Source organism: Peribacillus sp. FSL M8-0224 (assembly GCF_038003055.1).
Taxonomy (GTDB): domain Bacteria; phylum Bacillota; class Bacilli; order Bacillales; family DSM-1321; genus Peribacillus; species Peribacillus frigoritolerans.
In genome coordinates this window covers 3,056,590-3,517,962 of the sequence record NZ_JBBOOJ010000001.1, presented here as the reverse complement: position 1 = coordinate 3,517,962, position 461,373 = coordinate 3,056,590, and the positions used below count along the sequence as shown (strand labels likewise).

General features: G+C 39.7%; 456 protein-coding genes, 1 other RNA gene, 9 pseudogenes, 4 riboswitches and 2 other annotated features (1 of these 472 only partly in view). Of the genes and pseudogenes, 374 read left to right on the top strand and 92 right to left on the bottom strand.

Annotated elements, in window-relative coordinates; translation table 11 throughout:
- From MKX49_RS16900 to yajC, 8 genes are all read left to right on the top strand, one after another.
- A protein-coding gene (locus MKX49_RS16900) for a YhcN/YlaJ family sporulation lipoprotein (RefSeq protein ID WP_340877113.1) crosses the window boundary here: on the top strand, window positions 1-424 show its 3' portion. 176 nt of this gene lie to the left of the window's left edge; the window shows 424 of its 600 coding nt (coding positions 177-600); its start codon lies off the left edge, out of view; it ends in the stop codon at window positions 422-424.
- A gap of 100 nt (window positions 425-524) precedes the next feature.
- Complete coding sequence (locus tag MKX49_RS16895; RefSeq protein WP_419775894.1) at window positions 525-1,034, top strand: BofC C-terminal domain-containing protein; 510 nt, start codon at window positions 525-527, stop codon at window positions 1,032-1,034.
- Between the two features lie 330 nt (window positions 1,035-1,364).
- Window positions 1,365-1,979 carry a Holliday junction branch migration protein RuvA gene (gene ruvA / locus MKX49_RS16890; RefSeq protein WP_057276624.1) on the top strand — a complete coding sequence of 205 codons (615 nt, stop codon included), beginning with the start codon at window positions 1,365-1,367 and terminating at the stop codon, window positions 1,977-1,979.
- 11 nt (window positions 1,980-1,990) lie between these two features.
- Window positions 1,991-2,989: a Holliday junction branch migration DNA helicase RuvB gene (gene ruvB / locus MKX49_RS16885; protein WP_034308811.1), complete on the top strand. Its 999-nt coding sequence runs from the start codon at window positions 1,991-1,993 to the stop codon at window positions 2,987-2,989.
- Window positions 2,986-3,192 (top strand): DUF2905 domain-containing protein, encoded by a 207-nt coding sequence (locus MKX49_RS16880; protein ID WP_048683720.1) that lies wholly within the window; start codon window positions 2,986-2,988, stop codon window positions 3,190-3,192. The genes ruvB and MKX49_RS16880 overlap by 4 nt, the downstream gene beginning before the upstream one ends.
- A gap of 38 nt (window positions 3,193-3,230) precedes the next feature.
- Window positions 3,231-4,259 (top strand): tRNA preQ1(34) S-adenosylmethionine ribosyltransferase-isomerase QueA, encoded by a 1,029-nt coding sequence (gene queA / locus MKX49_RS16875; RefSeq protein ID WP_063575570.1) that lies wholly within the window; start codon window positions 3,231-3,233, stop codon window positions 4,257-4,259.
- Window positions 4,260-4,295: 36 nt separating this feature from the next.
- Entirely contained in the window at window positions 4,296-5,435 is a 1,140-nt protein-coding gene (gene tgt, locus MKX49_RS16870) for a tRNA guanosine(34) transglycosylase Tgt (RefSeq protein WP_034308807.1), read from the top strand.
- A 43-nt stretch (window positions 5,436-5,478) separates the two neighbouring features.
- Window positions 5,479-5,763 carry a preprotein translocase subunit YajC gene (gene yajC / locus MKX49_RS16865; RefSeq protein WP_048683727.1) on the top strand — a complete coding sequence of 95 codons (285 nt, stop codon included), beginning with the start codon at window positions 5,479-5,481 and terminating at the stop codon, window positions 5,761-5,763.
- A 51-nt stretch (window positions 5,764-5,814) separates the two neighbouring features.
- Here yajC and MKX49_RS16860 read toward each other — a convergent pair whose 3' ends face one another.
- Window positions 5,815-6,186: a TIGR04086 family membrane protein gene (locus tag MKX49_RS16860; protein ID WP_096337820.1), complete on the bottom strand. Its 372-nt coding sequence runs from the start codon at window positions 6,184-6,186 to the stop codon at window positions 5,815-5,817.
- Window positions 6,187-6,379: 193 nt separating this feature from the next.
- On the opposite strand from MKX49_RS16860, the gene MKX49_RS16855 reads away from it, so the two are divergent.
- Window positions 6,380-7,036 (top strand): DUF421 domain-containing protein, encoded by a 657-nt coding sequence (locus MKX49_RS16855; protein ID WP_252270455.1) that lies wholly within the window; start codon window positions 6,380-6,382, stop codon window positions 7,034-7,036.
- A gap of 29 nt (window positions 7,037-7,065) precedes the next feature.
- On the opposite strand, the gene spoVB is transcribed toward MKX49_RS16855, so the two are convergent.
- Window positions 7,066-8,628 carry a stage V sporulation protein B gene (spoVB, locus tag MKX49_RS16850; RefSeq protein ID WP_318291764.1) on the bottom strand — a complete coding sequence of 521 codons (1,563 nt, stop codon included), beginning with the start codon at window positions 8,626-8,628 and terminating at the stop codon, window positions 7,066-7,068.
- 170 nt (window positions 8,629-8,798) lie between these two features.
- Between spoVB and MKX49_RS16845 the strand changes: the two genes are divergently transcribed.
- From MKX49_RS16845 to dtd, 6 genes are all read left to right on the top strand, one after another.
- Window positions 8,799-9,104, top strand: a complete 306-nt coding sequence (locus MKX49_RS16845) for a post-transcriptional regulator (RefSeq protein ID WP_034308797.1) — start codon at window positions 8,799-8,801, stop codon at window positions 9,102-9,104.
- 196 nt (window positions 9,105-9,300) lie between these two features.
- Window positions 9,301-11,562: a protein translocase subunit SecDF gene (gene secDF / locus MKX49_RS16840; protein WP_340877108.1), complete on the top strand. Its 2,262-nt coding sequence runs from the start codon at window positions 9,301-9,303 to the stop codon at window positions 11,560-11,562.
- A 145-nt stretch (window positions 11,563-11,707) separates the two neighbouring features.
- Complete coding sequence (recJ, locus tag MKX49_RS16835) at window positions 11,708-14,083, top strand: single-stranded-DNA-specific exonuclease RecJ (protein ID WP_340877107.1); 2,376 nt, start codon at window positions 11,708-11,710, stop codon at window positions 14,081-14,083.
- Window positions 14,074-14,586 carry an adenine phosphoribosyltransferase gene (locus MKX49_RS16830; protein WP_034308789.1) on the top strand — a complete coding sequence of 171 codons (513 nt, stop codon included), beginning with the start codon at window positions 14,074-14,076 and terminating at the stop codon, window positions 14,584-14,586. Before recJ ends, MKX49_RS16830 begins: the two co-directional genes overlap by 10 nt.
- A 318-nt stretch (window positions 14,587-14,904) precedes the next feature.
- Window positions 14,905-17,103 (top strand): RelA/SpoT family protein, encoded by a 2,199-nt coding sequence (locus tag MKX49_RS16825; protein ID WP_034308787.1) that lies wholly within the window; start codon window positions 14,905-14,907, stop codon window positions 17,101-17,103.
- A gap of 15 nt (window positions 17,104-17,118) precedes the next feature.
- On the top strand, window positions 17,119-17,562 hold the full coding sequence (dtd, locus tag MKX49_RS16820; protein WP_053535817.1) for a D-aminoacyl-tRNA deacylase: 444 nt from the start codon (window positions 17,119-17,121) through the stop codon (window positions 17,560-17,562).
- A gap of 64 nt (window positions 17,563-17,626) precedes the next feature.
- Here the strand turns inward: dtd and MKX49_RS16815 are convergent, their stop codons facing one another.
- A complete protein-coding gene (locus MKX49_RS16815) occupies window positions 17,627-19,396 on the bottom strand; it encodes an SH3 domain-containing protein (protein ID WP_340877106.1) in 1,770 nt (589 codons plus the stop codon).
- 129 nt (window positions 19,397-19,525) lie between these two features.
- Between MKX49_RS16815 and MKX49_RS16810 the strand changes: the two genes are divergently transcribed.
- From MKX49_RS16810 to ssrS, 4 genes are all read left to right on the top strand, one after another.
- Window positions 19,526-19,699, top strand: a complete 174-nt coding sequence (locus MKX49_RS16810) for a hypothetical protein (protein WP_053535815.1) — start codon at window positions 19,526-19,528, stop codon at window positions 19,697-19,699.
- A 79-nt stretch (window positions 19,700-19,778) separates the two neighbouring features.
- Window positions 19,779-20,018, top strand: a binding site (T-box leader).
- Between the two features lie 99 nt (window positions 20,019-20,117).
- Window positions 20,118-21,389 (top strand): histidine--tRNA ligase, encoded by a 1,272-nt coding sequence (hisS, locus tag MKX49_RS16805; protein WP_034308774.1) that lies wholly within the window; start codon window positions 20,118-20,120, stop codon window positions 21,387-21,389.
- A gap of 12 nt (window positions 21,390-21,401) precedes the next feature.
- Window positions 21,402-23,171 carry an aspartate--tRNA ligase gene (gene aspS, locus MKX49_RS16800; RefSeq protein ID WP_340877105.1) on the top strand — a complete coding sequence of 590 codons (1,770 nt, stop codon included), beginning with the start codon at window positions 21,402-21,404 and terminating at the stop codon, window positions 23,169-23,171.
- 86 nt (window positions 23,172-23,257) lie between these two features.
- Window positions 23,258-23,443, top strand: a non-coding RNA gene (gene ssrS, locus MKX49_RS16795) — 6S RNA.
- A 163-nt stretch (window positions 23,444-23,606) separates the two neighbouring features.
- Here the strand turns inward: ssrS and MKX49_RS16790 are convergent.
- Entirely contained in the window at window positions 23,607-23,858 is a 252-nt protein-coding gene (locus tag MKX49_RS16790) for a hypothetical protein (protein WP_340877104.1), read from the bottom strand.
- A 122-nt stretch (window positions 23,859-23,980) separates the two neighbouring features.
- On the opposite strand from MKX49_RS16790, the gene MKX49_RS16785 reads away from it, so the two are divergent.
- From MKX49_RS16785 to MKX49_RS16715, 15 genes and pseudogenes are all read left to right on the top strand, one after another.
- The gene (locus MKX49_RS16785) at window positions 23,981-24,952 is read left to right on the top strand and encodes a nuclease-related domain-containing protein (RefSeq protein WP_340877103.1); all 972 of its coding nucleotides are present in this window, start codon (window positions 23,981-23,983) and stop codon (window positions 24,950-24,952) included.
- A 257-nt stretch (window positions 24,953-25,209) separates the two neighbouring features.
- Window positions 25,210-26,358, top strand: a complete 1,149-nt coding sequence (locus MKX49_RS16780; protein WP_340877102.1) for a M20 family metallopeptidase — start codon at window positions 25,210-25,212, stop codon at window positions 26,356-26,358.
- A gap of 111 nt (window positions 26,359-26,469) precedes the next feature.
- A complete protein-coding gene (locus MKX49_RS16775) occupies window positions 26,470-27,231 on the top strand; it encodes a tRNA threonylcarbamoyladenosine dehydratase (RefSeq protein WP_054400119.1) in 762 nt (253 codons plus the stop codon).
- 186 nt (window positions 27,232-27,417) lie between these two features.
- On the top strand, window positions 27,418-28,605 hold the full coding sequence (locus MKX49_RS16770) for an ABC transporter substrate-binding protein (protein ID WP_251539714.1): 1,188 nt from the start codon (window positions 27,418-27,420) through the stop codon (window positions 28,603-28,605).
- Window positions 28,606-28,681: 76 nt separating this feature from the next.
- Complete coding sequence (locus tag MKX49_RS16765) at window positions 28,682-29,560, top strand: branched-chain amino acid ABC transporter permease (RefSeq protein WP_034308761.1); 879 nt, start codon at window positions 28,682-28,684, stop codon at window positions 29,558-29,560.
- 13 nt (window positions 29,561-29,573) lie between these two features.
- Entirely contained in the window at window positions 29,574-30,545 is a 972-nt protein-coding gene (locus MKX49_RS16760) for a branched-chain amino acid ABC transporter permease (RefSeq protein WP_048684386.1), read from the top strand.
- Entirely contained in the window at window positions 30,520-31,299 is a 780-nt protein-coding gene (locus tag MKX49_RS16755; protein ID WP_053535808.1) for an ABC transporter ATP-binding protein, read from the top strand. Before MKX49_RS16760 ends, MKX49_RS16755 begins: the two co-directional genes overlap by 26 nt.
- Window positions 31,299-32,006, top strand: a complete 708-nt coding sequence (locus MKX49_RS16750) for an ABC transporter ATP-binding protein (protein WP_251539712.1) — start codon at window positions 31,299-31,301, stop codon at window positions 32,004-32,006. Before MKX49_RS16755 ends, MKX49_RS16750 begins: the two co-directional genes overlap by 1 nt.
- A gap of 549 nt (window positions 32,007-32,555) precedes the next feature.
- Window positions 32,556-33,734: an ABC transporter substrate-binding protein gene (locus tag MKX49_RS16745; RefSeq protein WP_048684380.1), complete on the top strand. Its 1,179-nt coding sequence runs from the start codon at window positions 32,556-32,558 to the stop codon at window positions 33,732-33,734.
- A 163-nt stretch (window positions 33,735-33,897) separates the two neighbouring features.
- Complete coding sequence (locus tag MKX49_RS16740; protein WP_095390668.1) at window positions 33,898-34,776, top strand: branched-chain amino acid ABC transporter permease; 879 nt, start codon at window positions 33,898-33,900, stop codon at window positions 34,774-34,776.
- Window positions 34,777-34,789: 13 nt separating this feature from the next.
- Window positions 34,790-35,756, top strand: a pseudogene (locus tag MKX49_RS16735) (branched-chain amino acid ABC transporter permease).
- On the top strand, window positions 35,728-36,510 hold the full coding sequence (locus tag MKX49_RS16730; protein WP_034308746.1) for an ABC transporter ATP-binding protein: 783 nt from the start codon (window positions 35,728-35,730) through the stop codon (window positions 36,508-36,510). The pseudogene MKX49_RS16735 and the gene MKX49_RS16730 overlap by 29 nt, the downstream one beginning before the upstream one ends.
- A complete protein-coding gene (locus tag MKX49_RS16725; RefSeq protein WP_034308744.1) occupies window positions 36,510-37,217 on the top strand; it encodes an ABC transporter ATP-binding protein in 708 nt (235 codons plus the stop codon). Before MKX49_RS16730 ends, MKX49_RS16725 begins: the two co-directional genes overlap by 1 nt.
- Window positions 37,218-38,681: 1,464 nt before the next feature.
- Window positions 38,682-40,565: a S8 family serine peptidase gene (locus tag MKX49_RS16720; protein ID WP_340877100.1), complete on the top strand. Its 1,884-nt coding sequence runs from the start codon at window positions 38,682-38,684 to the stop codon at window positions 40,563-40,565.
- 256 nt (window positions 40,566-40,821) lie between these two features.
- The gene (locus MKX49_RS16715; RefSeq protein WP_340877099.1) at window positions 40,822-42,819 is read left to right on the top strand and encodes a CDP-glycerol glycerophosphotransferase family protein; all 1,998 of its coding nucleotides are present in this window, start codon (window positions 40,822-40,824) and stop codon (window positions 42,817-42,819) included.
- 156 nt (window positions 42,820-42,975) lie between these two features.
- Here the strand turns inward: MKX49_RS16715 and MKX49_RS16710 are convergent, their stop codons facing one another.
- Entirely contained in the window at window positions 42,976-43,167 is a 192-nt protein-coding gene (locus tag MKX49_RS16710; protein ID WP_048681418.1) for a hypothetical protein, read from the bottom strand.
- Window positions 43,168-43,469: 302 nt separating this feature from the next.
- On the opposite strand from MKX49_RS16710, the gene galT reads away from it, so the two are divergent.
- From galT to MKX49_RS16670, 8 genes are all read left to right on the top strand, one after another.
- The gene (galT, locus tag MKX49_RS16705) at window positions 43,470-44,990 is read left to right on the top strand and encodes a UDP-glucose--hexose-1-phosphate uridylyltransferase (protein WP_340877098.1); all 1,521 of its coding nucleotides are present in this window, start codon (window positions 43,470-43,472) and stop codon (window positions 44,988-44,990) included.
- A gap of 103 nt (window positions 44,991-45,093) precedes the next feature.
- A complete protein-coding gene (locus tag MKX49_RS16700) occupies window positions 45,094-46,284 on the top strand; it encodes a galactokinase (protein ID WP_340877097.1) in 1,191 nt (396 codons plus the stop codon).
- A gap of 3 nt (window positions 46,285-46,287) precedes the next feature.
- Window positions 46,288-47,277, top strand: a complete 990-nt coding sequence (gene galE / locus MKX49_RS16695) for a UDP-glucose 4-epimerase GalE (RefSeq protein WP_340877096.1) — start codon at window positions 46,288-46,290, stop codon at window positions 47,275-47,277.
- Window positions 47,278-47,295: 18 nt separating this feature from the next.
- Complete coding sequence (locus MKX49_RS16690; protein ID WP_340877095.1) at window positions 47,296-48,375, top strand: M24 family metallopeptidase; 1,080 nt, start codon at window positions 47,296-47,298, stop codon at window positions 48,373-48,375.
- A 372-nt stretch (window positions 48,376-48,747) separates the two neighbouring features.
- A complete protein-coding gene (locus tag MKX49_RS16685) occupies window positions 48,748-50,019 on the top strand; it encodes an ABC transporter substrate-binding protein (protein WP_340877094.1) in 1,272 nt (423 codons plus the stop codon).
- A 121-nt stretch (window positions 50,020-50,140) separates the two neighbouring features.
- Window positions 50,141-51,031 (top strand): carbohydrate ABC transporter permease, encoded by an 891-nt coding sequence (locus MKX49_RS16680; RefSeq protein WP_323598393.1) that lies wholly within the window; start codon window positions 50,141-50,143, stop codon window positions 51,029-51,031.
- Between the two features lie 3 nt (window positions 51,032-51,034).
- Entirely contained in the window at window positions 51,035-51,865 is an 831-nt protein-coding gene (locus MKX49_RS16675; protein ID WP_289350498.1) for a carbohydrate ABC transporter permease, read from the top strand.
- Window positions 51,866-51,893: 28 nt separating this feature from the next.
- Window positions 51,894-53,657 carry a glycoside hydrolase family 2 protein gene (locus MKX49_RS16670; RefSeq protein ID WP_340877093.1) on the top strand — a complete coding sequence of 588 codons (1,764 nt, stop codon included), beginning with the start codon at window positions 51,894-51,896 and terminating at the stop codon, window positions 53,655-53,657.
- Between the two features lie 152 nt (window positions 53,658-53,809).
- On the opposite strand, the gene MKX49_RS16665 is transcribed toward MKX49_RS16670, so the two are convergent.
- Window positions 53,810-55,048, bottom strand: coding sequence for an ROK family transcriptional regulator (locus MKX49_RS16665; RefSeq protein ID WP_340877092.1), 1,239 nt, complete (start codon window positions 55,046-55,048; stop codon window positions 53,810-53,812).
- A gap of 793 nt (window positions 55,049-55,841) precedes the next feature.
- Between MKX49_RS16665 and MKX49_RS16660 the strand changes: the two genes are divergently transcribed.
- Window positions 55,842-56,684 (top strand): SGNH/GDSL hydrolase family protein, encoded by an 843-nt coding sequence (locus MKX49_RS16660; protein ID WP_340877091.1) that lies wholly within the window; start codon window positions 55,842-55,844, stop codon window positions 56,682-56,684.
- A gap of 119 nt (window positions 56,685-56,803) precedes the next feature.
- On the opposite strand, the gene MKX49_RS16655 is transcribed toward MKX49_RS16660, so the two are convergent.
- Window positions 56,804-57,103 carry a helix-turn-helix domain-containing protein gene (locus MKX49_RS16655; protein ID WP_161922323.1) on the bottom strand — a complete coding sequence of 100 codons (300 nt, stop codon included), beginning with the start codon at window positions 57,101-57,103 and terminating at the stop codon, window positions 56,804-56,806.
- Between the two features lie 476 nt (window positions 57,104-57,579).
- Here MKX49_RS16655 and MKX49_RS16650 point away from each other — a divergent pair, with 476 nt between their 5' ends.
- The 25 genes and pseudogenes from MKX49_RS16650 to MKX49_RS16530 all read left to right on the top strand — a co-directional run bounded on the left by MKX49_RS16650 (window position 57,580) and on the right by MKX49_RS16530 (window position 84,628).
- A complete protein-coding gene (locus MKX49_RS16650) occupies window positions 57,580-58,260 on the top strand; it encodes a YveK family protein (RefSeq protein ID WP_340877089.1) in 681 nt (226 codons plus the stop codon).
- Window positions 58,261-58,289: 29 nt separating this feature from the next.
- Window positions 58,290-58,976: a CpsD/CapB family tyrosine-protein kinase gene (locus tag MKX49_RS16645; protein WP_340878562.1), complete on the top strand. Its 687-nt coding sequence runs from the start codon at window positions 58,290-58,292 to the stop codon at window positions 58,974-58,976.
- A 143-nt stretch (window positions 58,977-59,119) separates the two neighbouring features.
- The gene (locus MKX49_RS16640) at window positions 59,120-59,884 is read left to right on the top strand and encodes a tyrosine-protein phosphatase (protein WP_340877088.1); all 765 of its coding nucleotides are present in this window, start codon (window positions 59,120-59,122) and stop codon (window positions 59,882-59,884) included.
- Window positions 59,885-60,000: 116 nt separating this feature from the next.
- Window positions 60,001-60,876 (top strand): UTP--glucose-1-phosphate uridylyltransferase GalU, encoded by an 876-nt coding sequence (gene galU / locus MKX49_RS16635; RefSeq protein WP_340877086.1) that lies wholly within the window; start codon window positions 60,001-60,003, stop codon window positions 60,874-60,876.
- A 56-nt stretch (window positions 60,877-60,932) separates the two neighbouring features.
- Entirely contained in the window at window positions 60,933-61,589 is a 657-nt protein-coding gene (locus MKX49_RS16630) for a sugar transferase (RefSeq protein ID WP_340878561.1), read from the top strand.
- A gap of 17 nt (window positions 61,590-61,606) precedes the next feature.
- On the top strand, window positions 61,607-62,530 hold the full coding sequence (gene fcl, locus MKX49_RS16625) for a GDP-L-fucose synthase (RefSeq protein WP_340877085.1): 924 nt from the start codon (window positions 61,607-61,609) through the stop codon (window positions 62,528-62,530).
- Window positions 62,531-62,569: 39 nt separating this feature from the next.
- Complete coding sequence (gene gmd, locus MKX49_RS16620) at window positions 62,570-63,652, top strand: GDP-mannose 4,6-dehydratase (protein WP_340877083.1); 1,083 nt, start codon at window positions 62,570-62,572, stop codon at window positions 63,650-63,652.
- 136 nt (window positions 63,653-63,788) lie between these two features.
- A complete protein-coding gene (locus MKX49_RS16615) occupies window positions 63,789-65,021 on the top strand; it encodes an O-antigen ligase family protein (RefSeq protein ID WP_340877082.1) in 1,233 nt (410 codons plus the stop codon).
- A gap of 23 nt (window positions 65,022-65,044) precedes the next feature.
- Complete coding sequence (locus tag MKX49_RS16610; protein WP_340877081.1) at window positions 65,045-66,184, top strand: glycosyltransferase family 4 protein; 1,140 nt, start codon at window positions 65,045-65,047, stop codon at window positions 66,182-66,184.
- Window positions 66,185-67,717 carry a murein biosynthesis integral membrane protein MurJ gene (murJ, locus tag MKX49_RS16605; RefSeq protein ID WP_340877080.1) on the top strand — a complete coding sequence of 511 codons (1,533 nt, stop codon included), beginning with the start codon at window positions 66,185-66,187 and terminating at the stop codon, window positions 67,715-67,717.
- 42 nt (window positions 67,718-67,759) lie between these two features.
- Window positions 67,760-68,263: a serine O-acetyltransferase gene (locus tag MKX49_RS16600; protein WP_340877079.1), complete on the top strand. Its 504-nt coding sequence runs from the start codon at window positions 67,760-67,762 to the stop codon at window positions 68,261-68,263.
- 15 nt (window positions 68,264-68,278) lie between these two features.
- The gene (locus MKX49_RS16595; protein ID WP_340877078.1) at window positions 68,279-69,130 is read left to right on the top strand and encodes a glycosyltransferase family 2 protein; all 852 of its coding nucleotides are present in this window, start codon (window positions 68,279-68,281) and stop codon (window positions 69,128-69,130) included.
- 2 nt (window positions 69,131-69,132) lie between these two features.
- Window positions 69,133-70,032, top strand: coding sequence for a glycosyltransferase family 2 protein (locus MKX49_RS16590; RefSeq protein WP_340877076.1), 900 nt, complete (start codon window positions 69,133-69,135; stop codon window positions 70,030-70,032).
- Window positions 70,033-70,096: 64 nt separating this feature from the next.
- A complete protein-coding gene (locus MKX49_RS16585) occupies window positions 70,097-71,209 on the top strand; it encodes a glycosyltransferase family 4 protein (protein WP_340877075.1) in 1,113 nt (370 codons plus the stop codon).
- A 24-nt stretch (window positions 71,210-71,233) separates the two neighbouring features.
- Complete coding sequence (locus tag MKX49_RS16580; RefSeq protein ID WP_340877074.1) at window positions 71,234-72,409, top strand: glycosyltransferase; 1,176 nt, start codon at window positions 71,234-71,236, stop codon at window positions 72,407-72,409.
- Window positions 72,402-73,205 (top strand): WecB/TagA/CpsF family glycosyltransferase, encoded by an 804-nt coding sequence (locus MKX49_RS16575; RefSeq protein ID WP_340877073.1) that lies wholly within the window; start codon window positions 72,402-72,404, stop codon window positions 73,203-73,205. The genes MKX49_RS16580 and MKX49_RS16575 overlap by 8 nt, the downstream gene beginning before the upstream one ends.
- 25 nt (window positions 73,206-73,230) lie before the next feature.
- Complete coding sequence (locus MKX49_RS16570; RefSeq protein ID WP_340877072.1) at window positions 73,231-74,205, top strand: hypothetical protein; 975 nt, start codon at window positions 73,231-73,233, stop codon at window positions 74,203-74,205.
- A 44-nt stretch (window positions 74,206-74,249) separates the two neighbouring features.
- On the top strand, window positions 74,250-75,638 hold the full coding sequence (locus MKX49_RS16565) for a sugar phosphate nucleotidyltransferase (protein ID WP_340877071.1): 1,389 nt from the start codon (window positions 74,250-74,252) through the stop codon (window positions 75,636-75,638).
- 67 nt (window positions 75,639-75,705) lie between these two features.
- On the top strand, window positions 75,706-76,824 hold the full coding sequence (locus MKX49_RS16560; protein WP_340877069.1) for a hypothetical protein: 1,119 nt from the start codon (window positions 75,706-75,708) through the stop codon (window positions 76,822-76,824).
- A complete protein-coding gene (manA, locus tag MKX49_RS16555; protein WP_340877068.1) occupies window positions 76,821-77,768 on the top strand; it encodes a mannose-6-phosphate isomerase, class I in 948 nt (315 codons plus the stop codon). The genes MKX49_RS16560 and manA (MKX49_RS16555) overlap by 4 nt, the downstream gene beginning before the upstream one ends.
- A gap of 154 nt (window positions 77,769-77,922) precedes the next feature.
- Window positions 77,923-79,239: a UDP-glucose dehydrogenase family protein gene (locus MKX49_RS16550; RefSeq protein WP_340877067.1), complete on the top strand. Its 1,317-nt coding sequence runs from the start codon at window positions 77,923-77,925 to the stop codon at window positions 79,237-79,239.
- A 205-nt stretch (window positions 79,240-79,444) separates the two neighbouring features.
- Window positions 79,445-80,391, top strand: a pseudogene (manA, locus tag MKX49_RS16545) (mannose-6-phosphate isomerase, class I).
- A gap of 25 nt (window positions 80,392-80,416) precedes the next feature.
- Complete coding sequence (locus MKX49_RS16540) at window positions 80,417-82,165, top strand: phospho-sugar mutase (protein WP_340877065.1); 1,749 nt, start codon at window positions 80,417-80,419, stop codon at window positions 82,163-82,165.
- Between the two features lie 363 nt (window positions 82,166-82,528).
- The gene (locus MKX49_RS16535) at window positions 82,529-83,410 is read left to right on the top strand and encodes an ROK family protein (RefSeq protein ID WP_340877064.1); all 882 of its coding nucleotides are present in this window, start codon (window positions 82,529-82,531) and stop codon (window positions 83,408-83,410) included.
- 294 nt (window positions 83,411-83,704) lie between these two features.
- Entirely contained in the window at window positions 83,705-84,628 is a 924-nt protein-coding gene (locus MKX49_RS16530) for a hypothetical protein (protein WP_340877063.1), read from the top strand.
- A 166-nt stretch (window positions 84,629-84,794) separates the two neighbouring features.
- On the opposite strand, the gene MKX49_RS16525 is transcribed toward MKX49_RS16530, so the two are convergent.
- The 10 genes from MKX49_RS16525 to MKX49_RS16480 form a co-directional block, all read right to left on the bottom strand.
- Entirely contained in the window at window positions 84,795-86,336 is a 1,542-nt protein-coding gene (locus MKX49_RS16525) for a hypothetical protein (RefSeq protein WP_340877062.1), read from the bottom strand.
- 107 nt (window positions 86,337-86,443) lie between these two features.
- Window positions 86,444-87,490: a glycosyltransferase family 4 protein gene (locus MKX49_RS16520; RefSeq protein WP_340877061.1), complete on the bottom strand. Its 1,047-nt coding sequence runs from the start codon at window positions 87,488-87,490 to the stop codon at window positions 86,444-86,446.
- Window positions 87,491-87,495: 5 nt separating this feature from the next.
- Window positions 87,496-88,299 (bottom strand): glycosyltransferase family 2 protein, encoded by an 804-nt coding sequence (locus tag MKX49_RS16515; RefSeq protein WP_340877060.1) that lies wholly within the window; start codon window positions 88,297-88,299, stop codon window positions 87,496-87,498.
- On the bottom strand, window positions 88,277-89,497 hold the full coding sequence (locus MKX49_RS16510; protein ID WP_340877059.1) for an O-antigen ligase family protein: 1,221 nt from the start codon (window positions 89,495-89,497) through the stop codon (window positions 88,277-88,279). The genes MKX49_RS16515 and MKX49_RS16510 overlap by 23 nt, the downstream gene beginning before the upstream one ends.
- Complete coding sequence (locus MKX49_RS16505; protein WP_340877057.1) at window positions 89,478-90,944, bottom strand: oligosaccharide flippase family protein; 1,467 nt, start codon at window positions 90,942-90,944, stop codon at window positions 89,478-89,480. Before MKX49_RS16505 ends, MKX49_RS16510 begins: the two co-directional genes overlap by 20 nt.
- Window positions 90,945-90,961: 17 nt before the next feature.
- Window positions 90,962-91,954, bottom strand: a complete 993-nt coding sequence (locus MKX49_RS16500) for an NAD-dependent epimerase/dehydratase family protein (RefSeq protein ID WP_340877056.1) — start codon at window positions 91,952-91,954, stop codon at window positions 90,962-90,964.
- 20 nt (window positions 91,955-91,974) lie between these two features.
- The gene (locus MKX49_RS16495) at window positions 91,975-92,526 is read right to left on the bottom strand and encodes a sugar transferase (RefSeq protein WP_445670170.1); all 552 of its coding nucleotides are present in this window, start codon (window positions 92,524-92,526) and stop codon (window positions 91,975-91,977) included.
- 104 nt (window positions 92,527-92,630) lie between these two features.
- Complete coding sequence (locus MKX49_RS16490; RefSeq protein WP_340877054.1) at window positions 92,631-93,251, bottom strand: CpsD/CapB family tyrosine-protein kinase; 621 nt, start codon at window positions 93,249-93,251, stop codon at window positions 92,631-92,633.
- Window positions 93,241-93,984 carry a YveK family protein gene (locus MKX49_RS16485; protein WP_054400157.1) on the bottom strand — a complete coding sequence of 248 codons (744 nt, stop codon included), beginning with the start codon at window positions 93,982-93,984 and terminating at the stop codon, window positions 93,241-93,243. The genes MKX49_RS16490 and MKX49_RS16485 overlap by 11 nt, the downstream gene beginning before the upstream one ends.
- 74 nt (window positions 93,985-94,058) lie before the next feature.
- Window positions 94,059-95,234: an acyltransferase family protein gene (locus MKX49_RS16480; protein ID WP_340877053.1), complete on the bottom strand. Its 1,176-nt coding sequence runs from the start codon at window positions 95,232-95,234 to the stop codon at window positions 94,059-94,061.
- 836 nt (window positions 95,235-96,070) lie between these two features.
- Window positions 96,071-96,152: riboswitch (cyclic di-GMP riboswitch) on the top strand.
- A gap of 17 nt (window positions 96,153-96,169) precedes the next feature.
- Here MKX49_RS16480 and MKX49_RS16475 point away from each other — a divergent pair.
- Both MKX49_RS16475 and MKX49_RS16470 read left to right on the top strand, forming a co-directional pair.
- Entirely contained in the window at window positions 96,170-96,304 is a 135-nt protein-coding gene (locus MKX49_RS16475; protein WP_340877052.1) for an anti-repressor SinI family protein, read from the top strand.
- A gap of 830 nt (window positions 96,305-97,134) precedes the next feature.
- Complete coding sequence (locus tag MKX49_RS16470; RefSeq protein WP_340877051.1) at window positions 97,135-97,266, top strand: hypothetical protein; 132 nt, start codon at window positions 97,135-97,137, stop codon at window positions 97,264-97,266.
- A gap of 1,098 nt (window positions 97,267-98,364) precedes the next feature.
- Here MKX49_RS16470 and tagU read toward each other — a convergent pair.
- Window positions 98,365-99,294 carry a polyisoprenyl-teichoic acid--peptidoglycan teichoic acid transferase TagU gene (gene tagU, locus MKX49_RS16465; RefSeq protein ID WP_048681289.1) on the bottom strand — a complete coding sequence of 310 codons (930 nt, stop codon included), beginning with the start codon at window positions 99,292-99,294 and terminating at the stop codon, window positions 98,365-98,367.
- 280 nt (window positions 99,295-99,574) lie between these two features.
- Window positions 99,575-99,703 (bottom strand): annotated as a pseudogene (locus MKX49_RS16460) (ABC transporter ATP-binding protein); the annotation flags it as partial.
- Between the two features lie 239 nt (window positions 99,704-99,942).
- Here MKX49_RS16460 and MKX49_RS16455 point away from each other — a divergent pair.
- Both MKX49_RS16455 and MKX49_RS16450 read left to right on the top strand, forming a co-directional pair.
- On the top strand, window positions 99,943-100,179 hold the full coding sequence (locus tag MKX49_RS16455; protein WP_340877050.1) for a hypothetical protein: 237 nt from the start codon (window positions 99,943-99,945) through the stop codon (window positions 100,177-100,179).
- Between the two features lie 142 nt (window positions 100,180-100,321).
- Window positions 100,322-100,837: a hypothetical protein gene (locus tag MKX49_RS16450; RefSeq protein ID WP_340877049.1), complete on the top strand. Its 516-nt coding sequence runs from the start codon at window positions 100,322-100,324 to the stop codon at window positions 100,835-100,837.
- Between the two features lie 336 nt (window positions 100,838-101,173).
- Here the strand turns inward: MKX49_RS16450 and MKX49_RS16445 are convergent.
- Window positions 101,174-101,713, bottom strand: a pseudogene (locus tag MKX49_RS16445) (AAA family ATPase); the annotation flags it as partial.
- Window positions 101,714-102,606: 893 nt separating this feature from the next.
- On the opposite strand from MKX49_RS16445, the gene MKX49_RS16440 reads away from it, so the two are divergent.
- The 7 genes from MKX49_RS16440 (at window position 102,607) to MKX49_RS16410 (ending at window position 111,567) form a co-directional block, all read left to right on the top strand.
- On the top strand, window positions 102,607-103,887 hold the full coding sequence (locus MKX49_RS16440) for a hypothetical protein (protein ID WP_336866451.1): 1,281 nt from the start codon (window positions 102,607-102,609) through the stop codon (window positions 103,885-103,887).
- A 13-nt stretch (window positions 103,888-103,900) separates the two neighbouring features.
- Window positions 103,901-106,273 (top strand): hypothetical protein, encoded by a 2,373-nt coding sequence (locus tag MKX49_RS16435; protein ID WP_336866450.1) that lies wholly within the window; start codon window positions 103,901-103,903, stop codon window positions 106,271-106,273.
- 38 nt (window positions 106,274-106,311) lie between these two features.
- Window positions 106,312-107,946 carry a hypothetical protein gene (locus tag MKX49_RS16430; protein ID WP_340877048.1) on the top strand — a complete coding sequence of 545 codons (1,635 nt, stop codon included), beginning with the start codon at window positions 106,312-106,314 and terminating at the stop codon, window positions 107,944-107,946.
- Window positions 107,946-108,659: a hypothetical protein gene (locus MKX49_RS16425; protein WP_340877047.1), complete on the top strand. Its 714-nt coding sequence runs from the start codon at window positions 107,946-107,948 to the stop codon at window positions 108,657-108,659. Before MKX49_RS16430 ends, MKX49_RS16425 begins: the two co-directional genes overlap by 1 nt.
- A gap of 469 nt (window positions 108,660-109,128) precedes the next feature.
- Window positions 109,129-110,832 carry a tyrosine-type recombinase/integrase gene (locus tag MKX49_RS16420; RefSeq protein ID WP_340877046.1) on the top strand — a complete coding sequence of 568 codons (1,704 nt, stop codon included), beginning with the start codon at window positions 109,129-109,131 and terminating at the stop codon, window positions 110,830-110,832.
- 69 nt (window positions 110,833-110,901) lie between these two features.
- On the top strand, window positions 110,902-111,282 hold the full coding sequence (locus MKX49_RS16415) for a DUF6262 family protein (protein WP_340877045.1): 381 nt from the start codon (window positions 110,902-110,904) through the stop codon (window positions 111,280-111,282).
- Window positions 111,283-111,423: 141 nt separating this feature from the next.
- Complete coding sequence (locus tag MKX49_RS16410; protein WP_340877044.1) at window positions 111,424-111,567, top strand: hypothetical protein; 144 nt, start codon at window positions 111,424-111,426, stop codon at window positions 111,565-111,567.
- A 487-nt stretch (window positions 111,568-112,054) separates the two neighbouring features.
- Here MKX49_RS16410 and merA read toward each other — a convergent pair whose 3' ends face one another.
- The 5 genes from merA to MKX49_RS16385 all read right to left on the bottom strand — a co-directional run bounded on the left by merA (window position 112,055) and on the right by MKX49_RS16385 (window position 115,764).
- Window positions 112,055-113,695, bottom strand: a complete 1,641-nt coding sequence (gene merA / locus MKX49_RS16405; RefSeq protein ID WP_336866444.1) for a mercury(II) reductase — start codon at window positions 113,693-113,695, stop codon at window positions 112,055-112,057.
- 15 nt (window positions 113,696-113,710) lie between these two features.
- A complete protein-coding gene (gene merP, locus MKX49_RS16400; RefSeq protein WP_340877042.1) occupies window positions 113,711-114,319 on the bottom strand; it encodes a mercury resistance system substrate-binding protein MerP in 609 nt (202 codons plus the stop codon).
- On the bottom strand, window positions 114,240-114,509 hold the full coding sequence (locus tag MKX49_RS16395; protein WP_336866442.1) for a hypothetical protein: 270 nt from the start codon (window positions 114,507-114,509) through the stop codon (window positions 114,240-114,242). Before MKX49_RS16395 ends, merP begins: the two co-directional genes overlap by 80 nt.
- A 14-nt stretch (window positions 114,510-114,523) precedes the next feature.
- The gene (merR1, locus tag MKX49_RS16390) at window positions 114,524-114,922 is read right to left on the bottom strand and encodes a mercury resistance transcriptional regulator MerR1 (RefSeq protein WP_076315770.1); all 399 of its coding nucleotides are present in this window, start codon (window positions 114,920-114,922) and stop codon (window positions 114,524-114,526) included.
- Window positions 114,923-115,209: 287 nt separating this feature from the next.
- Complete coding sequence (locus MKX49_RS16385; protein WP_340877039.1) at window positions 115,210-115,764, bottom strand: recombinase family protein; 555 nt, start codon at window positions 115,762-115,764, stop codon at window positions 115,210-115,212.
- Between the two features lie 367 nt (window positions 115,765-116,131).
- On the opposite strand from MKX49_RS16385, the gene MKX49_RS16380 reads away from it, so the two are divergent.
- The 9 genes from MKX49_RS16380 to MKX49_RS16340 all read left to right on the top strand — a co-directional run bounded on the left by MKX49_RS16380 (window position 116,132) and on the right by MKX49_RS16340 (window position 121,982).
- Window positions 116,132-116,542 (top strand): DUF3888 domain-containing protein, encoded by a 411-nt coding sequence (locus MKX49_RS16380; RefSeq protein ID WP_340877038.1) that lies wholly within the window; start codon window positions 116,132-116,134, stop codon window positions 116,540-116,542.
- 545 nt (window positions 116,543-117,087) lie between these two features.
- Window positions 117,088-117,486, top strand: a complete 399-nt coding sequence (locus MKX49_RS16375; protein WP_340877037.1) for a hypothetical protein — start codon at window positions 117,088-117,090, stop codon at window positions 117,484-117,486.
- 85 nt (window positions 117,487-117,571) lie between these two features.
- Window positions 117,572-118,078 carry a DUF4367 domain-containing protein gene (locus tag MKX49_RS16370; RefSeq protein WP_340877036.1) on the top strand — a complete coding sequence of 169 codons (507 nt, stop codon included), beginning with the start codon at window positions 117,572-117,574 and terminating at the stop codon, window positions 118,076-118,078.
- Window positions 118,079-118,153: 75 nt separating this feature from the next.
- Window positions 118,154-118,417 (top strand): CPCC family cysteine-rich protein, encoded by a 264-nt coding sequence (locus MKX49_RS16365; RefSeq protein ID WP_340877035.1) that lies wholly within the window; start codon window positions 118,154-118,156, stop codon window positions 118,415-118,417.
- 593 nt (window positions 118,418-119,010) lie between these two features.
- Window positions 119,011-119,505: a hypothetical protein gene (locus tag MKX49_RS16360; RefSeq protein ID WP_340877033.1), complete on the top strand. Its 495-nt coding sequence runs from the start codon at window positions 119,011-119,013 to the stop codon at window positions 119,503-119,505.
- A 158-nt stretch (window positions 119,506-119,663) separates the two neighbouring features.
- Window positions 119,664-119,909, top strand: coding sequence for a hypothetical protein (locus MKX49_RS16355; RefSeq protein ID WP_340877031.1), 246 nt, complete (start codon window positions 119,664-119,666; stop codon window positions 119,907-119,909).
- 300 nt (window positions 119,910-120,209) lie between these two features.
- Window positions 120,210-120,554 (top strand): hypothetical protein, encoded by a 345-nt coding sequence (locus MKX49_RS16350; protein WP_053536483.1) that lies wholly within the window; start codon window positions 120,210-120,212, stop codon window positions 120,552-120,554.
- Window positions 120,555-120,736: 182 nt separating this feature from the next.
- Window positions 120,737-120,904: a hypothetical protein gene (locus tag MKX49_RS16345; RefSeq protein ID WP_340877030.1), complete on the top strand. Its 168-nt coding sequence runs from the start codon at window positions 120,737-120,739 to the stop codon at window positions 120,902-120,904.
- Window positions 120,905-121,532: 628 nt separating this feature from the next.
- Window positions 121,533-121,982 carry a hypothetical protein gene (locus tag MKX49_RS16340; protein WP_340877029.1) on the top strand — a complete coding sequence of 150 codons (450 nt, stop codon included), beginning with the start codon at window positions 121,533-121,535 and terminating at the stop codon, window positions 121,980-121,982.
- 408 nt (window positions 121,983-122,390) lie between these two features.
- On the opposite strand, the gene MKX49_RS16335 is transcribed toward MKX49_RS16340, so the two are convergent.
- Window positions 122,391-123,695, bottom strand: a complete 1,305-nt coding sequence (locus tag MKX49_RS16335) for a hemolysin family protein (protein ID WP_340877028.1) — start codon at window positions 123,693-123,695, stop codon at window positions 122,391-122,393.
- A 203-nt stretch (window positions 123,696-123,898) separates the two neighbouring features.
- Window positions 123,899-124,285 (bottom strand): MerR family transcriptional regulator, encoded by a 387-nt coding sequence (locus tag MKX49_RS16330; RefSeq protein WP_340877027.1) that lies wholly within the window; start codon window positions 124,283-124,285, stop codon window positions 123,899-123,901.
- A gap of 291 nt (window positions 124,286-124,576) precedes the next feature.
- Between MKX49_RS16330 and MKX49_RS16325 the strand changes: the two genes are divergently transcribed.
- The 5 genes from MKX49_RS16325 (at window position 124,577) to MKX49_RS16305 (ending at window position 126,467) form a co-directional block, all read left to right on the top strand.
- Window positions 124,577-124,939 (top strand): hypothetical protein, encoded by a 363-nt coding sequence (locus MKX49_RS16325; RefSeq protein ID WP_340877026.1) that lies wholly within the window; start codon window positions 124,577-124,579, stop codon window positions 124,937-124,939.
- A gap of 175 nt (window positions 124,940-125,114) precedes the next feature.
- Complete coding sequence (locus MKX49_RS16320) at window positions 125,115-125,252, top strand: hypothetical protein (protein ID WP_167555975.1); 138 nt, start codon at window positions 125,115-125,117, stop codon at window positions 125,250-125,252.
- 64 nt (window positions 125,253-125,316) lie between these two features.
- Window positions 125,317-125,559, top strand: coding sequence for a DUF4083 family protein (locus MKX49_RS16315; protein WP_340877023.1), 243 nt, complete (start codon window positions 125,317-125,319; stop codon window positions 125,557-125,559).
- 221 nt (window positions 125,560-125,780) lie between these two features.
- Entirely contained in the window at window positions 125,781-126,020 is a 240-nt protein-coding gene (locus tag MKX49_RS16310; RefSeq protein ID WP_340877020.1) for a hypothetical protein, read from the top strand.
- Window positions 126,021-126,206: 186 nt separating this feature from the next.
- Window positions 126,207-126,467 (top strand): CPCC family cysteine-rich protein, encoded by a 261-nt coding sequence (locus MKX49_RS16305; RefSeq protein WP_340877019.1) that lies wholly within the window; start codon window positions 126,207-126,209, stop codon window positions 126,465-126,467.
- 190 nt (window positions 126,468-126,657) lie between these two features.
- On the opposite strand, the gene MKX49_RS16300 is transcribed toward MKX49_RS16305, so the two are convergent.
- Window positions 126,658-126,972, bottom strand: coding sequence for a hypothetical protein (locus MKX49_RS16300; RefSeq protein ID WP_340877017.1), 315 nt, complete (start codon window positions 126,970-126,972; stop codon window positions 126,658-126,660).
- A gap of 269 nt (window positions 126,973-127,241) precedes the next feature.
- On the opposite strand from MKX49_RS16300, the gene MKX49_RS16295 reads away from it, so the two are divergent.
- The 3 genes from MKX49_RS16295 (at window position 127,242) to MKX49_RS16285 (ending at window position 130,422) form a co-directional block, all read left to right on the top strand.
- Window positions 127,242-128,516, top strand: a complete 1,275-nt coding sequence (locus MKX49_RS16295; RefSeq protein ID WP_340877015.1) for an IS110 family transposase — start codon at window positions 127,242-127,244, stop codon at window positions 128,514-128,516.
- Window positions 128,517-129,058: 542 nt separating this feature from the next.
- Window positions 129,059-129,562, top strand: a complete 504-nt coding sequence (locus MKX49_RS16290; RefSeq protein ID WP_340877013.1) for a DinB family protein — start codon at window positions 129,059-129,061, stop codon at window positions 129,560-129,562.
- 599 nt (window positions 129,563-130,161) lie between these two features.
- A complete protein-coding gene (locus tag MKX49_RS16285; protein WP_340877012.1) occupies window positions 130,162-130,422 on the top strand; it encodes a CPCC family cysteine-rich protein in 261 nt (86 codons plus the stop codon).
- 549 nt (window positions 130,423-130,971) lie between these two features.
- On the opposite strand, the gene MKX49_RS16280 is transcribed toward MKX49_RS16285, so the two are convergent.
- Complete coding sequence (locus MKX49_RS16280) at window positions 130,972-131,139, bottom strand: hypothetical protein (protein WP_260088980.1); 168 nt, start codon at window positions 131,137-131,139, stop codon at window positions 130,972-130,974.
- 415 nt (window positions 131,140-131,554) lie between these two features.
- On the opposite strand from MKX49_RS16280, the gene MKX49_RS16275 reads away from it, so the two are divergent.
- The 6 genes from MKX49_RS16275 (at window position 131,555) to MKX49_RS16250 (ending at window position 139,972) form a co-directional block, all read left to right on the top strand.
- Entirely contained in the window at window positions 131,555-132,814 is a 1,260-nt protein-coding gene (locus MKX49_RS16275; RefSeq protein WP_340877011.1) for a cytochrome P450, read from the top strand.
- 394 nt (window positions 132,815-133,208) lie between these two features.
- Window positions 133,209-133,574, top strand: coding sequence for an ArsR/SmtB family transcription factor (locus MKX49_RS16270; protein ID WP_251543341.1), 366 nt, complete (start codon window positions 133,209-133,211; stop codon window positions 133,572-133,574).
- On the top strand, window positions 133,567-135,957 hold the full coding sequence (locus MKX49_RS16265; RefSeq protein WP_340877010.1) for a heavy metal translocating P-type ATPase: 2,391 nt from the start codon (window positions 133,567-133,569) through the stop codon (window positions 135,955-135,957). The genes MKX49_RS16270 and MKX49_RS16265 overlap by 8 nt, the downstream gene beginning before the upstream one ends.
- 222 nt (window positions 135,958-136,179) lie before the next feature.
- Window positions 136,180-137,601 (top strand): dihydrolipoyl dehydrogenase, encoded by a 1,422-nt coding sequence (gene lpdA, locus MKX49_RS16260; protein ID WP_340877009.1) that lies wholly within the window; start codon window positions 136,180-136,182, stop codon window positions 137,599-137,601.
- 377 nt (window positions 137,602-137,978) lie between these two features.
- Window positions 137,979-138,641, top strand: a complete 663-nt coding sequence (locus tag MKX49_RS16255; RefSeq protein ID WP_340877008.1) for a CadD family cadmium resistance transporter — start codon at window positions 137,979-137,981, stop codon at window positions 138,639-138,641.
- Between the two features lie 206 nt (window positions 138,642-138,847).
- Window positions 138,848-139,972 (top strand): MBL fold metallo-hydrolase, encoded by a 1,125-nt coding sequence (locus MKX49_RS16250; protein WP_340877007.1) that lies wholly within the window; start codon window positions 138,848-138,850, stop codon window positions 139,970-139,972.
- A 267-nt stretch (window positions 139,973-140,239) separates the two neighbouring features.
- On the opposite strand, the gene MKX49_RS16245 is transcribed toward MKX49_RS16250, so the two are convergent.
- On the bottom strand, window positions 140,240-140,542 hold the full coding sequence (locus MKX49_RS16245) for a hypothetical protein (protein WP_340877005.1): 303 nt from the start codon (window positions 140,540-140,542) through the stop codon (window positions 140,240-140,242).
- A gap of 144 nt (window positions 140,543-140,686) precedes the next feature.
- Complete coding sequence (gene lspA / locus MKX49_RS16240) at window positions 140,687-141,133, bottom strand: signal peptidase II (protein WP_260088973.1); 447 nt, start codon at window positions 141,131-141,133, stop codon at window positions 140,687-140,689.
- A gap of 293 nt (window positions 141,134-141,426) precedes the next feature.
- Between lspA and resA the strand changes: the two genes are divergently transcribed.
- The 3 genes from resA to ccsB all read left to right on the top strand — a co-directional run bounded on the left by resA (window position 141,427) and on the right by ccsB (window position 143,992).
- A complete protein-coding gene (gene resA / locus MKX49_RS16235) occupies window positions 141,427-141,954 on the top strand; it encodes a thiol-disulfide oxidoreductase ResA (protein ID WP_095396595.1) in 528 nt (175 codons plus the stop codon).
- Between the two features lie 30 nt (window positions 141,955-141,984).
- Window positions 141,985-142,692: a cytochrome c biogenesis CcdA family protein gene (locus tag MKX49_RS16230; protein WP_340877002.1), complete on the top strand. Its 708-nt coding sequence runs from the start codon at window positions 141,985-141,987 to the stop codon at window positions 142,690-142,692.
- 124 nt (window positions 142,693-142,816) lie between these two features.
- A complete protein-coding gene (gene ccsB / locus MKX49_RS16225; protein ID WP_340877001.1) occupies window positions 142,817-143,992 on the top strand; it encodes a c-type cytochrome biogenesis protein CcsB in 1,176 nt (391 codons plus the stop codon).
- A 186-nt stretch (window positions 143,993-144,178) separates the two neighbouring features.
- Here ccsB and MKX49_RS16220 read toward each other — a convergent pair whose 3' ends face one another.
- Window positions 144,179-144,559: an ArsR/SmtB family transcription factor gene (locus tag MKX49_RS16220; protein ID WP_336867266.1), complete on the bottom strand. Its 381-nt coding sequence runs from the start codon at window positions 144,557-144,559 to the stop codon at window positions 144,179-144,181.
- 310 nt (window positions 144,560-144,869) lie between these two features.
- Here MKX49_RS16220 and MKX49_RS16215 point away from each other — a divergent pair, with 310 nt between their 5' ends.
- Both MKX49_RS16215 and MKX49_RS16210 read left to right on the top strand, forming a co-directional pair.
- Window positions 144,870-145,445: a class I SAM-dependent methyltransferase gene (locus tag MKX49_RS16215; RefSeq protein ID WP_340876999.1), complete on the top strand. Its 576-nt coding sequence runs from the start codon at window positions 144,870-144,872 to the stop codon at window positions 145,443-145,445.
- Between the two features lie 110 nt (window positions 145,446-145,555).
- Window positions 145,556-146,944 carry a phenylacetate--CoA ligase family protein gene (locus MKX49_RS16210; protein WP_340876998.1) on the top strand — a complete coding sequence of 463 codons (1,389 nt, stop codon included), beginning with the start codon at window positions 145,556-145,558 and terminating at the stop codon, window positions 146,942-146,944.
- Window positions 146,945-147,953: 1,009 nt separating this feature from the next.
- Here the strand turns inward: MKX49_RS16210 and MKX49_RS16205 are convergent.
- Together MKX49_RS16205 and MKX49_RS16200 are read right to left on the bottom strand one after the other, a co-directional pair.
- Window positions 147,954-149,000, bottom strand: coding sequence for a hypothetical protein (locus MKX49_RS16205; protein ID WP_336864882.1), 1,047 nt, complete (start codon window positions 148,998-149,000; stop codon window positions 147,954-147,956).
- Complete coding sequence (locus MKX49_RS16200; protein ID WP_101222699.1) at window positions 148,931-149,620, bottom strand: Cap15 family cyclic dinucleotide receptor domain-containing protein; 690 nt, start codon at window positions 149,618-149,620, stop codon at window positions 148,931-148,933. Before MKX49_RS16200 ends, MKX49_RS16205 begins: the two co-directional genes overlap by 70 nt.
- Before the next feature lie 438 nt (window positions 149,621-150,058).
- Here MKX49_RS16200 and MKX49_RS16195 point away from each other — a divergent pair, with 438 nt between their 5' ends.
- The 7 genes from MKX49_RS16195 (at window position 150,059) to MKX49_RS16165 (ending at window position 155,250) form a co-directional block, all read left to right on the top strand.
- Complete coding sequence (locus MKX49_RS16195; protein WP_340876997.1) at window positions 150,059-150,604, top strand: hypothetical protein; 546 nt, start codon at window positions 150,059-150,061, stop codon at window positions 150,602-150,604.
- A gap of 438 nt (window positions 150,605-151,042) precedes the next feature.
- Window positions 151,043-151,240: a hypothetical protein gene (locus tag MKX49_RS16190; protein ID WP_340876996.1), complete on the top strand. Its 198-nt coding sequence runs from the start codon at window positions 151,043-151,045 to the stop codon at window positions 151,238-151,240.
- A gap of 220 nt (window positions 151,241-151,460) precedes the next feature.
- Window positions 151,461-152,600 carry a stage II sporulation protein P gene (gene spoIIP, locus MKX49_RS16185; protein WP_340876994.1) on the top strand — a complete coding sequence of 380 codons (1,140 nt, stop codon included), beginning with the start codon at window positions 151,461-151,463 and terminating at the stop codon, window positions 152,598-152,600.
- Window positions 152,593-152,760, top strand: a complete 168-nt coding sequence (locus MKX49_RS16180; RefSeq protein ID WP_336864877.1) for a hypothetical protein — start codon at window positions 152,593-152,595, stop codon at window positions 152,758-152,760. Before spoIIP (MKX49_RS16185) ends, MKX49_RS16180 begins: the two co-directional genes overlap by 8 nt.
- A gap of 234 nt (window positions 152,761-152,994) precedes the next feature.
- Window positions 152,995-153,138: a hypothetical protein gene (locus tag MKX49_RS16175; protein WP_336864875.1), complete on the top strand. Its 144-nt coding sequence runs from the start codon at window positions 152,995-152,997 to the stop codon at window positions 153,136-153,138.
- Window positions 153,139-153,431: 293 nt separating this feature from the next.
- Complete coding sequence (locus MKX49_RS16170) at window positions 153,432-154,694, top strand: D-alanyl-D-alanine carboxypeptidase family protein (protein WP_340876993.1); 1,263 nt, start codon at window positions 153,432-153,434, stop codon at window positions 154,692-154,694.
- Window positions 154,695-154,944: 250 nt separating this feature from the next.
- Window positions 154,945-155,250, top strand: coding sequence for an AbrB/MazE/SpoVT family DNA-binding domain-containing protein (locus MKX49_RS16165; RefSeq protein ID WP_063593238.1), 306 nt, complete (start codon window positions 154,945-154,947; stop codon window positions 155,248-155,250).
- Between the two features lie 157 nt (window positions 155,251-155,407).
- Here the strand turns inward: MKX49_RS16165 and MKX49_RS16160 are convergent.
- Window positions 155,408-156,310, bottom strand: a pseudogene (locus tag MKX49_RS16160) (recombinase family protein).
- 225 nt (window positions 156,311-156,535) lie between these two features.
- On the opposite strand from MKX49_RS16160, the gene MKX49_RS16155 reads away from it, so the two are divergent.
- The 9 genes from MKX49_RS16155 (at window position 156,536) to lgt (ending at window position 164,859) form a co-directional block, all read left to right on the top strand.
- Entirely contained in the window at window positions 156,536-158,077 is a 1,542-nt protein-coding gene (locus MKX49_RS16155) for a multicopper oxidase family protein (protein ID WP_336864872.1), read from the top strand.
- Between the two features lie 592 nt (window positions 158,078-158,669).
- On the top strand, window positions 158,670-158,906 hold the full coding sequence (locus tag MKX49_RS16150) for an SHOCT domain-containing protein (protein WP_063593241.1): 237 nt from the start codon (window positions 158,670-158,672) through the stop codon (window positions 158,904-158,906).
- Between the two features lie 227 nt (window positions 158,907-159,133).
- A complete protein-coding gene (locus MKX49_RS16145) occupies window positions 159,134-159,841 on the top strand; it encodes a response regulator transcription factor (protein ID WP_340876991.1) in 708 nt (235 codons plus the stop codon).
- Between the two features lie 2 nt (window positions 159,842-159,843).
- Complete coding sequence (locus tag MKX49_RS16140) at window positions 159,844-160,908, top strand: sensor histidine kinase (protein WP_336864869.1); 1,065 nt, start codon at window positions 159,844-159,846, stop codon at window positions 160,906-160,908.
- Window positions 160,909-161,193: 285 nt separating this feature from the next.
- Window positions 161,194-161,373, top strand: coding sequence for a hypothetical protein (locus MKX49_RS16135; RefSeq protein ID WP_340876990.1), 180 nt, complete (start codon window positions 161,194-161,196; stop codon window positions 161,371-161,373).
- Window positions 161,374-161,378: 5 nt separating this feature from the next.
- Window positions 161,379-161,897, top strand: coding sequence for a DUF2269 domain-containing protein (locus MKX49_RS16130; RefSeq protein ID WP_340876989.1), 519 nt, complete (start codon window positions 161,379-161,381; stop codon window positions 161,895-161,897).
- 663 nt (window positions 161,898-162,560) lie between these two features.
- Window positions 162,561-163,112 (top strand): TlpA family protein disulfide reductase, encoded by a 552-nt coding sequence (locus tag MKX49_RS16125; protein WP_336864865.1) that lies wholly within the window; start codon window positions 162,561-162,563, stop codon window positions 163,110-163,112.
- Window positions 163,113-163,853 carry a prolipoprotein diacylglyceryl transferase family protein gene (locus MKX49_RS16120; RefSeq protein WP_336864864.1) on the top strand — a complete coding sequence of 247 codons (741 nt, stop codon included), beginning with the start codon at window positions 163,113-163,115 and terminating at the stop codon, window positions 163,851-163,853.
- A 193-nt stretch (window positions 163,854-164,046) separates the two neighbouring features.
- Window positions 164,047-164,859, top strand: coding sequence for a prolipoprotein diacylglyceryl transferase (lgt, locus tag MKX49_RS16115; protein WP_336864862.1), 813 nt, complete (start codon window positions 164,047-164,049; stop codon window positions 164,857-164,859).
- A 118-nt stretch (window positions 164,860-164,977) separates the two neighbouring features.
- Here lgt and MKX49_RS16110 read toward each other — a convergent pair whose 3' ends face one another.
- Entirely contained in the window at window positions 164,978-165,535 is a 558-nt protein-coding gene (locus MKX49_RS16110; RefSeq protein ID WP_340876988.1) for a TVP38/TMEM64 family protein, read from the bottom strand.
- Between the two features lie 458 nt (window positions 165,536-165,993).
- On the opposite strand from MKX49_RS16110, the gene MKX49_RS16105 reads away from it, so the two are divergent.
- A complete protein-coding gene (locus MKX49_RS16105) occupies window positions 165,994-166,794 on the top strand; it encodes a cupredoxin domain-containing protein (protein WP_336864860.1) in 801 nt (266 codons plus the stop codon).
- A 409-nt stretch (window positions 166,795-167,203) separates the two neighbouring features.
- The gene (locus MKX49_RS16100) at window positions 167,204-168,670 is read left to right on the top strand and encodes a UDP-N-acetylmuramoyl-L-alanyl-D-glutamate--2,6-diaminopimelate ligase (RefSeq protein WP_340876987.1); all 1,467 of its coding nucleotides are present in this window, start codon (window positions 167,204-167,206) and stop codon (window positions 168,668-168,670) included.
- 113 nt (window positions 168,671-168,783) lie between these two features.
- On the opposite strand, the gene MKX49_RS16095 is transcribed toward MKX49_RS16100, so the two are convergent.
- Window positions 168,784-169,110 carry a four-helix bundle copper-binding protein gene (locus MKX49_RS16095; protein ID WP_336864857.1) on the bottom strand — a complete coding sequence of 109 codons (327 nt, stop codon included), beginning with the start codon at window positions 169,108-169,110 and terminating at the stop codon, window positions 168,784-168,786.
- A gap of 147 nt (window positions 169,111-169,257) precedes the next feature.
- Between MKX49_RS16095 and MKX49_RS16090 the strand changes: the two genes are divergently transcribed.
- From MKX49_RS16090 to MKX49_RS16045, 9 genes are all read left to right on the top strand, one after another.
- A complete protein-coding gene (locus MKX49_RS16090; protein WP_336864855.1) occupies window positions 169,258-170,640 on the top strand; it encodes a sensor histidine kinase in 1,383 nt (460 codons plus the stop codon).
- Window positions 170,640-171,317, top strand: coding sequence for a response regulator transcription factor (locus MKX49_RS16085; protein ID WP_336864853.1), 678 nt, complete (start codon window positions 170,640-170,642; stop codon window positions 171,315-171,317). Before MKX49_RS16090 ends, MKX49_RS16085 begins: the two co-directional genes overlap by 1 nt.
- Before the next feature lie 58 nt (window positions 171,318-171,375).
- A complete protein-coding gene (locus tag MKX49_RS16080; RefSeq protein ID WP_336864852.1) occupies window positions 171,376-172,296 on the top strand; it encodes a F510_1955 family glycosylhydrolase in 921 nt (306 codons plus the stop codon).
- A 94-nt stretch (window positions 172,297-172,390) separates the two neighbouring features.
- Entirely contained in the window at window positions 172,391-172,993 is a 603-nt protein-coding gene (locus tag MKX49_RS16075) for a YdhK family protein (protein WP_336864850.1), read from the top strand.
- A gap of 530 nt (window positions 172,994-173,523) precedes the next feature.
- Window positions 173,524-173,859, top strand: coding sequence for a metal-sensitive transcriptional regulator (locus tag MKX49_RS16070; protein ID WP_419721591.1), 336 nt, complete (start codon window positions 173,524-173,526; stop codon window positions 173,857-173,859).
- 16 nt (window positions 173,860-173,875) lie between these two features.
- Window positions 173,876-174,082: a copper chaperone CopZ gene (gene copZ, locus MKX49_RS16065; protein ID WP_336864847.1), complete on the top strand. Its 207-nt coding sequence runs from the start codon at window positions 173,876-173,878 to the stop codon at window positions 174,080-174,082.
- Between the two features lie 74 nt (window positions 174,083-174,156).
- A complete protein-coding gene (locus MKX49_RS16060) occupies window positions 174,157-176,568 on the top strand; it encodes a heavy metal translocating P-type ATPase (protein ID WP_336864845.1) in 2,412 nt (803 codons plus the stop codon).
- 1,152 nt (window positions 176,569-177,720) lie between these two features.
- Complete coding sequence (locus tag MKX49_RS16050) at window positions 177,721-178,419, top strand: response regulator transcription factor (RefSeq protein ID WP_161923101.1); 699 nt, start codon at window positions 177,721-177,723, stop codon at window positions 178,417-178,419.
- Window positions 178,416-179,813 (top strand): HAMP domain-containing sensor histidine kinase, encoded by a 1,398-nt coding sequence (locus tag MKX49_RS16045; protein ID WP_340876986.1) that lies wholly within the window; start codon window positions 178,416-178,418, stop codon window positions 179,811-179,813. The genes MKX49_RS16050 and MKX49_RS16045 overlap by 4 nt, the downstream gene beginning before the upstream one ends.
- A gap of 273 nt (window positions 179,814-180,086) precedes the next feature.
- Here the strand turns inward: MKX49_RS16045 and MKX49_RS16040 are convergent.
- Both MKX49_RS16040 and asnB read right to left on the bottom strand, forming a co-directional pair.
- Window positions 180,087-180,188, bottom strand: a pseudogene (locus tag MKX49_RS16040) (DUF1541 domain-containing protein); the annotation flags it as partial.
- A 9-nt stretch (window positions 180,189-180,197) separates the two neighbouring features.
- Window positions 180,198-182,093, bottom strand: a complete 1,896-nt coding sequence (gene asnB, locus MKX49_RS16035) for an asparagine synthase (glutamine-hydrolyzing) (RefSeq protein WP_340876985.1) — start codon at window positions 182,091-182,093, stop codon at window positions 180,198-180,200.
- A 287-nt stretch (window positions 182,094-182,380) separates the two neighbouring features.
- Here asnB and MKX49_RS16030 point away from each other — a divergent pair, with 287 nt between their 5' ends.
- Window positions 182,381-183,058 (top strand): C40 family peptidase, encoded by a 678-nt coding sequence (locus MKX49_RS16030; protein ID WP_336864839.1) that lies wholly within the window; start codon window positions 182,381-182,383, stop codon window positions 183,056-183,058.
- Window positions 183,059-183,116: 58 nt separating this feature from the next.
- Here MKX49_RS16030 and MKX49_RS16025 read toward each other — a convergent pair whose 3' ends face one another.
- Window positions 183,117-183,845, bottom strand: coding sequence for an urease accessory protein UreH domain-containing protein (locus MKX49_RS16025; RefSeq protein WP_340876984.1), 729 nt, complete (start codon window positions 183,843-183,845; stop codon window positions 183,117-183,119).
- A 149-nt stretch (window positions 183,846-183,994) separates the two neighbouring features.
- Window positions 183,995-184,184, top strand: a riboswitch (cobalamin riboswitch).
- Between the two features lie 547 nt (window positions 184,185-184,731).
- Here MKX49_RS16025 and MKX49_RS16020 point away from each other — a divergent pair.
- The 7 genes from MKX49_RS16020 (at window position 184,732) to MKX49_RS15990 (ending at window position 189,956) form a co-directional block, all read left to right on the top strand.
- Complete coding sequence (locus tag MKX49_RS16020) at window positions 184,732-185,505, top strand: amino acid ABC transporter substrate-binding protein (protein ID WP_340876983.1); 774 nt, start codon at window positions 184,732-184,734, stop codon at window positions 185,503-185,505.
- A gap of 70 nt (window positions 185,506-185,575) precedes the next feature.
- Entirely contained in the window at window positions 185,576-186,235 is a 660-nt protein-coding gene (locus MKX49_RS16015; RefSeq protein WP_095395590.1) for an amino acid ABC transporter permease, read from the top strand.
- 15 nt (window positions 186,236-186,250) lie between these two features.
- Window positions 186,251-186,997 carry an amino acid ABC transporter ATP-binding protein gene (locus MKX49_RS16010; RefSeq protein ID WP_340876982.1) on the top strand — a complete coding sequence of 249 codons (747 nt, stop codon included), beginning with the start codon at window positions 186,251-186,253 and terminating at the stop codon, window positions 186,995-186,997.
- 287 nt (window positions 186,998-187,284) lie between these two features.
- The gene (locus MKX49_RS16005; RefSeq protein ID WP_340876981.1) at window positions 187,285-187,770 is read left to right on the top strand and encodes an arsinothricin resistance N-acetyltransferase ArsN1 family A; all 486 of its coding nucleotides are present in this window, start codon (window positions 187,285-187,287) and stop codon (window positions 187,768-187,770) included.
- Window positions 187,771-187,792: 22 nt separating this feature from the next.
- A complete protein-coding gene (locus tag MKX49_RS16000; protein WP_340876979.1) occupies window positions 187,793-188,002 on the top strand; it encodes a hypothetical protein in 210 nt (69 codons plus the stop codon).
- A 60-nt stretch (window positions 188,003-188,062) separates the two neighbouring features.
- A complete protein-coding gene (locus tag MKX49_RS15995; protein ID WP_340876978.1) occupies window positions 188,063-188,518 on the top strand; it encodes a MarR family winged helix-turn-helix transcriptional regulator in 456 nt (151 codons plus the stop codon).
- 61 nt (window positions 188,519-188,579) lie between these two features.
- Window positions 188,580-189,956: an FAD-dependent oxidoreductase gene (locus tag MKX49_RS15990; RefSeq protein WP_340876976.1), complete on the top strand. Its 1,377-nt coding sequence runs from the start codon at window positions 188,580-188,582 to the stop codon at window positions 189,954-189,956.
- A gap of 483 nt (window positions 189,957-190,439) precedes the next feature.
- On the opposite strand, the gene MKX49_RS15985 is transcribed toward MKX49_RS15990, so the two are convergent.
- Entirely contained in the window at window positions 190,440-191,126 is a 687-nt protein-coding gene (locus MKX49_RS15985) for a DUF3888 domain-containing protein (RefSeq protein WP_340876975.1), read from the bottom strand.
- Between the two features lie 159 nt (window positions 191,127-191,285).
- On the opposite strand from MKX49_RS15985, the gene MKX49_RS15980 reads away from it, so the two are divergent.
- Window positions 191,286-191,600 carry a hypothetical protein gene (locus MKX49_RS15980; protein WP_340876974.1) on the top strand — a complete coding sequence of 105 codons (315 nt, stop codon included), beginning with the start codon at window positions 191,286-191,288 and terminating at the stop codon, window positions 191,598-191,600.
- 82 nt (window positions 191,601-191,682) lie between these two features.
- Here the strand turns inward: MKX49_RS15980 and MKX49_RS15975 are convergent.
- From MKX49_RS15975 to MKX49_RS15955, 5 genes and pseudogenes are all read right to left on the bottom strand, one after another.
- Window positions 191,683-192,842 (bottom strand): IS3 family transposase gene (locus MKX49_RS15975; RefSeq protein WP_445670131.1). Its coding sequence is split into 2 segments (ribosomal slippage): window positions 191,683-192,584 and window positions 192,584-192,842, totalling 1,161 coding nucleotides; the frame shifts between segments, so codons are not numbered across the junction.
- Window positions 192,843-193,131: 289 nt separating this feature from the next.
- On the bottom strand, window positions 193,132-193,599 hold the full coding sequence (locus MKX49_RS15970; protein ID WP_340876973.1) for an NUDIX domain-containing protein: 468 nt from the start codon (window positions 193,597-193,599) through the stop codon (window positions 193,132-193,134).
- Window positions 193,600-193,608: 9 nt separating this feature from the next.
- The gene (locus MKX49_RS15965) at window positions 193,609-194,067 is read right to left on the bottom strand and encodes a putative iron-sulfur cluster-binding metallochaperone (RefSeq protein ID WP_340878560.1); all 459 of its coding nucleotides are present in this window, start codon (window positions 194,065-194,067) and stop codon (window positions 193,609-193,611) included.
- 37 nt (window positions 194,068-194,104) lie between these two features.
- Window positions 194,105-194,518 carry an Hg(II)-responsive transcriptional regulator gene (gene merR / locus MKX49_RS15960; protein WP_340878558.1) on the bottom strand — a complete coding sequence of 138 codons (414 nt, stop codon included), beginning with the start codon at window positions 194,516-194,518 and terminating at the stop codon, window positions 194,105-194,107.
- Between the two features lie 119 nt (window positions 194,519-194,637).
- Window positions 194,638-194,818: pseudogene (locus tag MKX49_RS15955) on the bottom strand (VOC family protein); the annotation flags it as partial.
- A gap of 167 nt (window positions 194,819-194,985) precedes the next feature.
- Between MKX49_RS15955 and MKX49_RS15950 the strand changes: the two are divergent.
- The 17 genes and pseudogenes from MKX49_RS15950 (at window position 194,986) to MKX49_RS15870 (ending at window position 208,259) form a co-directional block, all read left to right on the top strand.
- Window positions 194,986-195,333: an ArsR/SmtB family transcription factor gene (locus tag MKX49_RS15950; RefSeq protein WP_340876972.1), complete on the top strand. Its 348-nt coding sequence runs from the start codon at window positions 194,986-194,988 to the stop codon at window positions 195,331-195,333.
- Window positions 195,334-195,350: 17 nt separating this feature from the next.
- Complete coding sequence (locus tag MKX49_RS15945) at window positions 195,351-196,649, top strand: arsenic transporter (RefSeq protein ID WP_340876971.1); 1,299 nt, start codon at window positions 195,351-195,353, stop codon at window positions 196,647-196,649.
- A 34-nt stretch (window positions 196,650-196,683) separates the two neighbouring features.
- Entirely contained in the window at window positions 196,684-197,103 is a 420-nt protein-coding gene (gene arsC, locus MKX49_RS15940; protein WP_340876970.1) for an arsenate reductase (thioredoxin), read from the top strand.
- Between the two features lie 86 nt (window positions 197,104-197,189).
- Window positions 197,190-197,555, top strand: a complete 366-nt coding sequence (arsD, locus tag MKX49_RS15935) for an arsenite efflux transporter metallochaperone ArsD (protein WP_340876969.1) — start codon at window positions 197,190-197,192, stop codon at window positions 197,553-197,555.
- A 30-nt stretch (window positions 197,556-197,585) separates the two neighbouring features.
- Window positions 197,586-199,355, top strand: coding sequence for an arsenical pump-driving ATPase (arsA, locus tag MKX49_RS15930; protein ID WP_340876968.1), 1,770 nt, complete (start codon window positions 197,586-197,588; stop codon window positions 199,353-199,355).
- A gap of 46 nt (window positions 199,356-199,401) precedes the next feature.
- Window positions 199,402-199,827, top strand: a pseudogene (locus MKX49_RS15925) (protein-tyrosine phosphatase family protein).
- A gap of 21 nt (window positions 199,828-199,848) precedes the next feature.
- On the top strand, window positions 199,849-200,124 hold the full coding sequence (locus tag MKX49_RS15920; RefSeq protein WP_340876967.1) for an adhesin: 276 nt from the start codon (window positions 199,849-199,851) through the stop codon (window positions 200,122-200,124).
- A 1,048-nt stretch (window positions 200,125-201,172) separates the two neighbouring features.
- Window positions 201,173-201,514 carry a metal-sensitive transcriptional regulator gene (locus MKX49_RS15915; RefSeq protein WP_340878556.1) on the top strand — a complete coding sequence of 114 codons (342 nt, stop codon included), beginning with the start codon at window positions 201,173-201,175 and terminating at the stop codon, window positions 201,512-201,514.
- 16 nt (window positions 201,515-201,530) lie between these two features.
- A complete protein-coding gene (gene copZ, locus MKX49_RS15910; protein WP_101222666.1) occupies window positions 201,531-201,737 on the top strand; it encodes a copper chaperone CopZ in 207 nt (68 codons plus the stop codon).
- Between the two features lie 119 nt (window positions 201,738-201,856).
- Window positions 201,857-202,063 (top strand): copper chaperone CopZ, encoded by a 207-nt coding sequence (gene copZ / locus MKX49_RS15905; RefSeq protein WP_340876965.1) that lies wholly within the window; start codon window positions 201,857-201,859, stop codon window positions 202,061-202,063.
- A gap of 119 nt (window positions 202,064-202,182) precedes the next feature.
- Window positions 202,183-202,422 (top strand): copper chaperone CopZ, encoded by a 240-nt coding sequence (gene copZ / locus MKX49_RS15900; RefSeq protein ID WP_340876964.1) that lies wholly within the window; start codon window positions 202,183-202,185, stop codon window positions 202,420-202,422.
- Window positions 202,423-202,513: 91 nt separating this feature from the next.
- Complete coding sequence (locus tag MKX49_RS15895) at window positions 202,514-204,934, top strand: heavy metal translocating P-type ATPase (RefSeq protein WP_340876963.1); 2,421 nt, start codon at window positions 202,514-202,516, stop codon at window positions 204,932-204,934.
- 27 nt (window positions 204,935-204,961) lie between these two features.
- Window positions 204,962-205,831 (top strand): hypothetical protein, encoded by an 870-nt coding sequence (locus MKX49_RS15890; RefSeq protein WP_336864820.1) that lies wholly within the window; start codon window positions 204,962-204,964, stop codon window positions 205,829-205,831.
- Window positions 205,832-205,857: 26 nt separating this feature from the next.
- Window positions 205,858-206,190: a (2Fe-2S) ferredoxin domain-containing protein gene (locus MKX49_RS15885; protein ID WP_336864818.1), complete on the top strand. Its 333-nt coding sequence runs from the start codon at window positions 205,858-205,860 to the stop codon at window positions 206,188-206,190.
- A 460-nt stretch (window positions 206,191-206,650) separates the two neighbouring features.
- On the top strand, window positions 206,651-207,055 hold the full coding sequence (locus MKX49_RS15880; RefSeq protein WP_336864816.1) for a BlaI/MecI/CopY family transcriptional regulator: 405 nt from the start codon (window positions 206,651-206,653) through the stop codon (window positions 207,053-207,055).
- Window positions 207,055-207,906 (top strand): M56 family metallopeptidase, encoded by an 852-nt coding sequence (locus MKX49_RS15875; protein WP_340876962.1) that lies wholly within the window; start codon window positions 207,055-207,057, stop codon window positions 207,904-207,906. Before MKX49_RS15880 ends, MKX49_RS15875 begins: the two co-directional genes overlap by 1 nt.
- Before the next feature lie 113 nt (window positions 207,907-208,019).
- Window positions 208,020-208,259 carry a hypothetical protein gene (locus MKX49_RS15870; protein ID WP_336864812.1) on the top strand — a complete coding sequence of 80 codons (240 nt, stop codon included), beginning with the start codon at window positions 208,020-208,022 and terminating at the stop codon, window positions 208,257-208,259.
- A 210-nt stretch (window positions 208,260-208,469) separates the two neighbouring features.
- Here MKX49_RS15870 and MKX49_RS15865 read toward each other — a convergent pair whose 3' ends face one another.
- A complete protein-coding gene (locus MKX49_RS15865; RefSeq protein WP_336864811.1) occupies window positions 208,470-208,877 on the bottom strand; it encodes a DUF1259 domain-containing protein in 408 nt (135 codons plus the stop codon).
- Between the two features lie 342 nt (window positions 208,878-209,219).
- Here MKX49_RS15865 and MKX49_RS28460 point away from each other — a divergent pair, with 342 nt between their 5' ends.
- The 3 genes from MKX49_RS28460 (at window position 209,220) to MKX49_RS15860 (ending at window position 210,247) form a co-directional block, all read left to right on the top strand.
- Window positions 209,220-209,294: a histidine kinase dimerization/phospho-acceptor domain-containing protein gene (locus MKX49_RS28460; protein WP_419721590.1), complete on the top strand. Its 75-nt coding sequence runs from the start codon at window positions 209,220-209,222 to the stop codon at window positions 209,292-209,294.
- Between the two features lie 40 nt (window positions 209,295-209,334).
- Complete coding sequence (locus tag MKX49_RS28455; RefSeq protein ID WP_419721588.1) at window positions 209,335-209,598, top strand: ATP-binding protein; 264 nt, start codon at window positions 209,335-209,337, stop codon at window positions 209,596-209,598.
- A gap of 382 nt (window positions 209,599-209,980) precedes the next feature.
- On the top strand, window positions 209,981-210,247 hold the full coding sequence (locus tag MKX49_RS15860; RefSeq protein WP_336864809.1) for a hypothetical protein: 267 nt from the start codon (window positions 209,981-209,983) through the stop codon (window positions 210,245-210,247).
- A 504-nt stretch (window positions 210,248-210,751) separates the two neighbouring features.
- On the opposite strand, the gene MKX49_RS15855 is transcribed toward MKX49_RS15860, so the two are convergent.
- Window positions 210,752-211,063 carry a helix-turn-helix domain-containing protein gene (locus tag MKX49_RS15855; RefSeq protein ID WP_336864807.1) on the bottom strand — a complete coding sequence of 104 codons (312 nt, stop codon included), beginning with the start codon at window positions 211,061-211,063 and terminating at the stop codon, window positions 210,752-210,754.
- A 177-nt stretch (window positions 211,064-211,240) separates the two neighbouring features.
- Between MKX49_RS15855 and MKX49_RS15850 the strand changes: the two genes are divergently transcribed.
- Together MKX49_RS15850 and MKX49_RS15845 are read left to right on the top strand one after the other, a co-directional pair.
- The gene (locus tag MKX49_RS15850) at window positions 211,241-212,905 is read left to right on the top strand and encodes a DUF262 domain-containing protein (RefSeq protein ID WP_336864805.1); all 1,665 of its coding nucleotides are present in this window, start codon (window positions 211,241-211,243) and stop codon (window positions 212,903-212,905) included.
- Window positions 212,906-213,600: 695 nt separating this feature from the next.
- Complete coding sequence (locus MKX49_RS15845) at window positions 213,601-214,329, top strand: DNA-methyltransferase (protein ID WP_336864803.1); 729 nt, start codon at window positions 213,601-213,603, stop codon at window positions 214,327-214,329.
- Between the two features lie 220 nt (window positions 214,330-214,549).
- On the opposite strand, the gene MKX49_RS15840 is transcribed toward MKX49_RS15845, so the two are convergent.
- On the bottom strand, window positions 214,550-214,957 hold the full coding sequence (locus MKX49_RS15840) for a hypothetical protein (RefSeq protein ID WP_336864801.1): 408 nt from the start codon (window positions 214,955-214,957) through the stop codon (window positions 214,550-214,552).
- Between the two features lie 528 nt (window positions 214,958-215,485).
- On the opposite strand from MKX49_RS15840, the gene MKX49_RS15835 reads away from it, so the two are divergent.
- The gene (locus MKX49_RS15835) at window positions 215,486-217,735 is read left to right on the top strand and encodes an AAA family ATPase (protein WP_340876960.1); all 2,250 of its coding nucleotides are present in this window, start codon (window positions 215,486-215,488) and stop codon (window positions 217,733-217,735) included.
- Between the two features lie 509 nt (window positions 217,736-218,244).
- Here MKX49_RS15835 and MKX49_RS15830 read toward each other — a convergent pair.
- Entirely contained in the window at window positions 218,245-219,552 is a 1,308-nt protein-coding gene (locus MKX49_RS15830; RefSeq protein WP_336864797.1) for a replication-associated recombination protein A, read from the bottom strand.
- Between the two features lie 522 nt (window positions 219,553-220,074).
- A pseudogene (locus MKX49_RS15825) lies at window positions 220,075-220,824 on the bottom strand (AAA family ATPase); the annotation flags it as partial.
- A gap of 325 nt (window positions 220,825-221,149) precedes the next feature.
- On the opposite strand from MKX49_RS15825, the gene cymR reads away from it, so the two are divergent.
- From cymR to MKX49_RS15715, 22 genes are all read left to right on the top strand, one after another.
- Window positions 221,150-221,569, top strand: coding sequence for a cysteine metabolism transcriptional regulator CymR (cymR, locus tag MKX49_RS15820; protein WP_034308657.1), 420 nt, complete (start codon window positions 221,150-221,152; stop codon window positions 221,567-221,569).
- Window positions 221,570-221,629: 60 nt separating this feature from the next.
- Window positions 221,630-222,775, top strand: a complete 1,146-nt coding sequence (locus MKX49_RS15815) for a cysteine desulfurase family protein (protein WP_340876959.1) — start codon at window positions 221,630-221,632, stop codon at window positions 222,773-222,775.
- A 29-nt stretch (window positions 222,776-222,804) separates the two neighbouring features.
- Window positions 222,805-223,920, top strand: coding sequence for a tRNA 2-thiouridine(34) synthase MnmA (gene mnmA, locus MKX49_RS15810; protein WP_034308651.1), 1,116 nt, complete (start codon window positions 222,805-222,807; stop codon window positions 223,918-223,920).
- Between the two features lie 121 nt (window positions 223,921-224,041).
- Window positions 224,042-224,707: a tetratricopeptide repeat protein gene (locus MKX49_RS15805; RefSeq protein WP_340876958.1), complete on the top strand. Its 666-nt coding sequence runs from the start codon at window positions 224,042-224,044 to the stop codon at window positions 224,705-224,707.
- Window positions 224,708-224,743: 36 nt separating this feature from the next.
- Window positions 224,744-227,149, top strand: coding sequence for an SF1B family DNA helicase RecD2 (gene recD2, locus MKX49_RS15800; protein ID WP_340876957.1), 2,406 nt, complete (start codon window positions 224,744-224,746; stop codon window positions 227,147-227,149).
- A 79-nt stretch (window positions 227,150-227,228) separates the two neighbouring features.
- Window positions 227,229-227,798: a LemA family protein gene (locus MKX49_RS15795; RefSeq protein ID WP_372464783.1), complete on the top strand. Its 570-nt coding sequence runs from the start codon at window positions 227,229-227,231 to the stop codon at window positions 227,796-227,798.
- Window positions 227,798-228,568, top strand: coding sequence for a TPM domain-containing protein (locus tag MKX49_RS15790; RefSeq protein WP_072273254.1), 771 nt, complete (start codon window positions 227,798-227,800; stop codon window positions 228,566-228,568). The genes MKX49_RS15795 and MKX49_RS15790 overlap by 1 nt, the downstream gene beginning before the upstream one ends.
- A 138-nt stretch (window positions 228,569-228,706) precedes the next feature.
- A complete protein-coding gene (locus MKX49_RS15785) occupies window positions 228,707-229,165 on the top strand; it encodes a PRC-barrel domain-containing protein (RefSeq protein ID WP_063594210.1) in 459 nt (152 codons plus the stop codon).
- Window positions 229,155-229,370 carry a hypothetical protein gene (locus tag MKX49_RS15780; RefSeq protein ID WP_034311361.1) on the top strand — a complete coding sequence of 72 codons (216 nt, stop codon included), beginning with the start codon at window positions 229,155-229,157 and terminating at the stop codon, window positions 229,368-229,370. The genes MKX49_RS15785 and MKX49_RS15780 overlap by 11 nt, the downstream gene beginning before the upstream one ends.
- Window positions 229,371-229,596: 226 nt before the next feature.
- On the top strand, window positions 229,597-230,673 hold the full coding sequence (locus MKX49_RS15775; protein WP_340876956.1) for an AI-2E family transporter: 1,077 nt from the start codon (window positions 229,597-229,599) through the stop codon (window positions 230,671-230,673).
- A gap of 308 nt (window positions 230,674-230,981) precedes the next feature.
- Window positions 230,982-233,618 carry an alanine--tRNA ligase gene (gene alaS, locus MKX49_RS15770; protein ID WP_161922358.1) on the top strand — a complete coding sequence of 879 codons (2,637 nt, stop codon included), beginning with the start codon at window positions 230,982-230,984 and terminating at the stop codon, window positions 233,616-233,618.
- Window positions 233,619-233,683: 65 nt separating this feature from the next.
- Window positions 233,684-233,953, top strand: a complete 270-nt coding sequence (locus tag MKX49_RS15765) for an IreB family regulatory phosphoprotein (RefSeq protein WP_034311358.1) — start codon at window positions 233,684-233,686, stop codon at window positions 233,951-233,953.
- Window positions 233,953-234,378, top strand: a complete 426-nt coding sequence (ruvX, locus tag MKX49_RS15760) for a Holliday junction resolvase RuvX (RefSeq protein WP_340876955.1) — start codon at window positions 233,953-233,955, stop codon at window positions 234,376-234,378. The genes MKX49_RS15765 and ruvX overlap by 1 nt, the downstream gene beginning before the upstream one ends.
- Window positions 234,379-234,389: 11 nt before the next feature.
- Complete coding sequence (locus MKX49_RS15755; RefSeq protein WP_034308630.1) at window positions 234,390-234,680, top strand: DUF1292 domain-containing protein; 291 nt, start codon at window positions 234,390-234,392, stop codon at window positions 234,678-234,680.
- Window positions 234,681-236,585: 1,905 nt separating this feature from the next.
- Window positions 236,586-237,722 (top strand): endolytic transglycosylase MltG, encoded by a 1,137-nt coding sequence (gene mltG / locus MKX49_RS15750; RefSeq protein ID WP_445670130.1) that lies wholly within the window; start codon window positions 236,586-236,588, stop codon window positions 237,720-237,722.
- A gap of 257 nt (window positions 237,723-237,979) precedes the next feature.
- Complete coding sequence (locus MKX49_RS15745; RefSeq protein ID WP_034308624.1) at window positions 237,980-238,645, top strand: O-methyltransferase; 666 nt, start codon at window positions 237,980-237,982, stop codon at window positions 238,643-238,645.
- Window positions 238,632-239,561: a peptidase U32 family protein gene (locus tag MKX49_RS15740; RefSeq protein ID WP_096337753.1), complete on the top strand. Its 930-nt coding sequence runs from the start codon at window positions 238,632-238,634 to the stop codon at window positions 239,559-239,561. Before MKX49_RS15745 ends, MKX49_RS15740 begins: the two co-directional genes overlap by 14 nt.
- Window positions 239,562-239,593: 32 nt before the next feature.
- Window positions 239,594-240,865 (top strand): peptidase U32 family protein, encoded by a 1,272-nt coding sequence (locus MKX49_RS15735; RefSeq protein WP_034308621.1) that lies wholly within the window; start codon window positions 239,594-239,596, stop codon window positions 240,863-240,865.
- Window position 240,866: 1 nt separating this feature from the next.
- Window positions 240,867-241,505 (top strand): uridine kinase, encoded by a 639-nt coding sequence (udk, locus tag MKX49_RS15730; RefSeq protein WP_034308619.1) that lies wholly within the window; start codon window positions 240,867-240,869, stop codon window positions 241,503-241,505.
- A 302-nt stretch (window positions 241,506-241,807) separates the two neighbouring features.
- Window positions 241,808-242,284 (top strand): transcription elongation factor GreA, encoded by a 477-nt coding sequence (gene greA / locus MKX49_RS15725; protein ID WP_034308617.1) that lies wholly within the window; start codon window positions 241,808-241,810, stop codon window positions 242,282-242,284.
- A gap of 124 nt (window positions 242,285-242,408) precedes the next feature.
- The gene (locus tag MKX49_RS15720; protein WP_340876952.1) at window positions 242,409-244,160 is read left to right on the top strand and encodes a peptidoglycan D,D-transpeptidase FtsI family protein; all 1,752 of its coding nucleotides are present in this window, start codon (window positions 242,409-242,411) and stop codon (window positions 244,158-244,160) included.
- Between the two features lie 88 nt (window positions 244,161-244,248).
- Window positions 244,249-244,956: a YrrS family protein gene (locus tag MKX49_RS15715; RefSeq protein WP_340876950.1), complete on the top strand. Its 708-nt coding sequence runs from the start codon at window positions 244,249-244,251 to the stop codon at window positions 244,954-244,956.
- 71 nt (window positions 244,957-245,027) lie between these two features.
- On the opposite strand, the gene MKX49_RS15710 is transcribed toward MKX49_RS15715, so the two are convergent.
- On the bottom strand, window positions 245,028-245,240 hold the full coding sequence (locus tag MKX49_RS15710) for a DUF2536 family protein (RefSeq protein WP_323598439.1): 213 nt from the start codon (window positions 245,238-245,240) through the stop codon (window positions 245,028-245,030).
- Between the two features lie 154 nt (window positions 245,241-245,394).
- Between MKX49_RS15710 and MKX49_RS15705 the strand changes: the two genes are divergently transcribed.
- The 6 genes from MKX49_RS15705 to MKX49_RS15680 all read left to right on the top strand — a co-directional run bounded on the left by MKX49_RS15705 (window position 245,395) and on the right by MKX49_RS15680 (window position 249,909).
- Entirely contained in the window at window positions 245,395-246,033 is a 639-nt protein-coding gene (locus MKX49_RS15705) for a class I SAM-dependent DNA methyltransferase (RefSeq protein ID WP_134782298.1), read from the top strand.
- Window positions 246,034-246,049: 16 nt separating this feature from the next.
- The gene (gene mtnN / locus MKX49_RS15700; protein WP_048682777.1) at window positions 246,050-246,745 is read left to right on the top strand and encodes a 5'-methylthioadenosine/S-adenosylhomocysteine nucleosidase; all 696 of its coding nucleotides are present in this window, start codon (window positions 246,050-246,052) and stop codon (window positions 246,743-246,745) included.
- 95 nt (window positions 246,746-246,840) lie between these two features.
- Window positions 246,841-247,764, top strand: a complete 924-nt coding sequence (locus MKX49_RS15695; RefSeq protein WP_340876949.1) for a PLP-dependent cysteine synthase family protein — start codon at window positions 246,841-246,843, stop codon at window positions 247,762-247,764.
- Between the two features lies 1 nt (window position 247,765).
- Window positions 247,766-248,902 (top strand): bifunctional cystathionine gamma-lyase/homocysteine desulfhydrase, encoded by a 1,137-nt coding sequence (locus tag MKX49_RS15690; protein ID WP_034308604.1) that lies wholly within the window; start codon window positions 247,766-247,768, stop codon window positions 248,900-248,902.
- Between the two features lie 113 nt (window positions 248,903-249,015).
- Window positions 249,016-249,282, top strand: coding sequence for a YrhC family protein (locus MKX49_RS15685; RefSeq protein WP_034308601.1), 267 nt, complete (start codon window positions 249,016-249,018; stop codon window positions 249,280-249,282).
- 486 nt (window positions 249,283-249,768) lie between these two features.
- The gene (locus tag MKX49_RS15680; protein ID WP_072273247.1) at window positions 249,769-249,909 is read left to right on the top strand and encodes a YrzI family small protein; all 141 of its coding nucleotides are present in this window, start codon (window positions 249,769-249,771) and stop codon (window positions 249,907-249,909) included.
- Between the two features lie 278 nt (window positions 249,910-250,187).
- Here the strand turns inward: MKX49_RS15680 and MKX49_RS15675 are convergent, their stop codons facing one another.
- Complete coding sequence (locus tag MKX49_RS15675) at window positions 250,188-250,376, bottom strand: hypothetical protein (protein WP_048682791.1); 189 nt, start codon at window positions 250,374-250,376, stop codon at window positions 250,188-250,190.
- 191 nt (window positions 250,377-250,567) lie between these two features.
- On the opposite strand from MKX49_RS15675, the gene sigK reads away from it, so the two are divergent.
- On the top strand, window positions 250,568-251,290 hold the full coding sequence (sigK, locus tag MKX49_RS15670) for an RNA polymerase sporulation sigma factor SigK (RefSeq protein ID WP_048682796.1): 723 nt from the start codon (window positions 250,568-250,570) through the stop codon (window positions 251,288-251,290).
- A gap of 652 nt (window positions 251,291-251,942) precedes the next feature.
- A complete protein-coding gene (locus MKX49_RS15665; protein ID WP_340876948.1) occupies window positions 251,943-253,733 on the top strand; it encodes a M3 family oligoendopeptidase in 1,791 nt (596 codons plus the stop codon).
- Between the two features lie 64 nt (window positions 253,734-253,797).
- Here the strand turns inward: MKX49_RS15665 and pssA are convergent, their stop codons facing one another.
- Window positions 253,798-254,337: a CDP-diacylglycerol--serine O-phosphatidyltransferase gene (gene pssA, locus MKX49_RS15660; RefSeq protein ID WP_340876947.1), complete on the bottom strand. Its 540-nt coding sequence runs from the start codon at window positions 254,335-254,337 to the stop codon at window positions 253,798-253,800.
- Between the two features lie 145 nt (window positions 254,338-254,482).
- On the opposite strand from pssA, the gene MKX49_RS15655 reads away from it, so the two are divergent.
- The gene (locus MKX49_RS15655; protein WP_048682810.1) at window positions 254,483-255,268 is read left to right on the top strand and encodes a phosphatidylserine decarboxylase; all 786 of its coding nucleotides are present in this window, start codon (window positions 254,483-254,485) and stop codon (window positions 255,266-255,268) included.
- A gap of 52 nt (window positions 255,269-255,320) precedes the next feature.
- Here MKX49_RS15655 and MKX49_RS15650 read toward each other — a convergent pair whose 3' ends face one another.
- Complete coding sequence (locus MKX49_RS15650; protein WP_285856448.1) at window positions 255,321-255,461, bottom strand: sporulation histidine kinase inhibitor Sda; 141 nt, start codon at window positions 255,459-255,461, stop codon at window positions 255,321-255,323.
- Between the two features lie 466 nt (window positions 255,462-255,927).
- Between MKX49_RS15650 and MKX49_RS15645 the strand changes: the two genes are divergently transcribed.
- From MKX49_RS15645 to MKX49_RS15610, 8 genes are read left to right on the top strand one after another with little or no spacing between them, the layout of a single operon-like run.
- Window positions 255,928-256,449 carry a YqeG family HAD IIIA-type phosphatase gene (locus MKX49_RS15645; RefSeq protein ID WP_034308582.1) on the top strand — a complete coding sequence of 174 codons (522 nt, stop codon included), beginning with the start codon at window positions 255,928-255,930 and terminating at the stop codon, window positions 256,447-256,449.
- Window positions 256,446-257,555: a ribosome biogenesis GTPase YqeH gene (yqeH, locus tag MKX49_RS15640; protein ID WP_222619913.1), complete on the top strand. Its 1,110-nt coding sequence runs from the start codon at window positions 256,446-256,448 to the stop codon at window positions 257,553-257,555. Before MKX49_RS15645 ends, yqeH begins: the two co-directional genes overlap by 4 nt.
- Window positions 257,556-257,575: 20 nt before the next feature.
- Window positions 257,576-258,418: a shikimate dehydrogenase gene (gene aroE, locus MKX49_RS15635; RefSeq protein WP_323598443.1), complete on the top strand. Its 843-nt coding sequence runs from the start codon at window positions 257,576-257,578 to the stop codon at window positions 258,416-258,418.
- The gene (gene yhbY, locus MKX49_RS15630) at window positions 258,412-258,702 is read left to right on the top strand and encodes a ribosome assembly RNA-binding protein YhbY (RefSeq protein ID WP_034308574.1); all 291 of its coding nucleotides are present in this window, start codon (window positions 258,412-258,414) and stop codon (window positions 258,700-258,702) included. The genes aroE and yhbY overlap by 7 nt, the downstream gene beginning before the upstream one ends.
- An 11-nt stretch (window positions 258,703-258,713) precedes the next feature.
- Complete coding sequence (locus MKX49_RS15625) at window positions 258,714-259,283, top strand: nicotinate-nucleotide adenylyltransferase (RefSeq protein ID WP_048682820.1); 570 nt, start codon at window positions 258,714-258,716, stop codon at window positions 259,281-259,283.
- A complete protein-coding gene (yqeK, locus tag MKX49_RS15620; RefSeq protein WP_054400178.1) occupies window positions 259,273-259,845 on the top strand; it encodes a bis(5'-nucleosyl)-tetraphosphatase (symmetrical) YqeK in 573 nt (190 codons plus the stop codon). The genes MKX49_RS15625 and yqeK overlap by 11 nt, the downstream gene beginning before the upstream one ends.
- Window positions 259,845-260,201, top strand: a complete 357-nt coding sequence (rsfS, locus tag MKX49_RS15615) for a ribosome silencing factor (protein WP_034308569.1) — start codon at window positions 259,845-259,847, stop codon at window positions 260,199-260,201. The genes yqeK and rsfS overlap by 1 nt, the downstream gene beginning before the upstream one ends.
- Window positions 260,198-260,941: a class I SAM-dependent DNA methyltransferase gene (locus tag MKX49_RS15610; RefSeq protein ID WP_048682831.1), complete on the top strand. Its 744-nt coding sequence runs from the start codon at window positions 260,198-260,200 to the stop codon at window positions 260,939-260,941. The genes rsfS and MKX49_RS15610 overlap by 4 nt, the downstream gene beginning before the upstream one ends.
- Window positions 260,942-261,038: 97 nt before the next feature.
- Here the strand turns inward: MKX49_RS15610 and comER are convergent, their stop codons facing one another.
- Complete coding sequence (gene comER, locus MKX49_RS15605; RefSeq protein WP_323598444.1) at window positions 261,039-261,869, bottom strand: late competence protein ComER; 831 nt, start codon at window positions 261,867-261,869, stop codon at window positions 261,039-261,041.
- Between the two features lie 110 nt (window positions 261,870-261,979).
- On the opposite strand from comER, the gene MKX49_RS15600 reads away from it, so the two are divergent.
- The 3 genes from MKX49_RS15600 (at window position 261,980) to MKX49_RS15590 (ending at window position 265,569) form a co-directional block, all read left to right on the top strand.
- Window positions 261,980-262,615, top strand: coding sequence for a helix-hairpin-helix domain-containing protein (locus MKX49_RS15600; protein WP_340876945.1), 636 nt, complete (start codon window positions 261,980-261,982; stop codon window positions 262,613-262,615).
- 68 nt (window positions 262,616-262,683) lie between these two features.
- On the top strand, window positions 262,684-263,244 hold the full coding sequence (locus MKX49_RS15595) for a ComE operon protein 2 (RefSeq protein ID WP_340876944.1): 561 nt from the start codon (window positions 262,684-262,686) through the stop codon (window positions 263,242-263,244).
- 18 nt (window positions 263,245-263,262) lie between these two features.
- Window positions 263,263-265,569 (top strand): DNA internalization-related competence protein ComEC/Rec2, encoded by a 2,307-nt coding sequence (locus MKX49_RS15590; protein WP_340876943.1) that lies wholly within the window; start codon window positions 263,263-263,265, stop codon window positions 265,567-265,569.
- A gap of 76 nt (window positions 265,570-265,645) precedes the next feature.
- On the opposite strand, the gene MKX49_RS15585 is transcribed toward MKX49_RS15590, so the two are convergent.
- Window positions 265,646-265,780: a YqzM family protein gene (locus MKX49_RS15585; RefSeq protein ID WP_034308559.1), complete on the bottom strand. Its 135-nt coding sequence runs from the start codon at window positions 265,778-265,780 to the stop codon at window positions 265,646-265,648.
- Window positions 265,781-266,119: 339 nt separating this feature from the next.
- Between MKX49_RS15585 and holA the strand changes: the two genes are divergently transcribed.
- Complete coding sequence (gene holA / locus MKX49_RS15580; protein ID WP_340876942.1) at window positions 266,120-267,133, top strand: DNA polymerase III subunit delta; 1,014 nt, start codon at window positions 266,120-266,122, stop codon at window positions 267,131-267,133.
- 89 nt (window positions 267,134-267,222) lie between these two features.
- On the opposite strand, the gene rpsT is transcribed toward holA, so the two are convergent.
- Window positions 267,223-267,489: a 30S ribosomal protein S20 gene (gene rpsT, locus MKX49_RS15575; protein ID WP_034308554.1), complete on the bottom strand. Its 267-nt coding sequence runs from the start codon at window positions 267,487-267,489 to the stop codon at window positions 267,223-267,225.
- Window positions 267,490-267,763: 274 nt separating this feature from the next.
- Here rpsT and gpr point away from each other — a divergent pair, with 274 nt between their 5' ends.
- From gpr to deoC, 13 genes are all read left to right on the top strand, one after another.
- The gene (gpr, locus tag MKX49_RS15570) at window positions 267,764-268,882 is read left to right on the top strand and encodes a GPR endopeptidase (RefSeq protein WP_048682845.1); all 1,119 of its coding nucleotides are present in this window, start codon (window positions 267,764-267,766) and stop codon (window positions 268,880-268,882) included.
- 86 nt (window positions 268,883-268,968) lie between these two features.
- Window positions 268,969-270,168, top strand: a complete 1,200-nt coding sequence (gene spoIIP, locus MKX49_RS15565) for a stage II sporulation protein P (RefSeq protein WP_340876940.1) — start codon at window positions 268,969-268,971, stop codon at window positions 270,166-270,168.
- 21 nt (window positions 270,169-270,189) lie between these two features.
- Complete coding sequence (locus MKX49_RS15560) at window positions 270,190-270,513, top strand: YqxA family protein (protein ID WP_340876939.1); 324 nt, start codon at window positions 270,190-270,192, stop codon at window positions 270,511-270,513.
- Window positions 270,514-270,688: 175 nt separating this feature from the next.
- The gene (lepA, locus tag MKX49_RS15555; protein WP_034308543.1) at window positions 270,689-272,524 is read left to right on the top strand and encodes a translation elongation factor 4; all 1,836 of its coding nucleotides are present in this window, start codon (window positions 270,689-270,691) and stop codon (window positions 272,522-272,524) included.
- A gap of 89 nt (window positions 272,525-272,613) precedes the next feature.
- Window positions 272,614-273,765 carry a radical SAM family heme chaperone HemW gene (gene hemW / locus MKX49_RS15550; RefSeq protein ID WP_340876938.1) on the top strand — a complete coding sequence of 384 codons (1,152 nt, stop codon included), beginning with the start codon at window positions 272,614-272,616 and terminating at the stop codon, window positions 273,763-273,765.
- A 124-nt stretch (window positions 273,766-273,889) separates the two neighbouring features.
- Complete coding sequence (gene hrcA, locus MKX49_RS15545) at window positions 273,890-274,918, top strand: heat-inducible transcriptional repressor HrcA (protein ID WP_048682856.1); 1,029 nt, start codon at window positions 273,890-273,892, stop codon at window positions 274,916-274,918.
- A 99-nt stretch (window positions 274,919-275,017) separates the two neighbouring features.
- The gene (gene grpE / locus MKX49_RS15540; RefSeq protein WP_230136063.1) at window positions 275,018-275,611 is read left to right on the top strand and encodes a nucleotide exchange factor GrpE; all 594 of its coding nucleotides are present in this window, start codon (window positions 275,018-275,020) and stop codon (window positions 275,609-275,611) included.
- 37 nt (window positions 275,612-275,648) lie between these two features.
- Complete coding sequence (gene dnaK / locus MKX49_RS15535) at window positions 275,649-277,481, top strand: molecular chaperone DnaK (protein WP_034308533.1); 1,833 nt, start codon at window positions 275,649-275,651, stop codon at window positions 277,479-277,481.
- 287 nt (window positions 277,482-277,768) lie between these two features.
- Complete coding sequence (dnaJ, locus tag MKX49_RS15530) at window positions 277,769-278,884, top strand: molecular chaperone DnaJ (RefSeq protein ID WP_063594190.1); 1,116 nt, start codon at window positions 277,769-277,771, stop codon at window positions 278,882-278,884.
- A gap of 37 nt (window positions 278,885-278,921) precedes the next feature.
- Entirely contained in the window at window positions 278,922-279,863 is a 942-nt protein-coding gene (gene prmA / locus MKX49_RS15525) for a 50S ribosomal protein L11 methyltransferase (RefSeq protein ID WP_034308530.1), read from the top strand.
- A gap of 138 nt (window positions 279,864-280,001) precedes the next feature.
- Window positions 280,002-280,754, top strand: coding sequence for a 16S rRNA (uracil(1498)-N(3))-methyltransferase (locus tag MKX49_RS15520; RefSeq protein WP_034308528.1), 753 nt, complete (start codon window positions 280,002-280,004; stop codon window positions 280,752-280,754).
- A 6-nt stretch (window positions 280,755-280,760) separates the two neighbouring features.
- Window positions 280,761-282,098 carry a tRNA (N(6)-L-threonylcarbamoyladenosine(37)-C(2))-methylthiotransferase MtaB gene (mtaB, locus tag MKX49_RS15515; protein WP_340876937.1) on the top strand — a complete coding sequence of 446 codons (1,338 nt, stop codon included), beginning with the start codon at window positions 280,761-280,763 and terminating at the stop codon, window positions 282,096-282,098.
- A gap of 159 nt (window positions 282,099-282,257) precedes the next feature.
- Window positions 282,258-282,929 carry a deoxyribose-phosphate aldolase gene (deoC, locus tag MKX49_RS15510; protein WP_048682875.1) on the top strand — a complete coding sequence of 224 codons (672 nt, stop codon included), beginning with the start codon at window positions 282,258-282,260 and terminating at the stop codon, window positions 282,927-282,929.
- 544 nt (window positions 282,930-283,473) lie between these two features.
- On the opposite strand, the gene MKX49_RS15505 is transcribed toward deoC, so the two are convergent.
- Window positions 283,474-284,406, bottom strand: a complete 933-nt coding sequence (locus MKX49_RS15505; protein WP_340876936.1) for a Na/Pi symporter — start codon at window positions 284,404-284,406, stop codon at window positions 283,474-283,476.
- A gap of 236 nt (window positions 284,407-284,642) precedes the next feature.
- Between MKX49_RS15505 and rpsU the strand changes: the two genes are divergently transcribed.
- The 26 genes from rpsU to MKX49_RS15375 all read left to right on the top strand — a co-directional run bounded on the left by rpsU (window position 284,643) and on the right by MKX49_RS15375 (window position 308,869).
- A complete protein-coding gene (rpsU, locus tag MKX49_RS15500; protein ID WP_028391853.1) occupies window positions 284,643-284,816 on the top strand; it encodes a 30S ribosomal protein S21 in 174 nt (57 codons plus the stop codon).
- A 14-nt stretch (window positions 284,817-284,830) separates the two neighbouring features.
- Entirely contained in the window at window positions 284,831-285,274 is a 444-nt protein-coding gene (locus MKX49_RS15495) for a GatB/YqeY domain-containing protein (RefSeq protein ID WP_034308521.1), read from the top strand.
- 299 nt (window positions 285,275-285,573) lie between these two features.
- Window positions 285,574-286,893 carry an NfeD family protein gene (locus MKX49_RS15490; RefSeq protein WP_445670169.1) on the top strand — a complete coding sequence of 440 codons (1,320 nt, stop codon included), beginning with the start codon at window positions 285,574-285,576 and terminating at the stop codon, window positions 286,891-286,893.
- 56 nt (window positions 286,894-286,949) lie between these two features.
- On the top strand, window positions 286,950-287,933 hold the full coding sequence (gene floA, locus MKX49_RS15485) for a flotillin-like protein FloA (protein WP_370023731.1): 984 nt from the start codon (window positions 286,950-286,952) through the stop codon (window positions 287,931-287,933).
- A gap of 22 nt (window positions 287,934-287,955) precedes the next feature.
- Window positions 287,956-288,450, top strand: a complete 495-nt coding sequence (locus MKX49_RS15480; protein WP_323598456.1) for a hypothetical protein — start codon at window positions 287,956-287,958, stop codon at window positions 288,448-288,450.
- Between the two features lie 127 nt (window positions 288,451-288,577).
- On the top strand, window positions 288,578-288,862 hold the full coding sequence (yqfC, locus tag MKX49_RS15475; RefSeq protein WP_034308511.1) for a sporulation protein YqfC: 285 nt from the start codon (window positions 288,578-288,580) through the stop codon (window positions 288,860-288,862).
- 15 nt (window positions 288,863-288,877) lie between these two features.
- On the top strand, window positions 288,878-290,065 hold the full coding sequence (gene yqfD / locus MKX49_RS15470; protein ID WP_340876934.1) for a sporulation protein YqfD: 1,188 nt from the start codon (window positions 288,878-288,880) through the stop codon (window positions 290,063-290,065).
- A gap of 3 nt (window positions 290,066-290,068) precedes the next feature.
- A complete protein-coding gene (locus MKX49_RS15465; RefSeq protein WP_034308506.1) occupies window positions 290,069-291,031 on the top strand; it encodes a PhoH family protein in 963 nt (320 codons plus the stop codon).
- Between the two features lie 189 nt (window positions 291,032-291,220).
- The gene (locus MKX49_RS15460) at window positions 291,221-293,386 is read left to right on the top strand and encodes an HD family phosphohydrolase (protein ID WP_318291834.1); all 2,166 of its coding nucleotides are present in this window, start codon (window positions 291,221-291,223) and stop codon (window positions 293,384-293,386) included.
- Window positions 293,383-293,859, top strand: coding sequence for an rRNA maturation RNase YbeY (gene ybeY, locus MKX49_RS15455; RefSeq protein ID WP_034308501.1), 477 nt, complete (start codon window positions 293,383-293,385; stop codon window positions 293,857-293,859). The genes MKX49_RS15460 and ybeY overlap by 4 nt, the downstream gene beginning before the upstream one ends.
- The gene (locus MKX49_RS15450; RefSeq protein WP_063594184.1) at window positions 293,837-294,214 is read left to right on the top strand and encodes a diacylglycerol kinase family protein; all 378 of its coding nucleotides are present in this window, start codon (window positions 293,837-293,839) and stop codon (window positions 294,212-294,214) included. The genes ybeY and MKX49_RS15450 overlap by 23 nt, the downstream gene beginning before the upstream one ends.
- Window positions 294,215-294,253: 39 nt before the next feature.
- A complete protein-coding gene (locus MKX49_RS15445) occupies window positions 294,254-294,652 on the top strand; it encodes a cytidine deaminase (RefSeq protein ID WP_048685709.1) in 399 nt (132 codons plus the stop codon).
- Window positions 294,645-295,574, top strand: coding sequence for a GTPase Era (gene era / locus MKX49_RS15440; RefSeq protein ID WP_034308493.1), 930 nt, complete (start codon window positions 294,645-294,647; stop codon window positions 295,572-295,574). The genes MKX49_RS15445 and era overlap by 8 nt, the downstream gene beginning before the upstream one ends.
- 99 nt (window positions 295,575-295,673) lie before the next feature.
- Entirely contained in the window at window positions 295,674-295,817 is a 144-nt protein-coding gene (locus MKX49_RS15435; protein ID WP_065310843.1) for a YqzL family protein, read from the top strand.
- Window positions 295,818-295,850: 33 nt separating this feature from the next.
- On the top strand, window positions 295,851-296,603 hold the full coding sequence (gene recO / locus MKX49_RS15430) for a DNA repair protein RecO (RefSeq protein WP_034308490.1): 753 nt from the start codon (window positions 295,851-295,853) through the stop codon (window positions 296,601-296,603).
- A 58-nt stretch (window positions 296,604-296,661) separates the two neighbouring features.
- Window positions 296,662-296,838 (top strand) — a binding site (T-box leader).
- A 97-nt stretch (window positions 296,839-296,935) separates the two neighbouring features.
- Window positions 296,936-297,832, top strand: coding sequence for a glycine--tRNA ligase subunit alpha (glyQ, locus tag MKX49_RS15425; RefSeq protein ID WP_034308488.1), 897 nt, complete (start codon window positions 296,936-296,938; stop codon window positions 297,830-297,832).
- Entirely contained in the window at window positions 297,819-299,888 is a 2,070-nt protein-coding gene (gene glyS, locus MKX49_RS15420) for a glycine--tRNA ligase subunit beta (protein ID WP_340876933.1), read from the top strand. Before glyQ ends, glyS begins: the two co-directional genes overlap by 14 nt.
- Before the next feature lie 161 nt (window positions 299,889-300,049).
- A complete protein-coding gene (locus MKX49_RS15415; RefSeq protein ID WP_034308483.1) occupies window positions 300,050-300,688 on the top strand; it encodes a helix-turn-helix transcriptional regulator in 639 nt (212 codons plus the stop codon).
- Between the two features lie 28 nt (window positions 300,689-300,716).
- Window positions 300,717-301,526, top strand: coding sequence for a pyruvate, water dikinase regulatory protein (locus tag MKX49_RS15410; protein WP_048685721.1), 810 nt, complete (start codon window positions 300,717-300,719; stop codon window positions 301,524-301,526).
- A gap of 512 nt (window positions 301,527-302,038) precedes the next feature.
- Window positions 302,039-302,494: a YaiI/YqxD family protein gene (locus MKX49_RS15405; RefSeq protein ID WP_048685719.1), complete on the top strand. Its 456-nt coding sequence runs from the start codon at window positions 302,039-302,041 to the stop codon at window positions 302,492-302,494.
- A 48-nt stretch (window positions 302,495-302,542) separates the two neighbouring features.
- Window positions 302,543-304,351 (top strand): DNA primase, encoded by a 1,809-nt coding sequence (gene dnaG, locus MKX49_RS15400; RefSeq protein ID WP_445670129.1) that lies wholly within the window; start codon window positions 302,543-302,545, stop codon window positions 304,349-304,351.
- 35 nt (window positions 304,352-304,386) lie between these two features.
- Entirely contained in the window at window positions 304,387-305,520 is a 1,134-nt protein-coding gene (rpoD, locus tag MKX49_RS15395) for an RNA polymerase sigma factor RpoD (RefSeq protein WP_034308477.1), read from the top strand.
- 172 nt (window positions 305,521-305,692) lie between these two features.
- Window positions 305,693-306,226, top strand: coding sequence for a hypothetical protein (locus MKX49_RS15390; RefSeq protein ID WP_063594182.1), 534 nt, complete (start codon window positions 305,693-305,695; stop codon window positions 306,224-306,226).
- A gap of 235 nt (window positions 306,227-306,461) precedes the next feature.
- On the top strand, window positions 306,462-306,830 hold the full coding sequence (cccA, locus tag MKX49_RS15385) for a cytochrome c550 (protein WP_095389799.1): 369 nt from the start codon (window positions 306,462-306,464) through the stop codon (window positions 306,828-306,830).
- 216 nt (window positions 306,831-307,046) lie between these two features.
- Entirely contained in the window at window positions 307,047-307,754 is a 708-nt protein-coding gene (locus MKX49_RS15380; protein WP_063594180.1) for a tRNA (adenine(22)-N(1))-methyltransferase, read from the top strand.
- Window positions 307,751-308,869, top strand: coding sequence for a Nif3-like dinuclear metal center hexameric protein (locus MKX49_RS15375; RefSeq protein ID WP_340876932.1), 1,119 nt, complete (start codon window positions 307,751-307,753; stop codon window positions 308,867-308,869). Before MKX49_RS15380 ends, MKX49_RS15375 begins: the two co-directional genes overlap by 4 nt.
- Window positions 308,870-308,916: 47 nt before the next feature.
- On the opposite strand, the gene MKX49_RS15370 is transcribed toward MKX49_RS15375, so the two are convergent.
- Window positions 308,917-309,861 carry a 4-hydroxy-3-methylbut-2-enyl diphosphate reductase gene (locus MKX49_RS15370; RefSeq protein ID WP_048685698.1) on the bottom strand — a complete coding sequence of 315 codons (945 nt, stop codon included), beginning with the start codon at window positions 309,859-309,861 and terminating at the stop codon, window positions 308,917-308,919.
- 126 nt (window positions 309,862-309,987) lie between these two features.
- The gene (gene vrrA / locus MKX49_RS15365) at window positions 309,988-310,674 is read right to left on the bottom strand and encodes a VrrA/YqfQ family protein (protein ID WP_340876931.1); all 687 of its coding nucleotides are present in this window, start codon (window positions 310,672-310,674) and stop codon (window positions 309,988-309,990) included.
- Window positions 310,675-311,195: 521 nt separating this feature from the next.
- Here vrrA and MKX49_RS15360 point away from each other — a divergent pair.
- Both MKX49_RS15360 and MKX49_RS15355 read left to right on the top strand, forming a co-directional pair.
- The gene (locus tag MKX49_RS15360) at window positions 311,196-312,509 is read left to right on the top strand and encodes a DEAD/DEAH box helicase (protein ID WP_063594177.1); all 1,314 of its coding nucleotides are present in this window, start codon (window positions 311,196-311,198) and stop codon (window positions 312,507-312,509) included.
- Window positions 312,510-312,521: 12 nt separating this feature from the next.
- Complete coding sequence (locus MKX49_RS15355) at window positions 312,522-313,415, top strand: deoxyribonuclease IV (RefSeq protein ID WP_034308459.1); 894 nt, start codon at window positions 312,522-312,524, stop codon at window positions 313,413-313,415.
- 109 nt (window positions 313,416-313,524) lie between these two features.
- Here the strand turns inward: MKX49_RS15355 and MKX49_RS15350 are convergent, their stop codons facing one another.
- Window positions 313,525-313,785, bottom strand: a complete 261-nt coding sequence (locus MKX49_RS15350) for a DUF2624 family protein (protein ID WP_048677987.1) — start codon at window positions 313,783-313,785, stop codon at window positions 313,525-313,527.
- Window positions 313,786-313,996: 211 nt separating this feature from the next.
- Here MKX49_RS15350 and MKX49_RS15345 point away from each other — a divergent pair, with 211 nt between their 5' ends.
- The 3 genes from MKX49_RS15345 to MKX49_RS15335 are packed head-to-tail and all read left to right on the top strand — an operon-like array spanning window position 313,997 to window position 316,057.
- On the top strand, window positions 313,997-314,761 hold the full coding sequence (locus tag MKX49_RS15345) for a metal ABC transporter ATP-binding protein (protein WP_053535720.1): 765 nt from the start codon (window positions 313,997-313,999) through the stop codon (window positions 314,759-314,761).
- Window positions 314,762-314,782: 21 nt separating this feature from the next.
- A complete protein-coding gene (locus MKX49_RS15340; RefSeq protein ID WP_034308452.1) occupies window positions 314,783-315,616 on the top strand; it encodes a metal ABC transporter permease in 834 nt (277 codons plus the stop codon).
- Between the two features lie 15 nt (window positions 315,617-315,631).
- Window positions 315,632-316,057 carry a Fur family transcriptional regulator gene (locus MKX49_RS15335; RefSeq protein WP_034308449.1) on the top strand — a complete coding sequence of 142 codons (426 nt, stop codon included), beginning with the start codon at window positions 315,632-315,634 and terminating at the stop codon, window positions 316,055-316,057.
- A 36-nt stretch (window positions 316,058-316,093) separates the two neighbouring features.
- On the opposite strand, the gene MKX49_RS15330 is transcribed toward MKX49_RS15335, so the two are convergent.
- Window positions 316,094-316,678, bottom strand: coding sequence for a 5' nucleotidase, NT5C type (locus MKX49_RS15330; RefSeq protein WP_034308447.1), 585 nt, complete (start codon window positions 316,676-316,678; stop codon window positions 316,094-316,096).
- Between the two features lie 168 nt (window positions 316,679-316,846).
- On the opposite strand from MKX49_RS15330, the gene MKX49_RS15325 reads away from it, so the two are divergent.
- The gene (locus MKX49_RS15325; RefSeq protein WP_340876930.1) at window positions 316,847-317,317 is read left to right on the top strand and encodes a DUF4190 domain-containing protein; all 471 of its coding nucleotides are present in this window, start codon (window positions 316,847-316,849) and stop codon (window positions 317,315-317,317) included.
- Between the two features lie 93 nt (window positions 317,318-317,410).
- On the opposite strand, the gene ispG is transcribed toward MKX49_RS15325, so the two are convergent.
- The 4 genes from ispG to MKX49_RS15305 form a co-directional block, all read right to left on the bottom strand.
- The gene (gene ispG, locus MKX49_RS15320; protein WP_187050875.1) at window positions 317,411-318,523 is read right to left on the bottom strand and encodes a flavodoxin-dependent (E)-4-hydroxy-3-methylbut-2-enyl-diphosphate synthase; all 1,113 of its coding nucleotides are present in this window, start codon (window positions 318,521-318,523) and stop codon (window positions 317,411-317,413) included.
- A gap of 212 nt (window positions 318,524-318,735) precedes the next feature.
- The gene (locus tag MKX49_RS15315) at window positions 318,736-319,068 is read right to left on the bottom strand and encodes a hypothetical protein (RefSeq protein ID WP_048677989.1); all 333 of its coding nucleotides are present in this window, start codon (window positions 319,066-319,068) and stop codon (window positions 318,736-318,738) included.
- Between the two features lie 113 nt (window positions 319,069-319,181).
- Entirely contained in the window at window positions 319,182-319,316 is a 135-nt protein-coding gene (locus tag MKX49_RS15310; RefSeq protein WP_226990370.1) for an anti-repressor SinI family protein, read from the bottom strand.
- Window positions 319,317-319,498: 182 nt separating this feature from the next.
- The gene (locus tag MKX49_RS15305; RefSeq protein WP_323598464.1) at window positions 319,499-320,266 is read right to left on the bottom strand and encodes a DUF1189 domain-containing protein; all 768 of its coding nucleotides are present in this window, start codon (window positions 320,264-320,266) and stop codon (window positions 319,499-319,501) included.
- A 162-nt stretch (window positions 320,267-320,428) separates the two neighbouring features.
- On the opposite strand from MKX49_RS15305, the gene MKX49_RS15300 reads away from it, so the two are divergent.
- The 9 genes from MKX49_RS15300 to phoU all read left to right on the top strand — a co-directional run bounded on the left by MKX49_RS15300 (window position 320,429) and on the right by phoU (window position 331,001).
- On the top strand, window positions 320,429-320,914 hold the full coding sequence (locus MKX49_RS15300) for a DUF456 domain-containing protein (RefSeq protein ID WP_048677991.1): 486 nt from the start codon (window positions 320,429-320,431) through the stop codon (window positions 320,912-320,914).
- Between the two features lie 143 nt (window positions 320,915-321,057).
- A complete protein-coding gene (sodA, locus tag MKX49_RS15295) occupies window positions 321,058-321,666 on the top strand; it encodes a superoxide dismutase SodA (RefSeq protein ID WP_034308436.1) in 609 nt (202 codons plus the stop codon).
- 1,015 nt (window positions 321,667-322,681) lie between these two features.
- A complete protein-coding gene (locus MKX49_RS15290; RefSeq protein WP_063594170.1) occupies window positions 322,682-323,902 on the top strand; it encodes an MFS transporter in 1,221 nt (406 codons plus the stop codon).
- Window positions 323,903-324,095: 193 nt separating this feature from the next.
- The gene (locus MKX49_RS15285) at window positions 324,096-326,264 is read left to right on the top strand and encodes a peptidoglycan D,D-transpeptidase FtsI family protein (RefSeq protein WP_340876927.1); all 2,169 of its coding nucleotides are present in this window, start codon (window positions 324,096-324,098) and stop codon (window positions 326,262-326,264) included.
- Window positions 326,265-326,599: 335 nt separating this feature from the next.
- Window positions 326,600-327,565, top strand: coding sequence for a PstS family phosphate ABC transporter substrate-binding protein (locus tag MKX49_RS15280; protein WP_063594168.1), 966 nt, complete (start codon window positions 326,600-326,602; stop codon window positions 327,563-327,565).
- 138 nt (window positions 327,566-327,703) lie between these two features.
- Entirely contained in the window at window positions 327,704-328,603 is a 900-nt protein-coding gene (pstC, locus tag MKX49_RS15275) for a phosphate ABC transporter permease subunit PstC (protein WP_063595038.1), read from the top strand.
- Window positions 328,604-328,606: 3 nt separating this feature from the next.
- On the top strand, window positions 328,607-329,485 hold the full coding sequence (gene pstA / locus MKX49_RS15270) for a phosphate ABC transporter permease PstA (RefSeq protein ID WP_048682136.1): 879 nt from the start codon (window positions 328,607-328,609) through the stop codon (window positions 329,483-329,485).
- Between the two features lie 21 nt (window positions 329,486-329,506).
- Window positions 329,507-330,328, top strand: coding sequence for a phosphate ABC transporter ATP-binding protein PstB (gene pstB, locus MKX49_RS15265; RefSeq protein ID WP_340878552.1), 822 nt, complete (start codon window positions 329,507-329,509; stop codon window positions 330,326-330,328).
- A 19-nt stretch (window positions 330,329-330,347) separates the two neighbouring features.
- Entirely contained in the window at window positions 330,348-331,001 is a 654-nt protein-coding gene (gene phoU, locus MKX49_RS15260; protein WP_048682139.1) for a phosphate signaling complex protein PhoU, read from the top strand.
- 68 nt (window positions 331,002-331,069) lie between these two features.
- On the opposite strand, the gene MKX49_RS15255 is transcribed toward phoU, so the two are convergent.
- The gene (locus MKX49_RS15255) at window positions 331,070-331,522 is read right to left on the bottom strand and encodes a hypothetical protein (protein ID WP_340876926.1); all 453 of its coding nucleotides are present in this window, start codon (window positions 331,520-331,522) and stop codon (window positions 331,070-331,072) included.
- A gap of 2 nt (window positions 331,523-331,524) precedes the next feature.
- Window positions 331,525-331,905 carry a hypothetical protein gene (locus MKX49_RS15250; RefSeq protein ID WP_340876925.1) on the bottom strand — a complete coding sequence of 127 codons (381 nt, stop codon included), beginning with the start codon at window positions 331,903-331,905 and terminating at the stop codon, window positions 331,525-331,527.
- A gap of 426 nt (window positions 331,906-332,331) precedes the next feature.
- On the opposite strand from MKX49_RS15250, the gene MKX49_RS15245 reads away from it, so the two are divergent.
- From MKX49_RS15245 to MKX49_RS15220, 6 genes are all read left to right on the top strand, one after another.
- Entirely contained in the window at window positions 332,332-332,940 is a 609-nt protein-coding gene (locus MKX49_RS15245; RefSeq protein WP_063594162.1) for a hypothetical protein, read from the top strand.
- Between the two features lie 117 nt (window positions 332,941-333,057).
- The gene (rpmG, locus tag MKX49_RS15240; protein ID WP_028391797.1) at window positions 333,058-333,207 is read left to right on the top strand and encodes a 50S ribosomal protein L33; all 150 of its coding nucleotides are present in this window, start codon (window positions 333,058-333,060) and stop codon (window positions 333,205-333,207) included.
- A 182-nt stretch (window positions 333,208-333,389) separates the two neighbouring features.
- Window positions 333,390-333,752 carry a 5-formyltetrahydrofolate cyclo-ligase gene (locus MKX49_RS15235; RefSeq protein WP_340876924.1) on the top strand — a complete coding sequence of 121 codons (363 nt, stop codon included), beginning with the start codon at window positions 333,390-333,392 and terminating at the stop codon, window positions 333,750-333,752.
- Window positions 333,749-333,961, top strand: a complete 213-nt coding sequence (locus tag MKX49_RS15230; RefSeq protein WP_340876923.1) for a 5-formyltetrahydrofolate cyclo-ligase — start codon at window positions 333,749-333,751, stop codon at window positions 333,959-333,961. The genes MKX49_RS15235 and MKX49_RS15230 overlap by 4 nt, the downstream gene beginning before the upstream one ends.
- Window positions 333,962-334,037: 76 nt before the next feature.
- A complete protein-coding gene (locus MKX49_RS15225; RefSeq protein WP_034308414.1) occupies window positions 334,038-334,226 on the top strand; it encodes a hypothetical protein in 189 nt (62 codons plus the stop codon).
- A 166-nt stretch (window positions 334,227-334,392) separates the two neighbouring features.
- A complete protein-coding gene (locus tag MKX49_RS15220; RefSeq protein WP_340876922.1) occupies window positions 334,393-335,931 on the top strand; it encodes a rhomboid family intramembrane serine protease in 1,539 nt (512 codons plus the stop codon).
- Here MKX49_RS15220 and MKX49_RS15215 read toward each other — a convergent pair.
- A complete protein-coding gene (locus tag MKX49_RS15215; protein WP_323598472.1) occupies window positions 335,926-336,783 on the bottom strand; it encodes a hypothetical protein in 858 nt (285 codons plus the stop codon). The genes MKX49_RS15220 and MKX49_RS15215 overlap by 6 nt on opposite strands.
- A 213-nt stretch (window positions 336,784-336,996) precedes the next feature.
- Between MKX49_RS15215 and MKX49_RS15210 the strand changes: the two genes are divergently transcribed.
- From MKX49_RS15210 to MKX49_RS15190, 5 genes are all read left to right on the top strand, one after another.
- Window positions 336,997-337,206, top strand: coding sequence for a YqgQ family protein (locus MKX49_RS15210; protein ID WP_323598473.1), 210 nt, complete (start codon window positions 336,997-336,999; stop codon window positions 337,204-337,206).
- A 15-nt stretch (window positions 337,207-337,221) separates the two neighbouring features.
- Window positions 337,222-338,193: an ROK family glucokinase gene (locus MKX49_RS15205; protein WP_048682164.1), complete on the top strand. Its 972-nt coding sequence runs from the start codon at window positions 337,222-337,224 to the stop codon at window positions 338,191-338,193.
- A 150-nt stretch (window positions 338,194-338,343) separates the two neighbouring features.
- Complete coding sequence (locus MKX49_RS15200; RefSeq protein ID WP_340876921.1) at window positions 338,344-340,197, top strand: LTA synthase family protein; 1,854 nt, start codon at window positions 338,344-338,346, stop codon at window positions 340,195-340,197.
- A gap of 142 nt (window positions 340,198-340,339) precedes the next feature.
- Complete coding sequence (locus MKX49_RS15195; RefSeq protein ID WP_340876920.1) at window positions 340,340-341,506, top strand: M14 family metallopeptidase; 1,167 nt, start codon at window positions 340,340-340,342, stop codon at window positions 341,504-341,506.
- A 174-nt stretch (window positions 341,507-341,680) separates the two neighbouring features.
- The gene (locus MKX49_RS15190; protein WP_340876919.1) at window positions 341,681-342,853 is read left to right on the top strand and encodes a YqgU-like beta propeller domain-containing protein; all 1,173 of its coding nucleotides are present in this window, start codon (window positions 341,681-341,683) and stop codon (window positions 342,851-342,853) included.
- Between the two features lie 41 nt (window positions 342,854-342,894).
- On the opposite strand, the gene MKX49_RS15185 is transcribed toward MKX49_RS15190, so the two are convergent.
- Entirely contained in the window at window positions 342,895-343,068 is a 174-nt protein-coding gene (locus MKX49_RS15185; RefSeq protein WP_034308396.1) for a DUF2759 domain-containing protein, read from the bottom strand.
- A 233-nt stretch (window positions 343,069-343,301) separates the two neighbouring features.
- On the opposite strand from MKX49_RS15185, the gene MKX49_RS15180 reads away from it, so the two are divergent.
- Together MKX49_RS15180 and MKX49_RS15175 are read left to right on the top strand one after the other, a co-directional pair.
- Entirely contained in the window at window positions 343,302-343,928 is a 627-nt protein-coding gene (locus tag MKX49_RS15180) for an MBL fold metallo-hydrolase (protein WP_048682180.1), read from the top strand.
- Window positions 343,929-344,235: 307 nt separating this feature from the next.
- A complete protein-coding gene (locus MKX49_RS15175) occupies window positions 344,236-345,336 on the top strand; it encodes a class I SAM-dependent methyltransferase (protein WP_340876918.1) in 1,101 nt (366 codons plus the stop codon).
- 52 nt (window positions 345,337-345,388) lie between these two features.
- Here the strand turns inward: MKX49_RS15175 and MKX49_RS15170 are convergent, their stop codons facing one another.
- Both MKX49_RS15170 and MKX49_RS15165 read right to left on the bottom strand, forming a co-directional pair.
- On the bottom strand, window positions 345,389-345,631 hold the full coding sequence (locus MKX49_RS15170) for a DUF2626 domain-containing protein (protein WP_034308393.1): 243 nt from the start codon (window positions 345,629-345,631) through the stop codon (window positions 345,389-345,391).
- An 85-nt stretch (window positions 345,632-345,716) separates the two neighbouring features.
- Window positions 345,717-346,418, bottom strand: a complete 702-nt coding sequence (locus tag MKX49_RS15165; protein ID WP_251540935.1) for a helix-turn-helix transcriptional regulator — start codon at window positions 346,416-346,418, stop codon at window positions 345,717-345,719.
- A gap of 215 nt (window positions 346,419-346,633) precedes the next feature.
- Here MKX49_RS15165 and MKX49_RS15160 point away from each other — a divergent pair, with 215 nt between their 5' ends.
- The 9 genes from MKX49_RS15160 (at window position 346,634) to MKX49_RS15120 (ending at window position 351,461) form a co-directional block, all read left to right on the top strand.
- Window positions 346,634-347,014, top strand: coding sequence for a Spx/MgsR family RNA polymerase-binding regulatory protein (locus MKX49_RS15160; protein ID WP_323598478.1), 381 nt, complete (start codon window positions 346,634-346,636; stop codon window positions 347,012-347,014).
- Window positions 347,015-347,109: 95 nt separating this feature from the next.
- Window positions 347,110-348,195 (top strand): competence type IV pilus ATPase ComGA, encoded by a 1,086-nt coding sequence (gene comGA, locus MKX49_RS15155; RefSeq protein WP_439126788.1) that lies wholly within the window; start codon window positions 347,110-347,112, stop codon window positions 348,193-348,195.
- A complete protein-coding gene (comGB, locus tag MKX49_RS15150; RefSeq protein WP_340876917.1) occupies window positions 348,179-349,213 on the top strand; it encodes a competence type IV pilus assembly protein ComGB in 1,035 nt (344 codons plus the stop codon). Before comGA ends, comGB begins: the two co-directional genes overlap by 17 nt.
- A 76-nt stretch (window positions 349,214-349,289) precedes the next feature.
- On the top strand, window positions 349,290-349,601 hold the full coding sequence (comGC, locus tag MKX49_RS15145; protein WP_048688337.1) for a competence type IV pilus major pilin ComGC: 312 nt from the start codon (window positions 349,290-349,292) through the stop codon (window positions 349,599-349,601).
- Window positions 349,602-349,608: 7 nt separating this feature from the next.
- Window positions 349,609-350,052 (top strand): competence type IV pilus minor pilin ComGD, encoded by a 444-nt coding sequence (gene comGD / locus MKX49_RS15140; protein WP_340876916.1) that lies wholly within the window; start codon window positions 349,609-349,611, stop codon window positions 350,050-350,052.
- Window positions 350,039-350,377, top strand: a complete 339-nt coding sequence (locus MKX49_RS15135; RefSeq protein ID WP_323598480.1) for a hypothetical protein — start codon at window positions 350,039-350,041, stop codon at window positions 350,375-350,377. The genes comGD and MKX49_RS15135 overlap by 14 nt, the downstream gene beginning before the upstream one ends.
- The gene (gene comGF, locus MKX49_RS15130) at window positions 350,325-350,804 is read left to right on the top strand and encodes a competence type IV pilus minor pilin ComGF (protein WP_081088666.1); all 480 of its coding nucleotides are present in this window, start codon (window positions 350,325-350,327) and stop codon (window positions 350,802-350,804) included. Before MKX49_RS15135 ends, comGF begins: the two co-directional genes overlap by 53 nt.
- Window positions 350,797-351,183 carry a competence type IV pilus minor pilin ComGG gene (comGG, locus tag MKX49_RS15125; RefSeq protein WP_340876915.1) on the top strand — a complete coding sequence of 129 codons (387 nt, stop codon included), beginning with the start codon at window positions 350,797-350,799 and terminating at the stop codon, window positions 351,181-351,183. The genes comGF and comGG overlap by 8 nt, the downstream gene beginning before the upstream one ends.
- 92 nt (window positions 351,184-351,275) lie before the next feature.
- On the top strand, window positions 351,276-351,461 hold the full coding sequence (locus MKX49_RS15120; protein ID WP_048688303.1) for a YqzE family protein: 186 nt from the start codon (window positions 351,276-351,278) through the stop codon (window positions 351,459-351,461).
- A 44-nt stretch (window positions 351,462-351,505) separates the two neighbouring features.
- Here the strand turns inward: MKX49_RS15120 and MKX49_RS15115 are convergent, their stop codons facing one another.
- Window positions 351,506-352,303, bottom strand: coding sequence for a YqhG family protein (locus MKX49_RS15115; RefSeq protein WP_048688306.1), 798 nt, complete (start codon window positions 352,301-352,303; stop codon window positions 351,506-351,508).
- Window positions 352,281-353,969 carry a DEAD/DEAH box helicase gene (locus MKX49_RS15110; RefSeq protein WP_057278810.1) on the bottom strand — a complete coding sequence of 563 codons (1,689 nt, stop codon included), beginning with the start codon at window positions 353,967-353,969 and terminating at the stop codon, window positions 352,281-352,283. The genes MKX49_RS15115 and MKX49_RS15110 overlap by 23 nt, the downstream gene beginning before the upstream one ends.
- Before the next feature lie 376 nt (window positions 353,970-354,345).
- A riboswitch (glycine riboswitch) is annotated at window positions 354,346-354,433 on the top strand.
- Between the two features lie 3 nt (window positions 354,434-354,436).
- Window positions 354,437-354,519: riboswitch (glycine riboswitch) on the top strand.
- Between the two features lie 140 nt (window positions 354,520-354,659).
- Here MKX49_RS15110 and gcvT point away from each other — a divergent pair.
- The 3 genes from gcvT to gcvPB are packed head-to-tail and all read left to right on the top strand — an operon-like array spanning window position 354,660 to window position 358,580.
- On the top strand, window positions 354,660-355,766 hold the full coding sequence (gene gcvT / locus MKX49_RS15105) for a glycine cleavage system aminomethyltransferase GcvT (protein ID WP_340876914.1): 1,107 nt from the start codon (window positions 354,660-354,662) through the stop codon (window positions 355,764-355,766).
- A gap of 17 nt (window positions 355,767-355,783) precedes the next feature.
- Window positions 355,784-357,130 carry an aminomethyl-transferring glycine dehydrogenase subunit GcvPA gene (gcvPA, locus tag MKX49_RS15100; protein ID WP_340876913.1) on the top strand — a complete coding sequence of 449 codons (1,347 nt, stop codon included), beginning with the start codon at window positions 355,784-355,786 and terminating at the stop codon, window positions 357,128-357,130.
- A complete protein-coding gene (gene gcvPB, locus MKX49_RS15095; RefSeq protein ID WP_328145823.1) occupies window positions 357,123-358,580 on the top strand; it encodes an aminomethyl-transferring glycine dehydrogenase subunit GcvPB in 1,458 nt (485 codons plus the stop codon). Before gcvPA ends, gcvPB begins: the two co-directional genes overlap by 8 nt.
- Before the next feature lie 139 nt (window positions 358,581-358,719).
- Here gcvPB and MKX49_RS15090 read toward each other — a convergent pair whose 3' ends face one another.
- Complete coding sequence (locus MKX49_RS15090; RefSeq protein ID WP_340876910.1) at window positions 358,720-359,103, bottom strand: rhodanese-like domain-containing protein; 384 nt, start codon at window positions 359,101-359,103, stop codon at window positions 358,720-358,722.
- A gap of 201 nt (window positions 359,104-359,304) precedes the next feature.
- On the opposite strand from MKX49_RS15090, the gene MKX49_RS15085 reads away from it, so the two are divergent.
- Window positions 359,305-360,141, top strand: coding sequence for a lipoate--protein ligase family protein (locus MKX49_RS15085; RefSeq protein ID WP_048688324.1), 837 nt, complete (start codon window positions 359,305-359,307; stop codon window positions 360,139-360,141).
- 387 nt (window positions 360,142-360,528) lie between these two features.
- Window positions 360,529-363,099: a vitamin B12-dependent ribonucleotide reductase gene (locus MKX49_RS15080; protein ID WP_048688328.1), complete on the top strand. Its 2,571-nt coding sequence runs from the start codon at window positions 360,529-360,531 to the stop codon at window positions 363,097-363,099.
- A gap of 152 nt (window positions 363,100-363,251) precedes the next feature.
- Here MKX49_RS15080 and MKX49_RS15075 read toward each other — a convergent pair whose 3' ends face one another.
- On the bottom strand, window positions 363,252-363,437 hold the full coding sequence (locus tag MKX49_RS15075) for a hypothetical protein (protein WP_048688331.1): 186 nt from the start codon (window positions 363,435-363,437) through the stop codon (window positions 363,252-363,254).
- Window positions 363,438-363,573: 136 nt separating this feature from the next.
- Here MKX49_RS15075 and splB point away from each other — a divergent pair, with 136 nt between their 5' ends.
- The gene (gene splB, locus MKX49_RS15070; RefSeq protein ID WP_340876909.1) at window positions 363,574-364,599 is read left to right on the top strand and encodes a spore photoproduct lyase; all 1,026 of its coding nucleotides are present in this window, start codon (window positions 363,574-363,576) and stop codon (window positions 364,597-364,599) included.
- A gap of 85 nt (window positions 364,600-364,684) precedes the next feature.
- Window positions 364,685-365,566, top strand: a complete 882-nt coding sequence (locus MKX49_RS15065; protein WP_340876908.1) for a patatin-like phospholipase family protein — start codon at window positions 364,685-364,687, stop codon at window positions 365,564-365,566.
- Window positions 365,567-365,589: 23 nt separating this feature from the next.
- Here MKX49_RS15065 and MKX49_RS15060 read toward each other — a convergent pair whose 3' ends face one another.
- Window positions 365,590-365,964 carry an SA1362 family protein gene (locus MKX49_RS15060; protein ID WP_048677789.1) on the bottom strand — a complete coding sequence of 125 codons (375 nt, stop codon included), beginning with the start codon at window positions 365,962-365,964 and terminating at the stop codon, window positions 365,590-365,592.
- 137 nt (window positions 365,965-366,101) lie between these two features.
- A complete protein-coding gene (locus MKX49_RS15055; RefSeq protein WP_340876907.1) occupies window positions 366,102-367,055 on the bottom strand; it encodes a DUF1385 domain-containing protein in 954 nt (317 codons plus the stop codon).
- 334 nt (window positions 367,056-367,389) lie between these two features.
- On the opposite strand from MKX49_RS15055, the gene MKX49_RS15050 reads away from it, so the two are divergent.
- From MKX49_RS15050 to MKX49_RS14915, 28 genes are all read left to right on the top strand, one after another.
- Entirely contained in the window at window positions 367,390-367,902 is a 513-nt protein-coding gene (locus MKX49_RS15050) for a YqhR family membrane protein (RefSeq protein WP_340876905.1), read from the top strand.
- A 94-nt stretch (window positions 367,903-367,996) separates the two neighbouring features.
- On the top strand, window positions 367,997-368,446 hold the full coding sequence (aroQ, locus tag MKX49_RS15045) for a type II 3-dehydroquinate dehydratase (protein ID WP_034308334.1): 450 nt from the start codon (window positions 367,997-367,999) through the stop codon (window positions 368,444-368,446).
- Entirely contained in the window at window positions 368,443-369,504 is a 1,062-nt protein-coding gene (locus MKX49_RS15040) for a M24 family metallopeptidase (protein ID WP_063594098.1), read from the top strand. The genes aroQ and MKX49_RS15040 overlap by 4 nt, the downstream gene beginning before the upstream one ends.
- A gap of 26 nt (window positions 369,505-369,530) precedes the next feature.
- Window positions 369,531-370,088, top strand: a complete 558-nt coding sequence (gene efp, locus MKX49_RS15035) for an elongation factor P (protein WP_034308328.1) — start codon at window positions 369,531-369,533, stop codon at window positions 370,086-370,088.
- A 614-nt stretch (window positions 370,089-370,702) separates the two neighbouring features.
- A complete protein-coding gene (locus tag MKX49_RS15030; RefSeq protein WP_142953094.1) occupies window positions 370,703-370,891 on the top strand; it encodes a hypothetical protein in 189 nt (62 codons plus the stop codon).
- Window positions 370,892-371,062: 171 nt separating this feature from the next.
- Window positions 371,063-371,995: a stage III sporulation protein AA gene (gene spoIIIAA / locus MKX49_RS15025; protein WP_340876904.1), complete on the top strand. Its 933-nt coding sequence runs from the start codon at window positions 371,063-371,065 to the stop codon at window positions 371,993-371,995.
- On the top strand, window positions 371,988-372,503 hold the full coding sequence (gene spoIIIAB / locus MKX49_RS15020) for a stage III sporulation protein SpoIIIAB (protein ID WP_034308322.1): 516 nt from the start codon (window positions 371,988-371,990) through the stop codon (window positions 372,501-372,503). The genes spoIIIAA and spoIIIAB overlap by 8 nt, the downstream gene beginning before the upstream one ends.
- Window positions 372,504-372,524: 21 nt before the next feature.
- Entirely contained in the window at window positions 372,525-372,728 is a 204-nt protein-coding gene (gene spoIIIAC / locus MKX49_RS15015) for a stage III sporulation protein AC (protein ID WP_034308319.1), read from the top strand.
- Window positions 372,729-372,751: 23 nt separating this feature from the next.
- Window positions 372,752-373,132, top strand: a complete 381-nt coding sequence (gene spoIIIAD / locus MKX49_RS15010) for a stage III sporulation protein AD (RefSeq protein ID WP_223255841.1) — start codon at window positions 372,752-372,754, stop codon at window positions 373,130-373,132.
- Between the two features lie 33 nt (window positions 373,133-373,165).
- Window positions 373,166-374,374: a stage III sporulation protein AE gene (gene spoIIIAE / locus MKX49_RS15005; protein WP_048681800.1), complete on the top strand. Its 1,209-nt coding sequence runs from the start codon at window positions 373,166-373,168 to the stop codon at window positions 374,372-374,374.
- A 16-nt stretch (window positions 374,375-374,390) separates the two neighbouring features.
- Window positions 374,391-374,999 carry a stage III sporulation protein AF gene (gene spoIIIAF / locus MKX49_RS15000; protein ID WP_034308312.1) on the top strand — a complete coding sequence of 203 codons (609 nt, stop codon included), beginning with the start codon at window positions 374,391-374,393 and terminating at the stop codon, window positions 374,997-374,999.
- 7 nt (window positions 375,000-375,006) lie between these two features.
- Entirely contained in the window at window positions 375,007-375,678 is a 672-nt protein-coding gene (gene spoIIIAG / locus MKX49_RS14995) for a stage III sporulation protein AG (RefSeq protein ID WP_053535677.1), read from the top strand.
- A 14-nt stretch (window positions 375,679-375,692) separates the two neighbouring features.
- Window positions 375,693-376,274, top strand: coding sequence for a SpoIIIAH-like family protein (locus tag MKX49_RS14990; RefSeq protein WP_340876901.1), 582 nt, complete (start codon window positions 375,693-375,695; stop codon window positions 376,272-376,274).
- 623 nt (window positions 376,275-376,897) lie between these two features.
- Window positions 376,898-377,398, top strand: coding sequence for an acetyl-CoA carboxylase biotin carboxyl carrier protein (accB, locus tag MKX49_RS14985; RefSeq protein WP_034308306.1), 501 nt, complete (start codon window positions 376,898-376,900; stop codon window positions 377,396-377,398).
- 14 nt (window positions 377,399-377,412) lie between these two features.
- Window positions 377,413-378,765 (top strand): acetyl-CoA carboxylase biotin carboxylase subunit, encoded by a 1,353-nt coding sequence (accC, locus tag MKX49_RS14980; RefSeq protein ID WP_034308301.1) that lies wholly within the window; start codon window positions 377,413-377,415, stop codon window positions 378,763-378,765.
- A 37-nt stretch (window positions 378,766-378,802) separates the two neighbouring features.
- Window positions 378,803-379,207: an Asp23/Gls24 family envelope stress response protein gene (locus MKX49_RS14975; RefSeq protein ID WP_445670168.1), complete on the top strand. Its 405-nt coding sequence runs from the start codon at window positions 378,803-378,805 to the stop codon at window positions 379,205-379,207.
- 432 nt (window positions 379,208-379,639) lie between these two features.
- A complete protein-coding gene (gene nusB / locus MKX49_RS14970; protein ID WP_340876899.1) occupies window positions 379,640-380,032 on the top strand; it encodes a transcription antitermination factor NusB in 393 nt (130 codons plus the stop codon).
- A 69-nt stretch (window positions 380,033-380,101) separates the two neighbouring features.
- Window positions 380,102-380,977, top strand: coding sequence for a bifunctional methylenetetrahydrofolate dehydrogenase/methenyltetrahydrofolate cyclohydrolase FolD (gene folD / locus MKX49_RS14965; RefSeq protein WP_063594095.1), 876 nt, complete (start codon window positions 380,102-380,104; stop codon window positions 380,975-380,977).
- Between the two features lie 139 nt (window positions 380,978-381,116).
- Window positions 381,117-382,469: an exodeoxyribonuclease VII large subunit gene (gene xseA / locus MKX49_RS14960; RefSeq protein ID WP_057278793.1), complete on the top strand. Its 1,353-nt coding sequence runs from the start codon at window positions 381,117-381,119 to the stop codon at window positions 382,467-382,469.
- Window positions 382,466-382,699, top strand: a complete 234-nt coding sequence (locus MKX49_RS14955; protein ID WP_034308286.1) for an exodeoxyribonuclease VII small subunit — start codon at window positions 382,466-382,468, stop codon at window positions 382,697-382,699. Before xseA ends, MKX49_RS14955 begins: the two co-directional genes overlap by 4 nt.
- Before the next feature lies 1 nt (window position 382,700).
- Window positions 382,701-383,594: a polyprenyl synthetase family protein gene (locus MKX49_RS14950; RefSeq protein WP_251540910.1), complete on the top strand. Its 894-nt coding sequence runs from the start codon at window positions 382,701-382,703 to the stop codon at window positions 383,592-383,594.
- A 249-nt stretch (window positions 383,595-383,843) separates the two neighbouring features.
- Window positions 383,844-385,736, top strand: coding sequence for a 1-deoxy-D-xylulose-5-phosphate synthase (dxs, locus tag MKX49_RS14945; protein WP_048681832.1), 1,893 nt, complete (start codon window positions 383,844-383,846; stop codon window positions 385,734-385,736).
- A gap of 4 nt (window positions 385,737-385,740) precedes the next feature.
- Complete coding sequence (locus tag MKX49_RS14940; protein WP_034308281.1) at window positions 385,741-386,568, top strand: TlyA family RNA methyltransferase; 828 nt, start codon at window positions 385,741-385,743, stop codon at window positions 386,566-386,568.
- 320 nt (window positions 386,569-386,888) lie between these two features.
- Entirely contained in the window at window positions 386,889-387,338 is a 450-nt protein-coding gene (gene ahrC / locus MKX49_RS14935) for a transcriptional regulator AhrC/ArgR (protein ID WP_034308279.1), read from the top strand.
- A 22-nt stretch (window positions 387,339-387,360) separates the two neighbouring features.
- The gene (recN, locus tag MKX49_RS14930) at window positions 387,361-389,076 is read left to right on the top strand and encodes a DNA repair protein RecN (protein ID WP_340876896.1); all 1,716 of its coding nucleotides are present in this window, start codon (window positions 387,361-387,363) and stop codon (window positions 389,074-389,076) included.
- A 161-nt stretch (window positions 389,077-389,237) separates the two neighbouring features.
- Window positions 389,238-390,530: a SpoIVB peptidase gene (spoIVB, locus tag MKX49_RS14925; protein WP_251540909.1), complete on the top strand. Its 1,293-nt coding sequence runs from the start codon at window positions 389,238-389,240 to the stop codon at window positions 390,528-390,530.
- A 329-nt stretch (window positions 390,531-390,859) separates the two neighbouring features.
- Window positions 390,860-391,651, top strand: a complete 792-nt coding sequence (spo0A, locus tag MKX49_RS14920; protein WP_034308269.1) for a sporulation transcription factor Spo0A — start codon at window positions 390,860-390,862, stop codon at window positions 391,649-391,651.
- A gap of 1,177 nt (window positions 391,652-392,828) precedes the next feature.
- Window positions 392,829-393,563: a glycerophosphodiester phosphodiesterase gene (locus MKX49_RS14915; RefSeq protein WP_072273212.1), complete on the top strand. Its 735-nt coding sequence runs from the start codon at window positions 392,829-392,831 to the stop codon at window positions 393,561-393,563.
- Window positions 393,564-393,601: 38 nt separating this feature from the next.
- Here the strand turns inward: MKX49_RS14915 and MKX49_RS14910 are convergent, their stop codons facing one another.
- Window positions 393,602-393,838, bottom strand: coding sequence for a DUF2627 domain-containing protein (locus tag MKX49_RS14910; protein ID WP_034308264.1), 237 nt, complete (start codon window positions 393,836-393,838; stop codon window positions 393,602-393,604).
- 207 nt (window positions 393,839-394,045) lie between these two features.
- On the opposite strand from MKX49_RS14910, the gene MKX49_RS14905 reads away from it, so the two are divergent.
- From MKX49_RS14905 to MKX49_RS14835, 15 genes are all read left to right on the top strand, one after another.
- Window positions 394,046-396,106 (top strand): sigma-54-dependent Fis family transcriptional regulator, encoded by a 2,061-nt coding sequence (locus MKX49_RS14905; RefSeq protein WP_340876895.1) that lies wholly within the window; start codon window positions 394,046-394,048, stop codon window positions 396,104-396,106.
- 368 nt (window positions 396,107-396,474) lie between these two features.
- On the top strand, window positions 396,475-397,572 hold the full coding sequence (gene bcd, locus MKX49_RS14900; protein ID WP_048679307.1) for a branched-chain amino acid dehydrogenase: 1,098 nt from the start codon (window positions 396,475-396,477) through the stop codon (window positions 397,570-397,572).
- A gap of 134 nt (window positions 397,573-397,706) precedes the next feature.
- Entirely contained in the window at window positions 397,707-399,128 is a 1,422-nt protein-coding gene (gene lpdA / locus MKX49_RS14895) for a dihydrolipoyl dehydrogenase (protein ID WP_340876894.1), read from the top strand.
- A gap of 24 nt (window positions 399,129-399,152) precedes the next feature.
- A complete protein-coding gene (locus tag MKX49_RS14890; protein WP_048679300.1) occupies window positions 399,153-400,148 on the top strand; it encodes a thiamine pyrophosphate-dependent dehydrogenase E1 component subunit alpha in 996 nt (331 codons plus the stop codon).
- A 12-nt stretch (window positions 400,149-400,160) separates the two neighbouring features.
- Complete coding sequence (locus MKX49_RS14885; protein WP_048679296.1) at window positions 400,161-401,144, top strand: alpha-ketoacid dehydrogenase subunit beta; 984 nt, start codon at window positions 400,161-400,163, stop codon at window positions 401,142-401,144.
- 25 nt (window positions 401,145-401,169) lie between these two features.
- Window positions 401,170-402,453, top strand: coding sequence for a dihydrolipoamide acetyltransferase family protein (locus MKX49_RS14880; RefSeq protein WP_340876892.1), 1,284 nt, complete (start codon window positions 401,170-401,172; stop codon window positions 402,451-402,453).
- A 318-nt stretch (window positions 402,454-402,771) separates the two neighbouring features.
- Window positions 402,772-404,673 carry a methylmalonyl-CoA mutase family protein gene (locus MKX49_RS14875; RefSeq protein ID WP_340876891.1) on the top strand — a complete coding sequence of 634 codons (1,902 nt, stop codon included), beginning with the start codon at window positions 402,772-402,774 and terminating at the stop codon, window positions 404,671-404,673.
- Window position 404,674: 1 nt separating this feature from the next.
- On the top strand, window positions 404,675-406,867 hold the full coding sequence (gene scpA, locus MKX49_RS14870) for a methylmalonyl-CoA mutase (protein WP_340876890.1): 2,193 nt from the start codon (window positions 404,675-404,677) through the stop codon (window positions 406,865-406,867).
- Window positions 406,867-408,000, top strand: a complete 1,134-nt coding sequence (gene meaB / locus MKX49_RS14865; RefSeq protein WP_063594082.1) for a methylmalonyl Co-A mutase-associated GTPase MeaB — start codon at window positions 406,867-406,869, stop codon at window positions 407,998-408,000. Before scpA ends, meaB begins: the two co-directional genes overlap by 1 nt.
- Window positions 408,001-408,203: 203 nt before the next feature.
- The gene (locus MKX49_RS14860) at window positions 408,204-408,641 is read left to right on the top strand and encodes a BrxA/BrxB family bacilliredoxin (protein WP_034308239.1); all 438 of its coding nucleotides are present in this window, start codon (window positions 408,204-408,206) and stop codon (window positions 408,639-408,641) included.
- An 814-nt stretch (window positions 408,642-409,455) separates the two neighbouring features.
- Window positions 409,456-410,259, top strand: coding sequence for a transporter substrate-binding domain-containing protein (locus MKX49_RS14855; protein ID WP_170946886.1), 804 nt, complete (start codon window positions 409,456-409,458; stop codon window positions 410,257-410,259).
- A gap of 120 nt (window positions 410,260-410,379) precedes the next feature.
- The gene (locus tag MKX49_RS14850; RefSeq protein WP_034311315.1) at window positions 410,380-411,039 is read left to right on the top strand and encodes an amino acid ABC transporter permease; all 660 of its coding nucleotides are present in this window, start codon (window positions 410,380-410,382) and stop codon (window positions 411,037-411,039) included.
- On the top strand, window positions 411,032-411,754 hold the full coding sequence (locus MKX49_RS14845) for an amino acid ABC transporter ATP-binding protein (RefSeq protein WP_048678537.1): 723 nt from the start codon (window positions 411,032-411,034) through the stop codon (window positions 411,752-411,754). The genes MKX49_RS14850 and MKX49_RS14845 overlap by 8 nt, the downstream gene beginning before the upstream one ends.
- 190 nt (window positions 411,755-411,944) lie before the next feature.
- On the top strand, window positions 411,945-412,934 hold the full coding sequence (locus MKX49_RS14840; RefSeq protein WP_048678535.1) for an aromatic acid exporter family protein: 990 nt from the start codon (window positions 411,945-411,947) through the stop codon (window positions 412,932-412,934).
- Window positions 412,935-412,964: 30 nt separating this feature from the next.
- On the top strand, window positions 412,965-413,480 hold the full coding sequence (locus tag MKX49_RS14835) for a L,D-transpeptidase (RefSeq protein WP_034308230.1): 516 nt from the start codon (window positions 412,965-412,967) through the stop codon (window positions 413,478-413,480).
- Between the two features lie 43 nt (window positions 413,481-413,523).
- On the opposite strand, the gene prli42 is transcribed toward MKX49_RS14835, so the two are convergent.
- Window positions 413,524-413,619 carry a stressosome-associated protein Prli42 gene (gene prli42, locus MKX49_RS14830; RefSeq protein WP_152908319.1) on the bottom strand — a complete coding sequence of 32 codons (96 nt, stop codon included), beginning with the start codon at window positions 413,617-413,619 and terminating at the stop codon, window positions 413,524-413,526.
- 167 nt (window positions 413,620-413,786) lie between these two features.
- Between prli42 and mce the strand changes: the two genes are divergently transcribed.
- The 5 genes from mce (at window position 413,787) to gndA (ending at window position 419,978) form a co-directional block, all read left to right on the top strand.
- Entirely contained in the window at window positions 413,787-414,212 is a 426-nt protein-coding gene (gene mce / locus MKX49_RS14825) for a methylmalonyl-CoA epimerase (RefSeq protein ID WP_072273208.1), read from the top strand.
- Window positions 414,209-415,759 (top strand): acyl-CoA carboxylase subunit beta, encoded by a 1,551-nt coding sequence (locus MKX49_RS14820; RefSeq protein WP_072273207.1) that lies wholly within the window; start codon window positions 414,209-414,211, stop codon window positions 415,757-415,759. The genes mce and MKX49_RS14820 overlap by 4 nt, the downstream gene beginning before the upstream one ends.
- A 194-nt stretch (window positions 415,760-415,953) precedes the next feature.
- A complete protein-coding gene (locus MKX49_RS14815; RefSeq protein ID WP_048678525.1) occupies window positions 415,954-417,075 on the top strand; it encodes a tripeptidase T in 1,122 nt (373 codons plus the stop codon).
- 174 nt (window positions 417,076-417,249) lie between these two features.
- The gene (locus tag MKX49_RS14810; RefSeq protein WP_340876889.1) at window positions 417,250-418,524 is read left to right on the top strand and encodes a DNA polymerase IV; all 1,275 of its coding nucleotides are present in this window, start codon (window positions 417,250-417,252) and stop codon (window positions 418,522-418,524) included.
- A 41-nt stretch (window positions 418,525-418,565) separates the two neighbouring features.
- The gene (gndA, locus tag MKX49_RS14805; RefSeq protein WP_106026865.1) at window positions 418,566-419,978 is read left to right on the top strand and encodes an NADP-dependent phosphogluconate dehydrogenase; all 1,413 of its coding nucleotides are present in this window, start codon (window positions 418,566-418,568) and stop codon (window positions 419,976-419,978) included.
- Window positions 419,979-420,069: 91 nt separating this feature from the next.
- On the opposite strand, the gene MKX49_RS14800 is transcribed toward gndA, so the two are convergent.
- Window positions 420,070-420,243, bottom strand: coding sequence for a hypothetical protein (locus MKX49_RS14800; RefSeq protein WP_034308217.1), 174 nt, complete (start codon window positions 420,241-420,243; stop codon window positions 420,070-420,072).
- A gap of 500 nt (window positions 420,244-420,743) precedes the next feature.
- A complete protein-coding gene (gene zwf / locus MKX49_RS14795) occupies window positions 420,744-422,240 on the bottom strand; it encodes a glucose-6-phosphate dehydrogenase (RefSeq protein WP_034308214.1) in 1,497 nt (498 codons plus the stop codon).
- 229 nt (window positions 422,241-422,469) lie between these two features.
- Between zwf and rnz the strand changes: the two genes are divergently transcribed.
- From rnz to MKX49_RS14770, 5 genes are all read left to right on the top strand, one after another.
- On the top strand, window positions 422,470-423,411 hold the full coding sequence (gene rnz, locus MKX49_RS14790) for a ribonuclease Z (protein WP_340876887.1): 942 nt from the start codon (window positions 422,470-422,472) through the stop codon (window positions 423,409-423,411).
- A gap of 63 nt (window positions 423,412-423,474) precedes the next feature.
- Window positions 423,475-424,293 (top strand): phytoene/squalene synthase family protein, encoded by an 819-nt coding sequence (locus MKX49_RS14785; protein ID WP_340876886.1) that lies wholly within the window; start codon window positions 423,475-423,477, stop codon window positions 424,291-424,293.
- 206 nt (window positions 424,294-424,499) lie between these two features.
- Window positions 424,500-425,495 (top strand): ABC transporter substrate-binding protein, encoded by a 996-nt coding sequence (locus MKX49_RS14780; protein WP_048678510.1) that lies wholly within the window; start codon window positions 424,500-424,502, stop codon window positions 425,493-425,495.
- A gap of 32 nt (window positions 425,496-425,527) precedes the next feature.
- A complete protein-coding gene (locus tag MKX49_RS14775) occupies window positions 425,528-426,559 on the top strand; it encodes an ABC transporter permease (protein ID WP_057278771.1) in 1,032 nt (343 codons plus the stop codon).
- The gene (locus MKX49_RS14770; protein ID WP_340876885.1) at window positions 426,534-427,328 is read left to right on the top strand and encodes an ABC transporter ATP-binding protein; all 795 of its coding nucleotides are present in this window, start codon (window positions 426,534-426,536) and stop codon (window positions 427,326-427,328) included. The genes MKX49_RS14775 and MKX49_RS14770 overlap by 26 nt, the downstream gene beginning before the upstream one ends.
- A gap of 157 nt (window positions 427,329-427,485) precedes the next feature.
- Here the strand turns inward: MKX49_RS14770 and MKX49_RS14765 are convergent, their stop codons facing one another.
- Entirely contained in the window at window positions 427,486-428,037 is a 552-nt protein-coding gene (locus MKX49_RS14765; RefSeq protein WP_063594070.1) for a MerR family transcriptional regulator, read from the bottom strand.
- 285 nt (window positions 428,038-428,322) lie between these two features.
- Here MKX49_RS14765 and MKX49_RS14760 point away from each other — a divergent pair, with 285 nt between their 5' ends.
- Window positions 428,323-428,754, top strand: a complete 432-nt coding sequence (locus MKX49_RS14760) for a VOC family protein (RefSeq protein ID WP_323598513.1) — start codon at window positions 428,323-428,325, stop codon at window positions 428,752-428,754.
- A 110-nt stretch (window positions 428,755-428,864) separates the two neighbouring features.
- Here the strand turns inward: MKX49_RS14760 and proC are convergent, their stop codons facing one another.
- The gene (gene proC, locus MKX49_RS14755) at window positions 428,865-429,986 is read right to left on the bottom strand and encodes a pyrroline-5-carboxylate reductase (protein WP_340876883.1); all 1,122 of its coding nucleotides are present in this window, start codon (window positions 429,984-429,986) and stop codon (window positions 428,865-428,867) included.
- A gap of 462 nt (window positions 429,987-430,448) precedes the next feature.
- Between proC and MKX49_RS14750 the strand changes: the two genes are divergently transcribed.
- The 3 genes from MKX49_RS14750 (at window position 430,449) to MKX49_RS14740 (ending at window position 432,909) form a co-directional block, all read left to right on the top strand.
- The gene (locus MKX49_RS14750) at window positions 430,449-431,417 is read left to right on the top strand and encodes an MBL fold metallo-hydrolase (RefSeq protein WP_048680215.1); all 969 of its coding nucleotides are present in this window, start codon (window positions 430,449-430,451) and stop codon (window positions 431,415-431,417) included.
- Window positions 431,418-431,440: 23 nt separating this feature from the next.
- Window positions 431,441-432,232 (top strand): SDR family NAD(P)-dependent oxidoreductase, encoded by a 792-nt coding sequence (locus MKX49_RS14745; RefSeq protein ID WP_323597773.1) that lies wholly within the window; start codon window positions 431,441-431,443, stop codon window positions 432,230-432,232.
- A 149-nt stretch (window positions 432,233-432,381) separates the two neighbouring features.
- Window positions 432,382-432,909, top strand: a complete 528-nt coding sequence (locus MKX49_RS14740; RefSeq protein WP_340876881.1) for a hypothetical protein — start codon at window positions 432,382-432,384, stop codon at window positions 432,907-432,909.
- A 51-nt stretch (window positions 432,910-432,960) separates the two neighbouring features.
- On the opposite strand, the gene MKX49_RS14735 is transcribed toward MKX49_RS14740, so the two are convergent.
- Window positions 432,961-433,620: a C40 family peptidase gene (locus tag MKX49_RS14735; RefSeq protein ID WP_034308187.1), complete on the bottom strand. Its 660-nt coding sequence runs from the start codon at window positions 433,618-433,620 to the stop codon at window positions 432,961-432,963.
- Window positions 433,621-434,035: 415 nt separating this feature from the next.
- Here MKX49_RS14735 and MKX49_RS14730 point away from each other — a divergent pair, with 415 nt between their 5' ends.
- The 3 genes from MKX49_RS14730 (at window position 434,036) to MKX49_RS14720 (ending at window position 436,202) form a co-directional block, all read left to right on the top strand.
- Window positions 434,036-435,295: a Y-family DNA polymerase gene (locus MKX49_RS14730; protein ID WP_048680204.1), complete on the top strand. Its 1,260-nt coding sequence runs from the start codon at window positions 434,036-434,038 to the stop codon at window positions 435,293-435,295.
- Between the two features lie 26 nt (window positions 435,296-435,321).
- Window positions 435,322-435,654, top strand: a complete 333-nt coding sequence (locus tag MKX49_RS14725) for a YolD-like family protein (protein ID WP_054400243.1) — start codon at window positions 435,322-435,324, stop codon at window positions 435,652-435,654.
- 224 nt (window positions 435,655-435,878) lie between these two features.
- On the top strand, window positions 435,879-436,202 hold the full coding sequence (locus MKX49_RS14720; protein WP_048680197.1) for an iron-sulfur cluster biosynthesis family protein: 324 nt from the start codon (window positions 435,879-435,881) through the stop codon (window positions 436,200-436,202).
- A 43-nt stretch (window positions 436,203-436,245) separates the two neighbouring features.
- Here the strand turns inward: MKX49_RS14720 and MKX49_RS14715 are convergent, their stop codons facing one another.
- Window positions 436,246-437,145 carry an alpha/beta hydrolase gene (locus MKX49_RS14715; RefSeq protein WP_340876879.1) on the bottom strand — a complete coding sequence of 300 codons (900 nt, stop codon included), beginning with the start codon at window positions 437,143-437,145 and terminating at the stop codon, window positions 436,246-436,248.
- Between the two features lie 130 nt (window positions 437,146-437,275).
- On the opposite strand from MKX49_RS14715, the gene MKX49_RS14710 reads away from it, so the two are divergent.
- Together MKX49_RS14710 and MKX49_RS14705 are read left to right on the top strand one after the other, a co-directional pair.
- On the top strand, window positions 437,276-437,536 hold the full coding sequence (locus tag MKX49_RS14710) for a YqkE family protein (RefSeq protein ID WP_048680192.1): 261 nt from the start codon (window positions 437,276-437,278) through the stop codon (window positions 437,534-437,536).
- A gap of 163 nt (window positions 437,537-437,699) precedes the next feature.
- Window positions 437,700-438,137 carry a MarR family winged helix-turn-helix transcriptional regulator gene (locus MKX49_RS14705; RefSeq protein WP_323597769.1) on the top strand — a complete coding sequence of 146 codons (438 nt, stop codon included), beginning with the start codon at window positions 437,700-437,702 and terminating at the stop codon, window positions 438,135-438,137.
- Between the two features lie 48 nt (window positions 438,138-438,185).
- On the opposite strand, the gene MKX49_RS14700 is transcribed toward MKX49_RS14705, so the two are convergent.
- The 3 genes from MKX49_RS14700 to mciZ form a co-directional block, all read right to left on the bottom strand.
- Window positions 438,186-438,611 carry an Ohr family peroxiredoxin gene (locus MKX49_RS14700; protein ID WP_053535641.1) on the bottom strand — a complete coding sequence of 142 codons (426 nt, stop codon included), beginning with the start codon at window positions 438,609-438,611 and terminating at the stop codon, window positions 438,186-438,188.
- Between the two features lie 221 nt (window positions 438,612-438,832).
- The gene (locus MKX49_RS14695) at window positions 438,833-439,741 is read right to left on the bottom strand and encodes an aldo/keto reductase (RefSeq protein ID WP_048680187.1); all 909 of its coding nucleotides are present in this window, start codon (window positions 439,739-439,741) and stop codon (window positions 438,833-438,835) included.
- 56 nt (window positions 439,742-439,797) lie between these two features.
- Entirely contained in the window at window positions 439,798-439,959 is a 162-nt protein-coding gene (gene mciZ / locus MKX49_RS14690; protein ID WP_072273199.1) for a Z-ring formation inhibitor MciZ, read from the bottom strand.
- A 75-nt stretch (window positions 439,960-440,034) separates the two neighbouring features.
- Between mciZ and MKX49_RS14685 the strand changes: the two genes are divergently transcribed.
- Together MKX49_RS14685 and MKX49_RS14680 are read left to right on the top strand one after the other, a co-directional pair.
- Window positions 440,035-440,586 (top strand): NUDIX hydrolase, encoded by a 552-nt coding sequence (locus MKX49_RS14685; protein WP_048680183.1) that lies wholly within the window; start codon window positions 440,035-440,037, stop codon window positions 440,584-440,586.
- A complete protein-coding gene (locus MKX49_RS14680) occupies window positions 440,587-441,768 on the top strand; it encodes an endonuclease Q family protein (protein ID WP_340876877.1) in 1,182 nt (393 codons plus the stop codon).
- A 36-nt stretch (window positions 441,769-441,804) separates the two neighbouring features.
- Here the strand turns inward: MKX49_RS14680 and MKX49_RS14675 are convergent, their stop codons facing one another.
- Complete coding sequence (locus MKX49_RS14675; protein ID WP_048680179.1) at window positions 441,805-442,368, bottom strand: GNAT family N-acetyltransferase; 564 nt, start codon at window positions 442,366-442,368, stop codon at window positions 441,805-441,807.
- 139 nt (window positions 442,369-442,507) lie between these two features.
- Here MKX49_RS14675 and spoIIM point away from each other — a divergent pair, with 139 nt between their 5' ends.
- The 18 genes from spoIIM to MKX49_RS14585 all read left to right on the top strand — a co-directional run bounded on the left by spoIIM (window position 442,508) and on the right by MKX49_RS14585 (window position 459,965).
- Entirely contained in the window at window positions 442,508-443,155 is a 648-nt protein-coding gene (spoIIM, locus tag MKX49_RS14670) for a stage II sporulation protein M (RefSeq protein ID WP_048680177.1), read from the top strand.
- Window positions 443,156-443,274: 119 nt separating this feature from the next.
- On the top strand, window positions 443,275-443,724 hold the full coding sequence (gene fur, locus MKX49_RS14665) for a ferric iron uptake transcriptional regulator (protein ID WP_034311309.1): 450 nt from the start codon (window positions 443,275-443,277) through the stop codon (window positions 443,722-443,724).
- A 166-nt stretch (window positions 443,725-443,890) separates the two neighbouring features.
- Window positions 443,891-444,118, top strand: a complete 228-nt coding sequence (locus MKX49_RS14660) for a YqzK family protein (protein ID WP_034308153.1) — start codon at window positions 443,891-443,893, stop codon at window positions 444,116-444,118.
- Window positions 444,119-444,123: 5 nt separating this feature from the next.
- Window positions 444,124-445,017 (top strand): site-specific tyrosine recombinase XerD, encoded by an 894-nt coding sequence (gene xerD, locus MKX49_RS14655; RefSeq protein ID WP_340876876.1) that lies wholly within the window; start codon window positions 444,124-444,126, stop codon window positions 445,015-445,017.
- A gap of 299 nt (window positions 445,018-445,316) precedes the next feature.
- Window positions 445,317-446,519, top strand: coding sequence for a phosphopentomutase (deoB, locus tag MKX49_RS14650; protein WP_048680166.1), 1,203 nt, complete (start codon window positions 445,317-445,319; stop codon window positions 446,517-446,519).
- Window positions 446,520-447,332 carry a purine-nucleoside phosphorylase gene (locus MKX49_RS14645; RefSeq protein ID WP_048680164.1) on the top strand — a complete coding sequence of 271 codons (813 nt, stop codon included), beginning with the start codon at window positions 446,520-446,522 and terminating at the stop codon, window positions 447,330-447,332.
- A 67-nt stretch (window positions 447,333-447,399) separates the two neighbouring features.
- Window positions 447,400-448,704, top strand: a complete 1,305-nt coding sequence (locus MKX49_RS14640; RefSeq protein WP_048680161.1) for a pyrimidine-nucleoside phosphorylase — start codon at window positions 447,400-447,402, stop codon at window positions 448,702-448,704.
- A gap of 206 nt (window positions 448,705-448,910) precedes the next feature.
- Window positions 448,911-450,077, top strand: coding sequence for a D-alanyl-D-alanine carboxypeptidase family protein (locus MKX49_RS14635; RefSeq protein WP_034308145.1), 1,167 nt, complete (start codon window positions 448,911-448,913; stop codon window positions 450,075-450,077).
- A 131-nt stretch (window positions 450,078-450,208) separates the two neighbouring features.
- Window positions 450,209-450,559, top strand: a complete 351-nt coding sequence (gene spoIIAA / locus MKX49_RS14630; protein WP_034308142.1) for an anti-sigma F factor antagonist — start codon at window positions 450,209-450,211, stop codon at window positions 450,557-450,559.
- A 1-nt stretch (window position 450,560) separates the two neighbouring features.
- Entirely contained in the window at window positions 450,561-451,001 is a 441-nt protein-coding gene (spoIIAB, locus tag MKX49_RS14625; RefSeq protein ID WP_034308139.1) for an anti-sigma F factor, read from the top strand.
- Between the two features lie 13 nt (window positions 451,002-451,014).
- Window positions 451,015-451,782 carry an RNA polymerase sporulation sigma factor SigF gene (gene sigF, locus MKX49_RS14620; protein ID WP_034308137.1) on the top strand — a complete coding sequence of 256 codons (768 nt, stop codon included), beginning with the start codon at window positions 451,015-451,017 and terminating at the stop codon, window positions 451,780-451,782.
- A gap of 282 nt (window positions 451,783-452,064) precedes the next feature.
- Window positions 452,065-453,354: an NCS2 family permease gene (locus tag MKX49_RS14615; protein ID WP_048680228.1), complete on the top strand. Its 1,290-nt coding sequence runs from the start codon at window positions 452,065-452,067 to the stop codon at window positions 453,352-453,354.
- 158 nt (window positions 453,355-453,512) lie between these two features.
- A complete protein-coding gene (locus tag MKX49_RS14610; protein WP_034308133.1) occupies window positions 453,513-454,130 on the top strand; it encodes a stage V sporulation protein AA in 618 nt (205 codons plus the stop codon).
- A complete protein-coding gene (locus MKX49_RS14605; protein WP_034308131.1) occupies window positions 454,120-454,542 on the top strand; it encodes a stage V sporulation protein AB in 423 nt (140 codons plus the stop codon). The genes MKX49_RS14610 and MKX49_RS14605 overlap by 11 nt, the downstream gene beginning before the upstream one ends.
- Window positions 454,543-454,585: 43 nt before the next feature.
- On the top strand, window positions 454,586-455,191 hold the full coding sequence (locus tag MKX49_RS14600; protein ID WP_340876874.1) for a stage V sporulation protein AE: 606 nt from the start codon (window positions 454,586-454,588) through the stop codon (window positions 455,189-455,191).
- Entirely contained in the window at window positions 455,172-456,638 is a 1,467-nt protein-coding gene (locus MKX49_RS14595; RefSeq protein WP_445670167.1) for a spore germination protein, read from the top strand. The genes MKX49_RS14600 and MKX49_RS14595 overlap by 20 nt, the downstream gene beginning before the upstream one ends.
- A gap of 275 nt (window positions 456,639-456,913) precedes the next feature.
- The gene (lysA, locus tag MKX49_RS14590; protein ID WP_063594058.1) at window positions 456,914-458,242 is read left to right on the top strand and encodes a diaminopimelate decarboxylase; all 1,329 of its coding nucleotides are present in this window, start codon (window positions 456,914-456,916) and stop codon (window positions 458,240-458,242) included.
- Window positions 458,243-458,616: 374 nt separating this feature from the next.
- Window positions 458,617-459,965, top strand: a protein-coding gene (locus MKX49_RS14585) for an IS3 family transposase (RefSeq protein ID WP_340876872.1) whose coding sequence is annotated in 2 segments (ribosomal slippage) — window positions 458,617-459,076 and window positions 459,076-459,965 — 1,350 coding nt in all. Because the reading frame shifts where the segments join, the coding sequence is not laid out codon by codon here.
- 100 nt (window positions 459,966-460,065) lie between these two features.
- Here MKX49_RS14585 and MKX49_RS14580 read toward each other — a convergent pair.
- Window positions 460,066-460,935, bottom strand: a complete 870-nt coding sequence (locus tag MKX49_RS14580) for a DUF1002 domain-containing protein (protein ID WP_226990415.1) — start codon at window positions 460,933-460,935, stop codon at window positions 460,066-460,068.
- Between the last annotated feature and the right edge of the window lie 438 nt (window positions 460,936-461,373).

The window sequence follows — 461,373 nt, the reverse complement described above, 5'->3', positions numbered from 1 at the left end:
CAATAAAGATGATGCGTACAGTAAGAGTGACCGTAACTACCATGGACATGAAAGTAAGCCGCTAAAGGCTAAATCATCTTATTATAATTCTTATGAAGGATCTTTAGCCGACAGAGTAAATGGTGTCGCCAATAAAGTGGAGCAGGTTAGCGATGCCAGGACAATCATCATGCAAGATGAAATGCTGGTAGCCTTGCTGCTTGATGACTACAGCCAAGCAAAAAATGTCAAACAAAGAATCAAAAAGGAGATCGGACCGCTTACCAATGGCCGTACCCTATATGTAACCACCGACGAAGGTGTCTATTTCAGGACGATGACACTTGATAACAATCTTCGGGATGGAGATACGAGGGAAATGATCATTTTGGATGCCAATGACATGTTCGATAACCTTAACATCCACGAAAATCACTTAAAATAATTTGTGGGCTGACCCGACTTGGAGTCAGCTCTTTTTGATTTTTTTCTGGTTAATAATCCTTATTTGGGTCAAACTACATAAAAAGTAAACGCCTTAAGAGGTGAGTATATTGTTTAATCAACTTAGAATCCAATTTATCATGGCACTTTTCATATTGCCATTTTGCTTAACCGTTTTTGCGGAAGAAACCGTTCAAAAGGAAAATGATCCAATTGAAAGGAAGGTCATTCTTCAGCGTATGTATTTGGATGGCGAGTTAAGTGAAGAGAAATTGACAGAAACAATTTGGTCGATGGAGGACTTTTGGGCAAAATATGAAGGATGGCAAGTAGTCGATCAAAATGAAGAGCAGATTGTCATGAAGAAAATTGAGAATGACATATCTCCTCTGTTAAAAGCGAATGGTTACCTTGGGATGAGGGAAGATGGTACATTATCTATTTTTATCGGCAGGCCTGAGCACGCCAAGATCATTCATACATTCTACCAAATAGACGTTGGTAAACTTGAAGCATACAAGCAGGAGGAACTGCAAAAAGGGATTCCGATCATGAATAAAGACCAATATAAACAGCTCATTAAAGAATATGAGCCATATTCGGTAAACTAGGGTGGGATGATATCCCACCCTTCAGACTGTAGACTAACTCGATAATGATGGAGAGTTGTCTACAGTTTTTTTGGTGTTTACCATTACCGTTGATTTCCACTGCAGGCATGCTTTCCGCGGACGGTCCACCCTTGGTGCTTTTGCGCCTGTCGGGTCTCCCTTGGACGCTAGTCTTGCACGCCTGTTTCAATCAACTTTGTTTTAAGCAGTGAGGTGACACCCGGAATTCCCCGTGAATAGACTTTGCCGATTATGAAATAACTTTTAATGAACAACACCCCCTTTTTATGATAAAATGAGAGGTACAGCAAAATCAGGGAGAGAATTAATTTGTATGATTATATAAAAGGCAAGGTCGATTATATTGGACCTGAATACATAGTTGTGGAAAATGGGGGGATCGGATATCAAGTGATGACGCCGAATCCTTTTATTTTTTCCGCTCAATACCAGAAAGAAATCCAAGTTTTCCTGTATCATTATGTTCGTGAGGATATGGTGGCATTATACGGATTTCAGACTCGTCAAGAAAAGGCGTTATTCACAAAATTATTGAATGTAACCGGAATCGGGCCGAAGGGTGCTCTAGCGATATTGGCATCAGGCCAGGTTGATCAGGTGGTACAGGCGATCGAAAATGAAGATGAATCATTTTTGGTGAAATTCCCGGGAGTCGGAAAGAAAACGGCACGGCAAATGATTCTCGACTTAAAAGGGAAACTGGAGAACATTATACCTGATGCGTTTCCAAGCTTGTTTAACGAAGGCGTCACGGCTGCAATCAGTCCAAATGGTTATACGGAGGAATTGGATGAAGCCATTCTTGCATTGAAGGCTCTTGGTTATTCTGAAAAGGAAGTCCAAAAGGTAGCCAAGAAATTGCAGGCTGAAGATATGACGACCGAGCAATATATTAAGAAAGCATTGCAAATGATGTTAAGATAAGGAGTGGCGCAATGGAGGAGAGAATATTCAATCAGGAAGCCGATCTGAACGAACTGTCCTTTGAACAAAGCCTGCGGCCGCAAAACTTAAAGCAATATATCGGACAGGATAAAGTGAAAGCGAATTTGAGTGTATACATCGAGGCGGCAAGAATGCGTGAAGAAACGCTCGATCATGTACTTTTATATGGACCGCCTGGTCTTGGCAAGACGACGCTTGCCGTCATCATCGCCAATGAAATGGGTGTAAATATCCGCACGACTTCCGGCCCCGCCATTGAGCGGCCGGGAGATCTGGCGGCCATTTTGAGTGCACTTGAACCAGGTGATGTATTGTTCATTGATGAGATTCACCGTCTTCCCCGTGTCGTTGAGGAAGTGCTTTATCCGGCTATGGAGGACTTTTGTCTGGATATAGTAGTCGGTAAGGGACCGGAAGCCCGTTCGATCAGGATCGACTTGCCGCCGTTCACCCTCGTAGGGGCCACGACACGGGCAGGCTCACTGTCTGCACCGCTCAGGGACCGTTTTGGTGTTTTGAGCCGTCTTGAATATTATACGGAAAACCATTTGACTGATATCATCATCCGTACAGCAAGAATCATGGATACGGAAATGGATGATCAAGCAGCGGCAGAGCTTGCAAGAAGGTCAAGGGGCACCCCGAGAATTGCCAATCGTCTTTTACGGAGGGTCAGGGATTTCGCCCAGGTACGCGGTGATGGGACGATAACGGCCGAGCTTGCCGATTATGCGCTTGAATTAATGCAGGTCGACCGTTTAGGACTCGATCATATTGACCATAAATTACTTAAAGGGATCATTGAAAAATTCCGTGGCGGGCCCGTGGGCCTGGAAACGATTGCGGCAACGATTGGCGAAGAGGCACATACGATCGAAGATGTGTATGAACCATATCTGTTGCAAGTCGGTTTTCTTCAGCGTACCCCTAGAGGCCGGATGGCAACACAGCTTGTTTATGAGCATTTCGGAATGGAGATGCCTGAATGATGAATATACCAAAGATGGTCATGATTCTGGGAGTGGTTATATTCGTGATTGGTTTTGCGATGAAATATATTCATCTCGGCAGGCTGCCGGGAGATATTTTTCTGAAAAAGGGGAATACGACTTTTTACTTTCCTATCGTTACATCAATCATCGTCAGTGTTGTGTTGTCCGCGATTTTTTATTTGATCGGCCGTTTTAAATAATGATTACAGCTTGATAGACACGTAAGGAAGTGGAACAGATGAAATTGGATATGTTTGATTTTCATTTACCGGAGGAACTGATTGCCCAAGTTCCTTTGGAGGATAGGGAAGCAAGTAGATTGATGGTGCTGGACAAAGAAACCGGTAAGCTCCAGCATGATGTATTCAGCCATATCACGGAATATATCAAACCGGGAGATTGTCTGGTGTTGAATGATACAAAGGTGCTTCCGGCCCGACTATACGGCAGTAAAGAAGGGACGGGTGCAAAAATCGAGGTATTGCTGCTTAAGCAAGAGCATGATGATGTATGGGAAACGCTTGTGAAGCCGGCCAAACGGATTAAGGAAGGCTCGACGATCGTTTTCGGCGATGGTAAGCTGAGTGCCGTCTGTACAGGTGTACTCGAGCATGGCGGCCGTATCCTTGAATTTAAATATGATGGCATATTTTATGAAATACTAGAGAAGCTGGGCGAAATGCCGTTACCTCCATACATCAAGGAACAACTCGATGATCAGGACCGCTATCAAACCGTTTATGCGCGGGAACGGGGATCTGCAGCGGCACCTACCGCTGGCCTGCATTTTACGGAGGATTTGCTGGAGAAACTTAAAGGGATGGGTGTCCACATCGCCTTCATCACGCTGCATGTCGGGCTTGGTACATTCCGTCCGGTAAGTGTCGACGATATTGACAGCCATGAAATGCATTCGGAATTTTATCAAATGACGGAAGGCACTGCCAGATTACTGAATGACGTGAAGGAAAAAGGCGGGAAAATCATTACGGTCGGCACTACGTCCACAAGGACATTGGAAACGATTGCGTCCCGTAATGACGGGGTTTTCAAGGAAGAGAATGGCTGGACGAGCATCTTCATTTATCCTGGTTATGAGTTCAAAGGGATCGATGCGATGATAACGAACTTCCATTTGCCTAAATCGACTTTAATCATGCTTATTTCTGCACTTGCAGGCAGGGAGCATGTCCTTCATGCCTATGAAACGGCTGTGGAAGAAAAATACAGGTTCTTTAGTTTTGGAGATGCAATGTTAATTAAGTAATATAAGAGTGAGAAGCTCTTGAAGGGAGTTATTGCGTTGACTGCAATACGATATGAGTTAATCAAAACATGTAAACAGACAGGGGCACGGCTAGGCCGGGTCCATACGCCGCATGGTTCTTTTGAAACGCCGGCATTTATGCCGGTTGGAACGATGGCTACTGTCAAAACGATGTCCCCGGAAGATTTGAAACAAATGGGGGCAGGCATCATCCTGAGCAATACGTACCACCTATGGCTGCGTCCGGGGCATGAAATCATCAAGGAAGCTGGCGGATTGCATAAGTTCATGAACTGGGATCGGGCGATTTTGACCGACTCAGGCGGCTTTCAAGTCTTCAGTTTAAGCGAGTTCCGCAAAATTGAAGAAGAGGGTGTGCATTTCAGGAACCATCTGAATGGCGATAAATTATTTTTATCCCCTGAAAAAGCGATGGAAATACAAAATGCGCTTGGCTCCGATATCATGATGGCATTTGATGAATGTCCGCCATTTCCGGCGACTGAAGAGTATATGAAGAAGTCGGTTGAACGGACATCGCGCTGGGCGGAACGCTGCTTGAATGCGCATGAGCGTCCAAATGACCAAGGGCTGTTCGGAATCGTTCAAGGCGGGGAGTTTGAAAATCTTCGCAAACAAAGTGCAAAAGACCTTGTCTCCCTTGACTTCCCGGGTTATGCTATTGGAGGACTATCCGTAGGGGAACCGAAGGACATCATGAACCGCGTCCTTGAGTTTACTACTCCGCTGCTGCCATCTGACAAACCGCGCTATCTTATGGGGGTCGGTTCACCGGACTCATTGATCGATGGTGCACTCCGCGGTGTTGATATGTTTGACTGTGTACTGCCGACGCGAATCGCACGTAATGGTACACTCATGACGAGCAATGGGCGGCTGGTTGTGAAAAATGCGAAGTATGCACGCGATTTCGGTCCAATCGATGAAAATTGCGATTGCCATGTTTGCAAGAATTATAGCCGGGCATATATCCGCCACTTGATTAAATGTGAAGAAACCTTTGGAATTCGCCTTACGACTTACCATAATCTTCATTTTCTGTTAAACTTGATGGAACAGGTCAGACAAGCTATTCGAGAAGATCGTCTTGGAGACTTTAGGGAAGAGTTTTTTGAGCAGTATGGTTTCAATGAACCAAATGCGAGAAACTTCTAATTCCATAAATATTTTAATGAACGAAAGGAGTGAATATACTTAAATGGGTTCTTTAACACAAATACTTCCGTTGATTTTAATGTTCGTATTGTTCTATTTCTTATTGATCCGTCCGCAGCAAAAACGCCAAAAGGCTACGCAAAACATGCAAAGCAGTTTGAAAAAAGGTGATAAAGTTGCTACTATCGGCGGCATGCATGGAACAATCGATGCAATCGATGAACTGCAAATCGTCATTAAATCACCAGACGGTACAAAACTGACTTTTGACCGTGCAGCAATCCGTGAAATTACGGAAAGCGCACCGAATAAGGAAACATCCCTATAAAACAAACGAAAACCGGGCCATGTGCATGTGCCCGGTTTTTTGCTGTCTTTTTTAATCGGAGCGTGAGTCGGAACTCATGTTGACCCCAAGAACGCCACCCATCATGGCCGTAATCACAAAACAGCCATAGTATATCCATTGCTTGATGGTGAAAAGGGCATCGTGACCTAAATATTGAAAAAGGAACACGACCAACAGATAAAGCAGCCCAGTGCTTCCGCCCAAGAATAATCCTTGCTTTTTCCCTTTGCCTCCTGATATGAATCCACCAATGAACAGCGATAAAAAGGACACGATCATGACCACGTATGTCAGGGATGATTCCGTCAGTGAAGTAAAACGAAGAAGGATGGAAACGATTAAACTAGCAATCATCGCTATGGCAAAGATGGAGCCTACGCCATAAATTACGGCGACACTCATTTTTTTAGTTTCGATGGGTATTCCTCCTTTTTAAAAGGCTGATACGTATAGCCTGTTTATGTGTTTGTACAAGCATATTCCCGATATCGAACCTTTAGACCAGGTTTAAGAAGCTTCCCGTAAAATTAGAAAAGATTATGGAGTAATTTTTCAGTTCCCAAGCCATGCTATGGATGAAGGAAGTGTTGTTGAATTGGATATCTATCTAGGGATTATATTTCGAACGGCGGTAATCTATCTGGTCATCTGGTTCCTTTTTCGAATGATGGGTAAGCGGGAAGTTGGGGAATTGAGCGTTCTCGATTTAGTGGTATCCATCATGATAGGGGACATTGCTGTGCTATCCTTTGAAGATTTGGAAAAACCGTTTATCCGACAGACTATCCCAATGTTTGTCCTCGCATTCCTCCAAATCACATTGGCCTTTGCCTCATTGAAAAGTGTTAAATTACGCTATTTCATGGACGGTAAGCCCCAGATCATCATTAATCAGGGGAAAATAGATGAAAAAGCGATGCGCAGACAACGATATAATTTTGATGACTTATTGACGCAACTTCGTGAACAAGGAATTATTGATATAAACGAAGTGCAATTTGCCATCCTTGAAACTTCAGGAAGGCTCTCGGTGATTAAAAAAAGCGACAAAGAAGGGTCGGAAAGTCAGGTGCCATTCCCGCTGATTGTCGACGGAGAGATACAGGAAAAAAACCTTGATAAAATTGGGAAAAACCATTTTTGGCTTCTGAATCAGTTAAAAGAACATGGAGAAACGAAGGTTAAAGAGATTTCGATTTGCGGGTACATAGATGGCCAAATTTACATCGATAAAAATGAAACGAAGAAATGAACCGAAGCCTTTGAATGCTTCGGTTCATTTTATTTCCAAGCCAATTTTGACAAAAAGCCGCCCACTACAGGAATCCTGATCAGATCGGCCTTTTTTATGCTGCCGGTCATGAGCAGGAAAAATGTGAACAGCAGGATAACGACGGTTACGGAAAGCAAAAGCCGTATGCCGATAGGCTGTGAGGAGAGCGGGAATTGATAAAGATAATAACCACCCCATCCTGAAATTAAAGCAAGGACCAGAGCTGACATATAGCTTCGGAAATGAAGCGTGAAAGGGACGACCTTCAGCACGGTTGAAAAATGCAGGAAAGTAACGAGCATCGTACCGACAGCTATCCCGATTGCGGCTCCCATGATCCCGAAACTTTCCTTTGAAGCCAGCAGCCAGATCACACCGATTTTAAGAATGTTCCCAGCCAGGCTGTTGAACATTGCGGCCTTTGCAAGGTCCAGTGCTTGCAGCATGGATTGCAGCGGATATTGAAAATAATAAAGGATGAAAAAAGGTGCCAGGAATTTAATGAAAACAGCAGCATGCGAAGATCCATACATGACTTGTAATATCGGTTCAGCAAAGATGAACAGAATGACGATAGCTAAACAGCCTGTGATAAAGGTGATTTTCAGGGCTTGTTGAAGCCTGTGTTCAACGAGTAAAAAGTTTCCGGTCGTACGGGCTTCGCTCACTGCCGGGACAAGTGCCGTCGCCAATGATGATGTAACGAAGGAAGGAAGCATGAGTAAAGGCAGAGCGTATCCAGTCAACTCCCCGTATTGACTGGTGGCTGCGGCCGCGGTGACTCCGGCAAGTGCTAAACTCTGGGCGACCACTATCGGTTCGAAAAACCACGATACTGATCCAATCATCCTGCTTCCGGTGGTAGGAAGGGCAATCCCCATCAATTCGGTGAACGTTCCTTTTCCGGATTTGACATTCTTGAAGAAACCCTTTCTGAACTTAAAATGTTTCTTTATTTTAAAGCTGGTCAATAAGTAGATAAGAGATACAAGCTCACCGATAATCGATGCAAGCATTGCCCCAGCTGCCGCATATTCGATTCCATATGGCAAAAAGGCCTTGGTCAGGACGGCTATGAAAGTGATTCGGGCCACCTGTTCGATAACTTGTGAGAAAGCGAAGGGCTTCATATTTTGCTTGCCTTGGAAATAACCGCGCAGTACGGATGAAATGGCGATGATCGGTACGATTGGGGCAATCGCCATGAGCGGCCATAACGTCCGTTCGTCCGTAAATAGGTATTCTGATAGAACCGGCGCGAAAAGCAGCATCGCAGGAGTGAAAATCATCGATAGAGTAAAGGTGCAGGCCAAAGAGACGACAAGGATTTTCTTGATTTTCCGTTCATCACCTCTGGCATTGGCTTCGGCCACGTATTTCGAAATCGCGATTGGCAGACCTAACTGGGTTATGTTCACGACGAGAAAGAGTGTCGGTAAAGCCATCATATATAAACCAACGCCTTCTTCGCCGATGAAGCGGGCGATGACAATACGGTTAATGAAACCAAGAACCCTTGTAATCAGGCTTGCGATTAATAAAATCAGCGTCCCTTTTAAAAATTTGGACATTGAACTCCCTCCCTGCCTTCTCAAAAAAGCGGTTATGCTATACAATTATCTATATGCTTGTACTTGGACAAAGCATGACAAAAGTGTTTGTTTGCGTTCTAACAAATGATAAGAAACCCTTCTAAGAAAATGCGCATTCATTTGAGAATCATTTTACTGGAGGCAAAATGATGGCAAAAAAGAATCATCCCTATCAAAGGTATTATCTAAAGGTGCGTCCATTTTTGAAGAGTAAGCGTGAGGAATTCCAAATGGTCGGATTGAATGCCGTAACAGAGGAAGACATATGGGGAACCTTAACCAAAAATAAATGGAAGCGCCCGCAGGAAAACATTCACCTTCATGAACTTGTCGCAGATATCGTGACATTTTCGAGCAACCAGTTCATGACCTTCCAAATGGTCGAAGCTTATAAATCACCGAACCTATTCGAGCCGCTTTCTGAAGAGGAACTGAAGGAGCTTTTGAAAGAATAACGCAAAGATATACTTAAATTGACAGCTGTTTGTATATGACTCATAATAGATATGGTTATGCTTTTTTTGGAAAAAGTATGGAAAGCTGTGTCTTTTTTCTCAAAAAGCAAAGGGTATGCAGTGATCATATAAACAAAAAATGACGGTTTTATTAACTTCAGGAACAGGCGTATTATAGAAAGGGGCCTACTACATAATGGTAAAAAGAAGCAGGATCGTTGCGTTTTTTCTAATCGCACTTTTGATTTTCGCAGCGATGGGTACGACTTCAAAAGGAATCCTAAAGGATATCAAGCTGGGTCTTGATCTTCAAGGCGGGTTTGAAGTGTTATATGAAGTAAAACCGCTGTCAGGGGAAAAGATCACCCCGGAAGTTTTACGGGCTACAGTAAGCTCACTTGAACGGCGTGTTAATGTGTTGGGGGTTAGCGAGCCTAACATACAAATAGAGGGGAAAGACCGGATCCGCGTTCAATTGGCTGGGGTCAAAGACCAAAACAACGCTCGGGAAATCCTTTCTACACAAGCTAAATTATCCTTCCGTGATTACAACGATAAGGAAATGATGACCGGTGCCGACCTGAAAGAAGGCGGCGCGAAACAAACGTTCCAAGAGAATAAACCGGTTGTCGAAGTCACGCTGAAAGACGTGAATAAGTTTAAAGAAATCACTCAAAAAATTTCCTCGATGGAAAGGCCGACAAATGTACTTGCAATCTGGCTGGATTTCGAGGAAGGAAAAGATTCCATTAAGGATACCTCTTCACAAGACAATATGATTTCAGCTCCAGCTGTCAGTGAAGTTTTCAATACGAATAAGGTGTATATTACCGGTCAATTCACATTGGAAGAAGCGAAAGAGCTTGCAGCCCTTCTGAATGCAGGTGCCCTGCCTGTAGATTTGAAAGAAAAGTACTCCACTTCAGTAGGTGCCCAATTCGGTGCAGGTGCACTGAATGATACTATTTTTGCGGGAATCATCGGAATTTCACTTGTTTTCATCTTCATGCTTGTGTATTACCGCTTCCCGGGATTCATTGCAGTCGTCACCTTAAGCATCTACATTTTCTTGACGCTATTAGTGTTTGATTGGATGAATGCGGTCCTTACGCTGCCTGGTATTGCGGCATTGGTACTTGGGGTCGGGATGGCTGTCGACGCCAATATCATAACCTATGAGCGAATCAGGGATGAATTGAAACTTGGCAGATCGGTTAAGGCAGCTTATAAAGAAGGTACCAAGAATTCACTTGCTACAATCACGGATGCCAACTTAACGACCCTGTTGGCTGCGGCCGTACTGTTCTATTATGGAACAAGCTCGGTTAAAGGGTTTGCCACCACTTTGATCATTTCGATCTTAATGAGTTTCATTACTGCCGTTTATGGTACACGCCTCTTCATGAGCCTGTGGGTGAATAGCGGGTTCCTGGACAAACGTACAGGATGGTTCGGCGTGAAGAAGAAACATATTCACGATTTATCCGAGAAAATGGATTTAATGTCATTGCCAACACGCTTTGATAAAATCGATTTCGTGAAACATCGGAAAGTTTTTTACGGCATTTCAATCGGTGTCACCATTATCGGAATCATCTTCCTGCTCGTCTTCAGATTGAATCTTGGGATTGATTTCACGAGCGGCACCCGAATCGAGATTGCGTCCAAAGATGTCTTGACGACTCAGCAAGTCAAAACCGAAATGGAAAAGGTCGGTATCGACGAAGATGATATCAAGGATGTCAGGCTCGCTGGACAAGACAATAAAAATGCTGTCGTTCGGACAGTCGGTGTCCTTGATAAGCAAGAGATTGCTGAATTGAAGGACCATTTCAAGAAGGATTACGGAGCAGAACCGAATGTCAGCACCGTATCACCGACCGTAGGAAAAGAGCTTGCGAAAAATGCCATGTTTGCGTTAGCGATTGCCTCAATCGGAATCATATTGTATGTATCGATACGATTTGAATGGCGAATGGCTGTACCTGCCGTGGTCGCGCTTATACATGATGCATTCTTCATCATCACGATTTTCAGCTTGCTCCGGCTCGAAGTGGATATCACCTTCATTGCTGCGGTTCTGACGATCGTCGGTTATTCGATCAATGATACGATCGTAACCTTTGACCGTATTCGTGAAAACCTGCGCTTCAGCCGTAAAATCAAAACCGCAGAAGAGCTTGAGAACATTGTGAACATCAGTATCAGGCAAACGCTGACTAGATCCATTAACACGGTTCTGACCGTTCTTATTACGGTCATCGCGTTGATGATCTTCGGCAGTGAAGCTATTCGTAACTTCTCCATTGCCCTGTTTATCGGTTTAATATGCGGCGTGTATTCATCGCTATTGATCGCTTCCCAATTCTGGCTTGATTTAAAAATCAGGGAATTGAAGAAAAAAGGTCCGCTGAATACCGCAAAAGAAAAGAAACAAAGTCTTGAAGGACAAGTTTAATAGGTGAAAGGGGGCTGGCGTGATGCCAGCCTTCTTTTTGTTGAACTAGCTTATTGAATAGGGAATTACAACCAATTATGAGTTTAAAATAAAATTGAAACTGGTATATTCGTTTTGTATAATGAGTAGGTTGAGGGGTGAATAAATGTTAAAGCCAAAAACCCGGTGGAACTTGCGAACTGCCGATGAAAACAAAGTTGCTGTACTAGCTGAAGAGCTTCATATCACACCTTTGGTTGCAGCCCTGCTTGTGAATCGAGGCCTGGATACGATTGAAAGTGCCCGATCGTTTTTATTTGTAAAAAATCAAACTTTTCATGATCCATTTTTATTGAAGGATATGGATAAAGCAGTATATAGAATAAAAGAAGCCATTCAAAATGGAGAAAAAATACGTATATTCGGTGATTATGATGCGGATGGCGTGACATCGACCACAGTGATGATGACGGCGCTGACGAGATTGGGGGCCGATGTTGATTTTTATATCCCGAATCGGTTTACAGAAGGATATGGTCCGAATCCGATGGCATTCCGCCTTGCAGCCGAGCAAGGTGTGAAGGTATTAATAACCGTCGATACCGGAATCTCCGCAGTCGCTGAAGCGAAACTTGCCGCCGAGCTAGGCATGGATTATATTTTGACTGACCACCATGAACCGGGACCGCAATTGCCTGAGGCATTGGCGATCATCCATCCTAAACTGGAGGACAGTTCCTATCCATTTAAAGAACTTGCCGGAGTAGGAGTCGCATTTAAGCTTGCACACGCCTTGCTTGGGGAATTGCCTGAGGATTTGCTAGAAATAGCGGCAATCGGGACGATAGCGGATTTAGTGCCTTTACAAGGGGAAAACCGCGTCATTGCTGCGAAAGGCATCGAGCAGTTACGATTGACTCGCCGCCCGGGACTTGTTGCGTTAATGAAAGTGGCGAATGTTCAGCAGGAAGCATTGAATGAAGAATCGATCGGCTTTGCAATGGCACCGAGGATCAATGCTGTCGGCCGCCTTGGAGATGCCGATCCCGCTGTTGATTTATTGATGTCCGCAAATCTGGAAGAAGCAATGGAACTTGCTAATGAAATCAACGATATCAATAAAGAGCGGCAGGAAATGGTTGCAGCAATGGCTGAGGAAGCGATTGCTGAAGTCGAGGAAAACTTCCCGCCGGAGTCCAATGGCGTGCTCATCATCGGCAGGGAAGGCTGGAATGCCGGAGTTGTGGGGATTGTGGCCTCTAAACTTGTTGAACGCTTTTACCGGCCGACGATTGTATTGAGCTATGATCGGGATAAGGGATTAGCTAAAGGTTCTGCTCGGAGCATCGTTGGTTTCGATCTTTTTCAAAGTCTTTCCCAATGTCGTGAAATGCTGCCTCATTTCGGTGGACATCCCATGGCAGCTGGAATGACGTTGAAAATAGAAGATGTTCAGGAGCTTAGGGACCGCATGAACTTGATTGCGAAGGAAGAACTGAACGAAGAGGACTTCACACCGATTACAAACTTGGACGGTGCTACGACTTTAGCTGAAGTTTCCGTTCAAACGATTCAGGAAATGAGCTTGCTTGCACCATTTGGGGTTACGAATCCCAAGCCGAAGATTTTGATAGATTCCGTACAACTTTCAAGTGTCCGCAAAATTGGTGCCAACCAAAATCACTTGAAGGTTCAGCTGGAAGATGGTGAAAAACACAAACTTGACGGTGTGGGCTTCGGTCTCGGTCATTTTGTCGATGAAATAGCTCCGCACGCTGAAGTTTCGGTGATTGGAGAGCTCTCCATCAATAAGTGGAATAATATGAAAAAGCCCCAGATCTTTGTCCAGGATGTCTCGGTGGACCATTGGCAGTTATTCGATTACCGCGGCAAGGGACAGGCAGAGAAGTGGCTTGCCGACATTCCTGCACAAAACCGGAAGATCGTCATTTTCTCGGAAGATATTTATAGCAGATATCCATTTTTGCAAAACCATCCAGATCTCGTTCATATCGAGAATGAACTGGATGCTGAGCAGCTCGACTGCTTCGAAGGGCATTTGGTACTCATGGACATGCCGCCGTCCAGGGAATTTTTGAAACGGGTGATTGCCAAAAAGAACCCTTCCCGTATCTACGCTCACCTTTCCCATGAACAGGACCATTTCTTAAGTACGATGCCGACAAGGGATCATTTTAAATGGTTTTATGCCTTCCTTGCCAAGAAGGGTCCGCTTGATGTGAAAAGATATGGTGATGACCTGGCCAAATATCGCGGCTGGTCAAGAGATACAGTGGATTTCATTTCTAAGGTGTTTTTTGAGCTTGATTTTGTTACAATAGAAAATGGGTTAATTATGCTCACAACCAATGCGAAAAAACGCGATCTCAGTGAATCTGAATCGTATACAAGAAAGAAAGAGCAATTTGAGCTTGAACAAGAGCTTGTTTATTCTTCCTATCAGCAATTATTCGATTGGTTCAATCATTATTTAGTTCATGAGGCAACAGACCTTGAGGAGGAAACAAAGCAATGGATTTAAAGCAATATGTAACAATTGTGCAAGACTGGCCAAAACCGGGTATCGTCTTCAAAGATATTACAACATTAATGGATAACGGCGCAGCTTATAAATACGCAACAGACCAAATCGTCGAGTATGCTCGCGATAAAAATATCGACTTGGTGGTCGGGCCGGAAGCACGCGGATTCATTATCGGATGTCCAGTCGCATACTCATTGGAAGTGGGCTTTGCACCAGTGAGAAAAGAAGGAAAACTTCCACGTGAAACGATAAAAGTCGAATATGGTTTAGAATACGGCAAGGATGTATTGACAATCCATAAAGATGCCATTAAACCGGGACAGCGTGTCCTGATTACGGACGACTTGCTTGCTACCGGGGGAACAATCGAAGCGACGATCAAATTGGTTGAACAGCTTGGCGGAATTGTAGCCGGGATTGCCTTCCTTATTGAATTGACCGACTTGGATGGAAAAGATAAATTAGACGGCTATGATGTCTTGACATTAATGAGCTTTTAATAAAGGAGAGCACTCTGACCAGGGTGCTCTCTTTCTGTTTTCCCCATTTTAGCTGGATTTTGTCGAATTTCCAGTGAAAAAATGCACTATTCTTAATAAAATACACGTTTAACTCTTTACATCCTTGCCTTTTTTTTCGATAATAGTAATAATAAAGAGTTTTTCTGCTAATAAGTTTATTTGCACTTTTATCCGTTTAAGCGGATTTATTTTTTTTCGCAAAAATTGTCACGTTTTGCAGAATAAAGGGAAGTGCTACCAATCATACTCAATCCGGATCATATCCGGTGGCAGTTAAAGTGGGGTTAAGGTGATTAAATGGCTAATGATCAAATATTGACTGCCGAGCAGGTTGTAGAACGGGCCAGCTTATATCTTCAGCCGGAAGAAGCTGAATTTATTCATAGAGCGTTTAAGTATGCAGAGTATGCTCACCGAGAACAATTCCGTAAATCGGGAGAGCCGTATATTATTCATCCGATTCAAGTGGCGGGCATTCTGGCTGATCTTGAAATGGACCCTGCAACCATTGCGGCAGGTTTTTTACATGATGTTGTTGAAGACACGGAGATCACTTTGAAGGATATTGAAGAAAATTTCAGTCCTGAAGTCGCCATGCTTGTGGATGGCGTGACCAAGTTAGGGAAAATCAAATACAAATCACAGCAGGAGCAACAGGCGGAAAACCATCGGAAAATGTTCGTGGCGATGGCCCAGGATATACGGGTCATCTTGATCAAGCTTGCGGACAGACTGCATAATATGCGGACATTGAAGCATCTGCCGCAGGAAAAGCAGAGAAGGATATCGAATGAGACGTTGGAAATCTTCGCACCGCTTGCCCATCGTCTCGGTATCAGCACGATTAAATGGGAACTGGAAGATACTGCACTAAGGTATTTGAATCCTCAGCAGTATTACCGAATCGTCAACCTGATGAAGAAAAAGCGTGCAGAACGTGAAAACTATCTGGAAGAAGTCATTGATGAAGTGCGTAAAAACGTTGAGGAAGTCAACATTAAGGCTGACCTATCCGGAAGGCCGAAACATATATACAGCATTTATCGCAAAATGGCTTTGCAAAATAAACAGTTCAGCGAAATTTATGATTTGCTTGCCGTTCGGATCGTCGTCAATAGCATAAAAGATTGCTATGCCGTTTTAGGGATCATCCATACATGCTGGAAGCCGATGCCTGGCCGATTTAAAGACTATATCGCGATGCCGAAGCCGAATATGTATCAATCGCTCCATACGACGGTGATCGGACCGAAAGGCGATCCGCTGGAAGTGCAGATCCGTACTTCCGATATGCATCGCATTGCCGAGTTCGGGGTTGCTGCGCACTGGGCTTATAAAGAGGGAAAAGATGTCGGTGAACAGCCTTCATTGGAAGAAAAATTGACATGGTTCCGGGAAATTCTTGAATTCCAGGATGATGCGACTAATGCCGAGGAATTCATGGAATCCCTTAAAATAGATCTTTTTTCTGATATGGTATTCATTTTCACTCCAAAAGGCGATGTCATCGAACTGCCATCAGGATCCAACCCGATTGATTTCGCTTACCGGATTCATTCGGAAATCGGAAACAAAACGATTGGTGCCAAAGTGAACGGGAAAATGGTACCGCTGGATTATAAACTGAAAACTGGCGATATCATAGAAATCTTAACATCGAAGCATTCATATGGTCCAAGTCAGGATTGGCTTAAACTAACGCAAACATCTCAAGCGAAAAATAAGATCCGCCAATTTTTCAAGAAGCAGCGCCGGGAAGAAAATATCGAAAAAGGCAAAGAGCTTGTTGAAAAGGAAATCAAGGATATGGAGTTCGACCTGAAGGAAATCCTGGCTGCCGAGAATATCAGGCGTGTTGCGGATAAATTCAACTTCCTGAATGAAGAGGATATGTATGCAGCAGTCGGATATAACGGAATAACAGCCCTTCAGGTAGCTAACCGCCTTACTGAAAAATGGCGTAAGCAGAAAATGGTCGAGCAGGAAGCGGATATTTCTGAAGCGGTAGCCGATCTGAAAACCTTCTCCAATACATCTAAAAAACGTGACTCGGGCGTACAGGTACCAGGGATTGATAACCTGCTTATCCGCTTATCACGCTGTTGCAACCCAGTACCAGGGGATGAAATCGTTGGTTATATAACCAAAGGCCGTGGAGTTTCAGTTCATAGGCAAGATTGCCCGAACCTGGATAGCGGGGATGCCGATCATCGCCTTGTACCGGTTGAATGGGAAAGTACGATTAACGAACGCAAGGAATACATCGTGGAAATTGAAATCAGCGGCTATGACCGTCGCGGCTTATTGAATGAAGTCCTTCAAGCCGTCAATGAAACCAAGACCAACATTTCAGCGGTCTCGGGTAAATCCGACAGGAATAAGGTGGCGACCATTCACATGTCGATTTATATTCATAACATTGCCCATTTGCAAAAGGTTGTCGACCGTATTAAACAAATTTCAGATGTTTATTCCGTTAGAAGGATCATGAACTAAGGAGTTTTTATTGCCATGCGTGTTGTTTTACAACGTTCCAAAGCGGCAAAAGTAGTTGTCGCAGACCAAATAATAGGACAAATCGACAGCGGTCTCGTCCTGTTGGTTGGTGTCACCCATGGAGATACGATCGATGACGCCGCCTATTTGGCCGAAAAGATTGTCAATCTTAGAATATTTGAAGATGAAAATGAAAAGATGAACCACTCACTATTGGATGTGGGAGGTTCGATTTTATCGGTTTCACAATTCACCTTATACGGCGATTGCCGTAAAGGCCGTCGACCGAACTTCATGGACGCCGCCCGTCCTGAAGAGGCGAATGAATTATATGAAGCATTTAACGAAGAACTCCGCAAAAAAGGCGTCCATACGGAAACAGGTCAATTTGGTGCCATGATGGATGTTCAGCTTACTAATGACGGTCCCGTCACATTAATACTTGAAAGCAAAAAATGACCTGCTGCGGCAGGTTTTTTTTGTAGAAAAGCCAGCTTCGATGCGAAGCTGGCTTTTCTAGTTCTTATTTAAAATACCGTGCCAGGCCATTATAGATGGCCGATGTGATTTTTTCTTGATACTCATTCGACGTTAATGTCAACTCTTCCACTGGATTACTTAAATAACCTAGTTCAATGAGTGTAGCTACCCGTTTATTTTCACGGGTAACATGGTAATTCCCGTATCGTGATCCGCGATTGGGCACCTGCATGGTGGAACCGAGTGAATTGGCCAGTGTAGCCGCCAACGCACGCTGGTAGTCATGATAGTAGTATGTGGTTATCCCGCTGGTGATCTGGTCCTTGGTGCTATCATAATGGAGGCTGATGAAAGCATCCGCATTATGTATATGAGAAGTGCTGACCCGGGAAGGGAGTGGAACATAAGTATTTCCGCTCCTGGTCAGGATCACTTTAGCTCCTGCCGCCTGAAGTTTGTCCCGCAGCAATTCTGCCGTTCGAATCGTCAGGTTTTTCTCAAGTGTTCCACCGACCCCGATTGTACCGCTATCCCTGCCGCCATGTCCGGGATCGATGACAATCGTTTTATCCTTTAGGTATTTCTCGACGCCAGGTCGTTGGATCTGCTCGGCATTCCCTTCGATCGTCACGATCCATCCGGCCACATAAGCTGTTTTTCCGCCCTTTAGTTTAATGGAATACCAGTCGCCTTCCATACCTGATGCCGTGAATGTTTCACCTGCATTGGCCTGCTCTACAATCCCCGAGTTGCCATCCGGCTCATTTCTAAGGATCGTACCATCATGAATGATGGTAATCTTGTTTCCTTTTACCTCAACCTTTTTTTCCTTCGCCGTTTGCTCAACATTCTCTTTTTCCAGGTACCAACTCACTACCCAGCCCTTTTTGGAACCAGTTAGCTGGATTTGTGTCATATTTCCCTTTGTTTGGAGCACGGCGTAAGTCTCATCCTTGTTCACCGAACCGATGACCTTGCTTGAGAGCGAGGCTTCATTCCTGACATTTAAACCTGTAGCGGTCACCCTTGCAGTTGCGCCTGCCGTGTCCTTTTTCATATCAACATGATCTTCGCTTACTTGTATGTAAGGTTCAGCTACCCAACCGCGGGTTCCTTGGAAATCAATTTCAGCCCATTCATTTTCAACCCTGTAGACGGTCACTGACGTATTTTTATTCAGCTTTCCGAGAGCGGCACTGCTTGTCGACGGTTCCGAACGGACATTGAGCCGGTCCACCAAAGTTACTCCGGTTTTCACGGATTGATTCGTTCCTTTTTCCTTAGTTGGATCTTTCTTCGCTGTTTTTTCTGATGCGGAGGGAAGTGTAATGTAGTCAGAAGAGACCCAGCCTTCGATATCCGCCGTTTTGACCTTTATCCAATTCTCATTCTTTTCAATGATGTCAACGAAGGTTCCTTTACTCAAGGAACCAACCGTTTGAAATGTAGTGCCTGGACCTGTTCGGACACGGACGGAGCTGCCTGATATCGTCCCTTGTCCGGATTCCTTTTTGACCTGATTGGTATCAGACCCTGTTTGTCTCTCCACTAACCAATTGGCAACCCAGCCCGTTTTGCCGGTGCCAATCCGGATTTCAATCCAGTCGCCATCTTCATTCAGAATGGGATACGATTCCCCTTTTGACAGTTTTTTTACGATAGGGAAACTGAGACCTGCACCTTCACGGACATTGACCACTTGGGTCGTCACGATATTTTCCCCATCATCTTTTCCAAAAGCGTGATGGACGGGGAAAATCGCTGAGAATATCAGCATCAGTGTCAGGCCGAATAAACCCGATTTCTTCTTCATAAGTTGTCTCTCCCTTTTAATGTCTATATGTATGTATTCTCGTTCAATGAAAATTTCCCTCTCTCCGTGTGCAAAAAACATTTTTTTTAGGAAAGAATAGAGCTTATATAACTGTAGGAGGGAAACCACATGAAATTCAGCGAAAAAGATCAAACGAGCTTAAGCGGAGGCAACCAAGTACTGGGTGTCGATTTTCACGATTTCATCCAAAAGGAACAAAGCGCAAACCTTGTTGAATTGGCATCCGAATTCGGGGTCAATGTCCGGACGGTCAAAAATTTGAAAAAACGTTTGAACCAGTAAAAAGCGACAAAAATCCTCAATCTGCCTTGACATTTGATGTTAACGTCCGTATGATTATAAAATATCAGACTTATTACTGCAATAACCAATGATGGAGAAGAGTAATTAAGAAACACATGAAAAAGAGAGGAAATGCCGAGGCTGAAAGCATTCCACATGATGACTTAATGAAAGAACCCTCCGTAGGCTTCACTCCGAACGGATTTACTTAATAGGAGATGGACGTAAAACAGGCGTTAACTGTTTTTGAGCGGGGGCACTTTAATTTTGTGCTTCAACTAGGGTGGCACCACGGGATATCCAAACTCTCGTCCCTTGTAACATATACGTTACAAGGGGCGGGAGTTTTTTGTTTGGAAAAAATCAGTATAGCGTGCCGTATAAGAAAGGGCGCTATGCTTTAAAGGAGGAAACACATATGTCTATTCAGATTCCTAGAGGTACCCAGGATTTATTGCCTGGCCAAACGGAAATTTGGCAATATATCGAGAACACAGCGCGTGATATTTGTCACCGTTACCAATATAAAGAAATCCGCACACCGATTTTTGAGCACACGGAATTATTTTTACGCGGTGTTGGGGATACAACCGATATCGTTCAAAAAGAGATGTATTCATTTCAAGATCGCGGTGAAAGGAACTTAACCCTTCGTCCGGAAGGCACTGCATCGGTTGTACGGTCATATATCGAGAACAAAATGTTCGGGTGGGCCAATCAACCGGTCAAGCTTTATTATATCGGGCCGATGTTCCGTTACGAACGTCCGCAAGCAGGTCGATTCCGCCAGTTCGTTCAATTCGGCATCGAAGCTTTAGGAAGTAAGGATCCCGGAATCGATGCAGAGGTTCTGTCACTTGCGATGAACCTATACAAGGAACTTGGTTTGAAAAAGCTGAAGCTAGTCATCAACAGCCTTGGTGATAAGGAAAGCCGGACAGCGCATCGCAATGCGTTAATCAAACATTTCGAACCACGCATCGGCGAGTTTTGCGGCGATTGTCAAAACCGCCTCGAAAAAAATCCTTTGCGTATCCTGGATTGCAAAAAGGATCACGATCACGAATTGATGAACACGGCTCCTTCCATCATTGAATATTTAAATGATGAATCCCGTACTTATTTCGAAAAGGTGAAACAGCACTTAACCGATTTGGAAATCGATTTCGTCGAAGATCCGACTCTAGTGAGGGGCTTGGATTACTATAATCATACTGCATTTGAAATCATGAGTGATGCAGAAGGCTTTGGCGCCATCACTACACTTTGCGGCGGCGGCCGTTATAACGGGCTGGCTGAAGAACTTGGCGGACCGGAAACACCAGGAATCGGCTTTGCACTTAGCATTGAACGGCTGATTGCTGCCCTCCAAGCAGAAAACATCGAGCTTCCGATCAAAAAGGGAATTGACTGCTATCTTGTCTCACTAGGCGAAACAGCCAAGGATTATACCGTCAAACTTGCCCATCAATTGCGGAATGCCGGTTTTACCGTCGAAAAAGACTATCAAGATCGTAAAGTGAAAGCACAATTCAAATCAGCCGACCGCCTCGAAGCAAGATATGTGGCGACACTTGGGGATGATGAATTGGCAAATAATAAAATCAATGTAAAGTTTATGGAAACCGGTGAACAAGTCCAAATGGATCTTGCAACATTCGTTGAACAATTCAAAAAGCTACAGGCTTAAGGGGGAAATACCATGTTTGGCAGAACATACTTCAATGGTGAAGTGACAGAAGCAGCTATTGGTGAAAAAGTAACATTAAAAGGATGGGTACAAAAACGCCGGGATTTGGGCGGGGTCATCTTTATCGACCTACGTGACAGAAGCGGAGTCGTCCAAGTCGTTTTCAATCCGGACATTTCGGCAGACGCGCTTGCCACAGCCGAAAAAATCCGTAATGAATACGTCCTTGATATCCAAGGGACAGTCATCAAACGTGACGAAGCCAACTTCAATCCGAACGTAACAACAGGGACCATCGAAGTTCAAGCCGAAAACGTTACAATTTTAAACGAAGCAAAGACCCCTCCATTCATCATTGATGAAAGAACGGATGTATCAGAAGACATCCGCTTGAAATATCGTTATCTGGACCTGCGTCGTCCGGCGATGTTCGAAACATTGAAAATGCGCAACAAAACAACAAAAGCGATCCGTGATTACTTGGACGGTGAAGGCTTCCTTGATATCGAAACACCTATCTTAACAAAAAGTACACCGGAAGGAGCACGTGATTATTTAGTGCCTAGCCGTGTACACGAAGGGGAGTTCTATGCACTTCCGCAATCACCGCAAATCTTCAAGCAGCTATTGATGGTATCCGGTTTCGAACGTTATTATCAAATTGCCCGCTGTTTCCGTGATGAAGACTTACGTGCTGACAGACAGCCTGAATTCACGCAAATCGATATTGAAACAAGCTTCATGAGCCAAGAAGATATCATTAACACGGCAGAAAACATGATGGCTAAAGTGATGAAAGACGTAAAAGGATTGGACGTAACACTGCCATTCCCTCGAATGACTTACAACGAAGCGATGAGCCGTTACGGTTCCGACAAACCGGATACGCGTTTCGGAATGGAACTTAAAGATGTTTCCGATATCGTCAAAGACAGTGATTTCAAAGTGTTCACCGGTGCTGTTGCAAGCGGCGGTCAAGTTAAGGCAATCGTCGTTAAGGACGGAAATGCGGATTATTCCCGTAAAGACATTGATGGCTTGGCTGAATTTGCAGCGATTTACGGTGCTAAAGGCCTTGCATGGCTAAAAGTTGAAGAAGACGGTGTAAAAGGGCCAATCGCCAAATTCTTCGCAGAAGATCAACAGCAATTAGTATCTGAACTGGAAGCTGAAGTGGGCGATTTAATCCTTTTCGTGGCGGATAAGAAAGGCATAGTCGCAGATGCACTTGGAGCACTTCGCATCAAGCTTGGTAAAGAAAGAGGCTTGATCGATCAAAGCAAATTCAACTTCCTATGGGTGACGGACTGGCCATTACTTGAATATGACGAAGAAGAAGGACGCTACTATGCAGCACACCATCCATTCACAATGCCATTCCGTGAAGACATGGACAAACTGGAATCAGACCCAGCAAGCGTCCGTGCACAAGCATATGACCTTGTCTTGAACGGCTACGAACTTGGCGGTGGATCACTGCGGATATTCGAACGCGACGTTCAGGAAAAAATGTTCAAAGTTCTTGGATTCTCCGAAGAAGAAGCAAACGCACAATTCGGCTTCCTAATGGATGCATTTGAATATGGAACACCACCACACGGCGGAATCGCCCTTGGACTGGACCGCATGGTCATGCTGCTTGCAGGCCGCACGAACCTTCGCGACACCATCGCGTTCCCGAAAACAGCAAGCGCAAGCGACCTGCTCGTTGACGCACCGAGTACCGTAAGTGACAAGCAATTGGCCGAACTTAACCTAAGGCTTGCTGCACTTAAAAAATAATTCATTTGGGAAAAATATGAAAAAATACCTAGGTGTTTTTCCTTGAAACAGAGTTAAGCATTATGCTATGATGTTTTCAATAAGTAAGAGTCCTGATGTGTTCGTTCTTTAACCTATAAGTTTTGACCGAACACTTATAGTTACCGGGAGCACTAGTTTCCTGGCCGCGTAAAAGCCTCCCTCGAAGAGGACTTACAAACGCGAGGAACCGAGCACCCACCTGCGGAGAGCGGGTTCAAAACAAAGGCGTAAACGGCACAATTGGGACTCTTACACCTTACAAAGCAACTCATGTTAAATAACATGGGTTTTTTTGTGCGTTAAAATAGTTAACTCACGAGTAAATGGCGCAAACTCACGAGTAAATGGCAGAAATTCACGAATAAACGGCGAACTTACGAGTAAATGGCGTGAACTCACGAGTAAATGGCGAACTCACGAGTAAATAGCAAACTCACGAGTAAAAGAGCCAAATTCACGAGTAAATGGCGCAAACTCACGAGTAAATGGCGCAAACTCACGAGTAAATGGTGCAAATTCACGAGTAAACGGCGCAAATTCACGAGTAAATGGGGTGAACTCACGAGTAAATAGCAAACTCACGAGTAAAAGAGCCAAATTCACGAGTAAATGGGGTGAACTCACGAGTAAATGGTGCAAATTCACGAGTAAATGAGCCAAATTCACGAGTAAGCTACAAATCTCATGGATTAAAAAGAGTGAAATTACGGTAAAACGTCTGATTTCAGATCCTAGCAGGAAAAAAGGGCATTAATAAAGAAGCTAAAGGAGAAGGAGTTGATGTATGGATGTTAAAACCGTGTGAAAGGCCTATGAAAATGCTCAAACTGGAGGCATTAAGCAGAAGGCTATCAGCCAATCATCCAAAACAGGAAAGAATAAAGAACGATTTCCGGAAAATCCGTACAGGATTTAACGGGGAGCGGAGTATCGGAAAGGAGTTGAAGGATCTTCCGAAAGAATATCGAGTATTTCATGATTTGAGGTTAGACCACGCTGGGAGCCGTTATTTTCAAATGGATTTCCTAATAATCACCCGGAATTACTGTCTCATCATTGAAGTGAAAAACTTTGCGGGAACGCTCTATTTTGACCGCACCTATCCCCAATTGATTCGTTCAAAAGACGGACAGGAACAAGCATATCTGGATCCGCTAATCCAGGTCGACGTGCAAAAATCCCGATTAAATGATTGGCTTACTTTTCACAAATTCCCCTCGCTGCCGATTGAAACGTTAATTGCCAATGCAAACTCGAATACGATCATCAGGACTACCCCAGGTTTTACCCCCATTTTCAAAAAAATCACGGGAAAAGAAACCCTGATCAACAAAATTCACACCCTTGAAGAAAAGTATCCTTCTGAGCAATTAACCCAAAGGCAGAGCACTAGACTTTCGAACACGATTCTGCAAAAGAACACTCCACATAATCCTGATATACTCAATTTATATCAAATCGATGAGCAAGATCTGCTAAAAAGCGTTCAATGTCCTGAATGTGCTGCTCTCCATATGCACTATCACTGGGGAAAATGGTCATGCAGTCAATGTTCTTATGCCTCCAAAGATGCCCACATTCAAACTCTTCGCGATTTTGCTCTCCTCATAAAACCCAATATAACAAATAAACAAGCACGGCTTTTTTTACAAATAGATTCAATTGATATCATGCAGCGGATGCTGTCTGCACTGGAATTGCCTTATTCGGGGCAATTTAAAAATAGAGCTTACAGACTTGATGGATTTATTCACGAGTAAATAAGAATTCACGAGTAAACGGCGTAAACTCACGAGTAAAAGAGCCAAATTCACGAGTAAACGGCGTAAACTCACGAGTAAAAGAGCCAAATTCACGAGTAAACGGCGTAAACTCACGAATAAAGACCCCAAACTCAAATAAAACAACCAAAAAACCATCGAATATACTTCAAATATTCCCATTTAAGTAACATTACGCAATATAGATTCGTAAATTATAGTAAGGTTGAGCAATAGTCAGCCAAGGATAGAAAGTAGTGAGGGCTTTGAAAGATTTATTGTATGCAAAGAGGATGGAAATGCTTCAATTAGTGGAGCGGCTAGTGAATATAGATAGTGGTTCTCATACGAAAAAGGGTATTGATGAAATTGGTTCGATTTTGAAAACGAAATTTGAAAGCCTGGATTTTATTGTGGATACCGTTGAGCAACAGAGTTATGGCAATCAGCTGGTCATCCAGCATCGTGATGCGCATCAACCGCATATTCTGGTCGTTGCCCATATGGATACGGTTTTTCCGGAGGGGACAGCGCAAAAACGTCCTTTTAAAGTGAAGGGAAATCGGGCATACGGTCCTGGTGTGGCGGATATGAAGTCTAGTTTGGTTGAGCTTTTTTATGCGATCCTTTGCCTGAAACAGACGGGGCAGACAGGCTATAAGCATATCCAGATCATTTTTAATAGTGATGAGGAGATCGGGTCTCCGTCATCTGCTTCACTCATATCGGAAAAGGCAGCCAATAAGAAGTTTGCGCTAATTCTTGAACCGGCAAGGACGGACGGTTCGCTTGTCACGGCAAGAAGGGGATGCGGTCAGTTTAAAGTGGATATTGCGGGGGTGGCCGCCCATTCAGGGATCGAGCCGGAAAAGGGACGAAGTGCAATTGAAGAATTGGCCCATAAGATCATCGCCTTACATCGATTGAATGATCAGCAGAAAGGAATCAGCGTGAATGTCGGTATGATTGATGGAGGTTCCGCTGTCAATACAATCGCTTCCCATGCTGCCGCTTTTGTGGATGTGCGGATTTCGGAAAAAAGGCAGGAAGCCATCATCCTCAAGCAACTGAAAAAAATCTGTGCCGAAACCTATATTCCAGGAACGAAAACGACATTAAGCGGGAAAATGGACCGCTCTCCCATGGAAAAGAATGAGAAAACGAACTTGCTTTTAGAGACGATCCGTCAGGCTGGGAAGGAAATCGGCATCGAAATCACGGATACGGCCACGGGTGGAGGTTCCGATGCTTCCATCACTTCTGATTTGGGCATCGCGACAGTGGATGGACTCGGGCCCATTGGAGGGAATGCACATAGTGAAGAGGAGTATTTGGAAATTCCCAGCCTTACGGAAAGGACACTCCTATTGGCAACCGTCATTCAAAAATTAGCAAAAATGACCTAGCACACTAATTCCGATTAGACTGCTCATATTTCGCTTGTCATAAATGATGTTTATGATATATTGTTAATTGGGAAGCTAAATAAGAACAGAATTTATTGGAGTTGAATATATATGCTGCATCAGTTTTCACGTAATGAATTGGCAATTGGCAAGGAAGGAATCGATATTCTGAAAAACACGACCGTTGCTGTCCTGGGTGTTGGAGGCGTTGGTTCATTTTCAGCCGAAGCATTGGCACGCACCGGTGTAGGCCGCATTATTCTTGTTGATAAAGACGATGTCGACATCACAAATGTAAACAGGCAGATCCATGCTCTATTATCAACAGTCGGTCAACCGAAAGCGGAATTGATGAAAAATCGAATTCAAGACATCAATCCTGACTGCGAAGTGATCGCTCTTAAAATGTTCTATACAGAAGAGACGTTTGAGGAATTCTTCAGCTATGGTCTGGACTATGTCATTGATGCATCGGATACGGTCATTTATAAAATGCATGTGATGAAGGAATGCCTGAAACGGAATATCAAGGTGATTTCAAGCATGGGGGCCGCTAATAAGATGGACCCGACGCGTTTTCAAATTGCCGATATCTCCAAAACGCATACCGATCCGCTAGCCAAGGTCATTCGTACTAGATTGCGTAAAGAGGGCATAACAAAGGGAATTCCCGTTGTCTTTTCCGACGAGAGCCCTATTGTCATTCGTGAGGATGTGCGGAAAGAAGTCGGCAATGATGAGGCAAAAATCCGTAAAGCCCAAATGCCTCCGTCTTCGAATGCATTCGTACCATCCGTTGCGGGTTTAATTGCAGCAAGCTGGGTGATCAATGATCTATTAAAAGACATTGAAGTTCGCCGTGTAAACGATTGATAAAATCAACTGACTCTACAATGGGTCAGTTTTTTTGTGTCGAATAGTAGATATTCCCTTTTAATAACTTTTTTATCCATATCATATAGACGGGGTCGAAAGAATGAGATAAACTATTTTCAGAATATTATTTTTATTCAGATATTCTATTTGTTTAAAAGAACATACAAAACAAGGGGGTTTCAAATGAAGAAGAAAAAGCTAGCAGGAGTGTTTCTATCACTTTCATTGGTTGCAGGGGCGCTGGCAGGTTGCAGCGGCGACTCGAAAACTAGCAGTTCAGGCGGGGGTTCATCAAAATCGGGTGACACAATTAAAATTGGGGCCAACCTGGAATTATCCGGAGGTACGGCATCATTCGGCCAATCGGCTGCAGATGGTTTGAAACTGGCCATCGATGAGATTAATAAAGAGGGCATCGACGGTAAAAAACTGGAAATCGTTAAGGTTGATAATAAATCAGACGCAGCAGAAGCTACAAGCGGTTCGATCAAGTTAGTCAGCCAGGACAAGGTTGTGGCTGTAGTCGGATCTGCAACGAGCACGAATACATTGGCACAGGTTCAAGTCGCACAAGATAATAAAGTTCCTCTCCTTACACCAACTGCAACAAATCCCGACATTACCAACAAAGCTGGAAAATTAAATGATTATGTGTTCAGAACTTGCTTTATCGATCCATTCCAAGGTACGGTGGCTGCCAATTTCGCATCTGACGAAATTGGAGCAAAGACGGCTGCGATCTATGTGGATAGCGCAAGTGATTATTCTAAAGGATTGGCCGCAGCTTTTAAAGAAGCATTCACTGCCAAGGGCGGTAAAATCGTGGCGGAAGAAGCTTATGTAACGAAAGATACTGATTTCCGTTCTACATTGACACGTATCAAATCGGCAAAACCTGAGTTCGTTTTCCTTCCTGGTTATTATGAGGAAGTCGGATTGATCTTAAAACAGGCACGTGAAGACGGCATAGACCTTCCATTCATGGGCGGGGACGGCTGGGATTCCCCGAAGGTCGTTGAAATTGCCGGAGCGGATGCTTTAAAAAATACGTATATCACGAATCACTATTCCCCGGAAGATGAAGATGCAAAAATCCAGGATTTCGTTGCAGCCTTCAAAAAGGAATACGATAAAACACCGGATGCCTTTGCCGCACTTGGGTATGACACTGGGTACTACCTGGCAGACGCCATCAAGAGATCTGGAGATGCTTCCCCTGAAAAAATCAGACAAGCGTTGGAAGATGTTAAAGATCTTCAATTAGTTTCCGGTACGCTGAACCTTGATGAAAATCATGATCCGATCAAATCGGCGACCATCTTGGAATATGTGGATGGCAAACAAACATTCAAGACAAAAATCAATCCATAATACCTTACGTGGATAGGGGGCAAGTCCCTCCTATTCTATATTCACTTAAAAAACACCTTAACGGGGAGAGTGCAATATGGAACTGATTCAGCAATTGGTAAATGGCATTTCACTCGGAAGCATTTATGCTTTGATCGCGCTTGGCTATACGATGGTATACGGAATCGTCAAGCTCATTAACTTCGCCCATGGCGACGTATTCATGGTTGGTTCATTTGTGGGCTTTTACGCCATTACCGTAATGGACTTATCCTTCATACCGGCTTTATTGATTTCGATGGCCACATGTGCCATCTTTGGCGTTTTAATTGAACGCATTGCTTATAAACCCCTTCGTAATGCAACACGGATTGCGGCCTTGATAACGGCCATCGGTGTTTCCCTTCTGATAGAAAATGGGCTGATTTACATCCGGGGCGCCCAGCCGGAAGCCTATCCAAATAATGTCCTTCCGATGGATAAACTCGATATATTCGGAGTTTCCATCAGCAGTCAATCGATATTGATCTTATCCGTATCCATCATTTTAATGATCATCCTACAATTCGTTGTCCATAAAACAAAAATCGGCAAAGCGATGCGTGCCGTTTCATTCGATTCCGAGGCTGCCAAGCTGATGGGAATCAATGTGAACAATACGATTTCAGCTACGTTCGCCATAGGTTCGGCCCTGGCAGGGGCGGCTGGTGTCATTTTTGGCATCTACTATATTAAAATCGAACCGTTGATGGGGGTCCTTCCTGGCCTTAAAGCATTTGTTGCAGCCGTCTTGGGCGGCATCGGCATCATTCCGGGAGCGATGGTCGGCGGTCTGCTGCTTGGTGTGATCGAGGCTTTGGTCAGTGCAGCCGGTTACTCATTATGGCGCGATGGTGTGGCTTTCGTCGTACTTATCTTGATTTTGATTTTCTTGCCGCAGGGACTGTTCGGTAAAAATAAAAGAGAAAAAGTATAGGGGAGACATGGCGATGACTACTTTAAAGAATTCAAAGGGTTTTTGGCTCTCGATCGTGCTCGCACTTATTTTTTTCGGAATCATGCAGTACACCATTTCAAACGGTATCCTCAATCCATTTTATATCAACACGCTCATGTTCATCGGCATCAATATCATGCTGGCGACGAGCCTTCATTTAATCATTGGAATAACCGGGCAATTCTCGATCGGGCATGCCGGTTTTTTAGCGGTTGGGGCCTATGCTTCGGCAGTCATGACAATGAAGCTGGAACTTCCTTTCATCATAGCTGTATTGACTGGGGGCGTCATCGCCGCTGTTGCGGGTATGGTGATCGGAATACCCAGCTTGCGCCTGAAGGGGGATTACCTGGCGATAGCTACCCTTGGTTTTGGGGAAATTGTCCGGATCGTCCTTTTGAATATTGAATATGTAGGCGGTGCAAGCGGGATGCAGGTATCCCACCTGACTTCTTGGCCATGGGTTTTTGCCTGTGTGATGATCACCGTCTTAGTGATCAGGAATTTCACCAATTCGACTCACGGGCGTGCATGCATATCCGTAAGGGAAGATGAAACGGCGGCTGATGCGATGGGAATCAATACGACCTATTATAAAGTGGCGGCCTTCGTCATCGGAGCTTTTTTTGCCGGAATTGCCGGATCGCTCTATGCCCATAATTTTTATATTATCCAGCCATCGAATTTCGGTTTCCTGAAATCCTTCGATATACTGATTTTCGTCGTACTTGGCGGTCTTGGAAGTCTTTCAGGTTCGGTTTTGGCCGCCATTTTACTGACGATCGTGACGACATTCCTTCAGGATTATCCGGAAACGAGAATGATCATCTACAGTCTTGTCCTGATCCTGATGATGATTTTCCGTCCGCAGGGGTTAATGGGAACAAAAGAAATCACATCATTGTTCACACATAAAAAAACGAAAGGGGGCCCAAAGGATGGAAGCCACAATACCGTTGCTTAAGGTAGATTCGGTGGGTATCCGCTTTGGCGGATTGAAAGCGGTGTCCGATGTGAACGTGGAATTATTTCCAGGGGAACTTGTAGGCCTGATTGGGCCGAATGGAGCTGGGAAAACGACCTTCTTCAATTTATTGACGGGTGTGTATGTCCCTACAGAAGGAACGATCGCCTTAAACGGGGAAAATCTAAATAAGCAGCCGCCTTATAAAATTACCCGAAAAGGGATCTCGAGGACCTTTCAAAACATTCGCCTCTTCAGTGAGCTATCCGTAATCGATAATGTGAAGGTTGCTTACCACTCGCTTGCCAAGCATGGAATTCCAAGCTCCATATTCCGGTTGCCCGGACATTTTTCAGGGGAAAAGGAAATGGATGAAAAGGCACTCGAATTTTTGCGGATTTTCAATCTAGACCATTTTAAGGATGAAAAAGCTAAAAACCTTCCATACGGACAGCAAAGGCGGCTGGAAATCGCCCGTGCCCTTGCCGCCAATCCGAAACTTCTTTTACTGGACGAACCGGCAGCCGGAATGAACCCCCATGAAACGAAAGAATTAATGAACCTCATTGCTTTTATCCGGAAGGAATTCAACCTTACCGTTTTGCTCATCGAACATGATATGTCACTGGTCATGGGTGTATGCGAACGGATTTATGTCCTTGATCATGGACAGCTCATCGCTCACGGAAAGCCGGAAGAAATCCGCAACGATCCAAAGGTTATCGAGGCATATCTAGGGGAGGAGGTTTCCTGATGCTGAAAATAGAAGACATCAATGTTTATTACGGCAATATCCAAGCGCTAAAAGGGGTTTCCATGGAGATAAATGAGGGGGAAATCGTGACTTTGATCGGGGCGAACGGAGCGGGAAAAAGCACGCTGCTCAAAACGATTTCCGGTCTGTTAAAACCAAAGCAAGGGAAAGTTCTGTTTGAAGGCGATTCGATTGGGGGAAAAGCGGCACAGGCCATCGTGAAAATGGGCATATCCCATGTACCTGAAGGACGACGTGTCTTCGCCAACATGACGGTGGCAGAAAACCTGGAGCTTGGAGCTTATTTGCGGAAAGACAAAGATGGCATCCATAAGGATATGGAAAAGGTATACGAGCTATTTCCGAGGCTGCTGGAGAGAATCAAACAGCAGGCCGGCACGCTTTCAGGCGGCGAACAGCAGATGCTTGCAATGGGTCGGGCTTTAATGGCGAAACCGCGATTATTACTGCTCGATGAACCTTCGATGGGCCTTGCACCGCTTCTGGTGAAGCAAATATTCAACATCATCCAGGAAATCAGTGAGTCCGGCACAACGATCCTTTTGGTCGAGCAAAACGCCAACCTCGCCTTATCCATTGCGGATCGGGCGTATGTCGTTGAAACGGGCCGAATCGTCCTGTCGGGCAATGCCGAGGAACTAACATCAAGTGAAGAAATAAAAATGGCCTATTTAGGAGGCCACTAAAACCGACGTTTGGCGGTTTTTTTGTTTGTTGATCGGGTTATGCAAAATATGCAGGAAGATAAAAAAGCACAGGGTTTCATGCATGATTTTATACATCCAATATAGTATTATTCAATTTTGATATAGGAATTAAGACTAAAAAAACACGAAAAAACTGGGTTTAATTCCCTATCAATATACTTGTATTTTGGTAAAAATGTAATTAATAGGATGAGAGAAATAAGAGAATGAATAAAATTTTTTGATCTATAAATAAGGATTTTGTAATATCAATATAATTTAATTATCAGTTTTTTCTGATTATATCGCTTGTTTTCGCAATATTTAAAATATATAAAGATAAAAATGATAGAGCACTACCTGTGAAAAATATCCTATCTAGCGAAATCTTCTCGCAATTATTGTATAGACGGAATGAAAATTATGCGGTAAACTATTTTTCGAAATATTAATTTAATTTGAAACATTTCATCTAATCAATTTTTTTCTGAAGCATCATGAATAAATATTCATGCATCAGAGCTTGATTACAAAATGGGGGGATTATTTATGAAAAAGAAAAAATTAGCAAGTGCATTCCTTTCTCTATCACTTGCTGCAGGAGTGCTAGCGGGTTGTTCCGGCTCTGGTTCATCTGAAAAATCAAGCGGGGATGGAGATACGATCAAAATCGGTGTCAACCTTGAATTATCAGGCGGTGTCGCTTCATATGGACAATCGATTGCAGAAGGTCTGGAGCTTGCAACTGCAGAAATCAATAAAGAAGGCATTGACGGTAAAAAAATCAAACTAATTAAAGTCGATAATAAATCTGAAGCGTCCGAAGCGACAAGCGGAGCGATCAAGCTGACATCACAAGATCAGGTTGCAGCGATCGTAGGCGCAGCAACAAGCACGAACTCGATTGCACAAGTACAGATTGCCCAAGATAATAAAGTGCCGGTCATCTCACCTTCAGGTACAAGCCCTGAAATCACTTTCAGCAAGGATAAATTGAACGATTACGTTTTCAGGACAAGCTTCATCGATCCGTTCCAAGGGACGGTAGCTGCAAACTTTGCCGCTAAAGAAATCAAAGCGAAAAGTGCAGCCATCTATATCGACAGCTCAAGTGATTATTCAAAAGGGTTAGCCGCAGCCTTTAAAGAACAATTCGAAAAGAATGGCGGAAAGGTTGTTGCTGAGGAAGCTTACATTGCGAAGGATACTGATTTCCGTTCCACATTGACTCGTTTGAAATCGGCAAAACCTGATTTCATTTTCCTTCCTGGTTACTATGAGGAAGCTGGTCTGATCGTGAAGCAGGCACGGGAAACAGGACTTGACGTTCCATTCATGGGCGGCGACGGCTGGGATTCTCCTAAGCTAGTTGAAATTGCCGGTGCAAAAGCTCTAAATAATACGTTCATCACGAACCACTATTCTTCAGGTGACCCTGATGAGAAAATTCAGAATTTTGTGTCAGCATTTAAAGCGAAGTACAAAGATAAGTCCCCGGATGCATTCAATGCCCTAGGATATGACACAGGATACTTCCTTGCAGACGCGATTAAACGTGCTGGTTCAGCGGATTCGGAAAAAATCAAAGAAGCGCTGGAAAAAACGGCTGACCTTGAGCTTGTTACGGGTACATTCACATTGGATGAAAAACATAATCCAATCAAATCTGCTACCATCCTTGAATTTAAAGAAGGAAAACAAGTATTCAACACAAAAATTAATCCTTAATTTCGGAGAACAACTCCAACCCTTTCGCCGGCCCTTCATTAATAAGAAGGTGCTGGCGAATTCTCATTTTTCAAGCATGCCAGGGTGCTGAGCATCCCCTTAGCGGAATGAAAAGAGTCTGGACTAATTACTCATAAAATTAGATTTTCAAGGAGAGTCGAACATGGAATTGATACAACAGTTAATAAACGGGGTTTCATTAGGAAGTATTTATGCCCTTATCGCTCTCGGATATACGATGGTTTACGGGATTGTTAAATTGATAAACTTCGCCCATGGCGATGTATTCATGGTCGGCTCATTCGTTGGGTTTTACTCAATAACGGTCCTGGATCTGTCATTCGTGCCAGCCCTATTAATCTCGATGACGGTCTGTGCGCTGTTTGGAGTATTGATCGAGCGAATCGCGTACAAGCCATTACGTAACGCAACACGTATCGCGGCACTTATCACGGCCATCGGTGTTTCCCTTTTGATCGAATACGGATTCATCTACGTCCGCGGTGCACAGCCGGAAGCTTATCCGAATGATGTATTGCCGACAGACAAGTTCAATATTTTTGGAGTTTCCATCAATAGTCAATCGGTTTTGATTTTTGGAGTGGCTGTAGTCTTGATGATCATCCTGCAAATCATCGTTCATAAATCAAAAATCGGAAAAGCGATGCGTGCCGTTTCCTACGATGCGGATGCAGCTAAGCTGATGGGTATAAATGTCGATAACACGATTTCTGCCACCTTTGCAATCGGTTCCGCATTGGCTGGGGCAGCCGGCGTCATTTTCGGTATTTACTATATTAAGATCGAGCCGCTCATGGGTGTGCTTCCGGGATTGAAGGCATTCGTTGCCGCCGTACTTGGAGGGATCGGGATTATACCGGGCGCGATGGTCGGTGGCCTATTGCTAGGTGTCATCGAAGCTTTGGTCAGTGCCGCCGGTTACTCATTATGGCGTGATGCTGTAGCCTTCGTCGTACTGATTCTTATCTTGATTTTCATGCCACAAGGCTTATTCGGTAAAAACAAAAAAGAAAAAGTATAGGGGAGACAAAGCAATGACTACAATTAAGCGAGCAAAAGGTTTTTGGCTCTCGATTTCACTATCATTGATCTTTTTCGCCGTAGTTCAAGTGTTAATCGGCGGCGGATCGCTAAATCCTTTTTATCAAAATACGCTCATGTTCATCGGGATCAATATCATTCTGGCAGCGAGCCTGCACTTGATCATCGGGATAACCGGGCAGTTCTCCATCGGACATGCCGGATTCCTGGCAGTCGGTGCCTATGCTTCAGCCGTCATGACGATGAAGCTGGAAATGCCATTTTATGCGGCATTGATAGTCGGCGGTTTGGCGTCAGCGCTGGCAGGATTGATCATCGGAATTCCAAGCTTACGCTTAAAAGGTGACTATCTGGCGATTGCGACCCTTGGTTTTGGGGAAATCGTCCGGATCATGCTTTTGAATATCGATTATGTCGGCGGGGCGAGCGGCATGCAGGTTTCCCATTTGACCACTTGGCCGTGGGTATTCGCTTCCGTCATCGTAACGATCATCGTCATCCGAAACTTTACTAGCTCGACCCACGGAAGAGCCTGCATATCGATCCGCGAGGACGAAACGGCTGCCGATTCGATGGGAATCAACACGACCTATTACAAAGTTGTCGCCTTTGCGATTGGTGCTTTTTTTGCCGGTATCGCTGGGGGGGCTTTACGCTCATAACTTCTATATCATCCAGCCATCGAACTTTGGATTCCTGAAATCATTTGATATTTTGATCCTTGTCGTTCTTGGCGGTCTTGGAAGTCTTTCCGGTGCCGTATTGGCCGCGATATTACTGACGGTAGTCACGACTTTCCTGCAGGATTATCCGGAAACACGAATGATCATCTACAGTCTTGTGCTTATCGTGATGATGCTCTATCGCCCGCAAGGATTAATGGGTACCAAAGAAATAACATCCATGTTCAAACGTAAAGGAGGAAGCAGCCATGAAAAAAATAAAAACACCGCTGCTTAAAGTCGATTCGGTCGGCATCCAGTTCGGAGGGCTTAAAGCCGTTTCTGATGTTAACGTCGAGTTATATCCAGGAGAACTTATTGGCTTGATCGGGCCGAACGGCGCTGGAAAAACCACTTTCTTTAACTTGCTGACAGGAGTTTACGTCCCGACGGAGGGCACCATTTCTTTGGAAGGTGAGAACTTAAGAAAACTGCCTCCATATAAAATCACGCAAAAAGGGATCAGCCGGACATTCCAGAACATTCGCTTATTCAGTGAACTATCCGTGATCGACAATGTAAAAGTGGCCTATCATTCACTTTCGAAGCATGGCATCTTAAGTTCGATCTTCCGCATGCCGATCCATTTTAAAGGCGAAAAGGAAATGGATGAAAAAGCGATTGAGTTCCTGAAGATCTTCAACCTTGATCAATATAAGGATGAAAAGGCAAAGAACCTGCCATATGGTAAACAAAGACGTTTGGAGATCGCCCGTGCCCTTGCCGCCAACCCGAAACTGCTTTTGCTCGATGAACCGGCAGCGGGGATGAACCCCCAGGAAACGCACGAACTCATGAATCTGATTGCCCTCATTCGTGAGAAATTCGATTTGACCGTATTATTGATAGAACATGATATGCCGCTCGTCATGGGTGTTTGCGAACGCATATATGTACTCGATCACGGACAGCTGATCGCTCAAGGAAAGCCAGAGGAAATCCGTAACAATCCAAAAGTCATCGAGGCCTATCTGGGCGAGGAGGTTTCATAATGTTAAAAATCGAGGACATCAACGTCTATTACGGAAACATTCAAGCCTTGAAAGGAATCTCGCTTTCTATTAACGAAGGCGAAATCGTAACCCTGATCGGGGCGAACGGAGCCGGGAAAAGCACGTTGCTGAAAAGCATTTCCGGACTATTAAAACCAAAACAAGGGAAGATCATATACGAAGGGGATTCCATCGGCGGAAAGGCAGCACAATCCATCGTGAAAATGGGCATTTCCCATGTCCCTGAAGGCCGGCGGGTCTTTGCTAACATGACCGTCGAAGAAAACCTTCAGCTTGGTGCTTATCTGCGCAAAGATAAGGCAGGCATCAAGCAGGACATGGAGAAAGTCTATGAATTATTCCCGCGTTTGCTTGAGCGGCTGAAACAGCAATCCGGAACCCTTTCCGGCGGGGAACAGCAAATGCTCGCGATGGGCAGGGCACTCATGGCCAAGCCCCGGCTTCTGTTACTGGACGAGCCATCGATGGGACTCGCGCCATTATTGGTGAAGCAAATCTTTCATATCATCGAAGAAATCAACAAAACCGGTACAACGATTCTGCTGGTCGAACAAAATGCCAACTTAGCGCTATCCATCGCGGACAGAGCCTATGTTGTCGAAACCGGCCGAATCGTCCTATCTGGCAAATCAGAGGAACTGACCGCAAGCGAAGAAATCAAGAATGCCTATTTAGGCGGACATTAAACCTGTTACAGACTGCAGACGAACTCGAGGAAAAACGAGTTTGCCTGCAGTTTTTTTATTTCAAAAAAAATTCCAGTTGATTTCAGAAATCCGCTCCCTTTCCGCCGACTGTCTGCCAAGCCTCCTCGCCTAGCGGCTGCGGTGTCTCGGCTAGCCAGTAATTCTTCAGGAGTGTCGCAAATTTCTTCCATCCAATAAGGATTACAGTAAAAAAACATAAAGAATAATGTAGTCTTGTTTTAAAATCATGGTTTAGAATTAGAACATTCCGAACTCCCAGACTGACTGCAGACGAACTCGAGGAAAAACGAGTTTGCCTGCAGTTTTTTATTTTAAAAAGGTTCCAGTTGATTTCAGAAATCCGCTCCCTTTCCGCCGACTGTCTGCCAAGCCTCCTCGCCTAGCGGCTGCGGTGTCTCGGCTAGCCAGTAATTCGGCAGGAGTGTCGCAAATTTCTTCCATCCAATAAGGATTACAGTAAAAAACATGAAAAATAATGTAGTCTTGTTTTAAAATCATGGTTTAGAATTAGAACATTCTGAACTCCCAGACTGACTGCAGACGAACTCGAGGAAAAACGAGTTTGCCTGCAGTTTTTTATTTTAAAAAGTTTCCAGTTGATTTCAATAATCCGCTCCCTTTCCGCCGACTGCCTGCCAAGCCTCCTCGCCTAGCGGCTGCGGTGTCTTGGCTAGCCAGTAATTCGGCAGGAGTGTCGCAAATTTCTTCCATCCAATAAGGATTACAGTAAAAAAAACATTAAGAATAATTTAGTCTTGTTTTAAAATCATGGTTCGGGATTAGACCAATCGGAACTCCCTTTATTAGACAAAAGTGCTTCTATCTGAATTTTTCAAACGAAGTTGATTGGAACGGAAGGTACGAGACTCCTGCGGGAAAAACGAGTCCAGGGGAGACCCCGCAGGCCCGAAGCCGGCGAGGAGGCTCACGGACCGCCCGCGGAAAGCGAGTGCCTGGAGTGGAAATCAACGTTCCCATTTTACAAACCCACAAAAAGCTGTGGGCAAATAATTATTATCTAGTTTGTGAACAAAAAGGTTCTATCTAAATAAAACAAAGTTGATTGGGAACGGAAGGCACGAGACTCCTGCGGGAAATGTGAGTCCAGGGGAGACCCCGCAGGCGCGAAGCGTCGAGGAGGCTCCCGGACCGCCCGCGGAAAGCGAGTGCCTGGAGTGGAAATCAAAGTGCAAATTTTACAGTGAAATTAATATCTACAGTCAACCGCTTTGTTTTAAAATTCAGGTAGACCCCATTTTGTCGACAATCTGAGACTGCTTTATAGCGGTTTTTTTGTTGTGTAAATAAGTTAATTTAACTAGATAAAAAGGTTAGTAAAACCTTATCGGACGGTATACAATCTAGTTAGGAATAATAGTAGAATTGGTTCATGATATAACCTCATCGATAGCTATTCTTAATCATATTTTTTGGAGTGATTGTATGCACAAACTTATTCAGGCCATATTGCCGGTATTATTACTGTTTATGATTCTGCCAATCTACAAGCCAGATGCTGCATCTGCAGAAGAGACGCCGCAATCTGATGGTGTCATCGTCAAGTACAAAGAGACGAGCGATGAGCCGATCAACGAGTTGATAGAAAAGGTGGAGGTTCCTAAAGGGGAATCAACCGATAACCTGATCGAGGAACTTGAAGAACAGAATGATGTGGAATATGCAGAACCAAACTATCTGTTCAAGAAGATGGAAAGCCCGAACGATCCAGCCTACATAGACCAGTGGCACCATAAAAAGCTTGGTACGGGTGCAGCGTGGACAAAATCAATGGGATCGAAGGAATTGACCGTGGCCATCATTGACGACGGAATCGATCGCAACCACGAAGATTTAAAAGGGAGGATCGTCAATGCCTATGATACGATACGCAATCGGAAGCATATCGTCCCAAAAGGGGAGCATGGAACGCATATCGCTGGCATCATTGCCGGTTCTGCGAACAACGGCATAGGCGGAACGGGTGTTGCCCCGAACGTTAAATTAATGCCGATCAACGTCTTTGATGGAGAATATGCCGATACGGCCGATATCATTGACGCGATACATTATGCCGTTCAGCAAAAGGCAAACATCATCAATATGAGTTTAGGCGACACCAGTTATTCGGAGTCCTTGAACAAGGCCGTCCAGGAAGCTTATAAACAAGGCGTACTGATCGTCGCGGCTGCCGGGAATGAAGGGGATATGGGGAAAAATGTACAGCGTGTGTACCCAGCTGCATTCAGCCACGTCATTTCCGTTGCTGCCACTAATTCAAGTGACAAGCGTCCCAATTATTCCAACTACCATTCAACAGTCGATATTGCTGCCCCTGGGGATGATATTCTTTCAACCTTGCCAAATGGTAAATACGGCTGGATGAGCGGAACATCGATGGCGACGCCGATGGTGGCGGGTGTAGCGGCATTGATTTGGTCCCATGAGCCTAAGCTCAACAAAACGGAGGTTGAATACCGTCTCTATGATTCAGCCGTGGACCTAGGTACAAAAGGGAAAGACATCTACTATGGAAACGGGCGGGTCAATGCCAAAAAAGCACTGGAAATGAAGACGCTGACCAAACCGTCCGTGACTGCGATATCCGATAAGGACACCAAAATCAATGGGAAAATCCCGGCTGATTTCAAGACGGGGACCGTCTCCATTTATACCGATAAAAAACAACTCGCCACAGTGAAGATCAACGGCGGAAAAACGTTTACAGCGACCATCGCAAAACAAACAGCCGGCACGACCATCTCTACTAGGCTCATCGATAAATCGGGAAATAAAAGTATACCCGTTTCATTTAAAGTGGCAGATAAAACGGCTCCTGCAAGACCGTCCGTAAATACGGTAGGTGACAATACCGTAAAAGTAACCGGCAAAGCGGAAGCTAGCTCTTCCGTCACCGTCAAAACCGGCAGAACGGTTCTAGGTAAAGCAAATTCCAACAGTGCAGGGAATTTCACCGTAACGATGTTAAAAAAACAAAAAGCCGGAAAAGTCCTATCCGTTACAGCAACCGATAAAGCGGGCAATATAAGCTCGATCAAAACCGTGACCGTCGCAGACAAAACAGCACCAAGTAAACCGACGGTCAACACAGTCACGACAAAAACGACAATAGTAACGGGCAAAGCAGAAGCTAACTCCACTGTGTCCATCAAAGCATCAAAAAAAGTGATCGGCTCTGCAACAGCAACGACCAAAGGTACATTTTCGGTTAGAATCCCTAAGCAAAAAGCCGGGAAGAACCTATATATTTATGCCAAAGACAAAGCGAAAAACGTAAGCGAATCAAGAAAAGTAACAGTTAAAAAGTGATGGAAAAACAAGAACAGCCCCCAATAATCTAATTGGGGGCTGTTTATGATTATGGATACAATAAGGGAAAGTTACACGACGGCTATTAGGATGAACAAACAAAAGTTAAAAGTTTTCTAAAATATAATTACAATGAAGTGTATTACTAGTATAATATCATAGGTATATTGTCTTTTTTCAAAATATAGGCTGTGACAAAGGTACCGGCAAATTATGCCGTAGGATTAAAAGTACCGGAAAACATGGGGGGAAAGATTTGAAACAAGAAACTGTTTATGGTCATCTTGAAAATGGAAATCCTGTTTTAGCAGATGGCTATTGCCTTTTCAATGGCACTAAGAGTATTAATAGAAAAAGAAAATATAATATGAAGTATTTCGTCTATAGTCAAGAAACGAACAATACGGTTACTCTTTCAGGATTTGAACCAATGACAACCCTGCAAACGATCACTACAAAGAAAGGACGTGTTAATGAAAGAATTATTTTCTTCGTTGATACAAACTGCAAACTTTCCTTCGTGAAAACAAACCAAAAAAATCTGCAGATAGACAAAACACTGGATAAGATAGAGAAAAGCCCGTTTTTCAAAAGTTTAGTATTCCTCTTATTTTTTCACTTCCTATTTGTTGGGGTCATGCGCAGCAGAAATTATTCGTTTAAAGACGTATACTTATCTTTCGGTTACGATAAAAGCATAAATTTCAAAGTGCATTTTCTCTTTCCAGTCAAAATAAGAGAGAAATTCGCCATGAAGACAGGGAAGATATCGATATTCATTCATACCTACTGGTCCTTCATACCAATGAAGGAAATTTATAAACATTATGTAACCACTAGCGAGATTAATACGCCTATTTTTATCAAGCTCAGTCACGCTGACCATGATTATTGGTATAATTTTAAATCAGACTCTAAGCATAAATACAATAAAAATCATTATCTGTACAACACCAGGTCCTATCGTTTGGGGCAGATGAATAGTGAACTTTTTATTCGAAAGTCTATAACAGGACAATACGTTATCGTATTGACAAGTATAATGAGCAAAAGCATTATAATAAAAGAAAGATTTGCTTATCTGATCAGCCTTTTTTCACTAAACAAAAAAAAATACGATATCTATTTTGAAAAATTCAGTGCAGGGGCTTCGGAATCGGCCTTTGAACTGTTTAAATATGCATTCAAGTTGGGGGATTCCTGCGTTTATATCTTAGAAAAAGGCCACCCCGAATTCAAGAATCTTAAGCAACAATACGGAAAAGCCCTAGTTGGGAAAAATAGTTTTCTTGCTTTCTATCACATCTTTTTAGCCAGGAGTTTTCAATCTTCAGATCTTGTGGGCCATATACAACGCCGATTGTACGATAACGATTACCTAATTAAGAAAAAGGTTCTTTCATCTGATAAAAAAATAATGTTGCAGCATGGACCATGTATGGCGACCAATATTTTCGAACGTGGTTACTTTAATCGTAAAGTGCCGATTGCACCAGATTACATGCTCGTAAATTCCAATTTTGAGAAAAACTTATTCCTTAAAAATACAGGTTATACAGATAAAGAACTGATGGTAACTGGGCTGCCTAATATTGATTTATATGTCAAGGAACAGCAAAAAGAAAAAAATCAAATCACATTTATGCTTACATGGCGACCATGGGACCTCACAGGAAGCATTGAAGTCGGAAGCTATTTGGACCGGTATTTCTCATTCTTAGAATTGATTCGCCAAGAGAAGTTCTACAAAGATAAAAAAATTAATGTCATTCTCCATCCTAAATCAAGAATCATACTTCAAGAACAGTTCCCGGATATATATGATAAATACGAAGAATCGTTCTATATAGGGGATATAAAGGATGCTCTATTAAACAGTAAAGTTGTCATATCCGATTATTCTTCTATTACTTTCTATGCGTTTGCAGGCGGAAGTAATGTAATCTTCTATTGGGAAGACAAGGCTCTTGCAGAAGTGGAATATGGCGCGCCAAACATTCTTCAGAAAGAAATTGCTTTTGGCGGCATAGTAGAGAGATTCAAAGATTTACACGCTGAAATTGTTTACAATTACAATAACCCGCAATCACCTTTCCATATTGCACAATTCTCAAAATTAATGGAATGCACTAGCGGTCACAATACAGAAAATACCTATGACTACATCCAAAACATCATTTTCCAAAATGAACATACCCCTCTTGAGGAAGAGAGTGCATTTTCTATGTCTGAAAAGCAATCTTCTGCTTCTTGATTGTTCTGGGAGAAGGCCACCAAATGGTGGTCTTTTTTTTGAATATGCGATTTACATCATACATTCAAATTAGAGAAAAATACCTTTTAAGGGACAAAAAAAGAAGCAATAGCCAATATTGCTTCTAGTTTACATATATCGACTTCATGAAATTCCTTAAATTTCACCCTCTTCAAGCCTCCTATTATACTCAACTTTACTGATCAATCCCTTTGCATTACAGGTAAGGCAATCTGTATAAATATCGTAGGCGCCTGTACCTGCACAAACATGGCATTTAACATGAGTTTCCGGTATATCCTTATGCATGAATGAAAAAACTTTTCCAATATACTGCAGAATAATCATTCCCAAAACTCCTTTTTTTTCTATCATACAACGAAAAAGAGAGATGGAAACAGGAAATACAATAACATTACTTAAAACAAATAAAACCATAACATACTTTACATGGGGTTAAAAAATAAGCTTATACAGATTTAGTGCATTTAGAAGTAAAAAGGGAGTGGGTGGGTGAACAGTTAATAATCAGAATTTTATGGACCTGCACAAAATCATTGAAAAAATTCAGGTAAACCTCTATTATTAAGGAAAGATAATTAATTAATTTAATTAAGTCGAGTTTTATATCCTTTCTGGAGGTGAAGCAGGTGAAAATCTATCAAGCTATACATAGTTTATTACAATACGGAGTTCAGCAGCGTTTATTGGAGAAGGAAGATGTTACATATTCACGCAATCGAATTTTATATGTACTGGGCTTGGATGACTGGGAGGAATGTGAGGGAGAAGGGGAAGAGTTTTCTCTCGGGGTTATTCTTAATGAAATTTTAGATTGGGCATTCGAAAATGGTATTTTATCATCCAATTCCATTACCGAACGAGATATCCTTGATACTGAATTGATGAATTGCCTGATGCCCCGTCCGTCTGCAGTAATATCTGAATTTAAAGAAAATTACCTGAAAAGTCCTAAAGCGGCAACCGATCATTATTACCATCTATCGCTGGCATCGAATTATATCCGCAAAGAACGAATCGCAAAAAATATACAATGGAAAAGCAGGACGCCATACGGTGAAATGGACATCACCATCAATTTATCAAAACCTGAAAAAAATCCGGAGGAAATATCGCTGTTGAAAAGTACGCCTCAAGGTTCTTACCCCTCCTGTGCTTTGTGCAGGGAAAATGAAGGCTATAGTGGGAACCTACGGAATGCAGCTAGAGCGACACATAGGATAATACCGCTGACATTAAATAATGAGAAGTGGTTCCTGCAGTATTCCCCTTACGTGTATTATAATGAACATTCGATTGTCTTTAGGGGAGAACACGTGCCTATGAAGATTTCAGCTGATACATTCACACGGTTACTTGAATTTACAGACCAGTTTCCGCATTACTTCATTGGTTCGAATGCGGATCTGCCGATTGTCGGGGGATCCATCTTAACTCATGACCATTTCCAGGGAGGAAGATTTGAGTTTGCGTTAGAAAGAGCAGAAATTGAGGAAAGCATCAGCCTGACCGACTACCCATCGGTCACACTGGGAATAGTCAATTGGCCGATGTCAGTCATCAGGGTTCGAGGAAAAAAGGATGAAGTTCAAGCCGTTACAGAGCTTATTTGGAAGAGCTGGCAAAACTATAGTGACCCGGAAGCTGATGTGCTTGCTTTTAGCGGCAATACTCCTCACAACACGGTAACGCCGATTGCAAGAAGATGCGGCGAGCTGTTTGAAATGGATGTCGTTTTGAGGAATAACCGAACATCTGAAGAATTTCCGCATGGGATTTTTCATCCCCATGAAGAGCTGCATCATATTAAAAAAGAAAATATCGGCTTAATAGAGGTTATGGGCCTTGCTGTCCTTCCGGGAAGATTGGCCGAAGAGTTAAGTCAAGCAGCAGAATATCTGCTCTGTCCTGTTCCTAAAGAGAACTGGGATGAATCTGTAGTAAAGCATTATGACTGGATACAGAAAATATTAAACAAGTATCAAACCATAGCCAAAGATGAAGTGATGGAAATTATTGAAATTGAGGTTGGGGAAGTATTCCAGACTGTTTTGGAACATGCAGGGATTTTTAAAAGAACAAGGGAGGGGAAAAATGCCTTCCTGAATTTTTTGAACTCGTTAAAAGAAGCATCCAGACTTAATAGGTAACGGAGTACATATAAATAAGATGCCCTTATTAGTTTATTAATTAAATTAATTTAGATATTAGTGCTGGATAAAAAAATAGATTCAGAGAAAGGTGGCTGTACAAATGAATGCCATTCAGCTTCGCCAATTATTCCGTGATCAATTTGGCTACGAAGAAGGGGTCAGAATCTTTTTTGCTCCCGGGCGTGTTAATTTAATCGGAGAACACACGGATTATAATGGTGGCTATGTTTTTCCCGCTGCGTTAACATATGGAACTTGGGCAGCAGCGGCACCAAGCACTAGCAGGATGTACCGATTTGCTTCAGCAAATTTTCCATCAACAGCAACCTGTACGGTAACCGAGGAATTATTATACCGAGAAGAGGATGATTGGGCTAATTACCCAAAAGGTGTTTTAAAGGAATTGCTGCAGATAGCAGGATTAGAAGGTGCCGAAAAATTTATTGGGGCAGATGTGCTCTATTACGGAAATATCCCGAATGGGGCAGGGTTATCTTCTTCCGCATCAATCGAACTTGTTACTGGACTTGCACTAAGCAAGCTTGCCGATTTTGATATCCCCATGATGGGGTTGGTTGAAATAGGGCAGAAAGCAGAAAATCGTTTTGTTGGTGTCAATTGTGGAATCATGGATCAATTTACGGTTGGAATGGGAAGGGAAAACCATGCTATGGTGCTGAAGTGTGATACGTTGAGTTTCCGGTATGTACCATTGGAGATTGATGGCTATAAGCTGGTTATTACCAATACAAATAAACGCCGCGGCCTTGCCGATTCCAAATATAACGAGCGAAGGGCCCAATGTGAAGAAGGGCTTTCAATCATTCAACAACAGCTTCCATTGGTACGCAATTTAGGAGATGTCAGTCTAGCTGAATGGGAAAAAGTTCACCACTTTATTGAAGATGATGTTATACACCGACGTGTAGAGCATGTCATTAAAGAAAATGAGCGTGTCCTTGCAGCCACGAATAGCTTGCAGGATAACGATTTGTATGCATTTGGTGAAAGGATGAAGCAATCACATGTATCATTAAGGGATTTATATGAAGTGACCGGCTTTGAGCTGGATACACTTTTTGAAGAAGCATCGAAGGTCGAAGGCTGTGTAGGGACCCGTATGACCGGTGCGGGCTTTGGCGGGTGCAGCGTAAGTCTGGTTAAAGAAGAAGCTGTAGATGAGTTTAAGGAAAAAGTAGCAAAAAGTTATTCGGAAAAAACAGGCCTGGAACCTATTTTTTATGTGTGTGAAATAGGGGATGGCGCTAAAGAAATGTATATGGGGGAATAGGATATGGCGATTTTGGTAACCGGCGGTGCAGGATATATTGGCAGTCATACTGTGGTCGAACTGTTGAACCAAGGTGAAGAAGTGGTTGTTGTCGATAACCTTAGGACAGGACATGAAAAGGCTGTGTCTGGCGGCGCCATGCACATCGGTGATCTCCAGGATGAAGGTTTCCTGAATTCCGTTTTTGAAAAATATGATTTTGAAGCTGTCATTCATTTTGCAGCAAGTTCACTGGTAGGGGAAAGCGTGCAAGAGCCCCTCCAATATTATGAAAATAACTTAATCGCTTCACACACTCTTGTTAAAGTAATGCTAACGCATGGCGTAAAGAAGATTGTTTTTTCTTCCACAGCAGCAACTTACGGTGAGCCGGAGCAAGTGCCCATATTAGAAGGGGACGCTACCAAGCCAACAAGCCCTTACGGGGAGACTAAATTGGCGATGGAAAATATGTTCAGGTGGTGTGATGGGTCAAATGGGTTAAAGTCGGTTTCGCTGCGTTATTTTAATGCGGCAGGTGCACACCCAGAAGGAATGATTGGCGAAGATCATACTCCAGAAAGCCACCTTATTCCAATAATACTTCAAGTTGCACTCGGACAAAGAGCGCATATCGGCATTTTTGGCGATGATTACCCTACCGAAGATGGAACCTGCATCCGTGATTACATCCATGTTATGGACCTCGCAAATGCTCATTGGCTAGCTCTTGAGCATTTGCGCAGCAAAAATGAAAGTGATGTTTTCAACCTGGGGAACGGCAAAGGATTTTCTGTTAAAGAAGTCATTGAAACAAGCAGAAAAGTTACCGGTCAACCGATCCCTGAAGTAGTAAGTGAAAGACGTGCCGGGGACCCGGCAATCCTGATCGCTTCCTCTGAAAAGGCTCAAACTCTATTAGGCTGGAAGCCAAAGTATAATAATTTGAAAAAAATTATCGAAACAGCATGGAAATGGCATGAGGCCAATCCAAATGGTTATCTGGACAAATAAGCAAAGGGGAATGCATAAATGTCAACAGCTATAGAAAGAGTCCTTACATTCATTAAAGAAAAAGAAATTGATGGGGTTTTCTTCCGTAAAAGAAGTAATTTTTCCTGGATAACGGAGGGGAAAGTGAATCACATAGTTAACACAACCGAAAACGGAGTGGCTGACCTGTTAATTACGGCTGATAAGAAATATTGCATTACCTCCAAAATGGAGTCGGCACGGATTCATGACGAGGAGCTTGCGGGATTAGGCTATGAATTCATAACTCCGGAGTGGTATGAAGATCAGGATGCTGCAGTGCGGGAATTATGTGCAGATAAAAAGGTCGCAAGTGATGTGCCATTTGGTGATTTTCTTGATTTTGGAGCCCAATTGACCAGTTTGCGTTATTCCTTAAACGAGGATGAAATTTCACGCTATCGCTGGCTTTCACTTAAGGCGGCAAAAGCAGTTGAAGCTACTTGCCGGGAAATTAAGCCGGGCTGGACCGAATATGAAATCGCGGCACATTTGGGTTCAAAGGTAGTCAAAGACGGTATCACACCACAGGTTATTCTTGTTTCTACAGATGAGAGGGTATTTAAATACCGCCATCCCATTCCGACGGATAAAAAACTGAAAAATTATGCCATGATTGTAATCTGTGCGGAAAAAAGCGGATTGGTAGCTAACGTGACGCGCTTTGTCCACTTTGGCGAGCTACCTCGGGAACTCAGGGAAAATAAGCAAAAGCTTGTTCAGATAGATCTTGCAATGAATACGGCAACAAGGCCTGGAGCAGTTATCAAGGATATTCTTCAGTATGGATTTGATACATACAGGAAGGTCGGGCACGGAGACGACTGGCGCTTGCTTCATCAGGGGGGGCCAACCGGATACGCTTCCCGTGAATTCCTGGCTACCCCTGAAGCGGAAGGGACCGTTCAAGTAAATCAGGCCTTTGCATGGAATCCAGCCATCAAAGGAATTAAATCCGAAGATACCATTCTTGTTCGCGAACATGAAAATGAATTCCTGACTTTTACTGGTGAGTGGGTCTATATTGAAGTGGAACATGCAGGGAAGAAGTATCTTCGACCTGACATTTTGGTTAGATAATCACTTGCCAGGTAGTGCTTCCTTACAGGATGGAGGAAGGCCTCTAACACAGTCCAGGAAATTTTCTCCATTACTTAAATTATTTTATTTACTTCCCGTGTTTATTTATGTCTTAATGACTAGAATTATTAACCTTTAGAGGTAATTTGGAAGTTCAAAGCGGAAAGGGGGGCGATCCAATAGATTGCACCTACTTTTTCCCTTATTTTAAATGGTTTTCCTATTGAAAGCGTTGACAAAGGGAATCTATCAGATTATTATAAAAATAGAAAGTAAATTAATTTAATTAACTTAAGTCACTTGAACTTTTGCACTAGTAATAAACTTCTACAGAAGAAATAAACGATTTTCTACATAAGGGGGAAAATGGGAATGAAGAAGAAAAAGTGGCTTGGCGTGGCAATGACAGCGGCACTTGCGATCGGTTCATTAGCTGGCTGTGCTGAAAAGGAATCAAGTTCATCGACTGACGACGGGGGCAAAAGCAATAAAATAACTTATTGGGCTCCATTCTCAGGTGCGGATGGTCCGCGTATGAAGGAAATTGTAGCAAACTACAATAAGTCTCAAGACAAATACGAAGTAGATTTACAGATTATACCTCAAACAGACTACTATAAAACGGTTGACCTTGGGTTCTCCGGGCAAAAGAATGCTCCAGATTTAATGATTATGCATACGGATCAGCTTACAAACTATGCTGAAAAAAATCTATTAAAAGACATGACAGACACGATTGAAAAAAATGGTGTAAATGCTGAAGATTATTCAGATACGGCTTGGCAGGGCGGAACGATTGACGGGAAGCAATATACCATTCCTTTAGATATTCACCCATTAGTCATGTACTACAATAAAGATATGTTTAAAGCGGCCGGCCTTGATCCGGAGAAGCCGCCAACTAACCGTGAAGAGTTCGTGGCTGCTGCTAAGAAGCTTACAGACGAGTCCAAAAAGCAATATGGGTTCGTAGTGCCGACTCTATGGCCAAATCAATTCATCTATCCAACTGTCTTCTTCCAGAATGGCGGTGAATTGCTTAAAGATGGAAAACCTAACTACAACAGCCCTGAAGGTGTCGAGGCATTAACCTTCTTACGTGATCTGGTACAAAAAGACAAAGTATCACCTGCTAACGTTCAACAAGATGGAGAAGTGACCCTTTTCCTTCAAGGCAAAAATGCCATGCAGTTAAACGGTCCTTGGATGATGGAACAATGGGATAAAGCGGGCATTAACTACGGAGTGGCACCAGTCCCTACACTAGGTACAAAACAGCAGGCAGTATATGCAAACGGTCATAATTTTGCGATTCCCGCTACTGTAAAGGATTCTAAAAAACTCGAAGGAATCTCAGATTTCTTGAAATATGTTGGGGACAACACAATGGAGTGGGCTCAATCAGGCCAGGCTCCAGCGTCAAAAGCAATCTATGAGAAAAATGAAGAATTTAAAAAGATGGTTCAGCAGCCACAAGTTGCTAAAGAGTTCGAATATGCTAAATTCGCTCCGCGTGTAGCTAACTGGGGTCAAATATCAGAGCCATTATGGGCTGAAGTCAACCTTGCATTATTAGGCAAGAAAGACCCTCAAAAAGCTTTGGACGATGCTAACAAAAAAGCAGAACAAATAATGAAAAAGTAACTTTAAAAAGGAGGACGGCCAGGTGACTAGTGAAAACTAACCTGCTCGTCTCTTCTTAATTATAACGACCAAAATGGTTTCTAGGCGGCTAGATTATTCTATTGAAAGGGGGAGAGGCAATATGGACCAAACGAACTGGAAATCCAAACTAACTTCTAGTCTTTTCGTGCTTCCCTATTTGTTTCTGTTTACTGTTTTCCTTTTAATCCCCATTATCTATGGAGCATGGATGAGCTTGCACAATTGGGATTTACTCAATCCTGTCCATGAATTTGTAGGATTGGATAATTATCTAAAGATATTTGATTCAGAATCTTATTTGAACGATTTGTTCTTCGAAGGTCTTAAGAACACCCTACTATTCGTTATATTCAGTGTCCCTTTATTAGTAGGTATAGGACTTGGGCTGGCACTATTAATTGATAATCTGCCTGGCAGGCTTAAAGGTTTATTCCGCACCATGTACTTTATCCCTTATTCAGTATCCGTTTCAGTAGTAGCGATCATCTGGCTATGGCTTCTTGATACAAATAGCGGGCTGATCAATGGGTATCTCCAGGCTCTCCACTTGCCAAGCATTCCATGGCTGACGGATTTGCCATGGGCATGGGTTTCCATTATTATGGCCACTCTCTGGTGGACAATAGGGTTTAACATGGTTATTTTCATTAATGCACTAAATGATGTTTCTGAAGAACTATATGAAGCGGGTTCCCTTGACGGCGCTTCAAGATGGCAGCGTTTCATCTATATAACCTTGCCAAGCATCAAGCCAACCATGCTGTTTGTATTGATTACATCAACAATAGCTTCGTTTAATATTTATGGCCAGCCGTACTTGATGACAAGGGGCGGCCCGGGAACGGAAACAAAGGTTTTATTGATGAACATTGTGGATGAAGCATTTGAACAAAGACAATTGGGAAATGCAGCTGCCATGTCACTTATGATGGCATTGATCATGATCATCATCTCTGTGGTTCAGCTGCGCATCACGAATCGAAAGGAGTAGGGTATGCAAAGAAAAGCGAGTAAAGCGGTTATTGTCATCCTGGCCATTCTTATTGGCTTAATGTTTCTAGTTCCAATCTTCTGGATGCTTGCTACTTCTTTCAAAAGTGACCAGGAAGCATTTACGGCTGGCCTGAAGTGGCTGCCGGAAGTTTTTACTCTTGAAAATTATACATATGCGCTTTCAGGTGATGGAGAAACTCCAGTATTATCATGGATGGCCAATTCACTTTTTGTTGGTATTATCGGGACTCTTATTGTTCTGGTCGTTGATACTTTGGCCGCATATGGTCTTGCACGATTGGATGTGCCTTTTAAAAAGCTGTTGATCGGGTTGTTTATCGGATCCTTAACCATTCCATGGGTCATCACGTTCCTTCCATTATATATGGAATTTAATACATTGGGACTTCTGGATACGTATGCCGTGTTAATCCTGCCTTATTCAGCTAATGCTTTCGGGGTTTTCCTTCTCTATCAATATTTCAGAACATTCCCAAGGGAGCTTGAAGAAGCGGCCTTCCTTGACGGAGCAAATAAATGGCAAGTTTTCACGAAGGTCGTATTGCCTTCAGCACGTCCTGTCATCTGGACACTTGGAATCTTCACATTTATGGGAATATACAACGACTTCCTATGGCCATTAGTGACAACGAGTTCACCTGAAATGAGAACGATCACAACTGGTATCGCCATCATGCAGCAGGGAAGCTTCGTTTCATCTCCGGCTAAATTAATGGCATTGACGTCCATTGCAACGATACCGGCCGTCATTTTATTTATCATTGGTCAGCGCTCTTTTATTAAAGGCGTGAACCAAACAGGAATTAAATAATATTCACTTTAGAAGGGATTGAAAATACATGCCTATTCCACGCAAAGAATATCCAAGACCCCAGTTTGTCCGTAAAGAATGGGAAAACTTGAACGGACAATGGAACTTTGCATTTGATGATGAAAATAAAGGCCTTTCGGAAAAGTGGTTTGAGCAATTTCCATCAGGACAAACCATTACTGTCCCTTTTGCCTTCCAAACGGAAATGAGCGGAATTAACGACCCGGCTTTCCATGATGTAGTTTGGTATCACCGCAGAATCATGATTCCTGAAAAGTGGTCCGGCAAGCAGATTCTGCTGCATTTCGGGGCCGTTGACTACCGTTCATGGGTTTATGTGAATGGGAACCTTGCCTATCACCATGAAGGGGGACATACTCCTTTTTCCGTCAACATCACTCATCTTTTGAAAAATGATGGCAGGGAAGATGAAGTGACGGTACGAGTGGAAGATCCATCTGAGGATGTAACGATTCCAAGGGGGAAGCAATACTGGCATGAAAAATCGGAATCCATCTTTTACACGAGAACCACTGGAATCTGGCAGACTGTCTGGATGGAGCCATGTGAACAGACTAGCTTAAGTGCCATTCGCTGGACACCCGAAATTGATCGTGGTGATATTGACCTGGAATTTGAAATTGAAGGCGGCTTACCTGAAGGGGTATCACTTTCTGTTGACATCTCATTTAAGGGGAAAAAACTCATCTCTGATTCTTCAAATCTATTTGAAACGTATAATAAACGAAGCTACAACCTGCGTAACCGCTTCACGGACAGAAGCAATATCCATGGGCCGGGTTACTACTGGTCCCCTGAGCACCCACATTTATTTGAGGCAACGCTGACGTTGAAAAATGGGGAGCAGATCCTGGATCAGGTTGAAACCTATTTTGGAATGAGGAAAGTGTCCATCGAAAACGGCATTTTCATGCTGAACAATATGCCTTATTACCAAAAGCTTATCCTTGATCAGGGGTACTTCCCTAAGGCATTGATTACTGCCCCGTCTGATGAAGCATTAAAAAGGGACATCGAGCTTGCTAAGGAAATGGGCTTCAACGGGGCAAGGAAACATCAGAAGGTTGAGGATCCTCGTTTCCTTTACTGGGCTGACAAACTCGGCTTTCTCGTATGGGGCGAAATGGCGAATGCTTCCGAGTACAGCGAAGAAGCTGCCAGACGTTTAGCCACTGAATGGTTTGATGTCGTCAAGAGAGACTATAGCCATCCTTCCATTATCGTATGGCTTCCGCTTAATGAAAGCTGGGGCATCTCAAGGGTTGCCTATGACAAACAGCAGCAGGCACACGCAACATCCATGTACTGGCAGACCAAGTCAATTGACCAATCGCGTCCAGTTCTTTCCAACGATGGGTGGGAGCATACGATTTCTGATATTTGCGGCATACATAACTACCGCAGTGCAGAAGAAATGAGTAATGCCTATAAAGACGTGGATAGTGCAATTTCCAACACACCTGCAAACCGGGTGATTTATGCTCAGGGCTACTCTTACGGTGGAGAACCGATTTTAATAACGGAATACGGCGGGATTGCTTATAAAATGGACGAAACGGAAGGATGGGGCTACTCAGCCGTACAATCCTCTGAAGACCTAGTGGAAGAATATCGCAAAGTAACGGATGCTCTATTCAATAGTCCAGTGATACAGGGGTTTTGTTACACTCAGTTAACCGATGTGGAGCAGGAAATCAACGGATTGCTGACTTATGATCGAGAACCCAAGTGTGATCTTAGCAAAATAAGAGAAATAAATAATAAGAAATAATGAAGAAGAATACCTGTGCTCATAAGAGTGCAGGTTTTTTTATGGATATAAATGAATTGAATGTTGTGTTGGAAGTGGAGGGGAGAATAGGAGAAATCATGAAGACAGTATGAGTTAAGGTGATATAAAGATGTCAGAACAGCAGCTGCCGCTCAATGAGCAGCAGCTGATTCTGTATTTCTTGAAGTGAATAGTTCAGCCAGGATGAGAGCAACGGCACCCATCGCCGTGGCATCATCGCCGAATTTAGAAAGGATGATTTCCGTTTGTTTCGCTGGATTTGTCAATGCCCGCTGGTTAACGGTTTGAATGATGTTATCCATAATTAAATCGCCGGCATTGGAGACACCGCCCCCGATGATGATTCGTCTTGGATTTACAGTGTGGATTACATTGGTTATCCCCACTCCCAAATATCTGCCTGCCTGCTGCAGAGCCGTTTTGCATAAAGTATCGCCCTCTAGGGCCGATGAATAAATTAACTCTCCAGTAACCTTTTCAAGGTCGCCTTTAGTCAAATTAGTAAGCAAACTGGAGTGGCCTAGCCGCATTTCTTTTTTTACCCATTCGACAATGGACGGACCTGAAGCGAACGTTTGTAAACAGCCGTAATTGCCGCACGTACATTGTGGCCCATCGATATCAATAATCATATGTCCGATTTCACCGCTAATAAAGTGGCTGCCGTGATAAAGCTTGCCATTAATGATGATACCCGCACCGATCCCGCGCCCCACATTTATACAAACAAAGCTGTCAATGCCGGCACCGTTCCCGAACCAGAGTTCTCCAAGGCTCATTGCCCGGCCGTCATTTTCGACTTTTACCATCATATTAAACCGCTCTTCAAGCACTCTTTTAATAGGAATATTCTGCAGGTTTAGGTTGGGAGCAAAAACAGAGCTACCTTCCTCCACATCTACAATTCCGTGCATACTTACCCCTATACCTACTATTTTCTCCTCATCTATTTTAGTATGATCTAGAATGCCGCTGACAGAATCAATCATTAAAGATAGAAGAGCTTCGTTCGTAGTTTGTGCTGGAAGAGGAACAATCGATTTTTTAATAACTTTGCCTGTAATGCTAGTCAGGATAGTTTTGATATTCTGTGATCCCACATCCATACCGATGACATGAAACATATCTTCACTTAATGTTAATAGAGTCGGCTTGCGGCCGCCGCTCGATTCACCCAGGTTTCGTTCGATGACAATCTCAGCCTCCAGCAATTCTTTTACAAAACTGCTTACAGTCGGAGGCGTAAGCTTTGTAAGCTTTGCAATATCTGCCCTGGAAATCGGGCCCTTTTCCCGAATGATATTTAAAATTAAAGAACGATTAATTGATTTCATCAGCTTGAAACTGCCCCTGAGAAGGTCCTTTCCCATTTATCTTCCCCCATTTAAGTTTCTTAATTAAATTTAATTATAAACTAATTGGCAAAGGTATAAAACCTAAAATGAGTGATAATCTTCTTGTACCTATAAAAAAGAAGGATGTATCTTTATTGCTGCCAGTGAAAGCTAAAGCCAGAGGAAATTGCTTTGATCGTTCATTTGTTTTTTTAGCATAAATCGAAACAGGCAGGAGTGGAGGAGGTGACCATAGGGACAAAAAGCGGGCAAAGCGGAATTAGGGTCAAACTACTATAATTAAAGGAGTGTTTGTTGTGGGATTGTAAGAATTAGTCTCGACCAAAGTAAAATAAAAAGAGCCCTAGGGCTCTAAAATAAACTATTTATGATCAATTTTAGCCAACCAATAAAAGAAATCCATAACGGTATGCTCAAAGATGTTCCAAACAAAAGTCCTTTTAAGAAATTCCCTTCATTTTCACCTACCATATAGAACACACCTCTCGGCTTGGTTTTCTTGTGATAATTATAAATGAAAGCGCTTTCCTTGTATATAAGACATTTGAAGCAATTACTTTACAATTTAAACCTTAAGAGAAAGCAGACAAGTTAAATCTGTTGGACATAAAAATTAATTGTCGAGTGTTGTCGGAATAAATTGGAAAAATATTCTTTAATGCTGAAATTTTGATAGTTATAATTAATGAGAGAAAAATAACCAAAAAAAGTGAAATAGAGTCTATGCAACGTACTCTAATAAGAGTTTGCTCTATTTTATAAGACAGCCATGTCAGTCACTAATGTTCAATTATTATGGGAGGTAAAGATGAGGAAATATGGTTTAGTCATTATCGCTGGAATTTGCTTAGCAGTGCTGGTTTTTGGCCATCTGCATTGGAAAAACATAAGTCAGGCAGCAGGGGTAGAGGCTAGAGAAGCTGCAGCAAAAGTGAAAGAAAAGGAAAAAGAAGAAAGGGAAGCATTGATCCAAAGTTTAAAACCGGAAAATAATAAGCAGCAGCCGCTAATAGATTACCTGCATTATAAGTCGCTAACGCAAGATAAGGTTATTGTTTCCTTAGTGGGGAGTAATGGTACTTCCGGAACCGGGGCAAGTAATTCTTCCAATAGTTGGGCAGGACGCTTAGAGAAGAGTTTGCGAGCAGATCGTGATGATTTAGAAACACTAAGGTTCATTAATCATGGACATGAGGGGTATTCAACAGAGGATTTGCTGGAAGGAAAGAAAATTGAAGCGGTCATTCAAGATGATCCCGATCTGATTATTTTTGAAAATTCGCTGATAAACAATCATTATCAATCACTTAGCTTGGAACAGACGCAAAAAGATTTGGAAAGCATAATGACAAAGTTACAAAATGAGCTGCCGAATACAAAAATTCTAATCATTTCACCAAACCCTGTTGCAAATGGTAAAACGGAGAATAGTTTAGGTTTGAATTATATGGATTATATTCACGCTTCCGAGCAGGTCATCAATACGAATAACTGGACTTATATAAATAGCAAAGAAGAGATAGAAAAGAAACTAAAGAAAAAGAATATGAGATTGGCTGATATACTGACTAATGATAACATCCATCCCAATGACCAAGGGCATTACATATGGTTCGAGGTGATGGAGGAATATTTTAAGTTGAAGAAGTAGTACACATAGTAATAAAAGGGGGAAAAGTGGCTATAACCGCTTTTCCCCTTTTATGGTTTTTGGCTTCTCTTAAGGAGAGAAAAGAAAGCGGTATCATAGTTTCTTAATCCTTAAAGACATCACTTTCTATCCTCGATAAATTCTCGCATTGCCTCTTTCGATATACCTGACCCCATAACATCCTGCATAATTTCCATCCACTCTTCATCCATGCCCTTGTCTGGTCGTTCATATAGTAGAGCATCCACCTTTATACAAAGGATTCGAGCGATTTTTTCCAAAACTAAAATAGTAGGGTTTGTTTGAAGGTTTCTTTCCAGTGAGCTTATATAGGATTTGGCAACGCCGGATTTTGCGGAGAGTTCACTAATTGACATTTTCCTTTCTTCCCTAAGCGACTTAACTCGGTAACCTATCATTTTGACCACACCTAACCATTAATATGAAAATTATACTAATTTAAACTATCACTTTCAGTTTACACATTTTCCTTTCAGTTTTAATGATAACTAGGCACTAAAATACTTGACATTATTATATGTATAAATGGATTTTTCTGTTTTGGTAGGCATTTAGTTAGGTTTATTTCTAGAAAATATTGTTAAATAACAAAAAGAGATAACAAATTATGGGAATGAGTGTATACTTAGGTTTAATAAAATTTCAGGTGAAAATATTCTGGAAAATGAGTTATTTTAGATGTGATAAATGCAATACTTCAAAAATGACAATTATTTCATTTGTATTACCGCTTTCTTTTTTGTAAAATTACTTTGGTATTTGAAAAGTATTCATTCATTGTAAGTTTTATGAAAATTTCCTTGAAAATACATAAATATAGGCAATATATATGATATAATGCAATAGGTCATTTTTAACATATCAGGAGGATGAAATGGAAGAAACTATTAGTATTAATGATATTCTTAAAACATTAAAGAAACGTTGGAAGCTAATCATGCTACTGACATTGATTGCAGCTTTGATTAGTGGCACGATTTCTTATTTCTTATTAACACCCGTTTACGAATCTTCAACACAGATTCTCGTTAATCAGAAAAAATCAGAGAACCAATTGGACTCTAATCAAATACAATCCAATATCGACATGATCAATACATACGGTGTAATCATAAAAAGCCCTGCCATTTTGGAGAAGGTCATTGATGAGCTGGATTTAAAACTAAGTGTAGAACAACTTAGTGGGAAAATCACGATTAACAGCCAAGAAAACTCGCAGGTATTTTCTTTAACGGTTCAAGATAGTAATCCGACACAGGCAGTTGAGATTGCTAACACGGTTTCTTCAACTTTCCAAAAGGAAATCAAGGATATTATGAATGTCGACAATGTTAGCATACTTGCGAAGGCAGAAATAAAGGAAAATCCTACTCCTGTAAAACCTAATCCATTAATGAATATCGCCATTGCGGTGGTCGTCGGATTAATGGCTGGAGTCGGCTTGGCATTTCTCCTGGAGTATATGGATAATACGATTAGAGACGAGAAGGATATTGAGACACTCCTTGACTTACCATTACTTGGATCCATTCAAAAAATATCGCAACATAAATAAAGAACCATTCAGTGACATTAAGAAAGGAAGTGGGATTTTTGAGAAGTAAAGATGAAAAACAAGTGAATTTAATTGCGCAGACTAATCCTAAATCGCCTATTACAGAACAATACCGATTAATTAGGACAAACATACAATTCTCTTCCGTTGATAAGGAAATCAAAACCATTGTGGTTACTTCATCGGAGCCAAATGATGGGAAATCAACGACAGCTGCCAACCTAGCGATTGTGCTTGCTCAAGAAGAGAAAAATGTATTACTTGTGGATGCGGACTTAAGGAAACCATCGGTTCATTATGCTTTTAACCTTAGTAATATACATGGACTTACTAGCGTATTGACAAAGAAAATGGGCTTAAGAAAAACTATCTTGAATTCAAATGTTTCGAATTTAGACATTTTAACAAGTGGGCCGATACCACCTAATCCTTCAGAGTTATTAAATTCAAAAGCGATAGAAACAGCCATTGATGAACTAAAAGAAATCTATGATTATATCATTTTTGATACACCGCCCGTTCTGGTAGTACCAGATTCCCAGATTGTAGCTAATAAATGTGATGGCGTGATCATGGTAGTGGCAAGCGGCAAGACAAACAAACAAAGTGCAGTAAAAGCAAAGGAGCTTTTACTGAAAGCTAACACATCCTTGCTTGGAGTCGTTTTGAATGGCGTTGAAACGGATAACAGCAATTATTATTACTATAAATCTTAAAGAAAATAAAACGAAATTCGACAAAATAACACCCTGTTTAATGACAGTTTTATATGCTACTATTAACCAGGGTATTAATTCCTATATGATTTCTTAGTGAAAAAGTCTGGTATTCCAATTTGTTAAAAGGAAGTGTGTGAAATTTGATTGACATACATTGTCACATTCTACCAGGAGTTGATGATGGATCCGCTGACATGAAGGAAAGCATGAACATGGCAAGGAAAGCGGTAGAAGCAGGAATCAGCCATTTATATGCCACTCCTCACCACTTAAATGAGAAATATGTAAATGTTAAGAATGATATCATTAACCGTGCAGTGAGATTAAATGAGAGTTTACAACAAGCCAATATTCCTCTTATTATTCATCCCGGTCAAGAAGTAAGAATACACCGAGACATATTTATTTCGCTTGAAAAGGAAGAAATCCTAACGCTAGATGATAACGGTAGGTATTTGCTACTAGAGCTTCCGTCGGGAAGTGTCCCTACATACACCCAAGAAGTGATTTATGAGCTACTGCTAAAAGGAATAACGCCGATTATTGTACACCCGGAAAGAAATAAAGAATTGATAGAGAATCATAAACTATTATTTGAATTGGTCGAAGAAGGTGCTTTAACTCAACTTACCTCTGGTAGTATTATCGGTCTCTTTGGTAAAAATGTTAAATCATTTTCAAAAAAAATAGTGGAACATAATCTAGCTCATATTATTTCAACAGATGCCCATAATATAGGTTCGAGAGGCTTCACGTTACAACAAGCCTATGAAACTATAACAAAAGAATATGGAATAGAACGTACATTTTATTTCAAAGAAAACGCTGAACAGCTATCAAAGGGACAAAGTCCTATTGTTGAAAAACCAGTGCCGTTCAAAAGGAAAATTTTAGGTGTATTTTAGAATATATATTAAAAGATTAGGAAACGCTTTCATCATTATAATAAAATTTTTGACCAGGTAAAACTATATATCGTTTTTTTTTTTTGAATAAAAGAGCTAGAAAGGGCTGATATCTAATGAAAAAAGTACGTAAAGCGATAATCCCAGCAGCAGGGTTAGGAACAAGATTCTTACCAGCTACAAAAGCCATGCCAAAGGAAATGCTTCCTATAGTAGATAAACCGACGATTCAATATATTATTGAAGAGGCTGTAGCATCCGGAATCGAGGATATTATTATTGTTACCGGAAAAGGTAAGCGGGCAATTGAAGATCATTTCGATAATGCATTTGAACTGGAAAATAATTTAATGGAAAAAAACAAATTCGAATTACTAGAAAAGGTTCAAGCTCCTTCTAAAGTGGACATTCATTACATAAGACAAAAGGAACCAAAAGGTTTAGGCCACGCAGTTTGGTGTGCAAGAAAATTTATTGGAAATGAACCATTTGCCGTTTTATTAGGTGATGATATCGTCCAATCGGAAACACCCTGCTTAAAACAATTAATGAATGAATATGATAAAACCTTATCTTCTGTCATTGGCATACAAACAGTACCTAAAGAAGAAACTCATCGTTATGGAATTGTCGATCCAAGTAACCAAAACGGTCGACGCTATGAAGTAAATAACTTTGTAGAAAAACCAGCAAAAGGAACAGCTCCATCCAATTTGGCCATCATGGGGCGATATATCTTTACGCCTGAAATATTTATGTTCTTGGAAAAACAAGAACTAGGGGCAGGCGGAGAAATTCAACTGACAGATGCCATTGAAAAATTAAACGAAATTCAACGAGTATTTGCTTATGATTTTGAAGGAAAACGTTTTGACGTTGGAGAGAAATTAGGATTCATCCAAACGACGATTGAGTTTGCTTTGAAAGATATAACCCTTAAAGATAATATTTTAGAGTTTATAGAGAACCTACTAGAAAAACAGAAGATGTAAGAAAAAATAAGAGTATAGGAGGAGCCAATTTGAAAGCTGTAGCAGTTGAGCAGAGAGTGGTATCATCATCTGACCACTTATTAACGGCTGAACAAGTAAATGCTAATTTGAGCTACTTAAGAATGAAAAGATCAATAGATATTATTGGATCACTTATAGGACTTATGATTTTATCACCCATTATTTTGCTTATAGCTATCTTAATCAAAATCGAAGACCCGAAAGGACCTATTTTTTTTAAACAAGTTCGAGTAGGAAAAGATGAAACAGAATTTCAAATGTATAAATTTAGATCAATGGTCTCCGACGCAGAAGAGCGGTTAAAAGACTTACTTGCATTGAATGAAGTATCTGGGGCTATGTTTAAAATGAAGGAAGATCCAAGGATTACGAAAATAGGGAAGTTTATTCGGAAAACGAGTATTGATGAACTACCCCAACTTTGGAATGTGCTAAAAGGAGACATGAGTTTAGTTGGGCCGCGGCCACCATTGCCTCGTGAAGTGGTAGAATATTCTTCTTATGATAGACAGAGGTTACTAGTAATACCAGGATGTACAGGGCTATGGCAGGTCAGTGGAAGAAGCAATTTGAACTTTGACCAAATGGTAATGTTGGATCTTAAGTATATAGAAGATAGAACATTTTGGTTTGATTTTAAAATTATTATTAAAACAGTGATAATGATAATAGGTTCAAAGGATGCCTATTAATAGAAAGGAAATGACAGATGAATAAAAATTCGAAAATTTATGTCGCGGGACACCGCGGTTTAGTAGGTTCAGCTATATTAAGAAACCTTCAAAAAGAGGGTTATGAAAATTTAGTATTGAGAACATCCAAAGAACTAGATCTTCGTGAAAAAAATCAGGTGGATAAATTTTTTGCGGAAGAAAGACCAGAATACATTTTCTTAGCTGCGGCTAAGGTTGGCGGAATTGTTGCTAACAATGAATTTCCGGCGGATTTCATTCGCGATAATTTATTAATTCAAACCAATGTAATCGACGCTTCTTATCGTTATGGAGCTACGAAACTTTTATTTTTAGGAAGCACCTGTATTTATCCCAAAATGGCACCACAGCCATTAAAAGAAGAATATTTATTAACAGGTGAATTAGAACCAACTAATGAGCCATATGCAATTGCAAAAATTGCAGGAATTAAAATGTGCCAATCATATAATCGCCAATACGGTACCAAATATATTTCAGTAATGCCAACAAATTTATATGGTCCAGAAGATAATTTTGATTTACAAACTTCCCATGTTCTCCCTGCGCTTATTCGTAAGTTTCATGAAGCGAAGGAAAGTAATCTACCCTTTGTGGAAGTTTGGGGTACAGGAACTCCGCTTCGAGAATTTTTATATTCGGAAGACTTGGCTGATGCTTGTGTGTATTTAATGAATAATTACTCTAGCAATGAAATGGTCAATATAGGAGTAGGTCATGATCTTTCTATTAAAGAGTTAGCCGAGAAAATTAAAGCAGTTGTTGGATATACCGGTGAAATTAAATTTGATAAAACGAAACCAGATGGCACACCTAGAAAGTTAGTGGATGTTACAAAACTTAATTCACTAGGATGGAAAGCAACAACTTCTATGGATGAAGGCTTAGCAAAAGCCTATCAATGGTTTTTAGAAAATTGATTAATAAAAACTAACATAATTTTGGAGGGCACAAGGACAATGAAAATAGCATTAATAACCGGTGTAACAGGACAAGATGGATCATACTTAGCAGAGTTTTTATTGGAAAAGGGTTATGAAGTACATGGTATTATTCGTCGTAGTTCTTCCTATAATCAAGAGAGATTAGAGGATATTTTTACTATTGACGAAGCAGAAGCACTACGAAATAATGAAAATTTCCATTTACACTATGGAGATATTACTGATACATCTAATGTAATCCGTTTAATTAGTGAAATCCAACCTGATGAGATTTACAATCTAGCAGCACAATCCCATGTTCGGGTATCTTTTGATATGCCTGGATATACTTTAGATGTAGATGGAAAAGGTACACTTAATATTCTAGAAGCAGTACGGATCTTGGGTTTAACAGAGAAAACTCGTATATATCAAGCATCAACCTCTGAACTATTTGGAAAAGTGCAAGAAGTTCCACAAAAAGAAACGACACCATTTTATCCACGCTCTCCATATGGTGTAGCAAAAATTTATGGTTTCTGGATTACTAAGAATTACCGTGAGTCTTACAACATGTTTGCTGTAAACGGGATCTTATTTAATCATGAATCAGAACGTCGTGGTGAAACTTTTGTAACCCGAAAAATTACATTAGCTGCTGCTCGTATAGCTCAAGGCAAACAAGAAAAGCTAACTTTAGGTAATTTAGATTCATTACGTGATTGGGGTTACGCAAAAGACTATGTTGAGTGTATGTGGCTGATTCTTCAACACGAAAAACCAGAAGACTTTGTAATTGCAACTGGAGAAATGCATACTGTACGTGAATTTGTAGAATTAGCATTTAAACATACTGATATTGAAATTGAATGGAACGGTACAGGTGTAGAAGAGAAAGGTATTAATAAAGCAACAGGAGAAGTAATTGTTGAAATTGATCCTAAATTCTTCCGGCCTGCAGAAGTAGAACAATTATTGGGAGATCCAACAAAAGCAAAAACATTATTAGGATGGAACCCAACAAATACATCATTTGAAGAATTAGTTGAAATAATGGTAACGCATGATATGGAAAAGGTTTCAAAAGAATTAACCGCTGCAAAGAAGATGTTTGATTAATTATAAAGAATTTAATTGGAGTTAAGAAAATTTTAACTTCAATTTCTTAAGAGATATTTAAAATATACCTTAAGAAATTGAAGTTAATTTATACAATTAAGTAAATGGTATAAAGACACAAAATGGGGAGGGTCTTTTGATCAATATAAAATCTCTTTTAGAATATATATTAATTACAGAAATAATATTCCTATCGGGATCATTATATTTTAGTAATAATACCTTAATGGTAATGTTATTATCATCTCTCGGAGTATACTTAATTTTCAATAAAGTGTATATAAAAAGAGATAATACTCTTATTCTAATCTTGTTATTATTATTAATAACAAGTCAATATTTATTTACATATATAAATGGTGTGAGTATAAAGAATATAGCTATTATCATTATAAATTTAATAACGTTGTACTTTATTCAAAATAATATGGAGAGAAGTATATTTTTCAATAAATATATTAATTTAATGGTTATTATTTCGTTTGTTAGTTTAATATGTTTTATTTTGATAAACTTTTTTAATATCGGAGAATTACCTTTAAGTAAAAGTATAATTTCTGGGGTGACGGAATATAAAATAACACCTTATTATAATATGGGGATTACTCAATATTATTGGTTAGATGGTTATGAAGCACAACATGAAAATGGATTTAAAAGGAATAGTGGTATATTTTGGGAACCTGGTGCTTTTCAGGCGTTTATTAATATAGCTTTATTGATGTTGGCTAATAAATATATAGAAAAGTTTAAGGGAGGAAAGGTCAATTCTTTTGTAAAAAAGGATAGATATAAAGTTATCATATTAATACTGGCACTTCTAACAACTCAATCTACAACTGGCTACATGTTAGGAGGGTTAATATTTATATGTACTTTATTAGGTGCAAAGAAAAATATTAATAGTAAATATCTTATGAGAACAATACTTTTTATTTTCTTCTTTTTTATTATAGTAATTTTAAGCCCAATTAAAGAAGTAATTATTGATAAACTAATAAATCAGACAGGATCATATGATACAAGATTTAATGATAATCTTGCTTCTTTTAAAATATTCCTTGATAGGCCTTTATGGGGATATGGTTATTCTTCAGTAACCTACCATTTAAAAGAAATAGAAAATAATTTATTTGATAACTCATCAGGTTTGGGATTATTATTTGGAATGATGGGAGGGATAATGGCATTATCCTATTTATTTTTAATGGGAAAAGGGTTGAGTATTTTATTTAAAGTGAAAGGGTTTTTATTACTAATAATTTTTATTATTTTCTTTATAATTCATTCTACAGAGTGGTTGATTTTTAAACCATTATTCCTAATGTTTTTATTTAGATTTAAAGAGGATAAGGTGAAAATAGGGTAGTATAGAAAAAAGAGGGGCCAATTATGAGAATTTTATTTATATGTACTGGTAAACATAATGACCTAGGAAACTGGTCTGGAACCGTTTCAAGTTTATATCAAACAATAAGAAAAATTTCTCCTTCTGTTGAAGTAGTTGAGGATTTTAAACCGCTAAAGATAATTAAATTAATTTATTTACTATTAAATAAATTAAGCAGTAAGAGGTATTTAATTGATAGAAATAGATTTGTGTTAAAAGTCTATTCTTCAAAGATAAAAAGAACTATAAAACAAAAAAAATATGATGTCATTTTTTCAACGTCATCTCTGCCTGTTACTTATTTGAAAACTGATATACCAATAGTTTTTTATACAGATGCAACTTTCAAAAACATGGTAAATTATTATGAGGAGTTTACAAATTTAAGTTCATATACATTGCGTGAAGGGGATTATCTGGAAAAATTATCTTTAAACAATAGTGCTCTAGCAATTTATTCTTCTGAATGGGCTAAAAATTCAGCCATAAATGATTATGGATGTAGTAAGGAGAATGTGAAAGTTCTTAATTTTGGGTTGAATATCCAAAACAAATTGAATAGTGATGATATACATGAAAATTTAAAAAGTAAAATTAATGATAAAGAAATAAAACTGTTCTTTATGGGGGTAGATTTTAAAAGAAAAGGTGGGTACCTTGCATTAGATATAGTTAAATATATAAATAGCAAAGGATATAAAGCTAAATTATATATAGCTGGTTCAGAACCGTTAATTGATGATGAGTATAAGAAATATACAGAAGTTATAGGATTTTTAAATAAAGCTATAAAAGAAGATCAAATAATAATTGATAAAATGTATAAACAGTCACATTTCTTTTTATTACCCACAAAAAGTGAAGCCTATGGCATTGTTTTTGCAGAAGCAAGTTCTTATGGATTACCAAGTATTACTACTAATACAGGCGGAGTTCCTAGTGTAGTAAAGAATACCAAGAATGGGTATTGTTTAGATGTTAGTGCAAGTCCGAAGGAATTCGGGGATATAATAATAAGTAATTTTATTAATAAAAAAGAATATTTAAAGTTAAGTATGAACACTTATAAAGAATATCAGGATAAATTGAATTGGGATTATGTGGAATCAAAAATAAATAATTATATAGAAAGTTTGATTTAATTGGCAAAAAGCATTCTTAAAATTACTGTATTTATTACTTTTATGACATTTTTAAGTAAAATTATTGGGTTAATTCGAGATATGAAAATAGCATCAGTTTACGGAGCTTCTGAAATAACAGATGCTTATAATATTGCATTAACTGTTCCTAATATATTATATATGGTTTGTGCATCTGCTATAATGATTACTTTTATCCCTAATTTTTATGAGGTTGAGGAGGAAGAGGGGAAAAAGGGTGCTTTTAGATTTGCAAATAAAATTATAACTATACTCTTACTAATAAGTATAGTTTTTTATTTAATTAGCATGTTGAACGCCAAGGCATTAGTAGAAATTATTGCCCCTAATTTATCGAAAGAGTCTTTCGAGTTAACGATCAAACTTACTAGAATTACTTTGATAAATCTAATATTTACTGTAATTGCAAGTGTATTTTCTAGCATATTAAGATGTAACAATAAATATTTAGGAATATCATTAATGCCTATTTTTATGAATGTACCAATTATAATCTTTTTATTTTTAAATTTATGGTCTAATGACATTGTACTTACGACAATAGTGACCACAATTGGTTCAATGCTTCAGTTTATTATACTGATACCAGAATTAAAGGGATTAAAATTCAAATTTAGAATTCAATTCAAAGGTTATAATGACAGAGTTATAGATATATTTATGAAAGTATTACCTATTTTGTTTGGACTTGCAGTGTCTCAAATTAGTTTAATCGTAGATAAAAATATAGGCTCTAGTTTCACTCAAGGAACAATAACATCTTTAGAAATGTCAAATAAAATTACTTCTGTTATATATGGGGTATTAACTTCCACTGTAGTTACAGTGTTTTTGCCGGTTATGGCAAAGCAATTTCTTAATGAAGATAAGAATGAGTGGTTAGAGACGATAAAAAATATAATAATATATATGTTTATTTTTACAATTCCAATAACCATAGGTGCATATATATTAAATAAAGAAATAATCTCTTTAATGTATGAAAGAGGAGCTTTTACACAACAAAATACAAACTTAGTATCTGCTGCGTTTGTTGGTTATTTGCTTCAGGTACCTTTTTTATGTATAAGAGATATTATTGGTCAAGCCTTTTATTCTTCGAAAAATACGATTATTCCTACAATAAACGGACTAGTCACGGTAATTATTAATATTGTACTAACTGTTATATTATCAAAAATTTATGGAGTATTTGGGATTACATTAGCAACTAGTATATCTATTATATTAAGCTCAATATTATTTTTAATAACTCTTAAGAAAGTATATCCAATACTTAATATAAAAGATCTGATTATAAAATCTTTAAAGATAACTTTAAGTTCCATAATAATGGGCGTAGGAGTTTATATCTTGTATAATCAACTATTCTTTATTACAAGTAATTTAATTATTTTAGTTATTTGTACTTTTATTGGTATCTTAATTTACTTTTTAACGTGTAAACTATTGAGGGTAAATGAAATAAATAATGTATATAAATTAATGAAAGATAGAGTACAAAAGAAATAATAATACTATGTGAAAACATAGTTATTAGTTGGGGTGAAGATTTTGTTTTCAATACTAAAGGATGATTTTCGTACTAACAATGTTAAATTCACACTTTTATCTTTTGTCAAAAGCTATTTAAGTAATTATGCATTTAAGGCAGTGGTTCTATACAGAGTATCACATTTTTTGCATAATAAAGGATATTCCATATTTGCTACATTATTACGAAATAGATGTATAAAAGTAACTGGTTGTGAAATTTCTCCGAAGGCAAAAATCGGATCTGGATTAAAATTAAGTCATTCAGTTGGAATTGTAATTTCAGGTGAAGCAATTATTGGTGAAAACAATATAATAGGACAAAATGTCACAATAGGTGGAAATTATGGAAGACACCCCGTTATAGGAAGTAATTGTTATATTGGTGTAGGGGCGATAATTATAGGTGGTATAACTATAGATAATAATGTTAGGGTGGGGGCCAATGCTGTTGTTATAAAAGATATTCCTAGTAATAGTACTGCTGTAGGAGTCCCAGCAAAAAATATAGAGCATATTACATAAAAGGAAGAGATAATTATGGAGAAAATATCAGTAGTTATACCTATATATAATGGAATAAATGAGACTCTAAAGTGCTTACAATCTCTTAATAGAGTAAATTATAAGAATCTGGATATTATTATTATAGATGATGGTTCCACTGATGATAGTAAAGAGATAATTTCAAAAAAATTCCCTCACGTTACTATACTCAACGGGGATGGTAATTTATGGTGGTCTGGAGGTGTAAATAAAGGGATAAAATATGCACTAGAAAATGATAGTCAATTTGTCGTTCTATTAAATAATGATAATATAGTAAATGAAAATTTTCTGGATGAATTATTAAAGGTCAATAAAAATAATGATAATTCTATAGTTGCCTCATTGGTATATTCATCAAATACAGGAAAAATTATCCACGCTGGGGGATACTTCGATATAAAACAAGGGTTGAAATTATATAACGATGATATGAAATTAAAAAGTAACCTAAATCCTGAAATTGAATGGTGTGGCGGAATGGGAGTATTAATTCCGAGGTCAGTATTCTTAAAGATTGGGCTATTTGATAATATTAATTTTCCTCAATATTATGGGGATGCAGATTTTATGTATAGAGCTAGGAAAGAAAATATTAAAATATTACTAAGTTCAAAAAGTATAGTCTGGAATAATGAAGATACAACTGGATTAAGTCCAGATGCAAACTCTTTTAAAGAATTAATAAATGTTCTAACAAGTGTTAAATCTAATAATAACTTTAGGAAAAATTGGAAGTTTTATTTTAGACATTTTGGCTTAAGGAAATCAGCAATAGTTATTATAACTAGATATGGATATATAATAGGAGGGTTTATAAAAAGAAATGTAAAGAGGAGCTTATAGATATGGTTAAAGTTGGTGTTTGTGTATGTACTTATAAAAGACCTCAATTGTTAATCCAGTTATTAAAAACTTTAAATACCCAAGTTAATATTGACGATATAGATGTGAGCTTTATTATTGTTAATAATGATGTAGAGAGTAATATATCTAATCATTTAAATACCCTTAAAATGAATAATATCTACTGTTATCTGGAATCAAGTCAGGGGATTTCTAATGCTAGAAATCAATGTATAAGAAGATGTAAAGAAATGCAATTAGACTACTTGATTTTTATAGATGATGATGAATGGGTAGGTAATGATTGGCTATATAATATGATGCGAGCAGCAAAAATATTTGAAGCTGATGTTGTAAAAGGTCCAGTAAAAACAGTATATAATAATAGCACACCTAAGTGGATTATAGAATCTGGTTTCTATGAAGAAACAAGCTATGAAACAGGTGCGATTTTAGAACATTGTGCATCTGGTAATACCTTAGTTAAACTAGGTGTGATATTGGAAAATGACCATTATTTTGATCAATACTATGGATTGACTGGCGGAGAAGATACAAAGTTTTTTAAGGGAATACATGATTGTGGCGGGAAAATTATTTATTGTAGAGAAGCTATAGCATATGAGCATTTGCATATTCAAAGAGAAACTATGAAATATATGTTGAAAAGGCTTTATGCAAATTCTATATCATATATAAAAATTGAAAAAGAATTTTCAATCAATAAAAAAGATATTTTTATAAGAATATCAAAAGCGATACTTCATATAATAATGGGATTGGCTTCCCTCCCTATTCAGTTATTTAAAGGGAAGAAAGGTATTTTTCAATCCTTGAGTAAATTAGTAAAGGGAATAGGACAAATAAGTGGTTTAATAAATATAAAAATTAATTTATATTAATTTATTTTAGCTAAGTAAATTAATAATATAAGTTAAATTATGATGAGAGGGTATTAAGATTCTTATGAAAATATCTTTTTTTACAAATATGAGAACACCATATCGTACTCAACAAATAGATACAATTGCAGCAAATACGGAATGTGAAATTGATATATATTATGTAGCTCAAAAAACATCAACCCGTAATTGGAAATTAGATCGTACGAGATTTTGTAGCGAAAGTGATATTAATACTGCTTCTTTTTTTAATAAAATACAAACTATATTTAAAATCGTAAAAAATAGTGATGTTATTCTCCTCGGTGGACATGAATATATAGACTATGTGATTGCAAGTATTTTTTCAATTCTATTAAGAAAGAAACAAGTGTTATTATGTGATGGTATTTCGGCAGAAAGATTAAGAAAGGAAAAGTTAAGTTTTCTTAAAAAAGTAGTAAAGAGATTATTATTAAAAAACACTAGGGCTATTTTTGGTAATGGTAATGTTACCAAACAATATTTTGTTGAAAACTGGAGCTATCCATCAAAAAATATTTTTAATCAATATTTGACTGTAGATACTAAGGAAATAAAAAAACTTAGTAAAGAATCTCATATAATTAAAAAGGCTTTGAGGGAAAAATATAATATTCTTCCAAATAAAAATGTAATAGTGTATTGTGGTAGATTAGTTGAATTAAAAAATATAAAAATTATTATTGAAGCATTAGCGGAGTATGAAAATAAAGATGGTATGGTTTTCTTTATTATCGGCGGTGGAAAAGAACAAGAAATGTATCAAGAATATGCTCAAGAAAAAGGTGTTCAGATAGTATTTACTGGATTTCTTCCTGATCCAAAAGATGTTTATAAACAGTATTTTATAGGAGATTGTTTTATATTACCGTCGTATTCAGAATCTTGGGGCTTAGTGATTAACGAGGCAGCAGCAGCAGGATTACCTATTCTATGTTCAACACATGTCGGTGCATCTTTAGATTTTGTTATTGAAGGTGAGAATGGATATTTATTTTCACCATATGATAGAAGAGAGATTAAAGAAGTAATTCATAAACTTTTTTATATGAATGACATAAAAAAAATGGGCGAAATATCTCAGAGGATATCAGAACATTGGACATTTGAAGATTCCTCAAAAAGTTTTAATAAACTCATCAAAAGTATAGAATAGAAGTAGGTGGCCAATATAAAAGTAATGGTAGTTCACAATCAATATAAAATAGCTGGTGGAGAAGATAAGGTAGTCGAGGAAGAAATAAAATTATTGAAGAGTCAAGGCGTAAATGTCTCGACTTTTTTTGTGAGTAATGATGATATAAGCATGGAAGGTCTTTCTAATAAGATAAAGTTTGGAATAAATACAGTTTGGTCAAAAGAACATTATCATATTTTGAAAAAAAAGCTTAAAGAAGAAAAGCCTGATATTGTCCATTTTCATAATACTTTTCCACGTATATCGCCCGCAGCATATTATGCATGCCAAGAGTTAAATATACCCGTTGTACAAACTCTTCATAATTATCGATTAGCATGTCCGAGTGCTTTACTAATGAGGGAAGACACTGTTTGTGAAAAATGTTTAAATGGAAGCTTGCTAAATTCAATAAAATATGGGTGTTACAGAGAATCCCGAGTTCAAACTATACCACTAACGACAATGTTATATACACATCGTATATTAAATACATGGAATAAAAAAGTAGACAAGATCATCGCGTTGACGGGGTTTGCTAAATGTAAAATTGTTGAAACTGGAATTGATGAAGATAGAATAGTCGTCAAGCCCAATTTTATTGAGAAAAACAATCAATTTTTTTGCAGTAAAAAAGACTATGTTGTTTTTGTTGGTAGATTATCAAAGGAAAAAGGAGTACATCTTTTGCTAGAGGCTTGGAAAAAAAATATTAATAAAGTTAATACTGAGCTATTAATTATTGGTGATGGACCTGAAAATGAACAATTAGTAAAGGAATATGGGATGGTTCAAAGTGTAAAATTCTTAGGGAGGCTAAATAGTGCTGCAGTATTAGAGCTAGTGTCTAAAGCAAAATATTTGGTAGTTCCATCTCTGTGGTACGAGGGCTTCCCGATGACAATTATTGAGGCTTTTTCTGTTCAAACACCAGTAATTGGGTCAAACATAGGCTCATTACAAGAAATTATTTTAGATGGAGTGACAGGTTTTCATTTTGAAAATAATAATATAGATGATTTAAGTAATGTATTAATAAAAGCACTTAATTATCCGGGGTATAATAACCTAGTTAAAAATGTATGTGATAACTTTGAAGAAAAATATACAGCAGAGAAAAACTATAAGATGCTCATGCAAATATATAATGAAGTGTTAAAGGAGAAAAGAAATGAATAATAATTTCTTCGCATATATCCTAAATTCTAAAGTTACAGCTTTGCGTTTTGAAGAAATTGTGAAAAAGATCGAAAACTGGGTAGATATGGATGATAAACAAAAATATGTATGTGTTTGCAATACACATTCCTTAGTAACGGCTGCTGAAGATGAAAAATTTAATCAAGTATTAGATAATGCAGAAATTTGTACACCAGATGGAATGCCACTTGTTTGGGCATTAAAAGCTGTTGGTTATAAGGAACAAGATAGAGTGGATGGTCCCAATTTAATGTTAAAGCTTTGTGAACAAGCTGAAATAAAAGGTTATAAAGTTTATTTTTATGGTGGTACAGAAGAAGTGTTAGATAGATTAAACAAACATTTGTTGCATCTATATCCAAATCTTCAAGTTGTTGGTACTTACTCCCCTCCGTTTAGGTCTTTATCAGATGAAGAGAAAAAAGAAATTAATAATCGGATCAATGCTTCAAGTGCAGATTTAGTATTTACAAGTTTAGGCTGTCCTAAACAAGAATTATGGATGTATGAAAATAGCAAGGCAATTAACAGTATTTTACTAGGAGTAGGTGCAGCATTTAATTTTATAATTGGTGATATTAAACGTCCACCTGCAATATTTCAAAAGATAGGATTAGAATGGCTATTTCGTTTAATATGTGAACCTAAACGTTTATGGAAAAGGTATTTATATAATAACACCAGATATATTTATTACTATGCTAAGACATTTAATAAAAATAAAGTTAAAACACTAAACGTGACTAATCACGTAAAGAATTCAGATGTAAAATAATTTTATAATGAATTAAGGAGATTCTATGAAAAAAGTTATTGCTACTGCTCTATTTAAGGTGAATGATTTATATAAAGGAGTAAATGTTACAAGTTCATCAAAAAATAATATGGATATATATTTAAGAAATAGTTTTGTTTCCTTATACTCGGCAAAAATTAATAATCCTGATGCAGATGCAGTATTAATTATTAATTATGATATTGATGAACAAGAAAAAAAAATATTTTATCAGAATGGAATACAAATAAAAAAGCTTAACGAATATATTTTTAAGTTTCCAGATACTTTTAAATGGACACCTGCTTTTTTTAAGTTAGATGCCCTTAATTATTTGTGTGACAATTATGACTTAATCTGTGTATTAGATACAGATACAATATTTGTTGATAAATGCGATTATATGTGGAAAGAAGCAGAAGATGCTCTATTGGTTTTTGATGTTGATTATTCATTAGAATCACCCAAAAGGCTTCTAACAAATAAGATAGCTAAACAATATTTTAATATAAAAACAAATATCAACCACTGGGGTGGAGAAATATTGGTTGGTACATCTAAAAGAATAAGTAATATTATTAATGAATGTACGAAAGTATATGAGAAAATTATTCCATACATTAATGATATAGATGAAAGTTTTGGACAAGAGGCACTATTATCAATCGCTATTGAGAATTCTAATATTAAGGTCGAAAGGGCAAATAAATACTGTATGAGATATTGGACTAGAAGGTATTATCTTGTGGATACTAACTTTAATAATATTCCTGTATGGCATTTGCCTGCAGAAAAAGATTGTGGACTTTTAGATATATATACTAAAATTATCAAAGATAACAAACTTCCTAACAAGTCTTATCTTGGGAGAAAATTATTTCTAAGAAAAAAAATGGGGTATTATAGTAAATTTAGGTATTATTCAAAACTGCTTTTTCTAAAAATAAGAAATAGAAAGAGTATTAATTTTTCCAAAAAAACAGGATGGATAGATAAGTAATTATCAACTATATAATTTAAATATAAGAAAGAAGTGATGTCTTTATGCGTTTAGTGCTACTATCCGGAGGTTCAGGGAAGCGATTATGGCCTCTATCTAATGACACCCGTTCCAAGCAATTTCTAAAAGTTCTTGAAGGAAAGGATAATGAAAAGCAATCAATGGTTCAACGTGTTTGGGGACAATTAGAAGCCGTTAATCTTGCCGAGTCATCGGTGATTGCTACTTCTAAAATGCAACGAGATATGATTCATAGTCAGGTTGGAATGGATGTCCCTCTCATTATTGAACCAGAAAGACGAGATACCTTCCCAGCAATTGCTTTAGCTACTTCCTATTTATACTCTGTGGATAATATACCATTAGACGAGGTTATTGCCGTTCTCCCTGTTGATCCATATGTAGACGATGCTTTTTTCCATAAAGTAAAAGAGATAGAACAAACTTTGCTAGATACTAATGCAGACTTAGCTTTAATTGGTGTTAAACCTACTTATCCGTCTTCAAAGTATGGTTATATTGTTCCTGAGGAGGAAGTTGAAGATCATACGTACTTTCGAGTCGGCAATTTTACCGAAAAGCCAAGTGAAGAAAAAGCCCAAACATTAATGGATCAAAAAGCCCTATGGAATTGCGGTGTATTTGCCTTTAGGTTGGGCTATCTTATTGAAATACTTCAGAAACTAGAATTACCGACTCAGTTTGAGGAACTATATTCTATCTACCATACTTTACCAAAAATCAGTTTTGACTACCAGGTTGTGGAAAAATCTAGGTATATTGTGGCCCTTCCGTATGAAGGCTATTGGAAAGACCTCGGTACATGGAATACTCTAACCGAAGAAATGATAACCACGCAAATTGGTAAAGGGATTATCTCAGAAGATTCAACCAATACACACTTGATTAATGAATTAGATATTCCAGTTACTGTTATAGGTACAAAAGATATTGTGGTCGCAGCCAGCCCTGATGGAATCTTGGTATCCGATAAAACTTCTAGTCCAAAAATAAAGGAATGGATTAACGGATTTAATCATCCGCCAATGTATGAAGAACGCATATGGGGTTGGTCAAGGACTTTGGACTATGCTAACTATGAAAATGGTCAGGAAATGGTAACCAAACGTATTTGTATTCATGCTGAAAAGAATTCAAGCTATCACTATCATAATCTTCGTGATGAAGTGTGGACTATTGTTAGAGGTGAAGGAGACCTTGCCCTTGATGATCATATTACTCGAGTAAAAGCTGGTGATATCATCCATCTTCCAGCAGGGAAAAAGCATGGCATCAGGGCCCTATCCGAATTAGAGTTTATTGAAGTACAAACAGGTATTGGGATTAGCGACGAAGACTTCTGTCGATTATATTATAAATGGGAAGATGTTTTGGTTCACTTTCAACAATCAAAGGCTAAAGTGATTTTATGATAAAGAGATAAATTGGGGGTCGAGAGATATTTTTGCTCTCACCCTTGAACTTTCTTATTGAAATGGTGTGAATGAAACGAAAAAGATAGCTTATTATATTTCTGATTATGGTTTTGGACATGCTTCTAGGAGTGTAGCCATTATTCGCAAGCTCTTATTACAAGACAAAGATATCCAAATTATTATTTGTCATTCCTTTGCAATGGACTTTTTACAATCATCATTACGATTGATACAGGATAATCGAGTTGAATTTCGTCATGTAGAAACAGATATTGGCTTCTTTTTGATAGAGAATTCGATTGAACCTGATTCGTCTAAGCTCAATATGGAGTTTGATGAATTCATGATGAGTTGGTCCTCTAAGGTAAAAGAAGAAACTATATTTCTGTATAAAGAAAATATTAATTTAGTTATATCAGACATATCCCCTCTAGCCTTCGAAGCAGCTAATCGTTTATGCATACCTTCTCTTGGAATATCCAACTTTACATGGTACACCGCATATAAAGGATTAATCGGGCATGGTAAGTTACGCAAGTATAAAGAGGCATATGAGAAAATGACTTATTTCTTTTCTTTAGTAGGGGGACAAGAGGAAAAGTGGGGAAACTCTTGTGCACGTCAGTTTAATTTCTTCTCGAGAACCATTGATAGGGATGAAGTTAATAGAATCATAAAAAGGTTGGACCCTCATAGAGATAAATTTATCATTTTCTTCGGACTAGGTATGAAAATAAATGGGGTAGACCTTAAAAATCATCCAATATGGAATAATTCTAACTGTGTATTCATTATTTCATCTAATATGGATATCGAAAAAGAAAATGTGTATAAAATTCCATTAGATTATACGGATTCACAAAACTTTATCGCAGCTGCAGATCTCGCAATAACAAAAGCTGGCTGGGGAACAGTTAGTGAAGCAGTTGTTGAAAACACTTCTCTTTTACTCATAAATCGCCCTAACATGACAGAAGACCAACATACAATTCGTTATTTAAAAGAACGAAACCTTTGTCAAACCATGGATTGGGAACATTTTAAGAGTTTTACCATTACCAATGGATACATGGAAGAAGTAAGAAGACAAAAATATTCAAAGCCCAATTTTCAGTTTGAAAATGAAGTAGAAAAGATTGCTAGAAAAATAATTAAGATTTTAGAAGAGGCGATATATCGATGAATGAACCAATTTTCCTTAGTCCTTCATTTCATGAACGGATATGGGGAGGGACAAGGCTAAAGAATGTATACCACTATGATATACCTTCAGAACAAACAGGAGAATGTTGGGCTATTTCCGGTCACAAACATGGTGAAAGTATTGTTGTATCAGGTGAGTACTTTGGAAAGACGTTGAGTGAATTATGGGACAATTCTCCTGATTTGTTCGGTTTCTACAAAAGTGATCGATTTCCATTGCTTACAAAAATTTTAGATGCTAATTATGATTTATCCGTTCAAGTTCATCCGGATGATTCATTTGCACAGAACTTTGAACATGGTGAGTGGGGAAAAACAGAGTGCTGGTATATAATTGATTGCGAAGAAGATGCGGAGATTATATTTGGTCATAATGCACAAACGAAATCAGAGCTTATTGCCATGATACAAAATAATCAATGGGATGTACTACTTCAGCGTGTAAAAATTAAGCCTGGTGATTTTTTTTATGTACCAAGTGGAACAGTTCATGCCTTAGGAAAAGGGACTCTAGTGTTAGAAACCCAACAAAGCTCTGATACGACTTATCGAGTGTACGACTATGATCGTCCAAGTTCAAGTGGCGACAAAAGAGAGCTTCATTTAGAAAAAGCCGTTGCTGTGATGACTGTCCCTCACGTGGCAAAAAAGGTAGAGCCAAAAGTTTGGGAAATGGATGAAGCAACGATTACTACCTTTGTGGAAGATCGTTATTTTACCGTTTACAAATGGGAGGTACATAGCCGTTTAGAACTTGTTCAAGACCAACATTTTATGATCGTGAGTGTCCTAGAAGGTGAAGGAACACTCGAAGTGAATCGACATGTTTATCCTATAGAAAAGGGACAACATTTTATTTTACCTTACCGAATAGAGAACTTTGTGTTAAATGGAAACATGAGTCTAATTGTTTCACATCCATAAAATAAAAGATGATTTAATTTATCAGTGAAAAAGATAATTACCTGATTTTAGTAGTGGGTGTTGCAGGGGAGTATAAGAGTTTATAATAGGGGCCTATCACTCGACCCCTTTTTTCAATTATTAATAAAGTGAAGAATGAAAAGGTGGGAGAATAATGAAAGTTTCAGTTGCAGGTACAGGTTATGTGGGTCTTGTTACTGCCGTTTGTTTAGCTGAAAATGGCAATACCGTAACATGTGTTGATATAAATGAAGAAAAAGTAAAACTATTAAATAGTGGTGTATCTCCAATTTATGAACCACAACTGGAAGAATTAATGTGGAAAAATAGGGATAGGATTAGGTATGTAAATGATTATCAAGAAGCATATAGCCATGCTGATGTGATTATTATTGCTGTGGGAACACCAGAAAGAAAAGATGGCTCTGCTAATCTTCAATATATAAATGAAGTGGCACAACAGATTGCAAAAACTATTATAAGAGATTGCGTGGTAGTAATTAAATCAACTGTGCCAGTCGGAACGAATGATAAAATTGAGAAATTAATAAAAGAAAATCTTAAGTATGAAGTTGAAATAGATGTAGTTTCTAATCCAGAATTTTTAGCACAAGGTTCTGCTATTAGAGATACTTTAGAGGCAACAAGAATAGTTATTGGTGTGGAATCAGAGAACGCAGAGAAAGTAATGAAAGAAGTTTATAAAAATTTCAATATTCCTTATGTCGTTACTGATCGAAAGAGTGCAGAAATGATAAAATATGCTGCAAATGATTTCTTAGCTTTAAAGCTTTCTTATATTAATGAAATTGCAAATTTATGTGAGATTGTTGGAGCAAATATAGAAGACGTATCGAAGGGCATGGGGATGGATTCGAGAATTGGTGATAAGTTTTTAAATGCAGGAATAGGTTATGGTGGTTCTTGTTTCCCAAAAGATACGAAAGCATTACATTGGCTTGCCAATTATAATGATTATGAACTAAAAACAATTAAAGCAACAATTGAAGTTAATGAAAATCAAAAAATAAAATTGATAAAGAAAGCTAGAAAATATTTTGATAGTTTTAATGGGCTTACTGTAGCAATTCTCGGACTTACTTTTAAACCGGGAACAGATGATTTAAGAGAAGCACCTTCTCTAACTAATATTCCTATTCTACTTGAAGATGGAGCAAAAATTAATGCTTGGGATCCTGTGGGAATAGAAAACTTTAAAAAAGTCTACCCAAATGAAGTATCATATAGTTCTTCGATAGAAGAAGCAATAACAAATGCAGATATATGTTTCATTTTTACAGAGTGGTCGGAAATAAAAGATTTTGAAATTGAAAAGTACTCTAAATTAATGAAAAAGCCATTGATTATTGACGGAAGAAATTGTTATCGTGTTAAAGATGCAGAAAATGCAGGGTTAATTTATGAGTCAATTGGAAGGAAAACAACAGAAAAAGAGTTATTGAAAATATAATTTGCTTAAAGGCATTAAATTTTTAGGGGTTGTAATATTAAAAATAGAAAAACCAATTTCTATTTCAACTAAGGATTCAGGGGGAAAAAATCTGAGTCTTTTTTCCTTTTGTGCACACCTCCTATAAATCCTGACTGAAGTACTTGAATAAACTGTATTAAGCGATTAACTAGTCAATATTAGAGATATAGAAAGAGGAAAAAATATGAATCAACCAATCTTCTTAACTCCAACCTTCCATGAGCGAATTTGGGGTGGAGAAAATTTAAGAAAACTATATCATTATGATATTCCGTCCGAACGTACTGGGGAATGCTGGGCAATTTCAGCGCATCCAAATGGACAAAGTGTTTTTCAGTCAGGCAGATTTAAAGGTAATAGTTTAAGTCAGATCTGGAGTGAGTACCCTGAGCTATTCGGTCATTACGAAAGTGATAATTTCCCATTGTTAACGAAAATTCTAGATGCGAATGATGATTTGTCTGTACAGGTGCATCCTAATGATTTGTATGCTAGACAATTGAAAATGGTGAGTTAGGGAAAACAGAGTGCTGGTATATAATTGATTGTGCAGAAGATGCTGAGATTATTTTCGGTCATCATGCACAAACAAACGAAGAATTTATGTACCAGATTGAAAATAATCAATGGGATGAATTGCTGCAACGAAATAAAATTAAGCCTGGTGACTTTTTTTATGTTCCAAGTGGCACGATCCATGCGTTATGCAAAGGTACCATTGTGCTAGAAACGCAGCAAAGCTCCGATACAACCTATCGCGTCTATGATTATAACAGAATAGATAAAAATGGTATAAAACGTGATCTCCATTTAGGAAGGGCCATTGATGTAACCACTGTTCCTCATCAAGGGGGTAAATTTGAACCTGAAATAACAGAACTTGAAGGGGCTCTTGTAACAAAGTTTGTTGAAGATAAATACTTTACCGTCTACAAATGGGATGTACACAGACGTTTAGAATTAAAGCAAGACCATCACTTTATGCTTGTAAGTGTCATTGGTGGAGATTCTGAATTAAAGGTTGGGGAAGAGATATATTCACTGACTAAAGGAATGCATTTTATCTTACCATACCAAGCAGGCGAATTTATTATTGAAGGACAAGCAAATTTTATTGTTTCACATCCATAAGATATTCAGGAGGATTAATAACACCATGACATGGAAAAAAACAGCCGAGAAATGGCTAAACTTTGAAAACTTAGAGGGCCATTTAAAGGAAGAATTACATTCGGTTCAACATAATGAAAAGCTAATGGAGGAAATGTTTTATCGAAATGTAGAGTTTGGTACAGGTGGTATGCGTGGTGAATTAGGGCCGGGTACAAACCGAATGAATATCTACACGATTAGGAAAGCTGCTGCTGGTTTAGCGGGGTATCTTGCTGAACAAGGAATCAAAGTCATGAATCGTGGTGTTGTAATTGCTTATGATTCTCGTCATAAGTCAGCTGAATTTGCTCTTGAAGTGGCGAAAACGGTTGGTAATCAGGGCATTACGGTGTACTTATTTGATGAACTGAAACCAACACCAATCCTTTCATATGCTGTTCGGCATCTACATGCTTACGCAGGTGTAGTTATTACAGCAAGCCACAATCCGCCGGAATATAACGGCATCAAGTTATATGGAGAAGATGGCGGCCAAATTACTCCACAGGCTGCGGATTTAATTATTCAGTATATGGATCGTGTGGAAGATGAATTGTTAATTGAGGTGGCAAGCGAAGAAGAGCTACTTGCATCGGGAACTCTAACTTATATTAATGAGAAAATTGATAGCGCCTATACGGAAAGCCTAAAGACGATTCAGTTGAATAAAGAATTAGTTGAGAAAATAGGCCAAGATTTAAAGATTGTTTACACACCACTTCATGGTACAGGGAATAAGCCAGTACGAAATGGACTTCTGGAATTTGGTTTTGGAAATGTTGCTGTTGTGGGAGAACAGGAACTTCCTGACCCGAATTTCTCTACGGTAAAATCACCGAATCCAGAAGAACATGCAGCATTTGAATTGGCCATTCGTGATGGATTAAAAATGAATGCGGATGTTTTGCTAGGTACAGATCCAGATGCAGATCGCTTAGGGGTAGCTGTGAAAAATAATGTAGGCGAGTATACGGTTTTATCAGGTAACCAAATGGGCGCACTGATGCTGCATTATCTTTTATCCCAAAAGAAAGAAAAAGGAATCCTGCCAGAGAATGGAGTTGTCGTAAAAACGATTGTTACATCAGAAATAGGCCGGACAATTGCTGCCGACTTTGGTATTAAAACTTTAGATACATTAACCGGTTTTAAATATATTGGTGAAAAAATCAATGAGTTTGAACAAACGGGTGAGTATACCTTTCAGTTCGGTTATGAAGAGAGCTACGGCTACTTAATAGGTGACTTTGTTCGTGATAAAGATGCGGTTCAATCTGCGGTGTTCGCTGCAGAAGTAGCTGCATATTATAAAAATCAAGGGAAATCGTTATATGATGGCCTGCTTAATATTTTTGAAAAGTATGGATACTATCAAGAGGATCTTGAATCTATTACTCTTAAAGGTAAAGATGGAGCAGAACAGATATCGAATATTTTAGTTCAGTTCCGCAATAATACACCTAACGAGATTGCAGGAGTAAAGGTAGTGACAGTCGAAGATTATCAATTTAGCAAACGGATGGACCTTTTAACTGGAGAAGCGACAAACATTTCTCTCCCGAAATCTAATGTCCTGAAATTATACTTAGAAGATGGATCATGGTTCTGCTTGCGTCCATCAGGAACCGAACCAAAAGTTAAATTCTATTTCAGTGTTAGAGGTAATTCACTTGAAGAAAGTGAGAGACTCCTAATAAATCTAAGAACTTCAGTAATGTGTACCGTGAATCGTATTATGTCAGTGACCGAATAATTTAATGAAAAAAAATGGTCGTATTCTGTGAAATAGGATTTATAACAATTTATTTCTAAAAAATGCTACTTAAGTGAAAGCTTAGGTGGCTTATTTAGGTTTGAACGTTTATTAAATAATATGGTATATAAAAAATATTATTTAATATAGGAGAAGTACTGGTTTGGAACCTTACATTTTGTTCTTCAATTTAAAAGGTGGATGGATTCGAATATAATCGCACTAAAAACTAAGCAACTGCACGTAACTTTGACTTATTGGTTCAAATTCAACATTAATTATAAAAATTTCTTTTTAATTAATAAACCATATATAGTAGGAATGACATGATTTAAAATAAGTTAAAAGACAGGTTGTGAGACGATGTATTTAGGTGCGATAGAAGCAGGGGGAACAAAATTCGTTTGTGCGATTGGTAATGAACAAGGACAGATTATTGAGAGAGTTTCGATTCCGACAACAACACCTGAAGAGACAATAAAACAAGTTGTTAAATTTTTTCAGAATGGTTCGTTATCAGCTATCGGCATAGGTTCTTTCGGACCTATTGATTTAGATGTAAAAAGTCCTCAATATGGCCATATTACGATGACTCCTAAGATTTCATGGAGAAATTTTGATATTCTCGGCGAAGTGAAAAAGCATTTCCCCATCCCAATTGGATTTGATACGGATGTGAATGCTGCTGCTCTTGGAGAAAAAATCTGGGGAGCTGCGAGAGAAGTAGATAGCTGTATATATATAACAGTAGGAACTGGGATAGGTGTTGGTGCGTTTGTTGAAGGGAACTTACTCCATGGACTCATTCATCCTGAAATGGGGCATATTATTGTCCGGAGACATCCATCCGATCAATATGAAGGAAATTGTATATACCATAAAGATTGCTTAGAAGGTCTTGCTGCAGGTCCAGCGATTTCTGAAAGATGGGGAAAAGCGGGTGTGGAACTACAAGGTCAAGCACAAGTATGGGAAATGGAAGCGTATTATCTAGCGCAGGCTCTTGTGAATTATTTGCTTATTTTATCACCTGAAAGGATCATATTAGGAGGTGGAGTCATGCTGCAGGACAAGCTTATTCCTCTTATTCGAGAAAAGGTTAGCGAGATGTTGAATGGATATGTTCATCATTCGGCAATCTTATCAGCTATTAATGAATTTATCGTGCCACCCGGTTTAGGACAAAATTCAGGTATTAGTGGTGCTTTGGCACTTGCGATGAAAGCGAGAGATACAGAATTTTAGTTTTATAGAAGAGCTTGAATTGGATACTGAGATAGAAATGGTATGATTAAATGGTATGTTCGATTTCCCGGTGTGATTGCCGAGATTACTAAAATCATATTAGGTTCCATTAGTAATGATATTATTAATTATTCAGCTTTATAAATACCGACGATGTTATACGGAATGTGCATTTTAACACCCTCACTTTCTTGGCTAGGTGAAGTAAATTGAACTTTTATCAAAATTACCCTCATGCAGCAATAGAGCATGATATACTTAGGCCTATTAAATACCATATAAGGATGGAATTTCATGAAAAAAATCATCGTCTTCTCCTTCTGTTTTTTGCTGATTGTTTTCTTCATTTTTCAGCAGAAACATTCTCTATCTAACCATGAAGAAAAGATATACGTTGAAGATTTTAACGGGACTAATGATTCTGTGAAGATTCAGGCCGCCATTGATCATGCTAAGGCCAATAAGTTAAAGACGGTTATGCTGGATGATAGGGAGTATTCGATTTCATCACCGATTAAAGTTAGGGAAGGTGTTAAGCTGCTATTTGGATACGGGACGAAGTTCATTGTTGAGGGGAATTTCAGGGTGCTTGAGCTTGAGCAGAATGCTTCCATCGAAGGTGCTTATGTAGTGATAAATGATGCTGAATTTGATTCAGAGGTCATTTACTTAGATGGTAAGTATAAATATTATAATACCTGGAACAAAACGCATGTGAAGGATGTAAATATCATTAATTGGTCTGAGAGTAATCAGGGTACAGCGATATCTTTATATGCTGGCGGTAAGGAACATGAGATTTCTTTCGTGAACTTTGAAAATGTCAAGGTTGCAGGGATGGAGACTGGAGTAAAATTAATAGCTGAAGAACCGTCTTCTGGTAAGGCCTGGATCAATGCTAATCGTTTTTTGAATCTTTCCTTAGAAGATTGTGTGAATATGATTTACATTGATAGTAACTCTACCGTACCGAATGAGGTTAGTGGTAATCAATTTACTAACTTACAGATACAGCCTTCAGGGAAAACAAAGAGCATTTTGAAGGTAAATGGGCAATACAATAAGTTTGAGGGCATGGTTTGGGATTTGGACAAAATCACACTTCAAAACGATGTTATTGAACTTAAGGATAATAGCATGGGCACTAGCATTGATATCCCATCTCTGCCTGAAAGTCGAATCGCTGACAGAGGTCAAGCCAATATCTTGAATCAATAATAAAAGTGAAAAGGGTGATTAGCTAATAGATAGGCACACACCCTGTAATGTAATTGGAGATAACATTAATAACCATTAATTAACTGGTACTATTGCTTATCCATGGGGAATGATCCTTCCCTCTTTGGATAAAGAGTATATATGCCAGTTTTTTTATATTTAGTAGTCATAGCTTTGTAGTGATAATTTGGCCTTGGTCATTAATAGTCACTTTCCACTTTGTTCCGTTTGGTGAAGCCAGTGTCACAGCTTTCCCTTTTTGAAGTTCTAAATCTCCATATAATGTTCCGCCTGTAGTCGGCAGCCAAGCTGCACCTTGCTGTAACGATGATCTTGCAAAGATCCGATTGATTCGGAATCGTCTGTGCTCTTGTGTATACCCGCTTAACGTCAATCTAATCTTATACAGTGTTTCTGCTCTTGCTTCTGAGATAACCGTGTTACCTGCATTAAACGGGAGATTTTTTGCAACTGTCCAAGGTCCATTTAAGCTTTGTTGATATTCAATTAATACTCGGCTGGGACTTTCATTCCATCCAAAATAAATACCAAAGCAATTTAGCATTTTAATAGGTTGTTTGGTAAAATCCAATTCAATCACAACCGGTTGGGAACTAGGGACATCGAGGTAATTTACACTATGCTCATCGAGTAAGTTGAAACAGTTATTGATATTTCCTCCATAAGGAGCCTTTCCAGAAAGCTGACGTACAGCGTAGCGGACGTTTGCATTTACTAGGATATCGTCTTGATTCCCGACCAGATGAGCTTTTCCTAAGGCAAGAGGTGGATATACTTGGAGCGATTCTTCATGAGGAGATGTGCATCGATTGTATTGGCCGCGATCAAGGATGGATGTGGAAACCTGATTCGAGCTTAGGTAATTGTGATGGGAAGTGGAGGAGAATTCAATGACGAGCGGGGGATCATCCATACGGTAGGTATCCCATATGATGCCTTCAAATATATTATAAGCACCTGAGCATCGAATGACTTTTTTCGTTTGTTTTCGGCTTTGAACTTGAATTCCAGTAAAGGTGTTGCCTGAAATTTCGTAAGGTAGATCACTGCTTCCGACAATCTCGATTCCATACTGGCAGCCATCTATAAAGATGGACTCGAAGGAGTTGGCATTAATCCAGCATGGGGTATCTACATTTGTTAGTTTTTCAGTTTTTAAATAGAGGGCTGTATGGAAGTTTGTGATTTGGAGGGAGCTTGCCTTAAAGAAACTGATGAAATCCCATGCTTTGTTGCAGTATAGATGGATAGCTATACCTTGATATGTTGTTGTACGGTTAATTATATTGATATTCGATATAGCTGTATGATTATGGATTTCTATTTGCTGGGCCCCGGAAAGGAAAATGACGGATGAATTGAAGCTAGTATCGACGACTTCAATCGTCCCGCCGGAGAGGGAAGCATCCTTTTGCAGCTCAAAAACCTGGAAATTACCTTTAATTATTAATGTTATCGTCGGATCAATTTCTAGATGGACATTTTGCTTAATGATAATGGGGGAGGAGAGGGTATATTGTTTCTTCCCTGTAATGACAACTTTAGAGTAGTTATTATCTACACAATAATCAATCGCTGCTTGAATGGCTGGAGAATTATCCGCTAGATTCGGATCGGCGCCAAAACAATCAATATTAGCAATATCTCTGTTCTGGCAATCCTCAGGGAGGTTGAGTGGGTCTGCCATATATAACACTCCTTTTATGGTGATGTTATATAGCATATGCTTGTCCAAAAAGTATGTATAGGTATAAAAAACAAAAAAAACAAACGAGGTCATCGTTTGTTTTTTGTTCATTGATAGGTTTTCAGTGTAGAATGAATCATATTCGAGAGGGAGAAGGATTCCTCTACTTTTTGTCTTGCCTTTTTTCCCAAGCGTTGTCTTAAATCCACATTATCTTGAAGCGTTTTAATTTGTTTGGCAAATTCTTGTTCTGAATGCTGTGAGATGAGAATCCCGGTTTCATGGTCCACAACCGCCTCTTTAATGCCGCCTACATCGACTGACATAATTGGCGTTCCGGCTGCCATTGCTTCCAGGACGACCATTGGAAAAACTTCTCTAAGTGATGTTAAAAGAAGTACGTCCATATTGCATATAAATTCATACGGATTGGAGGCATTGCCAAGGAGCATCACTTTATGGCGTAACTTTAAGTCTTTAATCATTTTTTCTACAAATTCCCGCTCCGGTCCATCTCCAGCAATATAAAACATCACGTTAGGTACGTCTTTTAACTCATTAACGATTTTCAAGAAAAGTTCATGATTTTTCTCTTTTGATAAGCGGGCTAAAATTCCCACATTGAAGGTTTCTTTAGGCTGTAATTGTTTAAAAGAAAAGTGCTCCACATCTACGCCATTGTAAATCGTCCGAATAAGTTCCTTCCTAACACCAAGCTGAAGTAAGTTATCCCGTTCAAAATTACTAATTGCGATAATTTCTTCCACATGCTGATTCAGCACTCTTTTAAATAGAAAGGGCATCTTTTTTTCTAGGATGGTTACATTATGCTTGGTATACACGAGCTTGATATTTCTTCTGGTCAGTTTCTTGATGGCAATCGAGTATAGCAGCATTCGTAAACTATTGGCATGTATGACATTGATGTGTTTTAAGCTGACTTCTTTAGTTAGTATTTTAAGGTTGGCAAGGTGATTCTTTAAGCTTAAAGGAATGAATTGTTGTTTGTTATGAATTTGCTTGTACAATTCCCCTGTTGCAGCAGCAGAGTAAAACGTCATGTTTTCATCCTGGAGATGGTTTTCCAATTTGCAAAAATACATCTCAGCTCCGCCTGTTATGAGTTTATCTGTAAGTAGCAGGACATTGTTCATATACCTTATTTCCCTCCATTTAGTAAAGAGGCAGGCTGTGAACCTCTGTTTTTGTTGTATGCGTTATAGGCGTACTTGCTAAAATAGAAGTTAGCTTTTACGAAATTTAATTTTTCCTGGCTTCGTAACAGCTTCCAATATCGGTAAGCAGCCTTAAATTTATTTCTTGAAGTAGAGTTACTTACAATCCGATATTTGGATAACACTTTCGGTAAGCCATGCGCTTTATATCCTTGTCGTAACAGTAACAGCCATAACGCAGTATCCTCAGGCTGAATATCGGGCATTTCGATATGCTTGATTTGCAGCCTATCCAACATCACGGTTAAACAGCCAATTGTTGTATTTCCAATCAGATGCTTATAATCTACTTCTTTAGGTGCCTTTACTTCAACATCAAGAGACTTACCTTCTTCATCTATTAAAGAATAGGAGGTGAAAGAGAAAGCTAGATTTCCCTTTTGCATAAATGCGACTTGTTCTTCCAATTTAGTTGGGAGCCATAAATCATCACTATCAAGAAACGCGATATATTTTCCGTTGGCTTCTTTAATGGCTATATTTCTTGCGCGGGCAGCTCCGACATTCTTGGATAAGGGAATAAGTCTGATCCGTGAATCGTGCTCTGCATAGGATTTAATGATAGAAACAGAATCATCCTTTGATTGATCATCTACAATGATCATCTCCCAGTTAAAATAGGTTTGATCTTGGACAGTTTTTATCGTTTCAGGGATAAAAGACGAGCAGTTATACGAAGGAGTTATCACGGAAACTAAAGGTCTGTCATCCTTTTTGCTGTAGGTCATTACATTCCACCTCTTTTTTCTCATATACCGAAATATATTTTAAAGTTAGTGCTAAAAAGGAAAAAAATGCTTCATTTATCATGAGTGAAAGGGACATCATCTGTATTAAGAAAGCAAAAAGAGTAAGCACAATGAACGGTTTTTCTTTATGTAATTTAGTCTTGAATAAAGTGATGATAAGCATTAATAAAAAGGAAAGGTAAAAAAGAAAACCAATGATTCCAGACTCTACTAAAACCTCTAAATACGTATTGTGAACATATAGCTTTTCATTATGCTCAAAAGCGTAATAATCGGAAAAATTAAAAGCGCCAATGCCAAAAAGGGGATTTGACATAAAGTAGTTGATCGCCTGCCCCCATAATTCAAACCTACCGCTGCCCCCATCTGTTGAAAAGTCAGAAATGCGGCTCGTGACGATTTCATTGAGATCTATATTGATAAAAGATCCAGCAACATATATTACCCCTAAAAATAATAAGGAAACAGCTAACATTTTGATTTTTTTTGAGAAATTAGCTAACAGCATGTACAAAACGACCACCAGTACAAGCGCTAAAATACCGCCTCTAGAAAATGTAAGGAGGGAAGTAATCATACATAGGAGGAATCCAATTGAATGCTTGAATCCCTTTAAATTGGTTAAATAATAGGAAAAAAAGATTGTGTTAAAAAAAATGAAGATGTTGGGGTCATCCAGTAAACCGATTAATCTTGGATAATCCCGGTCCAATAATAATCCATATGATGTAATCTCAACACCTGTTGGAAATCTTCCTGTCACCTGTATTCCAATGAAGTATAATAATAGGCTAATGACGTTAAAGATGATTCCGACATTCGCAATCGATTTCTCAATCGCACTTAACGAAGTTAGCTCCAGTACATATCTCATGATGAAATAACAGCCAAGTACCAGTATCACTCCTAGAATGACCCGAATGCTCGATTCAGGATACTGAGAAAAAGCGCCGCTCAGACAATAGGTGAAATAAAATAAGAGCAAAAGAATTTCATAATGATAAAGGGTATGGAAATAAAAATCCCGAAAATGAATGCAAAAGAAAATGGCTAGAAATATCATATAAATTTTTAAAGAAAAACCGATGGAGATATTATATTTACTGAGCGTAATAAAAAATAACAAGAGAAAGACTGACCATATAGAGGTGTTTTTATTAATTAGCAATCTTTCCATTCTCTTTTTGTCTCCCATCTTGTAAATGTTCGGTAGCAGGTTTCTTTTTAATAAAGCCAACGATTAATTGCTTGATGCTCTTATCGAGCAGCAAAATTAGAGCAGTGACGAAAATGATGGTAGAAACCATGGCTATAAAAGGATACTCGGATAATAAGTTTTGCATTAGGATGAAACTAATGCAAAAGAAGGTACCATACGGCAGGATGACCTTGAAAAGTACCGCTCTTTTTTCTGGGTTGGCAGCGACATAGCCAATGAATGAGACGATTTCCATGGTAAGGACGGCAAAAGCTGAGCCAGCCACTGCATAGTTAACGCTCATAAAATAGAAGGAAACCAAACCAACAGTGATGGTTATAAACTGGACAATTGTACGCCGGTTCTGTAATCCCCTTGTTGTGAGACCGTCAGCAATGGCAATATTAAAGCCTTGCAGAACGATTATAAAAGCCAATATTTTTAAAGGCTGAACCGCAGATCCCCACTCGGGTCCAAATAAAATGGTGACGAGATAAGTGGCCAAGTAGAATAAGGTTATAGTCATGCACATGCCGATATAGGACATGATTTTCATTTGCAGGATATTCAATCTGGTGTGTTCTGCAAGCTCCCCTTGGTTGTATCGCTTAAATAAAAGCGGAAAAAAAGCGCCTGCGATGACCCCTGGTATTTGGTATAAAGCAGAAGGAATCCGATAGGCTACTGCAAAGAGACCGACAAGCGCTAAAGGCAGTGTTTTTTCCAGCACCAATGGACCCAATTGTGGGCTTAGCATAATAAATAACCCACTGATTAAAAACGGACTAAGATTCGTTAATAATTGTTTTTCAAAAGGAGACTTCCATTTTATTTCCGCTTTTTTCAGCAGTAAATAAAGGCTGTAAAATCCACCGGCTAAATACGAGAATCCATATAAAAAGGCTGCTAGATGAACATCCACCTTTAAGCCCATACTCACCGTGGTTGAAAGTATCAACGCAAAAGAAGAGAAGATTTTTATCGACGCGATGAATTGCATCCTTTCAGTTAATTGAAAATAGGTTATTCCTATACTTTGCATCGCCAGGCCAATGACCATTGGGATCATTAAGCTATAGATCATATAAAGAATTTGTTGTTCTTGATAAAGAATATGAATGCCGGCAAAAAAAACAAAAAAGGTCAAAAGGGAGCAAACAATCCGAATCTTAATATAGGAAGAAAATGTTCTTCCTAGGTTTTCCTTTTTTGATCCTTCCCTTAGAAAAGTATTACTTGTCCCGAGGTCCGTGAAAAAGTTCATGACCATGGCAAGAGCCAATGCCACACTGAAAATTCCATAGTTCTTTGAGTTAAAATAATTTGCTAATAGAATGAGCGTGGCTGCATTAAGAACATTAGATAGAATGGTACTGTAAAATAAATGGACAATATTTTTTAAAATAGAATTTTTCTTTATACTCACTTTATTCGCTCCCGATTTTATGACGATAAAGTCGATGACTTGAGTAGTGGTGCAGGTGAGTGAATGGTCTTTCTGGTTAAAGAAGGCTGATTTTGGTTTAAATAATATTCATATGTGCTCGCAAGACCCTGTTCAAGTGAATGAGCGGGGTGCCAAGCCAATTTTTGAATGGTTGTTTTATTACAGAGTAAGCTTTCTTTGATATCCCCATTTTTCGCTGGCTGATAAATAGGAGATAAATCATTATTGTCAAAGGATTGAATAATTGAGAATAATTGATTGATGCTTGTACTGGTGGTTGATGAGACATTGAAGGTGCCGCTTTCTTCATATTCCAACGCCTTCAGATTGGCATCGGCTACATCCTTTACATAGATGAAATCCCTTGTTTGAGTGCCGTCTCCATAAATGACGGGCCGCTCATTTTTTATGACAAGATTAGTGAAGATCGATATAACACCGCCTTCGCCGCTAGCTGTCTGTCTTGGTCCATATACATTGCTGTATCGAAGATTCACATAATTTAAATCGTATAATTCTTTAGCGAGCTTTAGATAGTCCTCTGCCGTTTTTTTCGATGCACCATAGGGTGATAATGGAGAGGTAAGATGTGATAATGTGATTGGCATGACATCAGCATCCCCATATACAGCCGCAGATGAAGCAAACACGACTTTTTTAACGGCATACTTGTGAGAAAGCTTAGCGATGTTAATCGTTCCCATGATATTGATCCTTGCATCATTCGTAATATCCGAAATGGATTGTTGTACACTAACTTGTGCAGCCTGATGAATGACATAGTCAGGCCTAAATGTCTCCATCGCATTTTCAAGCAGGACCTCATCTTCAACATTTCCAAAGAAGGGAGTGACTTTGGCCTGGACATTTCCGATGGATCCGGTGGAGAGGTTATCATATATAGCCACTTCATAATTATTACGGATTAATGTATCAACTATATGAGAGCCAATAAATCCAAAGCCCCCAGTTACTAGTACTTTTTTCATTTTTCATTCCCCCTTTTTTGTTATCTAGCTCCATAACCAGTAAAGACTATGGTCAATGTTCGGAACAAAATTTTGACTTCCATAGCAAATGAGCGGTGTTGAATATAATATAGGTCGTAATGCAGCTTTTCTTTTGGTGATAAATCATAGCCTCCATTTACTTGTGCCCATCCAGTAATTCCAGGTTTTACATATAAACGGTTTTTAAAGCCAGGTAAAAACTTTTCAAATTCTTTATAGAAATATTCCCTTTCAGGTCTTGGCCCGATGAGTGACATATCTCCTTTTAAAACATTTATAAGTTGAGGGATTTCATCAATCCGTGTTTTTCGTATAAAGGCTCCTATTCTAGTAACCCTGGAATCATTTGCACTTGCCCACTTAGGTCCATTTTTTTCGGCATCGATGCCCATGGAACGCAATTTAATCATGTTGAAGGGCTTCCCATCCAGGCCTAGTCTTTGCTGATAAAAAAAAGGGGAGCCAGTTGAATCAATAGGGATAAGAATGCAGAATAAAAGTAAAATAGGTGCTGTTAGTATAAGCATAAAAAACGAGATGATTAAATCCATAGTGCGCTTTATATTAAAATTAGATGATGTCGATAGTGGTTTTGTCAGAATTTCTTCCTGCCTATCGACTCTGACTTTCGAATTCACTGGTTATCCTCCCTGAATTAAGAAATGATCATTGATCCTGAAATTTCAAGATTTGCCCGTTCAAATTGCATTTTCACACCGGCAATTTTCTCTAACTTATCTCTTCCTTCTTGTATCGCTAATATTATGCCATCACAATATTTAGCAATGATATTTGCATCAGGTTTATTTAAACTGTCTGATGTATGGAATAAAATGATGTCAAAATCCTTCTTCCACTCTTCTATCAGAGTTGGAAGGGTTTCTAATGTTAATAAAGTTGCTGGCTCATAAATGGCTTCGCTTGTTGGTATACAGAATAGATGACCCTTAATATGTATAGCATGTTCGTTAATGGGTTTCTCATTTAAAAGCAGGTTGGTCAAACCGAATGAATTATCGATATTAAACACTTGATGCAGCGAAGGCTGGCGCAGATTAGCATCCACTACAAGGACTCGTTTACGCTGCTCAGAAAAGGCAAGTGCTAAGTACGCTGATGCATTTGCAATATTCTGTGATTGTGAAAGAGATGTAATCATTAATATTGAATCGTCTTTATGAAGGTTGGACTCGATATTGTTACATATCGAATAAAATTGCTCTTTATTGATTTCATTTAGGTAAAAGGATTGTTTCCTTGTGAATTTAATACTCACTATATTCACCCCGTTTTGTGGAAGGTAAGGTTTTATATGTTGTTTTACGTTTTCTGTTTATTCTTTTGGTATTCAAATCCAGCCTCCCTAATAATGGAATTCCAAGAAGTTCAAGCTCCCTATCGGAGTAGGTTGAATCATCAAAGTGCTCTCTAAGAAGTGCTAAGCCTATTCCAGCAAAAAAGCCTATTACGATTGAAATGGCTATGATGAATTTCGGCTTTGGGAAAAGCAGTTCTGCTTGTCCCATTTCATTATCATTGAGAATACTAATCTGTTTAACGTTTGTAATGTCTTTAAAATTAGATATCGAATGCCTCGCTACAGTTTGGGCGATGTCCTTAGCGGATTCAGGATTTGAATCCTTGACGGTAATCGTGATGATTTGTGAATTATCTCGATTAGTAATGGAAACTTGCTTAAGTAAGTCATAGCTAGAAGTCTTAAGATTCAATTCCTCTTTAACTCCTAACATGATCTGCGGACTTTTAATGATGTCCATATACGAAAGGGCAAGCTGTCTGTTCTCTTGAACCTTGTTTATCGAGGCTTCCTTTTCATCCATGCTTAATGATCCTGCCAAAACTTGAGTGGAATACTGATAGGTTGGTTTCATAAGGTACATGGACGAAAAAATAATAAAACCAGTAATACAAAGGGTAGATAGAATAATGATAAATATTCGCTTTTTTAAGATTCGTATAAAATCTTTAATTTTTACTTTTTCATTCATCGATTTCACCACTTTTTTAGAGATAGTAAGAATACGTTCACAACTTGCAAAGAATTTTTATATAATAGTAGGAATTATCCTATTTTGCGTTTTAAAGCTATGTGGTCTTTGGAAATTACTTTTTCTTGTTTGTTTCTTGTGAAGTACGATCCGAGCCTCATGCATGGTTTTTCCACGAGTAGATAGGACGCTGAAGAGAGTAAAAAAGATAAGAAAAAGGAAAATATCAATATTAAACCGGTAGGCAGCTTGTTATAGAATAGGTACATCAATGAGAATAAGGATATAAGATGGTACAAATACAAACTATATGAAATCTTCCCGAGAAGAGTTAGCAATCTAGACCTTAAGACCGCCGAAATTTTTTGGGAACATACGCTCATGATGATAAAAATGCAAACACCGAATGAGACAACATAATCCCTAAAAATATAATTGTTTAAAAAATCCACTTCACCAATGATGCCTTCGTACATAAAACAGATAATTGCACCCAACAACCATGCAATTTTTACAGGTTTTTTCATTTTCAAGGTATAGGAAAAAAGCCCATGTCGATATTTCGCTATTATTGCTCCCATTAAAAAAAGAGTACTGTAGTGGAAACTAAGAAGAATGCTTGTTATATCCACATTAGAACCAAACAAATACAAAAACAAAGTCGATGAAAAAATTAAAACAAAAAGCCATAATAAAGAATCTTTAAGCTTTTTTCGTATAAATAAAAAAATCAGAACAGGAAATATAATTGAAATTCTCATTTCGTGCACAAGGGACCATATAACATTGTTATAGGCGTCTGTATTGTACTGCCCTATAAACAAAAGATGTTCTATTAATAAGGAAGGATTATCCGGGCCTGTCCAAGATTTATTAAACCAGTCAGTGATATAGGGCAAATCAATTTGGCTTAAAAGCATTTTAGCCAATATAGCCATGCCTATTGCTACTAGATATGGTATATAAATTCGAAACACTCGTTTTATTAAGTATGTAGAATAGTGGAATTTAGCACTATTAACTGATAAATACAAAACAAAACCACTCAATACAAAGAATAGAATGACAGACTCATTTCCACTGCTAAAAAAAAGGCGTAAAGGAGTTTCCTTAAACAAATAAATCATGTAGGAGCTGCTTGAACCATACTGATAATCAGCATATGAAGGGTATACCATCAAATAATGCCCAATTAACACAATGAGAGCGGCTAAACCCCTTAATGAGTCGAATTCCTCATATCTAGTCATATCCTCCTCCATATGAACCGTTTTTTTTATAATATAGCACTTGTTCTTAATAAAGTATAGTTAGTTCTTTAAAACAGACAAAAATAGACAAAAAAATATAAAGTTAATCATTATATCCTAATTTTCAGGCTCAATTATGAAATTCAAATGGGCAAATAAAAATAAGGGATTCCGGGTTATGGGATAATTCCTATCACCAAATATATATAACGTTTGCAGTTTGGAATTAGCTAGCAAGATAGAGCTGGAAAGATCAAGTAGTTGATGAGAGGATTAAATTACTAGAATAGATTAATAATGAAAATAATTGACATAATAATGTAAATATGGTAAGTTCAACTTAATTATTCGTTATAAAGAACAAATTGTTCTTTGTGTTTTAGCCTGTTGATTCTATCGAAAGATATAAAATAAAAAGCTCAATTAATAATCTTATAGAAGAAAGGATGATTTTTAATGCCTTTATATCAAATGAGAGAAATATGGACACCTTTAAAATTAGTTGGGGTAAAGTTTTTTAAAACAGAAGAAGGAAGTATTTTTATGAAAGTTTTTAATAAACGTCGAAGAAAATTAACGTAATGCAATATCGTTAAGCTTGTTTGTGATGAATCAAAATTCCCAATACCTAGTTGTTTTTTTTAGAATATTGTAGAATGATGACGGAAATTAACGAAAAGTATTTTAATTAATGGCCAGGATTTTAAGTATAATAAACATGAATATAGTATTTAATACTTAGTGAAAAAATTCATGGGCTATTACGATTTCTTAAAAAGAAAGAATGAAAAAATTAACTCCATGAACTAAAATAGGAAGATCATAATGTGAAATATTCTTGAGAAAGGCAAACCTATTGAAAAATAGGGACGCAAAATTACAGGTCTAAGGCTTTGCTAAGACGGCTGTGTTACCACAAATAGGCGGAATTTGTCATGGAAGCAAACAATGAATTGGAAGAATGGGTTTATTTAATGTTAGAAGCGAAAAATTCAGGCTTGTCCATTAAAGATGTAAATGATTTTATTGTAGAAAATGGATCAAGAGAAAAATCTTACATCATGGGATAAGCTATATGTACCTTAGGGAAGGCTGTTATACAGTCTTCTTTTTTATTTTCATTACCGGAAATTACACCGTAAAAGGTATCCAGAATAAAGAACAAGGCGATGATAATAAAAATGTGACCTAATTGAGGGGGATTTTTATTATGGATGTACCTATTGCCTTTTTGAAGGGATTAATGTGGGGGACTGTATTTAGTGTACCGTTATGGTTGGCATTTTGCGGTTGGATAAAGATAATCATGAATTTTATAAATTAAGTGCTTAAGATTTAAATTATTAAAAAATAATACCTACGCAGGATTTAAGAAATATAGCCTATAAAAAATAGTTAATAATACCTAAAAGTCTTTGGTTATGTGCCGATACTATACTATAGGTTTCAAGCAAAGGGACTTCGCAACAGGCGATGTCAGATAGCTGCCATCGAAATATAAGGAGATTATTTGATGACAAAAAACAAATTCATTACGTTCGAGGAAGTTTATGAAAAGAAACAGAGAAGCAAGAGAATTTTTATTGGGACTTATATTACTATTACATTAGTTTTGATATCATTAATGACTTATTTTATGGGACAAGCATAATATGGGGTTGATCGAAGGGGCTGAGGAATCGGTCCTTTTTGTTTTTATCCATATATATTGAGTAGTACTGAATATTAAGAAAATGTTAATATTCAGTCATTTTTCTGTTAGTAAACTAGAATCCGCTTGCCAATCTCTACTATATATGTGATTATCAAATAAATGAGCTATTTTCCTTATTTTTGAAAAAAGGATTAGGACAACAGTATGGAATGGTGGCTCAATTATATATTGGAGTGGAAATTTCGAATGGATTTTTTTGATATTTTAAAAGACACTTTTGCCAAGGGTGAGTCTGGACAAGATGTTACTGTAAAGGAACTTGTGGAGGAGATTAAGGAGAAATTAAGCGGGATCATTGAACAACCTGATAGTATATGATTGTAGATATACATATTGAACATTTTGCTCGTGTCATGGGCGATGGTCACCTTCTTTTCTTTTATCGGTGGAGGATGCGTCAATTAATCTAAGAAATCATTATTGATACATATACTTAAGGAGCATGTTTAACAACATGCTTCTTTTTTATGGTTTTCCATTAAATAGATTAATGATGCATAAGAGGGTGATGAGGGGGAGGAAACAAAATTAGATTCCAATAGGAGTATTGACGGCTATTCTTATGGTTTTAGCTATAGGAGTGCCTCAAAAAGCGTGGTTGAAGATTTCTATCAGTATGAAGTGAATCGGAGTTCGGGAAGTCCTGGGAATTGATAAGTTTTGAAATAAAGCAGCGGTTTCTGAATCGTGCAGATTATGTGCAATATAGGTGCCATGTATTTTTAAAGCAAATGGCTGTCCAGATATTTCAGTATGATAATGTATGACGATATTTAAGAAAGTGAAAAACTAGTGTCTGGATTAGGTTGGGAGGCAGCATTAATCGGCCTATGAAATACCAGAGTTACACAGGTCTTCAATTCTCGCTTTGGGGTGTTTACTTTGGAATAAAATTGTTATGTCGTCAAAGAAAAAGACGAATGGCGTTTGTTATGGAATTATCAATTTGAATAGATTCCTCTCCTTTTTCAGGCTCAAGTTCGTTTTATTGAAAAGGGAGAGGCGCTGCTCTCATGTAATGGCGAAAAGATCTACTTCTCATGAAACATATTTCATTCTTGAACGGTCACTGATGGCTTTCAGAATAAACATTTTGTCCTGTTTGCTTAGCATAGCCCAGCTGCCTGCTTTGATTTTCATTTAAATCCACTCCTTTTGTTTAGGATCATTTATTATAGTTGATGAATGATGGTTGATGGAATTCCGGGTCCAAAGAATAATAGTGTCAAGTGATGAAAGGGGCAAGGGGAAGATATAATTGTCAGCTCATATTAGATTATACCGTCTTTTCATGCCTAATAAACAACAAAAATTCCAACAAATCTCTACATTTGGTGTTCGTTTTTTGTCAGAATATTGGACGAGAAAATGAAAAAGCTGTCAGGATGCGGGTCCGGACAGCTCTTATATTTTTTCTTATTTGATGGATAATTGTTCTTTTAATTCGGATTGAACCTTTTCTTTTTCTTCATCCGACACAATATTATAGTAGACTCCGTCGATTTTCGTTCCATTTCCTGGAATGGTTGCTTGGGTTATGCTTTTGCTTGCGTCCCTGTAGTTCTTCTGGATGTCCATCATGTCATCAAACGTCAAATTCGTCTGGATATTTTTACTTAAAGCATCGAATACATCATCGTATTTCGTCAGGGATGAAAGGCTAGCGCCTTCTTTGATGACAGCCTCGATGATGGAACGTTGTCTGGATTGACGGCCATAATCACCATTCGGATCATCATATCTCATTCGTGAATATTTAAGCGCATCTTCTCCATTAAGATTAATGCTTCCCTTTGCAAAATGGACGCCTTCATAAGTGAAGTCCAAATCGTTTTGAACGGTCACGCCGCCGACTGCGTCAACGATATCCTTAAAGCCTTCCATATTGATCTTCATATAATAGTCGATTGGGATATCCAGGAAGTTTTCAACGGTATCCATGGACATTTTCGCGCCCCCGAAGGCAAATGCATGGTTGATTTTATCCTGTGTCCCATGACCGACGATCTCGGTCCTTGTATCACGCGGAATGCTTAGCATTTTGACCGATTTCTTTTGTGGATTGACTGTCAAGACGATCATTGTATCTGAACGGCCTTTGTCGCCATCACGTTCATCGACGCCAAGCATGAGCATCGAGAATGGCTCCTGATCTGATAGTGCAAGGTCTTTCGTTCGTTTATCGGTGGTACGGTCTATTGGTGTATGCATCGTGTCAACGGTTTTTGTCAGTGAATTCCATACGGAGTAGGCAAAGGCTCCCCCAGCTAGTATAAAAAGTAGGACAATTATCCCGACTACCTTCAGCCATGTCCGTTTCTTTTTCTTCTTTTTTTCATGTCTCATAGTTTACTTCCTTCCTCTTTTTGTAACCACTTCATCTATTATATTTAATTTCATAGTAAAAGAATAGTATATTTTGCTATTTTATAATACCTTTGGCATATTTTGGTGCTAATAACTGAACAATCTTGAAGGGGTTGGGAAGTTAGATAAAGGGGTGGCTGATCGGAAAATCTACACTTCTTTCGTTCTTGGCTGTGCAATTTGGCCTAGTGTTTATTTTTTTAGATTCATATATTTAGAGGTTGCAAGTCTTTTTCATAAGTATTGTTGCTGCCATGCTGATAACTATTTGCCTTTCAAAATTGATATATGACAGCAAGCTCCGTACAATCGACTCCTGGACCATAATGTCCAAGCCTGAGAATGGTTCAGCCATTAAAACGACTGATGTCTTCCGAGCTAGCACTAATTAGGGGAAATCATAAAGTAGCTTCGGAAAAGAGTCCGAGGTTATTTTTTTGTTTGGAAGGAGAAAAACTATGACTCTAATGAATTTGATCAGGTGGAATGGATTAACCAAATATATCCAGGTGTATGAAGTTTTACTTCAAAATGGGTGATAAGCAAAGTCCCTCCAAGAAAGAAGGCGCATATATATGCAATACGGATATCCTTAAAGAATAAATAAATCTTGGAGGCTAAGCACAAATGGAATATTTAACTGAAAGTTCATCATACGAAGAAAGTAATTCAACGGAAAGTTCATCATACGAAAGTGATTCAGCGGAAAGCTCATCGTACGAGAGCGATTCAACGGAAAGCTCATCGGACGAGGGTGATTCAACGGAAAGCTCATCGGACGAGGGTGATTCAACGGAAAGCTTATCGGACGAGAGTGATTCAACGGAAAGCTCATCAGACGAGGATGATTCAACTGAAAGCTAATCAGATTTAACAACTAGTTAATTTAGAACGAAGATTTACTTTAAAATGGGTGATAAGCAAAGTCCCTATTAGAAAGTAGGAACATATATATGCAGTACGGATATCCCTAAAGGATAAATAAATTTTGGAGGTTAAAGAATAAATGGAATATACAACGGAAAGCTCATCGTACGAAAGCGATTCAACGGAAAGTTCCTCGTACGAAAGCGATTCAACGGAAAGCTCATCGTACGAGAGTGATTCAACGGAAAGCTCATCGTACGAGAGTGATTCAACGGAAAGCTCATCGTACGAAAGTGATTCAACGGAAAGTTCATCAGCCGAAAGCGACTCAACGGAAAGTTCATCAGATGAAAGCAGCTCAACGGAGAGTTCATCAGATGAAAGCAGCTCAACGGAAAGCTCATCAGATGAAAGCAGTTCAACGGAGAGTTCATCAGATGAAAGCAGCTCAACGGAAAGCTCATCAGATGAAGGCAATTCAAATGAAATCCTTTCCGAGGCTGCAGAAGAAGCAGAAGAAGAAGAAGAAGAAGAAACTGAAAATTCAGCCGAGGGTGAGGAGAATGGCAGTCCTCGTCGTGTGAATATATTTAAGAAAATGTGGCTGGATAATATGATTAAAGCATCGAAGGGGATCTATAAAGACGAAGAGTGACCATACAGGTGCAGCAACCAAAGAGTTGTTGTGCCTTCTTTTGTAAAGGGACATGCCGCTAGACTCTTAATTGACGCTAGGATTGTAATCCATTTACTAGATACGGGAAGCCTGTTTTTTTCTGCGGGGAAAATTGGCCAAGCAAGGCAATTCAAAAGGAAAGGAATTTAGCCTAAGCGGTTTCTTAAGAAAGGACCTAGCCGGAGTATTTGGCTGACAATTGTACATATTGTCTGGAACACAATTGGTTTACTGGTGGTTTTTCACAGAATAATAGTCTTGAACGCATGTTGAAAGTTGTCAATAAAAAAACTCCGGATTTGAAGTGATCCGGAGTTATTTCTTTTTCTCGATATTTTCATAGACCGAGGCAAGGGCTTGTTCAAATTTCCCGCTCTTTTTCGGTTTGTAATATTTTTTGCTGCGCAGTTTGTCCGGTAAGTATTGCTGTTTCACCCAGCCATTTTCGTAGTCATGCGGATAAAGGTAGTCGATGCCGCGGCCGAGTTCGGTGGCCCCTTTGTAATGGGCATCCTTAAGATGATCTGGTACATCGCCGCTATGGCCGCTGCGTATGTCTGATAGAGCTGCATCGATTGCGACAATGGCCGTGTTCGATTTTGGTGATAGGCATAACTCGATGACTGAGTTGGCAAGTGGGATCCGGGCTTCAGGGAAACCGAGTCGTTCAGCGGCTTCGACGGCAGCGAGGGCCCTGGGGCCAGCCTGGGGATTGGCCAGAGCTATGTCTTCGTAAGCGATGACTACCAAGCGGCGGGCGATGCTTACAAGGTCGCCGGCTTCGACTAAGCGACCCAAATAATGAAGGGCTGCATTCACATCACTGCCGCGAATTGATTTTTGATATATAGACACCTATGAGATTTATTCGATTAATTTTAATATTCAGAATATAAATGTTGATAAATAAACGGTTAAATACTATAATTGATTTATCACATATTTTTAAATTGTGAGATTTATTAAATAAAATAGTTAGCACATATAAAAATAAGAAACACATTCTGGAGGTTAATCTAATATTATTTTTTGTGTTTTAGGAGGACAAAGTCTCGGTGCGAGCAGCACTCCGCAGAACGAAGTTCGAGGACTGGATTTGAGTCAATATTTTGGATGCAAAAAAATAAATCTCTAAGCTGTATTTTTAATGGAATTTTATATCCTAAGCTGCTATGAATTATTTTTCAGTTATACCAACCTTCAATAAATTGAAATAGCTAATTTAGCTTTTCAATACATGCATTGTCATACGGGCAACCTTTCTGGCTAAAAATGATTGTTTAATATGATGATTTTGGGTATGTGTCACTGTCTTGTATATTGTGAGCCAAGATCTTAATGAAGATTTAAATCCTCCAAGGGGGGAGTGAGCGGGTAAAACGGAGAAAGAACTCATACTATCTGCTTTAGAAGCTTTAGAAGCCCTCCAGACGTGGCAAAACACTGTAGATAAGCATGCGATTAAAGTAATTTACAGACAACAATCAAGAACGGCTCAGTAGCGTTTTACGGTGTCACATCTACAGGCGTAGATCTCCGAGTGCGAAAATCATGCTGTCGATCCAAGCGTAATTCCTATGGGTAGAAAGTCTATGGAGAGGGCTATAGCATGAGGCTTTTATAATCAGTTCTCCGAATTTATCGAGGAACACAAGAATATATACCCCAACTTACTCCAGACCTTTTAGCATTTTTTTATTTTAACAATCTTTAACATTTACTACCCTAGGGGTGAGAGGAAGTGAAGAATGAATCCTAATGCGGGATTAACGTTTGCAGTTGTAAAAGCAAATACAGATATAGGAAATGGGTATATTGTTGAATATGCAACAATTGTTGTAAAGGAAAAAAGCAGTCACTTCTTTAAGCCACACCCAGTTACTGATTTTATCCGCACTATATATGCAAAAACAGATAATAATTATAATACTCAAAAGGCAGCAGCAGAATCTATTAAGAGATTTTTAAACTGGTTATTAATTGATAACTATGAAACGTATAGATTATCAGAGTTTAAACAGTTCAGAATCAATCATGTAGTAGATTATCTTAACTATAAGAAAACAACAAAATATGAAAGACGGAAACGGAAAGAATCAGAAATTGAAAATGCTGGTCGTTATCGTTCATCTCAGACCCTCAAAAAAGATGCAGATTATATATTTAGCTTTTATATTTATCTTGCCAAAAGAAAAATATTACCCTCCTTTGTAGCAAACGAATTTCTCGGGTATCAAAAAAGTGATCTAGCCAATATTTCAATTTTCTCCGAAAATGGCTTTTCACTACCTGGCGATGATAATTCTAAAAATAAACCAATAAAAATAACGGCATTTCCTAATGACAAGTTAATAATGTTGTTTCTTAAAACTGCATTAGAAAGTAGTAATAAAGAGATCCAAATGATTGCTTTAGCAGTTTATTTTGAATTTTTTGGAGGCCTCAGAGCTGGAGAGGTTACCAATGTCTCAAGGTCCGATTTAATACTAAAAGGTGAGTATGGTGCAAGAGGATGTAGCCTTTCATTGAGTCGTAAACAGCACTTTTGGCTTAGATTAAGAAATACTGAAAAAACATATCCAAAAGGTGATACATCAGAATATCCCACGCAAGAAATACAACTCACATCATTGTTTCCATTACTAGTAAAGAATCATTTTTCACTCCTAAATGATGTTGGTGATAAAAACAAATTTAATGCCTTATTTTTAGACCAAAATAATAATCCTATGTCAGGCGATGTATTTGAAAAACGGTTTATGCGACTTAAAAACCTTTTTTTAAAGAGATTAGAAGATGAGAAGAATCCCCATTACACTTTTTTAAACTTACATGAATGGGACACACACATTGGACGAGGAATTTATACGAATCTGATGGCAAGGAAAGCAAAAAGTCCGGAACAACTTGCACTATGGAGAAGGGATAAAAGTACTGGTGTTGCATTAAGATATTTAAGTAAATTTAAAATTCTTCAAGAGAAAGAAGAAGGATTAGAAGCATTATATACCTTTGAATTTAATGATTAGAGGGCGTGATAGAATGTCAGAAACAACAAGTTACTCAAAAGAACAAGTGTGTAATAAAATTGGGCTTTCCCCTGAAAACGTTTATACCTTTGATCTTTTGGTTGAAATTAAACTTATTTGGAAAATTGGAGAAGAACGCTACTCAAAGTATTCCGTCGATAATTTCTTTCAAAATTTGAATGAAAACTACATAACACACGATGAACTTAAAAATATCACAGGCCTCAGTGATAGACATTCAATTAGAAATAAAATAAATTCCCTGACCACTCCACCGTTTCAGTTTAGGTATAAAAGGAAAACTTACATCAACAGAAAACACATCGAAAAATTGATACATACTTATACGAATTACTACACCATTCCTCAATTGACTAAAATAATTCCGGCAAATGCTGCTCATATACGGGATGGGTGTACACGCGGAACGTTTACTCAACTTTTTGATGATTATGTAGAACCAAATAATAACCCTTCTGGTCCTGTATGGTTGTTTAACAAGAGAGAGGTTGAATATTATATACTTCTCGCTAAAGAATATAGTGAGAAGTATATTACCAGGGAAGAAGTATGTACGTATCTTGACCTTGCTGCACCTCCTATCACTCTAACAAAAATAGATGTCCCTCGTTGGTGTTATTACTTCTTGGATATATTAGGGAACGGTAAACGAATTATCAAATATTTTTATCAAAGAGAAGAAGTACAAAGGTACAAAGAGAATAATCTAAGAAGCACAAATACTATCACCTCTGCACCATCTGACCCCCATGAATATTTTATATTTATTTTAGAAAAAGAGGATATTAACATACCTTCTCATTTAACACAGACTTATATATTATTTAAACGTTACGCACAAGATCTTCTTTCAAGAAGTAATGCCTCCTTTAAATCCATAAGTAAAGGTTCAGTTCCTGCTTTAATTAATACTTTAAGACATATAGTATATTTTGAGGTTCATAAGGAAGTTTTTTATTATCACAACGGAGAGGCCTTTAAGTTATTGGCATCTTGTGAGTTGTTTAATACCAAACAGTTTCTATACAGATTTCTAAAGTTTGTTAAATCTGTAAGGGTAACTAAATATAGAATAAAAGATATCCCAAATCCAAGAAACGAGTACTTAACTCCAAAAACCAAAAAAGAAAATTATAACTTTGAGGAATGGAAAACAATTTACTTACACGCTAAGGACTTTGAAAAACACCAACTTTTAGCTATTAGGGATGAAAAATATGCTTCCATCTGGCTGTATATTTTAATACATTTAACAAACAGCTGGAGGGCAAGTGATGTTTCAAATGTTCCTGCAATATCTCCAGAAGCCATTGGTGTATTTGATATAAATTGGTTTTATTCATATCACCTTACATTACCTCAAGGTCAATTAATAATAAATCAACTAACTCTTTATAAAAATATGATTCATCATAAATCAAGAGCAGATCGAACTTTTGTGTGTAATCCTAGCTTAGTTCCAACAATGGCTTCAGCGTTATGTATTTGCGAGTTCCATAGAAGAAAAACTAATCGAGCAAGTCTTATATTTTTTGGTACAAAAGATAATGATGTCAGTAAATACCTTCTGAAAAATTTTTTTAGAAGTAATGAAGATTTAGTCAAATTAGAGTTTAAAAATAGAAAGGCTAACTCAACATTAATGACACACTTATTTTATTCAATACAGAGTCGAGAAGGCAAAGGAAATTCAGCATTTGAAGTAGCACAAGCCATTAGAGATCATCTATCCGAAATAACTAAAGAATACATTGCTGTTGAAGATAGGGGAATTACAAGGCAGCTATTTGATAGGGGGGATTTTGGTTTTTTATATGACCAATTGCATGATGTATTATCTTCTAATAAACAAACGCTTGAAGAAAGAACAAGTAGTATAGCGAAACTTCAAAGATTACTGCCACCAGTCGAAATTGAAGCAACTATTGGTTTTTTAAATGAAAGAATAACTGAACAACATTCACTTGCATGGCATATGCTTCAATTATCTCCAGAAGAGGCAATGGAGTATGCTAAAAAGTTGTATCTGAGAGAAATGCCATCCCGGGCTGAACATATACAATGTGGTATGTATAATAATTGTCCAAAGAATAAAAAATCTCAAAATTATCCGTGTAATGGATGTGGTTTTTCTATCCCTAATATCTATGCAATTACAGAGATATTCACTGACTTATTGAAGCGTCTTGATAAATATAATGGTTTAACATTGGAAATACCAAAGAAAAGGGAATTGAAATTTATTACACGATTGCTTGATGTATTATCAGAAGCTATAAACTCATACGGAGAAGAATATGTTTGGTCCTTTTATCCTGGTGGGGAAGAAGCTTTCGAACAAAAATTAATAGCCATAAGTGGGTGATGAAAATTAGCCAGTCTTTTGTTTTTTTGGAAGAAGACATGCTTGATATAGAATCTGAAGACACATACAATCTTCAAGATACATTAGATAATGCAATATTTACTTATCAAATGTTCGTAGAACAAAATCGTATAGTATCAGGAGACTTTGAAGAAAATGTTTGGAAGATGGAAAAGTCTTATAGCACAGGTTATATAAACCTTAGATTTTTAGATGTTATTGATAGAAATGTCTTATTAATGGTTAAATGCTGGATATTAGGTTTAGCCCCGAAGTTGGAAAACAATACGGTTAAGGACAAAATATATTTGGTTCAGTCATTTTTAGAAAAAACAGAGACACTTAACGAGAAATATTTAGATAATCTTGAGGATATTATTAATGGATTTGCAGAATCGCTTAAATACAAAGCGATAAACGCAACAATGAATTTTTTAGATTACTCGTCTGCTGAGAATAGTGAATTATTTTATAATGAACTGGAAAGTATTTCGAAAAAGTTCGGCAGATTTACTAAAATAAGAACCCTACCACCATACAAAGACATCTTGCTATTTTCACATTACCTTAACTATTATTGGAAAGCATGGAGTGCTGAGGAGCAATTCAAATTCTTTCCTATATTACTCTGGTGGAAGATAACGAGTGTCATTCCTCTAAGAATTGGGGAATTCTTATCACTAAGTAGAAATTGTTTAGTACACGGTAAATTTAAGATTAAGCTCCCTAGAAGTAAGAATGAAGGTCACGAGGCACTTCAAGTTATAGATGAAATTGAAATAAACGAAGAACTCTATTCTTTAATTTCAAGCTATATTGAACTGACTAATGACTACGGGGAATCACACACACTTCTCTCTTACCCTGCCTACCGGAAATCTAGAAACCATAAGGATGTATTTGCAAAAACTATAAATCCTAAAAGATTCAATAAAGATTCATTTAATACTTTATTAAAAGAGTTTTATCAAGAGCTTAGTATCAGGGAAAAGATTACAATTATAGAAAAGGAACGATATAAAGAAAAATTAAAAGAAGACAATGTATTTACCCTAAATCCTAATGAGATGGTAATGATGAATCCAAATGATACAAGACACCACTCCATATGTACTCTAATGTTGCAAGGGTTCAACAGGTTAACAATTGCTAGGTTGGCAGGTCATAAAACAGTTGAAGCACAATTCCATTATCAAAAGCACTTGGACTCTTATGCTCAATCAAAAGTGTACGAACTCACAGTTTTAAATAGCTTTAATGAAGATGTAACGTTTGGAGATAACACCTATCAATTGTTGATAGATATTAGGAATAGATCCCTTCGAAACCCAGATGATTTTGATTTCTGTAATAAAGTAGAGTTAGGATATTGTACGGATGAAAATATGGAATGTGAGTCGGATAATTGTGTGTATTGCACAAAAAACTGGATTCCAGAAAAAGAAATTGATGAGAATATTGATTATCTCGAATCTATTGGTAATGAAATGTTATCAAAAATAAAGCAACGTACTTTTGTTTTAGAACGGTTATTTAACGAAATGGAGTTCACTCGTAATGGCAATTATTCCCCTGAAATCAATGAAGAATTTAAAAGGGAAGCATTAACGATAAATAGCCTTATTGAAGATCTGAGTAAATTAAATTTAAAAATTCAACCGGGGAGGACTTAATGGGCAGACCTGGAAAGTGGAATAATCCCGAGACGGAACAAAGGTTGCAAGAATTAGTTTACCTGTATAGACAAGATACGCCACATAAAAAAATCAGAATTAAAGATATGGTTGAATTTACTGTTAAAATGAATAAAATTAATCCAGAAAAATTCCCACATACTTATGATCGGTTTACTTGGGGGGACTATGGTAGGGTCTTTTTAGACAGAGCTAATGCTAATTGGGATATTAAAACTTATAAAACAGATATAAAAGATTATGAATTTATTCAAATACCTAATTATACCGGTCTTGTTGAAAAGTTTTATCATCAGAAGGAAATGCTAATTAAGAAGTTATCAGTATGTGAAGTATCGCATCACAATATTCTTGAAAAATTTATTGAGAGTGAAACGAAACGCCTAGAATTAAAAGACAAAGTAAAACAACTTGAAAAAGATTTAAAGAGATTTCAAGACCTTATTACAGAAATTGCACATTTAAGTAAATCTGAATCCTTACAAGAAAAATATGGCCTGAAAAATATTATTTCTCCGAATGCTAATAAAGCAAATCAACAATCGATGGAACAACTAGATAATTTAAGAGGTTTTTTAAATTCTGAAAAAGAAATATTGAAAAAAAGTGAGACCACGAAAGAAGAATTCCCTCCTAATAATTCACTTTTAGATCATTGGAAGGGATTAAAGAAAAAGAAACCCAAGCAATAATAAACCCGAAAATTCTTATTTACTAGGGAGTATAAAATATCAGAAAGAATGCAAATCAGCCCTTTTAATTTCTGAATGATGACCATCAAGCAGTTAATGTTATTACGTTGCTCATAAGAAACTGGTGAAAGTCAATGTTTCATCGGCAACAATAATTTCAAAACTAATTAAAAATAATAATAAAGTTAAAGTTCCAAGTTAATTAAAAAGTTATTTTAGTCTTATCGTCCTATGTGGTTCGTAATATCGATGGGGATGAAAATGTGCAAAAAGTAATTGTCAATAATCCATATTTTTTAATTGAGAATTCATGGCATATTAATTTTTTTTAGGACAATATCATTTTAAATCTTATTTAGAAAACCCTACTTTCAATAGGAAAACAATCTATTTTCCATTCAAAAGCGAGCTAATTAATTTAGAACTTAAATTTTTCGTGTATAGAAAAATATTTCAGGATGAATGGACCATGAACACTATGTTTGTTGGACAAGCCAATAATATTCAACTATTTAACCGTTTTGTAAATGAAAAATACCCCTATCTCAACTCTCTCACTGATTTGAATATTGACAAGGCAAACAGGGAGTGGCTATCTTGGTTAGAGAAAAACGGAGTATCGACTTCTTACATTAGCAAACGGGATGGATATAAAGTTAAGTCTCCCCGGGCCAAGTACTTATTAAATCTTCTAACTGAGTTTAATAAACTAATAGACTTTCGAGATGAATGGGAAAAAGACATTTGGGAAGCTAAAAATCTGAATAAAGAATATGGAGTATATTTTAATCAGGCAGCCAGTCATACTAAAATGGACTTTACAGCGATTAAAAATATGAGATTTCGTGAGGAAACGAAACAATATTTAAAACGCCGTTTATTGTCAAATGATTTAACATGGGGATCAGCCAGAAATTATTTGAACTGTATTCCCGCATTTTTAGATTTTATTTTCTCACTGGAACCTGACTGGGATGACTTGACCAAGTTAACTAGAAATCATATTGAAAAATATCTTGAGCAACTAAACAAAGACTTAAAGGATAATCAAAGAGTCACAAATTCACGCCACTATATCATAAAGGCGGTATCCTTGGTTAAAAAATATCTTCAGGGTTTACAAGAAGTTTATTCAGATTTAGCACCTGAAAAGGATATTAGAGTACTTATTTTCCCGGAAGATAAACCAAAATATAAAAGAAGGTCAGACAAAGTAAACTACATCCCAGATGATGTCTTAGAGCAGTTATTTGACAATCTAAGCTATCTTCATGAAGATGTTCAACCCATAATATGGATATCTTTTAAAACAGGCTTGCGATTATCTGATACTTTAAGGCTTAATTATGATTGCCTAGTAAAACTTAATGGGAATTATCAAATTGTAACGGACATTTCCAAAACCAATGTCCAAGATTACTCTATACCGATAGATGAAGATTTAGCGAATATTCTCGCCGTGTTAATAGACAAATCAAAAAAATATAGCAATGAAGAAAACAACCCAAATCGGTTTGTTTTTGTAAGGTATAGAGGAGTTAGAAAAGGACGTCCCTATTCGAATGGTTGGGTTAGCGAAAAACTTAACGACCTTGCAAGTGAAAGAAGGATAGTCGATGAAAAGGGGAATATTTATCATTTTAAAATCCATCAATTTAGACACACATATGCAGTAAAGATGTTAAATAGTGGCGCTGATATTCTTACAGTTCAAGAACTATTGGCACATGCTTCACCTGAAATGACCCTCAGATATGCTAAATTGTTAGATGGTACGAAGCGTAAAGTGTTCGAAGAAGCCATGAAAAATGGATTGTTTAGTTTTGATTTTAACGGTGAAATGAAGCAGGTTAATTCGGACGAAGAAGTACCTTCAGATCTACTTGAGATGTTGTGGCGGGATCATAAATTAAACGCTATAGATAATCCATACGGAAGCTGTCACGCAAGAATTAACGGTAATTGTCCTTATTCAGAGGAACCGCCATGCCTAACATGTAATGGTGGAAGTCCGTGCAAAGATTTAGCGATTGGATTCTCTGATTTGGATAAACAAAAATACGAATTATTAATTAAGACAGCGACAAAGACTATTGATATCTTAGAAGACCGTGGAAGGACTGAATTAGCCGAAAAGAATAAAAAGAACTTAGAAAGATACCAAAACATTTAAACACCATTGAAGAAGGGCATTTTATTTTTGGTCGCTTAGATCGGCTAAATAGAAAGAAGGAGTCAGTTAATGCCTAAATTTAACCTGCAAACACATTTAAAACAAGTCCATCAAGAACGTAGGACAGCTACCACTAAAAAAGTAGATGCAGCGATTCAAAGGCTTGTTCGAGCAAATGAAAACATTAATTTTAACAGTGTGGCAAGTGAGGCAGGAGTTGCAAAAGCGACCCTTTATAACAATCTTGTCCTTCGTGAAAGGATTGAATCTTTAAGACAGCAGCAGGTGACCGTTCCTACTAAAAAGCAGATTCAACGAAAAATGAATGAAAATAACAAAGACGCTCTAATCGATTCATTGAAACGTAAAATCAAAAGATTAGAACAAGAGAATAAAGATTTAAGAGGGCAGTTAAAAGTAGCTTATGCAGATATATATAAGAAGATATAACCGTATTTGTATCTTGTTAATAAAGTACAACTAAAAGGAACTAACCCCCAATTAATTTTACAGCCAATAAGAAGAAACCATTTTGAAAAAGGATTGTGTCAAAATGGTTTCACTATACTTTTTTGCTTGGACGTGTTTTTCTTGAATATTATTTGGAACCTTTATTCTTTTGAAAATAATGATGAAAACAATGGCACCCAAAAGCAGGTTGCCCTCCTGCTCCCATCAAGACGATTGAAACTCCAAGCCAAGTGGCAAGAAGAGATCCCACAGCTGGTGCAATAAGCATAGAAAATTGTGGTCACAGCAGATACTCTCCCCATAATTTGCTTAGGTGTCTCGGACTGTAAAATAAAACCATAAGGGACAGACTCACCAGAGCTAATAAAACCAAGGAAAAAAGCGCCAATCATCCAACCCCAATAAGGAAGATTTACAATCCCCATAATACCAAGCACCATTATAATTATTAAAGAACCACTAATAATAGATGCAAATGACATTAGCTGTCAAATTCGATTTAACTGTTGAGGACCTCCTTGAAACTCTTGCTCCATTTTAACAATCGTAGAAGGGCTGAAATTGGCTGCCATTATACAATAGAGTATCGCATAAATTATTTAAGGGGTACCACCAACATTTTGACATAAAACCCACGTTGATACATTTTTTGGAATATAAAAGACGATTATCTCTATGTTAAGAGAAGAATCGTCTTTTATAAAAGCTTTCTTTAACTGAATACGTACATTAAGGCTTCCTAAAAAGGTGATCAACCTGCACAACAAGATAATTTTGATACATCTTTATCAAACGTAAGAGCAGCTAGCTTCAATCCTTCTGCCATTGTTAAATATGGAGCCATGGTTTCTCGGAGATCCTCAACGGTTAAACCGAATTTGACAGCCAGTGTCGCTGCATAAATTAAGTCTCCTGCATTTTCTGCCACCACATGAGCCCCTAACACTTTCAGTGTCTTCGCGTCAGCCACCAGTTTAAACACGCCTGTTGTTTCCCGATTAACCAAGGCTCTTGGAACGGCTTCTAAAGGCAAGACGGATGTTTTCACTTCATATCCTTTTTCTTTTGCCTGTTGCTCCGTTAAACCAACCGTTGCAATAGCTGGAGCTGTAAACGTAACCCCTGGAACCACTTCTAAATTCAGCTTTTTGTTTAGTCCCCCGATAGCATTTCCTGCAGCAACTCCACCTTGATAAGCTGCCACATACACAAATTGAGGACCAAGCGTGACATCTCCTGCTGCATAGATGCGTGAATTCGTTGTTTTTGAATAAACATCGATTACGATTTCACCATTTGGGCCTACTTCAACGCCTGCTTTCTGTAAATTCAAGGTTGCCGTGTTTGGTGTTCTTCCTGTGGCAACCAGTAATTGATCTGCCTCAATGATTCGCTTATTGCCGTTGACCTCAACATGGACCTTTTTAATGTCTCCATCTTCTTCGATTCGTTCAAAGGATGCTCCCGTCACTAAGTTGACCCCTTGATCTATCAATGCTTGCGTGATTGCTTCTGAAACTTCAGGATCGTATTCCTTTAACAGACGCAGGCTTCTTTGCATCAATGTGACTTCTGAGCCTAGGTTATGGAAGAGTTGTCCTAATTCCATGCCGATATAGCCAGAACCTATGACCGTAAGACGCTTAGGCACCTTCTTTAATTCAAGAAGCGTTGTGCTTGTTAAATAATCGACCTCATCCAGTCCAGGAATGTTTGGCACTGCTGGTGAAGCACCTGTCGCGATTAAGAATCGTTTTGCTGATAACTGCATGCCATTGACTTCAATTGTTTTTTCATCCACGAATTTCGCTTCGCCTTTGATTAATTCAAAGCCGTAGTCATCAATCAAATCCACATATTTTGAGTTTCGAAGGTTGGTCACCAGTTCATTTTTCTGCTTGATCAATGGTGCCAAATCAACGTCGCCAGCTGACGTGTGCAATCCGATGAATGGGTTATTTTTTGCCAGATGATTGATTTCGCCAGCCCGCAGCAAAGTCTTTGAAGGAACACAGCCGATGTTCACGCATGTTCCACCAACTGTACCACGTTCAATGATTGCCACTTTTGCTCCATACTTCACGGCTTCGATGGCAGATGAAAAGGCAGCCCCACCAGAACCGATGATGATGTAGTCATAATCACCTTCATCACCTAACTGCATCATTTCTTGAGATTGTATTTCTTCTGTTTTTCCTGGTTGATATTTCGCTTCAGCAATCGCTTTTTTCGCTGTTTCAACCTCTAAGCCATTGGGTAGCTCAAATACAGCTTCGCCACGGCGGAAATCTACTTCAATCCCTCTTGCACCCATGTTTTCAAGAGCAACAGCTACATGCTCTTCACAACCCGTACAAGTCATTCCTTGAACGTTTACTCGATATTTTTTCATGTTAAATCCCTCCTATTACTCGACTCCAAGGCCGAAATCCAAAACTGCCGTCTTAATTGCCTGTAAATCCGTTTTCTTATCATCAAAGGAAACTGTTACTTCGCTCATGCTTCCATTGACTTTAATGGCTGTTTTGCTAACGCCATCTACCTGTTTCAGAACCCTTTCTACAACAGATGGCGGGCAACAATCCATCCCCAAAACCGTGAATGTCCCTGCTTTAGTTGTTTCAATGGTAGCTTTTGCTTCCTGCTTAGCATCTATAGTATTTTTTGCTTCTTTTTCGTTACTACACGCACTAACCACCAACAAAAGCCAATGACAGAACTTTTTCTTTTTCTCTTTCTCCCGTAAACCATATAAAAGGAGTAAGCAAGAAGGATGATGGTAGCAATGCTGAACATTAACCGATATTTCAGTGAGTAAAAGGCTAATGCTCCTGCAAACCCAGTTAATCCAAGAGGAATGAAAATTAATGGCCCCAGGCAACATGCAGCCATAACAAAAGCCGAAAATACAGTGGCTACTTGCGACACTTTTTCCTTCATGATTTAAACCTCTCCATACTGCAACAATCATGTGTTGTTGTGTCTTTCTTTGTTTCGTTTTTTGTTTCTGGATCAAGTTTTCTCCATCCCTTGAAAAGAGAATAAACAAATAACAGAGTCATCATAATGAAAATAACATTTTTAAATTCCATGAAGTATGAACCCAGTATCGTTCCTGCAAACAACGGAAGCAGTAAAAACAGATGGCACGGGCATGTGATTAGGGCGATAAGAAACCAACCTGAACTTTTTATTGTGTTTTTCAACCTGTTTCACCTCTTTATTTCTTCATTAATGTTTCAATAATGGGGCACTCGTAAATGTCTTTGTTTTCGGGACATCTTTCTTTAAGATCCATCAGCATTTTCTCAATTCTTTTGAGATCTTCAATTTTACGCTGGATGTCCTCTATCTTAAAAACAGTGAAATCATACATATCACGGCACTTTGCTTCATCGCGATCGACGACCCCTAGCAACTTGTCAATTTCATTTAAGGTAAAGCCAAGTTCCTGCATCCTTTTTATGAAATTCAATCGATCGACCGTTTGTTGTGAATACATTCGGTATCCTTTTTCGGTACGATCAGGCTCTGGAATTAAGCCTAAACGTTCATAATATCTAATGGTCTCTTTGTTAACGTTACACTTCTTTGCGATTTCCCCAACTCGAAAATCCAATTTACTTCACCTCATATATAATATAAACCCTGTACCATAGTACAGGGTCAAGAAAAGTGTTATTTTAACTTTAATTAATTTAAGACTTTCTTAGTTTTATAAGAAAGACAACAAAAGAAATGTTTATAAACCATTTTCCCTATAACGAACCTTTAAGGGAATGTTCCTATAGTAAGAAAATAATGTGTCACTTTTGACGATAATTTGCACTTATTTTAAGTGCTATTTTGCACATGCAACTTAAAACCCAACTACCTTCATAAGAGATTAGCTGGGTTTCTTCATTTTTACTGTTTTTCTAAATACCGATAAATCGTTGTTCGAGATACACCCCATTTTTCTGCGACGTCTTTAATCGGTGTACCATTTTCAATTAGTGACTTCATCACTTCAATATCTTTCGGTCCAAATTTTTCAGGACGTCCTCCAAGACGACCGCGTGCTCTAGCTGCAGCCCTTCCGGCAGCCAAACGTTCCTCAATTAAATTACGTTCAAATTCCGCAAATGCCGCAAATAGATGAAACATCAATTGGCCTGTGGCATTACTTTTGTCCATTGTTAAATTTTCTTGTAGACTGTGGAAGCCCACACCACGTTCATTTAAGCTATTCACAATTTGAATTAAATCTTGCATATTGCGTCCTAATCGATCCAATCGCCAAACAACAATCGTATCGCCTTCACGTGCATACTGAAGTACTTCCTCTAAACCAGGACGCTGTCTTTTTGCCCCACTCATTTTATCGTGAAAAATTTTGGAACAGCCATTTTGCATAAGAGAGTCCATCTGTAAATCTAAATTTTGTAATCCCGTCGACACACGTGCATATCCAATTAACACTCAAATCATTCTTTCTTATTTTCCCTTTATATTTATTGTAAAATAGATAAAAAACGGTTGGTTATTGAACGTAGAATAATGAACAGAGTTTTGTTACGATAAAGGCAATAAAAAACGTCCTTTTCAAATCGAACAGTGGTGTGTTCAGAAAAGGACGAGTTTTGGGACAAATAATAATTTATTTATGAAATGTTTGCTTTTTTACTTTTGTTCAGCAACCTAAACAAAAATTGGAAATTTATGTTTAGGTTGTTATAAGATTGTGAAGAAATGTACTTAAACTATCGGGGCAGGTTAGTTTACTAAGGTATAGCAATTGAGTTTAGCTAAAGAATAAGGAGTAAACAGAAATATGAGGTGAATCTTGATGGCTAAGCGATATTTAATCTTATTAGGATTTTTTCTATTTGCCTTTACTCCTATGCAAGCAGTTAAAGCAGAATCGGTTTCAAAAGTGGAAGGATGGTATGGAACAACAGAGGATATTTTTGGAGATATTATGTTTCCAACTCTAGATAAGAAAATTGAAAAAGAGTATGGACGTAATTTGAGTTGGCAATGGCAAAGAATTGTTGGCATAAGTTACAATGAAAATCATTCTTACGATGTCGATATAAAAATTCAAGTCTCTTCCGAACGTAATGAACCATTGGATTACTTAGAAGACCAAGTTAAATTAAGAATATCACCATCCTGTGACAGTGAAAAGCTTAATCAACTGAAATGTAATCATGGTTTTAAGATAGAAATATTAGATTACAAACATTTGTCTCAATAAGAATTTAGAGCAGCTATTAAAGGCAGCTTTTTCTTCTTTAACTAATGTGTACTTAGTGAGATCAGGGGCTGCCATTTGGTGGCCTTTTTGGCTTAATGAACTAAAGGGGTAGGTTAGTTCATCAAGCGTAGTGTATTCAAACTGTTCATTAAACCCAAAATTCCCTACTGCAAATCTTCATAATAACAACCTCAAATCCATAAAATTATTTATAAAGATTTATTAAAAATCAGCCATAATTAAACAACTAGTATCAACCTAAAAGGAGCTGATTAATTGTTAAATCTATTCCTAGAGTTTTTTTATATTTTGGTTACCATAGCTGACGCACTTATTTCTTATTTTCGGGATAAAAACAAGAAAAAAAACCAGATAGTAAAATAACTCTTTTTACGTCACAATATGTGTCAGCTCTACAATAAGCCTTATTGAACTAAGGGGGCAGGTTAGTTACATAAGGCTATTCAGCTTTTTTAAAATAAGAGACATAAAATATATAGAACCCCACACAATAAACATGAACTAATTATAAAGGGGGAGGTTTTATGTCGGTGTTGAAGGAAACCTTGAAAAAAGTACTTCTTTTATGTGCAGTATTTATAACCTTTTCAGAAAGTGTTCAAGCAGAAGAAAATCATGAACAAGAAGGGAAAGTAGTTTATCAAATCCACTATGATTATGAACCAATCTATAATTTGCTAAAAGTTAGTCAAAAGGAATATGAGCAATACTGGGAAGAGGGTCTTTCTATTGCTGAAATGGCAAAAAAACAGGGTATTTCAAGAAGGGATTTGGAGGGCTATTTTATAAGTTTACACTATAAAGAAATGCAGAAGTGGAGAAAAAAAGGGTCTCTTTCAGAAGAAAATTATTTCGACCTTGTCTATAGGTTAAAAGAACATGATATTGAGTGGTTTATTAATAACAGGAAACCAAATAATTAATTCCAATTGGTACTTTAGTGAAAAAGCAGTCTTTATGAAAGCTTAACTACCTTTGTAAAAACTAAACAAGAAAGAGGTAGTAAAATTGAAATTGCTTTTTATACGTTTATTAGTTGTATTTATTCTAATTCAAAACATTCCACTAATAGTTCAAGCTAAAGAAATCAAATATAATCACGAAAGTATAACTATTTCTGAAATCAAGAAGAAAGTTGATTTTAAAGTAGTTGTTCCTCACAATATTCCTAATGATTGGACGTTAGAAATAAAAACATACCCTTGGGATGAAAAAGACAAAATAACTAATTTTAGATTGCACTATATGGATAGCGACGATAAATATTTGCTAATTGGTATTGAGCAAAGTAAGGAATCTTCTAATAAAGAAATGCACATAAACGAAGAGCAGGTAGATATAAACGGTCATAAGGGCTTTTTTGTAGAATGGGGTAATAGTGGTGAGTTAGATAAAAAGGGAGAAATTGTTACTGGTGGTTTACTTCGTTGGATACAAGAGGGAACTTATGTAGAAATGGTGAGCTCACGGGTATCAAGGACTAAAATGTTGGAAGTTGCAAGATCAATGAAATAATTTATAGAACTAACGGGGCAGTTTAGTTGAACAAGGAATCATGGTAAAATTCATAAAAATTGTCGAGGTGATTGTATGAAATATACTTGTCCTTGTTGTGGATATAAAACTTTAGGAGAAGAACCTCCTGGAACGCATGATATTTGTAAAATCTGCTATTGGGAAGATGACTACTTCCAATATGATAACCCTGATATGGATGGTGGAGCAAATCATGTTTCCTTAAAAGAAGCACAACAAAATTTTATCAAATTTGGAGTTTCTGAAAAAGAATTTTTGGAAAATGTCAGACCTCCAAATAAATCAGATATAAAGGATCCTAATTGGAAACCATTATGAGTTTACATAGGGAATTATTAAACTAACAAGTGCGTTAGCTGAAGTTTGGAGCTGTCTTTAAGGCAGCTTCTTATGGAACTAACGGGGCAGGTTAGTTGAACAAAGACTAGAAGGGGATAAGATGAAAAAATCCTTTATAGCTGATTAAGTGAGTCGTTTATAATAGAGATGACAATGAAACATAAATCATAAGGTGGTTAAAAAATTGAAGTGGGAAAATGTTGCCTACAGTATTACAATATTCATTGTAATACTCTTTCTTAGTCCGTATCTTGATAGAATGGGTAACTCTTATTGGCTTAATTATTTGTATATTGTAGTTCTAGTTTTGTGCATTAATTTTACTTTATCTAAAATCAAATTCCTTCAGAAATCTGTAACAAAAAAAGTAGGCTGGTCGATTTTGATCACAGTATTTATTTTCGTAGGTGTTTTACATAATTTAATCAACTAACGGGTGCTTTAGCTGAAGATCAGAGCTGTCTTTATGGCAGCTCTTTCTTTATGCAACTAAAGGGGCAGGATAGTTGAATAATTAAGTGGTTTTTTATGGTAAAATTAACTTGATTATCTTCATTAAGGGGAATATGAGAATGAATAAAAAATTTTATTGTTTATTTATTTTACTGATGTTTATATTATTTGGGTGTTCAAAAGACCAGTCCTTCGATAGTTTCTTTCAGTCAAAAATGAACGAAATGGAGGGTAAAGGAAAATATTCGCTAATTCAAAAAATGGAAAATGAAAATAATGCTCTTGCTGTCTTTACTACCGAAGACAGTAAAAAGATATACATAGCTTACATGGAGAAAATAGATAGGAAATGGGAATGGAGAAAAACAAGAGGTACAGAATGGAAGACACCTCAAAAGTGGTCAGTAATGGATACAGCTCCATACATTTATTCTGGGGCAATATCAGACCCCTCAATTTCAAAGGTCCTTGTCGGAAATGATGAAGCAGAAATCATTGAAGTAAAGGGTAATAATCGTTTTTGGTATTTTACCGGTAAAACAATGGATGAAAAAATTACGACTATTAAAGTAGATGGTTCAGAGGAATTATTAAATGAATTTGAGTTTAGTTAAATAAAGTTTTCCTTAATAAAATAACGGGTGCATTAGCATTATAAGAAGGTTGCCAAACGGCAGCCTTCGGACGATAAAAGCGAGAATAGCAGATTAAATTGTTCTTATAACAGGTGAATAAAGAATATATTAGACTTTAGATAGGGGTGAAAATAAAAATGAAACCAGATGAAACAGAAGAGTTTATTTTACTAATTCAGATTGTTATAACGGAAGAGTTTTTAAATTCGCATCCGAGTGTTGAAAAAACACAACAAGTCTTAAATCATGTTAAATGGACAGGCTGCTTAGATGAACCCATTACGATAAATAGGGATACAAAGATCCTTAAGGACGGTTACAGACGCTATATCGCAGCCCAAAAGGTGGGGATGGAACTAGTCCCTATTATTTATGAGAAATAGGCTTTTACATAATCAAAAATAAAAATGAAGAAAACCTCTGAAATCAAAAGTTTTGGTGGTTTTCTTCCTATAAGTTCGTTAAATGTAAACCAGACACTGGTGGCGTTAGCATAAGACAAGAGCTGTCTTTAAGGCAGCTCTTGTCTTATGGCACTAACGGGGCAGTTTAGTTTAATAAGATAGAAGCCTATTTTATGTTGCTTTTAATCATCTAAATACCAGATAGTTCTACAGATAGATAAATATGATAAAGTTAAAAAGGATGTAAAAGAGACAAAATTTTGGACAAGGAGATATAAAGTGAAGAAATTAAAAAAACGAGTTTTTCTAGGGTTAGGTGTGCTGATGGCTGCGTATATACTTTTTGTAGTCTATGATTACTTAGACAATCAGAAAAAGGAAGAACAGAGCCGAGCTTTCATGGAAGAAAGCAATAAGGCAATTAATGAATATGATATTATATCGCTCGGAGTCAATCCAAATAACAAAACGATTAAAGTCCATGTGCCCATAAAGGAAAAAAAGAGGAATGAACTCGCCTATTCTTTGGCTCAAGTCGCCCAAAAGCATGGCATGGAGGATTATGAAGTCATAGTTAGAGCTATAAGAATAAGAGATGGGTACCCAGTTACAATTGTCGATTGAAAGCCTTGTGAAGGATTGTACTTAAACTAACGGGTGCGTTAGCTGAAGATCGGAGCTGTCTTTAAGGCAGCTCTTTATTTATGCAACTATCGGGGCAGATTAGTTGATGGAAAATGAAACTTTTGTTGTTCAATTTAAGTAGATAATAATAACATACCTTAAATTAATTAGGAGTTGTTTTTATGTTTGATATTACCTTAATATTGTTTATGGCTTTTGCTGGGGGAATTATTGCTATTACCGGCTTCTCCGTAATATTGGGGAGAAGGGTTTTAGAACCGAAGAAAGCATTACAACAAAGAATAGATAATCTCGAAGAAGAAGTTTGGAAATTAAAAAATAAAAAATAGCAGCGTGGTGATATAAAAATGCAAGGTTGGCTTTATGGTTTATATGCTTTAATAATAGCAATAATCTCTATATTTACGGGGGAATTAGTAACATTTATTATGCTTGGATTTATTTTAATTTGCCTTCAAAATATTCATTCTACATTAAAGGAGATACTGAAAGTTAATAAAGAGAAAATTGATTAACGGGTGCTTTACTTAATAAGGGAGTTGCTTCAGCAGCTCTTTTTCTTTATGCAACTAAAAGGTCAGATTTAATAAGCACGGTATATTCATACTATGAATTAATTTCATTTCAGTTACCCACAATAAGAATATCCGTAGTAAAAGGAGTAGCTAACACTGGATATTCTAATTTCTTTACTTTTCATACTCTTAACTGTTTTATTTATCGTAACCGAAGTTTTTATCTTTTATAAGCTGTTTAAAACTATAGGCAGTGGACTCCCATGGGCATTAGCAGTCTATGGAATACTTCTTATTTTTACGTTTGCTTTTTGGTTGGTCTTTTATTGGATTTCATAGTTTATTCGGACTGTGCGGTATGAATGTTTTTTAAGGCAGTTTTTATTATGGAACTAAAGGGACAGAATAGCTATATCATGCGATTCTAAAAGGAAGGTTAAATATGCTTTTTCACATTATCGTTGGGTTTATTCTCCCTTGGATTTTAGGGGCTTATTTGGTTACAAATCAGACAAAGCTATTTATAACTTTTTATCCAGTTGGTGTAGCAATAAGTATTTTATTAAATGAAATTGGTTTTAACTACTTTTGGAGGATGGATATAGTATTTCAAGAATCATCTTTAACTGGAATTTCGTATGATTTAGGTCTTAATCCTATACTTGGTTGTTTATTTATTTGCGTTATTCACTATAAAAAGTTGCCTTTTCTTATTACATTTTTAGTTTTTCCTTTAGTGACAACCTTTGGTGAGTATATACTAGTGTGTCTAGAGAAAATAGTATACAGGAATGAGTGGAATATCATTTGGACTGGTGTTAGTTATTTATTTGCCTATTCAATTTTTTATGTTTATTACAAATTAGTTTGTAAGTTTATTTTATTAAATTAATGGGTGCTTTAATTCAATAAAGGTGTTGCTTTAGGAGCTTTTTTTCTTTTGGGGAGCTAACGGGACAGGTTAGTTCAACAAGCGCAGTTTAATCGTACTGTGTATTAAGTTTGTTTTATTCTGGATAGCCTTTAATCGTAAAACCATATTATTAACATGATGAAAATTATAAAAAAATTAAAGAGCTTTCCTATATTGTTGATATTATTATTCATTCACATAATTGTATTTCTCCTTATCGTTTCTATGCTTTACTTTATTAACTTTATGGATTAAGTATCGCCGTTTGTGTCAACTCTACAAGAAACTAACAGGTCGTTAGCATAATAAAAAGGCCGCCAACTGACGGCCTGCAAAAGAAGGGAGTTATTCGATAGGTCAGGTCAAGTTCACATATAGACAATTTATTTAGAAGTTTTCAGCCTTCCTAACTTCTAAATATCTAATTTGATGTCCGTCTTTTTTATGAACTTTAAATATATATCCTTCGTGTTCTAGTTCTGTTCCAGTCTCTGCATTGTAGTTTTGGGTTAAAAACCAACCACCTATTGTGTCAATATCATCTCTAAAAAGATTCGTACCTAATAAGAAGTTCACATCTTCAATAAGTAATTTAGAGTCTAAAATAAAGTGATCCTCTGATATTTTACGAATTTCAGGGACTTCATCTTCATCAAATTCATCCCTAATTTCACCTACTATTTCTTCCAGTATATCTTCAACCGTAACTAACCCAGATGTTCCACCATACTCATCTAGAAGTAATGCCATATGAGTTCTATCTTTTTGCATCTTCACTAATAAGTCATGAATTGGTATTGATTCAATAACACGTATTACAGGATTGATAAATGTCTTTAGTTCTACTTCCTTATTGCGATCTTCATTCGTCATAATGGCCGTTAAGTATTCTTTAATATTTATGAATCCGACTATATTATCCTTATCACCATCCTCTACTGGATATCGTGTGTAATTTTCAGTTTTAACAATCTTCATTACATCATTTATCGTGTCAGTTAGAGAAATACTAGTGATTTCCGTGCGTGGGACCATAATTTCTCTTGCAATTCTTTCGTCAAATTCAAAAATATTGTTCACATACTTTAATTCATTTTTATTGATTTCTCCACTCTTAAAGCTTTCAGATAATAAGATGCGTAGTTCTTCTTCAGAATGAGCTACTTCATGTTCTGATGCAGGTTTTAAGCCGAATACACCAACTAATAAACGAGCTGAACCATTTAAGAACCAGATAAATGGGTACATAATTCGGTAAAACCAAATAATTGGAACAGCAAAAGCTAAAGTTACAGCTTCAGCTTTTTGAATGGCAACCGTTTTAGGTGCAAGTTCACCTACAACCACATGCAAGAAAGTTACTAATGCAAAAGCAATACCAAACGATAATATGTGTGTAACAGATTCAGCCAAATCAAATTTAAGAAATAAAGGATTTAATAACTTTTCTACAGTGGGTTCACCTAACCAACCTAAACCAAGTGCTGTAACCGTAATACCGAGTTGACAGGCAGATAAATACTCATCTAAATGTGATACAACCCTTTTAGCAGCGACTGCTCCCTTTTTCTTCTCAGCTATGAGCTGGTCAATTTTGGACATCCTTACTTTTACAATGGCAAATTCAGTAGCCACAAAAAATGCTGTTAGTGCAATCAATAATACAATTAAAATTAAGTTAATAGTTGTCAAATATCAGTCTTACGCTAGTAAGACTTACACCTCCTGGTATCAATAGATAAAACGATTAATCTTTTTGTTTTTTTCTTGAAAGCAGATCTTTATACTTGTGTGAGTTTTCTTTACTTTAAGTTGTGTCCAAATGGAAACACCTAATGCCAAAAATGTTAGAAAGTCTTTAGGATGGAAATCATTAATTTGTTTATCTCCGGATATTAATTTAGCAATAAAAGTAAAGCTTGTATTAATGATAGACTTTCATGTGATACGTTTTTTTTGAGGTGTTCCTGACTTTTTAAATCACCTTTATCTAGATGTGCTAAAACCTCAGAAACTTCTTTTTCTAATCCTTTAATTTTAAGGCGTAGTTCTAATACATCGATTTCTTCGGCTTCCTTATCAATTAAAAAGTCTTTAATTTCAGATAAGGACATTCCATCTTTTTTACATTGTTCAATAAATTTTAATCGCTGAATTGCAGAATGGTCATAGTATCGATAGTTTGAAGCAGAACGTTCCACATTCAAAAGTCCAACATTAGTATAGTGATCAATAGTTCTCTTCGTAACATTAGATATTCTAGCTAATTCTCCAATTTTCAACTTCTCTGTCCCAATGTAAACCCTCCAAACTAACACGTTATGGTTAGAGTATAATATTCTTAATAATGTTTAGCAAATATAATGAATTCATAGTGCGATCCCTAACCAAATCATCATATTGTGAAGGATTGTACTTAAACTAACGGGTGCGTTAGCTGAAGATCGGAGCTGCCTTTAAGGCAGCTTTTTATTATGGAACTATCGGGGCAGATTAGTTGAAGAAGGATTTTCATTTTCCTTTGCAGAAGGTAAGTAATGTATGTGCATTTCTTTATGAAAGAAGGTTGTATTATGGAGTTTTATCCTTCTGAAATTGATTTCATTTCTCTATTTGAATGTCTTCCAGTAAAGAAAGATGATGATGAACTGTTCGAATATAATGAATCAACCTTTAGGTTCAAGGTTAAAAAGTATAAATATGAGGTTATCGTTTGCCCGTTTTATAATCAATTTGGGTTATTAGTACAAGAGGGAAGTATGGTTATTGGAAGATATAACTTTCAAACGGTTAGTAAAATCGAAATACTTACCGATAAAGAGGATGAATCTTCTATACGGTTATTTTTAGATGATTATAGAGAAAGGTTTTTAATGATTGTAGAAATTACCTTCAAACCGAACTTTAAGATTGAAATAAAAGAAACGTTTGCTTGATTACAAAAACTGGCTGCCCAAACCGGTAGCCTTTTTATTGAACTAAGGACCAGTATTCCTGTAATGAATGTGTTTTTATGAACAAACGGGCAGGTTAGTTGCATAAAGGATATGGAAAATATAGGATAGTAAAGTTATACTCTTAAGCATAAACTGAATTCATCGGAGGAGTAATATGGAATTATTTGTTGGAATAGCTCTTATACTTATTGTATTTTTTTCTTCAAGTATTATTGAAAAAAGATTAAAGAATATAGAAAAACAAAACAATCGTGTAATAGAAATTTTAGAAGAAATTAGAGATAAGAAATAAACGTTCTTTAACTAACAGTTTTCTCTTATGGAACTAAAGGGCAGGTTAGTTCATTAAGGGTAGTTTGAAAAAAATTCGCATTAAAAAATATGGTACACTTACACCAGTACTTGTAAAGGTAGGAATTAATTTGAATAGTGGCGATATGTTATATCAACTAGTTTTCCTTATTTTTATATTTGGAATATTTTCTGGTGTATTTTTTCTTGTTCGTTCTTTAGTTACTAAACAACCAAGCAAGTCAGAAAATATCGAACAAAAGCTTGATAGAATTATTGATTTACTTGAAAAGGATAAGAAAAATTAATCTTTTTCTCTAACTGGTGCGTTAGCTGAAGATCGGAGCTGTCTTTAAGGCAGCTCTTTTCTTATGGCACTAAAGGGGCAGGTTAGTTGAACAAGGTGATATACTGTTGAAGACAATATATTTAGCCAAGTCACTATTTAAGTGGGGAATGATAGGCGGCTATAACGAAAAATAAGCACTGACTACTGAGTGGAATTAAAACAACTATAGGAGATATTAAAATGTGGTTAAAAGTGAGTTTAGCGATTTTTGCGATACTGGGTTATGTTCTTATGGGGTATGCCATCTTTGGAAATAAAAAGAAAATCGATGATATGTATATAGGTAATTCTTCTAGCCTGATTGAGGCGATATTGGATCTTACGTATGAATTCTCCCCAACGTTAATACGGAGAATCTTGCTATTCCTTTTAGGATTAATCTGTGCATTTATCTTTACAATGGGAGTAATTTTGTCATAAGTATTCCTCAATCCACTAGGGAAAAGGGGAAGAGGATTCTTATAAATTTCTATACAATTAAACTAACGGGTGCTTTACTTCAATAAGGGAGGTTGCTGCGGTAACCTTTTTCTTAAGGAAATAAAGGGGAAGTTTAGTTGAATAAGAAATCATGGTAAAAATCATAAGAATTGTCGAGGTGATTGTATGAAATATACTTGTCCTTGTTGTGGATATAGAACATTAGATGAAGAACCTCCAGGAACGCATGATATTTGTAGAATTTGTTTTTGGGAAGATGATAATTACCAATATGAATATCCAGATGAAGATGGTGCAAATAAAATTTCTTTTAGAGAGTCCCAACAAAACTTTATAAAGTTTGGCGTTAGCGATCTAGATTTTTCGGAAAACGTAAGAAAACCAAATAATTCCGATATAAAGGATCCAAATTGGAAACCGATATGAGTTTACATAGGGAATTATTAAACAAACGAGTGGTTTAGATTAATTAAAGCTGTCTTTAAGGCAGCTCTTTACTTATGGCACTCAAGGGGCAGGATAATTCAGTAACGTCGCATAAGACATATAGTGAACAAATAAAAAAAGACAGTGAACCACGCTGCCTCTTTTTGTATGGGTTAAAGAAAACGAAGAATTATTTCATCTTATCTAGTGACATTATTCTATGTTTTAATTCTGAATTCATATCTAAAACACCTATCACAATTTGATTATCTTCCGTCAATGTTATGTATCTGAAATAATTATCATCAGAAATCAACAAATCGGTGTCATTCGTCGTTTTTTCCATTTTGGCAAATACATCTACTGTGTACTCAAGGTGAAAAAAATCATCAAATCCCTTGCTTGAGCTACCTACCCAGGTATACAGAAAATCTTTCAGTGTGATTTGTTCAATTCCCGATAATTGTTTCTTGAATTTTAACTTATCAACTGTTACGTTTATCATCTTTCATCACTCCTTAACGAGTCTTAATTATATATATTGAAGTCTCCTCCAACAATGCTATTTGCGTAACAATCCGTTTACAGTTTAGTAACTTGGTTCGTTAGATCAAGATCGGAGCTATCTTTAAGGCGGCTCTTTCTTTATGCAACTAAAGGGGCAGTTTAGCATTCCTGTAGTTGGTTATTTTTCAGCTTTGAAAAAAATAGGGATCCTCAGTAAGATATGAGTAAGACACCACTCTAACTCAAAACCTTAGGAGGAACCCTAATATGAAGTTTAAAATGCAAGATAAACAAAATCAACTAATAGAGAGAATTTCCGATAAACACCTTGTTGTTGGAGTGGATATTGCCCAACAATTACATGTGGCTAGAGCAGTGAATTTCCGTGGAATTGTAGTTGGAGATCCACTTGCATTTGAAAATAATGAAGATGGATTTGCTAGTTTATTAAAATGGATGGATAAGCTTCAAAGATTAAATAAACTGGAGGCAGCCATCGTGGGAATGGAACCTACAGGCCATTACTGGATTAATCTTTCAAAATGGCTATTTAAACAAGGAATTGAGGTAGTAACGGTAAACCCTCACTTAGTAAAAAGGAATAAAGAAAACCGTGATAATACTCAGTCGAAAAGTGATAAGAAAGATGCCCTGGTCATCGCTGATATGGTGAAGAACGGTTACTACACCTTTGTCAGGAACACTTCAGAATCATTTGAAATACTTAGGGTCCTTATGTCTAACCGTGATGTGGTAGTTAAACGACTCGTTAGCACTATTAATCAATTAAACCGTTGGGTGGATATTGTCTTTCCCGAACTCAGGCAAGTATTTAAAGACATTACTGGTAAAGGGGCTATCGCCACACTTCGTTTATTTCCATCTCCAATGGAACTGCGTTCCCTGAAACCTCATGATGTTGTTTCAGGATGGAAATCAATAATGAAGAGGCAGCCTGGATTAAAGAAAGCTCAATTACTTCTTCAGTTAGCTAGGAAATCTGTCGGCACAAGACAAGCACTTGAAGCGTATAAATTTCATTTGGAACAATTATTAGAGGAGTATGACCTCGCAGTCTTACAACTCGAAAGAGTGGAACAAGAGGTTAAGGATGTATTAAAACAAATACCTTTTGCCAAGAAGCTTCTTGCCATCAAGGGAATTAGTGAAATTTCTTTAGCCGGAATATTAGGTGAAGCAGGAGATCTAAGTGGTTTTTCACACGGTAATTCTTTACTTCGGCACGCTGGGTTGCATCTGGCTGAAGCAAGCTCTGGAAAGTGGAAAGGCCAAATTGTCATTTCCAAGCGAGGGCGATCCAGGCTAAGGCGTTTCCTTTACTTAGCCACTATGAGCCTTGTGATGAATAACACGGAATTTCGAGCCATTCACACCTATAATGTTAAGGTGAAAAAAATGAAGAAAATGAAATCGATTATGAAATTGGTAGGTAAGCTAGCCAGGATATTTGTTGGAATAGCACGCAGAAACGAGTCTTATTGTGCAGATAAAGTTCAACCTATAACTGAACTGGTTGCGTAGTTTAAAGGGGGATTTTTTAATAGGGTTCTCGAAGGGAACCTTCAAAAACTAATTTTAATAGACTTTTTCTTTTTACGAATGTTGGCTTATTCGTAGGATTTCAAATATGTACGGAGTACCAGATTTCTTGAACAAAAGGGCACCGACCCATCAGGATAGCATAACTGGCCTCCACCCCTTGGATAGGCATGACGAAGGAATGATAGGGCAATTGACCCGTTGAGACATGGGAGGGAAAGCCTCCAGGGGCGGCGTGGAGAATGTGCATTATATGGTAAAATGTGGAGTGTTGTACAACTCCTTTATTTCACTATGCCTTCACGAAATCTTCATGTCCTGAAATCACTCCATTTAACCGTGAACTTAAATTCAAGGGTGATGAAATCCTGCGAATAAGCGAGTATTTGTGAGAAAATCGTATTAAACTGAGGGAGTTGAAGAATAATCAAAATTTAGTACCAACTACTAATATCAAGCGTTAAAATTAAAATAGATTATCTTTATAGCTCATAAAATACTACTAATTTTTAAGGAGAGATAAAATGAATCCTTTTGATTTATTGTTAGAATCAAGTGAACAGTTAATTGAGGAAGTTAAAGAATTGGATTATGAAAAAATAAATGATAAACCTACTATGGATAAGTGGAGTATCTCACAAATTTGCCATCACTTATATTTGTCAGAAAATCTATTTACAAAGGCTATAGAAACTGGGTTAAAGGATAAAGAACATGAGAGTGTTGTACATAAACCTATACATTTAGTTTCTGATAGAACCAAAAAATTTGAATCACCAGAAATTGCTAAACCATCTGAAGAACCTTTAAGTGTTGAAACTATTTTAATTTTTTTAACCCAATCAAGAGAAAATTTATTAAATATTCTTCGTTCAATCGATGATAAGTCTATCTTATCAAAAAAAACAGCGAACCATCCTGCATTTGGTGAATTATCTTTAGAACAATGGATTGAATTACTGTACTTACATGAGCAAAGACATATTGAACAAATAAAAGATATAAAGTTGTCTAAATCCTATGTATGATAGGTTATTAAGAGCTTTTTTAATGGGTTCTATAATTTAAATATGTGAAGGAATGTACTTAAACTAAAGGGTGCTTTAGCTGAAGATCGGAGCTGTCTTTAAGGCAGCTCTTTTCTTATGGCACTAACGGGGCAGGTTAGTTCCATAAAAGATGGAATATCTTTCTTGAGGTATTATGTAGGGTTTTTGGTAAGATGTCTTTATGGAGAAGTGATATTAAATGTATAAAAGGAACACATTGATTTTGATGGTGAATCGATTATGAATTGGTTAAGAATAATATGTGCTTTAATTGCAATTAGTATATATTTGTATTTAATTTTTCAAACATCAAAGTTTAGTAAGGAATTTAAAGAGGCAATCAACGATGATAGAAGTATATCAAAGAGATTTGTACATAGATGGGAAAGAAAATACTCAAAAGTTGCTATTTTACTTATTATTGGTTCCATTTTCGGTATAATAGCTATTTTTTTATCTTACTAAACTAACAGGTGCTTTACTTCAATATCAGGAGCTGATTAGCAGCTCCTTTTCTTATGCAACTATAGGGCAGGTTAGTTGCATAACAGGTATGATATAAGTATTGGGGTGATTGTATGAAATATACTTGTCCTTGCTGTGGTTATAAAACTTTAGATGAAGAACCTCCAGGAACGTATGATATTTGTGAAATCTGTTTTTGGGAAGATGATGGTTACCAATATGAACATCCAGATGAGGATGGAGCAAATTATGTTTCCTTTAGAGAAGCACAACTAAATTTTAAAAAACTTGGGGCTAAAGGTGAAAGAAGTTTACAATTTGTAAGAAAGCCAAATAAATCCGATATAAAGGATCCTAATTGGAAACCGTTATGAGTTTACATAGGGAATTATTAAACTAACAAGTGCATTAGCTGAAGATCGGAGCTGTCTTTAAGGCAGTTTTTTCTTATGGAACTAACGGGTGCTTTAGTGTAATAAGGAGTATTAAAATAATCGTACTTAGTTATAAAAAAGCTATCAATTCCATGATAGCTTTTTTATGTCTATATATAGTGCAAAATAACACTTAAAACAAGTGCAATTTATCTCCACAAATGACAATAATGGTTAAAACAAACGCTTTTTAATCCCTAAACTCTTCCCTTATTCAAAATCCCTATATAAAGTCAAAGAAACGTTTACAGGAATTTCCTTAGCGTGGGTTTCTTGTCAAAATGTTGGTGGTACCCCTTTAATGTGCCTACTCAAAGTACCGTACGTAGCAACCTACAGTATGTTTTGGACTTTCATCGTTTTAGCTTTTATAGTTGCAAGCACACAAGTGAATCTTGCCATCCAAAAAGCTTGAAAAAAAGTTTAAATTCTATTACTACATTTTCTACTACCCCAAGGATAATCTGTCTTTTTATCTAAAATCATTTTCTATTGTTCATGTTTCCAACTTGTAGATTGTCCTGAAGAAGGACAACTAGGAAACTTTTGTCCAGCATTTAATTCAACATGATCCCCATCTGAATCAATATAATGACCTGTTTCCATTACTTGTTCACCAGTTTTATGAGAGTGATGATGTTCTTGATTATGAGCCATAAATATCCTCCTATTCACATTGTTAAATTGAAAACTTAACAATCATATAGTGCCCTCAAAGTAGATCATTATTCAAAACGTATTTTCAGTTTTGATGTCTGTACTCCATATATTAAGCCGGATTCCTTATAGTAGGAAATCGGCTTTTCTTATCCAGAAATTGTCTTAGCGTATTGCTAGCAGGTGCTCCTAAACTGCAAATCGTTTCCGTACCCATGTACGGAATAGAAGTAGCTCTCACAAAACTAAATTGGAGATTAAACTAAAGAGTCATTAGAAGTTCTTTTTAATAAGAAGGTTATAATCTATATCCAATTGAACATGTAATAGGAAAGATTTAAGTTTTATTAAGAGTAAATAGGGAAAAGTTACAAAAGATAACATCATCACTAATGAATGGAGATGAATGAATGATATGTCAGATACAAATCAAATGCCTCGGGAAGAAGGAATAGATCATAGCTTGAGCCTTATGAGAGAAGGTTATATGTACATTTTGAACAGACGTCACAGTTTTAATTCTGATATATTCGAGACCCGATTGCTTGGCAAGAAAGCGATCTGCATGGTAGGTAAGGAAGCTGCGGAAGTTTTTTATGACACTGAGAAATTCAAAAGGAAAGATGCAGCACCGAACCGGGCGGTTCAAACACTGTTCGGGAAGAATGGTGTTCAGGCGTTGGATGGACAAGATCACAAATATCGAAAAGATATGTTTATGTCCATCATGTCTCCTGAAGGGATTCAAGGCTTAACAAACATTACAAAAATACAGTGGAATACAGCACTAAATAAATGGAAACAGATGGACAAAGTTATTCTTTATGAAGAAGTAAAGGAAATCATGTGCAGAACAGCATGCCAATGGGCAGGCGTACCGTTGGAAGAAGAAGATGTTAAGAAAATGACAAAAGACTTGGCAGCGATGTTCGAGTCTCCGGCTGCAGTAGGCCCAAACCATTGGCTAGGGAGAAATGCACGGAATAACGTGGAAAAAAGGATTGGCGAGTTAGTTGATAAAGTGCGTAATGGGGAATTAAAACCTCCAGAAGATACAGCTTTACATAGATTTGCCTGGCACCGTGATCAAGAAGGGAATCTATTAGCTACAAATACGGCTTCTGTAGAAGTAATTAATATCCTGAGGCCGATTGTGGCGATTGCTATATTCATCAATTTTACTGCGCTGGCGGTGCATCATTATCCGGAAGAAAGGGAGAAACTTGAATCCAGTGATGAAAAATATGCTCAGATGTTTGTACAGGAAGTTCGCCGTTTTTATCCGTTTTTTCCTTTTGTCGCGGCATTGGTAAAAAAAGATTTCATCTGGAACGGCTATAAATTTGAAGAAGGCACGTTAACCTTGCTTGATCTATATGGCACAAATCATGACCATGAAATTTGGGAAAATCCTGATGTGTTCAGTCCTGATCGGTTTGCCAAGTGGGAAGGAAGCCCTTTTAGCTTCATTCCGCAAGGTGGTGGTGATTACTTTATGGGACATCGCTGTGCTGGAGAGTGGGTCACCATTGAAATCATGAAAGTGAGTCTTGATTTTCTGGCCAAACGAATGGAATATGAAGTTCCTGACCAGGATTTAAGTTACAGCCTGGTAAGCATACCAAGTATTCCACATAGCAAAGTAGTGATAAAGAATGTTAAACGAAAGGTATAATCACACTAAATGATGAAAATTAATTAGCTTATTTATCTCGCCTTAGCTAAACAAGATAAATAAAAAGCTGACTCTTAATTATCGGAAAACGATTTTATAAGCAGACCACCTATGGAGAATTTAAAAAACAAAGCCTGATTTTTCTAACATGGAGAAATCGGGCCTTTTATAGTGAAAAAACCTCTATGTTTAAATCTGTGTTTACCTGACGTACTACCTTTAGGTGTTCTACATAAATGGAAATTAAATTTAGTTATATATAGAATTATTTATTACAAACTAAAAAATATAAAGAATATTTTTTGAATCATATTCAAACATATATTTGACTATTTGTTTTTGTTTGCATATAATAATAATCAAACAAACATTTGATTGATATGGGGTGGAAAACTTGCAAAATGACGCATGTGAAGTTACGTGTATAGATGAAGAAAAAGTCATAAGAGTTAAAAATGAACTAATCCAACAAAATCCTCTGGAAGTAGCCAAAATTTTTAAAGCATTATCAGACGATACTAGGATTAAAATTGCCTATAGTCTCTCTTTAGAAGATGAATTGTGTGTATGTGATGTAGCAAATATTGTTGGTGCCACAACTGCCACTACATCTCATCATTTGAGGTTACTTAAAAATCTTGGATTAGCTAATTATCGAAAAGAAGGAAAGTTAGTCTACTATTCATTAGATGATGAGCATGTAAAGCAACTAATACAGGTTGCATTTGCACATCAGAAGGAGGTTGTTAAAATTGTCTGAAGCAAAAGCATTAGAGACTGAAAAAAATGTTTACCGGGTTCAGGGGTTTACATGTGCAAATTGTGCAGGGAAGTTTGAAAATAATGTAAAAAAACTTCCGGGAGTACAGGATGCAAAAGTGAATTTTGGAGCATCTAAGATATCCGTTTACGGTGATACAACAATTGAAGATCTAGAAAAAGCTGGAGCATTCGAGAATCTTAAAGTTGCTCCGGAAAAACCCAGGAGGCAAGCTAAACCAGAGGTTAAAGAGGATAAAAGCGTATACCGTGTTGAAGGATTTACTTGCGCAAACTGTGCAGGGAAATTTGAGGGTAACGTAAAACAGCTTCCTGGAGTTGAGGATGCAAAGGTGAATTTTGGTGCATCTAAAATTGCTGTTTACGGTAATGCAACGATTGAAGAACTAGAAAAAGCAGGTTCGTTTGAGAATCTAAAAGTGACTCCTGACAAACCTATACGAGAAGCTAAACAAGAGGATATAAAAGAAGATAAAGTACCATTTTATAAAAGGCATAGTACTCTACTTTATGCTTCCTTATTCATTGCCTTTGGATACCTTTCCTCGTTTGTGAATGGAGAAGAGAACATTGTTACTACCTTATTGTTTTTAGCGTCCATGATTATCGGAGGGTTATCACTTTTTAAAGTCGGTTTGCAAAACTTACTACGCTTTGACTTTGATATGAAAACCCTTATGACAGTGGCAGTTATAGGTGGTGCCATTATTGGAGAATGGGCAGAAGTAGCCGTTGTTGTTATCCTCTTTGCAATTAGTGAAGCACTTGAGCGATTCTCTATGGATAAAGCAAGGCAGTCCATTCGTTCATTAATGGATATCGCTCCTAAAGAGGCACTCGTTAGACGGAATGGACAGGAAATAATGATTCATGTCGATGATATTGCTGTTGGGGATATCATGATTGTAAAACCTGGACAAAAGATTGCGATGGATGGTTTAGTCGTAAGTGGCTACTCTGCCGTCAACCAAGCAGCTATTACAGGTGAATCAGTCCCTGTCGAGAAAACGGTTGATGATGAAGTATTTGCAGGTACGTTAAATGAAGAAGGATTACTTGAAGTAAAAATAACGAAACTTGTAGAAGATACAACGATTTCTAAAATTATTCATCTTGTTGAGGAAGCACAAGGAGAACGGGCTCCTTCGCAAGCCTTTGTCGATAAATTCGCGAAATATTACACGCCGATTATTATGATCATTGCAGCATTAGTTGCTATAGTCCCTCCTATATTCTTTGATGGCAGTTGGGAAACATGGGTGTATCAAGGATTAGCTGTTCTTGTTGTTGGGTGTCCTTGTGCGTTGGTCATATCGACTCCGATTTCAATTGTTTCAGCGATTGGGAATGCTGCGAAAAAAGGTGTTCTTGTAAAAGGCGGAGTGTATTTAGAGGAAATGGGTGCCTTAAAGGCCATAGCGTTCGATAAAACAGGTACATTAACAAAAGGTGTCCCAGTTGTGACTGATTTTAATGTGCTTAACAAACAGATAAATGAAAAAGAATTACTATCCATCATTACTGCATTAGAGTATCGTTCTCAGCATCCACTTGCATCAGCTATCATGAAAAAAGCAGAAGAGGTGAACATTGCTTATTCTGACGTACTGGTTGAGGACTTTTCATCAATTACTGGTAAGGGTATCAAAGGCATTGTAAACGGGATTACTTATTATATCGGAAGCCCTAAACTCTTTAAGGAATTGTTGACAACTGATTTCGATTTAGACTTAGAACAAAATGTAACAACTCTTCAAAACCAAGGGAAAACAGCGATGGTTGTTGGAACTGACAAAGAAATACTCGCTGTTATTGCGGTAGCTGATGAAGTACGTGAATCAAGTAAAGAAATCATTCAAAAACTACATCAACTTGGAATCAAAAAGACTGTTATGCTTACAGGTGATAATAAGGGTACTGCGAATGCAATAGGCGGTCATGTCGGAGTATCAGATATTCAAGCTGAACTGATGCCACAGGACAAATTAGACTATATTAAACAATTAAGATCCGAGTACGGAAACGTAGCTATGGTTGGAGATGGTGTCAATGATGCTCCTGCGTTAGCAGCTTCTACAGTTGGGATCGCAATGGGTGGAGCAGGTACAGATACAGCCCTGGAAACGGCAGACGTGGCTCTAATGGGAGACGATTTAACAAAACTTCCATTCATTGTAAAGCTTAGCCGAAAAGCTCTAAATATAATCAAAGCTAACATCACTTTTGCCATTGCGATTAAATTAATTGCCTTACTATTGGTTATCCCAGGTTGGTTAACGCTCTGGATTGCCATCCTTTCAGATATGGGAGCTACCCTTCTGGTAGCATTAAATAGTTTACGACTTATGAAAGTGAAAGAATAAAGGGAAAAGGGCTTTCCAGACAGCTTGGAAAGCCCTTTTTCTAAAAATGATTACATTATAGTATAAATTCTAAATATCCAGTCTAATTAAAAATGAAAAGATTGGGTATAAGTAAAACATCAGGTTTTATATTACATAGGCCTCATATGGAACAATAACGATTTTAATTATAAAAAATAATTCTCTTCATTCATCATCAAATCATCGAAGGAGGAAACTGCAATGACTATTAAAGTAAAAAAGGATCTAGATTTGTTAGTTATAGGCGCAGGATCAGGAGGTTATGTAGCTGCAATACGAGCTGCTCAGTTAGGTAAAAAAGTGGTTTTGGTGGATAAAGCAGAATTAGGAGGAGTTTGCCTTAACCGTGGGTGTATACCTTCAAAGGCTCTGATTAGTGCTTCTGAACGAGTAAAACACATAAAACAGGCTAACTCAATGGGAATAAAGGTTTCTGGTGAAGTTGAAGTAGATATGCCAGAAGTAGTGAAGTGGAAGGACGGGATAGTGAATAAACTTACGAATGGGGTTCAAACTTTGCTGAAAGGCAATGGAGTGGAAGTAATTAGTGGGGAAGCTTATCTCACCGAACCCTATGCTGCCAAAATCAAAATTGGTAACGAAGAACAATTATATTCTTACAAAGATTTAATTATTGCGATCGGATCTCTACCTTTCGAGTTGAAAAGTATGCCATTTGATAAAAAAAGAATCATCTCTTCAACTGAGGCACTGATGCTTCAAGAAGTACCAAAACATTTAGTTGTAGTAGGTGGTGGATATATTGGTTTGGAGTTGGGGACTGCTTATGCCAAATTCGGGGCTAAAGTGACCATTCTTGAGGGGTCAGATACAATTCTTCCAGGGACGGACCCTATGCTTACAAATGTAGTAAAACGACATTTAAAGGAACTTGGAATAACAGTCATAACGAATGCTTTAGTCCAAGGCGGAGAAAATACAGGCGATGAAGTAAACGTTCAAGTTCAGGTTAATGGGAAAGAAGAGATAATTAAAGGGGATTATTGTTTGGTTTCCATTGGAAGAAAACCGAACACAGGAAAAATCGGGTTAGAAAATGTTGGAGTAGAGCTTGATCAACGCGGGTTTATTAAGATAAATGATAAATGTCAAACAAACGTTGAACATGTTTATGCGATTGGTGACTGTGCCGGTGGTTACCTTCTTGCTCATAAAGCAAGCTACGAAGGTAAGATAGCTGCAGAGGTGATAAGTGGGTTAAAGAGTGTAATTGATTTTCAAGCAATGCCTTTTGTTATTTTTAGCGACCCGGAAGTAGCCTATACAGGTTTAACGGAAAAGGAAGCAAAGGAAGAAGGATACGAAACGGTTTCTAGTCGTTTTCCATTTCAAGCTAACGGCAGAGCATTATCAGTTTCTGATGCCGATGGTTTTGTACAAGTTGTGGCAGACAAGGAAACTAATCGGGTTTTAGGTGTACAAATGGTAGGGCCAGAAGTATCATCACTTATTGCTGAAGCAGTTTTTGCCATTGAGTCAGGGGCAACCGCAGAAGATCTTAGCCTTACGATTCATGCCCATCCAACTCTACCTGAGCCATTAATGGAAGCTGCCGAAGGTGTTATGGGACATGCTATTCATATGCTAAATAAAAAGCAATGATGTGAGAACAGGCGACCTGCACTCAGCATAAGTGCAGGTTGAATTTTTTCAATTTTAACTGAGTGGAAATAATGGATATACTGTTTTACGTCTTTATTTAGGACTTTGCTAATGTCTTGGCTGGCTTTATTTAGTGCCATGCCAGAATCGTTGGAACTTTATTAATTTAGTGCATGTTTATTGTTATGGCATTTGGGTCGAACTTTTGGATTCTAGCTATTTCTTCCTCCCATTTTAATTTTGGAGAAAAAACTCATCAACATTCTCACCAAAGGACACCTTGGTGCTTTAACTAATAACTAAAATGATATTTTATTTAGATATATTCAAATATATGTATAATCGTTTTAATGAAATTATAATGGAGTTGGTAAAAAGTGGGCACAACCATTATTTCTGCAATTGGAGCATTCATCGTAACCAATATTGATGACATTTTTGTTTTAATGCTACTGTTCTCCCAGGCAAAAGCACATGCTAATGTGACCGACGTTGGAAAGATTAACATGCAGACAAAGAAAAATCTGATCTACCCTAGAGATATCGTAATTGGACAATATTTAGGATTTTCCTTGTTAGTTTTGATTAGTCTTTTAGGAACTTTTGGTGTGATGTTAATTCCAGAACAATGGGTAGGATTACTTGGTCTAATCCCGATATATTTAGGGATTAAGCTGTTTATCAAGGGTGAAGATGAAGATGAAGGTGCGATCATTTCTAGTTTAAACTCAGGAAGATTTAACAAACTCTTTATGAGTGTAGCCTTCATTACATTTGCCAATGGTGGAGATAACATCGGCATTTATGTTCCGTTTTTCTCGACTTTAGGTACAAATCAATTAAGCATTACAGTTATTACATTTTTAGTCATGGTGGCCATTTGGTGTTATATTGGTTATCGTTTAGCAGCCTTTAGGCATGTTTCTGAAATATTAGAGAAATATGGAAGGTGGATTATTCCTATTGTCTTTATTGGATTAGGTATATATATCATGCTAGAAAGTGATACTTTTAGTAGCCTGTGGAATTTACTGAATTAAATATGTTACCACATCCTCCCTTTGGAATTTTCCAAAGGGTTTTGTTTTTCATAAAGTGTTTGTTTTCACATCATTAGGGGCATTATATAAAATGCTTTGTGGGAATTGAAAATGTTCGTGTGAAGGATTATGAATGGGAAAGAAGATTTTATGAGTCACTATTTTTAATTTCATTAATTAAGATCGTTTAGGAGGTATGTATTTTTATGGGAGTAAAAATAGTTTCTGTAAAGGAATTTGCTAAAAAAGTCATGAATCATGAGAGCTTATTTATAGTAGATGCGAGAAATCAGAATGATTTTGAGGATTGGAAAATTGAAGGTAAAAACGCCGAGGTTATCAATTTACCTTACTCAGAGGTGAAGGAGAATATAGGACAATATGTACATAAACTGCCTAAAGACAGAAGTATTTACACTGTTTGCGCTAAAGGGAATTCTTCAAAGATGATGGCGGAACTGTTAGAACAAGCAGGATGTGAAGATGTTTATTCCATTGAAGGTGGGATGAGGGCATGGAGCGAACATCTTGAGCCTGTAAAAATTGGTGATTTGAATAGTGGAGGTGCAATTTATCAGATTATACGTCTAGGTAAAGGGTGTTTATCCTATTTGATTTCTTCAAATGGTGTAGGGGCTATCATCGATAGTAATCGTATGATCGATACTTATGAACGGCTTACGAAGGAGTATAATATTAGCATTAAATATGTATTGGACACACATCTTCATGCGGATCATATTTCAGGTGGAAGAAAACTTGCTCGTAAACTAGGAGCAACCTATTATCTACCTTCTAAAGATGCCAGAGAAGCAGAATTTAATTTTGTTTCTATAGAAGATGGAAACGAAATTAAAATTGGAAATACCGTCATACAAGCTCTTTATTCACCGGGACACACTATCGGAAGTACATCTTTTATCATAGACAATCAATATTTATTAACCGGAGATATTTTATTTATCGATTCTATAGGGCGTCCAGATTTAGCTGGAAAAGCAGCAGATTGGGTTACGGACTTACGACAAACTCTATATAAACGTTATAGGGAACTCGCAGATGAGTTGATAGTCTTACCAGCTCACTTTATGGGGATTGACGAAATGAATAATGATGGAATTATTTCTGAAAGGCTGGGAGTTTTATATCAAGAAAATCATGGCTTGAATATAAAGAGTGATGAAGAATTCAGTAAGGCTGTAACAGAAAATTTACCACCCCAACCTCACTCCTATGAGGAAATCCGCCAAACCAATCTGGGGAAAATTGCTCCGGAAGAAGATCAAGAAAAGGAAATGGAGATTGGGCCAAATCGTTGTGCCATTCGTTAAATGTTTATTAAGATGATTTGTTTATTCTAAATAGATTAAATTTCATGATAAGTTTCTGCATCTATTGTTTAAACAACAACGAAACATAATAAACTCTTAATTACGACAGATGTGCCCTTTGGGAAGGTCTCTTTCCAATGAATGAAGATGTGGTAAACAAGTTAATGATTTCAAAGCTTTTTTATTTGTGGGAAAATGAAATATATATCAAAAAAGAAAGAGATGGGTTCAAATGTCCCAGCTCTTTCTCTTTGGCTCATTCACATTTCAATAACAATCATCATACATGGAATAGTTTTGGCTTTGATGGTTATTCGTGGTACTTTGCGTACTATCATTTGAATTTGTATGTGGTGTACTTACATTCTTTGATGTGGAGGTTTCATTAGGGATATTGTTTTGATTATTCATGAAAGAGTTCATCATTTCAGAACAATAATCCATCATTTGTTGCAAATTTCCATTTCCATGACTAGGAGTGTTGTTTGAATGTGCAAGAGCAGCAGTGCTAATACCAAGAATCAATGCTAAAGCTGCCATAAACGCAAGTAATTTTTTCAATAATTTCACCCTCCTTTGTCCTCATTATACCCATATATTTGAATTACGAAAACAGGGAAGATCGAAATTTAAAAATCAAAAATCATAAAAGCTTTCCCTTAAGTAAAGAAAATTACATGAAATGAAAGATGAATTTGCATCCGAATCCTCTCCTTAGGATTGTTTTCTCTCTAATTTTGACTCCTTAAAAGAGCTAATAATAAATAAGACAACGCCACAAAACAAAAATACATCCGCAGTATTAAAAATAGGATAATTAATAAATGTAATCTCGAACATATCTGTTACTTCCCCGAAAATCAGCCGATCTATAACGTTTCCCGTTGCCCCACCTAAAAAAAAACCAATGGCTATTCGTGTCAACCTATCAGAGACTTTACGAGAATAAGTTAGGCCCGAAACTATCACAATAATCGCAATACTTATTAAAAATATTTTTTGTCCTGAAAAAATTCCCCAAGCAGCACCTGCATTTCGATGAGATGTCAATTGGAAAAAACCATTGATAATCGGGATGGATTGCCCATAGTCCATAAAATTTCTAACTAAATATTTAAATAGTTGATCAATACTTAGTGTTAATAAAATGATCCAGTACATAGTTGTCACCTCAGAGTTTTATAAATAAATGAAGAGAATTTAATTAGTCTAATTAGTCCAAGAGTGACCAGAGGTTGGTCCCTTTTTGCATTTCCCCCCTAAAAGTTGTCATTTGAAAATTTACAAGTTCACATTGCTATCCGTAAGTAGGCGGAGAGTTTTTTAATCTACAAATAATGGAACTACTTATTCAAATATTTGTTTGAATATATTGTAATTTTAGATTAAAATTATTAACGTAAAATGTCAACATTAAAATGATTGTTTGAATGAAAAAGAAAGGGGAGAGTAAAATGAAAAACAAAAGAACCAGATCTATTGTACGTATTAGCCTTCTACTACTTATGGCTTTAGCAGTGGCTTATGCTCTTTATCTAAATTTCTTCATGGAAAAAACACGCGTTCAAGCAGGGGATCAAGCACCTGACTTTGTGCTTGAAAATATGGAAGGAAATAAAGTTCAGTTATCCGAACTCAAAGGAAAAGGCGTATTCTTGAACTTTTGGGGAACATGGTGCAAACCATGTGAAAAAGAAATGCCCTTTATGGAACGTCAATACAATTATTTCAAAAATCAAGGGGTTGAAGTATTAGCAGTTAATATAGGGGAAAGTGACGTTGCAATCGAAACATTTGCAAAACGGTATGGCCTAACATTTCCGATACTGAAAGATAAAAAAAGTGTTGTTACAGAAACCTATGATATTACCCCTATTCCGACTACTTTTTTGATAGATAAGAACGGTATAGTAACCAAGGTAATAACGGGAAGTATGACAGAAAGGGATATTTCAAACTACATGGAAGAAATAAAACCATAAACTCTATAATAATTTTTAGGTGGGATAATCATGGAACAGCTTAATTTATTTCTTGCATTTGGTGCGGGTTTTTTATCATTTCTTTCACCTTGTTCACTTCCTTTGTATCCGGCATTTCTTTCATATATTACAGGAGTGTCTGTAAATGATTTAAAAAAAGAAAAAGGGATTTTACGAAGTAAAGCTATCATTCATACCATCCTGTTTTTAGTAGGATTTTCAATCATCTTTTTAGCGTTAGGGCTGTCCACTTCTTTTATCGGTAGATTTTTTTTGAATTATCAAGATTTACTAAGACAACTTGGAGCTATTTTGATGGTGTTTTTTGGTTTAGTCCTAACAGGGGTTTTTAAATTCAATTTCCTACTTTCTGATAAGAAAATTCATTTTCAAAAGAGACCTTCAGGTTATGTAGGATCGATTTTAATTGGGATTGGTTTTGCGGCAGGATGGACTCCTTGTACAGGTCCAATCCTTGCTGGAGTCATTGCGTTAGGTGTATCAGACCCAGGAAAAGGACTATTATACATGATTTTTTATGTCTTAGGTTTTTCCATTCCTTTTCTATTAATGTCTTTATTTATCGATAAGATGACTTTTCTAAAGAAACACAGTGCAATCTTTATGTCTATAGGAGGCATTTTGATGATTGCGATGGGAGTATTATTGTACTTTGATATGATGACTAAAATTATTGCAGTGTTAACAAGATTGTTTGGAGGATTTACAGGATTTTAAAAAGGTTTTTAGGATTTCTAGGACAACTGTATTTCAATTTTAACAAACTATATTTTCTATTATTAGCAAGTTTAGACCAATCAAACAAGCGAGAGAAGTAAAAATGAGTAAAGGAGGAAAAGATGTGGTAGCTCTTAGTAGCAATTTACTATATGCAGCATTCTTACTATATCTAATTGCAACATTTCTATTTGGAGGAGCCATTCGAGATAAGAGAAAGCAATACGAAAAGCCGAGCAAATGGGCGACAGTTGCAATAAGTGTCACAATATTAGGTTTTGTTGCACATCTTGGTTATTTTGTCACTAGATGGACAGCTTCTGGACACGCACCGGTGAGCAATATGTTTGAGTTTATAACCGCATTCTCTATGATGTTTGTAATGGGATTCATGATCCTTTACTTTTTATATAAAGTAGCCATTTTAGGTTTATTCACCTTACCAATTACATTATTAATTATTGCCTATGCAAGTATGTTCCCAACAGACATCTCTCCATTAATACCAGCATTGCAAAGCGATTGGCTTGCTATCCATGTAACAACAACGGCACTAGGTTCGGCAATTTTAGCCAGTAGTTTCATAGCAGGGGTCATTTATTTACTTCGTTCTGTTGATCAAACTAAACGCTCAAAGGGAACTTTTTGGCTTGAAATTGTCATGTACACGATTGTGGGAATACTTGCTTTTGTAGTGATTACAAGTGTTTTCAGAGGAGTGGAGTACGAAGCCGTCTACAAATGGGTTGATAAAAATGATCAAGAGGTTGAAATGACATATAATCTACCTTCGATTGTAGGTCCCCATCAAGGCGAATTACTTACAAAGGATAAAATGAAAGCCTTTGTTGAAGTACCAGCTATCATTGCAGCAGGAAAATTAAACACCGTCATTTGGTCAGCATCTACAGGTTTATTTTTATACGGGATGCTAAGACTGATTTTAAGAAAACGTATTTCTGCAGCCCTTCAGCCACTAACGAAAAATATCAAACTTGATTTGGTCGATGAAATTGGATACAGATCGGTTGCAATAGGCTTTCCAGTCTTTACTTTGGGTGCACTCATTTTTGCGATGATTTGGGCTCAAATTGCATGGACGCGTTTCTGGGGATGGGATCCTAAGGAAGTATGGGCCTTAATTACATGGTTATTTTATGCTGCGTATTTACATTTACGGTTAACAAAGGGCTGGCAGGGTGAGAAATCAGCATGGCTCGGAGTCATTGGTTTTGCGATTATTATTTTCAACTTAATTTTCGTTAACCTAATTATTGCTGGTCTACATTCATATGCATAAAAGAAAAATTATTAGCAATTATGTTTTTTTTTAAAAACAAGTTAAAAGTTAATTTGAAAAATCCAATTTTTTTTTATCCAGGCACCTGGAGGGGGATAATTTTGTAGAACCCCTCCATTTATGTAAATCGAAAGTATGTTTTTAACTGTGTTAAAAACAAAAACGTATTTGAATTTTTATTCAAATTCAACTCTCCATATGATGAAAAGAGAGTAGAACCATCGACTTAAAAATTTCATCATCAATATAGTAAAATGCTAATTTACCTTCCTTTCTATAATTAGCTACACCTGATCGTTTTAAGAACCGCAAATGATATGAAGCTGTAGCAATTGAGGACCGAATAATATTAGCCACATCACATACGCAAAGTTCCCCTTCCATAGCTAATGAAAGAATAATCTTTAATCGTGTCTCATCAGCAAGAAGTTTAAATTTTTCCGATAGATGAAGTGTGTTTTTAGAACTTAACAAATCTTGTAACTTTGCTACTTTTATAGGGTCATAACAATATATCTCACATTCATCTTCTAGAGATTCTTTCATATTTTTATCAACTAAAGACAATTCTCCCACCTCATTAAAAAATATGTGATTAGCTTATAATGAGTAAGCATTCATGTCAACATTCAGATAATTACTTGAATAATAACGTGAAGTGTTTCATATTCTCTTATGTCTTAATGCGTAAGCAAATCTAAATTATGTGTTACGTATATCAGATCTTAGCAAAAAACGTGTGAGAGTAATCAAATCATAACTTATTATGAATGAAGGGATGAATTTTTAATGGATAAAAAAAAGACAGATGAGTATATACCTGCACTAAAATACCATTGGATGACTCGATTTTATGATCCATTAATTCAATGGGGGAATGCAGGAAAAAAAGTTTAAAACACATTTAGTAAAACAAGCAACTCTCCAACCAAATGAAACGATAATGGATTTAGCTTGCGGTACAGGTACACTTGCACTTTTAATACAGCAATTACAACCTGGTGTGCAAGTAATTGGGGTTGATGCTGATCCTAAAATATTATTAATTGCTAAGGAGAAAATTAAAGAAACTCAAGTTAGTAATATCACATTTGAGGAAGGGTTTTCTGATAAACTTCCCTTTTCCAATAACCTATTTCATCATATATTTACAAGTCTATTTATTCATCATTTAACTCTAGAGATAAAAAAGAAAACATTTAAAGAAGTTCTTCGGACACTCAGATCTGGTGGCCAATTTCATATTATTGATTTTGAGAAGCCACAAAATTGGTTGATGCGTGTCGCTTTTTTCCCTATACAATTTTTAGATGGGTTTGAAACAACTTCAACCCATGTTAAAGGGATTATTCCTAATCTTTTAAAAGAATCTGGATTTGTCTCAATTGAAGAAACTGGTCAATTTTCAACTATCACAGGCACACTAAGGGCATATAAAGCCTTCAAGCCATAAGCTGTTTGATTTTTATTCAGACTTCTTTCATTTTAAGTATGAATTTTTTTATCTTCATTTTACTTTAAAGGTGTGAGTAGCACTGACAATTTTAATAAAGAGAGATGGGAATGACATACATGGAGAAGATTTCACCTTTCAATGCAATTTTGGATATCTGGAAGGTTAAACGAAGCAAACCGGAAGACATTCTACCCCGGCAACAATCTCGTTTAGCCGACCTTATCAGTTTTGCAAGATCGAACTCTCGATATTACGCACAAAAATACAGGGAGTTGCCAGAGCATATCACAAGCTTACAGCAACTCCCTCCGGTCACGAAATCCGAGCTCATGACCCATTTTAATGATTGGGCGACGGACCCAGAAGTCACCATCGAAAGTGTGAAAGAATTCGTATCAGATATGTCGTTAATCGGACATCTGTATTTAGGGCGGTATATGGTTTCGACTACCTCGGGGTCGACAGGTGTGCCAGGGATTTTTATTCAAGATAAAGGTTCAGATACGGTCATGAAATCTTTAGTAGCTTTTCGAGGAATGATAAAATTGAAATGGAGTGACATGTTGAAAATTGTGGTCAAAGGTGGACGAAATGCGGCGGTATGCTCTACAGCCGGACATTTTACAGCATTCTCCACTGCTGAACGCTTGCGCTTAAAACGGCCATCAAATGGAAAAATAAAAGTTTTTTCTATCCACTCCCCCCTTTCCACACTTGTCAAAGAATTGAATGAATATCAACCGGTTGTATTGGGAGGGTATGCAACCGTGATGGAAATTCTGGCAGAAGAACATAAAGCAGGCCGGTTACATATTCAGCCTGTGGCGATCCTTTTAGGTGGAGAAAAGTTATATCCCAATATTCGTGCGAAATTAGAATCTGTTTTCCAAGCTCGCGTTCTAGATATGTATGGAAGTACGGAAGCAACAGCCATGACTTTCGAATGTGAAGAAGGTCATTTTCATGTAAATACCGATTGGATCATCTTTGAACCGGTAGATGAGTATTACCAACCTGTGCCACCAGGGAAGCAATCCCATTCGGTTCTAATTACTAATCTGGCCAACAGAATTCAGCCCCTTATTCGTTATGAATTAACCGACCGTGTCATCATGTCTCTAGAACCATGTAAATGCGGAAGACCATTCCCGGTTATACAAGTCGAAGGGCGAACCGATGACATTTTAAAATTCTCTGCCACCAACGGACAAATCGTCAATATACTGCCATTGGCTTTGAAAACCATTGTCGAGGAAATACCAGGAGTAAAGCGTTTTCAACTGATTCAAACAGCATCGGATCAGTTAACAGTACGTTTAGAAATGGACGAGGGTAATTCAAGAGATCAAGTCTGGGAAAATGTTAGAGAAGCCCTATTAGATTACTTTGCAACACAGGGGCTAATTACCATTTCAATAGAAAAATCTAATGAGTTGCCACAAAGGAACCCTAAAAGTGGCAAGTACCAGCATATTTGGATTGATTATCGTGAATAACCAAATGGTAATGTATCGGGATTTATACAAAGAATAACACGACCAGAATAGTGACTAAAAAGCCGATGATTCCTTAGCGTAGGAAAAGTCGGCTTTCTTCTTGTCGAAAATTGCTTAGCGTATATTTTCCGCGTTTTGTTGGTAGGACCCTTTTTAATAAAATAAAAAAAACTGGCTTAACAGGATTTTACATCAAAGAAGTGCGAGATTTAAAGTTTACATACTATACATGACTAATATGTGCAAACCTTTAGTTTGTATAACTTTTTTCAATTTAGGTCTTGATAAATAATGAACCATCCGGAATATCTACCTGGAAACTATTCAGGGAATTTAAAACTGACCTCATTTTTTAACTATACTATAATAATTAGAGGATAAAATGTTCAATATACGACCATTCAATTCTCTTTTTTTGTATATTAAAATGATTAAGAAGATTTAAGAAAATATGTCTACTATGTTTAATATAGGGGGCAAGTTTAATAAATGAGGGTTCAAGAAGTTTTCCTAGAGAAACAGCAAAAGATACATGCTCATAGATGGTGAGGGAGGTTAGTTCCATAAGGAAATGGATTATTTTACACTTATGAATAATTACTCTTTATTGTTATTATTTTTTTAAAGGTTCAAATTATTTTTTATTTGATATCGTTAATTCACCATTAAGGAATGTGATTTACTGTGAGAGCAATAAATTCAATTAACTTCGTTACAAAGTTATTAATTTTATTAATTTTTTTCTATTTTAATACATATATTTGTTTTTATGCAAAAGACAAAACAGAATGCATAGTTACTGCCTGTATAGGTATCTTTCTAGTGATTTTAGTGGCAACTATTGGATTTCTTCTAAATAAAAAATAATCGATGGAAAGCAGGAAAATAGAAGAAACTCGTCAAAAACAGCCTTTACTCCCGTTGAGCAAAGGCTGTTTTAGGGATAGATTCTCTCAATCCTTTCCCAATTATTAAAATTGCTGAAAGAATCTTTCAGCAACAATTTCTTTTACGCAACAATTTCTTTATTTATTGTACTTCCTGATGCTGAAAGATCATTTATGATATCCTGGGCCACCTTATCTAATTCAAATATCATTAATTCTAAATCATCGACAGTTGCCTTCTCGAATATAGTTCTTGATTTGTCAGGGACTAACAAACCAGTTCTATATGATTTATTGTCATAAACATTTTTCAAAAATGAAAGGGAGTTTGTAATAATCCTCAACGGTGATTGGCCAACTAAGTAAGAAGAATTATCCTGGTGATACATAAGCGCAGCAATATCATAACTACTGAGATTAATTTTTGCATCACCGTCAGCCTTTAATGTCTTTAATAATCTCACAACCTTTTTATAATTTGTTGCTGTTTGAAGATCTTTATCATTCAGAAGCTTATTATGATAAAAAGGTGTGTTTGCTAATCGTGCTTTATTATGATAATCCAGGATCTTGACCCCTCGATGGTATTCTTCTTTCGTTTGATTATACAAATTTGTGTTATACCAGTTTGATGGTACTACATCGACTTTTCTTCTTAAGGAGCCTCCTTGTAACCCAATTGATTTCGCACCTGAGTTATCAACGTCTGCTGCCGGAAAAGCACTTGACAGAATAGAATAACATTCCTCTCTCAGTTCACATAAATCCTTCACCGGATCTCCTGCATACGGATATGTAGGTTTTTGAGGGGCTTCCAGTGAATAGAAACCTGAATGCAGCGTTAATACATCAATATCGCTGTGGGCCTTGATATGTGTATTATTGGTGACTGATCCCTGATATCGAAACTCAACATCAAAACCACTGTCTTTAAGTTTTGAAAGTTGATTCTTTACTCTTTCCCCTTCTGCAATTGTATTATGGGTATACTTTAAATCAACCGGATTCATTGCACCGATTACGTACTTTATAGTGGAAGACTCTTTTAGTTCTTCATAGGATTCCTTTATTACTTCATACTCACCAAATTCGGACTTAATTAACTCGCCATCTTCTTGTCTTCTTTTTTTAAGGTTATCCAACCTTTTAGAGTAGTCAAAATTCCCCATTTTTTTTCTTTCCTCCTATTCAACTTCATATCCCCATAAGATTGTCTATCTTTCATGTTATTAAAATAGCAGCCTTCAGCTGTTTTTCCATCCTCGCTAAAGGTTAAAATGCAATACCCATCATGTTTTCTTAGATCCTTATCTGAGTTAGCACTTGGATTATTTTCATAATGATATGATAACTTATATCCCATCCCTGCATAGTACTTAATTCCACCCGTGGTACTTAATGAACTAGAATCGGAATTTTTAGTTTTTAAAGTAATCAAGATTTTGTCCCATCTTTGCCTTATAGTTATAGTTCCATCCCACTTAAATTGTTTATTCAATCTAATGTTATTTGATAGTCCGGAACATTCCCATACACCATCTAAATTTGGAAAGTTAAAGATTTTCTGGAACAGAGGGACTTTCCAAACTAAGAGATTAAACAATAGATAGAGTGCGTAAAATAAAGTCACACCACTTAGAGAGATAGTAGCAACAATGGGGGCATTAAGGACTTCTTGAACCCAAGGTTGGATACGATTTGATACCAGGCTAGATAAACCCATAGATGCCATTGCAATCCCAAATAATATCTTGTGTTTAGGATGGTCAATCACAGTATACTCATGCATAAAAATCCCCATTCTTTATTGTTGTTTTAACTTAATGATTACTAATTTAATAGTACTTTATTCACAACTAAAAGACTAGTTAAAATTGTTCGTTTTTCCATTTCATAACAAATTAAACTTTTTGGGTTCACTTCACAATTTAGTGGCCTTCTTTTCTATAATAAGGTTTTGTACTAAATAATTAAGTTATTGAAAATAAGGGTCATAACTAAAGACTAATAAAGTGTCGGGTTCCGAATTAATTAACTTTAGATAGCCTTGCTACACGATATTGTAGCAGGCTGTAACCTTTTAAAATTAAATTAACTTTCTACACTTCTTTCTGATCGTACATTCATTTCGCTTTGATGAGTGTATTCCCGACTAAATTTAAGTTTTTTTATTTTTTTTTATTTAATCAGAAAATTTAAGTATACTTCTGTGAAAGGGGTGATGTTAATGAATAATTTGTTAATCAATAAAGATGATTTTATAAAAGAGATTATGATTGAGGATGTTTATATACTTAAATGGAAAATACCAAATTCTGTTCTCTTGAAAAAAAGGTTATATGGTGTAGCAAGAAAAGATATAGAAATCGATACAGTATATATGAACTTTAGTATCCGTGGTGCAGCATATACTTTTTACACTCACAGCTATGTGTTTCAAAAAGGCCTTTGGTTTGAACCTGGACTGTTGATGGGTTACCTTAAATTCAAAAAAAATATAGATAGGTCATTAGATGAAAAACACTTAGAAAGATTGAATAAATGTCCTCTTACTGGAGAGGAATATATTCCATTAAAAAACGTAACAAGAATACCTATATATCATCAAACAGACTATAAATCAGCTTTTAAACACCGTTCTAGTGCTTTTGTAGAAGAGTATTATAACAAGGAGGGAGAATACTTAGATGAAGAATTTTTCTTTTCAATATTAAGTTCGCGTGGCTTTGATATAGAAGAGGTGCGTTTGATAAACTGTAATGAACAGCAATAATGCAAAAAACTCGTCAAATCTAGACGAGTTTTTTTATTTTTATATTCTCTAGTTTTTTTACTTTTATCAAAGTATCTCTTCTCTGTTTCGTTGTAATCTTCACTCAATATAATCTATCAGTTTTAGCTAGGGTAAAGAGATTTAATCTGTGATGCCTTTATATTTAATCAGTAAATCATTAGATAAGAATCTCCATAGAATCTGCATATTTATCAATAAAGACATTTAATTAAATGAGTACCCATAAAATGATAAAAAATAAAATTAAACAGGAAAGGAAGATCTTTTTGTGAAAAAGAGGGTGAAAATAAGTCCTGTATTTTTCCTTTTAATGCTCATGTTACCTACTTTATATCTAGAATCGTCTTATTTGGATTCTTTGTATAATACTGACCCCCTTTTTATGGACAAGAAAGTGTAAATGAAAGTGAACCAGCTATGGCTGAATCTAAAGAACAAAAGGAAGAACCATTACTCTTTGAATTAGATGAAAGGCTTATTGATAAAGATGTCATTGATGGTTATCTTGTAGATACTTATCGTGAATATGAACTCTACAAAGATAAGAGTGGAAAGGTTATAAAAGTTATTCCAACATCAAACTACAATTATATTCGTTATAAAATATACAATTAATACTCTTGTAATGATTGGATAAATGACCTTAGAGTTGTCATCTGGATGTCTCGAAAGAATTCTAAGAAAATAGGACTGAGAAGGAATAAAGAGTTTATCTTTGGGGGTAGGAAGTAAGTGATGAGGCAGATATATATAATTTTTGGAAGATTTCCATTGAACAAAAATAAAAGATTCTAGATTACCCATTTATATTTAATTGGGGAAAAGGAGTGATTATATGAACAATAGAAAAAGATATATAACTACTCCCATCAGGTACATGGCAATGGTGCTTTTTGGAATGATACTAACCTTTTCATTAGTAGCTTTTCTCGTCACATCCCCATTAAATTTCACTTCCAGAACTGTAAATGGCATAATTGGCAACTCTGCTATAGATCAAGTATTAATATTGGCATTGAACAGTGAGAATCATTACTTTTATCAAAAGCAAAGTATGAATTCACCATCCCTGATGGAATTATCTTTTGAATCCATGACAAATTTTAAAATAAATGACACTCGCACATTGCTTGGCCTGGAACTACCAGGCTTATCGATCTATAACACGGAAATCGCTGTGGCGGGGAAAGGAACCAATATAACAAATTTGCCGGTTGAATCAGGGCCACCATTAGATATTTACCTTAAAGATAGAGAAATTGCCGAAGAGAATTTAAAACAACCAGAAGAGGATGGAAAACAAGAAGATGCAATAAACCCACAGGAAAAGTCTGTATATATTTATCATTCACATAGTTGGGAGGCTTTTCTCCCTTTTATAAAAGGGGCAACAACACCAAATGAAGCTGTTAGTTCTGATCAAAGGGCCAATGTCATTGCTGTTGGCGATTTATTAAGCCTTGAATTAATTAACAAAGGGATAGGGGTAGAGCACAATACAGAAAACATGGCTGCAAATTTAAAAAGTAAAAAATTGGACTACAGGAGCTCATACAATTTAACTCGTAAAGACGTTCAGGAAGCAATGGGATTTAACGATAAATTAAAAATACTGATTGATATCCATAGAGATTCACAACGTAAAGCAGTCACAACAACTACTATTCAAGGTAAAGAGTATGCAAGGCTGTTTTTCATTGTTGGAAAAGAGAATAAAAATTACGAGAAAAATTTAGAATACGCAAAAAAAATCAACAAAAAATTTGAGGGAAAATATCCTGGACTAAGTCGTGGTATTTTCATAAAAGGGAAAGACGAGGGTAATGGGATATACAACCAAGATATTTCCGATAAAGCCTTATTGATTGAATTTGGTGGAGTTGATAACAATTTAACTGAACTTTCCAATACCATTAAAGCATTTGCAGAGGTTTTTAGTGATAACTATTGGGAAGCGGAGGAAGTGAATGGATAAGATAGTGAAACGTTCCCATATTATTTTGATGTTAACATTTGCCATTACGTTATGGATGTATAATTTTTTCGGTTTATCTAGCTTTGTCATAGCCTGTTTTGGTACGGGCATGACCATAGCGACAGTAAATTTGGTTTCCGAGGAGATATCACGAAAATAAAAAAAATATGGCTTATGGAGGTAGTGAAAGGGGTATTTTTATTAGCAAATTCAAAAAGCTGAGAAATCTTACTATATATAAAATCTTCGGAATCACAAAATTATATTCCTTAATATTCCCTTACTAGAATAATCTTCAGTTAGTACCATATCCATAATTTCTACACATGTTCATGACAAGATATTTACTTAATTATCCGAGGAGGGATACTGTGTTTAAAAGTTAAGGGTAACATTGAGCTTATCCATTATTTTAGCGACATTTCTTGCATTGGGGGCTTGTTCAAATAATGACGAAGAGAAGAACGGCAAGGGCGAGAAGGTAGAAGATATGAATAATATGGATCATGAAAATATGGATATGGATAAAGATAAATAGAAATTAAACATTGAGGGTTGAAGGTAAGTATTCAATTTCCAAAACTATAAAAGCGTGAAGAGACAGTCCATTTTATTAGACTTATCTTCATGCTTTTTTTTGTATCCTTTTGGAGAAATACTAAAAAAATGTGTGAATGGATTTCATATCTAAATTCTTTCATTTTATATTACAATACACAAACTATTGTTAATACTATATTACAAAAGTTAGTTCTCCATAATTTCTTCATATTTTTGCTCTAACATAAACGGTGATGTAGCTTGCTAAATAAATAAGGAGTAGAAATTTTTATGATTATAAAGGACGCAATAAGAGAAGTAGGTATACATTCTGATAAGAAAACAGTGCCTCTCATTGACAATAGATTACGTAGAGTTATGAAGAAAATATTGGTTTTTTGCTTGATTACCATAACATTGAATATCCCTTTTTATTCTAAGGTACTAGCAGCGGATTTTAAAAATTCACCTCATGTTAATAGTGAAGCGGTTATTTTAATGGAAGAAAAAACGGGACGAGTCCTTTATGAAAAGAATGCGGACTTGAACATGTACCCGGCGAGCCTAACCAAGGTGGCAACGGCCATCTATGCAATAGAAAAGGGGAATCTAAACGATATCGTTTCGGTTAGTAAAAATGCTAGGAACGTGGATGGAACAAGGGTTTATTTAGAAGAAGGTGAAAAGGTGCCATTGAAAAAACTGGTACAGGGTTTACTTATTAACTCTGGAAATGATGCAGGTGTGGCCATTGCAGAGCACATGGATAGTTCAGAAAAGGCATTTGCAACAACCTTGAACAAATATGTGTGGGGAATTGGACTACAAGATACTAACTTTGAAAATCCACACGGTTTATTTAATCCCAAACATACAACCACTGCACGTGATCTAGCAAAGATTACACAATATGCCATGAAAAATGAAGAATTTCGTGAAATCTTTGGAACGAAAGAGCTGAAGTGGGAAGGAGTGGCTTGGGAAACCACTCTTTTTAACCACCATAAATTAATGAGAGAACGACCATATGAAGGGGTAACAGGAGGTAAGACTGGCTACGTCGACCAGTCTGGCCAAACTTTAATTACAACAGCCACGAGAGAAGGGATGTCGGTAATTGCTGTAATATTGAAAGGGCAGACACAAGCTGTGTCCTATAACGATACAATTGAGCTTTTAGACTATGCCTTTACAGGTTTTAAAGTTATCGATATCCCTAAGGGAAAAGAATTTAAGACTAATAACAATACGTTCGTTACTGAGGCTAATAAATCCTTTCCTATATCAAAAAATGAAAAAGTCAGAGAAGACATAACGGGTGCTGGGGTTCTTGAAATCAGGAATCAAGACCAGGCTCTTATTGCTTCCTTTCAGTTAAATAAGGCAAAAAAGCCTGAAACGATTGAAGGCCGGCAAAAAGAAAAACAAGATGAAGGTTTAAACCCAAAAAAATATTCTTATTATCATATTGTTTCTTTACTTTTAGGTATTTCAATACTTTGCTTCTTCTTCAGATTTAGAAGAAACAAAAAGCGTTTCAAAAAATACTGTTAGAATTTTATTCCCTGTGGTTAATCCAATAAATTCTTTGTATCGAATAAAGAAAGAGTCGAATTAGATGAAAGTTGTTTATGTGTACTTATTTAACAATCTCCACAATTTCTCCACATTTTTTTTTATAATAACTCGATAAAGGTCAGAGAATTTATTCGAAGAACAGTTTACTACAGCCTTGTGAGGGTTCTTTTCGCTGATATAGAGTTAACACCTTAAATATTTTCTCATTTCAATTAGGGGACTGATAGTGTTGAGTAATAATGTTATAATCAAAGACATTTTAAAAATTAATTTAAACGGACAATTATATATTCCAAAAGCTATTCGTAATTTCCTGCCATTTAAGGAAGGGGAAATGGTTTCTGTATATCAAAAAGGCAGCGACATAATTATTGAAAAGAGTCTGAAAGAAAATATTTATAATAATTGTGTCTTTCACTTTGGTGGAATTACGATCCCTGCTGAAATCAGGAAACTACAGAAGATAGACCACAAAAGCTTACTTGCGATGGAACTTTCAATTGGTGGGGAAAAGCTAATACTCCGAAAATGAGTGCGTAATCGTTCTCACTATTTCCTATAAGGCCTAGTGACAGGGTAGCTGCTCTAGTCTGCAGGATTACTTCCATCCAATAAAAGTAATTTAATTGTTAAATAAGGTAATAAAAAAGAAATGACAATAGGAAAAAACAAAAATAAACGCATTGAAATTACCCTGTGAGTCCTAATTCATCGCAATAAACGTCTGCTTCAATAAAACAATTTCTCATATCTGCCTCACTATCCAATTCACCGAGAATATTATACACTGTCTTTTCTAACGCATCGACAGTTGTGTAGGGGACGTATATTATATACTCGTTAGCTATGATCTCCATTTTGTAATATCTTTTAGGAACTGTTCGATACTTTCTCTTACTTTCCCTTTGCCACGTACAAATTTATTGTTATTTTCTATTCGCAGCCCCATTCTTATTTTTGCAGTGTTTTCTAGATCAATTTGAGCTGGTTTCTCTTTGCCTTTCCGTGTTGTTCGTATGAAACGATACAATGTTGCTTGACTTATCTCGGGAATTTCCACAATCTGCTAATGCTGTATTCCTTAAAGTGATATAGATTTAGAGCTTTATTTATCTGTTTTTCTTTCACTTTTGGACGGCCGCCATTTCTTCCTCTGGCTCTTGCACTCTCTAAACCCTATTTTGTTCGTTGAGCAATTAGATCTCTTTCGAATTGGCTGAATGCTTGAAATACAGTAAGCATAAGTTTACCTTGTGGTGTATTCGTATCAAAATTCTCTTTTATGCTAATCAATTTAACATTTTTACTTTCAAAGTACTCAACTAACTCTATCAAATCTTTTGTACTTCGACCTAATCTCGGAAAACTCTCTACAACGATTGAATCTCCGGGTCTAACTTTATCCTTTAATCGAATAAGTTCGGGTCTATTCGTTTTTGTACCTGACATTTTCTCTGTTAGTATTTCGGTGCAGTTGTATTTGCTCAACAAATCTAATTGCACAATCAAATCTGTTGCTTGGTACTAACTCTTGCATATCCATAAGTGTAATGTATTGTACTCCCACCTTTTGATAGTACCAACCTTATCATTAAAAGGTGTTATTGTTAATTTGTTTTTGATAATAGTTTTGATAACGAATGGACAAGGATTTTACGATCAAAAAATTTAGAAAGTTACGTTTATCAAATGAATTCTACAGATTTTTCATCAACAATTCTCCAAATTTATAAAATTAATTTACTTTTATTAATTCCATAATTTCTGCATATTTTTTTGTTACAGTCTTTTTATAATAAACAGAGGGAGGAAGTAAGATGAAATCGAAATTATGGATTTTTACATTATTAGTAAGTGCAGCCATCATTGGCGGCTGTAGTGCGAGTGGTTCTGATTCTGATGGAAATTCAATGGACAATTCCAATATGACCGAAGAAGAAATGGCAGATATGGAAGGCATGGATCATTCCAACATGACTGAAAAAGATATGGCTAATATGGAAGGTATGGATATGGAAAATGGCGATGCAGGCCATACAAATCAATTAGCATTAAATAACTCTACTGGAGAAAATGAACTTGCAATTCCGCCATTAGTTGAACCAAAGGATGGAATTGTTGATATTACTGCTCAACAAGGAACAACTGAAATATTTAAAGGAGTTCAAACAGAAACTTTAGGATATAATGGTTCATTCTTAGGACCGGTTATTCGTATAAATCAAGGTGAAAAAGTAACATTTAGAACAGGGAATGAGATGTCGGAACCAACAACGTTTCACTGGCATGGAGTCGAGATACCTGGAGAAGGCGATGGTGGACCACATCAAGTAATACAACCTGGTGAAGCTAAAGATGTTGAATTTACAGTAAATCAAGGTGCTGCGACATTATGGTTCCATCCACATCCAGTAGGTGCCACTGCAGAACAAGTATATAAAGGTTTAGCAGGTTTCATTTATGTAGAAGATGAAAATTCTAAAAAACTTAGGTTACCCGATGAATATGGGGAAAACGATTTTCCAGTAGTATTCCAAGATAGACAATTTACTGAGGAAAAACAATTCGATTACCAAGCTGTTCTTAATGAAGATGGTACAATTGGAGATACATTATTAATTAATGGTACGTTGAATCCAAAACTTACCGTTGGGAAAGAAAAAGTTCGTTTACGTTTATTAAACGGCTCAAATGCGCGTAACTATACTTTTAAATTAAATACAGGAGATTCATTCAAACAAATTGCAACGGATGGTGGTTTGGTGAATGAAGCAAATGAGATGAATGAAATTACATTAACTCCAGGTGAAAGAGCAGAAATTATTGTAGATTTTTCAAAATATAATGCAGAAAGTGACATTGCTCTTGTAAATGAAGAGGATACAATTTTATTACCATTCAAAATCGAAGGACAAAAAACAAACTCAATTGAGATTCCGGAAACATTAAATGATTATATAGTTACAGAAGAGGAAAAAAATCTACCTGTTACGAAAAAACTGGAGCTATTCGGTATGGGAAAAATGGTATATATTAATGGAAAACAATTTGATATGAACCGTATTGATTTCACGCAAAAACAAGGTGAAACAGAAATTTGGGAAATATATAACAAGCCTGATAAGATGGGTGGTATGACTCATCCATTCCATATTCATGGTACACAATTTAAAATTGTTTCAATCGATGGAAAAGAACCACCAATAAGTCAGCAAGGATGGAAGGATTCCATTGGAGTTGAAGCTGGAAAAACAGTAAAATTGGCAGTGAAATTCAATAATAAAGGTGTCTATATGTTCCACTGTCATATTCTTGAACATGAAGAAAATGGTATGATGGGTCAAGTTGAAGTTATTTAATTAAGCAAACCCCTCTAATTAAATATAGATTAATCTCCAAGTTGAATTGAGTTGATCATTCGAGTTGTAGATTTTTTATAAATGATAAGCTTATCTTTAACTGATATGAACTAAACTGTCAACCCACCACACCCAAATGGTTTTAAATGGGGTTTCATTCAGAAATGGATACAATCCTAAAAGTTGAAAAGGAAAACCTCAAAGACTTGGCACGAAGGCAAAAATGCTGACGGTGGTATGCAAACTGATATGCGTGGGTTGGCTACCACATTTCTTTCCATCCGTCACGGAGCTGCCTCGGACTAACGGCGACGCACGTTCAGTTCTTCGAACCTAGTGCATAGTTGAAGATGAGGGTTCTTCTTACCTCGATTTTGCCTCCGAGCCAAATCTTCAATTCTTCAAATACAAAATTACAAAAAATATAACAAAGTCATGAATTATATATTAAGAAGAACCCTACAGCCATCAGAAAGAATGCCTAATAAATAGGGAATTCATGTAATAAGGGAACCGTGTTCTAAACAAAATTGGTTGCAAACCTTCCTAATTTATAGGCGGGCTTAAATAACCTAAATAGGAGTTGAGGACAATGATGGATGGAATGATGGGTGGTACTTCTATGATGGGAATGTGCATGATGATGTTCGTTGGATTCCTTCTTTTGATCCTGATCAATGCAGTGATCGTTTACTTAGTTGTTCGCTCCTTGATGAGAAATAGCAAAGTGACAGATCATCCACTCAAGTTATTAAAAGAGCGTTATGCCAAGGGTGAAATTAATGAAGAAGAGTATGAACAGAGACGGAAGGTATTAAATAAAAAGTAGATATCCTACAGCCTAAGAGATAACATAAGGTATTAAAAATAAAGCTTTTCCTTTAGTGTTTTTTTATATAGATACACTGATTTCTACCAAAAGAGTTAGGGATTTCCTAACTCTTTCTCTTTTTTTTAGAATCTCTTTATGAAATAACTAAACAAAGGGAATTTTATACTGAAATGTTTTTACTACTAAAAATGAAAATAATGAAAAAAGAATAGGGTTGGTGAAAAATGGAGAAAACCGTTTTGGTTGCTGATGATGATCGGGATATCGTAATGCTAATCACAGAAAGCTTAAAATTTGAACAATTTATAGCGATACCGGCATATAGCGGAAGAGAAGCCTTATCTATTTTGAGAGAAAACAAGATTGATTTTGTTGTTCTTGATATCATGATGCCGGAAATAGACGGGTTAGAAGTTTGTAGGAATATCAGAAGTGAATACAACATCCCCATTCTGTTACTAAGCGCTCGCAACAGGGATATGGATAAGATTATCGGATTGGAAATAGGAGCTGATGATTATATGACTAAGCCGTTTAGCATACAAGAGCTTACGTCGCGAATTAAAGCTCATTTCAGAAAGGTGGATCGCTTGTATAAGGAATGGAATAGTCTCACTCAAGATAAGGATATGAATACTCAAGCTTATAGTTCGTCGCTTGTTTTGAATGAAAAGACGTTCGTCGCTTCTTTAAATAATCAACGGCTGGACCTGTCGACAAAGGAATTCCAGATTTTATCCTTTCTGAAGAACCACCCTAATAACGTATTAACCCGCGAACAAATTTATGAGAACGTATGGGGAGACGACTACGGAGAATTAAACACCGTTACGGTGCACATCAAGAATATCCGGAAAAAGCTCGGCGCGAAGTACGATTTTATAAAAACTATCTGGGGTGTCGGATACAAATATGTTGAAGGGAACGAGTGAACATGAAGCTGAAAATCAAGATTCCTTTACTGTTTCTGCTGCTTTTTGTGCTGATCAACATTATTATTATTTTATATTTGATATCTTTAGTAGAAGTAACAGATGAAGGGCAAATGCATATGTGGCTAAGAAATGTATTTAGTCCGATTCATCTACAAATGCTTCTGTTTCTATGTATGTTAACCGGATTAATATTTGTTGTTTTAACCGTTTATCTTCATTTCAACATTACCAAACCGATACAGATCCTTAATTCAAGGCTATCAAAAGTAACTATCGGTCATTCTCGCACCTCTCTGCAATCAAGAAGGAACGATGAAATCGGAGAACTGTACAATCATTTTAATGAGATGGAAGAAAGGCTTTATCAGGCACATAAAGAACAGGTCAATATGATTGATGCCATCGCCCACGATTTAAAGACTCCGCTCACGACAATTAGCGGATTTATGGAATTGCTCACGATCCAGAAACATATTTCAGAAAGAGAAAAGCAGGAATACTATAAGCTTATTATCCAGAAATCAAAGCACATGGTGGGATTGATTGACGCTTTCTCTGTTTTTTCGAGGGATGAGTTTACACTTGAAACTATTGATATGAAACAGGTGGAGGTACATAGTCTTTTTGAAAACATCGCTGATGAATATGAAACTGAATTATCGGGGCTTGATTATAAACTGAAATGGGACCATTCCTTCAAACCGAACCAGCTTATAATGGTTAATGAACATATGATACGGCGAGTGTATGGGAATCTTTTCAGTAACGCTTTAAGATACGGTGAAAAGAATGATCTAAATGTCTATATGAGCGGGTATACGCGGAGAGACTATGCATATTTTCAAATTGAGGATGATGGCGTGGGAGTGCCGGATCAGCAGATGTCTTCTCTGTTCCATAAATTTTTTACGGTCGATAAGTCCAGACAAATGGATAATGGTGGTAGTGGGCTAGGCCTAGCCAGTTGTAAATCGATAATTGAACATCATGGTGGAGAAATTAGTGCTTTTCATTCAAATTATGGAGGATTGGGAATTCGGTTTAGCCTTCCACTTGTAGCATAACTATTTGTGATAAAAACTTTCAGTTGAAACTGAAGGTTTTTTTACTTGCCACTTTATAATTTTTTAGATTTGCTTTATAACTTTTTATTTTCATTTTATTAGTGTTTTATTTTGCCCGTTTACAATATGTTTAACGGTATGCATATAAAGCAATTTGGGATATTTCATAAATAGATCAAGTAAAAAGAGGAGGATTTTTTAATGAATAAATTACCAAACTCCAACCGTAACGGCAATGACACCGGCACTGAGGATCGACCACCTAGGACACCACGCTGGGTGAGGGTGTCTGGAACTATTGCAATCGTCCTTGTCCTGCTAATTGTCATCCTGAAAATCACCGGCTTCGGTGGTAACCATGGTCCTGGTCGCCACATACCTGGGGGGGAGCCGGCTGAACAGATAGAGAGAGATGCGTCTGGTGGTGACGCACCTGAACATACACCTACTGGAGGTGGCCATTGATGATCATGACACCCCTCCTACGCAAGTTCGCGCTTACCGCACATATCTCAGCTTCAGTAGGCTGGATAGGTGCAGTCGTATCCTACCTTGCGCTCGCCGTAGTCACTCAGACAAGTAAGGATGTTCAGCTGGTGCGTTCCGCCTATATAGCGTTGGAACCGATTACGGGGTACGCCCTCGTTCCGTTAGCTTTCGCCTCTCTACTTACTGGGCTTATCATGTCACTAGGCACCCCGTGGGGATTGTTCCGGCACTATTGGGTCATTTTCAAACTTATGCTTACCGTTTTGGCTACAATCATTTTGCTGGGATTCACACAGTCAATTAGCGGCATGGTCGGCGTAGCAGCGGATCCGAAAACCTCTTTGACAGTTCTTCGCGCAATGGGGGCAGGCATGAACCATGCCGTTGGTGCTCTAGTGGTGTTGCTCGTGATTACGACACTGTCGGTGTACAAGCCTCGAGGCATAACAAGGTACGGGTGGCGTAAGCAGCAGGAGAAACGTAATGTTCTACAACCGTAGGTGCAGCATCTCCTGCTCGACGTGACCAATATACCTTATTATCCAATTTGTGTGTTAACAAATTATTCGGAAAAAAGCCGCATTTCATTAGAAATACGGCTTTTTATTTTAGCCTAACTCTATTCAGATAAGCAGGTTATCCGAGACTAATACAATTACCTGAAGGAAAAGAATAATCAGCTTGCTCAATCTTTTTAACCTTAAATATTCTCGATTGTAGAGGAACAACAAATGTTTTACGTTCTTAGCTTTATAAATTGTTAAAATAAAAAATCATGAAAAATAGAGGAAGTAGAATTTCAAGTAATTAGGGGATGTAAAAGTGCTTTTTTGGAATTTTCCATAAAATAATGATTTACTCACACAGGTAATTAAGGCTTACTTTAGTTTTTTTCATAAATTCTGCAAATTTAACGTGTAAAATAACCTCAAGAATTAATAATAAGAAATGGAGGATGTAGGATGGGGTGCTGCAGCAAACGAAAAACCAGGAAAAAGGAAAGGATTTCACCTGTGTTTTTTTTATTATATGGTCCGTATTTATTATTTTGATAGCCTACTTTACTAATGTAATTTAGAATGTTTCGGACACTGTCAAGGAGAGTCCAAAATGGACAATAAAAAAATTCAGTTTTTTTAGCTATGAGATTTGGAGGGAGTATTGTGAAGAAATTACTAAGCGGTATATTATTATTTGCTTTATTATGGACTTTTGTTACTACAATTAATAAGGAAAATAGCCTAAACACTTCCGCAGAAAATTTAAATAAAATGGAAGAGGCTCCCCAAGTAAATTTTAAGAGACCTAGTTTTACACTAAAGGCGTTAGATGGAAAAAAATACTCTACGTCTGATGTATCAAAACCTTTAGTGATTAATTTTTGGGCCTCATGGTGTGGCCCATGTAAAATAGAAGCGCCGGAGTTAGTAAAATTAAACGAAAGATACGGGGAAAAGGTACAAATTTATGCTGTAAACATCACATCAGGTGACTCTATAGATGGTGCTCGATCTTTTGCTGAAACCTATGGATTTAAATTTCCAGTCTTACTTGATGTTGATGATGCCGTGTCTAAAAAGTATCATATCCAAGCTATTCCAACTACCTTTTTTATCAATAAAGATGGAATTATTGTTGATCAAATTATGGGTTTTGCTGGAGAAAAAATATTTGAAGAAAAATTTCAAAGATTAGTCGAAAATGAGGTTAATTAAATGGATGACGTCATAAATGTAGGGCCCTTTCTATTACAATATAAACTGCTTATAATCATCATTAGCGGAATAGCCGGTTATCTTATATTAGACTTTCGATTTAGGTACATAAAAAATCCCTTTAGGAAACAAGTGACAGACATATTTTCTGGGGCAGCATTTTTACTTTTATTCACTTGGAAATTTGGTCCTGTTCTTTTCCAACTAACAGAATTATTTCAAAATCCCTCTCTTATTTTGTATACAAATGGCAACGATAAGTCATTTATATTAGGTGGTATATTAACAATTCTGTACTTATACATCAAGTCGAGAAAAATGATGATTGCATTAATGGAGCTTTTTGATTATTTATTTATCGGTATTCTATCCTCTTTATTTCTATACAATCTTTTCAATCCCATCTATGGATACTCAACGAATCTTCCTTGGGGGTTATCTATGGCTGATTCATCCATTAAATATCATCCCATACATCTGTATTTCGCAATTGTATTTGGGATATTCTTATTTATTGCTTTTAAAACGGATCTTAAAAAAAGTCATGGGGAGCTTTCTAGGAAAACGGCCATTATTCTTGGGGCTTGTGGAATGTTTTTTTCTTTCCTTTCTCCTCAAGAAATTATAAGTTTACAATTATCCTTATTGCAATGGATATCCATACTATTAATAATCGTAGGTATTGTTAATAAGACAGAAAAAGAAATAGTACGTACAATCTCAGTGGATAAAGCACCCTGAAAAAATAAACTTGAATACTATTCGTTTAGTTTATGCTTATCTAACTTTATCATTTACCAATGACCCTTATGTCTTTATAAGGGTTTTTTGTTTGTAAAACGAACTGGGGAAATTAATAAACTTCATAAATTCTGCAAACTTATTCTGTATACTAATCAAATAAAAAAATCAAAATACAGGGGGACGAAATACATTGGAAAACGAAAAACTGCCTCTCGACCCAATAGCATTAAGTTTGGGACCTATAGAGATTCACTGGTATGGATTAATCATCGCGGCAGCAGTTTTAATTGGCTTGTTGCTGGCAATGAAAGAATCTGAAAAAAGAGGACTTAATAAGGAAATATTTATGGACTTAATTCTTTACGCGGTTCCTATATCCATCGTTTCCGCTCGAATCTATTATGTACTGTTTGAATGGTCTTATTATTCAAAGTATCCAGAACAGATTATTCAAGTATGGAACGGTGGCATTGCTATTCACGGAGCCCTAATTGGGGCGTTCGTAACAGCATACTTTTTTTCAAGGGTTAAAAAGGTTTCTTTTTGGAAGATTGCTGATATAGCTGCACCTAGTCTTATCCTTAGCCAGGCGATCGGTCGATGGGGAAATTTTATGAATCAAGAGGCATTCGGAGAGAATGTAAGCAGGGGCTTCTTAGAGAACCTAATGCTTCCCGATTTTATCATTAATCAAATGTATATAAATGGTGTTTATCATCATCCCACCTTTTTATATGAGTCACTATGGAATGTAGCAGGGTTTCTATTCTTACTTTTATTAAGAAGAACCCATATCCGTCATGGGGAAATGTTTTTGTCTTATCTAATTTGGTATTCATTTGGAAGGTTTTTTATAGAAGGAATGCGTACAGACTCGCTTATGCTATTTGATGTAATCAGAATGGCTCAACTCATGTCCCTTGTACTAATTTTAGGTTCCATTATCATTATGATAATTCGAAGGAGAAAGGGCCTAGCCGCAAAAGAATACCTGGATTCTTGAAGAGATGAATTGAATTTGCCTTGTCAAAGGGTCATATTTTTAAGCGAATTTTTGATAAGTGCATGTGAAGAGGCAGGATTTACGAATCTGCCTCTTTTTTGAATAGAAAAACAAAAACTTAAACGTCGGTACGCTTCCTTTTTATCAACCAATTAATCATCAATATCATCAATGAAACAATAAATAAGGCAATTTTCCCTTCAGCTTCCCAGGATAACACTTCTTTAACGGAGTATCCTTCAATTAGCATTGCTGGAATTTTTCCTATAGCACTAGCTAATGTAAAGTGAAGTGTGCTGATTTTACTTAGGGCTGCTCCGAGATTGATCAATCCGGATGGTATAAATGGAAAAAGCCGAAGAGCTACAATTAATATAGCTGCCTCTTTCCCTTTTGAACGCATGAGTTTATTTAGATATTTTGAATTTGAAGGAACATGATGTTTCACATATTTAAACCCTTTTCTATATAAGAGAAAGCTCATGCCAGCACCCAAGCACTCTCCAATATAGGAAATGAAAATCCCTGTTTCAAATCCATAAAAAGTAATATTACTAGCTGTTAAAAAAAAACTGGGTATTACTCCGAATATACTTATAACAATATTAATGAGAATGCTCAAAAAAATTGAAAATATTCCCCACTGTGAAAACCAATTTAAAACTAATTCTTCCATCCTTGTACCATTCCTAGTCATATTACATTTTATAATCCGACCAATTAATCAAGACTTTCCTTTCCACATGTGTACAGTACAGAGACCAGCTGAAAGCATTTATTGAATTCTTCATTTATTTTGTCTTTAGGATTATTGAATAAACCCATCCCATGTACTTTAATTAGAACCTTAAAAAGAAATCATAAGAAATAAATGTGAAGAAAGTTTGCAGACTTTATCAAGATTCTAAGGACTTTTACATTTACTACATTATCCTAGCTATATCTGTCTTTTATAAGTATTTTTTATGGTTGTTTTCAATAGATATGTACAAACATACTTTTTAGGGAGGAATCCTCTTGTCTCATTCCCTGCTTTGGATATTAATTGTTTCAGTTGGATTGTTGGTAGGCATCTTCATATTGTGTGCTGTTTTGTACAAACAGATTAGACTCATGTCGGGTATGATGGTCTCTATGGCTACAGGAATGGTTAGTGGAATCGTTGGTGGTACCATCATTGCCATATACCAATCAGGAGATCTATTTCAATCGACGGTATGGGGAATACTTGTTGGAATAATTATTGGATTTATAACGGGTATGCCTTTTGGAATTTTAGCGGTAACTGATGGTGTATTGTCGGGTCTTATGGGAGGAATGATGGGAGCCATGCTGGGGGAAATGATCCCCTCTGAAAATATTGAACAGCTATTAAAGATATTATTTATTCTCTTTATGGGTGTTCATCTACTTATGATTTATCACCTTTTGTCTGAAATAAGAGAAAAACAAACCAACATTGTGGTCAAGCTAATGAAAAATCCTTTATTTTCTGGAGGATTTTTGCTCTTCTCGATTTATTTATTAAACTTTACAGGGCCAATTATGGCAAAGGACATCGGAAACGAGCAGCATCAACACAACCAGGAAACTGCACCAAAAGAAAACATAAGTAACTCCTTAGCCTTAGAGGTCAAGGCTCTCGATTTTAGTTATGAGCCTCGAAATATATCCATTAACCGAGGGAAAGAGTATGAAATTACTTTAAAAAATGATGGGAATGACGAGCATGATATAAATATAGTAAGCCGTGATGAGTTTTATAAAAAAAATACAGAAGATTTTCATGGTGAGGGAAGCTTTCATCTACATGCAAAAGCAGGAGAGTCGGCATCGGCTAAAATAGGTTCTCTACCTGCGGGAAACTATATATTTTATTGTACACTTCCCGGACATAAGGAAGCGGGGATGGTTGGGGAAATTACTGTAATGTAACTATAAACTTAAGGATGTTACCTGTTAGATTGTACTTGGTGCATGTATTTCCATTTATAATGTTATAACAGTATGGGCAAAATAGGGATGATTTTATAAAGGGGAATTTTCCTATAATGTTTAATCGGGACATAAAAGCAACATAAAAGCAGGATAAAAAGGTTGATGAAATGATATGTAAGTAAATTCTTCTTTGAGGATTAAAGTATATATATCATTTTATTTATACATCCTTTTGTAAAAAAGGAGAGGACTAAAGAGTACTAGGATAAATTTGCCCGTGAAAATTACTGTGGTACTTCCTTTAATAATATTAAGATTTTATTTCAATAATGATTCTCCATAATTTCTACATATTTAAAAACTAAGATAAGGGGGATTATTTGAAAATAAGGAGTCAAACCAACCTATGATGTTAAAAAAATTGATAGAAGATGCCGGTATCGAGAATTTAACAGGAATGAATGTTGCAGATATATCGATTTTAGGTGTTACGGATAACTCGAGAGATATCCAAAAGGGATATCTCTTTGTGGCTGTGAGTGGGTATAGTGTCGACGGTCATAATTATATACAGGATGCCGTGCGACTTGGTGCTTCAGCTGTGATAGGAGAGCTCGATATAGGTAACTTGGAGGTTCCTTACCTACAAGTGAATAACAGCCGAAAAGCATTAGGCAAGATTGCAAAGCAATTTTATGTAGATCCAAGTAAACAAAAAATCATGATTGGAATTACCGGAACCAACGGAAAAACAACGACAAGCTATATGCTGCATCAAACTATTAAAGAAAGTGGGATGTCGTGCTCCCTCATAGGGACGATTCAACATATTATTAATGGAAAAACAATTGATTCTCATAATACCACACCAAGTGCGCTTGAACTTTATTCCTTACTCGCTTCCAGCGAGGACAAGATAGTCATAATGGAAGTGTCCTCACATGCATTGGTTCAATATCGTTTAGAGGGAATTGAATTTGATTATGGTATTTTCACCAACCTCTATCATGACCACCTCGATTATCATGGAACCATGGAAAATTATTTTCAGGCAAAGGCCCTCCTATTTGAAAAATTAAAGCCGAATGGAATGGCTATCCTTAATGGAGATAATTTTTGGGGAGAAAAGCTGCATGAGTACCTGAAAAAACGGAAAGTGAATACGTGTGTCATTGGCGAATCCAAGTTCTGTGATCTATCAATCCATGATTATGATACGGCAACTAAGGCTTTTGTTTTACTGAATGATGGGGGCGAGATCGTACGAATTATTTTGCCAATGCCTGGAATGCATAATTTATATAATGCAGCAGTAGCATACGCAGTTGCTCGGAAGCTGAAAATTGGAAAAGAGGATATTCTACTAGCTCTTAAGAAGTTTCCTGGTGTTCCAGGAAGATTTGAAGTGTATAAGGACGAATATGGCCCAACTATTGTTATTGATTATGCCCATACTGCAGACGCGATTTTTTACTGTCTGCAAACCGCTAAGGAATTAGGTGTCGAGCGGATTTTTCATATATTTGGCTTTAGAGGTGGCCGTGACAAAAACAAGAGAGCTGAAATGGTCAAGGTTTCTTCAGAACTAAGCGATGTATCAATCTTAACTATGGATGATTTAAATACAGAGGACTATCTCGATATGAAAGCTACTTTAATCGATCTATATCACAAATATATTGCAGAGAATGGTCTGGTAATTCCAGATAGAACATTGGCGATACAGACTGTCTTAAAGATGGCTAAAAAAGGTGATTGGGTAATCGTTACGGGAAAAGGGCATGAGAGTTATAAACAAGATTTTTCATTGCCAGTGACTTCCGATAAAGAAACAATCTTATATTTACTAGATAAAAAGCATGGGACTATTTAGTGGGTGGACTCAATTAGTATTAATGGAGGAAAATAGAAAAACCCATCTCCATATTAAAATGTTGGAAATGGGTTTTCTGGTGTCACACGTATATTATTATTGTTGACTCTTCATTAAGCGGACATTTTACGGCATGCTTCTGCACATTTGAAGCATACTTCCGCACATTTTTGACAATGTTCATGATCGTGCTTTTTGCATTCGTTTCCACATGCTTCACAAATGTCTGCACAAAGTTGACAAATCTGATGGGCAAAGGGACTGTTGGATTGCATGGCTTTAGCTGCAAATGCACAGATATCCGCACATTCCCTGTCTATCCTTATACAAGTAGCCATCATTTTAAGATCTTCTTCCTTTAAGCATGCATCATAACATGTGTTACAGGCCTCCATGCATTCTAGACACGCTCTAATACATTCTTCATAAGTGGTATTCACAAATAAAACCTCCTAAGAATTTTGTTGTTCAACACTCATATTCTACCCAGCTCAACTATTTTTTAACGAAATATCAAAAACTCCTTAAAAACTGCACAATTTTTTGATATTTTTTCATTATGATGGTGATAGTAATTCGAAAAAGCGGTGATTAATTTGAATAAAATATCCCTGAAATTCGGGATCTGGTTTTTAGGTGCCATGCTTATTCTTGAAATGTTTTTGTTCTTTTTTCTCCATACAAGCATTGTAGATTCAAGAATAGAAGAAGAATTAGCTGCACTTCAGGCAAGAGGCAATAGTCATCGGGACGTGCTTGAAAATTCCTATAATCAGGAAACATTACATCATATTGCTGTAATGGAAGCAAAAGCTGATACAGAGGTCATCATCACGGGATTAAATCAAAACATTATTATTTCATCCTCGAAATTAGATAATGAAGAGCAAAAGATTATTGCCAAAGAAATAGGTCGAGTACCCCGTGATGGAGAAACACTGGAAAATAGGTGGAAAAGTGAAAAGTATATATCCACAGTCACGCCTTTTAAAATTAACCAAAACCAAAAAGGGTATGTGTACATGTTCCGGAGTACGGATCAGATTCAAACCTTAATTTCACGACTGAACCATCATTTTATTGCAGGTGCCATCATGATTCTTTCTTTAATGATCATCACCATCCTATTTTTATCCAAGGCTTTGACTACGCCTCTGATTAGGATGAAGCGGGCTACGGAGAAACTTAGCACGGGTGACTTCTCTGTCAATCTCCCTGACATGGGTGATGATGAGCTGGGAGAGCTATCCAGATCTATAAAAATCCTTGCGGAGGACTTAAAACACCTAAAGGGGGAAAGAAGTGAGTTTTTGGCCAGCATTTCTCATGAGTTAAGAACACCGCTTACCTATATTAAGGGATATGCAGACGTATCAAGGAGAAAAGATATAGACGAATCCACCCGCGATCAGTATCTGAGCATTATTTTTGAGGAAACAAAAAAATTGTCTGATATGATAAAAGATTTATTTGATTTGGCTAAGTTAGACAAAAATACCTTTGTCATAAATCGAGTTGAAGTAAAGCTTTGTTCCTTTTTACACTCTATTTATGAGAAAATGCTACCTGCTTTCACGGAAAATGGGATGGAACTTATCGTTGAATGTAAGAAAAATGTAAATGTCTTTATAGACCCTATGAGATTTGAACAGGTAATGTTTAACTTATTAGATAATGCGATCAAATATTCCAATCCCAATACTGAAACAAGTATATCTGTAAAAAGTGAAAAGGGAATGGTAGCGCTAATTATAAAAGATGAAGGCCATGGGATTCCTAAAACGGACCTTCCTCATATCTTTGATCGTTTTTATCGAGTGGATAAGTCTCGATCTAGGGACACTGGAGGGTCAGGACTTGGACTATCCATCGTCAAAGAACTAATAGAAGCTCACGATGGTACGATAGAGATAAAAAGTGAACAAGGAAAAGGAACAGCCTTTTTCATTTCGTTAAAGGAGTTGCCGTAATGAAAACCTTATTGCTTGTAGATGATGAAGCAAGAATGCTCGATTTGTTGAGTATATACTTATCTCCCGTTTATCACTGCATCAAGGTGAATTCAGGACGTGAAGCCGTTGTTCATATGAAAAATTCATATGCTGATTTAATATTGTTGGATGTGATGATGCCGGAAATGGATGGTTGGAGTGCTTGCGCTAAAATTCGCGAATTTTCTAAAGTACCCATTATTATGCTGACGGCTCGAAATGAAAAATCGGATGTGGTTAAAGGTTTCCAATTAGGGGCAGACGATTATGTAACAAAACCATTTGATGAGGGGGAATTATTGGCTAGAATAGATGCACTTTTCAGAAGAATGGATGATAAAGACACGAAGGCAGTTCATTTCAAGGGATTAAAATTGGATGAGGAATCTCATGAATTGACGTATGAAGGACAGCAGATTCAACTCACTCCAAAGGAGTTTTCCTTACTGGGACTATTATTAAAAAACCCAAATAAAGTCTTTTCTCGTGCGCATTTACTGGAAAGTATTTGGGAGAATAAAGCTTTTACAGAGGATAGGACGATAGATTCCCATGTCCGTAATATCCGAGACAAATTAAGGCAGGCAAATTTTCCTATAGATCTATATCTCTCAACTGTATGGGGAGTTGGATATAAGTGGGTGCCCAAGGAATAACGGAAATTTGTCAATAAAAAACATAAAAAAGGTACAAATTAGACAGGAGAGGATACCATTGAAACACTTAAAATGGGGCTTATTATCTTTCACATCTATAAACTTACTTCTAGCAGCCTGTTCAAATGATGAGCCAAAGGAGTATTTTATTAAAGCTGAGAATGAAACAATTGAACATATCCATGGAGCGGGATACTGGAGTAAAGAGGGAACCCCAGTTATAGCAACCCATGGGGGGCCATTTGAATATAGGGATGGGTCCTGGTACAAAACATCACGTAACAATCACGATTACATGGGGTTCCAGACAATAAAAGACGGTTTCTATTCAAGTGGGCACCCTGAAGAGGGTTCAGATTTAAAAAATCCCTTAGGTCTTGTGAAAAGTACGGATAAAGGGGAAAGTCTGGAAAAGCTTGCTTTCTATGGAGAAACGGACTTTCATTACTTAGGGGCCAGTTATGAAACCGGTACTGTTTATACATATAATGAAGCTCAAAATTCAAAAATGGGACCAGGCTTTTTTTATTCCAAAAATAAAGGGGAAGACTGGACACAATTAGAGCTCAACGGTATGACTTCTACCAAAATTGGGGGCCTTGATATTCATCCATCAAGGGATAACATGATGGCCATTTATGGAGAGGAAGGAGTCTTTTTATCTAAAAACTATGGAAAGGACTTTTCCCTAATCCCGACAACGTCGACGGTGACTTCATTAACCTTTAAGGAAGATTCCATGGTCTATTCCATGCTTGAAAATGACAAAGTGAGCCTTCATGAAATCAGTTTGAACGATAAAAGGGATTCTTCACTAGTTGCCCCTTCATTGGATAAAGAAAACATACCGATTTACCTAGAGGCGAACCCTTTGAAAGAAGGCGAAATGATGATGGTAACCACAAAGAATGATGTGTTTGTTAGCGAAGGGCAGGAGAAGAAGTGGAATGAAATTCTATCAAATGGGGAAACAGAGTAAGGTATTCCGTTAACCATTTTCATGAGCGTGCTCCACAATTTCTGCACAATTTATTGGTATCATATTGTCTAAAGCCAAAGGAGGAATCATTTACATGTTGAAAAAAAGAATGAAAAAGTCCACCATCTTATCGTTATTTGCAGCCCTTATCTTAGTACTGGGTGCCTGCTCTAATGCAAATGATGAAAAATCAGGAAACAAAGAAAGCACGGAGAAAACAGAAAGCAATGGGAACATGGAAGGCATGGATCATAGCAATATGAACATGGACGACTCAGGAGATGTTCCCGAAGGTATGAAATTGGCAAAAAATCCAACCTATGAAGTTGGAAGTAAAGCGATTATCAACGCAGATCACATGGAAGGCATGAAGGATGCAAAAGCAACGATTGTCGGTGCCTATGACACGTCGATTTATGCTGTTTCATTTAATCCAACAACTGGTGGAAAAAGAGTGGAAAATCACAAATGGGTCATTCAGGAAGATATTAAAGATGCGGGGGAAAAAACTTTTAAACCTGGATCGGAAGTTATATTAGAGGCAGATCATATGAATGGGATGAAGGGAGCAAAAGCTGAAATTGACTCAGTCGAAAAAAGCACTGTTTATATGGTCGATTACACTCCGACAACCGGCGGTGAAGTAGTTGAAAACCATAAATGGGTAACAGAGAGTGAATTATTACCTGCTGAATAATGTTTAGTCAAAATGACATATTCGAACCAATCAAAAGAGCTTATACCTTAAATGGATAAGCTCTTTTTCCTTAAGAAAACAAGGACCTAAGAAGATTATTATAGGAAGGTAGGTTATGTTGTACAAGAAGGGCGAAAAGAAGGTAAAAGAACGACAGCTAGAAAGAATAGTCGAAGAATTAGAATGTTAAAAGCAGTCGAACCTGTAATTTTTGCAAAGGATAAAAAGGAAAGATACATATGAAGTGTATTTGGGAGTGGTAAAGCAAAAGGTATCGATGCAAAGGCCTTTTATTCAGTGAGTGCATTTCCAATCAGGAGCTATTAATTAGTGTACAAAAAGTAATTTCCATATATAGTAAAAATGAAAAAAAGAGAAGCCTCCCAAATTTATTAATAAGTATGGAATAGATAATCTCAAGAAGCAAATATTAAAAGAGTAAAAAATTTAGTAACAATATGTTTACTCATTGCATAGGGTGGTGGGGTATGGTATATTGTATTCAAGGAGGTCGAGATATGGATAAAGAGATGAAGGAAAATGTTTATCCGGTTGACGATGAATGCTGTGTATCCCCCACTTCTGAAAGAAAAAGTCATCACTCAGAAGCAGTAAAAAAGAATTTAACTACCCGTCTAAATCGGATTGAAGGACAAATACGTGGTATAAAAGGTCTTATTGAAAAGGATACCTATTGTGATGACGTTATTACTCAAATTGCAGCCACTCAAAGCGCACTAAATGGCGTAGCAAAGATATTATTAGAAGGACATATGAAAAATTGTGTAGTCGACCGACTTAATGAGGGAGATACAGAAGTTATTGATGAGGTATTAGTAACCATACAAAAACTAATGAAAAAATAAAGGAGAAGTGAATGAAATGGAAAATGTAACATTGAATGTAAGTGGAATGTCATGTGGTCATTGTGTGAATGCTGTTGAGGGAAATGTAGGAAAGCTTACCGGTGTAGAAAGTGTAAAAGTACATTTAGAAGCAGGAACAGTTGATGTCTCTTTTGATAATGAAAAAGTTTCCCTCGAAAAAATAAAAGAAACAATCGATGACCAAGGCTACGAAGTTAAATAAGTTGTAAGAGTGCTTTTTAGCACTCTTTTTTACAAAAAAATATACCCCCATATGGTATGAAGAGGTGAAAACAAATGAGTAATGATATAAAGGAAACAAGTTTGCAAATTACAGGAATGACTTGTGCCGCTTGTGCAACACGAATCGAAAAAGGGTTAAAAAAAATGGAGGGTGTAGAAGAAGCCAATGTCAATTTAGCCCTTGAGAAGTCAGTCATTAAATATGACGCAGAAAAGGTGAACGCTCAGGATTTCGAAAAAAAAATTCGGGATTTAGGCTATGATGTAGTCAAAGAGAAAAAGGAGTTTGCCATTACAGGGATGACCTGTGCAGCGTGTGCAACAAGGATTGAAAAGGGTCTAAATAAAATGGATGGAATATCCAAGGCAAATGTGAACCTTGCGCTTGAAAATGCCACGGTTGAATATGATCCTTCCCAAACTTCCCCTATAGATATTATTCAACGAGTGGAAAAGTTGGGATACGGGGCAATTATTAAGGATGATAATAAGAGTTCTGTTGACTATCGTCATAAAGAAATCCAAAAACAAAAAAGAAAATTTATTTTCTCCGTTATTTTGTCATTCCCGTTGTTATGGGCGATGGTAAGTCATTTTAGTTTTACATCATTTATATACCTGCCGGATTTTCTCATGAATCCTTGGGTACAAATGGCGCTGGCATCACCCGTACAATTTTTTATTGGTAAGCAATTCTATGTGGGTGCTTTCAAAGCGCTTAGGAATAAGAGTGCCAATATGGATGTATTGGTCGCTATGGGGACATCGGCCGCTTATTTTTACAGTGTCTATCAGGCCTTTATTTCCATTGGGAATCATCATATGGCACAACTATACTTTGAAACAAGTTCCATACTCATCACGCTTATTATCTTAGGTAAGCTTTTCGAGGCAAAAGCAAAAGGACGATCTTCTGAAGCGATTAAGAAGCTCATGGGACTGCAAGCTAAAACAGCCTTGGTAATAAGGAATGGGGAAGAACTTGAAATCCCGCTTGAAGAAGTTATCGTAGGAGATATACTTTTGGTGAAGCCGGGTGAAAAAATACCGGTAGATGGAGAGGTAATTGAAGGGAATTCTGCCGTCGACGAATCCATGTTGACTGGAGAAAGCCTTCCGGTAGATAAAAGTCTAGGAGATGCCGTTATAGGTTCAACCCTGAATAAAAATGGTTTTATAAAAATGAAAGCCACTAAAATTGGCAGAGACACGGCTCTTTCCCAAATCATTAAAGTTGTGGAAGATGCCCAAGGCTCCAAGGCCCCTATACAAAGGCTTGCGGACCAAATTTCTGGAGTTTTCGTACCGATTGTCGTCGGCATTGCCTTTTTGACATTTCTTGTTTGGCTCATTTGGGTCAATCCTGGAGAGTTTACACCTGCTCTCGAAGCTTTGATTGCAGTTCTTGTCATAGCTTGTCCGTGTGCCTTAGGACTTGCAACTCCGACTTCGATTATGGCTGGTTCAGGACGTGCAGCAGAATTCGGTATTCTTTTTAAAGGTGGGGAACACCTTGAAACTACCCACCATATTGATACTGTCATCTTAGATAAGACAGGAACAGTTACAAATGGTAAACCAGAATTGACAGATGTTATTGTGGATAATGGAATAAATGAAGAGGAATTCCTATCCTTAATAGGGGCAGCTGAAAAACAATCTGAACACCCACTTGCCGAGGCGATTGTTCAAGGAATACAAGAAAGGGGTATATCCCTTAGCCTCGTTCAGGAATTTGAGGCGATTCCAGGGTATGGGGTTAAAACGAGAGTCAATCAAAAAGAGATCTTGGTAGGGACTCGAAAACTTATGAAGCAATATAACGTGGATGTGTCAAAGGTCTTAACTGATATGGAAGACTTAGAAGCAAATGGGAAGACTGCAATGCTAGCCAGCATTGATGGAAAATATGCTGGTCTGATTGCAGTTGCTGATACGATTAAAGACACCTCTAAAAAAGCCATAGATCGATTAAAAGAGATGGACATTGATGTCATTATGATAACTGGTGATAACGAGCGTACTGCAATGGCAATTGGCAAACAGGTAGGTATCGACCATGTCATTGCTGAAGTACTTCCGGAAGGAAAAGCGGAGGAAGTGAAAAAGCTTCAGGCTACAGGCAAAAAGGTCGCAATGGTTGGAGATGGAATTAATGATGCCCCTGCTCTTGCTCTAGCCGATATCGGTATGGCGATTGGTACGGGTACAGACGTAGCCATGGAAGCTGCTGATATTACCTTGATTCGTGGAGATTTGAACAGTATAGCGGACGCTATACTAATGAGCCGGAAAACGATGAGGAATATTAGACAAAATCTGTTTTGGGCCTTTGCCTATAACACATTAGGGATTCCAATAGCAGCGATTGGGCTACTTGCCCCTTGGCTAGCAGGTGCCGCAATGGCATTCAGTTCTGTGTCGGTCATATTAAATGCACTTCGTTTGCAAAGAGTTAAGCTATAAAGCTTGGAGAGACATTGGTGATTGTACCAGTGTCTCTTTTTAAGTGGCTGTTTTCTTAAAGATTGTTGCTAGTAGAGATAAATTTTCACATTTAAAGGAATTCGTATTAATCGTGGTAAAATTACAATATATTCATTAATAAAATCTTTAAAGGGGAAATTTATATGTCCTCTTTTTGCAATGATTATCATTATTGGCTGTATTTTTGGAGGAACTCGTCTTTGGAAGAGAAAAAGGATATTATCGATAATTTTATTAAGTCCTTTGCTAACAGTTTTCACTTTTTTTGGATATTTTGTTTATCAAACGTCGTATCATACAACACCTGATTCTTTAGAATTTTTTGTTCATACAGAAAATGAAACATACTTTGTGGAGGGCAGGTGGAAAGAAAGTTTTGATGCGAATAGATTTCCTTCGGATTTTCTCGTGTTCTATGTTCCAGAAAATAAAAAAAGTCTCCAACGTAAAACGAAATAGGGTAAAAGACTACAAAGATATGGATTGGAAATTTTTAATGGAGAAGTACATTATTGGGCTGGAAAAGAATATCACCCTCAATTAGAACCGCAAATTTTTGATTTACATACAGATAAACAATTTAAATTCAAATTCGTTCTCCCCTCTACCAACCAAGTGATGTGAAATTATATTATGCACATACAAGAGAAGAGCCAATGGAGGCATTGGAGTTTTGGTTTAAAAAACATTGAATTGAAGTAGTAAAACCTCCTACATAGAGGTTTTTTTATGCACTTCTTAACATCTTAATAGTAGTATGGTTAGCTTTTTGACAAGATGAAACAAGCATTTGTTTGACTTGTTCTTCAAATGCTATCTTCTTTCGTAATTCGAGCAACCGGAACCAGTAGAGTTAGAAAGCTTCCTTGGTAATATTTATTTAGGAAATCTTTAATCAATAGATTTTGATTATAGGAGGAACAGTAAAAGAACTTACTAAATCTCCATATTTTCTGCATGAATTTTTTATATAATCGAAATGGTAACTTTTTTTTAAGGAGTCACTTGTAAATGAATTATAGGGATACTATAATGCGTCCTTTTAGAATGTTGTTAAAAGGAAGGATCCATGACCTATGATTTATTCCATCTCTGCTAAAAAACGCAATATTCCTTTGGAGGGTCATTAGAATGAAAAGAAATGTATTAGTTGTTGATGATGAATGGAATATGTTAAATCTAATAAAGATACATTTATCTAATAATTATAATATTGTCGTTTCGGACAATGGGCATGAGGCATTAAAATGCCTAGATAAGCAATCATTTGATTTAATTATCTTAGATATTATGATGCCGTATATCAGTGGTTGGGAAATGTGTGAAATTATTAGAGAAAAATATAATATACCGATTTTAATGCTAACAGCAAGGAATGAATTGAAAGATAAAGTTCGTGGATTAGAGATAGGGGCAGATGATTATCTAGTTAAACCTTTTGCATTTGAGGAATTGGCAGCACGTGTTCATGCATTAATACGAAGGTCAATAGTAAAACAAACCATTGAGCCAAAAGAGCAAGTAATAATTTCTAGTGGTTTAGAAATCCATTATGAAAGCAGGAGAGTTAAAATAGAGGGTGAAATAGTGGAATTCACTCCAAAGGAGTTTGATTTATTGTGGCTATTGGCTAGTAATTCAACTCAAATTTTTACTCGTGAATTATTGCTTGACAAAATATGGGGAATACATGATGAGCGTGAGTTTCGAACAGTGGATACTCACATTAAGAACATCCGAGTGAAGTTAAGGGAAACTCAGTGCAAATCAAACCCAATAAAGACAGTTTGGGGAATTGGCTATAAATTTGAGGATATGGGCAAGCCATGAAGAAAATCAAAATTAATAGTATAGGGAGTAAGTTAGGCATTACTATAATGATTTTATTTATGTTTATTTTAGTGCCCTTAGGCTATGTAATAGATAGAATATTTTTCGGTTTTTATTATGGTCAAACTCATGAATATATTGATGAAGTTTCTTTAGACATCATAAACTCCATTTCATATCTCGATGATCAAAACGAATTGGGACTATACGAAAAAATGGCGAATCATACAAAAACTGAATTAGTGATCGTCGATAAAGCTGGAAAGGTTCTTACAACCTCCAATCTCTATGAAAAAGGGGAGGGTTTTAACCCTGACTTGTTGTCTAAGATTAAAAAAACGAATAAAATTCACCAGGATTATGTGGATCCCAAAACTAAAAATTATTATTTTTTATCCGGACGCCCAATTATAATTAATGAAAATTTTGAAGGTGGAGTTTTTGTATTCTCCTCTTTAGATTCCATTCATGATTCGATTCATAAATTAAGGACTTACCTTGTTATTGCAATTTTAGGTGCATTACTGCTTGCTGCAGGTTTTACTTTCTTTGTATCCAAGAAGCTATCGAAGCCTCTTATTGATATGGAAAAGATAACAAGAAGGATCTCAAAAGGCGATCTTAATATAAATATCAAAAAAACTTCTAACGATGAAATTGGATCGCTTGCTCAAGCCATTAATGACCTTGCCATAGAACTAAAGGAATATCGGACGAATAGAAGTGAATTTTTAGCGAATATCTCTCATGAGCTTAGAACCCCTATATCTTATTTATCTGGTTATGCGTCGGTGATAAGAAAAAATCTATACAATAATGACCAGGAAAAGGAAGAGTACCTAGCTATTATAGAGAATGAAGCCTCGAGATTGACACTTCTTATTAATGACTTATTTGAACTGTCAAAAATGGAAGAAAACAAGATTGAATTATACAAAGAATGGATTGATGTCGAGGAATTAATTGAGGGGGTCCTGAACAGGTCCAAACTGAGCGCAAATAAGAAAAATGTTATTTTGAAATATGAACCCGGTAAACATTTGAAAATGATTTTATCTGATGGGATGAGATTAGAACAAATCTTAACTAACCTTATCGAAAATTCTATAAGATACACAAATCATGGGGGAATTGTTATTACTTCTCGTGCAAATAAGGATTTCGTCATAATCACTATCAAAGACTCAGGAATAGGGATACCTCCAAATGATTTGCCCTTTATTTTCGAACGGTTTTATCGAGTAGAAAAATCTCGATCTAGGCAAATGGGGGGTACTGGTCTTGGACTTGCTATCGTTAGGGAATTGGTCAACGTATTGGGAGGGACGATTGAAGTTAATAGTGCAGTTGGACAAGGGACTGAATTTATCATTACCCTTCCAATAGAAGTATAGAAATAAGTGTATGGCTAAACAAATCGTTTAGTCTTTTTTTATTATGATATGTTAAATTGATTGCTAAAAAAAAAGATATCATCGAAATCAGATTTTAACCAATTTACTTGATGAGGTACGATGATCTTTTTTTAGAAATTTCATAGGCTTGCTGTACCTTTAAGCACAATAAAAAAAGAGGAATCAACCAGCGATCCCACTTTTCATCTAAACACTCGTTATTTAATCATATTTTATCTTTCATAACAAACTCTATGCTCAATTATTAGCTGAAAGTTTACTTTCTATAACCCATTTATGATTTTTCACTTTTGGTCCTCCGGTAGTCGGAGTGTAGGTAACCGCATATGCTGTTGTATCGTAGGCACCCACAATAAGAAATGATCAGTTCGTTGCTAATTGCTCAATCTTTTGTCTGGATAGGTTAAAGTCATATAAATGTTCAACATAAATTTGATGCCATACCATAAAGATTAAAATGGTCCACAATTTACGGCTATTGTCCATTTTGTTTTGAACATGATTGTCCAATAGTTTTAGGATTTCCTGTTTGTTAAAAATATAGTCAGTAGGGCTATTATGAATTAACTGTATGGCCCAATCATAAAGTTCTGCTTTCAACCAATGGCGGATGGGGACAGGGAAACCTAGTTTCTTTCTGCTCCATACATGCTCTGGAACTATACCTTCTGCAGCTTTACGGAGGATATATTTAGTCGTGCCATTCCGAACTTTTTGATGGCTGCAAACTTTTGATGCGATATTAAAGACATGTTTGTCCAAAAAGGGTACTCTCACTTCTAGGGAGTTTGCCATGGACATTTTATCGGCTTTTAGTAAAATGTCTCCCTTTAGCCATGTATGAATATCAATATTTTGCATTTTTGTAATGGCGTCATAATCTAAAGAACTAGAATAAATGGAACCCGTCACTTTTTCATTCTCTAAATTGTTTATATAATTCACAAGCAAAAGTTTTTTCTCTTTTTCATCAAACATATTTGCGTTTCCGATATACCGTTCTTCTAAGGGTGTAACCCCTCGTTCTATAAAGCTCTTTCCTTTCACTCCTTCTGGAAGTGCTGAGGAGAGGGCTTTTAAAACATGTTTTACTGGAGACGGAATATAGGAAAACATGCGAAGGGATTGAGGTTCCCTATATATGTTATAACCGCCGAACAATTCATCTGCACCTTCACCGGACAAAGCAACCTTGACTTGTTTCCTTGCTTCCCGCGCTACAAAGTACAAAGGTACAGCCGCAGGATCAGCTAAAGGATCGTCCATATGCCATATGATTTTTGGTAGCTCAGCAAGAAATTCTTCAGGGGTTATTACATAACTAATATTTTCTACATTTAGAGCGTTGGCCGTTTCTTCTGCAACGTTTATTTCGCTATAACCTTCTCTTTCAAAACCTACCGAAAAGGTTTTAATTTTAGGATTAATCTGTTTCGCAATTGAAACGATAAATGAAGAATCGATTCCTCCAGATAAGAAGGAACCAACTGGAACATCACTCCTCATATGTACGTTTACTGAGTCGAGCAAGGTATCTTGGACTTCTTTAATTAATTTGGAATCTCTCATATTTGTGGGTTGGAAATTCGGTTTCCAGTATTTTTTTATGTCCATTTTTTCCCCGGGTTTTTTAGTGAAAAAATGTCCAGGTGGTAGCTTTTTTATCGATTTTGTAAGCGTTGCAGGCTCCGGTACATATTGGAAACTAAGATAATGTTGTAAAGAATCTACGTCTAACTCTTCACTGATTGCCGTAAGAATACTTTTTTTCTCGGACGCAAAGTAAGTAGTTTCATCTTGCTCACAATAGAAAAAGGGTTTTATCCCAAAGTGATCCCTTGCACCAAAAAGTTTTTCTTCTTCTTTGTCCCAAATGACAAAAGCGAACATCCCACGCAGTTTACGAACGGATTGCTCCTTTATACTACTATAGAGGGCTATAATGACTTCGGTATCAGAATCTGTCGTAAATTCGTGGCCATTATCGACTAATTCCTTCCTTAGCTCAATATAATTATAAATTTCGCCATTGAAGATAATCCAGTATCTTTCATTTTCATATGAGAGGGGCTGGTTTCCGTTATCTATATCGATGATGCTTAATCTTCTAAAGCCAAAATTCACAAATTCATCGAAAAAATACCCTTCATCATCTGGGCCTCTATGGGTAATGATGTTATTCATCTTTTTCAACTTTTCCTTTATATCAGAATGTATGGCTTTAGGCTCGTTATGAACACACCCAACAAAACCGCACATAAAATCCACCTACCTATTGTTATTTTGAGCTTCCTTGAAAATTTTTAAGGAACTACAAGAAACATAACAACAAAATATGTAGAAAATAAGGAGTTTACATAAAAATTGTAATTAATTTTATGGTGCACAATTGTCATATCGTTTTTTGGGAGAATTTTGGGTTATTATAGGTGTTTTGTCATTTGTGCACACATTCTGCATAATTTTGTAACGATAATGTAAATTCAGGTATCACTTAAGGATGATAGAATAATAAAAAAAGAACTTAATCGGGGGAAAAATAGAAAATGAAAAAAATTATAGCGTCAGTTGTAGTGACGGGATTGTTACTATCAAATCCATTGGTCAGTAATGCTGCATTAGGAGATCGTACATTAAAAAGTGGAATGACACATACAGATGTGAAACAATTACAAGAGAATTTAAAGAAAAAGGGATATTTTAAAACAGATACCACTACCTACTTTGGGACGGTTACTAAAGGTGCGGTAGTAAAGTTTCAAAAAAGCAAAGGCTTAAAAGCTGACGGAATTGTAGGTCCGAATACGTATAAAGCATTGGGCGTAAAAAAGCAGACAACCAAGGTAGCTAATGTGAATAATACAAGTAATAAATCTGCAGCGTTAGTGAAGGAAGCAAAAAAATATATGAATGTACCGTATGTTTGGGGCGGGAGTACACCAAAAGGTTTTGATTGCAGCGGATTCCTAAAGTACGTATTCGAAAAAAGTACAGATATCACTTTGCCAAGAACGGTAGCGGAAATTTATAAGAAGGGGACAAAGGTATCCAAACCACAAGTTGGGGACCTAGTCTTTTATGAAACCTACAAACCTGGTGCCTCCCATGCGGGTATATACATCGGGGATAATCAATTCATACACAGCTCCTCATCAGGTGTAGGCATTTCCTCCATGGATAATAGTTATTGGAAACAGAGATATTTAGGAGCAAAAAGAATGTAATAGTAATAACGGCCAGTTCTTTTTTAAGAGACTGGCTTTTATTTATTTTAATTGTAATCTACCAATACGTGACGATATCGAGAAGACCTATAATGATGATAACCGCCCCTGCACATTTTTGAACGGTATTGCCAAACTTCTTCCTTTTTTTTATTAAATAACCCTCTGCTCCAAAACTCCAAATTAATAATAGGGTGATAATAAGGGGTAAAGCAGTCCCAATCCCAAAAATCGGTGTCAAGGCAAAACCATATGTATTAGATAATACTAAAGGCATAAGTTGTACAAAAAATAGGACAAACATAGTTGGGCAAAAGGCGATTGAATTGCTTATGCCTAATAAAAGGGCTCCTAATTTCCCGTTTGAATTCCGGAATCCTCTCCACTTAAAAAGATGCGAAATCCAAATGAATTTTAAATAACCTAATAGAAAAAGGCCAACAATTATGTTTAAGAATCCAATGCTTTTGCGAAAATATGCGAAATAGGTGGTTAAGGTAGATTGAAACTCTCTTCCTAATAACCAAATTAAAACTCCAAAGAGGGAATATACCAATAGTTTTCCCAGGATGAATAAGGATATTTCCACCCAAGGGGCTTTTTTCCCCACTGCTTTATTTCCAAAATAGGCTATAGAAGTGAAATTCCCAGTAATCTGACAGGGTGCTAAGGAACCGAGGATCCCTAATAGTAAGGCACCGATAAGAGGAAAGGCTATTGAACTATTCGTCAATTGTAAGACTGGATCAGAGAAAAATAGGCTAATTTTATTTAGGAAGTCGTACATGATAGCTCCTTTCAATTAATTGATGCTTTATTTTAGCAAATGTTTTTCAAGAAAGTATGCAGAAAGGGTTTTTTATACTTCTTCACCTATTTTCATTGAATAAAAAATATGATGTTAATTTCTAAGTATAATTAATATAATGAGTTAAAATATTATTTTGCAAACTAGGTGCCCTTGAGAAACAAGGGATGATAGGGAATCGGGTGTAAGTCCCGAGCGGTCCCGCCACTGTAATTAAGGAGTTCTCTATCATTTATGTCACTCAACAATATAGTTGGGGAAGACGATGGAGTGCGTTGATCTAAAAGCCAGGAGACCTACCTAGAATGCACACCGAACTCTTAGCGGAAAGGAGTGGTGTACGAAATAATAGACAATTGTATTCTGTCAATTTGTCGTTTATTTACACGTACCCATAAAGCCCTCAATCTGTTATGAAATGTACCCTTTGTAAAGGACAGTTTAAAAAAGCCTAGGCAGGTTGAAAAAGATGATTTCTGTATTGAACAAGAGTCATCTTTTTTTAAACTCATATCAATTAGGGGGAAAATCAGAAAAGACTGCCGGGTTAACTTCCTACAATCTTGTTAAAAGATTTTAACTACATTTATTTACTAGACAGACTTATGGGTGATATGTTCCCATCGGTCTTTTTTTGTTATATATACGAAGTTAGAAAGGAGATATCTAACTGGTATTAAATGGGGGAAAAGTGATATTTTAATTCAGGGAAAAAACAAATACTTTAGTATGCTAATACACTAAATAATTCCGTTGACATGCATTTTAAAATTGTGTTAACTTTATATTACGATATTTTATCACTCTAATACATTAGTAAACTAAAGTAAACAGAGTAATACTAAAGCCAAAGGTGGTTTTTAATATGAAACGAATAGCGACAATTATGCTGACGATAGTAGCTGTATTTTCACTACTTGCAGCATGTTCTTCCAAACAGGAGGAGAAAGATAACACGCTGGTGATTGGCATCGACGATAAATTTGCCCCCATGGGATTCCGAGATGAGAATAACAAAATCACTGGTTTTGATATTGACTATGCTAAAGCTGCTGCAGAAAAAATGGGGGTAAAGGTTAAATTTCAACCCATCGACTGGAAAACAAAAGAATCCGAACTAAGCAGTGGTCGTATAGACCTCATTTGGAATGGGTACACAATTACGGATGAGCGTAAAGAGAAGGTTCTTTTTACAAAGCCCTATTTAAAAAATGCACAGGTGGTTGTAACACGTGAAGATTCGAAGCTTACTAAACTGGATGATTTAAAAGGAAAAGTAGTGGGCCTTCAATCGCTTTCTTCCGCATCAGATGCATTGAATGCTAATCCGATTCAATCTAAAATCAAGACGATCACGGAATTCTCCGATAACGTATTGGCTCTAAGTGACCTTAAATCTGGCCGTGTTGATGCTGTCGTCATTGATGAAGTTGTTATTAAATATTACATGTCAAAAGAAAAAGAAACCTTTAAAATTCTTGATGAGTCGCTTGTACCAGAGGAATATGGAGTAGGCGTGAAAAAAGGGAATGAAGATCTTCTGAAGCAGCTTCAAGGTGCACTTGATGAACTGAATGAGGACGGCACTGCCGCTAAAATCTCTGAGAAATGGTTCGGGGAAAATAAGGTATTAAAGTAATTGAACGTACAATATTAAGCAAACAGGATTTCCTATGGAAACCCTGTTTTGTTTTTGGGGGAATCCATTCATGTCCGCAGATTATATTTTATCAATACTTAAGCCTATGCTCGAAGGGGCACAGATGACGGTCCTCTTATTTTTGATCGCCATAGTCTTGTCCATTCCTTTGGGCTTCTTGCTAACTCTGGCTGTAAGAAGCAAGATCAAGCCTTTAGCCTGGCTTGCCCATACCTATATTTACTTGATGCGCGGTACACCGCTGTTGCTTCAATTGCTATTTATCTGTTTCGGGCTTCCGATGATTCCCGTGATTGGCGAATATATGGTTTTGGATCGCTTTGTAGCTGCATGTTTGGGCTTTATTTTAAATTATGCTGCCTATTATGCCGAGATTTTCCGAGGAGGTCTTCTCGCTATTGATAAAGGCCAATATGAGGCATCCCAAGTATTGGGTTTGACTAAATGGCAGACAATGAGGAAAATCATTCTGCCTCAAATGTTCCGCGTGGCGCTTCCGGCCGTTTCCAATGAATCGGTGACACTTGTTAAGGATACTGCTCTGCTCTATGCAGTTGCTGTACCGGAACTATTACACTTTGCGCAGACAGCAGTGAATCGTGACTTTACAATTGTTCCATTTTTCTTAGCAGGTATCATTTACTTAATCATGACGCTCATTTTAACAGTATTCTTTAAATTTCTAGAACGAAGGTTCAAATTTGAATAAGAAGGGGTGGGGAATGTGGCTATAATTGAAGTAACTAACCTCAAAAAGTCATATGACAAACTTGATGTATTAAAACAATTTACTTTTGATGTAAATAAGAACGATGTGGTTGCAATAATCGGCCCCTCCGGTTCAGGAAAAAGCACGATGCTCCGCAGTTTGATTTATCTCGAAGAAATCAACGAAGGTAGCATCTGTATATCCGGAGATTATCTGGTGAGGGATGGCATCTACTCGAAACCGCAAGAGATCAAGCAAATCACCTCCAAAATGGGGATGGTCTTCCAACATTTTAATCTCTTCCCGCACCTAACTGTTAAAGAAAATCTAGAAGTCGCCCCCAGAATGGCGAAAAAGGGGACAAACACAGAGCTTCACAAGCAAAGCAGGGAGCTCTTGGAGAAGGTTGGTCTTTCTGACCGGGAGACAGCTTACCCGGAGAATCTTTCGGGCGGACAAAAACAAAGAGTAGCCATTGCAAGGGCACTTATGATGAATCCAGAAATCCTGCTGTTTGATGAGCCCACTTCGGCTTTGGATCCTGAATTGACCGGTGAAGTACTAGAAGTAATGAAGGATCTAGCTGAAGAGCAAATGACTATGATTGTGGTGACGCATGAGATGGGGTTTGCAAAGGAAGTAGCAAACAGGGCCATTTTCATGGATAATGGGGAAATTATCGAATCAGGTGATCCGACAGAGTTGTTTACAAACCCCCAGTTCGAGCGAACGAAAGCTTTCTTGAACCGTAGTTTGAAATAAACCCTGAAGTGCACTATCAATTGATTTTATAAAACCTCGGCATTTGCTGAGGTTTTTTTGCATATAAACAAATATGAATCATAAAAGCCTAACGGTAGTGTGATTCGATTAGGAAAATGCAAAGACGAGGAACGCCACAAATGACTTTTCGAAAACGTAATGTTTGTATCACTTAAAATGTGAATTTCATAAATTATACTTGCAACTTGCAAATGTTGGTGTTATAAATTGGATATAGAATATTTGTAATAAATAATGTTTACAAGTGAAAGGAGAAGGGGAAAGGTATGATCATTCGTGAAGCGATGGCAGCGGACATAGATTCCATCAAAGAAATTTACAATCAAGGGATTGAGGATAGAATTGCCACGTTAGAAACAGAACTGAAGGATCAAGCCTACATGGAGGAGTGGTTCGCCAAACACATCGGACGCTTTAAGGTAATTGTCGCTGACCAAGAAGGGGAAATCGTTGGATGGGCTTCCTTGAATCCGTATAACAGCCGCGATGCTTATAAAGGGGTTGCTGACTTATCCGTTTATATCTCAAGAGATCATCGAGGAAAAGGGATTGGCTGTTTATTGCTGCAATCCATCGAAAAGCTCGCAAAAGAAAATGACTTCAATAAAATTGTGTTATTCACTTTTCCCTTTAACCAGATGGGTCAAGGATTGTACCAAAAACGGGGGTATCGCGAAGTGGGAGTGTTTAAGAACCAGGGGATTTTAGACGGGGAATTTGTCGATGTGATGGCTATGGAGAAATTACTTTAAACAATTAGGGGGTAGGAGGATTATGACAGTGAACCATTCAAGCGTATTGTCTGTTGGTTATTTTGATGCTTATTTCAAGCTGGTTTTAGCTTCTCGTGAACCTGGGTTGGAAAAGGCAAAAGATTTCATTGAAACCAACTTTTTTAAAGGAGAAGCGTGTTATTATGGCGAGCAAACTCACCGAAATTTCATGGCTGCTTTTAATAAGCTAAAAGGATCAATAAAAAAATAGTTGAATCAAATAGTTGCAAAATGCAAATAATTAGCGTATAAATAAAGAGAGGTGAAAGTAATGGAAAATGAAAACCTTAGAGGTCTCTTCCAACTCTTGACAAGACGTTTTGGATTATTGAATAAAAATTGTTGCAGCGCTGATGGAATTGAGATATCCCTCGTTCAAAGCCATATCCTGTATGAAATAAACAGACAAAAAAAAGCTTCCATCCAGCAGATTGCAGAAACACTAGGAACGGATATTACGACGTTCAGTCGACAAATCCAATCCCTAATAAAATTGAATTTAGTCACTAAAACGCCTGATGTAGAAGATCGGAGAATTTCTATCCTTTCCCTAACCGATGAAGGCGTGAAAATCAATCAAACCATCGATCAACAAATAAATGATTATTTGAATGAAATCTTCAAGACGATGAATGAGTTTGAAAAGGAATCCGTCGTGCGGTCTCTGACATTGCTTAATGATCGAATGTTGAAGTCTTCCGTATGTTGTACTACTCCTTGGGGGTAGTATAATTTTTCGACAATACTTGCAAATTACAACTTTTTTAAACGAAATATAGGAGGGAATAATGATGGTTCAATTTGATGAAAGTGCTTTACCCGTAGCAATTATAGGCGGGGGTCCTGTAGGGCTTGCCGCTGCCGCTCATTTACTGAAAAAAGGGGAGAAGTTTATCGTACTGGAAGCGGGAGATTCGGTTGGTTCCAGCATGCTGGAGTGGGGGCATGTCAGAATGTTTTCCCCATGGCAGTATAACATCGATCAAACAGCAAAGGAACTGCTGGAGAACGCAGGATGGACGTCACCTGACGAAAATGCTTTGCCAACAGGTCGCGAACTGGTAGAAGAGTACCTTCTTCCGCTAAGTAACCTTCCAGAAATAAAAGAACAGATTATGTTACAGGCAAAAGTAGTCGGTGTTGCCAAAAAGGCTCATGATAAATTAAAAACAGGAGAACGAGACACGGTTCCCTTTCAACTGTATGTAGAAGTGAATGGTGACACACAAGTCATTGAAGCGAAAGCAGTGATTGATTCCTCAGGCACTTGGACCAATCCAAACCCCATCCTTTCAAGTGGAATTTGGACGAATGCGGAGAAACAATTACACAATCAAATCCACTATGGCATCCCTAACGTCGAACAATTAGAAAACAGATATCAAAATAAATCCACCGTGGTGATCGGAAGCGGTCATTCTGCCATAAATGCTCTATTGGATTTGGCCACTTTACAGCAGAAATTTACGGATACAAAGATCTACTGGGTTCTTCGTAAAAAACAAATCCATGAAGTGTACGGCGGGCAAGAAAACGATGGCTTGGCAGCTCGTGGAGAATTGGGCACTAGAATTCAGCAATTAGTGGAGTCTGGACGAATCAATATTCTTACTCCCTTCCATATTAACGGAGTGTATCCAACGAACAATAAAATCACTGTGGTGGGGGAACTTGACGGAGAAAAAACCACAATCGGTGAGATCAATGAAATCGTTGTGAGTACGGGGTTCAGACCAGATACATCCTTTTTAAATGAAATAAGGATAAACCTTGATTCAGCTGTGGAAAGCATAGAAGCGCTTGCTCCGTTAATTGATCCTAATATTCATAGTTGTGGAACGGTGCGGCCGCATGGTGAACAAGAACTACGACATCCTGAAAAGAACTTCTATATTGTTGGCATGAAGAGTTATGGAAGAGCACCTACATTCTTACTGGCGACAGGCTACGAACAAGTCCGTTCCGTGGTGGCTTATCTCACAGGGGATGTAGAGGGGGCAAAAGAAGTACACTTGGAACTCCCTGAAACAGGAGTTTGCAGTGTGAATCTTGCATCTAATTCTTGCGAATCTGATCTTCCTGCAAATGAAACAAAGGATGGTTCATGCTGTGGCAGTCCTGTGTTAGCGAGATTGGAGATCAAAAATAATTCTTGTTGCGAATAAACCAAAAGACCAGTCTGAAATTAGGCTGGTCTTTTTTGATACTTTTTATTTCGAGATGCAATATTAAATTATTTTTGGATAGTCGGACCACTTATTGTGTCTTCTTTTGCCCATGGAGCTACCGCACCCGTTAGCCATCCATGAAGCGCAAAAATCAGCGCTTCACCACAGAGAATGAAAATTGGTCTCTATGTCGATAATGTTTTAATGGCTGGCGAAGAAGGTCGTTGAACTATGGTGCCTTTGAGCCCATCCGTTAGTCTGACTCCGACGACCACGGTGTACCACCGACTGTCGCGCTAGCCTCTACTTAATTTGCTATAATTGGAGGTTTTTGTTTAACGATTGATCAAACTCAATCAGATCACTCATAAGGCTCAGCCTTTTTTTTAAAAGCGTTTTTACTGGGTCTATTTTGTTGTGATTTTTTTGGATTTTGAGCTTTTTTAATTTTCATGGGAGTTCTATAAGATGTTTTATATTTTAGTGGGCTTCTAATGGTATTTTTCCAATATTCGAAACGTCAATATGCTCGTATTTTATCACTTCAAAACCTGGTATTCGTAAAGTAATTGTATCGAAACCGTAAGGTGGCATTCTAGGTCCTTCATAAGTAACAATTTGAATTGTTATATCGTATTTATCATCGAATTCATCACGAACAATATCGATAACTCTTTCCGAATCAAAGAGCCTTGATTCACCATAATACTTTTTTGTTACATTGAGTATCTCTGTACCGATAGATCTCAAAAATGCCTGTTCGAGTATAACTTCACTACCGACCGTAGGAAGTTTCTTCTTCTCAGTTTTAACGACTTTCCAGACGTTATTTTCTTTTTTTAGTGTATATAAAAAATTTAATCCATCTAACTTGACTGCATGTATATAAGCAATGTTTTCTTTAACATAAATCCTTGGCTCCCTAACCCACGTCCATATATCACCCTGTAATACAGATAATACTGCCCTACCTAAAAGTGAAACTTGTCCTTTATCATTATAGAAGGGAAATTCTCTGAAGAAATATATATCTTTAACCCCATTTAAATTAACATCGAAATAATACTTATTAATTAATTCTTGACTTGGTGCTTCTTGCCTTGCAAAAACAGCAGTATTATTTATAAAAAACAAGATACAGAAAATCACATAGAGTTTTTTCTTCAATAAGAACCACCTACTTTTAATTTTGTAGGTATCTTTCCCAAAAGCTTTTGCAACAAACCTGTCCCTTAGTAACTAAACTGTAAACGGAATGTTACGCAAATAGCATTGTTGGAGGAGACTTCAATATATATAATTAAGACTCGTTAAGGAGTGATGAAATTGATAAGCGTTACAGTAGATAAGTTAAAATTCAAGAAACAATTATCGGGAATTGAACAAATCACACTGAAAGATTTTCTGTATACCTGGGTAGGTAGCTCAAGCAAAGGATTGGATGATTTTTTTCACCTTGAGTACACAGTAGATGTATTTGCCAAAATGGAAAAAACGACGAATGACACCGATTTGTTGATTTCTGATGATGATTATTTTAGATACATAACATTGACGGAAGATAATCAAATTGTGATAGGTGTTTTAGATATGAATTCAGAATTAAAACATAGAATAATTTCATTAGATAAGATTAAATAATTCTGCGTGTTCTTTAACCCATAAAAAAAGAGGCAGCATTGCACATAACCCTGTCAAGTAGACAATAAAAAAAGAGTATTTTTTAAGCTGCGGCCTTTTCTCGATATTCAATTGGGGAAAGGCCGTTGAATTTCTCTTGAAAGCGAGCCGTATTGTAAAACTCTATATACTCTTGAATAGCTAGATAAGCTTGCTCTGCTGTTTTTGGACATTTTAAATATAACTTTTCTGTTTTTAAATGTGAGAAGAAGCTTTCTATACACGCGTTGTCGTGACAATTGCCACGACGAGAGTGGCTTCCTCGAATGCCGAGTTCCTTCACCTGATTTTCATATGATTTCGTCGTATATTGGAATCCTTGATCTGAGTGCAGGAGAGCCCCCTTGCTAAACGGCTTGTCCCTTAGCTGGTTTAGTGTATTATGAACCAATTCAAGATCATTTCGTGTAGAAACTTCCCATGCAACAATTTCATTATTATACAAATCTAATTCGGCGGAAAGGTAGGCAAACGTGTCTCCAATCCGTACATAGGTTATATCTGTTACTAACTTATGAAACCTCATCTCTGCGTAGAATTCACGATTTAAGACATTATGAAATACAACTGACCCTCTTCGGCCGTAGAAAGGGCGTTTCTTCCGAATGACAGATTGGACCCCCAACTCTCTCATCAATCGACGAACACGCTTGTGGTTTACAACGATTCCTTCTCTGGACAAAGCTCCAGTCATCCGTTTATATCCGTAGTAGGGGTGTAGCTTATGGATGGCTAAAATATGTTCTTTTATCCATAGATTTTTCTCAAGTCGCAAAGAACGAGCAGACTGTGCCTTCCGCCATTTGTAGTATCCAGCCTTTGAAACTTCAGCGATTTTTAATAGCCACGAAAGTGGGTGCGTTTTCCTCAAACCATCGATTATTTGAAACCTTTCGGCTTTCAGGACCATTCCTTCCCATGTAGATTTGGATTGCGCTTTTTTAAATAATCCACCTGCGCTTTTAGATAGGCATTTTCCTCTTCGACACTAGAAAAATTCTTACGGTTCCATACACCACGTTGATCTTCAAAAGACTCGTTATTCTGCACTTTCTTCACCCAACTCGCTACCTGTGCATCACTTTTAATACCAAAACGCTCACGAATCTGGCGATATGACCAACCTTCCTCCACCTTCAGACGAACCACTTCTCTCTTTAATTCTTCTGTATACGCTTGAAACGTTTGCCCCTTTTTTGCCATACAAAAAATCCCCTCCAGATTGACAGTTAAGAACATTTTATCATGTTCTCTTTTTTCTCTGTCTACTTGAAGGGGATAATACCACATGGTACACTGTCTTTTTTTATTTGTTCACTATATGTCTTATGCGACGTTACTGAATTATCCTGCCCCGATAGTTGCATAAGAAAAGGAGCTGCTGGTCAGCTCCTGATAATGAAGTAAAGCACATGTTAGTTCATTAAGAAAATCGATTCTTAAACCCAATATAGAATTGATTCATACTTTATTTTTTTTGTCTGCAACTTCATTACGGTGTAACTACATTTATAATTTGCCCTTTTAATTCAACTAACTTGTTCTTAATGAATGGATCTGTTTCTTCAGGTAATTGATCTAGTTTAAAAAATTGAGCCTCAATTGCCTGATTCTCATCAGGAGTTAATTCTCCTTCATAGTGAGTACATAAATATCCTATTGCAACAATGTGATACTCATCACCAACGTCCTCTGGTTTCTTAGATAATTCCATACCAGAATAAACACCAAATAATTGTAATGAATTTAACGTTAACCCAAAATCTTCTTGTACATTTCTTTTAATACATTCCTCAACTGACTCATTTAACTGCAAAATACCACCAGGAATCCCCCATGTTCCACCTGCATATCTATACAGTATAATTTCTCCTTTATTATTAATAATAGCTACACTTGGCCTTACTACTATCAATGGGGAATTTCCAATCATTTCTCTCATAACTTCACAATAATCCATAAAATCCTCCTATGATAATTGATTAGTAAACTTTGTAACATTTCCTAAACAACAACTACCTTGAGGGTTGTTTACCTCACAACCACATCTATTTTCTTTTATGTTTTCACGAATATGTTCTACTGGATTAGGATTAATTCCTTTTTCTACATATTGTTTAATTTTTTCCTTTGTCCAATCAAAACAATAACAAATTGGTGTAGTCACTGAGTCATTTTTTTGATGAACAGCTACCTTTATGTCAGATACAATGTACTTTTTTTTACTTGTATCAAAATAGACTACTTCACAATCTTTGGTTGAACAAAAATAGTGATTGTCTTTAGCATTTAATGTTTCTAATGCAGATGGTCTAAGCAATGATTTTAGTGTAATTAACTTTACATTTTTAGCTTTATTTTCACAAGATGGACAATTACCATTATTATCGATTTTTATTGTTTTTAGGTTACTACAACAATCTTCCATCATTCCTCCACCTTTACAATTTATATTTTTATAAGCCTTATTCCGTTTTCTTGTTTTCACCCATTAAAGTTTCGATAATAGGACATTCATGTAAAGTTTTTTCAACAGGACAACATTCTTTTAAATTATTAAGCATTTGTTCGATCTTTTTTAAGTCTCTTATCTTCTTTTGGACTTCATCTATTTTTTGAATTACAAAATCATACATATCTATACATCGTTCATCGTCTTTATCAACGACTCCAAGTAATTTATCAATTTCTGATAAAGAAAATCCTAAATCTTGCATTCGTTTAATGAACTGTATACGATTGACGGTTACATCTTGATATGTCCTATAACCAGTATTAGTTCGAGTAGGCTCTGGAATCAGTCCAAATCTTTCGTAATATCTTATCGTTTCTTTATTAACTCCGCATTTATTTGCAAGCTCACTTATAAGATATTTCACCATATTCACCTCATAATAAATTATAAACCCTGTACCATAGTACAGGGTAAAGGGGAGTTTTGAATTTTTTCACTAATTGACGTTAATACAATACAATACAATACTTCACAATCTCATCTATGTATTAACATGAATAGCGTTAACCCATCAACTTCAAAGGTCATAGAAAAATGTTCTTCACCGTAAATATCATAAAAATTAGAGCTTTGGTTTTCTTTAGATTTAACAAGAAAAATACTTTGGTTTGTAAAATTAAGAATTGCTTTTATAGCTTAACTCTGTAACCAATTTACTTACATAAGTTCAATAAGTATCATTTTTTTTCAACTCTTTTAAGCAGACTAAAATTAAAAATTATTTTGTTTTGAATAGTTAATGATTGATTAAATAAGAATATACTTATACAATGATGTTAAATAACCACATAAGCATATGATTATTTATTAGATTAGGCTAGGAGGGATAACATGCAAACGAATGAAGCGTTGGATATAGAAGCTACGGCAAATGTTCTTAAACTTTTAGGTGATAAAACACGTTTGACGATGGTAAAAATTATGTCTGAGCATGAATGTTGTGTCTGTGAATTTGTTGACCTGTTTGATATGAGCCAACCTGCTATTAGCCAACATTTACGAAAGTTGAAAGATAGCGGAATTGTGAATGAAGCAAGAAGGGGACAATGGATATTTTACTCGTTAAATCAAACATCTCCGTATTACTCATTTATTCAAACGGTCATCAAAGATTTGCCAAGTCAAGCATTTAAATTAGAAGAATTAACAGCACAAGGAAAACGAATTTGTTGTGACTAACGAGGAGGAGAACATCAGTGGGTATAGTTATATTAGCAAGTATCATCTTTTTGCTGACGTTGACATTCGTCATCTGGCAACCCAAGGGATTGTCAATCGGCTGGTCAGCATGCGGGGGTGCGGTACTTGCCTTACTCGTTGGGGTTGTTGACTTCAACGATGTAATTACCGTTACGGGTATTGTATGGAACGCGACGTTGGCGTTCATTGCTATTATCATTATTTCTTTAATTTTAGATGAAATTGGTTTCTTTGAATGGGCAGCTCTACATATGGCGAGAGCGGCCAAGGGAAATGGAGTGAGGATGTTTGTGTCTGTGAGCATTCTTGGAGCCCTAGTCGCTGCGTTCTTCGCAAATGACGGAGCCGCGCTCATCTTAACTCCGATTGTATTGGCGATGGTTCGAAACTTGAAGTTGGAAGAGAGAATGATCTTTCCATTTATCATCGCGAGTGGGTTTATAGCGGACACTACATCCTTACCGCTTGTGGTAAGTAATTTGGTCAACATTGTTTCTGCTGACTTTTTTGATATCAAGTTTATTGAGTTCGCATCTAGAATGATCGTTCCCAACCTGTTTTCATTAGCAGCAAGCATTCTGGTATTATATTTGTACTTCAGAAAGAGCATTCCGAAGAATTATGATATGGCTCAATTGAAGAAGCCAGTCGATGCCATTCGGGATGTGAAAATGTTTCGCCTGTCTGGGATTGTTTTAGGTGTTCTGTTGGTAGGTTATTTTATCAGTGAATTTTTCAACATTCCCGTATCCATCATTGCAGGTGTTATCGCCATTTTCTTCTTGTTTATGGCAAGGCGAAGTCCAGCTGTTAATACCAAAACTGTTGTAAAAGGCGCACCATGGGCGATTGTGTTCTTCTCCATTGGAATGTATGTTGTGGTGTATGGATTGAGAAACGTTGGATTGACGAACATTTTAGCTGACCTTATACAAGTAACGGCTGATCAAGGATTATTCGCTGCTACTGTCGGAATGGGATTCATCGCAGCTATTCTTTCATCGCTTATGAATAACATGCCGACGGTTATGATAGACGCTCTTGCCATTTCCGACACGAATACAACGGGCGCGATTAGGGAAGCCCTTATTTATGCCAATGTCATCGGTTCGGACTTGGGACCAAAAATTACACCGATTGGTTCTTTGGCTACCTTATTGTGGCTGCATGTCCTTTCATTAAAAGGCGTGAAAATCTCATGGGGAACCTACTTTAAAACGGGAATCATCTTAACCATCCCAACATTGTTCATCACATTAGTTGGCTTATATATATGGTTGAATATTATTCACTAAATACATCATTTTACTCATAAAGGAGATAAACAACATGGCTAAAAAAACACTTTACTTCTTATGTACAGGTAACTCTTGCAGAAGTCAAATGGCTGAAGCATGGGGTAAGAAATATCTAGGAGACGAATGGCAAGTGCTAAGTGCAGGAATTGAAGCACATGGCTTGAATCCGAAGGCTGTTAAAGCGATGAACGAGGTTGGAATGGATATTACCAATCAAACTTCCGATATCATTGACCCTGACATTTTAAATAATGCCGATTTTGTGGTCACATTATGTGGCGATGCTGCAGACAAATGTCCAATAACGCCACCGCATGTGAGGCGTGAACATTGGGGCTTTGATGACCCAGCAAGAGCGGAAGGAACCGATGAAGAAAAATGGGCGACCTTCCAACGTGTTCGTGATGAAATCAGAGAAAGAATCGAACGTTTCTCTAAAACGGGCGTATAAATAAAACTGAAAAGCCGAGTAATCACTCGGCTTTCGTTTTATCCATGGCATAAGTAAATGATTATATATGAAGGGGAGATGAGCAAGTGATGAAAGTTGAAATCTTTGATCCTGCGATGTGTTGTTCAACGGGGGTATGTGGACCGAGTGTTGATCCTGAATTAACAAGGGTGGCATCTGCTGTTTATTCTTTAGAAAAGAAAGGGTTCGATATCAAACGTTATCAATTAACCAATGATCCTGCTAAGTTTGTAGATAACCCTGAGATTAATAAAGCTTTACATGAAAAAGGACCTGACGTCTTGCCAATTATTTTAGTCAATAATCAGATTGTAAAAGAGGGAAGTTATCCAACAAACGAAGAGTTTGGAGAATGGTTTGAAATAAAACCTGATGAGTTAAATGAAAAGCCAAAAGCTCGTCTTTCCATTGATTTAAATCAACTGAAATAAGAAAGAAAGAAAGAAAGAAGGGGAAAGAGCATGTTTCAATCTTTCAATCCGAAGAATGTCATTCAAACACCCTTTTTATTTTTAACAGGAAAAGGTGGGGTAGGAAAAACATCGACAGCCAGTGCCACCGCCGTTGCATTAGCTGATAGTGGGAAAAAGGTGTTGCTCATCAGCACAGACCCAGCTTCCAACTTACAAGATGTATTTGGAATAGCGTTAACCAATTCACCCATAGCCGTACCAGGTGTTGATAATTTATTTGCCAGTAATTTAGATCCAGAAGCTTCAGCGAGAGCGTATCGTGACAAAGTGGTGGGTCCATATAAAGGAAAGCTACCTGATTCGGTCGTTGCCACCATGGAAGAACAATTATCGGGAGCATGTACGGTGGAGATTGCTGCATTTGATGAATTTTCCAATTTGTTGACTAATGTTGACATAGTCAATCAGTATGACCATATTATCTTTGACACCGCTCCAACTGGGCATACGTTAAGGCTTTTACAGCTTCCGACGGCATGGAGTGGATTCCTGGAAGAAAGCACACACGGTGCGTCATGCTTAGGTCCTTTATCAGGGTTGGCGGACAAAAAAGACCTTTATTCTAAAACTGTGGAGGTCCTTTCCAATCCAAGTAAAACCACATTAATCCTAGTTACAAGACCTGATGCCTCATCCTTATTTGAAGCAGACCGTGCATCCAATGAACTCAAAGAAATTGGCGTGAAAAACCAAATACTTATCGTGAATGGGCTTCTTCAGACACACCTTGAAGAAGATGAAGTGTCATCCGCCTTTTATCACCGACAACGAAACGCATTGCAGCACATACCAGAACATTTAAAACAGATCGCTGTTTATTCGTTACCGTTTGTTTCTTTTCCCTTAACAGGGATAGACAATTTACGATATTTATTTAAACAATACACGATCCCATCAAAGATGGTGACATATGAAGATTACACAGCGAATCTTCCAAGATTGAATGAAATGATCACTGATTTCTCATCAAATAATACAAAGCTTATTTTCACAATGGGGAAAGGCGGAGTGGGGAAAACAACGGTTGCTTCCGCTATTGCCGTTGGTTTAGTGGAAAAGGGGCACCGTGTACACTTAACGACAACAGATCCTGCGGGGCACTTGAATTACCAATTCGAAAATGATCAATTCAATCAAAACTTAACGATCAGCAGCATTAATCCAAAAGAAGAAGTGGAAAAATACAAAGCAGATGTCATTACAAAAGCAGGCTCAGATTTAGATGAAGAAGGACTCGCTTATTTAGTGGAAGATCTTAATTCACCTTGTACAGAGGAAATAGCCGTTTTCCGAGCCTTTGCTGAAATTGTAGCTAAATCAGAAAATGAAATGGTCGTTATTGACACGGCGCCAACGGGTCACACGTTGTTATTGTTGGATGCTGCACAGTCTTATAGTAAAGAGATTTCGAAGTCAACAGGTGAAGTCCCTGAAAGTGTAACAAAACTGCTTCCTCAAATTAGGAATGCAGAAGAAACAGCTGTTGTAATTGTCACGCTTGCAGAAGCCACACCCGTGTTAGAAGCATCCCGATTACAAGATGATTTAAGAAGGGCCAATATTACCCCACAGTGGTGGGTGATTAATCAGATTCTATATACTACAAATACGATTGACCCTGTACTAAGCGGGAAAGCATCGGCAGAAAAAGAATGGATTCATGAAGTTAACGATAAGTCATTTGGAAAATGTGTCATTATTCCATGGATGCTAGAAGAAAAGATCGGATATGACAAGTTGAAAGATTATACACATTAACTGTGCAAATTTTGGTCAAAAAACCTTAGTTGGAGGGGAAATATAATTGACCGCAAAGAATTATCATGAATTAATTAAAGATCGCATCTTCATCGGTGGAGCAGATGATGTGAAAGAAATGATGGAAAATGAGGGGGCAGATATAATTTTTGATTTGAGTGCAGAAGCACCTGACGAAACTGCATATAACCGCCTGCATAGTCCCATTGTCGATGATGCTGAACACCAAGATTAATCCATTAAAACGTCGATCGCTCATGTCGTAAAAGCATATAATGAAGGAAAAAAAGTGTATTTTCATTGTGCTGGCGGAAGCAATCGTACGGGTACTGTTGCCGTTGTGACCTTGTTGACTTTGGGTAAGGGAAAGTCTATTGAAGAAGCAGAGGAAATGGCTAAGTCCGCACGTCCTAAAATTAAGGTGAAACCAGAAATGAAAGAAGCATTAAAAAGAATATTTCCTAATGTATAAAAGAAAAGGGGAGGAATTAATATGAAGATAACAGATGAAGCAAAACAACTTTTAGAAAATGTGTTAAATGAAAATGGTGCAGAAGGAATTCGTCTATACTCGGTCGCAGGTTGTTGCGGCCCACAAATGGCATTGTCTTTAGATGCCCCACAAGAAACAGATGTTATCCAGAACATTAACGGAATTAAAGTGGCAGTAGATTCTCAAATTGCTTCAACTGAGGAATTCACATTAGACAAAGAAGAAAATCAAGATGGTGTAGGCTTAGTTTTAATTGGCGGTAGTAACTGTTGCTAATGCTTAGGTAAAAATAAGGGGGGAGTTGTTCATTTTGGTGAATAACTCCCCCTCCTCTATTTAATTGTAGGATTGAAACGCTTAATTGGAATAATTGGAATCTTGGCTGAGGGGACTACATGCCACTAAGTGCTTTCCTACAACTGCAATGAATTATACTTTTCATTCGGTGTAAAAAATTATGTTTTGAACTCTAAGAGTAACCTTTTTGAATGATGGTCGTACGTTATCCAATGGCCTTCAGAAATCCCTAAACTTATGAAATTTTATAAATCCCGTACAATTAGATACAAACTGACTTCCACATTAAAAGGCTTTTTAGTCCAAACATATTAATACTTTTGCTCCAAAACCAACTTTTAGATTCTTCTATTTAAGGCATCCCTTAAAATTTCACAAAAAATGCAGTAAAGTACATAATTAAAAGTCCAGTCGCTAATCCAGAATGGTTTAACCATGAAACAGATGCTTCATTGATATTGTAGGAATGAAAAGCTACGGCCGAGCACTTACATTCCTTATGGCTACAGCAGGATATGAACCTGGTTCGATCTATTGCAGCTTATATAACATATCTATGGTATAGAAAAAAATTCCAAAAAATGCTAAAAATAATCATTTTATACTGGTGCAATTTTCCCGTATCATTTGGTAACAAAAGACATAAAAATACAATGAGTGGATCGGTGAGAATTATTGAGAAGTGGTTGTTCAACGTGTTAAATAAAGATAATGGAGTGTTATTGAATAAGGATTTATTAAAATCGAGAGTGGGATTTAAAAGGATTATAACTTTAGGTGGTATATTTTTGATTTCATCAGAAATTTCTTTTTGGAAAAAGTTTAAAATAATCTTTAACTAACAACATGAAAAATATATTCATACATGCATTAGGTTAGTATAGATACACTTAAGTATTTTTAAGCAAACCCTAGTAAAGTAAATAGAATCTATGTCAAATACCTATTTTAAAACTTTTTATAAAAAAACCTTCACATACCATAGAGGGGTATAGTATTATGTAATTAAGGAGGTGAGGCAATGTCGATGAATTCAGAATGTCTTGATAAAATTGTTGAAATTGATCAATACTGCTCATCAGACGGTGAAAGAAAGAGCCATCATTCAGATAAAGTGAAAAAAAATTTAGTATCAAGATTGAATCGAATTGAAGGACAAATTCGAGGAATAAAAGGATTAATTGAAAAGGATACGTATTGTGATGATGTCATTACTCAAATATCTGCGACTCAATCAGCATTAAATAGTGTCGCTCGTATTTTACTTGAAGGGCATATGAAGTCATGTGTTTTAGAAAGAATTCAAGAAGGGGATACGGAGATTTTAGATGAGGTAATGGTGACAATTCAAAAATTAATGAAAAAATAAAAGGAGACTAAGCGATATGGAAAAAATGACTCTTAACGTAAAAGGAATGTCATGTGGGCATTGTATAAATTCAATTGAAGGCAATGTAGGCGAATTATCTGGAGTTACCACTGTTAAAGTAAACTTAGATTCTGGAACTGTTAGTGTAGTGTTTAATCCGAACGAAGTTAGTATTGATAAGATCAAAGAAACAATTGATGACCAAGGTTATGATGTACAATAAAATTAATACAGAACCTGCTGATTAAAGCACGATTTCTTTCAGAAATTAATATACTATACAGGGGTATGGTTTAAGTAATTAAAATAGATCAACTGACATAAAATAAGGAGGAGTAAGAAATGGAGAATGTAATATTAACAGTGAAAGGAATGTCATGTGGGCATTGTATAAATTCAATTGAGGGAAATGTAGGGAAATTAAATGGTGTTCATTTTGTAAAAGTTCACTTAAATGAAGAAAAAGTAGAAGTATCATTTAATTCGAAAATGGTCTCTTTAAAGGGAATTACTGACGTTATAGAAGATCAAGGTTATGATATACAATAATTTTAATAAAGAACGTGCTGATTAAAGCACGATTTCTTTCTAAAATTCATATACTATACCAGGGTATGGTTTGTGTTATTAAAATAGATCATCTAACATAAATTAAGGAGGACAAAAGAATGGAGAATGTAATATTAGTAGTGAAAGGAATGTCATGTGGGCATTGTATTAATTCAATTGAAGGGAACGTAGGAAAAATGAATGGAGTTCTTTTTGTAAAGGTTCACTTAAATGAAGAAAAAGTAGAGGTATCATTTGATCCGAAAGTAGTTTCTTTAAAGGGAATTACTGACATTATAGAGGGCCAAGGTTATGATGTAGAGCTGAGTAAATTATCTAAAGATCAAAGTTGTCACTAAGGAATTGAAAAAACGTGCTGTCTCGTCCCGGCACGTTTTCTTCCCTAAAAATATACCCCACTATAGTATGTGGTGATAGGAGTGTAAGGTTATGAGCGATAAAAAAGAAACAACACTTCAAATAGCTGGCATGACGTGTGCTGCATGTGCAGTGAGAATAGAAAAAGGTCTAAAAAAAATAGATGGAGTAGAGGATGCAAGCGTGAATTTTGCTTTAGAAAAATCAAAAGTAACGTTTGATCCATCCAAATCAAGTGTTAACCAACTTAAAGATAAAGTAGAATCCTTAGGGTATAAAGTGGTTAGTGAAAAAGCGGAATTTGATATATCTGGTATGACATGCGCAGCATGTGCTAACAGGATTGAAAAACGTTTAAACAAGTTAGATGGAATACAAAGTGCAACTGTAAACTTCGCCTTAGAATCAGCCCTTGTAGAATATAATCCTGACGAAGTTTCGGTCCCAGATATGAAGGATGCCATTAAGAAATTGGGTTATCATTTAGAACAAAAGCAAGAAACTACAGGCGAAAAGGTTGATCATAGACAGAAGGAAATTGAGAAACAAACAGGAAAATTCATATTCTCTTCTATTTTGTCCATCCCTTTACTTTGGGCGATGGTCAGTCATTTTGAATTTACCTCTTTTATTTGGCTACCAGAGATGTTCATGAATCCATGGGTCCAACTCGCACTTGCGACTCCTGTTCAATTCTTAGTTGGAGGTCAGTTTTACGTAGGCGCCTTTAAAGCATTAAGGAATAAAAGTGCAAACATGGATGTTTTAGTTGCACTTGGCACCTCTGCAGCTTATTTCTATAGTGTTTATTTAAGCATTTTGTCAATAGGGTCCGATGCACACATGGTGGAATTATATTTTGAAACAAGTGCCGTGTTAATTACTCTTATTATATTAGGTAAGTTATTTGAAGCAAAAGCAAAGGGACGTTCATCGGAAGCCATTAAAAAGCTTATGGGTTTGCAAGCAAAAACAGCCACAGTTTTAAGAGACGGTCAAGAAATGAATTTACCTATCGAAGAGGTGATAGCTGGAGATATCGTTTATGTTAAACCAGGTGAAAAGGTGCCTGTAGACGGAGAAATATTTGAAGGGAGATCTGCCCTGGATGAGTCAATGATTACAGGGGAAAGTATTCCTGTTGATAAAACAGTAGGAGATTTAGTAATTGGCTCAACCATTAACAAAAACGGGTTTCTAAAGGTTAAGGCAACAAAGGTAGGAAAAGATACCGCCTTAGCTCAAATTATCAAAGTAGTCGAAGAAGCACAAGGATCAAAAGCGCCTATTCAACGCTTAGCCGATGTCATCTCAGGAATATTTGTCCCTATTGTAGTGGGTATAGCGATTATTACGTTTCTTGTGTGGTACTTTTTTGTAAGTCCAGGAGAGTTTGCAGTAGCTCTTGAAAAATTAATTGCCGTATTAGTGATCGCCTGTCCATGTGCTCTAGGCCTAGCTACTCCTACGTCCATTATGGCAGGGTCAGGTCGAGCAGCCGAATATGGGATTTTATTTAAAGGCGGAGAACATCTTGAAACCACTCATCGGGTGGATACAGTGATTCTTGATAAAACGGGAACTGTAACAAATGGAAAACCAACACTTACAGATGTTATTCTCTCAAATGGGTTTGAAGAAAAGGAATTTTTAAAATTAGTCGGTACTGCAGAGAGAAATTCTGAACATCCGTTAGCTGAGGCGATTGTTGAGGGGATTAAAGAAAAAGGGATTGAACTAGGCAGCTCAGAACACTTCGAAGCCATTCCTGGCTTTGGAATCGAGTCTAAAGTTGAAACCAAATCCTTGCTGATCGGAACGCGCCGACTTATGAAGAAAAATAACATTGATATTAGGGGTATATTACCCAAGATGGAAAACTTAGAGAAACAAGGCAAGACTGCAATGCTAGTAGCCATTGATAACCAGTTTGCTGGAGTGATTGCAGTCGCGGATACAATTAAAGAAACCTCTCAAAAAGCTATCGCAAGGTTAAAAGAGATGGGTCTGGAGGTTGTTATGATTACTGGAGATAACAAGCAGACAGCTCAAGCAATTGCAAATGAAGTAGGAATTGACCATGTTATAGCAGAAGTCCTGCCTGAAGGAAAGGCAGAGGAAGTTAAAAAGCTTCAAAAATCTGGAAAGATTGTAGCAATGGTCGGTGATGGAATTAACGATGCTCCAGCGTTAGCTACTGCTGATATTGGGATGGCAATCGGTACGGGTACGGATGTAGCAATGGAAGCTGCTGATATCACCTTAATCAGAGGAGACTTAAATAGTATTGCCGATGCCATTTTTATGAGTAAAATGACGATTCGAAATATCAAGCAAAATTTATTTTGGGCCTTTGCTTATAATGCTATAGGAGTTCCAATTGCAGCCCTAGGATTTCTGGCACCGTGGCTTGCAGGAGTAGCAATGGCATTTAGTTCAGTTTCAGTTGTTTTAAACGCACTCAGATTACAAAGGATTAAGTTAAAAGGATAATCTATCTATAAAGAAAGGAGTGTTTTTATGAAACAAAAAAACATGCTAACCTGGGCGATTTCAGCCATTGTTTATCTCGGGTTAGTAATTGGCGGATATACCGTATTTGCAAGCTTGGGCAGTAATAACGATCACACGGATACCCATGCGGCAAATAACGAGGAAAAAGAATCTATTAATGAGCAAGCACATAACGATAATCATACAAGCCAAAAAAGTGATGGTGAGGATACAGGGCATTCAGATCATGTAGATCAATTACAAAGTGAAGTGGTCACAAACGTAAAATATGAAGAAGGTATAATTACCATCGATGTGAAGGATAAAGAGCAAAATTCACCTAAATTAGAAATATCACATGAAAAAATAATGCATTTAATTATTGTAAGTGCAGACTTAGAAGATTATTATCATTTACATCCTGAGGAAAAAGGAAATGGCGTTTATACTCTGAAGTTCGCCCTACCTGAAAACTCTTATAAAGCGTTTGTTGATATTAAACCAAAAAACCTTGCTTATCAGGTTAGTCCGATAGAACTGCAGGTGGGTAAAGGTCATAGTGAACATGAAGGAAATTCATTAAAGGTTGATACAAACTTAACAAAAACTATCAATGAGAAGACAGTTGAATTAAACACTACAGAGCTAGGGATAAACAAAGCTGTGACGTTAAGTTTTGATACGAAAGAGACTACTCCAGAGCCCTATCTGGGTGCTCTAGGGCATGTTGTTATTTTGGATGATATGGGTGAAAAATTTGTTCATGTGCACCCTACATCAGAAGAAAAGACAGTCTTTGAAACAAAATTTGATAAACCTGGGATTTACAAAGTATGGGGAGAATTTAAATTTGATGGTAAAGTCAATAGCTATCCATTTGTTATAGAGGTCAAATAAATTCGAAGAATAAAGGGGAATTTTTTATGAACTTAGATGGGGTTAGCAAACATCTATTAATTTGCAACGGGAAAACATGCACGAAAAATGGAGCAGAAGAAGTAACAGAGACCATTAGGGGAGAATTGAAAAACTTAGAGCTGCAAAAGGAGATCCACACAACAAAAACATTATGTAACGGCCAATGCAAGCATGGTCCAATCGCTGTTCTATATCCACAAGGAACCTGGTATAAAGAAATGAATAAAGCAAAAAGTGAAGAGCTTATTCGTCAATTGAAAGAAGAAAGAAATGTTAATTTAGGCTCTGAACTTTATTACCATGATGGGAAAACATTTAAGAACCATGAGGTTGAGTAAACTGTAACATCTTATATCTTATATCTTATATCTAAAAAGGCGTTTCTGTATAACAGGACGCTTTTTTACTGTAAGAAGTGTCGAGTGACAAATGCAATAATGTCAAATATAAGGTTATAAGGCTATAAGGCTATATATGTAGTCATGGGCATGCTCAAACCCGGCACCGCGAATATAAATACGTGGTGTAGTCATTTCATGGAGGTGGGTGTATGCACAAATGCCGTTGTTGTCTAGGGGTAGGATGTTGTCGATATTGTAGTGGATCAGGTGTCCAACCGGTAGGTAAAGCTTCCTAAATTCTATTTAGACAGGAGCTTGCATAACAAGCTCCCGTTACTTATGCTTACTAGATTGATATAGAGTAAACATTGTTTTATATGTACATTTATTTCACATATAAGTGTATTTCTTTGATAATATAAAATAGGAATGAATTGAAGGTGGTGAAAGTAACCCTATGTGTGAACCCTACTATAAAGTGTTGCCAAAAATCTTAGGTCCTCTTGAATTAGAAGTAATGAAAATTATTTGGTCTAAAAATGAAGCAACAGTTCAGGAAGTCTTGATAGAGTTAAACAAACAAAATAATTATGCTTACACAACGATCATGACGATTATGAATCGTTTAGATAAAAAGGGAATTCTTACACGAAATAAGGTAGGTAAGGGATACCTATATAAAGCTCGTTATAATCAGGATGAGCTAGTTCAACAGACTTCTTCTGAGAAAGTAGAACAAATTCTCGGAAACTATGGTGATATTGCTATTGCACAGTTTGTAGATGCTGTTGGCCATAATCCTGATCAACTAAATAAACTAAAACAGCTCATTCAAAGTTTAGAGAAAGGTGAAAAATCGTAATGCACTTATCTCGCCTGTATAGCACCTACATTGCATGCTCAGTTAGTATCGTAAGTTTATTTTCCCTCTGCTTTTTTGCCTACCATCATGAAAATCAAAGTTTGTGGGATTCAATGCTGATGTGTTGTAATAGTCATTCATGGGAACAAGTATTCAAGCTTTTGTTTATTTTACTATTGGTTGCATGTATATTATTTGTCGTTTATTTTGTAGATGTTATTCAAAAAACAAAACGATTTCTCTCTACTCTAATCCCTTATAAAAGGGGGCAGCTCCCTCAAGAGATAGAAAATTTTCAGCAAAAGTATTCAATCCGAATTCATGTTATTGATGATAAGCGACCTATAGCTTTTACGTATGGATTTATTTATTCTCAAATTGTCATTAGTACAGGTCTTGTTCAGATACTAGATTCAGATGAAGTAAAAGCTGTATTGGAACATGAATATTGTCATTATAAAGACAAGGATCCTTTTAAATTGTCGTTATATAAATGTTTAGCACGCCTATTCTTCTTCATGCCTGTATCTCAAAAAATATTGCAACGTTATGTGACTAAAAAGGAATTAGCTGCGGATACGTTTGCAATTGAACAAGTGGGGCTAAAACCCATAGCATCAGCCCTATATAAATTAATGTCGTATTCTTCGTCCATGCCTTTCTCAACCGTTCATTTTCAAAATGGAGAACTTCAGGATGTTCGTATTGAGTTTCTTTTGACAGGGACATTTTCCATGCCCTTTTTAACTAAAAAAGAATGGATGGTCTCGGTTCTACACTTTATTTTTATTACTTTGATAACAGGATGTGTGTCATTTCTGTGGCATATTATATCTTTCATGCCATTATAAATACTACAAATGTGTAGTAACATATTGACACTATTTTTTTCTTCTACTACAATCAAGTAGTAGATAGAGTGTTTTATAAACTTTGTCCTTATTACATAGAGGAGGGAAGAAATATGAATATAAAAAAAGCGTTTGCGGGATTATCTTTGGTTGCACTAATGGCAGTTGGGGGCACAGTCTTTGCAGCTAGTCCTATGGAACATAAAACGATGAGTGAAGAAGATTGTATGACAATGACTAAGAAAGACTGTATGGAAATGATGAAAAAAATGAGTGAAAAAGATTGTATGGAAATGATGAAAAACATGAGCAAAAAAGATTGTATGAAAATGATGAAAGATATGAAAAAATAAAGAATTATCTATGATGTAAAAAATGAGATGTTTCTTCTGTAGAAACATCTCATTAACATTTATTCTTTAAATTTTAACAACCTTAATGCATTTAATATAACAATTAATGCAGCGCCTGTATCACTTAAAGCTGCCATCCAAAGTGTTAGCCAGCCCGGAAAGATTAAAACTAATGCAATTACTTCAATAAGTTTGCCTTTGATAGTCTGACTACACTTTTAATACTCTAAATGCATCTCTTACTTTTTTGGCAAAATCTAGTGGTGGTTCAACCGATTCAAAGTGCATATACATTGCCCGTGGTTCTTCAAATAACCAGTGATTATGAATAGATGTAACTAAAATGTCCCTTTTTCGAAGTTCAGTTAATAACGGGTTAACTTCTTCTTGTAAAAGAACTGTTTCCCCTAAATTTAACGCATTTCCCCTACTATCAACATTTTCAAACGTAAAAAATTGCGGATTGACTAATGGAGATTGTGTTCTACGGTCAAGAATAGTAAATCTAATATTACGAAACTTTTGTACCAAGCATACCCCTTCTGGAGTAATCATTCCGTCTCCGTTTAAGATTCTTGCAAATTCCTGACATAATCTTTTTCGTTTTTCCGTACTCATAAAAATCCCCTTTCAAAATTTATATTCCACTTTTCTATGAAATTCACGATTATTATATTCATCAGTTTTAATTATTAGACGAGGCTATTAGTTTAATACCCTCAACTTCTAATAATCTAGGTTATATGAACATAAAAAATCCTTCAGAGTATGTTCTGAAGGGGTGAGCCATCGTCTTTCCATTAGATAAAATGCGTGAGCTTACTCAGAAAGTTGCAAAAGGGGATAGCGTGTACAAGCTGATGTTGATAGCAATAACGAAAACGTTGCCTTAGCTCATTCATTTCAAATAAGCCGGGAGTTGGGGAGTATTGAAAGGTTACGCCGGACACATGTCTGGATGTGGTGCATCAACTACGAACACCACTCTCAACTATTCGCGGTTATATAGAAGCTATACGAGATGGATTAACGTAAGAATAGTTACGCATCAGATTGTAACCACGTTTCTCCCCGAATGGGCAATTCTATAAAATTCGATATGGATTTACCTGAGAAGTTTCCAAAGATATGGATCGATCAGGCTTACTTGATCCAAGTTCTTATTAACCTATTTGATAATACTGTTCTTTATACACCGGAAAATGAGTCTGTACATCTTACTAGACAAGAAGATAATGCAATACTGAGATTTCGCTTGACGAATATGGGTGTAGAAATATCAAAGGAAAGTTTATCATTAATTTTTGAAAGGTTTTATCGGGTAGATGAATCTCGTTAAGAACATAAGGGGGAGCATGTATTGGACTTGCTCGTGCCATTGTTGATAAATACGGTGGAACCATTTGGGCGACAAGTGAAAATTATTCTACAACAATATACCCGGAGCTGCCTCTTTCAAATACTTAACTCTTCAAAAAATTACATTGATATATGAAACTATAGGGCCTGAATATTCTTTGAGGAGTGTTATCTTTGCTTGATTTAGCTGATGCTATGGTTACCTTACAGCAACAAATTTATATATCGGTTTGGACCAATGTCTTTATTAATAAAAGTTCATAAAAAATATTATTATTATCCCCTTGTCTCTAGGGTATAAATAGAATTTAATTCAGATACCTTAGTCAGCTAAGAGTAAATGATCGATGGGGGTTAATAAAATGACTTTTAGTAATTCAGCAGATGATTGGAGTAATCAAATTATAAATAAAATAGAGGAATTGAGCATACCAGCTCAGTATTATTTGTTTCGTAATTTTTTAGATAATACATTACATCTATCAAATAATTTAAGCAATAAAACAAGATGGATCCTTATGTACTTCTTAGAAATTGAAGTGAAAACCTTAAAACAACTCGAAATGGATATTTACTATGAGTATTTATTAAATGATATAGAGCTGGAGAAAAAACAAGCGAAATTGTAGCTTAACCAATTTCGGGTTTAGTTCAATTTGGAGTGACAAAGGATAAATTATACAGTTAATTTGGAAATAAGTATGACGGGTGTAAAGGTATATATTTAACACGCTAAGAAAAAATGAGGAGGACCACGACAATCCAATATAAGTGGTCCTTTGGAAATTAAAACACATTCACCTTATAGTTATCTTCTTCTCTTCTCTTAACTTACTTACAAATATCTTCTGTTGAAAATAAGTCCAGTCCAATAATATGTTTTCTTATTAGATACACATCTTTACTATTAGGAATAGGAGCTGTGACAATAGTCTATTAGTGGAGCAACAACAGCAATCTTTATTCAGCTGATTGTTCGATAACAGAAAAATGGCCTTTTATCTGATTTATAGTATTATCCGGAGCATTTCCCCAATAAAAAGATAACAATGTTTCTTTATTTTAAGTACCACAATGTTGTAATATCCTAAGAAAATTCCAAGATTAATAGTCTTTATTAGTATAGATTTTCTTTAACACTGTTTTCCCGATATAAGGGATTCAATCATTTCAGTTATTTTCTGTCTCTGATTTGGTGAAAGTTTTTTTGCAGTATCTATTAAGTTCATCATATCTGCTGAAATATCCTCACTGTCAAAAAAATAAGTAATGGAGGTTTCTAAAGAATTACAAAGCTTTAATAAGGTTTCAATCGATGGAGATTGTGTATTATTTTCTATTCTATTTATAGTAGTTCTATGAACACCTGACAATTCTTCTAAATTGATTAGTGAATAGCTCTTTTCTTGCCTTAAAGTCTTTAATTTTTCCCCTATATTTAACATTATTAAAACCTCTCCATAGTTAATAGAATTCCTATTTATATTTTTGGAATAATCATAACAAAAATTTTTCGAAAAAAAATAAAAAAAGCGCAAACGCTCAAAATATGTTTAAAAATGTGCGTTTATGCACATAATGTATTTATTGTTATTTGTTCCAACTTTAGGAGTGAGGGAAATATGTCAATTGATACAAAGAGATTAAGTATTGGTAAAATGCTCGGAAGTGTTAATGAGGTTTACCGGATACCACTTTATCAAAGAACCTATAATTGGGGAAAGGATCAATGGAATGATTTATGGGAGGATTTGATTAAGCTTGAAGGAGAAGAAACGCATTTTCTTGGTTTTGTTATTACCATTGGTTCGGAACGCAAAAAAGGGTTTAGTTTTTTTGAAGTAGTCGATGGTCAGCAACGCATTACTACTGCCTTAATAGCACTGACAGCCATCAGAGATTTTGCGGAGGAAATAGACAAAGACCGAGCTGGATATATAAATAACTATTTTTTAAAGAGTTCAACAATAGATGACCAAGAAGCTAAACTCATTCTGGGTAGAAAAGACAATAAGGTATTCAAAAGATTAGTGGAGAAACGGGTAACAAAAGACGAGGCTAAATCAGAAAAAATAATTCAAGCATATTTCTTTTTTAAAGAAAAACTTCAAGAAAAAGGTATACAGTGGCAGAATGTGTATACGAGATTATTGGAGTCATTTGATCTTGTTTTAATGGTAACGGATTCCTACTACGATGCATTTAGGCTGTTTGAAACACTAAATAATCGAGGATTGTCTCTTTCTTCAGTGGATTTAATAAAAAACTACCTTCTAAGTACGATCGCTTCTAATGAATCTATGTTGGAAGAATGTATAGAGATATGGGATAGAATTATTGAGAATATAGAAGAAATAGAATCTGTCCGGCATGATAAGGTCCGATTTTTTAGGCACTATTTATTCTCAATTGAATACGGTATAGTCCCTATTCCAAAATTGTATTCCAGATTTCAAAAACTCATTGATAATACAGACGATATTTTAAATCTTGTTGAGGATATATGGCTTAAATCGGAAGTGTACGTAAAGTTGTACAATGGAATTTTAGGTGTAAAAAGAGTTGATGAAAGATTAAATACCTTAGTTCGTATTGAGGCTACAACTTGCTATCCATTGCTAATAAAATGCGTTTCGATGGAACTTAAGAATGAGCAATTATTAAAAATTCTAAAAGCTATTGAAGTGTTCACCCTTAGAAGAAGTATATGCAACATTTCTACTAGGGATATTGACAGGATTTATAATCACCTGTCTTTGGAAGCATTTGATAAAGAAGATCCCATAAACTATATAATTGGGTACTTACAAAAGCGGACCCCGAGTGATACCGAGTTCTATTTGAGTTTCCAAAGTAGAGACTTTACAAGGTCCCCACAGACAAAATATATCTTGGAAATGATTGAAAATGCTTTAACAAACAATACAAAGGAGAAAATGATTAGTTCGAGAACTGATGTTCATATAGAACATATAATGCCTAGGGAATTGCGAAAAAGATCCAAAGTAATTGTTAGCACCTGGGAAAAGGAGCTAGGATCAAGAGCTTCTGAGCATCAACTATTTGTTAATCGTATTGGTAACCTAACTCTTTTGGGAAGTGAATTGAATATTGGGGCTTCAAATAATCCATTTGAAGAAAAAAAACAGAGATATGGTCAGTCCAATATTCTATTAACAAAAGAACTATGTAAGAAAAAGAAGTGGGATTTTGATGAAATCATAAACAGAAGTAAATACCTCGCAGATATTGCAAAGCAAATATGGAGTTTTAAAAATTTAGTATAAAAGAATTCAAAAAAATTTCTTTCACAGGTCTTTCTTTAGCGCAATAGTTACTAGACTATTGTGGTAATTAATAATTTAAGTTGCGGGGCACGGTAGTGAATCCAAGTTATGCCATTTAATCGCTTGGCATAGCTATGTACACGCTCGTTCTGTACATTGTTAATATTTGAAAAAAAACTCTTTAGTGAAAATCGGAGAGTTTTTTATTTAGGGTGCTTATGGAATGTTTCGTTCAATTCTTTAGTTGAAGATTATATCTCAGGATTTCTTCGTCGTATACCCACTTATTTTTAAGTTAATGTGTTAAACATTTTCTAGTGAAACGATGAAAAAAGATTTTACTTAGAATGTTATACGTGTTTTCAAGAAGAAGTAGAAATATAGAGGTGAGGAAAAGGAAAAATAATTACTTTTCGTCAGTAAAGGGGAGATATAACTGCATTATCAAAGTAAATTGCAGTCATACCTTTTTCCCTAGGTGCACTCCTATAAGTAAGCTGCCATCATTGGTAGCTTTTTTAACGGGATAAAAGTTAAAAACCTAAAAAACGCCCTTCAAAGGCTGAGGTTTTGAGAAGAGATAATTAATTTATTAAAGAAGTTTATGTATCCCCTTGTTTTTTATTAGGCATATCGAATTTAATTCAAACACCTTAGTTAACTAAGAGAATTAAATCAGATTGGGGATAAATAAAGTGACTGTACATAGATCAGCAAGAAAATTGAATTTAATAAATGGTGACGCCATTAATGAAATTAAAAAGATTGATAGTAATTCAGTTCATTTAATCTGTACGGATCCGCCATATTTTATATCTAGAAAGACGAATTTTAAAAGTGGCGGTGGTGACCAAAAAAAATATGGTTCTATTTCAATGGAATTTGGTGTATGGGATTTAAAAGAGAATAGTGTAAATTGGTTTTCTCTTTTACAAGAATTTAAAAGAGTTCTAGTTCCAGGCGGAACAATGGTCATTTTTTACGATATTTTTAAAATGAGTGATATATCAAAAGTTGCGGAAAATCTGAAGTTGAAACAACAAAGAATAGGGATTTGGGAAAAAACCAATCCGGTCCCAATAAATGCGAAAGTAAATTATTTGTCAAATTCAAGAGAGTATTTTATTTCCTATACTAAAGGGAAAAAAAGAACATTTAATTCTTATTATGATAAGGCTTCTTATGAATCACCTATAGTTAGCGGAAAAGTGAGATTTCATCCTTGTCAAAAGCCAGTTCCTGTTCTCGAAAAAATCATTGCAACTCATACCAATGAAGGTGAAACAGTATTAGATTGTTTTATGGGTTCAGGATCAACAGGTCAGGCTGCTATAAATCTAAATCGGAACTTTATTGGTTTCGAATTAGATAATACCTACTTTAACCAAGCTTCAAATGCTTTGAAAAAAAATATCGTAAGGTAAATGATGTTGTTGCAGTTGAAACCTATTATAAAATGAGTGTCTATCATACTGTCTTAGGGACAAAACTGTATAGCACCGGGAAGGGGCATCGTAAAACGATGTCTTTCTTGATTTTGAGTGAGGAATATCTGCGAACAAGGGGTAAGGAAAGCAGAAAGACTAACTATCCTTCTCCTATTGTATTCTTAATACTCAAATGGACTTTAGGCATCCATTCAAGTTACCGTATTATATTTTTTAATGATTTTTCTAATGAATTACAATATACTCTAGTTCTTTTAATTCTCTTCAAAATCATAAGAGCTTGTTTAATGATGGATAATTCTTCCTTTTTTATTCTATTCTTTAATTTCCAATAGGCCTCATCACTTAATCTTTCAATGCCAGGAAAATAGAAATCAATACTGCAAAAGCTTTTGTTTTGTTCGTCAAATATGATTTCAACTAGTGAGTTTTCATTATCTTTTATCTTGAAAGTGAAAATTCGAACTGTTTCATCGCATAAGCCACCAAGCACAGGCATTTCAAATTTAGTTGGTTTCCCTATTAAATAATCAAGTTCGATATCATATGGAAGCCTAATGCAATTTAATTCCTTTGGTTGAAATGAAACAATATCTTTGCTCATTTTATTTTTCTCCTTCCATTAAAAAATATGTCTTTCAAAAATTCCGCTCAACATTTCTAATACTTATAGTTTAAATTGAAATGGTTTAAGAGCAATTTTGCGTCTTTCGCATAAGTATTTCTCCTATAAGGTTTAGAACTTCGTTCTGGAGAGTCTTATCTTGATCAGGGATATGTCACCACACCAAATATTAACTTTATTTCCTGTAATTTATATATCTTATATTATACTAAATTGGGATAAAAATAAAACTTTGTATAAGTTAATATATCAATAGTTTGGTTAGTAAGGTTGAAAACTTAGATGGAAAGTATCATAAAATCATCAAAACGAATGCCTTTTTTGAAAAAAAATATAAAAATGCAATTTCAATAACTACCGGTGTATAAATCTGTGATGATCAACTCTTTTTCTTAAGGAGCTCAGATAGAATACTCAACATTTGAATTATTTGTTTTTTATAGGTGTGATCTGAATAATAGGTTAAACTTGGGGTAGTTAAATTAAGAGAGAAGGGATATTAAAATTATGATCACAATTTTGTTCGGGAAAAGTAATTCACAAAATTATCCCATGGCAATCAGACAGGCTAAAAGAAGTGCTGACAACTATACAGAAAGTGATGAAGGAAAGTTTGTTATACATAAGGCTATTTACTCTTACGAAAATTACGTAAAGGCAGAGAAACTTTGGAATACTGTTGGAAATTGGAAGAGTACTGAAATGTATATCCAAGATGAACTGGCTGTAGGAATTCATTTTTTTGAGATTCGAAGAGTCATGGAATGTGCAAAAAATCTAGAACGGTCGCTCTTACCAAATCGGTACTGTGAAGGGCATGATGAAGGGAAAAACGAAAAATATTTTGCATGTAACCAATTAAATAGTGTTGTACGCTATCCAGATATCACGGGTAGATCATATTATAGAGAAGATACTGTTTGGTATCATTATGGAACATTTGATGAGGATTATAAAACTTTTACCATAGATAAAGAAGCTATAAAAACCTTATTAAATAATGAGGCTGATCAAAAAAGAATTTCAATATGTCCACATTTTTCAATTGATCGGATAGATGACTTAATAAATACATTGCCTAATAATATTAACTTGGTAGATCAAGAGGAATATGTAGTTGATAAAGAATCAACACCTCCTAAACTTCGTACAAAAGCAGAATATGAAGCTTTACAAGATTCTAAACAGCCACTATCTTTTAATTATAAACAAGATGAAGAAGAAGAAATAGCACCGGTTGAAACAAATATTAATTTTGAGGATATTGGTGGTTTAGAAGAAGAAATCCGGCGGATTCGTGAAAGTGTAGAACTCCCAATAACACATCCAGAACTTTTTGAACATTATGGTATTACTCCTTATAAAGGAATCTTGTTGTTTGGTCCACCTGGAACAGGAAAAACTTTATTAGCAAAAGCAGTAGCGAATGAGTCTAAAATGAATTTTTTTAAGGTAAGTGGTCCTGGAATTTTTGATAAATGGTTTGGAGAATCTGAGCGAAAATTAAGAGATATCTTTGAAACAGCAAAAAAACAACAACCAAGCATTATCTTTTTTGATGAGATTGATGCCATTGGTTCAAAAAGAACCGAGGATTCAACAAATTCTCATTACAGCAAGATAGTTACTCAACTTTTAACCTTAATGGATGGAATGGAATCACGTGACCAAGTTATTGTTATGGCAGCGACAAATCGTCCAAACAGTTTAGACCCAGCTCTTCGGAGGCCCGGTAGACTTGATACAGAGATTTATATTGGCCCTCCAAGTGAAGAAGGCCGAAAGAAAATACTGGATGTGCATACTAAAAAAATGCCGTTGGATATGTCAGTGAATTTAACAGATATATCGTCTACTTTACATGGTTACGTTGGAGCAGATATAACAGCTCTTTGTAAGGAGGCCGCTTTACAATCTTTAAGAAGACAATTACTTGACGGGAACCTAGAGACTAAAGCTTTGAATGATATGAAAGTAAATTTAGAAGATTTCAAACAGGCTAAAAAGCAAATTGTTCCTACTGCCGGTCGTGAAGTGTTGGCATATACTCCAACTGTTAATTGGAATCATGTAATTGGCTGTTACCGAGTAAAAGAGGAACTTGAGAAAAAGGTAATTAAACCATGGCGTTCTGCAAACCTTTATAGAAACATCAGGAAAACGAAAGGGATTTTATTTAGCGGTCCTTCAGGTACTGGAAAAACATACCTTGCTAAAGCATTAGCCACTGAACTCGGTATGAATGTTATTTCTCTCAAAGGTTCCGATGTATTATCCAAATATCAAGGTGATTCTGCAGGCAACCTTAAAAAATACTTTGAAAAAGCGAGAGAACTTGCCCCTGCTATGATTATAATCGATGAGATAGATGCAATAGCCCCTAGTCGTTTGAAAAATAAAGGGGGAAATGATTTAGTAAATGAACTATTGTCACAAATGGATGGATTTGATGCATTAACTGATGTCTTAGTGGTAGGAACAACAAATTATTTAGACATTCTTGACGAAGCCGTTCTAAGACCTGGGAGATTTGATATCCATATAACTGTCTCGATTGCTAATCTTATTGAAGCTAAAGAATTGGTTAGTTATTATTTAAAGAAATCAGGATTTGAATATGACGCATCTTTGATTGACACTATTGGAAGTAGGGTGAAAACCGGAGCAGAGGCAGAACACATAGTGAATCAAGCTGCTTATGAGGCCATCTGGAGAGATGAACTTATTTTAACGAAACATCACTTTTCTTATAAATAAAGATCATTGGACTTTGATAAATTTGATAAAAATAAAGAAAAACTGGTAAGAATATCACAGATATATTTTTTACCGTTTTACCCGTCGGATAATACCCAACTAACAGGTGACCAAAATGGAAAGATTCCAAGAAGTTGTGGTTTACGTAATTGATCTTCCGTACCAATCCATTAATAAAAGGCCGTAGATGGGATGGAGAAGAATAATATTTGGAGGAGGACAAGAAATAAATAAGTATATTGAAGACCTGGAGGAGGTTTAATCCAAAAACTTCAAAGAATCCATCTTTTCTCCCTTCGAGGAATTGCCATTCTAACTGTCTTACAATGTTAAAGTTATTAAGATTCGAGAATGATTCAATAAATAAATGTATAAGGACCACTTTCTAATAAGAAGTGGCCCTTTTTCTGTCTATCAAAAAAAAACAATAAATTTCCATTTCTCAAATTGCAAAAATGCTTCTATATATATATTCCAGATTTAATGTGCTATTTAGAATTTTTGAAATATCACTCTTTATTCCCTTTTAGCTGTTCTAGTCTTTCGTATACTTTCTGAAAATGTTTTTCTTGTCCATTTTGTTTTGGGTGGTAATACTTTCTGCTTAACAATTCGTCAGGTAAATATTGCTGATTAACCCATGACTTGGGATAATCATGAGGATATTTATATCCATGGCCATGCCCCAAGACAGCAGCCCCCTTATAGTGAGCATCCCTTAAATGCAATGGTATTTCTCCATATGTTCCATTTCTTACATCTTCTAGGGCTAAATCAAGGGCTTTATAAGCACTATTTGTTTTTGGAGATAAGCATTGTTCGATAACAATATTAGCAAGTGGAATACGAGCCTCGGGAAGACCAAGCCTTTCTACTGCATCTACCGCAGCAACAGTTCTTACACCCACTTCCGGAGCTGCTAGTGAAATATCTTCATATGCAATTACTATTAATCTACGGCAAATTGAAATTAGGTCCCCTCCTTCAATTAGACGAGCTAGATAGTGCAAAGCTGCCGTAGTATCACTTCCCCTAATTGATTTTTGTAGCGAAGAGAGTAAAGAATATAAAATATCCCCACGCTTATCATGAGAGAACCCCTTGTTTTGTACACATTCCTTAACTAAATCTATTTCTACGACTATACTGTTATCTTCATTAACTTGCGACGCATATACAACTTCTTCAAGAACATTTAAAGCTGAACGAGCATCGCCATTGGTTGAAGTTGAAATAATTTCAATTGCTTCGTCCGATATGTTAATATCTTGCTTTCCAAGTCCTCTTTCATCATCAGATAAAGCACGGGAAAGCAATTCTTTAATATCTCTAGGATTTAACGCTTTAAGTTCCTTAATTTGTCCACACCGACTCCGAATAGCAGGATTTACATCATGGAAAGGATTTTCCGTGGTAGCTCCAATCAAGGTAATTAATCCTTTTTCTACATGTGGTAAAAGGTAGTCTTGTTGAGCCTTATTAAATCTGTGAACTTCATCAATAAATAAGATTAGTTTACCTTCTATTTTTGCTTGCTCAACTGCGTTTTCCATATCCTTTTTACCAGCAGTTGTAGCATTAATTGATATAAAAGGTATGTTAACTGTTCCGGCTATCGCTTTAGCTATTGAGGTTTTTCCTACCCCTGGCGGTCCATAAAGTAAAGTAGAAGGAACAAAACCGTTAACAATCATTTTATATAAAGCAGTATCTTTTCCAATTATATGTTTTTGCCCAGCTATTTCATTAATAGTTCGTGGTCTCATTTTATATGAAAGGGGCATATTATTCTCTTTTTGTATATCGAATAGGTCCATTCTAAAGTATTTCCTCCTTCATTTAAAACTTATACATTATTATAACTTACATACGGAAATCCTTGAAAAAACAAAAAACTAAATGTATGGGTAACAACTACATCCTCGCGAAGTAAATATACCTTAAGAAATTTAGACATATCAAGAATTAGATTAGGGCCAAATACAATATATGCAATATGAATTCCGGTCTATTAGTGATTTTTAATAGTGTTTGGTTTTATTGTTAAGAAAATCAGAAATTTGTCAATAATGAATTCAAGAGAGGGTTATGTAACAATCTTAGTCATAATAAGATAAACCAAGAAGGTAATTTTTTTATTTAAATGCGAATGGTTGAGGAAGTGTAGAAGTCTTTTTATTATTTTAACTTAAAAAGAACACTTAGGTGTTGTAGTGTTTATAATCCTAATTATTAGTATAATTAATCTCAAAAACAATATATTTTCAGTGAGGAAAATATATATTCCCTTTGGTAATATTGAATTTGTTATTAAATCTCATATAAAAATGTACATATACTTTTTGGAAAGCGGACAGAACATCATAATGGGCATCTCCATCCTTGTCATGCGAGAAGCTTTTTTTCTGCATGCATTCCTCGGCAATTTGCAGATCTATATGAATGGTTCCGGACTCATCGGGTTCTGTGGAAATGACGGCGAGCTCAAGTGCGTTAAGGGCACTGCGGACATCCCCGTTCGAAGCAGTCGCGAAATGGGTTAGGGCATCAAAGCTGACCTCGGTTTTATATGCACCAAGTCCCCGCTCTTCATCATGAAGTGCCCGTTCCAGCGCTTTGGTTATATCATCGGTTACCAATGATTTGAGCTCGAAAATCTGGCACCGGCTTCTGATGGCCGGATTGATGGCATGATAGGGATTGCTGGTCGTTGCACCGATCAGGGTGATCATCCCGTTTTCAAGATAAGGCAATAGGAAATCCTGCTTCGCCTTATCGAGCCGATGAACCTCATCAAGCAGCAGAATCACTTTACCGGACATTTTAGCTTCGGCTGCCACGATTTCCATATCCTTTTTATTATTGGTCACTGCGTTCAGTGTCCGGAACGCAAACTTTGTGCTTCCGGCGATCGCACTTGCGATCGATGTTTTGCCAATTCCCGGGGGACCATACAGGATCATGGAAGAAAGCTGCTTGGCTTTGACCATCCTTGCGATAATTTTTCCTTCACCGACCAGATGCTCCTGCCCGATGATCTCATCAATCGATCGAGGCCGCATCCGGAAAGCAAGCGGTTTAATATTCATTGCGCACCTCTCCTTTTTATATAAGGTATCACAACTGATGGGGGAAATGCGCTGATTATGCTATAAAGGAGGGTGATTTCCTATTTATGCAGTCTTTTTGGGGATTTAATGTGTGCTGTATGGTTATCAATCGATCTAGCCTCACGAGCGAATAATTCGATCTAGCCCCTCGATCGGTTTACATTTCATTCTTTATTTTCACTTTTCCTATCTCTCCAATTAGGATAATTTGACAAAGGAAGGGCGGGTGAATGCATTTCCGGCGGGAATATGCTATAATTTCAAAAGAATTTAGAAACGGATAAATAATTTGAGGTGTATATGTATGAAGATATCTACTAAAGGCCGTTATGGTTTGACGATCATGATCGAGCTTGCTAAACATTATGGAGAAGGCCCGAAGAGTTTGAAATCGATTGCCCAGACGCATAATTTGTCGGAGCATTATTTGGAGCAGTTGATTGCGCCGCTTCGTAATGCGGGGTTGGTGAAGAGTGTCCGCGGTGCGTATGGCGGGTATGTCCTGTCTAAAGATCCTCAGGAGATTACTTCAGGTGATGTCATTCGTGTATTGGAAGGGCCGATTACGCCTGTTGAGGGAATCGAGGATGAAGAGCCGGTGAAGCGTCAGCTTTGGATCAGGATTCGCGATGCCGTGAAGGATGTATTGGATAATACGACGCTTATGGATTTGGCGAGCTACAAGGATACGGGTGAAATCGATTCTTATATGTACTATATTTAATTGATCAGCAATGCGCCTATTATGTAGGCGCTTGCGTTTTTTAATGGAGGCGACAAAAAAGTGGACAGAATATATTTAGATCATGCTGCGACTTCACCGATGCATCCGAATGTGATCGATACGATGATGAGGGTCATGAGCAATGATTTCGGAAATCCGTCGAGCATTCATGCTTTCGGACGGGAGGCGCGGCATGTTTTGGATGAGGCGCGTTCGAGTATTGCAGCGAGCATCGGTGCTGGGCGGAATGAAATCATTTTCACGAGCGGCGGAACCGAGGCTGATAATACGGCGATCATTGGTGTTGCGAATGCTTATAAAGAACAAGGGAAGCACATCATTACGACGGAGATTGAGCATCATGCGGTCTTGCACACTTGCCAATACCTTGAGAAGTCTGGCTTTGAGGTCACATATTTACCTGTGAATGAGGCGGGGCTTATTTCGATTGCCGATTTAAAGGCGGCATTGAGGGATGACACGATTTTGGTTTCGGTCATGTTCGGCAATAATGAGGTGGGTACGATCCAGCCGATTGCTGAAGTAGGGCAGGTGCTCAAGGGTCATCCAGCCATTTTCCATACGGATGCGGTTCAGGCATATGGTTTGATCTCTATCGACGTTCGTGAGTTGGGTGTGGATTTGCTGAGTGTATCCGCGCATAAAATCAACGGTCCCAAGGGAATAGGCTTTCTTTATATTCGTGAAGGATTGAAGCTGAATCCGCATTTATATGGCGGGGAACAAGAACGCAAGCGCCGTGCTGGTACGGAGAGTGTACCGGCAATTGCCGGTTTTTCAGAAGCTGTTTTAATTGCACAGAGCACGATGGAAAAGAAAAAGGAGCAATACAAGCGATTCAAAGACGTATTGCTTGCCGTCTTTGATGAGGCGGATGTACAATATGAAATTAACGGATCCATGGAACAGTCGCTGCCGCATTTGCTGAATGTCAGTTTTCCGGGTACGAATGTGGAATCGATGCTCGTAAATATGGACTTGGCAGGTGTTGCTGTATCGAGCGGGTCCGCTTGTACTGCCGGGTCAATCGATCCGTCGCATGTGCTTGTGGCGATGTTCGGGAAAGATTCGGAGCGGACGAAGAATTCGATTCGTTTCAGCTTCGGTTTGAACAACACGGAAGAGGAAGTAAGGCAGGCGGCTGAAACCACCGTTAAAATCGTTAATAGATTAGTGAGAAGATAATTCTTACTTTAAATAAATGAGGTGACAGAATGAGAAAAGCACCACAGGACACCCGCGTCGTCGTAGGTATGTCAGGAGGCGTGGATTCTTCTGTGTCAGCCCTGCTATTGAAGAATCAAGGCTATGATGTGGTCGGGATTTTCATGAAGAACTGGGATGATACAGATGAAAACGGAGTCTGTACGGCAACGGAAGATTACAATGATGTAATTGCCGTTTGTAATCAAATCGGCATCCCTTATTATGCAGTCAATTTTGAAAAGCAGTATTGGGATAAAGTTTTCACTTATTTCTTGGATGAGTATAAAGCGGGCCGTACCCCGAATCCGGATGTAATGTGCAATAAGGAAATCAAGTTCAAGGCTTTTCTTGAACATGCGGTAAGCCTTGGTGCCGACTATGTGGCTACAGGTCATTACGCACAGGTTGAATACCGGGATGGCGAATACAAAATGCTGCGCGGTGTCGATAATAATAAAGATCAAACGTACTTCTTGAACCAGCTTACTCAAGAACAGTTGGAAAAAGTCATGTTTCCGCTTGGACATATTGATAAGAAGGAAGTCCGTGAAATTGCGAAAGAAGCGGGTCTTGCCACGGCAACGAAAAAAGATTCTACAGGGATCTGTTTTATCGGTGAACGCAATTTCAAAGAGTTTTTAAGCAATTACCTCCCAGCTCAGCCCGGTGATATGGTCACGATGGATGGCAAGGTTATGGGCAAGCATGACGGATTGATGTATTACACGATCGGTCAGCGTCACGGTCTGGGAATTGGCGGCAGCGGCGATCCTTGGTTTGTTGCGGGAAAAGACTTGAAGCGCAATGTACTGTATGTGTGTCAAGGCTTTGATAATGATGTGCTGTATTCCAATTCCCTTCGTGCAGTGAATGTCAGCTGGGTAGCGGAACATGCGCCTGCTGATGAATTTACATGCACGGCAAAATTCAGGTACCGTCAAGACGATAGCGGTGTTAAGGTGAAGGTCTTGGACAATGGTGATGTCGAAGTCATCTTTGACGAGCCAGTCCGCGCGATCACACCTGGACAAGCAGTCGTATTCTATGATGGTGAAGTGTGCCTTGGCGGCGGTACGATTGATGAAGTATTTAAAAAAGGTGAAAAACTGACTTACGTAGGGTAAAATAAGCATGTCCCCAGCTGTGTTTGCGGTTGGGGACTTCTTTTGGATTGCGGGTGACCGCCTGAATTCGACCACTGGCTTATGCTATACTTTTTAATATAAAAATGGAGTGTGAATGGATATGGATAAGAATCAACAAGGTATTGAATTTATGCAGCAAGGGAAATACGAAGAAGCGGCGAAAGTTTTTAATGAGGCGATCGAGGAAAATCCGAATGAGCCTGTTGCTTACATAAACTTTGGGAATGTATTGACTGCCGTGGGTGAAACGGATAAAGCGGTCAAGTTTTACAAAAAGGCGATCGAGTTGGATGAAAATGCAGCAGCGGCGTACTATTCATTAGGAAACTTATATTATGAATCCGATTCTAAACTGGTCGAAGCGAAGGATATGTTTGAAAAGGCCATCCGTCTGGGACTGGATAACAGCGATGCTTACTTCATGCTTGGATTGACATTGATGGCATTGGATCAACCGAAATTGGCGATGCCTTATCTGCAGAGAACGGTGGAGCTGAGCCCTGAGGATGTTGATGCGAGATTTCAATATGCGTTATGTCTTGCTAATGCGGAATTGTATGATGAATTGATCAATCAACTGAATAAAGTTGTGGAACAGGATCCGGGCCATGCGGATGCTTATTATAATTTAGGCGTTGCGTTTGCAGGGTATCGTGAGGATGCGAAAGCCGCGATGGATTATTTTGATAAGGCTTTGGAAGCACAGCCTGACCATATGCTTGCTGCGCACGGTAAGAAACTGTTGGAAGAAATGAATGCAGAGTAAATAAAAAGCATATGCATGGAAAGGTGGGGAGAAGCGTTGAGCCAGCAAGATTCGTTGGATTTGTTTTCAGAAGAGAAAAAGTTCATGAAAGGCAGTCATTTAGTGACGATCTTTCATAATGAAGAAAATATGTACTCGGTTGTGAGAATTCGTGTGCATGAAACGAATCTGAATTATGAAGAGAAGGAAGCGGTCGTAACAGGTTATTTTCCAAGGATGCACGAAGATGAGATCTATATTTTTTATGGGGCCATGAAGGAACATCCGCGTTTTGGCCTTCAATTCCATGTAGAGCATTTTCGCAAGGATTTGCCTCAATCCAAGGAAGGCATCGTCAGTTATTTATCAGGTGACCTTTTCAAGGGCATTGGGAAAAAAACAGCCGAAAGCATTGTTGAGACACTGGGTGAAAAGGCCATTTCAAAAATTCTGGCTCAGCCTTCGCTGCTTGATGATATCCCGAAGCTATCAGGGGAAAAGGCAAAGGGCCTCTATGATACATTAGTCGAGCATCAAGGTCTGGAGCAGGTGATGATCGCCCTGAATCAATATGGCTTCGGTCCGCAGCTGTCGATGAAAATTTATCAAATGTATAAGCAGGATACGATCACGATGGTTCAGGGAAATCCGTATAAGCTCGTAGAGGATATTGAAGGGATTGGGTTTGGACGGGCGGATGAGCTTGGGCATCAGCTGGGCATTTCCGGCAGCCACCCCGACCGAATCAAGGCTGCGTGCTTGTATACGCTTGAATCCCAATGCCTCCAGGACGGAAATATCTACATAGAAGCCGAGCAGCTATTGGAAGCGGTCAAACGGCTGCTGGAGGAAAATAAACGTGATCGCATTGAGTTCACCAACATTTCCTCGGAAATAATCGAATTGACGCAAGAGGGGAAAATAGTTGTCGAGGATCAACGAATTTATCCGCCTTCGCTTTTCTATTCGGAAAAGGGAATCGTGATGAACATCAAGCGGCTGCTTGCTCAAACCGAGTATGAGGACCAGTTCCCCGAATCGGAGTTCTTGCTGGCACTTGGGGAGCTGGAAGAGCGGCTGGATGTTTCCTATGCCCCGGCCCAAAAGGAAGCGATCCAGACAGCCCTGCAATCACCGATGTTAATCTTGACGGGCGGACCGGGTACCGGTAAGACGACAGTCATCAAAGGGATCGTTGAGCTATATGCAGAGCTGCATGGTGTATCCATGGACATTAACGATTATAAAAAAGAAGGAAGCGATCCGTTTCCATTCGTACTTGCGGCTCCTACTGGCCGTGCAGCAAAACGCATGGCCGAGTCGACGGGGCTCCCCGCAGTTACGATCCACCGTTTGCTGGGGTGGAACGGGAGTGAAGGCTTTTCCCATGATGAGGATAATCAGCTGGATGGCCGTATCGTGATCATCGATGAGGTTTCGATGGTGGATACGTGGCTGGCCCATCAATTGTTTAAAGCTCTGCCGGAAAATGTCCAAGTGATATTGGTTGGTGATGAGGATCAGCTTCCATCTGTTGGCCCTGGGCAGGTTTTAAAGGATTTGCTTGCATCGAATTGTGTACCGACTGTCAGTCTCGAACATATATATCGTCAAGCTGATGGGTCATCGATCATTGAATTGGCCCATGAAGTCAAAAAAGGAAGGCTTCCGGATGATGTCACGAAACAGCAGGAAGATCGATCGTTCATTCGCTGCCAAACCAATCAAATCCCCCAAGTAATCGAGAAAGTGGTTGCCAATGCCAGGACGAAAGGCTTCACGGCCAAAGATATACAGGTGCTGGCCCCCATGTATAGAGGGCCTGCCGGAATTGATGCACTGAATAAAATGCTTCAGGAAGTGTTCAATAGCAATGCGAATGAAAAGCGGCGGGAAATAAAATTCGGAGATGTGATATATAGAACCGGAGATAAGGTGCTTCAACTGGTGAACCAGCCAGAGGAGGGTGTCTTTAATGGCGATATGGGGGAAATCGTGTCCATATTGTTCGCTAAAGAAAATACCGATTCTGTCGATAAAGTGATCATATCGTTCGAAGGCATCGAAGTGACTTACACGAAACAGGATTTGAACCAGATTACACATGCCTATTGCTGCTCCATCCATAAGTCGCAGGGAAGCGAATTCCCCATCGTCATTTTACCTGTAGTGAAAAGTTATTACCGGATGCTCCGCCGTAATTTATTGTATACGGCGATTACCCGCAGTAAAAATTTCTTAATCCTATGTGGTGAAGAAGATGCATTCCGTTTAGGGATCGAGCGTAATGATGAGATGCGCCGGAAAACGACTTTGCGTGAAAAGCTGCGGGAGATATTGAGTGAAGAAGAAATGCCGGTTGAAAAGGGAGAGGTACATCAAGAGGCAAGTTATCTTGATATTCTTATGCATGCTGACCCGATGATCGGGATGGAGAATGTCACGCCATATGATTTTATGTAGGTTCTTTTTGAAATTTGTTTAAAATTCATGGTTTTGGTGGAACTAATAAGGATATAACTTATATGTGAGCAGGGGGGATTTGATGAAAAAAGGTTGGATAATCGGGATAGTCGTTGTCGTTCTACTGGTCATTTATGGCGCATCTTCCTACAACGGACTTGTAAGTGCCAGTGAAGACGTCGATAATAAATGGTCACAGGTGGATAACCAATTAAAACGAAGAGCGGATTTGATTCCGAATCTTGTTGAAACGGTGAAGGGTTATGCCTCGCATGAAACGGAAGCCATTAAAGCGGTGAGTGATGCACGCTCGAAGCTGGCAGGTGCCAATTCGACCGAAGATGCGATTGAAGCCGATCAAGAATTGAGCGGGGCCTTGAGCCGTCTTTTGGTTGTTGTCGAGAACTATCCGGATTTAAAGGCCAATGAGAACTTTAAGGGTCTTATGGATAGTTTGGAAGGAACGGAAAATCGGCTGACGGTAGCACGAAAAGACTATAATGATGAAGTTACCAACTATAATAAGATGATTAAACGCTTTCCGAAGAATATGATGGCAGGAGCGTTCGGGTTCGATGCCAAACCATATTTTGAAGTGACCGATCAAGAAAAAGAAACGCCAAAGGTTGATTTCGGGAGCGATAAATAATGAAAAAACTCGCTGTGTTTGCGCTATTCTTCATTCTTACGTTCAGTTTAGCAAACGTGGCCGCAGCACAACCTAACATTCCTGAACCAGTTGGGGATATATATGTTCAGGACTTCGCCGGAGTCCTGGATGATCAGGAAAAATCCGAACTCATCGAACTTGGGAAACGATTGGATGATGCCACAAAAGCACAAATTTCCGTTTTGACGGTTGATTCGATGGAAGGATCCGAGATCGAGGAGTACTCGGTCGAGGCATTGAGATCATTCAAGCTTGGTGATGCCGAGCTGAATAATGGAGTCCTCATCGTGCTGGCCATGGAAGAACAGAAAATCCGTATTGAAGTGGGGTACGGTTTGGAAGGGGCCATTACCGATATAAAATCTGGACAGATTTTGGATGATGTGGCTATCCCCGCGCTGAAAGAGGGTAAATATGATGTTGCCCTGACGGAGACCTATAAGGCTGTATATAATGACGTCACGAAAGAATACAACCTAGGTGACGAGTTTTATCAAGATCTCTCCGTTCAGCCCGAGTCAGAAACCTTTCAGCCATCAGGTTTACAGATTTTCCTCATTATCATCGTCGTCATCATCGTTTTCATCCTCGATGCCAAGTTCTTTAAAGGGTTTTTCCTTCAAACGCTAATCAATATCCTTTTGATATTCATAAGTCGCGGAGGCGGCGGCCGTGGAGGCGGCAGCGGCGGTCCACGGGGCGGCGGCGGAGGAAGTTCCGGTGGCGGAGGTGCCAGCAGGGGCTGGTGAAAACAGGTGGATCTGACCGGGAAACCGGTCTTTTTTTTATGTATGGCCCCTGTGTTGGCCCAACAATGGAAAACCTTTCAGCACATCTATTTTCAGTAGTAAAGAGATAATAAAAATGTTCGGAAAGGCGGGATGACCTTGCGGACGTTTTCTTTATTGAAAGGAATGCCGGTTTTTACAATCAAAGGAGATAGAATCGGCACGGTCCACGATTTATCAATTTCTGAAATGGGACAGGTAACGGGGTTGGTCGTTCATCAGCAAGCATTGTTCAAAAGAGCTTTTCATTTGAAACTTGACGATATTTCTTCATTCGGTCCAGATGGGATCGTCATCAGCCAGCAAGATTCAACCTTAAGGAAAGTGCCTGCGGATTCCATTTGCCTATCGAAGGACGAATTATTGGGACGCATGCTGTTTTCAGAAATGGGCGAAGAACTTGGTTTACTGCAGGATGTATATTTCAAGGAAAAAATGGGCACGATTATAGCGTATGAAACAACGGATGGGTTTTTCTCGGAGTCGACAGTGATAGAATCAAAACAGCCGCCTGCATTAGGGAAGGACACCATCATTGTTTCAGTTTATGAACAGTGAGGTGTCCATTTTGGAAATTAAATGTCCGAATTGCCGCAGTAAAGATGTTGGGAAGATTGGCGTAAATCAATATTATTGTTGGAATTGCTTTATTGAAATGACTCTGTCCGAAGGGCTCATCAATACGCACCAAGTCGAGGAAGATGGAAGTTTAAGCTCATTGGACGATTTGTTTGAGGAAAATGACCGCCGCTTCGGTATGTAAATAACGGAAGAGGTGTTTGCAATGGCTAGACGTTCACGCAATACTCTAATGAATATGGGTTCGGACTTGATGAACTCGAAGATGATCAAACGGAACATGAAGAAAATACGCAAAAGATTAAAGTCATTATTATAGCAGGAATGGGTGTCCTGATAATGAGGGCACTCTTTTTTATGTATGAAAACCTTCCGCCTTTCGAAGAATAAATGAGCGGGGGGTGTTTATTGTGAGTATTCGGCTAAAGTGGTTTTATCGCCTGGGTTTTTTATTGCTCTTATTTTTCGTCATCTATATTTTTATGAAACTTAAGCCCATGTGGGGACCTGCCGTTACTGTATGTGTGACGGTGCTGCTGCCCTTTTTGATCGGTGCGTTCATCAGTTACTTGCTGCACCCTGTAGTGGAATATTTAAATGAGAAAGGGATGCGTCGCTGGCTTTCGATCACGATCATCTATTTGTTGTTTTTCGGGGGGATCGGTTTTGCCGTTTATAAAGGGATTCCAGTGATGGTCAGTCAGGTTCGCGAGCTGTCGGAAAGCGTGCCGGAACTGGTTGAACAGTACCGGGGCAGGATTGATAAGCTCAATCATCAAACGGCGGCCTGGCCGTTCGGAATTCATGAAAGATTCGAAGAGGGTGTCACCCTTTTCGAAGGGTGGCTGAAGCGTATACCTGAAAAGGCGATGGAGTATGCAATGAAGATGATTGATTTCATCGTCCTGATAGCGTTGATTCCATTCATTGCTTTTTATATCCTCAAAGATTTCACCGTTTTAAAAAAAATGGCATGGTATATGACCCCGAAAAAATGGCGCAATCAGGGACGGGCATTCGTTCGTGACGTCGATGCATCGCTTGGCGGCTATATCCGCGGACAAATCATCGTCTGTGTCGTGATCGGTTTGATTTCCTCACTGCTCTTCTGGATAGCCGGAATGAAATATCCGCTTCTTTTGGGGGCGATAATCGGGATAACGAATGTCATTCCGTATTTCGGACCGATTATTGGGGCCATTCCTGCGGTGGTCATCGCCGCGACAATGTCAGTAAAAATGGTGTTGATCATCGCGGTCATCGTGCTTGTCCTTCAATTTCTTGAAGGAAATATCCTGTCGCCGCTAATAGTCGGTAAAAGCCTTCATATGCATCCGCTGTTCATCATGCTTGCATTATTGGCCGGAGGCGAAATAGGCGGTATCGTCGGCATGGTCCTTTCGATTCCCATCTTGGCTGTGTTGAAAGTTTTTGTACTTCATGCCCGCGTTCACTTTAGAAAGAAGCCGCCCCTTATTGACAAATAAAAGTCTTGTGAATATAATCCATAACATAAGATAATTCGTTGAAGGATGAAGTATGCTGAAGTCCATCTAAAGAGAGGGGTCCCCCAGGCTGAAAGGGACTGCCAGGTGAAGAGCAGCAGAAAGCTAGTCCTGAGAGCAGCTAATACCTGCCGTCACGCCGCGTTAAGGCTTTTATGAAGGTGATGGGCCTGGGATGAATTCCTGCGTCCATAATCAGGGTGGTACCGCGAGTCAACTCTCGTCCCTGTTTTTGGGATGGGGGTTTTTTGTGTGCTCAAAATTACATAATTTTTATAAGGAGGATATATATGAAGTATTTAACTGGTGCTCAAATCCGCCAAATGTATTTAGACTTTTTTAGTGAAAAAGGACATAACATCGAACCGAGTGCGTCATTGGTTCCTCATGAAGATCCATCATTGCTTTGGATCAATTCCGGGGTGGCGACGTTAAAGAAATATTTTGATGGACGGGTGATTCCTGAAAATCCAAGGATTACGAATGCTCAAAAGGCGATCCGAACAAATGATATTGAAAACGTGGGGAAAACGGCACGTCATCATACGTTTTTCGAAATGCTCGGAAACTTCTCCATTGGTGAATATTTCAAAGAAGAAGCCATCACATGGGCATGGGAATTTTTGACCGATGAAAAATGGATTGGGTTCGACAAAGATAAATTGGCTGTGACGATCCATCCTGAAGATGATGAAGCATTCGAACTTTGGAATAAGAAAATCGGTGTTCCTGCTGAAAGGATCATTCGCCTGGAAGAAAACTTCTGGGATATCGGGGAAGGTCCAAGCGGTCCGAATACGGAGATTTTCTATGACCGCGGACCAGCATATGGCGATGATCCGAATGATCCGGAACTATATCCGGGCGGGGAAAATGAACGTCATCTGGAAGTATGGAATCTTGTATTTTCTCAATTCAACCATAATCCGGACGGTTCTTATACACCGCTTCCAAAGAAAAATATCGATACAGGGATGGGCCTTGAACGTATGGCTTCCGTCGTTCAAGATGTGGCGACGAACTATGATACAGATTTATTCATGCCAATCATCCGCGCAGTCGAAGAGATATCCGATGTGAAATATGGTGTTGATACAGAAAAAGATGTGGCATTCAAAGTCATTGCCGACCATATTCGTACGGTAGCCTTTGCAGTAGGTGACGGGGCTCTTCCATCCAACGAAGGCCGCGGTTATGTATTGCGCCGTTTACTTCGCAGAGCGGTTCGATATGCTAAGCAAATCAACATCAACCGACCATTCATGTTCGAGCTTGTGACGGTCGTCGGTGAAATCATGAAAGACTTCTATCCTGAAGTCCTCAAGAATAAAGAATTCATTGCAAAAGTAATCAAAAATGAAGAGGAACGCTTCCATGAAACCCTGAATGATGGACTGTCCATCCTTTCTGAGGTCATTAAAAAGGAAAAGGAAAAAGGCAATACGACCATTCCGGGCAGCGATGCATTCCGTTTATATGACACATATGGCTTCCCGATTGAGTTAACGGAAGAATATGCAGAAGAAGAAGGCATGACGGTCGATCAAGCTGGATTTGAAAAAGAGATGGATGCTCAGCGTGAACGTGCCCGTTCAGCTCGTCAAGATGTTGATTCCATGCAAATTCAAGGTGGGGTATTGGGCGATATTAAAGTTGAAAGTGAATTTGTCGGATATGATCAAGTTGCTGTCGAAGCCAAAGTTGCTGCCATCATACAAAATGGCGAGCTTGTAACGGAGGCACAAGAAGGAGAAGAAGTTCAAGTGATATTGGACAAGACTCCTTTCTACGCGGAAAGCGGCGGACAAATAGCCGATATAGGAACGATGGCCAGTGAATCGGTGAAGGTCGATGTCCTTGATGTCCAAAAAGCTCCTAATGGTCAAAATCTGCACCGTGTAACAGTTACTGCCGGCACATTAACAGCAGATTCCCATATCGTTGCTGCGGTAAATCAAGAAAATCGCATCCATATCACGAAAAACCATACAGCGACGCATCTTCTGCATCAAGCGTTGAAAGATGTGCTTGGTACACATGTCAACCAAGCGGGTTCACTCGTACAGGCTGAGCGCCTTCGCTTCGATTTCTCTCATTTTGGCCAGATAACGGCGGAAGAGATTGAACAAATCGAAACGATTGTAAATGAAAAGATTTGGCAAAGCTTACAAGTGAATACGGACTATAAAAACATCGAAGAAGCCAAGGCTATGGGCGCAATGGCCTTGTTCGGCGAAAAATACGGCAAGATTGTACGTGTCGTTCAAATAGGCGATTACAGCTTGGAACTTTGCGGCGGTGTCCACGTTCCAAATACAGCGGTGATCGGCTTATTCAAAATCGTTTCCGAAAGCGGCATCGGTGCAGGGACTCGCCGTATAGAAGCGGTAACGGGTGCCGGGGCGTACAAATTGATGACCGATCAAATTGGTGTCCTGAAAGATGCGGCTGCTAAATTGAAAACGAACTTGAAAGACGTACCTTCAAGAATTGAAACGGTACTGGCTGAAGTGAAGGATCTTCATCGTGAAAATGAAAGCCTTACTGCAAAATTAAGTAATATTGAAGCAAGCAGCCTTGTTTCTAACGTAAAAGACGTAAATGGTGTTCAAGTATTGGTGGCGAAGGTTCAAGCTACCGACATGAATAATCTGCGTGCCATGGCGGATGATTTGAAACAAAAGCTCGATTCTGTCATTATCGTATTAGGTTCTGCCCAAGGCGATAAAGTCAATTTAATTGCCGGGGTGACCAAGGATTACATCGACCGCGGTTTCCATGCTGGTAAATTGGTCAAAGAAGTTGCTTCCCGTTGCGGCGGTGGCGGTGGCGGACGTCCAGATATGGCCCAAGCCGGCGGAAAAGACCCTGAAAAATTGGACGCAGCACTTAATTTTGTTGAAGAATGGGTCTTATCGATTTCATAATCAATGGAAAGTGTTGTACAATGTAGGTAATAGTGGATTTGGACGCTGAGGAGAGGTGCATGTTAATGAGTTCCTTTGATAAAACGATGAAATTTAATTTTCCCGAAGAACCATTCGAAAGAGATGTACAAGAAGTATTGTCTCAAGTGTATGTTGCACTTCAGGAAAAAGGTTATAACCCGATAAACCAGATTGTCGGTTATCTATTATCTGGTGACCCGGCCTACATCCCGCGCCATATGGATGCTCGAAACATTATTCGTAAGCTTGAACGCGATGAAATCATCGAAGAATTGGTTAAATCGTATCTTAAGAACCATCGAGAGGAATACTAATGCGCACAATGGGACTTGATTTGGGTTCAAAAACCATCGGCGTTGCCTTGAGCGACGCGATGGGTTGGACTGCACAAGGATTGGAAACGATCAAAATTAACGAAGCTGGAAATGACTTCGGCTTTAAACGCCTCAATGAAATTATAAAAGAGCATGATGTTTCTAAAATTGTCCTCGGTTTACCTAAGAACATGAATGGGACTGTTGGACCGCGAGGCGAAATCAGCCAAGACTTCGCTAAACGATTAGAAAACAAATTCAATCTGCCGGTGTTTCTCTGGGATGAACGGTTGACAACTATGGCGGCTGAACGTGTCCTTCTTGAGGCGGACGTGAGCCGAAGCAAACGCAAGAAAGTCATTGATAAAATGGCAGCTGTCATGATTCTGCAAGGATTCTTGGACAGACAAACAAATTCAATATGAGGTGAATACAAATGGAACACGGCGAAAACAACATTACAGTAGTAGATGAAAACGGAAACGAGCAGCTTTGCGAAATCCTTTTCACATTCGACTCAGATAAATTCAACAAATCTTATGTACTTTACTATCCGATGTCTGCAGAAGATGAAGAGGAAGAAATTGAAATCCACGCTTCATCATTCGTACCGAGCGAAGATAATAAAGATGGTGAACTTACACCGATCGAAACAGAAGAAGAGTGGGACCTTGTCGAAGAAATGTTAAATACATTCCTTGACCAAGAAGAAGCTGAAGAAGAATAAAAGAAAAAAACCGGCCCCTAAAGGTCGGTTTTTTTTTTGAAAAGAGACTCAATCTAAAATTTAATAACAAAATTGATTGGAGCGGGTGTGCGAGACTCCTGCGGGTAAAGCGTGTCAAGGGAGACCGCTGGCGGAAGTCGCGTAAAGCGAGTGCTTGGAGTGGAAATCAAGTCCACAACCAAATAATATTTCATGGTTCGGGTTTTGACCGTCATTCCGAGCCACTTTTTTAGACAAAAGGGTGTCAATCTGAATTTTTTCACAAAGTTGATTGGAACGGAAGGTTCGAGACTCCTGCGGGAAAAGCGTGTCTAAGGAGACCCCGCAGGCGGAAGCCGAGGAGGCTCCCGAGACCGCCCGCGGAAAGCGAGTACCTGGAGTGGAAATCAACGTTCAATTTGTACAAACCCGTAAAAAACTGTAGACATGAAGGTGTTTTTTTCATTTATGTACCAGTAACCCCTTATCTTTTCTTTGCTAATAAAAGCATAAAAGTAGCGAACGGGCCCAAAAATAATGATAGCAAGAACCAGTTCAGCGCCGTTCTATTTTTTCCTTGAGCAAGTCCCCCAACCTACAAAATAAGACTGATCCAACTCCTCCACACCTTTCCTTTCCTCAAATCATTATGGCATTCCTATATGAATATTTCTGTAATTCCCTAAAATGCCAACATATGCAGGAAACATTTTAAGCTGAGTATAATTAAAACAAAGTTGATTGGAGCGGGTGTGCGAGACTCCTGCGGGAAAAGCGTGTCTAAGGAGCCCCGCAGGCGGAAGCCGAGGAGGCTCCCGAGACCGCCCGCGGAAAGCGAGTACCTGGAGTGGAAATCACCGTTCATATTGCACAAACCCATAAAAAACTGTAGACATTAAGGTCGGCTTTTTCATTTATGTACCAGTAACCCCTTATCTTTTCTTTGCTAATAAAAGCATAAAAGTAGCGAACGGGCCCAAAAATAATGATAGCAAGAACCAGTTCAGCGCCGTTCTATTTTTTCCTTGAGCAAGTCCCCCAACCTACAAAATAAGACTGATCCAACTCCTCCACACCTTTCCTTTCCTCAAATCATTATGGCATTCCTATATGAATATTTCTGTAATTCCCTAAAATGCCAACATATGCAGGAAACATTTTAAGCTGAGTATAATTAAAACAAAGTTGATTGGAACGGGTGTGCGAGACTCCTGCGGGAAAAGCGTGTCTAAGGAGACCCCGCAGGCGGAAGCCGAGGAGGCTCCCGAGACCGCCCGCGGAAAGTGAGTACCTGGAGCGGAAATCAAATCCACCACCAAATAACCTTTCATGGTTCAGGGTTTGAACATTCCGAGCCACTTTTTTAGACAAGAGGGTTACAATCTGAATTTTTTATAAAAATTTTATTGGAACGGAAGGTCGAGACTCCTGCGGGAAAAGCGTGTCTAAGGAGACCCCGCAGGCGGAAGCCGAGGAGGCTCCCGAGACCGCCCGCGGAAAGCGAGTACCTGGAGTGGAAATCAAATCCACCACCAAATAACATTTCATGGTTGGTTTGGAACATTCCGAACCACTTTTTTAGACAAGAGGGTTACAATCTGAATTTTTTTATACAAAGTTGGTTGGGGCGGGTGTGCAAGACTCCTGCGGGAAAAACACATCAAAGGGAGTGCCTGAAGCGGAAATCAATATACCCTCAAAAAAACTTTAGACAAAGATATCACTATTTTCCTATTAAATAATACCTGTATATTGACAAAACTAGTGCGTTTTTGCCATAAATAGAGTATTGATGAATGTAGTTTTACAAAAAACATGTAATTATTTGTTGATTTTAGTATAATGTTCGAAGCAAAGATTAATTAGAGAAAAAGCATCATCTAGAAACCATTCTGTAGTTGGTGTGAGTTTGCAGGGGGAATGAACATGGATGAAAAAGATAAAAATCTATCTAAAAAGGAACATATCCGAATGAAATTGTTAGAACAGCAAGGAGAAGCCAAGCTGGTTCGTAAAATCATCATGATTACGATCGCTTCGCTTATTGTACTAATTGGGGTAGTTGGTCTTGTGGGCTTTTTATATATCAACTCAGCCATGAAACCAGTCGATCCGGATGATGACACCATCAAGAAAGTGAAAATCCCGATCGGTTCTTCCGTTAACGGAATTTCAACACTGCTTGAAGAGCAGGGAATAATCAAGGACGCACGCGTATTCAAATATTATATTAAATTCCGCAATGAATCCGGTTTTCAGGCAGGGGAGTATAAATTATCACCTTCGATGCCGATTGAAGATATTGTCACAAGCATCAAAACCGGAAAACTCATGAAGGAAGCGGCAATGAAGATAACGATTCCTGAAGGGAAGCAGCTAATCCAAATTGCCGATATCATCGCGGGGAAGACGGGTGAAGATCCGAAAAAGGTCTTCAAGAAATTGAATGATAAGAAGTTCGTTCATTCCATGCAAGAGCAATTTCCGCAGCTATTGACCTCGGAAATTGAAAATGAAAAGGTTTTATATCCGCTTGAAGGGTACCTTTTCCCAGCAACTTATGACTTTTATGAGGAAAAGCCGACCCTGGAATCGATCGTCATCGAGATGCTGAAGAAAACCGAAGAGACATTGCAGGCTTACGAGGGCCAAATGGACAAGAACGATTATTCCGTACACGAGATGCTGACCTTCGCTTCGCTTGTCGAAGAAGAGGCGACGGCACAAGTCGATCGCGGAAAGATAGCTTCCGTCTTTTACAATCGTATCGAGGAAGATATGCCGCTTCAAACGGATCCGACCGTTTTGTATGCGAAGGGTTCACATAAGAGCAGGGTATATTATAAAGACCTTGAGGTGAAGTCCCCTTATAATACGTATAAGAACAAGGGGCTGCCGCCAGGGCCGATTGCAAATGCCGGAACGACATCGATCGATGCGGTATTGAAACCTGAGAAAACGGATTACCTGTACTTTTTGGCAACACCTGAAGGGGAAGTCCTTTACTCAAAGACCTTGGATGACCACAATAACAAAAAGGCAGAGCATATTTCCAATAAATAAATAAAAAAATGCAAGGACACTGAGGGGGGAGAGATATTACTTTCCCCTTGTTTTTATGATAGAATAGTACAAGTGAATTTTTGATCCGATTCTTATCGGTGACGTAACTCGGCGAATGCCGGGTTTTATTTTGAAAGATAAGGAAATGTAGATCGTCAAGCATACTTGTTTCAGCTCCTTTTGAAGAAATTGTTCATCAATTTTTTCATGTTACTGACCAAGCGCTTTTGTTTTTCCTTATAAATGGAGGAAACGTTTTGAACGGAAAAATAGAACAATATCTTCATTCCTTAATTCCGGAGCGTACGGGTTTGCTTAAGGAGTTGGAAGATTTTGCGATGGAAAATAATGTGCCGATCATGGAGCCCGAAGGAATTGAAGTGCTGCTTCAGATTTTAAGGCTTCATCAGCCAAAGGCGATATTGGAAGTAGGTTCGGCAATTGGCTATTCGGCCATAAGGATGGCTGAGACCCTTCCGGAAGCAGAAATCGTCACACTTGAACGGAATGAAGCCCGTATTGAGCAGGCAAGGGCTAACTTCAAGAAGGCGGGACTGTCGGAAAGGATAACCCTCATTGAAGGGGATGCCCTTGAAGCGGGACCGAAAGTGATGGAGCATGGCCCGTTCGATATCATCTTCGTTGATGCAGCTAAAGGGCAGTACAAGCGATTCTTTGAACTGTTTGAACCATTCCTTGCTGATGCTGGCATTATCATTACTGACAATGTTTTATTCAAAGGCTTGGTTGCCGAAAACATTGAAGAAATGGAAATGACGAGAAGAAAGCGAGCTCTTATCAAAAAAATCAGAGACTTTAACATCTGGTTACATGACCATCCCCATTTCGATACCGTAATTTTGCCGATTGGTGATGGTGTGGCCATCAGTAAACATAGAGGTGACAAAAATGAAAAAGCCTGAATTACTCGTGACTCCGACAAGTGTCGATCATATAACAGAACTCATCGATGCTGGCGCTGACGCCTTCGTCATTGGCGAGCAACGTTATGCGTTAAGGCTGGCAGGGGAGTTCAATCGTGAAGATGTAGAGAAGGCGATTGAGCTTGCACATGCCGCGGGCAAGAAAGTGTACGTATCCATGAACGCCATTTTTCATAATGAAAAAGTGGACGAGCTTGAAGGGTATGTTACATTCCTTAAAGAGGCTGGTGCCGACCGGATCATTTTCGGTGATCCCGCAGTCTTGATGGCTGTCCGTGCCGTGGCACCTGATATGCCCCTGCACTGGAATACGGAGATGACGGTAACGAACTGGTACACATGTAATTACTGGGGAAAACGCGGTGCTGTCCGTGCCGTTGCTGCCCGTGAGATAAGTCTGGACGAGATCGTGGAAATGAAGGAAAATGCCGAAGTGGAGATTGAAGTGCAAGTGCATGGCATGACATGCATGTTCCAATCGAAGCGTACGCTCCTAGGTAATTACTTTGAATACCAAGGCAAGGCATTGGAAGTGGAAAATCGGAAGGAACAAAGAAATATGTTCTTGCATGATAAGGAACGCGAAAATAAATACCCGATTTATGAAGATGAAAATGGTACACATATCATGAGTCCGAATGATATGTGCATGATTGATGAACTTCAGGAATTGATTGAAGCGGAAATTGATTCACTGAAAATCGAAGGGTTACTGCAAACACCGGAATATGTCATTGAAATGACAAAGTTATATCGGGAAGCGATTGACGTATGTGCTGAAGACCCTGACCGCTATGATGATATCAAATCGGAACTTTTTGAAAAAGTCAAAGCGGTTCAGCCGGATAACCGTGAGTTGGATACCGGGTTCTTCTTTAAAGAATCGGTTTATTAAAGAAAAGGGTAAGAGAAAGAGGAGGAATAGCCTTGAATGCTATTGCTGATAAAATTTCCAAGATCGTTGATGGAAAGAGAGTCATTGTAAAAAAACCGGAATTGCTGGCTCCGGCCGGCAACCTGGAAAAATTAAAAATTGCCGTCCATTACGGCGCGGATGCCGTGTTCATTGGCGGTCAGGAATATGGTCTTCGTTCCAATGCCGGTAACTTCACGTTTGAGGAAATGAAGGAAGGCGTCGAATTCGCTAATAAGTATGGTGCCAAAGTATATGTAACTACAAATATCTTCGCACATAATGAAAATATCGATGGTCTGGATGAATACCTGGAAGGTCTTCAGGAAGCAGGGGTTCATGGTATCATCGTCGCCGATCCATTAATCATCGAAACCTGTAAAAGGGTCGCTCCGAAAGTCGAGATCCATTTAAGCACACAGCAATCGCTATCGAACTGGAAGGCTGTTCAGTATTGGAAAGAGGAAGGCTTGGAGCGTGTTGTTTTGGCACGTGAGACGAGTGCTGATGAAATCCGTGAAATGAAGGAGAAGGTCGATATCGAAATCGAGGCTTTCGTTCATGGGGCCATGTGCATTGCCTATTCCGGACGCTGCACCCTTTCGAACCATATGACGGCGCGTGATTCGAACCGGGGCGGCTGCTGTCAGTCTTGCCGTTGGGATTATGATTTATATGAGTTGGATCAAGATGGGGAAAAGGCTTTATTCGATAAAGAAGATGCTCCATTCGCAATGAGTCCAAAAGACTTGAAACTGATTGAATCACTGCCTGGCATGATTGAAATTGGCATAGACAGCTTAAAAGTCGAAGGAAGAATGAAATCGATTCATTATATTGCAACGGTTGTCAGCGTGTATCGTAAAGTGATTGATGCGTATTGTGCCGATCCTGACAATTTCAAAATTAAACAAGAATGGCTGGAAGAGCTTGATAAGTGTGCGAACCGTGAGACGGCATCATCGTTCATGGAAGGGGAAATTCCTGGGTATAAACAGCAAATGTTCGGGAATCATACCGTAAAGACTCGCTTCGACTTCGCAGGATTGGTGCTTGATTACAACGAGGAAACTAAAATCGTCACCATGCAGCAACGTAATTTCTTCAAGCCTGGGGATGAAGTGGAATTTTTTGGACCGGAAATCGAAAACTTCACTCAAAAAATCGGTACGATCTGGGATGAGTCAGGTAAGGAGCTGGAGGCAGCCCGCCATCCGCTTCAAATTGTCCGCATTCAAGTAGATAATAGAGTTTATGTGAACAATATGATGCGGAAGGAGAATTGATATGACAAGAAAGAAACCAGTGGTCATCGGAGTTACCGGAGGGTCGGGATCAGGTAAAACAAGTGTTACCCGTTCCATTTTTGAATTCTTCCAAGGACATTCCATCTTGATGATCGAACAAGATTATTACTATAAAGATCAAAGTCATCTGCCTTTTGAAGAGCGCCTGAAAACGAACTATGATCATCCGCTTGCATTTGATAACGATTTGCTAATCGATCACATTAACGCTTTGCTGCGCTATGAAACGATAGAAAAACCCGTTTATGATTATTCGATCCATACGCGTTCGGAAGAAGTCATTACAGTTGAGCCCCAGGATGTCATCATCCTTGAAGGGATTCTTGTATTGGAGGATGAGCGCCTCCGAGACCTGATGGATATGAAGCTATATGTCGATACGGACGCAGACCTGCGGATCCTTCGCCGGATGACCCGTGATATTAAAGAACGCGGCCGTTCCATAGATTCCGTCATCGAACAATACATCAGTGTCGTCCGTCCGATGCATAATCAGTTCATAGAACCGACGAAGCGTTATGCCGACATCATCATACCAGAAGGCGGTCAGAACCATGTGGCGATTGACCTTATGGTGACAAAAATTCAAACAATCCTTGAACAAAAGTCTTTTTTGTAATAACATAGCATAAATAATGATAGGTGCCATTTTCCTCCGTTTATTTAAAAATCCCATTTATTTAATGGGAAAGACTGGACAAATGTTGGAAAACGCAATACTCTATTCTTGATACAGAACGAACCGGCTGCTCACCGCAGTCGGTTTATATACTAAGGAACGGATTGTTTCTTAGTATCGAAGCGCGACTTTTTAAGTCGCGCAATTATATATTTTGACTCGATTTAGGGTTAAGCACGATATAGTACATAAACTTGTCACAGCGAATGCTTGCTGTAAAGAATTTGAAGGAGTGAAGGGTTTTGGCAATTGAAAAAGAGTATCCAATGACTAAAGAAGGTAAGTTAAAGCTTGAACAGGAACTGGAACAGTTAAAAACGGTTAAACGTAAAGAAGTGGTGGAAAGAATCAAAATCGCCCGCAGTTTTGGGGATCTTTCCGAGAACTCAGAATACGATTCCGCAAAAGAAGAGCAGGCTTTCGTTGAAGGACGTATTACAACAATCGAAAACATGATCCGCAATGCAAAAATCATTGAAGGCAATGATTCGAATACAGATACAGTTTCACTTGGAAAATCGGTAACATTCGTGGAACTTCCAAATGGTGATGAAGAAACATATTCCATCGTAGGAAGCGTTGAAGCGGACCCATTCGAAGGAAAAATCTCCAATGATTCCCCGATTGCGAAAAGCCTGATAGGGAAAAGGGTCGGCGACAAGGTATCGATCATGACACCTGGCGGCGAAATGAGCGTCAAGATTGTATCCATCGACTAAATAAAATGCAAAAGGGGATGTCCATCGGGGCATCCTCTTTTTTATGGAAAAGTGCCGCGTTAAATTTGTTCATAATTGTTTAAAAATTCGCACCTCGTCAACAATGGTTACCGAGGTGTATTTTATGAAAAAGAAACGAATGAGGTTGCTGGCTCTTTTTTTGACCGCTTTCATGCTGATGCTCATAGGCAGGCTTGCCTACATCCAACTTGTATCGACAGAATCTTTTTCAAAGCATGATGTGAACCTGTTGGAAGCAAGCGTGAATCAACGTTCACAGATATTAAAGATTGATGATGGACGCGGAAAGTTCTATGACAGAAATGGAGAACCGCTAGCACATGAAGAAATCCCGACACTCGTCCTTTTTCCATTTTTGAAAAAAATGACATGGCCCATAGATGAAGTGGCTTCGATAATAGGAAAATCGGAAGCGGAGTTAAAACGGGCGATAGAAGAGGCGGATGAACCATTCGTATTTGGCGGGGATGAACCGATAGAGTTGACGTCCAGCCAATCGAAGGCAATCAATGAATTGAAGATTCCCGGGGTCTTTGCCGTGAATGAGAAATTATATCATGATCAAACGCCAGCAGCACAATTGATCGGAACGACGAACATATCTGATGCGGAAAAGAAAAAACGTTATCCGGACATGAATTTATCTCCTGAAACGAAAATAGGCAATACGGGACTGCAAAGGACCTTCGATGAGTTCTTGCTTTCCGCTGGGGAATCGAAGCTCGTTTTTCACGTGGACGCCAGCGGTGGACCAATGTTCGGTGTCGATGTTAAATATGTGGAACCTGCAAATCCGCTTTACCCGGTGAAGGTCATGACGACGATCGATAAAGAAATTCAGGAGAAAGCGGAGAAGCTAGTCGATGAACGCGGGATAAAAAAAGGCGGTCTCGTACTGATCGATATCGAAAAAAGTGAAATCGTCGCCATGGTATCACGTCCGGCGCTTAATATAAAAGATCCGAATGGCGAAGGGGCCGTCAATATGATGCTGACTCAAAAAACGCCGGGTTCCGTCTTTAAAACGGTCACGGCAGCAGCGGCCATCGATTATGAAGCGGCCAGCCCCACCCGGACATTTAATTGTAATTTGACGATAGACGGCAAAACGGATAAACAGAGGGAACTGGGCGTACTTAATTTTGAAAATAGCTTTGCCCAAAGCTGTAATAGGACGTTTGCCGAATTGTCACAGGAAATAGCCGAGAAGGATCCGGACTTTTTGGACAAATATGCAAAAATGTTAGGGCTGGTTGGTGAAACGGGCTGGCAAGGGGACGTATATCACACGGGAGTCACTCAGCTGCATCATGAGCAAACAGGAAAGGTCTGGCATGATGACGATTTGAAAAAAGATCCCAAAATGGTTGCCAAAACGGCAATTGGCCAGCAGGATGTCCAAACGACGCCGCTCGCGATCGCGAATATGATGGCAACGATTGCCCGCGGCGGCAAGAAGGAACAGGTCAAAGCCGTTTCCAAGGTCGAATTCAACAATAGTACGACCGTAGTCGATTTTCCCAATCAAAGTATTGGCGGGGAGACACTGTCTCCATATACGACGATGAAGATGCAGCATCTTCTTAGGAAGGTCGTGACGGAAGAGAAAGGGACGGGCGCTTCCTTGAGAGATTTGCCTGTGGAAGTCGCCGGCAAGTCCGGGACAGCACAGACCAATATCGAAAAAGGGGAGCTCAATAAATGGTTTGCAGGCTACTTTCCATATAAAGATCCCAAATATGCTCTTGTTACCGTAAGTTTTGAAACGAAGGAAAACAGTTCCAGCATGACGCCTCTTTTTTCAGATATTGTAAAAGTCCTGTACTCGAAGGACCAGGACAATAGCGAGAATTGACGAAAAGTGTAGGAAACCCTTCCCTTCTATCTCTGGCTAAATCATGTTAAAATGAGGCAGTAAGAAATGGTAAGGGGAGGAATGGACCTTGGGCTCACGTTTCAATCAGAGAGATCAAAAAAGAAAAGTAAATAAAATATATAATATTGCAATCACCATCGTTTCCATTTTAATCGTCATTGTCGCAGTCTCGATTTTCTTAAGTGATGATGGCACCGATTCAAAAAAAGCCACGACTGAACCAAAGCAAGTCGCCGAGACAGAAAAAGGGAAAGTAGTGGACAAACCTTCTGGCAAAGAGGAAGAAACGGATTCAGAGAAGGAAGACGCAGTAGGTGATAGTGAAGCAAAAGAAGAAGATGCCGAAAAAGAAGATAGTAAAGCAACAGAGGAAGATGCAGAAGAGAAGGCTGAAGATGATGCAAATCCAGAAAAAGCAGGAGATGCCGAACTTGTGGAAGTGGAAGGCAGCGGCGATGGCAATGTTGCGTCTACATATACAAGTGAGAGTTGGAAACCAGTAGGAACGGAGCAATCCGGGGAGCACACTACCAGCTTCGAAAAGGGCTCGGTCGATTGGAATGAAATGAGTAAAGCGATAGCAAGCGGAGCTGGAATCGATGAAGGCAACATGAAGCTATGGTGGCTGCAAAACGGCGGTTCGTCGACCACGGCAATCGGTACGGTTTCTGAAGGAGACAACCCTAAAACCTTCCGGGTTTATATTGAATGGGTGGACGGATCAGGTTGGAAACCTGTAAAAGTCGAAGAGCTGAAGACAAACGATAAAAGGTAATGTTCAGAAAAAATGTATAAATGAAAAAACCCCCGAAAGGAATTCCGCTTTTCGGGGGTTTTTCATGGTGATCATTTTTTAGCTTTAAAGTGGACGACTGCACTATAAAAACGTCTGCCTTCTTCACTTACATACATTTGGTGGGACACGGATTCCACCTGGAGCATGATCGCTTTATTGATTTCAATTTGTGATTGGATTTTTTCTTCAAGATTTTTGATGCTTTCTGCCTCGAAAAATTCTATTTTATCTTCGAATAAGTTTAAGTCTAGTTGAAAACCCATGACTGTTCCCCTCCAACATTCAGATACTGTTAGTTTACCACCATTTTGTCCGAATCTGAACCTAATGAATTTGCCTAAAAACAAGAACTGTTTCTCTGTTTATTTCATATTATGCTTATAGGTTTTATTATCTTATTATAAAAGGTGATTAAAAATGGGCAGAGAATTTATCGATTTATTTGAAGAATGGTCGAAATCGTATGATGATACGGTTGGTGGACACGATATTGAGTATCAAGAGGTTTTTAAACATTATGATGGCATATTGGACAGCGTCACAGATCGGGCTTTTGGTCATGTGCTGGAGTTCGGAGTGGGTACTGGGAATTTGACGGAAAGACTTTTGAAGAAGGGCCTAAAGGTATCGGGAATAGAACCTTCACCTGCGATGAGGGAAATAGCGGTAAGCAAGCTGAGCGGAAAAACGGAAATTGTAGATGGTGATTTTATCGATTTTCCGAAGCCGGAACAGGTTGACTCGATCGTGAGTACGTACGCGTTTCATCATTTAACCGATGAAGAAAAAGAAAAAGCGATAGCCAACTATGGAAAGTTACTGAATACTGGTGGTAAAATAGTGTTTGCTGATACAATGTATCAATCAAAGGAAGCGCATGAACGAGCGATTCAAGATGCAAGGCAGGCAGGCTTTCATAATTTGGCGAACGATTTGCAAACGGAATATTATACTACTATTCCTTTTTTGGAAAAAGTGCTTGAAGCAAATGGATATAAAGTGAACTTCGAGCGCTGCAATCAATTCGTCTGGATCATGGAGGCGGAAAAATTATAGGAAGAGGTTTTTACTAATGAAGGTAGCCATAATCGGAGCAATGGAAGAAGAAGTTACGATTTTACGTGATAAATTGGAAGGGTTGGAGCAGGTGACCATTGCCGGTTCCGAGTTCAATACAGGCACACTGAATGGTATCGAGGTCATTTTACTTAAATCGGGTATCGGTAAAGTGAATGCGGCAATGTCCACTGCAATCCTGTTAGAAAAATTCAAACCGGATGCAGTCATCAATACTGGCTCTGCCGGCGGTTATCATCCAGAACTGAATGTAGGGGATGTGGTCATATCCACGGAAGTACGGCACCATGATGTCGATGTGACGATTTTTGGATATGAATACGGTCAAGTCCCTCAGCTGCCTGCAGCTTTCACACCGGATGAAAAGCTTTTTGCAATCGCAGAAGAAGCAGCAAAAGAAATCGAGGATATACAAGTGGCGAAAGGATTGATCGTGACGGGGGATTCTTTCATGAATGATCCTGACAGGGTTGAATTCGTCAGAGGGAAATTCTCTGATTTATACGCGGTGGAAATGGAAGCGGCAGCCATTGCACAGGTAGCCTTCCAATTCAAAACACCGTTTGTCATCATTCGTTCCCTTTCGGATATCGCAGGTAAGGAGTCCAATATTTCCTTTGATAAATTCCTGGAAACTGCGGCTCTTCATTCAGCGGCACTGATTTTGAAAATGGTTGAAAAAATGAAATGAATGGTAAAGTGATCAGCGGAAGCTTTTCTGCTGATCATTCTTTATTGCATAATCCTCATTAAATTGGTAGGATAACTATGAAAGGATGTCCGAATATGAAAGTCTTTAAAAACATTCATGAGTTGATAGGGGAAACGCCGATGATGGAAATCACCCATTTCCCGCTACCGGATGAAGTCCGTATCTTTGCCAAACTGGAATACTTCAATCCGGGAGGCAGTGTGAAGGATCGGCTTGGCCAAGAACTGTTAGCCAAAGCGCTTCAGACAGGGAAGGTGAAAAAGGGCGGGACGATCATCGAACCGACTGCCGGGAATACCGGGATTGGCTTGGCGTTGGCTGCGATAAACAGTGGAGTGGACGTGATATTTTGCGTTCCGGAGAAATTCAGTACCGAGAAACAGGAATTGATGCGTGCCCTTGGAGCGAATGTGATCCAAACCCCGACAGAGGAAGGGATGACAGGAGCAATCGCCAAGGCTAAGGCGCTGCTGGCTGAAATACCGGGATCATATTGTCCCCAGCAGTTCGCCAACCCATCCAATCCTGATGCCTATTATAAAACACTGGGACCTGAAATATGGGAACAGATGGAAGGCGATGTGGATGTGTTTGTTGCCGGTGCCGGGACGGGCGGGACATTCATGGGAACATCGCGATATTTGAAAGAAAAGAACGCTGCTGTCAAAACGGTCATTGTCGAACCAGAAGGATCGATTTTAAACGGCGGAAAAGCCGGACCCCATAAAACAGAGGGGATCGGGATGGAATTCTTACCGGCCTATATGGATGAAATGTATTTTGACCAAATCCATACGATAAGCGATCGTGACGCTTTCGATATGGTAAAGGAATTGGCGATTAAAGAAGGCCTTCTTGTCGGCAGTTCTTCAGGTGCGGCATTTGCAGCGGCCATGAAAGAAGCGGCCAAGGCTTCCCCGGGGGCGAATATCGTCGTCATATTTCCGGATTCAAGTGAACGTTACTTAAGTAAAAAAATTTATCAGGGAGGAATGTAAAATGAGAAAAAAAACACAATTGATCCATGGCGGCATTTTTGGTGATGAACAAACAGGGGCGGTTTCGGTGCCGATTTATCAAGTGAGCACCTATAAACAGGATGGTCCGGGAAATCATCGGGGCTATGAATATTCCCGTACAGGCAACCCGACCCGCCATGCCCTCGAAGAATTGATCAAGGATCTCGAGGAAGGAAAAAGAGGTTTCGCTTTCGGATCAGGAATGGCAGCGATGACTGCGGTTATGATGCTGTTCAGTCATGGGGATCATGTATTGATGACAGATGATGTTTATGGAGGTTCTTTCCGGGTCATCACTAAAGTGCTTAACCGCTTCGGGGTGGAAGCTACTTTCATCAATACGAGTGACATACACTCGATCGAAAAAGAGATAAAGGACAATACGAAAGCACTGTTCATTGAAACTCCGACGAATCCATTATTGAAAATCACCGATTTGGAAGAAGTATCAAAAATAGCTAAAGAAAACGGCATCCTCACCATTGTGGATAATACCTTCAGTACGCCATACTGGCAAAATCCGCTTTCACTTGGAGCCGATATCGTGCTTCATAGCGCAACGAAGTATCTGGGGGGACACAGCGATGTTGTAGCGGGTCTTGTCGTGGTGAATGATGAAAAGATTGGCAATGACCTTCATTTCATCCAAAACTCCACAGGAGGCGTGCTAGGGCCCCAGGATTCATGGTTGCTGATGCGGGGCATTAAAACGCTGGGAATCAGGATGGAAGAGCATGAAAAAAATACATCTCAAATCGTTCGTTTCCTATCCGGGCATGAAGGCGTTTCGAAAATCTATTACCCAGGTCTTGAAAACCACCCAAATCATGATATTGCCAAAAAACAATCGCGTGGATTCGGCGGTATGGTTTCATTTGATGTCGGGAGTGCGGAAAAGGCCGAGTCCGTTTTGAACAAAGTGAGATACTTTACACTTGCGGAAAGTCTGGGGGCAGTGGAAAGCTTGATTTCCATTCCGGCTTTGATGACACACGCTTCCATTCCGGCTGAGCGTCGTGCAGAACTTGGGATAACGGATGGGTTGATTCGTATTTCAGTAGGTCTGGAAGATGTTGAAGACTTATTGGAAGACTTGGAACAAGCGCTGCAAGGATAATCGTTTAGGGACCGCTTCATAGCTGACTGCCATTATTTACACCCTGTCATTTGGAATAAATATGGTAGAATGAGATATCGATATCTTATTAGCTTGAAAGAAGGTGGAATGGCATGAAAAACCGCAAAAAACAAACGGCGGCAATGCTTCGTTCGAAAATGGTCGATTTTAAACAATTTGCGATCACTTTGTTATGTGTGGGTTCGTTCTTCTATATAGGAACCATCCTTCCCACTGGCGACAAAGCGATGATTGACACATATGTCTATATGGGAGCGACAATCATGTTCCTGGGCATATCCATAGTATTTTTCTCATTATCAAAAAAATATAAGAAGATCTTGGCCGAAATGGATGACCAGGACACTTTACAACAATAGAAGCAAACCTGATTCTTTAAAGGAATCAGGTTTTTTATTTTTCTAGTGTTGTATCCCATTAAGGGGCAGATTTAACATACAAATTACCTCCTTTAGGTAATAATAGCTCATGAAAATGGGTAGAAAGATTGAAATTTTCAAATAAATAGGCAAAAGCTGTTTACAAATATCGAATTTGTGGATATACTTACCAAGTAATAAAAAATATTCCAAAGGAGGTCGAAGAAAATGACATTGTATCTACATGGAGTCGTCGCAATCAGCCGGTCCGTTTCAAATGACAATCACATAACATTCGACCTGTGCCAAGCGGAATATTTCTAAAGCAATTTGGCTTTATTAATCATTCAGACATAGCGGCCGCAGGGAGAAGTGTTTTATCCTGCGGTCTTTTTATATTCTCTAAAAAAGCCCGCAGGAGGACGTAACTTTCTGCGGCCTTTTTATGCCTTTTTGTTGGGCCGCTCCCTTAAAGGAGGTGATATTATGACACTGAATATGCTTTTTTTCACAATCACGATTAAAATGAAAAAAATGACTGCCGAGGAATGTTTGCAACAGGAGAGAATCCACAAGATTCGAGAAGAACATCTAGATAAAGCGATGAAGCATCGTCCTTTTTTCTAAAAACATATGAGGTAGGTATTCCGTTCATAAAAAAATTAAAGAAAGGTGGAGGTTAATATGTTGAACTTGTTTTACGTAAAAGGAGAGAAGCGTTGCTATTGGCAGGAGAAGGATACCGGCTAACGGATTTGCCGGTGCATGGCAGCATTGTCATGGTTTGTATGGAAGAGATGTTGATCAAGATGGTCATGAGCTGATCAACTCGAAACGGCAACGTTAGATATAAATAGGTAAAATGGGAAAACTCGGCCCTCGGGCCGAGTTTTTCTTTGCCTGAATCAGCAGCACGGACCTGATCCTCCATAACCAAATCCACATCCCGGCAACCACCAAAACCCGAAAATGAGCAATAAAATCAGGAGGACAATGAACAGGCCATAACCAAAGCCGTAACCGGACCCTGCATAACAAGGCGCAGGAGCCGGATAACCATAGCTGCATCCGTATGGTCCGTAGTTATATCCCATCGAAAAAACCCCCTTTCCCTAAAAAATTCCCTATCATTATATGAACATTTGCCTTCGTTCGTTTGTGAATTTCATCCAGGCTGGTTTGAACATTTAACACTTTCGTGATTTCTTTTGGTGGGACAGACACGAACAAGCCCACCGTTGCATAGGTATGAATAGGGAAACCAAAGAAACGGGGGATGAAGCCAATGCCCGGAATACTTACAGTTGTCGGTTATATTATCAAAGAATTTTACTTATTTGTTTCCTATGTGAAAAACAATGCTTTTCCCCAGCCCTTGTCATCTCAGGATGAAAAGAGATATCTGAAGCTTATGAGTGAAGGGGACGGTGATGCTCGCAACATCCTGATTGAACATAATCTCAGGCTTGTTGCCCATATCGTCAAGAAATTCGAGAATACGGGCGAGGATACAGAGGATTTGATTTCGATTGGGACTATTGGTTTGATAAAGGCCATTGAGAGTTATTCGGATGGTAAGGGTACGAAGCTTGCCACATATGCGGCGCGATGCATTGAGAATGAGATCTTGATGCATTTACGTGCGACAAAGAAAACGAAGAAAGATATTTCCCTGCATGATCCGATCGGTCAGGATAAAGAAGGTAATGAAATCAGTTTAATCGATGTACTGAAATCGGAATCGGAAGATGTCATCGATACGATTCAGCTCAATATGGAAATTGAAAAAGTGAAAAAGTATATTGATATTTTGGATGAACGCGAAAAGGAAGTCATTGTAGGCAGGTTTGGACTGGATTTGAAAAAGGAGAAAACCCAGAGGGAAATCGCTAAAGAGCTTGGCATTTCCCGCAGTTATGTATCAAGGATCGAAAAACGTGCTTTGATGAAGATGTTCCATGAATTTTACAGGGCAGAAAAAGAGAAGGAAAAGAAAGCTAAAGGATAGGAATGGTAAACAAAGAGAGTGCGGGGAAATTCCCCGCACTCTTTTTTTAATATTTATTTCTGATCAAATCCGTAAATGCATGATAAATCTCGATTCCCTGAAAAAGGAACAGACGTGAAGCGGTTAAAGAAAAGACCCCTATCATAATTAGTCGAAACCACATATGAATCACTCCTCCATTTTATTTTTTATAAAATGTCAGAGCGTGAGGCTACGTAATTCGCCTGATAAAAAACGGGACTGAGATATCGTCGTCGAAGATTCGAGTGAAAATAAAGAAAGCCCAAAATGGAAAATTCGAAAATGAGTATTACGATAAGTGACTGCCATGAACTAAAGGACGGCACGAAAGGCTGTTTCTTGTCGGCCTTATCCCAATGGTGAACATCGGTATGTTCTTCAATGGTTAGCTGCTGTGCATGATGGTGGAACTGTACGGGCAGTGTCCAAAGGAGCAGGATGATGGCAGACATGTGAATAAAGAATTTCATATGAATCAACCACCCCTTTCCCAAGAATATATTCATCATAACATGCTTTTAATCTGGGATATAGAAAAATGTTCTGAAAGATACTGAAAATTCCTTTTAGTTAGAAAAATATTGAATGAACCTCTATAATGGGGTTAGTGATAAAAAGGGGGCAATTTAGTATGGGATATTCTTTGACGTGGGATTTGGATATCTTTTTTAAAGGAGGAAGCTCTTCCAATGAGTTCCTGACTTTTTTAGATGAAATCAACGAAGAGGTAAAAGAATTAGACCGGCTTGTAAGCAATATCAATCCAGAAGGAAATGATGAAAGCAGTTTAATCCAGGCATTTGATCTTTATAAAAATACAAATATGAAATCTTCCCAGGCAAGTGCTTTCATTGGATGCCTGGAAGCTCAAAATGCGCAGGATAAAAAGGCTGGTCAGCTGCGGATCAAACAAATGAAGATAGTCGCTTCACTAAAAATGGTGTTAAGCAAGCTGGATGAAAAGTTGATACAGCAAGATGATGCATTTTTTGAAAAAATCCTCGAAAAAGAACCATTGAATGAATTGAAATTCGTATTGAATGAACGTCGGGAAAAGGCAAAGGAAAAGCTTTCCGTGAAGGAAGAAGCATTAATCACCCAATTGGCCATGGACGGTTTCGAAGGTTGGAGCCAAATGTATGATACGATCGTCGGTTCAATGACCATCCCTTATAAGGGTGAAAAGCTTTCTGTAGGCCAAGCGGCGAATAAATTTTCCAATCCTGATGAAAGGGCCCGGAAAGAATTATTTACTGCGTGGGAACAGGCTTGGGAGGAAAAAAGTGACCTGTTCGCCCGGACTTTGAACCACTTGGCTGGCTTCCGTCTCAGTGTGAATGAAAAAAGGGGCTGGGATGATATTTTGAAAGAGCCTCTAGAAATAGGAAGGATGAAAAAAGAAACCCTCGAAAGCATGTGGAATGTAATTGCCGATCATAAAGAGCCGCTTGTGAGGTTTTTAAAAAGGAAAGCGGAGTTACTGGATTTGGATAAATTAAGTTGGGCGGATTTGGATGCACCGCTAGCTGTTACGGCAGAATCCAAAGTAATGGATTATCAAGAAGGTGCAGACTTCATCATCCAGCAATTCTCTAAGTTCGGCTCTCAATTAGCGAACTTCACCAAAAAAGCTTTTGAAGACAGCTGGATTGAAGCTGAGGACAGACCAGGTAAGAGACCAGGCGGTTTTTGCACCGGCTTTCCATTAAATAAGCAGTCAAGAATTTTCATGACGTATTCGGGCACACCGTCCAATGTATCGACATTGGCTCATGAATTGGGTCATGCATTCCATTCTTATGCGATGAGGGATATCCATCCATTGAATCGGTCATATGCAATGAATGTGGCGGAAACCGCCTCCACTTTTGCTGAAATGGTCGTAGCGGATGCAGCTGTTAAGGAAGCAGCCAGTGAGGAAGAAAAGCTGGTGCTTTTAGAAGATAAAATTCAGCGTTCCGTGGCATTATTGATGAATATCCATGCCCGCTACTTATTCGAAACTAGGTTTTATGACGAGAGGAAGCAAGGATATGTCAGTGCCGAACGGTTGAATGAACTGATGGTCGATGCACAAAAAGAAGCTTATGGCGATGCTTTAAGTGATTATAATCCAACGTTCTGGGCTTCAAAGCTCCATTTTTATATTACAGGTGTACCATTTTATAATTTTCCGTACACATTCGGTTACTTATTCTCATTAGGCATATACGCGAATGCCCTGAAAGAACCTGCAGGTTTCGAAGAAAAATATATCGCTCTATTAAAGGATACCGGTTCCATGAAGGTCGAGGATTTGGCGGAGAAACATTTAGGCGTCGATTTAAAGACCCGGGATTTTTGGGAAGAAGCGGTCAATGCCTGTATGGAGGATGTAGAAGAATTCATGCGTTTGACCGACCCATTAGTCCGAAAAGCATAAGATGGGTTTAGGCTGGAATAGGAACAAAAAAGCGGATGTCCGGTCTAGGACATCCGCTTTCTTATTAAACTTTCCTCAGTTTAAATGGACTGACCATAAGTAATGATAATATAATCATGAGGGATAAGAAAAAGACCGGATGGAAATACGGGATGGCTAGATAACTTAAAGTAGCGATGCAGCCCGCAACCGTAATGGGCACTCCTGTAAAATATCCATTGCTTTCACTTATATTGAAGCGGGCGAGACGAAACGCGCCACAGCCAATATAGAAAACCGTGAAGAGTGTGCCAGGTGCTCCGAATTCTATCAATATTCCTTGGTATAATAATAGAGCCGGTGCGACGCCAAAGGATATGATGTCACACATGGAATCAAGTTGCTTACCCAATTCCGATTCAATGTTGAATTTCCGTGCAACCATACCGTCAAAGCGATCTGCAAGGGCAGCCAGGAAGATTAAAAGCAAGCTTAAATTCAATTGGCCGTTCATCACGGCAATTATCGCAAATCCACCAAGGGATAAATTAATTAAGGTAAGTATATTTGCTGTTTGTGCTTTCACTTTTTTAATGGTTTGATCTAGGGCGTGTAATAAAAACATCTTTTCACTCCTTTCAAATGAAACAAATTAAAACAAAATATAGTAAACATAAGTATTTATTATATAATAATATTTTATTTAATACAATTTATGCAAGGGAATTTTAGAATAATTTTACAATTTTACAATTTGGAGTGGTTATATTTTGTTTCAGTCTTTGTATCGCGTTCTTATTGAACTTACGAATGGTCAGTATTCATCAGGTTTATTAAAACACTTTAGCCAATCTCGTTGGAGCAGGCCCTTAATATTACTTTATGTAAAAACATTCAACCTTAATCAACAGGAATTTGGTAAGGAGTTAAAAGCATATACCAATTTGCACGAGCTATTTACAAGGCAGTTAAAGGCTGACGCGAGGCCAATTACGGCAGTTCCGTCTGCGGTAGCTTGTCCCGTGGACGGTGTACTTGAGGACTCAGGGGAGATACGCGCTGATAAAAAGATCGTCGTTAAGGGAAAGGTATATTCAATGGAGGAAATGCTCGGGGATGAGCTTTTATTGGAAAAGTACTTAGGCGGCAAATATCTCGTGTTATACTTAAGCCCGAGTCATTACCATAGGATCCATGCGCCAATCAAGGGTTCCGTGGTCAAACGATGGACGCTTGGAAGGAAATCATACCCCGTTAATAAATGGGGGATGAAATATGGAAAAGAGCCTTTATCAAAAAATTACCGGACAATAACTGAACTTCAAAATGAGGCGGGAAATCTGGCAATGGTGAAAGTCGGGGCCATGTTCATAAATTCGATCGTCATTACTGATGATTCGGATGAATTGGAAAAAGGGCAGGAGTTTTCTTATTTCAGCTTTGGGTCCACAGTTGTGCTTCTTTTTGAAAAAGGAAGCTTTGAACTTGAAGGAAACATATCCATTCCCGCAGATGTCCGTGTAGGTGAAACAATCGGATTCATGAGAGCCGTCTAACTTCAAATGAAAATAAGAGGCTGACATTTGATGTCAGCCTATGTATTACATATTAAAATATGGCTCGGATTTTATGTGTTAGGGACCTTCGATGAATTTCCGTTTCTATGAGGCGGATGAAATCGGTACTCAACTTTAAATTCTGTGCTTTAAAATAGGATTCAAGCAACAGGTCATCAGATAGTTTTTGCATCAGAACGCCACTTATGGGCTGCTCACCTCCTGTAGGGATTGCGGGGAATAATTTGGTGTTTACTTGCATATATTGATAAGTCTTCCTTGATGTACCCCTACTGTATCAGAAATAAACGTGGAGAACAATCGTTCTGTTATCCACAGTAAAAAGTGGATAACCTGTGGTTAAGTTGTTTACAAGGTGAACGAAATGGTGCCCATCAGTATGGAAAATGTTAGTAAAGTTATCCACAGGTTGAATAAATGAAATTTTTGTCGAAATCTTTTATGAATAATTAGTTCTTTGGTTCTGGTCTGCCTGCAAATTTCCCATTATTTAATGAAAAATGCCTTTCCATATCAGAAAACATACATTATGATGTTTCTTTACCGTCAGCCATTCTTTTCTAATTTTTTTTGAAAGTGGGCTGAAAATTCGATATGATGGAAACGGTAAATTTTAATGAAAATATAGAGGTGCCAATATGCTTAAATTATTTTTGCCGAGTGAACATGTTAAAAGCATTTTTAATATAGATCCTCAAGAATTGAAAAAAAGAGGGATTAAGGGCGTCATTACCGATTTGGATAATACTCTCGTTGAATGGGACAGGCCAACAGCCACCCCCGATTTAATCAAATGGTTCGACAATATGCGGGATCATGGGATTTTAGTGACGATTGTGTCCAATAATAATGAAAATCGGGTTCGGGCTTTTTCCGATCCGCTTCACATTCCGTTTATCTTCCAGGCCAGAAAACCGATGGCAAGGGCTTTCCATAAAGCCCGTAAGACAATGGGGTTGAAATTAGAAGAAACCGTGGTAATCGGCGATCAGTTATTGACGGATGTATTGGGAGGGAACAGAGGCGGGTTTCATACGATCTTAGTGGTCCCTGTCGCACAAACCGACGAATTCAGAACAAGGATCAATCGTTATTTTGAAAGAAAGATCATGGCGTTTTTTAAACGAAAAGGAATGATAGAATGGGAGGATCACAATTGAACAATCATCAAGAATTAGTGTGCATCGGCTGCGGAGTGAAAGTCCAGACTGAAGATCCGAAGGAGTTGGGCTTTGCCCCTAAATCGGCTCTGGAAAAAGAGAGCATCGTATGTCAGCGCTGCTTTAAATTGAAACATTATAACGAAGTTCAGGATGTATCCTTAACCGACGATGACTTCTTGAAAATCTTGAATAAAGTAGGCGAAACCGACTCTTTAATCGTCAAAATCGTCGATATTTTTGATTTCAATGGAAGCTGGCTGCCTGGCCTTCATCGATTTGTAGGAAGAAATGATGTTCTTCTGATCGGAAATAAGGTCGATCTATTGCCTAAATCGGTAAAACCGAACAAGTTGATCAATTGGATGAAGCAATCGTCCAAGGAATTGGGTCTTAACCCGATCGATGTCCTGCTTGTCAGTGCGGAAAAGGGAAAGCACATACTTGAAGCGGCTGATGCGATCGAGCGGTACCGCAGAGGGAAAGATGTCTATGTGGTGGGCTGTACGAATGTAGGGAAATCGACTTTCATCAACCGTCTTATAAAAGAAGTGAGCGGTGAAAGTGATATCATCACGACTTCCCACTTCCCTGGGACTACCTTGGATATGATTGAAATTCCTTTGGATGATGAACAGGCATTGATCGATACACCTGGAATCATTAATCATCATCAAATGGCTCACTATGTGGACAAACGGGACTTCAAGGTGATTATGCCGAAAAAGGAAATCAAGCCGAGAGTGTACCAACTGAATGAAGGGCAGACGCTATTTTTCGGAGGGTTGGCCAGGTTGGACTATGTCTCAGGCGGAAGGCGTTCATTGACTTGCTACCTTTCGAACGAATTGAATATTCACCGTACGAAACTGGAAAATGCCGATGAATTGTATAAAAACCATGCCGGGGAATTACTGACTCCCCCACGGCCGGAACAAATCGAGGAGTTTCCGAAGCTGATTCCACATGAATTTTCCTTGAAAGATGGTAAAATGGATATTGTGTTTTCTGGTCTTGGCTGGGTGACGGTCAATGAGCCAGGGGCGAAAATCGTTGCACATGTTCCAAAGGGCGTCAATGTGATCGTTCGCAAATCATTAATCTAAAAATAGGGGTCGTCTAGTCTATGAAAAAGATATATGGGGTAATGGGAGATCCAATTGCACATTCGATGTCACCGGACATTCATAATGATGCATTTGAAAAAGAAAAAATAGAAGCGGTTTATCACCATTTTCATGTGACGAAAGAAGGATTGAACGATGCCGTGAAAGGCATGAAAGCCCTTGGTATAGAAGGGTTTAACATCACGATCCCTCATAAGACTTCAATCATCCCTTTCCTTGATGAAGTGGATGAACTGGCCCTGGCAATCGGGGCTGTAAATACGGTTGTTAACAAAAATGGTCGGTTTATAGGGTATAATACAGACGGAAAAGGATTTTTTAAATCTTTATGCGATGAAATATCAGGTGACATCAAGGCTAAAAAAACGTTAGTGATCGGAGCGGGCGGTGCTGCGCGTGCGATTTATTTTACCCTCGTGAAAGAAGGGGTAAAGCAAGTTGATATTGCAAACCGGACAAAGGAAAGAGCGGCCCAGCTTGTTTCTGATTGCCCTTATGATAAAGTATCGAAGGCACTCTCGATTATCGAAGCGGAAGAAAGCTTATCACAATATGATTTAATCATCCAAACGACTTCTTCTGGAATGAGTCCTGAACTGGATCATTCGCCGTTAAAGGTCGACCAGCTTAAAACCGGTGCAATTGTCAGTGATATCATCTATAACCCTCTGCAAACCAAGCTGCTCCGTGAAGCTGGGGAAAAAGGGGCGGAAACGCAAAATGGTCTGGGAATGTTCATCAACCAGGCTGCGCTTGCATTTGAGATATGGACAGGCATTATGCCGGATACAGCAAGAATGACAGATATTGTCTTGAACAAACTAGGAGGTAACACATGTTAACAGGAAAACAAAAAAGATTTTTACGATCAAAGGCCCATCACCTCAATCCAATTTTTCAAGTTGGTAAAGGCGGAGTCAATGATAATCTCATCAAGCAAATTGGTGAGGCGCTTGAAGTACGTGAATTGATCAAGGTCAGCATCCTGCAAAACTGTGAAGAGGACCGCAATGATGTGGGGCTTACTTTATCAAAAGGTGCACGGGCGGAATTGGTTCAGATTATCGGCAACACAATTGTGCTGTATAAAGAATCAAAAGAAAACAAACAACTTAAATTACCTTAAGGAACCTATCTATGAAAAAAATTGGAATTCTTGGCGGTACATTCAATCCTCCGCATATCGGGCATTTAATTATAGCCAACGAAGTGCTGGATGCCCTTGAGCTAGATGAAATCAGGTTCATGCCAAATCACGTTCCTCCACATAAGGAAAAATCGGAGGAAGTAACCGATATGGACAGGCTGGCCATGTTGGAAAACGCGATAGCCGGAAACCCATCTTTTTATATTGAGGGTATTGAAATAGAAAGAAAAGGCACATCTTATACGTATGACACGATAAAATTGCTTAAAGAACTTGAGCCAGCCAATGAGTTCTATTTCATAATTGGCGCAGATATGATTGAGTACTTACCGAATTGGCATCGTATCGACGAGCTGGTGCATATGGTCAATTTCGTCGGGGTGAAGCGCCCTGGATATAATGAGAATACCGTATACCCGATCACGATGGTGAAAGTCCCGCAGATGTTCATTTCGTCTTCCATGATACGAAGGAAGTTAAGAACAGGGAAAACCGTGAAATATTTAATAGCAGATCCAGTGGTGAAGTATATTAAAGGGAATGGTTTATATGAATCGTGAGAAAGCATTGGCGCTGGTCAAAGAACAAATCACCGAGCGCAGGTACATTCATACCTTGGGTGTGGTCGAGTCAGCGATTGAACTTGCTGAACGGTATGGGGCCGACGTCAAAAAAGCGGAACTTGCAGCCATTTTCCATGATTATGCAAAATTTCGTCCTAAAGAAGAAATGGAGCAAATAATAATCGCTGAAAAAATGGACCCGGCGTTACTTGAATACAATATGGAGCTGTGGCACGCTCCTGTCGGGGCTTATCTGGTGAATAAGGAAGCAGGCATTCAGGACGCTGAAATCTTGGATGCGATTGCCTATCACACGTCTGGCAGGGTTGGCATGAGCCTTTTGGATAAAGTCGTATACCTTGCTGATTATATCGAGCCGGGACGTTCTTTTCCCGGTGTCGACGAAGTCAGGCAGACAGCAAAGCAAAATTTGGATCATGCTGTCATCCAGGCTTTAAGGAATACAGTTGTTTTTTTAATGAAAAGAAATCAGGCAATTTACCCTGACACATTTAAGACATATAATGATTTGATCATGAATTTGAAGGAGAAGATGTAATGACTGAACGTGAACTTCTTGTAATTGCAGCAAAAGCGGCGGATGATAAAAGGGCGGAGGATATCGTGGCATTGAACATGCAAGGAATTTCCCTTGTAGCGGATTACTTTTTGATCTGCCACGGTAATTCTGAAAAACAAGTACAAGCAATAGCTCGTGAAATGAAGAGCAAAGCTGATGAATCAGGAATCAATGTAAAGCGTCTTGAAGGTTTTGACGAGGCAAAATGGGTGCTTGTGGATCTTGGCGATGTAGTGGCCCACATTTTCCATAAAGATGAAAGAAACTACTATAACCTTGAACGTCTATGGGGCGATGCACCTTTTGAAGATCTAGAGAGTGAACTGACTTCATGACTTACGAACGCTTTGCCTATGTATACGATGAATTGATGAAGGACGCACCTTATGAAAAATGGCTGATGATCCTTACGGCGAAGCTGGAACAGTATGGAATTGGTGGAAAGAAAGTTCTGGATTTAGCGTGTGGAACCGGGGAAATGACAGTAGAATTGGCGCAGCACGGATTCGAAGTCACCGGCGTGGATTTATCTGATGAAATGCTTCTTGTTGCTAATGAAAAAGCGGTTAAGCTTGGATTATCGATTCCGCTTTTCCAGCAGAATATGGCAGAACTCGAAGGACTTGGCCAATTTGATTGTGTCACGATTTTTTGTGATTCGCTGAACTACCTTCGCGACGAAGAGGATATAGTCAAGACGTTCAGCCGGGTTCATGAGCATTTGAAGGATGGCGGATTATTCATGTTTGATATCCATTCCCTTTATAAAATGGAAGAAATCTTTCGTGATCATACGTTTGCTGTCAATGGTGAAGAAGTATCCTATATATGGGATTGCTTCCCGGGTGAAGAACCTTACAGCGTGGAACATGATTTAAGTTTTTTCGTAAGGGATGATGAAAGCGGCCTTTATGACCGTTTTGATGAGTTGCATTATCAACGGACCTATCCAGTTGAACAATATAAAAAGTGGTTGGAGCAAGCAGGTTTCACGGTTTCTGAAATTCTGGCGGATCTAGAAGAAGCACCGCTCGTAACGGAAACCGAAAGAATCTTGTTTGTAGCCAGTAAATGATAAAGAGGTCAAGATCCCCGTTCGTACAAGTACGAGTGGAGGTCTGACCTCTTCTTTTTTTTACTTTTAGAAGGAATTGAGATCTTGATTACGAATATTAATAAGGATGGCCGAACTGTTTTTCAACTTCGTGAAGATCCTCTGCAAACTTTTCATGTGTCGCTTGAAAAAGATGGTGGAACATTTCCCCGGTTTCAGCTTCTAAAACCTTGATCCCCTCACCTGTTATTCCACCTTTTACACAAACCTTTTCCTGTAAGGTCGGTAATGTATAAACCCCTTTACCGAGCAATTCCCCTAAGCCAACCAGCATATTCTCAGTCAAAGTCGTAGCCGTTTCTTTATCTATCTTCGTCGTTTGGCAAGCCGCGTCAATGAAAGCTTGAGCTAAATAGCTGAAGAAGGCAGGGCCGCAGCTGACAATATCGGAAGCTACCCGGGTGATATCATTCTCAATGATGACCGGTGCCGATATGGCGGAGGCCAAATCGAATAAAGCTGACACTTTCTCCTTACTGCAGCTCTCGCTGAAACTCAGTAACGATACGCCTGAACCCACACGGTTCGTTATGCTCGGGATAAAACGGGCACAGGGTGCATTCACTGCCGATTCGAGCTGGGAGACGGAAAGCGGGCTTGTGATGGAAATAACCAGCTGATCCCTTTTTATATGCTGTTTGATGCCTTGTAATAGGCTGTTAATTTGCAATGGTTTTACACAGAGAAAGATAAAGTCCGCTTGTTCGACGATTTCGGCTGCGCTTTCCGCAACCTTGATACCCTGGTGTTTCTCTTTCAGCACCAATGCTTTGGAAAGTGTGCGATTTGTAATGATTAGATCTGCCGGATTCAATATTTTTGCCTCCAGCCATGCCTCGATTAAAATGGTACCCATATTTCCGGTTCCGATAACACCGATTTTCTTCAATTCCGATCAACTCCTCTCACTTAAAGCGATTGATTCTCCTAAAAACACTATGTATTTTTAATCTGTCCTATGACAATGTATCGTGCGAAATCCAATAAGGAGGTAAAGAAATGGAAGGGATTTTAAAAAGGAAAATGACGATGATTACCGTTGCCGTGGCATTTGTGGCAGGGGGCATTTACTTTTTTTCTCAACAAGGGGAGGATCCGGCTGATACGGAAGATATATTTTCCGTTACTGCAAAAGAAGCTGAAATGGAACAAAGTGTAAATGAATCGGCTGCCGAACCTGAGATCATTAAAGTGGACGTTAAAGGAGCGGTCAAGTCCCCAGGCATATTTACAGCACAGGCAGGTGACCGGGTGATTGATTTGATTTCGTCTGCGGGCAGTTTTACGGAAAAGGCTGACAAGGATAGAATTAATTTTGCCCAAATCATCGAAGATCAAATGGTCATTTATGTTCCGGAAATAGGTGAAGAAGACAAAGGGAACTTGGAGAATATACAAGCCGGTACGTCTGGTGATGGCGTCACTAAGGGTACGTCAGGAGGACTGGTGAACTTGAATGCTGCTACACAGGAAGATTTGCAAACCTTGACGGGAATTGGACCATCCAAAGCGAATGCGATCCTGGAATACAGGGAGACGGTAGGGAAATTCAAGGAGGTCGATGAATTGAAGCAGGTTACGGGAATCGGCGATAAAACGTTTGAAAGGTTGCGGGATTCCATTTCAGTGAAATGAATGCTACACAAATGGATAGGAAGAGGGTAAAATTGAAGAAAATCATTCTAGTGGTAAGGGGATACAACATGAACAGAATTAGTTGGGATCAATATTTCATGGCACAAAGCCATTTATTAGCTTTAAGAAGCACATGTACACGCCTCACTGTAGGGGCGACCATCGTCAGGGACAACCGAATCATTGCCGGGGGATATAATGGGTCCATTGCGGGAGGGACGCATTGTATTGATGACGGCTGTTATGTAATTGATAATCATTGTGTCAGAACGATACATGCAGAAATGAATGCACTTTTACAATGTGCGAAATTTGGGGTGCCGACTGATAAGGCGGAAATATATGTGACGCATTTTCCGTGTCTTCAGTGCTGTAAATCACTCATCCAAGCTGGCATAAAGGCCGTTTATTATGCCGAGGATTACAAAAATCATCCATATGCCCTCGAATTATTCAAACAGGCGGGTGTCAAGACCGAGAAGGTTGAAGCAAAAGGGGCCATCGATGTTAATGGAAAACAAAAAAAGGACTTTGTATTCTCATTGCTAGCTCAACTTGAACAAAACGGTCTGGGAAAAGAAGAATTATTGGAACTGGAAAAGCAGGCCAATCAGATATTCGAAAATTAAATAGGACGGGGGGCAGGCATGGCCAGACATCTTATCTTACTGGCCGTTTCAGCCACATTTGGTGTTACGGCCCATTCTCTTTTAAATGTAAGGCTGCTGATCATTATCCTTATTTTTCTCTGTTTCCTTTATTTTTCGGTGGGCTTAAGTGTGAAGGCCCTTAGTTTTCATTTGGTGATCATGGGGATATTTTTAGGGGCCGCCTCCTTCTCCGATCACCGAAACAAAACTGCCTATCATGGAACGGAAAGCCAATTTATCATCACATTTACCGACCAACCGAATATAGATGGAAATTCATTAAAAGGATTCATTGGCAGTGAGAAAGGCGAACGGCTAGTGCTTCGTTATAAAATCACGACCGAATTGGAACAGGAGAAGCTGAGTCAGTTTCTGAGAATAGGTTTATCTTGTCCGGCTGAAGGGACATTGCAAATTCCCGAGAAAAACAGGAATGAAAACAGTTTCGATTACCAGCGTTATCTTTTCCGCCAAGGCACCCATTGGATATTCAAAGCGGATTCCATTTCATTTCAAGAATGCAAAGAAGGTGGAAACTCGATTCTGCTTTCGATTCGTAATTTGCGCCTGAAGGGGATTGCATATATTAGAGAACACTTTCCTGAAGAGTCGAGCGGTTTTGTCACAGCGCTCATATTCGGTGACCAGAGATATATAGATGAAGGGGACCTTACTAATTATCAGCGGTTGGGGTTGGTTCATTTACTGGCGATTTCCGGCCTTCATGTCAGTTTTTTAACGGGGGTGTTATTTTACATCGGCATCAGGGTTGGGATTACACGGGAAAGAATGATGTTGGCCATCTTACTCTTCCTTCCGGTTTACATGTTACTTTCAGGTACCAGTCCATCCGTGGTGAGATCCTGTTCAATGGCTATGCTTTTCTTTCTACTCCTGCTATTCAAGAAGCGGATTTCGGCGGGTGCCGCAATTGGATCGACTTATTTGGCACTTTTGTTTTTTCGGCCTAATATGCTCTATGATATAGGTTTTCAGCTTTCATTCGCGGTCACATTCTCCATTATCATGTCTTCAAGCATCTTCTTGCAATACCCGAAGAAATCGATGCAGCTGTTCGTCCTCAGTTCCATCTGCCAACTGGCAGCCCTTCCGATTTTGCTTTTTCATTTTTTTGAAGTATCTTTACTTGGCGTGTTTCTGAACGTATTGTATGTTCCGCTTTATTCCATCATTATGCTGCCATTTTCACTGATTTCCCTCCTCATTCATTTATTACTGCCTTCCTTTGGTCAACCTCTCATATCATTATTGAATTTCACCTTCGTACTCTGCAACAAAGCCGCAGATGCAGCATCGGAATTGCCGCTCGCCTCCATTCCGTTTGGAAAGCCGCCTTTCCTCATGATGTTCCTACTTGTTATTTCCCTTATAGGGTTATGCCTGACTTGGGAAGTATCCTTTGAAAAAAGTAAAATCTGGTGCGGAATGATAATCGTCCTTTTACTTTTGCAATTTAACTTACAAAGGTTCTCACCTTTTGGTGAAGTGCAAATCATCGACGTTGGACAAGGTGACTCCATTTTAATTATCCTGCCTTTCAATCGCGGTAATTATTTGATTGATACGGGCGGGCATATTACATTTCCAATCGATACGTGGGCGATAAAGCGAAAGAAGTTCAACACGGCGGATGATATCATTATTCCATTATTGAAAAGTAAAGGAATCCACCAATTGGACAAACTGATTTTAACCCATCCGGATGCAGATCATATGGGAAGTGCAAAAGAATTAATAGATAATTTTAAAGTTGCGGAGATCATCATTGGAGGCTGGAGTGAAGAGCAATACAGGGATATGGATCTTGTAACCGTGGCGAGAGAGAAAAAAGTGAAAATGACCGTCCTGAAAAGGGGGGACCAATGGGTGGCGGGCGGAGCGCGGTTTGCTGTGCTAAGTCCATTTGAGCAAGAAGAAAATAAGAATGATTCATCCATCGTTCTATTCACGGAGCTTGGGGGAGTGTCATGGTTATTGACCGGCGATATGGGAGAAGAAGGGGAAAGGGAACTTTTGAGAACATTTCCGCAGTTGCAGGCGGATATCTTGAAGGTAGGTCACCATGGCAGTAAAACTTCTTCTTCCGCGCCCTTCCTTGAACAGCTGCAGCCGAAAGCGGCGCTTATTTCAGTTGGAAAAGATAACCGCTACGGTCACCCTCATGGAAACGTAATTGGGAATTTGGAGGGGAATGGCATAAAGGTGTTCAGGACGGACGAGGATGGTTCTATTATTTACAAGTATTACAAAAGCAGTGGAACCTTTCGGAAGACTCTCCCATAGTATATAGAAAATCAAAAAGAAAGAGACTGCAGCAGCAGCCCCCATCAGGAAAAATAAGTGCATGTAATGAATGAAATCAGGATCCGACAGCTTTAATGACGACAGCTATGGTGAACATGGCAGCGAAAAATACAAAAGAACCGATGAATCCTATAGCGGAATCAGCGACGTCATCTGTCTTTGATTGAACATTCTTTTCGAATTCGTTCATTATTTACCCCTCCTATTTCTGCTAATAGTATAAAACATTACCAAAAAAAAATCTACAGGCTTCATTCCTTCATTTCCTTTACTGACAAGAGTTGTCACAAATAGTTTGGGATTTTGAGGTCAAAATAAAAGTACAAACAAAGCAAGAGAAAACGAAAAGCTCATTTGTTCTACATGAATACTCTACCCGCTTTCAAGGGAGATTACCCGGGCCTTTCTTGAAAGTGTTCATATAGATCCGGAATTAGCCCTTTTAAGGGCTAGTTCCCTTTATAGCTTGTCAAATGGTCCATCCACCTATACCATTAGAGAAGAATACATAGTAAAGAGGCGGATTCTATTGGTATTAGACGTTTGGAAAAGTATAAAAAAAGGGCAATTCGCGCCAGTATACTTGTTATATGGGACGGAAGCCTATCTAATTAATGAAACGAAGCAGCTATTGATCGAGAATGTCCTTCACGAAGATGAGATGGATTTTAACTTTTCTCAATTTGATTTAGAAGAGACGCCTGTTGAAACTGCGCTTGAAGATGTCGAAACCCTCCCGTTTATCGGAGAAAGGCGCCTTGTCTTCATGCAAAACCCATTTTTTTTGACAGCTGAAAAAACGAAGTCAAGAGTTGAGCATAATGTGAAAAGACTGGAAGCGTACTTGGCTGACCCAGTTCCATATTCTATTGTCGTATTGACCGCACCTTATGAGAAACTGGATGAACGGAAGAAAATCACCAAGGAACTGAAGCGTAAGGCGGTTCTCGTTGAAGCGAAGAAGCTTGGTGATCATGAGTTAAAGGGGTGGGTGAAGGAGAGGGTCGAAGCTTCTTCAGTCCGAATAGATGAGCAGGCTACAGAGCTTTTACTTGAACTTGCAGGAACGAATCTGATGATGCTGACGAATGAACTGGATAAAATGGTGCTTTATACGGAAGCTGAGAAGCACATTACAGTCGAGGTAGTGGAAAAGCTGGTCGCTAAATCCCTTGAACAGAATATCTTCACACTTGTTGATCATGTGTTACAGAGGAAAATGGAGAGTGCCATGACGATACTGCACGATCTTCTCAGGCAGAATGAAGAGCCGATCAAGATCTTGAGTGTCATGGCAGGTCAGGTCAGGCTCATGTATCAAGTGAAGGAGCTTTCACGTCAGGGCTATAGCCAGCAAAAAATTGCGGGTCAACTGAAGGTGCACCCTTACAGGGTAAAGCTGGCACTTGAAAAGACGGGGAAATTCCAGGAACGCGAGTTGTTGAGCATCATGAACGACTTAGCGGAAGCGGATTATATAATGAAGACCGGCCAAGCAGATAAGGCAATCACGCTTGAGCTGCTGCTTTTAAAAATTAGATGATAAAAAAGGTGGCAGATATCCTGTCACCTTTTTTATGCAAAAAACGGCACAAAAAAAACGATCCGATTGGATCGTTTAATTTTTTGTCATTATGCGTTAAGAGCGTTAAGTCTTTTCGCTAAACGAGATTTTTTACGGGCTGCCGCATTTTTATGGATTAATCCTTTAGATGCAGCTTTGTCTAATTTCACAGCAGCTGTTAAAAGAGCTTCTTTAGCAGCTTCAACGTTTTCACCAGCTAATGCAACTTCAGCGTTTTTCACTGTAGTACGCATAGTTGATCTAACAGTAATGTTATGAACGCGTTTTTTGTCGTTGATTTTTACACGTTTAATAGCAGATTTAATGTTTGGCATTCCGTTCACCTCCTACAAAGAAATCGAGATTATATGAACTCGACTTTTCAAATCCATATCAAATAGCACAAGTGATATTCTATCAGACTGCTCATAAATATGCAATACTTCAGATTGAGAATCGAAAAGGAATTATAATTTCGGGAAAAAATTCATCTCGTCATCATTCATTGTACCAAAAAAATGAATAATAAAAAAGCAAAAACGACAGAATGTTTAAGAGAGACTATTGAAAATACTAGATTAGATACAATTCAAACATCAGGAGGCCGTTATGGAAAATAATTTGGACCTTAGTGAATACGGAATTCGAACAGATTTGGCGATTGAAGCAAAGGAGATTGCCCTTGAACATAAAGGTGTAGTAGAGGAAGTGGATGTTTCCCGCATCGAAGGGGTCATTATTAAGGAAAAAGAAGTGGATGATCTGAAGGTATCCTTAGTTGAGGTCACGGCTGAGGGAGAAAAAGAAATCGGTAAGAAACAGGGCAGTTATTTGACCATCGAAGTGCAGGGAATCCGCCAGCAGGACACGGATACGCAGCAACGGGTGGAAAAGGTGTTCGCCAACGAACTGGCTTACTTCTTGAAACGGAATAAAATCACAAAAGAAAGCAGTTGTTTGGTTGTCGGTCTTGGTAATTGGAATGTTACCCCCGATGCCTTGGGGCCTGCAGTCGTTGAGAACCTTGTGGTCACAAGACATTTGTTCGAATTGCAGCCAGAGTCCGTCAAGGAAGGCTATCGGCCGGTCAGTGCGATTTCCCCTGGGGTGATGGGGATTACCGGAATCGAGACAAGTGACATCATAAAAGGCGTCATCGAAAAAAGTAATCCTGATTTCCTTATCGTCGTTGACGCATTGGCTGCCCGTTCGATCGAACGGGTGAATTCTACGATTCAAATTACGGATACAGGCATCCATCCAGGGTCTGGTGTGGGAAATAAACGAAAAGAATTAAGCCAGGCTACACTGGGAGTTCCTGTTATAGCAATTGGAATACCTACTGTCGTGGATGCCGTATCCATTGCCAGCGATACGATAGATTATATTTTGAAGCACTTTGGCAAGGAACTGAATGAAGGGGACAGGCCATCACGCTCGTTGGCACCAGCTGGATTCAGTTTTGGGAAGCGCACAAAGCTGACCGAAGAGGATATGCCAGGTGAAAAGGAGCGCCAAACCTTCTTGGGAATGATAGGTGTCCTCCCTGATGAAGAGAAACGGAAATTGATTTATGAGGTACTGTCACCGCTTGGTCAAAATTTGATGGTTACACCGAAAGAAGTCGATGTTTTCATTGAGGATATGGCCAATTTGATAGCCAATGGTTTAAATGCAGCCTTGCATCATTCAATAAATCAAGATAATGCCGGCTATTACACCCGTTAATTCACTTTCAGTGCCCAAAAATGGTGTTCTACCCTTTCTAGCAAAGTCATAGGTATTAATAGACAAGCTATAGAGAGGGTGGAAGGATGAAAAGAAGAAATTCCCCAGGAATCATAACAGCCATTCACGGATCAACAATAATAAAAACTTTTCTAGGTATTCTCGCCTTGCTTCTTTTTGTTTTTTCAGTCAGTGGGGTCATGACTTCCCTAAGACCGGAGTATCGGATATCTTCTAACTCCGTACATACTGTAGCCAATCAATTCTCGGGAAAAATGCTGTTTTCGATGCTGGCCAATGAAAATCATTATCTTTTTAATGCCCTGCCGGAAGGTAAGCAGGAATCCATCATCACGAATCAATTGATAAAAGTCTCGACCAACATTTCACTTGAGGACCCGCGAAGTTTACTGGGAAGGGAGCTTCCTGGCTTTTCGATTTTTGATAATGAGATCCTCGTTGCTGGGGAAGGAACGAATTATACGAATATGCCGTATGAATCTTCGCCGCCAGTGGATGTCCTGAATGAAGAAAGGGATGCATCCCTGCAAAACCTGGATGAGATTGAAGAACCGGATAAAGGAGTGACCAATCAGCCGAATCAAACGACCAATGGCCGGAAAGTGGTCGAGATATACCATAGTCATAACCGGGAGTCATATCTTCCATATTTAAAAGGGGTGACCGACCCCGACCTAGCCTACCATTCTAAAATCAATATTACGAAACTCGGGGAACGGATGGTTGAAGATTTGGCTGATAAGGGAATCGGCTCCTCGCTCGATAAAACGGATATCATGGGCAATCTGAATAATAAAGGATTGAATTATGCCAAATCGTATCAAGAATCACGGAAATCCGTCCAGACGGCAATGGCCAATAACAAAGATTTAGAATATCTGATTGATATCCACCGCGATTCAAAGCGGAAGAAACATACGACAATTACAATCAGAGGTAAAGAGTATGCCAAGATCGCCTTCGTGATCGGGGGGAATAACCCGAACTATGAAAAAAATGCCGCACTTGCCAATAAAATTCATAAAGCTCTGGAAAAAAAATATCCCGGAATTTCACGAGGGGTTATGAAACAGGGCGGAGCGGGTCAAAATGGAGTATATAATCAGGATTTATCAGGCAATTCCATGCTAATTGAAGTTGGCGGTGTTGATAATACTTTCGAGGAAATGTACATGACCGTTGATGCCTTTACCGAGGTTTTCAGTGAATTTTACTGGGATGCCAAAGCAGTGGATAATCCGACCGGGGATTCGGAAGCGAGGTAATTTGAAAGGAGTTCTCTTATCATGGTTCGATTTTGGTTGAAATGTACAGGGATTGTGCTCGTATTGTTTTTAGGTGTTTTAATCGGGATGCAGCAAGCCAACGACGGGATGAAAAAAATGAAGGGGTATGAAGATCCCTCTTTGAATAGTGCATTCATCATTAACCAATCGGACCAAGGGGAGATGGAAGCGGATATCCTTGGCGAAAAAGTGACGAGTCATGATTTGGAGACGAAAAAAGAAAAGCTTGAAGAAATGAAAGCTTTCAACTTTTTCTCATCGATTGGCAAATCGCTTGGAGAGACCATATCAGGTGCCTTTCAGGCCCTTATTGATATGATTTAGGTAGGAAATAAGTTGATTGTGCCCTGCAAAAGGCTGCATCCGAATCCGGGATGCAGCCTTTTTTTATACTTTGTCCTGCAATGATGCTTCTTTTGTAACTATTCTGTTGAATCTTGCATTTTCTATTGATATAATAAAAAATAGTGTATTGTGTCGACTAGTGGGAGTGAACGTCATGAATAGAGAAGAAAAATTAAAAAGACAATCAAAAATTCGTAACTTTTCCATCATCGCTCATATCGATCATGGTAAATCTACATTGGCGGATCGTATCATTGAAAAAACGAACGCCATGACTCAGCGTGAAATGAAGAGTCAGCTATTGGATTCCATGGATTTAGAGCGTGAGCGTGGAATTACGATTAAATTGAATGCGATTCAATTGAAATATAACGCGAAAGATGGAGAAGAATACATCTTTCATCTTATTGATACACCGGGACATGTCGATTTTACGTATGAAGTGTCACGAAGCCTTGCAGCTTGTGAAGGTGCTGTCCTTGTTGTCGATGCGGCACAGGGAATTGAGGCCCAAACGCTTGCAAATGTGTATTTAGCTTTGGACAACAACCTTGAAATCATTCCGGTCATCAATAAAATTGATTTGCCGAGTGCAGATCCGGAACGGGTGCGCGGAGAAATCGAGGAAGTGATCGGATTGGATGCTTCCGATGCAGTTTTGGCTTCGGCTAAAGCGGGAATCGGAATCGAGGAGATTTTGGAACAGGTAGTTGAATTGGTTCCAGCTCCGCAAGGTGATCCGGATGCTCCTTTCAAGGCGCTTATTTTCGATTCACTGTTTGATGCGTACCGCGGTGTAGTTGCCTATATCCGTGTTGTTGAGGGTTCCATTAAAGTGGGCGACAAAATCAAAATGATGTCCACTGGCAAGGAATTCGATGTTACCGAATTGGGTGTTTTCAACCCTAAAACACAGCTTTTGGATGAACTGAACGTCGGTGATGTAGGTTTCCTTACGGCATCCATTAAAAACGTTGGTGATACGACTGTCGGTGATACGATCACGAGTGCCGTGAATAGTGCGACAGAACCATTGCCGGGTTACAGGAAGATGAATCCGATGGTATATTGCGGTTTATACCCAATTGACGCATCGAAATTCAATGATTTACGGGATGCATTGGAGAAATTGGAATTGAACGATTCAGCGCTGCAGTTCGAAGCGGAATCATCGCAAGCATTGGGCTTCGGTTTCCGTTGCGGATTCCTTGGGCTCCTTCATATGGAAATCATCCAGGAACGGATTGAACGTGAATTCAAAATCGATCTGATCACCACTGCACCGAGTGTTATTTATGATGTGGTGCAAACGGACGGAACGGTCCTGAAAGTGGATAACCCGTCCAATATGCCTGATGCTCAAAAGATCGAACGTGTCGAGGAGCCATATGTCAAAGCGACGATGATGGCACCGACGGAGTTTGTCGGGGCGATCATGGAAATCTGTCAAAATAAACGCGGTAACTTCATTGATATGGAATATATCGATGAGACTCGTGTGAGCATTCATTATGAAATTCCATTATCGGAAATCGTGTATGATTTCTTCGATCAATTGAAATCCAATACAAGAGGCTATGCTTCATTCGATTATGAGCTGATCGGCTACCAACCGTCCAAGCTTGTGAAGATGGATATCTTACTGAATGCTGAAACTGTCGATGCTTTAAGTTTCATCGTTCATAAGGACTTTGCTTATGAACGCGGTAAAGTCATTGTTGAAAAATTGAAGAAATTGATTCCAAGGCAACAATTCGAAGTGCCGATCCAAGCGGCGATCGGGCAAAAAATCATCGCCCGTTCTTCGATTAGTGCAATGCGCAAAAACGTATTGGCTAAATGTTACGGCGGCGATATTTCCCGTAAACGTAAGTTGCTCGAAAAACAGAAAGAAGGTAAAAAGCGGATGAAACAAGTAGGTTCCGTTGAAGTTCCGCAAGAAGCTTTCATGGCTGTTTTGAAAATGGATGATACGACACCCAAAAAATAAATAAAATAAACGATAGTTAGAAAAAAGAGGGTAGAGGAGATCTAGCCTCTTTTTCTATCGACTCATTCGATTAAAAGGTTGTGAACACAATGATCAAAAGCGCCTACCTCCATATACCATTTTGTGAACATATTTGTCACTATTGTGATTTCAATAAAGTATTTTTGCAGGGACAGCCGGTCGACGAATATTTACAGATGATGAAAAGGGAAATGGTGATGCAGCTTTCCAAATACCCGACTGCAGGTTTGGATACGGTTTTCGTCGGTGGAGGGACACCGACCTCACTGGATGAAAAGCAGCTTGCATTCTTATGTGAAGCAATCAATGAAACCCTGCCCTTTGATTCTAAGAAGGCTGAATATACATTTGAAGCCAATCCCGGGGATCTTTCAAGGGAAAAACTCAAGATACTTTATGATTCAGGGGTCAATAGACTTAGCTTTGGAGTGCAAAGCTTCAATGATGAATTATTAAAACGAATTGGCCGGACTCACCGGGCTTCAGAAGTATATGAAACGATCCATTTGGCTCAAGAAGTTGGCTTTACGAATATAAGCATCGACTTGATTTATGGATTGCCGGGCCAATCGATGGAAGATTTCAAGGATACGCTGGATAAAGCGATCGCGCTTCAATTGCCGCACTACTCAAGCTACTCATTGATCGTTGAGCCGAAGACGGTTTTTTATAATCAGATGCGAAGAGGTAAATTAAACCTGCCGCCGCAGGAGCTCGAGGCTTCGATGTATGAGAGGCTGATGGAAGAGATGGAGAAGCATGGTCTGCATCAATATGAAATCAGTAATTTTGCCCGGGCTGGGTTTGAAAGCAGGCACAACCTGACATATTGGGATAATGTGGAGTATTATGGGATTGGTGCTGGTGCACATGGCTATACTGGAGGTAAAAGGGTGGCCAATCATGGGCCTGTGAAGAAATATATCACTCCATTGCTTTCGAACGAGCTGCCTGTGTTGGAAGAACACCCAGTACCGCTTCATGAACGGATGGAAGAGGAGATGTTTTTGGGTCTCCGGAAAACGCAAGGAGTTTCATTGGAAATCTTCAAGAATAAATTTTTTGTAGAAATGACGGAGATTTTCAGGAAACCGCTCGAAGAAGGATCGGCAAAGGGTTTGCTTAAGGTGGAAGGCGGGTTCGTGCGCTTGACTGAGCGGGGCAAACTGCTAGGAAATGAAGTGTTCCAAACATTTTTAGGCGTTATTGATTCCGACTGAAGGAAATCCATGTTATTTTAACGATGAATTAGCGGTTTTCATTGTTGACATCATAAGCTGCATTTGATAATTTATTAGTATATTAGCACTCGATGAGACAGAGTGCTAACAGAGGTGATCATACATGCTAACTGATCGTCAATTATTGATTCTACAAGTGATAATCGAGGATTTCATCCATTCTGCCCAGCCAGTCGGGTCACGAAGCTTGTCGAAGAAAGATGAAATCACGTTCAGCTCTGCCACAATTCGCAACGAAATGTCTGACCTTGAAGAAATGGGATTTTTAGAAAAAACCCATACTTCTTCCGGTAGGATCCCTTCTGAAAAAGGGTATAGATATTATGTGGATCATTTACTTTCTCCTCAAGCTCCGAAAAAGAATGAAGTGAAGATTTTAAAATCCGTTTTTGTAGAACGAATTTATGAATTGGAAAAGATCGTTCAGAAGTCAGCGAAAATACTTTCGGAACTGACGAATTATACGGCGATTGTACTCGGACCAAAAGTGAATGAGCATAAGCTGAAAAAAATCCAGATCATTCCCTTAAGTCCTGAAACGGCAATAGCCATCATTATTACGGATACAGGTCATGTGGAAAATCGAATGATTTCCTTACCGCCTTCTTTTGATATAAACGAAATTGAAAAGATGGTGAACATATTGAATTCCCGTTTGGTCGATGTTCCGCTAGTTGATCTAAAGGATAAGATCTATAAGGAAGTTGCCGTTCTATTGAGCCGCCACATTCATAACTATGGATCGATGGTCTCGGTCCTTGCGGAGACCCTGACGGACACAAAGCCCGAAAAAATATTTTTCGGCGGGAAAACGAATATGCTGAGGCAGCCGGAGTTCCATGATATTGCGAAAGTAAGCACGCTTTTATCGATGATTGAGCAGGAACAGGGATTTTATGAGCTAATTACTCAAAATCCATCGGGCATCCACGTCAAGATCGGCCGTGAAAATCAAAACACAGTGCTCGATGACTGCAGTTTGATTACGGCAACCTACTCAATCGGGCAGGAGCAAGTTGGCACATTGGCCATATTGGGTCCAACGAGAATGGAATATTCGCGAGTGATCAGTTTGCTTTCGTTTTTCTCGAAAGATTTAACGGCCCTGATGACCAAACTGTATCAAAAATAGTAGCAAAGGTAATATTGTTAAGGTGGCGGAGGAGTATATTCCGCGGCCTGGCATATTACTTTAGCATAAATTGTATAACCCTTTTAGGGAGGTGAGATTGTGACAGAAAATAAAAACGAAGAACAAACATTGGAAAATGAAACAATCGAGGAAAGCGCTGCAGAAGCAGTTTTCGCTGAAGAAGAAATTCCAGCAGCGGAAGAAAACGATGGTCCGGTTGAAAAAGATGAACTTCAATTGGCTCATGAAAAAATTGCCGAACTTGAGGCGAAAATCGAAGAAATGGATAACCGTTATCTTCGTCTGCAGGCCGATTTTGATAATTCAAGACGCCGTGCCAAGCTTGATATGGAGGCGGCTCAAAAATATAGAGTTCAAAGTATTGCTAGTGATTTAGTGGAGGCTCTTGATAATTTTGAAAGAGCAACAAAAATCGAAGCGGAAAATGAACAGACGAAATCCTTGCTTTCCGGCATGGAAATGGTCTATAAAGCAATTACTGGTGCATTGGCTAAAGAAGGCATCGAACCGATCAGTTCGGTTGGCGAAGAGTTCGATCCGCGTTTGCATCAAGCGGTCATGCAAGTTCAAGATGAAAACTTCGGTTCGAACATCGTCGTCGAGGAATTCCAAAAAGGATACCTTCTTAAAGACCGTGTGATTCGACCTGCAATGGTAAAAGTGAACGAATAGGATTTTTACATATAAATAATTGGGAGGTAGTGAAACTATGAGCAAGATTATTGGTATTGACTTAGGTACAACAAACTCTTGTGTATCTGTACTTGAAGGCGGGGAACCAAAAGTAATCCCGAATCCGGAAGGAAACCGTACAACACCATCCGTAGTGGCATTCAAAAATGGAGAAAGGCAAGTTGGGGAAGTGGCAAAACGCCAAGCGATTACAAACCCTAACACAATCATTTCCATTAAACGCCATATGGGTACCAACCATAAAGAAGTAATTGAAGGAAAAGAATACTCACCTCAAGAAGTTTCTGCAATCATCCTTCAATACTTGAAATCATATGCTGAAGAGTATCTTGGCGAAAAAGTCACAAAAGCGGTTATCACTGTACCTGCTTACTTCAATGATGCAGAACGTCAAGCAACTAAGGATGCTGGTCAAATTGCCGGCCTTGAAGTGGAACGTATCATCAACGAACCGACAGCTGCAGCACTTGCATACGGTTTGGATAAAACGGAAGAAGATCAAACGATCCTTGTATTCGACCTTGGCGGCGGTACATTTGACGTGTCGATCATGGAACTTGGAGACGGCGTTTTCGAAGTTAAGTCCACAGCTGGCGACAACCGTCTAGGTGGGGATGATTTCGACCAAGTCATCATCGATTACCTGGTTGAAGCATTCAAGAAAGAAAACGGAATCGATCTTTCAAAAGATAAAATGGCGGTTCAACGTTTGAAAGATGCAGCTGAAAAAGCGAAAAAAGATCTTTCCGGCGTAACGTCAACTCAAATTTCTTTACCATTCATCACTGCTGGAGAAGCTGGACCGCTTCACTTGGATGTAACGATGACTAGAGCTAAATTCGATGAGCTTTCCACAGGTCTTGTGGAACGTACTATGGGACCGACTCGTCAAGCATTGAAAGATGCTGGTCTTTCAGCATCTGAAATCGACAAAGTAATCCTGGTTGGTGGATCTACACGTATTCCTGCTGTCGTTGAAGCGATCAAAAAGGAAATCGGTCAAGAACCAAGCAAAGGTGTAAACCCTGATGAAGTGGTTGCTATGGGTGCTGCAATTCAAGGTGGCGTATTGACAGGTGATGTTAAAGACGTTGTCCTTCTTGATGTAACTCCACTTTCACTTGGAATTGAAACGATGGGCGGAGTATTCACGAAACTGATTGACCGTAATACTACGATTCCGACAAGTAAATCACAAGTATTCTCGACAGCGGCTGATAATCAAACGGCAGTTGATATCCATGTCCTTCAAGGTGAGCGTCCAATGTCAGCGGATAACAAAACTCTTGGTCGTTTCCAATTGAGTGACATTCCACCGGCACCGCGTGGAGTTCCGCAAGTTGAAGTGACATTCGATATCGATAAAAATGGTATCGTGAACGTTCGTGCGAAAGATCTTGGTACGAACAAAGAACAAGCAATCACCATCAAATCATCTTCAGGTCTTTCTGATGAAGAGATCGAACGCATGGTACGTGAAGCGGAAGAAAATGCCGATAGCGATAAACAACGTAAAGAAGAAGTTGAACTTCGTAACGAAGCAGATCAATTAGTTTTCCAAACGGAAAAAACGCTTAAAGATCTAGAAGGTAAAGTGGACGAAGCGGAAGTGACAAAAGCGAATGAAGCGAAGGATGAACTGAAAGCTGCAATCGAGAAAAATGAGCTTGAAGAAATCCGCGTGAAAAAAGATGCACTTAACGAAATCGTTCAAGCTTTGACAATGAAGCTTTATGAAGAAGCGGCAAAAGCTCAGCAAGCTGGCGAAGCGGGTGCTGGCGAGTCTGCTCAAGACGATAATGTCGTTGATGCTGAATACACTGAAGTAAACGAAGAAGAGAAAAAATAAAAAGTGCCCCAATCGGGACACTGATATATCGGGCAGTATTCTGCTCCATTGTAAAAAAGTCAAAGTCAGGTTATCTTGACTTTGGCTTTTTTTACAGTGAATGGAAACATTGTTGCAATCACTGATGGGGAATCGTGGGATTTTAGAGAAAAATGTGTGCAAATTGGGGCTGGCAATGCCATTTGCAAAAATGTGTTAAAGCCGTTTGTACTTTTCTAGTTGATTATTATCTTCGTTCAGTGATAATATTACCTTTATGTGAATCGAATCGGGAGTGGATTTTAGATATGAGTAAACGCGATTATTATGAGGTGTTAGGCCTTTCGAAAAGTGCTTCGAAGGATGAAATCAAAAAAGCGTATCGAAAGCTCTCCAAACAATATCACCCTGATATTAATAAAGCGGACGATGCTGCGGATAAATTCAAGGAAATCAAGGAAGCTTACGAAGTATTGAGTGACGAACAGAAAAAAGCCCATTATGACCAATTCGGACATACAGATCCCAATCAAGGCTTTGGCGGTCAGGACTTTGGCGGTTTCGGCGGTTTTGAAGATATTTTCAGTAGCTTCTTTGGTGGCGGCGGACGCAGGAGAGATCCTAATGCACCGCGTCAAGGAGCGGATTTACAGTATACGATGACGCTTTCGTTTGAAGAGGCTGCATTCGGAAAAGATACTGAGATCGAAATTCCGCGTGAAGAGGATTGCGGTACATGTAAAGGATCCGGTGCCAAACCAGGTACAAAGGTGGAAAACTGTTCACATTGTCATGGAACCGGTCAATTGAATGTTGAACAAAACACAGCGTTCGGAAGGATTGTGAACCGGAGAGCATGTCACCATTGTCAAGGAACAGGAAAAATCATTCCTAATAAATGTTCAACATGCGGCGGCGACGGAAAAGTCCAAAAACGTAAAAAAATCCAAGTCAAGGTGCCAGCAGGAATTGATGATGGCCAGCAGTTGCGTGTAACAGGCCAAGGCGAGCCTGGAATCAATGGCGGTCCCGCAGGAGACCTGTATGTTGTCTTCCATGTGCGCAGCCATGAATTCTTTGAACGGGATGGCGATGATATTTATTGTGAAATGCCGGTTACTTTTGCCCAGGCAGCATTAGGCGATGAAATAGAAGTTCCGACGCTGCATGGAAAAGTGAAGCTGAAGATTCCAGCAGGTACACAAACTAGCACTCGTTTCCGTTTAAAGGGCAAAGGAGTTCCGAATGTCAGAGGATATGGCCAAGGAGATCAGCATGTGGTCGTATTGGTTGTCACGCCTAAGAAATTAACGGAAAAACAAAAGGACTTGCTTCGTGAGTTCAGTGATATCAGCGGACAAGGTGTAGATGAACAAGATGATGGCTTTTTCTCAAAAGTGAAGCGTGCTTTTAAAGATAGGTGAATAAAAGTAAAAAGAACAAATTGGGAGTTGGTAGATTATGAAGTGGTCTGAATTTGCAATCCAAACAACGAATGAAGCGGTTGAACCTGTTTCGAATATTCTTCATGAGGCAGGTGCGAGCGGTGTTGTCATTGAGGATCCTCTAGAATTAGTCAAGGAACGTGAAAATGTTTTTGGCGAAATCTACCACTTAAACCCCGATGATTATCCGGATGAAGGTGTAGTCATTAAGGCTTATCTGCCCGTTAACAGCTTCCTTGGCGATACCATTGATGCTATTAAGGAATCAATCAATAATCTCCTTCTTTTCGATATTGACCTTGGGAAAAATGTTGTTTCAATTAGTGAAGTGAATGAAGAAGAGTGGGCGACGGCTTGGAAAAAATATTATAACCCCGTCAAGATATCCGAACGTTTTACCATCGTGCCAACGTGGGAAGACTATACTCCGGTAAGCAGTGACGAATTGATCATTGAACTTGATCCAGGCATGGCCTTCGGAACGGGAACACACCCGACGACGGTCATGTGCATCCAAGCGCTGGAACGAACAGTAACGCCTGGGGATTTAGTCGTTGATGTAGGAACTGGTTCTGGTGTTCTAAGCATTGCAGCTGCATTATTGGATGCAAAACGAATCCAGTCACTTGATTTGGATGAAGTGGCAGTACAGTCAGCCAAGCAAAACGTTGAAATAAATAACGTGCAGGATAAAGTGTCCGTGTCACAAGGCAACTTACTGGATGGTGTAAATGAACAAGCGGATATCGTCGTGGCTAATATTCTTGCCGAAGTGATCATGCGTTTTACGGATGATGTAGCGAAAGTCGTTAAACCTGGCGGATATTTCATCGCTTCCGGAATCATTCAAACTAAGAAACAAGATGTGAAGGAAGCGATTATAGCATCTGGTTTCACCGTTGAGGAAACGATCTTGATGGAAGATTGGGTGGCAATAATCGCAAAAAGAAATGCTTAATTGGAAAAGTTACTCTGATTATCGGTTTTTTTGATAGTCAGAGTACCTTTTTTTAGCTTGAATCTTTGCACGGCTTGCATTCTGGATTCCTGACTGTTAGCCTGTGAGTTATTTAGACTAGACGAAGTAGGTGGCAGTGTGCAACGGTATTTTCTTAACGAAGCAGATATCAATGGAAACATGGTGACGATATCAGGTGATGATTTTCACCATATCGCCAGAGTGATGAGAATGGGACCAGGTGAGCGGATCATCACGGTGAAAGGTAATGGCATGACAGCTATCGCGGAAATTTCGGAAATTACTGATGATGCTGTAATAGGTACGGTAACCGAATGGAAGAATGAAGAAAAGGAACTTCCTGTAAGGGTAGTGATTGCGAGCGGTCTGCCTAAAGGGGATAAATTGGAATATATCGTTCAAAAGGGCACTGAACTGGGTGCCGTTGAATTTATCCCTTTTATTGCTGCTCGTTCGGTGGTAAAATGGGACCACAAAAAGGTAGGCAAGAAATTGGAGAGGCTCCAGAAGATTTCAAAAGAGGCGGCTGAGCAATCTCACCGCACGGTTATCCCTGCCATCAAGGAACCGATGACGGCTGATCAGCTAGCTGGGTATGCTTCCGGTTTCGATCATAAATTAATCGCTTTTGAAGAAGAGGCAAAACGGGGGGAAACTTCTGTACTCGCTTCTGTCTTGAAAGATATTACTGCTGGGCAATCCATCCTATTCGTTTTTGGGCCTGAAGGTGGTTTAGCAGATAAGGAAATTGAAAAACTGACTGATGCCGGTTTTATGGCTTGCGGTCTTGGACCAAGAATATTAAGAACTGAAACAGCACCTTTATATGCACTTTCCGCTGTTTCTTATCATGTAGAACTTTTGAGGTGATGAAAAATGGCAACGGTCGCTTTCCATACATTAGGCTGTAAAGTGAATCATTATGAAACAGAGGCTATATGGCAATTATTCAAAACTGGGGGATATGATCGTGTTGAGTTTGAAAATACATCAGATGTATATGTCATCAACACATGCACGGTGACAAACACTGGCGATAAGAAAAGCCGTCAGGTCATCCGTCGTGCCATTCGTAAGAATCCGAATGCCGTCATAGCGGTAACGGGATGTTACGCACAGACATCGCCGGCAGAAATCATGGCCATACCAGGTGTGGATATTGTTGTAGGAACACAAGACAGGGTTAAACTGCTTGATTACATTGAGCAATTCAAGGTTGAGCGTGAACCAATCAATGCCGTAGGAAATATCATGAAAAACCGTGTCTACGAAGAGTTGGATGTACCTGCTTTCACAGACCGTACACGCGCTTCACTGAAGATTCAGGAAGGCTGCAATAATTTCTGCACTTTCTGCATCATTCCTTGGGCACGTGGCTTGATGCGTTCCCGCGATCCAAAGGAAGTCGTTCACCAGGCTGAACAGCTTGTCGAGTCAGGCTATAAAGAGCTAGTCCTTACCGGAATTCATACGGGCGGCTACGGAGATGATTTGAAAGACTATAATTTGGCGATGCTGCTGCGGGACTTGGAAAAAGTCGATGGGCTGAAGCGTATCCGTATTTCATCCATTGAAGCCAGCCAAATTACAGATGAGATCATTGAAGTACTGACGAATTCGAAAAAAGTGGTACGTCATTTGCATATACCAATCCAATCGGGTTCCGATACCGTTCTAAAACGGATGAGACGTAAATATACGATGGATTTCTTCGGTGATCGAATCGAAAAGCTGAAAATTGCACTTCCGGGTCTTGCTGTTACCTCTGATGTCATCGTAGGTTTCCCGGGTGAAACTGAAGAAGAATTCATGGAGACATATAACTTTATAGAAAAATATAAATTCTCCGAACTTCATGTTTTCCCTTATTCAAAACGGACAGGGACTCCGGCTGCCCGTATGGGAGATCAAGTGGATGAAGATATCAAAAATGAACGAGTCCACCGCCTTATTACGTTGTCGGATCAGTTGGCAAAAGAGTATGCCTCCCGATTCGAGGGGGAAGTTCTGGAAGTCATTCCTGAAACGAAGTTGGAAAATGGACTTTATGAGGGCTACTCCGATAATTACATGAAAGTCGTCTTCCCGGCATCGGAAGAAATGGTCGGTGAAATCGTCAAAGTTAAAATCACAAAATCTGGCTATCCATTTAGTGAAGGTCAGTTCGTGACGGTCGTGAAGGATTTTCCGTTGCAACAAGCATCCAATATCTAAGACAGCGGTTAATCGCTGTCTTTTTTTATTATCCTTTTTTAGATGTGTTTTCTTGGCACTTTCGGGTAAAGACTATATATATCGTCAAACTGGTTAAACTATGGTATCATGAGAGGTACGTACAACTAGGTATAGATTGTTTTTGAGGAGGATTTATTAATGTCACAAAATGTAGCAGGTTTAATTGACCACACGTTATTAAAAGCAGATGCAACCAAAGAGCAAATAAAGGTATTGTGCGAAGAAGCGAGAGAGTATAACTTTGCTTCCGTATGCGTAAACCCAACTTGGGTGAAATATGCAAGTGAACTTTTGGAAGGTTCAGAAGTGAAGGTTTGTACGGTTATCGGCTTCCCTCTAGGTGCAACCACACCGGAAACCAAAGCTTTTGAAACGAAAGATGCCATCGCCAATGGTGCTCACGAAGTCGATATGGTGATCAATATCGGCGCATTGAAGGACAAGGATGATGAGTTGGTAGAGCGGGATATTCGTGCTGTGGTAGCGGCATCCACTGGTAAGGCTCTTTCAAAAGTGATCATTGAAACTTCTTTATTGACCGATGAAGAAAAAGTCCGTGCATGTGAATTGGCCGTAAAAGCCGGAACGGATTATGTGAAAACATCAACTGGTTTTTCGACCGGCGGAGCGACAGTTGAAGATATCGCGCTTATGAGAAAAACGGTTGGCCCGAATATCGGTGTCAAAGCTTCAGGCGGGGTTCGCAACACGAGCGATGCCCAGAATGTGATTGAAGCTGGTGCAACAAGAATTGGAGCGAGTGCAGGTGTCTCCATCGTGAAGGGCTTAACAGCTGATTCCGATTATTGATTTTGTAAGGACCGTATAATTCCCTAAAATATAGCAGGCGGAGAAAAATGAATTATTTTTTCTCCGCCTGTTTTTTATTGATTCCAAAAATAATTCAACTGGCAATTTCCCTTGCCCGTATATTGGCTTATTTCTTCCATAAAAAAGAGGACCTGTATCATTTTTGGAACCCATACATTCAAAAATAAGTTTATTGTGGATTTAATAGATATTAGGAGGTATCAAACAGGGAGTAAACATGCTTATATTAAATTGGGTTTTCATTTTGAATGGTTAAATGCATGGTGGAATTTTACACTTCAATAACCGTTTTATTTATAATGGCAGTAACTGCTTTTTATCTAACATCATTCTCTAATGAAAGTTTGCTGATTTTGATAGTAGCTGTTGTATTATTGAGTGGTTTGAGCTTATTGAACCATAAAACTAATTATAAAAAGATTAGCTGAAATCGTTTACCGCCCTTAATATCTATGCGTTTAGGTTATGTCTATCTTATTTATGGCTGTCCCATAGTCTGTTGCCAATGGCTTTTGGACAGCCCTTATTTTTTTAAGTGTGGCCGATGCACCAAAAGAATGAGGTTGGAGAATCGCCGTGCGAATGGCAAGACGGCCAAAGAAGTCAAGATATTGAAAATGACACTGGCATGCGCGAGCTGTGTCCCTTTGTTTTCGGTGAAATAGGCAGCCGTACTTTCCAGGATGTCCACAAAAGGAAGGAATGCTGCAACCCCGATGATGTTCAGCCAAATATGTGCATAAGCTGTGAAGGCAGCTTGTCTGCCAGAACCGATGCTGGCCATGTATCCGGTGATGCAAGTGCCGATATTCGATCCGAGCATGATGATGATTGCCGAGGACACGGATAACTCCCCATTCATCAAAAAACTCATGGCTATCCCGATGGTTGCAGAACTGGAGTGAATGAGTGCCGTCAATAATAACCCGGCAATCAGGGCATAACTCATATGGCCCTCTATGTACTGGATAAGGGTTTGTATGGATGGATAGGCTGCAACCGGAGTCGAAAGCGTTTTAAAACCGCTCATCGCTGCGAAGATGGCCGAGATTCCGATCAGGGACATTCCTAGGCTTCTCGGAAATGCTTTTGGCATGAAGCAAAGGAAAGCGCCGCTTACGACACCGGGAATGATCCAGCGATCCAAAGAGAAAGTCATGAACTCTGCTGTAAAGGTGGATCCGATATTCGTTCCAAGAATAATCCCGATTGTTTGCGGGAATGTTAAGCTTCCTGCGGAAACGAGGCCGACCGTCATGACCATGACCGCCGAGCTGCTCTGCAGGATCCCGGTAAAGATGGTTCCGGCCAAGAAGCCTTTCCATGGCTTATCCGTAACCTTTGAGAGAAATGTTTTTAATGCTGCACCGGACATATTGAACAGTCCGATTCGTAAAACTGACATACCTGCCAGAAATATCGCAATGAATAAAATGAATAAAAATAGCTCATGCATGACTGTCACCTCATAGTAAGCTTATGGCCCATTAACGGGGGACATGCTATAAATTGGTATTTCATGCAAGTTGAATCTTCGCTTAGTGAAAAATTATGATAATAACACGATTATATTCAAAATAAGTTTGATTTTATTGGTTGACCTGCTAAAGATGATATATTATAATTGTTTAGTACATGTATAACATGTTGACAACTTGAGTTAGTGTGTTGTTTTCGGAGGGAGGGAAAGAGATGTCTAAAACCGTCGTTCGTAAAAACGAATCGCTTGAAGATGCTCTTCGTCGTTTCAAACGTACTGTATCTAAAGCAGGATCGCTTCAGGAAGCTAGGAAGCGTGAATTTTATGAAAAACCAAGCGTAAAACGTAAGAAAAAGTCTGAAGCTGCAAGAAAACGTAAATTCTAAGAGAGGGTGGAAAGATGAGTCTTCTCGAGCGTTTAAATAATGATATGAAACAAGCGATGAAGAACAAGGAAAAGGACAAACTATCTGTTATTCGTATGCTGAAAGCTTCTATTCAAAACGAAGCCTTGAAGCAGAGACAAGATTTAACAGATGATGAAGAATTGACAGTGCTCTCTCGCGAATTAAAACAACGCAAAGACTCCCTCCAGGAGTTTGAAAACGCAGGTCGTTCAGATCTCGTGGATAAAGTCCGCACCGAACTAGTATACGTAGAGGCATATATGCCTCAGCAACTTTCAGAAGAAGACATTTCTAAAATCGTTAACGAAACGATTTTAGAAGTCAATGCAACATCCAAAGCAGATATGGGCCGAGTTATGGGAGCTTTAATGCCTAAAGTTAAAGGTAAAGCGGATGGTTCTCTAGTTAACAAATTAGTACAACAACATCTATCTTAAACTCTAAACTTAAAACTCGAAACCTAACCGCAGGCAAATTGCCTGTGGTTTTTGTGTATTTCATGAATTTTATGCGTATATTATTGAAACGAAGCCCAAGATAATTGTGGCACTTTTAATTTTATTTGCTTTTTTTGAAACCTTTTTCATATACATACGTAATAACTAAAGAACAGGGTAAAGGGTTGCTTCAATTGCTCCTTATTCGAATTTTAGTTGCGGGCTGAATTTACTGGTAAGTTCCTGGATAATGGGGCACTTACCGCGTTTAATACGGGAAAGGGGGCGTTCCGTTGAAAATTTGGCGTTATTTATCTGTACTCCTATTTGGATTGCTGTTCACCATGTCTTCCTTTGGTGGAGCGACGGTATCTGCAAACGAGAAGATCGTTTACCATGTACCCATTGAAGAAACGGTGGAAAAGGGACTCTCGGCCTTTTTGGAACGAGCACTGACCACTGCTGAAGCAGCAGATGCAGATCTTGTCGTTTTCGAGGTGAATACCCCTGGAGGTGCTGTGGATGCAGCAGGGGAAATTGCAAAGTTACTGGCGGATTCACCAATAAAGACAGTTGCCTATGTCAATAACAGGGCTTTATCTGCAGGGGCATACATTTCTTTAAGTGCGGATGAGATCTATATGGTTCCGAGTGCCACCATGGGATCTGCAGCTGTGATTGATTCAACAGGGAACGCTGCAAGTAAGAAAGCGCAATCTTATTGGTTGGCTGCCATGAAGACTGCTGCTGAACAAAATGGACGTGATCCCATATACGCCCAGGCGATGGCGGATGTTGACATCGATCTACCCGAATATGGAGCGGAAAAAGGGAAGTTGCTGACATTTACAGCCGAACAGGCAAAAAAGGCTGGGTATAGCGAAGGCACTGTCTCTGGAAAAGCGGAGCTGTATAGTATACTTGGGGTTGAAGATGCTGATATTCGGTCAATCGAAGAAAGCTTTCCTGAGAAGCTAGCCCGCTTTTTGACCAACCCGATCGTCGTTCCCATTTTATTAACGATAGCGGGAATCGGGATTGTGATGGAATTGTTTTCACCCGGCTTTGGAATTCCGGGCGTAATTGGAATCACCAGTCTTGTCTTATTCTTCTATGGTCATCTTGTCGCCGGTATCACCGGATACGAATCGTTAGCGCTGTTCATCATTGGGGTTATTCTCGTACTAATTGAATTTTTTATCCCAGGGGGGATTATCGGGCTGCTCGGGTTTACAGCGGTAGTGGGGAGTCTATTCCTCGCGACAGGTGATCCGGTCCATATGACGATCTCCTTGCTAATTGCGGTCACCGTATCCATTTTGGTATTCATCCTACTTGTAAAGGTGTTTGGAAAACAGATGAAATTTTTCAGGAAAATGATATTAACCGATGCAACAAATACGGAACAAGGATATGTCAGCAATCCGAATCGTTTGGATTTATTAGGTGTAGAAGGGAAGGCCCTTACAGATTTGAGGCCTTCAGGAACAGCTTTGGTCAAAGAAGAAAGAGTGGATGTCGTGACCGAAGGAAGCTTTATTTCCAAAGGTTCGACAATCATTATCGTTAAAGTTGAAGGATCAAGGGTAGTCGTCCGGGAAATTCCGGATTCAAATTAAAATTAAAGGATACAGGAAGGATGAATCATTAAGTGATAACTTCAGGAACGGTATTTATTGTACTGGCAGTGATTGCTGCTATCATCGTATTGGCAGTGTTTTTCACATTCGTACCAGTCATGTTATGGATTTCCGCTTTAGCGGCAGGAGTCAAAATCAGTATATTTACATTAGTTGGGATGAGGCTTCGCCGTGTTATACCAAGCAGGGTCGTCAATCCCCTTATCAAGGCCCATAAGGCTGGAATCAATGTTTCGACGAATCAATTGGAGAGCCATTACCTTGCAGGCGGTAATGTCGATCGAGTGGTGAATGCATTAATTGCTGCAGAACGCGCCAATATCACGTTACCTTTCGAACGGGGTGCAGCCATTGACCTTGCCGGTCGTGATGTACTGCAAGCCGTTCAAATGAGCGTTAACCCGAAAGTGATCGAAACTCCATTCATCTCAGGTGTAGCGATGAATGGTATTGAAGTGAAAGCGAAGGCAAGGATCACGGTCCGGGCCAATATTGAACGCCTGGTCGGTGGTGCCGGTGAAGAGACGATCATTGCCCGTGTAGGGGAAGGGATCGTATCGACGATCGGTGCTTCGCAAATGCATACGGATGTACTGGAACATCCCGATTTGATTTCAAGAACGGTTTTATCGAAAGGGTTGGATTCAGGGACGGCATTCGAAATTCTTTCCATTGATATTGCTGAAGTGGATATCGGCAAGAATATCGGGGCCATCTTACAGACGGACCAAGCCGAAGCCGATAAGAAAATAGCCCAGGCAAAGGCCGAAGAACGACGTGCGATGGCTGTTGCACTTGAACAGGAAATGGTTGCCCGTGTTCAGGAAATGAGAGCGAAGGTTGTTCAATCCGAAGCGGAAGTTCCGCTTGCCATGGCCGATGCACTGAAAAGCGGAAACCTTGGAGTGATGGATTATATGAATATCCAAAATATCACGGCCGATACGGATATGCGCGGTTCCATCAGTAAAATATCCGAAAATCCAAAAGATAACAACAATAACCATAATAATAATTAGGTCAGGGAAGGAAGGTCTTTAAATGGGAGATTTTATTGATTTCTTTCTCAAGAACCCATTCCTTATCATTGTCTTGATCGGTATTTTAACGTCCATGTTAGGAAAGAAAAAACAGCCTCAAAATCCTAACACCCCTCCGAAAAAGAAATGGCAGGAGGTCATGCAGGAGCTTCAAGGTGAAATGCAGCAAGGGAATCAGCAGCAAACGCCTGCACCTGCTCCTGTAAGGAAAGTCGAACAGCAGGCAGCACAGGCTGCAGAAGTGATCGATGAGACGACGAACGAAGCGAACAAAAGGATTGCGGAGCTTAGACGGCTGCAGCAGAAGTACGATCAAGAGCGTTTGTATCAAAAAGCGAAGGCAGATCAACTTACTTCAACGATTGCTGATAATAACAGTCCGGTCTATCGCAAAGGACCGTCTTTTGGCAAAAAGCAGCTGATTGATGGCATCATCATGTCAGAAGTGCTGGGACCGCCAAGGGCGAAGAGGAGTCTTCAGAGGTCCAGAAGGTGATTCGGAGCTCCGGGCTTTTTTAGACCTTCATTAAATGAGCATGAAAAAATAGACTTTCATTCACTTATAATTTTGTGCTAGAACCCTCTTTCATTTCATACATTGAGATGAAAGGGGGTTCTTTTTTATGGCACGCAATTGGGGAAAAAAAGTGAAACAGCTTATGACCAAAACAATGGACCTTCCGCAAGATGTCATGATGGACCTGCCGCGAATTACAATGATCGGACAATTACATATTTATATTGAAAACCATCGTGGCTTATTGGCTTTTACAGACAGCGAAGTACGATTGATGCTGAAAAATGGGCAGTTGCTGATAAAGGGAAATGCCTTTGTCATAAAGACGATTTTGCCGGAAGAAATCATGCTCGAAGGCAAAATTGACAAGGTTTATTTTATCAATGAATGATCCCGGGAGGTCTCCATGAAAAACCAATGGACAAACTATTATACAGGCTATGTAAAGGTGAAGGCTTATGGAAAAGGTGCAGAACGGTTAATTAATATGCTGACGAGAAGGGGGCTTCATATATGGGAAGTGAAGCGTGTCGGAAGTGAAGCCCTGATTTTCCATATGGATATCAGGGATATCCCCAAACTACGTCAGGTCATGCGTAAGAGTGATTGTAAAGTAAAGTTCATGCAGGGAAAGGGTTTCCCTTTCCTGATGAAGAGAGTCATGAAAAACAGCGGGTTTTTAGCGGGGATGATCGCTTTCCTGCTATGTATATTTGTACTTTCCAATATGGTATGGGGCATCGAGGTTCAAGATGCCAAACCGGCAACCGAGCATGCCATCCGGAAAGAATTGGACAAGATGGGCGTGAAGATCGGTAAAGTGCAATTCTTTGTTGATGATGTGGATACGATTCAGCGTAAGCTGTCGGACCGGATTGGTGCTTTGACATGGGTGGGGGTCGAGCTAAAGGGAACGACATATCATTTTCGGGTTGTGGAAAAACGGCAGCCTAAAGAGGTCGAGAAAACATCTCCACAGAATTTGGTAGCATCAAAAAAAGCGATCATCGCTGATATGTTCGTTGAAAAAGGACAATCTATTGTTAATGTGAATGATTATGTAGGAAAAGGACAACTTCTTGTTTCAGGATTGATTGGTAAAGAGGATAAACAGGAAATTGTATCCGCAAAGGGAGTAATAAAAGGGAAAACGTGGTATAAAGCGAAAGTGGAAGTTCCGTTAAAAACCAAGTTTTCTGTTTTTAATGGAGATGAAACGAGCAAGCACTTTTTGAAAATGGGGGGCTTTTCCCTTCCGGTATGGGGCTTCAAGGATCCGGGATATGAAAAACAGGAAAAGGAAACGACAGTGAGGCCTTTTCACTTTCTTCAATGGGAACTGCCGATTTCTTATAAACAAGTGACCTTAAGGAGCAAGGAAGATATTGTACGAAGCTATACGGAGAAAGAAGCGGTGGAGGAAGGCAGGAAAATGGCTAAAGCGGAATTAAAAAAACATTTAAACGAGGAAGATGAAATCGTCGAAGAAAAAATTTTGCACGAAAGCATGGAGAATGGTAAAGTTAAATTGTCTATACATTACCAAGTTATTGAAGATATAGCGATTGGACAGCCAATCATTCAAGGAGACTAACGAATGGCAGATGATGTGAAAGTAATTAAGCTCGAAATCGAATCACCCAATGAAGCGATCGCGTTATTGGGCAATGGAGATTCAAATGTAAAAGTGCTCGAAGAGGAACTTGGCATTTCCGTCATAACCCGAGGTGAAGCGGTGAGTGTTGCCGGGGATATCGAGCGGGTAACGATGGGGGAAGAGATCCTCAAGGCATTATTGACTGTAGTCAGAAAAGGAATTGCAATCAGTTCCAGAGATGTGCTTTATGCAATTGAATTGGCAAGAAAAGGCACATTGGAGTATTTCGGTGAATTATATGATGAGGAAATCGCTAAAACGGCTAAGGGGAAATCCATTAAAGTCAAAACAATCGGGCAGAGATACTATATCCAGGCAATAAAGAAACAGGATCTTGTATTTGGAATTGGGCCTGCCGGAACCGGGAAGACCTATCTTGCTGTAGTGATGGCCATCAATGCTTTGAAAAATGGACATGTTAAACGGATCATCCTGACACGGCCTGCCGTCGAAGCAGGTGAGAGCCTTGGTTTTCTGCCTGGTGATCTGAAGGAAAAGGTAGATCCTTATCTAAGGCCGCTGTATGACGCTCTCCATGACCTCCTAGGGATGGAACAGACGCAAAGGATGATAGAGCGCGGAACGATCGAAATAGCTCCCCTGGCTTATATGAGGGGCCGTACGCTTGAAGATGCCTTTGTCATATTGGATGAAGCCCAGAATACGACGGAAGCCCAAATGAAGATGTTCTTGACCAGGCTTGGTTTCGGATCGAAAATGGTCATTACGGGAGACCGGACCCAGATTGACCTTCCAAAAGGCATGAAGTCAGGTCTTGTCCGGGTAGAAGAGATATTGAAGAATGTTAAAGGCCTTTCCTTTGTTTATTTTGAACAAAGTGATGTAGTAAGGCATCCGCTTGTCGCTAAAATCATTACTGCTTACGAGCAGGCGAAGTCATAAGAAAAAATCCGCCATTTCAATCGGCGGATTTTTCGTGATGTGTCTAAATGACGAACTTTATGGTGAAAAAGTGGATATGAAATGACAGAACCTTTACATTTATCAATACGAAGGTGAAAATTCATATGAAAACTGTTATGATTTTACATATCTAGAATAATAAACATCATTTTTTTAGGAGGACCTTCCTTGAATCGTATCCAGAAATTTTTCACTCAAATAAAAGGGCTGTTGGTCCATCGTTTTTTTCAAGTGCTTTTGTTCATCATACTTGGTTTGTTTGCGTATGGTTTAATGTTCTCCAATGTGAAGCCGGAAAGGGTTCAGGTAGAGCTTTTTAAGCCTGCGGAACAAACGATCCGATCAACCAAGACTGTGGAAGATACCTATAAGACGGAACAGGAAAAAGAAGAGATTTCAAAACAGGTGGCGGATGTTTATTCTTTAAAAAAAGAATATGCCAAAAATAAAGTCGATCTGATTTCATCCATTTTCGATTCAGCGATTGAGGTGAATAAAGAAACGGACCCCGATGAAGATCATAAAGAAGATGAGGATAAAAAAGAGACCGTAAAGACGGATGCTCAAAAAGTTTCGATATTAAAAGAAAAATTGACTGATGAAGTGAATAAAAATATCGAGGAATCGGTTTTCCTTGCATTAGTGCAGGCGGATGAAGATGAGTTGAAAATAGCGAAGGATTCGACCATTACGGCAGTGAATAATGTGATGAGCTCCCGAATCGCTGCAAGTGACGTCGAAAATGCCAAGAAAAAGGTTGTAGAGGAATTAGGGTATATGAGCATTAGTGGCGATATGAAAAAAGCCTCCACTTCCCTTGCGCGTACGGCAATCATTCAGAATGTATTTTTCGATAAGGACAAAACCGAGGAACAGCGAAGGAAAGCGGTTGAAAGCGTGGAGCCAATCAGGATCCTTCAAGGTCAGATCATCGTTGAAGAAAATCAGTTAGTGGACAGGGATGTATATAGGCAGCTTGAACTGGCAGGCTTCTTAAATACGGAGTCTACCATTTACCCGTATATCGGCCTGCTGTTATTCATATTCCTGACTTTTGCCGCTTTTTATTACTATTTCTACTATTCCGTTTCCAAAAAGGATAACAAGTACAATCAGTTATTGATCTTCAGTCTTGTCTTTATCCTTTCAATGGCTACCATGAAAACGGTCAGTATTCTGGCAGACCTGAAAAACTCGAACTTGGAATACATTTTTCCGGGTGCCATGGCGGCGATGCTCATCAAGATATTATTGGATGATAGGTTAGCGGTAGCAATGATCATATTGTTAGGTTCGTATGGTACGATTATATTTAATGGTGATACACCTGGAAATCTGGATTTCTCGATGGGGCTTTATATCATTTTCGGGGGATTGACGGCAATCATCATCCTATCCAGGCCAAATTTCAAATCAAAGGTGCTGGTAGCGGGGCTGCTATTGTCTTTAATCAATATGGCATTTGTTTTTTCGCTCATCTTTATTATGGACAGCCATTATACTAGAATGGAGTACTTGTATTATGCTTCTGCTGCCATAGGTTCTGGAGTGGGTGCAGCCGTTTTGACAATGGGCTTGTTACCGTTTTTCGAGGCTGGTTTCGGGATTTTATCATCGATTAAGCTTATCGAGCTCGCGAATCCCAATCATCCGTTATTGCGGAAGATCTTGATTGAGGCTCCGGGGACATATCACCATAGTGTAATGGTCGCCAATTTGGCGGAATCGGCTTGTGAAGCCATCGGCTCGAATGGCTTGCTGGCAAGGGTCGGCAGTTATTATCATGATATCGGTAAAACGAAGCGGCCGCACTTCTTCATCGAAAATCAGATGAGTGAAGAGAACCCGCATGATCGGCTTCAGCCGGAAACTAGCAGGGATATCATCATTTCCCATGCTGTAGATGGCGGGGAAATGCTGCGCAGTCACAAATTCCCGAAAGAGATTGTGGATATTGCAGAGCAGCATCATGGGACCACATTATTGAAATTTTTCTACCATAAGGCAAAAAAACAGGATGAGGCCACACTCGAGGCGGCCTATCGATATCCCGGGCCGAGGGCGTTAATGAAGGAAGTGGCCGTCATCGGCATAGCCGATAGTGTGGAAGCTGCAGTGAGATCGATGAAGCACCCAACTCCGGAGAAGATTGAAGAGCTGGTAAGTTTCATCATTCAGGACAGGATTTCTGATGGTCAATTTGATGAATGTGACATTACTATGAGAGAATTAAGTATCGTGAAGCATTCCTTATGTGAATCGCTGAATGGTATCTTCCACTCCAGGATTGAATATCCGGAGCCGGATAAATTAGGACAGAAGGTGAAAGAATGATTTTAGCTATCGATTTAATGGATGAAACGAATGAAGTAACGGAGGAAGCTCAGCAGCTTGTTGAAAGCATTCTTCAATTTGCGGCAAGAAAAGAAAACATTGAAAAAGACACCGAGCTGTCTGTTACATTTGTAGACAATGATAGGATTCGGGAAATCAATAAAGAATATCGTCATAAAGATTCAGCTACAGATGTCATTTCTTTTGCGCTTGAAGAAATGGGAGAAGATGAAGTGGAAATTGTCGGAGCGGAAATGCCTCGCATGTTAGGGGATATCATCATTTCCATTGAACGCACGAAAGAACAAGCTGAAGAATATGGTCATTCATTTGACCGGGAACTTGGATTTTTAGCACTGCATGGTTTTCTTCATTTATTGGGATTCGACCACATGAATGAAGAAGATGAAAAAGTGATGTTCACAAAACAAAAGGAGATCTTGGAAGAATATGGACTTTCAAGAGAAGGATAAAAAAAGGTATCCTTTATTAAAAAGTTTCTCTTTTGCCTGTCAGGGAATTTTGGAGGCTGTTCGGACTGAACGTAATATCAAGATTCATTTCGCGTTAACGGCAATCGTCGTATTCTTTGGTTGGCACTTCTCATTGAATGGGATGGAGTGGCTTTTCATTTTGGCGGCCATAGCCGGTACGATTACGTTGGAGCTCGTTAATTCCGCGATTGAAAGGGTAGTGGACCTGGTAACGGACCAAATCCATCCGCTTGCCAAGCAGGCAAAAGATATTGCAGCCGGAGCTGTATTCATATATGCTATATTTTCTATAATAGTTGGATTGATTATCTTTTTGCCTAAGGTTGGCCTGTAGGTTGCCGAAATGGTACTCAATTTGAAAGGAAGATGTGAATTGAATACAAAAGAATTGATTGAGGAAGCTAAAAAAGCAAGGGATAAAGCTTATGTGCCTTACTCCAAGTTTAAGGTGGGGGCAGCCCTTTTAACCGCTGATGGAAAGGTCTATCATGGTTGTAATATAGAAAATGCTGCATACAGCATGTGTAATTGCGCCGAAAGGACAGCTTTATTCAGCGCTTATGCCCATGACGATAAAAAATTCACCAAACTTGCAGTCGTGGCGGATACCGATGGTCCCGTCGCTCCATGCGGGGCATGCAGGCAGGTTATTTCAGAACTGTGCGAAAAGGATATGCCGGTCGTTTTGACCAACTTACATGGGGATATAAAAGAACTAACAGTACAGGAATTGCTTCCAGGAGCTTTTTCACCGGAGGATTTAAATGGATAAACTATTTGACGATACACAAGTAAAAGGTTACAAATCAGGTTTCATTTCAATAATTGGACGACCTAATGTAGGAAAAAGTACATTTCTGAATCGGGTCATCGGTCAAAAGATCGCCATTATGAGTGATAAACCGCAAACTACAAGAAATAAGGTCCAGGGTGTACTTACGCAAAACGATTCACAAATGATTTTCATCGATACACCCGGCATTCATAAACCAAAGCATAAGCTTGGCGACTTCATGATGAAAGTGGCAACGAATACATTGAAGGAAGTCGATTTGATACTCTTCATGATCAATGCGACTGAAGGATACGGACGCGGGGACGAGTTCATCATCGAAAAACTTCAATCCGTAAAAACGCCTGTTTTCCTGGTCGTAAACAAAATCGATGCGATGCATCCAGATGATTTACTTCCGATCATTGAAAAATACCAACAGCTTTACCCTTTTGCGGCAGTCGTTCCGATTTCTGCGCTTGAAGGAAATAATGTGGATACTCTGCTTGAACAAATCAAAGAGCATCTGCCTGAAGGTCCCCAGTTCTATCCAGCTGACCAAGTGACCGACCATCCGGAACGTTTTATCATTTCCGAATTGGTCCGCGAGAAGGTACTGCACCTGACACGGGAAGAAATTCCACATTCAGTGGCTGTTGTCATCGATTCAATTAAAAAAATGGACAATAGCGACACCATCAATGTCATGGCGACTATCGTTGTCGAACGGGATTCACAAAAAGGCATTGTCATCGGAAAGCAAGGGAAAATGCTTAAAGAAGTCGGCAGCCGTGCCAGGGTGGATATCGAAAACCTATTGGGTTCTAAAGTTTTCTTGGAACTGTGGGTGAAGGTACAGAAGGATTGGCGTAACAAAGCAAGCCAGCTTCGCGATTACGGCTTCAATGAAAGCGAGTATTAATTAACAAAATTTACGCATCATGAAAGTTAGGAAAACGGTCAAGCTAATCATATGGTCGGATATTCATATTGCTAGTTAAAAATGAAAGGTGGGCTTTATATGTTGGATTTTACCTGGGAATTATTCACTGAAACAGGTAATGTGGACACCTATTTGCTGTTTAAGGAGATAGAAGTCGAGAGACAGGAAAGACACTTGGGATTGAATGATGAGCTAGCAGAAATTGATTTTCCTGTTTCATAGGTTAGCCTTGGCGAGCATGGGTGGTGTCTTGGTATGCTCCAAAAATGTGAGGGCATTGTCATAAGGCGAACTGCATATGGAGAAAATAACAAAATCATTACTATATATACCCGTGAGCTAGGGAAAATTGGCGTCATGGCAAGAGGGGCCAGTAAACCTAACAGCAGGCTTTCAGCCGTCACACAGCTTTTTTGCTCCGGGTATTTTCTTGTAACCACATCAACCGGACTCGGCAGTCTTCAGCAAGGCGAAATGGTCGATTCACTCCGTTTCATAAGGGAGGATCTTTTTGCCACCGCTTATGCTTCATATATTGTTGAATTGCTTGATAAAAGCGTCGAGGATAAGAAACCGAATCCATATTTGTATGAATTGCTTTCGCAAACTTTGCATTACATAAACGAGGAATATGACGCGGAGGTTTTGACATTCATTTTTGAAATGAAGATGCTGCCCGTCAATGGGATTAACCCAGTGCTGAATCAGTGTGCAGTATGTGGTGAAACGGAAGGGGAATTCTCCTTCTCGCTTCGGGAAGCGGGCTTTATCTGTCACCGCTGTCTGGGGAAAGACCCTTATCATTTTAAAATTTCACCTGCAGCCGTCAAATTGCTTCGGATTTTTTATTATTTAGATTTATCAAGGCTCGGAAACATTTCCGTCAAGCCTGAAACGAAAAAAGAACTGCGGAAGATCATCGATGCATATTATGAGGAATATTCCGGTCTGCTTTTGAAATCAAAAAAGTTCCTGAAACAGATTGATACGATGAAAGATATGTTTTAGGTTCTGACCTATTGACATTCCATGCTAGTTTGTATAAAATTCTAATCATCAAAATAAGAAGATTGCGTTGATGGAAAAGAGTATCTGTCATTCTCCATAAAAAGCGAACCCGGGACGGTGAAAGCCGGGATATGGATTTACAGGGAAGGGCGTTTCCGGAGCATGTTGCTTTGAAAAGAGGCCGTTTTGTAAACGGCAATTAGGGTGGAACCGCGGGTATACTCTCGTCCCTATGCATTTCGCATAGGGACGGGAGTTTTTTGTTTGCCAAAATGTAATGGGTTTCCGACCTTTAATCTTAAAAAGCCGTTTAAATAACCTGGAGGTGTACGATGAATATTCAAAATATGATTTTAACGTTACAAAAGCATTGGTCTGAACAAGGCTGCATATTGATGAATGCTTATGATGTCGAGAAAGGGGCAGGAACGATGAGCCCATACACGTTCCTGAGAGCCATTGGACCGGAGCCTTGGAGCGTGGCTTACGTAGAGCCTTCCCGCCGTCCTGCTGACGGTCGTTATGGTGAGAACCCTAATCGACTGTATCAGCATCATCAGTTCCAAGTGATCATGAAGCCGTCGCCTGACAATATCCAAGAGTTGTATTTGGATTCATTACGTGCTTTAGGGATAAATCCGCTCGAGCATGATATTCGCTTTGTGGAGGACAATTGGGAAAATCCATCCCTAGGGTGTGCCGGACTCGGTTGGGAAGTGTGGCTTGATGGAATGGAAATCACGCAATTTACATATTTCCAACAAGTGGGCGGCCTTGAGTGTAAACCGGTCTCCGTGGAAATTACATACGGGATCGAACGTCTCGCCTCTTACATTCAAGATAAGGAAAACGTATTTGACCTAGAATGGACAGATGGATTCACTGTTCGCGATATATTTGGTCAGCCGGAATATGAACATTCGAAATATACGTTCGAAACCTCCGACCTTGACATGCTTTTTCAGCTTTTCACGATGTATGAAAAGGAAGCGCATCGACAAATGGAAGAAGGACTTGTACATCCTGCATATGATTATGTTTTGAAATGTTCCCATACATTTAACCTTTTGGATGCCAAAGGTGCCATCTCGGTGACGGAAAGAACGGGTTATATTGCCCGGTGCCGTAACTTAGCGCGTAAGGTTGCCAAAACCTTCTATGAAGAGCGGGAAAAATTAGGCTTCCCGATCCTGAAAGTGAAAGGGGAGAATACAAATGAGCAAGCGTGATTTGTTATTGGAGATTGGATTGGAAGAGCTGCCTGCCCGTTTTGTGACAGCATCAATGAAACAGTTGTCAGATAAAGTGCAGCAATGGCTAACGGAAAAAGCGATAGAATTCGGGACGGTTGAAGCTTTTTCCACACCAAGACGTTTGGCCGTATTGGTGAAGGACGTGGAAGAATCCCAAAAGGATATCGAAGAAGAGGCAAAAGGTCCGGCCAAAAAAATCGCGTTGGACAGCGAAGGCAACTGGTCTAAAGCAGCATTGGGATTCGTCAGGGGTCAAGGCATGACTTCAGAGGACATTTATTTTAAAGAACTCAAGGGTGTGGAATATGTCCATGTGAATAAATTCATAAAAGGACAGCAGACCGTTCAGCTTTTATCTGAGCTTGCTGAAATCATCAGCGGCATGACGTTCCCGAAAAATATGCGCTGGGCCAATCAGGAGCTCCGCTTCGTCCGTCCGATTAAATGGCTGATTGCCTTATTTGGCAATGAAATAGTGCCATTCAGCATTGCTGATGTGGAAACGGGCCGTGAAACAAAAGGACATCGTTTCTTAGGCAATAGCGCCATCATCGAGCAGCCGCAACGGTACGAAGATACGCTGAAAGAACAATTTGTAATGGCGGATCCAGATAAACGCCGGCAAGTTATATTGGATCAGATTAAAGAGCTTGAGCAGGAGAAAGGCTGGATCATCCCTGTCGATGAAGATCTGCTTGAAGAGGTAAATAATTTGGTAGAGTATCCAACGGTGTTATTTGGACATTTTGAAGAAGAATTCCTTGAGCTTCCTGCTGAGGTACTAATCACATCAATGAAGGAACACCAACGTTATTTCCCAGTTAAAGATCAGGAAGGGAACCTGCTTGCTTACTTTGTAACCGTGCGCAACGGCGATGACCGCCATTTGGATAAGGTTTCTAAAGGTAATGAAAAAGTATTGCGTGCCCGCTTATCGGATGCAGCATTTTTCTATAAAGAAGATCAGAAAAAAGAGATTTCGGATGCTTTGAAAAAGCTTGACAGCATCGTTTATCATGAAGAAATCGGTACATTGGCCGAGAAAACTGCCCGGGTAACTGAAGTGACCGGTGCTCTTGCGGATGCTTTGAATTTAAAGGCGGAAAAAGAAATGGCGCTTCGTACAGCGGCAATTGCCAAGTTCGATTTGGTAAGTAATATGGTTTATGAATTCCCTGAATTGCAAGGGTATATGGGTGAAAAATATGCTCTCTTAAAAGGGGAAGCCAAAGAAGTGGCCGCAGCTATCAATGAACATTATATGCCAAGGCATGCGGATGATGATGTACCGCCTTCAGTCATTGGCGCGGTTGTGAGTTTGGCTGAAAAAATTGATACTTTGTCTTCGTTTTTCGCTATTGGCGTCATTCCGACAGGTTCCCAGGATCCTTACGCATTAAGAAGGCAGGCGAGCGGTGTCGTCCAAATTCTAGCTGAGAAGAAATGGAATATTTCATTAGAGGAGCTTATTGTTTTAGGTCTTAAAGGACCGGAATCAAAAGGTATCTTAAAACGTGATCTTGAAGAAGTTAAAACGGACATGTTCACATTCTTTAAAGCTCGTGTCAAACACATGCTTCAAGAACAGCAAATCCGTTACGATTTGATTGACGCAGTTTTGTTCAATGAAATCGGTTATATCCACTCAATCGTGGAACGTGCACATGTATTGGATGCGAAGAAAGAAGAAGCAGGCTTTAAGGAAAGCCTGGAAGCTTTGAGCCGGGTCATGAACATTGCCGTAAAATGTGACAATCAGGTGACAGTCGACCCTGCTGCCTTTGAAAATGATCAAGAAAATGCGTTATATGTAAAATATCAAAAAGTGGCAATGCGTTATATGGAATCTAAAGATGAGACTGAGCGGTTTGAAGAGCTTGTTTCGCTTCAATCGGAAATAGAGTCATATTTCGAGAATACAATGGTCATGGCAGAGGATGAAGCAATCCGCAACAACCGTTTATCCCTAATGAAGGAAATCAGTGATTTGGTTGCAGGTTTTGCTGCCATGAATAAAATCATCCTTACATGATCGAAAGGGTGTATGGTATCGGAAACCCTTTGAATATGGGTTTCCGATTTCTTAAAAAGATAAATGGACAATAAATAGGACAAAAATGCCCTAATTAAATTATTTAGTATATAATTATTAAATGAATAACTTTTGTTACTTTACTCTGCGAAAGCAGTGGGGTGGTGATTATAATCCAATTGAATAAGCGTCAGGAACAAATTTTACAAATTGTAAAAGAAAACGGACCGATTACTGGAGAACATATTGCGGATAGATTGAACCTTACCAGGGCGACACTTCGCCCGGATTTAGCGATTTTAACGATGGCAGGTTTTCTTGATGCCCGGCCCAGAGTGGGGTATTTCTATACAGGCAGGTCAGGGACACAGCTTTTGACAGATAGCCTTAACCATCTTTATGTACGGGACTACCAATCGATACCTGTCGTCGTTGACGAGGGCATTTCCGTATACGATGCAATCGTCATGATGTTTTTAGAAGATGTCGGAACAATGTTCGTCGTCGATAAGCATGCATTGCTTGTTGGTGTCTTATCAAGGAAAGACTTATTGCGTGCGAGTATTGGGAAACAAGAGCTTAACTCCATTCCAGTCAATATCATCATGACTAGGATGCCCAATATTACAATGTGTTCAAAAGAAGACCTTTTGATTGATGTTGCCAAAAAACTGATTGATAAACAAATCGACTCATTACCGGTCGTCAAAGACACAGAAAAGGGCTATGAAGTAATTGGAAGAATTACAAAAACCAATATTACGAAAGCATTCGTAGCTTTGGCTGATGAAGGCTATTAGGGGGCTTGCAAAAGGAATGACGGAGAATATGAACGGTTCTATTATATATGTTGTATCGGATTCAGTAGGGGAAACAGCGGAATTGGTCACAAAAGCCGCTGCAAGCCAGTTCTCGGGATCTGCTTTTTCAATAAAGAGAATTCCGTATATTGAAGATGAACAAAACGTGGATGAAGTGATATCACTGGCTAAGTTGGACGGGGCTATCATTGCTTATACTCTGGTGAAGCCAGCTATTAGAGCGTATATGAAAGCACAGGTCGAGAAAGAAAACCTGGCTGCTTATGACATTTTAGGGCCGCTCATGGACATCCTTCAGGAAAGGGCGCCAAAAGGGCCGCTTAATGAACCTGGTCTGGTAAGAAAGCTGGATGATGACTATTTCAAGCGTGTGGAAGCCATTGAATTCGCTGTAAAATATGATGATGGACGTGACCCTCGCGGCATTTTACGCGCAGATATCGTCCTTGTGGGTGTTTCACGCACTTCCAAAACGCCATTATCACAATATTTAGCCCACAAACGCTATAAAGTGGCGAACGTACCTTTAGTGCCTGAAGTGGAACCGCCAGAAGAGCTGTTCCTGGTACCTCCTGAAAAATGCATTGGTTTAAAGATCAGCCCGGAAAAGCTGAACCATATTCGTAAAGAACGATTAAAGTCTCTTGGGCTCAATGATCATGCCATTTACGCAAATGTGGAGCGCATAAAAGAAGAATTGACATACTTTGATACAATCATATCAAGGTTGAATTGTCCTATCATTGATGTAACCAATAAAGCTGTTGAAGAAACAGCCAATTTGATCATCAATATCCTTCAAAATAAAAACCGTTGATCCCTAAATTAAGGCAAATCAAAATGTGAGCTAGACACTTTATGTGTCAGCTCACATTTTAATGCCAAGGTCAAATAAGGGATTAATAAGAATAAATTCAAAATAATTACATAAAATTCCTCTTAGTTTCCTCGTGCAAATCCATTGATTTGCATGAAAATACATTCGGAATTTAAATGTTGGCATCTTCTAATCAAATAGACTATAATAAAAAATTGTGAGAAAAAAGTAATCTTAAGGTTTAGACTTAATTAATAAGGAATAAACTAAAGGTTAATGAGATGTCAAGGTTTTTATCATAAAAATAATTCGACATGTTCCGTATAATTCAGGAGGGGCTGGTCTTTTTCAAGGCAAATGAGGTGCTTTCACTTGAATAAACAGGTATTCTTTGAAGAATAATGTTTGCTCCTTTAGAGGGAACGCTCTGAATCAATGCTGGAAATTCACCATATCTTCATAAAGTTTAGGGGAGAAAAAGGATTATGCAGAAAGATGTAGAATTAGAAGGTATGAATAATAAACCTACGATACACGTCGATGCCGATGCATGCCCGGTGAAAGACGAAATCCTTCATTGTGCAAGTTTGCACGAAATTGAAGTCTGTTTTGTTGCATCATATAAAAATATGATGAATAACCCTGAAGGTAAATGGGTATATGTCGATGCAGACAAAGAAGCGGCAGATCTTTATATAGTAAACTCAGTAAAAAAGGGTGATATTGTCGTTACTGCAGATATTGGTTTGGCTGGGACACTGCTTCCTAAAAACGTTTATGTCCTTTCGCCAAGGGGAAAAGAATACACGGAAGAGAATATTTTCATGCTCTTGGATATGCGTTATCAGTCGGCTAAACTCCGCAGGCAGGGTAAGCATACGAAAGGGCCAAAAGCATTCACAAAGGAAGATCGTATATGTTTTACAAATAAACTTATGAAAACATTGTCGAACTTTGCAGGGAATTAGGAAACAGTATCGAATAAGAAACTATCACCAATATTGCAAGGTGGAAAAATGATAAATAGCCGTATAGAAGATGAGAAAATTAATCAAATTCGTGAAGCTGTTGACATTGTTGATTTAATTGGGGAGTATGTCCAGCTGAAGAAGCAGGGGCGCAATTACTTTGGCCTATGTCCTTTTCATGGTGAAAACTCGCCCTCGTTTTCCGTTTCAACGGAAAAACAAATCTTTCACTGTTTCGGTTGCGGGGCAGGCGGAAATATTTTTACCTTCTTAATGGATATAGAAGGCTACAGCTTTGTGGAATCTGCAAAAGTTTTAGCTGAAAAAGGAAATGTTCCTTTGGAAGTTGAAATCAATAAGGATTCCAAGCGTTCCAACATGCCGGCAGGCGCTCAGCAAATGGTTGAAGCCCATGACCTGCTGAGGAAGTTTTATCATCATCTCCTCGTTAATACGAAAGAGGGGCAGGATGCTCTCGAATATTTACTTAAACGAGGGTTTACTGAAGAGACGATAGAAAAGTTCCAAATTGGCTACTCTTTGGATTCATGGGACTTCGTGTCCAAGTTTCTTTTAAAACGCGGGTTTCCAGCGGAATACATGGAGCAGGCAGGGCTTATTATTTTCAGGGAAAAAGACGAGTCATATTTTGACCGTTTCAGAAATAGAGTCATGTTTCCAATTATGGATCATCAAGGAAATACGATTGCGTTTTCAGGAAGAGCGATGGGGGACGATGAGCCCAAATATTTGAATAGTCCTGAAACGCCAATCTTTAATAAAAGTAAAACTTTATATAATTTCCATCATGCAAGACCACACATACGTAAGAAAGAACAAGCAGTCATTTTTGAAGGCTTTGCCGATTGCATTTCAGCAGTTGGCGCAGGTGTGGAGAATGCGGTCGCTACAATGGGCACTGCCCTGACGGACCAGCATATCCAGCTTTTAAAAAGAAATACTGACCAGATACTTATTTGCTACGATTCGGACTCAGCGGGATTGAACGCTGCCAATCGTGCAGTTAATATGCTACAGGACCATGAGTTTTCCGTGAAAGTCGCTCTCATGCCTGATAACCTGGACCCCGATGACTACATAAAGGAATTCGGTGAAAAAAGCTTTGTTTCTGAAGTAATAGGGGCCAGTTTAACCTACATGGCATTCAAAATGCATTATTTGCGTCGAGGGAAAAATGTAAATAATGAAGGAGATCGAATTCAATATATCGAAGAAGTCCTTAAAGAAATTTCGCGATTGCCCAATGCAGTGGAGAGGGATCATTATCTCCGGCAGCTATCCTCTGAATTTTCCCTTTCATTGGATGCGCTGGAACAGCAGCAGCGTCAGGTGTTCTTTACGGAACGCAAGAAGGGGACATTGCCGCAGCCAGCAGCCCAAAAGAAAATGGCCCTGCAATATGAGCATAAGTTAAAGCCTGCTCACCATAATGCTGAAATGAAGTTGATTGCCCATATGCTGAAAAGCAGGGATATGACTTTCAAAATTCAGCAGTTGCTTGGGCAAACGGTCTTTCATGTAGATGAACATCAGGCAATCATCACCTATTTATATGCGTTCTATGAAGATGGACACGAACCGGATACAAGCTTTTTCCTTACTTATTTACCGGATCCAAACTTGAGAAGGATCGTTTCGGAAATAGAAATGATGTCAGTGAATGAGGAAGTTACCGATAAAGAACTGACCGATTGTATAAATCAAGTGTTGAAATATGAAAAGTTGTTAAAGATAAAAGAAAAACAAGTTGAAGAAAAAGATGCAGTTAGACGAAGTGATTATGTCACTGCTGCACAAATTGCCATGGAAATCATTAAATTGCGTAAAATGTTGTAGTCGTTTAGGTGTAAGTCCTGGAAGGAGGGGAACTAATGGCTGAAAAACCAGCACGTTCCAAACAAGTTGATAATGAATTTAGCCTTGAACAGGTGAAAGAAAAATTACTGGAGCTAGGTAAAAAACGAGGCTCTTTGACTTTAGAAAAAATCGCTGAAATGATTGGCGGTTTTGAGTTGGATTCCGATCAAATGGATGAGTTCTATGAGGTGTTAGCAGAAAACGGCGTCGAAATACTCACTGATGGTGAGGAAGACGAAGATGAAGATGATCCAGATGAGAAGAAACTTGCAAAAGAAGAAGAGTTTGACTTAAATGATTTAAGTGTTCCTCCTGGCGTAAAAATTAATGACCCAGTACGCATGTATTTAAAGGAAATTGGTCGGGTCGACCTTTTATCGGCAGAAGAGGAAATCTCTTTGGCGACGAGAATTGAAGATGGAGATGAAGAAGCGAAACGCCGTTTGGCAGAAGCTAACCTACGTCTTGTTGTCAGTATCGCCAAGCGTTATGTCGGACGCGGAATGCTTTTCCTTGATTTGATTCAGGAAGGTAATATGGGACTTATCAAAGCTGTGGAAAAATTTGATTACCGCAAGGGATTCAAATTCAGTACGTATGCAACATGGTGGATTCGCCAAGCGATAACCCGTGCCATTGCCGACCAAGCAAGGACGATTCGGATACCGGTTCATATGGTGGAAACCATCAATAAATTGATTCGTGTCCAAAGACAGCTTCTTCAGGATTTAGGACGTGAACCTTCACCGGAAGAAATTGCGGAAGATATGGACCTGACTCCCGAAAAAGTTCGTGAAATCTTGAAAATAGCTCAGGAGCCTGTTTCATTGGAAACGCCAATAGGTGAAGAAGACGATTCACATTTAGGTGATTTCATTGAAGATCAGGATGCGACTTCCCCATCGGAGCATGCAGCATATGAACTATTGAAAGAACAGCTTGAAGACGTATTGGACACTCTTACTGACCGTGAAGAGAACGTCTTGAGACTCCGCTTTGGACTTGATGATGGCCGCACCCGTACTCTTGAAGAGGTAGGTAAAGTGTTTGGGGTTACCCGCGAGCGTATCCGTCAAATCGAAGCGAAGGCGCTGCGTAAACTGAGACATCCAAGCCGCAGCAAACGCTTGAAAGATTTCCTTGAATAGAATATATGCCCTTAACAGAGCCCTCTTTGAATGCCCAGCGTTCGGGAGCGGCTCTTTTTTTAAATTTCGATGTAAAAATATCCTAATAAGAACAATAGTTATCCATTTTTCCAAATAACAGAAACAAATTTACAGACGTTAAAAAGAAGATCATCATGAGGATGTGAGATTCATGGATGAAATGAGAAAGAAAATCATCATTCAAGAAATATACTCCTGGAAAGAAAGTCGTATGCTTCCGGAGCAATATTGTAATTACCTGCTTGCATTATACGGTCAAGGTGAACTTCCGCCATCAAAATCGAATGATGAGACCGCGAGCAAAAAAAACGACATCTTTTTCGGAATGTTGATTGGAACCTGTTTTGCATTTATTGTATTTTTGAATTATTTTACTGAAATAACCATAAGAATGCAAATGCTTATGACAACAATTTCAATACTTGTCTTTGGGCTGGCAGTCCGCCGCTTAAAAGGCAGGAAGGTCATTTTTCAGATGGCGTTGATGGGGATGGTACTATCATTGCTTTTATTAACTGTCAGTTTGGCGGAATTCATGGCACCCGGCAAAGCGGGTATCCTTTATATTTTCTTATTCATTAATTGCGGGCTCTGGATTTTATTGGGCAATAAGCTGAAGCTGCTCCATTTTTCCATAGCGGGAAGCCTTGGGGCACTGGTCACTCTTTACTTTTTATTAATATAATTCAAGGACATACCAGCGGTTTTAAATAATGATTTTTGGGTATTATGAAACATATGTAAGAAAAAGTAAAATTGTTTGGAAATATACATAAGTTTTTGACAATTTTAAGAAATTATATAATATCTTCTATTTTTGGGCTTTTACTTGAAACTCTTTTCAAGTAAAATAATATATAGTTGTTTGTATATAATATTAAATATGGTAAGTTTAGGTTCTACATAGGGGAGGAAATACTATGAATCGCAATCCAGTAATGCCTTTTATTATTATCATGGTTTTTGGTATTGGACTTATGTTTTTACTTTCGTTTAAAGGTTTGGGTGATGCCAAAGATCTTGCTAAGGAAAAAGAGGGCGGCGAAAAGACAGAAGAAACAGAAAGTGCCTCAGCATCACCTGAGGACATTTATAAGCAAAACTGTATCTCTTGTCATGGTGACGCCTATCAAGGCGGTGTCGGGCCTGCTCTAAAAGGAGTTGGCGATCGCCTGTCGGTGGACGAGGTTAAAGACGTGATCACTAATGGACGAGGTGGAATGCCACCAGGTTTAGTCGAAGAACAGAACATTGACGCCATGGCCGAATATATTCATGGACTGAAATAATTCATGAAACTGACTCAAGAAATCGTTGGAAAGCGAACTTTTTGAGTCAGTTTTTCATTTATTCAGAAAAGGAAGAATCCAGATGGGAGTTTTTCTTTTGCCCATGATAGAAAGAAGCCTATTTCTCCTTTCTGTAATTTTTCGATTGAACTTGGTATAATCGAATGGGAAAGTAATTATAGTAAGACATTATTTGAATTAAGAGAGTTGATAAATATGAATCATGAAAAACTATCGATGAGATTAGAACGTGTTGCCATACATATACCAAAAGGAAGCATCCTAGCAGACATAGGATCAGACCATGCTTACTTGCCGTGCTATGCAGTGACTAACGGCTTGTGTGACAGCGCCATAGCAGGTGAGGTTGTAGAAGGACCCTATCAGTCAGCACGCAAGCAAGTGGCAATGACGGGTCTTGGAGACAAGATAGAGGTCCGTAAAGGAGATGGGCTTGAAGTATTGAATCCCGATGAAGCGACATGCATTACGATTGCAGGCATGGGAGGGACTTTAATATCAAGTATATTGGAAAGCGGAAAAGCGAAACTCGGGAAGGCAGAAAGGCTAATCCTTCAGCCTAATGTCGGTGCAGCGAATGTTCGCAGCTGGTTAATCGAAAACGGCTGGGAACTTTGTGGAGAGGAGATCCTTGAGGAAGATGGGAAGATCTATGAGATCTTAATTGCCAAAAAAGGAGACCCGCTCCGCCCATATGGTATAAACAAGCAAACGGGCCTCACTTTCGGTCCATTCTTAATAGAGCAATTCAGTGATATTTTCATAAAAAAATGGCAGCTTGAGAAAAAACATCTGGAGAGAATCATCGAACAATTGGATGAAAGCGGAAGAAGCGGACTGGAAACGAAGCGCAATGAATTGAAATCCCAAATTTCAGTAATCGAGGAGGTGCTTAAAGGTTGAAGACAGTGAATGGTCACAAAATCATTGAGATGTTTGAACAATTCTCCCCAAAGCATTATGCAATGGAGGGAGATCCAATCGGGCTGCATGTCGGGCAGCTAAATAAGCCGGTTACTAAAGTGCTGATTGCCCTTGATGTGCTGGAAGAGGTTGTAGACGAAGCGATTGAACATGGCGTGGAATTGATCATCGCCCACCATCCGCTAATTTACAGACCAATGAAAAGGATTGATACAAACACAGCTGAAGGCCGCATCATCGAAAAGCTGATCAAACATGATATCGCTGTTTATGCCGCACATACCAATTTGGATGTTGCTAAGGGCGGAGTGAATGATTTACTTGCCGAAGCGCTTCAATTGCAGGACACAGAGGTATTGATTCCAACCTATGAGACAGCTCTTAAGAAATTGGTCGTATATGTTCCAAAGACCGACGAACAAAAGGTGAGGGAAGCCCTGGGCAAGGCAGGGGCCGGAGCGATCGGGAACTACAGCAATTGTTCGTTTTCTGGGGAAGGTACCGGACGCTTCTTGCCAGGTGAAGGCAGTGAACCGGTTATCGGCTCTAAAGGAAAGCTTGAAGAAGTAGCTGAAATGCGGATTGAAACGATATTCCCGGAAAATATCGAGAAGAAAGTGCTAGCTGCGATGATTAAAGCCCATCCATATGAAGAGGTTGCTCACGATATATATAAACTGGAGAATAAAGGGGAGTCACTTGGCTTAGGAAAGATTGGTGTACTTGCCGAAGAAATGACACTTGAACAATTTTCCGAACATGTGAAGCGGACACTCGATGTTGAAAAGGTGCGTGTCGTTGGAGATCTGCAAAGTCCGATAAAAAAAGTGGCCGTTTTGGGCGGAGACGGCAATAAATACTTTACGACAGCAAAATTCAAGGGTGCCGATGTTTACGTTACAGGTGATATGTATTACCATACAGCCCATGACGCGATGATGATTGGATTGAATATCGTCGATCCCGGCCACAATGTTGAAAAGGTGATGAAAAAAGGGGTGGCACGACTCCTTGAAAGAACGTGCCGCGAAAAGAACTACGATGTGGAATTCATTCCATCCAGGCTGAATACAGACCCATTCCGCTTCATTTGATAAACACGAAAAAGGCAGCCCTAGTGGCTGCCTTTGTATTTGTGCAATCATTTCTTCACTTTAATTTTAGGTAAAATTTTATGCAATGGCGTTTTCTTTTCGGTATTCCAAGTCGATTCATCATTTGCTTCATATTGTTCTAGAAATGCGATAACTTCCTTCGTGATCGGCGTTGGTGTAGAAGCCCCCGAAGTGACGGCAACCGTTTCTGCATCTTTTAGCCATTCAAGGTTCAGCTCGGAAATGTCAGCGATTCGATAAGCTCTCGTGCCGGCAATCTCTTGGGACACTTGTGCAAGACGGTTTGAATTATTACTCTTAGGGTCTCCGACAACGATTAATACATCAGCTTCGCCAGCTTGCTCGGCAACGGCTTCTTGACGAACCTGTGTCGCTAAACAAATTTCCTTATGGACTTCGGCATGTGGAAACTTTTCCTTGACCTTATCCATGATATCCAAAACATCCCATTGGCTCATCGTTGTTTGATTGGTGACGATGATCTTATCACTATTCAAAGTCAAGGCTTCCACATCTTCATCCTTTTGAACCAGGTGAACGACATCGGGAGCAACTCCGACAGCACCCTCAGGTTCCGGATGGCCTTTTTTGCCAATATAAATGATTTGATAGCCTTCCGCTTGTTTTTCCCGAATTAAGTCATGTGTTGCTGTAACATCGGGACATGTTGCATCAAGCGTCACAAGCCCTTTTTTCTCAGCGATCTTCCTGATCTCAGGTGAAACGCCGTGAGCAGTAAAGATGACGGTTCCGCTGTCCACCTGTTCGATGATATCGTTGCGGTTGCTGCCGTCCAACGTGATGATGCCTTCTTCTTCAAACGCATCCGTCACATGTTTGTTATGCACGATCATTCCTAAAATATAAATGGGACGTGGCAAGGTTTTATCTAAAGCCGCATTTCGGGCGATGACCATGGCATCGACAACGCCATAACAATAGCCGCGCGGGGAAATTTTAATCACTTTCATCTATGTGTCCTCCTTCAAGGCAAGAAACTCTCACTTTTTATACCTTTCTATTATATAAGACCATAGATGATATTACAAAACATCATATTTACATAAAATCAGTTATTGGTAAATTTTTTGTAGCTCTTAAATATAAAGCTTGGGACCTGAGGATCTTTTCCTTTTGGTTTCGGGACGAACTGGGGCGGTGGGGTTAGCTTCTATAGCTTTTTCTTTTTTCGTCGAATCCGTTTTTACCTCACTGTTTTCTTGTGCCCCAACCGCGGGCCCACTTTCAACGGAAGCTCCCTCGTCTTTGGTCTCATCGGCTGATGATATGCTTCGGAAAACTTTCCACATGGAAGGCAGGTTTTTAATCACTGGTCCGTATTGTTCCACCATAGGCGTGAATTGTTCCGCCGCTTGCAACACCTTTTGCGTGTTGGAAAGCATATTATTAAGGGAATCGGGGTTTTTTAATGTTTCTAAGATACCGCCTCCGCTGCTTCTTGAAGAACTTTGGTTAGTGGAACCCGCTGGCGCAAACAAATTCGGAGAAGCTGCTTTTTGTTTCGACTTACCGAGTATTTTTGACAATAACCCTTCTTTCTTTGCTGGCGGCATTTCCTGCCTCAGCTGTTGGTTGAAAGGGCCGCGGAAACCTTGAGGTCCCTGTGGCATCTGCGGTCTGTTTGGAATCATCGGCCGCTGCATCTGCTGATAAGGATGGGGAATTTGCGGTGACTGCCTGAATGGAGCAGGGGGCTGCTGCCTCCTTCGGCCATTGGGTGGCGGAAAACCGGGTCCGGGTTGACGATTTCTACTTGGGAACATAGGTTTCACCTCCTCAGATATTATATGCTGGTGTTATCTTCTATATAAATTATGCAACTCGACAAAAAAGGTTTGAGGAAAGAGTGACTGGGCAGTTGTGAAGTAACCGGAAAGAAGGTAAGATGGTAACGGTAGTCTTTTAGCTCCATGTCTGCGGGGGATACGCTATGACCAGGACAGGGGCTTTTCGTTTGCAAGAGTCCATTTTAAGAGAACTAACCTCAGCGCTTGCGCTTTTGTGATTAGAGTGAATGGGGATATCGGAAAAGGTGGATGACATTCCTATTATGGGACAATCCCTATTTTCTTCACGAGCAACCCAGGCGCTTGCGCTTTTTGTGTAATCCAGCTTCAGCGCCTAGCTCGATGTGAAAAAGAGGATTGCCCTCACAAGGCAAAAAGCGCCTTATGGGACAATCCCTATTTTCTTCACGAGCAACCCAGGCGCTTGCGCTTTTTGTGTAAAATTTATTATAATAACAGGACATGTCTTATGACTGACAGGATAAAGGGGTTTTTTGATGAAACAAAATCAATTTGAACGATTTAATTTGAAAAGCTACATTCTAGATGCGGTTCGTACTTTAGGGTTCGATAAGCCGACGGAAATTCAAGAGCGCGTGCTTCCGTCGCTTTTAAAGGGAAGTAGCTTAATTGGACAGTCGCAGACAGGTACAGGAAAGACACATTCCTATTTGCTGCCGATCATGAACAGGCTTGATGCTGGTAAAAATGAGGTTCAAGCGATTATTTCCGCACCAACCCGTGAGTTAGCGAACCAAATCTACAAAGAAGCTTTGAAAATTGCTGACCATTTCCCTGAGGATGAGCAGATTCAAGTCCGTTGTTTCATCGGTGGTACTGATAAACAGCGAATGATCGATAAATTGAAGACACAGCCGCAATTGGTAATTGGTACGCCGGGCCGGATCAAGGACTTGGTTGAAGCCCAGGCATTACAGGTGTATACAGCAAAAATGCTTGTGGTCGATGAAGCGGATCTTATGCTAGACATGGGATTCATAGAAGATGTCGATTTATTTGCATCACGTATGGCTGAAAAAATTCAAATGCTTGTCTTTTCGGCAACCATCCCAGAAAAATTGAAGCCGTTTTTGAATAAATATATGGAGAATCCAAAGTATGTACAGGTGAATCCCAAGCAGGCGACCGCTTCGAAAATCGAACATGTTCTCGTACCGCTTCGCCACCGGAACAAAGAGCAGTTACTTCATGACATCATCGTTCGTTATAATCCATATTTGGCGATTATTTTCACGAACACAAAGAAAATGGCGGACCATGTGGCTAATTCCTTGATCGAAAAAGGGTTGAATGTCGGCCGTATTCATGGGGATTTAACGCCTCGTGAGCGTAAAAAAATGATGAAGCAAATCAATGATTTGGAGTATCAATTCATCGTTGCGACTGATCTGGCTTCCCGTGGAATCGATATTGAAGGTGTAAGTCATATCATTAACTATGAATTGCCTTCAGATTTGGATTTTTATATCCATAGGACGGGAAGGACGGCTCGTGCAGGATATTCAGGCATTGCCACTACCATTTACGATACTTCCGATGAAGATGCATTGAACCGCCTTGAAAAAATGGGCATCGAGTTCCGTGATGCCGATATCCAAAACGGTGATTGGGTTGATATCGACGAGCGTAATAAACGGAAAAACCGTAAAAAACAAAAATCTGATATCGATGTTAAAGCGAGCAGGCACATTAAGAAGCCAGCTAAAGTCAAGCCAGGATACAAGAAGAAAATTCAACGAGATGTGGAAAACTTTAAAAAACGCGAACGTCGTATACAGAGAAAGAAATAGGGGAGAAATCAGATGCTGAAGATTGGATCGCATGTTTCAATGAGCGGGAAAGGTATGCTTCTTGCTGCGAGTCAGGAAGCGGCTTCGTATGGCTCCAACACATTCATGATCTATACAGGGGCCCCTCAAAACACAAGACGTAAAAAAATCGAGGATTTAAATATCGAAGCCGGAAGATTGCATATGGAGGAAAATGGAATCAGTGATATCGTCGTCCATGCTCCGTATATCATTAATATAGGAAATACCACGAATCCAGCCACATACGAACTTGGAGTCAACTTCTTACGCAGCGAAATCGATCGGACCGAAGCGATTGGCGCAAGGCAGATCGTACTTCATCCAGGTGCGCATGTTGGTGCTGGAAGTGAACTGGGAATCAAGAGAATCATCGAAGGTTTGAATGAAGTGCTGACTGCCGACGATAAAGTTCAGATTGCCCTTGAAACGATGGCGGGTAAGGGTTCCGAATGTGGCAGGTCTTTCGAAGAGCTGGCGATGATCATTGATGGTGTGACCCATAATGAAAAATTATCGGTTTGCTTCGATACTTGCCATACTCACGATGCCGGATATAATATCATCGAGGATTTCGATGGAGTGCTGAATGAATTTGATAAAGTGGTCGGTGTTGACCGCATCAAGGTACTTCACATAAACGATAGCAAAAACGAACGCGGCACGCGTAAGGACCGCCATGAAAACATTGGTTTCGGTCATATTGGTTTTAAGGCTTTGAATGATATTGTCCACCATCCGCAATTAAGCTCTGTTCCTAAAATCCTGGAAACACCTTATGTAGGGGAAGACAAAAAAGACAAAAAGGCCCCATATAAATTCGAAATTGATATGTTCAAGAATAAACAATTTGAAGAAGATTTATTGGAAAAGATCAGATTCCAATAATCACAAATAGAAAGGGACGATTCATCGATATGAAGATGAATCGTCCTTTCATTTTGCATTTGGATTAAGTATGCTCAAATAAAGACTGTCGTCAGCAGGCTTGGAATCTTTAAAAATTGGATGTAAGGTTGTTGAAGAGGGATTCTATTTCCCTGGCCGTGCTTGCTCCGGCAACTTTTGTAATTTGACCAAGTACGTTCTGTCTTTGACGTATATCAAAAATATTAATATTTTTACCGGCTAGAAGTGCAGTAATATCCTGTGCTTGTTTTTGAGTGAGTGCAACCTTATGCTGTTTAGCAAGGGAAAGCAATTCATCGGGGCGTATACTGTTGATTTTATGATTGACCATCATTTCAAATAATTTCAAACGATCTCCTCCTTTGTTAAAACATATGAAGGAAGTGGACGTATGTGAACATGAAACTTTGTTTGATTATGAAATTGGTTCAGATAACATTTTTTTGTGATTCAAGGCATATCGGCACTTGTTCGGAGGACCGGATTCTTTACATCTGGACTTCTTTGATTTATACTAACGATTGTTAATCGTAATGATTCTTAAAAAATAGGTGATCTCTTTGGATAATGTAGTAAACCCCATAGTTAAATTTGAAGATATATCTTACAAATATACAAAAGATCTGGTGCTGGAACATGTTTCGCTTGAAATTCCCAGAGGGGCATTCCTAGCTATCGTCGGGCCTAATGGATCCGGTAAATCAACGCTTTTGAAGTTGCTGCTTGGTCTGTTCAAGCTCCAAAAGGGGAAAATTGAAATATTCGGTGAAGACATTCGACGATTTAAAGATTGGCAAAAGGTCGGGTTCGTTTCCCAAAAGGCGAATTCCTTCAACTCAGGATTCCCTGCCACTGTATTTGAGGTGGTTCAGAGCGGTTTGACCAAAAAAATAGGCTTATTTAAGTTTGCTGGCAAAGAGGATAAGCAAAAGGTGAAGAAGGCTCTGGAATCAGTGGACATGCTGGAATATCAAAACCGCAATATCGGGGAATTGTCCGGAGGCCAGCAGCAGAGGGTATTCATTGCCCGTTCACTGGTCAGCGAGCCGGAATTGATGATATTGGATGAGCCCACTGTTGGCGTTGATTCAAAAAACGTCCACCAATTTTATGAAATGCTTGAGATGTTGAATAAAAAATTAGGAATAACCCTGATTTTAGTAACCCATGATGTTGGTACTGTGACCGATAAAGTCACACATGTCGCCTGCTTGAATAAAAAGCTTCATTTTCATGGGGATGCCTGTGAATATAATGAGTTGGATGAAGGTGAACTCTCGTCCATTTATGGACATGGAGTCCAATTTTTAAATCATGATCATTAATATGTTTTGGAGGATAGCCCAATGATATCGGGGATATTGCAATTTGAATTTTTGCAGAACGCATTCTTGACCGGAATTATCATCGGAGCGATTGCGCCATTAGTGGGCGTTTTTGTCGTGGTAAGGCGGATGTCGATGATTTCCGATGCGCTCAGTCATGTAGCGCTTGCTGGTATAGCGTTCAGTTTATTGCTGCAGAAGAGCTTTCTATCTTTAGCAGGATTGAATCCACTTTATATTGGAATGGCGTTTTCTGTAGGTGGTTCATTATTCATTGAAAAATTAAGAGGGGTGTACAAGCATTACCAAGAGCTTGCAATCCCGATCATTATGTCCGGCGGCATGGGTCTTAGTGTCATCTTCATATCCATTGCTGATGGTTTCAATACCGATTTATATGGTTATTTATTCGGCAGTGTCAGTGCCGTCAGCCGGGCGGACTTGTACGTCATTTTGGCAGTGGGGCTAGTCGTAGCCTTGATGCTCACTTTACTGTATAAAGAATTATTTCTCTTATCATTTGATGAAGAGCATGCCAAAGCGTCTGGAATCCCTTATAAAGCGATTCATTTTATTTTTATTGTCATGGTCGCATTGGTTATTGCCGCTTCCATGAAAATCATTGGCATATTACTTGTTTCTTCGCTCATGACGCTCCCGGTAGCAGCCAGTCTCCGCTTTGCTAAGGGCTTTAAGCAGATGATTGGTTATTCGGTATTATTCGGTGAAGTTTCCGTCATAGGCGGATTATTCTTATCATACAACCTTGACCTCGCTCCCGGCGGGACCATTGTAATAATAGCTGTACTAATTCTCATCTTGTCAATTTTGTTTGATAAGTGGAAAAATCGATAGATGGGGTGATGTATTTTGAACGTAACTACTGCCATGCAACTTTTAAAAGATAAAGGTTTTAAGCATACAGGAAAGAGGGAAGAAATGCTTCAGCTTTTCTCTTCCAGCGATAAATATTTAACGGCCAAAGATGTATTGGAGAATATGAAACAGGATTATCCAGGTTTAAGCTTCGATACGATTTACAGAAATCTTTCATTATTTGTCGAACTGGGCATCTTTGAAGCGACTGAGTTGGAAGGGGAAAAGCGTTTTCGTTTTACATGCGGTCATTCTTCCCACCATCACCACTTCATCTGTTTGAACTGTGGAAAAACGAAAGAAATTGAATTGTGCCCGATGCAGGAACTTCAGGAAAGCTTGAAGGACTACGATGTTTCGGGGCATAAATTTGAAATTTACGGACGCTGTCCTGCATGTAGCGTATCTTTGGAAGCATAAAAACCATTGACCTCAAGTCAATGGTTTTTTCTTGTCTCATTTTATAGTTGCCGGTTCCCCTGACATCCATTGATTCACCCAGGCAGAGGCTTCTTGCCAATTGTTGACCCGAATCACCCTTTCAGGCACGGGATCTTGGTTGTAAGGGGTATTAAATAAAATCACGGGTATTTTACACTCTTCTGAAATCGCCACTGCATTATCGTGCTTGTCCTCCAAAAAGAGATCGACTTCGAATTTTTTGGCTGCAGCAATCTTATCGTGTGAACCTACAAGCTCTATATGATCATATAGGACTTGATTACTCGTGAACCAATTCTTCGTTACATCCAATAAACGGGAGCTCCTGGCACTGATGAAATAAAGGTTGGCTTGTTCTGTCCATTTTTCCAATACATCTTTCGCACCCTCAGCCAATAATGATTCGGAATAGATGAGCGGCTCGGTCTCGATGAACCATTTAGTGAAATCTTCTTTTGGAACATTTACGAAAGGCAATAAGTCATATTCGGTTATGTCTTCATAAGCTAAATTCAGTTGAAATGCTTTATTTAAAAAGGGAACCATGGAATCAGGTCTTGTGACAGTCCCGTCTATATCGATGCCAAAACGTTTTTTCATGATGAATCTCTCCTCATTTTCAATACTTGTAATAGTGTAACATATCCCATCATAGCTTTGGTAAAAACCCGTATTTATTTCCAAGACATGAAACCATTTTCACGATGGGTTCCTGCGATTTTTACATACACTATAAATGCTTCACAAACGAAAGTGAGGGATGCACGAATGGAAAAAGATCAATACTCCAGTATTGACGATGAAATGCAATTGGCAAAAGAGGGCAGTGAACCATCCGTTGTGGATGATCAGCATCATGAGCGGTATTATAATGAAGATACACCTGAAGATGACAGACGATATGAGAGCCGTGGGACCATAAACAATTTGGATAACCGGTATCAGGAAGAAACGTCTGCCGAGCTTTCAACACCGCCTCAGCGAATCAGGTCATATAAAAATGATGAGCCTGCAGAGGATAATGGTTTAGGGGGAGTGGCATCAAGAGGAAAAGCGATTGGTGTCATAGCATTGATCATCTCCATTTTATCGTTATTCATGATGCCTTTCCTTTTAGGGATTGTGGGTATCATTGTAGGAATAGTGGCCAGAAGCCGGGGATCGAACCTGGGTACTTGGGCCATCGGCATAGGTGCTGTCTCCATCATCGTTGGCATATTTATCGCGCCGTTCTTTTAGCATCATTAACCCTTTGATGTCATTTACATCAAAGGGTTTTTCAAATGATAAAAAACAAAAAATCCCGATAATGAAAATTCGGGATTTTTTGTTTTATTTATTTAGTAAAGCTGCAGCAGCAGCTTCGGCTCTTTGTTTTTCATAGTACTCTTCAGCGATTTTGTCAATTTCCTTTTTCAGTTCCTCGACCATCGTCTCTTCAGGCACTTTACGTACGATTTGTCCTTTTCTAAACAGTAAACCTTCACCGCGGGCGCCGGCTATGCCGATATCAGCCTCACGGGCTTCTCCAGGGCCATTTACCGCACAACCAAGCACTGATACCTTGATTGGTGCTTTAACCGTCTGGATGTACTCTTCAACTTCATTGGCGATGGAAATCAAATCAATCTCGATTCGACCGCAAGTTGGGCAGGAAATTAAAGTGGCCATGTTGGAAGCTAGGCCGAATACTTTAAGAAGCTCCCTTGCTACCTTCACCTCTTCGACGGGATCGGCACTTAAGGAAACACGAATCGTGCTTCCGATACCCTGACTTAGGATGGCACCTAGTCCGGCAGCGCTTTTTACGGTTCCGGAGAACAGGGTACCTGATTCCGTGATCCCAAGATGTAAAGGATAATCGAATGCTTTTGAAGCTTTTTCATATGCCTCGATTGCTAAATTCACATCGGAAGCTTTCATCGAAACGATAATATCATGAAAATCCAGATCTTCTAGAATCTTGATATGGTGTAAAGCACTTTCCACCATTCCATCAGCAGTCGGGTAGCCATATTTCTCGAGGATTTTCTTCTCTAGAGAACCAGCATTGACGCCGATGCGGATTGGTATTCCTTTAGCCTTCGCAGCTTTCACCACTGCTTCCACCTTTTCACGGCGTCCGATATTACCAGGGTTTATCCTGATTTTATCCGCTCCGCCTTCGATTGCCTTCAGAGCAAGCTTGTAATCGAAATGAATATCGACTACAAGAGGGATGTTAATCCGTTTTTTTATCTCAGAGATTGCGTCAGCTGCCCTTTCATCCGGACAGGCGACGCGTACGATTTGACATCCCGCTTCTTCAAGACGAAGGATTTCTGCAACCGTTGCTTCAACATCATGTGTTTTGGTCGTTGTCATGCTTTGTACTATAACTTCATTATTGCCGCCAATCGTTAAGTTTCCGACTTTAATTGGCCGCGTTTTGGTGCGATGTATGATTTCACTCAAGTGGAATTCTCTCCTTTAGGAAAAAATCAGTTTTGATTTTTAATTTGTTTCTCTGAAATATTGTATCAATGTACATACCGCTTGACAAGGAAATAGGACGCATAATCTTTTTTCAATAAGTGACATTTCCTATTTCAGGATATATTTGGTGCTTGGAAATCCCCTTTAGTGTGTTTGTGAAGGCACAAATCCCCATTTGAAAGTTATTTATAAACGGGAATTTTATAAGTTTTGCCAATCTGCATATTTTCGGGCTTCAATCCTTCATTCAAACTTTGAAAGTCAGAGATGATCGTTTCGATTGGGTGATTGGATTCGCCTTTTCCCTTTTCAACGATGGAGAGTAAGGTATCCCCAGGTTGCATGGTGATTTCTTTATAAGCGGCAGATGGTGCGGATGCAGGCTGGCTGGCCGGCACGGCCGGTTCGCCAGTAGGGGCAGGTGGATGGGAAGCCGGCAGGGTACCCGTAGTCAAATCAAAATAAATAATAAATAAAGTGAAACAGAATGAGATAAAAAGCAGTAGCCGTTTCAATTTTCCATCCTCCCAAGCTTGTCTTTAATTCATCTATACTTGGAGGGGGCAAAAAATATGCCTAAAAATGGGCGATTTTTCAAATGGAATGTGAGAGTGGCCATTCAAATTGTCTATTTCAGTTGAGTAACATCCTTATTATTTGAATGATTGCTGAGAAAGGAGCGAATTTCCTTTTGGGTCAGACCACTCTTTTTTGCCTCCAATATGAGTAACAACCACTGTACATCAATATGACTCTCCTTCACGTCTATCACCTCTTAAATACTATTTCAATCATAAGTATAGTAATAACTTGGTGAGTATTTTGTCGAATTAAGTAGATATAAAAAATGATGACTGTAGTCATATGAGGGAAAGGCAAGGATTGCCCAGTTTTGTGCAAAAGCAAAAAGATCCGGACCGAGGTGGGTCCGGATCTTATTTAACTTCAATTTCCCATCTTATTGGCTGATGTTTCTTTAATGGATAAATATAACATCATTAATGTAACAAACCAGCTAATGATGGAAGCGAATGGTACAATTGCTTGAAAAGCATCCATGATGGTGAAGAATATGGTGGCAAGAGTTATGCTGTATGCACTAATTCTCCAAAGATGCCTGTAGGAAAGTGGACGGCCAAGAGCATTTTTGAAAAAAAGACCAAAAGCAGCAATGATTGTCACTTTAATGAAGATTCCGCTAGCAGTAAACAGGTATAATATGAGTAGAAGCAAAGGAATGATGATCGGCAGCACAGATTCAACTGAATCAAGCCAAGTGGAAATTTCCTGATTATCTCCCTCCAGAACTGAATAAGGAGAGGATTGCACATTGCCTCCGGATACGAAAACCAGATCAGACTTCAAAAGTGCGACAGCCTCATCAGATTCTGCAGCTACCTTTTCCGGGGTCAAGGCTCCCGTGCCATCCACAAAAATTTGATATCCGTTTTTATTCAGGCTAAATGGCTCATCTTCTTCAGTCGTCAACGTGCCATTTTTGATTTCAAAAGCCGGTAAGTCTTCGGATACTGTTTCGTGCATGGCATCTATCCCGTCAACTATCATTGTACCGAAATAATAAGCTGAAGGGAGAAAGGCGATGAGACTTATAAAGAAAACGTATAAAATCGTTTTCCCGATACCTTGATTTTGAAAGGAAGCGATATCTTTAGGAGAAAATATGCTAACCCATAGTTGTTTGAATATGTTCAATGTTTTCAGCACCTATCTTTATAAGATTCCTAACCAATTTTAACTATATGGGAAAAATAAAACAACCTGTATTCAGCTTCATTGGTTTCAAACAACAGTTATGAGGTAATTATGGAGAGATAAATCAAATTATAAATTAAATGAGAAAGGGGCTTTTGAGATATGGACACACTATTTTGGATAATAATCACCCTCATGTTCATAATGGGATTTGTCGGTCTGATTTTTCCAATCATCCCAAGTGTTTTGTTCATTTTTGGCGGAATATTGTTATATGGACTTTTTTATTCTTTTGAACCTTTTGGCTGGTTTTTCTGGACGGTCCAAATTTTATTCGTCATCCTTTTATTCGCAGCCGATTATATTGCCAACATGGTCGGGGTCAAAAAGTATGGCGGCACGAAAGCGGGGATATGGGGCAGTACGATTGGGCTCCTGGTCGGGCCATTCGTGATTCCATTCGTCGGAATTTTGATAGGTCCATTCATCGGGGCATTCCTGGCAGAGATCCTGGTACATAAACAAGACCCTGTTACTGCTTCCAAAATCGGCCTAGGTTCCGTTGTAGGCTTTATAAGCAGCGTAATCACAAAAGGCATCATTCAGCTTCTGATGATAGGATATTTTATATTCGTGGTATTCTCATAGGAAAAATAATCGAAAAATGAAAAATTGAGGCATATGGTTTGAAACGGTTACAAAAATTTGATACTCTATTGCTAGCGAGCTTTAGGTATCTTTCGAGAACTGAAGCCCTCAAAAAAACAGCTTACATAGGGAGGAATTTTATTATGGCTTTTGAACTTCCACAATTACCGTATGCATATGATGCATTAGAACCACACATCGACAAAGAAACAATGAACATTCACCACACTAAACATCACAACACATATGTGACAAACCTGAACAATGCGCTTGAAGGCAACCAAGAACTTCTAAGCAAAAGCGTAGAAGAAATCGTCGCTAACCTTGACGCAGTACCTGAAGCTGTTCGTACAGCTGTACGCAACAATGGTGGCGGACACGCTAACCACACTTTATTCTGGGAAATCCTTTCACCTAACGGCGGCGGACAACCAACTGGTGAATTAGCGGATGCCATCACTTCAAAATTCGGAAGCTTTGACAGCTTTAAAGAAGAGTTCGCTAAAGCGGCTACTACTCGTTTTGGATCTGGCTGGGCTTGGCTTGCAGTCAACAATGGCGAGTTGGAAGTAACAAGTACACCTAACCAAGACAATCCATTATCAGAAGGTAAAACACCGCTACTTGGATTGGACGTTTGGGAGCATGCTTACTACTTAAACTACCAAAACCGCCGTCCTGAATACATCAATTCTTTCTGGAATGTTGTAAACTGGGATGAAGTTGCAAAACGTTACAGCGCTGCAAAATAATTTTAATCAACTAACAAAAGACGGGAATTCCCTTTTCAGGGAAGCCCGTCTTTTTTTGTTTCTTTTATCCGAACGGGAATATGAAAGAAAAAAAATAAAGGCAACTCGTATTGCTTGTTTCGATGAAAGAAACTCACGGAGTAAAAGCTGCGAATTTAAGAGAAACGCACAAATTCACGAGTAAAATCATCAAATTCACGAGTAAAAGCTCAAAACTCACGAGTAAAAGCCCAAAACTCACGAGTAAAAGCCCAAAACTCACGAGTAAAAGCCCGAAATTCACGAATAACACTCCAATTCCTGAGTAAAAGCTCAAAATTCACGAATAAAAGCATCGATTGACGAGTAAACACCCCAATTCATGAGTGAAAACTCGAAATACACGAGTAAAAGTCCGAATTCACGAGTGAATACCCCAAATTCATGAACATCCCCTTCGTCTCCCAATCGAAGAGTTTTCTTTATACTGTTCTTGATTTAAAGGGAAAAGATTTTAAGGAAAACAGTATAAGGGCAACTACTTTTCTGTCATCGCCATCCTGGCTCGCCAATCGAAGAGTTTTCTTTACACTGTTCTTGATTTAAAAGGAAGGGCTTTAAGGAAAACAGTGTAAGTGCAACTACTTCTCTGTCTTCGCCAATCGAAGAGTTTTCTTTATACTGTTACTGTTCAAGTTCAGAAGGAAAACAGTATAAGGGCAACTGCTTCTCTGTCATCGCCATCCTGGCTAGCCAGTCGAAGAGTTTTCTTTACACTGTTCTTGATTTATCAGGAAGAGCTTTTAAGGAAAACAGTATAAGGGCAACTACTTCTCTGTCATCGCCATCCTGGCTCGCCAATCGAAGAGTTTTCTTTATACTGTTCTTGATTTAAAGGGAAAAGATTTTAAGGAAAACAGTATAAGGGCAACTACTTCTCTGTCTTCGCCAATCGAAGAGTTTTCTTTACCTTTTTTTACATAAATTCTTTTGTTTTTTCAAACACTAGAGTGGAATTTAAAGGAGAGTTAAAACAATGGGTATTTTAGAGAGATGGTTGGGTGAAGCGGGCGGGAAGAAGGATTTGCACCTCCTTTTGTTTATTGGCGGGCTGTACAGCCTAAGTATTGCTTTATCCAATACATTCGTTAATGTGTACTTGTGGAAACAATCCGGTCAAATTGTTGATATTGCCGTATATAATCTAACCGTGGTGCTTTTTCAACCGCTTACTTTTGTCTTTGCCGGCAGGCTCGCGAAAAAGGTTGACCGAATCATTGTTTTGCGTCTGGGTGTTATCTTTTTGGCCCTGTTTTATTTATCGGTCCTATTGGTCGGCACACGGGCAACGGATTTCCTTTGGTTGCTTGGTGGACTGTTAGGAATCGGTTATGGGTTTTATTGGCTTGCCTATAATGTCTTGACTTTTGAAATAACTGAACCGGAAACCAGGGATTTCTTCAATGGGTTTTTAGGGATTTTATCATCCATTGGGGGAATGGTCGGTCCGATTCTTTCAGGGTTCATCATTTCGAGGCTTGAGAAATTCACGGGATATTCCATTGTATTCGGGCTGTCTTTGCTATTGTTTTCCGTTGCGGTTTTTCTTAGCTTTTCGTTAAAAAGACGTCCGGCTCATGGCAGGTACTGCTTCTTTAGGATATTGCAGGAACGGAAAAATAATCGGAATTGGCTCTTGATCACTCGTGCTCACTTTTTTCAAGGGATACGAGAGGGCACATTCATGTTCATCATTTCGATTACCGTTTTCATTCAGACGGATAGTGAACTTGCCTTAGGGAGCTATGGTCTGTTAAATTCGGCGATATCATTCGTTGCGTATTTTTTTGCTTCACGATATATAAAACAGCCGATGCGCAAAAAGGCGATACTTATTGGAGGAATCCTGTTGTATGCAGGGGTCTTATTGATTGCATTTGATATCACATTCGGGAAGCTTCTCATTTATGGGGCAATTGTCGCAACCGCTTATCCTATTCTTTTGGTCCCATATATATCACTGACCTATGATATTATAGGCCGGGCTTGGAAAGCAGCTGAAATGAGGATTGAATATATCGTTGTCCGGGAATTGTTCGTTCATATTGGAAGGATTGTATCCATATCAGGATTCATACTTTCCGTCATGTTATTCGACCTAAAGCAATTACTGCCGATTTATCTGTTGATCGTCGGGGCAGGGCATACCGTGATATATTGGTTTGTACGGAAAATCGATATCATTGACCAAGATTGAAAAGAGGCCTTAGAGGCCTCTTTTCAATATACATGACTTACGGTTGTAGGATTTATGAGCCGTAAGTCACTTTTTATGTAAAGTTCGTTAGATGTTTAATATTTCTAGAACACTAAGGTAGAAAAAAAGACAAATGTTCTATAGAATAGTATAGGATCTATTATGACTATGTAAAAAGGATGTGTGGCTTAGTGTGAATAAAAAGAAAAAGAAAAAGACGCATGTGCCTTTCAGATTGAATATTCTTTTCTTTTTAGTGTTTGTTTTGTTTTCCGCTTTAATTTTACGCTTGGGTGTTGTACAGATTGTTTATGGTGATGATTACCGGCGTGAGATTGAAAGAACAGAGGAAGTGACCGTGAATAATTCGGTGCCCCGTGGGAAAATGTATGACCGTAATTTAAAACTTATGGTCGATAACCAACCACTGGATGCAATTACATATACACGAAAGCAAGGTACGAAACAAACAGAAATGGTGGAAACGGCTGAGAAACTCGCGAAGTTGATCGAAAAGGAAACGGACAAAGTGACTGAACGCGATAAAAAGGATTTTTGGATTTTGAAGAATCCAAAGCTGGCCGAGAAAAAGATTACCGATAAAGAGCGGAAAAAAGTGGAAGAGGGCGAGATGGAAGAAAGTGATTTGTATAAGCTTCAGCTTGATCGGATTACTGAAGAAGAAACAAAGCTTTCGAAAAAGGATCTTGAAGTTCTTGCCATCTATAGGGAATTTGCAAGCGGATATGCCCTTACCCCGCAAATTGTGAAAAACAAGGAAGTAACAAAAGAAGAATTCGCCAAGGTGAGTGAAAACCTTGATTCGCTCCCAGGGGTCGATATATCAACAGATTGGGACCGTTTTTATACATATAATAAAACACTTAAATCTGTATTGGGTAAAGTTTCTTCATCTGAAGAAGGGTTGCCTAGCGAAAGCCTGGACTACTACCTCGCACGTGATTACAGCCGGAATGACCGTGTAGGTAAGAGTTATATTGAGGCGCAATACGAAGATATCCTTCAAGGGCAGAAAGCGAAAGTAAGGAATGTGACCGATAAATCAGGAAATGTCGTCGATTCTGAAGTGATTTCTGAAGGTTCACGGGGAAAAGATCTTATATTGACAGTTGATATGGATTTACAGCTTGCTACTGAGGAAATCATTGAGAAGCAATTGATTGCCAAGAAAAAAATGGGTAACACCAAATTCTTGGACAGGGCCTTTGTCGTCATGATGGATCCCGATACAGGGGAAGTGTTGACGATGGCTGGCAAGAAATATGAGAAGGACCCAAAAACGGGGAAATCCTCCATTGAGGACTTCGCATTAGGAAATATCACGACTTCCTATACGATGGGTTCTGCGGTTAAAGGTGCTACGGTTTTAACCGGTTATCAGCAAGGTGCGATCCAGCCTGGTACGTACTTTTACGATACGAAGTTGAGAATTAAAGGTACACCGCCCAAAGGTTCATATAGTGACTTCGGGAACATAAATGATTTGACCGCATTGAAGGTATCTTCGAACGTTTATATGTTCAGAACGGCCATTAATATTGCAGGTGCACATTATGTGCCGAATGAACCTTTGAACATTAGTTCAGGCGCGTTTTCGACCATGCGTAATTCATTTGCCCAATTTGGCTTGGGTGTCCGCACGGGAATTGATCTTCCTAATGAAATGAGCGGATTCAAAGGTTCCGAAGTATCTCCAGGTAAGCTGCTTGACCTTGCTATCGGACAGTATGATACGTACACACCGATGCAGCTCGTGCAATATGTTTCAGCGATTGCGAATGGCGGTAACCGCATGAAGCCGCATATGGTTAAGGAAATCCGCGATCCGGTTGATAATAATGAGGAATTGGGACCTGTTGCCGAAGACGTTTCACCGACTGTCCTTAATCGTCTTGATATGAAGGAAGAATGGGTTGAACGTGTTCAGAACGGTTTTGAGAAAGTTGCGATGGAACAAGGCGGAACGGCCTATACCTACTTTGGGAATAAATCGTATACAGTGGCAGCTAAAACCGGGACGGCGGAAGCATTCTATGACGGCCCGAACCGGATGAATTATAGCGAGCCCCAAGAAACGATGAACATCACGCTTGTTGGTTATGCCCCAGCTAAAAATCCTGAGGTCGCTTTTGCGGTCGTTGTGCCGTGGGCATATCAAGGACATTCGGGCCATAGCATGAGTAAAGAAATAGGTGAAGAAATCATGGATACTTATTTCGAACTGAAAAAAGAACGGGCTAAGAAGGAAAATACCGAAACCTCGACCGATTTGAAGGTGGAGAATGGTAAAGACGTTCAAAAAGAGCAGGCTGAAATAAGAAATAGTCAGGAAAATGAATAAAAAGTTATAAAACACGCTTCTGGGTTAAACCAGAAAGCGTGTTTTTTTGTTCATAAAATAAAATTGCTCAGTGATGCTATCAGTATGCCTCGAGATTTGCACTTTCCCTTTATGGAAGAGATTTATAATTACATCAGTTGGAGTAATTTCCCGCACATGTAAACACCCCTTAGGCACAAAATAAAAGAGTGATTTAAAGACTTTGACTACCTTTACAAAATAAACACAATTATTTACTGAATATTTACAAATGCTTTAAACGGAATTTACAGTCTGAAAGTATGATGTGAGAGTAGGACAAAATATTCATATAAAATTCTTAGGGGGATTTACAAATGAGACGTTTCAAATTTATGGCTATGACCGCAGTAATGGGTGGAGTAATCGCAGTGACAGCTGGATGTGGATCTAATGATACTTCAAACAGCGGTAAAGGAAATGAAGCGGCTTCAGATCAACTCAAGGGCGAAGTTATTACGGATGGTTCTTCAACGGTCTTTCCGATCATGGAGGCAGTTGCGGAAGAATATATGGCTACACAGCCTGATGTGAAGGTTTCAGTGGGATCGTCAGGAACAGGTGGGGGATTCAAGAAATTCATCGCTGGTGATACGGACCTAGCCAATGCATCCCGCCCGGTGAAAGAAGAAGAAACTGCCTTACTTGATGAAAAGGGTGTTGAATATACAGAATTGAAACTGGCATTTGACGGTATTTCAATCGTTGCCAATAAAGATAATGATTTCATCGATTCACTAACAGTTGAAGAACTTCAAAAACTGTGGATTGATAATGGAAAGGTGAAGAAATGGTCTGATATACGTCCTGAATGGCCGAACGAAGAAATTAAATTCTACTCTCCGGGAACAGATTCAGGAACATATGATTATTTCAATGAAGTGATCCTTGAAGAAAAACCAATGGTGGAAAATGCTACGCTTTCAGAAGACGATAACGTTCTTGTACAAGGTGTAGAAGGTGATAAAAATGCGATTGGATTCTTCGGTTATGCCTACTACTCTGAAAATAAAGATAAGTTAAAGATCATTTCCATCGACAACGGCAAAGGTGCTGTAGAGCCAACGCATGAAACGATTAAAAGTGGGGAGTATGCACCATTGTCACGTCCACTTTACACATATGTAGCTAATAAGTCGGTAGCTGAAAAAGAACAAGTTGCAGATTATACTCAATTCGTCATTGAAAATGCAGGAGAGCTTGCAGAAGAAGTGGGTTATATCAGCCTGCCGGAAGAAGAGTACCAGAAAGATCTTGATAAATTGAAAGAATTGGAAAAATAAACGATATTACAGGCTATTTAAATCCCGCCTTGACTCGATTAAGGCGGGGGTAACAGCTTGTAAATCCAAATATTGCGTGTCTGAAATGGAGGATGCAAGTTGGAACTTAGAAAAACAGAAACCTATTCTGTACAGCAAATGATTCTGGAAAAGAAAAGTAAGAAAAAAATCAATATGGAAAAAGTCATACCTAAGCTTTTGTTCCTTACGGCGGCAATTTCCGTTTTTACTACAATCGGGATCATCCTGACCCTTATTTTTGAAACATTCATCTTTTTTGACAGAGTATCCATCGTCGAATTTTTTACGGAAGCTAAGTGGCTGCCATTTGCATCTTCACCTTCCTATGGGATTATGCCCCTTATTGTTGGAACGTTGAAGATAACAGTCATAGCAGCGGTGGTTGCAGTTCCAGTAGGACTTGCAACAGCCATTTTCTTGAGTGAATATGCATCAGAGAAAACACGGAGAATCATCAAGCCGATTTTAGAAGTTTTAGCTGGGATTCCTACTATCGTTTATGGCTTTTTTGCCTTAACTTTTGTAACACCGGTTTTGCGGGATTTATTTCCTTCCCTTGACATGTTCAATGCACTGAGTCCTGGAATCGTTGTAGGTATCATGATCATGCCGATGATAGCTTCTTTGTCGGAAGATGCCCTAGTATCAGTGCCGAAGTCGATTCGCGAAGGTGCGTATGCTTTAGGAGCAACGAAACTTGAAACGACAATTAAAGTGGTATTGCCAGCCGCCATTTCTGGAATTGTGGCATCCATCGTTCTTGCTTTATCCAGAGCGATCGGGGAAACCATGATTGTGAGTGTTGCCGGTGGCTCGACCCCAAATATGAGCATGGATGTCACTTCATCGATTCAAACGATGACCGCTTATATCGTACAGGTCAGTTCGGGAGATGCAGGGTATGGGACAACGATTTACTACAGCATATATGCGGTTGGAATGACACTGTTCGTCTTTACGCTTGTCATGAATTTACTGGCGCAGTTCATCTCTCGCAAGTTCAGGGAGGAATATTAAGTCATGAAACTGATAAACAAAAGTCATGTTGCAAAAAAAATGCCTGCTAGGCTTGCTGTTAACACGATTTGTAAAGGATTATTCTTCTTGGCAACATTGGTTGGCCTCCTCGTATTGGCCATCTTATTTTATCGGATATTCACTCAAGGAATTGGTAGTCTGAATGGGGATTTCCTTCAGAATTTCGCTTCCAGGAAACCTGAAGAGGCTGGTATAAAAGCAGCGCTGATCGGTTCAATATGGTTGATGGTAGTGGTGGCCCCGGTTTCCCTGCTCCTCGGTGTTGGAACGGCCATTTATTTAGAGGAATATGCGAGGAAGAATTGGATCACCACTTTTATCAAAGTGAATATTTCCAATCTGGCAGGTGTCCCGTCAATAGTATTTGGACTACTGGGCTTAACGGTTTTCGTTCGTGCTCTTGCCTTGGACCGGTCCATATTGGCAGCGGGCCTGACCATGAGCCTACTCGTTCTCCCGGTCATCATAGTCTCTGCACAGGAGGCCATACGTGCCGTACCTCGTGATTTAAGGGAAGCTTCGTTTGGAATGGGTGCAACAAAGTGGCAAACCATTTTGAAAGTGGTCCTGCCTGCTGCGATACCTGGCATTTTAACTGGAGGAATACTTGCTTTGTCACGGGCAATCGGTGAAACGGCGCCATTGGTGGTGGTTGGCATACCAATGTTCATCGCCTTTTTACCTCAAACGGTCATGGATACATTTACAGTGCTGCCAATGCAAATCTATAATTGGACATCTCGTCCGCAGGAGGAATTCCAGCAGGTTGCTGCCGCGGGAATCATCGTTTTACTCATCCTGTTAATATTCATGAATTCAATAGCGGTTATAATTCGAAATAAATTCCAGAAAAGATACTGATAGGAGGAAGGAAGCATGAATATGACCTTAACGAGAGAAAAAGAGTCACCGGCTATCGAAATCGATAATGTCGGATCAGCTGCCTTGACGGAAAAGGTGTATGAAACATCCAATCTTAATTTATGGTATGGAGAAAACCATGCTTTGAAAAATATTAATCTGGATATGCACCAAAATGAAGTGACGGCCATCATAGGGCCTTCAGGATGTGGGAAATCCACCTACATTAAAACACTGAACCGAATGATAGAACTAGTCCCGGATGTGAAAACGACAGGACAGATTAAATATAGGAACCGGAATATCCTTAATCAGTCCTATAAGGTGGAAGATTTAAGGACACAGGTGGGGATGGTCTTCCAAAAGCCTAATCCCTTTCCTAAATCCATTTATGAAAATGTTGTATATGGACCAAAGATCCATGGAATTAAAAATAAAAAAATTCTTGATGAGATAGTTGAAAAGAGTTTAAAAGGGGCAGCCATTTGGGATGAAGTGAAAGACCGTCTGCATGAAAATGCATATGGGCTTTCAGGTGGACAGCAACAGCGACTTTGTATTGCCAGATGTTTGGCAATCGAACCAGATGTCATTCTAATGGATGAACCTACTTCTGCCCTTGATCCGATATCCACGTTGAAAATAGAAGAATTGGTCCAGGAACTGAAAAAGGATGTCAGCATCATCATCGTTACCCATAACATGCAGCAGGCAGCACGTATCTCTGATAGAACAGCCTTCTTCTTAAATGGGGAAGTCATCGAATATTCTGATACAAATACCATCTTCTCTAATCCGAATGATAAAAGAACAGAAGATTACATTACCGGACGTTTCGGTTAAGAGAAAAGGAGATGCGATAATGATCGTTCGTGAAAATTTCGAGCTTCAATTGAAAGAGCTGCAAGAGAAAATCGTGAAGTTGGCTAATTTAGCTTCAGGTGCCATATCAAAATCATATGCCGCACTGGAAAGCAATAATGTAGATGAGGCTCTTGAAGTTATTGATGATGATACAATAGCTGATTTACTGGAAGAGGAAATAAATGACTTTGCGATTTTACTGATTGCTAAGCAACAGCCGGTTGCGATTGATTTAAGGCGTATCATTGCTGCCATAAAAATCGCCTCGGATATTGAAAGGATGGCGGACTTTGGTGTGAATATCGCCAAATCGGCGATCCGAATCGGTGACCAGCCATTTATTCTGCCTTTAACACCATTAAAGCAGATGCATGATATTACATTAAAGATGATTCGACTTTCAATAGAAGCATTTGAGAAGGAAGATGTTGTTCTTTCAAGAGAAATCATTGAAATGGATGATGAGGTTGATCGCTTTTATGGAGAAATGATTCGAAGTCTCCTTCGCCTTTCAGATGAAAAAAACCTTCAGCAGGTTACGCAGCTTTCCCTAATTGCTCGATATTTGGAAAGGACAGCGGACCATACAACGAATATCGCAGAGAATATTTATTTCCTTGTAAGAGGGAGATATATCAGCAGGAATGAATGAACCTATCCTAATTGAAAAAAGAGAGGCTTTTTCTCGGACATCGTCCATTTAAAAGTCTCTCTTATTCATTAATGTGTCAAAGTATTGGCCAATTGTCTATATGTCATATTATTCGTAACAACAAACTCGCCGATTTGTATTTTTTTCGAGAAATAACGGTCATTCATGTAAGCTTTAAATTCATCAGCATCATCGATGATTTTTTCCTTGGAAAGGCGATCGGCAATCTCGGCTGTGGTCATATTCGTTTTCACTTTAATTATATAGGTAACGATGGAAGGTGCCTCTTTTGAAGCTTCCTTCTCCATTAGAACCTTATCCGGATCCTTTGGTTGGACGGTCTTTATAGCTTCCTCGGTAGGAAGTGTAACGACGAATCCCTTCTTTACGAGCAATTCCTTAGCTTCCTCCGCAGTGGGAGTGGTGCCTTCGAACTTTCCGGTGCCATAATAAAAGGCAGCAAAGATTGTTGTTGTAAAAATGATGCCGGCGGAAAGACCTTGCAGTCTTGCTTTGTTCATTTTCATTCACCCCGCAATCTTTGCTGCTCGATCACTGAAATGGTTTGTTCCTTCGTTAACGAGGATTGTCTAGCGATCTGGTCCAAAGTGAGACCTTGACTATATAAAGATAGAACCTGGCTTTTTAGAATCTTATGTATGGGTTCGATATCATTGGAAGTGACAGATGATTGATCCTTTACAGAGGGAACAGTGGCGTCCTGGATAACGAATTCCTCTTCAAGAACCTTCACCTTCTTCTTTAATTGGTAGATATCCTGCATATACGTTAGTGTCATCTGTTCTAAATCTTCTTCTAATTTGGCAACTTTATCTTTACCGAAAAAGGAAATGATGAGAAGGACGATCGCTAATGAAAAAAGAAGGACGATAAGTGTTTCCATGTTTTCACCTCAGAAGCTAATTTTCGACAATATACTTATATTTTACACATATTCGAAAAAAATTGGGGATTTTCATATTTTTATATTTTCGGAAGTAGGCAGTAAACTTTATTTATTGTCTGTTTTTTTTCAAATATTGTCGAAAAGCGATGTGACCGTCGTTGATGAAAAAAAATTAGGCATGAAAATGGGAAAAAAACCTTTGAGAGATAACGTACATAAAATTCGACAAAATGTGTTTATTGTCCATCAGCCAATTCAGTGCTAACATAAAGATAGAATAAATCGAAAAAACGAAATATTTTGAATTGTTAAAAATCAACGAACCTATAAGAAAATGGTGTGCAGAATTTAAAGTGGATAGTTTCACTGTCAGCGCCTAACGATAAGTAATATAAAGATAAAAGAAGGGGAAGGGATGATTATATGAATTCGCTATTCGCTTATATGCCACAGGATAACCAGGAATTATTTCGTAAGGGATTAAAGGCTGGATTATGGATGGATGAGAGTTTTGATTGGTATCCTGAGGAGGATATGATGAGTCATCCTAATGGAGAGATCCGGACACTTTCACAGACGTATACCCAAGGGCAGGTGACCTTTTCGAAGTTCACGATCAGGAATACCTCATTCGAGACCAAGCGCCCAAAAGTGTTTTTTCACTATGAAAACGCTTTCGAAAGGCAGGCGGTGGCTTTTTACAGCCCGAATGAACGGGCGATTTTACATGTAGCCCCTCAATCGATTGCCTTATTGGGTGGATTGGTGAAAGGAAAAAGCATCTCTCAATATTGCATCCAAGGTAAGGGAAGCCTTTATCAAGAAGGATGCTTCAAATCATTGAAAGAAGGTCTGCTCGCTTATTCACCGCTCGCCAAAGGGGAAGTTACCAGTGTGTTTACACTAGAAACGGAAATCTTACCGAAAGAATGTGTGGAAGCTGTGGCTTGGGTCATTCATGCCGAAACGAAAGAAGAAGCGAAAGTTATAAATAATCAACTCCTCCTGACGATGCAAAACATAAACAATTAAGAATACGAAAAAGTTATGTTGGATTTCCCGAAAAAAATACTAGCAATTCGCATTGAATAATGATATTATAGAAAAGTCCTATGTGAAAATGTCAATATGTTTGGAGGGAAATACACAATGCGCGTGAATATTACATTAGCTTGCACTGAATGTGGAGACCGTAACTATATTTCTAAAAAAAATAAACGTAACAATCCAGACCGTCTTGAGCTTAAAAAATACTGCTCAAGAGAAAAACGCAGCACGACTCACCGTGAAACAAAGTAAGCAACAGGATTTTTCCTGTTGTTTTTTTTATGCATTTCTTTAAGTCCTTCTTTTCTCTCTTTCCTTTAGTGAATATTTTCACCAGAATGCACGAATGATTCGGCGAGTTCCGACAACGTATTTTCGTAAATGGACAAATATTATGAGATAATGATAGAAGTAGACTAAAGGAGTCGGAAGAGATGAGAGAAAACAAGAATAAGCTCCGTCAAGAAGTTAGGTCCCGTTTAATGGAGCTGACTAAAGAGGAACATGAAGAACTATCCAACAGAATCGCTGAAAACCTATTTGCATTGGAGGAATGGAAAAATGCTGATACCATTGGCATCACCATCTCCATTCCGCCTGAAGTCCCAACGGTACGGATCATCGAACAAGCATGGAGCGAAGGAAAAGTAGTGGCTGTACCAAAATGTGATCCCGAAAAAAAGACAATGGAATTCAAAAAAATTTCGTCCTTCAATCAGCTCGAGTCTGTTTATTACGGATTGCTGGAACCAGTGGCTGAAACAGCCAAGGCCTGCAAAGAGGAATTGGACGCATGATCGTACCCGGTCTTGCTTTTAACAAGGAAGGGTTTCGCCTAGGCTTTGGAGGGGGCTATTATGACCGTTTCCTATCTAATTACCGAGGAGATACATTGGCCCTTACATACGAGCTTCAATTAACGGATGAGCTCCCGATAGAGGTACATGATCTAGCGGTGGGCAAACTCATTACCCCATCCAGGGTTATACGCACGTACGCCCATTAAGAAGAAGTTCATTAATTATCACTTTTAGCTCATAAAAATCCTATCCTGTATCACACTATTGATAGGAGGGATTGTTATGCTTCGATTAATTATTCAAATCTTCTTGGTTGGTTTAGCTGTTTATGCAGGTTACAAAAACCGGTACCGCCTGATAAATGTTGCGCTGTCCAACGGCATATTGAGAAGATTTCTTGTGACTAAATCCTTGGATATGCCAATGTTCAGGGATAAAATGATGCAAAGCATGTTCACTCAGACCAAATGAGGATGCCGACATCATGAAAAGGGAACCTGACCAGGGGTTCCTTTTTTTATTTTTTAGGAGCGGGAAAACAGTCTCCTTTTTTACTTTTTACATGATTTCGTCTATAGTTTTAATTAAAGAACAGGAATTTTAGAAGCTTAAGTTTTATTGGAAAGTGGGGAAGGCATTGGGATTTAAAGAGGATTATTTTTTTTGGGAAACCATAAGGGAGTTGTCTGCCCATTACGATTATCGAATGATCACAGTCACGGAAAACCATCAGGAGATTTGGCTTGAGAGCGATAAGAATAAGGAGTTTCCAGTCATAAGACTCATCCGCCATGATTTGGATTGGGCTAATTGGCTGAAACGCGATATCGAGCGAACATTGCAGAATGGGGAAAGAATCAGAAGGAAATTATACAAAAAGCCCATAAACATATTAAGTATCTATGTTAGTAAATTCGCCCCGGTCGATGATCATGACTTTAGTTCACGGGTGGCCTCCTTTAAAAAAACGAATGTCAACACGTTCCTTCTAACTTGTGAGAACTTTCATGATTCGTTGCAAAACCTTGAACATGTTTTGAAAAAACCACTTTCAATTCAAGTTCTTGAGGAAAATGAAATAGATGAGGAAAAGGTTCTTACAGTAAAGAAGAACGCCATCTCGGAGTCAGTCAAAAAGGCTAAGGCCGAACAGAAGGTATTCCAAAATGCCAATAAGCCATTCTTTACATATATATTCATGGCGGTACAAATAGCAGTGTTCATCTTGATGGAGTTTAATGGGGGCAGCACCAATTCCAAGACTTTGATTGAGTTTGGCGCTAAATTTTCCCCTTATATCATCCAAGGGGAATGGTGGCGGTTCTTTACACCGATGATCGTCCATATTGGGTTCATTCATTTACTGATGAATACATTTTCGCTGTATTTGATTGGTGCTGAAGTTGAAAGGATTTATGGTAATGCCAGGTTCCTTTTCATCTATATATTCGCTGGTTTCGCTGGAACCCTAGGCAGCTTCATCATGACCCCGAACCTTTCCGCAGGAGCGAGCGGAGCCATTTTTGGCTGTTTTGGGGCACTTCTGTACTTTGGCATCGTCTATCCGAAATTATTCATGCGCTCGATGGGCTCATCGGTGATCGTGTTAATCATCATTAACTTAATATATGGTTTCACCGTTTCGGGAATTGACAATGCAGGGCATATCGGAGGTTTGATCGGAGGGTTTTTGGCTGCTGGAGTGGTACAGCTGCCAAAATCCAGGAATATCTTTCGGCAGCTGGCTTTTCTGATCGGGACGGTAATACTGACCTATTCCCTGCTGCAATTTGGTTTCAATCATCAGGAAAGTGCAGCTATCGATGATAATACCATGGCAATGCTGGCCCAAAAGTATATTGATGATGATGAAGAGGATAAGGCGGAAGAGATGCTATTCAAATATGTGGAGTCAAATCCTGATGCACCGCTATCGCTCTTTATGCTCGGAAATTTATCTTTTGATAAAAAGGACATAAACAAGGCCAGGGATTATTATGAAAAAGCGATTGAAAGTAATCCGGATTTGCATGAAGCCCATTACAATCTTGCCTTGGTCTACATGAATCTCGAATCATTCGGTCAAGCTAAAGAGCAAGCTGATAAGGCTATTGAGCTTGCCCCGGATAATAAGTCATACACTAAACTACTGGAAGAAATCGAAAAGCAACTATAACTTTTGACGCAGCATGATTGGGGTACCGTCTTTCAGGGTAAACAAGACAAGTATTTCCCTTTGATTCTTCGCCATAAGCAATAGGGGGATGGTGCTACCTTGTGGACTCACAGTGGAGCCATCCTCCTTTTTTACTCCCAACACATAATTTTTGTATAGTCCTTCCCATAGTTTTCCCACAATTTCTTCCCGTTTGAATTGGGGGAAGGCAGCAAGCCATTGATTTTTCTTTGAAGGCAGATCTGTTAAAGAAATGATTTTGTACTGATCAAGATTAACCTGAAAGGCTTCCCCGGCTTTCTCCAAACCATTTCGAACCGTTTGATCTGTCAAGCCGTCCAGCGTTTTTTTCCACTGAATCTGTTCTTCTGAAAGGGGGCGGTGGAAAAATTGAAAAACCGGTGTCGTTACTGTATAGAGTTTATCTTTACTGAGCTGCTGGGCACTGGTGAAAATGGTGTCACTTGGATGAACCTCGGCATAATGAAACGTTACAGCTTCATAACGCCCACTTTCGGATTCTTTATATTTCGCTTTTTGAGAGAGTTCTTGTTTATTTTGGCGCCAATTTTTTAAAGCTCCAGCCAATTTTCCATTTTTGTATAAAAGCGATACGTCCTGACGTAAGTAAGCAGGCTGATCCAACGTAGAATCCACCCTCCAAGTGATGGTATAGGTGGAATTCCCGGTACCTTTAGGTGTCAGGTTGGTGGAAGCATGTTCAAAATGGAGCGAGGAATCGATGGGAAAAAAAATGATGGTTTCCTCTGTCCGTTTATGATTTGATAAATAAAGGATGACAAAAATGGTGGTTAAAACCAAAAAGACGGTATACTTCAATTGTACTTTCATTTTTCCCCTCCGTTTTCACGCGTGATGAATGGTTTAAAATCATTAAGCTGTTAAATCAAATCAAAGGAGTCCACATTCTTGATATTTCATCATATGAATACAGTTGGACATGTATGAGGGGGATGGGGAAATTATCAAAAGAGGAAATGGGCGCTTGTTACAAAGGTGCTGATTCGATATACTTTCCTAAAGAAAAGAATAAAGAGGTTTACTATGAAAACATATTATGATCTTCAACAATACTTGAAAAGATTTGGTACATTTATCTATATTGGCGATCGCTTAGCCGAGCTTGAACTGATGGAGGTCGAAATAAGGGAACTCCACCGTATGCAGATGATGGATACGAAAGATTATCAAATGGCGATTCTTTTAATCAGGCAGCAATTGTCTCTTGAAAGGGAAAAACAGAAAAAAAATTGATAAAAAAAGGTGAGAATGATGGAAAAGTGGCTGATGGGTGTGGATTTAGGCGGTACAACTACCAAACTGGCTTTAATCAATTTATACGGAGAGATCATTCATAAATGGGAAATCAGCACGGACATCTCCGAAAAGGGAAAATACATTACGATTAACATAGCCAAAGCAATTGATGCGAAGCTCGTGGAACTTAATGAACCGAAGAGTAAGATAGTAGGGATAGGAATGGGTGCTCCCGGTCCTGTGAAATTTGTTAACGGTTCCATATATGAAGCCGTCAATCTTGGCTGGAAGGACTATCCTTTAAAAGATTTATTGGAGGTGGAGACAGCTCTTCCAGCTGTGATCGATAATGATGCAAATATGGCAGCTTTGGGAGAAATGTGGAAAGGTGCCGGTAATGGAGCCAAAGACCTTGTTTGTGTCACTCTCGGAACGGGTGTAGGAGGCGGAATCATCCATAATGGCCAAATCGTCCATGGTACCAGTGGAGCTGCTGGGGAAGTAGGGCATATAACGGTCGTAACGGACGGAGGGGCACCATGCAATTGCGGCAAGACTGGTTGTTTGGAAACGGTTGCTTCGGCAACGGGAATCGTCCGTATGGCTTTAGAAGCCTTGAATGCCGCCGATGAAAAGTCATTGCTTCAGCAGAAAGTAGAAGAGGGAAATACGGTTACTTCCAAACTGTTATTCCAATGCGCTGCAGCAGGTGATCCCTTGTCCAAAGCTGTGGTGGATAAGGTAGGCAATTACTTGGGGCTGGCACTATCACATGTTGGGAATGTCATGAATCCAGATAAAATCGTCATTGGCGGGGGCGTTTCACAAGCGGGAGACATTTTGCTTGATACCGTTCGTTCTGCATTCGAAAAGTATGCATTCAAACGGGTTAGTAAATCAACGAAAATCAGCCTGGCCACTCTAGGCAATGATGCAGGGGTAATAGGTGCAGCCTGGCTCATTAAAAGCCAAATGAATACGTGATTCCATGCTGCCCTCTGGCAATCAGGGTAATAAGAAAAAAAGATGGATCTTCAAAGATAGTTCCCCCCTTTTGAGGGGGAGAACCATGACCCATTATTGAGGCGCTCTGGATCGCAGCTCCAGCGCTTCTTCGATGAGGAGGGACCAGGATTGAAAAGGGTCTTCAAAAAACAGGGATATTCATTGTTTTGGGTCGTATTGATTTCACTTTGGCTTAAAACATATATCGCCTATAAAACAAGTTTTGAGATAGATATTGATAATTGGATCCAGGAGTTCATACTATTCATCAATCCTGTCAGTTTCCTTTTACTTATACTTGGCGTGAATCTATTTTTAAAAGAAAATAGACGGACAGCATATTTATTGATCATGAGTTTTTTCATCACCTTCGTCCTCTTTGCCAATCTTGTTTTTTTTCGCTTTTTCAATGATTTTTTAACCATTCCCGTTCTTTTTCAAACGAGCAATATGAACGACCTTGGAAGCAGTGTACATGAATTGATCAATCCGAGTGATCTATTGTATTTTGCCGATATTCTGTGCTTGATGCTTCTGCTGAAATACAAACCAAAAACATTCCATGAAAGTCGATACAATCCCCAGGACCGTAAATTCTTTTTGTTAATGGCTTTAGGAGTGACATTTTTTAACTTGGCTTTAGCAGAAGCGGCGCGTCCTGAACTCCTGACAAGAACGTTTGACCGCGAAATCCTCGTTAAGAATATCGGTACGTACCATTATCACCTCTATGATGCAATATTACAGACGAAATCATCAGCTCAACGTGCACTTGCTGATGGCAGTGAATTGTCGGAAATTGAAAATTATGTCCGTGCCAATCAAAAAGAAGTTAATGATGAACTTTATGGTCTGGCAAAAGGCAAAAATGTGATTCTTATATCATTGGAATCCACTCAAAGCTTTGTCATCAATAAAACTGTCAACGGGGAAGAAATCACTCCTTTTCTGAACCAATTCATTAAAGATAGCTATTATTTCAATAACTTTTATCACCAAACCGGCCAGGGGAAAACATCCGATTCAGAATTCATTATTGAAAATTCCCTCTATCCTTTAGGTAGAGGTGCAGTATTTTTCACTCATGCCCAAAATGAATACAAAGCCACACCTGAAATCTTAACGGAAAAAGGTTACTATACGGCTTCCTTGCATGCCAATAATAAAAGCTTTTGGAATCGTGACATAATGTACGATTCTCTTGGGTACCAACGGTTTTATGATAGTGATGAATACAAAGTGTCTGAAGGGAATTCCATCAATTGGGGTTTGAATGATAAATCGTTCTTCAAACAATCAATTTCTCACTTGAAGAGGATGCCTGAGCCTTTTTATGCCAAGTTCATAACGTTAACCAATCATTTTCCATTCACTTTGAATGAAGAAGACCGGACATTGGAACCTTACGATTCGAATTCCAAAACATTGAATCAGTATTTTCCGACCGTACGTTATACCGACGAAGCCTTGAAACAGTTTATCGGCGATTTGAAACGTAATGGATTATATGAGGATTCCATCATTGTTCTATACGGAGACCATTATGGAATTTCTGAAAATCACAACTCTGCCATGAGCCAGTTCCTTGGGAAGGAAATTACGCCTTTCGAATCCATCCAGCTTCAGCGTGTCCCGCTCATCATACATGTCCCCGGGCAGAAGGGAAAGACGATTTCCACCGTTGCCGGCCAAATTGATGTAAGGCCGACTCTCCTTCATTTATTGGGAATTGAAAATGATGATTATATTGAATTCGGCAAAGATCTATTTTCCGGAGAGAAATTAGAATTCACCGTTCTTCGCGATAGCAGTTTCATCACGAAGGATTACCTCTATACGATGGATACCTGCTATGATAAAAAGACCGGGGCGGCGACTGCAAAGGATTCATGTGAGAAGTATTTGGAAAAGGCAAAGCAGGAGCTTGATTACTCCGACAAAATCATTTACGGGGATTTGCTCCGATTTTATGAGCAGCCTTGAAAAAGGAAACCTGGTGCAATCCAGGTTTTTTCGCTTTTTCACGGAAATCAGTACCCCTTACAATTATGAAACAAGAGACTTCCTGAACATCTTTCTGTTTTTCCCTTCATAAAGATAAAACAATGAAAGGGGCGGAGGCTGAATGAAAGTTGTGAGCAGAAGCGGGGATGATTTGGCATACTACAGTCAATTGTTCCAAATTCCCCGGGTTTTGATTGAGGATGCCAATCCGGCCATTACTGGCGGTGTTTTGCCAAATGGCATCGAAGTACAGATACCTGGATACATTGTTCAGCAAGAGTCCCGGTTAGATATCGATTTTGCTGAAATCGCTTTACAATATCACCTGCCAATCGATGGGATAGTATTATTGAATCAAGATGGACAAAAGCCTTTTTCGATACCCGTCCGGGTGATGAATCCCGTGATAGTCACCGACAAGCCCTACGAATATCAATCACTTCTTGACGATCTTGATGTTCTATCTTGTCATTACCCCTTTATTAAGGTTGAATCGGTCGGAAAGAGTGTGCTGGGAAAAGAACTCCTTGAGGTAAGAATCGGTCAAGGTGAAAAGATCATACATTATAACGGTTCATTCCACGCTAATGAATGGATCACTACTGCGGTTTTGATGAAATGGCTGAATGATTTTCTGCTGGCCGTAACGAATGATCGTACACTTTGCGGAATGGACTGTATGCCGTACTACCGGGATATGTCCATTTCGATGGTTCCAATGGTGAATCCGGATGGAGTCGACCTTGTCCTAAAGGGGGAGGAGGCGGCAGAGGGGATGGTTGATGTTTTAAAAATAAATAATGGTAATCCTGCCTTTTATGCTTGGAAAGCCAATATCCGCGGTGTAGACCTGAATAACCAATATCCTGCTAACTGGGAGGTTGAAAAGCGCAGAAAGATTCCAAAAGCCCCTGCCCCGAGGGATTTTCCAGGAGAAACCGCGTTATCAGAACCAGAAGCATTGGCCATGAAGGAGCTGGCAATAAGACGGAATTTTGAAAGAGTGCTTGCACTTCACACCCAGGGAAAAGAATTCTATTGGGGATATGAGGGACATGAACCTGAACATGCAGCGAATGTTGCGAGGGAGTTTGAGGAGCGCAGCGGATATCGGGCCGTAAAATACGTTGACAGTCATGCTGGGTATAAAGATTGGTTCATTCAGGAATTCAAACGCAGTGGATTCACAATCGAACTGGGAAAGGGCATAAATCCGCTTCCGCTATCCCATTTGCCTGGTATATATGAAGATTCCGTCAAGATTTTGATGGCAGGGCTATATATGTGATGCATTCCCCCTAAGGAATATACTTCCAAAAAAAATATAAGATCATTATCCGCCACATTTTCTCTATTTTACTTTATAATGAAAGAGAGTAAGGATTCGATTGGTTAATCCTTACTCTCTTTCTAATGTCTCGCTCACATATGCCAGGCGTTTTAGTTTTGAAGTGGGAGGTGTGTGGAGATTAAAGTATCCAAAGCAGCACTTTGTATGCGGCTTTCCATTTGTAAGATGTTGTGTTTCGTCCCATTATTTATCTCCACTATCCTTCTTATCTCGGCTTGTGAGCCTTCCAAGGACCTTAGTAAACCCGTAAATGATTCGGAAAAAGAACACTCCCAATCTAACCAGGAAACTTCAGTAAGCAATTTAAAGGTCCCGACCGCAGAAACGGAAAAAATCGAAGCCATTTTTGGATGGCTGGATTCAAAAACCATTTTATATTCTGTGAAGCGGGATGGTAATGAATTATCCCAGTTGATGGCATGGAATTTGGAAACGAATGAAACTTCCGTTTTCTATCAGCCGGCTTTTGCGTTTTCTGAAGTATCGATCAGTCCGTCTGGTACGCATATTTTGTTGTCGTCCTTTACCTCTTCGGATAAAGCATCAATCACAATACTCGGTAAAACGGGGAATCCACTGTATTCCGTGGCGATCCCAGCCTATGAATTAGCTTATGAGTGGAATTCATTTAAAGATGGCCGGTTGTTTGTATCGAGCTTTTATGAAGATTGGACATACAGCAGTTATGTATTGAATCCAGATGAACAAACTATGGAAACTCTGGACTTTCCGCAGCCCTTTGCTCAATGGGCAAGTGAAAATGACTTGATGTTTTTGGATTGGGACAAAGAAGAACCTGCTTTGACGGCTCCCCTAGAAAAAAAAGCGCTGCATGGGGATGGGGCAGACAGCCTTATGCTCGATGTCATTCACTTTAAAAAAATGAAGCAAGCGCTGATGACGATTCAAGTGGAGACAGAAAAACAAGATCGGGGTACATATGCATTTTATGATCCAACAAACAAGCCGATCCACTCTTTTTCCGTGCCACTATTGAAAAGCTTTTCAGATTGGGTCATTCCATCCTATGATTTCATTGAAAAAAACAAGGAATTCATCACGTTTATTCCTAATGAATCAAAAGATGCGGACCAATATGAGGGAAGGTTTACCTTAACTAAATTAAATTGGGAAAAAGGCACACAAGAAGAATTGATGAAGGACATGGAAAATGAACCATTAAGCTGTTCGCTTGATGGCAACTTCTGCTTATATGGATATCAATTTGAGAAAATCATTGATATGAAAACCCATCAAATACAAAGATTGTTCAAACAAACATGATAACCTAAAACAAAAGCTCGCCGGATGGCGAGCTTTTTTCTTCAATGGGCAACAGGAAAACCGCTGTTGATGACTGTCATGACAGTGAACCAGCCAAACACGACTGCACTGCCGGCTGCAAAAATGAATCCTAAGAAGTTTCTCTTTTTTAATGAGGTAAACACAGCTGCTACTCCTAATATAGCCACAAGTCCGAAAACAACCATTAATATCATGTCAAAACCCCCTTTTTTCGTAATGAATACCTAATCCCTAATAATATACCCAGAGAATAAAGCAACTACCAAAAATATGTAGAAAAGATTGCATTTGTTAATATCTTAATATTTTTTCAATTATTTGTCGAGGTTTAATAGGTGACACTTCTATGACTTGAGTAAACTGGATTAACATTAGCAGCTTAATTAGTGTAAGATAAAGATAGAAAATCATATTGGAGTTGATGGAAATGAAATGGACACAAATTCCTCTAGGCCCGCTGCAAACGAATTGTTATGTAGTTTCCGATGGACAGGATTGCATCATTTTCGATCCGGGTGAAGAGCCACAGAAAATCATACAATACATACAAACAAAAAATTTAAAGCCTCTAGCGATTTTATTGACACATGCACATTTTGACCATATCGGTGCTCTGGATGCTATTCGGGACCATTATGGAATCCCTGCATATATTCATGAAAAAGAGGCCAAGTGGCTACTTGATCCCGCATTGAATGGTTCTCAAAACTGGTTCCCTGAAAGTCCAATGCGAATGAAGCCTGCTGATCACATCTTGGCAAATGAGCAAGAGCTTACTATTGGAGGATTCACTTTCGAAGTATTCGAAACCCCTGGACACTCACCAGGGAGCGTTTCGTATTATGTGAAGGACGAACGTCTCCTCTTTTCTGGGGACGTCTTGTTCCAAGGAAGCGTTGGCAGAACCGATTTAATAGGCGGAAGCGAGTCAGTGCTCTTAAATAGCATTGAAAAGAAGCTGCTGACACTTTCTGATGATGCTATCGTTTTTCCAGGTCATGGCCCTGTCACGACGATTCTGGATGAAAAGAATACTAATCCCTTTTTGAGATAATTACTTTTTCAGGTGCCGCTATGGCACCTGTTTTTTTAAGTTCTTAATTATGTGAAAATATTGAAATGGGTCAATTCCGGAACTATACTGAATATAAAAAACAGGGTCTTCCCCAATGTGCATTTTTGAACCTCCCCTGAAGTAATATTATTAAATTCATTTAGTGGATGCACTGTTATAACTGCGAGATAAAAATTTGGACATTTTGTGAACTTTAAATTTGTTTTCTGTATGAATGTCGTTAAAAAAACTTATTTACTGTGTTTTATAATAAGATTGAAAAATCATGGAAACGGAGGCTATTGTGTTGAAAAATCATTTAAAGGAATTGATTGCAGGAAGCCCGCAAAAAAGAATCTCCTATAATGACTATATGGATGCTGTTTTATATACGCCGAATATAGGCTACTATGCATGCGCAAAAGAGAAGATTGGCCCAAGAGGGGATTTTTATACGTCTGGCAATGTGGGCGATGCATTTGGGAGATCACTGGCGAGATGGTTCGTATATTTGATAAAAAGATGCGGAGTTTCACCAAGAATCATCGAGGTCGGCGCAGGGGACGGTAAACTGGCGTATGACATCCTCGTTTACATAAAAGAAACGGAACCGCAGATATGGGACTCTTTGACTTATATTCTTGTGGATGGCAGTCCATTTCATAGAAAGATTCAGCACAAACGTTTAGGGATATTCAAACAGGCAGTTTCTGCTGCCAGTATAGAAAAATGGACGAATGTAAATGGAATCGTCTTTTCAAACGAACTTTTCGACGCGTTGCCTGTGTATGTCATTGAAAAGTATAAGGGAGCCTTGGTAGAGGTATTCGTCACTGAAAAGGAAGGTGATTTGGTAGAAGAGAGAGAACCTTTGGACAACCCTGACATTCTTTCTTACCTTACTGAACGAAAAATCACCTTACATGAAAAACAACGATACGAAGTTCCGCTAAACATGATCCGTGAATATGAGAAGATCGTTTCCTGTATCGAATCGGGTATTCTCCTTACAATTGATTATGGCTATACCGATAAGGAATGGAAGGAGCCAGCTCATCTTCAAGGGAGCTTGAGGGGCTATTATCGGCATCAAATGATTAAAGATGCACTTATGTATCCTGGTGATATGGATCTGACGACACATATCCATTTTGACACATTAATCGAGATTGGAAAAAGAAAGGATCTTTCCAATCGAGGGCTTTTTCTTCAAAATGAATTCTTGCTTAAAGCCGGGATACTAGAGGAATTGAAGGACCATCAAGGAACTGATCCATTCTCGAAAACGGCAAAGCGTAATCGGGCAATCCGGGGATTAATCGTTCCTGGGGGATTTAGTGAACATTTCAAAGTGTTGCTTCAATCGAAGAATTTAGCAGATGATGTAAGGATCTTTCCTGAATGGTGACAAGTAAAAACCCATGAATCAAAATTCATGGGTTATGTAATATTGCTTGTTCTTAATGTGCAGCACCCGGAGTCATCATAAATACGCTCCAGTAGGAAAATCCTGCAAAGAAAACGGTAAGATAGGCGCCGAAAACATAAATATACATGCGCTCAGATAATTTCAAATAACTTAAAAGTACAAAAAAGATCGTTTGTGCAAAGAAAAGCAAAGACGTTTGATGCATATGGCCAAGATAAAAGAAAATGGCCATAATTCCTGTCCAAAATCCACATACTCTGAACATGCGTTCCATCCGAATCCCTCCTTATGTCTAGTCGTGTACATTCTAAATAATTATAAATGAAATTGTAAGGTAATGTAAAGGATGCCTTTTGTTTCTATGTGAGAACCGAAGCCTGGTATGAGCATGCTGCACAATTGGACATCATATTTTCTATTTCCACAATATTGACATTCTCAAACAAGGCTTCGAACATACCTTTTAAAAATGAATTATGCATGGAGCAGATTGTTCCTGGCTCGACTTCAGTAACTTCCTTAAACGGGCAATTGAAGATACGGAAGGATATTTTATTTTCTTCTTCGCTTGCTTGTATTTCGGGAGATAACCCTGCAATGGTAGCCGCATTTTTAAGCATGTTGACTTTTTCCGCAAAAGCAAGCCGATCTACCGATGTCGAGTTCAGGGCTAGTTGCTGATTGATCAATTCCTCCCCGAATACTTTTCCCGTTTCATAAAGAGCCTGTTTTCCTTGTTCCCCTAATGTCATCATCGACTGGACGGCAATCTTTGCAAGCAGCTGATAATTCCTATATGGAAAATGAAGCTGTATGACTTTGTCAGATAATCGATAAAGTCTGCTTGGGCGACCGCCTTTCCCGGTCTTTCGGGAATTTGAGGTCAACATATCGATATCCTCAAGTTTTGACAAATGTAGACGGGCAACATTTGGATGGATGTTGAATGAATCGGCGATTTCCTGTACCGATACATCACCATGGTTGTTCACTATATGCTGATATATATAATATCTGGTGGGATCAGCTAACACGTTTGTTATTTTTAACGTTTGTTCCATTACACCCTCCTGCTATTCCATAGTTTACCTATGTCCATTATAATGCAGGCAGGAAAAAATGGAATAAGAGAAAGGGTAAACACTCTTTAGTTTAAAAAACGTTCACATTTAAAACGGTTTTATAAAGCAAATATGTATACATTAATTATACAAATGTTATACAATGATTGTATATACTATAAATGTATACAAAATGTGAACGGGGAGTGATTAGTATGCCACAGTTAACTTTCTTTTCGTATCCAAGTTGTACATCTTGCCGCAAAACAAAAAAATGGTTAATCGCCAATCAAGTTTCCTTCGATGAGCGACATTTATTCAGAGAGACTCCAACTGTAGCAGAGTTGAAAAGAATTCTTGAATTGACATCGGAAGGACTTGATGAAGTCTTGGCGACAAGAAGTGAAGCATACAAAGACTTACAAGTTAATATTGACGAAATGATGCTTTTTGATGTCATCCAATTATTAACAAAAGAACCGAAGTTATTAAGAAGGCCCATTCTCATAGACGGGGAAAAACTGGTCATTGGCCATAACGTAGATGCATTAAGAAATTTGGTTTCCCGGAGGCCTGATTTGAAAATGAGCATGTGAGGTGATTCTCGAAGTTTTTTCGGGAATTTTTTTTATTATAAAGCAGGAATTTGTCGTGGATTGTCGAATCAATACAACAAGAAACATAGGAGGTGATGAATGAATTGATATCGATTGAAAAGACCGCAGAAAAAATACTAACCCGTGCCATCGTGGAGTCGGCATCGGATATCCACATTTTTTTTCGCGGAGAGGGGCCTCTCATCCAATACAGGATAGACAATAAGCTTGTTCCCCAGGAAACATTATCATTCTTTGAAGCTGAAAGGCTGATCGCTCATTTGAAGTTCCTTGCCTCGATGGATATAGGGGAGAAAAGGAGGCCCCAGAGTGGCGCCATCACTATCAATTTGGCTAACCAGGTGGTCGGACTCCGCCTTTCCACTTTACCCACTGCCCATCTCGAAAGTTTGGTCATCCGCTTAATACCCCAACAGAATATCCTTCCTCTAGAACAGTTATCCTTATTTCCAAACACCGTTCAAAAATTGATTGCACTCCTGAAGCATTCCCATGGCATGCTCATATTTACCGGCCCGACCGGCAGTGGGAAAACCACGACATTATATTCCCTGCTTCACCACGCCCATGTGATGATCAATCGAAATATCATTACACTTGAAGACCCCATTGAAAATGTATCCGAAAAGGTATTGCAAGTCCAAATCAATGAAAAGGCGGGCATTACGTATTCCGTCGGCCTAAAAGCTGTTCTGAGGCATGACCCGGACGTGATCATGGTTGGGGAAGTCAGGGATGCAGAAACTGCCAAAATCGCAGTCCGTGCCGCATTAACCGGTCATTTGATACTAACGACCATGCATACGAGGGATGCCCAGGGCGCCATCTCCAGATTACTGGAATTTGGTGTCAGCTTACTTGAGGTTGAACAGACTTTGATTGGCGTGACAGCGCAGCGGCTGGTTGAATTGCGATGTCTTCCGTGTAAAGGGGACTGTGCTTTAGCTTGCAAAATGACTGCGAGGAATAAAAGGGCAAGTGTATATGAATTGCTATATGGAAAAAGTCTGGCTGAAGTTCTCCGGATAATGGGAGATGAAAAAGGAAAGGCAACGGTCAGCTACCGCCAATTAAAGGATGAAATCGGAAAAGCGGTTGCGATGGGCTATGTGGATGCTCAGGAATATGAACGGCTGGTATACCATGAAACCAAAAAGTAAATGGAAGGTAAAAGAGCAGGCGGTCTTTATTTCGAAGCTAGGTGAATTATTGAATCATGGTTATCCTTTGGCGGAAGCTTTACATTTTCTTGAATTTCAGGAATCAAAGAAAAAAGCGGAAGACTTCACTCAGGCTATAGCCGATTTAAGGAACGGCTACCCGTTGCACATGGTGCTGACCCATCTTAATTTTCATCCGCAGCTTGTAAGTTATATATTTTATGGAGAACAATATGGCGACCTGGAACGGTCGTTGAAAGAAGGAGGGCGATATTGGAAGAAAAGAATCGAGGATATGGATAAAGTAAAAAAGTTAATGATGTATCCCGTATTCTTAGTCTTTTTTGTAAGCATCGTTTTTTATATTCTTCAGAGTGTTCTCCTTCCCAAATTCCAGACCATCTATTTCACCATGGATGTCGATCAGCATATCCTCTTAAGATTAATGTCAGCCTCCACGTTCATTCTTCCAGCACTCCCCTTCTTATTACTCGGATTGCTCCTATTCTTGTATGCACTCAAACGGTTTTGGTTCAATGGATTATGCCCATTAAGGCAGCGAAGGATATTGATGGGAATTCCGATATTCGGGACGTTCATCAAATTATACGAAACTTATTTTTTTGCAAGCCAATTCAGTGGCTTGCTTTCCGGAGGGCTGTCGATTAACGATAGCATCAAATTATTCTCGATAAATCAACAGCAGCCTTTTTACCAAAAACTTTGCAATATCATCAAAGATGATCTGATCGAGGGCAGATCACTTGAAATGATTTTTCGGGAGCTCCCATATTTTGATGGGAATTTACCGGTGGTCGCTGCAAATGGTCAAAAATACGGCAGACTTGATGCCGAGTTACTTCATTACAGTCGTTTTATACTGGAGAAAATTGAAGAGAGAATGAATGCAATCTTGAAAATCATTCAGCCTTTAATGTTTTCACTGATAGGTCTTTTGATCGTGTCCATTTATTTGGCGGTTTTGCTGCCGATGTTCTCACTGCTCGAAGGTTTATAGGATTTCATTTTTGTATTCCGGAGGTGAAAATGCCCGAAAGTCATCTGGTATTCAGATGCTTCAGGAGCATGATGATATGTTGAAGAAAGTGATGAATGAACGTGGTTTTACACTAATTGAAATGCTTATTGTTTTACTGGTGATATCCATCCTTTTGATTATAACAATCCCCAATATCACGAAAAACCAATCCACAATCCAGTCTAAAGGATGTGAAGCTTTCGTGAAGATGGCCCAAGCACAGGTGCAGGCTTATGAAATCGATAATGCTAAACTGCCCGGAAGTATCGATGAATTGGAAAGTCAAGGCTATCTCAAACAGACTTCCTGCCCAAATGGAGATGAAATTAGTTTGGATAGTAAAGGAAAGATAACGGTCGTTGAGTAGGAGAGAAGTGAATATACGGCATTCCGATGGTGGGTACACACTATCTGAAACCCTTATTGTCCTCGCTGTTTTTGTACTCCTTATTTCCATCGGTCCTAATTTATATCCCAGCTTCACTAAAGGAATGGAAAATAGGCTATTTCTTTCTCAATTCCATGAAGATCTTTTCTATGCTCAACAGTATGCCATCAGTCATGAGAGCTTGATTTACCTCCACATTGATAATACCAAAAAGGTTTATACCGTTTCGTCTTATAAGGAGGGGATCGTTTTAGAGAGAAGCATACCAGAGGATATACAGTTTTTAAGCGGCACTTTGGGGTACAGCTTCCATTTTAATCAATATGGAAATGCTTCCAAAGCCGGAACGATTATGATTGACACGTCAAAGGGAAAGTACAAGCTAGTGCTCAATATCGGTAAAGGGAGGTTCCGGATTGAGAAATTGTAAAGGGTACGTCTACCTTGAACTGATGGCTGCATTTTCCGTTTGTATATTACTGGTCCTTGCCATTTTACCAATGCTTGAAGAGGTATTGACGCATCGGAAAGATATTTCCGTAAGGACAGAAGCCCACCATTTATTATATGAAAGGTTGACGGCGTTCATGGATGGGGAGATTCAGGCAGTTGGTCAGGAGATCATTTACAAAAAAAGAAGCTTTGAATTGGTTTGGAAGGACCATGGGGATTTCCCGGGAATGATTGAAGGGTGTGTACGCTATGAAGATGAAACGGGTAATTGGGAATCCATTTGTGATGCTGCAAAAAAATGATGGCTTTACGATGATCGAATTGCTTTTTTCTTTATTGATTTTAATGACGACGTCGCTTTTTGTTCTGCAGCTCTTCTCAATCATTCACACCCAGATGAGGTCCGTTGATAAATTGCATCCTAAAGAGTGGGAGGTCTTTACCATGCAAATGAAGCAGGAGGTCCGGAGTTCCAAAGCTCAAGATGTAATGGGAAATAAATTATATTTGCTTTCAGGTGAACAATTATCATCGCTGGAACAATATGAAGATAAGGTACGAAGACGAGTGGATGGTATGGGGCATGAGGTCATCTTGCAGAACATTTCGGAATTCCGGGTCGATAAGGATGGAAGTGTCATTGTTATAAATATAACGGATAAAGCAGGGACTACTTTCAGTCGAAGATTTCATCCCTTCTTTAGGAATGATACGAAAGTCGATGAATAATCAAAAAGGAGTCGTTTTCCCGATGGTCATGATTGTGGCGAGTGTTTTCATCATGTTCACGATACTAATGATCGACCAGTTTATCATTGATAAAAAGTTTTATAAAGAAGTGGAAGAGTCGCTTGTGGCCGACCATCTTGTCCATCTAGCCATCAAGGATGTGACGGCAGAGTGGGGCGAAGAAATCCCGAAAATCATCCAGGGGGAAAAATCATATCCCAAGGGTGTGGTGCGATATTCCTTAATGAAGCAAGAAGGTCCTTACGTCTATATCGAGTTTTCTTCCAAAACTAAAAATGACCGAGAGGGAAGGGTCATCATTCAATACGATAAAGAAGCGGGGGAAGTGAAAGAATGGTTGGAGAAGCAAGCTATGTAATACCAAAACGACAGGTTCACGTGTTCAGGGAGCAAGGGAAGGAATAAAAAAAGCGTAAACCGGACATACTTTGCGTAGGGTGATGATTTTATATGTCTACAAACGCTTATATTAAATATCTGACGCAGCAGCTTGTCGAGTATTTCAATCTGACGAAAAAAGAACGAAAAGAAAAACGCCGTCACAGAAAAGAGGATAAAAACCATGGTATGTCCCATTGGTTTGGCATTGTCCCTTTTGCTTTGTCGATGTTTGTAAGGAAAACGATCAAAAAGTAAAACAGATGTCCTGAACTTTGGACATCTGTTTTTTTGTTCTTTACTTATCCCAACGCCCTATCTGAAAGGTAAAATAATCCTCCGTTGATGATGGATATTCTGATGTTGGGTTCATACTGTGCTTTTAGTGCTTCTTTTTCGGTATAATAGCTCTCACTTTTTTCGTCCATATCCTTGTAAAAATGCTCCAATAAATTCAAGTCATTCTGCCAGCGCAGCATTGCCTCCTCCGCCCAGGAATGGTCATCATCCTCGAAACTGGTTCTGATGTATGTATCCAGTCTTGCCAATCCACTCTTGGGCATGATCAAAGGTGAAAGTGTAAAGGAGTAATCCGGTATTTTCGGGGTGACGTTAATCGGTAAAACCCGATGGTGAAACCCTTCCATTATTTCACCCGAGATTAAATTCAATCCGATTGACATGAAAGTATCTTTTTTGCGGTCGCATTGATACGATATTTTCACATTCAAGGTCAGCCAAGGAAACAAAGGATTATTTCTGCCTTTTGATGGAGGCGTATTCTCAAAAAGTCTAGTATACCCTGCCAGCTTTTTGGTTGATTGAATAATCTGGTGAAGGCGAGGGGAGCCAAAATGAATCATTTCTCCCTTTAAATCGGATGGAGCTTGTTCTGGGTCGGTAATGAAAGTGATCTGTGCCGGGTTCGGAACACCTCCTGTTTTTTCTAGATAATGCCAATAAAAGGGTCTGTTCATTAATTCCTTATCCATTTCAATCGTCAATTGCACTGTAAGGTGGGTTGGTGCATTATCCAGTATTTCACAATCGTTGGCTTTAAAGAAAGTGATTAAAAAATCATGAATTTCCCGTTGCTGCATGAACCTCACCTTCCTTCATTGATTGAGCGAATTGGATCAATGATGAAAAATTATCCATCTTGATTTTCATTTCGCCCTCTGTTTTGGACTCGCCGACCACATCAATTAAATATTCTTCAATGTTGTTAATATCCAGTTTGGTTAGAATATCATCCAATTCACCGATTACTTTTTCAAATAAATTTATTTTTTCGTATAGTAACTTCAGTATATGTTCTTCAACTGTATTTTTCGTGGCAAAGTTATAAATCATCACATCTTCTTCCTGACCAAGGCGGTGGATCCGTCCAATTCTCTGTTCAAGCCTCATTGGGTTCCATGGCAGGTCAAAATTAATCAAGTGATGGCAAAACTGAAGGTTTATCCCTTCCCCGCCAGCTTCTGTTGCGATTAATACCTGAATATTCTTTTGGAATAATTCTCGCATCCAGTCTTTCTTTCCGCGCTTAAAACCGCCCCGGAAAGGAACAGAAGAAATTCCATTCTGCTGTAGGTACCATTGGAGATATAGTTGAGTCGCCCTATATTCCGTAAAGATAATTACTTTGTCATCAATTTTCTTGATCAGTTCCAAAGCTTTTTCAGCCTTTGAGTTCTGGACCGTTTCATTCACTTTAGTAAATAAATCATCAAGCTTTGCCAAAAAATCAGGGGAAGGCTGATCGTATTTATCTCTCATATTCTTTAATGTATAAAAGACAGCCTCTCTGCTGCTGCATGCTTCCCTTTGGAGAGTGAGAGCCGAAAAGGCGCTTCCTTTTGATCCATCCGAAATTGGCTTGAATTTGGAAACAGCATCATACAATGCTTGTTCCGTTGGAGAAAATTCAATGGTGATGGTTTCCACATGCCGTTTTGTCCATTCAATGCCAGTATCGGCCCGCCGGTTTCGAATCATGACAGTGTTGACCAGTTCCTTTAGGTGTTCATCTTCAGTTATGTTCCGGCCTTTCCCTTTATACTTTTCCGAAAAGAGTGAGGCATTTCCCAAGTGGCCCGGTTTCAATAACGAAACGAGGTGGAATATCTCCTCGACTTTATTTTGAATCGGAGTGGCTGTCAGGAGTAAGCAAAATTTCTTTTTCAGATTTTGGACGAATTCATAGTTCTTCGTCTTATTATTTTTAAGTTTATGAGCTTCATCAATAATGATGAAGTCATATTCCTGAGTAAAGATGATATCTCGATGTGGAGCGCGTTTCGCTGTATCAATGGATGAAATGACTACATCACAGGAGTCCCAGACATAACTTTTTCTCTGAACGACTGCCGGAATATGGAACTTGGTATTCAATTCAAATGCCCATTGTGTGACAAGGGAAGCCGGAACAAGGATCAATACTTTTTTTACAAGGCCCCTAATCATATACTCTTTTAGGATCAAGCCTGCTTCAATTGTTTTTCCCAGCCCTACCTCATCAGCCAAAATGGCTTTTCCATTCATCTTTTCCACTACTTGCTTCGCCGCTTCCAATTGATGGGGAAGCGGGGTTAGCTGAGGAAGGTGCTTGGGCGCCTGTAAACCTTCAAAATCAGGGATGATAAGGTTTTCCTCCATTTGAACCGCCAACTTATAAAGCTCCCAATTTCCCCATGGACCGTCATTTTCCATCTTTTGCAGAAACTCGTCATTCCATTCAGAATTGAAGGATATATTGATTTTCATAGAAATAACTCCCTCTTAAATCATAATTTCCTTAATATAAGGTCAAAACCCGAACATTTCATATGTGAAGTAAGAAAAATATTTCTCTTCAAAAGATATTGCAGAGATAAGATTCTTAGGGTAGGATATAAGTATATTTAGAAAATTCCAATTTCCAAACGCTACAAAGAATGTTTGTACATTAATTTTGCAGTTCGCGTTTTCTTAGTATGGGCTATAGGCTCCTAATTTATCCAAGATTACTGAAGGAGATCAGTCAAACGGTTTCTGAAGTTTTAGGAGAATTGGCAGAGAATGCATCCCATTTATGCTAAAAGGTTTTACCAATGCTTGGGGCTTATTCGTTTCCTTTCAATGGTAGACCATTTATATGCGGGTGAAGATAAGGGGAGAGACTACGGATGTAGCGCCGAAGGAGCAAACTTAGCAGTGAATCTCTCAGGCAAAAGAACTCTTATTGGACGCAACTCTGGAGAGCGCCGCCTGTTATGGACGGCCACCAAAGGGGAAAACCTATTACATAGGTAAACTTTCAGGTTTCAGGACAGAGAAAAAGCTCAAACGGGCTTTCTCTGTCCTTTTTTGTGCTTTTTTCACATCATGAATCAGGATGTATCTGATGCGTAATGACAAGAAGCTTTTGATAATGAAGCCAATTAATTTTTTAAAAAATCTGAAGGGGGTCATGTTTTGACCAATTTAAACAGAACACCACTATTTGAGGTTTATCGTGAATATGGAGGTAAAACGATTGATTTTGGCGGCTGGGAACTTCCTGTCCAATTTTCGGGTATAAAAGATGAACATGAAGCCGTACGGACAAAAGCGGGGTTATTTGATGTTTCCCATATGGGGGAAGTCGATGTTAAGGGGCCTGGGAGCCTTTCCTTTTTACAGAAGATGCTGACCAATGATATATCAAAGCTGCAACAAGGCGGTGCCCAATATACCGCCATGTGTTATGAAAACGGAGGCACGGTTGATGATCTTATCGTGTATAAAAGGGCTGAGGACGACTATCTGCTCGTGGTCAATGCAGCGAATACAGAAAAAGATTTCAATTGGCTGCAAGCTAATTTAACGGAAGATGCCCAAATTACGAATGTATCAAGTGACTATACACAGCTGGCACTTCAAGGACCGGCTGCAGAGAAGATATTACAAAAACTATCGGGAAGTACTGACTTAAGTGAAATTGGATTTTTCAGGTTCAAGGATCATGTCATGATTAACGGTATCTCCACGCTGGTATCCCGTACTGGATACACTGGTGAAGATGGTTTTGAGATATATAGCGACAGTGAAAATGGCCCTGCCCTTTGGAAGGCGATTATGGATGCCGGTAAGGAAGAGGGGGTTCAGCCGATTGGTTTAGGTGCTCGTGATACCCTGCGTTTTGAAGCGAAACTGCCGCTGTATGGGCAGGAGCTTTCAGCGGACATCACCCCGATAGAAGCCGGGATTGGTTTTGCAGTAAAAGTGGATAAGGAAGTTGATTTTTTCGGGAAAGCCGTTCTTGCTGAGCAAAAGGAGAAAGGGGCTCCCCGAAAGCTTGTGGGAATTGAAATGATTGACCGTGGCATTCCACGTCATGGGTATAAGGTCTACAGCGGTGATGAAGTCATTGGCGAGGTCACGACTGGTACCCAATCGCCAACATTGAAGAAAAACGTTGGATTGGTACTTATCGATAAGGAATTTTCGGTTCTGGATGCGGAAGTCGAAGTGGAAATCCGTTCCAAACGTTTGAAAGCCGTTATAATACAAACACCTTTTTATAAAAAACCACGTAAATAGAGGGGAATGGTCATTAGATGAAACATCGTTATTTACCCATGACAGAGCAAGATAAACAAGAAATGCTGGAAGCGATAGGGGTATCCACTGCTGAAGAACTTTTCAATGATATCCCTGAAAGCGTTCGTTTTCAAGGAGAATACGATATCAAGCCTGCTAAATCGGAACCTGCATTAATGAAAGAATTATCAAGGCTTGCTGCAAAGAATGCGGACCTTAAAAATTATGCTTCCTTCCTTGGTGCGGGTGTCTATGACCATTACGCCCCGGTCATCGTCGATCATGTTCTTTCCCGTTCTGAGTTTTATACGGCTTATACACCGTATCAGCCTGAAATTTCACAGGGCGAGCTTCAAGCAATCTTTGAATATCAAACGATGATATGTGAATTGACGGGCATGGATGTGGCTAACTCCTCCATGTATGACGGCGGGACGGCGCTGGCTGAAGCAGCGATGCTTGCTTCAGGACAGACAAGGCGGAAGAAGATTCTCATTTCAGGAACCGTTCATCCTGAATCAAGAGAAGTTGTGAAGACATATGCGAAAGGGCAACGCGTGGAAGTGATCGAAATTCCTCATAAAGACGGTGTGACGGACTTAGCTGCTTTAAGGGAATTGGCAAATGATGACATTGCAGGAGTGATCGTGCAATATCCGAACTTTTTTGGCCGGATCGAGCCATTGAAAGAAATGGAAGAAATCATTCATGGCGTCAAGTCCATGTTTATCGTTTCCAGTAATCCGCTTGCTTTGGGAGCTTTGACATCCCCTGGTGCACTCGGTGCAGATATCGTAACGGGGGATGCTCAGCCATTCGGCATTCCAGCGGCATTCGGTGGACCTCATTGTGGATATTTTGCGGTTACTAATAAATTTGTACGGAAAGTTCCGGGCAGACTCGTCGGTCAGACGGTTGATGAGAATGGAAAAAGAGGGTTTGTACTGACGCTTCAAGCTCGTGAACAGCACATTCGCCGTGACAAAGCCACATCCAACATATGTTCCAATCAAGCTTTGAATGCCTTGGCAGCTTCTGTTGCAATGACCGCGCTTGGGAAAAAGGGTGTCAAAGAAATGGCCGTGCAAAATATTCAAAAAGCACATTATGCGAAAAAAGCAATTATGGCAAAAGGGGTGGAAGTGATATTCGACGGTCCTTCGTTTAATGAATTTGTCATTAAACTGCCTGCTCCGTTTTCAGAAATCAATAAAAACCTTTTTGAAAAAGGGATGATCGGCGGCTTCGATTTAGGTACGGTTTATCCTGAATTGAAAGACCATATGCTGGTTGCGGTAACTGAACTAAGAACAAAAGAAGAAATTGATGCACTTGCGCAGGAATTGGGGGATCAACATGAATAATCAAGATCAATCACTCATTTTTGAAATCAGTACTTCCGGCCGGATCGGGTACAGTCTGCCAGAAATGGATGTTGCAACTATTCCGCTCGAAGAAATTCTTCCTGCCGACTACATCCGTGAAGAAGAGCCAAAGCTTCCTGAGGTGTCCGAACTGGATATCATGCGTCACTATACTGCACTTTCCAAACGGAATCATGGGGTGGATTCGGGCTTTTATCCACTGGGTTCATGCACGATGAAATATAATCCGAAAATAAATGAAAATGTGGCACGCTTCAACGGTTTTGCCCATATCCATCCATATCAAGATCCCGCTACTGTACAAGGAGCATTGGGACTATTATTTGATTTGCAGGAACACTTAACGGAAATCACCGGGATGGATCAAGTGACATTACAGCCTGCAGCAGGTGCCCACGGTGAATGGACAGGATTGATGATGATTCGCGCTTTTCACGAAGCGAATGGAGATACAGAACGGACGAAAGTGATTGTACCTGATTCGGCCCATGGTACTAATCCTGCCTCTGCCACTGTTGCCGGACTAGAAACGATTACAGTTAAGTCCGATGAAAATGGGTTAGTCGACCTTGAAGATTTAAAACGTGTTGTCGGACCTGATACGGCGGCCTTGATGCTGACGAACCCCAATACATTGGGATTGTTTGAAGAAAATATTTTGGAAATGGCACAACTTGTCCATGACGCAGGTGGGAAGCTTTATTATGATGGAGCGAATCTGAATGCAGTCCTATCAAAAGCACGACCGGGTGACATGGGCTTTGATGTGGTTCATTTAAATCTCCATAAAACATTCACAGGCCCGCATGGAGGCGGCGGCCCGGGTTCTGGTCCTGTAGGTGTGAAGTCCGACTTGATTCCTTACTTGCCTAAACCTCTTATAGTCAAGCAAGGTGAGCAATTCGTCCTTGATTATGATCGTCCGCAATCCATTGGTAGGGTAAAACCTTATTATGGTAATTTCGGAATAAACGTGAGGGCATATACGTACATCCGTTCAATGGGTCCTGATGGCCTTAAAGCCGTCACAGAGAACGCGGTCATCAATGCCAATTATATGATGCGCAAGTTGGAACCTTATTTTGACTTACCATATAATCGTCATTGTAAGCATGAATTCGTATTAAGTGGACGCCGGCAAAAGAAATTGGGGGTAAGGACTCTCGATATAGCTAAAAGATTGCTGGATTTCGGGTATCATCCTCCAACCATTTACTTCCCGTTGAACGTGGAAGAAGGAATGATGATAGAACCGACTGAAACCGAGTCAAAAGAAACGCTGGATGCGTTCATCGATGCGATGATCCAGATTGCCAAGGAAGCGGAAGAAACTCCGGAAATCGTTCAGGAAGCTCCGCATACAACCGTTATAAAGCGGCTTGATGAAACTCTTGCTGCCAGAAAACCCGTTTTGCGTTATCAAGCCTAGATTAGTAGCTTACACGAAAAAAATCCCTGCCTTCCGGCGGGGATTTTTCATGTTTATGTAAGATTCCATTAAAGTCCAACAGTTGACTTTCTTTTACTTGAGCTATGGAATTAAAAAGAGCCCATGCCGAGATGGGGTCTTATTTCTTTGCTTTGATTTTCCCGGTCCACATCTTGAAACCGCCCTTTAAGTGATAAAGTTCCCTGTAGCCCTTTTTGTATAGCATGGCTGCAGCTCTGCCGCTGATGATTTCGCTTTGAGCATACAAATATACAGGCTTGTCCGGCCTAATTTCGACCAAGCGGGTTTTCATTTGAGTCATAGGGATGTTTCTTGCGCCTAAGATATGACCATTTTCGAAATCATTCGGTTCCCGCACATCGATTAGCTGCACTTTTCTGTAGTTGGCGATAAATTCGTCCTGTGTTAGTGTTTTAACGATTTTACGCTGGCGGTACCAATTAAAAAGTGAATACGCAATAACCACTCCTAGGATGATGAGCAGTGTATATAATATTTCCAAACATAAAAACTCCCTTCTACCTTAACGAATACAGACAATCTTTATTATATAATTGCTTTACCCAATAATCAAAAAGAATTTTCATCAATTTCTTCATGACTTGATAGCACTTTCTTTTTTAGAGTGTTAAAGTCTGTTAAACTACTACATGTGAGTTTTTTGTGGGGGATTGAAAAACGTCTATCGAAACGAGGGGTAAGGATGACTAAAGAAAAATGGGGTTTTATAGATTCGGGGTATTGTTCACCGGCTTTTAATATGGCGCTGGACGAAGCCCTGTTAAACTGGCAAAGCAAAGGGGAAATTCCGCCAATCATACGCTTTTACGGCTGGGATCCAGCGACATTGTCGATCGGTTATTTTCAAAAGGCAGAAGCGGAGATTGATCTGGAAGAGGTCAAAAGGCAGGGCCTTGGTTTTGTTCGCAGGCCGACAGGAGGACGAGCGGTACTGCACGAACATGAATTGACTTATAGTGTAATCGTTCCAGAATCCTATCCGGGAATGCCAACCACCGTTACTGAAGCTTATCGCGTCATTTCTGAAGGAATATTGATGGGGTTCAGGAATCTTGGATTGGATGCTTATTTTGCCGTGCCTCGAAGCGAACAGGAAAAAGCGGCTTTAAAATCGCCCAGGTCTTCCGTCTGCTTTGATGCACCTAGCTGGTATGAACTGGTCGTTGAGGGCAGGAAGGTCGCTGGCAGCGCTCAAACCAGGCAAAAAGGCGTCATCCTTCAGCATGGGTCCATTTTGCTTGAGCTTGATGATGATAAGCTCTTTAGCGTATTTAAATTCTCAAATGACAGGGTTAAAGAGAGAATGCAAAAAAACTTAAAAAACAAAGCTGTGGCCATGAATGACATTGCCGGGAGAAAGATAACCATCCCTGAAGCGAAAGAAGCTTTCGAAAAAGGTTTTGCCGAAGGACTTTCGGTCGATTTAGAGCCATATGTCCTCACCGAAAAGCAATTGCTGGAAGTGAAGGCCATTGCAGAAAGCAAATATGAAAGCGATGAATGGAATTTCATGAGATAGAGGAAGCATAATTAGAGTGGATAATAAAAAGTTTTTTCAGATTTGTTTGACCGAATAACACATCCCTTGCAGGGATAAGCCCTAAAAGGGATGGGGAAAAAGCAAGGTCCAAATTAATTGAAATCTGATGAAAAATTATTGTAAATCGACATTTTCCTCCCTTTTGCTAACTATATTAATTGATTTAACGTTTGACAAAATTAAAAGTTATTCAAAACAAACACAATATATAGTAGTTGAAATATTTAATGCGACACTATATGTTGATTTTTGAGTTTCGCTATGATAGATTTAGGGTACTTGTTAAGCGAAACGGACATGTAAGGCTACATAAGGATTTTTGCGGCAGCAAGATCGGATCATGAAACATATAAAGGAGAGGGAATTATGTCGGTTGTAATAAAAGAAGCTTTAAAGGTTGATCTAGAAAGGTTGAATAAGGATATTTCTTTATTTCCCCAGGTTCACCCTGTAACTGCTGATATGAAAATGGCGCATAAGGGAGTGTCCCGTCTAGTCATGCTTGACCGCTATTCTTTTAAGGATACTGAAAAAATCACACTCTCGGCAGGCGATTTCGTCGTGTTGACGATTAAGGAAGATCCGAAATTCCCGGCAAGGGGTCTCGGTTACATCGTTGAAATTGATTGGGAAACCAAAAAAGCCAAGGTATTGGTGGATGAAGAATTCCGTGGCGTATTGGATAATCCGGAAGAAGTCGAGACGGGAATTGTAAACCGTCCGTTGGATATAATCGAAAAGCCGCTTGAAATATACTATGAACAAATTGCGAAACGTAATGCAACGGGATTGGCATCAGTGGAAACCACGGAAGAAAAAAGAACGGAATGGTTCAATAAATTCTATGAAGAATTAAAGAACCTTAATTTCGTCCCGGCAGGCCGAGTATTATACGGTGCAGGTTCCAATACGGATGTTACTTATTTCAACTGCTATGTAATGCCATTCGTACCGGATTCACGTGAAGGTATTTCAGAACATAGGAAACAAGTGATGGAAATCATGAGCCGCGGCGGCGGAGTGGGTACGAACGGATCGACACTGCGTCCAAGAAACACTCTGGCAAAAGGGGTAAATGGAAAATCCTCGGGTTCAGTGTCATGGCTTGACGATATTGCAAAACTGACGCATCTTGTTGAACAGGGCGGCAGCAGACGAGGCGCGCAAATGATCATGCTTGCTGATTGGCATCCCGATATTGCAGAGTTCATCATTTCCAAAATGCAAAATCCAAGGATTTTGCGTTACCTAGTGGAAAACACTAAAGATGAAGCCATCAAGAAATATGCGACGGATAAATTGAAATTCACGCCGCACACGGAACAGGAAACGGCTATGTATCAAGGGATTATCAATTATAAGGAGATTCCTGGCCAAGGCGGGTTCAGCGAGAAAATCATTAGGGATGCAGAGGAAAAGATCCGTACAGGCGGAACATACAGTGTCCATAATTCGGATTTCTTGACTGGAGCCAATATCTCCATTTGCCTGACCAAGGAATTTATGGAAGCGGCTGAACAAGATGCGGAATATGAATTGCGTTTTCCTGATGTTGAAAGCTATAATGCCGAAGAAATGGCCATTTACAATGAAGAATGGCATAATGTCGGTGATGTTCGCGAATGGGAGAAAATGGGCCATAAAGTCCGTGTTTACCGTAAAATCCGGGCTAAAGAGCTTTGGAACTTAATAAACATTTGTGCAACATATTCTGCTGAACCAGGTATTTTCTTTATCGATAATGCTAATGAAATGACAAATGCCAAAGCATACGGTCAACAGGTCGTAGCCACGAACCCTTGTGGAGAACAGCCATTGGCCCCATATTCAGTATGTAACCTTGCGGCTGTCAATCTGGCTGAAATGGCTGATAAAGAAAGCAAAACGGTTAATTTCGAGAAACTTAAGCAGACAGTTGAAGTCGGTGTGCGCATGCAGGACAATGTCATTGACGCAACTCCTTATTTCTTGGATGAAAACAAAAAACAGGCACTGGGCGAGCGACGGGTTGGACTTGGTGTAATGGGTCTGCATGACCTGTTGATCTACTGTGAAACGGAATATGGCTCTGAAGAAGGAAATATCCTGGTTGACAAGGTGTTTGAAACGATTGCGACCACAGCTTACAGGGCTTCAGTGGAACTTGCTAAAGAAAAAGGCAGTTTCCCGTTCCTGATCGGGTCAACGGACAAAGAAACCAATGAGCTTAGAACACGTTTCACACAAACCGGATTTATGGAAAAAATGCCGGAAGATATCAGGGAAAGTGTTGCTGCACATGGTATCCGTAACTCTCATTTATTGACAGTGGCTCCTACGGGAAGTACAGGAACGATGGTTGGGGTATCAACAGGTCTTGAACCGTATTTCTCCTTCACGTATTTCCGCAGCGGCCGTCTTGGTAAATTCATTGAAGTTAAGGCTGACATTGTACAGGAATACTTGGATCGCCATCCAGAAGCCGATACAGAAGAGCTTCCAAAATGGTTCATTTCCGCTATGGAATTAGCTCCAGAAGCACATGCTGATGTTCAATGCATCATTCAACGCTGGATTGACAGCTCGATCAGCAAGACGGTCAATGCTCCAAAAGGATATACTGTCGAACAAGTTGAAAAGGTATATGAACGTCTATACAAAGGCGGAGCAAAAGGCGGAACGGTATATGTGGATGGCAGCCGTGACAGTCAGGTCCTTACGCTCAAAGCGGAAGAAAACCAAATGGACGAGCAGCTTGAAATGGATGAATTGACAGATGTGGAAGAAAAGAAAAAAGTTGTATTGGTCGATACGATAAATGAGCTGCGTTCGACGAATGTTACAATTGGTTCGGAAGTGGGCAACACTTGCCCCGTATGCCGTAAGGGTGAAGTTCAGGAAATGGGCGGATGCAATACGTGCACGAATTGCGGAGCGCAATTGAAATGCGGGCTTTAAGCTGATGCAAAGGAAGTCGTTAAGTATGCTGCAAAGCTATCTTAACGGCTTTTTTTTTAGAGTCATAAATCCAGGGCAGTGACAGTCTGTTCATTTAAATATCAATAAAGAAGACCGAATCATCGTAAATTCGGTCTTCTTTTCACGTTCAATCAACCATTTTCATTTTGCTGCCCTATTTCCTTTTCGGCTAGATATTGGTTGCCATCTTTCAATACCGAAAATTCATCGACCGAGTCTCCCGGTATATTCCTTGGATTTGGAAATTTATTATCTGTTTGAACGGTGATCGTTTGTTTTCCCATTCCATTTGTCAAGAAGTCTCGTTTATTAGCCATATCGCATCTCCTTCATTTTGAATTTCCAAGTAAAAACAATCATGAGGATAAAAGAATAAAGAAAAACTATCCTTATGAATAGATTGTGTAGTTCGATTGAAAGTATGAACAAATCGAAAAAAGAATGGAGATCGAAATGAAACCATTTATGCCACAGTTAGTATATATCGAGCCAAGGGCATTGGAATACCCGCTTGGCCGGGAATTGAAGAAGAAATTCGAAGAGTTGAACATTGAAATCCGTGAGACCACATCGCATAACCAAATTAGGGATCTTCCTGGAGAAAATGATCTGCAAAAATATCGTGTCGCCAAATCGACACTCGTGGTAGGAATCAGAAAAACATTGAAATTCGATTCTTCAAAGCCATCTGCTGAATATGCCATCCCTCTTGCTACAGGGTGCATGGGGCATTGTCACTATTGTTATTTACAGACGACACTCGGATCAAAGCCATATATTCGGACATATGTGAATCTTGACGAGATTTTCGAGGCAGCCGAAAAATATATAAATGAGAGAAAGCCTGAAATTACCCGTTTTGAGGCAGCCTGTACATCGGATATCGTCGGAATTGATCATTTGACACATTCGTTAAAAAGGGCCATAGAGTATTTTGGGAAAAGTGAATATGGGGTTCTTAGGTTCGTCACTAAATTCCATCATGTCGATCATCTGTTGGATGCTGAACATAATGGAAAAACGAGATTTCGCTTCAGTATAAATTCACGTTATGTGATAAAGAATTTCGAACCCGGGACTTCGAGCTTCGAAGAACGGATGGAAGCGGCACGTAAAGTGGCAGGTGCCGGATATCCCCTGGGTTTTATCGTAGCTCCAATATACCGTCATGAAGCATGGAAGGAGGGCTACCATGAATTATTCGAACGGTTGAGTGAGGCATTAAAAGGGGTGGATATCCCTGACTTGACTTTCGAATTAATCCAGCATCGGTTCACTGGTCCAGCAAAAAAAGTGATTCAAAAAAACTATCCGAAAACAAAATTGGAACTGGACGAAACGAAGCGTAAATATAAATGGGGCCGATATGGAATTGGTAAATATGTTTATCAAAACGAGGAAGCGGCAGAGCTGGAAACGACCATTCGGGGGTATATAGCGGAATTCTTCCCGAAAGCGGAAATTCAGTATTTTACCTGAATCAAGGCAATTTTCTTTTTAAAACTGTCATAAATCGCTCTAATCCTGCTTAGAAATGTAAAGACCGGATTAGGGGAGGGCAGCTATGATTATTGACGGCGTTTTTTCCGGTGGCGGGATTAAAGGCTATGGTTTAGTGGGAGCCCTGCAGGAATTAGAAGAAAAGGGATTTGTATTCCATCGAACAGCAGGTACGAGTGCAGGATCCATAATTGCAGCATTCGTAGCGGCTGGGTACACGGGAAAAGAAATGGAAAAGTTTTTTCTTGATATAGATTTAAGCGGCCTGCTGGATAAAAGGCGTGGCCTTTTGCCTATCCCATTTGCCAAATGGCTTCTTTTATACTGGAAACTGGGCCTTTATAAAGGCAACGCCTTGGAAGCATGGGTCGCCGGTAAACTTGCCGAAAGGAATGTAGTCACCTTTAAGGATGTTCGGCCGAAATCACTCCGTATCATAACCTCTGACATTACAAATGGAAAATTGGTCGTACTGCCTGATGATTTGCCGAATTATGGAATAGACCCGAGTGCTTTTCCAGTGGCAAAGGCAGTAAGAATGAGTTGCAGCATTCCTTATTTCTTTGAGCCAGTCAAACTTAATGTCGGAAAAAGCAAGTTCCTTTTTGTTGATGGAGGTGTGTTAAGCAATTTTCCAATGTGGTTATTCAATTCAGATCATGTTAGAAAGGAAAGACCGGTCATTGGCTTGCGGTTAAGCGTCGATGAGATATGGAAACCGCATGAGGTGGACAATGCGGTCGAATTGTTCTCCGCACTATTTAAAACGATGAAAGATGCCCATGATGCACGGTATATTTCCAAGAAACACGTCCATAATATTGTATTCATCCCGATGAAGGGAATTTCTGCAATGGATTTTAATCTGGATGATGAAAAAAAGGGTGAATTGATCAATAAAGGCAGGCAATGTACAAAAGAATTCCTTAAAAAATGGACTTATTGATGTTAAATAAAAAAATCGGGCTCTTAAAAAGAAGCCCGATTTTTCTTTTTATTCTTTTTCCCTTCGATGACGGTTAAGTGACTATCCGTTTTCTTTCTCCATTTTATTTTCTTTGATGATTTTGCTGCAGAGAAGCTAGCCACATTATCCTTTTTCGAAGTTCGGTTTTTTAGCCTTTTTTTCGATTGGCGGGCAGCCTTTCGGAATGCTTGCTGCTCTTTCTTAACTGGTTTTCCCTTTGTTAATCCGGTATAAATCATATAAATAATCCCTGCGACAATGGCTATTATGAGAATGTTTCTAAAAAAGCCAATCGGGTCATTAAATAGTCGGCTCAATAGTCCGAGGACTCCGAGGGCGATGATTCCGTATATCATGAAAGATATGAAACGTTTCAACAAAGACACCTCCTTAAGAGCATCATAAGCATTTTTAGCTTATTTTAAACATTCTAATTGTGAAATATTTGAAAAAAATGAAGATCATTCATTTAGTTAGTATATGATTTTTCATCATCAAAATGTGTATAGATGTTTTACACAATTACATCCGAATCTAAACCTTTTTCTGTCTCTTTTTCCATCCTCAACAGTTCTTGGAAGGATGCCAATGCGACTTCGACTTGATCATCGGTAGGGGCTTTGGTTGTCAATAACTGAAGCCAAAGGCCGGGATAGCCAAGGTAACGCAGGATGGGAGTGTCCCTTACTTTGTTAGTCAACTGCAAGACTTCGAATGCAATGCCGAGCACGACGGGGATAAGTAAAATGCGATTGACGACACGAACCCATAGCGGATCAATTGGTACAAGAAGATAGACAAACATCCCTACAATGACAGTAAATAAAATAAAGCTGCTGCCACAGCGATAATGAAGGCGGGAACTTGCCTGCACGTTTGCAACCGTCAATTCTTTTCCGCTTTCAAAGCAATTGATCACCTTATGCTCTGCTCCGTGATACTGAAAGACCCGCTTGATCAATGGCGTCAAGGAAACTACATAAATATATACGAGCAGTAAGATCAGCTTGAACAAGCTTTCCACTAATACCTGAGCCGTATGGCCACTGAAAATGGGTTCTGTCAATTTTGCGAGGAAGACAGGAATCAAGGTGAAAAGCAATTTCCCAAAAAGGAAGGAGATCACACCGATCACGGCAACACCTAGCCAAAGACTTAATTTAGAGGGGTCTTTCGTTTCTTTTTTCGTTTCGACCTCTTTTTCCCCGTCTTCTTCTTCATACTGTTCAGTTGAAAAGTTAAGATGTTTCGAACCGGTGGCACTTGACTGAAGCAGTGATACGATACCCCGTAGAAACGGTATTTTTTTTAAGCGGTTTACAACAGGTTTCGATTCACGCGGCAGATGATAATATACAATCGTCGAATCTTTGCGGCGTACCGCAGTGACTGTGTGATGTTTGCCACCGAACATGACGCCTTCCACTACAGCCTGCCCTCCATAAACGGGTTTTTGAACCTCAGACATTTCTACACCAACCTAATAGTTATTCACGTAGCTCTCTCATGGGTGCTAACATGTGTATTATCAAGCATCACAAGGGTTTAAGGCGGTCCTCCAAAATGGAATGGAAGCTTTACCCCCTGCAATTGCTTTTTGAATGTTGAATCACAGGAAGGTATTATCCTGTGTACATTATAAATTTCAACAGAGGAAGGGGATTTTCCTCTGAAAAAAGCAGATTATTTATGATTTAATCATACAGAATTAATCACAAAACCTCTAGTGATTCTCCTCCCCAATAATAAAAAAAAATAGTTCTATTTAACAAAGGGCATACTACGTAGCGGAGGTGTTTGATATGTCTTCTAATGAAAATGGACAAATTCAACAGGAATATCAAAACATGTTAATCTACAATGTACTTGCTGTCGGTTTTGTTGGGGGGGCTTTAGCCAGTTTTATCGGAATCATAGTCCATTATGTTAACTTAATGGATGTTAGCCCAAAATTCATACTGACTTCGTGGTCCAATATGACCTGGATCGATCATTGGCTCGGTACGGTGATGACCATAATTTTATTCGGAATTCTATCTGTGGGAATCGCTTTTATATACTATAGTCTTTTTAAAAGGATGAAGAGTATTTTTCCGGGTATTTTTTTGGGATTGGTATGCTGGGCTTTGCTTGTATTTGTCCTGAAACCGATGTTCATCGATTTGCCAACCTTTTCTAAAATGTCAGCAAATACGGTTATAACAAGTGTATGCATTTTTATTATATACGGTCTTTTTGTAGGGTTTTCTATATCATACGATCATCAGGAATATTTACGCTATAAAAACAAGGCCGAGAAGCAATCGGAAAGCTGATTGCTTCTTGGTTGTAAAAAAGTAGTAAGACAATTTGTAATTATGATAGAATGTTCATGGAAAGCATTCTTTTAACATGAGCAGGTGTTTGATGATGACAAAAATCTTACTAATCAATGGTCCGAATTTAAATCGCTTGGGGAAGCGGGAACCTGCGCATTATGGATCCTCGACGCTTGCGGATGTGGAAGCGCAATTAATGCTGCAAGCACAAGGGTTAAATGTGGAATTAACCACTTTTCAAACTAACCATGAAGGAGCGATTATCGACAAGCTCCATTGGTCAGAGGATCATGGGATCGACGGGATTATCATTAATCCTGGGGCTTTTACTCATTATAGTTATGCGATTCGTGATGCAATAGCCGGAATTGATGTTCCAGTGGTGGAAGTGCATATTTCGAACATACATGCCCGTGAAAGCTTTCGACATGAATCAGTGACCGCTGCAGTATCGGCGGGACAGATTGTCGGCTTGGGGATACACGGTTATGAATTGGCGTTGCAGGCGATCACAAAGATTGCAAAGGGGGAAATTAAATGAATAAACTAATGCGCTTAAGAGCCTCGATGGAAAAGGTGGGCATTGATGGTTTTTTGATCACCAGTACATATAACCGCCGATACATGACCAACTTCACGGGAAGTGCAGGCGTTGTCCTCATTTCCCAAAAAGAAGCTAAATTCATCACTGATTTCAGATACGTGGAACAAGCGGGCAAGCAGGCACCGGACTATGAAGTCGTTCAACACAAAGGAACCATCATCGAAGAAGTCGGCAAGCAGGCTAAAGCGATGAATATCGGCAAGCTGGGTTTTGAGCAAGAGCACCTGACTTATGCTACATATAAAGCTTATGAAGCGGCCATTGATGGCCAACTTTTGCCGGTGTCTGGGGTTATTGAGAATTTACGCTTGATAAAGACTTCATCAGAGATTAAGATATTAAAGGAAGCGGCTGCTATTGCTGATGCTGCGTTTACGCATATACTGGATTTCCTGCGTCCAGGGATTTCGGAACTGGATGTATCCAATGAACTTGAATTCTTTATGAGGAAACAAGGGGCAACTTCTTCTTCCTTCGATATCATAGTAGCATCCGGCATAAGGTCCGCACTTCCGCATGGAGTGGCTACTGATAAAATCATCGAAAAAGGCGATTTTGTCACATTGGATTACGGGGCATATTATAACGGGTATGTGTCTGACATCACTCGGACATTAGCGGTTGGCAAGCCAAGTGAAGAACTTATTAATATTTATGACATTGTTTTAGAAGCTCAACTGAGAGGAATGGCTGGGATCAAACCCGGTATGACTGGCAGGGAAGCGGATGCACTAACTCGAAATCTAATTGAAGAAAAGGGATATGGGCAGTATTTTGGACATTCGACCGGACATGGAATCGGCCTTGAAGTTCATGAAGGCCCAGCATTATCCTTTAGGTCTGATATCATTTTAGAACCAGGTATGGCTGTAACCGTTGAACCGGGCATTTATTTACCGGGCGTAGGCGGAGTGCGGATTGAAGATGATACAATCGTTACAATTGACGGTAACGAAGCACTTACTCATTCAACTAAAGAGTTAATCATTCTGTAAACATGTACATGTAGGAGGACAAATTTATGATTTCTGTAAACGATTTTCGCACGGGTGTTACGATTGAAGTAGATAATGGAATTTGGCAGGTTATCGAGTTCCAACACGTTAAACCTGGTAAAGGTGCAGCTTTTGTACGTTCTAAACTTCGTAACCTTCGTACGGGTTCAATCCAGGAGAAAACATTCCGTGCTGGTGAAAAAGTTGCTAAAGCACATATCGAAAACCGCAAGATGCAGTACCTTTATGCAAGTGGAGACAGCCATGTATTCATGGATAACGAAACGTATGACCAAATCGAGCTCCCGGCTTCAAGCATTGAACGTGAACTTAAGTTCCTAAAGGAAAATATGGAAGTACATATCATGACTTTCCAAGCGGAAACACTTGGTGTCGAGCTTCCAAACACAGTGGAACTAGAAGTGGCGGAGACAGAGCCTGGAATTAAAGGCGATACATCTTCAGGCGGCACGAAATCAGCCGTACTTGAGACGGGCCTTTCGGTTCAAGTGCCATTCTTCATCAACCAAGGTGACAAACTATTGATCAATACAAATGAAGGTTCTTACGTATCACGTGCATAAATGAAAGGAGGCCGAGATTAATTTCTCGGTCTCAAATTGCAGACAAAAAGGTTTCGGAATGGTTTCATTCCGAAACCTTTTTGATTTTTTATGGGATTGGACTTCATGATGACGCAGATGATCTGCTTCTTCCGTATATTCCTGCCAATATGGAGTGCCACCACTTTCTGAAGGTCCTTATTTTCTGTACAACACTGTGATAAAGATGAACGAGTCCTGCACAAATGCAATTGGATGATTTGTACACACGATAGTCCTCTTTAATCTCCATTTTACAAGCTGGCACCAGTTGGTCCAAAGTAATCATTCATGCTGATCGAATCATGATCATGTTTAAAAAGCATCCTCATCTCCTCAAGTTCCCAGTCTGGAAGGTCCGTATGGTCTCATCCCAAACCATGATTTTATAAGAAGACTTGGTTACCCTTCATGTTTACTTTTTTATGGAGTGGAACCCTCACTGGATTGAAGAAATCTGCGACACTCCTGCCGAATAACTGGCTAGCCGAGACCCCACAGGCGCTTGCGCCGAGGAGGCTTGGCAGACAGTCGGCGGAAAGGGAGCGGATTTCTGAAATCAACTGAAACTTTTAAATGAAAAATGTATCCGAACCGTGTTTTTAAAACAAGACTTGGTTATCCTTCATGGTTTATTTTTTATATTGGATGAAACCTATATAGGATTGAAGAAATTTGCGACACTCCTGCCGAATAACTGGCTAGCCGAGACCCCACAGGCGCTTGCGCTGAGGAGGCTTGGCAGACAGTCGGCGGAAAGGGAGCGGATTTCTGAAATCAACTGAAACTTTTTTAAAATAAAAAGACGTAGACCGAGATTAATTTCTCGGTCTTTTTTAGATCCAGGAAGTTATAAAAAAATCAATAAATGGTCCGTTTCTTTAATAGCCTGTCATCATTGCGGGCTTGTCGGCATATATTTTATTGAAAGTGGTGTATACAGGAGGATTGTCAAAATGGAAACGATTCTTTCATTTTTACCGAAAAGTTTATACGAGCAACTCCGCGGTATGACACCGATGATGATCGTTAAGATGGAAGAACTGCGAATTCGGGTTGGAAGGCCGCTTGAGGTCATTGTAGGGGGGGAACCATACTTTTTTTCCTATGAAGTGACGCATTCGGATGCAGATCAATTATTGAATAATATAGGTCAATTTTCGTTATATACGCTTGAGGAAGAATTGAAGCGAGGATATATAACTATAGCGGGCGGACACCGGGTGGGGCTTGCTGGCAAGGTGATCCTGGAAAATGGTTCGGTCAAAGCGATCAGGGATATTTCCTCATTCAATATTCGGGTTGCACGTGAAAAAATAGGTGCAGCTGAACCTCTCACTTCATATTTATATGACGGGGAATGGCAGCATACCATGTTGATCGGTGCTCCGCAAACGGGAAAAACGACCATATTACGTGATATTGCAAGAATGATATCCAGTGGTAATGAAAAACTCGGCATTGCCCCTCAAAAGGTGGGGATAGTGGACGAGCGCTCAGAAATTGCCGGATGTGTGCATGGAGTGCCGCAGCTCGAATTCGGAACAAGAGTTGATGTTCTCGATGGATGTCCTAAAGCGGAAGGGATGATGATGATGATCCGTTCGATGTCCCCGGATGTATTGATCGTGGATGAAATAGGCCGCGAAGCGGATACGCAGGCTGTGCTGGAAGCCGTGAATGCAGGTATTAAACTCATGATAACCACGCATGGCCATACACTGGATGAAATCAAGAAGCGACCCATTATCGCTGAAATATTAAAGCAAAACATCTTTGAACGCTTTATTGAATTAAAAAGAAGTAAATCTGGTAGGAGGAGCTACAAAGTCCTTGATGCAGCAGGGGTTCCCATTTACTTGGGAGAAAGTGTGAAACCGCATGTTTAAGTTAATAGGAGCAGCGATAATTATTATAGCGACGACTTGGGCAGGTTTTGAAGCGGCGAAAAAATTAAGTATGAGGCCCCGTCAACTGAGACAGCTGAAAGTCGCCATGCAATCGCTTGAAGCTGAAATCATGTTCGGTCATACACCTTTGAAAGAAGCGGCAAGGAAACTTTCTAAACAGATGGCCAAACCTTTGTCCAGCTTTTTCGATACATTTGCAAATCGACTCGAGTCAGGTGAAACCACCGTCAAAGAAGCATGGGATGATAGTTTGAAGAAAATATGGCAATCCCTTGCTTTAAAACAGGGAGAATTCGAGATTCTTTCACAGTTTGGGGAGACGCTTGGGAAAAGCGATAAATATCATCAGCAAAAGCAAATCATGCTAACGATGGCACATCTGGAACGGGAAGAAACCGATGCACTCGACCGCCAGGGGAAATATGAAAAAATGATGAAAAGTCTTGGTTTTTTATCAGGGCTATTATTGATCATCTTGCTGATGTAGGAATATGTGGGGGGAATGAAAATGGGCATTGACGTGGACATCATATTTAAAATAGCGGGTGTGGGGCTTGTAGTGGCATTTCTTCACACGATACTCGATCAGGTTGGGAAGAAGGAATATGCCCAGTGGGTGACACTTTTCGGATTTATCTATATTTTATTCATGGTTGCTTCTGTAGTAGAGGATTTATTTCAAAAAATTAAATCTGTATTTCTATTTCAGTAAGGGAGGGATTCGCGATTGAAATCATAAAAATCGTGGCCATTGCCCTAGTTGCCACCTTTTTGGCACTGATCGTCAAAGAGCAAAAACCAAATTTAGCATTCCTGCTTGTTGTTTTTGTAGGATGCTCCATTTTTCTTTTTTTAGCTGACAAAATATACGAAATCATTTTAATGTTAGAAAAAATTGCAGTTAATGCGAATGTAAATACCGTGTATCTAGAGACCATTTTAAAAATAATCGGAATTGCCTATATTGCAGAATTCGCTTCCCAAATTACAAAAGATGCAGGGCAAGGTTCGCTCGCTTCCAAAATAGAATTAAGCGGAAAAATCTTGATTCTTGCCATGGCGATTCCGATTTTGACGGTCATTATCGAAACGATTCTACAGATGCTCCCAAGTTAATGGATTACTCCTACTAGTCAATGAGGTGAATGTATGAAGCAGCGGATGCCTTACTTATCCATACTATTCGTTTTACTCTTTTTTTTGCATGCATCTATTGGACAAGCTGCCGAAAATCCAGAAAATGGTGAAGTTGATCAAGAGCCGATCATGCAGTCCGAACTGGTACAAGCCCAAATAGAAAGGCTGGGCGTCGATGAGCTCAAACAATATTGGGATGGCATCGTTACGGAATATGGAGGATTCTTACCGGAAAGCCAGAAAGGGAGCTTCATGGATTTTGTAAGCGGCGATAAGAAATTTTCTTTTGATGAATGGATTAAGGGAATCACAAAATTCATTTTTCATGAACTGCTCGTGAATGGAAAGCTGCTGGGGTCACTCATTTTATTAACCGTTTTCAGCATGTTCCTCCAGTCTTTGCAGAATGCGTTCGAGCAAAGCTCCGTAAGTAAGGTCGCTTATGCAATCGTTTATATGGTGCTGATCATTTTGGCACTTAACAGTTTTCATGTGGCGATTGAATATACAAAAGATACGATAGATTTGATGATTTCCTTTTTAATGGCGCTCATCCCTTTACTCTTGGCATTGATAGCTGCTTCAGGCGGACTTGTATCGGCAGCCTTCTTTCATCCGGTATTGATGTTTTTGATGAATACAAGCGGCATCTTGATTCAGTTCGTCGTCCTTCCGTTATTATTCTTTGCAGCGATTTTAAGCATAGTCAGCACGTTGACCGAACATTACAAAGTGACTCAGCTGGCACAACTTCTCCGTAATTTTGCCATCGGGATCCTTGGAGCATTCATGACCATATTCCTTGGTGTGATCTCCGTTCAGGGAGCATCCTCAGCTGTAGCTGACGGAGTGACGATCAGGACAGCCAAATTCGTGACAGGTAACTTTATACCGGTCATAGGGCGCATGTTTACCGATGCAACGGATACGGTCATTAGTGCCTCCGTCCTTTTGAAAAATACAGTGGGATTGTCAGGTGTCATCATTCTCTTGCTCATTACCACATTTCCCGCCATAAAAATCCTGATGATTTCTTTTGTCTATAAATTGGCAGCGAGTCTTTTGCAGCCGCTGGGCGGAGGACCTGTAATAAAATGCCTTGACATTATAAGTAAAAGCATGATTTATATTTTCGCCGCATTGGCCATTGTCTCACTCATGTTTTTTTTAAGTATCACGGTAATCATCGCCTCTGGAAACATTACCCTGATGGTTCGTTAGAAAGGAGGAGGACTTGGTGAGTTTTTTAGCTGGCTGGGTATCCAACATCATCATATTTGTACTGCTGGCTACTGTGATCGATATGCTTCTGCCGAATTCAGCTTTACAGAAGTATGCCAAAATGGTTATCGGGCTTTTACTGATTGCAATCATCATCACTCCTATATTGGGATTATTCAATAAGGATTTCGATGATATTCTCACTGCGGCCACTAGTGAATTTGAGGATCAGAAAAAAAAAGATTTAGGAAATTTGACAGAAATGAAGAAAAAAGAAATACAAGCTACCCAGGGTGCATATATTTTAAAACAAATGGCTGTTGACTTACAGGCAGAAGTGGAAGAGGAGCTGATGGCGGATTATAACATGAGGATTAGTTCAATTGATGTAGGGGTCAAGAATGAGGAAGAGCCGGGTGTTGATGATCTGCAGAACATAACCATCTCATTGGAAAAGGCAGAAGGGAAAGAAAACTCGGAGATAGAGGCAGTAGCGAAGGTTGATATCAATACAGATAGCCCATCCACTTCGAATGATGCCAATCTGGATGCTGTCAAAAGGTTTCTGGCAACAAGTTGGTCTGTTGATGAAGAGATCATTGAAATCGCCGGGGAAAGGAAGTGACTGAGTATTGAACAAAGACAAAGGTCCATTATCCTGGCTGCAAAAACTATTAAATAAAGACCCTGACCAAAAAGAGCCTAAGGAAAAAAAACCTTCCCTGTATGTCTATGCTCTAATAGTTGTCCTTTTGGGATCGGGAATCATGATGGCCGGGAATTTGTTAACCACCAACAAGACGGGACAAACATCTGAAGTGACGACTGTATTCAATAATGATAAACAGCAGGAAGAAGATGAGGATGTTGAAACATTCGGCCAGAAGAAATCAGAATTCAAGACTACAAAAGACTATGAAATATATCTACAGAATGAAATGAAAGAAGCGCTAGAATCCATCGCAGGCGTCCAGGATGTGAAAGTCGTAATCTACGTCGATGCATCCGAGAAAAAAGTATATGAAAGAAATAAAGTCACCCAAAAACAAGTCACTGAAGAAACCGACCAGGAAGGCGGCAAAAGGACGGTCGAAGACACATCCGTTGATGAACAGCTAGTTTTGGTCAAGAGCGGTGAAAAAGAAGGACCGATCATTTCGGAAACGAAAAAACCTAGTGTACGGGGAGTCCTGGTAGTCGCTAAAGGGGCCGAAAACATTCAAATAAAGAAGTGGATCATCGAGGCTGTCACACGCTCACTTGATGTACCGAGTCACAGGGTTTCTGTCATGCCTAAAAAATAAGGGGGAAAATCTACATGTTATTAAAAAAACAAACCGTTTGGTTATTGACTATGCTAAGTCTGGTCGTTGTGCTTTCAGTCTATTATTTAACCGCTCCTGAAGAAAATGCCGCCGATATGACGGCAACAGAGCAAATGGAACAGGAAGAAAATAAAACAGAGAACAAAGCAGAGACAAAAGGGGAAAATAAAAGTGAAAAAGAAACTTCCAAAAATACAGAAGGTTCCTCTGTAACCATTGCATCTGGAGATGAGTTCGAATCGTTAAGGATGCAGATTGAAGATGAACGGGCGAAGCTGAATGAAGAATTGACTGCTAAGATGGGCAACACAGAACTATCAGCTGAAGAAAGAGACGAGGCTTATGCAAAAATCGAACAATTAAGTGAAACGAAAGTGAAAGAAAATATCATTGAAAACTTAATTGTTGCCATGGATTACAATGCCGCACTGGTCCGGGTTGACGGAACGGATGTAAAGGTGAGTGTCAAGGCGGATAAACAAACGAAAACAGAGGCCAATAACATTATCCGCCTCGTAAGGAAAGAAGTGAGCGATGCACAAAATGTAGTGGTCGATTTCCAACCGGAAAAGTAAACACACATACAGAAAAAAGTGACTGATACAGAACAGTTCAACATCATAAAAATTTGAAAGCCCCCTTAATAAAAAAATGGGAGGCTTTTTATTATGATTTTATTAACTATCTCACAAACCTGGAAACTTTAGAGGAAAAGTTTTTTTATGTCGATTGGAATCAGGAACTCAAATAGAAATGGTGATAATGATCATCCGTAATATTCCAGAAAAGTAATTACAATGGATATTATGGCTGGTTTTCCAGGAATGAAATGCAAAATTCAAGAGAAAGCGTTAAGGTGCCCCAGTTGATAAATATTCACAATATTATAATAAAGGTGTAAGATGGAAGTATGGATATTCAGTAACAATTAATCTATCATTGAATTTGTATAAGCTAATATTGTATGATGTTAGAAGCTGGTCATAAACTTTTCAATTTTCTTAGGGAAACAATATTTTGAGAAAGTGAAATATCTGTTATACTACAGATGAGGTTTGTATTCAGTTTATTCGCATTCGCGTAAAGAAAGCGGCTACTTTGTGCAGTATTGGACAAAGTAGGATAAGCTAAGGGTAGGGTTACATAAAATATTATTGCCTCACAAACTCATATTAAATTAGACAAGGGGTGCCACAAAATGAAAGTGCAAGAAATTCGTGAAATTATTAAGTTAGTCGATCAATCAAATATCGGTGAATTCGTTTTCGAAAATGAAGGAACGAAAATTAAATTGAAAAAAACCGAAACGGGTACAGTATTACACCAAGCAGCAGTTGCTCCAGATGTTGTTCAAGCCAATGCAGCTGTAGAGGTCAAGCCCGCAGCGGCCCCTGCCCCTGAAGTACCGAAAGCTGTTGAACCTGCAAAACCGGCTGCTGCCGTCACTGAACAGGAAAATTTACATAAAATCACTTCCCCGATGGTAGGGACATTCTACCAATCTCCTGCACCGGATTCACCTGCATACGTAAAAGCAGGCGATAAAGTAACGGGGGATTCCATCGTCTGCATCGTGGAAGCCATGAAACTTTTCAATGAAATCGAAGCTGAAGTAAGCGGTGAAATCGTGGAAGTCCTTGTAAAAGAAGGTCAGCTTGTAGAATATGGTCAACCATTATTTTTAGTAAAGCCGGAATGAGGAGCTGTTTCTAAATGATTAAAAAGGTATTAATTGCCAATCGTGGGGAAATTGCTGTCCGAATCATCCGGGCATGCAAGGAATTAGGAATCGAGACTGTTGCTGTCTATTCAGAAGCAGATAAAGAAGCATTACATGTTCAAATTGCTGATGAAGCATATTGCATCGGTCCTAAATTATCAAAAGACAGTTATTTAAATACAACCAACATTATCAGCACAGCCAAGAAAACGGGATCCGATGCAATTCATCCGGGATATGGTTTCCTAGCTGAAAATGCCGACTTTGCCGAGCTATGCCGTGAATGCAATATCATTTTCATCGGCCCTAGCCCCGAAGCGATCAATAAAATGGGAACAAAGGACGTAGCAAGGGAAACTATGCGCAAAGCTGGTGTACCGATCGTGCCAGGTTCTAAAGGCATAATCAAAGATACGGATGAGGGTGTAGCACTAGCTAATGAAATGGGCTATCCAGTCATCATCAAAGCTACTGCAGGCGGAGGCGGTAAAGGTATCCGCGTCGCAAGGACGGAAGAAGATCTCATTAAGGGCATTAACATCACGCAACAGGAAGCCGCGACGGCATTCGGGAATCCTGGCGTGTATATTGAAAAGTTCATCGAGGACTTCCGTCACGTTGAAATACAGGTCATGGCAGATAATCATGGCAACGCCATCCATTTAGGTGAGCGTGATTGTACGGTCCAACGCCGTTTGCAAAAACTTGTTGAAGAAACCCCGTCACCGGCGTTGGATGGTGAAATACGTGCGGAAATGGGGCAGGCCGCTGTGACGGCTGCACTTGCCGTAAACTATTCAGGTGCCGGAACAGTAGAATTTATTTATGACTATGTGAATAGAAAATACTACTTTATGGAAATGAATACACGTATCCAGGTTGAGCACCCAGTTACAGAAATGGTAACGGGCGTGGATTTGATTAAAGAACAGATCAAAGTTGCTTCAGGCAACAAACTATCGCTTTCGCAAGAGGATGTCACTTATAACGGATGGTCTATCGAATGCCGGATCAATGCCGAAAATCCAGAAAAGAATTTCATGCCTTCCGCAGGTAAGATTCAAATGTATTTACCTCCAGGCGGCTACGGAGTTCGTGTTGATTCTGCGGCATACCCTGGGTACTCCATACCGCCGTATTACGATTCCATGATCGCTAAATTGATTGTCCATGCACCGACTAGAGAAGAGGCGATCGAGAAGATGAAACGCGCCTTGGGTGAGTTTGTCATTGAAGGGATCAGTACCACAATTCCTTTCCATATTAAGTTGCTTCAGCATGAACAATTTGTTTCCGGAGAATTTAATACCAAATTCCTTGAAATATATGATGTAATGAACTCATAATGTAAAGGAAGACAGGAGGTGCTTTTGAATGAGTGAAATGGAAGGCCAATTACTCGAAATGAATGATTATAATAGTGGGCTGGGCAAAGTGGAGATTGCGCCTGAGGTGATAGAGGTGATTGCGGGTATCGCTGCATCGGAAGTTGAAGGTGTTGCACATATGCGCGGGAATTTCGCTACGGGTGTTGTTGAAAAGCTTGGTAAAAAGAACCACGGTAAAGGTGTTAAAGTGGACTTAACGGGAGAATCCATCAAAGTCGAACTTTATTGTGTCATGAAGTTTGGTGTTTCAATTCCGAAAGTTGCTCAGGAAGTGCAAGATAACATTCGTGAAGCTTTGTTGAATATGACCGCTATCGACGCTGGCGAAGTGAACATTCATGTAGTGGGCATTGCGTTTGAAAATGCTAAACAAGAAACGGATTACGAACAAGAAGTGTAAGTGGGCTTCATTCGATTCACACCTGCAAAAACCCGGCAAAAAGCCGGGTTTTTGTTTTTTTGAATGTAAACTCAATGATACCCGTTTTTGGACCCTGCTTATAATATTAAATTTAAATGAACATAATAAGGCGGTGTCTGGAAATTTCCCTTTAATTCAAGGGTGATTTCTGTTAGAGTGTAAAAGGTGAAATATGAGCATGAAAGCTAGGCAAGAGCTTTTTGACACTTTCAAAAAGTATGGGACTGTGTTGGCCGTTGGAAAGTAATCTTGAATCAAGATATTGAATCTTTTGGCCTTTAATTTAGTGGGATTTAGCTTGTTTTTATAAATAATATAGCGAGAATCTTAATATTTTTGAAAAAATGTTATTTAATGTTCGTTTGTTCTAGCATTTTCATATATAATAGTAGATGTAAAAGGAGTAAGATTATGAAAAGAAGAGAAGCCCGTGAAAAATCCCTTCAAGCACTATATCAGATAGATATTGCGAACTCGAATCCAGAAGAAGCAATGGAAAGCGTACTGGATGGTGCTCCCACTGATAATTATTTCAAGAAATTAGTAATGGGGATAACGGAAAATCGTGAACAAATTGATGGAATGATCAGGGACAATTTAGAGAATTGGACGTTGGAAAGACTGGCGAACATTGATCGGAATTTACTGCGGATCGCGGTTTATGAAATGGTTCACAGTGAAGATGTTCCTGTAAGTGTTGCAATGAATGAAGCTATTGAAATTGCTAAGAAATTCGGTGATGATCAATCAAGCAGCTTTGTAAATGCCGTTTTATCCAAAGTAAAGGTGAAAAGCGGCAGCTAAAGCTGCAGCCTTGAACAAGGATTCTCTCAGCAATTTCTTTAGCAAAATTAACTTGGGAGGAATAAACACATGTCAGCTCAAATCATTAATGGTAAAGAAATTGCAGAGTCAGTTAGGCAGGAAATCAGTAAGGAAGTTCAACAGTTACGTGAAAAAAATATCGTTCCGGGTTTAGCTGTAATCCTGGTGGGTGACAATCAAGCCTCTCAAACTTATGTGCGCAATAAGCAAAAGGCCTGTGAGGACTTGGGTATGCATTCCGTACTAATTAAAAAGCCTGCGGAACTCTCTCAGGAGGAATTAATTCAGAGCATTGCTGAATTAAACCAGGATGACAGCATTCATGGTATATTGGTGCAGCTGCCCTTGCCTGGACATATTCAGGAAAAGGCGATCATTGAAGCGATTTCCCCTGAAAAGGATGTAGATGGATTCCACCCGATTAATATTGGGCGGATGATGACGGGACAAGATGCATTTTTACCTTGTACTCCATACGGCGTCATGGTGATGCTTGAGTATATCGACTATGACCTTGAAGGTAAGCATGTTGTCATCGTAGGGAGAAGTAATATCGTCGGAAAACCAGCCGGACAATTGTTTTTAAATGCAAATGCAACCGTTACATACTGTCATTCACGGACAAAGGATCTTGCTTATTATACCAAGCAAGCCGATGTCGTTGTGGCAGCGGTCGGAAAGAGGGACACGATCACGAGTGACCATATTAAAGAAGGCGCAATCGTCATTGACGTCGGAATGAACAGGAATGATGAAGGGAAGCTTTGCGGTGATGTGGCGTTTGATGAAGTGAAAAATAAGGCTTCATACATTACACCTGTTCCTAAAGGCGTTGGTCCCATGACGATTACGATGCTTATGAAGAATACGGTCAAATCTGCTCAAAAAGCACTTGAATTAAACAAGCAAGCATTAAAAAGCTGAAAAAAACGTTAAATTATTTTAAAGAAGCGGACCTCTTGTTTTATAATAACGGGAGACCGCTTTTTTTTCATTCATGGATTTATGATAATCTATAGGTGAGTTTTCTTTATATCCGATTTCCATCGGAAGGAGACATTATATGAGCAACCAACAATATTTGAGTGTGTCGGCTTTAACGAAGTACATCAAAAGGAAGTTCGATGCCGACCCCCATTTGCAAAATGTATACATAAAAGGTGAAATTTCAAATTTTAAACAACATACAAGCGGACATATGTATTTTACTTTAAAGGATGAGAAGGCACGGCTTCTCTCCGTTATGTTTGCCGCCAATAATAAAGGGATGAAATTCCTGCCCGAAAATGGCATGAAGGTACTTGTTAAGGGTGATATATCATTATACGAAGCTGGAGGACAGTATCAGCTTTATGTGAAAAGCATGGCCCCTGATGGTGTGGGGGATTTATATCTTGCTTATGAACAGCTGAAGAAAAAGCTGGAGGGGGCAGGCTTGTTTTTGGCCGAACACAAGAAGCCCATCCCGCAATACCCTAAGTCTGTAGGGGTCATTACTTCGCCGACCGGAGCTGCATTAAGAGATATCCTGACAACCATCAAGCGGAGATATCCGATCGCCAGGATCATCGTTTATCCAGCACTTGTACAAGGGAATAATGCCGCTAAATCGATTGCCAAGGCAATTTCCATGGCGAACGCAAGGGCAGAAAGCGATGTTCTCATTGTCGGAAGGGGCGGCGGGTCGATCGAGGAACTATGGGCCTTTAATGAGGAGATAGTGGCTGAATCGATATATGATTCCGATATACCGGTAATTTCTGCTGTCGGTCACGAAACCGACTTTACGATTGCTGATTTTGTCGCCGATATGCGTGCTCCTACGCCTACTGGTGCAGCAGAGTTAGCGGTTCCTCACTTGAATGAAATACTCGAACGCCTGATGAACCGCAAGAATCGATTGACCCGCTCCATTCAAGAAGCGGTGAATTTTGAACGAACCCGTTTGACCAGGATGGAGAGGTCTTATGCTTTCCGTTACCCACATAAAATGTACGAACAGAAGCTGGAACAACTAGACAAGACGATGGACAGGCTAGGGAGGACCAGCACGCGATATTTCATGAAAAAGAGAGATGAGCTGAATCAGCTGAACGATATTTTGAAAAAGCAGCATCCTGAACAAGCGGTGAAAAATGCGAAAGATGAACTGCAGCAGCATGCAAAGGTTTTACGGAGGGCCATGGAAGCCATCTATCGGCATAAATCTCAGCAGTTCGTCCATATTACAGCCACTTTATCTGCCCTCAGTCCACTAAAAATCATGGAACGGGGCTATGGATTGGTTTTTGCTGAGGATGAGACATTAGTGAAAAGTACACAGCAAGTATCAAAAGGGGATAAGATAGCGGTTTCGATAAAAGATGGAACTCTTGAATGTGAAATTAAAGAAATTAAGGAGCGGATTGAATCATGACAAAAAAACAGGAAGCTACATTTGAAGAAGCGATGGAGAATCTCGAAAAAATTGTAGAGCAGTTGGAAGAAGGCGATGTGCCCTTGGAAGAAGCCATTTCGATATATAAACAAGGAATGGATTTATCAAGGCTTTGCCATTCAAAGCTTAAGGCTGTTGAAGATCAGTTGACTCAAATTTTACGCGAAGATGGGGAACTTGAAAACTTTGCTGTACAGGAGGAAGAATGACATGGGTACGGCGTCCTTTGAAATGTTTTCTAATGAATATAAGGCAATTATAGAACGGGAAATCGTCGAATATGTCAATAAACTTAAAGCCCCGGCAGTAGTCAAAGAAGCCATGATCTATTCACTGCAGGCAGGGGGTAAACGGATTCGCCCATTATTGGTCTTTGCGGTTTTGGAGGCCTTTGGAAAAAGCTTGAGGATAGGGATTCCAGCAGCGGCTGCCATTGAAATGATTCATACATATTCTTTGATTCATGATGACCTTCCGGCAATGGATGATGATGATCTCCGCCGCGGAAAACCGACGAATCATAAAGTGTTCGGTGAAGCGGTGGCCATACTGGCAGGTGATGCGCTTCTTACTTATAGCTTTCAATTGGTGACGGATATGATCGATCCCGAGGTCACGGCTGAAATGAAGCTGAACCTTGTAAGTGAAATTGCGAAGTCTGCCGGAGCCGAAGGAATGGTTGGGGGGCAAGTTGCCGATATGGAAGGTGAGAATAAACAGCTGACCCTTCAGGAATTGGAGTATATTCATGAACATAAAACAGGGAAGTTATTGACTGCAAGCATCCTTTCCGGTGCTATATTAGCAGGGGCGAGTGAAGAACAGCAACTGCATTTACGTGACTTTGCATACCACCTGGGGCTTGCTTTTCAAATTCGCGATGATATTCTGGATATTGAAGGGTCAGTCGAGTTGATCGGCAAGCCGGTTGGCAGTGATGTGGGGAATCATAAAAGCACATATCCTTCTTTACTAACCCTTCAAGGGGCAAAGCAAAAGTTGGAACATCATATAGAACTTGCCCATGCCGCTTTAGGAAAAACAACCTTACAAACGGGTTTGTTGAATGAACTAACTGATTTAATTGCGAACCGTAATCATTGATTGTGGCTAAATTTGTTATCAATTGAGGTTTTGTGGTATACTCATTGTGCAAAAATATGTGAAAATCAAAATGAATTTTTTAATTGAGATACGTGATAAAATAGGTATAATAAGCCGCCGAAATCACCTGGGTGTTGGCGGCTATTTTTTAACTTAAAACCAATTTTTCGGTCAAGTCTTCCATAGCCCTCTTTTATGAGGCTTTGTTTATGCTAACAACCGAAAATGACAGAAAGTGAGTGGTCCTGTTTGGATCTTCTATCTATAAAAGACCCTTCTTTTTTGAAGAAGATGAATAATGAAGAACTCGTCGAGTTAAGTGTGGAAGTACGGAAATTCCTTGTAGAAAAATTATCGGTGACCGGTGGGCATATTGGTCCCAATTTAGGTGTCGTCGAGTTGACTATTGCCTTGCATAAAGAATTCGACAGTCCGAATGATAAAATTTTATGGGATGTCGGACATCAATCCTATGTCCATAAAATCCTGACTGGCAGAGCAGGGGAGTTCGACACCTTAAAGAAATATAAAGGTCTTTGCGGTTTTCCTAAAATGATTGAAAGCCCCCATGATGTTTGGGAAACCGGTCACAGTTCGACTTCCCTTTCAGCTGCAATGGGGATGGCGGCTGCCCGTGATATCAAAGGGGAAAGCAGCTTTATTTTGCCTGTAATCGGAGACGGTGCCCTAACAGGGGGAATGGCGCTTGAAGCGTTGAATCATATCGGTGATGAAAAAAAGGACATGATCGTTATCCTGAATGATAATGAAATGTCCATAGCCCCCAATGTAGGTGCCTTACACACGATATTGGGAAGGTTGCGGACAGCAGGTAAATATAACTGGGCAAAAGATGAATTGGAGCTGCTTTTGAAAAAAATTCCTGCAGTCGGTGGTAAACTTGCGGCTACAGCTGAACGCTTGAAGGATAGCATGAAGTATTTATTGGTATCAGGAATCTTTTTCGAAGAACTCGGATTCACATACCTTGGACCAGTAGATGGACATAATTATGAAGAATTGCTTGAGAATTTAAGATATGCCAAGAAAACGAAGGGACCGGTCCTGCTGCATGTCATCACGAAAAAAGGCAAGGGATATTCACCTGCCGAGTTGGACACAACCGGGAATTGGCATGGGACAGGCCCATACAAGATAGAGACAGGCGATTTCGTGAAATCCCCTAGTAAGGGTCCTGCTTGGAGCGCTCTCGTAAGCGATACTGTCAGCAGGCTAGCCCGTGACGATGAGCGGATTGTCGCGATTACACCTGCAATGCCCGTAGGTTCGAAATTGGTGGGCTTCTCTCAAGAGTTCCCAGAGCGTTTCTATGATGTAGGGATTGCCGAGCAGCATGCTGCAACATTTGCAGCCGGATTGGCAACGCAAAAAATGAAACCATTCCTGGCTATATATTCAACCTTCCTGCAAAGGGCTTATGACCAGGTGGTTCATGATATTTGCCGTCAGAATTTGAACGTATTCATAGGAATCGATCGTGCCGGATTAGTTGGTTCCGATGGTGAAACGCATCAAGGCGTTTTCGACATTGCTTTCTTACGCCACGTACCGAATATGGTGCTGATGATGCCGAAAGATGAAAACGAAGGCCAGCATATGGTCAATACGGCCTTAAACTATAATGATGGTCCGATTGCGATGCGTTTCCCTCGTGGGAATGGTTGGGGAGTTGAGATGGATGCTGAATTACAGCAGATTCCGATCGGTTCGTGGGAAGTTCTTAAAGAAGGAACGGATGCTGCCATCTTAACGTTCGGCACAACGATTCCCATGGCTCTTGAAGCGGCAGAACTGCTCGAGAAAGAGGATTATTCAGTGAAGGTGGTCAATGCCCGGTTCATTAAGCCTTTGGATGAGAACATGCTAAGCAGTCTCCTTGGTGAAAAAATGCCTATCCTGACAATAGAAGAAGCGGTTCTTCAAGGTGGTTTTGGTAGTTCTGTTCTTGAATATGCTCATGATCAAGGATTTTATGGGGCAATTATAGATCGAATGGGGATACCTGATTATTTCATTGAACATGGAAGCGTCGATGAACTTCTTGAAGAAATCGGTCTGACGACTGAGACAGCCATCAAAAAGATTAAAATGATAACACCCAAAAAAGAAAAAAGGGCCTGAAAATATGAAAGTGATGAAAGAAAGAGTGGATGTATTACTTGTAGAACAAGGCTTGGCCGATACACGTGAAAAAGCGAAGCGTATGGTTATGGCAGGCCTTGTCTACGCGAATGAAGAAAGATACGAAAAACCGGGGGAAAAAGTGCCGGTCGATCTCGAATTCACGATCAAAGGAAAAGTCATGCCTTACGTTTCAAGAGGCGGTCTTAAACTTGAGAAGGCATTAAGGGAATTCGATTTACAAGTGAATGGAAAAATACTGCTTGATATCGGATCATCAACTGGCGGGTTTACGGATTGTGCGTTGCAAAATGGCGCCATAATGTCTTATGCGCTTGATGTCGGCTATAATCAACTTGCCTGGAAGCTTAGGCAGGATGAGCGGGTAAAAGTAATGGAAAGAACCAATTTCCGTTATGTTACACCCGCCGATCTCGACGGGGAGATGCCAAACTTTGCAAGCATTGATGTTTCCTTCATCTCGCTTACGTTAATTTTACCGGTGCTAAAGACCTTGCTCGTCCCGAATAGTGATGTCGTTGCCTTGGTTAAACCGCAATTCGAAGCCGGGAAGGATCAAGTGGGTAAAAAGGGGATTGTTCGTGATCCCAAAATCCATAAACAAGTGTTGGATAAGATCATTTCTTTTTCTTTAAAGGAAGGCTATGATATCAAGGATGCCTCCTTCTCACCGATTACCGGCGGTGATGGAAACATTGAATTCTTACTTCATTTACACTGGCAAGGGTCGAAGGAAGATGGGGCATTATTGCTTTCGAAAACGGTTGATGACATCGTTGGAGAGGCCCATGCCCAATTTAAAAAAGAATAGCTAGAACTTTGTATGGCTCCTTTGGCTGAACGGTTGGCTAAAGGAGCTTTTTGACTATACATTGTCGTCATGAACTTGAATCATTTATGGGTGGATACATAAAATAGGTAAGTGCAAAAATTAGACTTGTATTCATTTTAGAGAAAAAGTTGTACAATTGCATATAAATCCGATAACATTAATATTAGCCACTTAGTAAAGCGGCCTATTTGCGCGTACTGATGATACCGAGGCAAATTGGGCAGCTTGCTTAAAGTAAGAAATGAAAGTGATACCATTACCATTAAATGAGCAACAGTTGAGAAGAGGTGCTTCTACTTATGAATAAAGGACAACGACATATAAAAATAAGGGACATTATAACGAATAATGATATCGAAACACAGGATGAGTTAGTTGAAGAATTGAAATTAGCTGGATACAATGTAACTCAAGCCACCGTTTCAAGGGATATTAAAGAGCTTCACCTTGTAAAAGTTCCTTTAACGGATGGAAGGTATAAATACAGTCTGCCGGCCGACCAACGTTTCAATCCACTTCAAAAATTAAAGAGAATCCTTGTCGATGCATTTGTACGCATTGACTCAGCCAACAATTTGCTGGTTATGAAGATGCTCCCGGGTAATGCCCAGGCCATCTGTGCATTGATTGATAATTTAAATTGGCAAGAAATACTCGGGACGATCGGCGGCGACGATACATGTTTAATTATCTGCCGTTCTGAGGAAGATGCAAAGATCATTTCCGGCAAATTCTTGGACATGCTCTAATAATGTTGTGAGGTGACCTAGTTTGTTAACAGAACTATCGATTAGGAATTTTGCGATCATAGACAGCCTGTCCGTTTCATTTGAGAAAGGCTTGACGGTCTTGACAGGAGAAACAGGGGCAGGGAAGTCAATCATAATAGATGCCGTTCATCTCTTGGTTGGGGGCCGTGGTTCTGCAGAGTTCATTCGGCATGGTGAGTCGAAGGCTGAAATAGAAGGACTATTCCAAATTGAAGATGAAAAACACCCGGTCTTTGTCAAAGCGGAAGAATTTGGCCTGGATATGAATGATGGGATGGCGATACTTCGAAGGGATATCTCACAGAGCGGTAAAAGCGTTTGCAGGGTAAATGGGAAGCTGGTAACGATTTCCACATTACGTGAGATAGGGCGGACATTGATAGACATCCATGGTCAGCATGAACATCAGGAATTAATGGATGAACGACTCCATCTTCCGCTGCTCGATCAATTTGGCGGTGATAAAATCGCATCTGCACTCACTGAATACCAAAAGCTATATAAACGTTATGAAACGGCTTCTAAACAATTGAATGGTTTGAGCCAAAATGAACAGCAAATGGTCCATCGCCTTGATCTGATCCAATTTCAATTCGATGAAATCCAAAAAGCTGATTTGAAATTACGCGAAGATGAAGAATTGATGGAAGAACGGAAGAAAATTAATAATTTCGAAAAAATCCATGAAGCGCTGCAAACCAGTTATAATGCTTTAAATGGCGAGCAGCATGCAATTGATTGGCTTTCCGTAGCCATGAATAATTTGGAGGAAGCGGCAGGGCTTGATGAAGGTTTAAAGCACAGCTCTGAAACCGTTTCAAATAGCTACTTCCTGCTCGAAGAGGCTGTGTCAAACATCCGGGACCAATTGGACTCTTTGGATTATGATACAGAACGTGTGGAATTCATTGAAAGTAGACTTAATGAAATAAATCAATTAAAGCGTAAATACGGCCGGACCATCGAGGAAATCCTGGAATATGGGGCCGCAATAGAAGAAGAAGTCGAAAAGCTGCAAAATAGGGAAACCCATATCGCGAAGCTTGAAAAGGAAATGAAATCCATCAAGGCAGATCTAATCGTCGAAGCAAAGAATCTGTCTGAACTTCGCCAGAAATTCGCTCAGCAGCTAACCAAAAAGATTCATCAGGAATTAAAGGATTTATATATGGAAAAAACAATTTTCGAACCTCATTTCCTTCAGACAGCCTATACTTTCGATGAATTGTCAGATAGGGGCATTAATCAGTCAGGGCTGGATTCAATGGAATTTTATATTTCCACCAATCCAGGTGAACCGTTAAAACCTCTTTCTAAAATCGCATCTGGTGGAGAACTGTCGAGGATCATGCTGGCTTTGAAAAGCATTTTCTCCAAGCATCAAGGCATAACGTCCATTATATTTGATGAAGTGGATACAGGTGTAAGCGGACGGGTTGCCCAATCCATTGCCGAAAAGATCTATAAAGTGGCAACTGGATCACAAGTATTGTGCATATCCCATTTGCCTCAGGTGGCAGCCATGGCGGATACTCACCTTTTCATAGCGAAAAATGTAAGGGCCGGACGCACGAATACCTCGGTCAAGCCGCTAATTGAAACTGAAAAAATAAAAGAAATTGGCAGGATGATTTCGGGAGTAGAGATTACGGACTTGACGAAACAACATGCCAATGAATTAATCCAGCTGGCCAAAAGGCTGAAGATTACATCTTGATGGGCCGGTAAGAACATTATTTGAACTTATCATAAGCATTCATTGTAAAGCTATCCAAAAACGGATAGCTTTTATTTTTTGCACCTGTTATAAATGACTGTCATGAGGGCTAAATTAAAGGTGTAGCCATAAAGTTTCAGAGAGCGAGGAGAGTGAATGGATTGAAATTTATATGGATAAACAGGATCATCGGTGGAATTCTCCTTGTTTCGCTATTAACATTAGGGTTATACCAGCCATCTCGTGAATATTTTTTAATTCCAAATCATCTTGTACTATTTGAAGGAAGTCAATATAGTATTTCCAAATCATTGCCTGTTTCTGCAAAAACTTCGGGAACCAGTGATGGAATTTCACTTCATGATGAACAAGCTTCGATTACGCTTGGTGCTGAGAAACCAGGTACGAATGAAGTGTTACTCGATGTAGCAGGCTTGCCTGCCAAAAAGGTCGACATCAGGGTGTTAAAAGACTTTAAGGTCATGCCTGGAGGCCAATCCATTGGAGTGAAGCTTAATACTCTTGGGGTGCTCGTAGTGGGTCATCATCTTATTGATACGGCGCAGGGGAAAAAATCACCGGGAGAAAAAGCGAAAATTGAAATCGGTGATATTATTACAGAAATCAATGGTCAGACGATAAAGAAGATGGGGGATGTAACCCCTTTTGTTCAGCAGGCAGGTGAAAAGGGTGAGGCGTTGAAAATTGTCATTAACCGTGATAATGAAGTGCTTCATAGTACCTTATTACCGCTAAAAGATAAGAATGAAGGAACTTACAAATTGGGTTTGTATATCCGTGATTCGGCAGCTGGCATCGGAACGATGACGTTTTATCACCCGGATTCAAAAAAATATGGGGCGTTGGGACATGTCATATCCGATATGGATACAAAAAAGCCGATTGTTGTTAAGGACGGACAGATCGTTCAATCGACGGTCACATCCATCGAAAAAGGAAGCAATGGTGATCCGGGAGAAAAATTGGCACGCTTTTCTTCCAATAAAGAAAAAATAGGAAATATCAATCGCAATAGTCCCTTTGGCATTTTTGGGAAATTAAATCAAGATTTTAAAAATGGAATTAACGACAAACCACTCCCCATCACCCTTTCCCATGAGGTAAAGGAAGGGCCAGCAAAAATCCTTACAGTGGTGGATGGTTCTCAAGTGGAGGAATTCGATGTAGAAATCGTCAGTTCCATCCCACAGAAGTTTCCTGCAATCAAAGGAATGGTCTTAAAAGTGACGGATAAAGAATTGCTTCAAAAAACGGGTGGGATTGTTCAAGGTATGAGCGGCAGTCCTATCATACAAAATGGGAAATTAATCGGTGCAGTCACCCATGTATTCGTTAATGATCCTACAAGTGGGTATGGAGTCCATATCGAATGGATGTTAAACGAAGCCGGTATAAATATATACGACAAAGATAATTATGAAAAGGCAAGCTAAGAATCCGGGTATCCTTTTGGATGCCCCTTTTTAATGGAAAATTATGATTAGCATAGGTTTGGGTCGGTATTAATTTTGATTTCTTCAAAAAATAGAGGTTTTTTTGGAACGATGTGATAAAATGAAAACGATATGAAGATTTTTCGACAAACGGTTTATTCCAATAGCAAACGAAGTCGAAAACAAGAGATATCCGGAGAATAATATTGAATTCCTTATATTTTTTCAAAAATAAAAGGAATTTAGTTTCCATTGTCGAAAAGTTCAATTACAATAGAATTTAGTCATATAGAAAAAAAGACCAATTGTAGTTGAGGAGGAAATCAAGCGTGAAAAAAATTAAGGTGTGCGTTGTAGATGATAATAGAGAACTTGTTGGCCTTCTGGAAGAATACATTTCTGCACAGGAAGACATGGAAGTGATTGGGGTGGCACATAACGGTCAAGATTGCCTGGGTATGCTAGAAAGCGTTGATCCGGATATTTTGATCCTCGATATTATCATGCCTCATTTAGATGGGTTAGGTGTACTTGAGAAACTTCGTGAAGTAAAACGGGGTGCCATGCCTAATGTGATAATGCTTACTGCCTTTGGTCAAGAAGATGTAACGAAAAAAGCAGTTGATTTGGGTGCGTCTTATTTTATCCTGAAACCATTTGATATGGAAAATCTGGCCAATCACATCCGTCAGGTAAGCGGTAAAGGGCAGGCGGTTTTAAAAAATCATAGTCAATTTAGCTATCGTCCCCAAAATGAATCCAAACCGAAGAACCTTGATGCAAGCATCACCAGCATCATTCATGAGATTGGAGTGCCTGCACATATTAAGGGCTATTTGTATTTAAGGGAAGCCATATCCATGGTATATAATGATATTGAACTATTGGGTTCCATCACCAAAGTTTTATATCCGGATATCGCAAAAAAATACAATACTACGGCCAGCCGAGTTGAACGTGCAATCCGGCATGCGATTGAAGTGGCTTGGAGCCGTGGAAATATAGAATCCATATCATCTCTTTTCGGCTATACCGTAAGCATGACAAAGGCAAAACCTACAAATTCCGAATTCATTGCCATGGTTGCCGATAAGCTGCGCCTCGAACATAAAGCTTCTTGACAGGGGTAGGAACGTTGATTTGACGCAATTTGGACGGGAATTTAACCGTGAATTTATCGCTATTCCGATAAACCTTCCGGTGGAATACCAATAAAGACTGATCGTATTTAGCGGATGAATGAACACGGCATCTTTACGAGTCAGTATATAGGAAAATTCCGCAGTCGTCCAAACTGGGCGGCTATTATTTTTGCGTAGGGGCTGGTATTCATGTCAATCCGTAATCGATTGAAAGAAATACGTCATGACCATCGTATGTCCCAAACGGAATATCAGTTTTACCCCTGCGAATAAGAGACAGGCGAACCTTCGCTTGGCAAAGCGATGCTCATCAGGAAGGTTTGGAATGATGGTCAACGAAATCATTTATAGGGAAGAATCATGACGTCCATTGTTGGGCGTTTTTTTATGCTTTCGGCTTGCCGCTCCGTTCGAATTTTTTTGGGTAAGGCACTTCCATACACTCGTCTATACGCACTGCAACACTGTTGTTATGGCGGCTATTTTAATTTTCGATTCAGTTGCAGAATCAACTCAGTTAGTAAAATGGACTTATATGAGCGATAAAGCTGGTGTAATAGGAATCCGGAAACCTGATAAGAAACGTTGGGAGGGAGAGAGCGCGAGGGAGGATGGGGAGTATTCAAATATCCGAGATGAGCGAAATGTTAAAAATGTAGAAGAAACTCGTTAAAAAAGGTGCATAGTTTAAGATATAAAGTTCAGAGGCGCAAAACATATTGGAGGTTGTCCATTTTGGACAATCTTTTTTTGTACCTATTGGAACGGATATTTTAAAACTAAATTTATGATATTTTTTGGTGGATTTCTTTATTTATAGACGCTGATTGAGGAATTGGGAAAACAAAATATGTTTTAGATTTAAAAGAATCTGTATGAACAAACAAGAAATCAATTCGAGAGGGTATGTCTCTAGGACGAAAAACGGAAGTCAAACATGGATATGCTTGAACCAAAAGGGCAATTACGATTTCCAGATATCCGCTTGCAAATCAAAAGCTTGGAAATGAAGTGGAGTGATTTGAGGAAAGGAACCTTCTATGCAGAAAATAATCACCTGCGTTTTGATTGTAGAATTGATCTAGATGAAAATAATTTGCTGTTACTGTTCATAAAATCGGTGTATAACAATTTTTGAGAGAGGCGGCGTTTCATCATGACCTTAATCTTTGCACATCGAGGCTCTGCAGGAACTCATCCGGAAAATACGATGTCGGCGTTCAAGGAAGCTGCCCGTGTCGGTGCGGACGGAATTGAAACGGATGTCCAGCTCTCGAAAGATGGAGAAGTGGTCATCATCCACGATGAAAAGCTCGATCGGACCACGAATGCCTCGGGGTATGTAAAAGACCGGACCTTAAAGGAGTTGAAAACCCTTAATGCGTCCGCAACCCATAAGGGTAATTTTGGCAAACAAAAGATTCCCACACTTGAAGAACTGTTTATTTGGCTTAATGATAATCAGCTTTTTTGCAATATTGAATTGAAAAATACGGTTTTTTTGTATCCAGGCTTAGAAGAGAAAGTCATCAGGCTCATCCGTACCTACGAAATGGAGGAAAGGATAATCCTTTCTTCTTTCAATCATTACAGTTTGGTCAATTGCCATCGATTGGCACCTGAATTGGAAACGGCACCGCTATATAGGGATGGCCTGTATATGCCGTGGATATATGCAAAGGCAATAGGCGGAAGTGCAATTCACCCAAATATCCGGGCTGCCCCTGATGAACTCATTCAATCATCGGTTAGTATGGGTATTCCTGTAAGGCCCTATACCATTAATGAAGAAACCGAGATGAAGCGGTTATTCAAATTGGGGTGCAGCGGCATCATAACCGATTTCCCCGAAGCAGCGGTACGGGTCAGAGAAGGTTTGAAGTCAAGATAAAGAAAGAAGGTGCCATAAGAGGCACCTTCTTTTTGCGTTTAAAATTTATTGAACCTGCTCTGGACCTTATTTTGTTTTCGATCTCGATGTAGGACGAAGCCGGCGATAAAGGCTATTCCGCCTATCGTAATGAGCAGTCCTATTAAAAATTGCAGCCAAAGGAATGGATAGGGAGGCTGTAAAATACCGAACACCATGTCCCTCATTATTTTTATGCCATAGGCAGCAAAGGCACCGGGGATAAAAAGAATCAAAAAAGCGATTAAACGTTTCATGCAGTCAAATCCCTTCCGAAAATTCCGTCTTTAAAAAATGATAAAGGATATAAATTATTTGTCAAGTAACGGGAATCTAGATAATGACTGGGAGTTGGCGGCTGTTTTTAAAGGGGGCCGATATGGTAAAATGGTGTGGAGTATGAAAAAAATTGCAGGGAATGATCTATTTAAAGGGGAAATTATTTTTCTTAAGGGGGATGGCTGATGCAAAAGGTCATGATAGTAGGGGGAGGAGTGGGAGGGACGACCGTGTTGAAACTCCTATCGGAAAGTGAAGTGTTCTCCATTGTTTGTATGGCTGATACGAATGAATCCGCTGAAGGGATGCTTGCTGCGAAGGAACGAAGGATTCCTACTGTGACTAATTGGAGCATGGGATTGGAGTGGGATTTGGACATCATATTTGATACGACCGGTGACCCGTCTGTCTATAAAAAGATAAAAAGGGACATGGGCGAACAAACGATTCTCATTCCTGGAAGTGTCGCCCTCATTATGACTAAGTTGTTTGAAGAGAAAAATCGTTTAATAAGTAAATTGGAGAATACCTCCGCAAAAATGGATTTGATCCTTAATACGACCAGTGAAGGGATGGTGGTGATTGACCATGAAGGATTCATCATCATGTTCAATGATAGTGCGGAACGTGCATCAGACACAAAGCGCGAGGATGTGATTGGGAGACATATCAAAGATTTCATCCCATCAACAGGATTGCTGCGAGTGATGCAAACGAACCAAAAAGAAGTGAATCAGGAAATCACCCTTGGCAATGGGATGGAACTCATAACGACAAGGATACCTTTGGTGAATGCCGATAAGGAAATCATAGGGGCTTTTGCTGTGTTTAGGAATAAAATGGAAGCTGTGCAATTGGCGGAGCAGATCACTGATTTAAAAGAGATACAGACGATGCTCCAGGCAATCATTCAATCCAGTGATGAAGCCATATCTGTTGTGGATGATCAAGGAAGGGGGCTTTTGATCAATCCGGCATATACAAGAATCACTGGCTTAACAAAGACCCAAGTGATCGGTAAGCCGGCTTCCATCGATATATACGAAGGCGAAAGTATGCATATGAAAGTGCTTCAGACAAAAAAACCTGTTCGTGGTGTCAATATGCGTGTCGGCCCAAAACACAAGGAAGTGATCGTGAATGTTGCTCCAATCATTGTGGATGGGTGCCTGAAAGGAAGTGTTGGCGTCATTCATGATGTATCGGAAATTCAAGCCTTGACCCACGAACTTAATCGGGCAAGACAGATCATCCGGACATTGCAGGCTAAATATTCCTTTGATGATATAATTGGGGCTTCCGAAGAGATGAAACTTCCCATTGAACAGGCGAAATTATCGGCAAGAACACCAGCTACTGTCTTATTAAGAGGGGAATCAGGGACGGGCAAAGAGTTATTTGCACATGCCATCCATAATGCGAGCGATAGGAAGTTCAATAAATTCGTTCGGGTAAATTGTGCGGCCATCTCGGAATCATTACTTGAAAGTGAACTATTCGGTTATGATGAAGGAGCCTTTACCGGGGCAAGCAGGGGCGGAAAGGTCGGTTTTTTTGAAGAGGCAAATCAAGGGAGTATCTTTTTGGACGAAATTGGTGAATTGCCAGCCAACATTCAAGCTAAATTACTGCGGGTTTTACAAGAAAAGGAAATCGTCAGAGTGGGGGGGACGAAGCCGATCCCCATCAATGTCCGGGTCATAGCCGCTACGAATATCAATCTTGAACAGGCCATCGCAAACGGATCATTCAGGGAAGACTTATATTTCAGGCTGAACCGCATGCCTATTTTCATTGCTCCATTAAGAAAGAGAAAAGAAGATTTGAGAGAATTGGCGGAGCATTTGATTAATAAAATCAATCAGGAGTATGGACGGAGCATAGAGGGAATTACAGCAGCAGCTATACATAAGATGCAAATCTACAACTGGCCGGGAAATGTAAGGGAACTGGAAAATATCTTAGGACGGGCAATCATTTTCATGAAATTGAACGAGACAATCATTGATATCCATCATATTCCGGATTTTATCGAAGAGATTCCATTAAAACAACAAGAGAAATTATTAATGAAGCCTTCCGGCTACGTATCGGGGAAACCGCTCTCGGAGATAATAGACCAGTATGAAGCCGAAATCATTCAGCAAGCGTTCCACACCCACAAGGGAAATAAAACACTTACGGCAAAAGCGCTGGGGATTTCAGTTAGAAATCTATATTATAAAATGGAAAAACTAAATCTGTGAAAAATTTTGCATGCAATCATTTGCGCACTATGAAAAAAAGTGCGTGGAATTTTCTGATTTATTTTAATTTAAGCGAGACTCCACTTCTGACATGAAATTTTTTTGAATTTGTTATAGGCTATAGTTGCCCAACATATTAACCAGCATGTCCTTTTTTTGGATAAAAAGATGCTGATTATGTATTTTATTGGCATGTTATTTGCATATTTAAAGGTGCATGGGTTTTTCAAGGGAACCATTCCCCATGGGGAAAATATCATGTGAGTAGCGGATTTTTATTTAAAACGAACGTAGGAACAAGTAAGAATGAGGAGAAATTCAGTAGTCTCATATCTGACATGTATTAAACATCTAGGGAGGATTCCTTTATGGAAATTTTTAAATATCTTGAGAAGTATGATTACGAGCAACTGCTATTCTGTCAGGATAAACAATCGGGTTTGAAAGCGATTATTGCCATTCATGATACAACATTAGGGCCTGCGCTTGGAGGCACAAGGATGTGGACGTATGCATCTGAAGAAGATGCCATTGAAGATGCCTTAAGGCTTTCGAGAGGAATGACATATAAAAACGCCGCTGCCGGCTTGAATTTGGGCGGGGGGAAAACCGTCATCATCGGCGATCCGCGTAAGGATAAAAATGAAGAAATGTTCCGTGCATTCGGAAGGTATATCCAAGGGCTGAATGGCCGTTATATAACAGCTGAAGATGTAGGTACAACGGTTGAGGATATGGATCTCATTCATGAGGAGACGGATTTTGTCACGGGGATTTCCCCAGCATTCGGTTCTTCGGGTAACCCTTCCCCGGTAACGGCATATGGGGTATACCGCGGTATGAAGGCTGCTGCAAAAGAGGCATTCGGAACTGATTCCTTAGAAGGCAAGGTGGTTGCAGTCCAAGGCGTCGGGAATGTTTCTTATAACTTATGCCGTCATCTTCATGAGGAGGGCGCCAAGCTTATCGTTACGGATATCAATAAAGAAAGCGTGGCCCGTGCGGTTGAATCCTTTGGGGCGACTGCAGTGAATCCAGATGAAATTTATGGAGTCGAATGTGATATCTATGCACCTTGTGCATTAGGGGCTGTCATAAATGATCAAACAATCAATCAAATCAGGGCGAAGGTCATTGCAGGTGCTGCGAATAATCAATTAAAGGAAACTGTTCATGGCGATCAAATTCATGAAAAAGGGATTATATATGCTCCTGATTATGTAATTAATGCAGGGGGAGTCATAAACGTGGCCGATGAGCTTTTAGGGTATAATCGGGAAAGAGCCCTTAAGAAAGTGGAAACGGTTTATGATACAATTGAAAGAGTCATCGAGATTGCAAAACGTGATCAAATCCCAACTTATAAAGCGGCGGATAGGATGGCAGAGGAGCGAATTGCTCGCATGAGGAATTCAAGGAGCCAATTCCTGCAAAATGAAAAACATATCCTGAATGGAAGAAAATGAATGTAATTTTACAAGATTAGATTCCTGTGTTTTTTTAAATAAACACAGGAATTTTCAACATGGATAACGTAATAAACATAGGGCAAGTAAAAATGGTGACAAATTGTATGTATTTGTGAGGAGGAGGAGTGGTTTTGGCTGAAGAATTTGACCTCGTTATCCTCGGAGGAGGAACAGGCGGGTATGTGGCGGCAATAAGGGCTGCTCAATTAGGATTGAAAACGGCTGTCGTGGAGAAAGGCAAGCTCGGCGGAACGTGTCTACATAATGGCTGTATCCCTTCGAAAGCACTTTTAAGGAGTGCGGAAGTTTATCAGACTGCAGTGAAAAGTGAGGAATTCGGTATTGTTACCGGGGATGTAAAGGTAGATTTCCTTAAAGTGCAGGAAAGAAAGAATAAAGTGGTCGATCAACTCTATAAAGGAGTTCAGCACTTGATGAAACAGGGAAAGATAACGGTTTATGAAGGGTTAGGGCGTATACTTGGTCCTTCTATATTTTCACCGATGCCTGGGACAATTTCCGTGGAAATGAATGATGGCACCGAAAATGAAATGCTCATCCCCCAGAATGTCATCATTGCCACCGGATCGCGTCCGAAGACACTGCCCGGTTTAGCGATTGATGGGGAATTGGTGCTTACATCGGATGAAGCTCTAAAGCTTGAGAGCCTGCCAAAATCGATGATTATTGTAGGCGGTGGAGTTATCGGCATTGAATGGGCTTCGATGCTCAATGATTTTGGTGTGGAAGTGACAGTACTGGAATATGCAGATAGAATCATCCCGACAGAAGACCATGATATTTCCAGTGAAATGCTTCGTCTCCTGACGAAAAAAGGCGTCAAATTCGTTACAGGTGCCAAGGTATTGCCTGAAACCCTGAAAACGGATGATTCAGTATCCATTTCTGCTGAAGTCAAAGGTTCGGTAGAGGAATTCACAGCTGAAAAAATGCTGGTTTCCGTAGGCAGATCGGCAAATGTTGAAGGGATCGGCCTTGAAAATACGGAGATTGTGAAAGAAAAAGGTTTTATTGAAACCAATGACTTTTTCCAAACGAAGGAATCACATATCTATGCGATCGGTGACTGTATCGGCGGTCTGCAATTGGCACACGTTGCCTCCCATGAAGGTATTACGGCCGTTGAACATATTGCAGGCAAAAAACCGGAACCGCTGGATTATTCGCTCATTTCAAAATGTGTATATTCAAGCCCTGAGGCTGCAAGTGTCGGTTTGACGGAAGATCAGGCAAATAAGGAAGGCTTTGACCTTAAAATAGGGAAATTCCCATTCCGTGCAGTTGGTAAGGCCCTTGTTTTCGGGGAAGCGGATGGTTTTGTCAAAATCATCGCCGATAAGAAAACGGATGATATACTGGGCGTTCATATGATCGGGCCACATGTTACGGATATGATTTCAGAAGCTGGACTTGCAAAAGTGCTTGACGCGACACCTTGGGAAATAGGCAAGACAATTCATCCGCACCCAAGTCTTTCCGAAGCAATCGGAGAGGCGGCCCTTGCTGTCGATGGACGTGCCATTCATTCATAAAGAATAAGGTCAGGAGGTTTTATGATGGTAGAAAAACGTCATGAACAATTAGGCTTAAATGAGGAAACGGTTTTAGATATGTACCGGACAATGCTTTTGTCCCGCAGAATTGATGAGCGCATGTGGCTTTTAAACCGATCCGGGAAAATTCCCTTCGTGATTTCCTGCCAGGGGCAAGAAGCTGCTCAGGTTGGGGCAGCGTTTGCGCTTGATCGGCAAAAGGATTATGTACTGCCTTATTATCGGGATGTAGGTGTTGTGCTTACCTTCGGAATGACCGCAAAAGACTTGATGCTTTCAGGCTTCGCGAAAGAGGAAGATCCCAATTCCGGCGGGCGCCAAATGCCTGGTCATTTTGGTCAAAAGAAAAATAGGATCGTCACTGGTTCATCGCCTGTAACGACACAGGTCCCGCATGCTGTCGGAATTGCCCTTGCAGGGAAGATGGAAGGTAAGGATTTGGTAACATTCGTAACGTTTGGGGAAGGTTCATCCAATCAGGGCGATTTTCATGAAGGGGCCAACTTTGCAGGTGTGCATAAGCTACCGGTCATTTTCATGTGTGAAAATAATAAATATGCGATTTCCGTTCCTATTGAGAAACAGCTATCGTGTGAAAATGTTTCCGACAGGGCGATTGGATATGGGATGCCTGGAATAACGGTGGATGGCAATGACCCATTGGAAGTGTATGCTGCGGTGAAAGAAGCGGCTGACCGTGCACGAAGGGGAGAAGGCCCTACACTGGTAGAAACCGTCTCATACAGGCTCACACCACATTCAAGTGATGATGATGACCGAAGCTACCGGACGGCGGACGAAGTGGCCGAAGCCAAAACGAAGGATTCCATAATGACATTTGGAGCCTATTTAAAAGAAGTGGGAATCATGGATGATGACCTTGAGAAACAAATGAATGATGAAGTAATGAAGATAGTCAACGAAGCAACCGATTATGCTGAAAATGCTCCATATCCGAAGGCTGAAAGTGCTATGAATCATGTGTATGCACAAAAGTAAGGGGGTAATAGAATGCCAGTGATTTCATATATAGATGCCGTGACAATGGCAATGAGGGAAGAGATGGAACGAGATTCCCGTGTATTCGTATTGGGTGAGGATGTAGGAAAAAAAGGCGGGGTCTTTAAAGCCACTAATGGTTTATACGACCAATTCGGTGAAGAGAGGGTCATCGATACTCCGCTCGCTGAATCTGCAATCGCAGGAGTTGGGATTGGAGCCGCCATGTATGGACTTCGGCCGATAGCTGAGATGCAATTCGCTGATTTCATCATGCCTGCCATTAACCAAATCGTTTCAGAGGCAGCCAAAATCAGATACCGTTCCAATAATGACTGGAGCTGTCCTATGGTAATCCGTGCTCCATATGGAGGGGGGATTCATGGAGCTCTTTATCATTCGCAATCGGTTGAAGCGATCTTTGCCAATCAGCCGGGCTTGAAAATTGTGATGCCTTCCACTCCTTATGATGTAAAGGGTTTGCTTAAAGCTGCCATTCGCGACGAAGACCCAGTGCTTTTCTTTGAACATAAACGCGCGTACCGCTTGATCAAGGGTGAGGTGCCTACTGAAGATTATGTACTTCCCATCGGTAAGGCGGATGTGAAAAGGGAAGGGGAAGACATTACTGTCATCTCCTATGGCCTTTGTGTGCATTTTGCCCTTCAGGCAGCCGAAAAATTAGCTGCAGATGGAATTTCTGCACATGTTCTTGACTTGCGTACCGTCTATCCTTTGGATAAGGATGCTATCATAGAAGCGGCTTCTAAAACAGGGAAAGTATTACTTGTTACGGAAGATAATAAAGAAGGAAGCATCATGAGTGAGGTCGCAGCCATAATTGCCGAGCATTGCCTTTTTGATTTGGATGCCCCTGTAAAACGATTGGCCGGCCCGGATGTACCTGCCATGCCTTATGCGCCTACGATGGAAAAACAATTCATGGTGAATCCCGATAAAGTGGAAAAAGCAATGAGGGAATTGGCCGAGTATTAATGACTGTTAAGAAGGAGGATGAATTATGGCTATGGAATTAATGAAGATGCCCCAACTAGGCGAAAGTGTCACGGAGGGAACCATCAGTAAATGGCTTGTGAAGCCTGGGGATCATGTCACGAAATACGACCCGCTAGCTGAAGTGATGACGGATAAAGTAAATGCTGAGGTTCCTTCTTCCTTCACAGGCATCATCAAGGAATTGAAAGCGGATGAGAATCAAACATTGGCAGTCGGGGAAGTCATCTGCTCGATTGAAGTTGAAACGGCAAAGACGGATAACGAAAATGCCGGGCAAGTTTCTCATAGTGAGGAAAAAGTTGATGCACCTGTTACAAGAGATGTGCAGCAAGCGGCAGAACCATCAAGGAAAGCTCGCTATTCGCCAGCTGTGTTAAAACTTTCCCAGGAGCATGGAATCGATCTATCAAAAGTTAAAGGAACGGGGAATGAGGGACGGATCACCCGTAAAGATTTACTGAAACTTGTTGAATCAGGGAATCTTCCTAAGGCGGATGAGCCTTCCGCAATTTCCGATGCGGCTCCTGAAGAGATCGCCCCTCAAGTCAATCGTCAAACAAGTCCAGTAACAAACGTGCCGACTGCGGCTGGTGACAAGGAAATACCGGTAACCGGCATCCGTAAGGCAATTGCGTCCAATATGTTGAAAAGTAAGCACGAAATTCCGCACGCTTGGACGATGGTGGAAGTTGATGCCAGCAATATGGTGAAGTTGCGTGATAATCTAAAATCCGATTTTAAACAAAAAGAAGGCTATAATTTAACGTACTTTGCCTTTTTCGTAAAAGCGGTTGCTCAAGCCCTTACGGAATTTCCAGAACTGAATTCGATGTGGGCCGGCGAAAAAATCATACAAAAGAAAGAAATCAATATATCGATAGCCGTTGCAACTGAAGATGCCCTATTTGTTCCGGTCATTAAAAATGCAGATGAAAAATCAATCAAAGGTATAGCAAGGGAAATACAGGAACTTGCATCCAAAGTGAAGTCAGGTAAGTTAAAAGCAGAGGATATGCAAGGTGGTACGTTCACTGTCAATAACACTGGCTCATTCGGTTCTGTCCAGTCCATGGGAATCATCAATTATCCACAGGCAGCCATTTTACAGGTTGAAACGATTGTAAAACGTCCAGTGGTCATTAATGACATGATTGCAGTACGAGATATGGTGAATCTCTGTTTATCACTTGATCATCGTGTTTTGGACGGACTGGTATGCGGACGATTCCTCGCGAGGGTTAAAGAAATCATCGAAAAGATTTCCAAAGACAACACTCCGATATACTAAAATGAAGAAAAGGAGGGCCGGAAGGTCCTTCCTTTTTTTTTGCACTTCGCTTTTCCGTAGAAAAACATCGACAAAAATTTTATTTTTGCTATTATTTTATTAAGAGCTGTTCTAATACAGGTCAGGGGCTGTACTTGATTTGAAGAGGCAAAATAGGCTAGTGGTTTCCCTAATAACAGGTTTGCTAATTTCTATTGTCTTAAACTTCAAGAAAATTATGGTAGAATGTTAGTATAATCCAGATCAAATTGACGGGAGGGTGGTTTTCTTATCCAAAACTGACTGAGCGTTCGTTCTCCCAATGAAGGAAAAGGGCGTATGAGGATAAGAAAGCGATTACAGATGGAACTGAAAGATGTAAAAAACATAACCTTTCCTAAGCCTTCTTATGAAGAGTGGAAAGAAGCTGCGGAAGCAAGTTTAAAAGGGAAAAGTGTAGAAAAGCTTAAAACGAATACATATGAGGGCATCGCTTTATATCCACTCTATACAGAAAAGGTGGAATCAACGGAAAAAGTAGCTGAATTGCCAGGATTTTTCCCTTTCACCCGAGGAACGTCCCCAACGGGATATCATGACAAACCTTGGCTTGTCGTTCAACCTGTAAGCGGTATCACGGCTGAAGAAGCAAATGAAAAGATGAGGGCTGCATTCAAGCGCGGTCAAAATGTCGTGGCATACCCTGCACGATTGCTTTCCGAGGGAGCAAGGGCTGAAACATTGTTTAAGGAAATACCATTAATAGAAATGCCGGTTTTCATTGACCTTAAGGGGAAACAAAAAGAATTAGTCCCTCAATTCAAAGCTATTGCCGAAGCACAAAATACCCAATTGACAGGCGTCATTGCTGAAGATCCAATTGCAGAATGGCTCATTTGCGGTCAGATGCCAGAAGATACGGATAACTATTTTGCAGATTGGCTGAAGACGATCCAGGATTATCAGAAGGTAGGCAGTGATTTAAAAACAGTTTTGATTAATACGGCAGTCTACCATAATGGAGGAGCCAATGCCGTACAAGAAATAGCTTACGGATTATCGGCAGCCATCCAATATCTATTGGAAGGGCAAAAGCAAGGGCTTTCTATTGCTGCGGTTTCCGAAAAAATAGTATTCTCGTTTGCAGTGGATTCAAATTACTTCATGTCCATCGCTAAACTGAGGGCTGCCAGAAGGCTTTGGGCAGGTCTTGCAGAAGCTTTCGATACAGCATCGGACCATTTTAAAATGACGATACATGCCGTAACTTCCGAGTTGACAGAAACACTATATGATCAGCACGTCAATATTCTTCGGACCACGAACCAAGCTTTTGCAGCAGCTATTGGAGGCATTCAATATCTTCAAATCCATCCATTTACACACGCAACAGGTGAAACCGATGAGTTTTCAGAAAGAATTGCCCGTAATACTCACTTGATTTTAAAAGAAGAAACAAATATTACAACAGTAGTCGATCCTGCTGGCGGTTCATGGTATGTTGAGCAACTAACGGATGAATTGGCTGAAAAGGCTTGGGCAAAATTCCTTGAAATCGATGCAGCTGGAGGGATTCTGGAGCTAATTAAACAAGGTACCCTTCAGAAAGAAATAGCTGAAGTTTTCCAAGGAAGAGTTCAAAATGCTGCTTTCAGAAAAGAAAGTATCATCGGAACGAATGTATATCCGAATCCCGCTGATAAGATTAAAACCACGACAAAGGATAAACACGTGTCATATATGAAAGTTGCGAAGCCGTTTGGCATTACCCCACTTGAATTGGAACGGGTATCCAGTCAGTTCGAACAGATAAGACTACGCAGTGAAAAGTTTAAAGGAATAAGCGGAACGGCTCCAACTCTCGGTTTAATTAATTTGAAAAATCTCAAATCCTATAAACCTCGTGCAGATTTCGTTCAAAGTCTTGCGGCAGCAGGTGGTATCGAAACAATCGGCAGTAAGGGATGTCAAACCGTTGAGGAAGCAATCGATTATGTAGCTGCGACCAAGCTCCCAATCTATTGTCTTTGCGGCAGTGATGGTGACTATTCGGAATTAGCGCCAGTCATCATTAAAGAAATTAAAAAGCAATTCCCTGAAATCACTATTTATAGTGCCGGCAAGCAGCAAGAAGAATTGGAGATTACACTAAGAGAAGCCGGGGTCCAAGATTTTATCCATGTTAAAACGAATGCAATATCCATTTTACTTGAATTATTGCAGAAGCTAGGGGTGAACTGAAATGAAAAAACCGAATTTTTCTGCTATAAATCCTGCTAAGTCCGAGATGAAAGGTACAGTGGAAGCTTGGAAAAAGGAAGTCGAAAAAGTCGTTGGTAAAAACATTGAGGATCTTCTGTTTGAAACCAATGAACAAATAAAAATCAAACCGCTTTATGTTGAGGAAGATATTCGCGGCCTGGAACATATGGAAAGTGTGCCAGGCATCGCTCCTTTTACAAGGGGGCCCTATCCTTCGATGTATGTCAATCGTCCTTGGACGGTACGGCAGTATGCAGGTTTTTCGACTGCTGAGGAATCCAATGCGTTTTACAGACGTAATCTGGCGATGGGGCAAAAAGGGCTCTCAGTTGCTTTTGATTTAGCTACACACCGCGGTTATGACTCCGATCATCCACGCGTTGTCGGTGATGTGGGGAAGGCGGGAGTTGCCATTGATTCCATTCTTGACATGAAGATCCTGTTCGACGGCATTCCGCTTGATCAGATGTCCGTGTCAATGACAATGAACGGTGCAGTATTACCGATCCTTGCGTTTTATATCGTGACAGCTGAAGAACAAGGCGTAACACAGGATAAGCTTTCAGGCACGATTCAAAATGACATCTTAAAGGAATACATGGTTCGGAATACGTATATCTACCCGCCTGAAATGTCCATGAAAATCATAGCTGATATCTTTGAATATACTTCCAAATATATGCCCAAGTTCAATTCCATTTCCATCTCCGGTTATCATCTGCAAGAAGCGGGGGCGCCGGCTGATATCGAACTTGCTTATACGTTGGCGGATGGGCTTGAGTATGCACGTACCGGAATGAAAGCAGGCATTGATATCGATAAATTTGCACCACGCCTGTCATTCTTCTGGGCTGTAGGAATGAACTATTTCATGGAAGTGGCGAAAATGCGGGCGGCTCGTTTCATTTGGTCAAAACTGATGAAACAATTCGAACCGAAAAATAATAAAGCGATGGCATTGAGAACTCATTCCCAAACCTCCGGCTGGAGCCTTTCCGAGCAGGATCCGTTTAACAATGTCGCAAGGACCCTTATTGAAGCGCATGCTGCTGCACTTGGACATACACAGTCGCTCCATACTAATGCATTGGATGAGGCCATTGCCCTGCCAACGGATTTCTCGGCACGTATTGCACGTAATACACAGCTCTATCTGCAGGAGGAAACCGGGATCACAAAAGTAATCGATCCATGGGCGGGTTCTTACTATGTAGAATCGCTCACTAATGAATTGATCGAACGGGCTTGGGCTCACATAGAAGAAATCGAAGGTCTGGGAGGAATGGCGAAGGCAATTGAAACCGGCCTTCCAAAAATGAGGATCGAGGAAGCCGCTGCAAAGCGTCAGGCAAAAATCGATTCTCAAGATGAAACGATCGTAGGCGTCAATAAGTATCGGTTGAAAAAAGAAGATCCGATTGAAATACTGGAGATCGACAATACAGCAGTTCGCGAAAGTCAGCTTAAGCGTTTGAGCGAATTAAAAGCCAAACGTGATCAGGCAAAGGTGGATGAAGCTCTTCAAGCACTTTCAATGGCTGCCAGAACTGGCGAGGGTAACCTTCTTGAACTGGCTGTGCAAGCAGCAAGAGTACGGGCTTCATTAGGTGAAATCTCGGATGCGATCGAAGAGGTGGCTGGGCGTCACAAAGCAACGATCCGTTCTATCAGCGGCGTATACAGCTCGGCATACTCAAAAGAAGCGGAAATTGAGGAAGTCGTCCGCATGACGGAAGAATTCCTTGAAAATGAAGGAAGAAGACCGCGTTTGTTAATGGCTAAAATGGGCCAGGACGGTCATGATCGCGGAGCTAAAGTAGTCGGAACGGGGTTTGCGGATTTAGGTTATGATGTCGATATCGGTCCATTATTCCAAACACCGAAAGAAACCGCCATCCAGGCCGTGGAAAATGATGTGCATGTAGTCGGAATGAGTTCGCTTGCTGCCGGCCATAAAACATTGTTGCCGCAGCTTATGACGGAACTGAAGAACTTGGGACGAGAGGACATCATAGTGATCGTAGGCGGCGTCATCCCTGCGCAGGATTATGAATATCTTATGGAAAATGGCGCTACAGCCATTTTTGGACCTGGAACGGTCATTCCGCAGGCAGCAAAGAAAGTGCTTCAGGAAATATACAATCGCCTCGGATATGAGGAAGTGGCCCAATAATGAGTGAAGACAAAAAGCCGGAATGGGTCGATCTTAACAATCAGGAAGGTTTTGCTTCTTCATTAAAGCCAGGTGTGGAATTAGCAGCCAGCCAAAACAAACCTTCAAAAAGCAAATTCGTCAAAAAACATAATGTAAACATACCGGTCCATGAACTTAAAGAGGGAATCATAAAAGGGGACAGGGCCAAGCTAGCCAAAGGGATTACATTGGTTGAAAGCAATGCATCCCATCATTTGGATCATGCACAGGAATTATTGCATAGTATCCTTCCTCATACAGGGAACTCAATGCGCATCGGGATTTCCGGAGTGCCCGGTGCCGGGAAAAGTACCTTCATCGAGACGTTCGGAACCTACTTATGTGACAGGGGCCATAAGGTAGCCGTTCTAGCCGTCGATCCAAGCTCTTCGGTCAATGGCGGAAGTATACTGGGCGATAAGACAAGGATGGAGGAACTGGCTAGAAACCCCCATGCCTTCATAAGACCCTCACCATCCGAAGGAACTCTGGGCGGGGTTCACCGCAAAACGAGGGAAACGATGTTGCTTTGTGAAGCTGCAGGATTTGATGTGATACTGATAGAAACTGTCGGGGTCGGTCAGAGTGAAGCTATAGTTCGAAGTATGGTCGACTTCTTCATGCTCCTTGTCCTAACGGGTGCCGGAGATGAATTGCAAGGGATGAAAAAAGGGATTCTGGAACTTGTGGACGGAATTGTTGTCAATAAGGCCGACGGCGAGAACCTCCCCCTGGCGATTAGGACGAAATCCGAATATAGCAGAATCCTGCACTTCCTTCAGCCAGCCACAAAGGGTTGGGCAGGAAAGGCATATACTTGTTCCGCCATAACCGGTAAAGGAATTCCTGAACTTTGGGATGTATTGAATGAATTTTCCCATATGACCAAGGAATCGGGTGTTTTTCAAGAACGGAGAAGAATGCAATCTAGGGAATGGCTTTATTCATTGATCGATCACCAGCTTAAAACGATGTTTTATAAAAATGAAACCGTCAAGAGTCTTCTCCCTATACTCGAGAATCAAGTGATGTCAGGGAATAAAACGGTCACTGCTGCCGTTAAGCAGGCCTTTCAATCTTTTGCCGAAACATTTAAGTCTAATGAAAAATAAATGGGATGGGGCAGGCATGGATCATCTCCCACGCCTGCCCCATCCTTTTGTAAGTCTTGTTGTTACACACATGATTCCCGCTCCCCTTTCGTTTTAAACATGTTCGGAACGGATTATGCGGTTTTAACAGGTAAATTTATTGAATCACGAAGAGGCAATTGTTATGATAGGATTGAAGAGAAAACTTGGAAGGAGCAAATGCCATGAATATGGATTTTAATTTTTTAATGAACGACGTAGTCAAACAGGCTCGCGATGAGATTAAGACTGCTGGATATACAGAACTGACCACTCCCGAAGAAGTAGAGGAAGTATTTGCACAAAAAGGAACGACACTTGTTATGGTAAACTCCGTTTGTGGCTGTGCTGGGGGAATAGCTAGACCTGCAGCTGCTCATGCAATCCATAATGATAAACGCCCAGATCAGCTTGTAACCGTTTTTGCTGGGCAAGATAAAGAGGCGACGGAAAAAGCCCGTGATTATTTCGAAGGATATCCGCCGTCATCCCCATCATTTGCATTGCTTAAGGATGGAAAAATCATCACCATGATAGAACGCCATGAAATTGAAGGGCATCACCCGATGTCTGTAGTAGAAAAATTACAAGACTACTTCGATCAATATTGCGAAGAAGTTTAATCCATATCGATAACCTAAAAACCCGCCCAATCGGCGGGTTTTAGTTTGTCGACAAAAAGAGGTTCGGAATGGTCTCATCCGAACCATGATCTTAGAACAAGACTAGAATTTCAAATGTGGTTTTTACTTTAAATCATAATTGGATTGCAGCGATTACGAAACCCCTCCAGGATAATTGGCTTTTAAGCCCTTGCTTTAATGAGGCATGGCAGACAGTCGGCGGAAAGGGAGCGGATTTCTGGAATCAACTGAAATGTAATTTTTAGAAAACCTGTAGACTGGACACATCCCGAACCAAATTTTAGAATAGGTGATCCTTCATGTTTTTTTACAGTATTCCTTAATGGATGGAAGAAATTTGCGACACTCCTGCCGAGTAACTGGCTAGCCGAGACCCCGCAGGCGCTTGCGCTGAGGAGGCATGCAGACAGTCGGCGGAAAGGGAGCGGATTTCTGGAATCAACAGAAATAAGAAAAAAACTATATGAAAACTGGCTTTTGTTCGAATTTTGTCTACAGTCTGAACCCACCCAATCGGTGTTTTTTTTATTCATGAAATTGCATAAGTCAGGAACTTTTGGGAAAAAAGATAGATATGGAAGCGGATATATTACCTTTGGTGAGAAAGCACGAAGCCCAAATGTAAAATTATGATAATATTCTGAAAAATGAATCTATTATTTACGTTATTGAATAATTATTAGAGTGTGTTAAAATACACATTAGTGTATGAATATTAGTTATTCGAAATTTAACTAACCTAATTTAATAACAAGAGAATTGAAAATATCATTTTGGAGGAATAATAATGAAGTTGAAAAAGCAGTTAGCATTGTTGCTTACTTCTATTTTATTAGTAGGTATTTTAGCGGCATGCGGAACATCAGAGAAAGAAGATAAGAACACAGCTGACAATGAAGACAAAAAGGTCCTGGTAATGGGAACATCTGCGGATTATCCGCCATTTGAATTTGTTGAAACATCTAAAAGTGATGAAATCCAAGGATTTGACATTGATATCGCTAAAGCAATCGGAAAAAAATTAGGTTATGAGGTCGAAGTGAAGGACATTGACTTTAATAGTCTAGTACCTGCCCTGGAAAATAAATCGGTCGATTTCGTTATCTCCGGAATGACTCCAACAGAAAAACGTGAGCAATCAGTCGATTTCAGTGATATTTACTATACAGCTAAAAACATGATCATCACGACAAAGGACAGTAAAATCAAAACTGTTGAAGATTTAAAAGGGAAAACGGTTGGCGTACAGCTTGCATCCATCCAGGAGACATTGGCAAATGACTTGAATAAATCCCAAGATATCGGGATGAAAGTTGAAAAACGGAATCGTATTCCCGAGGTTGTTCAAGAAATGTCAACAGGACGTTTTGACGCCGTGATCATGGAAGATACTGTTGCAAAAGGCTACTTGAAAGATAATAAAGAATTGGTTGGCCATTTGATCAAGTCTGGTGATCAAGATGCCGGTTCGGCAATCGCTTTCCAAAAAGGAAGCAAGTTAACTGAAGAATTCAATGCCGAGTTGAAAAAAATGATGGAAAATGGTGAAATGGAAAAATTAATACTAAAATGGTTCGGTGGCAGTGAAACTGAATAAAACAGAGAGATGAAAAGCGTTCAGAATGCCTTCTGAACGTTTTTCCGCGCTTTATTGTTAATAAAATGAAGCAGGAGGAAGGTCCAAAGATAACGGCCTTCATAAGAGAGGATGAATGGAGTGAATCTGGAATTTGAAAGGATTATGCCTTCCCTTCCATATATCCTGGAGGGAATACCGACTACATTAAAGGTTGTAGCGGTAGCGGCAGTAATCGGATTTGTTTTGGGAATATTATTATCTATACTTAAAATCAGCAGAATCAAGCCATTGAATTGGATTGCTGACTTTTATACATCCATTTTTCGCGGTACCCCTTTGGTGCTGCAATTAATGCTGATTTATTTTGGTTCACCACAAATATTAGGGATTCAAATCGAAGCGTTCCAAGCAGCATTTTTAGCATTCGGGCTAAATTCAGCTGCATATATCTCTGAAATTATCAGGGGAGGCATTTTAGCGGTCGATAAAGGCCAACGAGAGGCTGCACTTGCACTTGGGGTTCCCTATTCAGGGATGATGCTTAATATTATCCTTCCGCAGGCCATCAAGAACATCCTGCCATCCCTTGTTAACGAATTGATTTCCTTAACGAAGGAATCAGCCGTTGTCACAATTATTGGATTAGGGGATATCATGCGCCGTGCTTATATTGTCGGCGGTGAGACATATAAATTCTTCGAGCCGATTTTATTTGCCGGTCTCATTTATTATGTGATGGTCATGATTCTCACCATCTTAGGCAAAGTGATTGAAAGGAGAATGAGACGCAGTGATTAAAATTGATGGACTCAAAAAAAATTATGGTAAGCTCGAAGTTTTAAAAGGAATCAGCACCGAGATAGGACAGGGTGAAGTGGTAGCGATCATCGGTCCATCCGGTTCGGGAAAATCAACTTTCTTGCGCTGCATCAATATGCTTGAAACTCCAACTGATGGTCAAATCAGGTTTAAAGATCAAATCATCACTGAAAAAAAGACCAATATCATGAAAGTGCGTGAAAATGTCGGAATGGTATTTCAACATTTCCATTTATTTCCTCATAAAACCGTACTGGAGAATTTGATATATGCACCTATGAAGGTGAAAAAATTATCAAAGGCCGAGGCTGTAAAACAAGCTCGTGAGCTCTTGACTAAAGTCGGTTTGGCCGATAAAGAATCGACTTATCCGAATCGTCTGTCAGGCGGACAAAAACAAAGGGTCGCGATTGCACGGGCATTGGCAATGAACCCGGAAGTAATGCTTTTCGATGAGCCGACTTCAGCGCTTGACCCCGAGATGGTAAAAGAAGTGCTCGAGGTTATGAAGTCACTGGCACATACGGGGATGACCATGCTGATTGTAACGCATGAAATGGGCTTCGCCAAAGAAGTGGCCGATCGAGTACTATTCCTGGACGGAGGTCTGCTCGTTGAGGAAAGTGCTCCGGAAGATTTCTTTTCCAATCCGAAAAGCCAGCGTGCAAAAGACTTCTTGGAAAAAGTTTTATAAGCTAAAGCAAATAGTATATAATTGTGAAAAAAGGTAACGTTTAGTTACCTTTTTTATTTTTTTCCTATAATGTATTTTTGCGTGCATGTATTTAGAAAAATTGGAAATTTAACTCGCAAAGGACTGTAAAAATTTCTGATTTCCTGATAGTATTATAATAGATGGAGAAAGAGCCAGGTGATACATAACAATGTTTAAAATCGGATACAGGACGATTAAAACCGCTTTGGGGGCCACCCTGGCAATTATTATTGCACAAATGCTTAATCTCGAATATTTCTCTGCCGCGGGAATCATTGCGATCTTATGCATCCAAGTTACAAAAAAGAAGTCGGTGTATGCCTCCTGGCACCGGTTTTTAGCTTGTTTGATTGCAATGGCCTATGCATCCCTATTATTTCAGTTCATCGCATTCCATCCGCTGATAATAGGTTTGATTCTCTTGATTTTCATTCCAACGACAGTGGCCTTGAAGATTAATGAGGGGATCGTGACGAGCAGCGTCATCATCATGCACCTATACGGGTCCGGTAACATCACTTTTTCCCTGCTGATCAATGAAACGATATTAATTGCAGTTGGAGTAGGAGTGGCACTTGTCATGAATCTGTACATGCCTAGTGTCGATGACAAACTGCTGGCCTATCAGGAAAATATCGAAACGAACTTCAGTGCGATCTTGATGGGAATTGTCCGCTATTTGAGGGATAATGATCACACATGGGATGGTAAGGAAATCACCGAAACAGCCAATCTTCTTAATCAAGCCAAGAGCCTTGCCTTCAGGGACGTGGAAAATCATTTCTTAAGGGAAGAAGACCTGTATTACCATTATTTCAAAATGCGTGAAAAGCAATTTGAAATAATTGAACGAATTCTTCCCCTGGTCACGAATATTCCGTTGGTCGTCAAGCAAAGCGGGATAGTGGCTGATTTTATAGAAGATTTGGCAGAAAACGTCCACCCACAAAATACGGCCATCCTTTATCTGAAGAAGCTTGAAGAAATGGAGATTCATTTTAGGGGAATGGCACTGCCGCAGACACGTGAAGAGTTCGAATCCAGGGCTGCATTACTGCAGCTCATGAAGGAAATGGAGCGCTATTTATTGTTGAAGCATTCCTTCAAGGGATTACCCAAGCTGACCGGCAACCGAATGAAAAAGAGGCACTTGGCTTAAACTAAGCAAAAAAGTAAAGGAATGATACAAATGAAATGGATCCTTTCTTTGTTGCTTATGCTATCTTTGTGGCCGTTACAGGTACAGGCCCAGCCTCAATCGGTTAAGCCTGGCGATCCGTTTATCATCATCAATAAAGCCAACAATAAATTGGCGTTCATTGATGATAACGAGGTCAAGGAGATTCTGCCGGTCGGTACGGGAAAGAGTCAGGAACTGACACCTGAAGGGATCTTCACGGTCAAAGTAAAAGCGGTCAATCCATATTACCGGAAAAAGAATATTCCTGGCGGTGATCCCAGGAACCCTTTGGGGTCGCGGTGGATTGGCTTCGATGCACGAAATACCGATGGGAGGATATACGGCATACATGGTACGAATCAGCCATCATCGATTGGTGAATATATTTCAAATGGCTGTGTACGGATGCATAAATCCGATGTGGAGCGTTTGTACGAAAAAGTCCCCATCGGCACTAAGGTGTTGATCACCCTATCGAACGAGGATTTCAAAACGCTGGCTAAGAAAAACGGAGCGATAAAATAAAGAGAGGGAAGCTTTTTGGCTCCCCTCCCCATTACGGTGTCTATTACATAAGAAATGCGATACCTGATAATAAGCTCGTTAATAACATTGAGATAAGCATTAAATACACGACGATCTTTCTGATTTTCTTGTTTCCCATATGCTCTCTCCCTCAATACAGTTTGATTGATTTTATTTTAACTTGAACATTTAGTAGAAACAAGTAAAAGTATAATGTTCATATTATTCCGAATCTTAAAAGGCTTTAATGCAAGATTAGTAGTATTTTAATGGAGTCATCCAATAATACATAGCATGGGGGTTTTTATGATGATTAAAAATATCGATCATATCGGTATTGCCGTCAAGTCACTAGATGAAGCCTTGCCGCTTTACACGGAAACGTTGAAATTGAAACTTGAAGGAATCGAGACAGTGGAGAGCCAAGGAGTGAAAGTGGCCTTCATCCTGGCAGGCAATACCCGTTTGGAATTGTTGGAAGCGTTGTCACCTGCAAGCCCAATCGCCAAATTCATCGAAAAACGCGGTGAAGGGATTCATCATGTGGCACTTGGCGTCGAAGACATCGAAGATAGAATAAAAGAAATCAAAGAAGCTGGATTGCGCATGATTGATGATTCATCAAGAAAGGGAGCGCACAATGCGGATGTTGCTTTCGTTCATCCGAAGTCTACCGCGGGAGTATTATATGAGCTTTGTGAACAAGCATTATCAAAGGAGGAGCAGAAATGACAGACATTTATGATACGATCAATGACCTATATGACAGACGCCGCAAAGTGGAAATGGGCGGCGGTGAAGAAAGAATCGATAAGCAGCATGATAAGGGCAAACTTACGGCAAGGGAAAGAATTGAACTTCTAGTTGATCCAGGTACTTTCATCGAGCTTAATCCTTTTATCAAACACCGTAATACCAATTTCGGCATGGAAAAGGAAGAAGGGCCGGGAGAAGGGGTTGTCACCGGTTACGGAAAGGTCAACGGCCGCGACATTTATCTGTTTTCACAGGATTTTACTGTTTTTGGCGGTGCACTCGGTGAAATGCATGCTCTGAAAATTGCCAATGTTATGGATTTGGCAGCGGAAAATGGAGCCCCTTTCATAGGTTTGAACGATTCTGGTGGGGCGCGTATTCAAGAAGGCGTAGTTTCGCTTGACGGATATGGCCAAATATTTTACCGGAATTCCATATATTCAGGGGTCATTCCACAGATTTCGGTTATTATGGGACCTTGTGCAGGCGGAGCCGTATATTCCCCAGCCATTACCGACTTTGTCTTCATGGTTGAAAAAACGAGCCAAATGTTCATAACAGGTCCTAAAGTCATTGAAACGGTTACAGGTGAAAAGATTTCATCCGAAGGATTGGGCGGAGCGACTGTACATAATACCATCAGCGGTAATGCCCATTTCAAAGGAGCATCTGAGGAGCAAGTTTTGGCTGACGTTAGACGGCTCCTGAGCTATCTTCCACAAAATAATGAAGAGAAGCCGCCGGTTTTGGAAGCGGATGAGGGAGATGACTACCGGCCGGACTTAACGGATGTAGTTCCTTATGAAGGCATCCGCCCATATGATGTTCGGAAAGTGTTGGAGCAGGTTGTCGATGAGGATTCCTTTATGGAAGTGCAAGAGGGCTTTGCGAAAAACATAGTGGTCGGCTTGGCACGGATCAAAGGGAAATCAGTGGGGCTTGTCTGTAACCAGCCAAAGGTGTTGGCAGGGGGACTTGATATAGATTCATCAGATAAAGCTGCCCGTTTTATTCGTTTTTGTGACTCGTTTAACATTCCGCTTATTACGTTTGAAGACGTTTCAGGGTTTTTCCCCGGCGTTAAACAAGAACATGGCGGGATCATTCGCCACGGTGCAAAGCTGCTATATGCTTATTCGGAAGCAACAGTACCTAAATTGACGATCATTCTGCGAAAAGCATACGGAGGAGCTTATGTGGCTCTTAATAGTAAATCCATCGGTGCGGATCTTACATTTGCATGGCCGAATGCTGAAATCGCTGTAATGGGTTCTGCTGGAGCGGCAAATATCATTTTTGCCCGTGAAATTCAAAATAGCCAGGATCCGGAAGCGACACGAGCGGCTAAAATTGAAGAATACCGTGAGAAGTTCGCCAATCCATATGTTGCCGCAAGTCTTGGAATGGTGGATGATGTTATCGATCCCCGTGAAACCAGGATTAAGATCATTCAATCTCTTGATATGCTACGCAACAAAAAAGAAACTCGACCATGGAAAAAACACGGAAATATCCCATTGTGATCAAACTTTGCAAGGAGCCCAAACTTATCTGTTTTGGGCTCTTTTCCATATGGGGCCAAGATATCATTTTGAAATAAGTCATCCATCATTCACTTTTTAAAACGGTCTTTAGGATCAGCATGCCACATTATTTGCCGGGGTGCCGCTTTTAGAAGTATAATTGAAGAGGAAAACTTTTTTGGAGGTTTTATTTTATGATTAATGAAGAACGTTTAGTTAATGAATTTATGGAATTGGTGCAGATCGATTCCGAAACGAAAAATGAAGCAGCCATCGCCAAAGTGCTGAAGGAAAAATTCGGGGCACTAGGTGTAGAAGTTTTTGAAGATGATACAACAGCAGTCACCGGTCATGGTGCAGGGAATTTAGTATGTACTTTAAAAGGAACGAAAGAAGGCGTAGATACCATTTATTTCACCTCCCATATGGATACGGTTGTACCGGGTAATGGAATCAAGCCTTCCATCAAAGATGGATACATAGTGTCAGACGGAACGACCATTTTAGGGGCGGATGACAAAGCTGGATTAGCGGTCATGTTAGAAACGCTTAAAGTGTTGAAAGAACAGAATATCGAACATGGTACGATCGAATTCATCATTACAGTCGGTGAAGAATCTGGCTTGGTAGGGGCAAAGGCATTGGATCGCTCCCTTGTAACGGCTAAATTCGGGTTTGCACTTGATAGTGATGGAAAAGTGGGCAATGTGGTTGTTGCTGCACCTACTCAAGCGAAAGTGTCCGCAACCATTTTAGGCAAGACTGCTCACGCTGGTGTCGCTCCAGAGAAAGGCGTTTCGGCCATTACGATCGCTGCCAAAGCAATCTCTAGAATGCCATTAGGCAGAATCGACGAGGAAACGACAGCCAATATCGGACGTTTCCAGGGGGGACAGCAAACCAATATTGTTTGTGACCATGTTGAAATCCTTGCAGAAGCAAGATCCTTGATCCCTGAAAAAATGGAAATACAGGTAGCGAAAATGAAAGAGGCTTTTGAGACTGCAGCCATTGAAATGGGCGGACGTGCTGAAGTTGAAGTTACCGTCATGTATCCTGGTTTTAAATATGGTGCTGGTGACCATGTTGTCGAAATCGCAAGAAAGGCAGCAGAGAAAATTGGCCGTCCATGCGAGCTGGTTAAAAGCGGCGGTGGAAGCGATGCAAATGTCATTGCAGGCTTTGGCATCCCTACTGTCAATCTCGCAGTGGGCTATGAAGATATCCATACTACGAATGAAAGAATTCCAGTTGAGGAATTAACGAAGCTAGCTGAAATGGTCATCACTATCATCAAAGAAGTTTCAGGGGAATAATCACCCATAATAGGTCAAGATGTTCAAAGTATTGAAGGAATATATGTACAGTCATCAATGACATGATGGCTGTTTTTCTTGGAGTGGAAGCATCTTTCACCGTGGTTACCAAAGATAAATAGGGGTACTTTAATAGAAATGTTTTTTATTTTTACAAGGATGTGACGGTCAAGCATGAAGGACATGTATCCCAAAAATGGCAGGGTCATTCTCCATGTAGACATGAATAGTTTCTATGCTTCAGTGGAAATGTCATATGATGTTTCATTGAAAGGCAAACCGCTTGCCATTGCAGGGAATGTTGAAGAGAGAAGGGGCATAATCGTCACCTGCAGCTATGAGGCGAGGAAGTTCGGGGTTAAAACGACCATGCCGATTTGGCAGGCGAAAAAATTATGTCCTCAATTAGTCATTCAGAAACCGAATTTCGAGCGCTATCGAAAGGCATCACTGGCTATTTTCGATGTTTTGAGGCAATATACAGAGATGGTTGAACCGGTTTCGATTGATGAGGGGTATCTGGATATCAGTGAATGCGCCGAATTGGGTTCGCCTTTAGATATAGCCAATAGCATTCAGGAAAGAATTTTTCATACGATGGATCTCCCTTGCAGTATCGGGATTGCCCCTAATAAATTTTTGGCCAAAACGGCTTCTGATATGAAGAAACCTATGGGTATCACCGTGTTAAGGAAACGGGACATTCCGGAAAAGCTCTGGCCTTTACAAGTGGGCGAAATGCATGGCATCGGGGAAAAGACATCGGAAAAGCTTCAAACTATCGGGATAATGACGATCAGGGACCTTGCACACACCAATGATAGTCAACTTAAACAGCTTCTTGGGATCAATGGCATCCGTTTGAAGGATAGGGCTAATGGAATTGACCCAAGGGTAGTGGATCCCGAAGCGATTTTTGAGCATAAGAGCATCGGGAACTCGACAACACTTCCGCATGACTCCGCTAATCAAAAAGAATTGATCGGTGTATTGGAAAAGCTTTCCGGGAAAGTTGCCGTCCGCTTGAGAAGTAAACGCCTCCTTGGTCAAAAAATAGGTGTGACGATCCGTTACAAAGACCGCCGGACAATTACGAGAAGCAGAACGGTTCCTAATCCAGTTTTTGAAAAAAAGGATATTTTGGATGAAGCTATCGATCTCTTCATGAAAAATTGGAATGGGGAAGGAATCAGGCTTCTTGGTGTCACAGCCTATGATGTCATCGAAAAAGAGTCGGCCTTCAAGCAACTGGATATTTTCTCCTTTCAAGAGGATGCAGAAAAAGAACCTCTGTATGATGCGATGGAACACTTGCAAAATAAGTACGGAGAAAATATTATTAAAAAGGGATTACCCTTGAAAAACCGTTCAATAGGAACAGACACTAGCTTCAGTAAAGATTTCTTTGAGCAATCCAGGAGGAATGATCCTTCTTTTGACAAAGAATAGCGTACAAGCTGTGTAAAGATAGAGAGAAGGGATGATGAATCATGACAAAACAGCAGATTGGCGTTATCGGACTAGCCGTAATGGGCAAGAACCTTGCATTTAATATTGAAAGCAGGGGATATTCAATTTCCGTATATAATCGCTCAGGATCAAAAACGGACGAGATGATGAAGGAAGCGGAAGGCAAAAACGTAACAGCCGCTTATACGCTTGAAGAATTCGTCAATTCTTTGGAAACACCACGCAAAATTTTATTGATGGTTAAAGCCGGAGCGGCAACTGATGCAACAATCGAGCAATTAAAACCGTTGCTTGAAAAAGGTGATATCGTTATTGATGGAGGGAATACCTTCTTCAAGGACACTCAGCGCCGCAATGAGGAGTTAAGCAAGCTTGGCATCCATTTCATCGGTACAGGCGTGTCAGGGGGGGAAGAAGGAGCTCTAACAGGTCCTTCCATCATGCCTGGAGGTCAAAAGGAAGCATATGAACTTGTTGCACCGATTTTGAAGGATATTTCAGCTAAGGTCGATGGTGATGCTTGCTGCACGTATATCGGACCGGATGGGGCAGGTCATTATGTTAAAATGGTACATAATGGTATTGAATACGGGGACATGCAATTGATTTCCGAATCTTATTTCCTTCTGAAAAATCTCCTTGGACTATCTGCTGAAGAATTCCATGAAGTCTTTACTGAATGGAATGAAGGGGAACTTGATAGCTATTTAATTGAAATTACTGCTGATATTTTCAAAAAATATGATGAAGAAACCGGCAAGCCGATGGTCGATGTCATTTTGGATAAAGCTGGCCAAAAAGGTACAGGTAAATGGACAAGTCAAAGTGCGCTTGATCTTGGTGTTCCGCTTCCAATCATTACGGAATCCGTGTTTGCCCGGTTTATTTCAGCAATCAAGGACGAGCGTGTCGAAGCGAGTAAAATCCTTCGTGGTCCAAAAACCGATTCATTTACAGGCGACAAAAAAGCTTTGATTGAAAGTATCCGAAAAGCACTTTATATGAGCAAAATCTGTTCATATGCACAAGGATTTGCACAAATGAAAGCAGCATCAGAAGAAAATGGCTGGAACTTGCAATATGGGGAAATCGCGATGATTTTCCGTGGCGGCTGTATCATTCGTGCACAATTCCTCCAAAAAATCAAGGAAGCGTACGATCGTGAAGCGAACTTGAACAATCTTCTTCTAGATCCTTACTTCCAAGGGATCGTCGAAAGCTACCAAGGAGCTTTACGTGAGGTAGTATCAACGGCTGTGATGAACGGAATCCCGGTTCCTTGCTTGTCATCGGCACTTGCCTATTTCGACAGCTATCGTACAGAAACACTGCCAGCTAACCTGATTCAAGCTCAGCGTGACTATTTTGGAGCTCATACTTACCAACGCATTGATAAAGAAGGAACGTTCCATACCGAATGGATGGAAAAATAAAAAGTTCAAGCCGGCTTAGAAGGGACCCCCTTTAAGCCGGCTTTTTTGTTTCATCATAAAAAAAGGGGGCGCTTGGCGCCCCCTTTTATTACTATCTCCGATGCTCTACAAGGTCAATGACCCCTAATACAACATGTGCCAAACCGAAACCAAAAACCGTATTAGCTACCATTTTGTTTGAACCCCGGGTCTGCTTCATTGCATAACCCGCAGCTGTCACGGCTGTGCCCAACGCTGTTGGAATTAATCCTTCACGAATGTCCATCGTTTAATCCCTCCACATCGAAGTTAGCGGTACTGTCACTAAGCACCTTTTTTAGTGTATCCTCAGCAAAGGCTTACCATTCTTTTTAGATAAGGGTAAAAATGGTAAAGATGAACTAGTTGTAAATAGTTCCAATTAATTTACCTTTTTTAGGGAAAACGTAGTATGATGTATGACATTCATCCTTGCATTTTTTAGGTTTAAACACCTGTGGAAAAAGGAATATAAACATTGAAAGAGATGGGCGGACCGTAGAATACAGTAGGCAGAAAGAGAGAGAAGGAGCGGAGGACTTTATGTTCATCATCTGGTGGGCTGTAGCCATTTTTTTATTTTTCATTGCCTTAGAATCTGGTGTTTCGTTTTGGCTTAATTCAGAAAAAGAGAAAGAAATGTCTAAGTCCAAGGAAATGTTTCATATTATCCGGAATAAATGGCTGAGGAAGAGTGTTTCATGAAGAAGAAGGGATGCAGATTCAAATCTGCATCCCTTTTTCATTTCAATCATTATTTTCATTTTTCTTGACTTGCCACCAAATATGTCCATCTTCCGCCAGGAGTTCATCGGATGCAAGTGGACCTGTTGATCCTGCTTCATAGTTAGGGAAAGACTCGTCTTTAGTATTTTCCCATGCATTGGAAATGGTATCGACGAACTTCCATGAGAGGGCAACCTCGTCCCAGTGCGTAAAGTTTGTAGCATCCCCGCGCATGCTGTCAAATAATAGCTTTTCATATGCCTCAGGAGAATTGATGTGTTCGATCCCTTTGTTCGAGACGGTCAGCTTCATTGGCTTTGTATTGGATGTCGTCCCGGATTTCTTGACATTTAAGTACAATGTGATACCTTCGTCAGGCTGGATATTGATGACGAGAAGATTCGGATTCAGCGTTTCTTCCGTTTTATAATACAGATTCATTGGGATATCTTTGAATTGAACAACGATATTCGTTGATTTGACATCCATTCTCTTACCGGTACGGATATAAAAAGGAACACCGGCCCAACGGAAGTTATCAATCATCAATTTACCCGCAACATAGGTCTCTGTGTTGGATTCGGGATTTACATTATGTTCATTTCGGTAGGCCGGAAGCATTTGACCATCTATCGTTCCTTCACCATACTGGCCACGAACGAAGTATTGGTTGACTTCGTCGACTTTCATTGGTCGAAGTGAACGCAATGCCCGTACTTTTTCGCTTCTAATCTCTTCTGTCGTCAAAGCGATCGGTGGTTCCATTGCAAGCAAGGCCACCATTTGCAGCAGGTGGTTTTGGACCATATCCCTTAGGGCACCGCTGGTTTCATAATAACGCCCGCGTTCTTCAACGCCGAGTGTTTCGCTTGAAGTAACCTGGATGTTGGATATATATCTGTTATTCCATAGCGGCTCGAATAGGGCATTGGAAAAACGGATGACCTCGATATTTTGTACCATTTCTTTACCTAAATAATGATCGATACGGTAGATTTCATCTTCAGCGAATGCAGTCCGAATCTGCTCATTCAATTGTTGTGCTGTTTCAAAACTGTGTCCAAATGGCTTCTCGATGACCAGGCGCTTATAGCCATCCGTGTCACTCAGGCCTTGTGCTTTAATCTGTTCGGCAATCGTTCCGAAAAACTCAGGTGCCATCGCCAAATAGAAGATCCTGTTTCCTTCTAATTGATATTGTCCGTCTAATTGTTCGGCAATGTCTTTTAATTGCAAATATGATTCGGAACTTGAGACGTCATGGGAGTGATAATGGAAATGGGAAATGAATTCGTCGACCTTTTCTTCCGCATGTCCGAACGTAAGAATCGAGTCCTTGACACTTGTTTGGAACTCCTCGTTCGTCAATGGCCTCCTTGCCACTCCGACGACCGCGAACTTATTGATTTTCTCTTTTTGAAATAGTCGATATATGGAAGGAAACAATTTCCTTTTCGCTAAATCTCCGGTAGCACCAAAAATCATGATCAATGCTGTGGGTTTATTGTTTTCTGTCATGTTAAAACCTCAACTTTCCGTTAAATCTGTCTATAAAGTTGGAATTCCCGAATGTGTACCAATTTCTAATTTTACGTTTAGCTTTCCCTCAAAGCAATCAATTTGCGCATTTTTTCTCAGATTTCATTAAAAGTTTAATTTGGTTTCTGTTTTAATGGGTCATAAATGAAAGAGCACCTTGGTTATGCTATAGTTAAGGCATAAAGTATTTGCAACGGAGGTAGTATGAGTGGATTTCGTTTTATTGGGTACAGGCGCTGGCGTTCCGGCCAAAGCGCGGAATGTGACATCGATCGCCCTTCAATTATTGGAAGAACGAGGGACGGTTTGGTTATTCGATTGTGGGGAAGCAACACAGCATCAAATATTAAAAACGGCGGTCAAACCGCGAAAGGTTGAAAAGATCTTCATCACCCATTTGCATGGTGACCACATCTTCGGACTGCCTGGTTTTTTAAGCAGCAGATCTTTTCAGGGCGGAGTGGATAAATTGACCGTATATGGTCCACAAGGCATAGATTCATTCATTAAGACGAGCTTACAGGTGAGTGGAACTCATTTAAAATATCCCTTGGAAATCATCGAAATTGAAGAAGGCATAGTGTTTGAGGACGAACAATTCACAGTGACGGCCAAGTCGCTTGATCATGGCATTTACAGCATCGGTTATCGGATTGTGGAAAAAGATCGTCCGGGCAGCCTACTGGTCGATCGGCTGCGTTCCGAAGGTGTGAAGCCGGGGCCTCTTTATAAAGCATTGAAAAATGGACAAACGGTCTGTCTCGATGATGGCCGTGTCATAAATGGGAAGGACTATATCAGTGCTCCGCATAAAGGCCGGATCATCACGATTCTTGGTGATACAAGAATGTGCAGCAATGCGCTCATTCTTGCTGAATCGGCGGATTACCTTGTTCATGAAGCTACATTTTCAGCGGAAGAATCTGAAATGGCATCAGCCTATTATCATTCGACCACCGTTCAGGCTGCAGAAACGGCCTTGAAAGCGGGGGCTAAGCATCTAATCCTTACGCATATCAGCTCACGGTATACTCCAGAGGATGCTGAGAGGCTAAAAGAGGAAAGCAAAGCGATCTTTGCAAATACGATCATGGGTGAAGATCTAATGGCAATTAAAGTTCCTTTGTATTCAGAGGAATCGGGCAGCTGAAATCAAAGCCAATGTTTGATATAATTAATCAATTGTTCATTGGATATTTAAAGGAGTGTAAATATGACTGACAAAAGTGACCTACATACTAAAGCAATGGATTTTCTCCTAAAAACAAGCCGGACTTTTTTCATTCCAATCAGTTATCTTCCAAAGGGATTACAAGAGGCTATTGGAGCTGCATACCTTTGCATGCGCGCCATTGATGAGATCGAGGACCACCCAGGTCTTCCGGCAGATAGTAAGGTTTCCCTGTTACAGGCCCTTAGTGAGCTGCCGGATGCGGATTTCAAGGAAGAAGATCTTCAAAAGTTATTTGAACCATATAAGGATGACCTGCCTGAGGTGACACTGTTTCTTTCGGACTGGGTTGAATTTTGTCCACACGGTGCAAAAGGCAAAGTCTTGGAGTCAACAAAGGAAATGGCCGAAGGCATGGCAAAATGGGTTATTAAGGACTGGCAAATCCATAACGAAGAGGAACTCGATGATTACACTTATTATGTTGCAGGTTTAGTAGGGGTCATGCTGTCTGATATGTGGAACTGGTACGACGGAACCGAAACGGACCGTGAACTTGCCATCGCATTTGGCCGTGGACTCCAAACGGTCAATATCCTGCGTAACCGTGAGGAAGATGCAGAACGTGGTGTGAACTTTTATCCCGATGGCTGGGGTTTTAACGAGATGCTTGCCCATACGGAGCGTAATCTTGCATTAGCCGATGCGTACATTGGAGAGATTGAAACGAAGGAAATCATCCAATTTTGTAAAATACCCTTGGAATTGGCAAAAGCCACATTGAAAGCCCTAAAAGAAGGCAAAGAAAAAATTGATCGGGCTACCGTTACCGAAATTGTCAGCCAGGTTGTCGAACATTGATTTTTCCAAAAGCTGCTGTGAAAGTTACCATACCTTTCACAGCAGCTTTTTTCATGTTTTACATGTAGAACTCAAAAAATTCTAAAAAGTTAAAAAATATATTGGAATAATTGGGACTAAACGATTATAATTTAGGAAATAAAAGCGAAAAAGCTGGCGTCGATAGAAAAACATTATTTTAAATAAGGAAAAAGCGGGGGGAAAATATGAAAAAGAAATTATATTCAGCTGCAGCCATGACATTGGTCGCAGGTTTATTGTTGGCTGGGTGTGGAAATGAAAAGGAAAAAGATGCGGCAAAGGATGAAAGCGGAAAGGATACCTTCAACATTGGGGTGACACAAATCGTTCAGCATGATTCCCTGGATCAAGCATATGAAGGCTTCCAGGCGGCATTGAAGGATAGTGACATCAATGCGAAATATGATCTTCAAATTGCTCAGGGTGACCAAAACAACAGCCAAACGATTGCCAATAACTTCGTTGGGGATAAAGTGGATCTGATATTTGCGAATTCGACTCCTAGTGCTCTAAGTGCTTTAAATGCGACCAAGGATATTCCGATCGTCTTTACATCGGTTACCGATCCTGTAGCGGGGGAGCTTGTCACTTCTTTGGAAAAACCAGGCGGAAATGTGACGGGTACGACGGATTCCCATCCTGAAGCCATTGCCAAGTCAATGAAATTCCTAGCGGAAGAGCTTGGCGCCAAAACGATTGGAACGGTTTATAACACAGGGGAGCAAAATTCAGTCGTCCAAATAAAAAATGTGAAGGCGGAAGCGAAAAAAGCTGGATTGAAAGTCGTGGAAGCGTCCGTCTCGACTTCAGCGGATGTTAAACAGGCAACGGAATCATTAATCGGAAAAGCGGATGCTTTCTATATCATTACTGATAATACAGTTGTCTCGGCACTGGAATCGGTCATTTCCGTGGCAAATGATCAAGATATCCCCTTGTTTGTCGGCGAGCTTGATTCCGTGAATGCTGGCGGTTTTGCAGCATATGGCTTCAGTTACTATGATATTGGTTATGAAGCGGGGCAAAAAGCGGTTGAAATCCTCAAGGATGGTAAAAAACCTGGAGATATCCCGGTTCAATATCCACAAAAACTGAAATTGGTCATCAATGAAAAAGCAGCAAAAGATATGGGTGTTGAAATAAAAGAAGAATGGAAAGCAGATGCTGAGTTTGTAAAATAAACTCTGCTTTTGTTCGGGGAAGGAAGAAAAAAATGTTCTCAGCCTTATTCAACTCTTTTGAGTCGGGAATGATTTATGCAATCATGGCACTTGGTGTCTATTTAACATTCAGGATTCTCGATTTCCCGGATATGACTGTGGAAGGCAGTTTTGTGACAGGGGCGTCTGTTGCCGCGATTATGATCGTTAACGGTTACTCGCCGATCGTAGCCACGTTGTGTGCCATGGTGGCAGGCTTCATCGCTGGGACGATAACGGGGTTCCTTCATACGAAAGGGAAAATCAATCCTCTTTTGGCAGGTATCTTAATGATGATTGCGCTCTACTCGATCAATTTGCGGATCATGGGTGCATCCAACATTCCGTTGCTTTCCCAAACAACCATTATCACGAATATCCAGGATGCCTGGGCTGGCACCGGACTGGACAATTTGTTGAATGGTCTTTTATCATTCGTGGGTCTCGGTGACAGCCTGCCAAAAACGTGGGCCATATTAATCGTTATGCTGGTTGTGGCTGTAGTCATCCAAGCGGGAATGTCAGCGTTTTTAAAAACGGAAATTGGTCTTGCCTTACGGGCGACTGGTGATAATGAAGCCATGGTCAAGAGTTTTTCCGCCCATACCGGCAACATGAAGATCTTAGGACTTGCAATCGGAAATGCACTTGTGGCTTTTTCGGGATCCCTGGTTGCCCAATATAACGGTTTTAGCGATATAGGCATGGGGATTGGAATCATTGTCATCGGATTGGCATCCGTCATAATCGGTGAGGCTCTATTTGGTGCAAAAACGATTGCACGTGCTACGCTGGCTGTCATTGGAGGGGCGATCATTTACCGAATCGTCGTAACCTTGGCACTTCGCGTTGAATTCCTTGAAACGGGAGATGTTAAATTAATTACGGCACTTATTGTGGTCGGGGCACTTGTCATTCCAAAAATTTCCGATAAACAAAAGGAAAAAACCCGGAAGAAAAGGCGGCTTAAAGAAATACAGATGCGTCATGATGGCACTTTACCGAAAGGGAGGGAAGAATATGCTTCGGTTAAATCAGATTTATAAAGTGTTCAATGAGGGAACACCAGATGAAAAGCTAGCCCTTGGAAATCTGGAACTGCAGATGACAAAAGGTGAATTTGTAACAGTAATCGGTAGTAATGGAGCAGGTAAATCGACTTTGATGAATATGATTTCCGGCAAGATTCTCCCTGATGCCGGTGAAGTCATCATCGATGGTGAAAACGTATCGGCCATAGAAGAACATGCCCGTGCAAAAATGATTGGACGCGTTTTTCAGGATCCCATGCTGGGTACTGCACCGCATATGACGATTGAAGAAAATATGGCAATTGCCTATGGCAGAACCAAAAGAAGAGGTTTAGGCTTTGGGGTGACAAAAAAACGGAAAGAACTTTTTAAAGAATGTTTGGTCACCCTTCATTTAGGCTTGGAAAACCGGATGACTGCAAAAGTGGGATTATTGTCAGGAGGGGAGCGTCAGGCACTATCACTGCTGATGGCGACCTTCACCGATCCTAAAATCCTGCTTCTTGATGAACATACTGCAGCGCTTGATCCTTCGCGGGCAGAACTTGTTACAAACCTGACGAAGGAAATCGTCGAAAAGAACCAATTAACGACGTTGATGGTGACTCATAATATGCAGCAGGCAATCGATCTTGGAAATTCCCTGATCATGATGGATAAGGGACAGATCATTTTCGAAGCCAGAGGCGCTGCAAAGCAGAAGTTAACCGTCGAAAAACTGCTTAACGAATTCCAACGCATCAAAGGCGAAAAAATGATCAATGACCGTGCAGTGTTGATTTAAGATGATGAAAAGGCCCGACCCAGTTGAGATTAATCTTGGGTCAGGGCCTTTTTATTTTGGGGTAATTAATAAGATCAGGTCCTATTTCTGAAGAAATGCTTTGCCTAACAAAAATGGTTATTTGTGGGGTGCTCATGAAAAATCTTGATAATAGATGTCAATCGCTGTCGGCTGTGCTCCATGATGAACTATCGTTCTTTCTGTTTCCGAAAATCATTTTTATGAATGGCCTTTTCTTCGTCTTTTTAGTGGCAGCAGCTTCTTCAGCTGCGAGGAAATAATCAAAGTGCTGGCCCGTTGGTGTTTCCAACGCTTCGATACGGGCTTCAAGCTTTTTAACGAGTTTGTGCATTTCTTCCATTTCACTTCTGTGCTGTAAAAGCTGATAGGATACAACATCGTCCGCTTTTGTTTTCAGGCCATTTTCAAGCCTGATGACCCGTTCAAGCAGTTGATCATGTTCTTTATTCGGTTCGGAGTGTTTCTGGATGGTTGCTTTTCTAACTTTTTTCTCTGAGATGCTGACCTTTTGGAGAATGATGCCCTCGTTCAGCTGATCTTGGATTTTTCTCAATAATGCAATGTCTTCATCCGAAAACTGGTAGTGGCCAAGCTGATTCCGTTCTACTTCCATGTTCAATTGGGTGACCCAGCGTTGAATCGTACTATGGGAAACATTCAGTAACCGGGCAACTGCACTTGTATTCATCGAGATTCCCCCTTTTGCTTGTTGAATTCGATAAGTGTGGGGGAATTCCTTTACAGATGACAAAACATGTATTCATTCGGCAAAGAAAGTGGAATTCCTACGTAATTTGCATGAGGGTCAATCCAAGGTGGATTCCCCGTGCAACTGCTTTTTGCAAAGTGGTGAGCAGTGTTAGGAACTTTAAGAAGCATTTGCTATGGTATGGGTGATGGTCAATCAAGCTAAAAAGGGAAAAGTGATCCAGATGTCGAATTTACCCTTAAAACATGGAAAAGGAGGACTAGCATGAACAGGATCAACATTATAACTTTAGGTGTCAGGGATATTACTCAATCATTAAGGTTTTACCGGGACGGGTTGGGATTCCGTACATTGATTAAAGAGGACGCTCCCGCAATCGTTTTTTTTAATAATGCCGGTACGAAACTTGCTTTGTATCCTTTAGAGGAGCTAGCAAAAGACATTAATGAGATGGAACCGCCTAAGAAAAATGGTTTCCCGGGTCTTACGCTCGCTTATAATGCTAAATCCATTGAAGAAGTGGATGAAGTGATCAACAAGGCTGAAAAGGCTGGGGGAACGATCGAGAAATCACCTCAGCATGTTTTTTGGGGAGGATACAGCGGATATTTTTCAGACCCCGATGGTTACTATTGGGAGGTTGCGTATTCGAAGGACTGGAGTTTCGATGAAAATGATATGCTGATTATAAAGTAACGCTCACTTCAGAAGGTTTACCCTTTATAAGATGTATGGATCATATAAAGGGCTGTTGCCTGCAACTGCTGCAGGAGTGGCCAGGCAACAGCCGATCATCATCATGCGGCTTACTGCGAAACTACATATTTGGCCAGTTCTTTACTTATTTGATTGCCCATTCGCTTCGATTGCTCTGTCGCTTCTTGTACACAGGCAATGAATGCATCTTCCACTTGATGTGCTTGTAGTGCCTTCAGACCTGCTTCAGTCGTTCCGCCTGGTGAAGTTACTTCCTTTCTTAGTACGGCAGGCGTTTTAGGTGATTTCTGTAACATGTCGGCTGCACCCATCAATGTCTGGAGAATCAATTGCTTAGCGGTTTCGGAATCGAGCCCTATTTTTTCCGCTGATTTTTCCAATGCCTCGACCAAGTAATAAATATAAGCAGGACCGCTGCCTGATAAGCCTGTTACCGCATCTAGCTGGGTTTCTTCGACCACTGCCACCGTACCCACCGTTTCAAAAAGGGTAATCGCCGTTTGTAATTGCGAATCTTTCGTATGACAGTTAGCCGCAAGGGCCGTTGCTGATTTTCCTACAGCTGCCGATGTATTAGGCATGGCACGGACGATCGAAAACCGCTTGTTGGCGATTCCTTCCAAGCTTGTTGTATGAACCCCGGCAACAACGGAAATGAACAGCATTTCTTCACGAATGTATTCTTTTATTGATTGCATCGTTTCTAAAATATCTTTCGGTTTCACCGCCAGTACGACAAGGTCTGCATCCTTTACTAATAACTGCAGTGATCGTGTTGCAGTTACACCATATTGGTCCTTTAAATAAACGAACCGATCATCATTTGATTTATTTGTTACAAAAATATTTTCTGGTTCAATTACCTGTTGGGTCACCAGCCCCGAAATGATTGCTTCTGCCATCGATCCAGCTCCGATAAACGCGATTTTTTTCATATTTCCCGCTCCTTTTTCTTTTGAATTTTCGGCCATTTTATGAAGGCTGTTTTCACATACTTTGTTGCTATTTACCAGGTAGTGAGTTGTGGTTGATTTCCCTTCCAGATGCTCGCTTTCCTCGGGGCGGGCGGTGAGCCTCCTCGGCGTAAACGCCTGTGGGGTCTCACCTGTCCCGCTGCTCCCGCAGGAGTCTCGCACTTCCGCTCCAATCAACCTTAAATAGTTTCGTTTAAAAACAACAATCTTTACGAAAAGAGCCTTTATGAAAAACAAAAAGACCCCTCATCCAATAAAGGACGAAAGGTCTAGCTTCCGTGGTACCACCTTTGTTCAACTTTTCCATAATAAATAAACAGAAAAGCTGCACTTGATTCCTCTAACGCGGGAATTACGTCAGGTTTTCCTGAAGGCTCATAAGGTAGGTTCAATAATGAGGGGGCGATGAAGCCTTTCAGCACATTCCGAGCTTCACTCTCTTTACGCCATCAATAATTTACTTGGCCTTAATCAAAGCCATGCCGTCTTTAATTACTTGTGATTATGAAGGATATATCAGTACTCTGTCAATGATAATATATGCATGGACGATAAAAAATAGACATGAATTATGTGAAAATAATGACAGTAATTTAAAATACATGTAAAATGGTAATTATACATGATAACTATACTTAGAATCCTGGTTAGCGTATAAAAAGATTTATATAAATATAATTTTCTAAGGTGGAAAAGATTATGGCGAATTGGAATGGAGATATTGCGAAAATTGCTTTGCCCACGCCGTTTGCAGTGGGTGATGTGAATGTTTATGTCGTTAAAGGGGATGCTTTAACATTAATCGATACCGGCGTGAAAACAAAACGTTCAAAGGAAGCCTTGACTAACGGTCTTGGGGATTTGGGTCTGAAACTGACTGATATCGAACAAATCATTTTAACCCATCATCATCCCGATCATGCTGGTGCACTCGATTTCTTTGAAAAGGATATCCCGGTTTATGGACACAAAAATAATCAGCGCTGGCTTACTATCAGTGATGAGTTTCTTGAAACCCATAATCGTTTTTTCCTTGATTATGCCAAAAAGTTCGGAGTGGCAGAAGAACTGAAAAATAAACTGATCCATAACCGCGACGAAATCCGTTTCCTTAGTGAACGGAAACTGCATGGATATTTGGCTGAGGGGGATGAGCTCCCTGGTCTTCCAGGCTGGAAAGTGATCGAGACTCCAGGGCATGCGCAAAGCCATTTATCTTTTTACCGGGAAAGTGACGGGATCATGATCGCAGGCGATCACTTGCTTGCCAAGATTTCGCCTAACCCATTAATGGAACCACCTTTACTCCCTGGAGGCATGAGGCCTCGTCCGTTACTGCAATATAATGCATCACTTCAAAAATTATTGGATTTCCCCATATCCACTGTTTACTCAGGACATGGATCTGAAGTGGCAGGAGATGCAGTTGCAGACTTGATTCAATATAGATTCGAGCGGCAGCATAACCGTGCCATGCAGGTGAAAAGCATGCTTCAAGATAAGCCTTTATCTGTCTTTGAAGTGTGTCAGCAGCTGTTTCCGAAAGTATACCTTCAGGAAGTGGGCCTGACACTTTCGGAAACGGTCGGTCAGCTGGACTATTTAGAAGACTTGGGTGAAGTCCAAACAGAAATCCAATCAGGGGTCATTCTGTATTCAATCGCTTAATGTTCGCAAGGAGGCCGCTTTTTTTGAATAAGTTACAAGGTAAAGTTATTGTTATTACCGGTGCTTCCGGAGGGATTGGCAAGGAAGTTGCCATTCAAAGTGCAAAACAGGGAGGCCGTCTCGTCCTCTTGGCCAGAAGCATGGATAAATTACTGCTGCTGAAGAATGAACTGATCACCCAATATGGGATTGATGCATATGCCTATAAGCTTGACGTTGCAGACACGGATCAGGTGACAAATGTTTTTAATGACATCCATGAGCAAATAGGTGAAGTGGATGTGTTGGTCAACAATGCTGGTTTCGGCACGTTTAAAGAAGCGCAGGATACGGAATTAAATGAAACGAAAGCAATGTTTGCTGTCAACGTCATTGGCTTAATGGCCTGCACAAAGCTGGTTCTGCCGTATATGAAGCAGAGGAAATCGGGGCATATCATCAATATCGCTTCACAGGCCGGTAAAATCGCCACTCCTAAATCAACATTGTACTCTTCTACCAAGTTCGCAGTTCTTGGCTATTCAAACGCACTTCGGCTCGAACTGATGGAAGATCATGTTTTTGTGACCACCGTCAATCCTGGCCCTATAGAAACGAATTTCTTTAACATTGCGGATGAATCAGGTACATACTTAAAGAACGTTGAAAAATTCATGCTTAAGCCTGGAGATGTCGCTGCTAAAATCGTAGCGGCGATGCTGACCAACAAGAGGGAAATCAATCTCCCTGGCTGGATGAATTTAGCTGGGAAATGGTATAACATGTTTCCGAAGGTCACCGAAACATTAGGAAAAAAAGCATTTTTCAAAAAGTAGGCTAGTCTTTCGATACCAGACGAAAAATGGTCCAATAATAGGTAAAGGGGAATGTCGATGACATTCCCCTTTTGATTTAACCGAAGTTATCATTTGAATGGGTAACTATTTCATGGGGAGTCCGTCTATTTCTATTAGGAGGGATTTTCATGAAGATGATTGTAAACCTTTATATATATTTATTCGTCGCCCTTATTCTGGGCAGCTGTCAATCCCCTGATTGGAACATGGATGAATCCATTGATAAAGGGGAAGAAGGTTTCATTACGGATCTTGACGATAAAAGGATTTTGATTAAAGGGACGTACTATAAGGTGACTAATGATACATATATTCAAGATCAACATGGTAATGACCTCGATTATTCCGAACTGGAAATAGGGATGAAAGTGAAACCATGGCACCGGGGCGGGGTGAAGAAATCATTTCCTGGGAAAGCGGAAGCGGAATTGATTCTTGTTTTGACGGATGAAAACAGCTTGGCCGAACAAAGGGCGGTCATTGCTGCTCTCGATCATGTCAGCAAAGCGGAAAGTCAGCGATTCATGGTTCTCGAAGTCGCCCATTTACCTTCAGAGCATGTTTATAATATCGAAATGATGAATCGTTCCAACTTGGATTCTTCATTCATTGTGACAGTTGAGGATGTAACGGATGAAATATTATATATAAAATAAAACAACCGGACTGAATCACTTTGAATTCCGTCCGGCTGTTTGTCCTGGATTTTATAAAGTTTTCGCACCTAAATATTTTGGTTTCCAATAAGAATTATCCATATCCGTAATGGTTATTCCTTTGGAAGACGTAGCACTAATGAATTGACCATTTCCGATATAGATCCCAACATGGGATACTCCTGTTCTTCCAGAAGAAGTATCAAAGAATACAAGATCACCCTTAGCTGGTGAAGATACTTTTAAACCCGTATTGGAATAGAGCAAGGATGTTGTACGCGGTAAGGTAATTCCTTGAGATTTCTGGAATACGTAATAGACGAAGCCTGAGCAGTCAAATCCAGTTGGTGTTGTTCCGCCCCATTTGTAGGGTTTGCCTATTAAGGTTTTTGCATAGCTGATCAAGCTAGTATTATTGACATTATAAACACCAAGCGCATTAAATGTGTTACGGCCGGCAATTCCGTCGGCAGTCAACCCTTTGGCTTTTTGGAATTTTTTTACTGCAGATACAGAATAGGTGCCGTAATATGTAGTCAGTGAACCTGAATATGTGAAATAACCTTTGGTTTTTAATAGTTGTTGTAGTTGTTTGACATCACTATGTGTCATTCCGGGTCTGAGGGTTTGGTCTCCAATATTGGCAAAGGCTTGCAGTGGGGTTAGCATCATGGCAGATGCAACAGCAGCTGAAGCGATCCATTTCTTCATAATTTTCATTTCCTCTCTATCTATCTCTCTATTATTTCTTAACAATATTATCCTACAATACCATTATGACAAATAGACATAATTTTGGTTACATTTTCATTACAAAAAAATGAGCATTAAGACTGGATTCCAAGTAGACGAAAGCCTGTTGAAAAGGGTGGGGGGATTTTAAAAGACTAAGCATATGGACCTACTTAAAATTATTCAAGCTACCAATTAATCTTTTTCAAAAAAACAATCTGGATGCTAAGTTTAAATTTGGTATTTTATCCATTTTTAGTATCTATTATATTTTTCAAGGAAATTACAATAAAAAGTAGAAATTTGTATGAAAACTTCCATTGAATAAGAACGTATATTCGGTTAAAGTTATGAATATAATAAAGCGAACGTATATTCTTGTTAGGGTGAAGAAATGATGGATTATGGGACGATGCCGAAACAATCAATTATGTGTATCGATATGAAAAGTTTTTATGCAAGCTGTTCAGCGGTCATGCTTGGTCTGGACCCGCTTGATTGTTATCTGGCGGTGGTTGGTGATTTGAAGAGGACAGGGAGCATTGTGCTCGCGGCTTCTCCAAAGATGAAGAAGGAATTTGGCATCAAGACAGGTTCGCGGATGTTTGAGATCCCGAATGACCCGAGGATTGTCGTCGTTGAACCTAAAATGGCGACTTATTTAAGGGTTTCGACGGAAATCACCCGCTTGTTCAACCGTTATGTGCCAAAAGAAGCGATTCACGTATATAGTGTGGACGAAAGTTTTGTGAAAGTCGATGGTGCCGCTTCTTTATGGGGAGATGCCCGCATGATAGCTGAAAAGATAAAAGATGAAATTGAACGGGAATTACAGCTCCCCTGTGCCATTGGAATTGGACCGAACATGCTCATGGCAAAACTTTGCCTTGATTTGGAAGCCAAACATCAGGGGATTGCAGAATGGAAGTATGAGGATGTGCCAAGCAAACTTTGGCCGATTTCCCCGCTTCGTGAAATGTGGGGGATCGGCAGGCGCGTAGAAAAAACCCTTCATGGAATGGGTATATTTACGGTTGGGCAGCTTGCCAATTATGATCTTGAATTACTTGAAGCGAAGTTTGGAATTATGGGCAATCAGCTTTACCACCATGCCTGGGGAATAGATTTATCCGATATGGGGGCAGCGATCATCGAAGGGCAGGTCAGCTTCGGCAAAAGTCAAATCCTGCTGCGGGATTATAAGGATGAGCATGAGGTAAAGCAGGTCATGCTGGAAATTTGCGAAGAAGTTGGAAGAAGGGCACGCACCCATCGTAAGGCAGGAAGAACGGTGAGCCTAGGCATTGGTTACAGCAAGGATGAGTTTGGCGGAGGTTTCCATCGTTCGCGTTCGATTAATGAACCGACCAACATCACGATGGAGTTATATAAAGTTTGTCTGGAGCTTTTCCATGAGAACTATAAGCAAAAAACGGTTCGAAGCATAGAGGTCAGACTCTCGAATATTGTGGATGATAATGAGATGCAGCTGACTTTATTTGATGCTTCGCGCTGGAAGAAGCGGGAATTGAGTTACACGGTTGATCGAATCCGCCACAAATATGGAGCCAAATCGTTATTGCGTGCCGTTTCGTATACAGAAGCAGGTACAGCCGTATACCGAAGCAAGCTGCTTGGTGGGCATAAGGCGTAAGGCTGACTTTGAAAGGAGGGAAAAGAATGATTCGTGATCGCGGCCGTATCAAATGGACATCGATGATGTTGCCGGAACATGTGAAGATGCTCCGGGATTGGGTGGTGGAGGATGGCTATGAAACGAAGCGCATCCTGGATGAGCAGCAACTGGAAGAAATGAATGCGGTAATGGGGGAAGCGATGGAGGAAAGAAAGGATGTCACGATTGCTCATTATGAAGGAAACCGGTATCAGCTGTTAATCGGCAGGATCCATTATTATAATGAGCTCACCCAAAAGCTCCATATCGTTGACCGGTTTGAGCAGGCTCACTATATCAGGCTTTCCGATATAGCGGATGTAAGGATAATGGAATGATGAGTGGAAGGGCTGTTCCCCAAGGGACAGCCTTTCATTTTCGAAACGGCATCGTGATGAAAGGACTGACGTGATATAAGAGAATCGGCATTTGTTAGAACGGTCCATGAGGAAAGTGATTTCCGTGAGGGCAGATCTTGCATAAGGAAGCAGGCAGTTTCGTTAACAGAAACGTTTTTATCGTTTATAATGGGGGAATGCAAAGACATCGGGAGGCAGCAATCATGTATATTGAATGGACGGAAACAGCGGCTGAGAAAATAGCCGGTAAGGTACAGGGACAAGAAGGATATTTACAGTTGAAATATGATACTGATGGCTGCGGCTGCGTGGTAAGTGGTGTGACGGCGCTATGGTGGGTCAACGAACCTGAAGAAGGTACCGAAAAAGTGGAAACAAACGGAATTCCGCTATATGTGGAGAAATCAAAAATGATTTTTCTTGATGAAGTCATGAAAATAGACTTTGTTGCGGAAGCGAACAGCTTTCAATTAAAAAGTCCGAATCAAATCTTAAATCCGAGGATGAGCTTTTTTAATAAAATCTAACTAAAAGCAAAAGAGGGGATCGTGGATACCCTCTCTTTTCTTCTCAGACAAGTTTTAGAAACTGATCGATTTGATCTTCATATTCTTTTGGATTTTCATTATAAGATTGAGCGTGGGCCCCTTTTTTAGCGATGTACAGCTGTTTTGGGCCCTCTTTTGCTGCATATAATTCCGCTGTCATGGAAGCGGGAATGAAACTGTCATTTTCACTATGGATGAAGAGCACGGGTTTTCGGATATTTTTCATATAATCGATTGGGGACACTTCATTGGTCCAATATCCGTCACGGAGTTTGATGAACGTACGCCCGAGCGGAAATACGGTCCAAGAAGGAACTGGGACTTCATGCTTGAGCTGGTGTTTGATCTGATCCTCGAAGTTTGAAAATGGACAGTCGGCAATGTAAAAATCAGCACCATCTTCAAGCATTCCGGCATATAAAAGCAGGGTTACGGCCCCCATGGATTCTCCATGAATGCCAATATGAAGGTCGGGCCCTTTGCGTCTTTTCAATTCATCGATTACGGCCTTCAGGTCGAATTTTTCATAATGTCCATAACTGCTCGTCTTGCCACCGGAATCCCCATGCCGGCGGTGGTCATAAATGATCGCATTGAAGCCCCGCTTAAGAAAAATGTTCATGTACTTAATCGAATTGACTTTGTTCTCCGTCACACCATGAGAAATGACCACCCACTTTTTGGTGTCATGCGGTTCGATAAACAAGCATTTCAAGGAATATCCGGATGGTGACGATACCCAAATTTCCGATTTAGGCAGATTATCAAAATCCTCCGTGATCAGGCGTTTAGCCATGATTTCACGATTCTGGATAAAATCATCTTCCTTCTTTTTCATGTACATGATCCGATTGGAAAAATAAAGGCCGACGCCGATGATATACGCTAGGATTCCAGCCAGTGTAAACCACCATTTCTTCATGAAAGGACCTCCTCGATTGATTTTCTTTATTTTACCATGAGGGAAATGGGAAAACACTGTCTGAAAACCATGATGAGGAAAACGGCAGTCGTGATATAATAATTTCATAAATGGCCAGGAGGTTTTAAGGATGAAAAAGAAACAGCCGCGAAAACAAAATCAAAGCAAAAACCAAGATAAAGATTCATCTTCATTGAAACTCGGTGATATGATCAATCAAGATATCATGTCCCAGCTTCGTCAAAAGCAAAAAGAACTTAATGAGGCTGAACAAGAGAAAAGGGAAGCGGAAGAAGAAAAAAAACGTGAAGAAAGAAAGCGGCGGGAGAAGAATAAATCATTCGAAGAACTATTGGGTGAAAGCAATTTGAACTGGAAGAACTATAAATAAAAACAGGGAGCAGTTAAAATTTTAAAAGGGCTGGCTCCCTTTTTCTGTTCAGGAAGATTTATTCCTTGCTGATATTCCTTTATTTTATAAAGTATAACGATTATATTAAAGATAAGTTCGATATGCTTTCATATCGGATGGACTACTATTAGCTGGTGATAGGATGCAAAATAAAATAGAAAAAGTACTGGAAGACCAATTATGTTTCCTGCTTTATGCAAGTTCGCGGGAAATGACGAAGAAATATAAACCGCTGCTTGATAAACTTGAAGTGACATATCCTCAATATCTTGTTCTGCTTCTATTATGGGAACAGGATACACTTACAGTAAAAAAACTTGGGGAGCTCCTTGCCCTCGACTCAGGAACGCTTACCCCCATGTTGAAACGAATGGAGCAGAATGGCTTGATTGTCCGTGAACGTTCCACTGAAGATGAACGGTCTGTCATGATTAAGTTGACGGAAAAGGGACTTGGTTTACAGGAAGATGCCTGTTTCATTCCCGATCGCATTTCGGCAATGTCGGGTGGGGATAAGAAGGTGGTTGAGGATTTAAAAGCTTCGCTGCTCCAACTATTGAAAACATTACAGGAATTTTAGCGAAGAAAAGACGCTTGGGAACCCCAAGCGTCTTTTTATTGATTGGATTTAGTCTACATCTATTTCAAAGGCGACATCCACATTGCCATTGATTGCTTTTGAATAAGGACACATTTGATGCGCTTTATGAACAAGGGTTTCGAAAGTTTCCTTGTCGACCCCGGATCCCTTCACAGCCAAAGTTACAGCCAAGCTGTACTGATGCATCTCACCCATCAATAGACTGACGCTTGCGGTAACTTTTGAATCGAAAGAAACGCGTTCGATTTTACCAACTGATTGCAAAGCGCTATCAAAACATGCAGCATATCCAGCTGCAAAAAGCTGTTCCGGATTAGATGCTTCAGGCATCTGTTTAGCCCTTGGTGTTCCAGGCATCGCAATATCAACTGTGAAATTGCCGTCAGCAGAAATTGCCGTTCCTTCTCTTCCGCCATCGACTGTTACAGAGGTTGTAAATAATGTTTTTGTCATCATTTTTTCTCCCTTATCTTTTTATTTTAATTGTGCACAACTGAATTGTACAATATTAATTTTGGGATGTCCAATGAAAAGTTTAAAACCGTTAAATTAGAATGATTGGAAACTTGAAGTTGGTAAAGAAGGCGAAAAAAAGATGGAACGGAAAAAGGCTGACTATCCCGTTGGTTAAACGGAGATAGAGCAGCCTAAAGGTTTGTCCTGACATTTCTTTTTTAATTCCGGTGACTTTCATATTTGTTCACTTTGGTCAACCGCTTCAGGATATCCAACTCGGTGGTGGACAGTGAAGGGCTGTTGGCAGCTTGGCAATTATCACGAAGCTGCTGTACTGAGCTTGCGCCTGGAACAACGGTAGCTACGCTTTGATGGGACAATACATATTGAAGTGCCGTTTCATTCAACTTCCTATCGGAAAGTTTGTCCTTTATTTGCGGAAGCAAATCTTTAAGTTCGTGATAGCTATAGTCAAGGTATCCATCCTCATTTGCCTTTTCAAGCATTTTTTCACTGAGCAGCCCTTTGGCAAGGGGGCCACGGGCGATCATGCTGATTTGTTTGTTGGCCAAAAGGGACAGCCACTCTTCTGGGCGGCGGTCGAGCAGATTAAACTGCATCATCACGGAATCAAGCTCAGACTTTTCAGTGAATTCCTTGATGACATTCGGACGAATCGAGGAAATTCCATAATATCGGATATAGCCTTCTTTTTTCAAATCTTCAAATGCTTCTACCGTTTCTTCGATATTGTCTGAAATGGTGCCGCCATGTAACTGATAAAGATCAATATAATCAGTCCCCAATCGCTTTAAGCTATCTTTTACTGCCGTTTTAATATGAGCGCCGGATGGGTCCCAGCTCCAGGAATCTTTATTTTCATTCCAGCGGTTTCCGACCTTGGTGGCTATGTATACCTTATCGCGGACCGATTTTAAATTCTTTCCGACGATTTCTTCATTCATACCGAAATCATATAAATCGGCCGTATCAAAATAATTGATTCCTTCATCTAAAGCGGCCTGTATGATTTCGGATGCCTGATTTTCAACAGTCCCCAATGACATGCATCCAAGCCCGATTTCAGAAACTAGCAAGTCAGAATTTCCTAGTCTGCGTTTTTTCATGTTATCCACTCCCTTTACATTCATTGTAAAGGAGAAATCCATTTCACTCAAAGAATTCACTTGATCCGTTTTAAAGGAGTGGGTGGCACCTGATCGTGAATGTCGGCAATCCAATCATTGACATAGACATATTGATTTTGTAATTGCTTTAGTTTTTGAAGGATTTCCCAGCTCTTTCCGGATAAAGTAACGCTTTTTTCCAATACGTAAACTTTCATTAAATCGCCCTCCATCTCTATTATGGTAAAATGTATGAGGAATCATGCTGCAATTAGAACAGAGGAGTGGTCACGATGAAAAAATTTGAAGAAAAAACGCTGTCTTCGAAAAAAATCTTCACAGGAAAAGTAATCAGCCTGCAAGTGGATGATGTAGAGCTTCCTGATGGGAAAACGGGTAAACGTGAAATAATCAAGCATCCGGGAGCGGTTGCCGTCATAGCTCTCACGTCAGAAAATAAAATCATCATGGTTGAACAGTACCGTAAAGCGCTGGAGAGAAGCTTGGTGGAAATTCCTGCAGGGAAGCTTGAAAAAGGCGAAGAACCGGTTCTGTCGGCTAAACGGGAGCTGGAAGAGGAGACAGGTTATGAATGTGAAAAAATGGAGCACATCATATCCTTCTATACATCCCCAGGTTTCGCCGATGAATTGGTCCACCTGTATGTGGCCCACAATTTGAAAAAGAAAGAAAATGCGGCACCGCTGGATGAAGATGAATTTGTCGAAATGCTTGAACTCACGCTGGAGGAAGCTCAAACTTACATGGATGAAGGGAAGATCCAGGATGCCAAAACGGCATATGCAGTTCAGTATCTGCAGTTGAAAAAGGCGATGACATCATAAATGAAAGAGTTTTACGCTGACCTGCATATCCATATAGGCAGAACGAGAAGCGGAAGGGCCGTGAAAATAACAGGTGCTAAAACGTTAACCTTCAGCAATGTGCTGCAAGTGGCAAGTGAAAGGAAGGGCCTTGATCTAATCGGGATAATCGATTGTCATTCTCCTGAAATTATCGAAGAGATCGAAGCGGGGATTCTTGATGGCGAAATCACGGAAAAGACTGAAGGCGGACTTCAATATAAGAATACAACCATCATTCCGGGCTCGGAGATTGAAATTTATGATCATAATTGTAATGGACCGATCCATGTCCTCGCCTATTTTCCCACTTTAAAAGCGATGAAGGAATTCTCCTCATGGATGAGCGGACATGTTAAAAATATCACCTTAAGCTCCCAAAGGATTTATTGTGATGGAAGAACGCTGCAAAAAACCGTGAAGTCACTGGGCGGCCTGTTTATCCCGGCACATGTTTTCACCCCATTTAAAAGCTTATATGGAAAAGGGGTGCGATCAAGTCTGACTGAAGTATTCGATCCGGAGCTAATTGATGCCATCGAGCTTGGTTTAAGTTCAGATACAGAAATGGTCAAGGATATCGAGGAGTTGGACTCCTATGTATTCGTAACAAATTCCGATGCGCATTCGCTTGGGAAAATCGCTCGTGAATATCAAAAAGTCCTGCTTGAAGAACCAAGTTTCAATGAGCTGGCAAAAGCCCTTAAAGAAACAGGGGATCGTAAGGTGACCGTTAATTATGGATTGAACCCCTTATTGGGAAAGTATCACCAAACCGTATGTTCAGGGTGTTTACATCAGGTATTGAGGGATAGTGAACAATGTCCTGAGTGTGGTAATAAATCCATTATTAAAGGGGTATCGGCCAGGATTGAAGAACTCTCCGTTTCCGGGATGGACAGAAGAGACGGAAAGGAAAGGCCGCCGTATATCCATCAAGTGCCACTCGACTTCATCCCGGGACTCGGACCTAAATCCATGGAAAAACTGCTGGTGGCATTTGGAACAGAGATGAATATCCTTCATGAAGTTACGCTTGAACAGCTAATGGAAATCGTTCCTGAAAAATTGGCGGTCTACATCGATTCTGCCAGAAAAGGGACGCTTTCTTTTGAAGTGGGGGGCGGAGGAAAGTACGGAAAGGTCAAAAAGGAATTATCCTGAAAAAAGTCCTGACAGATGAGATCTGTCAGGACTTTTTTAATTTGTTGTTTTTGCATAAATGGAGGTGTCCCGCACTTCCATGCCATCTGCACTAAGGCAGTCATTACGCAAAATTCCTTCAAGGGTGAATCCCAGCTTCTCGGGAATCCGTTTGCTGGCAATATTATTAGGATCACAGCGGATTTCGACCCGTTTTGCACCGTAATGGTAAAAGGCGAATTTAGTTAACTTTTCCACTGTCTCCGTTATGTAGCCCAGTTTACTGAATCTCGTATCAATCCAATAGCCAATTTCGAATTTAGGAATATCCCAGTTGATTCGGTGCAGACCAGTGGAACCGATGAATTGATCGTCTTCTTTCCTATAAATATGGAGTCTTATATCCTCTTTTAAAATAAAGTCCGCAAAGGCCTTAAGGACGTTCTGTTCAGAAGTTTCCAATGAAACATCTTGATGGGCAAACGGCAGCCACTGTTTCAATTCAGGTTTAGAATGGACAATGGCTTCGTAAAGGTCCGGGCCATCGCCAGGCTGACAAGGTCTTAGATATAATCGAGGTGTTTCAATTTTTTCGGGAAAATCCATTAATATAGCTTTCATATCCTGCCTCCATCTCATTGATATGGAAAATTATAACATAAATTGGGTTCAATGTGTTCGGCTGAAGGGGAAAGTTTTCTTAGCATAAATGAAAGAGTGAAAACATAGATTCTAGTAAGCGGAGTTGGGAGGATGAAAGATGAAAAAAAAATCTGTCGTACAAAATGCCGTAATGAAACATATTAACGAACATTCCTCATTATATGTCTTTATCACTGTGCTTTTTTTGATGGGTGTCATTTTTGGGGCAATATTGGTGAATAGTTTGAGCTTTACCCAAAAGGAAGACTTGTTCTATTATTTATCGCAATTTTTCGGACAAGTATCCAAAGGTGAATTTGCATCTTCGCATGATATGTTCAGCCAAAGTATTATGCATAATATAAAATATATCGGGGTCATCTGGATTCTCGGAATATCGGTCATCGGTTTGCCTGTCATCCTGGTTTTGTTATTTATAAAAGGGATGGTCGTTGGATTCACGGTCGGCTTTTTAGTCAATCAAATGGGATGGAGCGGGTTCTTATTATCGTTTGTCGCTATTCTGCCCCAAAATATATTCATCGTCCCGATATTCATCGTAATAACCGTCCTTGCCGTTTCACTATCCATGAAAATGATCAGCCGGATTTTCCTTAAGCAGGTTCGTGAACCGCTGAAGCCGATAATTTCACGGTATATTTTCTCATTGGTTTTGTCGGGGTTATTCTTGATTACGGCTGCTGTATTTGAAGCGTACCTATCCCCTTCTTTAATGAAAAATGTCGTAAGTTTATTGGGTCATTGATGGAAATATACCGTTCCCGCAAATTTTTTTATCATTAACAAGAAATCTATTTTGACAGTTTTCCCTCTTTTGATATAATGGATAAGATAGCGGCGCGGGAGGGAATATTAGGTATGGAAATAGAAAACAGAATTGATAGGATAAAAAAGCAGTTACACTCGTCCAGCTACAAATTAACGCCTCAGCGAGAAGCGACCGTCCGCGTTTTACTTGAGCATGAAGAGGATCATTTAAGCGCAGAAGACGTTTACCTCCTTGTCAAAGAAAAGTCGCCGGAAATTGGATTGGCAACAGTTTACCGTACGCTAGAGTTGCTGACTGAATTGAAAATAGTAGATAAAATTAACTTTGGAGACGGGGTTTCCCGTTATGATTTAAGACAAGAAGGAGCTGCGCATTTCCATCATCATCTTGTTTGTGTGGAATGTGGTGCGGTAGATGAGATCCAGGAAGACCTACTTGAAGACGTAGAAGACATTGTGGAACGCGACTGGAACTTCAAGATAAAAGACCATAGATTAACCTTTCATGGCATTTGTCATCGATGTCATGACAAAGAAGAAAATTAAGGTGAGTGAAGTCGGACCTTTTCCATTTAATGGAGAAGGTTTTCTGCATTTTAATAGCTGGTTTTCTCAAGTAAGAGCTGTTTTTGTTTTCTCCTTTCCGAAACACGTATAAAACTTGTCCTGTTGGGCATAGATTGATACAAAGGGTCGAATGGGAGGGGAAAGGATGAAAACATCATTATCGCTTATTTTGCACACGGCTAAAGTGATGATTCTCTTTGTTAGCTTCACTGTTCTTTTTTATATAGGAATGGTATGGTTAAATCAGGAATATCAAAGTTATCATCGTTATGATGAACCGAAAGGCATGGCTGTAAAAGTATCGAAGGCTGTTGATACGGGTGATGATGCATGGCTTGAACGCCTAATGTTGTTTTATTTAAACGGGGAGTAATGAATATGGAGAATCAAATTAGGGATTTCATTCATTTTTTAACCATTGAAAAAGGACTTGCCAAGAATACGCTCGTCTCGTATGAGCGTGACTTAAGATCATATTGGAGCTTTCTGAAAGATGTTGAAACCATTGAAGATTGGAATGATTCGCGGCGGGTGAACATCCTGCATTTTCTCGTGCAGTTAAAGGATCAAGGGAAATCATCGAAGACGGTGGCGCGTCATATAGCTTCCATTCGTTCTTTTCATCAATTTCTTCTAAGGGAAAGAGTAACAAATCAGGATCCGTCCATACATATAGAAACGCCAAAACCGGAACGAAGCCTTCCAAAGGTATTAAGCATGGAAGAGGTTGAAGCACTATTGGAAGCCCCGAAGAAAATGGATGAATTCGGATTACGCGATAAGGCAATGCTCGAACTGATGTATGCGACGGGTATGCGTGTCAGTGAGTTGATATCCATGGATGTGAGTGATGTCCATGCATCGATGGGTTTTGTCCGTTGTGTAGGGAAAGGAAATAAAGAGAGGATCATTCCGATTGGACAAACTGCATTGGGTGCGATTGAACAATATTTGGAAAGTTCCCGAGGGAAAATGGCCAGCCCCAAGCACAGGACAGATTCACTTTTTTTGAATCATCATGGAAACAGGCTGACAAGGCAGGGATTTTGGAAGATTCTAAAAAAACTTGTAAAATCGGCACAAATTGAAAAAGAAATTACACCGCATACACTGAGACATTCTTTCGCGACACATCTATTGATGAATGGGGCTGATTTACGTGCCGTCCAAGAAATGCTTGGTCATGCGGATATTTCGACAACTCAAATTTATACACATATTACGAACGTACGGATCAAGGATGTCTATTCAAAATTCCATCCGCGAGCTTAAAGGATTAATAGAATGATAGAAAGGTTGTGAATTTAAACTGCAAGGCAGTTGAAGGAGCAGCCTTTTTTCTGTGTCGGCAAGACGGCTATAAGGGATGCTGATGATTCTAACGCACATCTTATGGCACTTTGTTTCATTCCGAAATATATTATTTGTCTCCATCATGGTAATCGTTTACAATGTAGAGAGGTCAGACTTCTGACGTTCTTGCGATTTCATTTAAATGAAGAGTAACTGTGCAGAATAAGGGTATTATAGAGAGTATAAAAAGTGATTTACTATTTTAGGAGGAATGACTCATGAAAGGGAATTCAGCATTTAAACGAATATTTGTAATAGTTATGGATTCAGTTGGGATTGGCGAAGCACCTGATGCAGATTTATTCGGCGATAAAGGTGCGGATACACTCGGCCATATCGCAGAAAAAATGAATGGATTGAACATGCCGACTCTCGCAAAATTGGGTTTAGGCAATATCCGTGAAATCAAGGGAATTGAAAAAGCTCAGCAACCTCTCGCATACTATACGAAAATGAAGGAAGCCTCTACAGGGAAAGATACGATGACTGGACATTGGGAAATCATGGGGTTGAATATATCGACTCCATTCCGTGTATTTCCAGATGGTTTCCCGGAATTATTAGTCAATGAACTCGAGGCGAAAATGGGTCGGGGAATTATTGGGAATGTCCCGGCAAGCGGTACGGAAATCATTGAGAGGCTTGGCGAGGAACATATGAAAACGGGTGCGCTGATTGTATATACATCAGCTGATTCCGTATTACAGATTGCTGCACATGAAGATATCGTCCCGATAGATGAATTATACAAGATTTGTGAAATTGCCCGTGAAGTGACAATGGCTGATGAGTTCAAGGTTGGACGCGTTATTGCCAGACCGTTCACTGGTGAACCAGGCAACTTCAAAAGAACGCCTAACCGTCATGATTATGCATTGAAACCGTTTGACCGGACAGTAATGGATGAATTGAAAGATTCTGGATATGATGTCCTTGCAATCGGGAAGATCTCGGATATCTTTGATGGGGAAGGTGTAACTGAATCATTAAGGACCGTATCCAATATGGATGGAATGGATAAATTAATCCAAACGGTAGAACAGGATTTCAAAGGGTTAAGTTTCCTTAATCTAGTCGACTTCGATGCTTTATACGGTCACCGCCGCGACCCAGAGGGATACGGAAAGGCATTGGAAGAATTCGATGCTCGGATGCCTGAAGTCCTTGATAAACTGAAAGAGGATGATTTATTGATCATCACTGCCGATCACGGGAATGATCCGGTCCATGAAGGAACTGATCACACACGTGAATATGTACCATTGTTAGTCTATTCCAAAAGATTTACAGAAGGTGCCGAACTCCCGATAAGAGATACATTTGCTGATATTGGGGCGACGGTCGCTGCTAATTTTGATGTGAAAATGCCTGCCTTCGGAAAAAATATATTGGGCGATCTAAATTTAGGGGAGAATAAATAGATGTTTAATAAAATAGAGACTGCTGCGTCATTCATAAAAAGTAAAATTGAAGGCTCTCCGGAGATAGGACTGATTCTTGGTTCCGGACTTGGAGTATTGGCGGATGAAATTGAAAATCCGATAACGATTCCTTACCACGAAATCCCGGAATTCCCGGTATCGACTGTTGAAGGACACGCTGGACAGCTTGTCATTGGACAATTAAGTGGCAAAAAAGTTGTCGCGATGCAAGGACGTTTCCACTTTTATGAGGGTTACTCCATGGAAAAGGTCACTTTCCCTGTCCGTGTAATGAAACTTCTTGGTGTTGAACAGTTAATCGTAACGAATGCTGCCGGAAGCGTTAATGAAAGCTATCAACCAGGTGACTTGATGCTCATTACGGATCATATTAATTTAATGGGGGCAAACCCATTGATTGGTCCTAATGAAGAGCGTTTCGGCCCTAGATTCCCTGATATGTCGGAAGCTTATAATAAAGACCTTCGGACGCAAGCAAAAAAAATAGCAGCTTCACTAGGATTGGATATTAAAGAAGGTGTCTATATCGGTAATACAGGACCGACCTATGAGACACCGGCAGAAGTGAAAATGGCAAGGATCCTTGGCGGGGATGCAGTTGGTATGTCGACAGTCCCGGAAGTTATCGTAGCAAGGCATAGCGGAATGAAGGTGCTCGGAATCTCATGCCTTACCAATATGGCCGCGGGCATTCTGGATCAGCCTTTGTCACATGAAGAGGTAATTGAAACGACTGAAAAAGTGAAAAGCAGTTTTCTTGAATTTGTTAAGCAAATCGTTAAAGACATATAAAACGAACCAAAAAAAATACAAGTACACCTAAAGAAAATCGGTGTCTTTAAAAAGTGGGGATTCTAATATGAGAATGGTAGATTTAATCGAGAAAAAGCGTGATGGAAAGGCTCTTACTACAGAAGAAATACAGTTCATCATCAATGGGTTTACCGATGGATCGATTCCGGATTACCAAATGAGCGCTTGGTCAATGGCTGTTTATTTTAAAGGCATGAATGAGCAGGAACGTGCTGATCTAACCATGGCAATGGTCGAATCGGGAGATCAAATTGATTTATCGATGATTGAAGGAATTAAAGTCGATAAACATTCAACAGGCGGTGTGGGCGATACCACAACTCTAGTGCTTGGACCATTGGTTGCTGCTGTTGGTGTTCCAGTGGCAAAGATGTCAGGACGCGGTCTTGGCCATACAGGCGGGACGATCGATAAGTTGGAGTCTGTAAAAGGATTTCATGTCGAAATAGAAAATGACGAGTTCATCCGACTTGTCAATAAAAATAAGATAGCTGTCATTGGACAAAGCGGTAACCTGACTCCGGCCGACAAAAAGTTATATGCATTGCGCGATGTTACAGGTACCGTTAACAGTATCGGTTTGATTGCTGGCTCGATCATGAGTAAGAAAATCGCCGCTGGTGCTGATGCAATCGTACTTGATGTTAAAACGGGAGCGGGCGCTTTCATGAAAACTCTCGAAGATTCCGAAGAATTGGCGCATGCAATGGTTAGCATCGGAAACAATGTGGGACGAAACACGATGGCTGTCATTTCCGATATGAGCCAACCGTTGGGTTACGCTATCGGAAATGCTTTAGAAGTGAAGGAAGCAATAGATACGCTTAAAGGGGAGGGACCGGAAGATTTAACGGAACTTTCTTTAACACTGGGAAGCCATATGGTATACCTTGCCAAAAAGGCAAGCTCGCTGGAAGAAGCAAGAACCTTGCTGGAAAATGCGATCAAGGATGGTTCTGCACTTAACTCATTCAAGATTTTCCTGGAAGCGCAGGGAGGCGATGGTTCGGTTGTAGATCAGCCGGAAAAACTACCGCAGGCTGCTCATACTTTCGAGCTGGAAGCGAAAGAGGACGGATATGTATCGGAAATCATCGCTGATGAAGTAGGAACGGCAGCCATGCTGTTAGGCGCCGGGCGGGCGACAAAAGAATCAGAGATTGATTTGGCAGTCGGTCTGGTACTTCGTAAAAAAATTGGGGAAACCGTGGCAAAAGGTGAATCACTTGTGACGATTTACAGCAATTTCGAAGATGTTTCAAAGGTAAAAGAAAAATTGTATGAAAGCATTGCGATTTCCAAAGAGAAAATAGAAAAACCTACATTGATCTATAAAGAGATCATGGAATAAACATTTTCCAAAAAAGGCCGCGCTTTTGAGCGGCCTTTTTACGTTTATCCCATTGAATTCTTAAAAGAGGATGCCCATGCGCATCCTCTTTTAATTTGGTTCACTTTGTTACCCTATATCCAGTATATGTTCAAAATTCATCTTTATTTGTATAAAAATGGGTTTAATGGAAAAAATAAAAAATATAAAGATTGGAGGGTATGGAGATGAAGCGGATTCTTTCTGTATTTTTAACCGTTTTGGTAGCATTGGGTTTTAACATCCCGCATACAAAAGCAGCTGAAGAAAAAGGAGTCGAATTGGCGGCAAATGCTAAATCCGCTATTTTGATTGAACGGGATACAGGTACTGTTCTCTATGATAAAAATGCAGACGATCGCCTTTCACCGGCAAGCATGACGAAAATCATGACGATGCTGCTGATCATGGAAGCGATCGATAAAGGCGAACTCAGCATGAAGGAGAAAATCAGGACTAGTGAGTACGCAGCGTCGATGGGCGGTTCCCAGATCTTCCTCGAGCCAGGTGAAGAAATGACCACGGAACAAATGCTTAAAGGCATCTCGATTGGTTCGGCGAATGATGCATCGGTGGCGATGGCTGAACGTCTAGCTGGATCGGAAGAAGAGTTTGTCAGGGAAATGAACAAAAAGGCGAAAGACCTCGGGTTGAAAAATACAAAGTTCCAAAACGCAACGGGACTTCCTGTTAAAGATCATTACAGTTCGGCACATGATATGTCGATCATGGCGAAGGAATTATTGAAATACGATACGATTACAAGGTTCACGGGTACATATGAAGATTATCTCCGTGAAAATACCGAAAAGAAATTTTGGCTTGTCAACACAAATAGGTTAGTGAAATTTTATCCTGGGGTCGATGGACTGAAAACAGGATTCACAAATGAAGCGAAATATTGTTTGACAGCGACTGCTAAAAAAGGGAATATGCGTGTCATTGCCGTCGTTTTCGGAGCCGTTTCTCCAAAGGAACGAAACGCTCAGGTCACCAAGATGTTAGATTATGCATTTTCACAATACATCACATACCCTATTTATAAACGCGGTGAGGTGTTAGGTGAAGCCAAGGTAAGTAAAGGACAAAAGAAAACCGTGGTGGGCGTCACAAGTGAACCTATTTCAGTTTTGACAGCCAAAAACGGAACGGCAAAGGACTTTACAAAAAAAATCACGCTTGATAAAGATTTGGATGCCCCGATTAAAAAAGGTGATGAAATTGGTACGCTTGAATTGAAGAAAAACGGTAAGGTATATGTCGAATCTCCGATTGTTGCGAAGGAAACTGTTGATAATGCCAGCTGGTGGCAATTGTATAAACGGGCTTTCGGCATGTTTACCCAGGCGAAATAGAATAAATTGTCGCATTGCCTGTTAATCGTACTAATTTAGGCGAAACTCCACTAGTTTTGCTAGTAAGGAGGAATCGGCAGGTGAAAAAGAGAATTTGACTCTTTATAAGACAGTGAAGGAGGCTGTATATAATGAGTCTTACGATTAATATGGAGGCGAAAAATCGCGTATTGTGCATTCGTCTCAAAGGTGATTTAGATCATCATACAGCAGAAAAATTGAAAAATCAGGCAGAGGCAGCCATTCAAAAGCATAATATCAAGCATATCATCCTTAACATGGAAGAATTGGATTTTATGGACAGTTCAGGGCTCGGAGTTATTTTGGGCCGTTATAAGCAGGTAAACAAAAAGCAAGGTGAAATGGTGGTCTGTGCAATTTCTCCAGCAGTAAAGCGGTTATTTGAGATGTCAGGGTTGTTTAAAATTGTTAAAATGGAACTATCCGAAAAAAACGCTTTGCAAAGACTGGGGGTTGCCTAATATGAAAAATAAAATGGAAACGAAATTTTCTGCACTTAGCCAAAATGAATCTTTTGCCAGGGTAACTGTTGCGGCATTCATTGCCCAATTGGACCCGACGATGGATGAATTGACAGAGATCAAGACTGTCGTGTCAGAAGCCGTTACGAATTCGATCATCCATGGGTATGAGAGTGACCCGGAAGGTTGGGTCTACATTTCAGTGGTCATCGAAGGCGATACTGTGGAATTGACCATCCGGGATGAAGGACTGGGCATTGAAGACGTCGAGGAGGCTAAACAGCCGTTATTTACGACAAAACCCGAACTTGAACGTTCCGGTATGGGATTCACCATCATGGAAAACTTCATGGATGAAATCAATATAATTTCCCATAAGGGCGAAGGCACGATCATTCGATTAAAAAAGCACTTAACTACAAGCAGAGCTTTGTGCAATTAAGGGAGACTTGCATATGGATGTGGAGGTTAAAAACGAGAAGAGCAAGAAAGGCCAGCCCCATTTAAAAGATGAGGAATTGCGGAATTTAATCCAACGCAGCCAGAGCGGTGACCAAGATGCAAGGAATCTGATTGTCAATAGCAATCTGAGGCTTGTATGGTCAGTAGTGCAAAGATTCCTCAATCGAGGTTACGAACCGGATGACCTTTATCAAATAGGCTGTATAGGTCTGTTGAAGTCCGTGGATAAATTTGACTTATCGTTTGAAGTGAAATTCTCAACGTATGCTGTGCCTATGATCATTGGTGAAATCCAACGTTTTATCCGTGATGACGGAACGGTTAAAGTAAGCCGGTCATTAAAGGAAATGGCGAATAAAATTCGCAGGGCCAAAGAGGAACTTTCAAAAACGTATGGCCGCGTTCCGACTGTCAATGAATTGGCGGAACATCTAGAGCTGTCGCCAGAGGAAATCATCATGGCCCAAGAAGCTAGCAGGAGCCCTTCATCGATCCATGAAACGGTTTACGAAAATGATGGAGATCCGATTACTCTTCTTGACCAGATTGCCGACCATAATGAAACATCCTGGTTCGATCAAATCGCTTTGAAAGAAGCCATACATGAATTGAATGAACGTGAAAGGCTGATTGTTTTCCTGAGGTATTATAAAGATCAGACGCAATCGGAAGTGGCGGCAAGGCTTGGTATTTCCCAAGTTCAGGTATCAAGGCTGGAAAAGAAGATTCTTCAGCAAATGAAAAACCACATGAATCAGTGATTCATGTGGTTTTTTTTTATTGAGCTGAAAATAAATACTGATTTTAGGAAAAAGTAAAAGTGATTTAAGATGAAACTAGGGATGGGCTCGAATTTTTAGTTGAATTTAGGAATAAAAACGAATATTATAGTAAAGGTCGCGTTTCTCATTCGTTTTTTTTATCTTTCTTTCAATGAATAATGATCAGGAAAAACGTCGATGCAGTACAATATTAGGACACCTTGTCTTTTCGTGCAAACGGTTGTCGGTGATTCCTTTAGATCTGGAGGTCTAAATATGTTTATGGAAAAGTTTTTCTCCCTGAAAGAAAATGGGACGGATGTCCGTACAGAAGTCATGGCGGGTGTTACGACATTTTTAACTATGGTTTATATCCTCATTGTGAATCCGGCTTTATTGTCTTCAATCGGAATTCCATTTGAACAAGTTTTCATGGCAACGGTCATATCAGCGGTGATTGGTACCCTAATCATGGGGCTTGTTGCAAAATACCCGATTGCGATAGCACCAGGGATGGGCTTGAATGCTTATTTTGCAAGCGTGGTGGGAGCACAGGGCCTTTCATACCAGACCGTATTCGGTACGGTTTTCATTGCTGGTTTGCTATTTCTATTAATTAGCGTGACTAGCTTGCGTAAAATGATAATTGATGCGATTCCCAACTCATTAAAATACGGCATCACATCCGGAATTGGTTTATTCATTGCGTTTATCGGATTGAAAAATGCTGGAATCGTAGTGCCAAATGAATCAACGATGGTGACGCTTGGCGATTTGCATCAGCCTGGAACCGTTTTAGCATTAGCAGGTTTATTCATTACCTTGATTTTTATGGCCCGTAATATAAAAGGGGCCATTTTCATTGGCATGATCGTTACGGCAATCATTGGCTACTTTATCGGTTTGCTCAACTTCGATGGGGTCTTATCTGTACCTCCAACACCGGTATTTTTCGATATCGATATTGCTGGGGTCTTCACGAATTCTTTATATTCAATTGTTTTCGCCTTTTTACTTGTGACGATCTTCGATACGACAGGTACCTTGATTGGCGTGACAGAACAGGCAGGACTAACGAAGGATGGGAAAATCCCTCGTGCCAAGAAAGCCTTTTTAGGTGATGCGATTGCGACTACAGTCGGCTCGATGTTTGGTACAAGCCCATCGACTGCCTATGTGGAATCGAGCACGGGAGTGGCCGCAGGCGGACGTACGGGATTAACAGCTACTGTCGTGGCAATCTTGTTTGCTGCATCGATTTTCTTTTCTCCATTGATATCGGCAATTTCTTCCGTTCAAGCAATCACAGCTCCCGTTTTGATCATCGTGGGATGTTTCATGATGGAAGGGCTGGCTAAAGTCAATTGGAAAATTTTTGATGAGGCATTTCCGGCATTTGCGATCATTTTAACGATGCCGCTTACTTCAAGTATATCTACAGGGATTGCAATTGGGTTCATCACATATCCCCTAATGAAGGTATTCAGCGGAAAAGGAAAATCGGTACATCCGCTCATTTATATTTTTGGATTGATATTTTTGGTTCAGCTTATTTTCTTCCCCACTCATTAATAGATGAATGTAAACCAAAAAGACATGCTGTCATTGCAGCGTGTCTTTTTTTGGTTTCAAATTAGTAATATTTGGACATGGTTCACTTCCTGCATTTTCAAACTGCTTCCAATCCATACTACTAGCATAAGGAAATAAAAGGTCGGGATGTGATGATAATGGCAGTTGTATATATCAGGATGAGGAACCGTGTACAAGCAAAGGGAAATCAAACGGTGAGGATAAAAGATATTGCAAGGATAATCGGGCCTGAAGAAGTGATTACCAAAATTGAAGAAATCATATTATTAACGGTCAAGAAGGAAGATAAGAATATTATTGTCATTGATTTAGCTCAAGTTATCATGGCCATCCGCAAGGTGGATCCGACTATTGAAGTGGAAACATTCGGCCCTTCCCAAACGATCATCGAAATCATCCTCTCGAAAAAGAAAATGTCATACCTGACATTCGCCTTAGTTTGGTTTTTGTTATTTGTCGGCGGCGGGATGACGATCATGAATTTTCATGTGGATGTCAGCATGGGGGAAGTGCATCAAAAAATCTTTACTATAATAACGGGAAAAGTGGAAGATAAGCCGTTATTGATCCAAATCCCATATAGCTTCGGCCTTGGTATGGGCATGATTCTATTTTTTAATCATTTCTTTAAAAAACGCTTCAATGAGGAACCTAGTCCGCTCGAGGTTGAAATGTTCAACTATCAGCAGGATTTGGACCGTTATGTAATCATGAATGAAAATAAGGAAAACGTGCGCCACCTTGATGACCGGTAAAATCATCTTCGGAATCTTTGTCGGTTTAGCCGGGGGTTTTGCGACAGGTGCCGGTTTTGTAGCGTTTTTAACTGTACTTGGGGTGATTCCAAGACTGACTCAGCTGACAAAAACAATGAAAATGATACATTACTACGAAGGAGCCATCATTGCCGGAGTTGTCGCAGGAACATGGTTAGGATTACAGGAAACGGAACTTTCCCTTCCGCATTTTCTTTTAATTCCGATCGGTTTGGCTGACGGGATATTTAATGGGATGCTTGCGGCTGCCTTAACTGAAGTCCTGAATGTATTTCCAGTTCTTTCAAAACGAATCGGAATTCAAGAGAAGATCATTTATCTGTTAATGGCACTCGTATTGGGGAAAATAGCCGGATCATTATTCCAATGGATTTATTTTGTCGACTTATAAGTGTAAGAGGTAACTATTCCTGATGATGAAAGGTAGGCCCAAGATGGTGACCAAACGAAAAGTGATATTGATTACGGATGGAGATGAGTATGCGAAACGGGCTGTCGAGCATGTAGCCAAGGAAATAGGGGGAAGATGTATCTCCATGTCCCAAGGTAATCCATCACGATATACGGGCATGGAGTTAGTTGAATTAATAAAAAAGGCGAAGTATGATCCTGTATTGGTCATGTTTGATGATAGCGGTTATATAGGAGAAGGATCAGGCGAACAGGCAATGAAGGTAGTTGCCGGACACCCTGATATTGATGTCCTTGGCGTGATAGCGGTCGCTTCAAAGACTAGAAGGGAAGAATGGACCAAGGTGGATATCTGTATTGACCGTGACGGTAACTTGACACCGAACGGGGTTGATAAATACGGCGCCGAGGAATTTGAACTGGGCAAGATAACAGGAGATACGGTGTATTGCATCGATCAATTACATGTTCCCATAGTAGTTGGGATAGGGGATATCGGAAAGATGTCCCATCAGGACGATTTTAAAAGAGGAGCACCGATAACGAAGCTAGCGGTGGAAATCATATTGGAAAGGAGTGGTCATGATGACTTCAGAAAAACCTCAAAACATGATGCCGATTCCGAGTAGGGTAGCGGAAGTTGACGCATACATGGAAGAGAAAGTAGGTCTAGGCGTCAGCTTTGACTTAGGGGTAAGAAAGATAAAGGTATTAAGAAAAGATGTACATATTTACTATATAAACGGGCTGACGGATACGGAGTACATCATTGATATCCTCGATTCTCTCATTCATAACAAAAATGCCGATATCGTGTCTACTAAAGTTTTTGATGTAGTCAAAGACTTGCTCGTACACCAATCCGTTCAGGAAATAAAGACGATGGATGAGCTTGTTGATCAGGTATTATCCGGTTTAATCGTCGTTGTTGTTGATGGTAAACCAATAGGGCTGGTCGTGGATGTCAGGAGTTATCCTGGGAGACAGCCAGTAGAACCCGATACGGAAAAAGTCGTCCGTGGATCAAGGGATGGTTTTGTCGAGAATATCATCATTAACACAGCGATAACCAGACGAAGAATCCGGGATGAAAGATTACGTTTCGAAATGCTGCATGTAGGGGAACGATCGAAATCGGATATTTCCATCGGCTACATTAAAGATATTGCCGATCCCGATTTAATAGAAATCGTTCGTAAGGAATTGAATAATATTGAGGTTGATGGCATAACGATGTCTGATAAAACGATCGAAGAATTCATCGTAAAGCAAAGGTATAACCCATACCCGCTTGTCAGATATACGGAACGGGCTGATGTGGCGGCAACGCATTTACTTGAGGGCCATGTCCTTATTTATGTGGATACTTCACCGAGTGTCATCATTACCCCGTCCACCCTTTTTCATCACATGCAACACGCTGAGGAGTATCGGCAGGCACCTGCCGTTGGGACCTTGGTGCGCTGGGTCCGGTTTCTCGGGATTTTCGTTTCGTTATTCTTGCTGCCGATTTGGTTATTGTTTTGTTTAGATCCTTCCCTCCTGCCGGAAAAGTTCGAGTATATCGGGCCGAATGAAAAAACGCATATACCCATTGTGTTCCAAATCTTCATTTCCGATATAGGGATAGAATTTTTAAGGATGGCAGCCGTTCATACCCCGACCCCGCTTTCCACGGCAATGGGATTGGTTGCGGCGGTTTTGATAGGGCAAATAGCGATAGATGTCGGCCTATTTGTTCCTGAAGTGGTTCTCTACGCTTCCGTAGCGACAATCGGTACATTTGTGACTCCGAGTTTAGAATTGGGGGTTGCAAATAAAATTACCCGTTTAGTACTGATAGTGTTGGTCGCTTTATTTAAAGTGCCTGGCTTAGTCATAGGCATCACACTCTATTTGATCATGCTCACTAGTATAAAAACGTTAAATACACCTTATTTATGGCCGCTTCTCCCGTTTCAGCCGAAGGCCTTGTCACATATAATATTTAGAAGACCTTATCCAGGTTCTATAGAACGTCCGAGCATTGTACATCCCCAGGATCTATATAGGCAGCCGAGAAAATCTAAAGGTTGATGTTGTCGAAAAGTTGTGGTAATTTATTTTTATTCGGATAAAGCGATAAAGTTAGGCTTAACAAAGAGATAATGCTACTATGACTCTTTGGAGTTTAAACCAATCTGTCTTTCCCTTCGAACTACTAAGCAGTCATAGAGAACAATATTTACATGGGATAATTGATTCGGATGAGGCTTGTTCATATAGAGGACCTTTTAGAACGGGTTTTCTTTATTTGAGGCTGCCTCATTTCTTATTAATCTTTAGTTTTAAGTCAGGAAGGTGAGGCTATCATGCATTTGTACGGAACCGGGGGTGTCAATGAACGTGGACATCTGGAGATTGGCGGAGTGGACACGATCGAATTGATCGAACAATTTGGTACACCATTATATGTTTATGATGTAGAACTAATTCGCGAACGGGCGAGGGGGTTCAAGAGAACTTTTGAGGAATTGGGGATTTCAGCACAAGTTGCTTACGCAAGTAAGGCCTTTTCTTCGATTGCCATGATCCAGTTGGCTGAGCAAGAGGGACTTTCTCTCGATGTTGTCTCAGCGGGGGAATTATATACGGCAATTAAGGCAAATTTCCCAACAGAACGGATTCACTTCCATGGAAATAACAAAAGTGAAGAAGAGCTACATATGGCTTTGGATCATGACATTGGCTGTATAGTAGTCGATAATTTTTCAGAGTTGACACTGTTGGAAGAAATTTGTACAAACCGTGAACAAAAGGTGAAAATCCTTCTTCGTGTAACACCGGGTATTGAAGCCCATACGCATGATTATATTTTGACAGGGCAAGAAGATTCGAAATTTGGTTTTGATCTTATTAACGGCCAGGCAGAAGCTGCCCTTCGACAAGCGCTTCATAGTGAGTTTCTGGAAGTTCTTGGATTGCATTGCCATATCGGTTCCCAAATCTTTCAAACGACCGGTTTCCTTCTGGCAGCCCAAAAAATTATCGGCAAGCTGAGTGATTGGCACGGTTCGGTAGGGTTTCAACCACAGGTATTGAATCTCGGAGGGGGATTCGGGATTCGGTATACACAAGAGGACGACCCGCTACCGGCGTCTCAATATGTTGAGGAGATCGTGAGGGAAGTGCAGAACCTGATTGCTGATTCTGATTTAGTGATGCCTGAAATCTGGATCGAACCTGGCCGTTCATTGGTCGGAGACGCAGGTGTGACACTGTACAAGGTGGGTTCTGAAAAGGAAGTTCCTAATGTCCGTAAATATATTGCCGTAGATGGGGGCATGAGTGATAATATACGTCCCGCTCTTTACGAAGCTAAATATGATGCCATTCTTGCAAACCGGCCGCTTGACCCTGTGGAAGAGACAGTGTCCATTGCCGGCAAATGCTGTGAAAGCGGAGATATGTTGATTTGGGATTTACCATTGCCAAAAGCCGGCCGCGGTGATGTCTTGGCGGTATTTTGTACAGGGGCATATGGATATTCCATGTCGAATAATTACAATCGCATTCCGAGACCGGCTGTCGTCTTTGCCGAAAATGGAGAAGCCCGGTTGGTCATCAAACGCGAAACTTACGAAGATCTTATTCATTTGGACTTGGCCCTTCATGAAGCGGCAGTCGTCAATAAAGAATAGAAAAAAAGGATGGCATTAGCCATCCTTTCAGTTTGTAAATAAAGGGCCTTTGGAAAACGTAACTTTGCTCAAATGATATTCCCGAACCAAATAACCAATAGAAATACCTTCAAGACCTCAGGAATTGTTTCTATCTAAATTTTATATCAAAGTTGATTAGAACGGAAGGGACGAGACTCCTGCGGGAAAAGCGCGTCAAAGGGAGACCCCGCATGCGCAATAGCGCCGCCGAGGAGGCTCCCGGACCGCCCGCGGAAAGCGAGTGCCTGTAGTGGAACTCAACGGTCAAATTGTACTGTTTAAAAAAACTGTAGGTAAACTTGAACTGCCCCGTAAATGTTAGACACCAAACTAACATTTATGGGGTGTTTTTTATGGCTAATTTTTCTGCCGAACAGAAAATATTCATTGTACGACTTTACCTTGAAGGAAAGCACAGCTATATGGATCTTCAGAAAATATTTGAAGTTTCGTATCAAATGATTCAAGGATGGGTTCGTTTATACCAAATTCAAGGAGCCGATGGATTTAAGAAATCCTATACAAGTTATTCTACGGAGTTTAAAATGGATGTACTTAATTATATGAATGAAACGGGTATATCTTCTTACGACGCAGCCGCAAGGTTTAATATTTCATCTCCAGCGCTAATTCGGACGTGGAGAATAAATGTTAATGCCTATGGATTAGATGCCCTAATTTCTAAGAAAAAGGGGAGACCATCCATGAAAAAAGATATCAATCCATCCAAACAAATTGAAGGTTCGGTTAAAGAGCTTGAAGAACGAATTAAACAACTGGAAATGGAGAATGCGTATTTAAAAAAGTTAAATACTTTAGTTCAAATGCAGGAAAAATTACAACCAAAATCAAAGCGCAAGTAATTTATGAACTAAAGTCCATTTATGAGGTTGTGGCCTTAATTAAAGTCGCTGATATTCCACGTAGCACGTACTATTATTGGGAAAAACGCTTGAATCGAGAAGATAAGTATTCGAAGGTAAAAGCCACTATTCAGTCTATCTATCATGAACATAAAGGACGTTACGGTTATCGTCGTATCACAAAAGAGTTAAAAAAATATGGGTTTTCTCACAATCCAAAGACCATCAACCGCCTTATGAATGAAATGGGCGTAAAATGTTTAGTCCGGATGAAGAAGTATCGTTCGTATAAGGGGCATGTTGGTCGAATTGCCCCCCATATTTTACAACGTGATTTTCAAGCTGAGAAAATGAATCAAAAATGGGTAACAGACGTAACGGAATTTCATTTATTTGGGGAGAAACGTTACTTATCCCCTATCCTTGATTTATGTAATGGTGAAATCATTGCCTACAAAGTGATGAAACGGCCTGTTTATAAACTTGTTGGAGATATGTTAAATGAGGCGATTAAACACCTAAAACCAGAAGATACGGTCATCCTCCATTCGGATCAAGGGTGGCATTACCAAATGAAGAAGTATCAAAAAACCTTAAAAGATTCCCGCATTATACAAAGCATGTCCCGTAAGGGAAATTGTTTAGATAACGCAGTCATGGAAAACTTTTTTGGCTTGTTAAAGTCTGAATTGCTTTATCTCCAAGAGTTTGAAAGTATGGAGCACTTTGAAAAGGAATTAGATGATTATATTCATTACTATAACCACAAACGAATGAAGGTAAAATTAAAAGACCTGAGTCCGATACAATACCGAACTCAGGTCTTAGAAGCTGCTTAAATTATATGTCTTACTTTATTGGGTCAGATCAACTCGATTTTCATCGAGTTTACCTACAGTCTGAAAGGGATGGCATTGGCCATCCTTTTTTATATTTGAATCAGCTGAAAAGTGATTTGATCGCGTCTATTAAACTACTGAACACTTCTTTCAATTTATCCAGAAATGATTGACCCTCTTCGGATTCAAGAAAATTGGAAAGTTTATCTTTAGCTGCAGTCAGCTGATCACCGACAGCGTTCCAATCAATATTCAATTCTTTTAGCTTATTGAATAAATCAATTAAACTTTGTACTTGATCTTCATTTAAGGCGATTCCAAGGTCTTTTGCTGAAGACTCGACAACCTCGCGGACCTCTTCAGTATTGGCTGGTGGATTTGCAGCCATTTCCTCTTTGATTTTCGTAACAAGTGCAGAGGCTTCTTCCGTACCGATTTCATCACCCAATTTTGCTGTTTTCACCATTTCTTCATTCGCTGCCTGTTTCACATCTTCAGGAATCTTCTTGTCGGCAGAGATTTCATAGGCTTTAATGACTCCTGTCAAAGCCGCTGTACCGGAAACGGGTATAGGTGCGGTGACATAAACGGTAGCATCTTTTACTCCTGCAGTAGCCAGTGCATTGATATACATTTCATCGGAAACCCAGTTAATGTTTTTCGACTCCAGTTTAAGACCGGTACCTTTTTCCTCCAAAGTGATCGCAGAGGATGAAATCGCTTTTGTACCGATTAGACGGCTAGCGATATAGTCTCCTAAGTATTCATGTTCCTCCGCATTTGTAACGGTTAAAACCTCAACATCATTTGGTGCTTTCATTTCTGATAAAATCATATTTTTTTGTTCATTTGTCAAATTTTCACCAAGTGTGACGATCATTTCACCAACAGCTGCATCTGCAAAAGCCTTATATGGCAATAATAGACATAATAAAATGGTTATAATGACCCATTTATTCATTTTTTTCATGATAATCCTCCTTAACTTTCCTGCTGAATTGGGAATCTTTCAATAAAAGGGCGGCACTTTAAATCAGATTCATAGTATTTGACGAAACAAAGGCTAAAAAAGATACATATATTCCTGAAAAAAATTTATTAGCCAAAATAACTACGTTCATTTTAACAAGAAGTTGGGTGTATCTTTGTCTTTTATACCTAAGATGGCACTCTATGAACCTAGATCACTTTACCAATGTAGTAAAATCGAAGCAAGATTGCAAGGATATTTGTCAGATTGTGTTAAGTTATAGTAGAATGAATTCGTTATTTAAATATTTGGACCATTCATAAAGGGAGTATGGGATGAGGAAAAGTAATAAGACTCTTTTACTTATGATGCTTATTATCGCTTTGATGTGGGGAATCGTATACTGGCTGTTTATCGCTTAGCACATAGCCCATTGAT

Bases quoted from the DNA above. Each gene is read 5' to 3' on its own strand.
- ruvB (WP_034308811.1), top strand. From the start codon at position 1,991: ATGGAGGAGAGAATATTCAATCAGGAAGCCGATCTGAACGAACTGTCC.
- MKX49_RS16880 (WP_048683720.1), top strand. From the start codon at position 2,986: ATGATGAATATACCAAAGATGGTCATGATTCTGGGAGTGGTTATATTC.
- queA (WP_063575570.1), top strand. From the start codon at position 3,231: ATGAAATTGGATATGTTTGATTTTCATTTACCGGAGGAACTGATTGCC.
- yajC (WP_048683727.1), top strand. From the start codon at position 5,479: ATGGGTTCTTTAACACAAATACTTCCGTTGATTTTAATGTTCGTATTG.
- MKX49_RS16860 (WP_096337820.1), bottom strand. From the start codon at position 6,186: ATGAGTGTCGCCGTAATTTATGGCGTAGGCTCCATCTTTGCCATAGCG.
- spoVB (WP_318291764.1), bottom strand. From the start codon at position 8,628: ATGTCCAAATTTTTAAAAGGGACGCTGATTTTATTAATCGCAAGCCTG.
- MKX49_RS16845 (WP_034308797.1), top strand. From the start codon at position 8,799: ATGGCAAAAAAGAATCATCCCTATCAAAGGTATTATCTAAAGGTGCGT.
- secDF (WP_340877108.1), top strand. From the start codon at position 9,301: ATGGTAAAAAGAAGCAGGATCGTTGCGTTTTTTCTAATCGCACTTTTG.
- recJ (WP_340877107.1), top strand. From the start codon at position 11,708: ATGTTAAAGCCAAAAACCCGGTGGAACTTGCGAACTGCCGATGAAAAC.
- MKX49_RS16830 (WP_034308789.1), top strand. From the start codon at position 14,074: ATGGATTTAAAGCAATATGTAACAATTGTGCAAGACTGGCCAAAACCG.
- MKX49_RS16825 (WP_034308787.1), top strand. From the start codon at position 14,905: ATGGCTAATGATCAAATATTGACTGCCGAGCAGGTTGTAGAACGGGCC.
- dtd (WP_053535817.1), top strand. From the start codon at position 17,119: ATGCGTGTTGTTTTACAACGTTCCAAAGCGGCAAAAGTAGTTGTCGCA.
- MKX49_RS16815 (WP_340877106.1), bottom strand. From the start codon at position 19,396: ATGAAGAAGAAATCGGGTTTATTCGGCCTGACACTGATGCTGATATTC.
- MKX49_RS16810 (WP_053535815.1), top strand. From the start codon at position 19,526: ATGAAATTCAGCGAAAAAGATCAAACGAGCTTAAGCGGAGGCAACCAA.
- hisS (WP_034308774.1), top strand. From the start codon at position 20,118: ATGTCTATTCAGATTCCTAGAGGTACCCAGGATTTATTGCCTGGCCAA.
- aspS (WP_340877105.1), top strand. From the start codon at position 21,402: ATGTTTGGCAGAACATACTTCAATGGTGAAGTGACAGAAGCAGCTATT.
- MKX49_RS16785 (WP_340877103.1), top strand. From the start codon at position 23,981: ATGTTAAAACCGTGTGAAAGGCCTATGAAAATGCTCAAACTGGAGGCA.
- MKX49_RS16775 (WP_054400119.1), top strand. From the start codon at position 26,470: ATGCTGCATCAGTTTTCACGTAATGAATTGGCAATTGGCAAGGAAGGA.
- MKX49_RS16770 (WP_251539714.1), top strand. From the start codon at position 27,418: ATGAAGAAGAAAAAGCTAGCAGGAGTGTTTCTATCACTTTCATTGGTT.
- MKX49_RS16765 (WP_034308761.1), top strand. From the start codon at position 28,682: ATGGAACTGATTCAGCAATTGGTAAATGGCATTTCACTCGGAAGCATT.
- MKX49_RS16760 (WP_048684386.1), top strand. From the start codon at position 29,574: ATGACTACTTTAAAGAATTCAAAGGGTTTTTGGCTCTCGATCGTGCTC.
- MKX49_RS16755 (WP_053535808.1), top strand. From the start codon at position 30,520: ATGGAAGCCACAATACCGTTGCTTAAGGTAGATTCGGTGGGTATCCGC.
- MKX49_RS16750 (WP_251539712.1), top strand. From the start codon at position 31,299: ATGCTGAAAATAGAAGACATCAATGTTTATTACGGCAATATCCAAGCG.
- MKX49_RS16745 (WP_048684380.1), top strand. From the start codon at position 32,556: ATGAAAAAGAAAAAATTAGCAAGTGCATTCCTTTCTCTATCACTTGCT.
- MKX49_RS16740 (WP_095390668.1), top strand. From the start codon at position 33,898: ATGGAATTGATACAACAGTTAATAAACGGGGTTTCATTAGGAAGTATT.
- MKX49_RS16730 (WP_034308746.1), top strand. From the start codon at position 35,728: ATGAAAAAAATAAAAACACCGCTGCTTAAAGTCGATTCGGTCGGCATC.
- MKX49_RS16725 (WP_034308744.1), top strand. From the start codon at position 36,510: ATGTTAAAAATCGAGGACATCAACGTCTATTACGGAAACATTCAAGCC.
- MKX49_RS16720 (WP_340877100.1), top strand. From the start codon at position 38,682: ATGCACAAACTTATTCAGGCCATATTGCCGGTATTATTACTGTTTATG.
- MKX49_RS16710 (WP_048681418.1), bottom strand. From the start codon at position 43,167: ATGATTATTCTGCAGTATATTGGAAAAGTTTTTTCATTCATGCATAAG.
- MKX49_RS16700 (WP_340877097.1), top strand. From the start codon at position 45,094: ATGAATGCCATTCAGCTTCGCCAATTATTCCGTGATCAATTTGGCTAC.
- galE (WP_340877096.1), top strand. From the start codon at position 46,288: ATGGCGATTTTGGTAACCGGCGGTGCAGGATATATTGGCAGTCATACT.
- MKX49_RS16690 (WP_340877095.1), top strand. From the start codon at position 47,296: ATGTCAACAGCTATAGAAAGAGTCCTTACATTCATTAAAGAAAAAGAA.
- MKX49_RS16685 (WP_340877094.1), top strand. From the start codon at position 48,748: ATGAAGAAGAAAAAGTGGCTTGGCGTGGCAATGACAGCGGCACTTGCG.
- MKX49_RS16680 (WP_323598393.1), top strand. From the start codon at position 50,141: ATGGACCAAACGAACTGGAAATCCAAACTAACTTCTAGTCTTTTCGTG.
- MKX49_RS16675 (WP_289350498.1), top strand. From the start codon at position 51,035: ATGCAAAGAAAAGCGAGTAAAGCGGTTATTGTCATCCTGGCCATTCTT.
- MKX49_RS16670 (WP_340877093.1), top strand. From the start codon at position 51,894: ATGCCTATTCCACGCAAAGAATATCCAAGACCCCAGTTTGTCCGTAAA.
- MKX49_RS16665 (WP_340877092.1), bottom strand. From the start codon at position 55,048: ATGGGAAAGGACCTTCTCAGGGGCAGTTTCAAGCTGATGAAATCAATT.
- MKX49_RS16660 (WP_340877091.1), top strand. From the start codon at position 55,842: ATGAGGAAATATGGTTTAGTCATTATCGCTGGAATTTGCTTAGCAGTG.
- MKX49_RS16655 (WP_161922323.1), bottom strand. From the start codon at position 57,103: ATGATAGGTTACCGAGTTAAGTCGCTTAGGGAAGAAAGGAAAATGTCA.
- MKX49_RS16650 (WP_340877089.1), top strand. From the start codon at position 57,580: ATGGAAGAAACTATTAGTATTAATGATATTCTTAAAACATTAAAGAAA.
- galU (WP_340877086.1), top strand. From the start codon at position 60,001: ATGAAAAAAGTACGTAAAGCGATAATCCCAGCAGCAGGGTTAGGAACA.
- fcl (WP_340877085.1), top strand. From the start codon at position 61,607: ATGAATAAAAATTCGAAAATTTATGTCGCGGGACACCGCGGTTTAGTA.
- gmd (WP_340877083.1), top strand. From the start codon at position 62,570: ATGAAAATAGCATTAATAACCGGTGTAACAGGACAAGATGGATCATAC.
- MKX49_RS16610 (WP_340877081.1), top strand. From the start codon at position 65,045: ATGAGAATTTTATTTATATGTACTGGTAAACATAATGACCTAGGAAAC.
- MKX49_RS16595 (WP_340877078.1), top strand. From the start codon at position 68,279: ATGGAGAAAATATCAGTAGTTATACCTATATATAATGGAATAAATGAG.
- MKX49_RS16590 (WP_340877076.1), top strand. From the start codon at position 69,133: ATGGTTAAAGTTGGTGTTTGTGTATGTACTTATAAAAGACCTCAATTG.
- MKX49_RS16585 (WP_340877075.1), top strand. From the start codon at position 70,097: ATGAAAATATCTTTTTTTACAAATATGAGAACACCATATCGTACTCAA.
- MKX49_RS16580 (WP_340877074.1), top strand. From the start codon at position 71,234: ATGGTAGTTCACAATCAATATAAAATAGCTGGTGGAGAAGATAAGGTA.
- MKX49_RS16575 (WP_340877073.1), top strand. From the start codon at position 72,402: ATGAATAATAATTTCTTCGCATATATCCTAAATTCTAAAGTTACAGCT.
- MKX49_RS16570 (WP_340877072.1), top strand. From the start codon at position 73,231: ATGAAAAAAGTTATTGCTACTGCTCTATTTAAGGTGAATGATTTATAT.
- MKX49_RS16565 (WP_340877071.1), top strand. From the start codon at position 74,250: ATGCGTTTAGTGCTACTATCCGGAGGTTCAGGGAAGCGATTATGGCCT.
- manA (WP_340877068.1), top strand. From the start codon at position 76,821: ATGAATGAACCAATTTTCCTTAGTCCTTCATTTCATGAACGGATATGG.
- MKX49_RS16550 (WP_340877067.1), top strand. From the start codon at position 77,923: ATGAAAGTTTCAGTTGCAGGTACAGGTTATGTGGGTCTTGTTACTGCC.
- MKX49_RS16540 (WP_340877065.1), top strand. From the start codon at position 80,417: ATGACATGGAAAAAAACAGCCGAGAAATGGCTAAACTTTGAAAACTTA.
- MKX49_RS16535 (WP_340877064.1), top strand. From the start codon at position 82,529: ATGTATTTAGGTGCGATAGAAGCAGGGGGAACAAAATTCGTTTGTGCG.
- MKX49_RS16530 (WP_340877063.1), top strand. From the start codon at position 83,705: ATGAAAAAAATCATCGTCTTCTCCTTCTGTTTTTTGCTGATTGTTTTC.
- MKX49_RS16525 (WP_340877062.1), bottom strand. From the start codon at position 86,336: ATGGCAGACCCACTCAACCTCCCTGAGGATTGCCAGAACAGAGATATT.
- MKX49_RS16520 (WP_340877061.1), bottom strand. From the start codon at position 87,490: ATGAACAATGTCCTGCTACTTACAGATAAACTCATAACAGGCGGAGCT.
- MKX49_RS16515 (WP_340877060.1), bottom strand. From the start codon at position 88,299: ATGACCTACAGCAAAAAGGATGACAGACCTTTAGTTTCCGTGATAACT.
- MKX49_RS16510 (WP_340877059.1), bottom strand. From the start codon at position 89,497: ATGGAAAGATTGCTAATTAATAAAAACACCTCTATATGGTCAGTCTTT.
- MKX49_RS16500 (WP_340877056.1), bottom strand. From the start codon at position 91,954: ATGAAAAAAGTACTAGTAACTGGGGGCTTTGGATTTATTGGCTCTCAT.
- MKX49_RS16495 (WP_445670170.1), bottom strand. From the start codon at position 92,526: ATGGATTTAATCATCTCGTTTTTTATGCTTATACTAACAGCACCTATT.
- MKX49_RS16485 (WP_054400157.1), bottom strand. From the start codon at position 93,984: ATGAATGAAAAAGTAAAAATTAAAGATTTTATACGAATCTTAAAAAAG.
- MKX49_RS16480 (WP_340877053.1), bottom strand. From the start codon at position 95,234: ATGACTAGATATGAGGAATTCGACTCATTAAGGGGTTTAGCCGCTCTC.
- MKX49_RS16475 (WP_340877052.1), top strand. From the start codon at position 96,170: ATGGAAGCAAACAATGAATTGGAAGAATGGGTTTATTTAATGTTAGAA.
- MKX49_RS16470 (WP_340877051.1), top strand. From the start codon at position 97,135: ATGGATTTTTTTGATATTTTAAAAGACACTTTTGCCAAGGGTGAGTCT.
- tagU (WP_048681289.1), bottom strand. From the start codon at position 99,294: ATGAGACATGAAAAAAAGAAGAAAAAGAAACGGACATGGCTGAAGGTA.
- MKX49_RS16455 (WP_340877050.1), top strand. From the start codon at position 99,943: ATGGAATATTTAACTGAAAGTTCATCATACGAAGAAAGTAATTCAACG.
- MKX49_RS16450 (WP_340877049.1), top strand. From the start codon at position 100,322: ATGGAATATACAACGGAAAGCTCATCGTACGAAAGCGATTCAACGGAA.
- MKX49_RS16440 (WP_336866451.1), top strand. From the start codon at position 102,607: ATGAATCCTAATGCGGGATTAACGTTTGCAGTTGTAAAAGCAAATACA.
- MKX49_RS16435 (WP_336866450.1), top strand. From the start codon at position 103,901: ATGTCAGAAACAACAAGTTACTCAAAAGAACAAGTGTGTAATAAAATT.
- MKX49_RS16430 (WP_340877048.1), top strand. From the start codon at position 106,312: ATGCTTGATATAGAATCTGAAGACACATACAATCTTCAAGATACATTA.
- MKX49_RS16425 (WP_340877047.1), top strand. From the start codon at position 107,946: ATGGGCAGACCTGGAAAGTGGAATAATCCCGAGACGGAACAAAGGTTG.
- MKX49_RS16420 (WP_340877046.1), top strand. From the start codon at position 109,129: ATGAACACTATGTTTGTTGGACAAGCCAATAATATTCAACTATTTAAC.
- MKX49_RS16415 (WP_340877045.1), top strand. From the start codon at position 110,902: ATGCCTAAATTTAACCTGCAAACACATTTAAAACAAGTCCATCAAGAA.
- merA (WP_336866444.1), bottom strand. From the start codon at position 113,695: ATGAAAAAATATCGAGTAAACGTTCAAGGAATGACTTGTACGGGTTGT.
- MKX49_RS16380 (WP_340877038.1), top strand. From the start codon at position 116,132: ATGGCTAAGCGATATTTAATCTTATTAGGATTTTTTCTATTTGCCTTT.
- MKX49_RS16375 (WP_340877037.1), top strand. From the start codon at position 117,088: ATGTCGGTGTTGAAGGAAACCTTGAAAAAAGTACTTCTTTTATGTGCA.
- MKX49_RS16365 (WP_340877035.1), top strand. From the start codon at position 118,154: ATGAAATATACTTGTCCTTGTTGTGGATATAAAACTTTAGGAGAAGAA.
- MKX49_RS16360 (WP_340877033.1), top strand. From the start codon at position 119,011: ATGAATAAAAAATTTTATTGTTTATTTATTTTACTGATGTTTATATTA.
- MKX49_RS16355 (WP_340877031.1), top strand. From the start codon at position 119,664: ATGAAACCAGATGAAACAGAAGAGTTTATTTTACTAATTCAGATTGTT.
- MKX49_RS16345 (WP_340877030.1), top strand. From the start codon at position 120,737: ATGTTTGATATTACCTTAATATTGTTTATGGCTTTTGCTGGGGGAATT.
- MKX49_RS16340 (WP_340877029.1), top strand. From the start codon at position 121,533: ATGCTTTTTCACATTATCGTTGGGTTTATTCTCCCTTGGATTTTAGGG.
- MKX49_RS16325 (WP_340877026.1), top strand. From the start codon at position 124,577: ATGGAGTTTTATCCTTCTGAAATTGATTTCATTTCTCTATTTGAATGT.
- MKX49_RS16320 (WP_167555975.1), top strand. From the start codon at position 125,115: ATGGAATTATTTGTTGGAATAGCTCTTATACTTATTGTATTTTTTTCT.
- MKX49_RS16310 (WP_340877020.1), top strand. From the start codon at position 125,781: ATGTGGTTAAAAGTGAGTTTAGCGATTTTTGCGATACTGGGTTATGTT.
- MKX49_RS16305 (WP_340877019.1), top strand. From the start codon at position 126,207: ATGAAATATACTTGTCCTTGTTGTGGATATAGAACATTAGATGAAGAA.
- MKX49_RS16300 (WP_340877017.1), bottom strand. From the start codon at position 126,972: ATGATAAACGTAACAGTTGATAAGTTAAAATTCAAGAAACAATTATCG.
- MKX49_RS16295 (WP_340877015.1), top strand. From the start codon at position 127,242: ATGAAGTTTAAAATGCAAGATAAACAAAATCAACTAATAGAGAGAATT.
- MKX49_RS16290 (WP_340877013.1), top strand. From the start codon at position 129,059: ATGAATCCTTTTGATTTATTGTTAGAATCAAGTGAACAGTTAATTGAG.
- MKX49_RS16285 (WP_340877012.1), top strand. From the start codon at position 130,162: ATGAAATATACTTGTCCTTGCTGTGGTTATAAAACTTTAGATGAAGAA.
- MKX49_RS16280 (WP_260088980.1), bottom strand. From the start codon at position 131,139: ATGGCTCATAATCAAGAACATCATCACTCTCATAAAACTGGTGAACAA.
- MKX49_RS16275 (WP_340877011.1), top strand. From the start codon at position 131,555: ATGTCAGATACAAATCAAATGCCTCGGGAAGAAGGAATAGATCATAGC.
- lpdA (WP_340877009.1), top strand. From the start codon at position 136,180: ATGACTATTAAAGTAAAAAAGGATCTAGATTTGTTAGTTATAGGCGCA.
- MKX49_RS16250 (WP_340877007.1), top strand. From the start codon at position 138,848: ATGGGAGTAAAAATAGTTTCTGTAAAGGAATTTGCTAAAAAAGTCATG.
- lspA (WP_260088973.1), bottom strand. From the start codon at position 141,133: ATGTACTGGATCATTTTATTAACACTAAGTATTGATCAACTATTTAAA.
- resA (WP_095396595.1), top strand. From the start codon at position 141,427: ATGAAAAACAAAAGAACCAGATCTATTGTACGTATTAGCCTTCTACTA.
- MKX49_RS16230 (WP_340877002.1), top strand. From the start codon at position 141,985: ATGGAACAGCTTAATTTATTTCTTGCATTTGGTGCGGGTTTTTTATCA.
- MKX49_RS16215 (WP_340876999.1), top strand. From the start codon at position 144,870: ATGCAGGAAAAAAAGTTTAAAACACATTTAGTAAAACAAGCAACTCTC.
- MKX49_RS16210 (WP_340876998.1), top strand. From the start codon at position 145,556: ATGACATACATGGAGAAGATTTCACCTTTCAATGCAATTTTGGATATC.
- MKX49_RS16205 (WP_336864882.1), bottom strand. From the start codon at position 149,000: ATGGGGAATTTTGACTACTCTAAAAGGTTGGATAACCTTAAAAAAAGA.
- MKX49_RS16200 (WP_101222699.1), bottom strand. From the start codon at position 149,620: ATGCATGAGTATACTGTGATTGACCATCCTAAACACAAGATATTATTT.
- MKX49_RS16195 (WP_340876997.1), top strand. From the start codon at position 150,059: ATGAATAATTTGTTAATCAATAAAGATGATTTTATAAAAGAGATTATG.
- MKX49_RS16190 (WP_340876996.1), top strand. From the start codon at position 151,043: ATGGCTGAATCTAAAGAACAAAAGGAAGAACCATTACTCTTTGAATTA.
- spoIIP (WP_340876994.1), top strand. From the start codon at position 151,461: ATGAACAATAGAAAAAGATATATAACTACTCCCATCAGGTACATGGCA.
- MKX49_RS16180 (WP_336864877.1), top strand. From the start codon at position 152,593: ATGGATAAGATAGTGAAACGTTCCCATATTATTTTGATGTTAACATTT.
- MKX49_RS16170 (WP_340876993.1), top strand. From the start codon at position 153,432: ATGATTATAAAGGACGCAATAAGAGAAGTAGGTATACATTCTGATAAG.
- MKX49_RS16155 (WP_336864872.1), top strand. From the start codon at position 156,536: ATGAAATCGAAATTATGGATTTTTACATTATTAGTAAGTGCAGCCATC.
- MKX49_RS16150 (WP_063593241.1), top strand. From the start codon at position 158,670: ATGATGGATGGAATGATGGGTGGTACTTCTATGATGGGAATGTGCATG.
- MKX49_RS16145 (WP_340876991.1), top strand. From the start codon at position 159,134: ATGGAGAAAACCGTTTTGGTTGCTGATGATGATCGGGATATCGTAATG.
- MKX49_RS16140 (WP_336864869.1), top strand. From the start codon at position 159,844: ATGAAGCTGAAAATCAAGATTCCTTTACTGTTTCTGCTGCTTTTTGTG.
- MKX49_RS16130 (WP_340876989.1), top strand. From the start codon at position 161,379: ATGACACCCCTCCTACGCAAGTTCGCGCTTACCGCACATATCTCAGCT.
- MKX49_RS16120 (WP_336864864.1), top strand. From the start codon at position 163,113: ATGGATGACGTCATAAATGTAGGGCCCTTTCTATTACAATATAAACTG.
- MKX49_RS16110 (WP_340876988.1), bottom strand. From the start codon at position 165,535: ATGGAAGAATTAGTTTTAAATTGGTTTTCACAGTGGGGAATATTTTCA.
- MKX49_RS16105 (WP_336864860.1), top strand. From the start codon at position 165,994: ATGGCTACAGGAATGGTTAGTGGAATCGTTGGTGGTACCATCATTGCC.
- MKX49_RS16100 (WP_340876987.1), top strand. From the start codon at position 167,204: ATGATGTTAAAAAAATTGATAGAAGATGCCGGTATCGAGAATTTAACA.
- MKX49_RS16085 (WP_336864853.1), top strand. From the start codon at position 170,640: ATGAAAACCTTATTGCTTGTAGATGATGAAGCAAGAATGCTCGATTTG.
- MKX49_RS16075 (WP_336864850.1), top strand. From the start codon at position 172,391: ATGTTGAAAAAAAGAATGAAAAAGTCCACCATCTTATCGTTATTTGCA.
- MKX49_RS16070 (WP_419721591.1), top strand. From the start codon at position 173,524: ATGAAGGAAAATGTTTATCCGGTTGACGATGAATGCTGTGTATCCCCC.
- copZ (WP_336864847.1), top strand. From the start codon at position 173,876: ATGGAAAATGTAACATTGAATGTAAGTGGAATGTCATGTGGTCATTGT.
- MKX49_RS16060 (WP_336864845.1), top strand. From the start codon at position 174,157: ATGAGTAATGATATAAAGGAAACAAGTTTGCAAATTACAGGAATGACT.
- MKX49_RS16050 (WP_161923101.1), top strand. From the start codon at position 177,721: ATGAAAAGAAATGTATTAGTTGTTGATGATGAATGGAATATGTTAAAT.
- MKX49_RS16045 (WP_340876986.1), top strand. From the start codon at position 178,416: ATGAAGAAAATCAAAATTAATAGTATAGGGAGTAAGTTAGGCATTACT.
- asnB (WP_340876985.1), bottom strand. From the start codon at position 182,093: ATGTGCGGTTTTGTTGGGTGTGTTCATAACGAGCCTAAAGCCATACAT.
- MKX49_RS16030 (WP_336864839.1), top strand. From the start codon at position 182,381: ATGAAAAAAATTATAGCGTCAGTTGTAGTGACGGGATTGTTACTATCA.
- MKX49_RS16025 (WP_340876984.1), bottom strand. From the start codon at position 183,845: ATGTACGACTTCCTAAATAAAATTAGCCTATTTTTCTCTGATCCAGTC.
- MKX49_RS16020 (WP_340876983.1), top strand. From the start codon at position 184,732: ATGAAACGAATAGCGACAATTATGCTGACGATAGTAGCTGTATTTTCA.
- MKX49_RS16015 (WP_095395590.1), top strand. From the start codon at position 185,576: ATGTCCGCAGATTATATTTTATCAATACTTAAGCCTATGCTCGAAGGG.
- MKX49_RS16005 (WP_340876981.1), top strand. From the start codon at position 187,285: ATGATCATTCGTGAAGCGATGGCAGCGGACATAGATTCCATCAAAGAA.
- MKX49_RS16000 (WP_340876979.1), top strand. From the start codon at position 187,793: ATGACAGTGAACCATTCAAGCGTATTGTCTGTTGGTTATTTTGATGCT.
- MKX49_RS15995 (WP_340876978.1), top strand. From the start codon at position 188,063: ATGGAAAATGAAAACCTTAGAGGTCTCTTCCAACTCTTGACAAGACGT.
- MKX49_RS15990 (WP_340876976.1), top strand. From the start codon at position 188,580: ATGATGGTTCAATTTGATGAAAGTGCTTTACCCGTAGCAATTATAGGC.
- MKX49_RS15970 (WP_340876973.1), bottom strand. From the start codon at position 193,599: ATGGATTATTGTGAAGTTATGAGAGAAATGATTGGAAATTCCCCATTG.
- MKX49_RS15965 (WP_340878560.1), bottom strand. From the start codon at position 194,067: ATGGAAGATTGTTGTAGTAACCTAAAAACAATAAAAATCGATAATAAT.
- MKX49_RS15950 (WP_340876972.1), top strand. From the start codon at position 194,986: ATGCAAACGAATGAAGCGTTGGATATAGAAGCTACGGCAAATGTTCTT.
- arsC (WP_340876970.1), top strand. From the start codon at position 196,684: ATGGCTAAAAAAACACTTTACTTCTTATGTACAGGTAACTCTTGCAGA.
- arsA (WP_340876968.1), top strand. From the start codon at position 197,586: ATGTTTCAATCTTTCAATCCGAAGAATGTCATTCAAACACCCTTTTTA.
- MKX49_RS15920 (WP_340876967.1), top strand. From the start codon at position 199,849: ATGAAGATAACAGATGAAGCAAAACAACTTTTAGAAAATGTGTTAAAT.
- MKX49_RS15915 (WP_340878556.1), top strand. From the start codon at position 201,173: ATGAATTCAGAATGTCTTGATAAAATTGTTGAAATTGATCAATACTGC.
- copZ (WP_101222666.1), top strand. From the start codon at position 201,531: ATGGAAAAAATGACTCTTAACGTAAAAGGAATGTCATGTGGGCATTGT.
- copZ (WP_340876965.1), top strand. From the start codon at position 201,857: ATGGAGAATGTAATATTAACAGTGAAAGGAATGTCATGTGGGCATTGT.
- copZ (WP_340876964.1), top strand. From the start codon at position 202,183: ATGGAGAATGTAATATTAGTAGTGAAAGGAATGTCATGTGGGCATTGT.
- MKX49_RS15895 (WP_340876963.1), top strand. From the start codon at position 202,514: ATGAGCGATAAAAAAGAAACAACACTTCAAATAGCTGGCATGACGTGT.
- MKX49_RS15890 (WP_336864820.1), top strand. From the start codon at position 204,962: ATGAAACAAAAAAACATGCTAACCTGGGCGATTTCAGCCATTGTTTAT.
- MKX49_RS15885 (WP_336864818.1), top strand. From the start codon at position 205,858: ATGAACTTAGATGGGGTTAGCAAACATCTATTAATTTGCAACGGGAAA.
- MKX49_RS15880 (WP_336864816.1), top strand. From the start codon at position 206,651: ATGTGTGAACCCTACTATAAAGTGTTGCCAAAAATCTTAGGTCCTCTT.
- MKX49_RS15875 (WP_340876962.1), top strand. From the start codon at position 207,055: ATGCACTTATCTCGCCTGTATAGCACCTACATTGCATGCTCAGTTAGT.
- MKX49_RS15870 (WP_336864812.1), top strand. From the start codon at position 208,020: ATGAATATAAAAAAAGCGTTTGCGGGATTATCTTTGGTTGCACTAATG.
- MKX49_RS15865 (WP_336864811.1), bottom strand. From the start codon at position 208,877: ATGAGTACGGAAAAACGAAAAAGATTATGTCAGGAATTTGCAAGAATC.
- MKX49_RS28455 (WP_419721588.1), top strand. From the start codon at position 209,335: ATGGGCAATTCTATAAAATTCGATATGGATTTACCTGAGAAGTTTCCA.
- MKX49_RS15860 (WP_336864809.1), top strand. From the start codon at position 209,981: ATGACTTTTAGTAATTCAGCAGATGATTGGAGTAATCAAATTATAAAT.
- MKX49_RS15855 (WP_336864807.1), bottom strand. From the start codon at position 211,063: ATGTTAAATATAGGGGAAAAATTAAAGACTTTAAGGCAAGAAAAGAGC.
- MKX49_RS15850 (WP_336864805.1), top strand. From the start codon at position 211,241: ATGTCAATTGATACAAAGAGATTAAGTATTGGTAAAATGCTCGGAAGT.
- MKX49_RS15840 (WP_336864801.1), bottom strand. From the start codon at position 214,957: ATGAGCAAAGATATTGTTTCATTTCAACCAAAGGAATTAAATTGCATT.
- MKX49_RS15835 (WP_340876960.1), top strand. From the start codon at position 215,486: ATGATCACAATTTTGTTCGGGAAAAGTAATTCACAAAATTATCCCATG.
- MKX49_RS15830 (WP_336864797.1), bottom strand. From the start codon at position 219,552: ATGGACCTATTCGATATACAAAAAGAGAATAATATGCCCCTTTCATAT.
- cymR (WP_034308657.1), top strand. From the start codon at position 221,150: ATGAAGATATCTACTAAAGGCCGTTATGGTTTGACGATCATGATCGAG.
- mnmA (WP_034308651.1), top strand. From the start codon at position 222,805: ATGAGAAAAGCACCACAGGACACCCGCGTCGTCGTAGGTATGTCAGGA.
- MKX49_RS15805 (WP_340876958.1), top strand. From the start codon at position 224,042: ATGGATAAGAATCAACAAGGTATTGAATTTATGCAGCAAGGGAAATAC.
- MKX49_RS15790 (WP_072273254.1), top strand. From the start codon at position 227,798: ATGAAAAAACTCGCTGTGTTTGCGCTATTCTTCATTCTTACGTTCAGT.
- MKX49_RS15780 (WP_034311361.1), top strand. From the start codon at position 229,155: ATGAACAGTGAGGTGTCCATTTTGGAAATTAAATGTCCGAATTGCCGC.
- alaS (WP_161922358.1), top strand. From the start codon at position 230,982: ATGAAGTATTTAACTGGTGCTCAAATCCGCCAAATGTATTTAGACTTT.
- MKX49_RS15765 (WP_034311358.1), top strand. From the start codon at position 233,684: ATGAGTTCCTTTGATAAAACGATGAAATTTAATTTTCCCGAAGAACCA.
- ruvX (WP_340876955.1), top strand. From the start codon at position 233,953: ATGCGCACAATGGGACTTGATTTGGGTTCAAAAACCATCGGCGTTGCC.
- MKX49_RS15755 (WP_034308630.1), top strand. From the start codon at position 234,390: ATGGAACACGGCGAAAACAACATTACAGTAGTAGATGAAAACGGAAAC.
- mltG (WP_445670130.1), top strand. From the start codon at position 236,586: ATGGATGAAAAAGATAAAAATCTATCTAAAAAGGAACATATCCGAATG.
- MKX49_RS15740 (WP_096337753.1), top strand. From the start codon at position 238,632: ATGAAAAAGCCTGAATTACTCGTGACTCCGACAAGTGTCGATCATATA.
- udk (WP_034308619.1), top strand. From the start codon at position 240,867: ATGACAAGAAAGAAACCAGTGGTCATCGGAGTTACCGGAGGGTCGGGA.
- MKX49_RS15720 (WP_340876952.1), top strand. From the start codon at position 242,409: ATGAAAAAGAAACGAATGAGGTTGCTGGCTCTTTTTTTGACCGCTTTC.
- MKX49_RS15710 (WP_323598439.1), bottom strand. From the start codon at position 245,240: ATGGGTTTTCAACTAGACTTAAACTTATTCGAAGATAAAATAGAATTT.
- MKX49_RS15705 (WP_134782298.1), top strand. From the start codon at position 245,395: ATGGGCAGAGAATTTATCGATTTATTTGAAGAATGGTCGAAATCGTAT.
- mtnN (WP_048682777.1), top strand. From the start codon at position 246,050: ATGAAGGTAGCCATAATCGGAGCAATGGAAGAAGAAGTTACGATTTTA.
- MKX49_RS15695 (WP_340876949.1), top strand. From the start codon at position 246,841: ATGAAAGTCTTTAAAAACATTCATGAGTTGATAGGGGAAACGCCGATG.
- MKX49_RS15690 (WP_034308604.1), top strand. From the start codon at position 247,766: ATGAGAAAAAAAACACAATTGATCCATGGCGGCATTTTTGGTGATGAA.
- MKX49_RS15685 (WP_034308601.1), top strand. From the start codon at position 249,016: ATGAAAAACCGCAAAAAACAAACGGCGGCAATGCTTCGTTCGAAAATG.
- MKX49_RS15680 (WP_072273247.1), top strand. From the start codon at position 249,769: ATGACACTGAATATGCTTTTTTTCACAATCACGATTAAAATGAAAAAA.
- MKX49_RS15675 (WP_048682791.1), bottom strand. From the start codon at position 250,376: ATGGGATATAACTACGGACCATACGGATGCAGCTATGGTTATCCGGCT.
- sigK (WP_048682796.1), top strand. From the start codon at position 250,568: ATGCCCGGAATACTTACAGTTGTCGGTTATATTATCAAAGAATTTTAC.
- MKX49_RS15665 (WP_340876948.1), top strand. From the start codon at position 251,943: ATGGGATATTCTTTGACGTGGGATTTGGATATCTTTTTTAAAGGAGGA.
- pssA (WP_340876947.1), bottom strand. From the start codon at position 254,337: ATGTTTTTATTACACGCCCTAGATCAAACCATTAAAAAAGTGAAAGCA.
- MKX49_RS15650 (WP_285856448.1), bottom strand. From the start codon at position 255,461: ATGCAAAAACTATCTGATGACCTGTTGCTTGAATCCTATTTTAAAGCA.
- MKX49_RS15645 (WP_034308582.1), top strand. From the start codon at position 255,928: ATGCTTAAATTATTTTTGCCGAGTGAACATGTTAAAAGCATTTTTAAT.
- aroE (WP_323598443.1), top strand. From the start codon at position 257,576: ATGAAAAAGATATATGGGGTAATGGGAGATCCAATTGCACATTCGATG.
- yhbY (WP_034308574.1), top strand. From the start codon at position 258,412: ATGTTAACAGGAAAACAAAAAAGATTTTTACGATCAAAGGCCCATCAC.
- MKX49_RS15625 (WP_048682820.1), top strand. From the start codon at position 258,714: ATGAAAAAAATTGGAATTCTTGGCGGTACATTCAATCCTCCGCATATC.
- yqeK (WP_054400178.1), top strand. From the start codon at position 259,273: ATGAATCGTGAGAAAGCATTGGCGCTGGTCAAAGAACAAATCACCGAG.
- rsfS (WP_034308569.1), top strand. From the start codon at position 259,845: ATGACTGAACGTGAACTTCTTGTAATTGCAGCAAAAGCGGCGGATGAT.
- MKX49_RS15610 (WP_048682831.1), top strand. From the start codon at position 260,198: ATGACTTACGAACGCTTTGCCTATGTATACGATGAATTGATGAAGGAC.
- MKX49_RS15600 (WP_340876945.1), top strand. From the start codon at position 261,980: ATGGAAGGGATTTTAAAAAGGAAAATGACGATGATTACCGTTGCCGTG.
- MKX49_RS15595 (WP_340876944.1), top strand. From the start codon at position 262,684: ATGAACAGAATTAGTTGGGATCAATATTTCATGGCACAAAGCCATTTA.
- MKX49_RS15590 (WP_340876943.1), top strand. From the start codon at position 263,263: ATGGCCAGACATCTTATCTTACTGGCCGTTTCAGCCACATTTGGTGTT.
- MKX49_RS15585 (WP_034308559.1), bottom strand. From the start codon at position 265,780: ATGAACGAATTCGAAAAGAATGTTCAATCAAAGACAGATGACGTCGCT.
- rpsT (WP_034308554.1), bottom strand. From the start codon at position 267,489: ATGCCAAACATTAAATCTGCTATTAAACGTGTAAAAATCAACGACAAA.
- gpr (WP_048682845.1), top strand. From the start codon at position 267,764: ATGGAAAATAATTTGGACCTTAGTGAATACGGAATTCGAACAGATTTG.
- spoIIP (WP_340876940.1), top strand. From the start codon at position 268,969: ATGAAAAGAAGAAATTCCCCAGGAATCATAACAGCCATTCACGGATCA.
- MKX49_RS15560 (WP_340876939.1), top strand. From the start codon at position 270,190: ATGGTTCGATTTTGGTTGAAATGTACAGGGATTGTGCTCGTATTGTTT.
- lepA (WP_034308543.1), top strand. From the start codon at position 270,689: ATGAATAGAGAAGAAAAATTAAAAAGACAATCAAAAATTCGTAACTTT.
- hemW (WP_340876938.1), top strand. From the start codon at position 272,614: ATGATCAAAAGCGCCTACCTCCATATACCATTTTGTGAACATATTTGT.
- hrcA (WP_048682856.1), top strand. From the start codon at position 273,890: ATGCTAACTGATCGTCAATTATTGATTCTACAAGTGATAATCGAGGAT.
- dnaK (WP_034308533.1), top strand. From the start codon at position 275,649: ATGAGCAAGATTATTGGTATTGACTTAGGTACAACAAACTCTTGTGTA.
- dnaJ (WP_063594190.1), top strand. From the start codon at position 277,769: ATGAGTAAACGCGATTATTATGAGGTGTTAGGCCTTTCGAAAAGTGCT.
- prmA (WP_034308530.1), top strand. From the start codon at position 278,922: ATGAAGTGGTCTGAATTTGCAATCCAAACAACGAATGAAGCGGTTGAA.
- mtaB (WP_340876937.1), top strand. From the start codon at position 280,761: ATGGCAACGGTCGCTTTCCATACATTAGGCTGTAAAGTGAATCATTAT.
- deoC (WP_048682875.1), top strand. From the start codon at position 282,258: ATGTCACAAAATGTAGCAGGTTTAATTGACCACACGTTATTAAAAGCA.
- MKX49_RS15505 (WP_340876936.1), bottom strand. From the start codon at position 284,406: ATGCATGAGCTATTTTTATTCATTTTATTCATTGCGATATTTCTGGCA.
- rpsU (WP_028391853.1), top strand. From the start codon at position 284,643: ATGTCTAAAACCGTCGTTCGTAAAAACGAATCGCTTGAAGATGCTCTT.
- MKX49_RS15495 (WP_034308521.1), top strand. From the start codon at position 284,831: ATGAGTCTTCTCGAGCGTTTAAATAATGATATGAAACAAGCGATGAAG.
- MKX49_RS15480 (WP_323598456.1), top strand. From the start codon at position 287,956: ATGGGAGATTTTATTGATTTCTTTCTCAAGAACCCATTCCTTATCATT.
- yqfC (WP_034308511.1), top strand. From the start codon at position 288,578: ATGGCACGCAATTGGGGAAAAAAAGTGAAACAGCTTATGACCAAAACA.
- yqfD (WP_340876934.1), top strand. From the start codon at position 288,878: ATGAAAAACCAATGGACAAACTATTATACAGGCTATGTAAAGGTGAAG.
- MKX49_RS15465 (WP_034308506.1), top strand. From the start codon at position 290,069: ATGGCAGATGATGTGAAAGTAATTAAGCTCGAAATCGAATCACCCAAT.
- ybeY (WP_034308501.1), top strand. From the start codon at position 293,383: ATGATTTTAGCTATCGATTTAATGGATGAAACGAATGAAGTAACGGAG.
- MKX49_RS15450 (WP_063594184.1), top strand. From the start codon at position 293,837: ATGGACTTTCAAGAGAAGGATAAAAAAAGGTATCCTTTATTAAAAAGT.
- era (WP_034308493.1), top strand. From the start codon at position 294,645: ATGGATAAACTATTTGACGATACACAAGTAAAAGGTTACAAATCAGGT.
- MKX49_RS15435 (WP_065310843.1), top strand. From the start codon at position 295,674: ATGTTGGATTTTACCTGGGAATTATTCACTGAAACAGGTAATGTGGAC.
- recO (WP_034308490.1), top strand. From the start codon at position 295,851: ATGCTCCAAAAATGTGAGGGCATTGTCATAAGGCGAACTGCATATGGA.
- glyQ (WP_034308488.1), top strand. From the start codon at position 296,936: ATGAATATTCAAAATATGATTTTAACGTTACAAAAGCATTGGTCTGAA.
- glyS (WP_340876933.1), top strand. From the start codon at position 297,819: ATGAGCAAGCGTGATTTGTTATTGGAGATTGGATTGGAAGAGCTGCCT.
- MKX49_RS15410 (WP_048685721.1), top strand. From the start codon at position 300,717: ATGAACGGTTCTATTATATATGTTGTATCGGATTCAGTAGGGGAAACA.
- MKX49_RS15405 (WP_048685719.1), top strand. From the start codon at position 302,039: ATGAATAATAAACCTACGATACACGTCGATGCCGATGCATGCCCGGTG.
- dnaG (WP_445670129.1), top strand. From the start codon at position 302,543: ATGATAAATAGCCGTATAGAAGATGAGAAAATTAATCAAATTCGTGAA.
- rpoD (WP_034308477.1), top strand. From the start codon at position 304,387: ATGGCTGAAAAACCAGCACGTTCCAAACAAGTTGATAATGAATTTAGC.
- MKX49_RS15390 (WP_063594182.1), top strand. From the start codon at position 305,693: ATGGATGAAATGAGAAAGAAAATCATCATTCAAGAAATATACTCCTGG.
- cccA (WP_095389799.1), top strand. From the start codon at position 306,462: ATGAATCGCAATCCAGTAATGCCTTTTATTATTATCATGGTTTTTGGT.
- MKX49_RS15380 (WP_063594180.1), top strand. From the start codon at position 307,047: ATGAATCATGAAAAACTATCGATGAGATTAGAACGTGTTGCCATACAT.
- MKX49_RS15370 (WP_048685698.1), bottom strand. From the start codon at position 309,861: ATGAAAGTGATTAAAATTTCCCCGCGCGGCTATTGTTATGGCGTTGTC.
- vrrA (WP_340876931.1), bottom strand. From the start codon at position 310,674: ATGTTCCCAAGTAGAAATCGTCAACCCGGACCCGGTTTTCCGCCACCC.
- MKX49_RS15360 (WP_063594177.1), top strand. From the start codon at position 311,196: ATGAAACAAAATCAATTTGAACGATTTAATTTGAAAAGCTACATTCTA.
- MKX49_RS15355 (WP_034308459.1), top strand. From the start codon at position 312,522: ATGCTGAAGATTGGATCGCATGTTTCAATGAGCGGGAAAGGTATGCTT.
- MKX49_RS15340 (WP_034308452.1), top strand. From the start codon at position 314,783: ATGATATCGGGGATATTGCAATTTGAATTTTTGCAGAACGCATTCTTG.
- MKX49_RS15330 (WP_034308447.1), bottom strand. From the start codon at position 316,678: ATGAAAAAACGTTTTGGCATCGATATAGACGGGACTGTCACAAGACCT.
- MKX49_RS15325 (WP_340876930.1), top strand. From the start codon at position 316,847: ATGGAAAAAGATCAATACTCCAGTATTGACGATGAAATGCAATTGGCA.
- MKX49_RS15300 (WP_048677991.1), top strand. From the start codon at position 320,429: ATGGACACACTATTTTGGATAATAATCACCCTCATGTTCATAATGGGA.
- sodA (WP_034308436.1), top strand. From the start codon at position 321,058: ATGGCTTTTGAACTTCCACAATTACCGTATGCATATGATGCATTAGAA.
- MKX49_RS15290 (WP_063594170.1), top strand. From the start codon at position 322,682: ATGGGTATTTTAGAGAGATGGTTGGGTGAAGCGGGCGGGAAGAAGGAT.
- MKX49_RS15280 (WP_063594168.1), top strand. From the start codon at position 326,600: ATGAGACGTTTCAAATTTATGGCTATGACCGCAGTAATGGGTGGAGTA.
- pstC (WP_063595038.1), top strand. From the start codon at position 327,704: ATGATTCTGGAAAAGAAAAGTAAGAAAAAAATCAATATGGAAAAAGTC.
- pstA (WP_048682136.1), top strand. From the start codon at position 328,607: ATGAAACTGATAAACAAAAGTCATGTTGCAAAAAAAATGCCTGCTAGG.
- pstB (WP_340878552.1), top strand. From the start codon at position 329,507: ATGACCTTAACGAGAGAAAAAGAGTCACCGGCTATCGAAATCGATAAT.
- phoU (WP_048682139.1), top strand. From the start codon at position 330,348: ATGATCGTTCGTGAAAATTTCGAGCTTCAATTGAAAGAGCTGCAAGAG.
- MKX49_RS15255 (WP_340876926.1), bottom strand. From the start codon at position 331,522: ATGAACAAAGCAAGACTGCAAGGTCTTTCCGCCGGCATCATTTTTACA.
- MKX49_RS15250 (WP_340876925.1), bottom strand. From the start codon at position 331,905: ATGGAAACACTTATCGTCCTTCTTTTTTCATTAGCGATCGTCCTTCTC.
- MKX49_RS15245 (WP_063594162.1), top strand. From the start codon at position 332,332: ATGAATTCGCTATTCGCTTATATGCCACAGGATAACCAGGAATTATTT.
- rpmG (WP_028391797.1), top strand. From the start codon at position 333,058: ATGCGCGTGAATATTACATTAGCTTGCACTGAATGTGGAGACCGTAAC.
- MKX49_RS15235 (WP_340876924.1), top strand. From the start codon at position 333,390: ATGAGAGAAAACAAGAATAAGCTCCGTCAAGAAGTTAGGTCCCGTTTA.
- MKX49_RS15230 (WP_340876923.1), top strand. From the start codon at position 333,749: ATGATCGTACCCGGTCTTGCTTTTAACAAGGAAGGGTTTCGCCTAGGC.
- MKX49_RS15225 (WP_034308414.1), top strand. From the start codon at position 334,038: ATGCTTCGATTAATTATTCAAATCTTCTTGGTTGGTTTAGCTGTTTAT.
- MKX49_RS15215 (WP_323598472.1), bottom strand. From the start codon at position 336,783: ATGAAAGTACAATTGAAGTATACCGTCTTTTTGGTTTTAACCACCATT.
- MKX49_RS15210 (WP_323598473.1), top strand. From the start codon at position 336,997: ATGAAAACATATTATGATCTTCAACAATACTTGAAAAGATTTGGTACA.
- MKX49_RS15205 (WP_048682164.1), top strand. From the start codon at position 337,222: ATGATGGAAAAGTGGCTGATGGGTGTGGATTTAGGCGGTACAACTACC.
- MKX49_RS15195 (WP_340876920.1), top strand. From the start codon at position 340,340: ATGAAAGTTGTGAGCAGAAGCGGGGATGATTTGGCATACTACAGTCAA.
- MKX49_RS15185 (WP_034308396.1), bottom strand. From the start codon at position 343,068: ATGATATTAATGGTTGTTTTCGGACTTGTGGCTATATTAGGAGTAGCA.
- MKX49_RS15180 (WP_048682180.1), top strand. From the start codon at position 343,302: ATGAAATGGACACAAATTCCTCTAGGCCCGCTGCAAACGAATTGTTAT.
- MKX49_RS15170 (WP_034308393.1), bottom strand. From the start codon at position 345,631: ATGGAACGCATGTTCAGAGTATGTGGATTTTGGACAGGAATTATGGCC.
- MKX49_RS15165 (WP_251540935.1), bottom strand. From the start codon at position 346,418: ATGGAACAAACGTTAAAAATAACAAACGTGTTAGCTGATCCCACCAGA.
- MKX49_RS15160 (WP_323598478.1), top strand. From the start codon at position 346,634: ATGCCACAGTTAACTTTCTTTTCGTATCCAAGTTGTACATCTTGCCGC.
- comGA (WP_439126788.1), top strand. From the start codon at position 347,110: ATGAATGAATTGATATCGATTGAAAAGACCGCAGAAAAAATACTAACC.
- comGB (WP_340876917.1), top strand. From the start codon at position 348,179: ATGAAACCAAAAAGTAAATGGAAGGTAAAAGAGCAGGCGGTCTTTATT.
- comGC (WP_048688337.1), top strand. From the start codon at position 349,290: ATGTTGAAGAAAGTGATGAATGAACGTGGTTTTACACTAATTGAAATG.
- comGF (WP_081088666.1), top strand. From the start codon at position 350,325: ATGAAGATGAAACGGGTAATTGGGAATCCATTTGTGATGCTGCAAAAA.
- comGG (WP_340876915.1), top strand. From the start codon at position 350,797: ATGAATAATCAAAAAGGAGTCGTTTTCCCGATGGTCATGATTGTGGCG.
- MKX49_RS15120 (WP_048688303.1), top strand. From the start codon at position 351,276: ATGTCTACAAACGCTTATATTAAATATCTGACGCAGCAGCTTGTCGAG.
- MKX49_RS15115 (WP_048688306.1), bottom strand. From the start codon at position 352,303: ATGCAGCAACGGGAAATTCATGATTTTTTAATCACTTTCTTTAAAGCC.
- MKX49_RS15110 (WP_057278810.1), bottom strand. From the start codon at position 353,969: ATGAAAATCAATATATCCTTCAATTCTGAATGGAATGACGAGTTTCTG.
- gcvPA (WP_340876913.1), top strand. From the start codon at position 355,784: ATGAAACATCGTTATTTACCCATGACAGAGCAAGATAAACAAGAAATG.
- gcvPB (WP_328145823.1), top strand. From the start codon at position 357,123: ATGAATAATCAAGATCAATCACTCATTTTTGAAATCAGTACTTCCGGC.
- MKX49_RS15085 (WP_048688324.1), top strand. From the start codon at position 359,305: ATGACTAAAGAAAAATGGGGTTTTATAGATTCGGGGTATTGTTCACCG.
- MKX49_RS15080 (WP_048688328.1), top strand. From the start codon at position 360,529: ATGTCGGTTGTAATAAAAGAAGCTTTAAAGGTTGATCTAGAAAGGTTG.
- MKX49_RS15075 (WP_048688331.1), bottom strand. From the start codon at position 363,437: ATGGCTAATAAACGAGACTTCTTGACAAATGGAATGGGAAAACAAACG.
- splB (WP_340876909.1), top strand. From the start codon at position 363,574: ATGAAACCATTTATGCCACAGTTAGTATATATCGAGCCAAGGGCATTG.
- MKX49_RS15065 (WP_340876908.1), top strand. From the start codon at position 364,685: ATGATTATTGACGGCGTTTTTTCCGGTGGCGGGATTAAAGGCTATGGT.
- MKX49_RS15055 (WP_340876907.1), bottom strand. From the start codon at position 367,055: ATGTCTGAGGTTCAAAAACCCGTTTATGGAGGGCAGGCTGTAGTGGAA.
- MKX49_RS15050 (WP_340876905.1), top strand. From the start codon at position 367,390: ATGTCTTCTAATGAAAATGGACAAATTCAACAGGAATATCAAAACATG.
- aroQ (WP_034308334.1), top strand. From the start codon at position 367,997: ATGACAAAAATCTTACTAATCAATGGTCCGAATTTAAATCGCTTGGGG.
- MKX49_RS15040 (WP_063594098.1), top strand. From the start codon at position 368,443: ATGAATAAACTAATGCGCTTAAGAGCCTCGATGGAAAAGGTGGGCATT.
- efp (WP_034308328.1), top strand. From the start codon at position 369,531: ATGATTTCTGTAAACGATTTTCGCACGGGTGTTACGATTGAAGTAGAT.
- spoIIIAA (WP_340876904.1), top strand. From the start codon at position 371,063: ATGGAAACGATTCTTTCATTTTTACCGAAAAGTTTATACGAGCAACTC.
- spoIIIAB (WP_034308322.1), top strand. From the start codon at position 371,988: ATGTTTAAGTTAATAGGAGCAGCGATAATTATTATAGCGACGACTTGG.
- spoIIIAC (WP_034308319.1), top strand. From the start codon at position 372,525: ATGGGCATTGACGTGGACATCATATTTAAAATAGCGGGTGTGGGGCTT.
- spoIIIAE (WP_048681800.1), top strand. From the start codon at position 373,166: ATGAAGCAGCGGATGCCTTACTTATCCATACTATTCGTTTTACTCTTT.
- MKX49_RS14990 (WP_340876901.1), top strand. From the start codon at position 375,693: ATGTTATTAAAAAAACAAACCGTTTGGTTATTGACTATGCTAAGTCTG.
- accB (WP_034308306.1), top strand. From the start codon at position 376,898: ATGAAAGTGCAAGAAATTCGTGAAATTATTAAGTTAGTCGATCAATCA.
- accC (WP_034308301.1), top strand. From the start codon at position 377,413: ATGATTAAAAAGGTATTAATTGCCAATCGTGGGGAAATTGCTGTCCGA.
- MKX49_RS14975 (WP_445670168.1), top strand. From the start codon at position 378,803: ATGGAAGGCCAATTACTCGAAATGAATGATTATAATAGTGGGCTGGGC.
- nusB (WP_340876899.1), top strand. From the start codon at position 379,640: ATGAAAAGAAGAGAAGCCCGTGAAAAATCCCTTCAAGCACTATATCAG.
- folD (WP_063594095.1), top strand. From the start codon at position 380,102: ATGTCAGCTCAAATCATTAATGGTAAAGAAATTGCAGAGTCAGTTAGG.
- xseA (WP_057278793.1), top strand. From the start codon at position 381,117: ATGAGCAACCAACAATATTTGAGTGTGTCGGCTTTAACGAAGTACATC.
- MKX49_RS14955 (WP_034308286.1), top strand. From the start codon at position 382,466: ATGACAAAAAAACAGGAAGCTACATTTGAAGAAGCGATGGAGAATCTC.
- MKX49_RS14950 (WP_251540910.1), top strand. From the start codon at position 382,701: ATGGGTACGGCGTCCTTTGAAATGTTTTCTAATGAATATAAGGCAATT.
- MKX49_RS14940 (WP_034308281.1), top strand. From the start codon at position 385,741: ATGAAAGTGATGAAAGAAAGAGTGGATGTATTACTTGTAGAACAAGGC.
- ahrC (WP_034308279.1), top strand. From the start codon at position 386,889: ATGAATAAAGGACAACGACATATAAAAATAAGGGACATTATAACGAAT.
- MKX49_RS14915 (WP_072273212.1), top strand. From the start codon at position 392,829: ATGACCTTAATCTTTGCACATCGAGGCTCTGCAGGAACTCATCCGGAA.
- MKX49_RS14910 (WP_034308264.1), bottom strand. From the start codon at position 393,838: ATGAAACGTTTAATCGCTTTTTTGATTCTTTTTATCCCCGGTGCCTTT.
- MKX49_RS14905 (WP_340876895.1), top strand. From the start codon at position 394,046: ATGCAAAAGGTCATGATAGTAGGGGGAGGAGTGGGAGGGACGACCGTG.
- bcd (WP_048679307.1), top strand. From the start codon at position 396,475: ATGGAAATTTTTAAATATCTTGAGAAGTATGATTACGAGCAACTGCTA.
- MKX49_RS14890 (WP_048679300.1), top strand. From the start codon at position 399,153: ATGGTAGAAAAACGTCATGAACAATTAGGCTTAAATGAGGAAACGGTT.
- MKX49_RS14885 (WP_048679296.1), top strand. From the start codon at position 400,161: ATGCCAGTGATTTCATATATAGATGCCGTGACAATGGCAATGAGGGAA.
- MKX49_RS14880 (WP_340876892.1), top strand. From the start codon at position 401,170: ATGGCTATGGAATTAATGAAGATGCCCCAACTAGGCGAAAGTGTCACG.
- MKX49_RS14875 (WP_340876891.1), top strand. From the start codon at position 402,772: ATGAGGATAAGAAAGCGATTACAGATGGAACTGAAAGATGTAAAAAAC.
- scpA (WP_340876890.1), top strand. From the start codon at position 404,675: ATGAAAAAACCGAATTTTTCTGCTATAAATCCTGCTAAGTCCGAGATG.
- meaB (WP_063594082.1), top strand. From the start codon at position 406,867: ATGAGTGAAGACAAAAAGCCGGAATGGGTCGATCTTAACAATCAGGAA.
- MKX49_RS14860 (WP_034308239.1), top strand. From the start codon at position 408,204: ATGAATATGGATTTTAATTTTTTAATGAACGACGTAGTCAAACAGGCT.
- MKX49_RS14840 (WP_048678535.1), top strand. From the start codon at position 411,945: ATGTTTAAAATCGGATACAGGACGATTAAAACCGCTTTGGGGGCCACC.
- MKX49_RS14835 (WP_034308230.1), top strand. From the start codon at position 412,965: ATGAAATGGATCCTTTCTTTGTTGCTTATGCTATCTTTGTGGCCGTTA.
- prli42 (WP_152908319.1), bottom strand. From the start codon at position 413,619: ATGGGAAACAAGAAAATCAGAAAGATCGTCGTGTATTTAATGCTTATC.
- mce (WP_072273208.1), top strand. From the start codon at position 413,787: ATGATGATTAAAAATATCGATCATATCGGTATTGCCGTCAAGTCACTA.
- MKX49_RS14820 (WP_072273207.1), top strand. From the start codon at position 414,209: ATGACAGACATTTATGATACGATCAATGACCTATATGACAGACGCCGC.
- MKX49_RS14815 (WP_048678525.1), top strand. From the start codon at position 415,954: ATGATTAATGAAGAACGTTTAGTTAATGAATTTATGGAATTGGTGCAG.
- MKX49_RS14810 (WP_340876889.1), top strand. From the start codon at position 417,250: ATGAAGGACATGTATCCCAAAAATGGCAGGGTCATTCTCCATGTAGAC.
- gndA (WP_106026865.1), top strand. From the start codon at position 418,566: ATGACAAAACAGCAGATTGGCGTTATCGGACTAGCCGTAATGGGCAAG.
- MKX49_RS14800 (WP_034308217.1), bottom strand. From the start codon at position 420,243: ATGGACATTCGTGAAGGATTAATTCCAACAGCGTTGGGCACAGCCGTG.
- zwf (WP_034308214.1), bottom strand. From the start codon at position 422,240: ATGACAGAAAACAATAAACCCACAGCATTGATCATGATTTTTGGTGCT.
- MKX49_RS14785 (WP_340876886.1), top strand. From the start codon at position 423,475: ATGACTGACAAAAGTGACCTACATACTAAAGCAATGGATTTTCTCCTA.
- MKX49_RS14780 (WP_048678510.1), top strand. From the start codon at position 424,500: ATGAAAAAGAAATTATATTCAGCTGCAGCCATGACATTGGTCGCAGGT.
- MKX49_RS14775 (WP_057278771.1), top strand. From the start codon at position 425,528: ATGTTCTCAGCCTTATTCAACTCTTTTGAGTCGGGAATGATTTATGCA.
- MKX49_RS14770 (WP_340876885.1), top strand. From the start codon at position 426,534: ATGCTTCGGTTAAATCAGATTTATAAAGTGTTCAATGAGGGAACACCA.
- MKX49_RS14765 (WP_063594070.1), bottom strand. From the start codon at position 428,037: ATGAATACAAGTGCAGTTGCCCGGTTACTGAATGTTTCCCATAGTACG.
- MKX49_RS14760 (WP_323598513.1), top strand. From the start codon at position 428,323: ATGAACAGGATCAACATTATAACTTTAGGTGTCAGGGATATTACTCAA.
- MKX49_RS14750 (WP_048680215.1), top strand. From the start codon at position 430,449: ATGGCGAATTGGAATGGAGATATTGCGAAAATTGCTTTGCCCACGCCG.
- MKX49_RS14740 (WP_340876881.1), top strand. From the start codon at position 432,382: ATGAAGATGATTGTAAACCTTTATATATATTTATTCGTCGCCCTTATT.
- MKX49_RS14735 (WP_034308187.1), bottom strand. From the start codon at position 433,620: ATGAAGAAATGGATCGCTTCAGCTGCTGTTGCATCTGCCATGATGCTA.
- MKX49_RS14730 (WP_048680204.1), top strand. From the start codon at position 434,036: ATGATGGATTATGGGACGATGCCGAAACAATCAATTATGTGTATCGAT.
- MKX49_RS14725 (WP_054400243.1), top strand. From the start codon at position 435,322: ATGATTCGTGATCGCGGCCGTATCAAATGGACATCGATGATGTTGCCG.
- MKX49_RS14720 (WP_048680197.1), top strand. From the start codon at position 435,879: ATGTATATTGAATGGACGGAAACAGCGGCTGAGAAAATAGCCGGTAAG.
- MKX49_RS14715 (WP_340876879.1), bottom strand. From the start codon at position 437,145: ATGAAGAAATGGTGGTTTACACTGGCTGGAATCCTAGCGTATATCATC.
- MKX49_RS14710 (WP_048680192.1), top strand. From the start codon at position 437,276: ATGAAAAAGAAACAGCCGCGAAAACAAAATCAAAGCAAAAACCAAGAT.
- MKX49_RS14705 (WP_323597769.1), top strand. From the start codon at position 437,700: ATGCAAAATAAAATAGAAAAAGTACTGGAAGACCAATTATGTTTCCTG.
- MKX49_RS14700 (WP_053535641.1), bottom strand. From the start codon at position 438,611: ATGACAAAAACATTATTTACAACCTCTGTAACAGTCGATGGCGGAAGA.
- MKX49_RS14695 (WP_048680187.1), bottom strand. From the start codon at position 439,741: ATGAAAAAACGCAGACTAGGAAATTCTGACTTGCTAGTTTCTGAAATC.
- mciZ (WP_072273199.1), bottom strand. From the start codon at position 439,959: ATGAAAGTTTACGTATTGGAAAAAAGCGTTACTTTATCCGGAAAGAGC.
- MKX49_RS14685 (WP_048680183.1), top strand. From the start codon at position 440,035: ATGAAAAAATTTGAAGAAAAAACGCTGTCTTCGAAAAAAATCTTCACA.
- MKX49_RS14680 (WP_340876877.1), top strand. From the start codon at position 440,587: ATGAAAGAGTTTTACGCTGACCTGCATATCCATATAGGCAGAACGAGA.
- MKX49_RS14675 (WP_048680179.1), bottom strand. From the start codon at position 442,368: ATGAAAGCTATATTAATGGATTTTCCCGAAAAAATTGAAACACCTCGA.
- spoIIM (WP_048680177.1), top strand. From the start codon at position 442,508: ATGAAAAAAAAATCTGTCGTACAAAATGCCGTAATGAAACATATTAAC.
- MKX49_RS14660 (WP_034308153.1), top strand. From the start codon at position 443,891: ATGAAAACATCATTATCGCTTATTTTGCACACGGCTAAAGTGATGATT.
- xerD (WP_340876876.1), top strand. From the start codon at position 444,124: ATGGAGAATCAAATTAGGGATTTCATTCATTTTTTAACCATTGAAAAA.
- deoB (WP_048680166.1), top strand. From the start codon at position 445,317: ATGAAAGGGAATTCAGCATTTAAACGAATATTTGTAATAGTTATGGAT.
- MKX49_RS14645 (WP_048680164.1), top strand. From the start codon at position 446,520: ATGTTTAATAAAATAGAGACTGCTGCGTCATTCATAAAAAGTAAAATT.
- MKX49_RS14640 (WP_048680161.1), top strand. From the start codon at position 447,400: ATGAGAATGGTAGATTTAATCGAGAAAAAGCGTGATGGAAAGGCTCTT.
- MKX49_RS14635 (WP_034308145.1), top strand. From the start codon at position 448,911: ATGAAGCGGATTCTTTCTGTATTTTTAACCGTTTTGGTAGCATTGGGT.
- spoIIAA (WP_034308142.1), top strand. From the start codon at position 450,209: ATGAGTCTTACGATTAATATGGAGGCGAAAAATCGCGTATTGTGCATT.
- spoIIAB (WP_034308139.1), top strand. From the start codon at position 450,561: ATGAAAAATAAAATGGAAACGAAATTTTCTGCACTTAGCCAAAATGAA.
- sigF (WP_034308137.1), top strand. From the start codon at position 451,015: ATGGATGTGGAGGTTAAAAACGAGAAGAGCAAGAAAGGCCAGCCCCAT.
- MKX49_RS14615 (WP_048680228.1), top strand. From the start codon at position 452,065: ATGGAAAAGTTTTTCTCCCTGAAAGAAAATGGGACGGATGTCCGTACA.
- MKX49_RS14610 (WP_034308133.1), top strand. From the start codon at position 453,513: ATGGCAGTTGTATATATCAGGATGAGGAACCGTGTACAAGCAAAGGGA.
- MKX49_RS14605 (WP_034308131.1), top strand. From the start codon at position 454,120: ATGACCGGTAAAATCATCTTCGGAATCTTTGTCGGTTTAGCCGGGGGT.
- MKX49_RS14600 (WP_340876874.1), top strand. From the start codon at position 454,586: ATGGTGACCAAACGAAAAGTGATATTGATTACGGATGGAGATGAGTAT.
- MKX49_RS14595 (WP_445670167.1), top strand. From the start codon at position 455,172: ATGATGCCGATTCCGAGTAGGGTAGCGGAAGTTGACGCATACATGGAA.
- lysA (WP_063594058.1), top strand. From the start codon at position 456,914: ATGCATTTGTACGGAACCGGGGGTGTCAATGAACGTGGACATCTGGAG.
- MKX49_RS14580 (WP_226990415.1), bottom strand. From the start codon at position 460,935: ATGAAAAAAATGAATAAATGGGTCATTATAACCATTTTATTATGTCTA.